The sequence below is a fragment of the Klebsiella sp. P1CD1 genome, assembly GCF_003790505.1.
GTDB classification, from domain to species: domain Bacteria; phylum Pseudomonadota; class Gammaproteobacteria; order Enterobacterales; family Enterobacteriaceae; genus Klebsiella; species Klebsiella variicola.
The window spans coordinates 1,592,051-2,053,423 of sequence record NZ_CP033631.1 but is presented as its reverse complement, the minus strand read 5'-3'; the positions used below and the strand labels follow the sequence as shown (position 1 = coordinate 2,053,423).

401 protein-coding genes, 4 tRNA genes, 23 pseudogenes, 1 riboswitch and 1 other annotated feature (2 of these 430 only partly in view) are annotated in these 461,373 nt (G+C 55.8%); of the genes and pseudogenes, 196 read left to right on the top strand and 232 right to left on the bottom strand.

Going from position 1 to position 461,373, the window contains the following annotated elements:
• The 3 genes from DTA24_RS10355 to DTA24_RS10345 all read left to right on the top strand — a co-directional run.
• Positions 1–260, top strand: the end of a protein-coding gene (locus DTA24_RS10355; RefSeq protein ID WP_008804194.1) for a GNAT family N-acetyltransferase. The gene continues 277 nt to the left of window position 1, outside the view; the window shows 260 of its 537 coding nt (coding positions 278–537); the start codon falls outside the window, past its left edge; the stop codon is at positions 258–260.
• A complete protein-coding gene (locus tag DTA24_RS10350; RefSeq protein WP_012541199.1) occupies positions 261–1,445 on the top strand; it encodes an amidohydrolase in 1,185 nt (394 codons plus the stop codon).
• Positions 1,446–1,612: 167 nt separating this feature from the next.
• A complete protein-coding gene (locus DTA24_RS10345) occupies positions 1,613–2,956 on the top strand; it encodes an MmgE/PrpD family protein (protein WP_110220120.1) in 1,344 nt (447 codons plus the stop codon).
• On the opposite strand, the gene DTA24_RS10340 is transcribed toward DTA24_RS10345, so the two are convergent.
• The 5 genes from DTA24_RS10340 to DTA24_RS10320 form a co-directional block, all read right to left on the bottom strand.
• Positions 2,951–3,712: an amino acid ABC transporter ATP-binding protein gene (locus DTA24_RS10340; RefSeq protein WP_008804191.1), complete on the bottom strand. Its 762-nt coding sequence runs from the start codon at positions 3,710–3,712 to the stop codon at positions 2,951–2,953. The genes DTA24_RS10345 and DTA24_RS10340 overlap by 6 nt on opposite strands.
• Positions 3,705–4,643, bottom strand: a complete 939-nt coding sequence (locus tag DTA24_RS10335) for an amino acid ABC transporter permease (protein ID WP_008804190.1) — start codon at positions 4,641–4,643, stop codon at positions 3,705–3,707. Before DTA24_RS10335 ends, DTA24_RS10340 begins: the two co-directional genes overlap by 8 nt.
• Positions 4,640–5,536: an ABC transporter substrate-binding protein gene (locus DTA24_RS10330; RefSeq protein ID WP_008804189.1), complete on the bottom strand. Its 897-nt coding sequence runs from the start codon at positions 5,534–5,536 to the stop codon at positions 4,640–4,642. The genes DTA24_RS10335 and DTA24_RS10330 overlap by 4 nt, the downstream gene beginning before the upstream one ends.
• A 397-nt stretch (positions 5,537–5,933) precedes the next feature.
• The gene (locus DTA24_RS10325; RefSeq protein ID WP_123836808.1) at positions 5,934–6,893 is read right to left on the bottom strand and encodes a quinone oxidoreductase family protein; all 960 of its coding nucleotides are present in this window, start codon (positions 6,891–6,893) and stop codon (positions 5,934–5,936) included.
• A gap of 126 nt (positions 6,894–7,019) precedes the next feature.
• The gene (locus tag DTA24_RS10320) at positions 7,020–7,409 is read right to left on the bottom strand and encodes a RidA family protein (protein WP_012541196.1); all 390 of its coding nucleotides are present in this window, start codon (positions 7,407–7,409) and stop codon (positions 7,020–7,022) included.
• Positions 7,410–7,551: 142 nt separating this feature from the next.
• On the opposite strand from DTA24_RS10320, the gene DTA24_RS10315 reads away from it, so the two are divergent.
• Together DTA24_RS10315 and DTA24_RS10310 are read left to right on the top strand one after the other, a co-directional pair.
• Positions 7,552–8,472 (top strand): LysR family transcriptional regulator, encoded by a 921-nt coding sequence (locus tag DTA24_RS10315; protein ID WP_012541195.1) that lies wholly within the window; start codon positions 7,552–7,554, stop codon positions 8,470–8,472.
• A gap of 304 nt (positions 8,473–8,776) precedes the next feature.
• Positions 8,777–9,016 (top strand): hypothetical protein, encoded by a 240-nt coding sequence (locus DTA24_RS10310; protein WP_048271876.1) that lies wholly within the window; start codon positions 8,777–8,779, stop codon positions 9,014–9,016.
• Between the two features lie 198 nt (positions 9,017–9,214).
• On the opposite strand, the gene ldtA is transcribed toward DTA24_RS10310, so the two are convergent.
• The 3 genes from ldtA to nac all read right to left on the bottom strand — a co-directional run bounded on the left by ldtA (position 9,215) and on the right by nac (position 12,208).
• Positions 9,215–10,156 (bottom strand): L,D-transpeptidase, encoded by a 942-nt coding sequence (gene ldtA, locus DTA24_RS10305; RefSeq protein WP_032733302.1) that lies wholly within the window; start codon positions 10,154–10,156, stop codon positions 9,215–9,217.
• A gap of 77 nt (positions 10,157–10,233) precedes the next feature.
• Positions 10,234–11,184 carry an HTH-type transcriptional regulator Cbl gene (gene cbl / locus DTA24_RS10300; protein WP_004180456.1) on the bottom strand — a complete coding sequence of 317 codons (951 nt, stop codon included), beginning with the start codon at positions 11,182–11,184 and terminating at the stop codon, positions 10,234–10,236.
• 106 nt (positions 11,185–11,290) lie between these two features.
• Entirely contained in the window at positions 11,291–12,208 is a 918-nt protein-coding gene (gene nac / locus DTA24_RS10295) for a nitrogen assimilation transcriptional regulator NAC (RefSeq protein ID WP_002911729.1), read from the bottom strand.
• A 330-nt stretch (positions 12,209–12,538) separates the two neighbouring features.
• Here nac and DTA24_RS10290 point away from each other — a divergent pair.
• A tRNA-Asn gene (locus DTA24_RS10290) sits at positions 12,539–12,614 on the top strand.
• A 161-nt stretch (positions 12,615–12,775) separates the two neighbouring features.
• Positions 12,776–14,038, top strand: coding sequence for a tyrosine-type recombinase/integrase (locus DTA24_RS10285; RefSeq protein WP_123836807.1), 1,263 nt, complete (start codon positions 12,776–12,778; stop codon positions 14,036–14,038).
• A 191-nt stretch (positions 14,039–14,229) separates the two neighbouring features.
• Here DTA24_RS10285 and DTA24_RS10280 read toward each other — a convergent pair whose 3' ends face one another.
• Both DTA24_RS10280 and DTA24_RS10275 read right to left on the bottom strand, forming a co-directional pair.
• Complete coding sequence (locus DTA24_RS10280; RefSeq protein WP_032699293.1) at positions 14,230–15,111, bottom strand: LysR family transcriptional regulator; 882 nt, start codon at positions 15,109–15,111, stop codon at positions 14,230–14,232.
• Positions 15,112–15,290: 179 nt separating this feature from the next.
• Positions 15,291–16,208, bottom strand: coding sequence for a zinc-binding dehydrogenase (locus DTA24_RS10275; protein ID WP_050887337.1), 918 nt, complete (start codon positions 16,206–16,208; stop codon positions 15,291–15,293).
• A gap of 259 nt (positions 16,209–16,467) precedes the next feature.
• Between DTA24_RS10275 and DTA24_RS10270 the strand changes: the two genes are divergently transcribed.
• The 25 genes and pseudogenes from DTA24_RS10270 (at position 16,468) to mobC (ending at position 39,586) form a co-directional block, all read left to right on the top strand.
• On the top strand, positions 16,468–17,652 hold the full coding sequence (locus DTA24_RS10270) for an MFS transporter (RefSeq protein ID WP_123836806.1): 1,185 nt from the start codon (positions 16,468–16,470) through the stop codon (positions 17,650–17,652).
• A 21-nt stretch (positions 17,653–17,673) separates the two neighbouring features.
• Positions 17,674–18,783, top strand: a complete 1,110-nt coding sequence (locus tag DTA24_RS10265; RefSeq protein ID WP_123836805.1) for a GNAT family N-acetyltransferase — start codon at positions 17,674–17,676, stop codon at positions 18,781–18,783.
• 4 nt (positions 18,784–18,787) lie between these two features.
• Entirely contained in the window at positions 18,788–20,230 is a 1,443-nt protein-coding gene (locus DTA24_RS10260; RefSeq protein WP_050500304.1) for an FAD-binding oxidoreductase, read from the top strand.
• A gap of 60 nt (positions 20,231–20,290) precedes the next feature.
• Positions 20,291–21,463 (top strand): acyl-CoA dehydrogenase family protein, encoded by a 1,173-nt coding sequence (locus DTA24_RS10255; protein WP_032699289.1) that lies wholly within the window; start codon positions 20,291–20,293, stop codon positions 21,461–21,463.
• Positions 21,464–21,475: 12 nt separating this feature from the next.
• Complete coding sequence (locus tag DTA24_RS10250; RefSeq protein ID WP_032699281.1) at positions 21,476–22,234, top strand: SDR family NAD(P)-dependent oxidoreductase; 759 nt, start codon at positions 21,476–21,478, stop codon at positions 22,232–22,234.
• 24 nt (positions 22,235–22,258) lie between these two features.
• Positions 22,259–22,759 (top strand): cupin domain-containing protein, encoded by a 501-nt coding sequence (locus DTA24_RS10245; protein ID WP_123836804.1) that lies wholly within the window; start codon positions 22,259–22,261, stop codon positions 22,757–22,759.
• A 161-nt stretch (positions 22,760–22,920) separates the two neighbouring features.
• Positions 22,921–23,788: pseudogene (locus tag DTA24_RS10240) on the top strand (hypothetical protein).
• 138 nt (positions 23,789–23,926) lie between these two features.
• A complete protein-coding gene (locus DTA24_RS10235; protein WP_032699280.1) occupies positions 23,927–24,121 on the top strand; it encodes an AlpA family transcriptional regulator in 195 nt (64 codons plus the stop codon).
• Positions 24,122–24,135: 14 nt separating this feature from the next.
• The gene (locus DTA24_RS10230; protein WP_044613673.1) at positions 24,136–24,723 is read left to right on the top strand and encodes a DUF2857 domain-containing protein; all 588 of its coding nucleotides are present in this window, start codon (positions 24,136–24,138) and stop codon (positions 24,721–24,723) included.
• On the top strand, positions 24,713–24,922 hold the full coding sequence (locus DTA24_RS10225; protein WP_044613674.1) for a TraR/DksA family transcriptional regulator: 210 nt from the start codon (positions 24,713–24,715) through the stop codon (positions 24,920–24,922). Before DTA24_RS10230 ends, DTA24_RS10225 begins: the two co-directional genes overlap by 11 nt.
• Before the next feature lie 395 nt (positions 24,923–25,317).
• Positions 25,318–25,539 (top strand): hypothetical protein, encoded by a 222-nt coding sequence (locus DTA24_RS10220; RefSeq protein ID WP_123836803.1) that lies wholly within the window; start codon positions 25,318–25,320, stop codon positions 25,537–25,539.
• A 77-nt stretch (positions 25,540–25,616) separates the two neighbouring features.
• On the top strand, positions 25,617–26,282 hold the full coding sequence (locus DTA24_RS10215; protein WP_123836802.1) for a lytic transglycosylase domain-containing protein: 666 nt from the start codon (positions 25,617–25,619) through the stop codon (positions 26,280–26,282).
• A complete protein-coding gene (locus DTA24_RS10210; protein WP_032699349.1) occupies positions 26,263–26,541 on the top strand; it encodes a TrbC/VirB2 family protein in 279 nt (92 codons plus the stop codon). Before DTA24_RS10215 ends, DTA24_RS10210 begins: the two co-directional genes overlap by 20 nt.
• Positions 26,542–26,552: 11 nt before the next feature.
• Complete coding sequence (locus DTA24_RS10205) at positions 26,553–29,300, top strand: VirB3 family type IV secretion system protein (RefSeq protein ID WP_123836801.1); 2,748 nt, start codon at positions 26,553–26,555, stop codon at positions 29,298–29,300.
• Between the two features lie 23 nt (positions 29,301–29,323).
• Complete coding sequence (locus DTA24_RS10200) at positions 29,324–30,043, top strand: type IV secretion system protein (RefSeq protein ID WP_123836800.1); 720 nt, start codon at positions 29,324–29,326, stop codon at positions 30,041–30,043.
• Positions 30,044–30,053: 10 nt separating this feature from the next.
• Entirely contained in the window at positions 30,054–30,329 is a 276-nt protein-coding gene (locus DTA24_RS10195) for an EexN family lipoprotein (RefSeq protein WP_072122307.1), read from the top strand.
• Positions 30,330–30,402: 73 nt separating this feature from the next.
• Positions 30,403–31,434 carry a type IV secretion system protein gene (locus DTA24_RS10190; protein ID WP_123836799.1) on the top strand — a complete coding sequence of 344 codons (1,032 nt, stop codon included), beginning with the start codon at positions 30,403–30,405 and terminating at the stop codon, positions 31,432–31,434.
• A gap of 222 nt (positions 31,435–31,656) precedes the next feature.
• Positions 31,657–32,340 (top strand): virB8 family protein, encoded by a 684-nt coding sequence (locus DTA24_RS10185; protein ID WP_123836798.1) that lies wholly within the window; start codon positions 31,657–31,659, stop codon positions 32,338–32,340.
• Positions 32,340–33,227, top strand: a complete 888-nt coding sequence (gene virB9 / locus DTA24_RS10180) for a P-type conjugative transfer protein VirB9 (protein WP_032699262.1) — start codon at positions 32,340–32,342, stop codon at positions 33,225–33,227. The genes DTA24_RS10185 and virB9 overlap by 1 nt, the downstream gene beginning before the upstream one ends.
• Positions 33,224–34,528: a VirB10/TraB/TrbI family type IV secretion system protein gene (gene virB10 / locus DTA24_RS10175; protein ID WP_123836797.1), complete on the top strand. Its 1,305-nt coding sequence runs from the start codon at positions 33,224–33,226 to the stop codon at positions 34,526–34,528. The genes virB9 and virB10 overlap by 4 nt, the downstream gene beginning before the upstream one ends.
• Positions 34,518–35,546 carry a P-type DNA transfer ATPase VirB11 gene (gene virB11 / locus DTA24_RS10170; protein ID WP_123836796.1) on the top strand — a complete coding sequence of 343 codons (1,029 nt, stop codon included), beginning with the start codon at positions 34,518–34,520 and terminating at the stop codon, positions 35,544–35,546. Before virB10 ends, virB11 begins: the two co-directional genes overlap by 11 nt.
• A 49-nt stretch (positions 35,547–35,595) precedes the next feature.
• Positions 35,596–35,898, top strand: coding sequence for a TrbM/KikA/MpfK family conjugal transfer protein (locus tag DTA24_RS10165; protein ID WP_032699259.1), 303 nt, complete (start codon positions 35,596–35,598; stop codon positions 35,896–35,898).
• A gap of 18 nt (positions 35,899–35,916) precedes the next feature.
• Positions 35,917–36,222: a hypothetical protein gene (locus DTA24_RS10160; RefSeq protein WP_123836795.1), complete on the top strand. Its 306-nt coding sequence runs from the start codon at positions 35,917–35,919 to the stop codon at positions 36,220–36,222.
• Between the two features lie 748 nt (positions 36,223–36,970).
• Complete coding sequence (locus tag DTA24_RS10150) at positions 36,971–38,830, top strand: type IV secretory system conjugative DNA transfer family protein (RefSeq protein ID WP_123836793.1); 1,860 nt, start codon at positions 36,971–36,973, stop codon at positions 38,828–38,830.
• Positions 38,831–38,839: 9 nt separating this feature from the next.
• A complete protein-coding gene (gene mobC / locus DTA24_RS10145; protein ID WP_123836792.1) occupies positions 38,840–39,586 on the top strand; it encodes a MobC family replication-relaxation protein in 747 nt (248 codons plus the stop codon).
• A gap of 193 nt (positions 39,587–39,779) precedes the next feature.
• Here the strand turns inward: mobC and DTA24_RS10140 are convergent.
• A pseudogene (locus tag DTA24_RS10140) lies at positions 39,780–40,439 on the bottom strand (ArdC family protein); the annotation flags it as partial.
• On the opposite strand from DTA24_RS10140, the pseudogene DTA24_RS10135 reads away from it, so the two are divergent.
• Positions 40,438–41,640: pseudogene (locus DTA24_RS10135) on the top strand (tyrosine-type recombinase/integrase); the annotation flags it as partial. The pseudogenes DTA24_RS10140 and DTA24_RS10135 overlap by 2 nt on opposite strands.
• Positions 41,641–41,711: 71 nt before the next feature.
• On the opposite strand, the pseudogene DTA24_RS29080 reads toward DTA24_RS10135, so the two are convergent.
• Positions 41,712–41,801: pseudogene (locus DTA24_RS29080) on the bottom strand (ribbon-helix-helix domain-containing protein); the annotation flags it as partial.
• 179 nt (positions 41,802–41,980) lie between these two features.
• Between DTA24_RS29080 and DTA24_RS10125 the strand changes: the two are divergent.
• Both DTA24_RS10125 and DTA24_RS10120 read left to right on the top strand, forming a co-directional pair.
• Positions 41,981–42,445 (top strand): hypothetical protein, encoded by a 465-nt coding sequence (locus tag DTA24_RS10125; protein ID WP_123836790.1) that lies wholly within the window; start codon positions 41,981–41,983, stop codon positions 42,443–42,445.
• A gap of 467 nt (positions 42,446–42,912) precedes the next feature.
• Positions 42,913–43,035, top strand: a pseudogene (locus DTA24_RS10120) (IS1 family transposase); the annotation flags it as partial.
• A gap of 13 nt (positions 43,036–43,048) precedes the next feature.
• Here DTA24_RS10120 and DTA24_RS28805 read toward each other — a convergent pair.
• The 4 genes and pseudogenes from DTA24_RS28805 to DTA24_RS10100 all read right to left on the bottom strand — a co-directional run bounded on the left by DTA24_RS28805 (position 43,049) and on the right by DTA24_RS10100 (position 45,422).
• The gene (locus DTA24_RS28805; RefSeq protein ID WP_413773791.1) at positions 43,049–43,171 is read right to left on the bottom strand and encodes a hypothetical protein; all 123 of its coding nucleotides are present in this window, start codon (positions 43,169–43,171) and stop codon (positions 43,049–43,051) included.
• Positions 43,172–43,196: 25 nt separating this feature from the next.
• Positions 43,197–43,598: pseudogene (locus DTA24_RS10110) on the bottom strand (DoxX family protein); the annotation flags it as partial.
• A 100-nt stretch (positions 43,599–43,698) separates the two neighbouring features.
• Entirely contained in the window at positions 43,699–44,820 is a 1,122-nt protein-coding gene (locus DTA24_RS10105; protein ID WP_123836789.1) for an ABC transporter substrate-binding protein, read from the bottom strand.
• Between the two features lie 335 nt (positions 44,821–45,155).
• Complete coding sequence (locus tag DTA24_RS10100) at positions 45,156–45,422, bottom strand: YdgH/BhsA/McbA-like domain containing protein (RefSeq protein WP_123836788.1); 267 nt, start codon at positions 45,420–45,422, stop codon at positions 45,156–45,158.
• A gap of 237 nt (positions 45,423–45,659) precedes the next feature.
• Between DTA24_RS10100 and DTA24_RS10095 the strand changes: the two genes are divergently transcribed.
• The 7 genes from DTA24_RS10095 to DTA24_RS10060 all read left to right on the top strand — a co-directional run bounded on the left by DTA24_RS10095 (position 45,660) and on the right by DTA24_RS10060 (position 54,540).
• A complete protein-coding gene (locus DTA24_RS10095) occupies positions 45,660–46,247 on the top strand; it encodes a TetR/AcrR family transcriptional regulator (protein ID WP_123836787.1) in 588 nt (195 codons plus the stop codon).
• Between the two features lie 846 nt (positions 46,248–47,093).
• On the top strand, positions 47,094–47,408 hold the full coding sequence (locus DTA24_RS10090; RefSeq protein WP_123836786.1) for a MoaF-related domain-containing protein: 315 nt from the start codon (positions 47,094–47,096) through the stop codon (positions 47,406–47,408).
• A 363-nt stretch (positions 47,409–47,771) separates the two neighbouring features.
• Positions 47,772–48,890, top strand: a complete 1,119-nt coding sequence (locus DTA24_RS10085; protein WP_123836785.1) for an ABC transporter substrate-binding protein — start codon at positions 47,772–47,774, stop codon at positions 48,888–48,890.
• 60 nt (positions 48,891–48,950) lie between these two features.
• Positions 48,951–49,979, top strand: a complete 1,029-nt coding sequence (locus DTA24_RS10080; protein WP_164481364.1) for a FecCD family ABC transporter permease — start codon at positions 48,951–48,953, stop codon at positions 49,977–49,979.
• A complete protein-coding gene (locus DTA24_RS10075; protein WP_123836783.1) occupies positions 49,976–50,764 on the top strand; it encodes an ABC transporter ATP-binding protein in 789 nt (262 codons plus the stop codon). Before DTA24_RS10080 ends, DTA24_RS10075 begins: the two co-directional genes overlap by 4 nt.
• A 75-nt stretch (positions 50,765–50,839) precedes the next feature.
• Positions 50,840–52,105 (top strand): OprD family outer membrane porin, encoded by a 1,266-nt coding sequence (locus DTA24_RS10070; RefSeq protein WP_123836782.1) that lies wholly within the window; start codon positions 50,840–50,842, stop codon positions 52,103–52,105.
• Positions 52,106–53,466: 1,361 nt separating this feature from the next.
• Positions 53,467–54,540, top strand: coding sequence for a porin (locus DTA24_RS10060; protein WP_123836781.1), 1,074 nt, complete (start codon positions 53,467–53,469; stop codon positions 54,538–54,540).
• A gap of 122 nt (positions 54,541–54,662) precedes the next feature.
• Here DTA24_RS10060 and DTA24_RS10055 read toward each other — a convergent pair whose 3' ends face one another.
• The gene (locus tag DTA24_RS10055; protein WP_123836780.1) at positions 54,663–55,361 is read right to left on the bottom strand and encodes a response regulator transcription factor; all 699 of its coding nucleotides are present in this window, start codon (positions 55,359–55,361) and stop codon (positions 54,663–54,665) included.
• A 629-nt stretch (positions 55,362–55,990) separates the two neighbouring features.
• Between DTA24_RS10055 and DTA24_RS10050 the strand changes: the two genes are divergently transcribed.
• Positions 55,991–56,545 carry a TetR/AcrR family transcriptional regulator gene (locus DTA24_RS10050; RefSeq protein WP_123836779.1) on the top strand — a complete coding sequence of 185 codons (555 nt, stop codon included), beginning with the start codon at positions 55,991–55,993 and terminating at the stop codon, positions 56,543–56,545.
• Between the two features lie 41 nt (positions 56,546–56,586).
• On the opposite strand, the gene DTA24_RS10045 is transcribed toward DTA24_RS10050, so the two are convergent.
• The 6 genes and pseudogenes from DTA24_RS10045 to DTA24_RS10020 form a co-directional block, all read right to left on the bottom strand.
• Positions 56,587–58,680, bottom strand: coding sequence for a TonB-dependent receptor (locus DTA24_RS10045; RefSeq protein WP_123836778.1), 2,094 nt, complete (start codon positions 58,678–58,680; stop codon positions 56,587–56,589).
• A gap of 1,084 nt (positions 58,681–59,764) precedes the next feature.
• Positions 59,765–59,962 (bottom strand): transposase, encoded by a 198-nt coding sequence (locus tag DTA24_RS10040; RefSeq protein WP_123836777.1) that lies wholly within the window; start codon positions 59,960–59,962, stop codon positions 59,765–59,767.
• 123 nt (positions 59,963–60,085) lie between these two features.
• On the bottom strand, positions 60,086–61,345 hold the full coding sequence (locus DTA24_RS10035) for a chloride channel protein (protein WP_123836776.1): 1,260 nt from the start codon (positions 61,343–61,345) through the stop codon (positions 60,086–60,088).
• A 302-nt stretch (positions 61,346–61,647) separates the two neighbouring features.
• A pseudogene (locus DTA24_RS10030) lies at positions 61,648–61,844 on the bottom strand (IS3 family transposase); the annotation flags it as partial.
• 283 nt (positions 61,845–62,127) lie between these two features.
• Complete coding sequence (locus DTA24_RS10025; RefSeq protein ID WP_123836775.1) at positions 62,128–62,562, bottom strand: DoxX family protein; 435 nt, start codon at positions 62,560–62,562, stop codon at positions 62,128–62,130.
• A 1-nt stretch (position 62,563) separates the two neighbouring features.
• Positions 62,564–63,784, bottom strand: a complete 1,221-nt coding sequence (locus DTA24_RS10020; protein WP_227540393.1) for a multidrug effflux MFS transporter — start codon at positions 63,782–63,784, stop codon at positions 62,564–62,566.
• 816 nt (positions 63,785–64,600) lie between these two features.
• Here DTA24_RS10020 and DTA24_RS10015 point away from each other — a divergent pair.
• The 7 genes and pseudogenes from DTA24_RS10015 (at position 64,601) to DTA24_RS09985 (ending at position 69,840) form a co-directional block, all read left to right on the top strand.
• Positions 64,601–65,747: pseudogene (locus tag DTA24_RS10015) on the top strand (IS256 family transposase).
• Between the two features lie 157 nt (positions 65,748–65,904).
• On the top strand, positions 65,905–66,516 hold the full coding sequence (locus DTA24_RS10010) for an NAD(P)-dependent oxidoreductase (RefSeq protein ID WP_123836774.1): 612 nt from the start codon (positions 65,905–65,907) through the stop codon (positions 66,514–66,516).
• A gap of 13 nt (positions 66,517–66,529) precedes the next feature.
• Positions 66,530–67,009: a nuclear transport factor 2 family protein gene (locus DTA24_RS10005; protein WP_206060571.1), complete on the top strand. Its 480-nt coding sequence runs from the start codon at positions 66,530–66,532 to the stop codon at positions 67,007–67,009.
• A gap of 45 nt (positions 67,010–67,054) precedes the next feature.
• Entirely contained in the window at positions 67,055–67,726 is a 672-nt protein-coding gene (locus DTA24_RS10000) for an SDR family NAD(P)-dependent oxidoreductase (protein ID WP_123836773.1), read from the top strand.
• 117 nt (positions 67,727–67,843) lie between these two features.
• Positions 67,844–68,928 (top strand): annotated as a pseudogene (locus DTA24_RS09995) (ABC transporter substrate-binding protein).
• Between the two features lie 78 nt (positions 68,929–69,006).
• Positions 69,007–69,363, top strand: coding sequence for a DUF1304 domain-containing protein (locus tag DTA24_RS09990; RefSeq protein WP_123837171.1), 357 nt, complete (start codon positions 69,007–69,009; stop codon positions 69,361–69,363).
• 81 nt (positions 69,364–69,444) lie between these two features.
• Positions 69,445–69,840: an ester cyclase gene (locus DTA24_RS09985; protein ID WP_123836772.1), complete on the top strand. Its 396-nt coding sequence runs from the start codon at positions 69,445–69,447 to the stop codon at positions 69,838–69,840.
• A 136-nt stretch (positions 69,841–69,976) separates the two neighbouring features.
• Here the strand turns inward: DTA24_RS09985 and DTA24_RS09980 are convergent, their stop codons facing one another.
• A complete protein-coding gene (locus DTA24_RS09980; protein ID WP_123836771.1) occupies positions 69,977–70,207 on the bottom strand; it encodes a hypothetical protein in 231 nt (76 codons plus the stop codon).
• On the opposite strand from DTA24_RS09980, the gene tnpA reads away from it, so the two are divergent.
• From tnpA to DTA24_RS09960, 4 genes and pseudogenes are all read left to right on the top strand, one after another.
• Positions 70,200–70,784 (top strand): IS66-like element accessory protein TnpA, encoded by a 585-nt coding sequence (tnpA, locus tag DTA24_RS09975; RefSeq protein WP_123836770.1) that lies wholly within the window; start codon positions 70,200–70,202, stop codon positions 70,782–70,784. The two genes, DTA24_RS09980 and tnpA, sit on opposite strands and share 8 nt — an antisense overlap.
• 199 nt (positions 70,785–70,983) lie before the next feature.
• A pseudogene (locus DTA24_RS28790) lies at positions 70,984–71,166 on the top strand (ISL3 family transposase); the annotation flags it as partial.
• Positions 71,162–71,954: pseudogene (gene tnpC, locus DTA24_RS09965) on the top strand (IS66 family transposase); the annotation flags it as partial. The pseudogenes DTA24_RS28790 and tnpC, both read left to right, overlap by 5 nt.
• Before the next feature lie 264 nt (positions 71,955–72,218).
• Positions 72,219–72,485 carry a hypothetical protein gene (locus tag DTA24_RS09960; protein ID WP_123836769.1) on the top strand — a complete coding sequence of 89 codons (267 nt, stop codon included), beginning with the start codon at positions 72,219–72,221 and terminating at the stop codon, positions 72,483–72,485.
• Positions 72,486–72,639: 154 nt separating this feature from the next.
• Here the strand turns inward: DTA24_RS09960 and DTA24_RS09955 are convergent, their stop codons facing one another.
• The 3 genes from DTA24_RS09955 to DTA24_RS28785 form a co-directional block, all read right to left on the bottom strand.
• Complete coding sequence (locus DTA24_RS09955) at positions 72,640–73,557, bottom strand: helix-turn-helix transcriptional regulator (RefSeq protein ID WP_123836768.1); 918 nt, start codon at positions 73,555–73,557, stop codon at positions 72,640–72,642.
• On the bottom strand, positions 73,558–74,259 hold the full coding sequence (locus DTA24_RS09950; RefSeq protein ID WP_123837170.1) for a fumarylacetoacetate hydrolase family protein: 702 nt from the start codon (positions 74,257–74,259) through the stop codon (positions 73,558–73,560).
• 248 nt (positions 74,260–74,507) lie between these two features.
• A complete protein-coding gene (locus DTA24_RS28785; RefSeq protein ID WP_123836767.1) occupies positions 74,508–74,717 on the bottom strand; it encodes a DUF1471 domain-containing protein in 210 nt (69 codons plus the stop codon).
• 385 nt (positions 74,718–75,102) lie between these two features.
• Here DTA24_RS28785 and DTA24_RS09940 point away from each other — a divergent pair, with 385 nt between their 5' ends.
• Positions 75,103–75,312, top strand: coding sequence for a transposase DNA-binding-containing protein (locus DTA24_RS09940; protein ID WP_123836766.1), 210 nt, complete (start codon positions 75,103–75,105; stop codon positions 75,310–75,312).
• 121 nt (positions 75,313–75,433) lie between these two features.
• On the opposite strand, the pseudogene DTA24_RS28615 reads toward DTA24_RS09940, so the two are convergent.
• The 3 genes and pseudogenes from DTA24_RS28615 to DTA24_RS09925 all read right to left on the bottom strand — a co-directional run.
• Positions 75,434–75,505, bottom strand: a pseudogene (locus DTA24_RS28615) (integrase); the annotation flags it as partial.
• Between the two features lie 558 nt (positions 75,506–76,063).
• A pseudogene (locus DTA24_RS09930) lies at positions 76,064–77,289 on the bottom strand (IS3 family transposase).
• A gap of 201 nt (positions 77,290–77,490) precedes the next feature.
• Positions 77,491–78,564 (bottom strand): LacI family DNA-binding transcriptional regulator, encoded by a 1,074-nt coding sequence (locus DTA24_RS09925; RefSeq protein WP_123836765.1) that lies wholly within the window; start codon positions 78,562–78,564, stop codon positions 77,491–77,493.
• A gap of 269 nt (positions 78,565–78,833) precedes the next feature.
• Here DTA24_RS09925 and DTA24_RS09920 point away from each other — a divergent pair, with 269 nt between their 5' ends.
• Positions 78,834–80,105 carry a maltoporin gene (locus DTA24_RS09920; protein WP_123836764.1) on the top strand — a complete coding sequence of 424 codons (1,272 nt, stop codon included), beginning with the start codon at positions 78,834–78,836 and terminating at the stop codon, positions 80,103–80,105.
• 123 nt (positions 80,106–80,228) lie between these two features.
• Here DTA24_RS09920 and DTA24_RS09915 read toward each other — a convergent pair whose 3' ends face one another.
• From DTA24_RS09915 to DTA24_RS09890, 6 genes are all read right to left on the bottom strand, one after another.
• Positions 80,229–80,543 carry a glucose PTS transporter subunit EIIB gene (locus DTA24_RS09915; RefSeq protein ID WP_042944457.1) on the bottom strand — a complete coding sequence of 105 codons (315 nt, stop codon included), beginning with the start codon at positions 80,541–80,543 and terminating at the stop codon, positions 80,229–80,231.
• A gap of 65 nt (positions 80,544–80,608) precedes the next feature.
• Positions 80,609–82,666: a beta-galactosidase gene (locus DTA24_RS09910; RefSeq protein ID WP_123836763.1), complete on the bottom strand. Its 2,058-nt coding sequence runs from the start codon at positions 82,664–82,666 to the stop codon at positions 80,609–80,611.
• 31 nt (positions 82,667–82,697) lie between these two features.
• Entirely contained in the window at positions 82,698–83,900 is a 1,203-nt protein-coding gene (locus DTA24_RS09905) for an arabinogalactan endo-beta-1,4-galactanase (protein WP_123836762.1), read from the bottom strand.
• A 4-nt stretch (positions 83,901–83,904) separates the two neighbouring features.
• Entirely contained in the window at positions 83,905–84,756 is an 852-nt protein-coding gene (locus DTA24_RS09900; protein ID WP_004848313.1) for a sugar ABC transporter permease, read from the bottom strand.
• A gap of 10 nt (positions 84,757–84,766) precedes the next feature.
• Positions 84,767–86,074, bottom strand: a complete 1,308-nt coding sequence (locus DTA24_RS09895; protein WP_123836761.1) for a carbohydrate ABC transporter permease — start codon at positions 86,072–86,074, stop codon at positions 84,767–84,769.
• Positions 86,075–86,130: 56 nt separating this feature from the next.
• Positions 86,131–87,363, bottom strand: a complete 1,233-nt coding sequence (locus DTA24_RS09890) for a maltodextrin ABC transporter substrate-binding protein (RefSeq protein WP_123836760.1) — start codon at positions 87,361–87,363, stop codon at positions 86,131–86,133.
• A gap of 353 nt (positions 87,364–87,716) precedes the next feature.
• Between DTA24_RS09890 and DTA24_RS09885 the strand changes: the two genes are divergently transcribed.
• The 7 genes and pseudogenes from DTA24_RS09885 (at position 87,717) to DTA24_RS28775 (ending at position 94,339) form a co-directional block, all read left to right on the top strand.
• On the top strand, positions 87,717–88,820 hold the full coding sequence (locus DTA24_RS09885) for an ABC transporter ATP-binding protein (RefSeq protein WP_123836759.1): 1,104 nt from the start codon (positions 87,717–87,719) through the stop codon (positions 88,818–88,820).
• Positions 88,821–88,962: 142 nt separating this feature from the next.
• The gene (gene galE / locus DTA24_RS09880) at positions 88,963–89,979 is read left to right on the top strand and encodes a UDP-glucose 4-epimerase GalE (RefSeq protein WP_123836758.1); all 1,017 of its coding nucleotides are present in this window, start codon (positions 88,963–88,965) and stop codon (positions 89,977–89,979) included.
• Between the two features lie 9 nt (positions 89,980–89,988).
• The gene (galT, locus tag DTA24_RS09875; RefSeq protein WP_123836757.1) at positions 89,989–91,035 is read left to right on the top strand and encodes a galactose-1-phosphate uridylyltransferase; all 1,047 of its coding nucleotides are present in this window, start codon (positions 89,989–89,991) and stop codon (positions 91,033–91,035) included.
• Positions 91,036–91,037: 2 nt separating this feature from the next.
• The gene (gene galK / locus DTA24_RS09870) at positions 91,038–92,198 is read left to right on the top strand and encodes a galactokinase (protein ID WP_123836756.1); all 1,161 of its coding nucleotides are present in this window, start codon (positions 91,038–91,040) and stop codon (positions 92,196–92,198) included.
• A 448-nt stretch (positions 92,199–92,646) separates the two neighbouring features.
• Positions 92,647–93,353, top strand: a pseudogene (locus DTA24_RS09865) (tyrosine-type recombinase/integrase); the annotation flags it as partial.
• Positions 93,354–93,569: 216 nt separating this feature from the next.
• Positions 93,570–94,145, top strand: coding sequence for an IS3 family transposase (locus DTA24_RS09860; protein WP_264756986.1), 576 nt, complete (start codon positions 93,570–93,572; stop codon positions 94,143–94,145).
• 44 nt (positions 94,146–94,189) lie between these two features.
• Complete coding sequence (locus DTA24_RS28775) at positions 94,190–94,339, top strand: integrase core domain-containing protein (protein ID WP_264756985.1); 150 nt, start codon at positions 94,190–94,192, stop codon at positions 94,337–94,339.
• A 126-nt stretch (positions 94,340–94,465) separates the two neighbouring features.
• On the opposite strand, the gene DTA24_RS09855 is transcribed toward DTA24_RS28775, so the two are convergent.
• Positions 94,466–94,843 (bottom strand): winged helix-turn-helix transcriptional regulator, encoded by a 378-nt coding sequence (locus DTA24_RS09855; protein WP_413773788.1) that lies wholly within the window; start codon positions 94,841–94,843, stop codon positions 94,466–94,468.
• Between the two features lie 126 nt (positions 94,844–94,969).
• Between DTA24_RS09855 and DTA24_RS09850 the strand changes: the two genes are divergently transcribed.
• From DTA24_RS09850 to DTA24_RS09840, 3 genes are read left to right on the top strand one after another with little or no spacing between them, the layout of a single operon-like run.
• Positions 94,970–95,416, top strand: a complete 447-nt coding sequence (locus tag DTA24_RS09850; RefSeq protein WP_123836755.1) for a MoaF-related domain-containing protein — start codon at positions 94,970–94,972, stop codon at positions 95,414–95,416.
• A 15-nt stretch (positions 95,417–95,431) separates the two neighbouring features.
• Entirely contained in the window at positions 95,432–95,860 is a 429-nt protein-coding gene (locus tag DTA24_RS09845; RefSeq protein WP_123836754.1) for a DoxX family protein, read from the top strand.
• A 25-nt stretch (positions 95,861–95,885) separates the two neighbouring features.
• Complete coding sequence (locus tag DTA24_RS09840; protein WP_123836753.1) at positions 95,886–96,434, top strand: flavodoxin family protein; 549 nt, start codon at positions 95,886–95,888, stop codon at positions 96,432–96,434.
• Positions 96,435–96,658: 224 nt separating this feature from the next.
• Here the strand turns inward: DTA24_RS09840 and DTA24_RS09835 are convergent, their stop codons facing one another.
• Positions 96,659–97,483, bottom strand: coding sequence for an AraC family transcriptional regulator (locus DTA24_RS09835; RefSeq protein WP_227540392.1), 825 nt, complete (start codon positions 97,481–97,483; stop codon positions 96,659–96,661).
• A 165-nt stretch (positions 97,484–97,648) separates the two neighbouring features.
• On the opposite strand from DTA24_RS09835, the gene DTA24_RS09830 reads away from it, so the two are divergent.
• The 4 genes and pseudogenes from DTA24_RS09830 to DTA24_RS09815 all read left to right on the top strand — a co-directional run bounded on the left by DTA24_RS09830 (position 97,649) and on the right by DTA24_RS09815 (position 103,319).
• Positions 97,649–98,041: a hypothetical protein gene (locus DTA24_RS09830; protein ID WP_123836752.1), complete on the top strand. Its 393-nt coding sequence runs from the start codon at positions 97,649–97,651 to the stop codon at positions 98,039–98,041.
• A 293-nt stretch (positions 98,042–98,334) separates the two neighbouring features.
• Positions 98,335–100,554: a FepA family TonB-dependent siderophore receptor gene (locus DTA24_RS09825; RefSeq protein WP_319922322.1), complete on the top strand. Its 2,220-nt coding sequence runs from the start codon at positions 98,335–98,337 to the stop codon at positions 100,552–100,554.
• Between the two features lie 34 nt (positions 100,555–100,588).
• Positions 100,589–101,725 (top strand): YncE family protein, encoded by a 1,137-nt coding sequence (locus tag DTA24_RS09820; RefSeq protein ID WP_123836751.1) that lies wholly within the window; start codon positions 100,589–100,591, stop codon positions 101,723–101,725.
• Between the two features lie 440 nt (positions 101,726–102,165).
• Positions 102,166–103,319 (top strand): annotated as a pseudogene (locus DTA24_RS09815) (MFS transporter).
• Positions 103,320–104,002: 683 nt separating this feature from the next.
• On the opposite strand, the gene DTA24_RS09805 reads toward DTA24_RS09815, so the two are convergent.
• The 8 genes from DTA24_RS09805 to DTA24_RS09770 all read right to left on the bottom strand — a co-directional run bounded on the left by DTA24_RS09805 (position 104,003) and on the right by DTA24_RS09770 (position 112,392).
• Positions 104,003–105,493, bottom strand: coding sequence for a cysteine desulfurase (locus tag DTA24_RS09805; protein ID WP_123836749.1), 1,491 nt, complete (start codon positions 105,491–105,493; stop codon positions 104,003–104,005).
• On the bottom strand, positions 105,480–106,424 hold the full coding sequence (locus DTA24_RS09800) for a family 2A encapsulin nanocompartment shell protein (protein ID WP_008804182.1): 945 nt from the start codon (positions 106,422–106,424) through the stop codon (positions 105,480–105,482). Before DTA24_RS09800 ends, DTA24_RS09805 begins: the two co-directional genes overlap by 14 nt.
• Positions 106,425–106,461: 37 nt before the next feature.
• Positions 106,462–107,637 (bottom strand): molybdopterin-synthase adenylyltransferase MoeB, encoded by a 1,176-nt coding sequence (gene moeB / locus DTA24_RS09795; RefSeq protein ID WP_022065165.1) that lies wholly within the window; start codon positions 107,635–107,637, stop codon positions 106,462–106,464.
• On the bottom strand, positions 107,634–107,924 hold the full coding sequence (locus DTA24_RS09790) for a MoaD/ThiS family protein (RefSeq protein WP_008804180.1): 291 nt from the start codon (positions 107,922–107,924) through the stop codon (positions 107,634–107,636). The genes moeB and DTA24_RS09790 overlap by 4 nt, the downstream gene beginning before the upstream one ends.
• Before the next feature lie 59 nt (positions 107,925–107,983).
• Positions 107,984–108,412, bottom strand: a complete 429-nt coding sequence (locus tag DTA24_RS09785) for a Mov34/MPN/PAD-1 family protein (RefSeq protein ID WP_012541140.1) — start codon at positions 108,410–108,412, stop codon at positions 107,984–107,986.
• On the bottom strand, positions 108,405–109,310 hold the full coding sequence (locus DTA24_RS09780; protein ID WP_012967642.1) for a PLP-dependent cysteine synthase family protein: 906 nt from the start codon (positions 109,308–109,310) through the stop codon (positions 108,405–108,407). The genes DTA24_RS09785 and DTA24_RS09780 overlap by 8 nt, the downstream gene beginning before the upstream one ends.
• Positions 109,311–109,373: 63 nt before the next feature.
• Positions 109,374–110,303, bottom strand: coding sequence for a serine O-acetyltransferase EpsC (epsC, locus tag DTA24_RS09775; RefSeq protein ID WP_032733503.1), 930 nt, complete (start codon positions 110,301–110,303; stop codon positions 109,374–109,376).
• Between the two features lie 454 nt (positions 110,304–110,757).
• On the bottom strand, positions 110,758–112,392 hold the full coding sequence (locus DTA24_RS09770; RefSeq protein WP_008804176.1) for a Na+/H+ antiporter: 1,635 nt from the start codon (positions 112,390–112,392) through the stop codon (positions 110,758–110,760).
• Between the two features lie 559 nt (positions 112,393–112,951).
• Between DTA24_RS09770 and DTA24_RS09765 the strand changes: the two are divergent.
• The 3 genes and pseudogenes from DTA24_RS09765 (at position 112,952) to DTA24_RS09755 (ending at position 115,681) form a co-directional block, all read left to right on the top strand.
• A pseudogene (locus tag DTA24_RS09765) lies at positions 112,952–113,777 on the top strand (TetR family transcriptional regulator C-terminal domain-containing protein).
• Positions 113,668–114,630, top strand: a complete 963-nt coding sequence (locus DTA24_RS09760) for an MDR family oxidoreductase (RefSeq protein WP_223168595.1) — start codon at positions 113,668–113,670, stop codon at positions 114,628–114,630. The pseudogene DTA24_RS09765 and the gene DTA24_RS09760 overlap by 110 nt, the downstream one beginning before the upstream one ends.
• A 118-nt stretch (positions 114,631–114,748) precedes the next feature.
• Entirely contained in the window at positions 114,749–115,681 is a 933-nt protein-coding gene (locus DTA24_RS09755; RefSeq protein WP_040968705.1) for a nucleoside recognition domain-containing protein, read from the top strand.
• Here the strand turns inward: DTA24_RS09755 and DTA24_RS09750 are convergent.
• Positions 115,592–117,214 (bottom strand): alpha/beta hydrolase, encoded by a 1,623-nt coding sequence (locus tag DTA24_RS09750; RefSeq protein ID WP_032735978.1) that lies wholly within the window; start codon positions 117,212–117,214, stop codon positions 115,592–115,594. The two genes, DTA24_RS09755 and DTA24_RS09750, sit on opposite strands and share 90 nt — an antisense overlap.
• Before the next feature lie 270 nt (positions 117,215–117,484).
• Between DTA24_RS09750 and pmrD the strand changes: the two genes are divergently transcribed.
• Entirely contained in the window at positions 117,485–117,730 is a 246-nt protein-coding gene (gene pmrD / locus DTA24_RS09745; protein WP_008804171.1) for a signal transduction protein PmrD, read from the top strand.
• Positions 117,731–117,860: 130 nt separating this feature from the next.
• Complete coding sequence (locus DTA24_RS09740) at positions 117,861–119,315, top strand: AMP nucleosidase (protein ID WP_008804170.1); 1,455 nt, start codon at positions 117,861–117,863, stop codon at positions 119,313–119,315.
• Between the two features lie 168 nt (positions 119,316–119,483).
• Here DTA24_RS09740 and DTA24_RS09735 read toward each other — a convergent pair.
• The 3 genes from DTA24_RS09735 to DTA24_RS29075 form a co-directional block, all read right to left on the bottom strand.
• A tRNA-Asn gene (locus DTA24_RS09735) sits at positions 119,484–119,559 on the bottom strand.
• Between the two features lie 128 nt (positions 119,560–119,687).
• Entirely contained in the window at positions 119,688–121,124 is a 1,437-nt protein-coding gene (locus tag DTA24_RS09730) for an EmmdR/YeeO family multidrug/toxin efflux MATE transporter (protein ID WP_016161429.1), read from the bottom strand.
• A gap of 8 nt (positions 121,125–121,132) precedes the next feature.
• Entirely contained in the window at positions 121,133–121,312 is a 180-nt protein-coding gene (locus DTA24_RS29075; RefSeq protein ID WP_219163281.1) for a DUF5951 family protein, read from the bottom strand.
• Between the two features lie 5 nt (positions 121,313–121,317).
• Here DTA24_RS29075 and DTA24_RS09725 point away from each other — a divergent pair.
• Positions 121,318–121,393 (top strand) — tRNA-Asn (locus tag DTA24_RS09725).
• A 53-nt stretch (positions 121,394–121,446) separates the two neighbouring features.
• Here DTA24_RS09725 and DTA24_RS09720 read toward each other — a convergent pair.
• Positions 121,447–121,779, bottom strand: coding sequence for a type II toxin-antitoxin system PemK/MazF family toxin (locus DTA24_RS09720; protein WP_039104087.1), 333 nt, complete (start codon positions 121,777–121,779; stop codon positions 121,447–121,449).
• Entirely contained in the window at positions 121,780–122,037 is a 258-nt protein-coding gene (locus DTA24_RS09715; protein WP_039104089.1) for an AbrB/MazE/SpoVT family DNA-binding domain-containing protein, read from the bottom strand.
• A 527-nt stretch (positions 122,038–122,564) separates the two neighbouring features.
• Here DTA24_RS09715 and DTA24_RS09705 point away from each other — a divergent pair.
• Positions 122,565–123,665 carry a phosphotransferase gene (locus DTA24_RS09705; protein ID WP_064160538.1) on the top strand — a complete coding sequence of 367 codons (1,101 nt, stop codon included), beginning with the start codon at positions 122,565–122,567 and terminating at the stop codon, positions 123,663–123,665.
• On the opposite strand, the gene DTA24_RS09700 is transcribed toward DTA24_RS09705, so the two are convergent.
• The 3 genes from DTA24_RS09700 to DTA24_RS09690 all read right to left on the bottom strand — a co-directional run bounded on the left by DTA24_RS09700 (position 123,662) and on the right by DTA24_RS09690 (position 126,428).
• Positions 123,662–124,633, bottom strand: a complete 972-nt coding sequence (locus tag DTA24_RS09700) for a sensor domain-containing diguanylate cyclase (RefSeq protein ID WP_008804156.1) — start codon at positions 124,631–124,633, stop codon at positions 123,662–123,664. The genes DTA24_RS09705 and DTA24_RS09700 overlap by 4 nt on opposite strands.
• 205 nt (positions 124,634–124,838) lie before the next feature.
• Complete coding sequence (locus tag DTA24_RS09695; protein WP_008804155.1) at positions 124,839–125,675, bottom strand: alpha/beta fold hydrolase; 837 nt, start codon at positions 125,673–125,675, stop codon at positions 124,839–124,841.
• 177 nt (positions 125,676–125,852) lie between these two features.
• On the bottom strand, positions 125,853–126,428 hold the full coding sequence (locus DTA24_RS09690; RefSeq protein WP_032733307.1) for a hypothetical protein: 576 nt from the start codon (positions 126,426–126,428) through the stop codon (positions 125,853–125,855).
• A gap of 131 nt (positions 126,429–126,559) precedes the next feature.
• Here DTA24_RS09690 and DTA24_RS09685 point away from each other — a divergent pair, with 131 nt between their 5' ends.
• A complete protein-coding gene (locus DTA24_RS09685) occupies positions 126,560–127,474 on the top strand; it encodes a LysR substrate-binding domain-containing protein (protein ID WP_023322937.1) in 915 nt (304 codons plus the stop codon).
• Between the two features lie 5 nt (positions 127,475–127,479).
• Here the strand turns inward: DTA24_RS09685 and DTA24_RS09680 are convergent, their stop codons facing one another.
• Together DTA24_RS09680 and DTA24_RS09675 are read right to left on the bottom strand one after the other, a co-directional pair.
• Positions 127,480–127,815: a DUF1869 domain-containing protein gene (locus DTA24_RS09680; RefSeq protein ID WP_123836748.1), complete on the bottom strand. Its 336-nt coding sequence runs from the start codon at positions 127,813–127,815 to the stop codon at positions 127,480–127,482.
• A 6-nt stretch (positions 127,816–127,821) separates the two neighbouring features.
• Positions 127,822–128,154, bottom strand: a complete 333-nt coding sequence (locus tag DTA24_RS09675) for a DUF1971 domain-containing protein (protein WP_008804152.1) — start codon at positions 128,152–128,154, stop codon at positions 127,822–127,824.
• A 97-nt stretch (positions 128,155–128,251) separates the two neighbouring features.
• Between DTA24_RS09675 and DTA24_RS28610 the strand changes: the two are divergent.
• Positions 128,252–128,379 (top strand): annotated as a pseudogene (locus DTA24_RS28610) (hypothetical protein).
• Here DTA24_RS28610 and DTA24_RS09670 read toward each other — a convergent pair.
• Both DTA24_RS09670 and DTA24_RS09665 read right to left on the bottom strand, forming a co-directional pair.
• Entirely contained in the window at positions 128,376–130,286 is a 1,911-nt protein-coding gene (locus DTA24_RS09670; RefSeq protein ID WP_046622940.1) for a putative bifunctional diguanylate cyclase/phosphodiesterase, read from the bottom strand. The pseudogene DTA24_RS28610 and the gene DTA24_RS09670 overlap by 4 nt on opposite strands.
• A 10-nt stretch (positions 130,287–130,296) precedes the next feature.
• Positions 130,297–130,794 (bottom strand): molybdopterin-dependent oxidoreductase, encoded by a 498-nt coding sequence (locus DTA24_RS09665; protein WP_012541125.1) that lies wholly within the window; start codon positions 130,792–130,794, stop codon positions 130,297–130,299.
• Between the two features lie 306 nt (positions 130,795–131,100).
• Here DTA24_RS09665 and shiA point away from each other — a divergent pair, with 306 nt between their 5' ends.
• Positions 131,101–132,420 (top strand): shikimate transporter, encoded by a 1,320-nt coding sequence (gene shiA / locus DTA24_RS09655; protein ID WP_123836747.1) that lies wholly within the window; start codon positions 131,101–131,103, stop codon positions 132,418–132,420.
• A 46-nt stretch (positions 132,421–132,466) separates the two neighbouring features.
• Positions 132,467–133,207 carry a lipoyl protein ligase domain-containing protein gene (locus DTA24_RS09650; protein WP_032733310.1) on the top strand — a complete coding sequence of 247 codons (741 nt, stop codon included), beginning with the start codon at positions 132,467–132,469 and terminating at the stop codon, positions 133,205–133,207.
• Here the strand turns inward: DTA24_RS09650 and DTA24_RS09645 are convergent.
• On the bottom strand, positions 133,167–134,123 hold the full coding sequence (locus DTA24_RS09645) for a LysR family transcriptional regulator (protein ID WP_049152667.1): 957 nt from the start codon (positions 134,121–134,123) through the stop codon (positions 133,167–133,169). The two genes, DTA24_RS09650 and DTA24_RS09645, sit on opposite strands and share 41 nt — an antisense overlap.
• Positions 134,124–134,238: 115 nt before the next feature.
• Between DTA24_RS09645 and DTA24_RS09640 the strand changes: the two genes are divergently transcribed.
• The gene (locus DTA24_RS09640; RefSeq protein ID WP_008804146.1) at positions 134,239–134,628 is read left to right on the top strand and encodes a tautomerase family protein; all 390 of its coding nucleotides are present in this window, start codon (positions 134,239–134,241) and stop codon (positions 134,626–134,628) included.
• A 21-nt stretch (positions 134,629–134,649) separates the two neighbouring features.
• On the opposite strand, the gene DTA24_RS09635 is transcribed toward DTA24_RS09640, so the two are convergent.
• Positions 134,650–135,381 carry an HPP family protein gene (locus DTA24_RS09635; RefSeq protein ID WP_023297929.1) on the bottom strand — a complete coding sequence of 244 codons (732 nt, stop codon included), beginning with the start codon at positions 135,379–135,381 and terminating at the stop codon, positions 134,650–134,652.
• Between the two features lie 200 nt (positions 135,382–135,581).
• On the opposite strand from DTA24_RS09635, the gene DTA24_RS09630 reads away from it, so the two are divergent.
• Positions 135,582–136,691 carry an adenosylhomocysteinase gene (locus tag DTA24_RS09630; protein ID WP_049152669.1) on the top strand — a complete coding sequence of 370 codons (1,110 nt, stop codon included), beginning with the start codon at positions 135,582–135,584 and terminating at the stop codon, positions 136,689–136,691.
• A gap of 45 nt (positions 136,692–136,736) precedes the next feature.
• On the opposite strand, the gene cobT is transcribed toward DTA24_RS09630, so the two are convergent.
• From cobT to dacD, 6 genes are all read right to left on the bottom strand, one after another.
• The gene (gene cobT / locus DTA24_RS09625; RefSeq protein ID WP_100751049.1) at positions 136,737–137,804 is read right to left on the bottom strand and encodes a nicotinate-nucleotide--dimethylbenzimidazole phosphoribosyltransferase; all 1,068 of its coding nucleotides are present in this window, start codon (positions 137,802–137,804) and stop codon (positions 136,737–136,739) included.
• 27 nt (positions 137,805–137,831) lie between these two features.
• A complete protein-coding gene (gene cobS / locus DTA24_RS09620; protein WP_008804142.1) occupies positions 137,832–138,572 on the bottom strand; it encodes an adenosylcobinamide-GDP ribazoletransferase in 741 nt (246 codons plus the stop codon).
• Positions 138,573–138,884: 312 nt separating this feature from the next.
• Positions 138,885–139,208 (bottom strand): DUF496 family protein, encoded by a 324-nt coding sequence (locus DTA24_RS09615; RefSeq protein WP_002911883.1) that lies wholly within the window; start codon positions 139,206–139,208, stop codon positions 138,885–138,887.
• 167 nt (positions 139,209–139,375) lie between these two features.
• On the bottom strand, positions 139,376–140,434 hold the full coding sequence (locus DTA24_RS09610; protein WP_004203544.1) for an FUSC family protein: 1,059 nt from the start codon (positions 140,432–140,434) through the stop codon (positions 139,376–139,378).
• A gap of 98 nt (positions 140,435–140,532) precedes the next feature.
• Entirely contained in the window at positions 140,533–141,006 is a 474-nt protein-coding gene (gene sbmC / locus DTA24_RS09605) for a DNA gyrase inhibitor SbmC (RefSeq protein WP_012967620.1), read from the bottom strand.
• Between the two features lie 176 nt (positions 141,007–141,182).
• Complete coding sequence (dacD, locus tag DTA24_RS09600; RefSeq protein ID WP_016161444.1) at positions 141,183–142,346, bottom strand: serine-type D-Ala-D-Ala carboxypeptidase DacD; 1,164 nt, start codon at positions 142,344–142,346, stop codon at positions 141,183–141,185.
• A 180-nt stretch (positions 142,347–142,526) separates the two neighbouring features.
• Here dacD and sbcB point away from each other — a divergent pair, with 180 nt between their 5' ends.
• Positions 142,527–143,951 (top strand): exodeoxyribonuclease I, encoded by a 1,425-nt coding sequence (sbcB, locus tag DTA24_RS09595; RefSeq protein ID WP_084441349.1) that lies wholly within the window; start codon positions 142,527–142,529, stop codon positions 143,949–143,951.
• Between the two features lie 105 nt (positions 143,952–144,056).
• Here sbcB and fusA read toward each other — a convergent pair whose 3' ends face one another.
• Positions 144,057–146,159: an elongation factor G gene (fusA, locus tag DTA24_RS09590; protein ID WP_008804137.1), complete on the bottom strand. Its 2,103-nt coding sequence runs from the start codon at positions 146,157–146,159 to the stop codon at positions 144,057–144,059.
• A gap of 240 nt (positions 146,160–146,399) precedes the next feature.
• On the opposite strand from fusA, the gene DTA24_RS09585 reads away from it, so the two are divergent.
• Positions 146,400–146,708, top strand: coding sequence for an ArsR/SmtB family transcription factor (locus tag DTA24_RS09585; protein WP_008804136.1), 309 nt, complete (start codon positions 146,400–146,402; stop codon positions 146,706–146,708).
• 16 nt (positions 146,709–146,724) lie between these two features.
• Here the strand turns inward: DTA24_RS09585 and nifJ are convergent, their stop codons facing one another.
• The gene (gene nifJ / locus DTA24_RS09580; protein WP_016161447.1) at positions 146,725–150,240 is read right to left on the bottom strand and encodes a pyruvate:ferredoxin (flavodoxin) oxidoreductase; all 3,516 of its coding nucleotides are present in this window, start codon (positions 150,238–150,240) and stop codon (positions 146,725–146,727) included.
• 404 nt (positions 150,241–150,644) lie between these two features.
• Between nifJ and nifH the strand changes: the two genes are divergently transcribed.
• From nifH to nifM, 14 genes are all read left to right on the top strand, one after another.
• Positions 150,645–151,526, top strand: a complete 882-nt coding sequence (gene nifH, locus DTA24_RS09575; protein ID WP_123836746.1) for a nitrogenase iron protein — start codon at positions 150,645–150,647, stop codon at positions 151,524–151,526.
• A gap of 16 nt (positions 151,527–151,542) precedes the next feature.
• A complete protein-coding gene (gene nifD / locus DTA24_RS09570; RefSeq protein WP_012541112.1) occupies positions 151,543–152,991 on the top strand; it encodes a nitrogenase molybdenum-iron protein alpha chain in 1,449 nt (482 codons plus the stop codon).
• A gap of 55 nt (positions 152,992–153,046) precedes the next feature.
• Positions 153,047–154,609 carry a nitrogenase molybdenum-iron protein subunit beta gene (gene nifK / locus DTA24_RS09565; RefSeq protein ID WP_008804133.1) on the top strand — a complete coding sequence of 521 codons (1,563 nt, stop codon included), beginning with the start codon at positions 153,047–153,049 and terminating at the stop codon, positions 154,607–154,609.
• 39 nt (positions 154,610–154,648) lie between these two features.
• Positions 154,649–154,867 (top strand): putative nitrogen fixation protein NifT, encoded by a 219-nt coding sequence (gene nifT / locus DTA24_RS09560; protein WP_004203557.1) that lies wholly within the window; start codon positions 154,649–154,651, stop codon positions 154,865–154,867.
• Positions 154,868–154,877: 10 nt separating this feature from the next.
• Positions 154,878–155,540 (top strand): NifB/NifX family molybdenum-iron cluster-binding protein, encoded by a 663-nt coding sequence (locus tag DTA24_RS09555; RefSeq protein ID WP_039104102.1) that lies wholly within the window; start codon positions 154,878–154,880, stop codon positions 155,538–155,540.
• A 582-nt stretch (positions 155,541–156,122) separates the two neighbouring features.
• A complete protein-coding gene (nifE, locus tag DTA24_RS09550; RefSeq protein WP_012967613.1) occupies positions 156,123–157,496 on the top strand; it encodes a nitrogenase iron-molybdenum cofactor biosynthesis protein NifE in 1,374 nt (457 codons plus the stop codon).
• A gap of 9 nt (positions 157,497–157,505) precedes the next feature.
• Positions 157,506–158,891 carry a nitrogenase iron-molybdenum cofactor biosynthesis protein NifN gene (nifN, locus tag DTA24_RS09545; RefSeq protein WP_008804130.1) on the top strand — a complete coding sequence of 462 codons (1,386 nt, stop codon included), beginning with the start codon at positions 157,506–157,508 and terminating at the stop codon, positions 158,889–158,891.
• Complete coding sequence (locus tag DTA24_RS09540) at positions 158,878–159,348, top strand: NifB/NifX family molybdenum-iron cluster-binding protein (RefSeq protein ID WP_008804129.1); 471 nt, start codon at positions 158,878–158,880, stop codon at positions 159,346–159,348. The genes nifN and DTA24_RS09540 overlap by 14 nt, the downstream gene beginning before the upstream one ends.
• Positions 159,349–159,542: 194 nt before the next feature.
• The gene (gene nifU / locus DTA24_RS09535) at positions 159,543–160,382 is read left to right on the top strand and encodes a Fe-S cluster assembly protein NifU (protein WP_016161450.1); all 840 of its coding nucleotides are present in this window, start codon (positions 159,543–159,545) and stop codon (positions 160,380–160,382) included.
• Between the two features lie 15 nt (positions 160,383–160,397).
• Positions 160,398–161,600: a cysteine desulfurase NifS gene (gene nifS, locus DTA24_RS09530; protein ID WP_023297938.1), complete on the top strand. Its 1,203-nt coding sequence runs from the start codon at positions 160,398–160,400 to the stop codon at positions 161,598–161,600.
• Between the two features lie 15 nt (positions 161,601–161,615).
• Positions 161,616–162,758 (top strand): homocitrate synthase, encoded by a 1,143-nt coding sequence (gene nifV, locus DTA24_RS09525; RefSeq protein WP_032733504.1) that lies wholly within the window; start codon positions 161,616–161,618, stop codon positions 162,756–162,758.
• A 2-nt stretch (positions 162,759–162,760) separates the two neighbouring features.
• Positions 162,761–163,018, top strand: coding sequence for a nitrogenase-stabilizing/protective protein NifW (locus DTA24_RS09520; protein ID WP_008804125.1), 258 nt, complete (start codon positions 162,761–162,763; stop codon positions 163,016–163,018).
• Positions 163,015–163,458: a nitrogen fixation protein NifZ gene (locus DTA24_RS09515; RefSeq protein WP_012541106.1), complete on the top strand. Its 444-nt coding sequence runs from the start codon at positions 163,015–163,017 to the stop codon at positions 163,456–163,458. Before DTA24_RS09520 ends, DTA24_RS09515 begins: the two co-directional genes overlap by 4 nt.
• Positions 163,458–164,258 (top strand): nitrogen fixation protein NifM, encoded by an 801-nt coding sequence (gene nifM, locus DTA24_RS09510; RefSeq protein WP_101837109.1) that lies wholly within the window; start codon positions 163,458–163,460, stop codon positions 164,256–164,258. Before DTA24_RS09515 ends, nifM begins: the two co-directional genes overlap by 1 nt.
• A gap of 22 nt (positions 164,259–164,280) precedes the next feature.
• Here nifM and DTA24_RS09505 read toward each other — a convergent pair whose 3' ends face one another.
• Complete coding sequence (locus tag DTA24_RS09505; RefSeq protein ID WP_008804122.1) at positions 164,281–164,811, bottom strand: flavodoxin; 531 nt, start codon at positions 164,809–164,811, stop codon at positions 164,281–164,283.
• A 319-nt stretch (positions 164,812–165,130) separates the two neighbouring features.
• Between DTA24_RS09505 and nifL the strand changes: the two genes are divergently transcribed.
• The 4 genes from nifL (at position 165,131) to DTA24_RS09485 (ending at position 170,272) form a co-directional block, all read left to right on the top strand.
• On the top strand, positions 165,131–166,615 hold the full coding sequence (gene nifL, locus DTA24_RS09500) for a nitrogen fixation negative regulator NifL (RefSeq protein WP_025714614.1): 1,485 nt from the start codon (positions 165,131–165,133) through the stop codon (positions 166,613–166,615).
• The gene (gene nifA / locus DTA24_RS09495; RefSeq protein ID WP_117121807.1) at positions 166,612–168,186 is read left to right on the top strand and encodes a nif-specific transcriptional activator NifA; all 1,575 of its coding nucleotides are present in this window, start codon (positions 166,612–166,614) and stop codon (positions 168,184–168,186) included. The genes nifL and nifA overlap by 4 nt, the downstream gene beginning before the upstream one ends.
• A 164-nt stretch (positions 168,187–168,350) precedes the next feature.
• Positions 168,351–169,757, top strand: a complete 1,407-nt coding sequence (nifB, locus tag DTA24_RS09490) for a nitrogenase cofactor biosynthesis protein NifB (protein WP_012967607.1) — start codon at positions 168,351–168,353, stop codon at positions 169,755–169,757.
• Positions 169,757–170,272 (top strand): nitrogen fixation protein NifQ, encoded by a 516-nt coding sequence (locus DTA24_RS09485; protein ID WP_012967606.1) that lies wholly within the window; start codon positions 169,757–169,759, stop codon positions 170,270–170,272. The genes nifB and DTA24_RS09485 overlap by 1 nt, the downstream gene beginning before the upstream one ends.
• A gap of 1,577 nt (positions 170,273–171,849) precedes the next feature.
• On the opposite strand, the gene plaP is transcribed toward DTA24_RS09485, so the two are convergent.
• The 4 genes from plaP to DTA24_RS09450 form a co-directional block, all read right to left on the bottom strand.
• The gene (plaP, locus tag DTA24_RS09465) at positions 171,850–173,208 is read right to left on the bottom strand and encodes a putrescine/proton symporter PlaP (protein WP_004148994.1); all 1,359 of its coding nucleotides are present in this window, start codon (positions 173,206–173,208) and stop codon (positions 171,850–171,852) included.
• Positions 173,198–173,260: a membrane protein YoeI gene (yoeI, locus tag DTA24_RS29070; RefSeq protein ID WP_096335043.1), complete on the bottom strand. Its 63-nt coding sequence runs from the start codon at positions 173,258–173,260 to the stop codon at positions 173,198–173,200. The genes plaP and yoeI overlap by 11 nt, the downstream gene beginning before the upstream one ends.
• 237 nt (positions 173,261–173,497) lie before the next feature.
• A complete protein-coding gene (locus DTA24_RS09455; RefSeq protein WP_117121819.1) occupies positions 173,498–174,388 on the bottom strand; it encodes a LysR family transcriptional regulator in 891 nt (296 codons plus the stop codon).
• A 38-nt stretch (positions 174,389–174,426) separates the two neighbouring features.
• Positions 174,427–175,251, bottom strand: a complete 825-nt coding sequence (locus DTA24_RS09450) for an SDR family oxidoreductase (RefSeq protein ID WP_008804116.1) — start codon at positions 175,249–175,251, stop codon at positions 174,427–174,429.
• A 176-nt stretch (positions 175,252–175,427) separates the two neighbouring features.
• Here DTA24_RS09450 and hisL point away from each other — a divergent pair, with 176 nt between their 5' ends.
• From hisL to hisIE, 9 genes are all read left to right on the top strand, one after another.
• Positions 175,428–175,478 (top strand): his operon leader peptide, encoded by a 51-nt coding sequence (gene hisL / locus DTA24_RS09445; protein ID WP_004899375.1) that lies wholly within the window; start codon positions 175,428–175,430, stop codon positions 175,476–175,478.
• Positions 175,454–175,576, top strand: a sequence feature (His leader region). Its footprint overlaps the gene before it by 25 nt.
• A 47-nt stretch (positions 175,577–175,623) precedes the next feature.
• Positions 175,624–176,523 (top strand): ATP phosphoribosyltransferase, encoded by a 900-nt coding sequence (gene hisG / locus DTA24_RS09440; protein ID WP_002912152.1) that lies wholly within the window; start codon positions 175,624–175,626, stop codon positions 176,521–176,523.
• Positions 176,524–176,562: 39 nt separating this feature from the next.
• Positions 176,563–177,867, top strand: a complete 1,305-nt coding sequence (hisD, locus tag DTA24_RS09435; protein ID WP_016161457.1) for a histidinol dehydrogenase — start codon at positions 176,563–176,565, stop codon at positions 177,865–177,867.
• Positions 177,864–178,925 carry a histidinol-phosphate transaminase gene (gene hisC / locus DTA24_RS09430; protein WP_032730780.1) on the top strand — a complete coding sequence of 354 codons (1,062 nt, stop codon included), beginning with the start codon at positions 177,864–177,866 and terminating at the stop codon, positions 178,923–178,925. Before hisD ends, hisC begins: the two co-directional genes overlap by 4 nt.
• A complete protein-coding gene (gene hisB, locus DTA24_RS09425; protein ID WP_008804114.1) occupies positions 178,922–179,989 on the top strand; it encodes a bifunctional histidinol-phosphatase/imidazoleglycerol-phosphate dehydratase HisB in 1,068 nt (355 codons plus the stop codon). The genes hisC and hisB overlap by 4 nt, the downstream gene beginning before the upstream one ends.
• A complete protein-coding gene (gene hisH, locus DTA24_RS09420) occupies positions 179,989–180,579 on the top strand; it encodes an imidazole glycerol phosphate synthase subunit HisH (RefSeq protein WP_008804113.1) in 591 nt (196 codons plus the stop codon). The genes hisB and hisH overlap by 1 nt, the downstream gene beginning before the upstream one ends.
• Positions 180,579–181,316 carry a 1-(5-phosphoribosyl)-5-[(5-phosphoribosylamino)methylideneamino]imidazole-4-carboxamide isomerase gene (hisA, locus tag DTA24_RS09415; protein WP_055323401.1) on the top strand — a complete coding sequence of 246 codons (738 nt, stop codon included), beginning with the start codon at positions 180,579–180,581 and terminating at the stop codon, positions 181,314–181,316. Before hisH ends, hisA begins: the two co-directional genes overlap by 1 nt.
• Complete coding sequence (gene hisF / locus DTA24_RS09410; RefSeq protein ID WP_039104120.1) at positions 181,298–182,074, top strand: imidazole glycerol phosphate synthase subunit HisF; 777 nt, start codon at positions 181,298–181,300, stop codon at positions 182,072–182,074. Before hisA ends, hisF begins: the two co-directional genes overlap by 19 nt.
• Positions 182,068–182,664, top strand: a complete 597-nt coding sequence (gene hisIE / locus DTA24_RS09405; protein ID WP_008804111.1) for a bifunctional phosphoribosyl-AMP cyclohydrolase/phosphoribosyl-ATP diphosphatase HisIE — start codon at positions 182,068–182,070, stop codon at positions 182,662–182,664. Before hisF ends, hisIE begins: the two co-directional genes overlap by 7 nt.
• Positions 182,665–182,702: 38 nt before the next feature.
• Here hisIE and wbdC read toward each other — a convergent pair whose 3' ends face one another.
• Genes wbdC through DTA24_RS09365 form a run of 8 tightly spaced genes read right to left on the bottom strand, consistent with a single transcriptional unit; the run spans position 182,703 to position 194,609 of the window.
• Positions 182,703–183,818 (bottom strand): N-acetyl-alpha-D-glucosaminyl-diphospho-ditrans,octacis-undecaprenol 3-alpha-mannosyltransferase WbdC, encoded by a 1,116-nt coding sequence (wbdC, locus tag DTA24_RS09400; RefSeq protein WP_004184789.1) that lies wholly within the window; start codon positions 183,816–183,818, stop codon positions 182,703–182,705.
• Positions 183,819–183,827: 9 nt separating this feature from the next.
• Positions 183,828–184,973, bottom strand: a complete 1,146-nt coding sequence (locus DTA24_RS09395; RefSeq protein WP_022065008.1) for a glycosyltransferase family 4 protein — start codon at positions 184,971–184,973, stop codon at positions 183,828–183,830.
• A gap of 46 nt (positions 184,974–185,019) precedes the next feature.
• Complete coding sequence (gene wbdA, locus DTA24_RS09390; protein ID WP_023340496.1) at positions 185,020–187,542, bottom strand: polymannosyl GlcNAc-diphospho-ditrans,octacis-undecaprenol 2,3-alpha-mannosylpolymerase WbdA; 2,523 nt, start codon at positions 187,540–187,542, stop codon at positions 185,020–185,022.
• 10 nt (positions 187,543–187,552) lie between these two features.
• Positions 187,553–189,679: a class I SAM-dependent methyltransferase gene (locus DTA24_RS09385; RefSeq protein WP_039104123.1), complete on the bottom strand. Its 2,127-nt coding sequence runs from the start codon at positions 189,677–189,679 to the stop codon at positions 187,553–187,555.
• Positions 189,680–189,698: 19 nt separating this feature from the next.
• Positions 189,699–190,994 carry an O9 family O-antigen export ABC transporter ATP-binding subunit gene (gene wzt, locus DTA24_RS09380; RefSeq protein WP_012541096.1) on the bottom strand — a complete coding sequence of 432 codons (1,296 nt, stop codon included), beginning with the start codon at positions 190,992–190,994 and terminating at the stop codon, positions 189,699–189,701.
• Positions 190,995–190,996: 2 nt separating this feature from the next.
• Positions 190,997–191,782: an O9 family O-antigen export ABC transporter permease subunit gene (wzm, locus tag DTA24_RS09375; protein WP_012541095.1), complete on the bottom strand. Its 786-nt coding sequence runs from the start codon at positions 191,780–191,782 to the stop codon at positions 190,997–190,999.
• A 5-nt stretch (positions 191,783–191,787) separates the two neighbouring features.
• Positions 191,788–193,170, bottom strand: a complete 1,383-nt coding sequence (gene rfbK, locus DTA24_RS09370) for an O9 family phosphomannomutase RfbK (protein ID WP_012967600.1) — start codon at positions 193,168–193,170, stop codon at positions 191,788–191,790.
• Positions 193,171–193,193: 23 nt separating this feature from the next.
• Complete coding sequence (locus DTA24_RS09365; protein WP_039104127.1) at positions 193,194–194,609, bottom strand: mannose-1-phosphate guanylyltransferase/mannose-6-phosphate isomerase; 1,416 nt, start codon at positions 194,607–194,609, stop codon at positions 193,194–193,196.
• A 1,077-nt stretch (positions 194,610–195,686) separates the two neighbouring features.
• Here DTA24_RS09365 and DTA24_RS09355 point away from each other — a divergent pair.
• Positions 195,687–196,691, top strand: coding sequence for an NAD-dependent epimerase (locus tag DTA24_RS09355; RefSeq protein ID WP_008804104.1), 1,005 nt, complete (start codon positions 195,687–195,689; stop codon positions 196,689–196,691).
• A gap of 399 nt (positions 196,692–197,090) precedes the next feature.
• Complete coding sequence (locus tag DTA24_RS28055; RefSeq protein ID WP_004144151.1) at positions 197,091–197,213, top strand: small membrane protein; 123 nt, start codon at positions 197,091–197,093, stop codon at positions 197,211–197,213.
• Positions 197,214–197,635: 422 nt separating this feature from the next.
• Here DTA24_RS28055 and ugd read toward each other — a convergent pair whose 3' ends face one another.
• The 20 genes and pseudogenes from ugd to DTA24_RS09255 all read right to left on the bottom strand — a co-directional run bounded on the left by ugd (position 197,636) and on the right by DTA24_RS09255 (position 220,324).
• Positions 197,636–198,802, bottom strand: a complete 1,167-nt coding sequence (ugd, locus tag DTA24_RS09345) for a UDP-glucose 6-dehydrogenase (protein WP_000704907.1) — start codon at positions 198,800–198,802, stop codon at positions 197,636–197,638.
• A 181-nt stretch (positions 198,803–198,983) separates the two neighbouring features.
• The gene (gene rfbC / locus DTA24_RS09340) at positions 198,984–199,538 is read right to left on the bottom strand and encodes a dTDP-4-dehydrorhamnose 3,5-epimerase (protein ID WP_023297948.1); all 555 of its coding nucleotides are present in this window, start codon (positions 199,536–199,538) and stop codon (positions 198,984–198,986) included.
• Between the two features lie 14 nt (positions 199,539–199,552).
• Positions 199,553–200,443: a dTDP-4-dehydrorhamnose reductase gene (gene rfbD / locus DTA24_RS09335; RefSeq protein WP_004206787.1), complete on the bottom strand. Its 891-nt coding sequence runs from the start codon at positions 200,441–200,443 to the stop codon at positions 199,553–199,555.
• Between the two features lie 31 nt (positions 200,444–200,474).
• Positions 200,475–201,344 (bottom strand): glucose-1-phosphate thymidylyltransferase RfbA, encoded by an 870-nt coding sequence (gene rfbA / locus DTA24_RS09330; RefSeq protein ID WP_032735999.1) that lies wholly within the window; start codon positions 201,342–201,344, stop codon positions 200,475–200,477.
• Between the two features lie 26 nt (positions 201,345–201,370).
• Positions 201,371–202,435, bottom strand: coding sequence for a dTDP-glucose 4,6-dehydratase (gene rfbB, locus DTA24_RS09325; RefSeq protein WP_032736000.1), 1,065 nt, complete (start codon positions 202,433–202,435; stop codon positions 201,371–201,373).
• Positions 202,436–202,657: 222 nt separating this feature from the next.
• A complete protein-coding gene (gene gndA, locus DTA24_RS09320) occupies positions 202,658–204,064 on the bottom strand; it encodes an NADP-dependent phosphogluconate dehydrogenase (RefSeq protein ID WP_000043542.1) in 1,407 nt (468 codons plus the stop codon).
• A gap of 162 nt (positions 204,065–204,226) precedes the next feature.
• Positions 204,227–205,663, bottom strand: a complete 1,437-nt coding sequence (locus DTA24_RS09315; protein ID WP_123836745.1) for a lipopolysaccharide biosynthesis protein — start codon at positions 205,661–205,663, stop codon at positions 204,227–204,229.
• A 79-nt stretch (positions 205,664–205,742) separates the two neighbouring features.
• Entirely contained in the window at positions 205,743–206,573 is an 831-nt protein-coding gene (locus DTA24_RS09310) for a hypothetical protein (RefSeq protein WP_071983251.1), read from the bottom strand.
• Complete coding sequence (locus tag DTA24_RS09305) at positions 206,566–207,546, bottom strand: glycosyltransferase 61 family protein (RefSeq protein WP_162493307.1); 981 nt, start codon at positions 207,544–207,546, stop codon at positions 206,566–206,568. Before DTA24_RS09305 ends, DTA24_RS09310 begins: the two co-directional genes overlap by 8 nt.
• Before the next feature lie 170 nt (positions 207,547–207,716).
• The gene (locus tag DTA24_RS09300) at positions 207,717–208,946 is read right to left on the bottom strand and encodes an EpsG family protein (protein WP_039104134.1); all 1,230 of its coding nucleotides are present in this window, start codon (positions 208,944–208,946) and stop codon (positions 207,717–207,719) included.
• Between the two features lie 40 nt (positions 208,947–208,986).
• Positions 208,987–209,268, bottom strand: coding sequence for a hypothetical protein (locus DTA24_RS28765; RefSeq protein ID WP_223350488.1), 282 nt, complete (start codon positions 209,266–209,268; stop codon positions 208,987–208,989).
• A gap of 48 nt (positions 209,269–209,316) precedes the next feature.
• Positions 209,317–209,871, bottom strand: a pseudogene (locus DTA24_RS28760) (glycosyltransferase family 2 protein); the annotation flags it as partial.
• A gap of 20 nt (positions 209,872–209,891) precedes the next feature.
• A complete protein-coding gene (locus DTA24_RS09290; protein ID WP_071983250.1) occupies positions 209,892–211,304 on the bottom strand; it encodes a right-handed parallel beta-helix repeat-containing protein in 1,413 nt (470 codons plus the stop codon).
• A 37-nt stretch (positions 211,305–211,341) separates the two neighbouring features.
• The gene (locus tag DTA24_RS09285; protein ID WP_123836743.1) at positions 211,342–212,406 is read right to left on the bottom strand and encodes a glycosyltransferase family 4 protein; all 1,065 of its coding nucleotides are present in this window, start codon (positions 212,404–212,406) and stop codon (positions 211,342–211,344) included.
• A 124-nt stretch (positions 212,407–212,530) separates the two neighbouring features.
• On the bottom strand, positions 212,531–213,442 hold the full coding sequence (locus tag DTA24_RS09280; protein ID WP_071983247.1) for a glycosyltransferase family 2 protein: 912 nt from the start codon (positions 213,440–213,442) through the stop codon (positions 212,531–212,533).
• A 33-nt stretch (positions 213,443–213,475) separates the two neighbouring features.
• Complete coding sequence (gene wbaP / locus DTA24_RS09275) at positions 213,476–214,912, bottom strand: undecaprenyl-phosphate galactose phosphotransferase WbaP (RefSeq protein WP_039102361.1); 1,437 nt, start codon at positions 214,910–214,912, stop codon at positions 213,476–213,478.
• An 86-nt stretch (positions 214,913–214,998) separates the two neighbouring features.
• Positions 214,999–217,155: a polysaccharide biosynthesis tyrosine autokinase gene (locus DTA24_RS09270; protein WP_039102362.1), complete on the bottom strand. Its 2,157-nt coding sequence runs from the start codon at positions 217,153–217,155 to the stop codon at positions 214,999–215,001.
• 16 nt (positions 217,156–217,171) lie between these two features.
• Complete coding sequence (locus tag DTA24_RS09265) at positions 217,172–217,606, bottom strand: protein-tyrosine-phosphatase (RefSeq protein ID WP_042047318.1); 435 nt, start codon at positions 217,604–217,606, stop codon at positions 217,172–217,174.
• Positions 217,606–218,745, bottom strand: coding sequence for a polysaccharide export protein (locus DTA24_RS09260; protein WP_014343315.1), 1,140 nt, complete (start codon positions 218,743–218,745; stop codon positions 217,606–217,608). The genes DTA24_RS09265 and DTA24_RS09260 overlap by 1 nt, the downstream gene beginning before the upstream one ends.
• 145 nt (positions 218,746–218,890) lie before the next feature.
• Entirely contained in the window at positions 218,891–220,324 is a 1,434-nt protein-coding gene (locus DTA24_RS09255; protein WP_039102363.1) for a capsule assembly Wzi family protein, read from the bottom strand.
• A gap of 286 nt (positions 220,325–220,610) precedes the next feature.
• Between DTA24_RS09255 and DTA24_RS29065 the strand changes: the two are divergent.
• Positions 220,611–220,738, top strand: a pseudogene (locus tag DTA24_RS29065) (hypothetical protein).
• A 545-nt stretch (positions 220,739–221,283) separates the two neighbouring features.
• On the opposite strand, the gene DTA24_RS09250 reads toward DTA24_RS29065, so the two are convergent.
• On the bottom strand, positions 221,284–221,913 hold the full coding sequence (locus tag DTA24_RS09250; RefSeq protein WP_023322980.1) for a phosphatase PAP2 family protein: 630 nt from the start codon (positions 221,911–221,913) through the stop codon (positions 221,284–221,286).
• Positions 221,914–222,228: 315 nt separating this feature from the next.
• A pseudogene (galF, locus tag DTA24_RS09245) lies at positions 222,229–223,202 on the bottom strand (GalU regulator GalF).
• 770 nt (positions 223,203–223,972) lie between these two features.
• Here galF and DTA24_RS09240 point away from each other — a divergent pair.
• Positions 223,973–225,556, top strand: a complete 1,584-nt coding sequence (locus DTA24_RS09240; protein WP_039102364.1) for a TerC family protein — start codon at positions 223,973–223,975, stop codon at positions 225,554–225,556.
• Between the two features lie 404 nt (positions 225,557–225,960).
• Here the strand turns inward: DTA24_RS09240 and asmA are convergent, their stop codons facing one another.
• The 4 genes from asmA to alkA form a co-directional block, all read right to left on the bottom strand.
• Positions 225,961–227,808 carry an outer membrane assembly protein AsmA gene (asmA, locus tag DTA24_RS09235; protein ID WP_023322981.1) on the bottom strand — a complete coding sequence of 616 codons (1,848 nt, stop codon included), beginning with the start codon at positions 227,806–227,808 and terminating at the stop codon, positions 225,961–225,963.
• 30 nt (positions 227,809–227,838) lie between these two features.
• Positions 227,839–228,420, bottom strand: coding sequence for a dCTP deaminase (dcd, locus tag DTA24_RS09230; RefSeq protein ID WP_004151145.1), 582 nt, complete (start codon positions 228,418–228,420; stop codon positions 227,839–227,841).
• A 90-nt stretch (positions 228,421–228,510) separates the two neighbouring features.
• Positions 228,511–229,152 (bottom strand): uridine kinase, encoded by a 642-nt coding sequence (udk, locus tag DTA24_RS09225; RefSeq protein WP_002912442.1) that lies wholly within the window; start codon positions 229,150–229,152, stop codon positions 228,511–228,513.
• 114 nt (positions 229,153–229,266) lie between these two features.
• Positions 229,267–230,115, bottom strand: a complete 849-nt coding sequence (gene alkA / locus DTA24_RS09220; RefSeq protein WP_064160970.1) for a DNA-3-methyladenine glycosylase 2 — start codon at positions 230,113–230,115, stop codon at positions 229,267–229,269.
• Between the two features lie 137 nt (positions 230,116–230,252).
• On the opposite strand from alkA, the gene yegD reads away from it, so the two are divergent.
• From yegD to DTA24_RS09200, 5 genes are all read left to right on the top strand, one after another.
• Positions 230,253–231,605: a molecular chaperone gene (gene yegD / locus DTA24_RS09215; RefSeq protein WP_016531337.1), complete on the top strand. Its 1,353-nt coding sequence runs from the start codon at positions 230,253–230,255 to the stop codon at positions 231,603–231,605.
• A gap of 289 nt (positions 231,606–231,894) precedes the next feature.
• On the top strand, positions 231,895–233,751 hold the full coding sequence (locus DTA24_RS09210; RefSeq protein ID WP_023340519.1) for a sensor histidine kinase: 1,857 nt from the start codon (positions 231,895–231,897) through the stop codon (positions 233,749–233,751).
• 14 nt (positions 233,752–233,765) lie between these two features.
• The gene (locus tag DTA24_RS09205) at positions 233,766–234,467 is read left to right on the top strand and encodes a response regulator transcription factor (RefSeq protein WP_012541069.1); all 702 of its coding nucleotides are present in this window, start codon (positions 233,766–233,768) and stop codon (positions 234,465–234,467) included.
• Positions 234,468–234,704: 237 nt separating this feature from the next.
• Positions 234,705–234,845, top strand: a complete 141-nt coding sequence (locus DTA24_RS29060) for a small membrane protein (protein WP_046621842.1) — start codon at positions 234,705–234,707, stop codon at positions 234,843–234,845.
• Between the two features lie 115 nt (positions 234,846–234,960).
• On the top strand, positions 234,961–235,572 hold the full coding sequence (locus DTA24_RS09200) for a helix-turn-helix transcriptional regulator (protein ID WP_008804083.1): 612 nt from the start codon (positions 234,961–234,963) through the stop codon (positions 235,570–235,572).
• Positions 235,573–235,846: 274 nt separating this feature from the next.
• On the opposite strand, the gene DTA24_RS09195 is transcribed toward DTA24_RS09200, so the two are convergent.
• Entirely contained in the window at positions 235,847–237,121 is a 1,275-nt protein-coding gene (locus DTA24_RS09195; RefSeq protein WP_044614004.1) for a dicarboxylate/amino acid:cation symporter, read from the bottom strand.
• A 300-nt stretch (positions 237,122–237,421) separates the two neighbouring features.
• Here DTA24_RS09195 and DTA24_RS09190 point away from each other — a divergent pair, with 300 nt between their 5' ends.
• From DTA24_RS09190 to yegS, 8 genes are all read left to right on the top strand, one after another.
• Positions 237,422–238,660 (top strand): MdtA/MuxA family multidrug efflux RND transporter periplasmic adaptor subunit, encoded by a 1,239-nt coding sequence (locus tag DTA24_RS09190; RefSeq protein ID WP_012541067.1) that lies wholly within the window; start codon positions 237,422–237,424, stop codon positions 238,658–238,660.
• A complete protein-coding gene (locus DTA24_RS09185; protein ID WP_123836742.1) occupies positions 238,660–241,782 on the top strand; it encodes an MdtB/MuxB family multidrug efflux RND transporter permease subunit in 3,123 nt (1,040 codons plus the stop codon). The genes DTA24_RS09190 and DTA24_RS09185 overlap by 1 nt, the downstream gene beginning before the upstream one ends.
• Complete coding sequence (gene mdtC, locus DTA24_RS09180; RefSeq protein WP_008804079.1) at positions 241,783–244,860, top strand: multidrug efflux RND transporter permease subunit MdtC; 3,078 nt, start codon at positions 241,783–241,785, stop codon at positions 244,858–244,860. It begins immediately after the preceding gene.
• Between the two features lies 1 nt (position 244,861).
• On the top strand, positions 244,862–246,277 hold the full coding sequence (locus DTA24_RS09175) for an MFS transporter (protein ID WP_123836741.1): 1,416 nt from the start codon (positions 244,862–244,864) through the stop codon (positions 246,275–246,277).
• Positions 246,274–247,776, top strand: a complete 1,503-nt coding sequence (gene baeS, locus DTA24_RS09170; protein ID WP_012541063.1) for a two-component system sensor histidine kinase BaeS — start codon at positions 246,274–246,276, stop codon at positions 247,774–247,776. The genes DTA24_RS09175 and baeS overlap by 4 nt, the downstream gene beginning before the upstream one ends.
• Positions 247,773–248,495 (top strand): two-component system response regulator BaeR, encoded by a 723-nt coding sequence (baeR, locus tag DTA24_RS09165; RefSeq protein WP_004201558.1) that lies wholly within the window; start codon positions 247,773–247,775, stop codon positions 248,493–248,495. The genes baeS and baeR overlap by 4 nt, the downstream gene beginning before the upstream one ends.
• Positions 248,496–248,813: 318 nt before the next feature.
• Positions 248,814–250,175: a tRNA 5-hydroxyuridine modification protein YegQ gene (yegQ, locus tag DTA24_RS09160; RefSeq protein WP_008804076.1), complete on the top strand. Its 1,362-nt coding sequence runs from the start codon at positions 248,814–248,816 to the stop codon at positions 250,173–250,175.
• 242 nt (positions 250,176–250,417) lie between these two features.
• A complete protein-coding gene (gene yegS, locus DTA24_RS09155) occupies positions 250,418–251,314 on the top strand; it encodes a lipid kinase YegS (RefSeq protein WP_008804075.1) in 897 nt (298 codons plus the stop codon).
• A gap of 238 nt (positions 251,315–251,552) precedes the next feature.
• Here yegS and DTA24_RS09150 read toward each other — a convergent pair.
• The 10 genes and pseudogenes from DTA24_RS09150 to dalD form a co-directional block, all read right to left on the bottom strand.
• Positions 251,553–252,325, bottom strand: a pseudogene (locus tag DTA24_RS09150) (ABC transporter ATP-binding protein).
• Between the two features lie 10 nt (positions 252,326–252,335).
• Entirely contained in the window at positions 252,336–253,199 is an 864-nt protein-coding gene (locus tag DTA24_RS09145) for an ABC transporter ATP-binding protein (protein WP_048272230.1), read from the bottom strand.
• Positions 253,171–254,076 (bottom strand): ABC transporter permease, encoded by a 906-nt coding sequence (locus DTA24_RS09140; RefSeq protein ID WP_002912641.1) that lies wholly within the window; start codon positions 254,074–254,076, stop codon positions 253,171–253,173. The genes DTA24_RS09145 and DTA24_RS09140 overlap by 29 nt, the downstream gene beginning before the upstream one ends.
• Positions 254,073–255,110, bottom strand: a complete 1,038-nt coding sequence (locus DTA24_RS09135; protein WP_012541059.1) for an ABC transporter permease — start codon at positions 255,108–255,110, stop codon at positions 254,073–254,075. Before DTA24_RS09135 ends, DTA24_RS09140 begins: the two co-directional genes overlap by 4 nt.
• Entirely contained in the window at positions 255,107–256,729 is a 1,623-nt protein-coding gene (locus DTA24_RS09130) for an ABC transporter substrate-binding protein (protein WP_064323687.1), read from the bottom strand. Before DTA24_RS09130 ends, DTA24_RS09135 begins: the two co-directional genes overlap by 4 nt.
• Before the next feature lie 119 nt (positions 256,730–256,848).
• Positions 256,849–258,003 carry a mandelate racemase family protein gene (locus DTA24_RS09125; protein WP_008804070.1) on the bottom strand — a complete coding sequence of 385 codons (1,155 nt, stop codon included), beginning with the start codon at positions 258,001–258,003 and terminating at the stop codon, positions 256,849–256,851.
• 297 nt (positions 258,004–258,300) lie between these two features.
• On the bottom strand, positions 258,301–258,963 hold the full coding sequence (locus DTA24_RS09120; RefSeq protein WP_110220099.1) for an HAD family hydrolase: 663 nt from the start codon (positions 258,961–258,963) through the stop codon (positions 258,301–258,303).
• A gap of 48 nt (positions 258,964–259,011) precedes the next feature.
• Positions 259,012–260,289 (bottom strand): D-arabinitol transporter, encoded by a 1,278-nt coding sequence (dalT, locus tag DTA24_RS09115; RefSeq protein ID WP_008804068.1) that lies wholly within the window; start codon positions 260,287–260,289, stop codon positions 259,012–259,014.
• A gap of 70 nt (positions 260,290–260,359) precedes the next feature.
• Positions 260,360–261,823 (bottom strand): xylulokinase, encoded by a 1,464-nt coding sequence (gene xylB / locus DTA24_RS09110; RefSeq protein ID WP_123836740.1) that lies wholly within the window; start codon positions 261,821–261,823, stop codon positions 260,360–260,362.
• A 9-nt stretch (positions 261,824–261,832) separates the two neighbouring features.
• Complete coding sequence (dalD, locus tag DTA24_RS09105; protein WP_123836739.1) at positions 261,833–263,200, bottom strand: D-arabinitol 4-dehydrogenase; 1,368 nt, start codon at positions 263,198–263,200, stop codon at positions 261,833–261,835.
• A 206-nt stretch (positions 263,201–263,406) separates the two neighbouring features.
• Here dalD and DTA24_RS09100 point away from each other — a divergent pair, with 206 nt between their 5' ends.
• Positions 263,407–264,348, top strand: coding sequence for a sugar-binding transcriptional regulator (locus tag DTA24_RS09100; protein WP_123836738.1), 942 nt, complete (start codon positions 263,407–263,409; stop codon positions 264,346–264,348).
• Between the two features lie 81 nt (positions 264,349–264,429).
• Here DTA24_RS09100 and fbaB read toward each other — a convergent pair whose 3' ends face one another.
• From fbaB to thiM, 3 genes are all read right to left on the bottom strand, one after another.
• Positions 264,430–265,482, bottom strand: a complete 1,053-nt coding sequence (gene fbaB / locus DTA24_RS09095) for a class I fructose-bisphosphate aldolase (protein ID WP_004201578.1) — start codon at positions 265,480–265,482, stop codon at positions 264,430–264,432.
• A gap of 147 nt (positions 265,483–265,629) precedes the next feature.
• Complete coding sequence (thiD, locus tag DTA24_RS09090; RefSeq protein WP_008804064.1) at positions 265,630–266,430, bottom strand: bifunctional hydroxymethylpyrimidine kinase/phosphomethylpyrimidine kinase; 801 nt, start codon at positions 266,428–266,430, stop codon at positions 265,630–265,632.
• The gene (thiM, locus tag DTA24_RS09085) at positions 266,427–267,200 is read right to left on the bottom strand and encodes a hydroxyethylthiazole kinase (protein WP_012967567.1); all 774 of its coding nucleotides are present in this window, start codon (positions 267,198–267,200) and stop codon (positions 266,427–266,429) included. The genes thiD and thiM overlap by 4 nt, the downstream gene beginning before the upstream one ends.
• A gap of 34 nt (positions 267,201–267,234) precedes the next feature.
• Positions 267,235–267,332, bottom strand: a riboswitch (TPP riboswitch).
• 184 nt (positions 267,333–267,516) lie between these two features.
• Between thiM and DTA24_RS09080 the strand changes: the two genes are divergently transcribed.
• Entirely contained in the window at positions 267,517–267,939 is a 423-nt protein-coding gene (locus DTA24_RS09080; protein ID WP_023297982.1) for a universal stress protein, read from the top strand.
• Here DTA24_RS09080 and DTA24_RS09075 read toward each other — a convergent pair.
• A complete protein-coding gene (locus tag DTA24_RS09075; RefSeq protein WP_164481363.1) occupies positions 267,936–268,850 on the bottom strand; it encodes a LysR family transcriptional regulator in 915 nt (304 codons plus the stop codon). The two genes, DTA24_RS09080 and DTA24_RS09075, sit on opposite strands and share 4 nt — an antisense overlap.
• A 120-nt stretch (positions 268,851–268,970) precedes the next feature.
• On the opposite strand from DTA24_RS09075, the gene DTA24_RS09070 reads away from it, so the two are divergent.
• Together DTA24_RS09070 and DTA24_RS09065 are read left to right on the top strand one after the other, a co-directional pair.
• Entirely contained in the window at positions 268,971–270,782 is a 1,812-nt protein-coding gene (locus DTA24_RS09070) for an adenine deaminase (protein WP_123836736.1), read from the top strand.
• A gap of 2 nt (positions 270,783–270,784) precedes the next feature.
• On the top strand, positions 270,785–272,128 hold the full coding sequence (locus tag DTA24_RS09065) for an NCS2 family permease (RefSeq protein WP_012967563.1): 1,344 nt from the start codon (positions 270,785–270,787) through the stop codon (positions 272,126–272,128).
• Here the strand turns inward: DTA24_RS09065 and DTA24_RS09060 are convergent.
• Positions 272,118–273,017, bottom strand: coding sequence for a LysR family transcriptional regulator (locus DTA24_RS09060; RefSeq protein WP_123836735.1), 900 nt, complete (start codon positions 273,015–273,017; stop codon positions 272,118–272,120). The genes DTA24_RS09065 and DTA24_RS09060 overlap by 11 nt on opposite strands.
• A 183-nt stretch (positions 273,018–273,200) precedes the next feature.
• On the opposite strand from DTA24_RS09060, the gene DTA24_RS09055 reads away from it, so the two are divergent.
• Positions 273,201–273,518 carry an RcnB family protein gene (locus DTA24_RS09055; RefSeq protein WP_002912749.1) on the top strand — a complete coding sequence of 106 codons (318 nt, stop codon included), beginning with the start codon at positions 273,201–273,203 and terminating at the stop codon, positions 273,516–273,518.
• Complete coding sequence (locus tag DTA24_RS09050) at positions 273,493–273,954, top strand: GNAT family N-acetyltransferase (RefSeq protein WP_008804055.1); 462 nt, start codon at positions 273,493–273,495, stop codon at positions 273,952–273,954. The genes DTA24_RS09055 and DTA24_RS09050 overlap by 26 nt, the downstream gene beginning before the upstream one ends.
• Here the strand turns inward: DTA24_RS09050 and apbC are convergent.
• Entirely contained in the window at positions 273,951–275,060 is a 1,110-nt protein-coding gene (gene apbC / locus DTA24_RS09045) for an iron-sulfur cluster carrier protein ApbC (protein WP_008804054.1), read from the bottom strand. The two genes, DTA24_RS09050 and apbC, sit on opposite strands and share 4 nt — an antisense overlap.
• 153 nt (positions 275,061–275,213) lie before the next feature.
• Between apbC and metG the strand changes: the two genes are divergently transcribed.
• Positions 275,214–277,247, top strand: coding sequence for a methionine--tRNA ligase (gene metG / locus DTA24_RS09040; protein ID WP_002912753.1), 2,034 nt, complete (start codon positions 275,214–275,216; stop codon positions 277,245–277,247).
• Positions 277,248–277,357: 110 nt separating this feature from the next.
• Here the strand turns inward: metG and DTA24_RS09035 are convergent, their stop codons facing one another.
• From DTA24_RS09035 to DTA24_RS09025, 3 genes are read right to left on the bottom strand one after another with little or no spacing between them, the layout of a single operon-like run.
• Positions 277,358–277,828 (bottom strand): DUF1456 family protein, encoded by a 471-nt coding sequence (locus DTA24_RS09035; RefSeq protein ID WP_008804053.1) that lies wholly within the window; start codon positions 277,826–277,828, stop codon positions 277,358–277,360.
• Positions 277,829–277,875: 47 nt separating this feature from the next.
• Positions 277,876–278,595, bottom strand: coding sequence for a two-component system response regulator BtsR (gene btsR, locus DTA24_RS09030; RefSeq protein ID WP_008804052.1), 720 nt, complete (start codon positions 278,593–278,595; stop codon positions 277,876–277,878).
• A complete protein-coding gene (locus DTA24_RS09025) occupies positions 278,589–280,277 on the bottom strand; it encodes a sensor histidine kinase (protein WP_002912760.1) in 1,689 nt (562 codons plus the stop codon). Before DTA24_RS09025 ends, btsR begins: the two co-directional genes overlap by 7 nt.
• Positions 280,278–280,506: 229 nt before the next feature.
• Between DTA24_RS09025 and DTA24_RS09020 the strand changes: the two genes are divergently transcribed.
• Positions 280,507–280,620, top strand: a complete 114-nt coding sequence (locus DTA24_RS09020) for a protein YohO (protein WP_002912762.1) — start codon at positions 280,507–280,509, stop codon at positions 280,618–280,620.
• Here the strand turns inward: DTA24_RS09020 and DTA24_RS09015 are convergent.
• The 5 genes from DTA24_RS09015 to bglX all read right to left on the bottom strand — a co-directional run bounded on the left by DTA24_RS09015 (position 280,595) and on the right by bglX (position 286,772).
• Positions 280,595–281,332 (bottom strand): ABC transporter permease, encoded by a 738-nt coding sequence (locus DTA24_RS09015; RefSeq protein WP_023340537.1) that lies wholly within the window; start codon positions 281,330–281,332, stop codon positions 280,595–280,597. The two genes, DTA24_RS09020 and DTA24_RS09015, sit on opposite strands and share 26 nt — an antisense overlap.
• Positions 281,316–282,263 (bottom strand): ABC transporter ATP-binding protein, encoded by a 948-nt coding sequence (locus DTA24_RS09010; RefSeq protein WP_008804050.1) that lies wholly within the window; start codon positions 282,261–282,263, stop codon positions 281,316–281,318. Before DTA24_RS09010 ends, DTA24_RS09015 begins: the two co-directional genes overlap by 17 nt.
• Positions 282,256–283,413 carry an ABC transporter permease gene (locus DTA24_RS09005; RefSeq protein ID WP_123836734.1) on the bottom strand — a complete coding sequence of 386 codons (1,158 nt, stop codon included), beginning with the start codon at positions 283,411–283,413 and terminating at the stop codon, positions 282,256–282,258. The genes DTA24_RS09010 and DTA24_RS09005 overlap by 8 nt, the downstream gene beginning before the upstream one ends.
• A gap of 7 nt (positions 283,414–283,420) precedes the next feature.
• Positions 283,421–284,338: an ABC transporter substrate-binding protein gene (locus tag DTA24_RS09000; RefSeq protein ID WP_008804048.1), complete on the bottom strand. Its 918-nt coding sequence runs from the start codon at positions 284,336–284,338 to the stop codon at positions 283,421–283,423.
• Between the two features lie 136 nt (positions 284,339–284,474).
• Positions 284,475–286,772, bottom strand: coding sequence for a beta-glucosidase BglX (bglX, locus tag DTA24_RS08995; protein WP_023340540.1), 2,298 nt, complete (start codon positions 286,770–286,772; stop codon positions 284,475–284,477).
• 194 nt (positions 286,773–286,966) lie between these two features.
• Between bglX and dld the strand changes: the two genes are divergently transcribed.
• Both dld and DTA24_RS08985 read left to right on the top strand, forming a co-directional pair.
• Positions 286,967–288,712 (top strand): D-lactate dehydrogenase, encoded by a 1,746-nt coding sequence (dld, locus tag DTA24_RS08990; RefSeq protein ID WP_008804046.1) that lies wholly within the window; start codon positions 286,967–286,969, stop codon positions 288,710–288,712.
• 85 nt (positions 288,713–288,797) lie between these two features.
• Entirely contained in the window at positions 288,798–289,352 is a 555-nt protein-coding gene (locus DTA24_RS08985) for a GNAT family N-acetyltransferase (protein ID WP_008804045.1), read from the top strand.
• Positions 289,353–289,696: 344 nt separating this feature from the next.
• Here DTA24_RS08985 and pbpG read toward each other — a convergent pair whose 3' ends face one another.
• Positions 289,697–290,647 (bottom strand): D-alanyl-D-alanine endopeptidase, encoded by a 951-nt coding sequence (gene pbpG, locus DTA24_RS08980; RefSeq protein ID WP_008804044.1) that lies wholly within the window; start codon positions 290,645–290,647, stop codon positions 289,697–289,699.
• A gap of 188 nt (positions 290,648–290,835) precedes the next feature.
• Positions 290,836–291,423 carry a Yip1 family protein gene (locus DTA24_RS08975; RefSeq protein ID WP_008804043.1) on the bottom strand — a complete coding sequence of 196 codons (588 nt, stop codon included), beginning with the start codon at positions 291,421–291,423 and terminating at the stop codon, positions 290,836–290,838.
• A gap of 153 nt (positions 291,424–291,576) precedes the next feature.
• On the opposite strand from DTA24_RS08975, the gene DTA24_RS08970 reads away from it, so the two are divergent.
• Positions 291,577–292,146: a DedA family protein gene (locus tag DTA24_RS08970; protein ID WP_008804042.1), complete on the top strand. Its 570-nt coding sequence runs from the start codon at positions 291,577–291,579 to the stop codon at positions 292,144–292,146.
• A 32-nt stretch (positions 292,147–292,178) separates the two neighbouring features.
• Here the strand turns inward: DTA24_RS08970 and mdtQ are convergent, their stop codons facing one another.
• On the bottom strand, positions 292,179–293,618 hold the full coding sequence (mdtQ, locus tag DTA24_RS08965; protein ID WP_110185118.1) for a multidrug resistance outer membrane protein MdtQ: 1,440 nt from the start codon (positions 293,616–293,618) through the stop codon (positions 292,179–292,181).
• Between the two features lie 128 nt (positions 293,619–293,746).
• Between mdtQ and DTA24_RS08960 the strand changes: the two genes are divergently transcribed.
• Positions 293,747–294,481 carry a class I SAM-dependent methyltransferase gene (locus DTA24_RS08960; RefSeq protein ID WP_008804040.1) on the top strand — a complete coding sequence of 245 codons (735 nt, stop codon included), beginning with the start codon at positions 293,747–293,749 and terminating at the stop codon, positions 294,479–294,481.
• A 33-nt stretch (positions 294,482–294,514) separates the two neighbouring features.
• On the opposite strand, the gene DTA24_RS08955 is transcribed toward DTA24_RS08960, so the two are convergent.
• The 5 genes from DTA24_RS08955 to dusC form a co-directional block, all read right to left on the bottom strand.
• Positions 294,515–295,909: a glycoside hydrolase family 1 protein gene (locus DTA24_RS08955; protein ID WP_016161545.1), complete on the bottom strand. Its 1,395-nt coding sequence runs from the start codon at positions 295,907–295,909 to the stop codon at positions 294,515–294,517.
• Between the two features lie 15 nt (positions 295,910–295,924).
• The gene (gene bglF / locus DTA24_RS08950) at positions 295,925–297,898 is read right to left on the bottom strand and encodes a PTS beta-glucoside transporter subunit IIABC (protein ID WP_162542789.1); all 1,974 of its coding nucleotides are present in this window, start codon (positions 297,896–297,898) and stop codon (positions 295,925–295,927) included.
• A 29-nt stretch (positions 297,899–297,927) separates the two neighbouring features.
• Positions 297,928–298,761: a transcriptional antiterminator BglG gene (gene bglG / locus DTA24_RS08945; protein ID WP_002912842.1), complete on the bottom strand. Its 834-nt coding sequence runs from the start codon at positions 298,759–298,761 to the stop codon at positions 297,928–297,930.
• A gap of 155 nt (positions 298,762–298,916) precedes the next feature.
• Positions 298,917–300,281, bottom strand: a complete 1,365-nt coding sequence (locus DTA24_RS08940; protein WP_117130720.1) for a carbohydrate porin — start codon at positions 300,279–300,281, stop codon at positions 298,917–298,919.
• A gap of 356 nt (positions 300,282–300,637) precedes the next feature.
• Positions 300,638–301,570, bottom strand: a complete 933-nt coding sequence (dusC, locus tag DTA24_RS08935) for a tRNA dihydrouridine(16) synthase DusC (protein ID WP_012541036.1) — start codon at positions 301,568–301,570, stop codon at positions 300,638–300,640.
• Positions 301,571–301,928: 358 nt separating this feature from the next.
• On the opposite strand from dusC, the gene DTA24_RS08930 reads away from it, so the two are divergent.
• The 6 genes and pseudogenes from DTA24_RS08930 to DTA24_RS08900 all read left to right on the top strand — a co-directional run bounded on the left by DTA24_RS08930 (position 301,929) and on the right by DTA24_RS08900 (position 306,701).
• A complete protein-coding gene (locus DTA24_RS08930) occupies positions 301,929–302,333 on the top strand; it encodes a CidA/LrgA family protein (protein ID WP_023340543.1) in 405 nt (134 codons plus the stop codon).
• Positions 302,323–303,018 carry a CidB/LrgB family autolysis modulator gene (locus DTA24_RS08925; protein WP_008804035.1) on the top strand — a complete coding sequence of 232 codons (696 nt, stop codon included), beginning with the start codon at positions 302,323–302,325 and terminating at the stop codon, positions 303,016–303,018. The genes DTA24_RS08930 and DTA24_RS08925 overlap by 11 nt, the downstream gene beginning before the upstream one ends.
• Before the next feature lie 128 nt (positions 303,019–303,146).
• A complete protein-coding gene (gene cdd / locus DTA24_RS08920) occupies positions 303,147–304,031 on the top strand; it encodes a cytidine deaminase (RefSeq protein ID WP_012967554.1) in 885 nt (294 codons plus the stop codon).
• A gap of 276 nt (positions 304,032–304,307) precedes the next feature.
• Positions 304,308–305,039: an outer membrane permeability protein SanA gene (sanA, locus tag DTA24_RS08910; protein WP_008804033.1), complete on the top strand. Its 732-nt coding sequence runs from the start codon at positions 304,308–304,310 to the stop codon at positions 305,037–305,039.
• A 114-nt stretch (positions 305,040–305,153) separates the two neighbouring features.
• Positions 305,154–306,258, top strand: a pseudogene (locus DTA24_RS29055) (HipA domain-containing protein).
• On the top strand, positions 306,255–306,701 hold the full coding sequence (locus DTA24_RS08900) for a helix-turn-helix transcriptional regulator (protein ID WP_012541033.1): 447 nt from the start codon (positions 306,255–306,257) through the stop codon (positions 306,699–306,701). The pseudogene DTA24_RS29055 and the gene DTA24_RS08900 overlap by 4 nt, the downstream one beginning before the upstream one ends.
• 41 nt (positions 306,702–306,742) lie before the next feature.
• On the opposite strand, the gene mglC is transcribed toward DTA24_RS08900, so the two are convergent.
• The 6 genes from mglC to folE all read right to left on the bottom strand — a co-directional run bounded on the left by mglC (position 306,743) and on the right by folE (position 313,722).
• Entirely contained in the window at positions 306,743–307,753 is a 1,011-nt protein-coding gene (mglC, locus tag DTA24_RS08895; protein WP_002912871.1) for a galactose/methyl galactoside ABC transporter permease MglC, read from the bottom strand.
• A gap of 15 nt (positions 307,754–307,768) precedes the next feature.
• A complete protein-coding gene (gene mglA, locus DTA24_RS08890) occupies positions 307,769–309,289 on the bottom strand; it encodes a galactose/methyl galactoside ABC transporter ATP-binding protein MglA (RefSeq protein WP_008804029.1) in 1,521 nt (506 codons plus the stop codon).
• Between the two features lie 118 nt (positions 309,290–309,407).
• Positions 309,408–310,406 (bottom strand): galactose/glucose ABC transporter substrate-binding protein MglB, encoded by a 999-nt coding sequence (mglB, locus tag DTA24_RS08885; protein WP_008804028.1) that lies wholly within the window; start codon positions 310,404–310,406, stop codon positions 309,408–309,410.
• A 296-nt stretch (positions 310,407–310,702) separates the two neighbouring features.
• Positions 310,703–311,725 (bottom strand): HTH-type transcriptional regulator GalS, encoded by a 1,023-nt coding sequence (gene galS / locus DTA24_RS08880; RefSeq protein ID WP_012967553.1) that lies wholly within the window; start codon positions 311,723–311,725, stop codon positions 310,703–310,705.
• Between the two features lie 155 nt (positions 311,726–311,880).
• Positions 311,881–313,038 carry a DUF418 domain-containing protein YeiB gene (gene yeiB, locus DTA24_RS08875; RefSeq protein WP_008804026.1) on the bottom strand — a complete coding sequence of 386 codons (1,158 nt, stop codon included), beginning with the start codon at positions 313,036–313,038 and terminating at the stop codon, positions 311,881–311,883.
• Between the two features lie 15 nt (positions 313,039–313,053).
• On the bottom strand, positions 313,054–313,722 hold the full coding sequence (folE, locus tag DTA24_RS08870; RefSeq protein ID WP_008804025.1) for a GTP cyclohydrolase I FolE: 669 nt from the start codon (positions 313,720–313,722) through the stop codon (positions 313,054–313,056).
• A 363-nt stretch (positions 313,723–314,085) separates the two neighbouring features.
• Here folE and fghA point away from each other — a divergent pair, with 363 nt between their 5' ends.
• Positions 314,086–314,919, top strand: a complete 834-nt coding sequence (gene fghA / locus DTA24_RS08865) for an S-formylglutathione hydrolase (protein WP_123836733.1) — start codon at positions 314,086–314,088, stop codon at positions 314,917–314,919.
• A 70-nt stretch (positions 314,920–314,989) separates the two neighbouring features.
• Here the strand turns inward: fghA and cirA are convergent, their stop codons facing one another.
• The 3 genes from cirA to yieE all read right to left on the bottom strand — a co-directional run bounded on the left by cirA (position 314,990) and on the right by yieE (position 319,776).
• Entirely contained in the window at positions 314,990–316,963 is a 1,974-nt protein-coding gene (gene cirA, locus DTA24_RS08860) for a catecholate siderophore receptor CirA (RefSeq protein WP_123836732.1), read from the bottom strand.
• Positions 316,964–317,262: 299 nt separating this feature from the next.
• Complete coding sequence (locus DTA24_RS08855; protein WP_123836731.1) at positions 317,263–318,732, bottom strand: amino acid permease; 1,470 nt, start codon at positions 318,730–318,732, stop codon at positions 317,263–317,265.
• A gap of 177 nt (positions 318,733–318,909) precedes the next feature.
• Entirely contained in the window at positions 318,910–319,776 is an 867-nt protein-coding gene (gene yieE, locus DTA24_RS08850) for a DNA-binding transcriptional regulator YeiE (protein WP_008804021.1), read from the bottom strand.
• Positions 319,777–320,041: 265 nt separating this feature from the next.
• Here yieE and DTA24_RS08840 point away from each other — a divergent pair, with 265 nt between their 5' ends.
• Both DTA24_RS08840 and nfo read left to right on the top strand, forming a co-directional pair.
• Positions 320,042–321,091: a YeiH family protein gene (locus DTA24_RS08840; protein WP_012967550.1), complete on the top strand. Its 1,050-nt coding sequence runs from the start codon at positions 320,042–320,044 to the stop codon at positions 321,089–321,091.
• Between the two features lie 71 nt (positions 321,092–321,162).
• The gene (gene nfo, locus DTA24_RS08835; protein ID WP_012967549.1) at positions 321,163–322,017 is read left to right on the top strand and encodes a deoxyribonuclease IV; all 855 of its coding nucleotides are present in this window, start codon (positions 321,163–321,165) and stop codon (positions 322,015–322,017) included.
• A 52-nt stretch (positions 322,018–322,069) separates the two neighbouring features.
• Here the strand turns inward: nfo and fruA are convergent, their stop codons facing one another.
• The 3 genes from fruA to fruB are packed head-to-tail and all read right to left on the bottom strand — an operon-like array spanning position 322,070 to position 325,850.
• Complete coding sequence (gene fruA, locus DTA24_RS08830) at positions 322,070–323,764, bottom strand: PTS fructose transporter subunit IIBC (protein ID WP_008804019.1); 1,695 nt, start codon at positions 323,762–323,764, stop codon at positions 322,070–322,072.
• 16 nt (positions 323,765–323,780) lie between these two features.
• The gene (fruK, locus tag DTA24_RS08825; protein ID WP_004103928.1) at positions 323,781–324,719 is read right to left on the bottom strand and encodes a 1-phosphofructokinase; all 939 of its coding nucleotides are present in this window, start codon (positions 324,717–324,719) and stop codon (positions 323,781–323,783) included.
• A complete protein-coding gene (gene fruB / locus DTA24_RS08820) occupies positions 324,720–325,850 on the bottom strand; it encodes a fused PTS fructose transporter subunit IIA/HPr protein (protein ID WP_008804018.1) in 1,131 nt (376 codons plus the stop codon). It lies immediately after the preceding gene.
• A 334-nt stretch (positions 325,851–326,184) separates the two neighbouring features.
• Here fruB and setB point away from each other — a divergent pair, with 334 nt between their 5' ends.
• Positions 326,185–327,366 carry a sugar efflux transporter SetB gene (gene setB / locus DTA24_RS08810; protein WP_008804017.1) on the top strand — a complete coding sequence of 394 codons (1,182 nt, stop codon included), beginning with the start codon at positions 326,185–326,187 and terminating at the stop codon, positions 327,364–327,366.
• A gap of 34 nt (positions 327,367–327,400) precedes the next feature.
• Here the strand turns inward: setB and DTA24_RS08805 are convergent, their stop codons facing one another.
• Positions 327,401–328,537 carry an HlyD family secretion protein gene (locus DTA24_RS08805; RefSeq protein ID WP_123836730.1) on the bottom strand — a complete coding sequence of 379 codons (1,137 nt, stop codon included), beginning with the start codon at positions 328,535–328,537 and terminating at the stop codon, positions 327,401–327,403.
• Between the two features lies 1 nt (position 328,538).
• Positions 328,539–328,883 (bottom strand): DUF3302 domain-containing protein, encoded by a 345-nt coding sequence (locus DTA24_RS08800; RefSeq protein ID WP_008804015.1) that lies wholly within the window; start codon positions 328,881–328,883, stop codon positions 328,539–328,541.
• Positions 328,884–329,096: 213 nt separating this feature from the next.
• Here DTA24_RS08800 and DTA24_RS08795 point away from each other — a divergent pair, with 213 nt between their 5' ends.
• Entirely contained in the window at positions 329,097–330,029 is a 933-nt protein-coding gene (locus tag DTA24_RS08795) for a LysR family transcriptional regulator (protein ID WP_012541024.1), read from the top strand.
• A 2-nt stretch (positions 330,030–330,031) separates the two neighbouring features.
• Here the strand turns inward: DTA24_RS08795 and DTA24_RS08790 are convergent, their stop codons facing one another.
• Positions 330,032–330,286, bottom strand: coding sequence for a YkgJ family cysteine cluster protein (locus DTA24_RS08790; RefSeq protein ID WP_008804013.1), 255 nt, complete (start codon positions 330,284–330,286; stop codon positions 330,032–330,034).
• Positions 330,287–330,433: 147 nt separating this feature from the next.
• Between DTA24_RS08790 and yeiP the strand changes: the two genes are divergently transcribed.
• A complete protein-coding gene (gene yeiP, locus DTA24_RS08785; protein ID WP_002912951.1) occupies positions 330,434–331,006 on the top strand; it encodes an elongation factor P-like protein YeiP in 573 nt (190 codons plus the stop codon).
• Positions 331,007–331,640: 634 nt separating this feature from the next.
• Here yeiP and uxuA read toward each other — a convergent pair.
• On the bottom strand, positions 331,641–332,831 hold the full coding sequence (gene uxuA / locus DTA24_RS08775) for a mannonate dehydratase (protein WP_008804012.1): 1,191 nt from the start codon (positions 332,829–332,831) through the stop codon (positions 331,641–331,643).
• A 207-nt stretch (positions 332,832–333,038) separates the two neighbouring features.
• Between uxuA and DTA24_RS08770 the strand changes: the two genes are divergently transcribed.
• The 9 genes from DTA24_RS08770 to yejF all read left to right on the top strand — a co-directional run bounded on the left by DTA24_RS08770 (position 333,039) and on the right by yejF (position 344,695).
• Positions 333,039–334,505, top strand: a complete 1,467-nt coding sequence (locus tag DTA24_RS08770; RefSeq protein ID WP_117114773.1) for a mannitol dehydrogenase family protein — start codon at positions 333,039–333,041, stop codon at positions 334,503–334,505.
• A 120-nt stretch (positions 334,506–334,625) separates the two neighbouring features.
• On the top strand, positions 334,626–335,603 hold the full coding sequence (locus tag DTA24_RS08765) for a CobW family GTP-binding protein (protein ID WP_008804010.1): 978 nt from the start codon (positions 334,626–334,628) through the stop codon (positions 335,601–335,603).
• A gap of 37 nt (positions 335,604–335,640) precedes the next feature.
• Positions 335,641–336,354 (top strand): phosphatase PAP2 family protein, encoded by a 714-nt coding sequence (locus DTA24_RS08760; protein ID WP_008804009.1) that lies wholly within the window; start codon positions 335,641–335,643, stop codon positions 336,352–336,354.
• A 426-nt stretch (positions 336,355–336,780) separates the two neighbouring features.
• Complete coding sequence (gene mepS, locus DTA24_RS08755) at positions 336,781–337,350, top strand: bifunctional murein DD-endopeptidase/murein LD-carboxypeptidase (protein WP_004201653.1); 570 nt, start codon at positions 336,781–336,783, stop codon at positions 337,348–337,350.
• A gap of 188 nt (positions 337,351–337,538) precedes the next feature.
• A complete protein-coding gene (locus DTA24_RS08750) occupies positions 337,539–339,101 on the top strand; it encodes a cyclic di-GMP phosphodiesterase (RefSeq protein WP_123836729.1) in 1,563 nt (520 codons plus the stop codon).
• Positions 339,102–339,169: 68 nt separating this feature from the next.
• Complete coding sequence (locus tag DTA24_RS08745) at positions 339,170–340,975, top strand: extracellular solute-binding protein (RefSeq protein ID WP_012541018.1); 1,806 nt, start codon at positions 339,170–339,172, stop codon at positions 340,973–340,975.
• A 9-nt stretch (positions 340,976–340,984) separates the two neighbouring features.
• Positions 340,985–342,079, top strand: coding sequence for a microcin C ABC transporter permease YejB (locus DTA24_RS08740; RefSeq protein ID WP_008804006.1), 1,095 nt, complete (start codon positions 340,985–340,987; stop codon positions 342,077–342,079).
• Positions 342,079–343,104 carry a microcin C ABC transporter permease gene (locus DTA24_RS08735; protein ID WP_012967542.1) on the top strand — a complete coding sequence of 342 codons (1,026 nt, stop codon included), beginning with the start codon at positions 342,079–342,081 and terminating at the stop codon, positions 343,102–343,104. The genes DTA24_RS08740 and DTA24_RS08735 overlap by 1 nt, the downstream gene beginning before the upstream one ends.
• A gap of 1 nt (position 343,105) precedes the next feature.
• The gene (gene yejF / locus DTA24_RS08730) at positions 343,106–344,695 is read left to right on the top strand and encodes a microcin C ABC transporter ATP-binding protein YejF (protein ID WP_123836728.1); all 1,590 of its coding nucleotides are present in this window, start codon (positions 343,106–343,108) and stop codon (positions 344,693–344,695) included.
• A 3-nt stretch (positions 344,696–344,698) separates the two neighbouring features.
• Here yejF and DTA24_RS08725 read toward each other — a convergent pair whose 3' ends face one another.
• From DTA24_RS08725 to rsuA, 3 genes are all read right to left on the bottom strand, one after another.
• Entirely contained in the window at positions 344,699–345,043 is a 345-nt protein-coding gene (locus tag DTA24_RS08725; protein ID WP_002912974.1) for a YejG family protein, read from the bottom strand.
• A 330-nt stretch (positions 345,044–345,373) separates the two neighbouring features.
• Complete coding sequence (locus DTA24_RS08715) at positions 345,374–346,570, bottom strand: Bcr/CflA family multidrug efflux MFS transporter (protein ID WP_008804003.1); 1,197 nt, start codon at positions 346,568–346,570, stop codon at positions 345,374–345,376.
• Positions 346,567–347,286 (bottom strand): 16S rRNA pseudouridine(516) synthase RsuA, encoded by a 720-nt coding sequence (gene rsuA, locus DTA24_RS08710; protein ID WP_008804002.1) that lies wholly within the window; start codon positions 347,284–347,286, stop codon positions 346,567–346,569. The genes DTA24_RS08715 and rsuA overlap by 4 nt, the downstream gene beginning before the upstream one ends.
• Positions 347,287–347,432: 146 nt before the next feature.
• Between rsuA and DTA24_RS08705 the strand changes: the two genes are divergently transcribed.
• Positions 347,433–349,190, top strand: coding sequence for a DEAD/DEAH box helicase (locus DTA24_RS08705; protein WP_123836727.1), 1,758 nt, complete (start codon positions 347,433–347,435; stop codon positions 349,188–349,190).
• A gap of 136 nt (positions 349,191–349,326) precedes the next feature.
• Complete coding sequence (rplY, locus tag DTA24_RS08700; protein WP_008804000.1) at positions 349,327–349,611, top strand: 50S ribosomal protein L25; 285 nt, start codon at positions 349,327–349,329, stop codon at positions 349,609–349,611.
• A gap of 58 nt (positions 349,612–349,669) precedes the next feature.
• Here the strand turns inward: rplY and DTA24_RS08695 are convergent, their stop codons facing one another.
• Positions 349,670–350,557: a LysR family transcriptional regulator gene (locus tag DTA24_RS08695; protein WP_008803999.1), complete on the bottom strand. Its 888-nt coding sequence runs from the start codon at positions 350,555–350,557 to the stop codon at positions 349,670–349,672.
• Positions 350,558–350,660: 103 nt separating this feature from the next.
• Between DTA24_RS08695 and DTA24_RS08690 the strand changes: the two genes are divergently transcribed.
• Positions 350,661–351,947 carry a serine hydrolase domain-containing protein gene (locus DTA24_RS08690; RefSeq protein WP_023298008.1) on the top strand — a complete coding sequence of 429 codons (1,287 nt, stop codon included), beginning with the start codon at positions 350,661–350,663 and terminating at the stop codon, positions 351,945–351,947.
• A gap of 20 nt (positions 351,948–351,967) precedes the next feature.
• On the opposite strand, the gene DTA24_RS08685 is transcribed toward DTA24_RS08690, so the two are convergent.
• Positions 351,968–352,564, bottom strand: coding sequence for an NUDIX domain-containing protein (locus DTA24_RS08685; RefSeq protein WP_016161564.1), 597 nt, complete (start codon positions 352,562–352,564; stop codon positions 351,968–351,970).
• An 81-nt stretch (positions 352,565–352,645) separates the two neighbouring features.
• Between DTA24_RS08685 and DTA24_RS08680 the strand changes: the two genes are divergently transcribed.
• Positions 352,646–353,407 (top strand): DeoR/GlpR family DNA-binding transcription regulator, encoded by a 762-nt coding sequence (locus tag DTA24_RS08680; RefSeq protein ID WP_023323040.1) that lies wholly within the window; start codon positions 352,646–352,648, stop codon positions 353,405–353,407.
• 19 nt (positions 353,408–353,426) lie between these two features.
• Here the strand turns inward: DTA24_RS08680 and yejK are convergent, their stop codons facing one another.
• Positions 353,427–354,434, bottom strand: a complete 1,008-nt coding sequence (gene yejK / locus DTA24_RS08675) for a nucleoid-associated protein YejK (RefSeq protein ID WP_008803995.1) — start codon at positions 354,432–354,434, stop codon at positions 353,427–353,429.
• A 186-nt stretch (positions 354,435–354,620) separates the two neighbouring features.
• On the opposite strand from yejK, the gene DTA24_RS08665 reads away from it, so the two are divergent.
• The 4 genes and pseudogenes from DTA24_RS08665 to DTA24_RS29050 all read left to right on the top strand — a co-directional run.
• Complete coding sequence (locus DTA24_RS08665; RefSeq protein WP_004195346.1) at positions 354,621–354,848, top strand: YejL family protein; 228 nt, start codon at positions 354,621–354,623, stop codon at positions 354,846–354,848.
• Positions 354,849–354,866: 18 nt separating this feature from the next.
• Positions 354,867–356,627, top strand: a complete 1,761-nt coding sequence (gene yejM / locus DTA24_RS08660; RefSeq protein ID WP_008803994.1) for an LPS biosynthesis-modulating metalloenzyme YejM — start codon at positions 354,867–354,869, stop codon at positions 356,625–356,627.
• A gap of 76 nt (positions 356,628–356,703) precedes the next feature.
• Positions 356,704–356,780 (top strand) — tRNA-Pro (locus DTA24_RS08655).
• 188 nt (positions 356,781–356,968) lie between these two features.
• Positions 356,969–357,064 (top strand): annotated as a pseudogene (locus DTA24_RS29050) (AraC family transcriptional regulator); the annotation flags it as partial.
• A gap of 12 nt (positions 357,065–357,076) precedes the next feature.
• Here the strand turns inward: DTA24_RS29050 and DTA24_RS08650 are convergent.
• The 6 genes from DTA24_RS08650 to DTA24_RS08625 all read right to left on the bottom strand — a co-directional run bounded on the left by DTA24_RS08650 (position 357,077) and on the right by DTA24_RS08625 (position 361,658).
• A complete protein-coding gene (locus DTA24_RS08650) occupies positions 357,077–357,865 on the bottom strand; it encodes a pyrroline-5-carboxylate reductase family protein (protein WP_008803993.1) in 789 nt (262 codons plus the stop codon).
• Positions 357,866–358,072: 207 nt separating this feature from the next.
• Positions 358,073–358,612 (bottom strand): L-2-amino-thiazoline-4-carboxylic acid hydrolase, encoded by a 540-nt coding sequence (locus tag DTA24_RS08645; RefSeq protein ID WP_008803992.1) that lies wholly within the window; start codon positions 358,610–358,612, stop codon positions 358,073–358,075.
• Positions 358,613–358,616: 4 nt separating this feature from the next.
• Positions 358,617–359,459: a transporter substrate-binding domain-containing protein gene (locus DTA24_RS08640; protein WP_012967538.1), complete on the bottom strand. Its 843-nt coding sequence runs from the start codon at positions 359,457–359,459 to the stop codon at positions 358,617–358,619.
• Complete coding sequence (locus tag DTA24_RS08635) at positions 359,449–360,201, bottom strand: amino acid ABC transporter permease (RefSeq protein ID WP_039102388.1); 753 nt, start codon at positions 360,199–360,201, stop codon at positions 359,449–359,451. Before DTA24_RS08635 ends, DTA24_RS08640 begins: the two co-directional genes overlap by 11 nt.
• 9 nt (positions 360,202–360,210) lie before the next feature.
• Entirely contained in the window at positions 360,211–360,909 is a 699-nt protein-coding gene (locus DTA24_RS08630) for an amino acid ABC transporter permease (RefSeq protein WP_032733373.1), read from the bottom strand.
• Positions 360,910–360,917: 8 nt separating this feature from the next.
• Entirely contained in the window at positions 360,918–361,658 is a 741-nt protein-coding gene (locus tag DTA24_RS08625; RefSeq protein ID WP_123836726.1) for an amino acid ABC transporter ATP-binding protein, read from the bottom strand.
• Positions 361,659–361,991: 333 nt separating this feature from the next.
• Between DTA24_RS08625 and DTA24_RS08620 the strand changes: the two genes are divergently transcribed.
• The 4 genes from DTA24_RS08620 to eco all read left to right on the top strand — a co-directional run bounded on the left by DTA24_RS08620 (position 361,992) and on the right by eco (position 364,562).
• A complete protein-coding gene (locus DTA24_RS08620; RefSeq protein WP_004102265.1) occupies positions 361,992–362,201 on the top strand; it encodes a YdgH/BhsA/McbA-like domain containing protein in 210 nt (69 codons plus the stop codon).
• A gap of 70 nt (positions 362,202–362,271) precedes the next feature.
• A complete protein-coding gene (locus DTA24_RS08615) occupies positions 362,272–362,460 on the top strand; it encodes a hypothetical protein (RefSeq protein ID WP_008803987.1) in 189 nt (62 codons plus the stop codon).
• 348 nt (positions 362,461–362,808) lie between these two features.
• Entirely contained in the window at positions 362,809–363,918 is a 1,110-nt protein-coding gene (locus DTA24_RS08610; protein ID WP_022064830.1) for an AI-2E family transporter, read from the top strand.
• A 152-nt stretch (positions 363,919–364,070) separates the two neighbouring features.
• Complete coding sequence (gene eco, locus DTA24_RS08605; RefSeq protein WP_008803985.1) at positions 364,071–364,562, top strand: serine protease inhibitor ecotin; 492 nt, start codon at positions 364,071–364,073, stop codon at positions 364,560–364,562.
• A gap of 65 nt (positions 364,563–364,627) precedes the next feature.
• On the opposite strand, the gene mqo is transcribed toward eco, so the two are convergent.
• Positions 364,628–366,262, bottom strand: coding sequence for a malate dehydrogenase (quinone) (gene mqo, locus DTA24_RS08600; protein WP_012541003.1), 1,635 nt, complete (start codon positions 366,260–366,262; stop codon positions 364,628–364,630).
• Positions 366,263–366,620: 358 nt separating this feature from the next.
• On the opposite strand from mqo, the gene DTA24_RS08595 reads away from it, so the two are divergent.
• Positions 366,621–367,781: a SulP family inorganic anion transporter gene (locus tag DTA24_RS08595; RefSeq protein ID WP_072122938.1), complete on the top strand. Its 1,161-nt coding sequence runs from the start codon at positions 366,621–366,623 to the stop codon at positions 367,779–367,781.
• On the opposite strand, the gene mgtE is transcribed toward DTA24_RS08595, so the two are convergent.
• From mgtE to DTA24_RS08565, 6 genes are all read right to left on the bottom strand, one after another.
• Positions 367,744–369,180, bottom strand: coding sequence for a magnesium transporter (mgtE, locus tag DTA24_RS08590; protein WP_012541001.1), 1,437 nt, complete (start codon positions 369,178–369,180; stop codon positions 367,744–367,746). The genes DTA24_RS08595 and mgtE overlap by 38 nt on opposite strands.
• A 155-nt stretch (positions 369,181–369,335) precedes the next feature.
• Complete coding sequence (locus DTA24_RS08585; protein WP_123836725.1) at positions 369,336–370,979, bottom strand: multidrug ABC transporter permease/ATP-binding protein; 1,644 nt, start codon at positions 370,977–370,979, stop codon at positions 369,336–369,338.
• Between the two features lie 74 nt (positions 370,980–371,053).
• Positions 371,054–371,707, bottom strand: coding sequence for a DNA oxidative demethylase AlkB (alkB, locus tag DTA24_RS08580; RefSeq protein WP_008803980.1), 654 nt, complete (start codon positions 371,705–371,707; stop codon positions 371,054–371,056).
• A complete protein-coding gene (ada, locus tag DTA24_RS08575; RefSeq protein ID WP_008803979.1) occupies positions 371,707–372,771 on the bottom strand; it encodes a bifunctional DNA-binding transcriptional regulator/O6-methylguanine-DNA methyltransferase Ada in 1,065 nt (354 codons plus the stop codon). The genes alkB and ada overlap by 1 nt, the downstream gene beginning before the upstream one ends.
• Before the next feature lie 73 nt (positions 372,772–372,844).
• Positions 372,845–373,897, bottom strand: coding sequence for an FAD:protein FMN transferase ApbE (gene apbE, locus DTA24_RS08570; protein ID WP_023340560.1), 1,053 nt, complete (start codon positions 373,895–373,897; stop codon positions 372,845–372,847).
• A gap of 103 nt (positions 373,898–374,000) precedes the next feature.
• Positions 374,001–375,092: a porin OmpC gene (locus tag DTA24_RS08565; RefSeq protein ID WP_008803977.1), complete on the bottom strand. Its 1,092-nt coding sequence runs from the start codon at positions 375,090–375,092 to the stop codon at positions 374,001–374,003.
• A 771-nt stretch (positions 375,093–375,863) separates the two neighbouring features.
• On the opposite strand from DTA24_RS08565, the gene rcsD reads away from it, so the two are divergent.
• Complete coding sequence (rcsD, locus tag DTA24_RS08560; RefSeq protein ID WP_032755031.1) at positions 375,864–378,521, top strand: phosphotransferase RcsD; 2,658 nt, start codon at positions 375,864–375,866, stop codon at positions 378,519–378,521.
• Between the two features lie 15 nt (positions 378,522–378,536).
• Positions 378,537–379,187 carry a response regulator transcription factor RcsB gene (rcsB, locus tag DTA24_RS08555; RefSeq protein ID WP_004201684.1) on the top strand — a complete coding sequence of 217 codons (651 nt, stop codon included), beginning with the start codon at positions 378,537–378,539 and terminating at the stop codon, positions 379,185–379,187.
• Between the two features lie 45 nt (positions 379,188–379,232).
• On the opposite strand, the gene rcsC is transcribed toward rcsB, so the two are convergent.
• The gene (gene rcsC / locus DTA24_RS08550) at positions 379,233–382,073 is read right to left on the bottom strand and encodes a two-component system sensor histidine kinase RcsC (RefSeq protein WP_032755032.1); all 2,841 of its coding nucleotides are present in this window, start codon (positions 382,071–382,073) and stop codon (positions 379,233–379,235) included.
• Positions 382,074–382,204: 131 nt separating this feature from the next.
• Entirely contained in the window at positions 382,205–384,838 is a 2,634-nt protein-coding gene (gyrA, locus tag DTA24_RS08545) for a DNA topoisomerase (ATP-hydrolyzing) subunit A (protein WP_008803974.1), read from the bottom strand.
• A gap of 146 nt (positions 384,839–384,984) precedes the next feature.
• Here gyrA and ubiG point away from each other — a divergent pair, with 146 nt between their 5' ends.
• The 4 genes from ubiG to yfaE all read left to right on the top strand — a co-directional run bounded on the left by ubiG (position 384,985) and on the right by yfaE (position 389,829).
• The gene (gene ubiG, locus DTA24_RS08540) at positions 384,985–385,713 is read left to right on the top strand and encodes a bifunctional 2-polyprenyl-6-hydroxyphenol methylase/3-demethylubiquinol 3-O-methyltransferase UbiG (protein ID WP_023298017.1); all 729 of its coding nucleotides are present in this window, start codon (positions 384,985–384,987) and stop codon (positions 385,711–385,713) included.
• A 344-nt stretch (positions 385,714–386,057) separates the two neighbouring features.
• On the top strand, positions 386,058–388,343 hold the full coding sequence (gene nrdA / locus DTA24_RS08530; protein WP_008803972.1) for a class 1a ribonucleoside-diphosphate reductase subunit alpha: 2,286 nt from the start codon (positions 386,058–386,060) through the stop codon (positions 388,341–388,343).
• Between the two features lie 101 nt (positions 388,344–388,444).
• Complete coding sequence (nrdB, locus tag DTA24_RS08525) at positions 388,445–389,575, top strand: class Ia ribonucleoside-diphosphate reductase subunit beta (RefSeq protein WP_004140835.1); 1,131 nt, start codon at positions 388,445–388,447, stop codon at positions 389,573–389,575.
• Positions 389,575–389,829: a class I ribonucleotide reductase maintenance protein YfaE gene (gene yfaE / locus DTA24_RS08520; RefSeq protein ID WP_002913017.1), complete on the top strand. Its 255-nt coding sequence runs from the start codon at positions 389,575–389,577 to the stop codon at positions 389,827–389,829. Before nrdB ends, yfaE begins: the two co-directional genes overlap by 1 nt.
• A 93-nt stretch (positions 389,830–389,922) precedes the next feature.
• Here the strand turns inward: yfaE and glpQ are convergent, their stop codons facing one another.
• Entirely contained in the window at positions 389,923–390,990 is a 1,068-nt protein-coding gene (gene glpQ, locus DTA24_RS08515) for a glycerophosphodiester phosphodiesterase (protein WP_123836724.1), read from the bottom strand.
• 9 nt (positions 390,991–390,999) lie between these two features.
• Complete coding sequence (gene glpT, locus DTA24_RS08510; protein ID WP_002913019.1) at positions 391,000–392,346, bottom strand: glycerol-3-phosphate transporter; 1,347 nt, start codon at positions 392,344–392,346, stop codon at positions 391,000–391,002.
• 271 nt (positions 392,347–392,617) lie between these two features.
• Between glpT and glpA the strand changes: the two genes are divergently transcribed.
• The 3 genes from glpA to glpC are packed head-to-tail and all read left to right on the top strand — an operon-like array spanning position 392,618 to position 396,664.
• On the top strand, positions 392,618–394,240 hold the full coding sequence (glpA, locus tag DTA24_RS08505) for an anaerobic glycerol-3-phosphate dehydrogenase subunit A (RefSeq protein ID WP_080928969.1): 1,623 nt from the start codon (positions 392,618–392,620) through the stop codon (positions 394,238–394,240).
• Positions 394,230–395,489 (top strand): glycerol-3-phosphate dehydrogenase subunit GlpB, encoded by a 1,260-nt coding sequence (gene glpB / locus DTA24_RS08500; protein ID WP_049162620.1) that lies wholly within the window; start codon positions 394,230–394,232, stop codon positions 395,487–395,489. Before glpA ends, glpB begins: the two co-directional genes overlap by 11 nt.
• A complete protein-coding gene (gene glpC / locus DTA24_RS08495) occupies positions 395,486–396,664 on the top strand; it encodes an anaerobic glycerol-3-phosphate dehydrogenase subunit GlpC (RefSeq protein ID WP_008803967.1) in 1,179 nt (392 codons plus the stop codon). The genes glpB and glpC overlap by 4 nt, the downstream gene beginning before the upstream one ends.
• 28 nt (positions 396,665–396,692) lie before the next feature.
• On the opposite strand, the gene yfaU is transcribed toward glpC, so the two are convergent.
• The 7 genes from yfaU to DTA24_RS08455 form a co-directional block, all read right to left on the bottom strand.
• Positions 396,693–397,496 (bottom strand): 2-keto-3-deoxy-L-rhamnonate aldolase, encoded by an 804-nt coding sequence (yfaU, locus tag DTA24_RS08490; protein WP_012540990.1) that lies wholly within the window; start codon positions 397,494–397,496, stop codon positions 396,693–396,695.
• A gap of 14 nt (positions 397,497–397,510) precedes the next feature.
• Complete coding sequence (locus DTA24_RS08485) at positions 397,511–398,800, bottom strand: MFS transporter (RefSeq protein ID WP_048268647.1); 1,290 nt, start codon at positions 398,798–398,800, stop codon at positions 397,511–397,513.
• 42 nt (positions 398,801–398,842) lie between these two features.
• The gene (rhmD, locus tag DTA24_RS08480; protein ID WP_123836723.1) at positions 398,843–400,048 is read right to left on the bottom strand and encodes an L-rhamnonate dehydratase; all 1,206 of its coding nucleotides are present in this window, start codon (positions 400,046–400,048) and stop codon (positions 398,843–398,845) included.
• Positions 400,049–400,058: 10 nt separating this feature from the next.
• Positions 400,059–400,844, bottom strand: a complete 786-nt coding sequence (locus DTA24_RS08475) for an IclR family transcriptional regulator (RefSeq protein WP_008803963.1) — start codon at positions 400,842–400,844, stop codon at positions 400,059–400,061.
• 205 nt (positions 400,845–401,049) lie between these two features.
• The gene (locus tag DTA24_RS08470) at positions 401,050–402,246 is read right to left on the bottom strand and encodes a nicotinamide mononucleotide deamidase-related protein YfaY (RefSeq protein WP_039102396.1); all 1,197 of its coding nucleotides are present in this window, start codon (positions 402,244–402,246) and stop codon (positions 401,050–401,052) included.
• A 102-nt stretch (positions 402,247–402,348) separates the two neighbouring features.
• The gene (locus tag DTA24_RS08465; RefSeq protein ID WP_004201712.1) at positions 402,349–402,891 is read right to left on the bottom strand and encodes a YfaZ family outer membrane protein; all 543 of its coding nucleotides are present in this window, start codon (positions 402,889–402,891) and stop codon (positions 402,349–402,351) included.
• A gap of 274 nt (positions 402,892–403,165) precedes the next feature.
• Complete coding sequence (locus DTA24_RS08455) at positions 403,166–404,095, bottom strand: Rpn family recombination-promoting nuclease/putative transposase (RefSeq protein ID WP_048331053.1); 930 nt, start codon at positions 404,093–404,095, stop codon at positions 403,166–403,168.
• Positions 404,096–404,232: 137 nt separating this feature from the next.
• On the opposite strand from DTA24_RS08455, the gene nudI reads away from it, so the two are divergent.
• Positions 404,233–404,658: a nucleoside triphosphatase NudI gene (gene nudI / locus DTA24_RS08450; RefSeq protein ID WP_023298028.1), complete on the top strand. Its 426-nt coding sequence runs from the start codon at positions 404,233–404,235 to the stop codon at positions 404,656–404,658.
• Positions 404,659–404,713: 55 nt separating this feature from the next.
• On the opposite strand, the gene menE is transcribed toward nudI, so the two are convergent.
• The 7 genes from menE to DTA24_RS08415 all read right to left on the bottom strand — a co-directional run bounded on the left by menE (position 404,714) and on the right by DTA24_RS08415 (position 412,318).
• Positions 404,714–406,090: an o-succinylbenzoate--CoA ligase gene (gene menE / locus DTA24_RS08445; protein WP_032740174.1), complete on the bottom strand. Its 1,377-nt coding sequence runs from the start codon at positions 406,088–406,090 to the stop codon at positions 404,714–404,716.
• Positions 406,087–407,052 (bottom strand): o-succinylbenzoate synthase, encoded by a 966-nt coding sequence (gene menC, locus DTA24_RS08440; RefSeq protein WP_016161586.1) that lies wholly within the window; start codon positions 407,050–407,052, stop codon positions 406,087–406,089. Before menC ends, menE begins: the two co-directional genes overlap by 4 nt.
• On the bottom strand, positions 407,052–407,909 hold the full coding sequence (menB, locus tag DTA24_RS08435; protein ID WP_008803957.1) for a 1,4-dihydroxy-2-naphthoyl-CoA synthase: 858 nt from the start codon (positions 407,907–407,909) through the stop codon (positions 407,052–407,054). Before menB ends, menC begins: the two co-directional genes overlap by 1 nt.
• Before the next feature lie 14 nt (positions 407,910–407,923).
• The gene (gene menH / locus DTA24_RS08430) at positions 407,924–408,682 is read right to left on the bottom strand and encodes a 2-succinyl-6-hydroxy-2,4-cyclohexadiene-1-carboxylate synthase (RefSeq protein WP_023340569.1); all 759 of its coding nucleotides are present in this window, start codon (positions 408,680–408,682) and stop codon (positions 407,924–407,926) included.
• Positions 408,679–410,349 carry a 2-succinyl-5-enolpyruvyl-6-hydroxy-3-cyclohexene-1-carboxylic-acid synthase gene (gene menD, locus DTA24_RS08425; protein WP_038421560.1) on the bottom strand — a complete coding sequence of 557 codons (1,671 nt, stop codon included), beginning with the start codon at positions 410,347–410,349 and terminating at the stop codon, positions 408,679–408,681. The genes menH and menD overlap by 4 nt, the downstream gene beginning before the upstream one ends.
• Before the next feature lie 82 nt (positions 410,350–410,431).
• A complete protein-coding gene (gene menF / locus DTA24_RS08420; RefSeq protein WP_049010012.1) occupies positions 410,432–411,721 on the bottom strand; it encodes an isochorismate synthase MenF in 1,290 nt (429 codons plus the stop codon).
• Between the two features lie 135 nt (positions 411,722–411,856).
• Positions 411,857–412,318 carry a GNAT family N-acetyltransferase gene (locus DTA24_RS08415; RefSeq protein WP_032736060.1) on the bottom strand — a complete coding sequence of 154 codons (462 nt, stop codon included), beginning with the start codon at positions 412,316–412,318 and terminating at the stop codon, positions 411,857–411,859.
• A gap of 57 nt (positions 412,319–412,375) precedes the next feature.
• On the opposite strand from DTA24_RS08415, the gene rnz reads away from it, so the two are divergent.
• Entirely contained in the window at positions 412,376–413,296 is a 921-nt protein-coding gene (rnz, locus tag DTA24_RS08410; RefSeq protein ID WP_032736061.1) for a ribonuclease Z, read from the top strand.
• A gap of 54 nt (positions 413,297–413,350) precedes the next feature.
• Here the strand turns inward: rnz and nuoN are convergent, their stop codons facing one another.
• The 14 genes from nuoN to DTA24_RS08335 form a co-directional block, all read right to left on the bottom strand.
• A complete protein-coding gene (gene nuoN / locus DTA24_RS08405; protein ID WP_008803951.1) occupies positions 413,351–414,808 on the bottom strand; it encodes an NADH-quinone oxidoreductase subunit NuoN in 1,458 nt (485 codons plus the stop codon).
• A gap of 6 nt (positions 414,809–414,814) precedes the next feature.
• A complete protein-coding gene (nuoM, locus tag DTA24_RS08400) occupies positions 414,815–416,344 on the bottom strand; it encodes an NADH-quinone oxidoreductase subunit M (RefSeq protein WP_008803950.1) in 1,530 nt (509 codons plus the stop codon).
• Between the two features lie 301 nt (positions 416,345–416,645).
• Positions 416,646–418,487 (bottom strand): NADH-quinone oxidoreductase subunit L, encoded by a 1,842-nt coding sequence (gene nuoL / locus DTA24_RS08395; RefSeq protein WP_064160838.1) that lies wholly within the window; start codon positions 418,485–418,487, stop codon positions 416,646–416,648.
• Positions 418,484–418,786: an NADH-quinone oxidoreductase subunit NuoK gene (gene nuoK, locus DTA24_RS08390; protein WP_002913148.1), complete on the bottom strand. Its 303-nt coding sequence runs from the start codon at positions 418,784–418,786 to the stop codon at positions 418,484–418,486. The genes nuoL and nuoK overlap by 4 nt, the downstream gene beginning before the upstream one ends.
• Entirely contained in the window at positions 418,783–419,337 is a 555-nt protein-coding gene (gene nuoJ, locus DTA24_RS08385) for an NADH-quinone oxidoreductase subunit J (RefSeq protein ID WP_004201743.1), read from the bottom strand. The genes nuoK and nuoJ overlap by 4 nt, the downstream gene beginning before the upstream one ends.
• Before the next feature lie 10 nt (positions 419,338–419,347).
• Positions 419,348–419,890: an NADH-quinone oxidoreductase subunit NuoI gene (gene nuoI / locus DTA24_RS08380; RefSeq protein ID WP_008803948.1), complete on the bottom strand. Its 543-nt coding sequence runs from the start codon at positions 419,888–419,890 to the stop codon at positions 419,348–419,350.
• Between the two features lie 14 nt (positions 419,891–419,904).
• On the bottom strand, positions 419,905–420,882 hold the full coding sequence (gene nuoH / locus DTA24_RS08375; protein ID WP_002913156.1) for an NADH-quinone oxidoreductase subunit NuoH: 978 nt from the start codon (positions 420,880–420,882) through the stop codon (positions 419,905–419,907).
• A complete protein-coding gene (gene nuoG / locus DTA24_RS08370) occupies positions 420,879–423,605 on the bottom strand; it encodes an NADH-quinone oxidoreductase subunit NuoG (protein WP_012967511.1) in 2,727 nt (908 codons plus the stop codon). Before nuoG ends, nuoH begins: the two co-directional genes overlap by 4 nt.
• A 31-nt stretch (positions 423,606–423,636) precedes the next feature.
• A complete protein-coding gene (gene nuoF / locus DTA24_RS08365) occupies positions 423,637–424,974 on the bottom strand; it encodes an NADH-quinone oxidoreductase subunit NuoF (protein WP_002913158.1) in 1,338 nt (445 codons plus the stop codon).
• Entirely contained in the window at positions 424,971–425,471 is a 501-nt protein-coding gene (gene nuoE / locus DTA24_RS08360) for an NADH-quinone oxidoreductase subunit NuoE (RefSeq protein WP_002913160.1), read from the bottom strand. The genes nuoF and nuoE overlap by 4 nt, the downstream gene beginning before the upstream one ends.
• Before the next feature lie 2 nt (positions 425,472–425,473).
• The gene (nuoC, locus tag DTA24_RS08355; protein WP_008803946.1) at positions 425,474–427,282 is read right to left on the bottom strand and encodes an NADH-quinone oxidoreductase subunit C/D; all 1,809 of its coding nucleotides are present in this window, start codon (positions 427,280–427,282) and stop codon (positions 425,474–425,476) included.
• Between the two features lie 87 nt (positions 427,283–427,369).
• Positions 427,370–428,044, bottom strand: a complete 675-nt coding sequence (nuoB, locus tag DTA24_RS08350) for an NADH-quinone oxidoreductase subunit NuoB (protein ID WP_002913178.1) — start codon at positions 428,042–428,044, stop codon at positions 427,370–427,372.
• 15 nt (positions 428,045–428,059) lie between these two features.
• Positions 428,060–428,506, bottom strand: a complete 447-nt coding sequence (gene nuoA / locus DTA24_RS08345; RefSeq protein ID WP_002913181.1) for an NADH-quinone oxidoreductase subunit NuoA — start codon at positions 428,504–428,506, stop codon at positions 428,060–428,062.
• 648 nt (positions 428,507–429,154) lie between these two features.
• On the bottom strand, positions 429,155–430,081 hold the full coding sequence (locus DTA24_RS08335) for a LysR family transcriptional regulator (protein ID WP_114500503.1): 927 nt from the start codon (positions 430,079–430,081) through the stop codon (positions 429,155–429,157).
• Between the two features lie 876 nt (positions 430,082–430,957).
• On the opposite strand from DTA24_RS08335, the gene alaA reads away from it, so the two are divergent.
• Both alaA and yfbR read left to right on the top strand, forming a co-directional pair.
• Positions 430,958–432,175, top strand: a complete 1,218-nt coding sequence (alaA, locus tag DTA24_RS08330) for an alanine transaminase AlaA (RefSeq protein WP_008803944.1) — start codon at positions 430,958–430,960, stop codon at positions 432,173–432,175.
• Positions 432,176–432,256: 81 nt separating this feature from the next.
• A complete protein-coding gene (yfbR, locus tag DTA24_RS08325) occupies positions 432,257–432,856 on the top strand; it encodes a 5'-deoxynucleotidase (protein WP_002913188.1) in 600 nt (199 codons plus the stop codon).
• 45 nt (positions 432,857–432,901) lie between these two features.
• On the opposite strand, the gene DTA24_RS08320 is transcribed toward yfbR, so the two are convergent.
• The 4 genes from DTA24_RS08320 to yfbV all read right to left on the bottom strand — a co-directional run bounded on the left by DTA24_RS08320 (position 432,902) and on the right by yfbV (position 436,519).
• Positions 432,902–434,734: an SLC13 family permease gene (locus DTA24_RS08320; RefSeq protein WP_110195341.1), complete on the bottom strand. Its 1,833-nt coding sequence runs from the start codon at positions 434,732–434,734 to the stop codon at positions 432,902–432,904.
• Between the two features lie 76 nt (positions 434,735–434,810).
• Positions 434,811–435,470 (bottom strand): sugar phosphatase, encoded by a 660-nt coding sequence (locus DTA24_RS08315; protein WP_008803942.1) that lies wholly within the window; start codon positions 435,468–435,470, stop codon positions 434,811–434,813.
• Positions 435,471–435,481: 11 nt separating this feature from the next.
• Complete coding sequence (locus DTA24_RS08310; protein ID WP_012540982.1) at positions 435,482–435,976, bottom strand: YfbU family protein; 495 nt, start codon at positions 435,974–435,976, stop codon at positions 435,482–435,484.
• 87 nt (positions 435,977–436,063) lie between these two features.
• On the bottom strand, positions 436,064–436,519 hold the full coding sequence (gene yfbV, locus DTA24_RS08305) for a terminus macrodomain insulation protein YfbV (protein WP_002913194.1): 456 nt from the start codon (positions 436,517–436,519) through the stop codon (positions 436,064–436,066).
• A 338-nt stretch (positions 436,520–436,857) separates the two neighbouring features.
• Here yfbV and ackA point away from each other — a divergent pair, with 338 nt between their 5' ends.
• Both ackA and pta read left to right on the top strand, forming a co-directional pair.
• Positions 436,858–438,060, top strand: coding sequence for an acetate kinase (gene ackA, locus DTA24_RS08300; protein ID WP_008803940.1), 1,203 nt, complete (start codon positions 436,858–436,860; stop codon positions 438,058–438,060).
• Positions 438,061–438,260: 200 nt separating this feature from the next.
• A complete protein-coding gene (gene pta / locus DTA24_RS08295; protein ID WP_123836722.1) occupies positions 438,261–440,408 on the top strand; it encodes a phosphate acetyltransferase in 2,148 nt (715 codons plus the stop codon).
• Positions 440,409–440,498: 90 nt separating this feature from the next.
• Here pta and yfcD read toward each other — a convergent pair whose 3' ends face one another.
• Genes yfcD through yfcF form a run of 3 tightly spaced genes read right to left on the bottom strand, consistent with a single transcriptional unit; the run spans position 440,499 to position 442,354 of the window.
• A complete protein-coding gene (yfcD, locus tag DTA24_RS08290; protein ID WP_012540981.1) occupies positions 440,499–441,044 on the bottom strand; it encodes an NUDIX hydrolase YfcD in 546 nt (181 codons plus the stop codon).
• 57 nt (positions 441,045–441,101) lie between these two features.
• A complete protein-coding gene (yfcE, locus tag DTA24_RS08285; protein ID WP_012967508.1) occupies positions 441,102–441,653 on the bottom strand; it encodes a phosphodiesterase in 552 nt (183 codons plus the stop codon).
• A gap of 56 nt (positions 441,654–441,709) precedes the next feature.
• Entirely contained in the window at positions 441,710–442,354 is a 645-nt protein-coding gene (yfcF, locus tag DTA24_RS08280; protein ID WP_022066032.1) for a glutathione transferase, read from the bottom strand.
• A 190-nt stretch (positions 442,355–442,544) separates the two neighbouring features.
• Here yfcF and yfcG point away from each other — a divergent pair, with 190 nt between their 5' ends.
• From yfcG to DTA24_RS08265, 3 genes are all read left to right on the top strand, one after another.
• Positions 442,545–443,174: a GSH-dependent disulfide bond oxidoreductase gene (gene yfcG / locus DTA24_RS08275; RefSeq protein WP_008803935.1), complete on the top strand. Its 630-nt coding sequence runs from the start codon at positions 442,545–442,547 to the stop codon at positions 443,172–443,174.
• Between the two features lie 65 nt (positions 443,175–443,239).
• Positions 443,240–443,602, top strand: coding sequence for a dihydroneopterin triphosphate 2'-epimerase (gene folX, locus DTA24_RS08270; RefSeq protein ID WP_002913200.1), 363 nt, complete (start codon positions 443,240–443,242; stop codon positions 443,600–443,602).
• Positions 443,603–443,620: 18 nt separating this feature from the next.
• On the top strand, positions 443,621–444,514 hold the full coding sequence (locus DTA24_RS08265; protein ID WP_123836721.1) for a TIGR01777 family oxidoreductase: 894 nt from the start codon (positions 443,621–443,623) through the stop codon (positions 444,512–444,514).
• Here DTA24_RS08265 and DTA24_RS28045 read toward each other — a convergent pair.
• A complete protein-coding gene (locus DTA24_RS28045) occupies positions 444,494–444,613 on the bottom strand; it encodes a hypothetical protein (protein WP_046621444.1) in 120 nt (39 codons plus the stop codon). The two genes, DTA24_RS08265 and DTA24_RS28045, sit on opposite strands and share 21 nt — an antisense overlap.
• A 119-nt stretch (positions 444,614–444,732) precedes the next feature.
• On the opposite strand from DTA24_RS28045, the gene DTA24_RS08260 reads away from it, so the two are divergent.
• Positions 444,733–445,260 (top strand): GNAT family N-acetyltransferase, encoded by a 528-nt coding sequence (locus tag DTA24_RS08260; protein ID WP_008803932.1) that lies wholly within the window; start codon positions 444,733–444,735, stop codon positions 445,258–445,260.
• Between the two features lie 5 nt (positions 445,261–445,265).
• Here the strand turns inward: DTA24_RS08260 and hisP are convergent, their stop codons facing one another.
• The 5 genes from hisP to argT form a co-directional block, all read right to left on the bottom strand.
• A complete protein-coding gene (hisP, locus tag DTA24_RS08255) occupies positions 445,266–446,039 on the bottom strand; it encodes a histidine ABC transporter ATP-binding protein HisP (protein WP_008803931.1) in 774 nt (257 codons plus the stop codon).
• A 7-nt stretch (positions 446,040–446,046) separates the two neighbouring features.
• Positions 446,047–446,763, bottom strand: a complete 717-nt coding sequence (gene hisM / locus DTA24_RS08250; protein ID WP_002913207.1) for a histidine ABC transporter permease HisM — start codon at positions 446,761–446,763, stop codon at positions 446,047–446,049.
• Positions 446,760–447,446 carry a histidine ABC transporter permease HisQ gene (locus DTA24_RS08245; RefSeq protein ID WP_004201769.1) on the bottom strand — a complete coding sequence of 229 codons (687 nt, stop codon included), beginning with the start codon at positions 447,444–447,446 and terminating at the stop codon, positions 446,760–446,762. Before DTA24_RS08245 ends, hisM begins: the two co-directional genes overlap by 4 nt.
• 64 nt (positions 447,447–447,510) lie before the next feature.
• Positions 447,511–448,293: a histidine ABC transporter substrate-binding protein HisJ gene (gene hisJ / locus DTA24_RS08240; RefSeq protein WP_002913209.1), complete on the bottom strand. Its 783-nt coding sequence runs from the start codon at positions 448,291–448,293 to the stop codon at positions 447,511–447,513.
• A 267-nt stretch (positions 448,294–448,560) separates the two neighbouring features.
• Positions 448,561–449,343 carry a lysine/arginine/ornithine ABC transporter substrate-binding protein ArgT gene (argT, locus tag DTA24_RS08235; RefSeq protein ID WP_008803930.1) on the bottom strand — a complete coding sequence of 261 codons (783 nt, stop codon included), beginning with the start codon at positions 449,341–449,343 and terminating at the stop codon, positions 448,561–448,563.
• Between the two features lie 45 nt (positions 449,344–449,388).
• Here argT and DTA24_RS28040 point away from each other — a divergent pair, with 45 nt between their 5' ends.
• Positions 449,389–449,550, top strand: a complete 162-nt coding sequence (locus DTA24_RS28040; RefSeq protein WP_012540975.1) for a hypothetical protein — start codon at positions 449,389–449,391, stop codon at positions 449,548–449,550.
• A 65-nt stretch (positions 449,551–449,615) separates the two neighbouring features.
• On the opposite strand, the gene DTA24_RS08230 is transcribed toward DTA24_RS28040, so the two are convergent.
• From DTA24_RS08230 to pdxB, 10 genes are all read right to left on the bottom strand, one after another.
• On the bottom strand, positions 449,616–450,200 hold the full coding sequence (locus DTA24_RS08230; RefSeq protein WP_008803929.1) for a UbiX family flavin prenyltransferase: 585 nt from the start codon (positions 450,198–450,200) through the stop codon (positions 449,616–449,618).
• Positions 450,201–450,334: 134 nt separating this feature from the next.
• Entirely contained in the window at positions 450,335–451,852 is a 1,518-nt protein-coding gene (purF, locus tag DTA24_RS08225) for an amidophosphoribosyltransferase (RefSeq protein WP_002913213.1), read from the bottom strand.
• Positions 451,853–451,885: 33 nt separating this feature from the next.
• Positions 451,886–452,374 (bottom strand): colicin V production protein, encoded by a 489-nt coding sequence (gene cvpA, locus DTA24_RS08220; protein ID WP_002913214.1) that lies wholly within the window; start codon positions 452,372–452,374, stop codon positions 451,886–451,888.
• A 216-nt stretch (positions 452,375–452,590) separates the two neighbouring features.
• Positions 452,591–453,292 carry a cell division protein DedD gene (gene dedD / locus DTA24_RS08215; RefSeq protein ID WP_012967503.1) on the bottom strand — a complete coding sequence of 234 codons (702 nt, stop codon included), beginning with the start codon at positions 453,290–453,292 and terminating at the stop codon, positions 452,591–452,593.
• Positions 453,282–454,550, bottom strand: a complete 1,269-nt coding sequence (gene folC / locus DTA24_RS08210; protein ID WP_072122208.1) for a bifunctional tetrahydrofolate synthase/dihydrofolate synthase — start codon at positions 454,548–454,550, stop codon at positions 453,282–453,284. Before folC ends, dedD begins: the two co-directional genes overlap by 11 nt.
• Positions 454,551–454,625: 75 nt before the next feature.
• Positions 454,626–455,546 carry an acetyl-CoA carboxylase, carboxyltransferase subunit beta gene (accD, locus tag DTA24_RS08205; RefSeq protein WP_002913220.1) on the bottom strand — a complete coding sequence of 307 codons (921 nt, stop codon included), beginning with the start codon at positions 455,544–455,546 and terminating at the stop codon, positions 454,626–454,628.
• A 186-nt stretch (positions 455,547–455,732) separates the two neighbouring features.
• Complete coding sequence (locus DTA24_RS08200; protein ID WP_008803926.1) at positions 455,733–456,392, bottom strand: DedA family protein; 660 nt, start codon at positions 456,390–456,392, stop codon at positions 455,733–455,735.
• A gap of 26 nt (positions 456,393–456,418) precedes the next feature.
• Positions 456,419–457,231, bottom strand: a complete 813-nt coding sequence (truA, locus tag DTA24_RS08195) for a tRNA pseudouridine(38-40) synthase TruA (RefSeq protein ID WP_008803925.1) — start codon at positions 457,229–457,231, stop codon at positions 456,419–456,421.
• A complete protein-coding gene (locus DTA24_RS08190; protein WP_123836720.1) occupies positions 457,231–458,244 on the bottom strand; it encodes an aspartate-semialdehyde dehydrogenase in 1,014 nt (337 codons plus the stop codon). Before DTA24_RS08190 ends, truA begins: the two co-directional genes overlap by 1 nt.
• 63 nt (positions 458,245–458,307) lie before the next feature.
• Positions 458,308–459,444 carry a 4-phosphoerythronate dehydrogenase PdxB gene (pdxB, locus tag DTA24_RS08185; RefSeq protein WP_022066026.1) on the bottom strand — a complete coding sequence of 379 codons (1,137 nt, stop codon included), beginning with the start codon at positions 459,442–459,444 and terminating at the stop codon, positions 458,308–458,310.
• A gap of 110 nt (positions 459,445–459,554) precedes the next feature.
• On the opposite strand from pdxB, the gene flk reads away from it, so the two are divergent.
• The gene (gene flk, locus DTA24_RS08180; RefSeq protein ID WP_012540970.1) at positions 459,555–460,535 is read left to right on the top strand and encodes a flagella biosynthesis regulator Flk; all 981 of its coding nucleotides are present in this window, start codon (positions 459,555–459,557) and stop codon (positions 460,533–460,535) included.
• A gap of 58 nt (positions 460,536–460,593) precedes the next feature.
• Here flk and DTA24_RS08175 read toward each other — a convergent pair whose 3' ends face one another.
• Positions 460,594–461,373 carry the 3' end of a carbohydrate porin gene (locus tag DTA24_RS08175; protein ID WP_060619769.1) on the bottom strand. 894 nt of this gene lie beyond the right edge of the window, so the window shows 780 of its 1,674 coding nt (coding positions 895–1,674); its start codon lies off the right edge, out of view — the gene reads right to left on this strand; it ends in the stop codon at positions 460,594–460,596.

Sequence of the window (461,373 nt, the reverse complement as noted above, 5' to 3'; positions counted from 1 at the left end):
ACGCCGGTCAGAGCCTCGGCAAAAAACTGTTGGGCTGGCTGGAAGACAACATTCTGATCCGCGAACTGAAAGCCCCGGCTTACTCACTCGGTACCGCCACCAGCCATCCGTGGCTGCGCGATATGTACCTGAAACTGGGTTTTCAGCCGGTCTTTGAAAGAGACCTCGGCAAAGGACATATCACGCTGTACCTGAAAAAAATTCTCGATGAAAAAAGCCACGCCCGCTGGCTGGAACGTCAGCCACCTACAGGAGTTTAAATGTTAGATATCACGCAGGAACATCAGCCACTGGCGGCGTTTATTCAGGATTTTCGCCACCACCTGCACCGCCATCCGGAGCTGTCCAACGACGAATTTAACACCACTGCCAGTATCCGGGCGGTACTGGAGAAGTATCAAATCCGCGTGATAGATTTGCCGCTCAAAACTGGTCTGGTGGCAGAAATTGGCGGCATCAATCCCGGCGAACTGGTGGTGCTACGTTCTGATATCGATGCCCTGCCGATTGAAGAAAAATCCGCTGTGGATTACACCTCGCAAAATCCCGGAGTGATGCACGCCTGCGGCCACGATTTCCACACCTCGGCGGCACTTGGCGCGGCGATTTTGCTGAAAGCGCAGGAAGATTCGCTTTCCGGCACGGTGCGCATTCTGTTTCAGGCGGCGGAAGAAACCGGTCACGGTGCGCCGGCGCTGATTAGCACCGGCGCGCTCGATAACGCTGCCGTCATTTTCGGCATTCATAACGATCCCTCTTTGCCGGTTGGCGTTATCGGCAGCAAAGACGGCGCATTAACCGCCGGCGTGGATCGCTTTGCGATCGCCATCTCCGGTACCGGCAGCCACGCGGCGCGTCCACACGAAGGCAACGACCCGATTATTATCGCCGGACAGGTGATTTCCGCGCTGCAAACCCTGATCGCCCGCAACGTGCCGTCCGCACACAACGCGGTGGTTTCTATCACCCAGGTTCACAGCGGGAGCACCTGGAATGTGATCCCGGATTCCGCCTGGCTGGAAGGCACCGTCCGCACCTTTAATCAGGACACACGGGAACTGATCGAACGCCGTTTGCGGCAGGTTCTTACGGGTATCGCTGCGGCATTTGATACCGACATCAGCCTCGACTGGCAGCCAGGCCCGCCGTCAGTGGTCAATACGGCTAAATGGGTGGATTTCGCGCTGGCGCACGGTGAAGGCTCCGGCTTTGAAGCCCGTCGCGTTGAAGCCAGCCCGATAGGGGAGGACTTCGCGTTCTATCAGCAAAAATTGCCCGGCGCATTCATCATGATCGGCTCCGGAGGCCCTTACGCGCTGCACCATCCACAATTTCGCGTTGACGATCGCGCCCTGTTTCCGACTGCACATTACCTGTCGCAACTGGCGGTACAAGCGCTGCGCACTCTCAGTGCGGAAATAAACAGCAAGGATAAAAGCGCATGAATCGACAAGCAGGCACCGACTTGCCAGGCATGGATTCTCATCGTTGACCCTTGACGGGCACCCGATTTCAGACGCCCTGCTGGTGCAACTGCATGCGCTCTGCGAGCGTGAACCTTTCGTTAATTTATTATCTTCGGTCGCTCAGGCCTGAAACGGGGAATACACCGATGACATTAACGCAATCGCTGGCGAAACTTATCGTCAGCTCGTCCCCTTCCCCCGCGGCTCATGAAGCAGCACGGGAAGGGTTACTGGATTTTTTGGCGGTTACCCTGCCGGTTTTACGCGGCGACTTCCCCGATGCGGGACTGAACAGTTTGCATCAGGTTTACCGCGCTGACGATCCGCCGACCCGCGCGTTGCTGCTCGGGTATGTCGGGCACGCGCTGGATTTTGACGATTTCCATCCCGATTTTCGCGGTCACCCCAGCGTGGTGATTTTGCCCGCGCTTCTGGCGCTGGCCTCACAAAGACCCGATATCAATGGCGCACATTTTCTCGATGCGTATGTGACCGGAGTGGAAATGTCCGGGCGCCTCGGGCTGGCCGTCGGTTCTCAGCATTACACCCTCGGTTTTCACAATACCGCTACGCTCGGCACGATTGCCGCCGCCGCTGCCTGCGCGCGGCTGGTGCATGCCACGGAGCGGCAAACGGCAGTGATTTTGGGTATCGCGGCGACGCAGTCTGCGGGCTTACGTGCGCAGTTCGGCAGTGATGTCAAACCGTTGCACGCGGGCCTGGCGGCGCAGACCGCCGTCATTGCCACACAGCTCACGCTGGCAGGCTTTCACGGCCAGCCGGACAACGTGCTGGACAGCTTTTTATCGACTTATTGCGCCGGTCAGCAGCAGCCGGAAAAACTTATCTCAGGCTGGGGCGCGCCGTGGCGGATTATCTCGCCCGGTCTGGAATTCAAACCCTATCCGACCTGCGGAGGCACGCATAGCGCCGCCGATGCCGCACGAGCTCTCCGCCAGGAGTGGCTGCAAACGGGCAACGGCGCGGATGTACTGATCGCAGCCATCGAACGCATTGAAGTGTCTTTTCCGCCGGGCGGTGATATTGCGGCGTCGGTGCGAAAACCCAACACCGGCGTTGAAGCCAGGTTCAGTCTGGAATACGTGATTGCGGCATGTTTGCTGCGCGGAGAACTACGCTTAGAGGATTTCTCATCGGCGCCGGTGGCGACAGATATTGCCGCGCTGGCAGAAAGTGTGGCGCGTTGCCCGGATTTCTCCGCACCGCCGGACGAGCTGAACCCGGCCGCGCGTTTTCATCAGGTGACGGTGTTTTTGCGTGACGGTAGCGTGCTGCAACAGCGCTTCACGCGGCAGCAAAGCCTGGCGATCCCGTTTGATTTACCGGCAAAACTGCGTGCCTGTTTGCCCGGCCTCACAGACGCAAAGCGGGTGGAGCTGGTGGCGCTGAGCAGGCTGGAAAACCGCGACAGTCTGCCGCGGCTGGTTGATATGTTATTTGCGAAACAAATTAACGCAGCGTCATTATAAAACCGTCGACAGGAAATTACGGACACGGACGTTCTCCGTTTCATCGAGTACACTTTTCGTTGGCCCCGACGCCACAATCTTGCCACCCTCCATAAAGATGACGTTATCTGCCACTTCTCGTGCAAAGCCGATTTCGTGGGTGACAATCACCATCGTTATCCCGGAGTGCGCCAGCTTTTTGATCACCTGCAACACTTCGCCCACCAGTTCAGGATCCAGCGCGGAAGTGGGTTCATCGAACAACATCACTTCAGGATCCATCGCCAGCGCACGGGCAATGGCTACACGCTGCTGCTGCCCACCGGAAAGCTGCTGCGGCCAGTCATCTTCACGACTGGCTAACCCAACCTGCCGGAGCAACGCGCGGGCTTTACTGAGTACCTGCTCACGGTTTTGCTTCTTCACCCGCAAAGGCGCATCGGTAATATTTTGCAAAACGGTGCGGTGCGGAAACAGGTTAAATTGCTGAAATACCATGCCGGTACGGCTGCGCTGCGCGGCGATTCTGCGGCTGCTCAGTTCATACAATGCCTGCCCTTTCTGCTGATAACCCACCAGTTCGCCACCGATACGGATCGTGCCGCCATCCAGTTTTTCAAGATGATTGATACAACGCAGCAAGGTGGATTTCCCTGAACCGGAAGGCCCGAGGATCACCGTGACCGAGCCGGCCGGAATATCGAGGCTGATTTCATCCAGAATGGTATTACCGGAGAAACGCTTAGTGACTTTGCGAAATTCAATGGCTTCACCCATGGCTGGTTTCTCCTGCGCTGATACTGGGGGTACTGACCGCGCCGGATGCCGACGCTTTCCCGGCTTTGCGTTTTACCTTGCGGTGACTACTGCGGCTGAAATGTCGTTCAACGTAATACTGAATCACTGAAAGCAATGATGTCAGCAGCAGGTACCACAACGTGGCGACCAGCAGTAGCGGGATCACTTCATAGGTGCGCTGATAAATAATCTGCGCGGAGAACAGCACATCCTGTAGTGAAATCACCGAGACAACCGCTGTGGTTTTCAACTGACCGATCACTTCATTCCCGGCCGGAGGCAGAATGGCGCGCATCGCCTGCGGCAAAATGGTGTGGAGGAATATTTGTGCCGGGCGATAACCCAGAGCACGTGCAGCCTCGACTTGCCCGGTGCCGACGCTCTGGATCCCGGCGCGGATAATCTCTGCGGCATAGGCAGACTGATGCATGACTAATGCAATCACGGCAGCACTGAACGGGCTAATCAGTGAGTTCGCAGAAGCGCTCCAGATTTCACCAACCCACGGCAGCGAAATCGAAATAGTCGGGTAAAGCGCGGCAATGTTGTACCAGAGAAATAACTGAACCAGCATCGGCACCCCGCGGAAAAACCAGGTATACCCCCAGCTGACAGCGACCAGCACCGGATTGGATGACAGGCGCATCAGCGCCAGGATCGTGCCGCCTGCAAAGCCAAAAATCACGGAAATTGCGGTCAGTTGCAATGTCATCAGTACGCCCTGAATGATCGACGGACCGGTAAAGTTTTCGGCAATCACCGACCATTCAAAACGCGGATTGCTGAGCATGGAGTTCCCCATAGCCAGCAATATCAGCAATACGATCAGGGCGCTTATCCAGCGCCCGATATATTTTTTACCGATGATCCGCAGTTCTTCCGGCTGCTGATCGTGTGTTTCACTGCTCATCCGAAAATCTCTTCATTACGTTTTGACTCTTTGACTGCGCCAAAACCGATGGACCATTTATCGAGGATTTTCTGGTAAGTCCCGTCCTTGATCAGCGAGTTCAGGGATGCCTGCACCGCCTCTTCCAGCCCCGACTGTTTAGGGAACGCCACGGAGACAGGCGCATCATCAACATGAATAGTGCCGGTCAGCGTCAGCGGTTTGACCTGGCTAACCTGATAGGTCAGACCTTCATACGGGCCGAAGAACATCGGTACGCGACCGCTGACCACGGCCTGTACGCCTGAAGGGCGATCCGGGAATACGGCAATCTTGATCGGCGGCTTACCCGCATCAGTACAAATTTTGCTTGCAGCTTCAAGACGCCCAATCTGCGTAGTGCCCGCGCCGGCGCCTACTTCCTGCCCGCACACAGCCTCAAAAGAGGTAAATGGCGCAATATTGGCGTCTTTACGCGAGATGACCCCCAGGCGCGACGCATCGTAGTAACTGACGAAATCGACCTGCTCGAGACGTTTTTTGGTGGCGTTGATATTGGATAGTGCGACGTCATAGCGACCCGATTTCAACCCCGGAATAATATTGTCGAAACCGCCGGTATCCTGCCAGCGCACTTCCACACCGAGCCTTGCCGCCACGGCATTCATCACATCAATCTCACGCCCGGCGAGCGTTTTATTGTCTTCCTGGAAAAAAGTGGTTGGGGGCGTATTCGGATTGGTGCCTGCAACGATATATCCGCGTTTGGCGATATCCGGCGGAAGCTTACTTTTCAGCGCCTCATCAGCGGTGACATGAAAGGTGGTAGAGGACGGAACAACCTGCCCGGCAGCCCACGCAGAAGAGAGATTCCCGGCAATCAGCAAAGGAAGCAGTAATTTAGATAACGTCATAAAGAAGCCTTTTCCTGGTTAAAACCTGTAAAAACCACAAAAGAGGTGTGGTAAAAGAGGCAAGGCCATCAGAGGGGTTTTATCATTGATAGTGCAACACCCGCCCTGCCTTAGACATGATTCTGCGGGCATATGCCTTTTACTGACAAATGAGAAAAAGAGATAAAGATTTCGAAAAAATGGGAAAGTCAGGGGCGGGCTAAAGAACACTTTTCATTCAAACTCAAGGTCAGCGCCGTGGGCTCGCAGCACTCGCTGGCTCAAAAGAATGTTAAACCACTCCTTTTGATATTCTGCGGTTTTAACCGTGCGCTCACGCCTGCTATGCGTCAGGTAAATCGCCTTGATACCAGATGCAAGTCATTAGCCTGGCGCACGCGTACTGGTCAAACGCACCTCATGGCTTCATCACGACGCGGCCAAGCGGTTTCGCTGTCTCAGCGAATTCGTGGGCCGCGGCAGCGTTAGCCAGGGGGAAGATACGGTCAATGACCACCTTGATACGCCCTGCTGCTACAGCCTGCAACAGGTCGTCCACACTGGCCCGCACGCCAGGCCTTGCAAAAAGGGGGCCCATGAAGACTCCCATGAGTGTCTGGTTAGACTGCATTGGCGACCACAAGTCGACAGTCAGACTCCCCCCGCCCGCATTACCGACGAAGACGAGACGTCCTTCCGGGGCAAGTGCAGAAAGCGAAGCAGGCAGCGTCGTCCCCACCGGATCGATGACGAGGTCAACACCGGTACCCTGGGTGTACTGTCGGACACGGTCTACGATGTTGTGCTCGGCACGATCCACGACATGATCGGCACCCAGTTCAAGCAACCGACTCCTGCGCTGTGTTCCGCTTGCCACGGCGATGACCGTTGCGCCTGCTTGTGAGGCAAGCTGAACGGCCGCGAGCCCCACGCCACCCGCCGCGGCCTGAATAAGGACGGTTTCTCCGTGTCGGAGCATGCCTTGGGTGAAAAGACAATGATGCGCGGTTGCAAAAGAAATCGGTACCACCGCCGCTTCAGGCATCTCCACGCCATCGGGGATAAGCCAGGTGTGTTCCGCGGGTACCGCCCAACGTTCCGCATGTGATCCCTGCAGGTGAAAAGCAGCGACTCTGTCCCCAACCTTACGGCTACGGACATTCGATCCGACGGCAACCACTGTGCCCGCGGCCGCGTAGCCCACGACCCATGAAGGAAGCGGCGGCGGAGTTGAACGGCGGTTGATCAGATCGCCTCCTTCAATGGAGATTGCCTCGACAGCAATCAGGATATCGTCAGGCCCGGTGATCGGATCGGGGATATCGACATATTTCAGGACGCCGGGAGCGCCTGCCACGTCATAAACCGCTGCTTTCATAAATTGTCCTCTGTCCCCTCCGTTAATCCGCACCCGTCTGGCTAACTCTCCCGATCCAGCATAGACCTCCACAGGCAGCGCAGGTTGCCCTATTGAATTTTCGACTGGCGGAAAGACTCATAACGCTTAGGGCAGCTTGGCAATGACCTTTATCTCAAACGTGAATCCGTAAAGCCAGGTCACGCCGATCCCGGTCAACGTAGGGTAAGGCGCCTCCCCCCAATATTCTGGCAGAATACTCCAGATAGCGTCGAGATTTGACTCGGGATCGACGACAAAGAGGGTAACGTCTACCACGTCACCAAACGTGCAGCCCGCCGCCGCGAGCACAGCATTAAGATTATTGAACGCCAGCCTGACCTGAGCTTGCAGATCGTGCTCAGGCGAGCCGTCCTCGCGGCTACCAACCTGCCCCGAAACGAACAAAAAACCATTGGATTTGATGGCCGGTGAATAGCGATTGCGCTCATAGAGCGTCTGCCGACCGAAGGGAAAAACGGCTTCGCGTGCTGTCATGTTTTGTACCTTTATCGTGGGGCGAAATAAGCCCGGTGAATATAAAGACACTTTACAGCGGCGAGATCGGGCGGATAAACAAGCGACTTTGTCCCTCATTGTTTGTAATATCCAAACAATCGGTGAAAAGAGAGGATAAGGAATGGATCGTTTCGATGCGATGCGCGCCTTTGCTCGCGTGGTAGAGGCAGGTAGCTTCACGAAGGCTGCCCAAACGCTTCATATGAGCAAAACCACGGTGACGCAACTCATTCAGCAGCTGGAAGCGCGCCTGCGCGTCAAATTGCTCCATCGCACTACCCGCAAACTCGGTGTGACTCCTGATGGCGCGGTCTACTACGAACGCGTCATCCGTCTGCTGGCGGACATGGAGGATGCTGAAAACAGCCTGTCCAGTGCGGCGATGACGCCCAGGGGACGGCTACGGGTGGATGTACCCAGTCCGCTGGCCCGCCTTATTCTGGTGCCGGCGCTACCGGCTTTCCACGCCCGCTACCCTGATATCCAGTTCGACATGGGTGTGAGCGACCGGGTGGTGGATCTGATCGGCGACAACGTGGATTGCGTTCTGCGCGGTGGTGAAATCACCGACCAGTCCCTAATCGCACGCCATGTCGGCGATTTGCAAATCGGCGTCTACGTCGCCCCCCATTATGTGGAACGCCTTGGCGCCCCTGCGCACCCGCGAGAACTGCAAAACACCGACCATCGCATAGTAGGATTCGTGTCCTCACGCAGCCGTAAGATTGATCCTCTGGTTCTGCGCAGTGAGAGTGAACAGATTGAAATTACGGGCAATTATGTGCTTGCCGTAGATGACGGCAATGCTTACCTCGAAGCTGGATTAGCCGGGTTAGGCGTGATTGCGCTGCCAATCTATATGGCGGCAGCACATCAGGCTGTTGGCGCTTTGATTCCGTTATTTACACAATGGCGTATCAGCCCAATGCCCCTGCACCTGGCGTTTCCGCCGAACCGCCATGTCAACGGCAAACTGCGCGTTTTTATTGACTGGATCGTTGAATTGATGCAACAGCATGTCCCCATTACCAACAATAAGTAACGACATCCCAGCTCCCTGATTCGCTTATCAACGACGATGGGTGATCATTCCCGTTGTTTTGAACGAAAGTTAATAATAGAAATCGTTTTCCCAATTTAAATATTTATAACGAATCCAAGAACTATAATGCGGGATTGCCGTCCTGTTCGGGACTCGCTGGAAATTTTTCCCCTAACACTAGTCTGTTTGCCTAACTACAGTATTCATGGGATTCCCGATGAGGTACACTTTATCTTTAATATCGTCATTCCCGCACCATTCATTGTAATTATAGAAAATTGCATTTAATAAAATAAGGATATTAATTTATGAAAAAGGTATAAAAATTATCATCACGGTAGTTTTCGTGATTCTGGCATTGCTGAGCGGCATGATGAGCTTCATGATCGTCGGGATGGGGGTCAGCGGTAGTGGCTGTGGTCAGGAGTGTTTTGATAATATGGATTCTGCAAAACTCATTAGTATTATATTCTGGATATTGGCTATCATAAGCGGTATCTTCGCTTTCATGGACAATGGCAGCCAAAAAAAAGATCCTCAGTAACAATATTAAGTCCATAGATATATTTGCAGATTTTATCATCTCCTCCTGAGCATCTCCTGGCACCCTCATTAAAACGCCATCACCGCCACTGCTGATAAGTTAAGGATCGGTTTCCCGATCCTTATCCCCAACAACGTTGAATGCATCGACAGCAAAAGAGCCTTCTTACAATAACCGTTAATCAGGCTAAACGCCCCGCTACAAACTCCCCTGCACCGCTGAGGCGCTGATATTCACCGGCATGCCGGAGCGGCGCTGCAGGGTTTGCTCGGCCTGCGAAGGACTCACTCCCGGCCCCTGAGTAAACTCGCGCAGCGCCGAGGTCATCGGCAAGGGGACTTTTCTGTCGGATTCAAATTCCGCCCGATTGCGCGACAGCGGCTCGTGCACCTCCAGCCAATGGCTGCCGTCCGGCTCCACGGTGTACTTCACCGGCTGATCGATCAGCTGGACGCGCGTCCCCACCGGTACGTTATCAAACAGGAATTTAATATCGTCATTGCGCAGGCGAATGCACCCCTGGCTGACGCGCAGCCCAATGCCAAAGTTAGCGTTGGTGCCGTGGATGGCGTACAGCCTGCCGATGTAGATCGCATACAGCCCCATCGGATTATCAGGCCCGGGCGGCACCAGCGCCGGCAGGGTTTTGCCCTCTTTCGCATACTCGCGCCGGGTATTGGCGGTCGGAACCCAGGTCGGTCCCTCCTGCTTGCGCTCTACCGCCGTCACCCAGTTACGCGGGGTTTCGCGTCCGGCCTGGCCAATGCCGATTGGCAGCACTTCCACACTATTGCCCAGCGGCGGGTAATAATAGAGACGCATTTCGGCGACGTTGATGACGATCCCTTCGCGCACGGTGTCAGGCAGGATCAACTGTTGCGGAATAATCAGCGTCGAACCGGAGTGCGGCAAATAAACATCAACGCCGGGGTTGGCCTCCAGCATATTGCTCAACCCCTGGCCGTACTGGGCAGCAAAACTTTCCAGCGGTTGGGTGTTGTTCTCCGGCACGGCGATGGTAAATGCGCTGCCCACCAGACGACTTCCCTCCGGCGGCAGCGGATAACTGACGGCCAGCGCGCCGTGGCTGGCGAGCAGCATCAGCGCAGAACAAAGTAATTTCACACGCCGCATCGTCATTTTCCCTTCCTCAGTCGCGACTCTCGTGTGTGAATTATAGCGTTATTTCCTCGCCCCGATCCGCTGACCGCGATGGCTTAAATCTGATAGTCGATAGCGGCCTCTTCCGGCTCCATCGCCTGACGCTTAATTTCATCCAGCGACAGTCCGGCATTGCACAGTTCGATAAAGCGCCAGACGTAGTTACGCTGCAGCTGGCCCCGCTTCAACCCCAGCCACACGGTATTGGCATCGAACAGATGACGAGTATCGAGACGCGTAAAGGTGTCCGCTTCCCGGGCATCTCCGGACTGCTCGGCAACCAGCCCGACGCCCAGCCCCAGCTCGACATAGGTCTTGATGACATCGGAATCCTGGGCGCTCAGCACGATATCCGGCATCAACCCCTTGCGGTTGAAGGCCTCATCGATTCGCGAACGGCCAGTGATCCCCTGGCGGTAGGTGATTAACGGCCAGCGGGCTATTGCCTCAAGCGTCAGAGGAGAAACCTGCGTCAAAGGATGATCCTTCGGCACCAGCAGGCTGTGATGCCAGCGGAACCAGGGGAAAGCCGCCAGCGTCGGGTCGTTGCTCAGGCGCTCGCTGGCGATACCGATATCCGCCCCGCCGTTATGCAGCAGCGCTTCGATTTCCTGCGGGGTGCCCTGCACCAGCTCGACGCGAACATCTGAGAACAGCTCGCGGAAGGCTTTAATCACCGGCGGCAGGCTGTAGCGCGCCTGGGTGTGGGTGGTGGCGATGGTTAAGACGCCGGAGGCATCATTGGTAAAGAGATCCGCCAGCCGCCGGACGTTGCTGGCTTCATTGAGGATGCGCTCGGCAATGGATAACAGCGCTTTACCCGGCTCGGTCATGCCTAACAGGCGCTTACCGCGACGGATAAAGATCTCAATCCCCAGCTCCTCTTCCAGTTCCCGGATATGGCGGCTGACGCCTGACTGCGAGGTATAGAGCATATTCGCGACTTCCGTCAGGTTGTAATCCTGACGGGCCGCCTCACGGATAATTTTCAGTTGCTGGAAGTTCACCCTTTCCTCCGGGCCAATGGACTTAACGTATCTGCTATTGTTAAAGTCTGTTGTCCCAGGTAACAAATAATAAAAACCAGCAACTTATTCCTTAAGAGAATATAGCCTAACTAACCAGCTGCAGTTCACGGTTCTCCAGCGACGGGCGGCTCACCAGAGACAGCAGGATCTCTTTCACCGCCTGCGCCTGCGGCGACAGACTGCCGCGTGCCGACATATTCAGCGACAGCGACAGGCTCATCGACGGCGTGCTAATCCGCGCCATCCAGCCGTTTGCCGCGCCGCACAGGGAGCGGGCAGCGGATTCCGGCAGGACCGTCGCCCCCATGCCGCTGGCGATAGCCGCAGTCAGGGTGGTAATGGATTCGATCTCGCCGATAATTTTCGCCGACAGACGACGCAGGGTGAACGCCTCGGTGACCCGCGCCCGTACCGCGCTGTAATCCCGCGGCAGGAACAGGTTCATCTCCGCCACCGCCGTGAGATCCACGCTCTGTCCCGGGCAGTCGCGGGTACCCACCAGATAGAGATCCTCTTTCAGCAGCGGCTGGCTGACGATACCGGCCACTGGCGAACGCTCATACAGCACCGCCATATCCAGCTGACCCGCCAGCAGCTTGTCATTCAGCGCAGTGCCGCTGCTCTCCTGCAGATAGACCATCACCTCGGGCAACTCATTACGCACCGTCTGCAGCAACGGCATAGTAATGGCAGAAGCCGCCGTGCCCGGCGCCAGGCCAATCGAGACCTGACCACGCAGCGTCTGGCCGACGTTATTGACCGCCAGCTGCGCCTGCTCACACTGGCGCAGGATGGTTCGCGCATGGGTGTAGAGAATTTTACCGGCTTCTGTTGGCGTGACCCCTCGCTTGGTGCGTATCAGCAACTGCTGGTCCATTTCACCTTCCAGGGTCGCGACCTGCTGGCTCAGGGCCGGTTGTGCGATGTGCAAGACTTCAGCGGCCTGGGTCAGACTGCCGATATCGACGATTTTCACAAAATATTTCAGTCGTCTTAAGTTCATTTTGCCTCCTGTAAGGAACGCCAGCGTCAACGCTGGAAGTATGATGTAACTGGTTTTGCAATTTGCTTGCCAGCTTTTCAATTGCGCTGCCGCTGCCCGCCAGAAGCCGTGTTATAAGGGATAGTGATAACAATCCAGCTTTTATTTGCCCGGTAAGCAGATTGTGGTATGCCCCATTAGGGGTATTTTTGCACCGCAACGGTGCGTAATGGTGAAAAAAGCGGCGCCCAGCCAGGGGTTGTTGAAATTGTCAGCAGTTGAACGCAATTCTTTGAATCAGGCTTTGACAAGGCCGGATGGCATCGTTAATATGCGCCCCGTTCACACGATTCCTCTGTAGTTCAGTCGGTAGAACGGCGGACTGTTAATCCGTATGTCACTGGTTCGAGTCCAGTCAGAGGAGCCAAATTCTTGTTTTCATGCCTCTTTGCGAATCCTTATGTGATTTAGATTCAATAAGTTAGCGTGAAAAGTCTTCCCGATGCATTTTCATTTCCCCCTCCGCATCGGGCAAGATTGGTGGTCTGATTTGGGGTCATTTCAGTTCGATTATGGAGTGACCACCATATGTCTCTGAACGACGCTAAAATCCGTAGCTTAAAACCATCCGCAAAACCCTTCAAAGTTTCTGATTCTCATGGACTGTACCTTTTAGTCAATCCAGGCGGTTCACGTCTCTGGTATCTCAAATATCGTATCAATGGTAAAGAATCTCGCCTCGGCTTAGGTGCCTATCCCGATGTTTCTCTGGCTTACGCTCGTCAGCAACGTGATGGTATACGCAAGCTGCTAACGCAGAATATCAATCCATCACAACAACGTATCGCAGAGAAAGCTGCCCGCTCACCAGAAAAAACATTTAAGCACGTTGCATTGAGCTGGCATAAAAGCAACAGAACATGGTCTGAGAACCACGCCTCCCGTCTGCTTGCCAGCATGAACAATCATATATTTCCTGTGATTGGACACTTGCCAGTAGCTGAACTGAAACCTCGTCACTTTATCGACCTGCTGAAAGGCATTGAGCAAAAAGGTCTGCTGGAAGTCGCAGCACGTACCCGGCAGCATATGTGCAACATCATGCGGCATGCGGTGCATCAGGGGATGATTGAGAGCAATCCAGCATCGAATCTCGAAGGTATCATCGCAGCACCGGTTAAACGACACTACCCCGCCCTTCCCCTTGAACGACTACCCGAATTGTTGAGTCGCATTGATGGCTATCATCAGGGACGGGAATTAACCCGGCTGGCTGTTTCACTTACCCTGCATGTCTTTATTCGCTCCAGCGAACTGCGGTTTGCCCGCTGGACGGAGATAAGTTTCACAAATAAAATCTGGACGATCCCCGCCACACGAGAACCGCTCCCAGGCGTCCGCTATTCCAGCAGGGGGGCGAAAATGCGCACGCCGCACATTGTGCCGCTGTCACAACAGACCATCGACATACTGAAGCAGATAAGAGAAATCTCCGGTGATCAGGAGTTGCTGTTCCCCAGCATCCATAATCCATCCAGACCAATGAGTGAAAATACGGTTAATAAGGCGCTGCGGCTGATGGAATATAATACTAAAGAGGATGTCTGCGGCCACGGATTCCGGGCAATGGCCTGTAGTGCCCTGATAGAATCAGGTCTCTGGTCACAGGATGCAGTTGAGCGTCAGATGAGCCATCAGGAGCGCAATAGCGTTCGGGCAGCCTACATCCACAAGGCGGAGCATCTGGAAGCCCGCAAGGCGATGATGCAGTGGTGGTCAGATTATCTGGACAGGTGCAGAGAGGAATTCGTGCCATCCTATATTTTGGGCCATCAGCAGGCCAAAGTCTGAACTACGGTATATACCGATTGATAAGCTTGAAAAAGGGCTCAGCTAATGAGCCCCGTTTAAGACTAAATACTTCGCATATATACTTAAAACACCATCAGCTTCATACAAAGCTTGGTTTTTAGTCACAGAATTGAGCAGGATGTTGAATTTGGCCCCTCACAAATCAAGCACAATTGCATCTGTGTTGGGGGTCAAGTATTTATTCCTAACGCCGCCAGCAATGTACTGATTTTAGGCGAACGATGGCGCGATTTTGCATAAATTAATGAAAGCGGAATCGAAGCCTCGGAGTATTCTTGTAGTAGCTCGACAAGTTTACCGTTTTCCAGATATTTACCGACCGCAAAGTCCATTATTTGAACAACTCCCATCCCGCTGAGTGCCGCCTCTAACAGTACATCCGCAGTATCGACGACCAGATTACCCTTAATATCAAAAGCCTGCTGTTCTCCCGCTATAGAATAAAACCACTTTGTGCTACGCCCAGTTCTCTGTGCTTTAACAGCCAGACAGTTATGCTGTACCAGTTCCGCTGGCTCTTTTGGAATTCCGTGGCTGTTTAAATATTCCGGTGACGCAACGGTGACAAAACGTAAATGCTTAATAGTTCTGGCGATAAGCCGTGAGTCCTGTACGCTGCCAATTCTAATCGCCGCGTCAAAGCCTTCTTCCACCAAATCAACCAATCGGTCAGTCATAACCGCGTCAATTGTTAATGCCGGATATCTGTCCAGAATCTCTTTGAGCATAGGAATAATTACCAATCGGCCATAGGCAGAAGGTGTCGTTATTTTTAGTTCGCCTTCAGGGAATACCGTTCTGCCGGTAATCGAATGCCCAACCTCATCCATTTCATGAATCAGGCTTTTTGAGGATTCATATAAAAAAACGCCATCGGTAGTCAGACTTACAGAGTGGGTATTGCGGTTAAGCAAGGTAACACGAAGGTCGAGCTCAAGCCTGGTAATTGCACGTGAGACCCCTGATTGGGTGAGGCCCAATGCCTGCGCAGCTTTGGTAAAACTCTGCGTTTCCCCTACCTTAATAAAGATTTTAAGCGCGTTTAAATCCATAAGTCTTCTCTTACATCTCTTACACGAACATCTATGCCTCGTGGAGGTATCAAGATACAAAAAAAACTGACAGAAGTTAAATATCAATGTGTTATTAGTTAAAAGATAACGCTATGTCGCCACAATTATTGCAATATCCTTGCGTGGCGACAGCATAGAGGACTATGTACGAGTTGAGCTTAGTCCTGAGGTACGTTGAGCGTGACTTTGCCTGGAGCGAGAAGATGCATGAAATCCTGTTTAATGACTTTATCCCAACTACCAATATTATCCGCGTATACTTTAATGATCTTCTCGTCAACGAGAGTGAGCAAGGTGTTTAAATCTTCTCCGGCCGGGGAATAATCCTTATAAGAAATCAGATCGATTCCTCGTGATACCAAAATTGTGGTGTCTATGCTCGCCACCTGTCCCGAGGCAACGCCCAGAATGAGAACTGTGCCATTAGGGACAACATTGTCTAATAGATGAGCCAGTAAATCGCCACCGACGGTATCGACCAGTGCATCAAAGGTTCCCTCAAAAGGGTATTCTTTAGCCAATAGTACCTCGTTGGGTTTAACGTCGCTGGCTTGCAGCCAATCGAATCCACGCTGACTGTGCACCACCGCCGAAACTTTAATACCGGCATGCATTGCCAACTGAACCAACAAATGCCCTACTCCGCCCGTTGCACCGGTAACGGCCAGAGACTGGCCCGGCTGCAAATGAAGGGATCGCAGAGAACGCAGCGCCGTTAATCCTGCCACCGGCAACGCTGCTGCAACCGCTGCTGATACACTCTCTGGCACGATAGCGACATTGGCACGATCGACAACGCGATATTGGCTCCAGGCACCCGAAAAACTCCATGTTAATACCCGCTCCCCAATTTTTGGTCCCTGACCGTCGGTGCTGGTCTCGATCACAATACCAAATGCATCCCATCCGGCAGGCTTATCCGATTCCCAGGGAAAGTCTAATTCTCCCCGATTAAGTGATATATTGGAAACTCTGATTAAAATATCACTTTCCGTCCTTCTGACTGGCCGCTGTACATCGGTAAATCTAAAACCACCAGTATCTGATTTCACAATTGCTTGCACGTATTCACTCATTGTTATTTTCCTTTTCGATATTTACACATTCAGAAAAATCAATTAAATAAATAACATTATCTATTTTTAAGATAAGCCGATGACAATTTAATTACCTAAATTCGATATCTTAACCTCCTAACCTAACACGACAACTCGATAAACCAGCAGATTATATTGGTGAAAAATGTCATAACAATTATGATTCATATTCTGTTTACAAAAACTGATGATCGAGGGTATTAGTTTCATTACTGTTAATCACATTGAGTGAATTTTTATGAATAAACCACTTCCAGCGGCAATATATGTTTTAGGTTTTACTCTATTTGCCATGACAACATCTGAATACATGGTCGCAGGATTAATCACATCCATGTCATCTGATTTAGGTGTTTCCATTCCTAAAGTTGGATATTTAATTACCATTTATTCATTAGGTATGGTTTTCGGTGGTCCCTTGCTTGCTACATTTTTAGTTAAACTTAGCAATAAAGCAGCATTATTGACTATTACTGGCATATTTCTTGTCGCCCAAGTAGTCGCAACCGTTTCTGCAACTTATGATCTTTTAGCATTAGCGAGGTTTGCGACCGGATTATCTTCGGCAGCCTTCTTCGGTTTTGCGCTGTTGACAGCGGCAAAAATGGTTCCACCGGAACGCTTTGGCGTTGCAGCCTCCATCGTTTTGGGCGGGATGATGATAGCGACGGTGGCGGGACTGCCACTATCAGCAATACTTGACCAGTATTATGGCTGGAGAGTTTCCTTCGCATTAATTATTGTCCTTACATCTTTAGCTGGAATAGGTATTATACTGATTGTTCCTAAATTCAAGGCGGAGGTTAAGGGTAGTATTAAGGCTGAATTTGGTTCAATTATAAACAGATCAATCTGGGGGGCTTTTATTACAAGTTTCTTTATTATTGCTGCTACATTCGCGACATTCAGTTACTTCGTTCCCTATTTTGAAAACACTGTCGGTTTCGATACTCCATATATCCCGGCTATTCTTTTCGCTTACGGTGTATTCACGGTAATTGGTAACTTTCTTGTAGGTCGACTAGCAGATAAATCGCCGATTAAAGTTGTTTTCACCGGAAGCGTCGTGCTAGTACTTGCACTGCTTGGGCTTTATACCTTCTACGAAAATAAAATATTAGTGCTGATATCTGTAATGATTTTAGGACTTACTGGTATTACTCTCACTCCTGCCATGTCCTCACGCGTGTTTAAAGCAGCTCCTAATACTTCATTAATTAACACTATGCATACCTCCGTTATTTGTCTTGGAGTAGTTATTGGTTCATGGGCCGGTGGCTATGCAATCGACCAAGGTTATGGCTACCGTGCACCAACTCTCATCGGTATTTTTTTAGCAGGATTGGCGATTGTCACCCTACTCCCTGTTTTGAGAAACAACCGTTACGATACTCCTGCTGTTAATCCTCAGACAAATATCTGACTGGACCAATAGGAATAGACCATGAACAGTGAAACTAATTCATTAGGCTATGAAAATAACATTCAAACTATTCCGGAATCGCACTCATTTCCCGAAAACAAATACAAGCATGAGATCCCAATCATTTACCACAGCGAGAGTGATAAAATTATCGACCAAAGTTGCGAGGCAAGGTTATCAAATGACACGCCCAATAAAAAATCATTCACACATAAAATATTTGTTATACGAAAATGCAAGCCGGAGCATATAGGAGACATTTTCTTGCGGCCATCAGAAAATGATTATAGCAGCATAATTCTAGACATTAACATTCATACGCCATTAGGAGAAAAAATAAAAACCGGACTATTCCGTAAACTTTCAGTTTTTTTATTTGAAAAATATAAGACACTGAGAGTTGAGACTCACATTCTGATTGATCATCATAAAATCATTAATAGCCTTATATTGAGCGGGTATACTTTTGAAGGTATTACACAAAAATTTAATGTAAATTCAGAGCTAGAGGAATTTGCAGTATTTTCATTATTGAAGGATCAAACTAACATGGGAAAAAGTTTATTATTCCCTGCAGTGGATAGTAATATTTATCGCGATGAAAAAATCGCACTACGTTTAGCCGAAACAAAAGACACATTTTGTATATGGTTAGAGCAATCAAATCCTGAATCATCGAAGTGGGGTTTATTCGAAACAGCATCACTTGATGAAATAAAACAAAAAGTCAGGCGTTGCGGGCTTAATTCAGCCGTAGGCCCTAATATATTACTAACTATTATAGAATGCTCAACTGGTAATGCTGTAGGAAAAATTGTTATCCGCAATGTTGTACCACCTCATGTAGGTGATGTGGGTTACGGGATATTGCCGGAATATCGTGGTTTAGGCTACGCCGTAAGGGCACTGAATCTTTTGAAAAAATGGGCCTTTAATGAAGCTGGTTATGTTCGTTTAGAACTTGGTGTCAAAGAAGGCAATATCGCGTCAGAAAGAGTCGCGCAAAAGGGAGGGTTTGAATTTGAGGGGATGCGTCCGGGACGATTGAAAAATCACGATGGTTCATACAGTAATGAAATGCACTATTTCTTTCTGAACCCGAATATTAGCTATCGCAAAATAGAGGATTGATTAAATGAGCAAAAAGTTCATCTCCTTTCTCGAACAGCATTTAGATCATAAAAACGTCGTCGCCTATGTAAAAACACCGAATGATGTTGGTGAATATACTTCCCCATCGGTTTCTGGCCGAGTGGATGTTTCCAGTATTGAACAAGTAATTCGTATTGTTAAGCTAGCAGATCAATTTGACGGAGAAACAGCGCTTTATCCCTACTCAACTGGATACAATTGGGGGCTAGGTTCAACAAAACCTCCGTCAGACAACGCCGTGCAGTTGAAGCTGACCGGATTAAATAAAATTCGCGAGATTAATATCGCAGAGGGTTATGCTGTCATTGAGCCAGGTGTGACGCAGGGAATATTATCGCAAAAATTACTGAACACCCATCGCTTTATTAATGTGACAGCCTCATCTGCAGAAACGAGTTTTTTAGGTAATGCTCTCGATCGGGGCGTCGGGTTGAGGCACCAGCGTACAGAAGATCTTCTCGGCCTGGAAATTGTTCTCGCCAACGGGACACTGCACCGAGTGGGCTGGTGGCCGGAACAGGGAAAACATAGCGCATTATACTCCCACGGGATTGGCCCTTCACTGGTGCAATTATTCACCCAATCGAATCTCGGAATTATAACCGGTGGCGTTGTACGTCTACTTAATCGACCAGAAAAATCTCGCGTCGCCTATATTTCCTTTTCTCCCGAAAACTTAGAGTATGCTATCAATACTTTCCAGCGTTGGTCAGCACAAGGGTTAATTCACGGTGTACTTAAGGTTTATGATGAAACCTCAACACTGACGTATGGTGCGAATAAGGGCGAGTTTCTCGTTCATTTGCCTCTTTCGGGAGCTGCCTCAGTAGTATCGGCACTTTCCACCGCGCTGGAAACCGAGTTTGTAAAAGCTGGCGAGAAATTCATCTCTTTGATCTGGAACGACAGCCCTACGAATCCTTATCAAGATGATATCGTCGCCAATCTAGTCAACGCTGCCTATCAAGGGGATACTAAATATCATGATATCCTTCTGGAGAAGACGCTCGGTACTACACCGGCTGAAATAGATGCCGAAGGCAAAGGCTGGATATTTTTCTTGCCTCTGCTTCCTTTTACCGGTCAGGCTATTAAACAGGCTTATCTACATTTCGACGATATCTTCGAGTCTACTGGCGTGCGCTGCGGCGCCACAATTAATACGCTGAGTGATCAGATTATTGATCTCGTTGTATCCATTCGTTTTGAACGCGTAGAAGAGGAAATAAGAAAAGCTCATCGTGCTCTGAAACTTCTTCATGAAAAATTTAGTGCTTCCGGTTTTTATCCTTATCGTTTGGACGTCGAACATCCTCTCGCCAATAGTCGTAATGCCAGAACGCTTCGTGAAGGTGAAATCATTAGAAGCTTGCAAAAAACTTTAGACCCAAAGGGAATTTTCGCATCCGGGCGATATAGTTATTAATAATAACCAATATGTACTTTTAAGATTTAATCATATAGGTTCATTTATTGAGGCACATCCATGATAACTCATGAAGAAAATACATTTAGCAATATATTAGTTAATCTAAGAGATTTACGTGGCAAATTACGTAACTCCGCTCGTGAAATAGAAGAGCATCGCAGGATACCACTCAATATTATTGAAAGGCTACGTGGCATTGGGATATTTGGAATGTGTTTCCCGCAATCATGGGGCGGTGCCGGACTGACGTCGATTGAGCAAATCCTTGTGCTGGAAGAACTCGCCCGGGGCGATACGGCTACCGCCTGGTGCGCCATGATTGGTTGTGACTCAGGTATTTATTCAGGTTTCTTGGAAGAAAAAAGCGCCAAAGAGATCTTTCCACACGCCAATCTGGCCGTGGCGGGTTGGATACACCCGCAGGGAAAAGCCGAGATAGTTGATGGCGGCTACATTGTCACTGGCAAATGGCGTTTTGCCAGCGGATCGCCTCATGGCGATGTCATCTCGGCAGGTTGCTTCCTCTACCGTAACGGCAATCTTATACTGGATGATAACGGCAAGCCCCTTTGGCGAGTCATGCTGGCGCGTCCTGCCGACTACCTTTTTTCCGACACCTGGTTCACCACCGGCCTGCGGGGAAGCGGCAGTCAGGACTACTCCACGCAAGGATTGTTCATTCCCGAACAGCACGCGTTCAATTTCTCGGAACCAAAACGTCAAGGGCCGCTGCACAAAACGCCGGATGCAATTTTACGCAAAATGGCCGGTATCCCGCTGGGGCTTGCGAGAGCCTGTCTGGACTATATCTACGACGTCGCCGACGACCGCACAGACAGAATCAATGATGTGAAATGGCGAAACTCAAAGCGCGTACAGACGGCGGTGGCTAACGCAGAGAATCAGTTATTTATCACTAGAAACGCGGCGCTCACTAGCGTAAGTACATTATGGCAGGCGCTCGAAGCCGATGCCGCTCATGACGATATTACTCATTGGCGCGTGCAGTCAGCTTTGAGTCGAAGAAATGCCTTTCAAACCGCACGAACCATCGTTTCAAGCTTGTATGACCTACAGGGTGGGGGTTCTATCTACACCCATGAAACACCTTTTGATCGCGCATTACGTGATATCAACACTATTTGCCAGCACGCTGTCGCGCAGGAAAAAGTCCTGCAGGTGTGCGGCGATATTCTCCTTGGTGGCAAAGTCGAAGATTACTTTATATAAGGAAGAGAACCGATGAGTGGTATTTTTTCGCAAAAGAAAATTCTTGTAACCGGCGCAGGCAGTGGACTTGGCAGAGAAATAGCCTTGGCATTTTCACGACTTGGCGGAACCGTTATTCTTGCAGGTCGAAATAAGCAGAAACTAGAAGAGACAGCGCAAGCGATCTCCGAGACTCCTGGCAAATCATGGGTTATTCCTTTCGACGTAAATAATAATCAATCAATAGATAACCTGTTTGATGAAATTAAAAATAGAGTCGGTACTCTTGATATTGCCGTTAATAACGCCGGAGTATTTTCTTTTGGTTTTGTCGATGAAACCTCCAGTGAAGACTTTAATCACGTATTCACTACTAATGTCATTGGTTTGTTTGAAAGTCTGAAGCGCGAACTTCAGTCGATGAAAGAAAACCGGGCCGGGACTATCGTTAATATTTCATCAAATATGTCTATCGGGCTGAATATTCCGGGCACGGCAGCCTACACCGCTTCAAAGGCTGCCGTCGATGCATTGACCCGCGTCTCGGCAAAAGAGGCTATCACGCACGGCGTGCGAGTTTTCTCAATAAACCCAGGTCCATTGGCCACCGAAATGACCCAACTTCCCGGCGAATCGGCGGCAGACCGTGACAAAAGATGGCGCGATTTGATCCCCATTGGACGTATTGGCGATGTTAAAGAGATCGCTCAAGCCATTATTTGGTCCTGCTCAGGCCAGTCTGACTACTTAGTGGGTACACGAATAGTTATCGATGGCGGCCACTCTCTTTAAATTCATAACCGTGAGGTACAAATAATGCAACCATTTATTATTAGAGATAATGAAGGCGTTCCGCTTTGGTTAAATAATGACACCTATACTATCAAGCTTGACAAAGAAAATACCGGCGGCAGCATTTCTATTATTCAGGGATTTGTTGGGCCTGGTGGTGGTCCGATCTGGCATCTTCATGAAGACGCTGATGAGATATTTTATGTACTAGACGGCCAATTAACCGTAAGAGCCGGAGAAAATATCTTTCAGGCAAACCCTGGCGATTTTGTTTATGTACCAAAGGGCATTTATCACCAATTTAGAAATAACAGCATTAAACCTATCAAGATATTGTTGATGTTCTCTCCCGCAGGTTTCGAAGGGTTCTTTAAAGAAACAGGCATTGTAGCGAAAGAGGGTGTTACCCCACCGTTACACATTCATGATGCAGAAGCAAACAGACGGACTATAAAGATTGGTGGGAAATATCTTTCTTTTGTTCCTGATTTTGAAAATCCCGACATCAATCCAAATTTAAAATAAACCAAAATGCCGCGATTTTTTTGCGGCATTCTTATATTGCAAATCAATACGAATGGATAATACTGAAAAAAATATCCAACCTTCCATCAACAGTCATTCTTTATTCACCTTATGAGAGGGCATTATATTTATCAGCACGGATATGTAAAAGGAGATATGTTATGTCAGACAGACTCGCTTTTTTTAAGAATAAAAATGTAAACTCAGACTGGTTAACTATCAAAGAAGCAGTTAAAGCATCAAAGAAAAACGGCATTAGAAAAATACAAGAAAGTGATATCTATCGATATGCTCTGCAGGGAAAAATCCTCCTTTCGATATACTTTCAGTCTCCAATTACCTTGAGGAAAATAAAATCCTATAATCATAAATTAAAGCTAAAACCTAAAGATAATAACTTACCTGACGGCAAAATTACGTCGGATGAAATCGTTTTTTTTAGCGAGAGTAATTTAACTTTCAGCACCGAAGGTAAATATTTTCACACTGCTCATGGCGTCATTGATACAAGTCTTTTTGGATATGAATATTTTCTCATACAATGCCTACTTGCTCACAATCTAAAAATACCATCACCTGTACTTAGAGGGAACAATAACTATGGCATCACTGTTTCCTTATCAGGGGAAAACTTTCTAGTTCACAATAGAATTTCATTACGCAATGGAATCTCATTAAATGGCATAGATTTAAGTTTTAATGATGCCTACTTACCTATTTATAACTTACCGAAGGATGCATGTTTTGTTATCAGGCAAACTGAGTTAAATAAAATAGTCAACTGGCTGGCTGGAAAAAAAATCACTCTCGGATTCTTCCACACGCATATCATCCCCTCTATCAAGACTATTTTGGCTTGCCTGTAGAAATAATGAAACTATCAGCCCGTTGATAGGAAAACCTTACAAGTTGCTATCCATTTTTGAGCAATGGGCATCAGAGGAAGGCATTACCGATCGATTCAGTGGCGACACGCTCAAAACTGCGCTTGAGCGCGGCTCGCCCCCTTCCCTACCAACACAAAAGTAAGATGATGCCCTTCGCTATGAAAACCCGTATTAAGGATTGGATTTTCCGTAATACGGGTTCATCAACTTTCTCCGCACCACGACTTTGTGTTGTCGTGTTATCTCCCGGCTAGCGCAACATCTGCCACAGGAGAATACCGTGACATCTCATCAGTTATTACGTCTGAAACAGGTTGAAGAAAAAACGGGCCTGAAGCGCTCTCAAATCTATCTGTATATGAAAGACGGCACCTTCCCTCGCTCAATCAAGATTGGCCCAGCCAGTGTCGCCTGGCTCGAATCGGAAATTGACGAATGGATCAATATTAAATTAGCCCGCCGCTCAATAAGCTGAAGGGAGAAAACACCATGATTATCCCGTCACTGAATTACGCCGTTTTAACCGATGCCTTGCATGCATTGAAGGATGGCAACATTCGCTACTGTGAATCGCTCGGATTCACTTTCGACGAAATGAATGCCCTCAACCAATTATCACTAGACGAGCTGTTTATCATCAGTCGGGAGTCTGCGCAGTTTTTGGCTGTGACGGTTCATCACGACGCATTACACCTGCTTCTGGCTAAATCCCGTAAGGAGGTTCTGCAGCAGCAACGTATCAATCATGCCATCCGGCTCGGCGGGTCAATTGCGCTACTCAACAAATATTTTGGCCTCACCTCCAACGAAGTTTGCCTTCGCCGCCGGTTACTGGGCGTCCGTGTGCCTTATGGCCGGACGCCAGAGCCGAACGAAGAGACGGATGCGGCCATCTGGCGGCAATGGCAACAATGCCGGGTGGCCAACCTGGACTCGGCCGATGCGCTGGCCGCCATGATGCAGGTAACGCAAACCCTGCTGCCGAAAGTCGAAGGGTTGTCACTGACCATCGTTTGGAAGCGGATCGCACTTTGTGAACAGGAGACGTCAGACCGGAGGGCCGCACATGCCAGATGAGATCGACCGCGATCAGGAATTTAATGAGCAACGACTGGAGGATATGATTGAACAGAGTCGTTTTAAGCCAGGGTCTACGCCATCATTATTCCATTGTCGTCTATGCGGTAAACCCATTCCTGAAAAGCGACGGCAGGCACTCCCGGGCATAACCACCTGCACAGAATGCCAGAAAAAACTTGAACGTCGAACACGTTAATAATGGTCATAAAGACATGCAGGAATATTTCCCCTGCATGTCTTTATCATTAACTATGAATATACAGTCGTCTTTATTAACTATTTCACTTACTTTTATTTTTCGCAGAGCTTACCCCCTCCACCACTAATTTATCTCTCTCATTTTAACTTTGAATTTATAGTTTATATACCGCCCCGGATATCTGATCCTGAAAACCTCATTACATAATAGTTACCCGAATGGACGTTAATTTCCCCGGGTCGGGTATTGCTCTTTAAAAATAAGTTTCGGGCTGTCACGAAACCACAATTCAGGGTGCCGCTGAATGTTCTCGCTGACCCGTTAAAACCGGAATGCAGAATTGGGATGTGACATTCATTTAACTCATTGTTGTTTTTATTAGAGGAGGCGTCATGCGAAAACCCATTTATCACGTATTTGTCACCCAGGAAAGTCAGCCCGACCCACAGGGTGAAAAAAACACCTGGTGGACGAAAGTCGGCGTCGCTTTCGCCCATCGCGATAAACCCGGACTGAACGTGGTACTGACACCCGGCATTGCCGTTTCCGGAAAGCTGGTGCTCCTTGAGCCCCGGGATGACGGCGACACAACACAGGATACTCATCCCGTTTAACCACCCTTCCCCCTTTTTCCGGCCCTGTGCCGTCTGATGGCGGTACGCGTTGCCCGGTTTATCATTCCGAGGCCATCATGCTTTCCACCACCGTATTTCTGGCGGCGGCTATGCAGTGCGCCCCCAGCATTCACCCGTCTACGGCACTTGATGTGGCGCGGGTCGAATCCGGTTTGAATCCGTATGCCATCGCTGAAATTCTGCCCGGTGGCAAAAGCGTGATTTCACATTTCCCCACGAGCAGGGAGGAGGCCGTCAGCCTCACCGGACGGTTGGCAGCACAGGGCCGACGCTATTCGGTCGGGCTGATGCAAATCACCAGCACCAATTTCCGTCATTACCGCGCGAGCGCCCGTGACCTTCTTAACCCCTGTACCAACCTGTCCGTGTTTGAGCACATCCTCACCGACTGCTACCGCCGCGGCGGTTCCCTCAAACGTGCGCTCAGTTGCTACTACTCAGGAAATTTCACGACCGGCCAACAGCCGGAATCTGCGTTTAACCAGACCAGCTACATCCAGCGCATCGGCTACGCCGTGCCGTCAACGCGGGAAGACCGGCAGCGACTTCCCGCCGAAAAGCTCGTACCGACAATCCGTTACCCCGCCGCCGTCATGCGTGGCGAGCTTACCGATAACGCCACGCCAGTTCTGACATCCCTGCACTACCCCAACGCCTTGATACGCGGCGCGTTACCCATTCCCGCCCCCAGGAGGAACAATGATGAAACGAAAACAGACTGACTGGCCCGCCCTCTCTTCCTTGTTAATGGCAAGCCCGGTGCTGGCAGCAGACAGCGGATTTAATAAAGCCAATGAGACGCTGAGTAACACCTCCACTGGCCTGCTCGGGCTGGCCGCCGTCACCATCACGCTGGCCACCATGTGGGTGGGATACAAAGTCTTGTTTGACGGCAAGAGCCTGCACGACATGCGCAACGTCATCATTGGCGCCATCCTTATCGTCGGTGCGTCAGGTTTCGGTGCCTACTGGGCGTCATAAGGGAGGTAACGATGGCTACGCTGAACAAAGCGCTGACGCGGCCTGCCGCCATAGCCGGTATTCCCCTCGTGCCGTTCGTGATGGTCAGCGGGGCTATCGTCCTGCTGGCGGTTTATGTCAGCTATTACCTGGTATTACTGCTTATTCCCGCCTGGCTGGAGATGAAGGCAAAAGCCAGAACCGATATTCACTATTTCGGGCTGCTCTGGCTGGCCTTTAAAACCCGTGGCCGGTTTGGCACCAATAAACATTTTGGTGCCAATGCCCTGCTGGCAAATCGCTATGACGCTGTCGACGTCTCGGAGTTTATTGAAAAAATGAAGTTAAACGAGCGCGTTACGCTGGAGAAATACATTCCGTATTCCTCCCATATTCACCCGTACGTCATCAGAAACCGCCAGGGTGATTTGGTTGCCAGCTGGGAGCTGGAGGGCACCATTTTTGAATGCGAGGACGAACACCATCTGACGTTAATGGCGACGCATCTCAATAACGTTATTCGTTCATATGAAGGCCTGCCGATCACTTTCTATCTTCACCGTATCCGGGAAAAATACCACGATGCCTTTGACGCGAATTCAGGTATTCCCTTTTCTGATGAAGTGACCCGGCGGTATTACCAGCCGATCAACGAAAAGCCGTTCTGGCGGCACCGGCTGTTTTTCACCGTCTGCTACGCGCCCTTCTCTCCGCTAGGGAAAAAGGCCATGAAGGCGCAACCGTACGGTAAACGCAAAGCGGCGCTGGATGATGCCCTGAAAGTGATGCTGGAACACCGGGATGCGCTGGCTTCGACGCTGTCCCGCTATACGACGACGCCTCTGGGGATGTATGAAGAAAACGGGCGGGTATATTCCGCCCAGTTGTCCTTTTACCACCGTCTGCTCACCGGCCAGTGGCAAAAGGTGGCGGTCACGCCTGCGGCGTTTTATGAAACGTTAAGCACGCCGGATGTCTTTTTTACCACCGACACCGCCGAGTGCCAGACCGTCGGCGGCTCCCGCTTTTTTCGAAGTCTGGAAATCAAAGACTACTCGCCGGAGACCGCGACCGGCCTGCTGGACGCACTGCTGTATGCCGAAAGCGAGTATGTGCTGACGCAGTCCTTCACCTGCATGGCCCGCGATGAGGTGCAGAAGCATATTCGCCTGGCGGAAAAGCGCCTGACTTCGGCAGATGACGACGCCATTTCACAGCGCGAAGAGCTGATTGTGTTGCGTGACCTGCTCCAGTCCGGGCATGTCTCCTGCGGAAAATACCACTTTTCCCTGCTGGTATCTTCAGACAGCGCCGACCAGGTGGTCAAGGACACCAACGCGCTGGCGCAACCCTTCGCCGACCTCGGCATCATGACGACGCTGTCCACGCTGTCGCTGCCCGCCGCGTACCTGGCGCAACTGCCGGGGGTGTATACGTTGCGCCCCCGTCTGGTGGCCGTCAGCAGCCAGAACTTTGCCGACCTGGCGAGCCTGCACAATTTTCATCCTCATAAACGAAACGGCAATCCCTGGGGCGATGCCATCGCGATACTCAAATCCCCTGGCAGTGGCGGGTATTACCTGAACCTGCACGACAGCCAGAGCGGGCGGGATGACTTCAACGAAAAAACGCCGGGTAATACGGCGATTATCGGTAAAACCGGCTCAGGGAAAACGATGCTGATGACCATGATGCAGCAACTAATGCAGAAGTACCGCAATCCGGCGACGTTCTCTGAATCAGCCCCCCTTAAGCAGCTAACCACCGTGTATTTCGACAAGGACCGGGCGGCGGAGATGGCGATACGCCAGATGGGCGGATGCTACTTCCGTATCCGCACCGGCACGCCCACCGGGTTTAACCCGTTTAAGCTTGCGCCGACCCGGCGGAATATCAGCTTTATCAAACGACTGGTGCGCATGCTGTGCGGCCGCAACGGCAAGCCGCTCGATCCGCGCGATGAGGAGCGGATCAGTGCCGCCGTAGATACCATTATGCTCGACTACCCGCCGGAATACCGCAAGTTCGGTATCACCCGGCTGCTGGAAGTCCTGCCGGAGCCGCCAACCCCCGACGCCCGCATCAACGGGCTACGTATTCGCCTTAAACAGTGGGCGCAGGGCGGCGAGTTCGGCTGGGTATTCGACAATGAGGAGGACACCTTCAATATCAGCGACGTCGAAAATTTTGGTATCGACGGTACGGAATTTCTCGATGATGACGACATTCGCGGCCCCATCACGTTTTATCTGCTTTACCGCGTCACCAGCCTGCTGGACGGTCGCCGGCTGGTGATGTTCATGGACGAGTTCTGGAAATGGCTGGCCGATGTCGAATTCTCCCGCTTCTCGCTCAATATGCTGAAAGTGATCCGCAAACTGAACGGCATCTTCGTCCCCGCCACGCAGTCGCCTGACGAAATCGTCAAGCACCCGATTGCCCCGGCGATTATCGAGCAGTGCAGCACGCAGATTTTTCTCGCCAACCCGAAGGCCAGCAGGGCGGATTACGTGGAAAAGATGAAAGTGCCGGAAAGCGTGTACGACATCGTCAGAAACCTCGATCCGGGTGAGCGATCTATGGTGGTCCTGAAAACGCCGTTACGCGCGGGTGAAACCCGGCCTTTTGTGGCGATGGCGAAAATGGATTTATCGGGCCTCGGGAAACTTACCAAAATGCTCAGCGGCAGCGAAGACAACCTGAAGCTGTTCGACACCCTGTATCTGGAAGGAATGCAGCCTGATGACTGGAAAGCCGCCTTCCTTGAACAAGCCCTGTAATATTCATGACGGAGGTAATAAAAATGCGGTTCAGAGATACCATACTGGCATTATCACTGTTTATTTCCACCCAGGCGATGAGCGCCGGAATACCGGTATTCGACGCCGTACAGAATACCGAATCCATGAATCAGTGGATCCAGAAACTCCAGCAGTGGCAGGAAACCGTTACCCATTACAGAAGTGAACTTGATGCCTACAAGCAGCAATTAGCCACGGCAACGGGCGTGCGTGACGTTCAGGCATTTCTCCGCGAGGCCAAAAGTCTGAAAACCGATATTGATAATCTTCGTCAGCACGGTATTTCACTGGATGACCTGCTGAGCAACCAAAGCGGGTCATATTCGTCTGAACTTAATAGCTTGTATAACAAATATAAAACGTTCGATACCTGTAACCCGTCCAGCGCTTCACAACGCTATCTGGACAGCTGCAAACAGATGATCCTGAATCAGGCCGTAGCGATAGAAAATACGTCCGAGGTTGAAAACAAGATCACGGGCACGCTCGGCGATATATCAGATTTATCAGACCGTATTGCTAATGCGCAGGATTCGAAAGAGTCGCAGGACCTGGCTAACGCCATCGCGGCCAAAAGCGTACAATTAAATGCGCTGACCAGCCAGTGGGAAATGTCAGTCAAACAGGCTGAACAGCGAACAACGCTGCTGGAACAGCAAAAACAGAAAGCCTTTGAGCAACAGCAATTAACTGCGCCCGTTGCCGATCTGAACTCTCTATAGGGAGGTTAACATGTTAAAACCCGTATTAACCTTATGCATCATGTCAGGCATTCTCGTCTTATCCGGTTGTAAAGAGACGAAATCAGAAGCCTGGTATAAAGAACATCCCGATGAAACCTATAAAGTCTATACGCAATGCCTCATGGATGGTGAGGCAAGCGACAACTGCGAGTTTGCGCACCGGGCAGCACTCATGTTTGCCCAGACAGGCAAACCCGGCATCAGGGAAAAATTCGAGACACTGTTTCAGCAGGAAGCCCAAAAAAGAAAATCCGTCACTCAGTAAGATCCCCACCAACAAAAACAGGGGTCCTTCCCTGTTTTTATCCCCTGTCTGTTCCTGACTAATGAGAGGCACCATGTCCGGTGGTATTTTTGTTGGTATGGACAAAAACATCATGGATGGATTCAATGCCGTGTTAGAAAGTCAGTCTTCTACCTACGGCACCCTAATCAGTGTGATTATCGTCAGTTCCTTTACCCTATTTATTACGTATCGCGGGTATCAGACCCTTGGCGGCAAACTCCAGACACCTGTTGAAGATGTTGTCTGGGATGTGGGCCGCATGTTGCTGATCACCACCTTTGTTTTAAACCGCGATGGCTGGCTGGATGCCATCATTGCGGCCATTGAAGGGCTTAAGGACGGCATCAGTGGCGATGATAATGTCTGGGCGCTGCTCGACACGGTGTGGGAAAAGGCACAAGCGCTGGGGCAAACGCTGTTCAATTTGGACACTTCTACCTACGTTAAAATGAATGGCGGCTTTGCCGAGGTGCTGGTCTGGGGCGGTGCAATCGTTCTGTTACTGGCTGCAACCTTTGTCAACCTGCTCGCCGAAATCACCATTCTGTTAATGACCACCACCGCCCCACTCTTTATTTTCTGCCTGCTGTACGGTTTTCTTAAACCCATGTTTGATAACTGGCTGAAAACACTATTTACCGCAATCTTAACGATCATGTTCTCTGCCCTGTCTGTCCGGATCGCCATCAACTACCTGAATAAAATACTGGATGCCGCCACAGCAACGTCTGCAGAAAGCAATATGGTGACCCTGGCGGCGCAATGTTTGCTGGCCGGGATTGCCGCAGGCGTCTTGGTGTATTTTTCAGCGAAAATAGCCACTGCGCTGAGCGGTGCCGCCGTGCAGGCCGTGTTACAGGGTGCAGCTATGAGCGGACTGAGCGGGCTGGCGAGCAAATCTGCCGACGTCTCCAAACCCGGCATAAAGACCGGGGGCCGACTGACCGCCAAAGGTGGCATGGCCGCTGCAGCGACAACCGGCAGGTTCATTGCCGCAGGGGCGGGCAAAACCGTGAGCACCTGGCAGAAACGTGCCACCGCCATTGAAAGCATGAAACGCCAGAATCAGCAGCGTCATCGTTAATCCTCCCGACCGCTAATTTCTTTTCTCCGTCACGCCGTGGCCTCTGCCAGCGGTGAGGCCTTCCTGCATTTATCCGATAAGAGGCTTCCATGAAATTCAGCATCTTGCTTCTGGTGCTGTGCGCGCTTACGGGCTGCGCGCAGCATCAGGGCGACCTCCCACCGGTGTCCGGCGATCCCCAGCCGGTTAATTCCCCCGCCATAATTCAGGAGCTGACTCACCATGTCTGATATTCAGCGCATCATCGATGTCTCGCGCTCTTTTGAATCCATCCTGTTGGAAAAGGAAGAGCGCTCCCGCAAAACTGCCTGGCGGGTGGCCGCTGCCGGGCTGATTCTGGCTGCACTGGCGGTCGCAGCCATTATTATTCTGCTGCCGCTGAAAACCACTGACATTGAATTGTGGTCGGTGGACAAACAGACCGGTCGTTATGAGTATATGACCCGCCTTAAAGAGCGGGATATTGCGTCTGAAAAAGCACTGGCCCACTCACTGGCGGCACACTATGTCAGTCTTCGCGAAGGGTATAATTACTTCTCCCTCCAGCGTGATTACGACGACGTACAGTTATTTAACAGCGACACTGTGAACCGGGATTATCTGGACAGGTTTAACGGCGAACAGGCTCCGGACGTTATTTTTAATAAAGCCGAATATGTCGTCTATATCGACATTATTTCTAATGTGCATGCACCTGCCACCGGACCCGATAACCTGGCAACACTGCGTATTAAGCGCACCCTCCGTCGTATTTCTGATAATTCAGTGAAAACGGACTTCTGGAATATCCGCCTCACTTACCGCTATGTCCCGCATCAGCAACTGACGGACAGCCAGCGGGAAGTGAACCCGCTGGGCTTTATCGTCACCAGCTACCAGCGCGATAAAGAACTGAGGAGCGAATGATGCTGAAAAACATCCTGCTCCTGACGGGCTTAATGGTGTCATGCGCGACATGGAGCGCCGCCACCCCGCGCGGCAGCGGCTATGACAGCCGGATGCAGAACGTATCGTATAACAGCCAGAACGCCACCGTGGTGAATACCCGTCCCGGCTACGTCACCACGCTGCTGTTTGACGACGATGAAACTGTGATTGATGCACAAGCGGGTTTTCCAAAAGGCTGGACGGTCACGAAAAGTGATAACCGGGTCGGCGTCAGCCCGAACCCCATAACCCAGCCGGTGACGGACGCCAGCGGCAACAACGTCAGCCAGGTGTTCCTGCCCACGGCAAAGGACTGGAAGACCAACCTCTTCGTGGTGACCTCAAAGCGTGATTACAGCCTGGAGCTGAACGTGCTGGACCACGATTCCCACGCGCAGGCGTTCGTTATCCGTTACCACTATCCGGCCGAGGTTCGCCAGCAATCCGCCGCCGCCAGCGCCGAGCGTCAGACGCAGCAGCGTGAAAGACAGGAGAAGCAGCAGATAGCGGCGGCATTCGGACAGGCCAGCACGCCGCGCAACTGGCGCTACACCAAACGGGTCGCCGCCGGTTCGGCCTCCATCGCACCGGATTTTGCCTGGGATGATGGTCGTTTTGCTTATATCGGTTTTTCCCCCATCAAAACCCTGCCGTCTGTTTTCCGGGTGGTTAACGGACGGGAGCAGGCGCTCACGCCCCGGACAGTTAAGCAGGGTAATTACATTGTGATGGTGGTGCCGGCAGCGCCACAACTGGTGTTGCGTTACGGCACCTCGGTGGTAGGGATCGAAAACGACGGGTTCGGGCGCATCGCGATAACCCGCAGCGACACCGTTTCACCGTCCGTTACGCTGGAGGCCAGATGACCGATAAACCTGTCCCGGACAAGCCGGAAAAAACTACCGCAGAGCGGGAAGCGGAAGCCCGCGAACGCGCCCGTGCGGCAATGGCGTATCAGGAGCCGGAGCAAAGAACACCGCCCGGCCAGCCGGAAGTGACCCGTTTTCGTAAGGCATCCGGTCGCCGCACGCTGACCGTCAGCCTGCTGAGTCTGGCGCTGGTGATCGCCCTGGCATCCGGCGGCGATCGTCTTTTCAGTGCATTGAAAGGGGGTAATGAGAAAGAAGCCGACACCTCGCCGCCGACCTCCGCCGGGAAGACGCTGCATGAGCGTCAAAATCTGGGCATGGACAGTAACCCGTTTGGCCTGTTCGGGCCGCACACACAGGACGAAACAGACCCTGCCCGCCAAGCCGTCACTCCCGCACCCACCCTGCCACCAGCCCCACCCGCCCTGAACAAGGCAGCCGCACTGGCTGACGGGCTGAACAACGCCCGAACAATGCCGGGTGATAATGCACGCACGTCCCCGGGTGAAATGCGTAGCAACGCAGAAACGTCCAACAGTCCGTCATCATCCACGACGTACACATCCTGTCCGTCAGTACTGACCAGAGGTAAAGATGGCCGCCTGCGCTGCCCGGAGACTGCCTCGCCGGAAACGGGTAATAACGACAATCCGGGCGTCGCCCGTGTCACCGGCGTCAGACCGCTGGGCCTCGATCCTGATCTCTATATCCCGGTGGACCGCTATATCCCGTGTTCGATGATGTGGCGCTTCGTGTCCGATGTCGCGGGGCATATTTCCTGCCAGGTCAGTGAAGATGTTTACAGCGCCAGCAACCATGTGACGCTGATCCCGGCGGGAACGGTCGCTCGTGGCATCTACCGCACCGGGGCGCTGCAACACGGACGCAGCAGGATGTTTGTGCTGTGGACGGAGCTGCGTACGCCTGAGCCCGGCAGCCTGCAAATCCCGCTAACTGATACGCAGGCCAGCGGCCCGCTCGGCGAGGCGGGGATCTCAGGTTGGATCGACAATCACTTCTGGGAGCGCTTCGGCAATGCCCTGATGCTCAGTACCGTGCAGGACGTGGCTGCGGCGGCGTCGGATGCTGCCCCGGGGAAAGACCGCAATACCGACTACACCGAAAACACCCGCGCCGCCACGGCGGAAATGGCGAAAACGACGCTGGACAACAGCATCAATATCCCGCCCACCCTTTACCTGAATCAGGGTGATGTCATCGGGATCATGACCGGCACCGACATTGATTTCTCATCCGTCTGGCAGCTACGACTGAAAAAGAGGTGGTATGAACGCTGAAAACCTGTCGCTGGATTTTATGAAAAAACAGCTGTTTGGTGATTTTATTGCGCAGGACGGCCTGACGGAAATTGCCGTTAACCGGCCGGGTGAACTGCATACCAAAATTCGGGGGAAATGGCGAAGACATGAAGCCCCCATTACGCTGCGCCAGTGTTACGCCTTTGCCAGAGCGCTGGCGTCGTGGCAGGACGATAATATCGACGACACCTCGCCGATCCTTTCCGCCACGCTTGAATCAGGCGAGCGCATTCAGGCCATTATTCCCCCGGCCTGTGAGCGTAATACCGTGTCTATTACCCTGCGCAAACCCTCATTCGGGCAGAAAACGCATCAGTCATGGATTGATGCGGGATTTTATAACCGGGTGACCGGTAGGGAGCGAACGGAAGGCAAAGATGTTGAACTGACCCGCTACTATCAGAGTGAGGATATTCCCCGCTTTATGGAAAAAGCGGTGGAATACGGCAAGACGATTTTTATCGTCGGTGAAACCGGGTCCGGTAAAACCACCTATATGAAAACGCTGCTGCACTCGATTCCCCGGCACCTCAGGCTGACCACCATTGAGGATAATCCCGAAATCCGGCTCTATCACCACACCAATTATGTCCATCTCTTTTATCCAGCGGACGCCGGGGATAATGCCATTATCACGCCCGGCAGACTGATACGCGCCAATTATCGTATGAACCCTGACCGGATATTACTGGCTGAAATTCGCGGTCGGGAAGCCTGGGATGCCCTGAAAATCGTCGGTTCAGGGCATGAGGGATTGATAACCTCCCTGCATGCGGGCAGCCCGGAAGAATGTATCGAAGGGTTAATTGACCGCTGCTATGAAAACCCCGACTGCCGGAACATGCCTTTCGACGTGCTGTTACGCAAGTTGCTTAAGAGCATTGATGTGATAGTCAGCATTGATATTCACGGTGACATACGCCGGATGAGTGATGTTTATTTCAAACCCCTTCATCTCAATGACATGAGAGGTGTATTCAGCAAAGGACTCCAGTAAATAACATATCCAAATACGCTACCCTTGTTTAAATGTGAAGGTGACCGAAATGAAAAAAGTAATATCCTCCGCATTATTACTCAGCGCTATGGCGTCATATTCCACCTCCGTCATGGCCGCTGACGCCTGTGAAGTGGTGTTATGCATGTACGGTAAAGCCACCGGGAACGGCGGCGGCAATGAATGCCATTCGGCCGAACGAGCATTCTTTAACATCGTCAAAAAGAACAGGCACGGTTTTCTGCCGGACCATACTGCCGATGCCAGAAAATCGTTTTTACTTGAATGTGATTCGGCAGACCCCGCCATTATCAGCCAGATTATCAATAAATTTGGCCGCATGCGTGGTTAATTAGCGGAGGTTATCTTTATGACGAAACCGGGTTTTATTCAGCATCCCTGGACACATCAGCGCGGAGATTCCATGCGCGCAGCCTGTGTTATTGAGCACATTGAAAATGAGTCGATGCACGGATGCGGCCTTTATTATGAAATATATCACTACTGGGTTATATGCCGGTTATTGCAATTACTGCAAACGCTGAACGGCACCGACAGAATAACGCTGACAGAAGAAGCTAACCGTCGAGGGTTTACGCTTGATGAAACCAGCATTAAAGAAAGTCGTCAGTGTTATTCCGACATCATCAGGGAAATCCGCGAGAACCAATATTAACCCCTGCTATTATTTTATTCTCAGTTCTCAAACGACAGCGGAATATTTCAGCCGAATCAGGCTTAAGGCGTGGCGGTTTTCAGGTTTTTACGGTCTAGCACATTTTTCGCGAATTAAGGAGTGAAGAAATGCGGGCCGTAAAAATGAGGCAGCGGACAGAATTATTTTCGCGGGTTAAGGAGCGAAAATAGTTCAGGCACCGCGCCTCACCGGCAAACAGCCGCGCCCACGCGGATTTTGCCGGCCGGGGGGAGCCGAATAAATTTCGCCGCCCCAGCGAGCGAAAAGCTGTCGCCCACGACAGCGATTTATTTGGGGGGCACAGCCCCGCACACCGTCGCGGCTAAGTCTCCGGCCAAAAGCCGGTAGCGTGGCGCGACCACCCTCTTTAAAGGTCTGCTTCCCTTTTATTCCCGCTGCGAGGCACGAGCAAAGGGAAGAAAAAGGCGAAAGCGACCGTCTTAAAGGGGGTGGTCGCGCGTAGCGGGCGACGGTGTGCCGCCATTGACCCTGGGGGTTTTGGAGTGGCGTTCAGCCACGACATTACCCCCATGCGGCAGGCTATAAGGGCGTCCAGCCCGCATGTACTGGCGCACGCCGATTCGTACCGGGAAGCATGCTTTCCGGCACATGGCCGCACAGCGGCCACCTTCTTTACCCCATACGCTCGCCCCGCCTTTTCGCCCGACACCATGGGGCGAACTGATGGGGCGATGTCATGGGGCGAATCTCTGACGAAGGAGGCATCATGATTTTAAATAAGCTTGCCGCTTCACTGTCACCGATAGTGAACGGGATGCTGGCGCTGCTCGCTTTTGTGCAACAGCAGCAACTGATAATGGCGTTATTAGCGGGGCTGACGATGCCGTTTTTTGCATCAATGAAAAGCGATGAACGGCAGAAAGCTCCGCTCTGGAAAAAGCTGATTATGGTTTTTTCCCTGCTGTGTTTCCTCTCCAGCACACTGGCCCCGGTCGTTATCGGTTTTTTTCAGTGGCTGTATAAGACCAGACTCACCAGTGATAATACAGCACTGGCCTGGTCAGTACGGATTGCCTTCACTGTAACCGGGATTATTTTTCATATTATGCTTCGCCGGATATTCACGCCGGAACTGGACAAAATAAAGAAACGCCTTGTAAAAAAAACTACCCTTGAACGGGAATTGCGCACCGATGTCCGCACCGTAAAGTCCCTGCTACCGGAAACACTGCATTATGAGCCGCTGGATTATATCGATCTGAATAAAGGCATTTTTACTGGCATGGACAGAGAGAACGAACCAATGTATCTCCCGTTAAAAGACTGGCAGAAACAGCACGCGGATATTATCGGCACCACCGGAGCCGGTAAAGGCATTGCCGCCGGCATATTGCTATATCAAAGCATTCTGGCCGGTGAAGGTGTGTTTGTTATGGACCCCAAGGATGATGAATGGGCACCGCATCTTTACCGCAAAGCCTGCGAGGATGCAGGCAAACCCTTTGCCTTAATTGACCTGCGAAAACAGCAATATCAGTTAAACCTGATTGAAGATATTACGCCAGATGAACTCGAAGAATTGTTCGTTGCCGGTTTCAGCCTGGCGGAAAAAGGACAGGAATCGGATTTTTATCGCATTGATGACCGAAAAGCCGCGCGTATGGCCGCACAATTTGTCAGCGAAAATCCATCGACAACAATCAGGGATGTTTATAACGGTGATTACGTTCAAGGTATTGCCGAAAAAATCAAAGCATTTTTTGGCAAGATTGAGGAACTGGCATTACTCAATGCCATTAATTCACCGGAAGGTTTTTCGCTTAAGCACATATTTGATAAAGGCGGCTGCTGTTATGTTATCGGCTCCATGCGAAACAGCAAAATTATTACCGCCCAGCGCATGCTGCTGGTTCGCCTTTACCAGTTAGCAGAAACGCGCGATCGAGTAACAGACGTCCCCCGCCCCATTGCTGTTTATCTTTCCGAACTGAAATACCATTTATCCAGGCCAGCGCTGGAAGGTTTAGGCGCGGCTCGGGATAAAGGCGTGCATATTATTATGGATCACCAGTCCATTGCCGATTTAAAAGACTGCCCGGTAGATTTGAAAGGTGACGCCGTTGTCGGTGCGGTCGTTGAAAATGCCAAATTCAAACTGGTTTATCGGGTTATGGATCCGGATACAGCAGACTGGATAGCGAGAATGTCAGGAACGATTCTGGTGGATGACGAACTCCGTAAGGCTAAGACGGATAATATGCTCACTGAAACCATCGACAGTGAGCGCACAATCCGCCAGGCCGAACGTTTTTTTATTGACAGCAATATGATCCTGAACCTGCCTGATTTTGTCAGTTTTATCTTTACGACAACAACGCTACCTTCTGCCTCCCTGATTTCACCGATAAAGGTCAGAAAGCGCCGGTTAAAAACCTTTTCTGTTTCCCCTGATATTGCCGCAGCGGCGGCACCGGTGAAGATCGCACTGGATTTTGGCGACGATGATAAACCAACCGCGCTGGATGTGATGACATCGCACCCGGCTCTTTTCTTCGACGAAAGCGAAGTAAAACCGACAAAGCCAAAACCTGATGATGAAAAAGACCTGTCCCCGCTGGATTTTTAAGGAGCGGTTATGCTGATTTCGTCATTTCACGAGCGCCAGACGCGTAACAACGAAAAAATAAAACAACTGCTGAACTTCCTGAAAGAAGAAACCTACAGCGATTTTAAAACGCTGATGCTGTTGTTTGGTTTCCGGGATCATAAGTCTCTTTATTCGCTACTGGCAAAAACAGAGCGAATGGGGTTAATACAGAAGCATGTGCTTGAATCACGAACAATGAAGATTTCATTATGGGGGATCACCAGCGACGGACTGGCGGTAGTGCTAACCCCGAATGATAAAATCTTTCCCGCGAGGTTTGAACCGTCCAGAGTTACCGGCTGGACGCTGGAGCATCATCTTGATAATCAGATCGCCAAGCTTATTCTGGAGAAAAAAGGCGCTTCGGGATGGATTAACGGCGACCGGGCCGGCTTTCTTAGTCAGTATCAGGTAAAACATCGCCCGGACGGATTACTGACGCTGCCTGACGGTAACGTTATTGCCATTGAAACCGAGCGCCGCCTGAAAACCCGGGCCCGGTATCAGTCGATCATGGCAAGCCACCTGCTGGCCCGTACCCGCAAGCAGTGGATTTACGTTTTTTATGTTGTACCCGAACCACAGAAGAAGTGTGCACTTGAACTGCTGTTTGACAGCATCAGGCATGTCATCATCAACCATCAGCACGTCCCGCTGGAAGAACGCCACCGCCGTGTGTTTCGCATTTATACCCTTGATGAACTGAAACGCCTGTCATTAGACAGCTATACGTAAGCTTTTACACAGGCCATCATGGTGGCCTTACCGGCCTGGCAGCGATACCGCCAGGCCAGAAATTATTTATTCCACTGCGAGGCGCAGACTGTTCGGTACTCGCTGTGTTGCGTTCCGCCTCAGTCTGCGCCTTGCAGCGTTGCCGGTTAAAAACCATGTAACCGCATTCCCTTGCGGTTGTCCGGCTCCGGCCTCAGAGTTTATCCATCAGATAACGATGCGCTTTAGAGGCGGCGCTGGCCGCTTTGAAAATATAGCGCCTGTCGTTTTTCAGTGCTTTCAGCCAGTAAGCAATGTAGCTTTCATGTTGTACCTCTCCCTCAATCCCCAGGTCCGCCATCAGAAAAGCACTTCCCAGCTCCGCCACCAGTTCTTCCTCTGCATAATCCGCACTGCCAAACTTCCCTTTCATTTCACGGTTCAGGCGTTTTTTACCCCCACTCCAGTGGACAAGCTCATGCAGGCCGGTAGCGTAGAAGTTAGCCGCATCAGCGAATAGATGGCGCTCCGGTAACCAGACTTCGTCAGTTGATGGGCTGAAAAAGGCGTTTTGTCCTTTCTCAATGATGTTTGCGCCGCTCTTCCTGAACAGATTTTCAGACTGCGGCAACGGGGCAAATGTCGCTTCCGGGCTGACTGTTTCAGTTGTCAGGGGCAAACCGTCGATTTGCTGAACGTTAAACACGGTGAAAGTTTTCAGCATCGGGATTTGTTCAACGTCTCCGGCGTCGTTTTCCTTCTCCAGCGTAGTGTAGAAAATGGCTGTTGTGCCATGCTCGCCCTTGCGAACCTGTCCACCTGCTGCCTGTGCCTGTTTGTAGGTCATCCAGCGTGAATCGCTGAAACCCTGTTCTCACGGTCTGTACCTTCTTATCAATCCAGGCGGCTCACGTCACTGGTATCTTAAATATCGTATAAACGGCAAAGAGTCCCGCATTGCACTGGGTGCCTATCCTGCTGTCTCCCTGTCTGATGCCCGGCAACAGCGTGAAGGTATCCGTAAAATGCTGGCGCTGAACATCAACCCGGCGCAGCAACGTGCCGCTGAATGCGGAGCCTGTACACCGGAGAAGTTGTTTAAAACCGTGGCGCTGGCGTGCCATAAAAACAATAAAAAATGGTCGCAGAATACTGCTGACCGTTTGCTCGCCAGCATGAATAACCATATCTTTCCGGTGATTGGTAATCTGTCTGTTGTGGAACTTAAACCCCGTCATTTCATTGACCTGCTGAAGGGGAGCGAGGAAAAAGGCCTGCTGGAAGTCGCGTCCCGCACGCGGCAGCATCTCAGCAACATCATGCGTCATGCCGTCCATCAGGGATTCATCGACACCAACCCGGCAGCGAACCTTGACGGCGTGACAACACCGCCCGTCAGACACCACTATCCCGCCATGTCGCTGAAACGGCTGCCTGAATTGCTTGAACGTATTGAAGATTATCATCAGGGAAGACAACTCACCCGACTTACCGTCCTGCAGACGCTGCATGTGTTCGTCCGCTCCAGTGAACTGCGCTTTGCCCGCTGGTCAGAGATTGATTTCAGAAACCGGGTCTGGACGATACCCGCCACACGGAAACCCATCGAGGGAGTGCAATATTCCGGTCGCGGTGCCAAAATGCGCTCTCCACATATCGTGCCGCTCTCGCGTCAGGCTGTCGCCATTCTGAAAAAGATTAAGGATATTTCCGGTGATGGTGAACTGGTATACCCTGTCGACCATAACCCGTATAAACCGATGTGCGAAAACACCGTGAACAAGGCACTGCGCCTGATGGGATATGACACGAAACAGGATATCTGCGGAAACGGCTTCAGGGCAATGGCATGCAGTGCCCTGATGGAGTCCGGTTTATGGTCACAGGATGCGGTGGAACGCCAGATGAGCCATCAGGAGCGCAACACCGCGCGTCTGGCCTATATTCATCGGGCCGAACATCTGGAAGCCCGCAAGACGATGATGCAGTGGTGGTCGGATTATCTGGATGCGTACCGTGAATATTATGTATCCCCCTATATCCTGGTCCGGCAAAAACATGACACCGCCGCCTGACTTGTCAATTACTCGTTCAGAAACCTCAACGCCGTATCAGCCAGCGCTGGTACGGCTTTTTATTCAGGTCATTATTTATATTCTGAACACTCCGCGACATCGTCTTTCTTCAACAAGTCTTCAATGGCTTCATCCAGTAACTGGCTTACCGGCCCACGGGTAACACAACCTGTTACACACGACTACCAGAAATAGTAAACAGGGTCGTTCTACTGGCATCAATATCTCCTCAGGTGTTACGATGTTCATCCTGGTCAAAATCAGCCTCCGATAATCCAGGGGTGGATTTGTTGTTGCTGGCTTTGTCCGGGGCTTGCTTCGTCGATAAACAGGATGTCATATGAAGATCTACTGGACGCGAAAAAGTATTCCTGAACTTGCAGACCTTCCGCCACAGCTCAGGAAGAAAAACTTTAAAGATGCCTATAACGCCATATCGACTCATATTGAATACTGGGCTGGGGCAGCTATTGCTTTTATCTGGATATTGTTCTTTTTCAGGGTATATGATTACTTTTTACCAAACCAGAACACATTTCCGCGTGATATTATCAGAACTTTATGCGTGGTCTGCCCCGGAATCATAATCTGGTATCAGTTTATTATTTATGGAATGAGAAAACATTATCGCCATATACTGGAAAGAGGAAAAAGAATAGATAATGAAAATGATTCAGAGAGGTTAATAAGGGAAGCGGACGCCAGAGAGTATTATCAGTGGAGAAATGTGCGTCGTTTTATCCTTGTGCTGACCATTGTTATTGCCTTTTTATCCTTACTGTTGCTGGCTAAAACAGTAAGGTAGGTGAAGAATGAATACAAACTCTTTTAGTAAATTACAAATAAAATGGTGGACTGTACTACTGACTGTATTTTTTACAACACTTGTATTTTTCACACCAGATTTCATTGGCGTATCTGACAATATTCAATCACTTATTCGCTCGATAATTCTTAGCACTATTTTAGTCGTTATAATGCCGGGCATAAATATAACTTATGGTCGCCCGGAGCCAGGGGAAAAACCATGATAAAATATATTATTATCGGAATTATATACGGAGGATTGTTCTTCAGCCCATGGGCATTATGCACAATTATAGTTTATGGTGTGTCAGTGAATATTGTTTATAAACTTCCCATTATTCTGGTATTTGTCACGGGTGCTGCGGATGTTCGTCTGATAAACAACAGAACGTCGCCACAATAAAAAACGGTGACGCCTCTAATTAGTTGACTCTGATGTATAATACGTGCTTTTGAGGTTATCTCATGGCCAGCGTTAACGTTCATTGTCCCCGTTGTCAGTCCGCTAAGGTCTACCGCCATGGTCAGAAGCCTAAAGGCCATGACAGATTTCGCTGCCGTAACTGCCACCGTGTGTTTCAGCTCACTAACCCGTGGCGATTCAATCCTGAATGTCGCCATTTTCATCGACGGCTATTAACTCAGCCTGAGCGCTTGATGCTACTTTTTCCGCCACAAGTTTTGTACGACCATAACCATAATAATAAACTACTACAATATTCATAATATTTCTCCTTAATTATTTTGGTTTATTCGTTCTTGGCTGGAAGACGGTATTTCCCCGCCTCCAGAGACATAATACACATTCCCCCCATGAAATAGAGCCTCACTTTCAAGTCACCAGCCCCCCATGCCCGTGAGAGTAAAAAAACTCCCAAACCCGACTAATAATGTGGCAATAAGAATATTAAAGGAATAAATTAAAGCTGCCAGACGAGTTTGAAAACCTAAGCTCAGAAGAGCTGGTGAAATGATTTCACCCACAAAACCTCGTATGCCACAAATCCAGGAATGTGAAGGGATTGTAACGTGTCATAAATTCAGACAACACCGTGTCTTAATTTAGCAATACCATGGAAGAGCATCAACACACCAAAAGTTATCCGAAGCAGAAGCCTGCCAGAATCTGGATGGTTTGTATACTCATTGAATAATCGATGGTCATTTCGAAAATTCTGTTATATTCATCACAGAGTATTGTAGTTATATTTAAATTATGGTGAGAACATATGCTCTCACCATGTAATATTATTAATGAGTAATAGGCTTATCGGGATATAATCCAAGCCATCCTGGCGATGGTTCACCTTTAACTTCCCCAAGGTATAATCCTATCTGGGTACGAAAACGTTCTACTTCTGCGCGATTGCTCATGAATTTTACAAACGCTTCCGGGTTGGTATTATGGTATTCCCATATATGTTTATATCCTTCAGGAGGAGCAACGTCGGTTCTCACTGACCACATGTACCAGATATCTTTTTGCGTTTTTTTATCCAGCAACCAGTTCAGATATAATTTTGCGCCTTCAGGATGTTTTGCATGTTTGAATATAGCCGCTCTCTGCGCCCATGAAACAAAAGGATCATTTACAGGCAGAACAAAGCGCGAAGCTGTTTTATTATCCGGTACCAGGGCCCCATCTGTTGAAAATGTTGCGACAGCTTTACCGCTTTCCACATCATCTGCGGGAGCCTGTGTTCCACGAACAAAAATGGGTTTCTGTTCACTAAATCTGGCAACATAACTCCAGCCATACTTATCAACAACCTGTTTAAACCAGAACAGAACGGCATCGTCATCATTTGGATAAGTCACAACGATTTTCCCTTTAAGATCTGGTCTGAGATAATCGGATGCCTCACGGGGCCATTCCTTCTCTTGAAGAAGATGGATATTGATAACATTGCTAAACGCATCAACAAAAATTCCTGTCCAGGCACCATCTTTGTCTCTGAACTCCGGCCAAATCTTATTCCATCCGGAGGGTTTATAATTCAGCAGAACACCTTCCTCTTTCCAGCGAGGAAAGTCCTGAAGCGTCTGTAACTGGACTACATCAGGTATGAGTGTGTTAGTCGTTAACTGATTATCGATTCGTGCATCATGGTACTTGCTGTAGTCAACGATAACATTGAGAGTCATGCCGGGGAAACGTTGCTCGAATGCCTTTTTCATTCCATCCTGCTGCCCAGGGGTATCGCCTCCAGCATATACAGTGACACCCCCCCCCTCTTTAAGGGCACTTTTGTAGATGTCATCTAACGAACGATTTTCCTGATGAGTCGCAGCCAGGGTTGAAAATGATAGTATCCCGGAGGTTAACGCTACAACACCAGCCACAATGGAAACCAACTTAGGTTTTCTCTTCATTGATTCGTTCCTTTTACGGTATGCCAGTAACAATCGGCAGAATATTCCATCTGATATTATTAGATGAAAAGTACCAACTGAAATCTAACTCAAAGAATAGCAGGGCAAAATGAATCCGTGATAATATAGCGTTTCACATGTTCCTGATTTTTTGCTTTCAGGTCAACTGTTCACCACATTAGCAAACCAGATATAAATCATCCCATTAAAAGTTGAATAAAATGCAGAATTACTTTAATGACTCGGAGCAATTGTTAACTAAGATAACCGGCACGATTGTATGACAAAGCAGCACAACTGGTCACCCAGGATACTAGTGCTGCATTTGTGTATATTTACTTGTTGTAAAGTTCGCCGATCACCACGGCTTGTCCGCCATTACCTACACTCTCAAAACCCTTAATGACATAATATTCAGCACCGTCTTTATCTGCAGCTTTAGAAATTTTATCCATACAACTATTAACAGTATCTTCTGTTACCGTAATAGTTTTTACCAGTTTCATTGAAGATGCTTCTTTCTGAGAAATTTCAGTTGCAGCAAAAGCTGTAACCGAGCAGGTCATCAACACCAAAGACAAGGCAATTGATAGTTTTTTCATAACGATAATTCCTTTGAACAATAAGTAAAAGTAACAAAACCACGCATGCCTATTAATAGCACACAGATTGTAAACTAGGAATGGCACTGGGCAAATTCAGAGTTATATCCTGATAATTGCACACCGTGCAATTATGGTTTTTATTAAAAATCACACGAGTAGCATAAATGTAAAATTATGCTTATAATTCAATTATGAATGTAATTAACAGGTACGCTACGGGTTCTGCTGACACAGATGACTACTGATGGCATGATGAGAAAGAAACGAGCTCGTGGAGAGCACACTTTAGAACAAATCCTTGACAGTGCGGCGGAAATTATTCGTATGGATGGAATAAAAGCCTGCACCCACAGGGCTGTAGCCCAGTACCTTGGAATATCTACGGGAACCATTACATGGCATGTTGGTTCCCTCGATAATCTGCACAAGAGCGTCCTTGAAAGAGCAGTTCTGTCGTTTCGCAACCAGACCATTGAGTGGTTTGCAAGTGCAGAGAAATCTCAACCTGCAAAGCTTCTCACACAATTTCTGTTCTGGACTATCAGTGAAAATGAGAGGTTAGCTCGGGAATATGAATTATTTATCGCTTCGGTTTCGCGCCCCTTACTGAGAAAAACCTCCGCTACATGGCTCGAAGTTCATAGCCAGATTTTGCAGGATACTCTTCTGCTAACGAAAAACCAGTCTGATGCATGTGTTGCTTATACGGATGCATGGTTATTGAGAAGTATTATTTACGATGGGGCCGAAACGCTTGATCCGATGCTCATTGAGGATGCATTCAACTATATTCTGAATAGCCGTGGAGTACATATGATTTGAACAGGACTGTTTTTAATTAACCAACTCAGCCTTGTATTTTTTTCAATACAAGATATTACACACAGATATGGGAGATCAGTATTGTAAGTTTTTTACCAGTTTGACAGGCCTCATGCTCTCTTATATAACATTTTACCATAACACTTAAAAACATATGATATTAATTAAACTTAAATAGACTTTTAATACCATCCCGGCATTATTTAATGTCCGCTCGGAAATAATATTAATTGTTCTTTCAAAAAGAAGCACAATGTGTTTTTCATTAATCATTAAGTTCATCTTTTCCTCCGGCATTACAAGTCGGACTGCCTGCGCATTCAACAGTATACGTTTTGCTGCCAAACCAAAATCAGCCCTCTTCTCCAACTACTGTTATTGCTGGTTCAGCAGAAAAAGCATTGACGTCAGAAAAGTATATATATCTTTTTGTTGTCTTTAATTCATTGCCACGCACTGCCATTAAGATGCAAGTCAGCAATAAAATCCATTAATCGCACCATGTGCAATTACACCCATACTAAATCTCCTTCAAAAAAACTGATTTACTTTTTCAGTTTTAGACGGTAAACAATATCATTTAATCTGCTATTATAAACACATATCAGTGGGGTGCTGACAAAAAATTAAAACCTCTTAAAATCTGAGATTAACTTATGTTATTTATAATAGGATTTTTATTTTTTGATAGCCCCATGACTTTTGCTAATGATTTTTCTTGCTTAACCAAAATAACAGCCTGAGTGGGTCGCGTTATCATGAATGATATGTAGTATATTTACATTCCGGTCAATGTTTTAACGGTTCATTTTCAGTAACAGATAGCAAATTCATTAGAGAGAATATATGAATAATAGTAAACAGAGCTTTCACGGGAAATCCTATATTTTCGATTACAATGGTTTTGTTGCCCGAGATACATTTACTTCTGACGAAGTCATTTTTGAAGTTTTAACTGGTCCGGCGAAAGGAATTAAAGGTAAGGCAGCTTACAAAGCTCAAAACGTCGGAGAAGGCAAATTTTTGATTTCATGGCAGGAGGAAGATGGAGGCACTGTCGTCCATTTAGACGACTTTATCTCAGGCACTTCGCATTCTCATTATACTGATAAGGACCATAACTTTTTTGTTATGGCGGGAACATTGACGGAAGTTGCCTGACGCTGTCCATAAAGAACACAACGACAGAAAGAATATTTACCGGACCTGAAGCACCAGATTCCTGTTATTTACAGATACCTTAAATTCAGGACTCTGGTCCGGGTGTCCCCATTAAAACGCTAACACATTCCTTCAGGTGGGGGTTAAGCCAGGCAGTTCTCACTCCGGGTTTAACCTGTACTCACCGTTTGTATCCCGGCTGGAGACGTTCTGTAAGCCCCGTGTAGCCTGCTGATTACTCAAATTTATCACTCAGGAAAACATAGCCACGCTGGTTTCACTGGTTCTGTTTACGACTTGTTGAATTATCTTTACTTAAGATAACAATTATTATTATTCTCATAAGCATTAATGGTTAATCCTATGATTAAAAAAACTTTGACTTCATTTCTGCTCCCGACATTGCTCTCCCTTTCATTCGGCAGTCTTGCAACAGAATATCCACTAACAGTGACTGACCTGGATGGACGTAGTGTTACTCTGCAACATGAACCACAGCGCATAATCCTTCAGGATGGTCGCGACATCATGGCTATGGCACTGCTGGACAAAGAAAACCCTTTCATGCGTGTGGTTGCATGGAACAATCTGGCAAAAAGGCAGGACATTAATACATGGCAGCTGTTGAAAGAAAAATGGCCCCGTTCAGCTGATATACTTGACATGGGATTCAGCGATAAAGGTAACGTCAATCTTGAAAGTGTCATTGCCAGAAATCCGGATTTAATGATTGCTCAGTTGCGGGCCAAACCCGCCCTCACTGAAAGCGGTGTTATAGACAAACTCAGCAATCTGCACATTCCTGTTGTGTTTGTTGACTATGAAGTTCATCCCTTAAAGGATACTGCGCCAAGCATCGACCTCTTGGGGCAGATCCTCAACCGGGAAGACAACGCCAGAGCATTCACTGGCTACTATCGTGCACAACTCCGGATTATTCATGACAAAACCGACAGCATTACACCGAAACCCAGAGTATTTGTCGAAGCACTGGCCGGAAACAGCGACGCCTGCTGTTTTAGCCATAGCCATAGCGGCTGGGGGGGACTTGTCGAGGCCGTTGGGGCCACAAATCTTGGATCGCAACTGCTTCCCGGAGCATCGGGTTTTGTGTCGCTGGAAAAAATAATAAGCATGAAACCCGACACCTACATTATGACAGGCTCAAAAAGAGGGAACAGCCAGGTTCTGCCTTTAGGTTATGCAGCCAACGGGGAAGATGTCAACGATCAGGCTGGCAAACTGGTGGAACGTTCCGGTGTCAGAGACATCCCTGCGGTAAAAGAAAATCGCGCTTATGGGGTTTATCACCATTTTTATAACCACCCCTGGAATATTGTAGGTATGGAGTACCTGGCAAAAGACATTTATCCGGATGCTTTCAGCAGTCTCAACCCGGATGACACATACCACTATATCGTGCGTAACTTCACCAGTCTGCCTGACAGCCCATTTATATTTTCCTGGCACGAGGGCAAGTAACTCTGTATGCAATACACAACGAGAACTGTCAACGGGACTGATCCTGCGGACATGCAGACAATGCAGGCGAATTACCGAAATATTATTCGCCGTCGCATAACAATTATGTTGTTACTAATACTGTTTATCCTGGTATCACTGCTTCTGGATTTTATGATGGGCCCGTCTGGTCTGCCACTAAAATCTCTGTGGTATACCCTGATGAATTCACATGGTGCAGACGCCGGCACGCGTGTCATTGTCTGGGATATACGCATGCCTTTTGCCCTGATGGCCATCGTTGTAGGTCTGGCCCTTGGTCTGGCGGGCGCAGAGATGCAGACCATCCTCAATAATCCTCTTGCCAGCCCGTTCACACTTGGTGTGTCATCTGCTGCAGCCTTTGGTGCAGCTCTGGCAATAGTGGCGGGAATTGGCATTCCGGGGCTTCCGGCACAGTGGTTTATCCCTGCAAATGCGTTCATTTTTGCACTGCTGGCAGCCTTGCTACTCGATGGCATTACAAGATGGACAAAGGTAGCCTCATCCGGGGTTATCCTGTTCGGCATAGCACTGGTCTTCACCTTTAATGCGCTTGTCGCCATGCTTCAGTTCGTCGCCAATGAAGATACCTTACAGGGACTGGTTTTCTGGACAATGGGCAGTATTGATCGCGCATCCTGGTCAAAGGTGGGGATCCTTTTTTGCGCTCTGGTGGTGGTGATGCCCTTGTCAGTGTTGAGTTCATGGAAGCTGACCGCGCTGCGTCTTGGGGAAGACCGTGCCATGAGTTTTGGAATTAACGTGCGTCGTCTGCGTCTTACTACGCTCCTGCGCATCAGTATTTTGTCGGCAATTTCAGTGGCGTTTGTCGGCCCGATTGGCTTTATTGGTCTGGTTGCCCCCCATATTGCAAGGCTGATATTTGGTGAAGACCACCGTTTTTACCTGCCCGCAAGCGCCTTAACCGGAGCACTGATCTTATCTCTGGCTTCGGTGGCATCGAAGAATCTTTTGCCCGGAGCGATTATCCCGGTCGGGATTGTAACCTCACTGGTTGGCGTGCCTTTCTTCCTGAGCATAATCCTGCGACACAGAGGGAATATATGAGTGAGATAAAATCCGGGCTTGCCTTATCCCGGTTCAGCGCTGGTTACTCCAGGTATCCGGTAATTCAAGACCTTTCAGTTAATCATCTGCCCCGGGGAAAAATTACTGCGCTTCTGGGTCCAAACGGAAGCGGAAAATCAACACTTATGCGGGCGATAGCGGGGCTCGGGCCGTCAGCCGGAAAGGTCTTTCTGGATGGAGAAGATCTCATGGCACAACCGTTTGCCCGACGTGCCGAAAAAGTGGTGTATCTGCCACAGACATTACCCTCCGGAGTACACCTGCGTGTTCTTGAATCAGTCATTGTCGCCGCACGGGTAAGCGGAGGAGCACACATACCACAGATGCAAAATGATGTCATGGCACAGTTACACCAGCTCGGCATCGGGCATCTCGCGTTGGATTTCCTGGACAGGCTTTCCGGAGGCCAGAGGCAGCTTGCAGGCCTGGCCCAGTCGTTGATCCGTAAGCCCGAAATACTTTTGCTGGACGAACCACTCAGTGCCCTGGATCTGAATTATCAATACCACGTGATGGATATTGTCCGAAAAGAAACCCACAGGCGGAACATCATTACGTTAGTGGTGGTGCACGATATTAATATCGCGCTTCGTCACACTGACCATATACTGATGTTAAACAGAGGGAAGTTGTTTGCTGAAGGTGCACCTTCTGTTGTCATTACCCCCAGAACACTGGAAAGGGTTTATGGCGTACGTGGTCGTGTTGAGTCCTGTCCAGGGGGAATAAAGCAGGTCATTATTGACGGTCTTGTGGGCCCGTAATCTGTTAATCAGGTTTACGATAAATAAGTACACTTAAATATTAAATAGCATCGATAACTGAATGTGAAAAAATTAATGACCTTTATAATTATGGGCGGTTCTTTTACATCCACAGGAACTTTTGCCGATATCCTGAATGACAGTCATATCGATATTACAGCCCGTACCATGTATTATAATAATGACAGCAGGGCTGCTGCCGGTAAACAACCTGCGGGCAAACAACTGGGTCAGGGTTTTATTTTTAATGGACGTTCCGGGTATACAAACGGAAGTGTGGGTTTAGGAGTCGATGCCATTGGCTTACTGGGAATAAAAATTAACGGAAGTGATGGTCATAATACTCCAACCGGCATGTTCCCCCAACACCAAGACAACAGTTCTCCGGGCAGTTTTGGCTCTCTTCGTCTGGCGCTGAAGGCAAAAATCAGTAAAACAAAAGCGAGAGCCGGATTTCAGTCGCTTAATCTTCCGGTTATTAAAACTAATGACGGAAGATTACTGCCATCACTCTATCGCGGCTACACTATAACATCGTCTGAGCTAGAAAACCTGAATCTTGATGCCGGTTTCATCGATCGAACACAGGGACGGAATCAGACACATTTTCAAAAGCTAAAAGCGTCCGGAAAAGCACGCGGCTACAGCTCCGGGTTCAGCTATTTCGGAGGGTTTTATGCCCCCGAGAAGGGGCTTGAGCTGAGCTACTATTTTGCCCGTCTCAATGATTTCTATGATCAGCATTACATCGGCATTACCAGAACATTTCCTCTGGGCCCAGGGAATAAAATTAAAGCAGATCTCAGGTATTTCAACAGTCGCAGTGACGGACAAAGATACAGCGGAGATATTGATAATGACGCCCTGGGAGGGATGCTCTGGTGGTCGGAAAAAGGAAACACATTCGGGCTGGGCTATCAGAAACTGACGGGTCCCAGCAATTTTCCGTATCTGGACCCGGGACAAAGTGTCGATGGAGTGTCCACCAATACATCTGGAGGAAGTACCGGGCTTATAAGTGAGTCACCGCTTTCTAAATTCAGGACAGCCCATGAGCAGGCTATCGTACTCCGTTACAACGCCAGTCTGGACCAGTTTGGTTTTACCAGACTTCATTTTAACAGTAGTTATGTTTCGGGAAGCCAGGCCCGGGCGGCAAAAGACAGCGAGGGTCAGGACGAATGGGTCCGAACTTTTGGGCTGAGTTATGATGTTCCGGATAATATCGCTAAAGGGGTTACTGTAGCCTGGAAAAATGTGACCTATCGTACCAATATCACCGGTACGCGCAGCCAGGACCAGAACATCCTCCTGGTCAACTGGAAATTCGCGGCTCTTTGATTAAGCGTGACGAAGGATATCCTCACAGATACTGCTTCTGACCACATTGCGGATCCGCAAGTCAGATGCCAGTGGTTGCGGATTATCCTTTTGATTGTCATGGATATGATATATAAAGAGTGTTTACTTCATTATGGGCGTAATTGTATCCCGGGAAATATATTTCCGGGATACAATTGTAACAGCTTAACGCCAGTCAAGGTTTCGGAGTACTGAATATTTACCTTCTACGAGAAACAACAACACGACCGATATCATGAGATAGAAAACAAGGTCTTTATTGCCCATGTTCCAACGTCATTAACATGGAATGTATTACCTATATCCACCCTATCCCATGCCACAAAAATAGTACCAATTACAGTTATCGCAGACAAGCGACATAAAACTATCAGAATGATGAGTACAGGCGCAACAACCTAACCTAGATAAATATCATATCCGATAAATACTGGTGATTTTCTCTCCTGTAATATGCTGAGGATAAAATCAATACCTGAGTAAATTTTATGCCATCCATGGAAAAGTAAGAACTCACCCAATGTAAACCTCAGTAACAGGACTGCACGATAAATATTTGATATACATTTATTCATCACTTTCTCAGTGATGAGAATCCGGATAAAAATGGCTGTAGTCAAAGCGCTGGGATATAAGCGAGTAAACGGCATCAGGCCATCTATATCTTGTGTAACCGTGAATCATAGGTCCATAAATGGCTTCGTCAGCCATCAGATCTTCCATTCATCCCCCTTAAGGTTAATGTAAGCGACCAACAACTTCTGACATGAGAGTTGAACCCGTCATCGGATCAGGGATATTGAAGTCCCAAACTGAAGCATCCGAAAGGATAAATTATCTTTCGGTTACTCAATGCAATTCTGATATAATTCATATCTAAATTGTTACTATTCTATGATAAAAAAATCGGATAAATAATTCGGTACTTATTCTCATTTATCACCTGTATCTCCTGCCTGCCTTCATTTTTTAAAGCTAATCACATTATGTTATGTTATTACCTCATCGTACGGACATAATCCATGTATAAGCCATGAAAAAGATAAAACACAATATACTGCCTATATAATCCAGACAAAAGAGACCGATGCTTACAAACATAATGAAAACAAGTAACATCCTTAAACCATCATTAAATTCAACTTCTTCAACTAAGCCTGTCGTTAAAATCAGCCATATTGCCTGCTTTTAAAGTCAAGAGAAGTCAGTTGTATGGTAATAATTAAATGAGACACAAACTTTAATGATTGTTTTTTTATGATGCATATCCAATAATATTTTTGTTAATCAATAAATTTCAAATGAAATATTATCTTGACAAACAAAAAAGAGAGTGACATATGTACAAGACGCTTCTTACATTACTGATCATTGGTACAATCGGTTCCACCGCTGATGCAGCAGAGATTTACAACAAAGATGGAAACAAACTGGACCTTTATGGTCAGGTTGCTGCACGTCACTATTTTAGTAGTAATAATGCCATTGACGGAGATGCCACATTCATTCGATTAGGTTTCAAGGGAGAAACCCAAATCAATGATATCCTCACCGGGTTCGGGCAGTGGGAATATAATGTTCAGGGGAACAACTCAGAGGGTTCAGACGCAACCAGAGGTACAAAAACCCGTCTTGGATTTGCTGGCTTAAAAGTAAAAGATTTTGGTTCACTGGATTACGGCCGTAACTATGGGATCATCTATGATGTTGCAGCAATTACGGATACACCTGTAATCTTTGACGATGAAACGTTCAGTTCCACTGATAACTTCATGACAGGAAGAGCAAACGGACTTCTGACTTACCGCAATCATGATTTCTTCGGTATGCTTCCAGGGTTGAATTTCGGTCTTCAATACCAGGGGGCGAATGATGAAAGCAAAAATAACCCCCGAAGCCCATTCAACTCCAATGGTGATGGGTATGGTTTTTCCGTTGAATATGACACTGCTGCTAACTTAAGTATTCTTGGAGCTTACTCAAACTCCAAGCGTACTGACGAACAGAATATCCTTTCCCTTGGTAAAGGAGAGCGGGCAGAAATTTGGGCTACTGGTCTAAAATATGATGATAACAATTTGTATCTCGCCGCAACATATGCCGAGGCGCATAATCTGTCTCGCGTTACAAACTTGGGCTTTGCGAATAAGACACAGAATATTGAACTCGTAGCACAATATACATTTGATTCAGGCATCACTCCTCAGATAGGTTATTTTAACTCGAAAGCTAAGAATCTTGAAGGACATAGTGATCAAGACATTCTGAATTACTGGGATTTTTCTGTTTCGTATGCTATGAACAAAAATATGTCGGTATACGTCGATTATAAGCTTAACAAAATAAAGTCTGATAATAGCTTAAGTATTCCATCAGATGATCAGACAGGGATAGGCCTGACATATCACTTCTGATTATAGCTCCATTTATAGGAAGTTATAATATTATAGCTTCCTATAATAAATAGTAAATGTCATAATCAGCATGATTGCGCTAATAATTTATTTCTCAAAATAATCAAAGTTATTCATAAGTATCAAGCTCCAAAGTAATAACCTCTACCTCTGCTACTTTGAGGTATAAACTTAACTCCCTCATTCACAAGTTTCTTCCTCAAATTGCTGATGTGAAGGTCAATGACACGTTCTCCCGAATTACTTCCATACAGGCAAGCATCAACGAGCTCTTTTCTTGTAAACACTCTCTTGGGAAAGCGAATAAGATGCTCCAGTAAGCGAAACTCTGTTGGAGTAAACATATTCGTAATATCTTTACCAGAAGAATTTATCAAAATACTTCTGGCCATAGTATCCAGAGTAAGTTGCCCTGAAGAATATGAGGTAATGCTGTATTCGCCCAATGTGTAATCGATTCTACGTTGTATTGAAATAATTCGTGCAGATACTTCCCTTGCACGACAGGGCATAGCCATGAAATCATCAGCCCCGGCCCTGAGTGCAAATTCTCTGTCTATCTCAGTGGATCCTTCAGAAAGGATTATCACTGGTATGGTTGATACAGCTCTCAGGGAATAAAGTGAGTTCCATCCATCTGTTTCAGAAAGATTAATACACATGAGGATAAATGCAGGATTATATTGCTGGCTTAAATGTACTGTTTCATTAATTGATGCGGAAACAATAACCCTGAAACCATTCAATTCAAGTTCTGTATGAATGTCTACTAATGCGATATCATTTTTTGTAAATAGCATCAGTGTACTATTAAGCAGCATAAAGATATTCCCAAAGATAGCTATGCTATTATTTACTAATAAGTAATGAAATTTACACGGCTACAGCACATGTGAATTTCAGGAGATACTCTTCCCTTTGAATATGGAGTTTTCGCTAAAATGAATATGCCAAATTTATTTGGCATAGCACCTGTTATTCCTGCACAGAAACGCAACTAAACTTAATTCCTCCTTTGAAATTAGTTGTATCTAGCTCGGGTACATAACGCTCTCACGCTCTCACGCTCTCACGCTCTCACGCTCTCACGCTCTCACGCTCTCACGCTCTCACGCTCTCACGCTCTCACGCTCTCACGCTCTCACGCTCTCACGCTCTGCAAAATATAATATACATACGGTATTGTATTAAAAGATGCTGTTTTTTGAAATACATCGTCAAAAAAACTGACTAACCAAACCAGAAAATTAACTACACAGACGTCAATTATTAGCATTAAACACCATTGATAAAAAAAATTAAAGAAAAAATCAACACCACAAACTTTGTTTTGTACATATGTACAGTTATATGTTCTAGAGTTATTAAATTTTGTAAGCATTACAGTTTTTTTTCTGTAAGATCGAGTTCTCTGGACGTAGTACAATCAATCGTGGTACGGGAAAAGTTAATGTCTCTAGCGAAAAGTGAACTAACGAAAGAAAAGATCATCCTTGGTGCAGCTTCTGTTATACGCAAAAATGGAATCCAATCCTGTACCCACAGAGCTGTCGCGGAGGAGGCCGGGGTTTCGCTTGGCACAACAACATACCAGTTTCGTACTCTGGATGAATTGATTGTTGCTGTAATGAAATATACTATTGATGATTTTACAGACAAGACACGTGGTTGGTTAAATCTTAACTTTTCGGGTAAAAAGGAAGAGATCCTCACTCGTTTTGTTTTCTGGACACTAAGTGAGCGTTCCCGTCTTCGCTCAGAATATGAGTTATTTGTTGCAGCAGTCTCCAGGCCAGCATTACGCCCCTGTGCCATACAATGGCTACATGTTCACGAAGAGTTGTTGATGGAGTACCTGGCATTGACACCTGCACAAGCCCGGGCCGCAGTCTCGTGTATTGATGCCTGGTTGATGCGCGGTATACTTGACGAAACCGAAGCAATATTGTCGGAAAAAATGATCCTTACCGTTTTTCAGGCAATAGTAAAAAATCCGCAAGCCTAACAAAGGGCTGCGGATAAATAGTTGATTCAACCCAGTTTCGATTAGAATGTATAGTTCAGTGATACCCAATAATTCCGACCTGGAGTCACATAACCTGTCGTGTATGCCTGAGTCTGGAAGTAATCACCAGCATACATACTATTGCGGCCTGATTGATAGAGTCTTACTTTCGAAAAATCTTTATCTAACAAATTATTGACAGTCCCGTTAATCGTCAACTCTGGGGTAATACGGTATGTGGCCCCCATATTTACAACTGTCCAGGCCTTCAGGTAAGCACCACGATCGTCATATACTGCTTTTTCTACGGCGCTCAGGTTGCTAACGTTACTTGTATAGCGAGGTGTTTTACCGTGATACTCTGCCGCAACCCATGATGTTAGTGAGTCGTTCATCTTCCAGGACAATTTCGCATTAGCCATATGACGAGCAGTATTGGTGAGTGGTGCTCCAGGATTTTCCCCACCGCGCTGCTTGCTATCAGTATAAGTGTAGTTCAGGTTCATCGTTAGTTCTGGAACAACAACCGGGAATGAAGTAGCGAACTCAACGCCCTGGTTAATCGCTTTACCAACGTTGCGATAAGAATACGTTGAATCGTTAATTGTTTCGCTGGCAATAGCATTCCGGAAGTTGCTGATAAAGCCAGTAATGTTGGCTTTCAGGCTCTCACTATTTTCGTAGTATAAACCGGTTTCGTAGTTGATACTGGTTTCCGGTTTCAGTTCTGGATTACCAACAGTAGTGACAAGGCCATTCCCCGCAATACCACTTACTCCATTGTGTAGCTGGCTCAAGGAAGGCGTTTTATAACCGGTGCTTACGCCGCCTTTGACCGTCCAGTTGTCTAATGCATTCCATACTAAGTAGGCTCGCGGGCTGACATGACCACCAAAGCTATCATGTTTCTCATAACGAGCCCCCCAGGTGAGGGAAATAGGGTCCGTAATCTGCCAGTCATCTTCAGTAAATAGAGACCAGGTTTTTTGTCGGAATGTGTCACCGCTGTTTGCCAGTACAATCCCGTCTTTTAACTGTGCATCCCAATATTCTGCTCCAACTGTCAGCAGATGATCTTCACCGACCGGTGAAATAATACTGGTATTAAAGATCGTATTGGTATTTTTTAATACTCGGTCAGTACCGCTAAGCTTTCTATTTGTATTGGTCAATGTACGTGGCGTCAACACTCTGCCTTTATTTTCCGTTACAGCATAAGATACACTTGAACTCCAGCGACCAAACGAAAGATCACTGTCATAACCTAGCATCATTTTATTTCGCTGATACTGCAGTTTCTCTCGATATCCCCCCCCACTGGTCCCGACAGGACCGAGTTGACCATTACGGTTATCGTACTCTTGCTGTGAGGTTTCCCCGTCGATCCACACCGTATTTTTGTCATTAATTTTGTAATCCAGCCTGCCACCCACCGTATAGTTATCACTTTTCGTTGGATAGGGAACTCGTGTGTTAGCTCCACTGTCGCTCAGACTGCTAACATTTGAACCTTGTCTATGCTCAAAATTACTACGTAGAGATAAATCAAGTGTGTCAGGAATCAAAGTACCACTGGTATAAATACCGACGTTGGAAGTATCACCCCATTTACTATTTTCATGTATTGAGTGTGAAAGATTAATCCCACCGTGCCAGCTATCAGTATTCTTTTTTGTGATAATATTAATAACACCACCCATCGCGTCGGAGCCGTATAGTGTAGACATCGGGCCCCGAATCACTTCGATATGATCAATTGCAGACAGTGGCGGCATCATAGCGGTATTTAGAGTGTCAAAACCATTTGGGGTGGTATCTGTACTCGCATTTTGGCGTATACCATCAATCAGGATCAGTGTATAGCTGCTGGGCATACCTCGGATAGAGATATCTAGCCCACCTGTTTTTCCCGTTCCCCCACGTACATCAACCCCTTCGACTCCACTGAGAGCTTCTCCCAGATCACTATAGTTTTTTTTCGTTAGTTCATTTTCACTAATCACTGAAATCGATGCCGGAGCATTTGTCATTTTTTGTTGATAACCACTGGCGGTTATAACCATAGTCTCTTCTTGAGCAGATGCAGGAACTGACAAGGCGCATAGAATCGCAAATGCTATTTTATTTTCTTTCATATATAATCCATTTAATGAATAATTTTATGCATTGCTCAATAACAATAAATGTTTAAAAAGAATTAAAAATCATCACAATAATTATTGTAACACTGACAACATAATTCTTCTATTTTTATTGAACTACTACTAATTACGACACCATCTTCTTTAAATATGAGGTATATCGTTTCAATAAATATTTATATTAGACCCATCCCAAATAACTTCTGAACTATTCCCTATATTTATAAATACCTTATTAAGGACACATTCAGCCTCATCTTAACGCGCTGTTTTTGTAAAATCACCTGACAATATATTCTATCACAGTGACAGGTTTTTATGACTAATACACTCATCGCTTCTGCCTGGACAACTTCATTAGTATTAGCGAAAAAAGTGGTTGCAGCATAGTGCATTAAAATTATGGCGAGAACGATAGATGCATTTTTGTGTCATAAGTTAAGCCTCAGCTCCAAGCAAATGTAACTATTTGCAAGAAAATATATCAGACATTATGTTCAATGTGAATACAGCACGTTGAATTCAGAATGATTATCTGATAATCGAACAAAGCACGATTATCAGACCGAGAGGCTTATATGAACGCATCCCGTTTGCAAGGCATCCTTTATTCTGGCATTGACCGGTAGGTTGCAGCTTAATATCCGGCTTTTGCCGCCATAAGCTGCGATCCCCGATGTAATTCGCGGAGGTATTTAAGCCCAAGATCCTCTTCATGTTTGGTGAGCCACGGTCTTACCTGTCTTTGTCATCACGCTGGCCACCATAACAACTTTTCAGCAGCCCGGGAATGCTTAACAACCGATTGCACACAGGATCTTGTTGAACGTATTTTTTTCTGTTCCGCATTATGCCATTCCAGTTCATCATCCAGCGTAATCAGCCGTGTGTACTCTCGATATAGCAATGTCCTAATGGTGTCAGTGAGTTAATTTTCAGCATCCTAAAGCAATGCAGGTAGCATTCTACGCAGTTCTGTTGCACCTTTAAGGCCTCAGCGATTGCCTGTGCATCGTTGTAATCATTTTGCTGGGGTCGCTGATAAGCTCTGACGTGTTGGGCCGGAAGTAAAATCGCTTTATGCCCAAGGACCCAGTAATACGATGCTCCGCAGGCTTCCCATAGCAACAGTCATCGCGGGTTGTTGAACGAGCCATTTGAGTAAGTTGCTACGAGAAAGTTTTATCTTTCCAGCTGGTTTTCCATAAGCTTTAATACTGAAAAGATAAAAGTTTGTTTTAGCCAGATCGATGCCGGTGATTTTCATTTCAGACATGGTACTCCTCTTACTTTTGCTGCTTAAATTTTATCCATCATGGCGGAAGTTGGTGGTGCCGTGAAGGAGGGGGTAAACCATCTCATCACTTACGTCTTTCAGACCTGCTGCCAGCTCACTATCTCAGAATACATAATTCTTTTCCAGAACACGGCATGTAATAAAGGAACCAGCAGCACACAGCAGAATCGGTACAAAGTAGCCGTGCTCCATATGAGTAAACTCCAAGAGCAGGGTAACTGCAGTCAGTGGCATTTGCATGGACGCGGCCAGAAAGGCGGCCCCTCCCACAAGCGCAAAACTGAGAGCATCTCCGCCAGGAAATACAAGCTGCCAGCCCGCACAGAGGAGCAGGCTTAACAGCCCTCCGACAGCCAGACCAGGAGTAAGCAATCCGCCTTCTGCCCCTCCCCGGAGTACGGCCAGAATGACCAGCAGCTTGAGCCCCAGCAATATGGCGGCGTGGCGGTAATCCAGCCCATAGCTGATGGCCAGCTGCATCGGCCCTTTTCCGTTACCCGGCAACTGAGGATAGTAAAGACTCAGGACCGCCAGAACAGCAAAGGCGAACAGACAGATAACGGGCATTTGCCAGTTATTCCTGACGCTGGCACGTGCTTTCACTGTGGTCTTCCGGAACCCCAAGGCAGCCAGACCGAGAACCGGGCCTGCGACACAGGCCCATAATGTAAAGGTGTGTGGAAGCTCCACGGATACAAAATGATACTGTGATTCGTTACCCAGGCCCAGTGTTGCCACCCAGGCTGAAATGGCAGATGTCACCACAGCTGTGATAGCTTTTTCCCAGTTGAAAGAAAGCAGAAGAACTTCAAGAATGAACAGAGCACCCGCCAGCTGAACATTATAGACGGCCGCCAGACCGGCACCGGCACCGCAGGCAATAAGAATCCGCACCTCATCGTCGTCCAGCCCCAGCCGGCGTGCTATAACTCCTCCAACAAGTGCCCCCATCTCTCTGGGAGCAACCTCTCGCCCTAAGGGGGACCCCAGCACGACTGTAATTATCTGTAGAAGCGCATGAATGGTTGTGGTCCCGGCAGGCATGGGGCTTGAAGGTGTTGATACTGCAGACTGGATTGATACTCGAGGCCGGCCATATCGCCCCAGCAACCACCACCCGGACCCGGCGAAGGCACCACCTGAAATGATAGCGATTATGCGCATAAGTGGCGGGGAGTCACCTACCCCCTGCAGAAAAGATTCATCGCTGATGACATGTGAGGAGTTGTAACCGAATGCATAATGCTGGACGGTATGTAATACCAGGTCCAGCACAATCCCTGCAACACCGGAGACCACACCTGTTTCGATAACAGCCAAAAACCTCACCGGGCAGCTGACTCTGTTGGTCTGTACTTTCATTTTTTATTTCCGTAATCCTGTGTTTGAAAAGTATAATTGTAACGAAAATAAGCTCAACACTGTGTCTTGATGAACCGATTATTAGTTGTTGACCTGCAAAAGCGGCCTCTGATATCTGTAACGTTGTCAATTAAATGGCAACCACCACCTAACAATTAATTAGGGAAAACATACTCAGGATTACAGGTCAGTAGATCTGGGCTGTAGAACCATAAACTATTAACATGAGTTTTTTATTAGACGTCAGTATAGTTGCCGCCTAGCGCCAACTATGCTGACCGAAATAACTTATGTATTGCCCCCTATATTTCCATACTTTGTTTATCACTTAACCCAGTACTGGTACGTCGCTGCAGATATTCCCGTGGCGAGTGATACTCAGTGCGGAGCACGAACGCTTCCGCAAGGTTTTTGCTGCTGTCAATCCGACTGGTTTCGGCATTATGCAGATGTAGCCGCACTTCATCGTGTTCACGAAGCTCTCTGCCATACCATTAGTTTACTTACGGCGCGAACAGCATTTATCTCTCACTAACAAACCTCGATATTTTTTTTTGACGATAATGGCCGACAGATAAATCCGCTAACATTGCGTCTGAGTGGGAGCCTGGCGGATATGATGAAACTTTTTAATCGCTGTGGATGGCAGGTAGAATCTGATGGCGACGCCTCCCTGCCCCACCAGTTTACGCATATTGCCCGGCACGGAGCATCAAAAAGGATGATTAGTGGCGGAGCACCGACGGCAAAAAATAACCGCCGTTGATATTAATGTCCGGCTATTAGCGCCAGTCTGGATTGCCCATTACGGAATATTTTCCGCAGCCGAGGAACAACAGCACCACCGACATCATGACGTAGAACATCAGGTCTTCGATAGCCCAGGCACCAACGTCATTCAGATGAAAAGTATTACCGATATCAGCCAGTAGCCAGGCAACGAGCATCGTACCAATGACGGTGATAGCCGACAGTCGGCAACAAATACCGAGTATAATCAGTATGGGAGCTACTACTTCGCCCAGGTAAATACCGTAACCAACAAATGACGGAACACCGTGCTCACTCAGCATGCTCAATATGAAGCCAATCCCCGAGTGCACTTTATGCCAACCGTGAAAAAGCAATAAACCGCCAAGCGTGAGCCTTAATAAAAGTGCGGCAACATCGATGTTATAAAGCCGACTGTTTAAATTAGCATATAAATCCTTGACCATTTTAATTACCCCTAATTTTTAGTGTTTTGTTTATTCGTTTCAGGCATAAAAACAGCGCAATGACACCGCAGAGCAGCATGGTCAATGGCAGGCTTTCCAGCCCGAAAGCAAATTTACTGTAGATAAAACCAATAATCGACGACAGCAGGTACTGCAACGCGCCTATAATAGATGACGCTATTCCTGCTTGCTTATTTGCCAGTTGCATAGTTAGCGCGGTCAGGTTGCCGAATACAAGGCCCAGTGATCCAATAGCAAGGGCAATCAGCAGAGCAAAGGGTATGAGCGATACGGCACTTTTGAGCGTTGCGAACAGCAATACTCCGGCGGCGATACAGTGGCTGGCGATCCCTGCCCGGGTGAGTATTTTTTCGCTATATCCACGCGTTAACAGCGCATTGCTGAAATAACCACCGCCAATCAGCATCAGCGAATTGAGGGCAAACAAAACGCTGAATGCCGCGGGTGTCAGGGAAAACACGCCGGTAAAAATAAAGGAGGATGCACTGATATAGGTGAATAGCGAACCGAGCATCAAACCGCCTGCCAGCGTGAGCACCATAAAATCCTGCTGTAACAATAAGCGACCGTATGCACGTAGTACGGATTTGCTATCCAGTCTCGCGCGACGCTCTGGCGGCAGGGTCTCGGGCAACCCGAACTGACACCAGAGCAGAGCGATAACGCCAAATACCGCCAGCAGCCAAAAGAGGATATGCCAGCTCGCCACTTGAAGCACCATACCGCCGATTAGCGGTGCCAGAATTGGCGCAACCATCATTACCTGCATCAATACCGAATAGATTTTTGCCGACTCAGTAACCGTACACACGTCGCTGACGATAGCACGCGGGGTAACAAGACCGGCCGCAGCGCCCAGCGCCTGAATAAACCGTGCGATAGTCAGCACCTCCGGCGAAGCTGAAAGTGCTGCCATCACCGAGCCGGCGATAAAAAGCAGCATGCCGGTTATTAATGACGTGCGTCGACCATAACTGTCGAGTAGTGGGCCATATAATGCCTGGCCAATTGCCAGCCCAATCAAAAATACGGTCAGTGTTTGTTGGATCTGCCCGGCATCCACGATGAACGATGAGGCAATCACGGGCATCGCCGGGAGATACATGTCAATGGCGACAGCATCCAGTGCGGTGAGTAGCGCCAGCAGAATCAGTAAATCGGTAGAAATCCGGGTGATACCCATGTTTTGGGTGAAAGACATTAGGTTTACCTGATACCTCACCTGATGAAAGAGAAGCGTACTTCGCGGTTTACGGTAATGAGTATATCCTTTTTGTACTTTTGTACAATGTGCATCTGTTTCTCTAAAATACGTTGTTTACAAAACGTAAGCACGAGGCTATCCGCTGCATAGTAGTGTTCTTTATACTAGGCAGGAAAAACTCCTGACTTGTTTCCAATCCAGACGATAAACATTGCCTTTTCGGGCGGAGCTGGTGGTTTATTCCTTTATTACCGCGTTTATGTAGGGAAACCAGCACGTAGCCAACTCGGCGCTGAAACAATCCGCTCCTTGAAATTGTGTTTATTCATCAGTGCTTCAGTACATCAAGCAAGCGCCACATTTCCTCTGAGCCAGCGAACCGCACCGTAGATAAGGATTTTCCCTTATTAAGCGACAATTACCTCGTCCGCCGTATTGATTCACCAGTTAATGTTACTTTCTTGCTGCATCTAAAATGTTACCATTTACTTGGGTTCCATAGACCAATTCTCTGACCATTTTAACCCTCCATTCCTGAAATCTCCGTTACCCTGTTCTGCAATGGCCTTCTGTAAATTTACCCCGATGTACGTCTTCAAACTTGAGAAGTAATTCGGTGCTCCCCAATTTCGGTTCATCTTTCAGCCAAGTAGAGTCTTAGGACGTGGTGTAAATTCAGCAGTATGGTGAGAGCCATCGGCTTATCCGGTAAGGCAATGGATGTGAAGACAATTATCTTAAAGGAACAAACCGATGGCTGACAATAGCATGGCATTCAGCAATACCCTGATGTAACTCGGCGGTGAGAACTTTCTGCGTGAACTCACCGAATTTATGCTCAACCGCATCATGGAAGCCGATGTCACTCAGCGTATCAACGCAGAGCCCCATGAACGCAGTGATGAGCGTGAGACCTACCGCAACGGCTATCGTGACCGCCAGTACAACTCCCGGCTCGGTACGCTGGACCTGCGTATCCCGAAGTTGCGTGAAGGCTCGTACTTCCCGTCCTTCCTCGAGGCCCGCAGGTTGTCGGAGAAGGCGCTCAACGCGGTTATCCAGGAAGCGTGGATAAACGGCGTCTCCACCCGTAAGGTTGACGCGCTGGTCCTGTCGATGGGGATGACCGGTATCTCCCGCAGCCAGGTGTCGTCCATCTGTCGCGGCATTGATGAGCGTGTGCAGGCGTTCCTGCAACGGCCGCTGGAAGGGGAATGGCCCTACCTGTGGCTGGATGCGACCTACGTGAAGGTGTGCAAGAACGGCCGGGTGGTCAGCGTGACGTTATAATCGCCTGCGCGGTCAGCCTGGACGGTCGCCGGGAGATTATAGGGATGGGTATCGGCGAGTCAGAAGCCAAAGCGTTCTGGCTGGCTTTCCTGCTGAGCCTGAAGGAGCGCCGTCTTGAAGGTGTAAAGCTGGTCATCTCCGACTCGCACTGCGGTCTGAAAGCGGCAATACAGCAGGTGCTCTGTGCCAGCTGGCAGCGATGCCGGGTCCACTTCATGCGCAACGTTCTGGGCCGGGTTAACCGGGCGAGCCAGTCGGTAGTCCGTGCCGCGCTGCAACAGGTGTTCGTGCAGACCGAGGAGAAAAGCGCTCACGCTACCTGGCGCGAGGTTGCCGCCCAACTGGAGAAGAGCTTCCCTGCCGTCACGGAGATGATGGACGAAACGGAGGCGGACGTGCTGGCGTACTTCGGTTTCCGAAAGCGCACCGGGTTAAAATCCACTCAACGAACACGCTGGAGTGTCTGAATAAAGAGGTGAAGCGGCGCGCAGACGTGGTGGTGGGCATCTTCCCAAACGAAGAGAGCATCATGCGGCTGCTGGGGGCGGTGCTGATAGAGCAGAATGAGGAATGGCTGCTGCAGAACCGTTATCTGCCACAACACACTATGGCGGAGATAGACCAGCGCACTGAGAATGAAGTGATCGAGGCGCTGTCACTCAGCGCATAACAGGCCCATTACCGGACCGGAAGACTGTAACTGATTTATACCACCTTGACGGACTCGACCTGACTTCTTTCTTCGATGCGGGAGCAAATGTAGCATCCGGAAAACTATAAGTCTATTATTGAGACTCGGTGTGAATGATAATCAAAGGGAGCTTTTCATGGCACGTATTGCACTCATCGGCGCGTCGGGACAGGCCGGCTCGCGCATCCTCAGGGAACTCTCTGATCGCGGGCACACGGTCACGGCAATTGCCCGGCATCCGGAGAAAATCCCTGCACTGCCGCACGTCACTGCGCAGTCGGGCGATGTCGCCGACAAGGAAGCCCTGACCCGCTTGCTGGCGGGCCATGATGTGGTAATCAGCGCGGTCAGGTTTGCAAACACCAACCCGCGCACGCTGATCGACGCCGTGCGCGCGTCCGGCGTGCAGCGCTACCTCGTGGTGGGAGGCGCCGGCAGTCTCGAAATCGCCCCGGGCAAGCGGCTGATCGACCAGCCCGGCTTCCCCGAGGCCTACCAGCCCGAGGCCAGCAAGGGAGCCGAATTCCTTGACGTGCTACGCGCCGAAGCGGATCTGGACTGGACCTTCCTTTCTCCGTCGGCGGAATTCGTGCCGGGGGAACGTACCGGCAAGTTCCGCCTGGGCGGCGATCAATTGCTGACCAACGACCAGGGCAGCCGCATCTCGTTTGAGGACTTTGCCGTTGCCCTGGTCGACGAAATCGAGCGCCCGGCGCATTCGCGCAGACGCTTTACCGTCGGTTATTGATGGAGGACGGGCCATGCTGAGAACAGTCAGATTACTGCCTTCGTTCCTGTTCGCCTACGCAATGCTGGCGACCGCGGCGCCGGCGTTCGCCAGCGGACCGGCTGTCCGTGATCTGGCGGTTGAAGACGCCAACCGTGCGCTGGTGCTGGACTTTTATGAGCGTTTCTTCAACCGTCACGATGTAGGTGGCGCTGCTGCTGACGTTGCAGAAAACTACAGGCAGCACAACCCCGATGTGCCGGATGGCAAGGCGCCGTTCGTGGATTACTTCACGCACTTCTTCAAGGACAATCCGCAGTCACGGGCCCGGGTGGTTCGCAGCGCCGTTGACGGCGATTTGGTGTGGCTGCACGTCCATGCGACCAATGGCGCCAATGACCGCGGGCAAGCGGTGCTGGACCTTTTCCGCGTCAAGGACGGCAAGATCGTGGAGCACTGGGACGTCATCCAGGACGTGCCCGAGGAGGCGGCCAATGACAATACCATGTTCTGAACGCCTGATGGTCTTGCCTGAACGGGTCGGACACTGGAGCCGGGCATGCGGGTACTGATCGTCGGTGCTTCCCGCGGCCTGGGCCGCGGGCTGGCACAGGCATTTGCCGAGGAAGGCGTGGAGGTCGTGGCGACCGTGCGGGAACGCGGCACGGACTATTTCCCCAATCAACCCGCAATCCGGACATTCCTGCTCGATCTTACCGATCCTGATGCAGGCTCGCGTCTGGGCGATGCATTCCGCGTGTCGGAGTTAGATGCACTGGTGATCACGGCCGGAATTCTCGGCCCGGCGCACCAGAGCGTCGCGCAAGTCTCGACCGATGAGCTCAGCGCGATGTTTGTGACCAACGCTATCGCGCCGGTGCGCCTGGCCGGGGCGGTGTTGCCGCTGGTCCGCCCTGGGGGCGTGATCGCCTTCATGTCATCACGGACGGCAAGCTTCACACTTAACGACACAGGCGACATGGCGCTCTATCGCGCCAGCAAGAGCGCCCTGAATTCGCTGGCGCGCTCCTTTGCGATGGCGACCGCGCTTCCCGCAGGCCGCAGCGTCCTGCTCCTGCATCCTGGCTGGGTGCAAACCGAAATGGGTGGTCCGGATGCCCCGGTGCCGCTGAAGGTCAGCGTAACAGGGTTGCGGGCGGTGATTACTGGCTCTCTGGATCAGCCCGATTGCAAGTTCATGGACTACCTTGGTCAGCCATTACCCCCGTAATGGGTCGGCCGCACAGCACAGCATTGTTTACAAGCGATGGCCCGGCGCTGAACGCATTAACTACAGGATAAAAATATCTTGAAACTCAGAAAATGCAGAGCTCTTCTAACGGGCATCATGATCGCGATCGCCGCCAATGCGGCGCCGGCGATAGCCAGCGACGGAACAAACTTTCCCGTTGAAAAGCGCAGTCTCAATGATGTCTACAAGGCCGCTCTTGCCGAGCGAGGGCGTGTCATTGTCTATGCCGGTGGCGACACGGCTGATCAGCAAGATGGAATGAAGAAGGCGTTCGAATCCCGGTTCCCGGGCGTGACCCTGGATGTGGTCGTGGACTACTCGAAATTCCATGAAGCGCGCATTGACAACCAGGTTGCCACGCACTCGCTGGTGCCGGACGTCATCCAGATCCAGACGCTGCAGAATTTCCCACGCTAGAAGAAGGAAGGCATTCTGCAGCCCTACAAGCCGCTCGGCTGGACAAGATCTACCCTGCTTTCCGGGATAGGGACGGTGCCTATACGGGCATCTTCGTGGATGCGTTCTCGAACGTGATCAACACGAAGCTTCTTCCCGATGAGAAAAGCTGGCCGCGCGAAGCGAAGGACTATCTGCGCCCGGAATTCAAGGGCAAGATCGTACTGACCTATCCCACCGACGACCTGCTCTTCTGGTTCAAGCAGGCCGTCGACAAGTACGGCTGGGGCTATGTCGCTGACCTTGCCAAACAGGAGCCGATCTTCGTTCGCGGAACCCAGGCGCCTGCTGATATGGTTGAAAGCGGCGAAGCCGCAGTGACCTTCTCGACGGATGGCGGCCTCGTTCCGTCCGAGAGCGCCGCCTCGCGCTTCGTGCTGCCCAAGGAAGATCCGTTCGTTGCCTGGCCGCAGCAGGCCGCGATCATCAAGGGCGCGAGGCATCCGGAAACTGCGAAACTCTATCTGAACTGGCTGCTGGAAAAAGAGACCCTGAAAAACGTCTGGTACATGTGGTCGGTTCGCATTGATGTCGCGCCGCCATCCGGCTACAAACCCATCTGGGAATACAAGAATGGCGATCCGACCGCATTCGGCAAATTCCTCGCTGACCGCGGCGCTGTCGAACGCTTCCGTTCTCAGATCGGACTTTACCTCGGCGAAACCAAGGGTGATCCGTCGCCCAGACATCCTGGCCTGCACCCCGACAAGGGGCTGCCGCAGTGACGATTAATAGCGCGAAACGAGCGGTCCGAACTCCTTTCGAGCCGCTCGTTTCGCGCGTAACAGAGGAACATGAACCATATGCTGTCCAACACCCTCGTCGCCGCGGTCGGGCTCATCCATGTATACATTGTCGTGCTGGAAATGCTGCTGTGGGAAAAACCGGCGGGCCTGCGTGCCTTCGACATGAGCAGGGAGTTTGCCTTGCAAAGCTGGCGTCTGGCGGCCAACCAGGGGCTTTACAATGGCTTCATCGTAGCGGGGCTGGTGTGCGGCCTGACCCTTCCAAGGGATGTCGGCCATGCCTTCAAACTGTTCTTCCTCGTCTGTGTCGTGGTAGCCGGAATATTTGGCGCGCTGACCGCGAGTCGAAAGATTCTGTTCGTTCAGGCGCTGCCGGCTGCAATTGCACTGGCCGCACTCCTAGCGGGAAAATAAACGTGCTTGCAAGAACGATTGCGGATACCCTACTACAGCCCATGGCACTCCAGATCGAGAGCAACTTCAGAGGTAATAAACATGACGAATTTGACGCAAGACAACAACACCGCGCTCGTGATCGAATTCTATGAGGCGTTCAACCGTCGGGATCTGGACGCGTTCGACAATATCCTCGCTCCGGAATGGATCAACCATCCCGCCGACCCGGGGCACGAGAACACCCCGCAAGGCTTCAAGGGAGGCGTGCAGGACTTCCATCGGGCCTTCGAGAACTTCAGCATTACCCGTGACGCCATCGTCGCACAGGACGATCTCGTCGTCTGCCGGATCACCATGACCGGTCGTCATGTCCAGCCGTTAGGCGAATGGCAGCCCAGCGGCGCACCAACGACGCTTTATGGCATGGACATGCACCGCCTGGAGAACGGTCGGATCGTCGCAACCTGGCATTTCGAGCGCATGGAAAAAGAGTGACCAGCGGGACGCCCTGTCCTGTGAGCAAGGGGATGCCCTACAGACCAAGAATGTGACCTAAAGGTGGCCAGGATGAGACGCACATCCATGGCCGCGAGCCTGACAGGAAGCCTCTCTGGGCGAAGTTTTTCACTTCTCACTTTCGCAGCACATCTTCCGCGATCAGCAGTGCTTCCTGGGATGAATCGGCAATCAGCATGGGGTATCCCCAGAACTTGATATAACCCCTGGCAAAGGGCGTCGCCTCCGCGCGCTTGGCTTTATTCGGTTTGATATAGAACGTGGCTTTGACGAACGCGTTCAACGGTAAGCGCACCACCAAGGACGTCTGGATAAGCTGACTCATCCGGGTAACGATAATGTCCACTATTTCTCCGGATAATGGACACAGAACATTGAATAATCGGGCATGGATTAACGAAGCTCCGCATCTTCGCTTTGATAAAAAAGTTCATGGGAAACAGATAAGTAAAAGATTCAGCATTTCCAGAACCACCCTGCAGAGCCTGTTCCGGCGCTTTGCACGCTCAGGTCTGAACTGGCCCGTTCCCGAACACTTATCACCTGCGCAACTTGAACGGCTTCTCTACCCCGGGAAAAGCCAACAATACGAACCGATTCCCACCAGAGAAATACCCGAAAAGCGCCGGCTACCTAATTTCTCCATGGAGTTCAAACTGCATCTTGTGGAACTGTCGATGCAACCTGATACCAACGTGGCACGTCTTGCCCGCGAACACGGTATTAATGACAATCTGCTGTTTAACTGGCGCCACCAGTATAAACATGGAAAACTGAATCGCAGGGATAACCTGCCAGCCGAACTGCTACCGGTGAGTATCGTGCCCCCCCCAGTCGCTCCAGCTCCTCTGACAGAACCATCGCTTGTTGATGTACCCTGTTGCGAAGTGGAGCTGCCAGGTGGAACGATAAAACTACACTGAACTATGACTCCGGCTCTGCTGCGAGTATTACTTGGTGAGTTGAAAGGCGATCCCCGATGATAACTCTGCCTGTCAACTACGGGTAAAAAGTGATCCACTTACATCTCCACCGACGGTCTAATATTGGGTCTTCCGCAACTTGGGTAGACAAAAATTGATGAAACTTTTAAGTTAACAAGGATCTAAGCTGTTTTAAGTTATGGATAACAAAATGGCCTCACTTAAGACACTTTTACAGCTACCGCGAGGGTGGCAAACCTGCCGACAAATTACTGGTACTTATGGAATAACCCTCCATCTCCGCGCCACGCGTAAAACGGCATCATGTCCTGAGTGCCTTGCTCGCAGCAATTCTGTTCATAGTTGTCGGCGACGGCGAATATGTGCTGATGCCGTGTAAAGTGCATGCCGACGACACGCCGGTGAATGTACTGGAGCCCGGTCAGGGTAAAACCCGTACCGGGCGGGTGTGGGTCTATGTTCGTGACGATCGCAACGCCAGCTCAACCATGCCGGCAGCAGTGTGGTTCTCATACTCACCCTACCGCAAAGGACGCCACCCACAGCGACATCTGGCGGACTACAGCGGTATCCTGCAGGCCGATGCGTACGCCGGTTACAATGCTCTTTACGAAAGCGGCCTGTATGCCGCATGCCCGACGCAAGATCCACGATGTACATGTCCGCCATCCAACGACAGTAACGACAGAAGCGCTCAGTCGTATCGGTGCGCTGTATGCTGTCGAGTCTGAGATCCGCGGCAGTCTGGCAGAAGAACGGCTGGCGGTCAGAAAAGCCAAAACAGTACCGCTGATGCAGTCGCTGTACGACTGTATACAGCAGCAAACGGGCATGCTGTCGCGTCACTCAGATACGGCAAAAGCGTTCGCATACCTGCTGAAGCAATGGGATGCACTGAACGAATACTGCCGCAATGGCTGGGTGGAGATCGACAATAACCTGTGTGAAAACTCCCTCCGGGTGGTTGCGCTGGGGCGCCGTAACTACATGTTCTTCGGCTCTAATGGTGGTGGTGACAGTGCGGCAGTGATGTACAGCATGATCGGTAGCTGCAAACTTAACGGCATCGAGCCGGAAGCCAGGCTGCGCCATGTGTTCAGAGTCATCAACACCTGGCCCGCCAACCGCGTGAAAGAACTGCTGCCCTAGAACGTCACCCTCTATGTAAACTAATTTTTACCCTACGTCCTTCACTGTGCGCTTACAAATGTTTCAATATTTGGGCCATACAATTACTCTTGACCGGAAATAGTTGTCATTAATATACAAAACAGTAGCCCGGCAATAACCACAAAAAATAAATGATAATCATTATCGTTGAATTCATCGCCATGACCTGCTATATAATTTAGCGAATGGCGTGTTTACGTCATTTTCGTAACCGTGAATGTAGCATTACAGGAAGGTGGTACTATGAACCAGACTCATTCCATTCCTGAGATTTATAACCCTGAAATCCCCTACACCATAAAATGTGAAATAATACGCCAGCTTTGTCAGGCCATGGCAAGTCACAAGGGAATGACGGTGCAGGCATTCAGGGCTTATCTCGTTGATAAAATACATGTTGACTTCGAGCATCTCGATGATAATCGGGTGGGAATGCTTCTGCTGTATGAATATCTTTATTCACTCCGCCCGGCAGCATGTAGCGCCGCAAAACAAAAACGGCTTCACTAGCCATGGCTTGCATTTTCGTAAAATGCATTCATCTCACTGATAATCGTCTGCTTCCTTGCTGACCTGAGAGGCCATGTGAACTTCCTGTCCACATGGCTTAACTGAGCGCAGCACACCCTGTATTTGCCCCCCTTGCGCATATACATCGTTAACATCAGCCACTTTTTCCACAAAAAAACCTGCGGTATCTGCCTGGCGCATAGCCTGTGAGTTTCCTGAAACACCTGGAGAAGTACGATTCATTACTGAACCCACATAACATGGCAATTTCTTTGAGGGACTTATCGGTGGATACCAGTTCCTGCCTGGCCTTGCGCATCCGCTCTGCCCTCACCAGTTGTGTAAATGTGTAGCCCGTTTCTTTTTTTAGCACGTGAGTGACATGGTTCGGTGTAATAAAAACATCCCGGGAAACACTATTTAATGATAAGGCCGGATCACTAATGTTTTTCTGTATATGATCAACAATTCTGCGGAGGGCCCGCTTTTGCAGGCTACCAGGTTTCTGCATCAGCAGAACGTCCTCAATATCACGGGAGAACAGCTGGCAGACATAAGCCAGCAGGCGCAGCAGTTCAGCCCGCAGCATCATCCCTGACGCAAAACGTCGCGGACTGCTCCATATGAACATTTTGTTCGTAATTTCAGAGACCAAATCAAATTCAGCAGAGCTGAGAACAAAGTCCAGTTGCTCCTGCAATACAAAGGGTATCAGCTCAGGATAATCCTGCAGGGAAACCTCAGACAGCTCAAGATCACCGCACTGCAGCTGTGGCAGCAGAAATTTCCGGGAAAAATTGATGACAAAAAACCGTCCCGCCGGAGGGTGTTCCACCCTGTGCACCTGGTTAGGCAGTACAAAACTTATGCTGTATTGCGGAAAAGGTTTTTTGATGGCACCGATATAATGCCATGTATCCCCTTCCAGATTAATCTGTATCTGAAAGTAGTCATGCCGGTGAAACATGGTCAGCGCGGGGCGGACCATGTGGTCGCGGATATAGAAGTCCGGACGGTCACTTCGTTGCTCCATACAAAAGACCGGCGTTTGACCGGATTTACTGGCCGCCATTCAGCCCGCCTCTGCGCCTATTACAAACGAGACCTTCGCCACACCATCTATCCCCGCCTCAACACGATCCCCGGGGAACAGAACACCCACTCCTGATGGGGTACCGGTAAGTATAAGATCACCCGGTGACAGCCGGACTGCGGTGGAAAGATGGGAAATGATTTCTGCTACCTGCCAGATTTGTCCGGAAAGATCGCCCTCCTGACGAGCCACACCGTTGACGCTTAGCCAGATGCTGCCCCGACTGACATGCCCGGTGTCCTGTACAGAATATAAGGGAGAACAGGGCGCCGATGAATCAAACCCTTTCGCCCAGTCCCAGGGGCGTCCCGCTTTTTTGGCCCGGGCCTGAAGGTCACGACGAGTCAGGTCGATCCCCACGCCATATCCCCAGACATGCTCAAGAGCATCTTCCGGTCGGATATTCACTCCGGCTTTACTTATAGCCACCACCAGTTCGACTTCGTGGTGCAGTTCCTGGGTGAGGGGCGGATAAGGAATAATATCCCTGGCCGGGACGACCGCATCCGCGGGTTTAGAAAAAAAGAAAGGGGGTTCCCGGCTCGGATCATGCCCCATCTCTCGGGCATGCTCGGCATAGTTGCGCCCCACGCAAAAGACACGCCGGACCGGGAACCGGGCCGTGCTACCGTGTACGGCGACCGAAGGCTGAACAGGGGGGGTGATCACATACTGAGTCATCATATCGCTCCTTATTTTAAACAGTCATAGTATGCTCCGCCGTGAGCAGAAAAAACTGTAAAATTTCCGGGCATCAATGTACAAATCAATGATAGCTATCACACCGCGTTCATCTGTTGTTAAGAGTTGCGTCATGGGTCTCATATGTCAGCAACACTAAAAGGGGCCGGGAACTGAAGAATTTTTCCCGGGGAGAGGATGCCCCAAATCTTCTGTCAGTTCGTCCGGCCATTTCCCCGGAATATATTTTATTTAGTCAGCTCCGCCGTCATATGGACGCCATTATTAAAGCTCGACTCAGTGATTTTGTATGAAGCGCCTGATTTTTTTGCCTGGGCAGCAATCAGGGCTTCAGCGCTGTCAATAGTGGAAGCGCAGGCTGTTATACTCTGCGCAAAAGCTCCGGAAGACATTACGGATAAAACAGCAACAATAACTAAATTTTTGATGGATTTCATGGTCATATACCTGAGTTCATTTATATACACCGGGCTGATTTGCCCTGAGGTGGTAGATAATAAGAGTAAAAACCCAGCATGGAAATACAAACGATCTGTTCAAGTCATTCAGAAATACAGAACAGGTTTTACCGATATACCTGACAGATGTCATCATCGTTCAGGACCCTATGATTGCCTGCTGCAGGTATTGTCTGTAAGCGACGAAGTGCCTTATCCATCTGACAGGGCAGAATTCTGCCTCAAAGGTATGGATGAGCTTGAACCGGAAGATAAGTCAAAGGTAGCGTTATGTCAGTAAGCGTCGTCCCATCTTGCAACTACTCACAATTATATTAAGGTAATCATCATGATAGCCGGATGAATTACTTTCAGGGATGATTGAATGGTTAAGCAGGAACAGGCTTCGCTTACATGGCTCGACGAGGAAATTAATGCTTCTGTTTTTAGCGATCGCCGTCATGCCAGTCGTTTTAACCGTCTCATGCAAAAACTTTGGCGGGGAATGGGAAATAGCCTTCCTTTTGCCTGCCAAGATAATGCAGCGACAAAAGCCGCTTACCGGTTCCTTTCCAGCGACAGGATTGATGAGTAGCACCTGCCGCAGGGACATTCCGAGGCTACCAGTCAAATGATACATGCGCTGCAAGATGAGACGATTCTACTGCTTCAGGATACCACTACATTCGGCTACTGTAAGCGCACCCGTTTTAGTTCTACGCACTTTTTGAGATTTCCGGGGTTTCAGCCATCAGCCGGTATTCTTCCGGCTTCAGGTTATTCAGGGATATTTCATTCTTATATCCCTATATCCCTTATATTGTAGCGGATCTTACGATTGATTCTGTAGCATACCCGCTTGCATATTATGCATTAGAATATAAGAGCATAAAAGATAACGTCAGAAAAATTTGTATAGATTGTTTAGCAAAATAAGATCATTAAGAAATCCATTATTAATTGCACTCATGTTTTGTATATCAACTACCCCCTTTCCTCAGGTTATACTTTTAATATCTGAAAGGCAAAAGTAAATCATAAAGATAAAATAAAATTTAGATATGAAAAATAATTCACAATACAACCATTTCAGTTATTTTCATTACGTTCGCAAACTTCCTTAGGCCATTCTTGCATGCCAGCCCAAACCAAGGTCTTAATTGCTATATGTTGTTGTTTCCCTTCCCCCCGTTCATTCATCACACCAATATCAAACTGCACCTACGCATCGTTTTGATCAGCAACCTTTTCATGCCAAGCCTTTGCCTGTTGATAATTCTGACTCACTCCCTCACCGTTTCGTATATTAAACCAAGCTTAAATTGAGCATCGACATGGATTGGCCCCTATATTTCCATACACTTTTTATCACTTAATCCATTACTGGTTCGCCGCCGCAGATATTCCCATTGCGAACGATATCCCAGTGCACTATGCGGATGCCATTAGTCGTAATGTTCGAAGGCCTCCGCAAGGTTCTTTATCGCTATTGACCCGTCGGGCTTCCTCATTATGCTGATATAATCGCACTTCATCGTTTTCACGAAGCTCTCCGCCATCCTGTTGCTTTCCGAACTGGGTACTAACGTATGTTTCGGCTCAAGCACTACCATTCTGGCGAACTGACGCGTCTGATGAGAACCGTAGGCTGAACCGTTGTTTGTAGGCCACTCAACGGGTGAGACCGGTACATTGCTGCAGAAGCAGCGCTCCACCGCCCCACCCTGACGTCCTGCACGGTTTCACTGTTATATCCACCGGTACTAGCCGCCCAGTGCAGGGCTTCACTATCGCAGTACTCAAGTGCGAACGTTACACGCATTTTTTGACCGTTATCACAGCGGAACTCGAAACCGTCAAAGCACCACCGCTGGTTACTTTCTCCAACGGACACTTTCCCTGTATGCACCCGCTTCGATGGCGGTATTGCCGGTTTACGCACAAGCAGTAGCGCATTGTGACAAATGATGCGGTATACGCGTTTGGCATTGAGCACCAGCATGTCGTCATTTTCTGATTGTCTACGCAGCAGTGTCCATACCCGACGATAAATATAGGTGGGCAGATCGCCGATAACAGTATGGATACAGGCCAAGGCTTCAGTATCATCAGGCTTGCGCTTGCACCGACGATCCTGCCAGTCCTTCGTCCGACGGGCCATGTCATGCAGTTGTGCGCGTGAGACCCGGAGGCAACGACTAACAAGGGGTATTCGCCATCCTCCGGCAACAGGGGCACGTGCGCTATCAATTTTTTTGTCGGCCGTATTCAACGGCTTCTTTCAGCAACTCGTTTTCTATGGTTTTCTTGCCCAGCAGGCGCTGCTGCTCTTTAATTTGCTTCATCGCAGATGCCCGCTTCGACGCGGGCACAGCCTGTTATCCTGCGGCAACGGCTGTGAGACTGCCTTCCTGATACTGCTTACGCCACAGGAACAACTGACTGGCAGCAATCCCATGCTGACGGGGGACCAGCTACACGGTCATTCCGGGCTCAAAGCTCTGCTTAACAATGGCGTTTTTTCCTGAACACTGCGCCGTCTATGCTTCTCTGGACCTAAAACATCAATCATTCGGACTCCAACGACTAGTTTTTAGACTATCACTAACTTAAGTGAAACCAACTGTCTGGAGATTTATAGGGCCACTCTACTCTATGTTCACAGATTATGGGAATACGATGACGGATATCACAGCTACATAGCGAAAAAATGTAGTCAACCGGTTACCATATCAGCCCTCGTCCCGCTTGACTGATTATGTTACCGACATGATCAACGAATTAAGTTATACGCAATTCTATGTAACTGTTGCGCGATTATCTGTAAATCTTTACCTCTTTCGGATCTGGCACCGCTTGAATGGCGCACGATCAGACGGGCCGGAAGGATAGAAGAAGTATGAGATGTCTCGTGATCGCCGCTATCGAGAAGGCGCCGGACGGCCTCTTTTCCTTGTAAATCAAGATCCAGCGAAACGGTGGTGAGTGCCGGGTAAAAGAACGAACTCTCATAGGTGTCATCATAACCAATAACCGATTTTTCCCCCGGAATCGGCACCTGGTGCTGGTGAAACGCGCTCAGTACGCCCAGCGCCATCTGATCGTTACCCACCAGAACGGCGGTAAAGTTTGGCGTCTCCCGCAGCATTTGCAGCGCGCCGGCATAGCCGCTCTGCGCATCCCAGTTACCGCGAATCACCGTGACCGGCTGCAGGCCATATCCCTCAAGGGTCTCAATCCAGCTTTTCAGACGCAGTTTGGCCGATACCGAGCTTTCCGGGCCGGCTAGCAGCGCGATCTCCCGATGCCCCATTTCATAGAGATATTTGACGCTGGCCCGGGTGCCGTCAGCCGGGTTAAACGAAACGTTAAACACGGAGCTGTAGGGGTCAACATCTAAAAACAGACAGACGATATCATCGTTATCAGCGGCAATTTTTTGAGCCAGTTCAGTCTCCAGCGGCACGTTGATGATGACCTTATCTACCAGCTGAGACTTAAGTTCATTAATGGAATCTTGAATACTTTGGTTTACGCTCTCATCGATCATAGAGATGAGAACCTGATAGCCTTCCACATTCGCATAGCGTTTTACCGCAGCAGCCACCTGAGAAGGCGCGTGCAATGCGAGGGAGATGGTGACCAGGCCCACGGTGCGGCTTTGCTTTCCTACCAGCTGCTGCGCCAGGCGGTTTGGGACATAGCGCAGCGCCTCGATGGATTTCTCCACCTTGCTGCGTGTGGCTTTGGATACATTAGCAGATTTGTTGAGTACCCTGGACACGGTCTGATAGGAGACGCCCGCATGGCGAGCAACGTCTTCTAAGGTCGCGCTTTTAGACTTCATAGTCCGGTTCCTTATGTTGTTATCCCTAGATTGTAACAGGGGCAATGTGAAAAAACGCTCATCGCCGCGTCCCCCGAACCACAATCATCACAAAAAGTATTACGCTCACAATACAACAAATTGTGAATAGACTCACTAGTCGTAACAAAACACGCCAATTTATTTGCAGTTAATCACAATATAGCGATCATTAAATTGCCTGAATTCTGGTTTAGGCATTTTATGACACCTGATATGTGAACGTAATACAAAACAATAAGAGGATAGACATGAACACTACGCTGCGCACACTCTCCGCTGCGTTGGCCGCTGCGCTGATTTCACCATCCGTGTTTGCTGCTTCCGCCACGCTTCCGGGTATCGATTTTCATGGCTATATGCGCGCCGGGGTTGGGGTCTCCGGCGACGGTAGTCAGGCCGAATGGCAAAAAAACAAAATTGGCCGTCTGGGTAACGAGTCCGATACCTACGGCGAGCTGGAGCTGGGATCAGAGGTCTATAAGAAGAATGACGTGAGCTTCTATCTTGATAGCATGGTCAGCATGGTCTCTGACGGTTCTAACGATAACGAAACCACGCTCGATGATGATGCCCAATTCGGCCTGCGCCAGCTCAACCTGCAAATCAAAGGGCTGGTCCCCGGCGATCCGAACGCGGTCATTTGGGGCGGTAAACGCTACTACCAGCGCCACGATCTCCACATCATTGATACCAAATACTGGAACATTTCCGGATCCGGTGCCGGGATCGAAAACTATACGCTCGGCCCGGGGGCCGTTTCATTTGCCTGGATCCGCGGCGATGCCAATGATGTTGATAGCCGTATCGATGGTAAAAGTGACGTCAACATTAACTACCTTGACCTGCGCTACGCAGGCTGGAAGCCTTGGGCCGGGTCGTGGACCGAATTTGGTATCGACTACGCGATGCCTAACACCACCAAAAAGCAGGATTCTTACGGCGGCCTGTATGATGCTGAAAACGGTGTCATGCTGACCGGTGAAATCAGTCAGAATATGCTCGGAGGATCGAATAAAACAGTCCTCCAGTATGCGACTAAAGGACTTGCGCAGAACATGGTTTCCCAGGGCGGCGGCTGGTACGACATGTATAACTACGTCAATGACGCCACCGGATACCGCGTGATTAATACCGGTTTAATTCCGATTACCGAAAAGTTCTCCATTAACCACGTTCTCACCTGGGGCTCTGCGGACAACATCACCGATTACACGGATAAAACGCGCATGCTGTCGCTGGTGGCTCGCGGGCAGTATCAGTTCACCGAATACGTGCGCCTGATTGGCGAAGTGGGCGGCTTTTACCAAAAAGATAGCTACAAGAACAATACTGATTATAAGCAGGCCGGTGAGAAATATACCATCGCGCTGGGCCTGGCCGATGGCCCTGACTTTATGTCTCGCCCGGAACTGCGCATTTTCGCTTCGTATCTGAATGACTCTGAAAACGGTAAACCGTTCGAAGATCAAACTGCCAATAATACGTGGAACTTTGGTGTACAGATCGAGGCCTGGTGGTAGCCGTCATTTAACTGTTTTATCTCCAGCTGTACGGTCGTTAATTACCCTCCGGTAATGATTATTGCCATTGAATGCTTTGTTTTCTTTTCGGGATAACCCATTATTGCGTTATCCCGTTTTATTTTATTTACGGCTGGCAAAGTGTTCGTCAAGTAATTGACGCAAAGCATCCGACTGTTTACCGAAAATAGCATGCACCTGCTGTCCAAGAATAATAACGCCAAGCGCTCCCTGCTGCTGTAGCCCCTGAGAGTCAACAATCGACAGATTATTCACCGTGACGCGTAAGCGGGTGATACAGGCGTCAACGTTGATAATATTCGCCTCGCCGCCAAAAGCCTGAATTAAACGTTCAATCTGTTGTTGTTCCGCAGGGCTTAACGTTACCGCCGGACGAGACTGGGAGAAGTAATTCAGAAAGGATTTTAAACTCACCATAATAGACTCCTGCTAAGCAGATAAAAAAACGCCTGCTCTTGAGAGCAGGCGTGAATAGAGAAAAATTACGCGTGACGGCTGAGAATGCGGCAATCCCACGCTTTTAAGGTCAACGGCGCGTTCAGTGCCGTGCCGGTGAGGCTGTCCTGATAGCCCTGCGGTAAGGCCACCTGCTGCTGCTGCGCGCTGTAGTTTTGCAGGAACACGTAGGTGGTCTCACCGTCCGTCCGTGCGGTCGCCACCACGCCCGGCGGGAAATTGGCCGCCACCGCACGCGGCAGCGACAGCTCTTTACTTATGGCGGTGAAGAAGTTCCGCTGGAAAGCCAGATCGTTGCGCGAAGCGACGTGCCAGGCCTTACCTTTACCCACATGATTGACGGTAACCGCCGGTCTTCCCGCGTAAAAATCATCGCGGTAGGTCGCCAGCGGCTGTGCCGTTTCGGCATGGATCAGTTCACACAGATGGCGTACCTGATACGGTCCCTGCAGGCCCCCTTCATTGCCCGCCAGCCCCTGTACCAGGTTGCGTTCGCCGTCGTTCAGGCAGTCAATCTCTTCCGCCCAAATGCCCAGCAGTTTACGCAGCGGGCCCGGGAAACCGCCGAGATGGCAAAGGTCGGACTCGTTCACTATGCCTGTCCAGTATGTTGTCACTAAATGACCACCGTTGGCCACAAAGGCCTCGGCGCGTTCGGCAAAGCCGTCGCGAACCATATACAGCATCGGGGCAATAACCAGTTGATAAGCGCTCAGGTCAACATCGGCATCGATGATATCTACCGCAATCCCCTGTTCCCAGAACGGACGGTAATGTTCGTTGACGGTATTTTCATACTCCATGCCGAGATTTCGCGGCCCCTGTGCATCATCCAGCGCCCAGCGGTTTTGCTGGTCGAAGATAATCGCCACTTTCGCATCCGTCCGGCAGCCCACGACGCCCGGCAGCTGGCTTAGCATCTCGCCGAGCGCCGTCACTTCACGGCCCACGCGCGTATCCAGATGACCGACATGATCGATAATCGCGCCATGAAACTTCTCAACCGAACCGCGGCTCTTACGCCACTGGAAGTACTGCACCGAATCCGCGCCGTGCGCTACCGCCTGCAGGGAAGAGAGAATATGCATTCCCGGTTTCTTCAGCTTACTGGTCGGCTGCCAGTTGGTCGCGCTCGGGGTGGATTCCATTAACACAAACGGTTTGCCGCCCTTCAGGCTGCGCATCATGTCATGATACATGGCGGTGTAGCAGGCCAGCGTGGTTTCATCTTTATCACGGTGCCACATGGGGTAGCTGTCCCATGAGATAAAGTCCAGCACCTGCGCCAGCTGCCAGTAGTCGTAATCGTAGAAATACTCCATGAAGTTGGTGGTCACCGGCAGCGCAGCATTCGCCGCTTTCAGCGGCGCAATTTCGTGACGGCAGAAGTCCGTCACCTGAGCGGTATTGAAGCGATGCCAGTCCAGGTTCAGACCATGAATGGAGACTTCCCCCTGCGGGGCCGGAGATTCGATCTGCGACCAGTCGCTGTAGGTGTGGCTCCAGAAGGTGCTCCACCAGGCGTGATTGAGATTATCCAGCGTTTCATAACGCGCTTTCAGCCAGTCTCGGAAACGCTCCTGGCACAGGCTGCAGTGGCACTCTCCGCCGTATTCGTTGGAGATATGCCAGCCCAGCACCGCCGGATGCTGCGAGTAGCGCTCCGCCAGCAGGGAATTTATTTTCTGGGTTTTATCACGGTAGACCGGCGACGACATACAGTGATTATGACGTCCACCGTGCAGCGCAGGCACCCGATCGCGACCGACGCGCAGGACCTGAGGATATTTCTGCGACATCCAGGCCGGGCGCGCGCCGCTTGGGGTCGCGAGAAAGACATGAATGCCGGCGGCATAGAGTTTATCCAGGATACTGTCCAGCCAGCCAAACTCAAATACGCCTTCCTGAGGTTCAAGTTTCGCCCAGCTAAATATCCCTACCGACATGACATTACATTTTGCCTGCTGCATCATGGCAATATCTTTATCGATAATATCGGGATAGTTTTCCCACTGCTCCGGGTTATAGTCGGCGCCATGCAATAGCGCATTGACCTTCGGACTCAGAGGCGCAAATTTTTTCATAATAAACATCCTGAAGTGTAAAGCTGAATAATTAATTGAATACCTTCATCGACGGCAATGCTTTTCCCTGGCAATCAAACAGCGCCTGATTTTCCCGGGCATTCCCCTCTTTCCCCTCGTCGTGGATATATTTCATTCCGGCAGGCGTCGCCCAGGTATTTCCCGGTACGGCAATCCACGTCGGCTCCCAATAAAAAATACCTTTACCACGGTGGTCCGGTACGTCCGCAACGGCCTGCATTAAGTCGTGAATATAATTATATTGCCCCTGTACGGTGGCAGGATAACCGCCATCCTTTTCCTCTTTCGCCTGGAAACTATTTTCGGCGTTGTCGCAGTTTTCCAGGGTATAGGCGTAAGCGGCTTCCACCACTATCACATCTTTGTTATAGCGCTTGCTGATATCATCCATATTGGCTTTCAGCGCGCTAATCGGACCATTCCAGTAGGTGTACATCGACAGGCCGATAATGTCATAAGGCACGTTGCGTTTGCTGATTTCATCAAACCACCAGCGGAAGGTGTCATTTTTGGTCCCTTCAGCCAGATGGAGCATGATTTTAATCTGCTCGCCGCCGGTGAGGTTTTCCTTCAGGCCGTCAATGGCGGCGTTAAGCAGCCCCGCCAGGCGATCGAATTCACCGCCGCCCTGCCCCCAGCTTTTGCCTTCCGGCCACAACATACCGCCGTTGATTTCGTTGCCGATCTGGACCATATCCGGCAGCACGCCCTCCTGTTTAAAGCGGGCAATCGTGTCCCGGGTGTAGTCGTGGATGGTGGTTTTCAGCTGCGGATAATCCATTTTCTCCCAGGCCTTCGGCTTGAACTGCTTGCCCGGATCGGTCCAGAAATCGCTGTAGTGAAAATCAAGCAGCAGCTTCATACCCTGCGCTTTTGCGCGCTTCGCCAGCGCCAGCGTCGCCGCCAGATCGTTATCGCCGCCGCCGTAACGCTGACCCTGGGCGTCTTTTGGATCCACCCACAGGCGCAGGCGAACATAGTTCACGCCGTCGGCCTTCAGAATCGCGATCGGATCCTGCGGCTGATTGTTGTGGTTAAAGAACTTCGCGCCGTGCTTTTCCGCGTCCAGCAGCGTGGAGATATCCGCGCCTTTAATAAAATCAGCGGGCATATTGCTAAACGCCTTCGTTTGCAGCGCATCTGCCGCCAGCGTACCGGCGGAAAAACAGCATGCCAGAGAAACAGCAAGCCACGCGGGTGTTAATCTTTTCATGGGGTTATCCTTTTGTACTGCCTGAGGTGAGGCCGGAAACAAAGTATTTTTGTAGCGCCAGATAGAGAATCGCCACCGGGACGGCAATCAGCACCGCGCCCGCCGCGTAGGTGGTGTAGCTGGCGCCCATTTTCTGCGCCACCAGGTTATACAGGCCAATCGGCAGCGTGTATTTATCCGGGGTACGCAAAATGGTGCTGGAGAGGATGAAATCCCCCAGCGGGCCGGTAAATGAAAACAGCGCCACCACCGCCAGAATAGGTTTCGACAGCGGCATGATGATTTCGATAAAGATGCGGAAGCTGCTGGCGCCATCCATCCGCGCGGATTCATCCAGATCTTTGGGGATCGCGTCCAGATACCCCTTCATGAGCCAGGTATTCATCGGGATCATGCCGCCAACGTAGATCAGCACCAGCGCCAGATGACTGTTGATCAGTCCCAGCAGCTGAGAGAGAACAAAGATCGCAATCAGCGCCGAGAACTGTGGGATCATCTGCAGCAGCAGAAACAGCATCAGCCCGTTCTGCCGCCCTTTGAAACGAAACCGGGAGAACGCATAGGCCGTGAAGCTCACGCTGATTAAGGTCAACGCCATGGTCATGAAGCTGATTTTCATCGAGTTCCAGTACCAGGTGAGATAATTCACATTGCCGTTAAACAGATCCGCGTAATGCTGGAACGACAGGTTTTCAGGAATAATCGACGTACTCAGCAGACTGTTCCCGGCGTTCAGAGACGCCCCTACCGTCCAGACCAGCGGGTATATAATAATCGTCGATACAAAGAGGACCACCAGCCAGGTGAGAGACAGGCGAATCCACTTTTCGCGTTTAATACTCGGTGATTTAGCCATGTTGCTTCCCTTACGCCATGTCGTCGTTTTTGAAGGATTTCGTGGCGCGGAACTGCCACAACGCCAGGCCGACGACAAAAATCGACAGCAGAATCGTGATGGTGGCCGCGATGGCGTATTGCGAAGACGACATCGTTAATTTGTAGATCCACGACACCAGAATATCCGTACCGCCGGCATTCGACCCGGCTACCGCCGGTCCGCCGTTATTGAACAGGTAGATGATATTGAAGTTGTTAAAATTGAAGGTGTACTGAGTAATGATGATCGGCGCAATGGAGTAGAGCACCAGCGGCAGAGTAATGGTCCGCAGGCGGGTAAAAGCGCTGGCGCCATCCATGGTGGCCGCTTCATACAGATCGTCCGGGATCGCCTGCAGGACGCCGGTGGTCATGGCGAAAACAAACGGAAAGCCCAGCCAGGTTTGCATCATGATCAGCGCCGTTTTAGTCCAGAACGGGTCGGTCAGCCAGGCCTTCGGCGTGATGCCAAAGAAGGACAAAATGGCGTTGTTAATCACCCCGAATGAATCATTGAACATGCCGGCAAAAACCAGAATCGTCACGAAGCCCGGCACCGCCCACGGCAGAATGAAAATTGTGCGGATCATCGGCTTAAAGCGCAGATCTTTCTGGTTGACCAGAATCGCCAGCAGCACGCCGACGGTACATTGCAGGGTCGTCGCCAGCAGCGTCCACACCACCGTCCACTGCAGTACGTCAAAGAAGGTCGAGCGCCAGATGGATAATGTGAAGATATTGATGAAGTTTTTGAATCCCACCCAATCCACCAGTTTCGCCGGCGGCGTGTGATAAAGGTTGTAGTTAGTAAAGGCGATAGCAAAACCAAACAGGATCGGGAAGATGACCACAAACACCAGCAGTATGAAGCCGGGCGTGATCATCAGATACGGGAAACCCTCGCTGAGCAGCATCTGATACTGCTTGCGTACGCTATTCAGCGCCATGCCTTCATCGCGCTTTTTGCCGTTAACCCAGGCATCGCGCAGCGAGAGGAAATAGACCAACAAACCGAATACGATAATCAGTACGCTGATTATCCCTTCCGCCAGCAGGAAAATAGAGTTATCCCGCGGAACTTCCTCGCCTAAGGTATATAACCCCCACAGGCCTTCGCTGAGAAAGTCATAGAAAATGCTCATAAAACTGCTCAGCAGCACCAGGAAGACAATCCCCTTCAGCCACTGGCGGTGATAAAACTGCCCAAAACCCGGCACGATAGCCAGCAACAGGCCGCACCACGCATGGCGTCCTGCGCCGCGCGCTTCGGCAATATTTTCGCTGGGATTGATAATCACACACGACTCCTTCTGAAAACGGGAGGACGGCCCTCCCGTCCTGTTAAATCACCGGATTATTGATTGCTGGCCTGCATGGCTTCGATCTGCATCTTGATCTGCTTTTCAGCGTTATCGAGCGCCGCCTTCGGCTCCTGTTTACCGGTCAGGCTAAGCTCGAGCGCGGCGTTCGCCGGGCCCCATACTTCGCCCATTTCCGGGATCCCGGGCATCGCCGTCGCCCGCGCTGACTGCACCGCCACCGCGCTGGCCTTTTCGTCATTCTTAATCAGCGGATCGTCAATCATGGCCTTCAGCGGCGGGATTTCTCCGGTGGCGACATAACGCGCTTTCACGTACTGCGGCTGGTTGATGAACTCGATAAACTGCTGCGCCAGCGCTTTATCTTTACTCCACGTCGAGACGACATAGCCCTTCACGCCGAGGAAGGAGCTCATCGGTTTGCCATCCGGCAGCGTCGGCAAAGGTGCGACGCCATAATGAATGCCTGCCGCTTCATACGGCTGGAAGGCCCACGGGCCGTTAATCACCGCAGCCGCTTTCTTCTCGGTGAACAGCGAGTCGATGGCGTTCAGCCCGTTATCGCCGAGGATCCCCGCCGGGAAGACCTTGTCGGTGTAGAATTTTTTCAGGAAAGTCACCGCTTCCACCGCGCCTGGCTTATTCAGGCCGACATCCTGCGGGTTGAAGCCGCCTTTGTCGTTTTTGCCAAAGATATAGCCGCCCATTGGGCCAATAGCGCCCCAGCTGTAATAGATCTGGTCAAACTTCGCCAGCAGGCCGTACTTACCCTCTTCGCGCTGCTGCTTCGAATAGTCGAACCAGTCCTGCAGGCTATCCAGCGGCTTATCGATCAGGTCTTTGTTGTAAATCAGCACCAGGGTTTCCACCGATTTCGGTACGCCGTAAAGCACGTTATCCATATGGAACGCGTTGATTGACGCCGGCGTAAAGGCCTCCTGCTTCGCCGGGTCCAGCGTCAGGGGAGACAGCAGTCCCTGGACGACCGCACCGCCTAGCTGGTCATTAGGGATCACCAGCACGTCCGGGCCAATGCCCGCCGGGCCATCAAGGCGCAGCTTTTCCAGCTGCTGGGCGTACGGCATTTCCTGCATGTTCACCTTAACGTTGAACTGCTTTTCAAAATCGCTTACCGCGGCCTTAATGCCGTCGGATTTTTTGATGTCTTCCCAGACGTTGAGCTGTCCGGCCGCGAGCGCCTGCAGGCTAACCAGCTGGCCGGCAGTCAGAGTAGTAAGGATCAGTGCAGCAAGAGTGTTCTTTTTCATTACCAACCTCATGTGAAGGTATAACAATTTAATGGTTTTTATTGGGCAATATGACTTCCGAGGATCTTTCCGTTAACTGATAAACGGTGATTCATAAACAAATATGCCGTTATTTCTGATTTGTTATACGGTACGCTTTGAATGCTGACAAAACTACTGAAAGCTGCCAGTTGTGTGATCGTGATTGCAGAAATGAAACATCGATATAGGGCGCTAAAACTCTGGAAGTTATAGTCACTGCATGATTTTAGTGTCGTTGAGCATCGCCAGGCTGAATTGTTACACGTTATACAAACAATGCGTCACAGCCCAAATCCCAACGGCAAAAACGGCTACTAACCCGGGGAGTGTTGATGTCCAATATACGACTGAGGAATGTCACCAAACGGTTCGGCAGTACAGTGACGCTGCATCAGGTAAATCTTGATATTGAAGATGGCGAGTTTGCGGTTTTCGTCGGTCCGTCAGGCTGCGGCAAATCGACGCTACTGCGAATGATTGCCGGTCTCGAAGAGGTGAGCGAAGGTGAAGTGCTTATTGGCGATGAGGTGATGAATGATGTCGTTCCTGCCCATCGCGGCGTCGCCATGGTGTTCCAGTCCTATGCGCTCTACCCGCATATGACGGTAGCGGAAAATATGGGCTATGGCCTGAAGGTGAATAAAGTGCCAAAAGATGAAATTCGCCGCCAGGTTGAAATGGTAGCGAAAACGCTGCAGCTCTCTCATCTGCTGGATCGCAAACCTAAGCAGCTTTCCGGCGGCCAGCGCCAGCGCGTGGCGATCGGTCGCGCCATCGTGCGTAATCCACGGGTATTTATGTTTGATGAACCCCTCTCCAACCTGGATGCCGAGCTGCGCGTTGAGATGCGCCTGCATATTGCTAAACTGCATCATGAACTCAAAACCACCATGGTTTATGTCACCCACGATCAGGTTGAAGCGATGACGCTGGCCGATAAAATCGTGGTGATGAACTACGGCAAAGTTGAGCAGATGGGTTCGCCGATGTCGCTGTATTACAACCCGGTCAATAAGTTCGTTGCGGGATTTATCGGTTCGCCGAAAATGAACTTCCTGCCCGCGACGGTCACCGCATGGCAGCCGGGCCAGCTTAGCGTGAAGATGGCGCAAGATCATAATCTGACACTCAATATCACCACATCGCCGCTGCAGCCCGGCGCTGCCGTTACCCTCGGTATTCGCCCAGAACATCTCTCAACCGATGTGAATATCGGCACCGTAGTTGAGTTTCAATGTGAAGTCGTGGAGAGACTGGGTAACAACACCTATCTGTTCGGCCAGTGCTACGGCCACGATAACGTCAAAATTCTGCTGCCCGGCGACATTCATTTCCATCCCTGGCAGAAAATCAATGTGGCATTCGACGATCGCTACTGCATAGTGTTTGATGAAAAGAATCAGCGTATTAGTGCAGATATAATTGCCCTCGAATAATTGAACTGCTCTATTTTAGGAATTCCTTAAATGGTATTTTTTTCAACGTGGCCTTAAGCAACATTTATTAGGAATGACAAATGTTCAAAAATTAATATCTTATAGATATATTATTAAGTAACCACTTTTTTTGGAGCTTATAATGTTAGTATTGGTTACAGGTGGTAGCGGGTACATTGGTAGTCATACCAGTTTGCAGTTGCTCCAAAACGGGCATGATGTGATCATCCTGGACAATTTGTGTAACAGCAAACGTAGCGTAATGCCGGTTATCGAACGTCTTAGCGGCAAACATCCGACCTTTGTCGAAGGCGATATCCGTAACGAAGCGCTGATGACGGAAATTCTGCACGATCACAGTATCGACGCGGTGATCCACTTTGCCGGTCTGAAAGCGGTCGGTGAATCCGTGGCTAAGCCGCTGGAGTACTATGATAACAACGTTAACGGCACGCTGCGTCTGATTTCGGCCATGCGCTCAGCCAACGTTAAAAACTTCATTTTTAGCTCCTCTGCAACCGTCTATGGCGACCAGCCAAAAATCCCTTACGTTGAAAGTTTCCCGACCGGCACGCCGCAAAGCCCTTACGGCAAAAGCAAGCTGATGGTCGAGCAGATCCTTACCGATCTGCAAAAAGCCCAGCCGGACTGGAGCATCGCCCTGCTGCGTTACTTTAACCCGGTCGGCGCGCATCCGTCGGGCGATATGGGCGAAGATCCACAGGGTATCCCGAATAACCTGATGCCGTATATCGCGCAGGTTGCCGTGGGTCGCCGCGAATCGCTGGCTATCTTCGGTAACGATTACCCGACCGAAGACGGCACCGGGGTACGCGATTATATTCACGTCATGGACCTGGCCGACGGCCACGTCGCGGCAATGCAGAAACTGGCGGATAAACCCGGCGTACATATCTACAACCTGGGCGCAGGCGTGGGTAGCAGCGTGCTGGATGTAGTTAACGCCTTCAGCAAAGCCTGTGGTAAACCGGTCAATTACCATTTCTCCCCGCGTCGTGATGGCGACCTTCCGGCCTACTGGGCTGATGCCAGCAAGGCAGATAAAGAGCTGGACTGGCGCGTTTCCCGCACCCTTGATCAAATGGCGCAGGACACCTGGCACTGGCAGTCTCGCCATCCGCAAGGCTATTCAGACTAAGGAACAGTGATGACACAATTTAACCCGGTCGATCATCCGCATCGCCGCTATAACCCGTTAACCGGGCAATGGATCCTGGTTTCACCGCATCGTGCGAAACGCCCCTGGCAGGGGGCGCAGGAAACGCCTTCGCAGCAAACGCTGCCTGAGCACGATCCGGACTGTTTTCTCTGCCCCGGCAATACCCGTGTTACCGGCGACAAGAATCCGGACTACAAAGGCACCTACGTTTTTACTAACGATTTCGCCGCGCTGATGACCGACACGCCCGACGCACCGGAGAGCGACGATCCGCTGATGCGTTGTCAGAGCGCGCGCGGTACCAGCCGGGTGATCTGCTTCTCACCTGACCACAGCAAAACGCTACCGGAATTAACCGTCGACGCGCTGGCGGAAATCGTTAAAACCTGGCAGCAGCAAACGGCGGAACTGGGGAAAGACTATCCCTGGGTACAGGTGTTTGAAAATAAAGGCGCGGCAATGGGCTGCTCCAACCCGCACCCGCACGGTCAGGTTTGGGCCAACAGCTTCCTGCCTAATGAAATCGAGCGTGAAGATCGCCTGCAAAAAAGTTACTTTGCCGAACAACACTCGCCGATGCTGGTCGACTATGTTCAGCGCGAACTGGCGGACGGCAGCCGCACTGTAGTGGAAACAGAGCACTGGCTGGCGGTGGTGCCCTACTGGGCCGCATGGCCGTTCGAAACGTTACTGCTGCCTAAGGCACATGTATTGCGGATCACTGATTTAACCGACGAGCAGCGTCAGGATCTGGCGCTGGCGCTTAAGAAACTCACCAGCCGCTACGACAATCTGTTCCAGTGCTCTTTCCCCTACTCGATGGGCTGGCACGGCGCGCCGTTTAACGGCGAAGAAAATCAACACTGGCAGTTACACGCCCACTTTTATCCGCCGCTGCTGCGCTCTGCCACCGTGCGTAAGTTTATGGTTGGCTACGAAATGCTGGCGGAAACCCAGCGCGATCTTACCGCAGAACAAGCCGCCGAACGCCTGCGTGCGGTCAGCGACGTCCATTTTCGCGAATCCGGAGAATAACAATGAGTCTGAAAGAAAAAACACAGTCTCTGTTTGCTGAAACATTCGGCTACCCTGCTACCCACGTTATTCAGGCACCGGGCCGCGTCAATCTGATTGGCGAACACACTGATTATAACGACGGTTTTGTGCTGCCCTGCGCAATTGATTATCAGACGGTGATCAGCTGTGCAGCGCGTTCCGATCGAACCGTGCGCGTTATCGCCGCTGATTACGACAATCAGGTTGACAAATTTTCGCTGGATGCGCCGATTGTGACGCATGAAAAGCAGCAGTGGTCCAACTACGTCCGCGGCGTGGTAAAACACCTTCAGCGGCGTAACGCCAGTTTTGGCGGCGCGGATTTGGTTATCAGCGGCGACGTTCCGCAGGGCGCGGGCCTCAGCTCTTCCGCCTCACTGGAAATCGCAGTCGGTACCGTCTTCCAGCAACTTTATCATCTGCCGCTGGACGGTGCGCAAATCGCCCTGAACGGTCAGGAAGCGGAAAACCAGTTTGTGGGCTGTAACTGCGGCATAATGGATCAGCTTATTTCCGCGCTGGGCAAAAAAGATCATGCCCTGCTGCTTGACTGTCGAACGCTCGGCACCAAACTGGTTTCAATGCCGAAAGGCGTGGCGGTGGTTATTATTAACAGTAACTTCAAGCGTACGCTGGTGGGCAGTGAATACAATACCCGCCGCGAACAGTGCGAAACCGGGGCGCGATTCTTCCAGAAGCCTGCGCTGCGTGACGTTAAGCTGGACGAATTTAACGCGGTGGCGAACGAGCTGGATCCTGTCGTTGCAAAACGCGTGCGCCACGTACTGACGGAGAACATTCGCACCGTCGAGGCCGCTGATGCGCTGGAGAAAGGCGATCTGCAACGGATGGGTAAACTGATGGCTGAGTCTCACGCTTCCATGCGCGATGACTTTGAAATTACCGTACCGCAGATCGACACACTGGTTGAGATTGTGAAGGAGGCGATTGGCGATAAAGGTGGCGTGCGTATGACTGGAGGCGGCTTCGGAGGTTGCATTGTGGCGGTGATACCGGAAGAGTTGGTTGCGAATGTGCTTCACAAGGTAAATAAAGAATACGAAGCGAATACGGGAATTAAAGAGACCTCCTACGTCTGTAAACCTTCTGATGGTGCCTGTCAACATATAAAAACTTTTTAGCTTGCAGCTTGCAAGACCATTAATAATAAAAGCAACTGAATAGCTGTACTTAATTATGCCACACCTTACTTCATCAGTTGCTTTTATTATTATAGGGAAATACGCATTACAAAAGGGAATTCTGTTCCCACTGGTTGTCGCTGATTACCACGGACTTCTGGGGTGAAAACCACTCAAAAAAGTCAACTATAAGGGTATCCTCATAGTAATTTAATTGGCGAATTTTAATCGTTGAGGATCCCTATAGGCATTTTGCCAAAACATTGTTTAAACTATTTTGGGGAGCGGGTAAAAATGACATAATTTATTCACAGGCCTTGTAGAAGGAACTATTCAAAAATGGATTTAGATCAGGTAAAATTGTACCTATAAAATGAAATATAGGGATATAACTTTCAATTAAGTTGTCGTATTTTTTATCATGCTTGACGTTCTTGTCCAGGATTTTGCCAACTTGAACAACCACATCTTTCCGGTTATCTGATATCCGTTCGTGTCAAAACTTAAATCCCGTCATTTCATCGACCTGCTGAAACGCATTGATGAAAAAGGCTTACAGGAAGTCACGTCCCGCCCGCGGCAGCAACCCGGCAGCCGGTCTTGGCGAAGTGACAACGCCGCCCGTCAGATACTACCATACAGCTCTGCCGCTGGAACGCCTTCCCGGGCAGATCGAAGGTTATCAGCAGGGGCGCGAGTTAACCCGGTTTGCCGTCCTGCTGGCGCTGCATGTGTTCATTCGCTCCAGTGAACTGCGCTTCGCCCGCTGGTCAGAGATTGAGTTAAGAAACCGGGTCTGGGTAATACCCTCGACACGGGAACCCATTGTGGGGGCGTTATTGCAATCGCGGTGCCAAAATGCGTACGCCGCATATTGTGCCTCTGTCAGAACAGTCCATCGGCATTCTGGAACGGATTAAGGAAATATCCGGAGACCATGAACTGGTGTTTCCTGGAGACCATAATCCGTAAGGACCGGTGTGTGAAAACACGGTCAATAAGGTGCTTCGCCTGATGAGTTATGACACTTATCAGGATATCTGCATTCACGGCTTCCAGGCGATGGCATGTAGCGCCCTGATGGGATCAGGCTTATGGTCGCAGGAAGCGGTGGAGCGCCAGATGAGCCCTCAGGAGCGCAACACCATGCGTCTGGCTTAGGCATACATTCATAAGGCTGAGCATCTGGAAGCTGTAGTGGCACAGTAAATTTGGCCACCTGATTAAAGGTGATATCCTCACCTCAACACACAACAGGTGACTTAATGAACAAGAAAACCAAACGTACGTTCACCTCTGAGTTCAGACTGGAATGTGCACAGCTGATTGTTGATAAGGGCTACTCATATCGACAAGCCGGTGAAGCGAGGAATGTCGGGTCTACCACTCTTGAGAGCTGGTTACCGGTACTGGCTAAAACGACGCGATACGGTTAATCCGGCGCGTGTCAGGCTGTACAGCGAAATACGACGGGCGTGGAACCAGAGCCGGGGCTCTGCGGGGGTGCGCACTATAGCTGAGATGCTGGTCCAAAATGGCGTCCCGATGAGCCGTTACCATGCCGGGCGTCTGATGAAATACTTGAACCTGAGCAGTTGTCAGCCCGGAAAACATCAGTACAAAAATGCCCGTCAGGCGCATACCTGCCTGCTGAACCTGCTTGAGCGTCAGTTCGCTGTGCCCGAGCCAGACCGGGTATGGTGCGGAGACATTACGTATATCTGGGCAGGAAATCGCTGGTGCTATCTGGCGGTCGTTATGGATCTTTTTGCCCGCAGGGTTATCGGCTGGAGTCTGTCAGCGGAAGCAGATACCGCACTGATAAGCAGTGCCCTGCGGATGGCCTGTGAAACGCGTGGTCAACCGCGTGATGTCATGTTCCTTAGCGACCAAGGTAGCCAGTATACAGGCCTAAATATCAACAACTTCTCTAGCGTTACAGAATAAACCAAAGCGTCAGTCGCCGAGGAAACTGCTGGGATAACAGCCCGATGGAACTCTTCTTCCGCCGTCTGAAAACAGAATGGATGCCGACGGATGGTTACGCAGGCAAGGACGAAGCCCGGCGACAAATTAGCGCCTATATCCTGAATTACTACAACAGCGTCAGGCCTCACCATTACAACGGTGGGTTAAAGTAGGCACGATTTCCTCACCTGCAAGTACACTTAAATAAATAGTCATCGCCGAATGCTCCTTTCGAGTTCTGTCAGTTATCCGGCGCTACGGGGATTTAAAGTTTGAGTAATTCCAGAGAAGTTTATTGCTCACCCCGAATTAGTTGCATCCCAGGCAGCCTGCGCTGCAAGCATGGCATCCATGTTGTTTTCCACCCACCGAGCGACTACCGTAACAGTATCGGTCAAAGTCTGGCCCAGAGGGGTCAGGCTGTACTCCACCGTCGCCGGCACAGTTGCGTAAGCCTCACGTGAAACCAGTCCATCCTTTTCCAGTTTGCGCAGTGTCTGGGTCAACATCTTCTGGGTAATGCCCCGGATATCACGCCGCAGAGCATTGAAACGCGCCGGTCCGCGCTCCAGACGACCAAGAATGAGTAACGCCCATTTGTCGGCCAGCCGTGCAAGCACATCCCGTGTGGGACAACGGTCATCGTAAACACTGTAAGGTAACGGCATGTTATTCATAACGATAGTCTCTCCAGTCAGGTTCCCATGAGGGTACCTGGTGACATTCAGGTGCCTTCTTCCGTAACCTGCCCATCTTGTGTATAAATTGGTCGTTGGTTTCTATTTGATACTAAGGAGCCAAAAATGGCAAAAATTCTGCAGCGGGGCAAGACCCAGTTAAGTAACAGACTGCTCCCGCTCATCCTGGTTGCTGCCGTGAGTATCGGTTTTCCCGGTGTTACCCTGGCACAGAAAACAGACCCACATGTGGTACCACAGGTTAATGGTGATGAATTTTCCCCACTCGGGAAATCTTATAACGTTGATTTTGGCGATCAGAAGTTTCGGCTGGATTTCCCGTCGGTTCATGAAATGCATTTTACGTCACCCGATGGTAAAAACTCGGCCACAGTGCCGATTACCGTGACACCGATTGGAAATGACGTGTACATGATCTACTGGTCACGCCGTGCGGGTCAGCATGTGGTTCATGTGGATGACTTCCGTAACGGAATTTCTTATACCAATATTTTTTTACCGGACGGCTCGGCGTCTCGCAGGAAAGATACACTGACAGAAATAAAGAAATAACAAGAGAAAAAGAAAATGTTGAATCGTTTTAATTCCTTATTCAGCCAGTATACGAATCATCCCGATTTCGGGAAACTTTTACTGCGTCTCACGTTCGGAATATTAGTGATATTCCATGGTGTTGCAAAAATGAACCACGGTATTGGCTGGATTTCCGGCCTGCTGGAAGCCAGAGGATTACCCGGATTTATAGCTTATGGTGTATTCCTCGGTGAGATTGTAGCGCCGTTATGTATCATTCTCGGCTGGTTTACCCGACCTGCAGCATTTATTTATTCGTTCAATATTCTGGTCGCCACGTTACTTGTTGGGATTGGTAAATTTTTCATCATTACCAAGGTGGGCGCCTGGGGGCTTGAAAACGAAGCACTCTATTTCATGGGCGGAGTGTGCATTATGTTTCTGGGGGCTGGCAAATATTGCCTTTCAGCCAGATACGAATGATCAATGATAATTAAGGAGACATTTCATGAGCATCGTAGTGGTTTATTATTCCGGATATGGTCATACAAAACTGGTGGCTGAAAAAGTGGCATCCGGTGCTCAGGCTGAGTTGATTGCTGTTGATGAAAATGGTGATATTCAGGAGAATGACTGGCAAAAGCTGAATGATGCGAAAGCAATCATTTTTGGTGCGCCCACCTATATGGGTAGTGTTCCGTGGCAGTTCAAAAAGTTTGCGGATGCAACCTCTAAAGTCTGGGTCAGCCGTGGCTGGCAGGATAAAATTTTTGCCGGATTCAGCAACAGTGCCAGCCTGAACGGTGACAAGCAAGTTTCTCTGCAATACCTGCATACCCTAGCCTCCCAGCATGGCGGGATCTGGGTAAGCCTGGGCATGTTGCCATCGAACACACTCGCTGCCACACGTGAAGACATCAATAACCTCGGCGGTTCTGTTGGTCTTCTCGTGCAGTCACCATCTGATGCCGGCACGGATAAAATTGCATCCGGGGATCTGGATACTGCCGTTAAATTTGGTGAGCGTATTGTCTCCATTGCGCAAAGATTTAATTAATAATGGCTGGTCCGTTCCGGAAAGGACGGGCCAACATCTCAGTGAAATATATAATAAATGTTAAGATCGATATAAATTCCCCCAGAAGGCTGATTGATTTTGTTACAATGGTAGTTATAGGCAAACGGGAAGGTGATTGTACTACAATCCATTCCGTTAACTTCAGTTTTTATCCGTGTTAACTAAAGTAAAGATTCTCAGATCATTGACTGGTATTCTTATCTCTACTGAATGTTACCCTGTGCGGCTGGCAGGATGATAGCCGGGACAGGGGGCGTTACTTTTTCTACTGTTCTTTCTGTCAGATATTTTATCGGTGGTTTTCCTACCGACTTACGAAACATTGTCACAAAACCGCTGGCATTCTCATAACCGAGTCTCAGCGCAACGTTTTTTACACTGCTGCCATTCATCAGCCACTGAAGGGCCAGGATTACATGTAACTGGCGTCGCCAAATTCTGAAACTCATTCCTACTTCAGCCATCAGTTGTCTGCTCATACTCCTCTCACTCATACCAATACGCTGGGCCCACTCACTTTTTGTTGTCTTTTCTGAAGGCATATCCATCAGATCTTTAGCCAGCCTTTGCAGGCGTGGCTCCGTTGGTAATGGAAAGCTCAGACTCTCAGCCCGGGCTGATGCAATTTCATCAAGGAGGGTATAAATGAGGCGCTCTTCTGCACTCTCTGGTGAATACAGCGCAGGGAACTGGATCGCTTTTAATAATAGTTCCCGTAACAAAGGCGAAACAGCAAGAGTACAACAACTGAGAGGTAATCCTGCCAGCGCATCAGGCGTTATATAAAATGAATAGCATTGTGTTTCGGCGTGTCCTTTTACTGAGTGTAAAACCAATCCCGGGATCCAAAGTGCGCTTTGTGGCGGAACGATCCACATACCGCGATCTGTTTCACAATGGAGAATGCCTTTAACGGTGTACAGGAGTTGTGCTTTGGCATGTTTATGTGGTTTTCCCCAGTTCCAGGGAGCACCTGTGCCTGTGTGAGCGAAAAATATTCTGTCGATTTGGTCTGGTTGTGAAAGCATTTTGGAGATCCGGATGTTAAGAGGCCTCATTATGGCCTGTTCTAAAAATATTATGGCCGAATTGTGCAATGATATCCAGCCCATAACAAGTTAAATTAAGTCTGTTGACTGACATCGTTATAAATAATGAGCCTTAGTTTGGTGTCAGTATTCAGAGAGGTAGATATGAAGGTTAACACTGAAGACTTCCCATTTGTCTGGACATATATGCAGGAAGAAGGCCTAAACAATAATATTTCCCCATTAGAGCAGTTTGATTCTCTGCTAAACAGAAATGAGCCTTTCATTATGCTCAATGATGAAGGATTAAGCGTGGGTGAGTTTAAAGAAGATCGTCAACATATGCATCAAATCTCACGTTGGGTGAAAGTTAACAGAATCAGATTAACCACCTTAGTTAAAGCCAGCATTTACATTGAATCAGACGAAAATAAACATTTATCCGCGAGAAAAATTGCATCATCCTATGAGAAGTTATGGGGATACCCTTTTTTGATTGCCGCCAGTAAGGAAGAGGCAATACAAATCGGGCGTAAATTATTATCTCTTGAAAATTAAGGTGAAGAATTTTAAATAACCATAAACAGATTTACTCAGTTATTTCTTCAGAAAAATAAAAAGAAAATTAACTGATGACATATATTTCCAAAAGGCAAATACGACATTCCCTGATTATAGGTGATATCGATACCAGGAATATTAAATGTTATCTCTTTTTTTATTATTTCAGAGTATTCAATGACTCTATTATTTTATATTTTCGTTATCTGAAGCAAACAGACGCGATTTCATTTAATCATTAATGGTAATGATTATTATTTAGATTCTCTTTCAAACATTTGGGATATGTTATGAACACACCTTATTTATTTCGCCTGAAACCTGTGGCCGGCATGCTCATCTTCAGCCTTTCTGCACCGCATGTATGTGCTCAGGCAACTGATATACCTGAAACCGATGTTTCCGGTAATGTGATGCCGTCAGATGACCAGGAAGAAACTATGCTGGTCACAGCAGAAAAAATGCTCAAACAACAACCTGGGGTATCCACGATTACATCAGAGGATATCCGTAAAAATCCGCCGGTTAATGATTTATCTGACATCATCCGAAAAATGCCAGGCGTTAACCTTACCGGGAATAGTAACACAGGTGCACGCGGTAATAACCGGCAGATTGATATCCGGGGAATGGGTCCAGAGAACACGTTGATTCTGATTGACGGAAATCCGGTAATGTCCAGAAATTCTATTCGTTATTCATGGGATGGTGAAAGGGATACTCGCGGGGATACTAACTGGGTACCTGCTGAAGAAGTCGATCACATTGAGGTTTTGCGTGGTCCCGCCGCAGCCAGATATGGTTCGGGAGCCTCAGGGGGTGTAGTTAACATCATAACCAAACGCCCTACAAATGAATGGCACGGAAGCTGGGGATATTTTCTCAACCAGCCAGAGAGCAGCCGTGAAGGTAACACAAACCGGACTAATTTCAGCCTGAGTGGCCCCCTGGCGGGTGATGCCCTCACGATGCGGATTTATGGTAACTGGAACAAGACCAAAGCTGACAGCCCGGATATTAATGGTACGAGTTCTGAATCCGGGCTGACCCCAGCCGGGCGAGAGGGCGTCAGAAATAAGGATGTAAATGCTGTTTTATCCTGGAAGCCGACTATTAATCAGATCATTGATTTTGACGCAGGCTATAGTCGGCAGGGGAATATTTATGCAGGTGATACTCAGTTCAGCATGGCCACAAACAAAACCAATGAGCTTGCAAAATCCGGCGCTGAGACGAACCGGTTGTATCGTCAAAACATTGCTGTCACGCATAATGGCATCTGGGACTGGGGGCAGTCCAGATTATCATTCCAGTTCGAACAAACCAGAAACAGTCGGTTACAGGAAGGACTGGCGGGGCGAGTCGAAGGAACAATAGCGGATGATGCTGATTTTCAGACCAGCAGGCTGAAGGACTACAGAGTTAACGGTGAAGTAAATTTTCCAGTTGAGCTCTGGGTTGACCATACATTCACTCTGGGTGCTGAATGGACCCGCTCGGAACTCAATGATCCGGGTTCGACAGGCGAAGCATTGTTCCCCGGAGATATGATCGCCGGTGTACCTTCCACTGGCCGGAGTTCCGGGTCGTCTGCGGATATTTCAGGCCTTTATCTTGAGGATAATATCCAGGCCTCGGACAGCACTGAAATCATCCCTGGCTTACGTTTCGATCATCACAGCGACTTCGGCAGTAATTTCAGTCCAAGCCTCAATGTTTCTCAGGGACTGGGCGATATGTTCAAATTAAAGGCAGGTATCGCCAGAGCTTTCAAAGCACCTAACCTGTATCAATCCAACCCTAACTACGCGCTGAACTCCTATGGACTTGGATGCCCCATTTCAATGGGCTATGGCCCCTGCTATCTCCTGGGCAATGATGATCTGAAGCCCGAAATTAGCATCAATAAAGAAATCGGGCTGGAGTTTAAAAATGAAGGATGGTTAGCGGGGATCACCTGGTTCCGTAATGATTACAAAAATAAAATCATTGCTGGCTCCGATGTTCTTGGTGTTACCCGCAGTGGTACATCCATTTTACGATGGGAGAATACCGGAAAGGCGGTTGTTCAGGGACTGGAAGGTAATCTGACCATACCATTGAAGGATCGACTTGAACTCTCCACCAATGGGACTTATATGATTGAATCAAAAGATAAAACCACTGGTAATCCATTATCAATCATTCCAGAATACACAATTAATTCTACCCTGGACTGGCAGGTGACTGATGCTCTTTCAACAAATATAAACTACACCTTTTACGGTCCGCAAAAACCACGCAAAAACGCAGTGACTAATACTGATAAATTCTATGGGTTAAATCAGATGCGGGTAGGTTCATACGGTCTTGTAGGTGTTGGTGCCCAGTACAGGGTCACGAAAAATCTTGATGTAAAAGCAGGAATTACCAACCTTTTCGATAAGGATATAAAGAGAAGCGGGTTAGGGGCTTCAACTTATAATGAACCAGGAAGAGCTTATTACATGGGCGTTACAGCATCTTTCTGAAAAGAAATAATGATAAACCAAATGGTGTAACCAGATGAAAAGAAAAATGACCCAGGCGATACCATCAAAAATACGTTTTATAACCGGAGTCCTGATGGTTGTTTCAACGACTGCATATGCACTTCCGTCGGTGGATAAAACGGTGAAAATTGGAAATAGTGTCTATGAGATCGCCTATAATCCTAAATTCGATGAGATCTATGTTGCCACTTCAGGGCCGGTCAGCAAAGATGGTTACAGACAGGCGGGGATCGTAGTGGTTGATGCCAGGACGCTTGAAAAGAAAAAAACGATTGATGTAGGACATGACCTCCCCTTCGGGATTGCACTCAATGTGAATACGCAGAAACTGTACGCTTCGGACAGTATATCCGGGGTTGTGGCTGTTTACGATGTTAAAACAGGTATGAAGCTTCATTCCATCCGGAATCCTGCTTCGCACTCACCACTGCGGGAGATCGTCATAGATGCCAGAACAAATACAATTTTCGCTTCATCGGTCGGCGGTTTTCAACACAGTAAAGATAAACCTGCTCCCCAAAGTACTGTCTGGGTTATTGACGGAAATACTGATACCGTAAAACATACAATTCTGGATCCTGTAAAATCAGCTACAGGGATGGTTTTTGATAATAAAACCAGAAAATTATACGTCGCTGACTTTTTCAAAAATGAAATTGCCGAGATTGATCCTGCTACCTGTAACGTAGTAAGGACGTTCCCATCATCAGCTGTAATAAATGGAAATCCAGCATGGAAAGAAAAGGCTGACGGGCCGGACACAATTAATCTCGCCTTCGATAGCGATAAGGGACGTATATTTGCCGTTAATCAGGCATCAGGAAATGTCAGTGTCATCAGTGCAAAAGATGGAAAACTCATAAAAAACATCAATACGGGGGCTGGTTCATTAAGTGCGAAGTACGACAGTAAAACCAATAAACTTTACGTTGCAAACCGGGGCGACGGTACTGTGACAATCATAAACGGAGATACTTATCGTGTGGAAGCGAACCTCTATACCGGAACTCATCCTCAGAGTATCGCGATTAATCCATCCGACGGTATTGTTTACGTCAGTAATCGTGCTAAAGGATATGCAGGTAATGTTACGGAAGGTCCTCTGCCTTACGAGCCAGGGGGAGACACACTGACCAGAATTAGACCTTGAAATGATAAATACCTGATAAGGGCTGCTTTTACAGCCCTTTAATAATTTTGATAAACTCACCATTTGGTAACATCTTGCTAAGCCTTATAGGCTTGAGAACGATAACGCCCTCTTTTCCAAAAATAATACAAAAATTGAAAACATCGGCATGAATAGATGAAGCCCGGCAATTTCGCTTTATTAAGTAGAGTGCAGTAAAAATACATAAAGAAACTAAATGTTACCGGCAGTACTTTTCTGCAAAGTCTGCTTTATCCACTCAGAACTGATTTTCATCTAACTGTTGCATCCAGGACAACTTTCTAAGTCTGGAAAGGCTGGTAAGATAGATGCGTTTCTATCATCATTAGATGACAAATAACTATTTTTGCTTTTTTTAAAAAAAAACCTGATTTATGTATCTAAAGGTAATATTGTATGTCGCAACATAACAATACCTACTGGCAGCAAAACCTGTTTGTTTTTTTGGTTCCTTCACAACGGTCTTTGCGATGACTATTATGTTGCTTTTTTGCCCCTTTATATCGAAGAGCTTGGCGTACATGGACACTCAGCTGTAGTTCAGTGGTCCGTCATTGCTTTCAGCGCAACTTTTATTTCAGCCGGACTCATAGCTCCCGTCTGGGGAAGGCTTGGAGACCGGTTTGGTCGTAAATCTATGCAGGTGATGGCGAGTCTTGGAATGGCCATTGCAGTCTCCTTAATGGGTATGGTGACAAACATCTGGCAACTTATTGGTCTGAGACTGCTCATTGGTCTTGCTGGAGGATACTCATTGCCGTTCAGACACCTAAAAATCGTGGGGCGTGGGCGCTAGGAATTGTTTCATCAGGAGTAATGGCCGGTAATCTTGCCGGCCCGCTTTCAGGCGGATGGCTACCTGACTTAATCGGTATCCGGTCAACGTTTTTTTGCGCCAGTGCTCTCATTTTTCTGACATTTGTGATGACGATTACGCTCATTCGGGAATGATACGCCAAAAACGTCTGAATCTGTCGGAAAAACTCGCATCAGCCTGGCGAATCTGCCTTATCGCACAGTTATTATTTGTATGCTCTGCACTGGTGTACTGCTGATGCTGGCCAATATGTCAATTGAACCCATCATAACCGTTTACGTTCGTATGCTCGTCAGTGACCCGTCGTATGTGACCCAGGTTGCAGGCTATGTCATGTCAGCAACGGCCCTGGGCAGCATTCTGTCCGCATCCTGGCTTGGAAAACTGGCGGACAGAATTGGGCATCTTCGCATAATTACTATCGGCCTTGCTGTGACCGGACTTCTGCTTATTCCACAGGCATTTGTCAGCGCAGGCTGGCAGTTAATTATCCTGCGTTTTCTTATGGGACTGGCTTTAGGCGGCCTTTTACCTTGTATCGCCTCAGTGCTTCGTCAGCATGTCCCGGATGAGATGGTAGGTACCATACTTGGCTATTCTGTTGCTGCACAATTCGCTGGTCAGTTTACAGGACCGCTTATAGGTGGTTTTATTGGTGGTTATTTAGGCATGCGTCCGGTATTCCTGGTGACCTGCTGCATTTTGGTTCTGAGAGCGGTATGGAATTTCAGAATATATAGCCAGCAAGCAAAATGATAGCTTACGATAATTTTTGCACTTGTTAATTCGGGATATTAAACTTAAATTCCCAGATCAGGGTTGCTGAAACGGCATGCTTACGAGCGATCCGAGTCAGAACATCTTAGATGTGGGGCCTTAGCTCACTGCTATCAGGCGTTAAGGTCGCGGTAGATCCACCTTTTTATTTAATTAGTTATACGAACTATCCAAGTCCTCCTGAACCGTCTTTAACTGACATGTGGTGTTCATGCCAGTCAGAAGAATCAGAATTATGTTTTCTTCGCGAATCTTCATATTATCTAGATTTAGCGTGTTAGTGAGAAAAGTCTTTCAGATGCTTTTTTATTTTCCCTTCCCCATCGGGAAAGATTGGTTATCCGATTTGGGGTCATTTGGTCACACTTCACTCAGGATAGATTCTTAAACGCCCACATTAGCTACGCATCCTTTTCAGGTTAAGCCATTGTAACCATCATCACGAGCACGTGCTGAGGATCGTTCAAACCAGATTTATGTAATCCGTAACTATTGGTGGTCATTCTGGTGGTCTTGACAGGCAAGCCATTCTGGCTTAGCTTAATTATCAGCCACTTGTTGGCAAAGGCGATCCCAGTCAGAGGAGCCAAATTTAAAAAAGCCTGCTTTCGAGCAGGCTTTTTGCTTTTCGCTTTTCATGCGGCCTTACGCGGTTTACGGCGTCATTGCCGCGCGGCAAATCGGGCAACCTGTTCGGCGAGAAAATCAATTTCCTGCGGCGTGTTATAAAAAGCCAGCGAAGGCCGGACGGTACTCTCATAGCCCAAACGACGCAGGATCGGTTGCGCACAGTGATGCCCGGACCGCACAGCGATGCCAACCTGACTGAGATAGCGCCCCACGGCTTCATTTTCATGCCCCGCCAGCACAAAAGACAAGACGCTGGTTTTGTTCGCCGCGGTGCCGACCAGCGTCAGGCCCGGAATAGCCGACAGCTTCGCAATCCCATACTCCAGTAAGGCATGCTCATACTGCGCAATATTTTCAATCCCCAGTGAGGTCACATAGTCGATGGCCGCCCCCAGCCCGACGGCATCGGCAATATTGCCCGTTCCCGCTTCAAATTTATTCGGCGAAGGCTGGTAGCGCGTCAGCTCAAAGGTCACGTCGGCAATCATGTTCCCGCCGCCCTGGTACGGGCGCGCCTCTTCCAGCACCTCCTGCTTGCCATAGACGACGCCGATCCCGGTAGGTCCAAAAATTTTATGCCCGGAGAAGACAAAGAAATCGGCATCCAGCGCCGTGACGTTGGTCGGGATATGTGAGATAGACTGCGCGCCGTCGATGGCGATACGCACGCCAAAACGATGGGCGATCTGCACCAGTTCCTGAACCGGCGTCACGGTCCCCAGGGCGTTGGAAACGTGAGTAGCGGACACAAAACGGGTTTTATCGTTGAATAACCGAATATACTCCTCGACAATCAGCTGTCCGTGCTCATCAACCGGCGCAACGCGGATCGTCGCGCCCGTCTCCTGCGCAATAAGTTGCCACGGCACAATGTTGGCGTGATGCTCAAGCTGCGTGAGGATAATTTCATCCCCAGGGCGTAGCAGCGGCTTCACGTAGCTGTGCGCGATAAGATTGAGTCCCTCCGTGGTGCCGCGCACGAAGATGATTTTCTCCGGGCCGCGGGCGCCAATAAAGCGCGATACTTTCTCCCGCGCGGCTTCATAAGCATCGGTGGAACGAGCGGCAAGCGTATGCGCCGCCCGATGAACGTTCGAGTTCTCGTGCAAATAATAATGGCTGATGCGATCGATAACCTGCTTCGGGCGCTGGGTCGTCGCGGCATTATCCAGCCACACCAGCGGATGCCCCTCCACCTGTTCGGCGAGGATCGGAAAATCCGCACGGATCCGCTCAACCGGGATCTGCCCAACCCGCGCCGCTGGCGCAGGCCGGGAGCCGAAAGCAGGCAATGACGCAAACCCGCGAGGTGCGATATCCGCCCTGCTCTCCTGGCCCAGTGGCACCACCCGCGGCGCGTAGGCCGCCTCCACTCCGCGCGGACGGGCGGGCGTATCGCTCAGCAACCCTTGCAGATCCCGCGCGTCGGGCAGACCATAATCGCGTGCAGAGGGGGCGTCACCCGCCTCGCCGGGCCATCCGCCCGGCGCAAAGGGAAGCGTGAATAAATTACTCGTAGTCATAATATTCACCCACTTCAACATCTTCCAGCACAGCAATGGCATCATCGGCCAGGATCGCGGCGGAGCAATAAAGTGAGAGTAAATAAGAGGCCACGCCGTTATCATCGATCCCGCGGAAGCGCACCGACAGCCCGCGAGACTGCTCGTTTGGCAGCCCTTCCTGATAAAGCCCCAGCACGCCGCGTTTACTTTCCCCGGAGCGAATCAGCAGAATATTGGTTTTCCCGCCCTGGCTTTTTGGGTTCTTCAGTCCGTCGACAAAAAGTTTATCGGAAGGGATCAGCGGAATACCGCGCCACAGAATAAAAGTCCCGCCATGCAGGTTCACCGTGACCGGCGGCACACCGCGTCGCGTGGCTTCACGCTGAAAGGCGGCAATGGCCCGCGGATGGGCGAGGAAGAAGGAAGGCTCTTTCCACACTTTTGACAACAACTCATCCAGATCATCCGGCGTCGGGCGGCCGTTGCGGGTCTGAATGCGCTGCGAGTCATCAATATTTTTCAGCAGTCCATATTCATCATTATTAATAAGCTGGCTTTCCTGGCGTTCACGCAGGCTTTCGATCGCCAGCGCAATTTGCTCTGACGCCTGGTCATAGGGCGAACTGTAGAGATCGGCAATTTTGGTATCAACGTTAATAATGGTCGAGATCGAATCCAGCTGATATTCGCGCGGTGTGGTCTGATACTCAATATAGCCCTGTGGTATCTCTACGCGTGAAGGGTCCTGGCTGCATAATACGTCCAGCGGCGTCTCCCCCTCCACGACCTTGTTGACGCGATAAATGCCCGACTCCAGCCCTTTATAATCGAGAAAACGACTGACCCAGCGCGGAGTAATTGCCGCAAATTGCGGCGCCGTTTTGGTCACATTCGCTAACTGATACGCGGCTTCACGCCCCAGTGCATTAATGCTTTTTTGTTCTGCCATGATAAGTCCTTAGTGTTTGAAAGAGTGGAGCTGAAGGTTAGTACTGCGGTAAACGGGTATCGACATCCCGCGCCCAGGCGTTTAGGCCATCTTTTAAATTCATCACGCGCCCCTGATAACCTGCGCGCTGGAGTGCCCGAATGGCGAAAATACTGCGCTGCCCTATCTTGCACAGAAACACCGCATCGACCGTCGGATCGAATTCATCGATACGTCTGACTATCTGGCCCAGCGGCATCACTTTGGCCTGCGGAAATTTTGCGATCGCTCTTTCGTGGGGCTCACGAATGTCGATCAGTTGCAGGGGTTTTCCCTCCTCTATCCACGCATGAAGCTCAAGCGCCGTGACGCTTTCAATGGGTGCTTCTGACTCATCAGGTTTCAGCCCGCAAAACTCCTCATAGTCGATGAGCGCATGGATCGACGGATGCTCACCGCAGACCGGACAGCCGGGGTCCCTCTCCAGCCGCAGTTCACGTTGCTTCATCTGCCACACATCGAAGAGCAGCAGACGGCCGATCAGGCTCTCGCTGCCGCCGACGATAAGCTTGATGGCTTCCGCGGCCTGAATAGTGCCAATAATGCCCGGCAACACACCGACCACGCCGCCTTCCGCGCAGGAGGGCACCAGCCCCGGCGGCGGTGGCTCGGGATAAAGGCAGCGGTAGCAGGGCCCTTGCCCGGCATAAAAAACGCTGGCCTGCCCTTCAAACTGGAAGATGGAGCCGTAGACCAGCGGCTTACCCAGTAACACGCAGGCATCGTTGATCAGATACCGGGTGGGATAATTGTCCGTGCCGTCGACCACCAGGTCGTATTCGCGGATGATCTCGAGCGCGTTTTTACTACTCAGGGTGGTGTTATAGGTTTCCACCTGAATCTCGGGGTTAATTGCTTTAATCTTGTCTTTCGCCGAAGCGACTTTGGGGCGGTTAATATCTTTGGTGCTGTGAATAATCTGCCTTTGCAGGTTGGAGATATCGACAAAATCAAAGTCGACAATCCCCAGCTTACCAACCCCCGCCGCGGCCAGATAAAGCGCCACTGGCGCCCCCAACCCGCCGGTGCCAATAAGTAACACGCGGGCGGCCTTCAGACGCTTTTGCCCCTCAAGCCCGACTTCCGGCAGCAGCAAGTGGCGGCTGTAGCGGGCAATCTCAGCATGCGTCAGCTCCGACAGACGGTCGTCCGGGATAATGCTCGGTCTGCTCATATCGCCTTCCCGACGCCACCGGCAATGGCGGGAACCAGCAACACTTCCGCCCCATCGCTAACCGGCGTCTCCAGCCCACCGGTAGTTTTAATATTGTGCTCACCCACATACAGATTGATAAAGCTGCGCAACGCGCCTGCGTCGTCATACAGATGCGGCTGAATGTCCGGATATCGCGCCGCCAGCGCCGCGACCAGTTGCCCAACGGTGTGACCTTCGAGGGTCACCTTCCCCTGACCGTCGGTGAACGCGCGTAGCGCAGTGGGGATCAGTAATGTCGATGCCATAGTGATAATCTCTCCGTGTTTTGCTCTGGTTTCCGGCAACGTTGTGCCTGTTATTCACGTCATGAAACGATGTGCACTTCCTCCTGCAAAAAGCGCAGGCGGTCCTGCGTGAGCCGCCAGCTGGTCAGCGCCCCCGCCTGCCGCTGCGCGACCGCCACGATGATGTAGGCGTAAAACGGCAGGGCATGTTCACGGTCAAATTCCGATGGAATGGCCGGATGATCGGGGTGCGAATGGTAATAGCCGATGACATCCACACCTTCCGCCAGCGCAGCACGCTCCGCCCGCAAGGCGTCGTCGGCGGTGATAACAAAGCGGTGGTACTGCTCTTCCGATTCCCGCGCGTTGACGATGGGGAAAATCGCCGTCACGCGGCCATCGCCCTGCGCAGATAAATGACCAAAAAGCGCACCACAGCATTCATTGGGATAGGTCTTTTCCCCTTCAGCGCCAATCTGTCTGGCGATTTCACGAGTCAATTCAATCATGGGTTTCATTCCAGAAAGGGTCGGTCAAATAGCGGGAGCCCACATCGCACAGCAGCGTGACCACCACCGAACCAGCCGGCAGCGTGCGGGCCAGCCGTGCGGCGGCGGCAACATTGGCGCCAGATGAAATACCGACAAAAATGCCGTCCCGCCGGGCGAGGCGTCGCGCACTCGCATAGGCCTCCTCGGTGGTGACGGAAATCACATCATCAAACAGGGTTTCGTCGAGAATGCCGGGTTTAATACTGCTGCCCATATGCTTAGTCCCTTCAATGCCATGGAATGGCGAAGCGGGCTGAACGGCGAGGGTTTTCACCCGCGGATCCTCAAACTTCAGCCGCCGGGCGGTGCCGACAAAACTGCCTGACGTGCCCATCCCGGCGACAAAATGGGTGACTTGCTTTCCGCTTTGCTCCCAGATCTCTTTCCCGGTGGTCGCGAAATGCGTTTGCGGATTAACGGGGTTGTTATACTGGTCGGGATAAAAATAGCGCTCCGGGTGTGCGGCGACCTGGGCCTGGACTTCAAGATAAGCGCCATCGGAACCTTCAAGCGGATCAGTCTCCACAATCGTGGCGCCATACTGACGAATTATTTTTTTACGCTCCGGGCTGGTATTCTGCGGGAGATACAGCCGAACGTGATACCCCAGCGCGGCGCCGATCATCGCGTAAGCAATTCCGGTATTACCGCTGGTCGCATCAATAATAGTTTTATCCGGCGTCAATAACCCCCGCGCAATTCCGTCCAGTACCATCGCTTTTGCCGCGCGGTCTTTCACCGAGCCGCTGGGATTCATAAATTCAGCTTTTGCCAGCAGCGTGACACCCGATAATTCTGCAGAAAAAGAGGGCAAGGCTATTAAAGGCGTCTCGCCAATCGTTTCAAGTAAATTCATAATAATGATCACGCTGTTATTTTAATGGTACGGGAACGATAGGTTTATTTATTCTTGTAATGATTAAATGCCGTCGCCGTCGCTGAAATGTCTCTGCTGTATTCGCGCCTGTTGAACATTACTGTCCGGTGGCACATCACGGGTTAGCCAGATATTTCCTCCGATGCTGGAGCGCGCCCCAATGGTAATTCTCCCGAGGATTGTCGCGCCGGCATAAATCACAACGTCATCTTCAATAATAGGGTGGCGAGGATAATTTTTTTGCAATTGTCCGTCCTCACCGACGAGGAAACGTTTGGCCCCCAGGGTGACGGCTTGATAAATACGTACTCGTTTACCGACGATGGCGGTTTCACCAATGACCACGCCGGTTCCGTGATCGATAAAGAATCCGTCATCAATCTGCGCACCGGGATGAATATCGATTCCGGTCTGGCTATGCGCCTTTTCCGTGATGATGCGCGCCAGCAGCGGAAGGTCGAGCTGATGCAGCTCATGGGCCAGCCGATAGTGCATCACCGCATGAATTCCCGGGTAGCAGAGCAGCACATCATCCATGCTGCGCGCGGAGGGGTCACCCTGATAAGCGGCGAGGATATCACCGTCAAGACGCTGACGAATCACCGGTAAACGGTTGGCAAACTGCTGAACGCGTCTGGCCGCCTCCTGCAACAGGACCTCATTTTCCGCCTGCTCATCCGACTGATAATAGAGTTCCAGAAGTGCTTCTTCGGTGAGCCTGTCCAGCGCGGTGCCCAGCAAATGGCCGACGTAATAATCTTCCCCCTCTTTGCGTAAGTCCACGTCGCCTAAGCGCATCGGATAAAGCACTTTTATCAATGTATCCGCGACGGAATTAACGCTTTCCCGGGAAGGTAAACTCCGTTTATTACGATAATTATTCTTCGCGTGCTCATCGCGCCACGCCTGGCGAACGCGACGCAATTCATTGACGACATTATTTAAATGCCAGTTATTTTCTCTTTTCGGCAAGAGATACAATTCACCCGCTTCCGGCATAATAATATCCTTCATAAAAGCACATCGATAAAATTCTTTTTGGCGTTACCTCACTTTTATGCATTACCCACATTAAAAACAAATAACCTTATTGACTTTAAATAGCTGAAAAGAATAAATAGTTAAAAATCAAGGTATTCTTCCCCCCTCACCTCACTCAGTCGCGACATTGCATCCCGCCTGGTCAAGCATTGCAGGCGTCAAACCCCAGTGAGATGGGGAAAAGCAGGTTCCTTGCAATAAGTAGAGCCAGAGGTTTGCTTTCAGAGCAACTCGCCCCATCTGCCACTGTTCGCCAGTCCAGGCCGCCAACATAAAAAAAGCCTGCTTTCCAGCAGGCTTTGTTTTATACCGCGGCAGAACACCTCTTCCGGAAGGCGAACCAGCCCCTTTCAGCGCTTACGCCCCGGCCCACCGGCCATGTTTGTTAGCGCAAGCTTTCTTCCTTGAGGTCTATCTCCCGCAGCACTTCATAAAAGGTCGTATCACTGATGTTATGGGCACGCCGCAGCCGGAACAGCTCCTGGCGCTGGGCGATAATAACCTCTCTTTGCATATACTTCTCCAGCCTGGCGCGCTTCGCCAGCTCCAGCCCGACGTCCTGCCCCTCGTCACTGTCGTTATAGTGCAGCCGCCGCTGGTACGTTTCCAGCAGCATATTGCCTGCATCGACCCGCAAAGCCTGCTCATTCGGATCGTCCACCGGCTCGTCCAGCAGCGCATTCAGACGGTTAATCGCCACTTCGGTCATCACCGCACCGATATTGTCCTTCCCGGTGTCATGGGGTAAATCATCGGCCAGATACTGGGTCATGTACGGCAGGCCGACGGCCGCCACGATGAGCGACATCAGGATCACCGCCATTGAGAGAAAGATCAGCAGTTCCCGCCCCGGAAACGGCGAGCCATCCGCCAGCAATACCGGTAGTGTCAGGATACCGGCAAGGGTGACGGAACCTTTTACCCCCGCCAGCGCCATGACGGCCATAATGCTGAATCGCGGACGAATAGTGATAGCCTTGCCCCGGCGCTTACGGCGGAAAATCGTCAGGGTCATCGACAGCCATACCCAGGCAAAGCGCATCAGGCCAAGCGCCAGGGTGATGGCCACCGCGTACAGCAGCAGATACCAGGGAGACGAGACGCCGGCCTGACTGGCCACCGCAGGAAGCGTTTTCAGCATGCGCGGCAGCTGCTCGCCCAGCATGAGAAAAATCATGCCGTTGAGGGTGGTCTGCAGCATGGTCCACACCGCGCTGCTTTTCATACGCGTCGCCGGCAGTCGGGGACCCGACAGCTGCTCATAGTGCATCGCAATGCCGGCGGCCACCGCAGCAAGAATGCCTGAGACATGGAACGCCTCGGCCAGCAAATAGGCAGCGAAGGGGATAAGCAGGCTTATCAGGATCTGAATTGCCGGCTCCTCGCGGGTGCGCCGCACGAGAAAGTTGTTGCATTTGCCGGTGACCCACACCACCACGAGGCCACTGAGGATCCCCCCAAACGCCATCAGGAAAAACTTCACCACTGCGTCTCCCGGCGAGAAGCTGCCGGTCAGCACCGCGGCGATGGCGAAGTTAAAGGCGACAAGGCCTGAAGCATCGTTTAACAGCGACTCCCCTTCGAGAATATGCGCCATCCTTGAGGGAAGCGGCGAGCTGGCGGTCATTGCCGATACCGCCACCGGATCGGTGGGTGACAGAATAGCCGCGAGGGCGAACCCCGCGGCCACGGTGATAGCCGGGATCAGCCAGTGTATAAACAGACCAATGCCGAGGATCGTCACCATCACCAGGCCTATCGCCAGCGACAGAATCGGCTTCATATCCCTGAAAAAGGCGTCTTTGGGGATCCGCCAGCCATCGAGGAAAAGCAGCGGCGGAATAAACAGCAGCAAAAAGATATGCGGATCGAAATCGACCTGAAATCCGCCGGCGGCCAGCGCAGCGCCTGCGGCGATCTGGATCAGCGGCAGCGGCACCTTAACGGGCAGAAGATGAGACACGAACACGGTCACGACGATGGCCATCATAAAGACCAACACAATAGTAATTAGCGACATTCGCCCCCTCCTCTGACGGCAATACTCATTCTGTACATCACGCTTTTATTCCTTTCCTTGCAGGTGTTGTTTCATCGCCGGTTTATTGCTTCAGACGCCGATAATAGAGGTCAGCAATCTCTGTATGATGGCGATGTTATTTAAACTACGGTGCGCCTCATGCCGAACCAGGGGTGACAATGTGTTTTATCGTACCGCCTTTGTCAATCCGCCATCGTCTGCAAATAATTGACAATCCGCGTCTGCGACAGCGCAATGCAGGTATCTCTGGCGCTCGTCTACCCCACCTGATGGTAATCACGGATCAATATATTTTTATATTATTAGTTCTTCTTATCGTATTTCGAATACGGATATTACCAGGCAACCTAATAGAATTCGCAGAGTAATATTTCTCTGCCGAAAACAACGGTTATCGCCGTACAGTGCCAGAACATGCTTATGCCAGGCCGCCTTCCTGACCCTGGTTTTCGACATCCCTCTCCTCCGCCACGCTGCGCTTGCCCCATCCCGGGTTTGGGCGTACCCTGACCGACAATTAAACCACACGGTCTAAATGATGAATCCCGATACCTCCGCCGTCCTGAAGCCCCGCCGCGGTCGTCCACCCAAGGTCGATCGCCAGTTTGACGATACGCGCCAGGCGCTGATTCGCTCAGGCCTTGAAGTGCTGACCGAAACGGGCTATCTCGCGGCAGGTATCGAGGCCGTTATCAGGAATATCGATGTGCCCAAGGGATCGTTTTATCACTGCTTTAAAAGCAAGGAGGCCTTTGGCCTGGCCGTGCTTAGCGCCTATGGCGACTTTTTTGCGCATAAATTAGATAAATTCCTGCTGGACGACGCCGTGCCGCCGCTGGAACGGATGGCGGCTTTTGTGCGTCATGCCGGCCAGGGGATGGAGAAATACCAGTTTCGCCGCGGTTGCCTGGTGGGCAACCTCCTGCAGGAAGCCCCGCTGTTACCCGACACCTTTCCCGGGCGATTAAAAGCGATTCTGACGGCATGGGAGTCGCGCGTGGCCCGCTGCCTGCACGAGGCGCAGGCTGCCGGAGCGATCGCCCGCGACGCCTCACCGGACGCGCTGGCCCAGGTCTTCTGGATCGGCTGGGAAGGCGCGGTGATGCGCGCCAGGCTGTGCCAGTCCGCCGCACCGCTTCACCAGTACTGGGAATTTTTTGCGCACAGTATGACAACAAAAACACCTGCACAGGACGGCGTTAGCGCCGATAACCCCCTTCCGACGAGGAATACTCTGTCATGAAAGCATTAGTTCTGGACCAGATCGACAACCGCACCGTCGCCGCCATCAAAGCGATCGACCTGCCCGCCCTTGCCGAAGGCGACGTTCGGGTCGCTATCGACTGGTCGAGTCTCAACTATAAAGATGCCCTGGCGATCACCGGCAAAGGCAAAATCATCCGTCAGTTCCCGATGGTGCCTGGCATCGATTTTGCGGGACGGGTGAGTGAAAGCCGCGATCCGCGCTTTGCTCCCGGTCAGGACGTGATCCTGACCGGTTGGGGCGTAGGCGAAAACCACTGGGGTGGCCTGGCCACCGAAGCCTGCGTCAAAGGTGACTGGCTGGTTGCCCTGCCGGCGGCGCTCAGCGCGCGCCAGGCGATGATCATCGGCACCGCCGGCTTTACCGCGATGCTGTGCGTTGATGCCCTCGTCAATGCGGGCGTCACTCCGGAAAGCGGGGAAATCCTGGTTACCGGTGCCAGCGGCGGGGTCGGCAGCACCGCCGTGGTGTTGCTAAAAGCGCTGGGCTACCGGGTGACGGCGGTATCGGGCCGGGAATCGACGCACGATTACCTGCGTCAGCTGGGCGCCGATGCGATCCTGCCGCGCAGCGACTTCGCGGAGACCCGTCCGCTGGAGAAACAGCTGTGGGCGGGCGCGGTGGATACCGTAGGCGGCACGATGCTGGCCAAAGTGCTGGCGCAGACGCAATACCGCGGCTGCGTCGCCGCCTGCGGTCTGGCCGGGGGCTTCGATCTGCCGACCACCGTGATGCCGTTTATTCTGCGCAACGTGCGCCTGCAGGGGGTGGACTCGGTGATGGTGCCGACCGCTGAACGCAACGCCGTCTGGCAGCGTCTGGCCCAGCTTCTGCCGGAGAGCTACTACCAGCAGGCGGCCACCGAAATCACGCTGGAGCAGGCGCCAGCGTATGCCGCAGATTTTCTCAGCAACACGATTCACGGCCGGACGCTGGTCAATATCGGCCAGTAATCCTCTACTCCCGGCGCCCGTGGGGCGCCGGACTTCGAGAGGATCAAGGCATATCATTTCCTTCCCCACGGGATTATGATGACGCGAACCGATGCCTTTGCGAGTGGTAAAAAAGTAAATGGATGTCATAAGCATCATTATGGCGGCGGGTAAATCATCCGTTGACGTTGCACTGTATACGCTGTTGCCGATTATGGTGATCATGCTGATCATCATGAAATATCTGGAGGTCCGCGGCATCCTCGATGTGATTGTTCGCTGGGTTGCCCCGCTGCTGAAGCCCTTCGGCTTAACCGGGATGAGCGCCTTCGCCCTGATCCAGATTAACTTTGTCAGCTTTGCCGCCCCGCTTGCGACGTTGTCGATTATGGACAAACGCGGCGTCTCGGACCGGCAAATGGCCGCCACGCTGGCCATGGTGTTCGCCATGGGGCAAGGCAACGTCTTTTATCCCCTCACCCCTTTTGGTCTGCACTGGCTGGCCTCGATCGTTATCTCGGTGATCGGCGGGCTGTGCGCGGCCGCCGTCGCCTGGCACGTCACCGGACGGCGCTTATCGGTCGCCGAGAATCCCCGCGCGGAAGCGCTGCCCAACGCCGAGCAAAACAGCCAGGGCATACTGGCGGTGATCAACAGCGCCGGCTCCGACGCCATCCGCCTGGCGCTCGGCGCAGTCCCGATGCTGATCCTGTCGTTAACCATCGTCGGGCTGCTGCAGGGCGCCGGGGCCATTGACCTGCTACAGCAGGCGCTGAAGCCGGTACTTGGCTGGCTGCATATCCCGCAGAACTTTGTGCTGCCGGCGCTGGTGAAGTGCGTCGCCGGGGGCACCGCCTACTTTGGCGTCATTTCTGAGCTGATCCAGCAGGGCAAAGTGACCGTCAGCCAGGTCAACGCCTCGGCCGGCCTGCTGATCCAGACCTTTGATCTACCCGGTATCGGTATTTTTCTCGGCATCAGCTCACGGTTTGTCCGCCTGTTTCGCTTTGTCGTTCCCGCGGCGATCGTCGGCATCCTGCTGCGTACCGTTCTGCACCTGCTCCTGTTTTAACGCCTCTGCTCTGGCCTGCGCTTTCAGGCAGGCCGTCACCGCCGCCTGCTCGCCGCAGGTGATATGCTCATCGACGCGCGCCAGCATCCACGGAAAGAAAGGATTGGAGGTGACGCGCATTAACGTCTCCAGCCCCACGCTCAGCGTTCCGGTTTCCCCTCGCAGTGAAATGGTGCCCAGGCTGATGCCGTAGCGGTTCTTCTCGTCCGGCTCGCGACCGTACAGCGAGTCGCTCAGGGGAAACGGCACCGCCACATGCGACAGAGAGTACATATCCGCCGGCCAGGCGAGATGCAACGGATAACGATGCTCATCCTGCTCCTGCGCCAGCGTGGTACGGGCGATGGTCTGCAGCGTGTGCGCCGTCGCGTTGGTCACCACCGTGGTGGTATAGGCCCGCGGCGCCGGGGGCAGCAGCGTATTGACTGCCGCATAGAGCGCGGGACGGAACAGGACCCGGAGATCCGCCGCCTGGTTAATGTCGAACACCACCAGCTCGCTGCCGTTATCCGGCAGGTAGCGATACAGGGACTCCACCACCGCGCGGGTGCTGACCGTGGAATCCATCACCGACTGAAAGGTCAGGACCGGCGGCAGCGCTTTCAGCTCGCCCTGACGGGACGCGCGGATAATCTGCTGCTGCAGCGCCTGGCTCAATAACCAGGACTGTCTTGCCGCCTTGACCGGAAAGGAGTTGTACTTGAAGGGATTAAACTCAGGCGCCACGTTCAGCCAGGCCGCGCGGGCGAACGCCGGGAAGATGGACGGCAGCCCGGCGAGGCCAGCGAAACGGGCAAACGCGGTCACACCGATCATCGGCGACAGCAGGATAATCTGCTGCGGCTGGCGCAAGTGATTGTCTTCCAGGCTATCAAGAGCATACTTGAGCGCCAGCGCGCCGCCGTTAGAGTAACCGACCAGATGCAGCGGCACGTCCGCCCCGGCCAGGCGCGTCGCTTCGCGCACTGCCAGACGCGTCGCCGCCAGCCAGGTCTCCCAGTCCACCGCCGTTAACGCCCCCGGCGCGGTGCCGTGTCCCGGCAAACGCGGCACCACCGCCACATAACCCCGCTGCTGCCAGAGTTGCGCCAGATAGCGCACGCTGTAGGGCGAATCAGTCAGGCCATGGAGCAGCACCACGCTGCCGCGCGGCTTGCCCTGCGGCAACAGCACAAAAGAACGATTCCAGTCCTGCTTAAACTGCCCCGGCCAGACCCGGCTGTGACGATAAAAGCGGTTGACCGGGGTTTTATCTTCCTCCGGCAAAGCCTCTGTCACCTCGTGCTGGAGATCGGCGAAAATCGTCTTCTCCCGCGCCAGATACTGGGCAAAGGTCGCCTGGTCGATCTCTTCGGCCGACATCTCGTTGGCGCTCCAGGTATGCCAGCGATGCAGGGCCGGGCCTCGCTGGGACTCATAGATCCGCCCGGCGAGAAAGACCACCAGCAGCACCAGTACCGCAATGATCCCTTTTTTTAGCAGTGAGCCAATCACGGCGCCCGACGTTCGCCAGTGGCGTAAAACATGCTTCATGACGCTCCCTCTTATATTTTTCGCGTAGCCGAACTCATCTGCCCTATTCCTGACAGGCTATTTTCACTGTCTGCTTCTCAGCATAGTCATCGGTTCCGGCAAATTAAACCCGGCAGATCATTCATGTTCGGTGAAAAAAAGCCTACCGATGAGATCAACGTTCGGTCGCGTATTTTTAAACACTGTATAAACCAAGGGGATAATCTTATTGTCAGACCTTGAGGAAACATGAATTATCGGCAGGGACGCGATCAGGACAGGAAGATATAGATGGAGTGGTGGGTAAAAAAAGTACGAAAAAATTCAATGACCAGCTCCTGCTGCGTCGTGCTGCAGAGCGGTGCGCTGGAGATGATTGCGGAAATTGAAGCTTGTCGCCTCCACCTGCAGGAAGGCGATAAACTCACTCCGCTGGCCAATGCTCGTTATTGTCTGAATAATAACCCGGCGCAGACGTTGAAGATCCTCAAAGCCACTCATTATAGCAGTGAGCGCTGGGCCAAACTCGGCGGATAAAGAGCACGTCCGGCCCTTAGCCAGTTATAGTCTCAGTATCTTCGCATCCAATATATAAATTCCCCTTCGTCCTTTTCACGCTGTGACATACTATCGGGAATGTCAGCAGACCTGAAACAAGGAGCGAATAATGAATCACAAGGCCGCCAGTCTGACCCCGGAACAAGCGCTTGCCGAGCTGGAAGCGCGCTATGAAGCCTCGGTCACGGCGTTACGCAAGGCCATCGGCGACTATATCGACCATAATACGCTCCCTGATACCGAAGCCCGTGCGGAAGGCCTTTTTGTCTACCCGCAGCTGTCGGTCTCCTGGGACGGCGCCGATCATAAAGCCCTCAAAACGCGCGCCTGGGGACGTTTCACCCATGCCGGTTGCTATACCACCACCATTACGAATCCGAAACTGTTCCGCCACTATTTGCTGGAACAGCTGACCCTGCTGTATCAGGACTATGGCGCGCATATCAGCGTCGAGCTGTCGCAGCATGAGATCCCCTATCCTTATGTGATAGATGGCTCCACCCTGACCCTCGACCGCTCGATGAGCGCTGGTCTGACGCGCTATTTTCCCACCACCGAGCTGTCACAGATTGGCGATGAGACCGCGGATGGCCTGTTCCACCCTACCGAGTTCTATCCGCTGTCGCACTTTGACGCCCGCCGCGTCGATTTTTCGCTGGCGCGTCTGCGTCACTACACCGGCACGCCGGCGGAACACTTCCAGCCCTACGTGCTGTTCACCAACTATACCCGCTATGTGGATGAGTTCGTCAGCTGGGGCTGCAGCCAGATCCTCGATCCCGACAGCCCCTATATCGCCCTCTCCTGCGCCGGCGGGATCTGGATCACCGCGGAAACGGAAGCGCCGGAACAGGCCATTTCCGATCTGGCGTGGAAGAAGCACCAGATGCCAGCCTGGCATCTGATCACCCACGACGGCAAAGGGATCACCCTGATTAACATTGGCGTCGGCCCGGCTAACGCCAAAACCATTTGTGACCATCTGGCGGTACTGCGCCCCGATGTCTGGCTGATGATTGGCCACTGCGGCGGCCTGCGTGAAAGCCAGGCTATCGGCGACTATGTGCTGGCCCACGCCTATCTGCGCGACGACCATGTGCTGGATGCGGTACTGCCGCCAGATATTCCGATCCCCAGCATTGCCGAAGTGCAGCGTGCGCTGTACGACGCCACCAAGCAGGTGAGCGGGATGCCCGGCGAGGAGGTGAAGCAGCGGCTGCGTACCGGAACGGTGGTCACCACCGACGACCGTAACTGGGAGCTGCGCTATTCTGCTTCGGCGCTGCGCTTTAATCTCAGCCGCGCGGTGGCTATCGATATGGAGAGCGCGACCATCGCCGCCCAGGGCTATCGCTTCCGCGTGCCTTACGGCACGCTACTCTGCGTCTCGGACAAGCCGCTGCACGGTGAAATCAAGCTACCGGGCCAGGCCAACCGCTTCTACGAGGGGGCTATCTCCGAGCATCTGCAGATAGGCATCCGGGCGATCGACCTGCTGCGCGCCGAGGGAGATCACATGCACTCGCGTAAGCTGCGTACCTTCAACGAACCGCCGTTCCGCTAACCGGTGACGCAGAGATAAAAAGGAAACACGCTGGCGTTCCCCGCAGGGGATCGTCAGTGCCGGGATGAGCGAAACGAACGGCCCGGCGAGAACTTTGGATGTGCGTCCACAGGGAAGCGTGGCGCGCAGAAAAGCAAAAAGCCTGCTCGAAAGCAGGCTTCTTAAATTTGGCTCCTCTGACTGGACTCGAACCAGTGACATACGGATTAACAGTCCGCCGTTCTACCGACTGAACTACAGAGGAATCGTGTGAACGGGGCGCATATTATCGATGACGCCCGGCGCTGTCAAAGCCTGTTTTCAATAAAATGAATCGTTTGCCGAATTATTCTTCACTTTGCGCAAAAAATGGCGTTCATCCCCGCAAACAGCTCAGGTTTCCTCCGACGTGGCCTTCACGCGCGGGTACTTCCACAGCCAGCGACCGCTCACCATGCGGAAGTAAAACAGCACGCCGCGCACCGCCCAGTCGAGCACCATCCCCAACCACACGCCTATCACGCCCATCCCCAGCACGATACCCAGCGTATAGCCCGCCACCACCCGGCAGCCCCACATGCCCAGCATCGACACCCACATGGTATAGCGAACGTCGCGGGCCCCCTTAAACGCGCAGGGTAAGGTCCACGACAGCGACCAGATTGGCATAAACAGGGCGTTGAGCCACAGGAGCTGCTTCACCACCTCTTTCACGTCGTCTTCATGGGTATAGAACGAGGCAATGAAGCCGGCGAACGGGGCGCTGCCCCAGGCGATCAGCGTCAGAATGATCGTCGACAGCCAAAATACGTGCCAGGCCTGGAATTCAGCCTGACCAATCTGCCCTTTTCCCAGTCGCTTACCGGTGATGATCGTCGAGGCGGAGCCGAGGGCGTTGCCCGGCAGGTTAATCAGCGAGGCCACTGAAAAAGCGATAAAGTTGCCGGCGATAACGTTGGTACCCATCCCGGCGACAAACATTTGGGTCAGCAGCTTGCCGCCATTGAACAGGACCGATTCGATACTGGCCGGGATGCCGATCCCCATCACCTCCCAGATAATGGCGAAGTTAAAGGGTTTGAAGTAGCCCTTCAGCGACAGCCTCAGCGCCGGATTGAGACCCACCATCAACACCCAGATCGTGGCTATCGCGCCAATATAGCGGGCAATGGTCAGCCCAAGACCGGCGCCGACAAACCCCAGCCCCGGCCAGGAGAAGATGCCATAGATGAGCACGCTGCTGATTAAGATGTTGAGGATATTCATCCCGCCATTGATCAGCAGCGGGATTTTGGTGGTTCCGGCGCCGCGCAGTGCACCGCTACCGATCAGCGCAATCGCCGCCGCCGGATAGCTCAGCGCCGTCAGCTCCAGATAGGTCAGGGCCAGGGCCTTGACCTGCGCAGTGGCGTCACCGGCGACAAAATCAATAATCTCCTGCCCAAAGGCATGGATCACTCCCGCCAGCAAAATGGAAAACAGCGTCATAATGGCCAGCGACTGACGCGCGGCCGCTCTCGCCCGCCGCCGATCGCGCTTGCCAAGGCTAAAAGCGACCACCACCGTGGTGCCAAGATCGATGGCGGCAAAGAACGACATGATCACCATGTTAAAGCTATCGGCCAGCCCCACCCCGGCCATGGCCTCTTTTCCCAGCCAGCTGACAAGGAAGGTGCTCAATACCCCCATCAACAGCACACAGGCATTTTCCAGCAGAATGGGGACAGCGAGAGGGCTGATTTCGCGCCAGTACAGCACACGATAACGCTGACGTTTTTTAAACCAGGATGTCCGTTCGACGGCCTGGCGTACGGCGGAGGTGACGTTCAAGAGAGACCTTAGTGAGAGATGTTGAAACAACATTTCAAATGATGATTGAGAAATGGATATCCTGCAAAGTATTTTTCCTGAATAATTGTCGGAAATGACAACAAATTGTTGATGGAAGCGGCAGTTGCGCCTGAACAGGCGAATTGATGTTTGACAAAAGATTTTTCGCCGCTAAGATACGACTCCACACGATTCCTCTGTAGTTCAGTCGGTAGAACGGCGGACTGTTAATCCGTATGTCACTGGTTCGAGTCCAGTCAGAGGAGCCAAATTTAAAAAGCCTGCTTTCGAGCAGGCTTTTTGCTTTTTTGCGTCGCTGACGTTAACTGAGAATCGCATCCAGCCTGGCAAGCACTTCATTGATAATGGCGTCAGGTATGCGTTCCAGACGCTTGCCGTTCCGGGCCGCCATATCGATAGTTCTGGGCTGGTCGCAGCGAATAACGCCTGTTGTTTTGGTCCCCGCCTCTTCCAGTGAAACCGTGAAGCCTGCTGTACGTGCAAAGTTTCCGCCGCTGGTGACGGGAACCACGACCGGTAGCCGGGTCAGCTTGTTAAACGATGCCTTCGATACAATGAGGACCGGACGTTTTCCACTTTGCTCGTGGCCAGCAATCGGATCCAGTGAAACAAGCCAGATTTCCCCTCTGTCCATTTACAGAATCTCCTTGCCCACCGCAGGCGCATCAATCCATTCCCGATCCTCTTCGCTCATTTCGGCGTGCGGATCGCACTGCGCCAACAGTTCCTCAAGCGAATAATGGGGCCGTTTCTGCGGTTCAATAATCAGGCAGCCATTATCTATAGTCATACCCACTTCGCTGTCTATCGACAGCTCCAGCGCTTTCAGCACGGCGGGAGGAACCGCCAGCATGATGGATCCGCCAACCTTTTTCAGGCGAGTTTTGTACATAGAGGACCTCCGAATATTATATTTTAATATAACATCCAGGGTGGATTGTGCACTATTACTCATCAGATTCATGGTGATTTCCTTAGCGTAATAAACCGCAATCCATCGAAGGACAGATCCCAGTTTTCAGCGGTGTGATGACCTGTAAAACGGCGACCATCCTGATACATCGGGCACTTCTTGCAGGTCAGGAAGCATTGTGTGCAGGCTAGAACTAATTTCGTTGTAAGAAGGCGATAATAGAAAACTGATTCTGGGGTTCAAAGGATCATGGCGAATCAGATAAACAAAATGCGGCGCTGCTTCCGTATCCGTGTTGCGCTGGAGGAACATCAGCGATAGTGCGAAGGCCAGATTTGCTCAGGTGCGATGCCGTTCCCTGCCGCCTCCCTACGCCCCGAGTATCCTCCGTGAACGCCCCCCAGCTCAGCCTGAAAAAGCCCCCGCCAGTAGGATGAATTCACTGCCGCTTGCGGGTGAGATAGCGTGGATTATCCACGCTATCTAACGTTATACCCGGAGGCACCATGAACCTCAGACAACAGCAACAGCAGGCGTTCGATCGCAGCGGAGAACCCCTTATCGTCGGCGACGTCAGCCACTGCCCGCTGCCACCCGAAACCCTCGCCGCACTGGGCCCCGATTCCCCTTATGTGGTGCAGGTATACGGCTCAGGCCTGACCGGGGAGGTTTACCGGTTGCGCATCGCTGGCAAGGAGTACAATTTAAAAAAACGACGCGCCGTCGCCGGCGTCGCCAACCTCAACGGCCAGCTGTCGTTTTTAAATGAAGTGCAGCGCCGGCAAGCGTTGCAACGGCTGAAGGATAACCCGGTCACCGCCCCGCGCTTCACCCACATCGTCCCAACGCTGTATGCCGATTATCGCCTCGGCATCCTGCTCTCGCCGTGGATCGATGGCGAGCTGATTCACCATCTGACCCCGCCGCTGATCGCCCAGCTATTTACTACCCTGGAAGCCTGTGAGGAACAGGGGCTGATGGAGTGGGATCTCTGTCGTGGAAATCTGCTGGTGGACCATCAGGAGCAGCTGTGGCTGTTCGATTTTGGCTACATGTATCCCTTCGATCCGCTCAGGGAATTCAACAGCAACGGTCTGGCCGATCCGCTGTTCCACTTTGTCGAGCGCTTTGAGACCCGCTTCTTTTTTAGCTGGCTGATGACCCAGGTTCCCGGCGCGGAGCAGCAGCTGGCGCACTATCGCGATCTGAAGCGGCTGGCGCTCGAAAGCTACCGGCGCAAGCTCGCCTGGCTCCGCGCCCGACAGGCCGCCCCGCAGGTGCAGGCCCATTTTCAGCAGATAACGGCGCGCTGGGCGTCGGCGCTGGCGGACCCAGCCGCGCTGAGGCGTTTATTTGCTGTGGAGGCTTTCCGCTCCCACGTGCTGGATATCGAAGACGATCTGCATGGCCAGTCGTGTACCTTACTCACTCTGCAACGTATCGACTGGGTGATAGGCCAGCTGGAACAGCATTATCGCTTTATCGCCGACGAAGGCGGTCTGTTTTACGATAACGAAGGCAAATCACAGCAGGCGCTGCTCAGCAGCTATGCGCAGAAGCGGCAGCTGGCGCAGCGGTACCTGCAGAACGCCTCCACGCCAGGTTAGCGACGCTCGCGACCCTGCTTCTGCTTCGCCTGGTACATCAGCCGGTCAGCGGTGGCCACCAGCGCGTTGAGACTGGGATGGCTGGCGGGATCGTACTCGACGCAGCCCCAGGAGAACGCCAGCTGCCAGGGGTGAGCCGCCTGCTGGTTGAAACGGGCCACGTTGTGACTGAGCGTCTCCATCGCTGTCGCGGCATCGTGGCGGCTTGTATTGGCGAACAGAATGATAAATTCGTCCCCACCCTGCCTGGCGAGGATATCGGACTCACGGAAGGCCGCTTTCATCAAATCGGCGATGGCGATCAGCGCGCGGTCGCCCTCTTCATGCCCCCAGGTATCATTGATGTGCTTGAAGCGGTCGAGGTCGACAAAGGCGAGGCTTACCGGCTCATGGCGGCGCTGGGCCGTCAGCAGGGCATACTCCGCCAGGGTGAGGAACCCCCGGCGATTAAACAGTCCCGTCAGCTCATCCGAGGTTGCCGCATCCAGCACCTTGAACTCATCCTCCACGATCGCCGCCAGATCGCTTAAGATCTGCATTTCATGGGCGGAAAATGAACGCGGCTGGTGGTCCATCAGACAAAAAGACCCGACGGTCGCGCCATCCGGCAGTTGCACCGGATACCCGGCGTAAAAACGGATAAACGGCGCCGCAATGACCAGCGGGTTATCGTGAAAGCGCTCGTCCTGCTGCATGTCGTTGACGATAAGCGGGTCGGTTTGCAGGATGGTATGGGCGCAAAATGAAATATCTCTCGGCACCGTGTCCACATCGAGGCCGGCACAGGACTTGATATGCAGGAGATCTTCCCCCACCAGACTGATGGACGCCACCGGCAGGTTATACAGCGAACGGGCAAGCCTGGTCAGGCGATCGAAGCGTTCTTCTTTTCCGCTATTCAACAGCCCGGAAGAGCGTAGCGATTGCAGGCGACGCTGCTCGTCGGGATGAAGTCCGGCTAATTTCATTGTCTCTCTCTTGTCTCTTGCGCAGAATTCTGCCGGGTTTCCACAGAGAAACCCGGCGTTTTATCCTGCCAGGGGGAAAATAGTCGTCAGGTATCCCATGAGTTAAGCAGATTTCCCCTGCTCGTCAACCAGCGCGCCCCGGCGACTGGCGACCAGGGCGCTGGCGGAATGCCATTAACGGCACTCTGCCCGGCAAAGGGGAAGATCAGGCGCGGATAAACGCCAGCAGATCGGCGTTGATGGTATCGGCGTGGGAGGTGTGCATCCCGTGCGGGAAGCCAGGATAAATGATTAGCTGGCTGTTCGGCAGCAGTTTGTCCTGCAGAATGGCCGCATTTTTATAGGGAACCACCTGGTCGTCATCCCCCTGCATCACCAGCACCGGCAAGGTGATCGACTTAAGGTCTTCCGTCTGGTCAGTCTCTGAAAACGCCTTGATACCTTCATAATGGGCCTTGGCGCTGCCGATCATTCCCTGTCGCCACCAGTTCTGGATCGTCCCCTGCGACACTTCTGCCCCGTCACGATTGAAGCCATAGAACGGGCCAGAGGCGACGTCGAGATAGAACTGGGCGCGGTTCGCCGCCAGCGCTTTGCGGAAACCATCAAACACCTCGATCGGCGTACCGCCCGGATTCTGCTCGGTTTTCACCATCAGCGGCGGGACGGCGCTAATTAACACCGCTTTCGCCACCCGCCCCTGCGGCTGGCCGTAGCGGGCGACGTAGCGGGCAACCTGGCCGCCGCCAGTGGAGTGCCCGACGTGGACCGCATTGTGCAGATCCAGATGTTCCACCACCGCCGAAACGTCCGCCGCGTAATGGTCCATATCGTGCCCCTCGCTAACCTGATCGGAGCGGCCATGACCCCGACGGTCGATAGCGATGACCCGAAAACCTTCGGCAAGGAAAAACAACATCTGGTTATCCCAGTCGTCGGCGCTCAGGGGCCAGCCGTGATGAAAGACTATCGGCTGAGCTTCCTTTGGACCCCAGTCTTTGAAGTAAATGTTGACGCCGTCTTGGGTGGTGACAAATGCCATGTTACAGACTCCTCTTTCAGGATAACCAGCCTGCAGGCCCGTGCCTGGGCTGAACGCCGACGGCGGCCGGCAGGAGTGCCGACCGCACAGGAATGTGATGCCTGTAACAGTGTAGAAGAAATTTGTCACCACGCCGGGTGACTTACCCCGTCTCGCTTCATTTGCCGCCGGACTCCGTTACGCCGCACTCTCCTGCTGCCTGATACGCACGATCAGCGCGCCGAGCAGCGACAGGTCCAGCAGCACGGCGAAGGCGAAGCACACGCCGCTGCGCCCGGCCCCGGCAGTGTGTTGGGCCAACAGCGTCGCCGCGATGACAACGACCACGCTCAGCAGCGTTGCGCCATCGACTCTGGGCCCACACTGCGCCGACCGTCCCGCCGCAATCCGCCAGGCGACAGCCGCCCCCGCCCCGCCGCACGCCACGCCCGGCAGCATGGCGGACCAGTCCTGCCCGCCATACCAGGCCACCAGCGCCAGCAGCCAGCCGGCCGCCGACAGCAGAAAGGCCCAGCGCGTCGCCGCCAGGGGCGAGCGATAGAGCCAGGACTGCCCGCGTGTGGATCCCCACCCGGCGCCGAAGGCGGCGCTCAGTGCCGTCAGCAGACTCAGCATGCCGGTCACGCCGATAACGGGAACCATGTTTAACAGCAAGACTCCGGCGGCAAAAGCCACGCTCAGGGCGATGGCGCGGCCGCGCGGCTCGATAATCCCCGCCGCGTCCGCGGCGGTGTAGCGGCTTACAACGTGCATAATTGACTCCTGACAGGCGAAGCAGCATGAATTTAATTCATGCCACTGTCTTTACATGCCCGTAGCCTAGCGCCACTATATTGCCTTACACAAACGCATAGTTTTCAGCCATAGATGAGAAAAACTCAGCCATGAAAACACCCCGTCTACCGCCGCTGGGGGCGCTGCGCGCCTTTCATGCCGTCGCCCGCCACCGCAGTTTTAAACAGGCCGCCGGGGCGCTCGGCGTCAGCGCGACGGCAGTCAGCCATCAGATTAAACTGCTGGAGTCGGTGCTGGAGTGCCGGGTTTGCGAACGCAGCGCACAGGGGGTCAGTCTGACTGCCGATGGCGAGATCCTCTACGCCGCCACGCAGCGCGCTTTTAGCGCCCTGGAACAGGCCGTCGTCCAGATCGCTCATGCTCGCCAGCCACCATCCTTAACCGTCACCACCACCTCCAATTTTCTCACCCACTGGCTGGTGCCACGGCTGGCGGACTTTACCGCTCGCTTTCCGGCTATCGACCTGCGTCTGCACACTAGCGTCGAACGGGTGGATCTACAGTTGGGTACCGTGGACGCCGCGATTCGCTATCGTGAAACGCCGGAACCAGACCTGTGCTGTACGCTGCTGTATGAGGATCGTTTTATCGTGGTCGCCAGCCCGTCCCTGGGCCTCGCCCGGCCTGAAGATCTGCAGCGGGTGACGCTGTTTCACGTCGCCAACCGCCGCGTGCCGGCCGACTCGCCAAACTGGGAGAACTGGCGCCGCCGCTATGGGCCGTCGACGCTGAATATTGATGCGGGGTTAACCTTTAGCGATGAGACCCATGCCCTGCAGGCGGCGGTGGCCGGCCAGGGGGTGGTGATCGCCAGCGAACTGCTGGCGCGGGATCTGCTGCAGCGCGGGGTGTTGTCCGCGCCGTTTAGCTGTGCATTACCAGGCGCCTGCTACTACCTGGTCACCACCGAGGCTGCGGCGCAGCGCGCGGATATTATCGCTCTGCGGGAGTGGCTGGTCGGCCAGATGGTATTAGGTGACGGTCGCCATCCGGCGGAAGAGTAGCGGGCTTACCAGCCGCAAACGATGGTCTCTTCATCGGACTCGTAGCCGCGAACGATATTGATCAGATCCTTCACCGTATCAGCGGCGGTGAGCGGGTCGCGCAGCGCCGCCAGCGAGGAAAAGGTTTTATCAACCGAGACGCCGTTATTATTATTGGTGACGGTTAACACCCACTCCTCTTCTTCATTGCCAGCTGGCAGGTCATCCAGCAGACTATTTACCGCCTCCACCGCGTGCTGCGGAATATAAAGCGCCATCGGTTTGAGATATATTTTTTCGCGTTTTTCCTGACGCTGGCCATTCTCAACTGCCAAGGCATAGCCTTTATTTTCGCTGTTCATCTCTTGTTATCCCTCGATGAGAATTTTCGGATCGACGTAAAAGTCGACATTAAAAACCGTGTCCTCGCTGAGCGCCTCAATACAGTGCCATTTCTCCGGCGGAAAAACGCCAAACTGCCCGGCTTCAATGGTCAGCGTTTCAACAGGCTCGGGGCTGGTTTCATCGGCATAGCCGAGATAGCGGATCGCCCCCTGCATCACCGAGAGACGAGGATAGACGCCCTGCCGGGTGCCGGCATCCAGATGGCGACGCCAGATAGAGGCCGGGGCGGTCTCCCTGGTCCACAGCGGCGTGCTGCGGGTGTGAACGTAATGGGTGGGAATAATGATTCGCTGCATGATGGTGCCTCACTTTACCGTCTCAAATGCGACGTTCAGAAATAGCCTATATGATGCATATCATATACCCCTTTTAAACGCTAAGGATATTATTTTGTTGCTGCTTTTACCGTCTACTCCTTTTTATACCTCTCAGGGATTAGCGACGCGGTAAAATAAAAAAGGCGATTTCAGGATCCTGAAATCGCCCGGAGAATAAAAGTAAACGCGTTAAAAATTTGTTAGCGCAGCGGACTCGGCTTGCCGATTAAATACCCCTGGACCAGGTCGCACCCCAGCGCCTGCAGCGAGGTCAACTGCTCTTCGGTTTCCACGCCTTCCGCCACAATACGCATATGCAGACTCTTCCCCATACTGATAATCAGGCGAACGATATCCAAATCGTCTTTTTGCTCCGGAATATTGATAACAAACGAGCGGTCAATTTTGATTTTATCGAACGGGAAGTAGCTTAAACGGGACAGGGAAGAATAGCCGGTACCAAAGTCATCAATGGAAATCTGAATGCCCTGCTCGCGCAGCTGGCTGAGAATTTCCAGCGAACGGGTATTCTCATTGAACACATCCGACTCGGTGATCTCCAGATCCAGACGTCGCGGATCGAGGCCGGTCTGCTGCAGCACGCCGATAATGGTATCGGTCAACGACGTGTTCATCAGTTGAATCGGCGAAACGTTGACCGAGACTTTTAGCGGCGTCGCCCAACTGGCCGCTTCGGCGCAGGCGGTTTTCAGCACCCACTCGCCGAGGGTATTGATCAGGCCGATTTTCTCCGCGACGGGAATAAACACCGTCGGCGGCACAGCGCCGCGCACGGGATGGAACCAGCGAACCAGCGCTTCATAGCCGTAGATTTCACGCGTGACGGTATCGGCGATCGGCTGGTAGTAGACTTTAAATTCGTCATGGGCCAGCGCCTGCAGCAGGTCATCTTCGAACGATTTATTCTCCTGCAGGCGCTGCAGCATGCCCGGCCGGAAAATTTGCACATGACCGCTGCCCTCTTTTTTCGCCTCGTACAGCGCAAGGTCAGCACACTTGTACAGATAATCGGTCCGGCTTTCGCCGTCAGAGATAACGATCCCGATGCAGGCGTCGATATTAATCTGCGCATCGTAGATCTGATAGGGCTGGCTGATCTTCTCCCGGATAACATTGGCGCGCTCGAAGGCCATCTCTTCAGTCAGATCGTAAGAGAGCATCGCGAACTCATCGCCGCCGAGGCGATACAGCGTCTCGGAGGTTTTGCGGAAAAAAGAGAGACGACTGGCCAGATCCTGCAGCAGCTTATCGCCAGCATCATGGCCGAGGGTATCGTTCACATCCTTAAAGCTGTCGAGGTCGAACAGCATCACCACCGCGCACCCCTGATAGGGGCGCACCTGGTTGACAATCTCCTGTAACCGCTGCCAGAAAGAGAGACGATTCGGCATACCGGTCAGCGAATCATGGTAGGCATCGTACTGCAGTCGGCGGTTCTGTACCTGCAACTTCTCTTTCGAGGCCTGCAGATCGTTGGCCAGCGTCTTCATGCGCACATGGGCGCGACGCAGGTTATTATTCTGCCGGAGCATCAACAGGCCGAGGGTAATACACATGGCGATCAGCAGAATGGAGATCACCGAGTAGATATAATAAAGATGCTGGATTTTATCATGCGTGATATTAACGATATTAATATCTTGCGTCAGGGTGGCGGCGGCCATTGAGGTCAGGGGGCCATCCAGTTCACTCAACACCGGCAGGATCTGTTTGACCTGCTCCGGCGTCATGGTATCAACTTGTTTATCAAGCAGATGAAGATTACGAATCAGCGTCGCGACCACCGCCTTCCGCTGTTCGCTTTTATTAATAAATTTACCCAGATCGCCCTGCTGCAGGAGTTCGATCTGGCTCATCATGATCTCCAGGCGCAGGCGCACCTCATCGTGGTCCGCCCCTTCGGCCCCGATCGCCATTCCCGCCAGACGAGACTCCAGTCGCATATATTCCGACACCATCTGCGACATTGACCAGGAGTCTGTATAGCGGGTAAATTTTTGCAACTCACTTTGTCGCTCATGCACCAGATAGGTAATATATCCGGTAACAATAAATAACGACAAAATAATAGCCGTGAGTATTCGATTCAAGATCCAACCCTTACTCTATAATAATCTTAGAAACTTGCCAGGCCGATCGGGAATAATAGATCTGGTTTTGTAATTCAGTGCTGCTGTCGTAAGGGTAGACGATAAATAATGGACCTTTATCACGAACGCGCATATATTCGCCGTTCATTTTTAAGGCCATAATGACCGGGAATTTATAAAAATCATCAATCGGGATAATGGTGGTGTAGTCGTTAAGCGCCAGCACGCGCGCGGATTTGCCCTTAGCGCCGACTAAATCCATGAGTTTATTAAGGGGAATGCCATCGAAACGAACCTTACCGGTGTACCAGGGGGTGGTGGTTTCCACCGTTTTCATCCCCAGTTTTTCCAGCGCCGCGAGGTCAAAAACGGCTTTGTCACCGACGTTCGTATTCCCGATTTTTCCGGAAATGGTCAGTACAGGTTTTCCTGTCGGCGCAGGCAGTTTTTCAGCGTAAGCGGAAGGCAACATGACAGAACAAAATAACACTGCAAGAAGTAGACGCATTTAACTCACCATTCCAGAGAAGGAGACATGTTAAGTGTAAACCATTTACGTCAATTCTTAAAAGGTGTCCCTCTTTGTTATCCGTTGATTTAATTAAAAGTATAAGCTGGCTGGCAAATTGCCAGATTGTTTAGTACAGGGTGTGATTTAGCCCGCCTTTCCCGTCGCTTCTTTTTTGCGCCATCTCCCCGCTTAGCAGGCAAACTACTTTCCTCCACGGCCGCTGCGCGGTAGTCTCAACGCTGACGCAACAGTAAAAGCGTCTCATTCCAATAACGACAAATTATGTGACAGACAGGACAGGGTATGGATTCAACAATAAGCGTGCAGCCCGCCGAGGCGCCAGATTCACTGCTTCGCGCCCGGCGGGCGGCATGGGGCAGTTTTGCCGGCGCGGTGGTCGACTGGTACGATTTTCTTCTCTATGGCATTACCGCCGCGCTGGTCTTTAACCGCGAGTTTTTCCCGCAGATCGGCCCGGCGATGGGGACGCTTGCCGCCTTTGCCACCTTCGGCGTCGGGTTTCTCTTTCGCCCGCTCGGCGGGATTATCTTTGGCCACTTCGGCGACCGCCTCGGGCGCAAACGGATGCTGATGATGACCGTCTGGATGATGGGTATCGCCACCGCCTGCATCGGCCTGCTCCCCTCGTTCAGCCAGATCGGCTGGTGGGCGCCGGCGCTGCTGGTGTTCCTGCGGGCAGTTCAGGGGTTTGCCGTCGGCGGGGAATGGGGCGGCGCGGCGCTGCTCTCGGTGGAGAACGCCCCGCAGGGGAAAAAAGCCTTTTACAGCAGCGGGGTGCAGGTAGGCTACGGCGTCGGCCTGCTGCTCTCCACCGGACTGGTATCGCTGATCAGCAGCCTGACCACCGACGAGCAGTTCCTCAACTGGGGCTGGCGCTTACCGTTCCTGTTCAGCGTGGTGCTGGTCCTTATTGCGCTGTGGATCCGTCACGGCATGGCGGAATCGCAGGAATTTGAAGCGCAGCAGAGCCAGGCCAACCTTCAGCCGGAGAAAAAGCGACTACCGGTGGTGGAAGCCCTGCTTCGCCATCCGGGAGCGTTTTTACTGATTATCGCCCTGCGGCTGTGCGAACTGCTGACGATGTATATCGTCACCGCCTTCGCCCTCAACTATTCCACGCAAAACCTCGGCCTGTCGCGCGAGCTGTTTCTCAACATCGGCCTGCTGGTGGGCGGACTCAGTTGCCTGACTATCCCCTGCTTCGCCTGGCTGGCAGACCGCTTTGGTCGCCGACGGATCTATATCACCGGCGCGCTGATCGGCACGCTGAGCGGTTTTCCGTTCTTTATGGCGCTGGAGAGTCAGTCTGTTTTCTGGATCCTGTTCTTCGCCCTGATGCTGGTCAATATCGCCCATGATATGGTGGTCTGCGTCCAGCAGCCGATGTTTACCGAGCTGTTCGGCGCCAGCTATCGCTATAGCGGCGCCGGCGTCGGCTACCAGGTGGCGAGCGTGGTCGGCGGCGGTTTTACGCCGTTTATCGCCGCGGCGCTGGTCACCTTCTCCGGCGGTTCATGGCACAGCGTGGCCCTCTATCTGACCGCGGGATGCCTGCTGTCGGCGCTCACCGCCCTGCTGATGAAAAAACAGACCGTCCACTGACCCACCAGCGGAGGGCGTGACCCGCGCCCTCCGGTAAGGAGAATGCATGTCTCTGTTATCGCTGGCCGACTGCTGGCCTCGCCGTTTTACCCCCTCCTCGCTGGCGCTGCAGTTTTGCGAGGACCCCACCCAGGCGGAACAGCCGCTGTTTGCCAAAGCCTGCGCCGGGGAAGCCGTCGCCCAGCTCTGGCAGGCGCCGCAGGGATTTGTGGTGCCGGGGAGCTATCGTCAGTTTGCGGATCTGCCGGCGGTCAGCGCGCATTTTGCCGCGCGCGGCTGGCCGGTATGGCTCCGCCGCTCCGGGGGCGGTCTGGTGCCTCAGGGGCCGGGAATTATCAACCTTAGCCTCGCCTGGCCGGTACAGCAGTCGCTCGGCGAGGCCGCCGAACCCATCTATCACTCGCTGTGCGCGGTGCTGCAGCGTACCCTCGCGCGCTTCGGCGTTGCCAGCCACGCCCGGGCGGTAAACGGTTCCTTTTGCGATGGCCGGTATAACCTCGCCTGCGGGGAGGGCGAGGCGGCGCGCAAGATTGTCGGTACCGCCCAGTACTGGCGGCCGCTGACGGCAGGCCGCGGCCACGTGGTGCTGGCCCATGCGGTGATCCTTATTGACGCCGATCTTACCGCGGCGCATCAGGCGGCGAACGCCTTTGAAGCGCAGCTCGGCAGCGAGCGGGTCTATTGCGCCGACAAAACCGTCACCCTCGCGCAGCGGCTTCCCGGCGAGCGCCATCTGCTTCCCCGCTTTAGCGAGGCGCTGGCGCGGGAGCTGGACGCGGCTCGCTGAAGGTCGCTTTCAGGTAGCGGCTGAAGGTTTCCACCGCGCGCGACACGCGCGGGGTATAGGGCCGGATGACGTACAGCTTATCGGCAAACACCTCCACCGGCTGCCACGCCGGGAGCAGCTCCTGCACCAGCCCGCGACCGATGGCCTCCCGGGCGCTGAAATTCGGCAGCAGCGCCACCCCAAGCCCCGCCAGCACGGCATCGCGTAGCGACTCGCTGTTATTCGTGGCGAAGGGCCCCTGCACGTTGATGGTCACCCGTTCATCGGGCGTCTGGCGGGAGGCGAACGTCCACTGCGGGCGCTGTGGCCCACGGGGATAGGTCAGGCACTGGTGGTGGCGCAGATCGTCGGGGGTCTCCGGGCGGCCATGGTGGCGAATATAGTCGGCGGACGCGACGATCAGCGTCGCGGTGTGACACAGCGGCCAGGCGACGTGGGTGTCCGGGAGCGCCTCGCGCCGACAGTGGCGGATGGCAAGATCGAACCCTTCGCTGGCCAGAGAGACCAGCCGGTCGGTCACCTCAAGCTGCAAATGCAGCTGGGGATGCTGATGCAAAAACGGCGCGATCGCCGGGACCAGCTGCTGGCGGGAAAAGGCCACCGGCGCGGTCAGGCGCAGCGTTCCCCGCAGCGGCCCGCCCTCATCGCAGGCGCCGGTGAAAATATCCCGCAACTGACCAAACGGCTCGTTGAGTTCCGCCACCAGCCGCAGTCCGTCTTCGCTGAGGCTCACGCTGCGGGTAGTGCGATGGACCAGGGTTTTGCCAGTCACCCGCTCCAGCTCGCTGATTTTCTGGCTGATAGCCGACTTGCTGATCCCCAGCTTTTCCGCGGCCCGGGTATAGCTTTTTTGCTCTTCCAGCACCGTCAGCCAGTACAGATGGGCCCAGTAACTCTCCGGACGACTCTCGCTCATGTGATTGTTCACCAGTAAAAACAATGTATTCAACTATAGCGGTTTTTGCCCGCGACGGCATCGGCTAGCATCCTGTTCAGCCCGTCATTATTCCCTAACGATAAGGAACACCTGCATGCCATTACTGACATTTGACCTGATTGAAGGCCGTACGGAACAGGAGATCAGAACCCTGCTGGATGCCGCCCATCGCGCCGTGCTGCGTGCCTTCGAGGTACCGGAACGCGACCGCTACCAGATTGTTCACGAAAACAAAGCCCACCATATGGTGATTGACGATACCGGCCTCGGACTGACCCGCACGCGGGATCTGGTAGTGGTGCGGGTCTATACCAGCCCGCGCAGCGAGGCGCAGAAGCAACGCTTCTTCGCCCTGTTGCAGGAGGAGCTGGCGGAGCACTGCGGCCTGAGCGGCGATGATGTGATGGTGTCGATTATCAGTAATCAGAAAGGTGACTGGAGCTTTGGCCGCGGGGTCGCGCAGTATCTTACCGGCGATCTGTAACCCGCAGCCCGAAGCGCGCCCTTAGCGGCGGGCAGCCATCGCGATGCGCTGGCGCGCCTGCTGCTCGATATTCTCCAGCAGTTCCTGGACATCGTCTTCATCAATGTCGAGGAACTGGCCTTCCAGCAGCGCGGCGTGAATATCCTCCCGGGTGACCGAGATGCCCAGTGGCACCGCCCGGGGCTTGACCTCCTCCGCCGCCAGCGAATGCGGATAGCGGCGGCCAACCAGGTTATTAAACACGATGGCCAGCAGCGCCAGCATCAGCGAGTTGAGCAGCACCGGCGTCAGCACAAAGTGATAGCCTTCGCTGTGCACCCCGGCGCCGCCGAGGATCGCCGTCAGGGCCACCGCGCCGCCGGGGGGATGCAGACAGCGCAGAAAATACATCCCGGCGATCGCCAGCGCGGCCGCCAGCCCGCAGGCCAGCGCCGGGTCGGGAACCAGCATGCCCACCGTGACGCCGATCAGCGCCGACAGCACATTACCGCCGACAATCGACCACGGCTGCGCCAGCGGGCTGCTCGGCACGCCAAATAACAGCACCGCCGACGCGCCCATGGGGGCAATAAACCACAAATTGACTTCGCCGAGCAGCCAGTGGCTGAACATGCTGGTCACCGCCAGGCCGGTGCCGGCGCCAATGGATCCCAGCACGATATGCCGGCGGGCCACCGGTAGCGCGTGCGGCTTCAGGCGTCCAAGGAAAATCCGCAGCCGTGAAAACAGCCCCGCTGAAATGACACTCAACATCGCTTTATCGCTTAGGTCATAGGAATTACTTATATTTTATTTTCTTTTTTTAACCTTACATTAACAACCATGTATTTCACAGGGGGATAGCGTAGGCAATATCGTCCAGAGGGCACAGGGCTGTGAATTCTCGCGTGGGCTGATAGAATCCCTTTTCTGTCAGGGGGATACCCCTTTTGCGAACTGAAGGTCATAACCCAGTGAATAATAAAATCTCTTTAGCGAAAGAAGTGGCATGGGCCAGCCAGAATATGCCGCGTACCCTGCGTCAGGTCGCCGCCCTGCCCGACCTCAGCGGCGTGCGCCTGGCCTGCTGTATGCACCTCGACATGAAAATGATCCCGCTGGTGCAGGGGATCCTCGACAAGGGCGCTCAGGTTTTTTTAACCACCTGTAACCCCACCACCGTGCAGGACGACGTGGTGGCCTGGCTGGTGGAGCGCGGCGCCGAGGCCTGCGCGTGGCGCAATATGAGCGACGCCGACTGGCAACAGTCATGGGAAAAAGCGATTGCCTGGCAGCCCACTCACCTGTGCGAGATGGGCGCCGATATCACCACCCTGCTCCACCAGCGCGGCGAGTTCGGTAACATCGTGGCGGGTCTGGAAGCCACTGGCTCGGGCGTCAATCGGCTGGGCGATATTCAGCCAGGCTATCCGATCTTTAACTGGGACGATCTGCCGGTCAAAGAGGGGCTGCACAACCGCCATATGGTCGGTCTCACCGCCTGGCACACCTTCTTCCAGACCACTCATCTCACCCTGCATGAGAAAAAAGTGCTGGTGATCGGCTACGGCCTGGTCGGCCAGGGCGTCGCGGCGGCGGCAAAAGCCTTTGGCGGTCAGGTGATGGTGGCGGAGATCGATCCTGCCCGTCGTCTGCAGGCGGCCTACGACGGCTGGCATGTGGTGGATCTGCAGGAGGCTATCGCCTCGGCGGACGTGGTGGCCACGGCGACAGGCGGGAAAAACGTGGTTAATCGCCAGGCGCTGGAGCGCGCGAAAGCGGGAGTCTTTATCCTTAACGTCGGCCACGTGGCGGAAGAGATCGACGGCGAGTACCTGCGCCAGTACCCTCAGGAAGAGGTGATGCCGTATATCAACGCCTACCGCATGGCCGACAAAACCATCTATCTGCTGGCCAATGGTTCGATGCTCAACCTGACCGCGGGCTTCGGCGACAGCCTGAACGCTTTTGACGTCACCCTGGCGGTGATGGCCAGCGGCATCCGCCATATTGTCTCCGACGGCATGCGCGCCCCGGCGCAGGTTTACCTCCTGCCCCAGGCGGTCTGGCAGCAGGCGCTGTAAACGCAGCGCATCGTCCCCCCATCGTGGAGACGATGCGCTCTACCATCAGGACGACGGCGCGGTATCGGGCAGCACAATGTTGCTCTGCGCCAGCGTTCCCATCTGGTTGTACATCACGCTGGCGGCCTCCAGCAGGTGCATCGCCAGCGCGGCGCCGCTGCCCTCTCCCAGGCGCATGTCCATATCGAGATACGGCCGCAGACCCAGCGCGTCCAGGGCGATCTGCGCCCCTTTCTCCGCCGACAAGTGCGAAGGGATAAGATAAGGATGCGCCGTCGGGGCCATGCGACACGCCGCCAGGGCAGAGGCATAGGAGAGGAAGCCATCCAGCACCACCGGCAGGCCACAGGAGGCCGCCCCGAGGATCACCCCGGTCATGCCCACCAGATCGTAACCGCCCACCTTCGCCAGGACATCCAGCCCCTCCTCCGGGTTCGGCTGGTTAAGGGCTATCGCCTGGCGCACCACCGCCACCTTATGGCCCCGCTGCGCCAGCGGCAGATTGGCCCCACAGCCCACCACTGTGTCAGGATCGCTGCCCGTCAGGACACTGATCACCGCTGCGGCCGGGGTGGTATTGGCCATTCCCAGTTCGCCGACGCCAAAAACTTTCACCCCGTCGGCGGCGAGCTGGCGGGTGAGATGCATGCTGGCCAGCAGCACCGTCTCCGCCTGCTGGCGACTCATCGCCGCCGTCCGGGCGATATTCCCGCTACCGCGGGCCACCTTGAGGTTAATCAGGCCCGGCAGCGGGTCGGCATCGATGCCGACATCCACCACCTGCACCCTGGCCCCGGCCTGCGCCGCCAGCACGCAGACGCCGGTGTTGCCCCGCACCATATTGCCGGCATGAATGGCCGTCACCACCTGCGGCGAAGGCGTCACGCCTTCATGCCAGACGCCATGGTCGGCGCACATGACCACTATCACCTTCTCCGCCAGCGCCAGCTGCCCCTGCAGCCCCGGCAGACCAGCCAGTTGCACGGCCAGCGTCTCCAGACGTCCAAGGCTACCGGGCGGCTTTAACAGGCCATCAATATGCTGCTGAGCGCGCGCCATGCCCGCCACATCGGGCTGCGGAATGGCAGCCAGTAACGCAGAAAGTGTTTCCATTCTGTTCCTCATCGTTGGCGCCAGGCCTTACAGCAGCGCCAGTAAAAAGAGTAATTCACCCAGCTCAATCGCCGCCCCGAGAGTATCCCCGGTCTGCCCGCCTAGGGTTCGCTTCAGCGCCCATCCCAGACCCCAGATCAGCACCAGGGTGATCAGCGCGGCGCGCAGGCCCTGCAGCCCCAGCAGGACGGTGGCCAGCGCTACCCCCATCGCCATCGTCACCAGCGTCTGCTGCAGGCTAACTTTGCCAATAAACAGATTGCCCAGCCCCTTTTCCCGCGCGTAGCGATGACGATACATCAGCAGCACCGCCATTCCGCGACCGACGGCGCAGGCCGCCGCCAGCGCGGCGATGGGGTGGGTATCGCGCAGCAGCAGCTCGCCGACCACCAGCACTTTCGCCACCAGCACGAAGATCAGCGCCAGCCCGCCGTGGGTGCCCAGCCGGCTGTCGCGCATGATCTCCAGCATCCGATCGCGGGTGCGGGCGGAGAAGATGCCGTCGCAGGTATCAGCCAGCCCGTCAAGGTGAAATCCGCCGGTCAGCAGCGCCAGCGCCAGCACGCCGAACAGCGCCGCCAGCGGGACGCCGCACCACGGCTGCAGGAGGAGCGCCACTGCGCCGGCGATGGCGCCGAGCAGTAAACCGACCAGCGGAAAGGTGACGATACTGCGCTGGTACTGTTCGATCTCCAGGCCCTGAGATAACCGCGCCGGGACCGGCAGGCGGCTGATAAACGAGAGTGCAGCAAAGAATGACTTAATCACGTGAGGTTGACTCCTGTCGGCGAAAGCAGCGGAAGAGTTCGGTCGCGCCCGGTCAGCACCTGAGTTTGTCTTCTGGCGAATCGATCGTCGGAGAGGTGAGAGGTGTTGAGATATCGCTCTGACGCCGCTGCGTCAGATGCCCGGCCAGGATGAGAGAAACCTTTCCGATATCAATACGTTTTCGCGGGGCAGTATAGCAAAGAGTCGGTGAGGAGAGTCAGTTGCCGGGACAAAGTTTTGCAGAAAAAGAGACGAATGGGGAGGTAGAGCAGAACAGCCCGGCGACGTCGATCGCCGCCGGACCGGCAGGGATTAGCCTTCGACTTTGGCTTCGCCCATCACTTTCAGTTTTTTGGAGATGTCGCGGCGCTCTTTGGACAGCTCGGCATTTTTGATGATGTAATCATCAACGCGATCTTCGTAATCACTCTTCATGCTGGCGATGATGCCCTGGATAGCTTCCACGCTCATGCCCGGTTTGATGTAGTCGCTGAGGTTGTCCAGCAGCAGAACGCGCTTCTGGTTATCACGGATCTTTTTCTCAACGTCCTGAATTTCACGCTGCAGTTTGTTCTTACGACGGTACAGACGAACAAACTCCAGTACGTCCTGGAAAGAAGGCTTAGTTGTTTCCATTTTTACACCCCTAATAATTGAGATTCGGATTCGTAAAGCGACTGCGTTATAGGGCTAACATAACTGCTAGCAGTCGCTGATGACAATGTTTTTTCCTTTGCGTTTATCATAACCCTAAACGCTGCTGAATCGAAACAACCCATGCAGTTACCCGGTGCATCTGGTGCTTATTTGCGCAACGCGCGGCAGATCAGATGCGACAGCAGCTCCAGCTGACGCGCCAGTTCAATCGAGAGCCAAACATAGCCATGAATTGGGGTTTCCGCCAGGCTGTCGTCACCCTGCTCTTTCATCAGCTGGCGCAGTTCGAGAACGATCTCATTCAGCTTTTCATTGTTGGCGCGCACAGGCTGAGGGTTCCCTTCATACAAGGCGTGGGCGATGGCCAACAGCGTCTGCTGGGTCATCTGCTGCGTCTCCCGCAGGGTGTGCGCATTGAGCATCACAAAATGACCCGGACGGGTGGCCCACCAGGCGTTGATCTGCAGCTCCAGCATGCAGACGAGGTTGCGGCTGACGGTCTGGATAGCCTCGAAGATCGCCTTCTGGATGTGCGTCTCTTTGCTGGCGGGGGTGATCAGCCCGCGCATTTTGACGACGTCGTTCAGCGCCTGTTGGAGATGCTTTTCCAGCCGCGGCCGATCCACCAGATTTGGCGAGAAGCCGGCCTGGTAGAGGCGGTTAAAGTTGGTGACATAGCTGGCCATCTGGATGCGCCAGTGGATGAACGCCCGCTGCGGCCAGATACCGGTAAACAGCATCGCCAGCAGCGAGCCGAAGATCACGTCGCCGCTTCGCCACAGCGCGGTATGCATATCGCCGGGCGGCGCCCCGACCACCACCGACAGGGTAATGCCGATCAGCAGTGCCTGATAGGGTTTCTTGCCCAGCGCCAGCCAGCCGCAGAGGAACATCGCCGCCGCGCACCAGAGGACCATCAGCGGCAGGGAGATGAGCTCAAGCTTCAGCGCCACCAGCCCCAGCGCCGAGCCGAGGATCGTGCCGCCGATGCGCTGAAACGCCCGCGGCACGACGTTGCCCCAGAAGGAGATCGGACCCATCACCACCACCAGGGTGATGAGAGGCCAGGTCCCCTCAGGCACGTTCAGCAGCCGCACCAGCAAAAAAGTGAGCACAAAGGCCAGCGCAATCCGCACGCCATGCACCACCCGATAATGGCGATACAAGCGGATCTCAAATGGCTTGAGTGATTTATCAGCGCGCACAACCCTCTCCGGCAAAACGAAAAGGCCAATTGTAACTGCTTTTTCGCCCGGAGCGTGCCGGGAATGTAAAAATCCTTGTCCGGAACAGGGGTAAACCGCTACGACGCGACGCGCTCAACGGGGACATACATGTCGATATCCCAGTAGCCGTCGTGGTTGCCGTCGTTGAGATAGATCTCAAAACAGGGCCTGGGGGCCACGCGATACGTTGTGCTCTGCAGCAGGCTGTCGAAAAACTGCATCCACGGGGTGGCAAAATCGTAATCCACCACCCGCGCGCGGGCGCAGGCGTAATCCCCGCCGGCAACCGCCGCCAGTATCACCCCTTCGCTGTTGGCGGGAATGACGTAATCCTCGTCAACGGCGACCACGGTGGCGCAGCGCAGTTTTTCCGCCGGCACTTCCTCCGGGTTATCGTAGTAGACGGCAAGCCATTCACGGGCGGGCACCTGATGGTTCTCAACCCACATCATCAGTTGCTCAAACCCCTGCTTGACCGTTTGATCCCAGGGCCCGACCAGATGGAAACCGGCAATGGTTTTCTTGCCGAGGGTGGTGATACTGTAGTTCATCTTGCCTCCTTTGGGGATAAATGACTGTATGAATATACAGTTAATTTAACAGGAGATCCCCCCTCAGTATGTGCGCGAATTCACAGAGTCGCCATCACACTGCTGAAAAAACAGGCGCCCCGCCAGCAGGAGCGACAGACGAAAAAAAACCGCCTGCAAAGAGGCGGTTATCATGGTTACAGCTCGTGGTGCAGGTAATCGCTCATTCGCGAGAACACCCCGCCTTTATTGATGCTTTCGAGGGTGACCAGCGGATAGTGCCCCACCACCTTGTCGCCGTCATACAGCGAAATCTCGCCGACCCGCTGGTTGGCGGCGATCGGCGCCTCCAGATCCTTCTTATCCAGCACATATTTCGCTTTAATCCGCGACACTTCCGCCTTCGGCAGCGCTAACCAGAAATCCTGATCGGTGCCGAGCTTAATCTGCTCTTTATCGCCGTACCAGATGCGTTCGGTGCCGACCTTCTGGCCTTTCTGCAGCACCTGCACGGTGTCAAAGTTCTGCTGCCCCCAGTGCAGTAGTTTAGCGGCCTGCTGCTCGCGGCCTTTCGGACTGTCCGCCCCCATCACCACGGCGATCAGCCGGCGCTGGCCATCCACCGCCGAGGCGATCAGGTTGAACCCGGCGCCCGAGGTGTGGCCCGTTTTCAGGCCATCGACGTTCATGGTTTTATCCCACAGCAGACCGTTACGGTTTTGCTGGGTGATCCCGTTCCACGTCAGGCTTTTCTGGCTGTACATGTGGTAGACGTCAGGTTCGCCATGAATAATCGCCCGCGACAGCACCGCGAGGTCATAGGCCGAACTGTGCTGGCCCGGAGCGTCGAGGCCGTGGACGGTTTCGAAATGGGTGTCCCGCAGGTGCAGTTTTTCGACATACTGATTCATCAGGGCGACAAACTGCGGCTGGCCGCCGGCGACATAGTCGGCCAGCGCGACGCAGGCGTCGTTACCCGAGTCGACAATCAGCCCACGGCTGAGGTCGCGGACGCTGACCCGATCCCCTGGTTTTAAGAACATCAGGGATGACCCGTCGAACACCGGGTTGCCCTTCGCCCAGGCGTCTTTACCCACGGTGACGATGTCGTCAAAGGTGATACGATGGCTGTCGATGGCGCGGTCGACCACGTAGCCGGTCATCAGTTTGGTCAGACTGGCAGGATTGCGCTGCTGATGTTCGTTACCCGCGGTCAGGACCTGACCGGTGGTGTAATCCATCAGCACCCAGGAGCCAGCCTGAATAGCCGGTGGCGCGACCGTAGCAGGGAAGTCGACGGCAAATGCGCAGGAAACGCTCGAAGCGAGCAAAGATACAGCAATAAACAAACGGCCTTTCAACGGCATATCCTCTAGATTTACAGATCCGCCGTCCTTTTTACGGAACTTCGCGTTTCATATCAGGGTTTAATTGCAAGAAAATATGACACAGCAGAGGAAGTTGCTTGCCGTTACCCTTCTGATGACCGGGCAAATCGTTTACCATACCGGTCGCACGCCACCACGGATAATGAACAGACTATGCAAGATAGCGTCAACCAGCCCGGATTTTTATTCCACGATTATGAAACCTTCGGCACCAGCCCTTCCCTCGACCGGCCGGCGCAGTTCGCCGCCATCCGCACCGACGCGGAGCTGAACGTGATCGGCGAGCCCGAGGTGTTTTACTGCAAGCCCGCTGACGATTATCTGCCGCAGCCGCAGGCGGTGATGATCACCGGGATCACCCCGCAGGAAGCGCTGGCCAAAGGGGATAATGAGGCCGCGTTTGCCCGCCGCATCCACGATCTGTTCACGGTGCCGCAAACCTGCATCGTCGGCTATAACAACGTGCGCTTTGATGACGAAGTGACGCGGAATATCTTTTATCGCAACTTCTATGACCCTTATGCCTGGAGCTGGCAGCACGATAACTCGCGCTGGGATCTGCTCGACGTGATGCGCGCCTGCTATGCCCTGCGTCCGGAAGGGATCACCTGGCCGGAGAATGACGAGGGTTTGCCCAGCTTCCGGCTTGAACATCTGACCGTCGCCAACGGTATTGAACACCAGAACGCCCATGATGCGATGGCCGATGTGTACGCCACCATCGCCATGGCGAAGCTGGTGAAAACCCAGCAGCCACGGCTGTTTGATTATCTCTACAGCCACCGCAATAAGCGCAAGCTGGCGACGCTCATCGACGTGCCGCAGATGAAACCGCTGGTGCATGTCTCCGGCATGTTTGGCGCCGCGCGCGGCAACACCAGCCTGGTGGCGCCCCTGGCCTGGCATCCGGAAAACCGCAATGCGGTGATTATGGTCGATCTGGCGGGCGATATGGCGCCGCTGCTGGAGCTCGATGCCGATGCCTTGCGCGAGCGGCTTTACACCCCGCGCGCCGAGCTTGGCGATCTGCCGGCGGCGCCGATCAAGCTGGTGCATCTCAATAAATGTCCGGTGCTGGCTCAGGCCAATACCCTGCGCCCGCTGGATGCCGACCGGCTGGGGATCTCCATTCAGCGCTGTCTGGAGAATGCCCAGCTGCTGCGGGCGAATCCGCAGGTGCGCGAGAAAGTGGTGGCGGTCTATGCCGAAGCCGAGCCGTTCGTGCCGTCCGAAAACGTCGACGCCCAGCTTTACAATGGGTTCTTTAGCGATGCCGATCGCGCGGCGATGAAAATCGTGCTGGAAACCGAACCGCGCAATCTGCCGGCGCTGGATATTACCTTCGCCGATAAGCGTATCGAACGCCTGCTGTTTAACTACCGGGCGCGCAACTTCCCCGGCACGCTCGATGAACATGAGCAGCAGCGCTGGTTAGAGCACCGTCGTCAGGTGTTTACGCCAGAGTTTTTGCAGGCCTATGCCGATGAGCTGCAGATGCTGTATCAGCAGTATGCGGATGATAAAGAGAAGCTGGCGCAGCTGAAGGCGCTGTGGCAATACGCACAGGATATTGTCTGATTGGCTGACATTCCCGGGTTGCGGCTAACGCCTTACCCGGGCTACAAACGATGGCTGGACTCGTAGCCCGGGTAAGACGCCTCGCGTCGCACCCGGGAACGTTGCTTAGCTTTTCGCGCGGCTGGCGATGATTTCATCCGCCACATTACGCGGCGCTTCCGCGTAATGGTGGAACTCCATGCTGTAGGTTGCCCGTCCCTGAGACATCGAGCGCAGCGTGGTGGAATAACCAAACATCTCCGCCAGCGGCACGTCGGCGCGGATGATCTGGCTGCCGAAGCGCTCTTCCATCCCCTGCACCATCCCGCGACGGGAAGAGAGATCGCCCATAATATTCCCGGCGTACTCTTCCGGCGTCTCCACCTCGACGTGCATCACCGGCTCAAGGATCACCGGATCCGCTTTGCGCGCGCCTTCCCGGAAGCCAAAGATCGCCGCCATGCGGAACGCCATCTCCGAGGAGTCCACGTCGTGGTACGACCCGAAGGTCAGGGTCGCTTTCACGTCAACCACCGGATAGCCCGCCAGCACGCCGGTGCCCATCGCTTCGCGCAGTCCTTTCTCCACGGAAGGGATGTACTCGCGTGGCACCACGCCGCCTTTGGTGGCGTCCTCGAAGACGAAACCGCTGCCCGGCTCCAGCGGCTCCAGGGTCAGCACGACGTGCCCGTACTGCCCTTTGCCGCCGGACTGGCGCACAAATTTGCCTTCCACGTCCGTCACTTTCTTGCGCAGGGTTTCGCGGTAGGTGACCTGCGGACGACCAATGTTGGCCTCGACGCCAAACTCGCGCTTCATCCGGTCGACAATGATCTCCAGATGCAGCTCGCCCATGCCGGAGATAATCGTCTGGCCAGACTCTTCATCGGTATGTAGACGGAACGACGGATCTTCCGCCGCCAGCCGCTGCAGCGCGATGCCCATTTTCTCCTGATCCGCTTTGGTCTTCGGCTCGATGGCCAGCGAAATCACCGGCTCCGGAAACTCCATCCGTTCGAGGGTAATGATCGCATCCGGATCACACAGCGTATCACCGGTGGTCACATCCTTCAGACCGACGCAGGCCGCGATATCCCCGGCGTGCAGTTCGTCAACTTCGTGGCGGTCGTTGGCCTGCATCAGCACGATACGCCCGATGCGCTCTTTCTTGCCCTTCACCGGGTTCCACACCGCATCGCCTTTCTTCAGCGTCCCGGAGTAGACGCGGATAAAGGTCAGCTGGCCGACGTAGGGGTCGGTCATCAGTTTAAACGCCAGCGCCGACAGCGGCTCATCGTCGCTCGGATGGCGTTCCGCCGGCTGGCCTTTCTCATCAACGCCTTGTATCGCCGGAATATCCAGCGGCGACGGCATCAGCTCCACCACCGCATCGAGCATGCGCTGCACGCCTTTGTTTTTAAAGGCGCTCCCGCAGAGCACCGCCTGGATTTCCCCCTTCACCGTGCGCTGGCGCAGACCGGCAACGATCTCCGCCTCGTCCAGCTCACCGGTTTCCAGGTATTTATCCATCAGCTCATCGCTGGCTTCCGCCGCCGCCGAGACCATTTTCTCCCGCCACTGCTGTGCCGTCGCCAGCAGATCGTCAGGGACAGGCCCATAGCTGAAGGTCATGCCCTGGGTGGCGTCATCCCACAGGATGGCGCGCATTTTCACCAGATCGACAACGCCGGTGAAATGCTCTTCGGCGCCAATGGGGATCACAATCGGCACCGGGTTAGCCTTCAGACGGTCGATCATCATCTGCACCACGCGGAAGAAGTCCGCCCCGGGGCGGTCCATCTTGTTGACGAAGGCCAGCCGCGGAACGTGGTATTTATTCGCCTGGCGCCAGACGGTCTCTGACTGGGGCTGCACCCCGCCGACGGAGTCATACACCATCACCGCGCCGTCGAGCACGCGCATGGAACGTTCCACCTCAATGGTGAAATCCACGTGCCCCGGGGTGTCGATGATATTGATCCGGTGCGGCTCGAAGCTGCGGTCCATACCCGGCCAGAAGCAGCTTACCGCCGCCGAGGTAATGGTGATCCCGCGCTCCTGCTCCTGGGCCATCCAGTCGGTGGTTGCCGCGCCATCGTGTACTTCACCCAGCTTATGGCTCATCCCGGTGTAAAACAGGATGCGCTCGGTGGTGGTGGTTTTACCGGCATCGATATGCGCGGAGATACCGATGTTGCGATAACGTTCGAGGGGGATGGGTCGGGGCATGATGCGTCCTTAGTCGTTTTGACTGTCAGTCTGCGGTCGGAATGATCCGCAGTTCATTTAACTGCCGCCTATCATAGTACAACTGTACGAGTATATTCGAACTATTTTTGCTATTATTACGATTGGTCAGGTTGCGGCGGCGCGCGTGGCATCAGAACCGGAGTTTGGGTATAGTAGCCGCCAGCCGCCGATATGGGCTGCGGCTGCCATGCGCCGCGCCACCGCCGACACAGGATTATTATGATCGCCAATCACCCCGAACGAGAACAAATTCGCCTGGAAAATGTCCTTTCCGCGCTCGGTAACCCACTGCGACTGGAGATCATCCGCACGCTGGCCGACGGCAGCGAGCTGAGCTGCAACGCTCTGCGCCAGGAAGAGGTGGCCAAGTCCACCATGACCCACCACTGGCGCGTCCTGCGCGACAGCGGTGTGATCTGGCAACGGCCTCAGGGACGGGAGAACATGATTTCGCTGCGCCGGGAAGATCTGGACGCCCGTTTTCCCGGCCTGCTGGATACGCTGCTGAACGTGATGCAGCAGCCGTGAATCGCTAACCGACAGCCTACTCCTCTCCCGCCAGCCGCTGATACTGCCTGAAACGGGCCCGGGCATCGTCCTCCGTTTGCCGGAACAGCGCGTCCGCCAGATCCGGCGTGGTTTTGTGCAGCGCGGCGTAGCGCACCTCGCCGAGCAAAAAGTCGCGGAAACTCTCTTCCGGCTCTTCGGAGTCCAGTATAAACGGCGTTTTGCCCTCGGCTTCCCGCTGCGGATGATAGCGCCACAGGTGCCAGTATCCCGCCTCCACCGCCCGCTTCGCCTCGCGCTGACTGCAGCGCATCCCGGCTTTCAGGCCGTGGTTGATACAGGCGGCATAGGCGATCACCAGCGACGGTCCCGGCCAGGCCTCGGCCTCGGCGATGGCCCGCAGGGTCTGATCTTTATCGGCGCCCATGGCGATCTGGGCAACGTAAACATTGCCGTAGCTCATCGCCATCATGCCGAGATCTTTTTTACGCGTGCGTTTCCCCTGAGCGGCAAATTTGGCGATCGCCGCCACCGGGGTCGACTTGGACGACTGGCCGCCGGTGTTGGAGTAGACCTCGGTATCAAACACCAGAATATTGACGTCTTCCCCACTGGCCAGCACATGATCGAGGCCGCCGAAGCCGATATCGTAGGCCCAGCCGTCGCCGCCGAAGATCCACTGCGAACGCCGGACGAAATAGTCGCGGTTCTGCCAGAGCTGCTCCAGCAGCGGGACGCCCTCTTTTTCCGCCGCCAGCAACGCACTGAGGCGGTCCGCGCGCTCGCGGGTCCCCTCCCCCTCATCCTGCTGCGCCAGCCACTGCCGCATCGCGGCGTGAAGCGCGTCGCTGACTGGCAGCGCCAGCGCGGCGGTCAGCTCCTCGGCGATCTGTTGGCGGATCGCCTGGCCGCCAAGCATCATGCCGAGACCGAACTCGGCGTTATCCTCAAACAGCGAGTTTGCCCACGCCGGTCCGTGGCCGCGATGGTTGGTGGTATAGGGCATCGAAGGCGCGCTGGCGCCCCAGATCGAAGAGCAGCCGGTGGCGTTGGCGATCAGCATCCGGTCGCCAAACAGCTGGGTGATAAGCCGGGCATAGGGCGTTTCTCCGCAACCCGCGCAGGCGCCGGAAAACTCCAGCAGCGGCGTTTCGAACTGGCTGCCTTTGACCGTCGTTTTGCGAAACGGGTTATCTTTTGGCGCCAGTCCCAGGGCGTAATCCCAGACCGGAGCCATCGCACGCTGGCTGTCGAGGGAGACCATCTGCAGCGCCTTGCCGCGCGACGGGCAGCTCTCCACGCAGTTGCCGCAGCCGGAGCAGTCCAGCGGCGAGATAGCCAGATGATAGTGATAGTCTTTGGCCCCCTGGGCGGGTTTACTCAGCAGCCCGGCGGGAGCCGTGTCCTGCTCTTCAGCGCTCAGTAACGCCGGGCGGATCGCCGCATGCGGGCAGACAAAGGCGCATTGGTTACACTGGGTACAGCCGTCAGGCTGCCAGACCGGCACCTCCAGCGCGATGCCGCGCTTCTCCCAGGCGGCGGTGCCGGAGGGAAAGGTGCCATCTTCCATCCCGGCGAAGGCGCTCACCGGCAACAGGTCGCCACGCTGGCGGTTCATGGGCTGCAGGATATCGCGGATGAAGTCCGGCATCAGGGCGCTCGCCTGCGGTGCCGGCGCCTCGAGGGTCGCCCAGTGGGCGGGTACCGTCACCCGGTGCAGCGCCGCCATCCCCAGCTCGATAGCCCGCTGGTTCATCTCAATGACGCTCGCCCCTTTGCTGCCATAGCTTTTCTCCACCGCCTGCTTGAGATAGTCTGCCGCCGTTTGCGGATCGATAATCGCCGTCAGCTTAAAGAACGCCGCCTGCATCAGCATGTTAAAGCGCCCGCCGAGGCCCAGCTCGCGGGCAATGTCCACCGCATTAAGGGTATAAAAGTCGATCTTTTCCTGCGCCAGATAGCGCCGGACGCTGACCGGCAGGTGCTGCTCCAGCTCTGCCTCGGACCAGCTGCAGTTGAGCAGAAAGGTGCCTCCTGGCTTCAGCCCCTCCAGCAGGTCGTAGCGATCGACATAGGATTGCTGAGAGCAGGCGATAAAATCGGCCCGGTGGATCAGGTAGGGCGAGGTGATCGGCCGGTCGCCAAAGCGCAGGTGCGAAACGGTGATCCCCCCGGACTTTTTCGAGTCGTAGGAAAAGTAGGCCTGGGCGTAGAGTGGCGTGTTATCGCCGATGATCTTGATGGCGCTTTTGTTCGCCCCGACGGTGCCGTCCGAGCCCATCCCCCAGAATTTACAGGCGGTGATCCCGGCATGGGAGACCGCCAGCGGTTCCTGCCGGGCGGGCAGCGAGGTAAAAGTGACATCATCGACAATACCCAGGGTAAAGCCGTCCTTCGGCAGCGGCTGCCTGAGGTTGTCAAACACCGCGGCGATATCGTTGGGCAGCACGTCCTTACCGCCGAGCGCGTAGCGTCCGCCGACGATCAGCGGCGCATCGTCGCGTTGATAGAAGGCGTTCTTGACGTCGAGGCACAGCGGTTCCGCCTGCGCCCCCGGCTCTTTGGTACGGTCAAGGACGGCAATACGCTGCACGCTGCCGGGCAGTTGCGCGAAAAAGTGCGCCAGCGAGAACGGCCGATAGAGATGGACGCTGAGCAGCCCCACCTTCTCCCCCGCCGCATTCAGCGTCTCCACCACCTCCTGGACGGTGTCGCACACTGAGCCCATGGCGATAATCACCCGCTCGGCATCCGGCGCGCCGTGGTAATTAAACAGGTGATATTCCCGCCCGGTCAGCGCGGTGATCTTCGCCATATAGCTTTCCACCAGATCGGGCAGTGCGAGGTAGAAGCGGTTACCGGCCTCCCGCTCCTGGAAGTAGATATCCGGATTTTGCGCGGTGCCGCGGATCACCGGATGATCCGGGTGCAGCGCCTGCCGACGAAAGCGCTCCAGCGCCGGCCGGTCCAGCAGCGTCGCCAGTTGCTCATACGTCAGCACCTCAATCTTCTGTATTTCGTGCGAGGTGCGAAAGCCGTCGAAAAAGTTGATAAACGGGATCCGCCCGGCGATCGCCGCCAGGTGCGCCACCGCCGACAGGTCCATCACCTGCTGAACGTTATTCTCCACCAGCATGGCGCAGCCGGTCTGGCGTACCGCCATCACGTCCTGATGGTCGCCAAAAATATTCAGCGAATTGGTCGCCAGCGCCCGCGCGCTGACGTGAAAAACACCCGGCAGCAGTTCACCGGCAATTTTGTACAAATTGGGGATCATCAGCAGCAGCCCCTGCGACGCGGTGTAGGTGGTGGTGAGCGCTCCCGCCTGCAGCGCGCCGTGCACCGCCCCGGCGGCACCGGCTTCGGATTGCATTTCCATCAGGCGCACCGGCTGGCCAAACAGATTCTTTTTCCCCTTAGCGGCCCATTCATCGACATTTTCCGCCATCGGCGTGGAGGGGGTGATGGGGTAGATGGCCGCCACGTCGGTAAAGGCGTAGGAGATCCAGGCCGCCGCCGTGTTGCCATCCATTGTTTTCATGTTTCCGGACATCGTTCAATCCTCAAAGGTGAGCGTTCTCTTTACCGCGGCAGCCCGCGGCAAACCCTGTCACCTCTCCAAGCACAGCCTGTGCCAGCTCGCGAATTGCCGCCTGTCACTCATCAATTCAACAGGTTAAGGGAAGAAACGCGCAGGCCCGTCCGGCGGGATTGCGGGGAATAAGACACTGTGCGCGACAAGCTGTTGAACAGGTGACAAAGCGCCGCGCCGGGCCCGTGGCGGGAAATTGTTCTGTTTCGCACATTTGGTAGCGTTATTGTGCCGTTTGCTCAGCCTCCCGGCACGGCTGTTTTACAAAAAAACACTTATTTATCAAATGACTGAGCAAAAATTCGCAGCTGGTACGTTCCCTGCACTTCTCTGCTGGCAAACACTCAACAACAGGAGAAGTCACCATGACCATGCGTCAATGCGCTATCTACGGTAAAGGCGGTATCGGTAAATCCACCACCACCCAGAATCTCGTCGCGGCCCTCGCCGAGATGGGTAAGAAAGTGATGATCGTCGGCTGCGATCCGAAAGCGGACTCCACCCGTCTGATCCTTCACGCTAAAGCCCAGAACACCATCATGGAGATGGCGGCGGAAGTGGGCTCGGTCGAGGATCTGGAGCTCGAAGACGTGCTGCAAATCGGCTATGGCGATGTCCGTTGCGCCGAATCCGGCGGCCCGGAGCCAGGCGTCGGCTGCGCCGGACGCGGGGTGATCACCGCCATCAACTTCCTCGAGGAAGAAGGCGCCTATGAGGAAGATTTGGATTTCGTCTTCTATGACGTCCTCGGCGACGTAGTCTGCGGCGGCTTCGCCATGCCGATCCGCGAAAACAAAGCCCAGGAGATCTACATCGTCTGCTCCGGCGAGATGATGGCGATGTATGCCGCCAACAATATCTCCAAAGGGATCGTGAAGTACGCAAAATCCGGCAAGGTGCGCCTCGGCGGCCTGATCTGTAACTCGCGCAAAACCGACCGGGAAGACGAACTGATCATCGCCCTGGCGGAGAAGCTTGGCACGCAGATGATCCACTTCGTTCCCCGCGACAACATTGTGCAGCGCGCGGAGATCCGCCGGATGACGGTGATCGAGTACGACCCGACCTGTCAGCAGGCGAATGAATATCGTCAACTGGCGCAGAAGATCGTCAATAACACCAAAAAAGTGGTGCCAACGCCGTGCACCATGGACGAGCTGGAATCGCTGCTGATGGGGTTCGGCATCATGGAAGAAGAAGACACCAGCATCATTGGTAAAACCGCCGCTGAAGAAAACGCGGCCTGAGCACAGGATCCTCACCATGACCAACGCAACAGGCGAACGTAACCTTGCGCTCATCCAGGAAGTCCTGGAGGTGTTTCCCGAAACCGCGCGCAAAGAGCGCAGAAAGCACATGATGATCAGCGATCCGCAGATGGAGAGCGTCGGCAAGTGCATTATCTCGAACCGTAAATCGCAGCCCGGGGTGATGACCGTGCGTGGCTGCGCCTATGCGGGCTCGAAAGGGGTGGTGTTTGGGCCAATCAAAGACATGGCCCATATCTCGCACGGCCCCATCGGCTGCGGCCAGTACTCGCGCGCCGGACGGCGCAACTACTATACCGGCGTCAGCGGTGTCGACAGCTTCGGCACCCTGAACTTCACCTCTGATTTTCAGGAGCGCGATATTGTTTTCGGCGGCGATAAAAAGCTGACCAAACTGATCGAAGAGATGGAGCTGCTGTTCCCGCTGACCAAAGGGATCACCATCCAGTCGGAGTGCCCGGTGGGCCTGATCGGCGATGACATCAGCGCCGTGGCCAACGCCAGCAGCAAGGCGCTGGATAAACCGGTGATCCCGGTGCGCTGCGAAGGCTTTCGCGGCGTATCGCAATCGCTGGGCCACCATATTGCCAACGACGTGGTGCGCGACTGGGTGCTGAACAATCGCGAAGGGCAGCCGTTTGCCAGCACCCCGTATGATGTTGCCATCATTGGCGATTACAACATCGGCGGCGACGCCTGGGCCTCGCGCATTCTGCTGGAAGAGATGGGGCTGCGCGTAGTGGCGCAGTGGTCCGGCGACGGCACCCTGGTGGAGATGGAGAACACCCCATTCGTTAAGCTTAACCTCGTCCACTGCTACCGTTCGATGAACTATATCGCCCGCCATATGGAGGAGAAACATCAGATCCCGTGGATGGAATATAACTTCTTCGGCCCGACCAAAATCGCCGAATCGCTGCGCAAGATCGCCGATCAATTTGATGACACCATTCGCGCCAATGCGGAAGCGGTGATCGCCAAATATGAGGGGCAGATGGCGGCCATCATCGCCAAATATCGCCCGCGGCTGGAGGGGCGCAAAGTGCTGCTGTACATGGGGGGGCTGCGACCGCGCCACGTCATCGGCGCCTATGAGGATCTCGGGATGGAGATCATCGCCGCCGGCTACGAGTTTGCCCATAACGATGATTACGACCGCACCCTGCCGGACCTGAAAGAGGGCACCCTGCTGTTTGACGATGCCAGCAGCTATGAGCTGGAGGCCTTCGTCAAAGCGCTGAAACCTGACCTCATCGGCTCCGGGATCAAAGAGAAATATATCTTCCAGAAAATGGGGGTGCCGTTCCGCCAGATGCACTCCTGGGACTATTCCGGCCCCTATCACGGCTATGACGGCTTCGCCATCTTTGCCCGCGATATGGATATGACCCTGAACAATCCGGCGTGGAACGAACTGACTGCCCCGTGGCTGAAGTCTGCGTGATTGCCCCTTCACTGTCCCGTCAGTCCACCGATTTGTGGCGCGGGAGGAGAACACCATGAGCCAAACGATCGATAAAATTCACAGCTGTTATCCGCTGTTTGAACAGGATGAATACCAGACCCTGTTCCAGAATAAAAAGACCCTTGAAGAGGCGCACGACGCGCAGCGTGTGCAGGAGGTTTTTGCCTGGACCACCACCGCCGAGTATGAAGCGCTGAACTTCCAGCGCGAGGCGCTGACCGTCGACCCGGCCAAAGCCTGCCAGCCGCTCGGCGCCGTACTCTGCGCGCTGGGGTTCGCCGGCACCCTGCCCTACGTGCACGGCTCCCAGGGCTGCGTCGCCTATTTTCGCACCTACTTTAACCGCCATTTTAAAGAGCCGGTCGCCTGCGTCTCCGACTCCATGACCGAGGACGCGGCGGTGTTCGGCGGCAACAACAACATGAATCTGGGCCTGCAGAATGCCAGCGCGCTGTATAAACCCGAGATTATCGCCGTCTCCACCACCTGTATGGCCGAGGTGATCGGCGACGATCTGCAGGCGTTTATCGCCAACGCCAAAAAAGAGGGATTTGTTGACGACAGCATCGCCATTCCTTACGCCCATACCCCCAGCTTTATCGGCAGCCATGTCACCGGCTGGGACAATATGTTCGAAGGGTTCGCGAAGACCTTTACCGCTGACTACGCCGGGCAGCCGGGCAAACAGCAAAAGCTCAATCTGGTGACCGGATTTGAGACCTATCTCGGCAACTTCCGCGTGCTGAAGCGGATGATGGCGCAGATGGATGTCCCGTGCAGCCTGCTCTCCGACCCATCAGAGGTGCTCGACACCCCTGCCGACGGCCATTACCGGATGTACGCCGGCGGCACCAGCCAGCAGGAGATCAAAACCGCGCCGGACGCCATTGACACCCTGCTGCTGCAGCCGTGGCAGCTGGTGAAAAGCAAAAAGGTGGTTCAGGAGATGTGGAACCAGCCCGCCACCGAGGTGGCCGTTCCGCTGGGCCTGGCTGCCACCGACGCGCTGCTGATGACCGTCAGTCAGCTGACCGGCAAACCGATCGCCGACGCTCTGACCCTGGAGCGCGGCCGGCTGGTCGACATGATGCTGGATTCCCACACCTGGCTGCATGGCAAAAAATTCGGCCTCTACGGCGATCCGGATTTCGTAATGGGGCTGACGCGCTTCCTGCTGGAGCTGGGCTGCGAGCCGACGGTGATCCTCAGCCATAACGCCAATAAACGCTGGCAAAAAGCGATGAAGAAAATGCTCGATGCCTCGCCGTACGGTCAGGAAAGCGAAGTGTTCATCAACTGCGACCTGTGGCACTTCCGGTCGCTGATGTTCACCCGTCAGCCGGACTTTATGATCGGTAACTCCTACGGCAAGTTTATCCAGCGCGATACCCTGGCGAAAGGCAAAGCCTTCGAAGTGCCGCTGATCCGTCTGGGCTTTCCGCTGTTCGACCGCCATCATCTGCACCGCCAGACCACCTGGGGCTATGAAGGCGCAATGAACATCGTCACGACGCTGGTGAACGCCGTGCTGGAAAAACTGGACCACGACACCAGCCAGTTGGGCAAAACCGATTACAGCTTCGACCTCGTTCGTTAACCATCAGGCGCCCCGCCGCAGGCGGGGCCAGGAGGGAGTATGCCCATCGTGATTTTCCGTGAGCGCGGCGAGGCGTTGTATGCCTATATCGCCAAACAGGATCTGGAGGCCCGGGTGCTCCAGGTCGAACATGACGAGACGGACCGCTGGGGCGGCGCGATTGCCCTCGAGGGGGGACGTCGCTACTACGTCAATCCGCAGCCGGGGCGACCCGTCTTCCCGATAAGCCTGCGCGCCACCCGCAGCACGCTGCTATAAGGAGCTGGAAATGTCCGACAACGATACCCTTTTCTGGCGTCTGCTGGCGCTGTTCCAGACGCTGCCGGAGCTGCAGCCGGTGCAAGTCGTCGACTGGCTGGCGCAGGAGTGCGGCGAAACGTTGACCCCGGCACGGTTAACCACCCTGACGCAGCCTCAGCTGGCCGCCAGCTTTCCTTCGGCGACGGCGGTGATGTCCCCGGCCCGCTGGGCACGGGTCATCGCCTGCCTGCAGGGGGTGCTGCCCGGCCATTTGCGCATCGCCCGCCCCCCTCAGCGAACGCCGCAGCTGCGGGTCGCTTTTTGCTCGCAGGATGGCCTGGCCATCAATGGTCATTTTGGCCAGAGCCGGCTGTTTTTTATCTATGCCTTCGATGACCAGGGCAGCTGGCTGGCGGATCTGCGCCGCTATGCGTCTTCTTCTGCGGCGTCGGACGCCAGCGAGATGCGCGCCAGGCTGCTGGAGGATTGCCATCTGCTGTTTTGTCAGGAGATTGGCGGGCCTGCCGCCGCGAGGTTGATCCGCCATCAGATCCATCCGATGAAAGCGCCGCCGGGCACGACGATTCAGGCTCAGTGCGACGCGGTAAGCACGATGCTGGCCGGTCGGCTGCCGCCGTGGCTGGCGAAGCGCCTCAACCGGGATAACCCTCTGGAGGAACGTGTTTTTTAATCGTTGCGTTTTGCTTGTTGCCCGCCGACCCCGCGGGCCTTTTTTTGCCCCCGCAGGGAACATTCTTTCAGCAAGGCAAGCGCCGCAGGACAGGGACAAAAGTAACAGCCGGGGGTTGGGCGCATCAGGAAAATTGGCGAGAACGCAGGCGCGCATCCAGGACTGGCCGCCAGGACGGCGGCCAGAGGGCGGTCGAGACAAGGATGTCGAGTCCGCCCGTTCCGCCAGATGAAGCCGGAGTGGAGCGGACCGCGCAGCGGCAATTTTCAGCGCCATGCTGGGGGTCATGGGGGGCGGGCGAAACGCCCCCCATGCCGTTCACCCGCAGAGGGCGCAATGAAATAGTGAGGAAGGTCAGTGAACGGAATATTCCACCTTATCGACCCTTCCCGTCATTCGCCAATATGCGGCAATACTGTCGCGGTAAATCCAGTTATCAGCGCGATAAATCATGCCTTCCCCCTGTTTGATTGTTGCCTTTGTCGCAAAACCCACAACCCTTTTCCCTTAAAAATCAATCTCCCTCTCCCTGGAGCGCGAATTGCATCACTTCTCCGGTCTCCCACCGTCAACGAGGTCACTATGAAGGGAAAGGAAATTCTGGCACTGCTGGACGAACCCGCCTGCGAGCACAACCAGAAGCAAAAATCCGGCTGCAGCGCTCCTAAGCCCGGCGCTACCGCCGGCGGCTGCGCCTTCGACGGCGCGCAGATAACGCTCCTGCCCATCGCCGACGTCGCGCACCTGGTGCACGGCCCCATCGGCTGCGCGGGCAGCTCGTGGGATAACCGCGGCAGCGTCAGCGCCGGCCCGGCCCTCAACCGGCTCGGCTTTACCACCGATCTCAACGAACAGGATGTGATTATGGGCCGCGGCGAACGCCGCCTGTTCCACGCCGTCCGTCACATCGTCGACCGCTATCATCCGGCGGCGGTCTTTATCTACAACACCTGCGTACCGGCGATGGAGGGGGATGACCTGGAGGCCGTCTGCCAGGCCGCACAGACCGCCACCGGCGTCCCGGTCATCGCCATTGACGCCGCCGGTTTCTACGGCAGTAAAAATCTTGGCAACCGAATGGCGGGCGACGTGATGCTCAGGCAGGTGATTGGCCAGCGCGAACCGGCCCCGTGGCCAGACAACACGCCCTTTGCCCCGGCCCAGCGCCACGATATCGGCCTGATTGGCGAATTCAATATCGCCGGCGAGTTCTGGCAGGTCCAGCCGCTGCTGGATGAGCTGGGGATCCGCGTCCTCGGCAGCCTCTCCGGCGACGGCCGCTTTGCCGAGATCCAGACCCTGCACCGGGCGCAGGCCAATATGCTGGTGTGCTCGCGCGCGCTGATCAACGTCGCCCGGGGGCTGGAGCTGCGCTACGGCACGCCGTGGTTTGAAGGCAGCTTCTACGGGATCCGCGCCACCTCCGACGCCTTGCGCCAGCTGGCGACGCTGCTGGGGGATGACGACCTGTGCCGCCGCACCGAGGCGCTGATCGCCCGCGAAGAGCAGGCGGCGGAGCAGGCGCTGGCGCCGTGGCGCGAGCAGCTCCGCGGGCGCAAAGTGCTGCTCTATACCGGCGGCGTGAAATCCTGGTCGGTGGTCTCGGCCCTGCAGGATCTCGGCATGACCGTGGTGGCCACCGGCACGCGGAAATCCACCGAGGAGGACAAACAGCGGATCCGTGAGCTGATGGGCGACGAGGCGGTGATGCTTGAGGAGGGCAATGCCCGCACCCTGCTCGACGTGGTGTACCGCTATCAGGCCGACCTGATGATCGCCGGCGGACGCAATATGTACACCGCCTGGAAAGCCCGGCTGCCGTTTCTCGATATCAATCAGGAGCGCGAGCACGCCTACGCCGGCTATCAGGGCATCATCACCCTCGCCCGCCAGCTCTGTCTGACCCTCGCCAGTCCCGTCTGGCCGCAAACGCATACCCGCGCCCCGTGGCGCTAGGAGAACACCATGGCAGACATTATCCGCAGTGAAAAACCGCTGGCGGTGAGCCCGATTAAAACCGGGCAACCGCTCGGGGCGATCCTCGCCAGCCTCGGGCTGGCCCAGGCCATCCCGCTGGTCCACGGCGCCCAGGGCTGCAGCGCCTTCGCCAAAGTTTTCTTTATTCAGCATTTCCATGACCCGGTGCCGCTGCAGTCGACGGCCATGGATCCGACCGCCACGATCATGGGGGCCGACGGCAATATCTTCACCGCGCTCGACACCCTCTGCCAGCGCCACAGCCCGCAGGCCATCGTGCTGCTCAGCACCGGTCTGGCGGAAGCGCAGGGCAGCGATATCGCCCGGGTGGTGCGCCAGTTTCGTGAGGCGCATCCGCGCCATAACGGCGTGGCGATCCTCACCGTCAATACCCCGGATTTTTTTGGCTCTATGGAAAACGGCTACAGCGCGGTGATCGAGAGCGTGATCGAGCAGTGGGTCGCGCCGACGCCGCGTCCGGGGCAGCGGCCCCGGCGGGTCAACCTGCTGGTCAGCCACCTCTGTTCGCCAGGGGATATCGAATGGCTGGGCCGCTGCGTGGAGGCCTTTGGCCTGCAGCCGGTGATCCTGCCGGACCTCTCACAGTCAATGGATGGCCACCTCGGTGAAGGGGATTTTACGCCCCTGACCCAGGGCGGCGCCTCGCTGCGCCAGATTGCCCAGATGGGCCAGAGTCTGGGCAGCTTCGCCATTGGCGTGTCGCTCCAGCGGGCGGCATCGCTCCTGACCCAACGCAGCCGCGGCGACGTGATCGCCCTGCCGCATCTGATGACCCTCGACCATTGCGATACCTTTATCCATCAGCTGGCGAAGATGTCCGGACGCCGCGTACCGGCCTGGATTGAGCGCCAGCGCGGCCAGCTGCAGGATGCGATGATCGACTGCCATATGTGGCTTCAGGGCCAGCGCATGGCGATGGCGGCGGAGGGCGACCTGCTGGCGGCGTGGTGTGATTTCGCCCGCAGCCAGGGGATGCAGCCCGGCCCGCTGGTCGCCCCCACCAGCCACCCCAGCCTGCGCCAGCTGCCGGTCGAGCAAGTCGTGCCGGGGGATCTTGAGGATCTGCAGCAGCTGCTGAGCCACCAACCCGCCGATCTGCTGGTGGCTAACTCTCACGCCCGCGATCTGGCGGAGCAGTTTGCCCTGCCGCTGATCCGCGTCGGTTTTCCCCTCTTCGACCGGCTCGGTGAGTTTCGTCGGGTCCGCCAGGGGTACGCCGGCATGCGAGATACGCTGTTTGAGCTGGCCAATCTGCTGCGCGACCGCCATCACCACACCGCCCTCTACCGCTCGCCGCTTCGCCAGGGCGCCGACCCCCAGCCGGCTTCAGGAGACGCTTATGCCGCCCATTAACCGTCAGTTTGATATGGTCCACGCCGACGAGTGGTCGATGAAAGTCGCCTTCGCCAGCTCCGATTACCGCCACGTCGATCAGCATTTCGGCGCCACGCCGCGGCTGGTGGTCTACGGCGTCAAAGCCGACCGGGTCACCCTGCTGCGGGTGGTGGAGTTCCCGGTCGCCAGCGGTCACCAGACCGAGAAGATAGCCGAGCGCATCCATGCCCTTGAGGATTGCGTCACCCTGTTCTGCGTGGCGATTGGCGAGGCGGTTTTTCGCCAGCTGCTGCAGGTGGGCGTCCGCGCCGAACGTGTCCCAGACCAGACCACCATCCTCGGCTTGCTGCAGGAGATCCAACTCTCCTGGTATGAAAAAGCGCAGCGCCGCAGCGCGCGGCAACGCGATCCGCAGCGCTTTAACCGCCTGCTGGAGGAGCCGGCGTGGCGGGAGGAACCCGACCCGCTCCCCTGATCCTGTCGTTTATGTGACAAAGCCCACAAAACGCCACAACAGTGTCGGCCCTGTCGGGGGCGATTAACCCGCCAGGTCATTAACAAATAAGGTTTTTATGCGTTGGTATCGCAATTGCTTGGGGGTCAGTACCACCGCCAGTCTGCGGTGTACCGCGCCCCGGCGTTTTCGTCATCATCCCTGGAGCTGACAGCATGTGGAACTACTCCGAGAAAGTGAAAGACCATTTTTTTCATCCCCGCAACGCGCGCGTGGTCGACAACGCCAACGCGGTGGGCGATGTGGGTTCATTAAGCTGCGGCGATGCGCTGCGCCTGATGCTGCGGGTTGATCCGCAGACCGAGATCATCGAGGAGGCGGGCTTCCAGACCTTCGGCTGCGGCAGCGCCATCGCCTCCTCTTCCGCGCTGACGGAGCTGATTATCGGCCACACCCTGACCGAAGCCGGGCAGATCACCAACCAGCAGATCGCCGACTACCTCGACGGTCTGCCGCCGGAAAAAATGCACTGCTCGGTGATGGGCCAGGAAGCGCTGCGTGCGGCCATCGCCCATTTTCGCGGCGAAAGCCTTGAGGAGGAGCATGAGGAGGGCAAGCTGATCTGTAAATGCTTCGGCGTCGACGAAGGGCATATTCGCCGGGCCGTGGTGAACAATGGCCTGACCACCCTCGAGGAAGTGATCAACTACACCAAAGCCGGCGGCGGCTGCACCGCCTGCCATGAAAAAATTGAGCTGGCGCTGGCGGCGATCCTCGCCCAACAGCCGCCAGCCCCCCTGCCAGCGGAGACGACCCACGATGCGCACTGGCAAAGCGTGGTCGATACCATCAACGAACTGCGCCCGCACATTCAGGCCGACGGCGGCGACATGACGTTGCTCAACGTCACCCCGCGTCAGGTGACCGTCAGCCTCTCCGGCAGCTGCAGCGGCTGCATGATGACCGACATGACCCTCGCCTGGCTGCAGCAAAAGCTGATGGAGCGTACCGGAACTTACATGGACGTGGTGGCGGCCCCGGCCGCGGTTAACTAACCCAAGGGGGATACGATGAAACCTGTTTATCTCGATAACAACGCCACCACCCGTCTCGACCCGATGGTTCTCGACGCGATGATGCCCTTTTTAACCGACTTTTACGGCAACCCTTCGTCGATACACGATTTTGGTCTGCCGGCGCAGGCGGCCCTTGAACGGGCGCACCAGCAGGTGGCCGCCCTGCTCGGGGCCGACTACCCCAGCGAGATCATCTTTACCTCCTGCGCCACCGAGGCCACCACCACCGCTATCGCCTCGGCGGTGGCCCTGATGCCGGAGCGGCGCGAGATCATCACCAGCGCGGTCGAACATCCCGCCACTCTGGCGGTGTGCGAGCAGCTGGAGCGCCAGGGATACCTGATCCACCGTATCGCCGTGGATCAGCAGGGCGCCCTGGATATGGCGCAATTTCGGGCGGCGCTTAGCCCGCGCGTGGCGCTGGTCAGCATCATGTGGGCCAATAACGAAACAGGCGTCATGTTCCCGGTGCCCGAACTGGCGGAGCTGGCTCATGAGCAGGGCGCGCTGTTTCACTGCGACGCGGTGCAGGTGGTGGGCAAAATCCCGATGGCGCTCAGCCAGACGCGGATCGATATGCTCTCCTGCTCGGCGCATAAATTCCACGGTCCCAAAGGGGTGGGCTGCCTCTGGCTGCGGCGGGGAACGCGTTTTCGCCCGCTGCTGCGCGGTGGCCACCAGGCGCATGGCCGGCGGGCCGGTACGGAAAATATCAGCGGCATTGTCGGAATGGGCGCCGCCAGCGAGCTGGCGCAGGTTCATCTGCCGGGCATGGCGCAGATTAGCCAACTGCGCGATCGTCTTGAACAACATCTCCAGGCCACTATCCCGGCGGTGACGGTGATGGGCGGCAGCCAGCCGCGGGTGCCCGGCACTCTCAATCTGGCCTTCGAGTGTATCGAGGGCGAGGCAATCCTGCTGCTGATGAATCAGGCCGGGATCGCCGCCTCCAGCGGCAGCGCCTGCACCTCCGGCTCGCTGGAGCCGTCGCACGTCATGCGGGCAATGAATATCCCCTACACTGCGGCCCACGGCACCATCCGCTTCTCCCTCTCACGCTATACCCGGGAAAAAGAGATCGACTACGTCATCGCCACCCTGCCGTCGGTTATCGACCGGCTGCGCGCCCTGTCGCCCTACTGGCGACAGGGTCAGCCGCACCTGCAGGATGGCGCCTTCACGCCGGTCTACGGCTAAGGCGGGGAGACAATGATGGGACGCGTACTGATTAACGACACTACCCTGCGCGATGGTGAACAGAGTCCCGGCGTGGCCTTTCAGGCCAGCGAAAAGATCGCCATCGCCGAGGCGCTGTACGCGGCGGGGATCGAGGCCATGGAGGTCGGCACCCCGGCGATGGGCGAGGAGGAGTGCGCCCGTATCCGGCAGGTGCGCCGACAGCTCCCGGGCGCCACGCTGATGACCTGGTGCCGGATGCAGGCGGGAGAAATTCGCCAGAGCGCCGACCTGGGCATGGACTGGGTGGATATCTCCATCCCCGCCTCCGACAAGCTGCGGCAGTACAAACTGCGCGAAGGCTTACCGCTGCTGCTGGAGCGGCTGGCGGCCCTGATCCACCTCGCCCACACCCTTGGCCTGAAGGTCTGCATTGGCTGTGAGGACGCCTCGCGAGCCAGCGATGCGACGCTGCAGGACATTGCCCGCCTGGCCCGGGAGGCGGGAGCCACCCGTCTGCGCTATGCCGATACCGTCGGTATCCTCGACCCGTTCACCACCGCGGCGCAGATCGCCGCCCTGCGCCGCGTCTGGCCCGGCGAACTCGAGATGCACGCCCATAACGATCTGGGCCTGGCTACCGCCAACACCCTGGCGGCGGTGCGCGCCGGGGCCACCAGCGTGAACACCACCGTGCTGGGCCTGGGCGAACGCGCGGGCAACGCGGCGCTGGAGACCGTGGCGCTCGGACTAGAGCGCTGCCTGGAGGTCAAGACCGGCGTGCGTTTCACCGCCCTGCCGGCGCTGTGCGAACAGGTGGCCCTCGCCACCCGCCGCCCGGTGGACCCCCAGCAGCCGCTGGTGGGCGAGCTGGTCTTTACCCACGAATCCGGCGTACATGTTGCGGCGCTGCTGCGCGACAGCGAGAGCTATCAGGCGATCGACCCCGCCCTGCTGGGCCGCGGCTATCGGCTGGTGCTGGGCAAACACTCCGGTCGCCAGGCGGTTAACGGCGTCTTCGATCGGATGGGTTATCACCTGACATCAGCGCAAATTGACCAGCTGCTGCCAGCGCTCCGTCGCTTTGCCGAAAACGGCAAACGCAGCCCGCGGGATGATGAGCTGGCGGCAATCTACCACGCGCTCTGCGGCGCCGAAACGCTGCAGGCCAGGGGGTGAGTATGGAGTGGTTTTATCAGATCCCCGGCGTGGGCGACCTGCGCTCCGCCGATGCGTTCTTTCAGTTTTTCGCCGTTCCCTACCAGCCCGAGCGCCTGGCGCACTGCAGCCTGCCGGTGCTGGCCACCTTTCACCGCAAGCTGAAGGCGGAAGTGCCTCTGCTCAACCAGCTGGAGGATAACCCGCGCGCGCACTGGCTGCTGGCGCGCCGACTGCTGGCGGAGAGTTATCAGCAACAGTTCGAGGAGAACACGCCATGAGACCCCGATTTACCTTTAGCGAAGCGGTCCGCGTCGTGCGCGCCATCCGTAACGATGGCACCTATGCGGGCCTGCCGTCCGGCGCCCTGCTGGTGCGCCGGGGCAGCATCGGCTATGTCCGCGACTGGGGAGTATTCTTGCAGGACCAGATCATCTACCAGATCCACTTCCCGGACTGCGACCGGGTGGTCGGCTGTCGCGAACAGGAGCTGATTGCCGGCGATCGGCCCTGGCTGGCCGGCAATCTGCAGTATGGCGATAGCGTAATCTGTCAGACGGCGCTGGCGATGCAGGGCGAGATGGTGGTCAGCGTAGGTCAGTTGGGGCGCATCGAAGCCACCGACCGGGGCGAGCATGGCGACGGCTATATCGTCGACTTCGGCGGCCGCTGGTTCCAGGTCCCGGTAAGCGCGCTGGCGCTGGCAGAGGAGGAAGAATAATGGAGCCATGGCAACGATTTGGCCGGCAGCGGCTGGCGCAGAGCCGCTGGAACTGCGAGCCGGCGGCCATCGACGCGGTCGACCGGCAGGCCTTCGAGACGGCCTGGCAGCGCCAGGCCCAGATGGAGCAGCTCATCGTCGCCCAAATTGCGCCGGAGGCGATCCCCGCCGCGCTGCTGGAGGGCCTCGCCACTTCGCTGGGCGCCTGGCTGGATGAGGGAGGATTTACGCCAGCGGAGCGGGCGGCGATCGTCCTGCACCACGCCCGGCTGGAAACCGCCTTCGCCGGGATTGCCAGCCAGGCGCCGCGGCCGGATCCCGCCGCGGTGCAGGCCTGGTATCTGCGGCATCAGGCGCAGTTTATGCGCCCGGAACAGCGCCTGACCCGCCATCTGCTGCTCACCGTCGATGGCGACGACCAGGCGGTTTACTCGCGCATACGGGAGCTTCATGGGCAAATCGAAGCCTCTCGCGAGGCGTTTGCGCCGCTGGCCCAGCGACACTCCCACTGCCCGAGCGCGCTGGACGGCGGGCGGCTGGGGTGGATCGGCCGGGGGCTGCTCTATCCGCAGCTGGAGGAGGCGCTGTTTGCGCTGGTGGAAAATGCGCTGAGCGCGCCGGTGGCCAGTGAGCTCGGCTGGCATCTGATCTGGTGTGAGGCCATTCGCCCTGCCGCGCCGATGACGCCTGAGCAGGCGCTGGAAAGCGCCCGCGATTACCTCAGTCAACAGAGCCAGCGCCGCCACCAGCGCCAGTGGCTGGCCGAGATGTTAGCGCGCCAGCCGGGGCTGTGCGGGTAGCCGACAGGCTACCCGCCATCGCCTACAGCAGATGCGGTTTAATCTCCTCAAGCCAGGTCGCCAGCCGCGCGTCGGTCTCGTCGAACTGGTTATCCTGATCCAGCACCAGTCCGACAAAGCGATCCCCCTCCAGCGCCGATGAGGCGCTGAACTCATACCCCTCGTTCGGCCAGCTGCCGATCATCGTCGCCCCGCGGGCACGCAGGGCGTCGTACAGCGGCCGCAGCCCGCTGGCGAAGTTATCCGGATAGCCACGCTGATCGCCGAGGCCAAACAGCGCCACCGTTTTCCCCTGCAGGCTGACGTCGCCGAGGTTGCGGATAAACTCGGCCCACGACTCGCTCTCGCCCCCGGCCTCGAGGCCCGGCAGCTGGCCGTCGCCCAGCGTCGGCGTCCCCAACAGCAGGGCCGGGTAGGCCAGCAGGTCCGCCAGCGTGGCGCGGTTAATATTGACCGGGGCGGCGGCGGCCTCCCCCAGCTGCTTGTGGATCATTTTCGCGATCTTGCGGGTTTTACCGGTATCGGTACCAAAGAAAATGCCAATGTTCGCCATAGTACGCTCCTGTCGGAATGGTGTTGAAAAAAGGAATGACGACAGAGGTATTGCGAAGGCTGTGCCAGGTTGCCCTGCACCGCGACGGCCCATCCCTGCCCCATCAGGATCGCTTCGCATCACGATGCCGCGCGCCAAAGGCGCACCCGGCGGGGCGAAAGGTAAAAATCCGTGAATTTTCCCCCTGTCGGATCAATGTTTCGCGTGGTCGTTCCGATAAGGGCGCACACTTTGCATGGTTATCCGGGTTCGGCTTACCCCGCCGCGTTTTGCGCACGGTGTCGGACAATTTGTCATAACTGCGACACAGGAGTTTGCGATGACCCTGAATATGATGCTCGATAACGCCGCGCCGGAGGCCATCGCCGGCGCGCTGACTCAACAACATCCGGGGCTGTTTTTTACCATGGTGGAACAGGCCTCGGTGGCCATCTCCCTCACCGATGCCAGCGCCAGGATCATTTACGCCAACCCGGCGTTTTGCCGCCAGACCGGCTATTCGCTGGCGCAATTGTTAAACCAGAACCCACGCCTGCTGGCCAGCAGCCAGACGCCGCGCGAGATCTATCAGGAGATGTGGCATACCCTGCTCCAGCGTCAGCCCTGGCGCGGCCAGCTGATTAATCAGCGTCGGGACGGCGGCCTGTACCTGGTGGAGATTGACATCACCCCGGTGCTTAGCCCGCAAGGGGAACTGGAGCATTATCTGGCGATGCAGCGGGATATCAGCGTCAGCTACACCCTCGAGCAGCGGCTGCGCAACCATATGACCCTGATGGAGGCGGTGCTGAATAATATCCCCGCCGCCGTGGTAGTGGTGGACGAGCAGGATCGGGTGGTGATGGACAACCTCGCCTACAAAACCTTCTGCGCTGACTGCGGCGGCCGGGAGCTGCTCACCGAGCTGCAGGTCTCCCCTGGCCGGATGACGCCCGGCGTGGAGGCGATCCTGCCGGTGGCGCTGCGCGGGGCCGCGCGCTGGCTGTCGGTAACCTGCTGGCCGTTGCCCGGCGTCAGCGAAGAGGCCAGCCGCTACTTTATCGACAGCGCGCTGGCGCGGACCCTGGTGGTGATCGCCGACTGTACCCAGCAGCGTCAGCAGCAGGAGCAAGGACGCCTTGACCGGCTGAAGCAGCAAATGACCGCCGGCAAGCTGCTGGCGGCGATCCGCGAGTCGCTGGACGCCGCGCTGATCCAGCTGAACTGCCCGATTAATATGCTGGCGGCAGCCCGTCGGCTGAACGGCGAGGGAAGCGGGAATGTGGCGCTGGAGGCCGCCTGGCGTGAAGGGGAAGAGGCGATGGCGCGGCTCCAGCGCTGTCGCCCATCGCTGGAACTCGAAAACCCCGCCGTCTGGCCGCTGCAGCCCTTTTTCGACGATCTGTGCGCCCTCTACCGTACCCGCTTCGATCCCGACGGGCTGCAGGTCGACATGGCCTCACCGCATCTGATCGGCTTTGGCCAGCGCACCCCGCTGCTGGCGTGCTTAAGCCTGTGGCTCGACCGCACCCTGGCCCTCGCCGCCGAATTGCCCTCCGTGCCGCTGGCGATGCAGCTCTACGCCGAGGAGAACGACGGCTGGCTGTCGCTGTACCTGACTGACAACGTACCGCTGCTGCAGGTGCGCTACGCCCACTCCCCCGACGCGCTGAACTCGCCGGGCAAAGGCATGGAGCTGCGGCTGATCCAGACCCTGGTGGCGCATCATCGCGGGGCCATTGAGCTGGCTTCCCGACCGCAGGGCGGCACCTGCCTGACCCTGCGTTTCCCGCTGTTTAACACCCTGACCGGAGGTGAAGCATGATCCCTGAATCCGACCCGGACACCTCCGTCAGACGCTTCGACCTCTCTCAGCAGTTCACCGCCATGCAGCGGATAAGCGTGGTGCTGAGCCGGGCCACCGAGGCCAGCAAAACGTTGCAGGAGGTGCTCAGCGTATTGCACAACGATGCCTTTATGCAGCACGGGATGATCTGCCTGTACGACAGCGAGCAGGAGATCCTCAGTATCGAAGCGCTGCAGCAAACCGGCCAGCAGCCCCTCCCCGGCAGCACGCAGATCCGCTATCGCCCCGGCGAGGGACTGGTGGGGACCGTGCTGGCCCAGGGGCAGTCGCTGGTGCTGCCCCGGGTCGCCGACGATCAGCGTTTTCTCGACCGCCTGAGCCTCTACGATTACGATCTGCCGTTTATCGCCGTACCGTTGATGGGGCCCAACGCCCGGCCAATAGGGGTGCTGGCGGCCCAGCCGATGGCGCGCCAGGAAGAGCGGCTGCCGGCCTGCACCCGTTTTCTCGAAACCGTCGCCAACCTCGTCGCCCAGACCATCCGGCTGATGATCCTTCCGGCCTCACCCGCCCTGTCGAGCCGCCAGCCGCCGAAGGTGGAACGGCCGCCGGCCTGCTCGTCGTCGCGCGGCGTGGGCCTTGACAATATGGTCGGCAAGAGCCCGGCGATGCGCCAGATCGTGGAGGTGATCCGTCAGGTCTCGCGCTGGGACACCACCGTGCTGGTACGCGGCGAAAGCGGCACCGGGAAAGAGCTGATCGCCAACGCCATCCATCACCATTCGCCACGGGCTGGCGCCGCCTTCGTCAAATTTAACTGCGCGGCGCTGCCGGACACCCTGCTGGAAAGCGAACTGTTCGGCCATGAGAAAGGCGCCTTTACCGGGGCGGTGCGTCAGCGTAAAGGACGTTTTGAGCTGGCGGATGGCGGCACCCTGTTCCTCGATGAGATTGGTGAAAGCAGCGCCTCGTTCCAGGCCAAGCTGCTGCGTATCCTCCAGGAGGGGGAGATGGAGCGGGTCGGCGGCGATGAGACCCTGCGGGTGAATGTCCGCATCATCGCCGCCACCAACCGTCACCTGGAGGAGGAGGTCCGGCTGGGCCATTTCCGCGAGGATCTCTATTATCGTCTGAACGTGATGCCCATCGCGCTGCCCCCGCTGCGCGAGCGTCAGGAGGACATCGCCGAGCTGGCGCACTTCCTGGTGCGCAAAATCGGCCAGCATCAGGGGCGCACGCTGCGGATCAGCGAGGGCGCGATCCGCCTGCTGATGGAGTACAGCTGGCCGGGTAACGTTCGCGAACTGGAGAACTGCCTCGAACGATCGGCGGTGATGTCGGAGAGTGGCCTGATCGATCGCGACGTGATCCTCTTCACTCACCAGGATCGTCCCGCCAAAGCCCTGCCTGCCAGCGGGCCAGCGGAAGACAGCTGGCTGGACAACAGCCTGGACGAACGTCAGCGACTGATCGCCGCGCTGGAAAAAGCCGGCTGGGTGCAGGCCAAGGCGGCACGGCTGCTGGGGATGACGCCGCGCCAGGTCGCTTACCGGATCCAGATCATGGATATCACCCTGCCGCGTCTGTAGGCCGCGGTGTCAGGTTCAGGACATTGTCGTCAGTGCGGCAGGAACGCGACAATGTTGAGCCGCAGGGATGCGGGATAACGCTTTATTTTTCAGCCAGATAAAAAATTCGTCACTGGTACGTCGTTTGCAGCAGGAAGGTATCGCCCAACCATGAAGGTACGACCATGACTTCCTGCTCTTCTTTTTCCGGCGGTAACGCCTGTCAGTCGGCGGACGCCAGCGCGTTAGCGCCGCGGGTGGCCGACAAGGTCGCCGCGCACCCCTGCTACTCCCGCAGCGGGCATCACCGTTTCGCCCGAATGCATCTTCCGGTCGCCCCGGCCTGCAATCTGCAGTGCAACTACTGCAACCGTAAATTCGACTGCAGCAATGAGTCCCGTCCCGGGGTGTCATCGACGCTGCTGACCCCCGAGCAGGCGGTGTTGAAAGTGCGCCAGGTGGCCCAGGCCATCCCGCAGCTGTCGGTGGTCGGCATAGCCGGGCCCGGCGATCCGCTGGCCAATATGACCCGCACCTTCCGCACCCTGGAGCTGGTCCGCGACCAGCTTCCGGACCTCAAATTATGCCTGTCAACCAACGGGCTGATGCTGCCCGACGCGGTCGATCGCCTGCTGGAGGTCGGCGTGGATCACGTCACGGTGACCATCAATACCCTGGATGCCGATATCGCCGGGCAAATCTATGCCTGGCTGTGGCTCGACGGCGAACGCTACCGCGGCCGGGAAGCCGGGGAGATCCTGATTGCCCGCCAGCTTGAAGGGGTCCGCAGGCTGACCGCCGCGGGGGTGCTGGTCAAGATAAACTCGGTGCTGATCCCGGGGATCAACGACGGCGGCATGGCCGAGGTCGGCCGTCGTTTGCGGGAAAGCGGCGCGTTTATTCACAATATTATGCCGCTGATTGCCAGACCGGAGCACGGCACGGTTTTTGGTCTCAACGGCCAGCCGGAGCCGGACGCCGGGATGCTCGCCGCGATCCGCAGCCAGTGCGGGGAGGTGATGCCGCAGATGACCCACTGCCACCAGTGCCGTGCCGACGCCATCGGCATGCTGGGCGAAGATCGCAGCCAGCAGTTCACCCGGCTGCCGGACCCGGACAGCCTCCCCGACTGGCTGCCCATCCTCCACCAGCGCGCCGAACTTCATGCCAGCCTCGCCACGCAGGGGGAGTCGGACGCGGATGACGCCTGTCTGGTGGCCGTGGCCTCCCGCCACGGCGAGGTCATTGACTGTCATTTTGGCCATGCCGACCGCTTCTCGATCTACAGCCTGTCGGCCGCCGGTATGGTGCTGGTGGGCGAGCGCTTTACACCGAAATATTGCCGCGGCGAAGAGGAGTGTGAGCCACAGGAGAACGAGGCCAGACTGGCGGCGCTGCTGGCGCTGCTCGCCGACGTGAAAGCGGTGTTCTGCGTGCGTATCGGCCATACGCCATGGCAGCAACTGGAATTGCAGGGCATTGAGCCGCAGGTGGACGGCGCGTGGCATTCGGTCGCCGAGGTGCTGCCTGCCTGGTGGCAGCGGCGGCGCCAGAGCCTGGCGGCATCGCGCCTGCGTCAGGGGGTCGCCTGATGGCGCCGGTCGACTGGTTGACCCGCATGTGGCGATTGTATCACGCCGGAAAAGGCTGCTTTCCGCTGCGGATGGGGCTGACGCCCGCGGCATGGCGGTCGCTGCAGCAGCGGCTGGGCGAGGTGGCGACGCCGCTGGACAGCGCGACGCTGAGCCGCCGTCGGCTGATGACCGAGCTGAATGCCACCCGCGACGAAGAGCGTCGGCAGCTGGGGCAGTGGCTGACGGAGTGGATGGCGCCGGGGGCCGAACCGATGGCGCAGATCGTCGCCGAGGTAGCGCTGGCGTTTAACCATCTGTGGGAGGATCTGGGACTCGATTCGCGGGCGGAACTGGGCCGACTGATGAGCGACTGCTTTCCACAGCTGGTGGTGCAGAACGTCCACCATATGCGCTGGAAAAAGTTCTTTTACCGCCAGCGCTGCCTGCAGTCGCAGGGGGAGATTGTCTGCCGATCGCCGAGCTGCGACGAGTGCCTGGAGCGCAGCCTCTGCTTCGAACCGCCACCGCTATAAACAAGCCGCAGCCCCCTGCGGCTGACCCAACCACACTCGCGTTTTAGCGCTTTACGCGGGTTTCTGCCGGGTGGCGCTTCGCTTACCCGGCCTACAACCCCAAATCACCACTGGATCAGGAGCCACTGAAACTGCCGGTGCTGGCGGCCTCAAAATCGCTGAGACGTTCCCGTAAGGCCGGGGCAGCCCGCATGGATGCGGGCTGAGGGCCGTGTTTTGCAGGGACGCTGCCTCGGCCCGACCCGAAGCCTGCAGGGAAAAGTCGAAGGTACCACGAAGTGGCGATTTTGCTGGCCGGAGCCCGGGGGTACAGGGGGCGGCGGCGACTGGCCGCCCCCTGTGCGCTCCCAGCACCATAAGAGACATAACGCAGAAGACTAACCGGGAGCGCAAACTACGCTGAAGCCACAGATAACATAAACAACCACACTGCAGTGCTTCCCCTCCCCCTAACCCTCTCCCGGAGGGAGAGGGAACCGTCCGGTCGTCGTTTCCGTGCCCAACATATTGCCGGGTGGCGGCGGCGCCTGACCCGGCCTACAACCCCAAATCACCACTGGATCAGGGGCCACTGAAACTGCCGGTGCTGGCGGCCTCAAAATCGCTGAGACGTTCCCGTAAGGCCGGGGCAGCCCGCATGGATGCGGGCTGAGGGCCGTGTTTTGCACGGACGCTGCCTCGGCCCGACCCGAAGCCTGCAGGGAAAAGTCGAAGGTACCACGAAGTGGCGATTTTGCTGGCCGGAGCCCGGGGGTACAGGGGGCGGCGGCGACTGGCCGCCCCCTGTGCGCTCCCAGCGCCATGAGAGACATCACGCAGAAAACTAACCGGGAGCGCAATGTGCGCTGAAGCCACTAATAACATAAAGGATCGCACGATGGTGCTTCCCCTCACCCTAACCCTCTCCCGGAGGGAGAGGGAACCGTCCGGTCGTCGTTTCCGTGCCCAACATATTGCCGGGTGGCGGCTGCGCCTGACCCGGCCTACAACCCCAAATCACCACTGGATCAGGGGCCACTGAAACTGCCGGTGCTGGCGGCCTCAAAATCGCTGAGACGTTCCCGGAAGGCCGGGGCAGCCCGCATGGATGCGGGCTGAGGGCCGTGTTTTGCACGGACGCTGCCTCGGCCCGACCCGAAGCCTGCAGGGAAAAGTCGAAGGTACCACGAAGTGGCGATTTTGCTGGCCGGAACCCGGGGGTACAGGGGGCGGCGGCGGCTGGCCGCCCCCTGTGCGCTCCCAGCACCATAAGAGACATCACGCAGAAAACTAATCGGGAGCGCAAACTACGCTGAAGCCACTGATAACATAAACAACCACACTGCAATGCTTCCCCTCACCCTAACCCTCTCCCGGAGGGAGAGGGAACCGTCCGGTCGTCGTTTCCGTGCCCAACATATTGCCGGGTGGCGGCTGCGCCTGACCCGGCCTACATAACCATTAAATTTCAGAAGGTTAACCATCACCGTAGGCCCGCGCAAGCGCAGCGCCGCCGGGCAAAAGGTATCGCACCGGGCCAAACGAAAAAAAAGCCGGAGGTTTCCCTCCGGCTTTTCTCATTTACATCACGCTATGCCTTAGGCCACATCTTCGTACTGCGGCACCGGGTTGCGGAAGCTTTTGGTCACGCAAGCCAGATAGACCAGACCGATACCGGCCCAGATCAGGCCCAGAATCATCGAGCTCTCTTCCAGGTTGACCCACAGCGCGCCAACGGTCAGGGCGCCGCACATCGGCAGGAACAGATACTGGAAGTGGTCTTTCAGCGTCTTGTTGCGTTTCTCACGGATCCAGAACTGCGAAATCACCGACAGGTTAACGAAGGTAAACGCCACCAGCGCACCAAAGTTAATCAGCGCCGTCGCCATCACCAGGTCGAAGTTAATCGCCAGCAGCGCAATAGCGCCGACCAGGATGATGTTCATCGCCGGGGTGCGCCAGGTCGGGTGAACGTAGCCGAAGAAGCTTTTCGGGAACACGCCGTCGCGGCCCATCACGTACATCAGACGCGCCACGCCAGCGTGCGCCGCCATACCGGAAGCCAGCACGGTGATGGTGGAGAAGATCAGCGCGCCAACCTGGAAGGCTTTACCTGCTACGTAGAGCATAATTTCCGGCTGTGACGCATCCGGATCTTTAAAGCGCGAGATGTCCGGGAAGTACAGCTGCAGGAAGTAGGTGGCAAAGATAAAGATCAGGCCGCCAATCAGCGCGGTCAGGAAAATCGCCCGCGGGATGACGCGCTCTGCATCTTTGGTCTCTTCAGACAGGTTGCTGATGCCGTCGAAGCCGGTAAACGAGAAGCACAGGATCGTCGCCCCGGTAATCATCGGGATCACGTGCGCGTCACCGGACCAGAACGGACGGCTGCTGGCCAGCGTACCGGCGCCTTCGCCTTCAAACACGCCATAAATCACCATGCCGAGAATAACGGCAATCAGCACCACCTGCAGCACCACGATCACGGTGTTGAAGTTGGCGACGGATTTAATACTGCGCAGGTTAAAGGCGGTCATAAAGGCGACCAGCGCGATAACAAACACCCACGACGGAATCGAAGGCACCAGCGCTTCAAAATAGATTTTCGCCAGCAGAATGTTGATCATCGGCGCGAACAGGTAGTCGAGCAGCGAGGACCAACCCACCATAAAGCCGACGGTCGGGCTGATGGATTTCTGCGCATAGGTATACGCCGAGCCGGCAGAAGGGTAACGACGTACCAGCTTGCCATAGCTCAGGGCAGTAAACAGAATGGCGATTAACGCAAAGGCGTAGGCCGTCGGCACGTGACCGTCGGTCATACCAGAGACGATACCAAACGTATCGAACAGCGTCATCGGCTGCATATAGGCCAGGCCCATCATTACAACCGGAACTAACGTAAGCGTTTTACGTAATTCCACGCGAGAGGTATTTGGAGTAGCGTTATGCGACATAGTTATCCCCTTTTACGGTGAACGCCAGCGCGTAAGCAAAAAATTGCCCCATTTCTTTCTATTCCTCAGCGACAACGACTGTCGGTTTTTAGTAAATATCTATCCGGTACGAAGCCCGGCCTCTTGGTATTGAATGATGTGTCTTTCGACCAAAAAAATAACCGACACTTTTAAAAAAAGCGTCGGCTAGTCTCTGGTTTTCAGGCCGCATATTTTGCAACAAATTCAACGGCGTTGACAAGATGTTATGAAGTTCATTGCGTAAGCGTATTTTTTAACGTGCTAATATCTATACGATTTCCGTATGATAAATTGTAAAAATAGCACTATTTGCTAATAGCGTTTCCCGCCACCATTTGCTGGCCAAACCGCAGGTGGCGTCATTCCAGGCGATCCAGGCATGCTGGCGGGGCGACAGCCCGCGAACCGCCATGCTGATGAGCTCGCCGCTCTCCAGCAGCCCCTGCACCTGGTAACGCGGCAGACAGCCCCAGCCCAGTCCCATGCGCAGCAGCGCCAGCTGCCCCGCGGCGTCACACACCGTCAGGGTCTCCTGATCGCTGAGCAGCGCCCCGCCCTCGACGGTGGCCACCGCCCGGTAACGGCGCAGGGTCCGCCAGCTCAGCGGAGCGCGGTGTCGCGCCAGCGGATGCTGCGGGGAAACCACCAGCAGCAGCTCCAGCTCGCCGAGGGGGAGATAGTCATAGCCGCTCAGCGGCGGCGGCTCGCCGAGGGCGCCCAGCAGCAGATCGGCCTGCCCGTCAGTCAGCGGCCGCCAGTCCAGCAGCGAGGGGTTCTGCGTGAAGTGCAGCCGGGTCAGCGGCTGTTGTTGATAAAATGCGGCAATCAGCGGCGAAAGCTGCGCCACGGGAAAAGTGCAGTCCACCGTCAGGCGGAGGGTGTGCTCCCACCCCAGCTGCAGCTTGACCGCCCGGATCTCCAGTTCGCGAGCGATATGCAGCACCTCCCGCCCTTTCTCCAGCAGCATTTGTCCGGTGGGGGTAAAGCGCGCGCGGTGGCCGCTGCGGTCAAGCAGCTGAATATTGAGATCGCTTTCCAGCCGGTGAATGGTGTAGCTCAGCGCCGAGGGCGTTTTAAAGAGCTTTGCCGACGCGGCGGCAAAGCTCCCCTCTTTTTCCAGCGCGTCGAGGATCACGAGGACATCCAGCAGTGGTTTCATCGCTACCCCCTTACGGTATGCGAATCACCGCTGGTAGATCACTCCATCGGCATCACCAGCGGATCGGGGTACTGGTACTCAAACCCCAGCTCATTGCAGATACGATTGCCATCCACAATCTTGCCCTGACCGCCGTCCGGGCTGTCGCTGAACACCGGCGGCGGCAGCCCCAGCTCACGGGCCATCTGCGGATAAAAAAGGCCGCGCGCCGGATGGCGGGGCGCACATAGATTATAGATGTGCCCGCCCTTCGGGGCCTGCAACAGCAGTTCGATAGCGGCCACCACATCCTGCAAATGCACCAGATTGACCACGTGCTGGCCATCCGGCGCCGACTTGCCGGCAAAAAAACGTCCCGGATGACGGGAAGGCCCCACCAGCCCGGCCAGACGCAGAATATCCACCGAGGTTCCCGGCAGGTTGTGCAGCCAGTCCTCCAGCTCCTTGAGCACCTGCCCGCTGGCGGTTTGCGGCAGACGCGGGGAGTTCTCTTTCACCGTGCCATTGACGTTGCCATACACCGAGGTGGAACTGGTGAAGACGATCCGCGGAATATGGTGCGCCAGCGCGGTATCGACAATCTCCTGCACCGCCTGCAGATAAAACCCCTCTCCCGCCCCGGTACGCCGGGCCGGCAGCGTGATCACCAGCGCATCGACGTTCATCAGCGCGTCGAGGTCCTCGGTATCACAGACCAGCTGCGGCTCCAGGCGCAGCGGATAGCTGTCAATCCCGCACATCCGCGCCGCCTCCACGCCATCCTGCGTGGTTTTACTGCCGGTGACCTGCCAGCCTCGCGCCATCAATGACAGCGCCAGCGGCATCCCCAGCCATCCCAAACCGACTATCGCGACCTTTTTCATCCCAGGCTCCTGACTCTTTCGCTGTGCTGATTACAGGCTACGCCAGCCTGCGGCAACTGACAATTTCTTCGCTCAATGTGAAATGAATTAATGATAGAAAAAAGCCCTTGCTTTCTGCGGCGGAAGTGGTTTAGGTTAAAGGACATCAAATGCATAGTCATTCACAGAGAATTTTTATGAACCGCGTTCAATTTAAACACCACCATCATCACCATCATCCTGACTAGTCTTTCAGGCGATGTGTGCTGGAAGACATTTGGATCTTCCAGTGGTGCATGAACGCGCAGAGAGCCCCCGGAAGATTCACTTCCGGGGGCTTTTTTTTGGACCAAATTCGGACAGATTCAGACAGGTATTCAGAGGAAAAGAACAATGTTAGACAACACCCGTTTACGCATAGCTATTCAGAAATCAGGCCGTTTAAGCGAAGATTCACGCGAATTACTCAGCCGCTGCGGCATTAAAGTCAATTTGCACACCCAGCGTCTGATTGCGCTGGCGGAAAATATGCCAATCGACATTCTGCGCGTGCGTGATGACGATATCCCGGGCCTGGTGATGGACGGTGTTGTCGACCTCGGCATTATTGGCGAAAACGTACTGGAAGAAGAGCTGCTCAGCCGCCGCGCTCAGGGCGAAGACCCGCGCTACTTCACCCTGCGCCGTCTCGACTTCGGCGGCTGCCGCCTGTCGCTGGCGACCCCGGTGGATGAAGCCTGGAACGGCCCGGCGGCGCTGGACGGCAAACGCATCGCCACCTCTTACCCACACCTGCTGAAGCGCTACCTCGATCAAAAAGGTATCTCCTTTAAATCCTGTCTGCTGAACGGCTCCGTGGAAGTGGCGCCGCGCGCCGGCCTCGCCGACGCCATCTGCGACCTCGTCTCCACCGGCGCCACCCTGGAAGCCAACGGTCTGCGCGAAGTGGAAGTGATCTACCGCTCCAAAGCCTGCCTGATCCAGCGCGACGGCGAGATGGCCGACGCCAAACAGCAGCTGATTGACCGCCTGCTGACCCGTATTCAGGGCGTGATCCAGGCCCGCGAGTCGAAATACATCATGATGCACGCTCCGACCGAACGCCTGGAAGAAGTGGTTGCCCTGCTGCCGGGCGCCGAGCGTCCGACTATTCTGCCGCTGGCAGGCGACAAGCAGCGCGTGGCGATGCACATGGTCAGCAGCGAAACCCTGTTCTGGGAGACCATGGAAAAACTGAAAGCGCTGGGCGCCAGCTCCATTCTGGTGCTGCCGATTGAGAAGATGATGGAGTAATCGGCCAGCCGGTCACGGGACACACAGGGGAAAACAATCATGAGCTTCAACACAATCATCGACTGGAACAGCTGTAGCGCAGACCAACAGCAACAACTCTTAACGCGCCCGGCGATTTCCGCCTCCGACAGCATCAGTAAAACGGTGGCGGAGATCCTCGATAACGTCAAAGCCAACGGCGACGCGGCGCTGCGCGAATACAGCGCGAAGTTTGATAAAACCACCGTCGCCGCGCTGCAGGTGAGCGAGGCGGAGATCGCCGCCGCCGGCGAACGCCTCAGCGACGAGCTGAAGCAGGCGATGGCGGTGGCGGTGAAAAACATCGAGACCTTCCACAACGCGCAACAGCTGCAGGCGGTGGATGTCGAAACGCTGCCGGGGGTGCGCTGCCAGCAGGTCACCCGCCCTATCGCCTCCGTCGGGCTGTATATTCCGGGCGGCTCGGCGCCGCTGTTCTCCACGGTGCTGATGCTGGCGACGCCGGCGCGCATAGCCGGCTGTCAGCAGGTGGTGCTCTGCTCGCCGCCGCCGATCGCCGATGAGATCCTCTATGCCGCGCAGCTGTGCGGCGTGAAAACCATCTTTAACGTCGGCGGCGCCCAGGCTATCGCCGCCCTCGCCCTCGGGACCGAGTCGGTGCCGAAGGTGGATAAAATCTTTGGCCCGGGTAACGCTTACGTCACGGAAGCCAAACGTCAGGTCAGCCAGCGTCTGGACGGCGCAGCCATCGACATGCCGGCCGGTCCGTCGGAAGTGCTGGTGATCGCCGACAGCGGCGCCACCCCGGACTTTGTCGCCTCCGACCTGCTGTCGCAGGCGGAACACGGCCCGGACTCGCAGGTGATCCTCCTGACCCCGGACGCCGACCTCGGCAGTCGCGTTGCTGAGGCCGTCGAACGCCAGCTGGCCGCCCTGCCGCGCGCGGAAACCGCCCGCGTGGCCCTCTCCGCCAGCCGGATCATCGTGGCCCGCGACCTGGCGCAGTGCGTGGCTATCTCCAACCAGTATGGCCCGGAGCACCTGATCATTCAGACCCGTCAGGCCCGCGAGCTGGTGGACAGCATCACCAGCGCCGGTTCGGTTTTCCTCGGCGACTGGTCACCGGAATCCGCGGGTGATTACGCCTCGGGCACCAACCACGTCCTGCCGACCTATGGGTATACCGCCACCTGTTCGAGCCTCGGCCTGGCCGACTTCCAGAAGCGGATGACCGTGCAGGAGCTGTCGCGCGACGGCTTTGCCGCCCTCGCCTCAACGATTGAGATCCTGGCCGCCGCCGAGCGCCTTGACGCCCACAAAAACGCCGTAACGCTGCGCGTTGCCGCCCTGAAGGAGCAAGCATGAGCATTGAAGATTTAGCCCGCGCCAACGTCCGTGCGCTGACCCCGTATCAATCCGCTCGCCGTCTGGGCGGCAAAGGCGACGTCTGGCTGAACGCCAACGAATTCCCGACCGCCGTGGCTTTCCAGCTTACCGCGCAAACGATGAACCGCTATCCGGAGCCGCAGCCGAAGGCAGTCATCGAGAGCTACGCCCGCTACGCCGGCGTCAAACCAGAGCAGGTGCTGGTCAGCCGCGGCGCCGACGAAGGGATTGAGCTGCTGATCCGCGCTTTCTGTGAGCCCGGCAAAGACGCGCTACTCTACTGCCCGCCCACCTACGGCATGTACAGCGTCAGCGCCGAGACCATCGGCGTCGAATGCCGCACCGTGCCGACCCTCGCCGACTGGCAGCTCGACCTGCCGGGTATCGAGGCGCAGCTGGACGGCGTGAAGGTGGTCTTTGTCTGCAGCCCGAACAACCCGACCGGTCAGATCATCGATCCGCAGTCGATACGCGACCTGCTGGAGATGACTCGCGATAAAGCCATCGTGGTCGCCGACGAAGCCTATATTGAATTCTGCCCGCAGGCGACGCTCGCCGGCTGGCTCAGCGACTATCCGCACCTGGTGGTGCTGCGCACGCTGTCCAAAGCCTTCGCCCTTGCCGGCCTGCGCTGCGGCTTCACCCTCGCCAACGCCGAGGTGATCAACGTGCTGCTGAAAGTGATCGCCCCGTACCCGCTCTCCACGCCGGTGGCCGATATCGCCGCCCAGGCCCTGAGCGCGGAAGGGATCGCCGCGATGCGTCAGCGCGTGGCGCAGATCCTCGACGAGCGCCGCTACCTGGTGGAACAGCTGCGCGGCATCGCCTGCGTGGAGCAGGTCTTCGATTCCGAGGCGAACTACGTTCTGGCGCGGATAACCGCCTCCAGCGCAGTGTTTAAATCTTTGTGGGATCAGGGCATTATCTTACGTGACCAGAATAAACAACCTTCATTGAGCGGCTGTTTGCGTATCACTATCGGTACCCGTGCTGAGAGCCAGCGCGTGATTGACGCCTTGACTGCGGAGAATGTATGACCCAGAAGTATCTCTTTATTGACCGTGACGGCACCCTGATTTCCGAACCGCCGGTGGATTTCCAGGTGGACCGTTTCGACAAGCTGGCGTTTGAGCCGCAGGTGATCCCGGCGCTGCTGAAGCTGCAGCAGGAAGGCTATAAGCTGGTGATGATCACCAACCAGGATGGCCTGGGAACCGACAGTCTGCCGCAGGAAGCATTTGATGGCCCGCACAACCTGATGATGCAGATCTTCGCCTCGCAGGGCGTCAATTTCGAAGAGGTGCTGATTTGTCCGCACTTCCCGGGCGACAACTGCGCCTGCCGCAAACCGAAAACGCAGCTGGTGCTGCCGTGGCTGGAAGACGGCGTACTGGATAAAAGCCACAGCTATGTGATTGGCGACCGGGCCACCGACCTTGAGCTGGCGGATAACATGGGGATTACCGGCCTGCGCTATGACCGCGAGACCCTGGACTGGCCGACCATCAGCGAGCAGCTGACCCGCCGTGACCGCTATGCCCACGTCGAGCGCATCACCAAAGAGACCCAGGTGGACGTGAAGGTGTGGCTGGACCGTGAAGGCGGCAGCAAGATCCACACCGGCGTCGGCTTTTTTGACCATATGCTCGACCAAATCGCCACTCACGGCGGCTTCCGCATGGAGATCAACGTCGGCGGCGATCTGTACATCGACGATCACCACACCGTGGAAGATACCGGCCTGGCCCTCGGCGAAGCCCTGAAGCTGGCGCTCGGCGACAAGCGCGGCATCAACCGCTTCGGCTTCGTGCTGCCGATGGACGAGTGTCTCGCCCGCTGCGCGCTGGATATCTCCGGCCGGCCGCACCTGGAGTATAAGGCGGACTTCACCTATCAGCGCGTCGGCGATCTGAGCACCGAGATGGTGGAACACTTCTTCCGCTCGCTCTCTTACACCATGGCGGTGACCCTGCACCTGAAAACCAAGGGCAAGAACGATCACCACCGCGTGGAGAGCCTGTTCAAAGCCTTTGGCCGTACGCTGCGCCAGGCGATCCGCGTCCAGGGCGATGCCCTGCCGTCTTCCAAAGGGGTGCTGTGATGAATGTGGTGATCCTTGATACCGGGTGCGCCAACCTCAATTCGGTGAAATCGGCGATTGGCCGCCACGGCTATGAGCCGGTGGTCAGCCGCGATCCTGAGGTGGTATTGCGTGCCGATAAACTGTTTCTTCCTGGCGTCGGCACCGCCCAGGCGGCGATGGACCAGCTGCGCGACCGCGATCTGATCGACCTGATTAAAGCCTGTACCCAGCCGGTGCTGGGGATTTGCCTGGGCATGCAGCTGCTCGGCAAGCGCAGCGAGGAGAACAACGGCGTCGATCTGCTGGGCATTATCGAAGAAGAGGTGCCGAAGATGACCGACCACGGTCTGCCGTTGCCGCACATGGGCTGGAACCGGGTGTATGCCAAAGCAGGCGATCGCCTGTTCCGCGGCATTGAAGAAGGCGCGTATTTCTACTTCGTGCACAGCTACGCCATGCCGGTCAACCCGTATACCATCGCCCAGTGCAATTACGGCGAGGCGTTCACCGCCGCGGTGCAGAAAGATAACTTCTTTGGCGTGCAGTTCCACCCGGAGCGCTCCGGGAGCGCCGGGGCGCAACTGCTGAAAAACTTCCTGGAGATGTGATGATTATTCCTGCTTTAGATTTAATCGACGGCACCGTCGTTCGTCTCCACCAGGGCGATTACGGCCAGCAGCGCGACTATGGCAGCGATCCGCTGCCGCGCCTGCAGTCCTATGCCGCTCAGGGAGCGGAAGTCCTGCACCTGGTCGACCTGACCGGGGCGAAGGATCCGGCGAAACGCCAGATCCCCCTGCTGAAATCGCTGGTCGCCGGCGTTGACGTCCCGGTACAGGTTGGCGGCGGCGTGCGGACCGAAGCGGATGTCGCGGCCCTGCTTGAGGCCGGCGTCGCCCGCGTGGTGGTCGGCTCCACCGCGGTGAAGTCCCCGGAGGAAGTGAAAGGCTGGTTTAAACGCTTTGGCCCTGAACAGCTGGTGCTGGCGCTCGACGTGCGCATTGACGCCGACGGCAACAAGCAGGTGGCGGTCAGCGGCTGGCAGGAAAACTCCGGCGTGACGCTGGAGGAGCTGGTGGAAAGTTATCTGCCGGTCGGCCTGCAGCACGTGCTGTGCACCGATATCTCCCGTGACGGCACCCTGGCAGGTTCTAACGTCTCGCTGTACGAGGAAGTCTGCGCCCGCTACCCGCAGGTGGCGTTTCAGTCATCCGGCGGCATCGGCGATCTCAAAGATATTGCCGCGCTGCGCGGCACCGGGGTGCGCGGCGTGATTGTCGGTCGCGCGCTGCTGGAAGGTAAATTCAACGTAACGGAGGCCATTCAATGCTGGCAAAACGGATAATCCCCTGCCTCGACGTCCGCGACGGCCAAGTAGTGAAAGGCGTGCAGTTCCGTAATCACGAGATCATTGGCGACATCGTCCCGCTGGCCAAACGCTATGCCGACGAAGGGGCCGACGAACTGGTGTTCTATGATATCACCGCCTCCAGCGACGGCCGGGTGGTCGACAAGAGCTGGGTGTCGCGCGTGGCGGAAGTGATCGACATTCCTTTCTGCGTGGCGGGTGGGATCAAGTCGCTGGAAGACGCGGCGCAGATCCTCTCCTTCGGCGCCGATAAGATTTCGATTAACTCCCCTGCTCTCGCCGACCCGACGCTGATCACCCGCCTTGCCGGCCGCTTTGGCGTGCAGTGCATTGTGGTGGGGATTGATACCTGGTTTGATGCAGAGACCGGCAAATATCACGTCAACCAGTATACCGGCGACGAGACCCGTACCCGGGTGACGCAGTGGGAAACCCTCGACTGGGTGGAGGAAGTGCAGAAGCGCGGCGCGGGCGAGATCGTCCTTAATATGATGAACCAGGACGGGGTGCGCAACGGTTACGACCTGCAGCAGCTGGCGAAGGTTCGCGCGGTGTGCCATGTCCCGCTGATCGCCTCCGGCGGCGCGGGCACCATGGAACACTTCCTCGAAGCCTTCCGCGACGCCAACGTTGACGGCGCGCTGGCGGCCTCGGTATTCCACAAACAGATTATTAATATTGGCGAACTGAAAGCGTACCTGGCGGCACAGGGCGTGGAGATAAGGGTATGTTGACTGAACAGCTGGACTGGGAAAAAACGGACGGCATGATGCCGGCCATCGTGCAGCACGCCGTATCCGGCGAGGTGCTGATGCTGGGCTACATGAACAAGGAGGCGCTGGAGAAAACCGAAGCCACCGGCAAGGTCACCTTTTACTCACGCACCAAACAGCGACTGTGGACCAAGGGTGAAACCTCGGGCAATGTCCTCAACGTAGTGAGCATCACGCCGGACTGTGACAACGATACGCTGCTGGTGCTGGTGAACCCGATCGGGCCGACCTGCCACAAAGGCACCACCAGCTGCTTCGGCGAAACCGGCCACCAGTGGCTGTTCCTCTATCAGCTGGAGCAGCTGCTGGCCGAGCGTAAGCACGCCGACCCGGAGAGCTCCTACACGGCGAAGCTGTACGCCAGCGGCACCAAGCGTATTGCGCAGAAAGTGGGGGAAGAAGGCGTGGAGACCGCGCTGGCCGCCACGGTGAACGACCGCTTCGAGCTGAAGAATGAGGCGTCGGATTTGATGTACCACCTGCTGGTGCTGCTGCAGGACCAGGGGCTGGATCTCGGGGAAGTGATTGATAATCTGAAGAGTCGTCACTAACGCGTTAACCCCCGCCGCAACGGCGGGGGTAGCTGACCTCAGGATTTGCTTTCCAGCAGCGTAGTGTAGAGATTGACGTAAGCGTCAATCATATGGTCGGCAGTAAACATCTCTTCAAAACGACGACGCGAATTTTCGCCATAGCGGCTGGCGGTTTCATCGTTATGCCAGAGCTCATTCATCGCCTCCACCAGCGCCTGACTGTCATTCGGCGGGATCACACAGCCATTCACTTTGTCCTGGTTAATGAACGAGGTCCCGGTGCCGATCTCGCAGGAGATCAGCGGCCTGGCGAAGCGCGCGCCTTCCAGTAATGTAATGCCAAACGCTTCGGAACGTAGATGCGAGGGGAAGACCACGCCCCGGCAGAGCTGGAAGAGAATGTATTTATCTTCGTCGTTGAGCATGCCGGTAAACACCACATTGCTCAGCCCGCGCTGCTGCGCTTCACGACGCACTTCCGCCTCCAGCGGCCCGCCCCCGACGATCACCACCGGCAGCCGGCTACGCTCGGCGGCATCCAGCAGAATGTGCAGCCCTTTGTAGTAGCGGAAAGCGCCAACGAAGAGGAAGAAGTTATCGCCGACGGTTTCCCGCCAGTGCGCCACCCGCTGCGGATCGTGCTGCACGTCATGCTGCTCCAGACCAAACGGGATCACCACGGTTTTATCCTGATATTTTTTCAGGGTCTGGCTGGAGGCCACGTAGTTGGGCGACGAGGCGACGATGCAGTCTACGCTGGCGAGGAATCGCTCCTGCAGCGGCTGGTACAACTTCATTAACCGTTTTTGTTTCACAATATCCGAGTGATAGGTCACCACCGTTCTGGCGTCAGGCCGCGCCGAGAGATGCAACATATCCATGAAAGGAAACGGAAAATGGTAGTTGATGATGTCGTAATCATCTTTAATCTGCTTAAAACGCTTTAACGCTTTCAACGAAAACGGCGTGGAGGCAATTTCAAAAAGCTGCTTATTATAAATGACCCGATGGTCTTCGTAGGCGACAGGACCTGTCTCTTTGTCCGGGCTAAAAGTAAAAACATCGGCTGCGATTCCCCGGCGGGCGCAGCCCTGACTTAGCTGATAAATGACCTGCTCAATACCGCCGTAGGTATCGGGATAGTAGGTCTTATAGACGTGTAGAACTCTCAACTGACACCCTTAGAGTAATTTATAGGCGTTAATGGTCTGGGTCGTACAGTTCTCCCACGAAAACTGTTTCGCCTGGGCAAGACCGCGCGCGGTGGCGACTTCCCGCCAGCTATCATCCTGCAGGCTCTGCAAAATATGCGCGCTAATCGCGTCTACATCATTAGGATCGGCAACGAGGCCGGCATCGCCAACCACCTCAGGCAAAGAAGTGACATTGGAACATACTACCGGCACACCGCAAGACATCGCTTCAAGAATAGGTAAACCGAATCCCTCATAGAAGGAGGGATAAACAAAGGTTCTGGCCGCCGCGTACAGATAAGGCAGGTCTTCATCCGGGACATAGCCCAGGTAACGGATCCACCCTTCACGCGTACCGCGCTCGACTAACTGCCACAGCACATCGTCTTCCCATCCGCGATAACCGCTGAGGATCAGCGGGTAGCGCATGCGGGTCTCCATCGGCAGCAGCTGATAGGCCTGCAGCAGACCGCGGATATTTTTACGCGGCTCCATGGTGCCGATATATAACGCATACCCCTGCCACGCCAGCTGATATTTCTGCAGGACCGGCAGGCACTCCGCCGGGCTGCGCGGAATATAGTCGCTGCTGCAGGCCAGCTTGGTGGTGACGATCCGATCCGCCGGATAGTTGAACAGGCGGATGATTTCACTGCGCGAGAAGTCGGAGACGGTCAGGATCAGCTTCGCCGAATCCAGGCTCTCGTGCAGGGACTTCTCCATATAGCGAACCCGATCTTTTGGATGATATTCCGGGCAGGTAAAAATGGAGATGTCATGAAACGTGGTCACGGCGCGTTCCAGGCGATGCGGCAGATAGAAATTGGGACCATGGTAAATGTAGTCTTTGTAATCGCGCAATGCCCACGCCTGGCGCCGCGGATGCAGCAGGCGATACGCCTCAATCAGCAGCGGCTGGCGACGCAGAAACGCCGACAGACGACCATGATTGCTGGCTTTGGTATCGCTTTTATTCTCCACCTGGGGGATCTGATCGATAAACGACGCGCCGTGAAACAGCTTCAGCTCTTCGATTTCACGGGCAACCGCCAGCCGCTTAACCAGCTCCAGGGAATACCGACCGATGCCCGTTAATGGGTATTTAATTGGCTCAGTAGCAAAAATAATTTTCATAACGAACTCATCACAAGGGCCACCGGAGTAGCCCTGTTGATAGCGATTATTGCTTCGCGGCTGGCGCGATAATCGGCAGGTTTTTCAGGAGAAATTCCGCGCTCTGTTTCCAGGTTAACCAGTTGATATTTTCGGAACGAGGATGCGCGTTTTGCTCGTACAGGGCTAACCACTCTTCTACCGCCTTCGCGATGTCGGACGGCGCTTCACCGGAGAAATACCAGGCATGTTCCTGAGCAATCTCTTTAAACACCGGAATGTCGCGAATAATCACTGGCAGCTTTTTCTGCGCCGCTTCAATCAACGGCAGGCCAAAGCCTTCTCCCTGCGAGGCAAAGATCAGCGCGCGTGAACGAGCGTATAGCTCGGCCAAAAACTCGTCGCTGATATTCTGCAGCCAGAAGAGCTTTTTGTTCAGCTGCGGATGATGGCGTAATTTTTCGCACAAGCTGTCAACGTTCCAGCCCTGTTTGCCGACGATAAACAAGTTGTAGTCTTTGCCCTCGCGCCACAGTTCCTCGAAGGCGGCCAGCGTCTGGGCGTGGCCTTTGCGCGGCTCCATGGTACCCACCATGATAAATGACGGGGCTGCAGCCATCGTTGCTAACAGCGCCTGTGCATTATCCGGCATGCCAGTGGACGGTACGCTGGCATCGAGGTCGGCTCCCAGATGGAAGTTGCTGACGGTCAGCAGCGGGTTCGGTTTCACCCAATGGCGATTTTCCGCAATCCACGCTTTCACATCCTCGGCAACGCTGGCAGAGACGCAGATCAGCCGATCGGCGTGCTCTGCGAGGCAGGACAGCCAGATCGGGAATTCACGCTGAATGCCTTCGATACTCCACTCCGGGCGGCGTAATGGCAGAATATCATGCACCACGAAGCAGGCGAACGCCCCGGCGGCGCGCATGCTGTCAATTTGCGTCACCACCTCCGGGAAGAGATGCGCGGTCAGATCGGTGGCGATAAGCACATCGTCTTTGCTGAACAGCACCGGTTCATCAGCGCCAAATTCGCCCGGGAAATGACTGGACAGATATTGGTTGGCGTAGCGATAACACTCGCCAGGGGTGTAGTAGACAGCGGAAACCTCGTAACCCGGCACGCCAGATTTCAGTAATTCGCTGAGGATACTGCGCGAGACGCGCTGGATCCCGGTCTTCGCGTCATGTTTCGCCAGAACCGAAATGTCCACCAGCAGCTTGCGGGAATGGCGCTTAAAGCTATTGCGCGCAACCGCCCATGCCAGACCAAGACGGTCGACTTCGCTCAGCGCATCGATTTTCTGCATCGTCTGGATACGGGAGGCGGTCACGCTTTCCGCCTGCCCGGCATTCGCCTCTTGGGACGACTGCAGCAGACGAGTGAAACCCTCGATCGCCAGATGGGCGGTATTGGCCCACGAGAATTTGGCCGACTGCGCGAGAGCATGCGCTTTCAGCTCACGATAAAAAGCCTCATCGGTCAGCGCCTTCTCCATGACCCGGCGAATATCCTGCACATCATGCGGATTGAACATGGCATCTTCCCAGCCAATGACTTCCGGCAGGCTGGTAATGTTTGAACCCAGGGTCGCGGCCCCACAGCGCATCGCTTCCAGCGGCGGCAGGCCGAATCCCTCATGCAGCGACGGGAACACAAACAGTTTGCACAGGTTGTACAAGGCAATCAGATCGTCGTCGGTCAGGAACCCAGTAAAGATAAGCTGGCTGCGTGACAGGCCATAGCTTTCCGCCAGACGCAGAATACGCTCCAGATCTTCAGGATGCACCTTATACGCGAGCACCATCGGATAGCGCTGCTGCAGTTCGGCAGGCAGCATGCTGTAAGCATGAATAAGCGCTTCAATGTTTTTCCGCGGCTCGATCATCGCCAGCGTTAGGATAAACTCATCCGGCAGGCTGTATTTCTCTTTTAAAGACTGAATACGCTCAGCAGAATAATCGATCACCGCAAACTCTTCGCCCACCGCCGAGGAGATGTTCAGTACCCGATCGCTGGCGATGTCGGTATATTCGATCACTTCCTGAGCTGCCGACTGCGAAATAGCGAAGATCGCGTCTGCCCGCTCAAATTCCGCCAGCTTGTTCATATAAAACTCACGGAAATTCGGATCGCCGAGGTAACGCTCTTTATTTAACAACGGGATCAGATCGTGGCATACACACACCGTCTTCCAGGGCACATTATCCGCCGGAATAGACACGGTATAACTATCCCCATGGCCTTCGAAGAAGCTAATAACATAGACGATATCAGGCGCGATATTGGCGATAGCGATATCGCGGGCCGCCTGGGCTGCCTTGCTACGACCGTGGTTTTCGATGTTGCAATAGGCCGTTGGCGCAACGGCTGAGAAGATGAACATATCTTCATCCGTCAGCAGGTCCCGATAGGCCATTTTGACATCATTGATATTATCAATGGGGTACATACCATTGATCAAAATACTGACGCGATGCTCACCGGCATTTTCAATAATGGCGCGGCTCATGGCCAGGGTACTGCGACCGATACCGCGGAATTTACTTTCCGACTGGTAACCCTGGACATCAATCAAAATATGCAAGTTAATCTCCTTATTTATTTTTCGTTAGTTTGAGATAAATTTCGTAAACCTCCGGAGGTAAAAGCTCCGGATGCATCACTTGCAGTTCAGTCTGCGTTAAAATCTGCGCATCAGCCTGATACTGACTGTGCGGCAGTGGATTCATACGACGATACAAACGATAGGCAGGCTGATAAAGGCCCAGCTTATGTAAACAATTTACCGCGGTATGTTTTACCTGCGGATGTTTTCTCATAAACGAGAAAACAAACCGCAAGACGCGCTTAATAAAATGTTTACACCGCTGCACGAAACCATACTGCCTCAGCAAATGGATCTGCAGGCCCAGATAACGATAACCTTTGGTCATTCTCCAGGAACGGCTGCGATGGATTTTTTCGATTTCCTGGCGAAGCTGCTGGTTTTCGTTGCTTAAATGGTGGATCTCCCGGTTAGCGGCTTCCAGTCGCTGCAGTAGCTCAGCGGTTTCAGGGGGCAACTCGGGCTGAACGTCAGCCTGGGCGTGCGCTTGTGCCGACTGCAACAGCGCCGCCAGCTGCTCCATATTCTCACCAAGCCAGGCGAGTTCATGGCTGACTTCCACAGGTTGTTGAGCTTTCTCGACTAACGCATCCTGAGCGGCCTGCAGCTGAGCCATCTGCTCTTCCAGGGTATGGATTTGGCCGCGCAACGCCTCCGAGCCGGCGCTTTCATGACGCACCCGGGACTGGAGCTCCAGCAGCACCGTCTCCTGAGCGATGATCCACTGTTCCGTCGCCCCGCGCTGCTGTTCAGCTGAAGGCAGCTTCGCTTTCTTCTCGAACAGCGCCAACAGCAGGGCAAAGTTCCAGCGTTCAACCGGCTCCTGCCAGACCGCATACAGCCAGTTAGACCACGGCTGGGGCAGATTAAACGGATGAACAGGCGCCGAGCGCCAGAAACCAGTCCAGCTTTTGTTTTCGGCAAACAGCTCATTCACAAACACGAAGAACGACTGGACAAGGTTCGTCGGCCAGCTGCAGTCCTGCGGCGTGGTAACGATAGAGCCAAAGTCGATTAAGCGGGCATGCTGTCGGGCATCGACCATCACGTTCCACGGGCGTACATCGTCATGCCAGAACCCTTGTTTCTCCAGCGCCGCTAAGGAACGAAGCAAGCTACCGAGGATTTTTTCACGATCGATCTCCTCCCCGGCTGCCAGCATATCGCTCAGCAAACGACCCGGGAGTTTTTCCATCACCAGCCAGCCAGACTGAGCATTTTCGCCGTGGGCCAGTAATGCGGGCGCGTCAAAGCCCGCTGGCGGTTGCGCCAGGAACTTTATTTCATTATGCAGTTCATGTTTATTACGCTGGCTCTCTTCCGCCGTCAGGATGCCGTGGGGCATGTCGTAATAGAAAAACTTGCATACATAATCTTCGCCAAAGAAGTAGCGACGGCTGCGCTTATGCGCGAGGCCGGCCCCGGCATAGGGCTGATTCTGCCAGTGCTGGAACGGCTGATTAAAATCGTTGATCAGCACCCGGTGGTTGCTGACCAGGTACATCGGGCGCGGTACGGGGGATAAATGGGTGTCAAACTCACCGATCAGGCGATAAAACGCGCACTGCTCAATCAGTTCGCGCGGGTCGTCCGGCTGAGAAACGCCCCAGTAAAGCGGTTCTTCTTTCACCGCCAGCTCAAGGATCACCGCCTGGGTGACATCGGCCAGGCGCGAGAGCAGACGTTTAACTTCATCGATACCATGAAGGTGAACAATATGGTGAAACACGCTTAAGCCAATGGCCAGATCAAACTCGCCCTCTTCCAGCGCGGCGATCACCTCTTCAATTCTGCCTACCCGGAACTCGGCGGCAAAATCGGGGTTCTCTTCGGCCAGCGCGCGGCACACGTTAATATTTTCCTGCTGGAAATCGATACCAACGATAGTCGCGCCTTTGCTTGCCAGACTCAGGCTAAAAAAGCCCTGCGCGCAGCCCAGATCGAGAACGTTAAGCGGGCGCCCCAGCGCACGGGATAAGTTATCGTACTGTTCGGTAATCAAATCGAGGCGTTGATTACAATCACGAGCGGCGTCGCCATCCCATTCGGGATGGCCAAAAATAGTTTGATAAATCTCAGGTAATTCGCTAACCAGCGTGTTTAAGTCTTTAGTCATGGAATCGTTTTTCTCAACGTCATTGGTAGCTAGTAAAGGACGACTTAAGATCGATGACACCCCAGAAATCCATGCTCTTGGTCACATGTAAAATAATGGAGTCGTAACGTCTGTCCAGCGGCGTCATATCCGTCTGTGGGTTGCCGGCAGAGATACCAAATGACAGCAGGTAATCGCCACTGTTTAAATCAACCGGAAGGCTAAATTTAAAGACCCGAACATCGCCGCGGGAAACCGAAATATTTTCCCGCCCTTCAGAGGCGAGGAAAGAGTTGGTTCCGTAGAGGAATAAGCCATCGAGGGTCTTAATCAGGATGCCTGGCACCACGCAATCAAAATCGTATTCAAACACGACCTTCATCAGAAAATCGGTCTGCTGATTGCCCGTCAGTGAGGGAGGAAAATCAACCCCGGCGCTCTGGATATGATAATCGATGATTTTCGCGCCACCCTGCCCCCAGCGATATTCTTCCGGACGGTAGCCTGGGCGCGTGTGGTACACATCTTCAATCTCATCGAGAGACATCTGGCTTTCGCCACTGGCTGACGAGATAGCCGTTGCGCTTTTTGTCGCGCTGTCTTTATCCGGTTTGCCAAACAGCTCATCCAGGTAACGGTTGGTTACGTCGCGGGCGGTGCCGTCCATGCAGATGTCACCATTTTTGAGGAAAATGGCGCGGTCGCAGTGCTTGACGATATCCCCGGCGCTGTGGGAAACCAGCAGCAGCGTGGTCCCCTGCTTTTTGAAGTCCGCGATGCGAGCATAGCATTTCGCCTGAAAACGGGAGTCACCCACGGAGAGCGCTTCATCGACGATCAGAATATCCGGCCGGGAGGCCGTGGCGACAGCGAACGCCAGGCGCATTTGCATACCGCTGGAATAGATGCGCACGGGCTCTTCAATGTAGTCGCCGATATCGGCGAAGGCTTCGATCTCCGGCATTAAGCGCTCGATCTCTTCCCGGCCCAGGCCCATCATCAGCCCGGACATATACACGTTCTGCCGGCCGGTAAAGTCAGGATGGAAGCCCATGCCCAGCTCCAGCAGCGCGGCGACGCGCCCCTGGATTTCAATGCTGCCTTTGGTGGGCTGAGTGGTGCCAGTCAGCAGCTTCAGTAATGTACTTTTACCTGCGCCGTTCACCCCAACAATGCCGACCGCTTCACCGGGTTCAATGCTGAAATTGATATCTTTCAATACCCATTTCTTGCTGTGCCGCGGCTTATCGCCCGGCAGTAGTTTCTCAATGACCCGGTTCCATTTAGATGGATAATATTTATACGCCTTGCCGACGTGCTGAACTTTGATACTCATGATTAAATCTCGTCCACAATATCAGCGGCATGTTTTTTAAATAAACGCCAGGCAAATAAAAACAGAATGACCGACACCACTGTGACCGGAAGCAGCGCCATCCAGTTAGGGCTCTGGTGATAGAGCATCACGTTCTGGTAGGAACCGATAATGGTCGCCATCGGGTTATACGCCAGCAGACCTGATACCCATTCCGGCAGCGTTTTGGATACGTAAACAATCGGCGTAAACCAGAACCAAAACTGCAGCAGGATATTGACGAACTGCCCGACGTCGCGGACAAAAACGTTCAGCACCCCGAGGATAATCCCCAGGCCAAGAGTAAACAGCATCTGGACGATCAGCACCGGAATGATTTCAAAGAAAATCATGCCCGGGAAATTGCCCGTGACGATCAGAAACAGTACAAACAGACCAAAAATGATCAGGAAGTTAATGAACGCCGAGGCGGTGACAATGATCGGTAAACAGATCCGCGGAAAGCTCAGTTTCTTGAGGATATTGGCATTGGTCAGAAAAACGTTGACCAGATTGCCGAGCGTTTCCGTAAACAGCCCCCAGGTTAATACCCCGGAACAGAGATAGATACTGTAGGCAAAAGGACCATCCATGCCCGCCAGGCGGGCACGCATTAACTCTGAAAAAATTAATGTATAGACGGAAATCATGGCGATCGGCTGTAAGATCAACCATGCCGCGCCTAAAAAACTGGTCTGGTAACGGGACTGAAAGTCCCGTTTAACGCTGTCAATAATAAAGCCACGGTAGCGATAGATCGCTGAAAACATAGGACTCAAAGCGATTCCTCTTTTAACAGGTTGAGCAGCTCGGCGGTTTTCTCATTCATTAACGCCGTATCCGCTCTGGACTCAACGTTCAGACGCACCACCGGCTCCGTGTTGGACGTGCGCAGGTTAAAGCGCCACTCAGGGTATTCAATACTGATACCGTCCGTTGTGTCGATGTGTGCGGCCGCCGGCTCATACTGCGCCCGGATGCGCGCTATCGCCTCCGCCGCGTTCCCCAGCTTGCGGTTGATCTCCCCCGACGCCGGGAACGCCGCCTGGCGGTCCGCCACCAGCGATTTCAGCGAACTGTTCTTCAGGCACAGCAGCTCCGCCACCAGCAGCCACGGGATCATCCCGCTGTCGCAGTAGGCGAAGTCGCGGAAGTAATGGTGCGCGCTCATCTCCCCGCCGTAGATGGCGTCTTCCTGGCGCATCCGCTCCTTGATGAACGCATGCCCCGTCTTCGACATCACCGGCTGGCCGCCGCTGCGGGTCACGATGTCCACCGTGTTCCACGTCAGACGCGGGTCGTGAATGATTTTCGCCCCCGGCTGCTTCTGCAGGAACGCTTCCGCCAGCAGGCCGACAATGTAGTACCCCTCGATAAACGACGCCTCGTCATCGAACAGGAAGCAGCGGTCGAAGTCGCCGTCAAAGGCGATACCCATGTCCGCCTGATGCGCACGCACCGCATCGGCGGTGTCCTGACGGCACTCCGGCAGCAGCGGGTTCGGGATACCGTTCGGGAAATGGCCGTCCGGCTGGTGATGCACCTTGATAAAGGTCACCGGCGCCCCGGCCGCCGCGAAGCGTTTCTCCACCTCATCAATCACGTGCCCCGCCGCCCCGTTGCCGGAGTTCACCACCAGCTTCAGCGGACGGGTGAAGTTCGCCAGGTCCACGTAGCCCATCAGGTGGTCGACGTACTCCTTCAGCACCGAAATCTGACGCAGGGTTCCGCGACGCGCCGGGTCCACCGGCGGGAACTGGTTCTCCTCCGCCAGGCGCTGGATATCCCGCAGGCCGGTGTCGCCGCTGATGGGCTTCGCGTTCTCGCGCACCAGCTTCATGCCGTTGTAGTTCATCGGGTTATGGCTCGCCGTCACCTCGATGCCGCCGTCCACCCCGAGGTGGAAGGTGGCAAAGTAAATCTCTTCCGTGCCGCTCAGGCCGATATCCAGCACGTCGGTGCCGGCGTCCATCAGCCCGCGGGCCAGCGCCAGCTTCAGCGACTCGCTGGTGAGGCGCACATCGCCCCCCACCACTATCTTCCCGGGTTTCAGAAATTCGCCGTAGGCGCGGCCGATACGGTAGGCGATGTCCTCGTTCAGCTCCTCGCCCAGTTCACCCCGGATGTCATAAGCCTTAAAGCATGTTAACTGTGTCATTCTGCGTTTTGTCCCGAAAAAAATTAGCAACGACCATACTGGTCTTTAATACGAATAATGTCGTCCTCGCCGAGGTACGACCCCGACTGGATCTCCAGCACTTCCAGCGGAATACGGCCCGGGTTTTCCAGGCTGTGCTCGGCGCCAATCGGAATAAAGGTGGACTGGTTCTCGGTCAGCAGGAACTGCTTGCCGTTGACCGTCACCTGACCGGTGCCGGCGAGAATGACCCAGTGCTCGGCGCGGTGGTGGTGCATCTGCATCGAGAAGGCGCCGCCCGGTTTCACGGTGATACGGTTGACGTTGAAGCGCGGGGTCTGGACCACCACGTCGCAGCGGCCCCAGGGACGGTAAATCTCGCGGTGGCGCTTGTACTCGCTGCGCTGGTTCTGCTTGAGGAACTCGACCGCCTTCTTCACGTCCTGGGAACGCTCGCGGTTCATCACCAGCACGGCGTCCTTGGTGCTGACAATCACCAGGTTCTCCACGCCAATGGCCGCCACCAGCTTCTCGTCGCTGTTGATGTAGCAGTTTTCGCTGTCATGCACCCACGCGTCACCGCTGAGGACGTTACCCTGCTCGTCTTTCGGGCTGACCTCCCACAGGGCGGACCAGGAGCCGACGTCGCTCCAGTCGGCATCGAGACCGACCACCACCGCGTCGGCGGTTTTCTCCATCACCGCGTAGTCCACGGACTCGTCCGGGCACTCGCAGAAAATGTCATGCGGAATGCTGATGAAGTCGCTGCCGTTGTCGGCGGCATTGACCGCGGCCTGGCAGGCTTCGAGGATATCCGGGCGGAATTTGGCCAGCTCGGAGAGGTATTTTTTGGCGCGGAACATAAACATGCCGCTGTTCCAGTAGTACTCCCCGGAGGCGAGATAGGCCTCGGCGCGCTCGCGGTCCGGCTTCTCCACGAAGCGGGCCACCTGGTACGGGGTGTGGGCGCTGTCGGTGAGGGCCACGCCGCGCTGGATGTAGCCGTAGCCGGTTTCCGGGGCGTTCGGCACGATACCGAAGGTGACCAGATGGCCTTCATCGGCATACTGCTCGGCGACGCGGATGGCGTCGTGGAAGACCGGCTGGTTATTGATGATATGGTCGGCGGCGAGGACCAGCATCAGCGGGTCGTCGCCGTGACGGGTGGCCTGAAGAGCCGCCAGGGCGATGGCCGGGGCGGTGTTGCGCCCGACCGGCTCTAGAATAATGTTGTTCGACAGCTTGTTGAGCTGACGCAGCTGTTCGGCCACCAGGAAGCGGTGCTCTTCGTTACAGATGACCATCGGTTCATGGATTTCAAGGCCCGAGAGTCGGGTGATGGTTTCCTGCAGCATGGAGTTCTGCCCGTACAGCCGGAGGAACTGTTTCGGGTAAAGCTCGCGAGACATCGGCCAGAGACGACTGCCGGTACCACCAGCCATAATTACAGGAAGTAACATAATGAAATCCTTAAATAAATAATTGCTTTATTTTACTATCAATCAATCGACCGTCAGGTGGCGTAGCCTTTTTGAGGCACGCTACCGCCATTGGCTGTCGCAACCAAAATGCGTACTGCTCCCGTGCTCCAGGCTAAGCGCCACCCTCTTTCGCTTCAGGCTGTCGGCAGATCGTTCAGTCAGCGGCTACAATGACAGCCTGGCGGAACGCGTGTCCTGAAAACCTAAAAGCAGAGATATACCTTCAGGCATATCTCTGCTTTTAACATGCATCTTCCCTCACCTGGCCGCCAAACGCACCACACTTTCCGCATTTGCCGCCGGGTTAACCATCAGGACTTTCTCATTTACGCAGGGCAAAACACATGCCCTTACCGCCACCGAAAAAAGCGCAACGGGCGCCCAGCCGATGCTGGCAACCGTCAGAAAGGAGCGTTTACGACGTGGGGAAAGATAAGAAGAGACATCGTCTTCGCCGCCAGGGAGACCACGCGCATTCAGGCTTGATGGCCCTGTGCACACAACAACGGCGCTATGTTCCGATAGGTGGGATAAACGACTCATGCCTCTACACTGCACATTCCACAAAGAAAATCGTGCGCAGATTATAGCGCTGGTCGGCGGGAATAAAAATAAAAAAGCCTACTGATTAATGGATTACTCAAATGACACACATCATAAACATTCATTAAACAAGCAAAAAAAGAGCAATTTGTTGATATCCATGAAGAAAAGAAAGCCATCATTGCGCACTTTTAGCCCGTTTGATAAATAAACCGGGCACAAAAAATATAACTTTAAACAAACTTATGCCGGGCTCAATGGGTATTTGTTGCCTTTGTGTTTAGCCACAAATCGCTAAACCGCTGACAAGTCACAAGGTTATTATTCGGAGGCTAACAGTCAAATGAGAAACATTGTTATTTATCACCTTTTGCCACGGTTATTTTGCCAGAAAAAACGTCCTTCACCTCACGTCTGGCGGAGATGACGCGGCAAAGCAAGTGATCCCAACCGCAAGCCAGTGTAAAATCGGCACTTATGTAGAACGGGATATCCACACCCCGGAGGAAAAATATGAAGTTTTTGGTCACTGGTGCCGCAGGTTTTATCGGCTTTCATATCGCGCAGCGCCTGCTGAATGAAGGGCATGATGTTGTCGGGATCGACAACATGAACGACTATTATGACGTCAGCCTGAAGCAGGCCCGTCTGGATCGCCTGGCATCTCCGGCATTCCATTTCCAGCAGCTGGATCTGGCCGACCGGGAAGGTATGGCAAAGCTGTTCGCCGCAGAGCAATTTGATCGCGTGATCCACCTGGCGGCCCAGGCCGGTGTGCGCTACTCTCTGGAAAATCCGTATGCCTATGCGGACGCTAACCTGATGGGTTATCTGAATATTCTGGAAGGCTGCCGTCATACCAAAGTGAAACACCTGGTATACGCCTCCTCCAGCTCGGTTTACGGCCTCAACCGTAAAATGCCGTTCTCCACCGAAGATTCCGTCGATCATCCGGTCTCCCTGTATGCCGCCACCAAGAAAGCTAATGAGCTGATGGCGCATACCTATTCCCATCTGTACAGCATCCCGACCACCGGGCTGCGCTTCTTTACGGTCTATGGCCCCTGGGGCCGCCCGGATATGGCGCTGTTCAAGTTCACGAAAGCGATGCTGGAAGGGAAAAGTATTGACGTCTACAACTACGGCAAAATGAAGCGCGACTTTACCTATATCGACGACATCGTCGAGGCGGTGGTGCGCGTCCAGGATGTGATCCCGCAGGCCAATGCCGACTGGACCGTTGAGAGCGGTTCACCGGCCACCAGTTCCGCGCCGTATCGGGTCTATAACATTGGCAACAGCTCGCCAGTGGAACTGATGGACTACATTACCGCCCTGGAAGAGGCGCTGGGGATGGAAGCGAAGAAGAATATGATGCCGATCCAGCCGGGCGATGTGCTGGACACCAGCGCAGACACCCAACCGCTATATGACCTGGTGGGTTTCAAGCCGCAGACGTCAGTGAAGGAAGGCGTGAAGAACTTCGTCGAGTGGTATAAGGATTACTATCAGATCTAATCCCCTGCCCTGCCGCAATCGTCAGGTTGCGGCAATCTCTTCTATGGAACCTCCGTTATCCTGACTATATGTCGACTGAATGCACATTCATTGTTTTATATATAATGTTTTGTGCTATAGACGGTATTTTTGCCTTTTTTCTCGCCTGCCTGAAACCAGTTTCATCCAGCTTTTTTCAAAAAAGCAAATATCCGCGCGCCAGGCACTCAAACTTTTCTGTCATCCATCCCAATTTGGTGAGTGGAAACAGCATTATATGCTGATTGAGCAAAAACATTACTCTCTGTAGGAATTTTCCTAAATCCAGGATATGTTAGAGCAAGCCATGCAACAGAACAAAACTGGTGCATTGCTTATCAAACTAATAATTCAATCAACATACGCTCTGTGGTAGATATTATGGAAAACCTATTTTTCTTAGTGGTGGCTGCCATACTACTTGCTGTTTCCGTTTATTTCTTGATTTCTTATTTAAAAGACAGAAAGAAAACGAAACTGACGTTTAATAAACGCAAGTGGTAAGGACCGCTCTGTATTGCAATCAGATTAAGATAACATTAAGAGATAAAAAAATGATATTACAGAATGAGCGTTCATTCTGCTTTTTGGCGTGGCATTAAGGCAAGAAAAAATAGTGTTAATCGCGCCCTGTTCATCATATTTCCATAGGGCATAAATAACAAAAGCCTGCGTTGCAGGCTTTGTTTTACCTCCCGGCGCTTATCTCCGGCATCTACATCACAGTGACGGTAGCTCTTCACAAGGTAAGTTTAACTTATCGGACCTGTTTTCAACCCGCAACGGCTTTTGAGCAGGATCGTAATGTCCATCACAATTTATTGAGGCTAATCTGAATGTGCGAGAAATACGCGGAGTGAGGGATATAACGGGGAGATAAAGAAGAACACTGGCGGCAGGGAACCGCCAGTCTCAGACAGGCAGAATTAATCGTTACCAAACAGATCGCGGGTGTATACCTTGTCCGCCACATCCGCCAGCTCTTCCGCCATACGGTTAGAGATGATCACATCCGCTTCTTGTTTGAAGGCATCCAGATCGCGCACGACGCGGGAGTTGAAGAACTCATCTTCCTGCATCACCGGTTCATAGATAATAACCGGAATACCTTTCGCCTTGATGCGCTTCATAATGCCCTGAATAGAAGAGGCACGGAAGTTGTCCGAACCACTCTTCATGATCAGGCGATACACACCCACCACTTTCGGCTTACGGGCGAGAATAGAATCCGCGATAAAGTCTTTACGGGTACGGTTAGCATCCACGATAGCCGCGATGATATTGTTCGGGACCGATTCGTAGTTCGCCAGCAGCTGCTTGGTATCTTTCGGCAGGCAGTAGCCGCCATAGCCAAAGGACGGGTTGTTGTAGTGGTTACCGATACGCGGATCCAGGCATACCCCTTCGATAATCTGCTTGCTGTTCAGCCCCTGGCTTTCAGCATAGCTGTCGAGCTCATTGAAATAGGCAACACGCAGCGCCAGATAGGTGTTCGCGAACAGTTTGATCGCTTCCGCTTCAGTGGAGTCGGTAAACAGGGTCGGGATATCCTGCTTAATCGCGCCTTCTTTCAGCAGGTCTGCGAAACGCTCGGCACGCGCAGAGCGCTCACCAATAACAATGCGCGATGGGTGCAGGTTGTCGTACAGCGCACGGCCTTCACGCAGGAACTCAGGAGAGAAAATAACATTATCAATCCCTAAACGTTCTTTGATGTCGCGGGTGAACCCCACCGGGATGGTCGATTTAATGATCATCACCGCGTTCGGGTTGATCTCTGTGACATCGCGAATAACCGCTTCCACTGTAGAGGTGTTGAAGTAGTTGGTTTTGGGATCGTAATCGGTCGGCGTCGCAATGATCACGTAGTCGGCATTACGATAGGCGTCGTGCTTGTCCGTGGTAGCACGGAAATTTAACGGTTTTTCTGCCAGATATTCCTGAATCTCTTTATCCACAATCGGAGAGATCTTCTGGTTAAGCATATCCACTTTGGCCTGTACGATATCCAGAGCAACCACTTCGTGGTTTTGCGCAATCAGGACACCGTTCGATAAACCAACATAACCTGTACCGGAAATAGTAATTTTCATTCGATTACACTTTAATCAGTTAACTGGGTAATGGCGGATAGCCACGAATTTAAATAATGCTGTTGGCGGTTTTACGCTGAGAAGGAAGGTAAGTCAAGTCGGTCGGTTGACCCGGTTTGTTAACGAAGAAACATGACGAGTTCCATCTGGAACCCGCCATTTTAGGAAAAAAACAACCTAATTATTTATATACTTCTGCAGTGGCAAGAGTATGTGCCTGCAGATCTTTCTCCGACAGCGAGAGCGCGCAATCGCTCAGCGCCGGCCAGTCAATCCCGATCTCCGGATCGTTCCAGATGATGCTCCGTTCTGACTGCGGCGCGTAGTAGTTCGTCGCCTTGTAGACAAACTGCACCGTGTCGCTCAGCGCCATAAACCCGTGGGCGAACCCTTCCGGGATCCACAGCTGACGTTTATTCTCTGCGCTGAGCACTGCGCCCACCCATTTGCCAAAGGTTGGCGATGAACGACGGATATCCACCGCCACGTCAAATACCTCACCTTCCACACAGCGGACCAGTTTGCCCTGGGCGTGCGGATCCAGCTGATAGTGCAACCCACGCAATACGCCTTTCTGGGACTGGGAGTGGTTGTCCTGAACAAAATCCACCTGGCGGCCCACCGCCTCATTAAACACCTTGCTGCTGAAGCTCTCAAAGAAGAAACCTCGCGCATCACCAAACACGCGCGGTTCAAAAATCAGCACGTCAGGAATATCTGTTTTAATAATGTTCATCTTTTGCTACCCGTTTATTTGCCCAGAACTTCCGTTACCACGCGAGCCACACCCTGACGCCAGTCCGGGAGAGTCACCCCAAATGCCTGCTGGAATTTTTCATTCGACAGGCGTGAGTTGAGCGGACGCTTCGCTGGCGTCGGATAGGCCGTCGTCGGAATGCCCTTCACTTCCTGGATCGCCAGCTCTGCACCGTGCGCCCTCGCCACCTCAAACACATAGCGGGCGTAGTCGCACCAGCTGGTCTCGCCGCTGGCCACCAGATGATAGGTGCCGGCCAGCGCCGGATTACGCAGCGTTTCACGGATTGCCGTCGCCGTGCAGTCTGCCAGCAGCTCAGCGCCGGTGGGCGCCCCGTGCTGGTCGTCAATGATGGAGAGCGTCTCTTTCTCACCCGCCAGGCGGAGCATGGTTTTGGCAAAGTTGGCGCCGCGGGTGGCATACACCCAGCTGGTACGGAAAATCAGATGACGCGGGTTGCCCTGCTCCAGCGCCAGTTCACCGGCGCGTTTGGTTTCACCGTAGACGTTCAGCGGGCCGGTTGCTTCATCTTCCCGGCGATAATGGCTGCCGGCGCCGTCGAACACATAGTCCGTGGAATAATGCACCATCAGGGCACCCAGCTTCGCCGACTCTGCCGCCAGCACCGCCACCCCTTTGTCGTTCAGCAGGTCGGAGAGCTCCCGCTCGCTTTCGGCCTTGTCCACTGCCGTGTGCGCGGCGGCATTCACCACCACGTCCGGGCGGACGGTACGCACGGTCTGCGCGATGCCTTCCAGATTCGTCAGATCGCCGCACAGCTCTTTATCAAAGTAGTCCACCGCGACCACGTCGCCGAGGGTGGACAGTGAACGCTGGAGCTCCCAGCCCACCTGGCCATTCTTGCCAATCAGTAAAATCTTCATTCTCTGTATCCTGTCGTTGACGGAGAAAGCATTAACGCTCGTTCAGCAGGCGCTTCAGATAAGCACCGTACTCGGTTTTCTTCAGGCGTTCGGCCTGAGCCGCCACCCCTTCCGCCGACAGCCACTGATTGCGGTAACCAATCTCTTCCAGGCAGGCGACCTTCATCCCCTGGCGCTTCTCAATGGTGTGAATAAACTGTGATGCGTCCATCAGGCTATCGTGGGTGCCCGTGTCCAGCCAGGCAAAACCGCGCCCCAGCAGTTCAACATGCAGGTCACCTTGCTCCAGATACATCTGGTTCAGGGTGGTGATCTCCAGCTCGCCGCGCTCAGAAGGCTTCACGTCCTTCGCCATCTCCACCACGTTATTGTCGTAGAAGTAGAGCCCGGTCACCGCCCAGTCCGATTTCGGCTTCAGCGGTTTCTCCTCGATAGACAGCGCCTTAAAGTTCTCGTCGAACTCCACCACCCCGAAGCGCTCCGGATCCAGCACCTGATAACCAAACACCGTGGCACCGGAGGTCTTCGCCGCTGCCGCCTCCAGTTTTTTACCAAAGCTCTGGCCAAAGTAGATATTATCCCCCAGCACCAGGGCGCAGGCATCGTTGCCGATAAACTTCTCGCCAATGATAAAGGCCTGCGCCAGACCATCCGGCGACGGCTGGATGGCGTAGCTGAAGTTCACCCCGAACTGTGACCCATCGCCCAGCAGGCGCTGGAAGGAGGGCATATCGTCCGGTGTAGAGATGATCAGGATGTCGCGAATCCCCGCCAGCATCAGGACGGACACCGGGTAGAAAATCATCGGCTTGTCATAGATCGGCAGCAGCTGCTTGGAGACGCCCTGGGTGATCGGATATAAACGCGTGCCGGAGCCGCCGGCCAGAACAATACCTTTCATAAATCTTTTCCTTAATTAGTCAGATATCAGTTATTGAGGCCCAGACGCTCGCCGGCATAGGAGCCGTCCAGCACGCGCTGCCACCAGGTCTGGTTGTTCAGATACCAGTGCACGGTTTTTTCAATCCCGCTCTCGAACGTCTCCTGTGGTACCCAGCCCAGATCGCGCTGAATTTTCGCGGCATCAATGGCATAACGTAGGTCATGTCCAGGACGGTCGGTGACAAAAGTGATCAGGTCTGCGAAATGAGTGATGTTACCCGGCTTCTGCGCCACCACCTTGTCGAGAATGGCGCAGATGGTGCGCACCACATCGATATTTTTACGCTCGTTATGACCGCCGATATTGTAGGTCTCGCCGCTCTTGCCTTCGGTCGCCACTTTGTACAGCGCACGGGCATGGTCCTCAACATACAGCCAGTCACGGATCTGCTCCCCGTTGCCATATACCGGCAGCGGTTTACCCGCCAGGGCATTAAGGATAGTCAGCGGGATTAGTTTCTCCGGGAAGTGATACGGACCATAGTTGTTGGAGCAGTTGGTCACCACCACCGGCAGGCCGTAGGTGCGGTTCCAGGCGCGAACCAAATGGTCGCTGCCCGCTTTGGAGGCGGAGTACGGGCTGCTCGGCGCGTACGGGGTTTCTTCGGTGAACAGATCATCGGTGCCGTGCAGGTCTCCGTACACTTCATCGGTGGAGATGTGGTGGAAGCGGAAAGCCTGCTTCTGCGCTTCCCCAAGCCCGGACCAGTAGTGACGGGCCGCCTCCAGCAGAGTGAAGGTGCCGATCACGTTGGTCTGGATAAAGGCCGCCGGGCCATCAATGGAACGGTCCACATGACTTTCTGCCGCCAGGTGCATCACGATATCCGGGCGGAATTCGCTGAACTGGACCGCCACGGCAGCGGCATCGGTGATATCAGTCTGGGAAAACGAGTAGCGTTCGCTCCCGGCCACCGGCGCCAGGGATTCGAGGTTGCCGGCGTAGGTCAGGCAGTCCACCACTCGGACTTCATCCCGGGTATTTTCAATGATATGACGAACTACAGCAGAGCCGATAAAGCCTGCGCCACCGGTGACAAGAATCTTCATATTTTATTTACCTTTGATTACTCATGCAAAAAAAAATAATTGCATACATCTCCATATTAAAATGTCTGAGATGTAATTTTATGGGGATAATATCGAAGGAACACTTTTAAAACAAATAGCGAAATTCTTAATTTCCCACTATTTATCACAATAGAACTTGATTATATATGTACTTTAACATTAGACCTCCAATAAATTTCAGGAGGTCTAATAAATTAAATATTAATCTAACCACTCAGTGTGGAAAACGCCTTCTTTATCAGTACGCTTATAGGTGTGCGCACCAAAGTAATCACGCTGAGCCTGAATCAGGTTAGCTGGCAGAACTGCGGAACGGTAGCTGTCGTAGTAGGCAATTGCGGCAGAGAACGTCGGTACCGGAATACCATTCTGCACAGCATAGGCCACGACATCACGCAGCGCCTGTTGATAGTCATCAGCGATCTGTTTGAAGTACGGCGCCAACAGGAGGTTAGCAATGCCAGCATTTTGCGCATAAGCATCGGTGATCTTCTGGAGGAACTGCGCACGAATGATGCAGCCAGCGCGGAAAATCTTAGCGATCTCGCCGTAGTTCAGATCCCAGTTGTATTCATCAGAAGCAGCGCGCAGCTGGGAGAAGCCCTGAGCATAGGAAACGATTTTACCGAGGTACAACGCGCGACGCACTTTTTCAATAAATTCAGCTTTATCACCGGCCGGCTGAGCCTGCGGGCCGCTCAGCACTTTCGAAGCGGCTACACGCTGGTCTTTAAGCGAAGAAATATAGCGAGCAAACACGGACTCGGTGATCAGAGACAGAGGTTCGCCGAGATCCAGTGAGCTCTGGCTGGTCCACTTACCGGTACCTTTGTTTGCAGCTTCATCAAGAATGACATCGACGAGGTACTTACCTTCTTCATCCTTCTTGGTGAAGATATCTTTGGTAATGTCGATCAGGTAGCTGCTCAGCTCACCTTCGTTCCATTCGGTGAAGGTTTGCGCCAGCTCTTCGTTAGAAAGTGCCAGACCGCCTTTCAACAGCGCATAAGCTTCAGCAATCAGCTGCATGTCACCATACTCGATGCCGTTATGAACCATCTTCACATAATGGCCAGCACCATCAGCACCGATATAGGTCACACATGGCTCACCGTCTTCTGCAACCGCCGCGATCTGCTTCAGAATCGGAGCAACCAACTCATAGGCTTCTTTCTGCCCACCAGGCATGATGGAAGGGCCTTTCAGAGCCCCCTCTTCACCGCCGGAGACACCGGTACCGATAAAATTGAAACCTTCAGCAGACAGTTCACGGTTACGACGAATAGTGTCCTGGAAGAAGGTGTTACCGCCATCAATGATGATGTCGCCTTTGTCGAGGTAAGGCTTCAGGGAATCGATGGCGCTGTCGGTGCCAGCCCCGGCCTTCACCATCAACAGGATACGACGTGGTGTTTCGAGGGATTCAACAAACTCTTGTACTGTGTAGTAAGGGACCAGCTTCTTGCCTGGGTTTTCGGCAATCACTTCTTCGGTCTTTTCACGGGAGCGGTTGAAAACGGAGACGGTATAACCGCGGCTTTCGATGTTCAGCGCAAGATTACGCCCCATCACTGCCATACCGACAACCCCGATCTGTTGCTTGGACATTACATACTCCTGTCAGGTTTAGTCAATGCACAAAGTAGCAAAATTAATCATGTTAGATAATTTTAACTCAAAGAGGAGATAACTGATAGAACATTTATAAAAATAAAATCCACACCAAGAATAAGCATATGACTTTCTAGGGAAGATAAAAATGATTATATATCAATGCCTCTTCAGTACACGAGCAATAAAATAACTTCGAAAATCGCTAGACACTAAAAATAAAGCGAGAATATAAACAAATGCACCTGCCAAAGCAAATAACACAAGGACTAATAAGTTGGCAATATCATTTACTGGATATATAATTGAAAGTGCATATAAAAATAGCACCATAAGAAAAGAAGACACAAAAATGGGACTAATTCGCTTGAAGAAATCGATAAAAGATACATCAATAATTTTAAATAAGCAAAACATTACTGGAAAGAAATTAAGACAATTTGCAATAAAATAACACATTGCAAATATCTTAATATCATATTGTACACCAATAATAAAAGAACTTACTTGTAAAAAAGTACCAAGAAAACCTAAACGCATTAAGACGTCTGTCTTAGCTTTAGCCATAAATACTGCACCTGTTGTACTCAAAACCGCTTGAATAATTGCCGTAGGTGCAAGCCAACGCAGAATCTCCGCAGTTAAAAACCATTGACTACCAAAAACTAAATATATAAATGGAGTGCTATAGAAAGCTAACCCACACATTAATGGTGTTGTCAACATCAAAATAATGAACACACAATTAAAATAGTTTTTCGAAATCACTGAATTATCATCTTGATGCCTGCTTAAAATTGGATATAAGGATCTATTGGCAACAAAAGTTAATGTCTGAATAGGAAATAACATAAGTCTGTAAGCAAGGTTATAACTACCTAATATTGCTGCAGACAAAAACTTACCTATTATAAAACTATCAGCATTTCTCGAAAAATAATTAATAAAATTAAAAAGAGATAAATTCGCACTAAATCCAAAAATACTTCGAAGTTCATCAAGGTTAATAAATCGTTTGAAATAAGGTCTCCACTTTGACGCACGCCAAAACTGAATTGCTGACATAAGATTAAGAATGATAGCTTGGCCAACCAAACTAAACACACCAAACCCCATATTTGCCATAGTAATTGCTACAATCACTGCAATAATAGAGGATGAGACTTCGATAAAAGATATTGTTTTAAAACGAGACTCTCTTTCAAGTAAGGCTAAGTGTGTTGCAGCGCAACTAGATAATGGAAAAGTAATACTTAATAAAATTAAAACTGGAAATAGTTTCACCTGTCCATAAAAAGATGAGACAAAAGGTGCTGAAACAGCTACGATAATAGCTAAAGCTAATCCCATAAAACTGTTAAGCCAGAAAACCGTATTTACTAAATCTTGACTTAAAGATTTTTTTTGGATAATAGCTGCAGAAGTACCTAAATCGCGTAACAAGATACCAAGATTTATAATAACCAGAGCCATGGCCATAATACCATATTCCGCGGGAGGTATTATTTTAGCTAAATAAATAACATTAATTAATTGGACAAGCATTTTAAAAAACTGGGAAAGCATATTCCATTGAGCGTTTTTTAATAAAGTCATATGCATGTCCCATCGAGTTTGAAAGGCTCAATAAAAAAAATATTATTCACACAGTATATAATGCACGTAAAGTTTGAATTTAGCATTTGGGATGTCTACCTTTACAAAAAACATCTACTACTGATAATGCAAGTTTAAAGTTTCTGGAAAAAAACAACTTAATTAAAGTCTTAATAAAATAATAATAATTGAAAAGGCTAGGATAGCATCTCGTAGAAATGGCTAAATCGAATAAGCGTTCTTTTCTCCTAAAAGGTGAATCTATTGATTCAGCGCGAGATAAAGAATGAGATAAATGCGAAGCTAATCCTATCGACACCCGCTTATTCTTGGATATATTTTTGAAAAAACTGGTATCTACACCATATAATGCATATCGCTCGTCAAAAACACGGTTATTAAGAACATTGATCTTTGCTAGTAGAGTATTGTTTATGACAACTCCAGAAGTTATAGATAATAGGTTAGGTAAATTATTAACATCCCCTTCAGTAATAACTGGCAAACCATTAGATATGGGATAATACTGTTCTCCACCCTTCGATATGATTTTAGGAACTACAATATCATATTTTGATTTTAAATAATTATCATTTAACATATCAATATAACTAGGATTTAACTCTGTGTCATCATCCAGTATAACATATGAAGAAACTTCAATTTCCGAAATAAAATTATTATAAATCTTACTCAAAGGAGAATTATTTAAATCGTTGACGATTTTCACAGATTTAAATTTGTGATATAAACTATTCACAAATTGCTCGTTAACAGCCAAATTGACGGGTCCGTTGTTATAAATAACTAATGAATTAAAATTAAAGTCAAAGTTAACCAACGATGTTAATGTTTTGGAGTCTATCAATTCTTTATCGTATAGCACTACTAGAATCGCAATATTATTCATGGTTATTCTTCTTTATATTAAATAGAGCAATTATATTTAAAGTTTTTTTAGCAATCTTTTTGATTATTCTAACGGAAAAATATTTTAATTTGAAAGAAAATACAAACAGCGAGGCCTTGATATAGAAACGAACTCCATATTGATGAGTGTTTTTGATACCTAAGTACTTTTGCAGAGATGGTGTAACCTTCAAGACAAAAGGTCCATCACCAATATTTTTAGACGCCCATCTAAAGCAAGGCTCGAACACATCGATAAAAACTACAGTCTTGTGCTTTTTAATTTCTAGAACGTCATCAAGATTTCGATGAACAAGATTGGTCTTATTAAGAACAATTAAATTTAGACTATTACTTCCAAATAAAAAATTAAGTGGTAGTGTTCCATTTATACAAGCTACTTTTGACGACAAATTCCATAGCAATAACTGCTGTGGTAGAGTCAAAACCTCAGGAGAAATTGATTCAAATCCTGCAGTATTGAAAGCAGCTTCTATGCCGTTCTCACCTATCTCTTTTTTATTAGCATCACTAAATTTAGAACGAGAAAGATAAAATGACTTACCTAAAAATTTATTTTTTTCCTGTTGAGTAGCATCGTTCAATACTTTATTTGAAATAACCTCAAAAATCTTCAAATAATTTTCATTATAATAATCCTCTGTTCGTGAATAGTCAGGAATTATTACGGCATTGAAGGATGTCGAAGATGTTATCCTTCGAACTTTTGATTCATCTATTCCTAATAGTTTAAAAAAAAGAATATAATTTGAGTCTATGGTTTGATCATGGCTAACATAAATAATATCCTCACCATTATATTGCTCAAGCAGATACCACATCCTACTTAAAAAATCCAGAAGAAAATGCCCCCAATGTTTGTAAAAAAATCCAAACCAAATTACATTTTTATTTTCATGCTTAACATCATCTGCATTAAAATCGTACTTTCCACCAAACGAAATCCAATTCATATATAATCCGGAACTATCTATGAATTTACCGTCTTGGTCTATAACACCTCCCACTCCCCAACTTTTAGGTTTGTAATCCTTCTTACAAGGGAGGACAATCGCCTTTTCATTAATAGAAAATCCTACTTGTTCTTTTAATTTCATATATTAACCACTATTATTATTGATAATTAATATGAATCTCGATCATGTTGAATCCAAGTACCATCAGCATTAATTTGATAAAGATATTTATTATAGTCAGTCTGAGAATAGTCTAAAAGAGTGACTGGTGATTTATATAATCCTTGCCACATTTTGGCCATGAAAATTTGATCGCGCTGAAGATAGATATCAAAAAGAAAAATATTAACAACACAAAAGAATAATATAAATAACTTCTTAAATGAGAGAATACTAAAATTCCCCTCGAGATAAACAACAAGAAATCGCGACACCAAAAAAAAGTTGCACAAGGCAATAAATCTACCAAAGCCAGTTATAGAGGAGGCAGAGAGAAAAATAGCCATAGAACATATCCCTGTAAACTCATCTATTTTAAATCTATGATTTCTATCAGTTACAAATGATAAAAGTAAAACCCCAAAAAAAACATAACCTAGAATTGATAAAAACATTGCATTGAAGTTGCTATTCTGCCGTGAATACATACCATCAACATATATAGAAGAATGGTCTGATATTCCCCAAAATGTTATACTAGATAAAACTAATGGTAGTATAGTTGTGCTTAAAAAGTAAAAAAAGATACAGACCGGAACAATTATTTTTTTACTTTTAAGTTTATAGAATCTATTTATAAAAATAACAGGTAAGAAAAACAGCATTGAAAAATGCATAAATACAGAGAACAGAATTAATAAAATACCGATCTTTCTGGAATCATAGAGGTAGTAAATTATTCCAGCCACCATCCATATCATGGCCATGCCATATCTGATTCCAGCCGCCCAGTTAAGGATATTTAACGTAGAGATAAAAACCACGTGGGCAAAAATAAATTTCTTATCATTTGTGCAATACACTTCTTTATTAATAACAACGCCAAATGCAGACAATGAAAAATAAACCATTAAAAAGGAGTAGAACGCAGGTATTAAGTAAAAGTCGACACCTATTTTTTTTGCTATGAATGCACTCAAATAGAATAATATATCATTCCCCGAACTAAACACACCAGATAATGAATACAGACTTTGGTATTGCAAAAATCTGAAATAAGAATCCGAAAATGGTGGATATCTGATCATAAAGAAAAAATAAAAAAGCGCCATTATTAAATAAACGCGATTATTATTTTTATTCGGCCTTAGAGCAAAAAAAGATGTAATAAATCCGGCTACGGGAAGAATAAACAACAATAAAAAAGACCAAAATGAAATAATAAACTTATTGTTCATATGAAAAGTCACCTGAAGAGATATAAATCCATTTACTTTATTATGATGTTTTTTTGCTTCTTGCTAGCGCAATTATTTTATCTAACCCGGAAATATTCTTCCTTAACCAATATTTTGAAATTTCCAGCGCCGTATTTACGGTTCCACATTTAAGAATATCGCTAATAGAAATAGTATCATTTCTATTGATTATATCGCGTAGGTATAATGACTTAAGCTGGTTAGTAGAAAGTTCTTTCTTGTGTTTGAAAATAAATTTTTGATATCCTTGATGTGCGTTACCACCTGTAGTAATACGTTTACGCTGTTCATTTACATTCATAATATAGGTAGCGTCATTTAACCTGTAACATGGTCCAAATTTTTTAATCATACGAAACCACATATCATAGTCTTGCCAAGCAGGAAATGTCTCATCGAACCCCCCCACATCCAAGAACATATTTCGATGAGCAAACACTTGATTACCTATTACATTTTTATAGCCCATATCTTCAAAGGTAATTTCTTCAGCGACACTATTATCACGCTTATAGAAGCGTCCATTGTGGAACATAAGTGCTGATGTTAGAAAATTTATTTGTTTCGCATGTGCAAAATCTATAAAAGCTTTTATCCTTTCAGGTGTAAACTCGTCGTCATCATCCAAACCTGTAACAAAATCACCTTTCGAATGTTGGAGACATCTATTACGGCTAAAACAGGCTCCACGAGCTTGTTCATTTTTTAAATAAATAATCGTCTTCCCAGAATTTCTTTCAATTAACTGATTAACTACCTCTTCAGTATTATCAGTAGATCCATCGTCACAAATTAAAATTTCGACATGTGGATATGTTTGTCTTAGTACAGATTCTACAGCTTTTTTTAGTAAATTAGCGCGATTATGAGTTGGGATATATACAGATACTAATGGTGTTCTCATAAATTCCTCATTAAACAATATTAATTAATAATTATAACACGAGGGTCAATATCACATTTATTATGATCTTGGACTTTATTTCTTATTGAATACCCTGCTTTCCTGTTAATAGATGAATCATTAATAGTATGCGTTATTAAAAAATACTTCCCGTTTCCTTTGTTATGTACAACACTACATTCTTCCATAATACAGTCTGGGCCTAATAATCCTAATTCAATCCCATCAAAAAACTGAAGATTATTTGTGGATTTGCACCGAAGCATTTTAACATTTCTACTAAATTTGGAGACTAATCCATGTGAGCCATTATTAGATGAAATACACTCTACAAAAAAATTACCACCGCCTTGTGATATAAAGCCAGTTCTACGATTATTTTCAGAAATGCAGTTTGATATCAAAATATTTGATGGAATGTGAACTTGCTCGCCACTTCCAAAAACATTCTGCAAATCAAAACCATCATACCCCTGTCCAGATGCATAACAATTTGAAATTTTTATATTTTTGCAGCAGCAATTAGTATTTGTCCAACTTCTTTTAACATATTGAGCTGTCTTAAATCCAGATTCTCCATTATCAATAAATTTACAATTATCAATCACTACATTTTCAGAACCACTCAAAAAAAGACCGTTATTTCGGCACTGATAAAAGATGGAATTACTAATTTTGTGTCCATAACCACGTGCAAATTCGAAATCATTTATCCTATTCTTGTAACCCCACAATATAGGGTCTCTTGTGCCATTTAATATGGCACAACCTCCCATATGAGCTCCTCCTTTTATTTTACAGGAATCAATAATAACATTTTTGAAGCCAGCAATAATAATATTGCCATAGTCCGTAGTTACGTTTTTTATTATTACACCATCTAGAGCATAACCGTTAGAACTTCTAAATACGAGAGCGCATCCAATTTTTTGATCTAAAAAATCTCGGTTGATTCTTTGCGACTCGTTATCAAATGGCATTCTTCCGTAGCCTAATGTTCCTTCACGCTGTATACTCCAGTCTTGAGTATAGGTAATAGTGTACGGTTTTGATGCTGCCTTTAATAATCCGCCTACCCATTCACTACCAGCACCGTCAATAACCTCAAGAAAATTACCATTACTGATAATTGTCGCTCCGGTTGCATTGACTTTAATCGTGCCTACTATACTAATAGTCTGCTTACAAAGATATTTAGCTGATTCTTTAAAACGAACTTTTTTTTTCATCAGAATACTTACTCTAAGGCAATCAGCCAGAGCAGCACTATCATCGATTAAGCCATTTCCTTTTGCACCAAAATCCTCGGGATATAAGTACGTTCGATCTTCAACAGAAAACTCCGCAGACCAAACAAGATTTTTAAATAAAGCTTCACTCACAATTAAGTTGGCTGCCAATGCTTTTAATAAAAACCTTTTTTTAAGATCCATACAGAATTCCTGTAGCATATATATAAAAAAATTGATGTTATACCTTATTACCCATCTCTAAATATAATTTAGAGTAATGTTCTGACATAATTCTCATATCATAATATAAATCAAAGCATTGTTTGGCATTTTGTGATAACATGGCGCGATTTGGAGTATTATAATATTTATCAAAGGATTGAATTAATTCCTCTTTGTTTTCTAACTCATAAATAAATCCAGAGCGTCCATTATCACTTTTATAGACCTCCATATGAGGGTCTATATTCGAGCAAATATACGCTTTCCCTAAACTTAGCGCTTCTAATAAAGCTAGAGGCATTCCTTCGGCTCTGGATGCTGAAACGAAGCAATCAAAATCAATAACCGTCTGTGCTGGTTCAGATATCTTCCCATAATATTTAATTTTGTTATCATTATATTTTAATGATAATGCCTCCAAAAGGTCACCACCACCAATGATATTAAGCTTTGCATTTTTATTTACGCTCCACTTGGAAAAGGCCAGGAGCAATTCTTCAACATTCTTTCGTGCTGTAATACTTCCCAAGTAATAAAAGTTTATAGTACCACTATCTACATTAACATTTTTTGTTGAATAGGCCGAAGGAGGAACTCCGTTTGGTATAGCAATCACCTTCCCAAAGTTTAATTTATTTGTACAATAATCTCTCACTGAAATAGAACAAGCAACCTTTACCATACTCCTAATGGCAATTTTTTGTAAAATATACAGACCACCGCCAACAATCCTTCCTCTTCTAAATACTGAATCTATATCAGGATAGTTATGAATTGTAGTAATTTTTTTAGCAGTAGAACATGCTGTAAAAGAAAATAAATCTGCAATTATTGTATGCGAGTGAATAATATCATAATTTCCCATCTTAATTTGTTTGATAAAATTCAATATTTTTGACCGCGGGAAAATTTTAACAGAGGCAAAATCTTCAAACTGATGAATTAACTCACCGCTACCCAAAGCGGCAACATTAATATCGAATGTTTTTTTATCTAATCCTTTGATTAAACTAAGACACATATTAACTGGCCCGGCGTTTGACAAGTCAGGCAATATATAAAGCACTTTTATACGTGACAAGAAAACCTCTCAATCTGATAGTATATAGTTAAGTTTAGCAAAATATTTTCAGCTGAAAATTTACATGTCAGAATATATTTATTATATTTTATAAAACATTAAGATACTAAAGGAGTTTAATGGATCATTTTATCCAAAATTTTTTGTGCATACTAAATCTCTGAATCACACTATACGGAATATGTTTATAACGCTGTCCCAGTTTGTACCCTAAAATTTTCATAAAGTTATTTATGAATGCGACAGGTATCCAATGTGGATAATGTTCGGCCAAGAATTTTAGTTCAGAAAGAATGAATTTTTTCCCTTCTCCCCCAGCACCACCGAAGTTATGACGTATCCATGGTTCACATTCATGGAAAACTCCAATATCAAAATAACGTTTAAATTCCTCTATTGCTGAATAATTATGTGAATGTCGGACTTTGGCATCCGCGACATATGCTATCTTATGGCCGCGGAGCAATGCTTTGCCAGCAAAAAACATGTCTTCACAAAGAATTGTATTCGATGGAAAACCACCAATTTCTTCAAATACTGATAATCGATATGCCGAAAATGAATTAGACATAAAAACAGCTTTCAGTCCCATTTCTTTGACTGTTTCTCTACTGGCAATATAACTCTCAGCAGGATAATTATAATACCTTGCGTGCTTAGCTAATGGGTTGGCATTATTATGAGGCAGTTGGCGCCCATATGCACATGCGACTCCAGGGTTGTCAAATACAGAGATAATATTCTCAATAAATCCAGCTTCAGGTATTGCATCTTGTGTGAGGAAGATAACTACATCATATTTTTTAGCAAAGTTCGATACTGCAAGATTCCTTGTTCCACCATGGTTAAATTGATGCCCTCCAATAGTTACGATATTAAAACCTGCTTCTCTTGCAATTGAAACTGTTTCATCCTTACTTGAGGAATCGATGACATGGATAAAAACATCTGAGGAGATATTTTTCTTAATTGCATCTACTACTTCCTTCCAAACACTACCACCATTATAGGTTGGTATAGCAATGTAGTAATTCATACTAAACACTCTGTTGTGACATTAAATAGACCATCAATATGCACCATCTCTCTTCAATACGACAGTTGTAGTTTTGAAGAGTATTGCAATATCATTCCACATCGACCAATTTTTAACATACCATGCATCTAAATAGACCCGAGTATCGTAATCTACATCACTACGCCCACTAACTTGCCAAAGGCCTGTCATTCCTGGTTTACTAAGTAAATAATATGCTACTTCATCATTATAGCGTTCTAATTCTGCAGTAATAATTGGGCGAGGTCCTACCAAGCTCATTTCACCTTTAAGTACATTGAAGAGCTGTGGTAACTCATCAAGACTTGTTCTTCTTAATAGTTGTCCTATCTTTGTAATGCGAGGATCATTCTTTAATTTGAACGTCATTTCCCATTCATGACGGGCTGAATCATCGGTGGCCAATAAGTTTTCAAGCACTTCCTTGGAATTTACAACCATTGATCTGAACTTCAAACATTTAAACGGTTTCCCATTCTTCCCAACTCTCTCATGTCCATATATTGCAGGTCCACCGTCCTTTTTTACTTTATAACTAATGTATATTAACAATGGAGATAAAATGAATATAATTCCTAGAGATCCAACAACATCAAAGAGCCTTTTGATTATTCTTGATGACCATTTTGCAAGATTGTGCTGAACACGAAAAATCATTACTTCATGACTAAATATGAAAGACATATCTGTACTGTCTAGTGGAACACCTCTTAAAGTAGGTATAACCGAAACATATCTATAGCCTTTAATCATGAACTCACGTAACCAATTGTTGCGAGTCTCACTTTCTGTTGATTCAACCGCAACAATAAATTGTGTTCGCCTATCAATGGACTCCAGCCAATCCTTGCTAGCTTTGATTACCTCAATACCATTAATAACATCTGTTCCATGAGTATTGTTTGACGCACTCCCACTATCGATAAAGCCAACAATTTTCAAGCCTAAATTCCGCTCGCTATATATAGCTTTATAAGCTTCGATTGCATTTTTCCCATTGCCAATTATCCATGTATCCCGCAACCAGAATCCTATTTTATTTAGACACCATTTAGTCCCCATTCTGGCTAACGGTACTAAGAAAACAGCCAAAAGCCAAGTTAATAGCCAAACATAGCGAGAAAAATACCATTTCGCAAAAGCCATCACCGCCATTTCAATAACAGCGAAAATAATTAATGTTCTTAAAATTTCTTTTAGTTCATACCAAAATGTTTTTCGATAAAAATAATGCCTAAGCCTTATACCATACCAAGCGACACAACACACTCCAAGAAGTAAATGTAACAAAATCCAAGTATCAAGTTGTTCACCCGGAACTCTAGTTTCAAAATCAGTCATTGATACAGCTAAAAGACCAACAGCTAAATATAATGAAAGCACAAAACTAATAAAATCAGACACAACTAAGGCAATAGTGCAGCCTATATTCTTCGCTAAATGCGTCATAATTTCCTCTGCCTATTGAAGACAAGTTAAATTACTATTCTTCTAATATATCTCAAAAATGGCCCTTAAAAAGAGCCAAATTTGTATTATTTTTTATCCTCGTAGGAGTAGCCATAATGGCTATATCCGTAGCCATAATAGCTGCTGGCTTTCTTTACAATACCATTCAGAATACATCCTTTGATTGTGATACCGCTTTGTTCAAAGCGTTTCACACTTACCATTAACTCTTTAGGCGTATTGATTTCAAACCTAGCGACAAGAAGAGTCGTACCTGCATATCTGCCAATAATAGCCGCATCGGTCACGGCCAAAATAGGTGGCGTGTCAATAATTACCAAATCATATTCATTGCTTACTTTTTTCAAAAGGGTTTCAAATCGTGGATGCATTAACAATTCTGCAGGATTAGGCGGAACCGCACCACGTCCAATATAATCAAAGCCCCCTTCTTTAACATGCTTTAAAGAATTATCGAGAGTGGCTTGTCCAGAAAGAATGTCTGACAGACCATGCTCATTGTTACCGCCAAACATTTTATGCACATACCCTTTTCTCAGATCTGCGTCGATAAAAAGTACTTTCTTTCCTGTTAATGCGATTGTTGCAGCCAAATTTGTACTGATGAATGTCTTACCAGCATTTGGACTAGCGCCAGAAATCATAAGTATATTATTTTTGGCTTCCATCATTGCAAAATGAAGGCTAGTCCGTAACCCCCTGATCGCTTCAACGGCTAAATCTGCAGGATTTTCTACTGCTAGTAAAATATCAGACTCTTTTCTGTTAATTTTATTTTTCGCTAAGTTTTTACTTAGCCATTCAGAAACAGGTACACTAGCGTAAACATTTATTCCCATTTCTTCTAATTGTTCTGGCGATTCAATACCGCGTCTTAATAGAATTCTTAATAAAACCATCCCAACTGAAAACAATAAGCCAAAGATAAATCCGACCACAACAATTAGTGGTTTGTTGGGTTTAATTGGTTTTGGTTCACTAACTGCATTATCAATTATTCTCACATTACCTATTGCGCTAGATTTTGCTATATTCAACTCTTGTTGTCGATTAAGTAATTGAAGATACACAGCTCTTCCAGATTCAACATCACGACTAAGCCTAAGCACCTCTTGCTGTGTCGATGGCATCGAACTTACTTTTTTATTTAACTTTGTTTTTTCATTTTGGAGTGTTTGCCTTTTTTCCATTAATGCTTTATAAGTTGGATGCTCTTTAGTGTAGAGTTGTGATATTTCAGCTTCTCTGAATGTGATCTCATTAAGCTGGTTATCCACATTAACAATTTGATCTAATACTGACTTTGCTTCCATTGTCAAATCGACTGAATCACGTTGCTTACGATAAGCATTTAACTTATCCTCAGCTTGATCTAAATCATTTCGGACTTTAGGTAATTGTTCGTTTAAAAAATCTAAACTTTTCGCATCTTGAGCAGCTTGACGCTCCACATTTTGTGCTAAATAATTTTGGCTAATACTATCTAAAATTTTTGTAATTTGCTGTGGATTGTCACCAGTCATTGTCAGCGTTAGCATGCCAGTGTCTTTTCCTTGATCAGCAACTCCAAATGAATTTTGTAGCATATTCATTGCTTTTAGACGCGTCAGGTAGTTAATACTAAATTTACTACCAGGCTCAGCCTCAATCGCTGTAACTAAAATCGACATTCCATTCTTTTCGACCAATTCTCCTACCTTGGCATTAAAATCAAATCCATCCGCTTCTATTGAGTAATTATCTTTATCAATTACAGTTAAGATTACCTCAGGATTTTCACCACTTTTATTATCAGGCAAGTACAGATCTTTTACCTCAATTGCACCCAATTTATTTCCCATTATTCTAGCTAAGCCTCTCCCAATTACAGGGAAAAACTTCTGTTTTATCTGGGTTTGCAATCCTAAATCATCTACTGTTTTACCTAGAATCATTCTAGATTGTAACAGAGTGATTTCTGGTGCAGACTGCGGTTGGCTATCAGGTAATATTTGGCTTAAATTACTTAAAATTGTATTACCCTGTTTTTGTTCAACTTGTACCAATGCATTTGCCTGATAGATTGGCGTAGCTAACAGAGCATAAAATACCGCGATTACCGTAAACCCTGTAGTTATCGCAACTATTAACTTGCGATGATCAATCAATTCACCAATTAAACGGCCTAAATCGATGTCATCGGAATCTACGGGAGAAGGCTTATTATTCATTACTGATGTCATACCTTATATCCTGATGTTATCTACCTAATTTTGCGACCCAACTTTTACAGCTTTGGTCAATTAATTGATATACTAACTCAAATGCTTCATCACTTTTACGATAGGGATCAGGAATCTCTCTTTCACCTATCCAATGGCCTAGCAACATTACTTTCCCACGTGCTTCCGGTGCGATATGAGTTACTTTTTCTATATGCGCCTTCTCCATCACAAGTATTAAATCATATTTTCGGGCCATCGAAGATGTGAATTGTTTACCCTGATGATTGTTCAGTGAAAGATTATGCGTAGCTGCTATCCTTATTGCGGAATCATCCGCAGGATAATCTACTAAAGCCCCTACACCAGCAGAGTCAACAGTTTTGTTTTGTAGATACTTTTGTAATAAGCGCTCACCTATTGGTGAACGACATATATTCCCGGTACATATTACAAGTATAGAGTTAAACATTAATTAGGCCATCTCTTAATATAACGAACTGTTTCTGTCATATCATGTACACCTGTTATAGTTGGTACTAATTGAGAGATTACTCGATTCCAGCGTACCAAAGGTGCTGTAGTGACATAAACGATGTCATATGGTTGCAATTGGAATTCTGTTCCTAGAACCATTGCTGATGCGTCTTGTGCATTTAATTGATATATATCAGCAATTTTCCCCTGCTTATTGGATTTCAATTGACGTATAACAAATATCCCTGTTGCATCGCTCATTTCCTGAGATACCCCTTCAGCATTCCCTAAAGCCTCAGCTAGGGTCATACCACTTCGATCCATCTTCATTGTGGTTTGTTTACCAACTTCACCCATCACAAAAACTTTAAGATCATCATTACGAGGAACAAAAAGGATGTCTCCTGGATAGAGCATATGGTTTTGCGTTAAGTCGCCCTTTTGCATTAATGCATATAATGAGATTTTAGTATCTTTACCATTATGGGTTAGAACAACATTACGCCAGTCTGCATTTTCAGCTAAACCACCTGCTGCATTAATAGCATCCATGACAGTAAGAGGAATGTTTGTAATCGGTTGTTGTCCTGATTTAGCAACTTCCCCAGTCACATAAGCTTTTTGCGAGCGGAATGCAGCAATACTTACGTCTACCTGTGGACTTTCGATATATGTTGTCAAACGGCTGGCTATATCCTGGCGTACCTGGCTAAGCGTTTTTCCCGCCACCTGTACTTTACCGATATAAGGATAGAAAATGGTACCGTCGGAGTTAACCCAGTTGCCGGTGTCGCTGGCGCTACGGTATTGACCTGCAGGCGTTGTCAATTCCGGGTGATCCCATACCGTAACCATCAGTACGTCACCTACCCCAATGCGATATTCGTAACTACGTAGTAAATTATCCAACTGTGGGTTTGGACGAGCGAGCACAGTCTCCGGACGGAGTTGCTCGATCAGGCCCGGCGTCATCGGATAAACGTTTACCAGTTTATCCAAATCGTAATCGCTGTCCGGAAGCTCCACTACGTTCTTCCGCAGACTATTTAATCCCTGACCAGGGATAATTGTACAACCCGATAAAAACCCAATAGCCAACGCTAATGCCGAAAATCTAACAAGTTTTTTCTTCATAATGTCACATCATCAGTAAATCAAAATTTGCCAATTCCTGAGCAGCTGTCATAGCCGTTGCTTCCCTGCCGGCCTATGGAGAGATAAAAGCTGACTGCGTCCTGCAGCGCTACCACCCTCTCTCCCCTGTTTTCAGCATTCAGCCTTATAAACTAAACGGTATCTCTATCCCTGCACTGGCCCCAACGTCATCGCTGTCGCTGTTGTTAGCGTTGGTATACCACAGTGAAGTATTCAAACGGACAGACTGATAAACATCCCCGCTCCAGCCCAGCTGTACTCCTTTCAAAGTATCTGCATGAGGGAATGCTTTGTTGATCGACTGATCCTCCGGGTTAACTTTGGCGTATACCAGACGCGTGCTCCAGCGCTGGTTATCCTCCGTAATAAGCTCAACTTTTCCTGCGATAAGCTGGCCATCACCACCCATTGCGTCACCAAGGGGATATCCCTGCTGATAGTAGCCATCCTTATAGATATGATGGGTATAACTGTAATTGGTCCGGCTCATATTGGTGCGCGTATCATGTGCTTCCAGGTACCAGTTTACAGCATCTTTTCCCCAGCCGTGGTGCCCTTCGACCCCACCGAGGAACATATTTGCCGATGGCAGGTAACCAGATTCATCCTCACCGATCATCTGTCCGTAGAAACTGACCGGCCAGCCGAGAGTTGGCTCCAGTTTAAACTTAAAGTCAAAGCCGGCCAGCTGGTTCCCCGGCTCGTTATCCGTTCCGGTATTGTCTTTCCCTGTAAAGCCATCCCAGAAGCTACTAAGTGATTGCGGGCGCCCTTCCCCGCCCCACTGCATAATGCGCGACGCGCCTAATTCTAAAGACTGGAACGGTGTGAAAGTGAAACGACCGCCGATAATTTTGGCATGGGGTACCGCGGTATATTGATTCATCTGACTGGCGGAGATCTGGTACTGCCATGGACCTACCCAGCGCAGCCACCAGGTTTCCGGCGCCGCCTGCTCTGCCCGCTGCATCAGGAAGCCGGTCATCGGCCGCATCGCGTCCCCGCGGATCAGGCTCCCTTCATACCCGGGTCCCCACCACTGCGGTACCTGACCAAAAGAGAGCCACTGGTTCCAGAACTTCACCGCACCGTAGGCGCCGTTGGCGTTGAAGCGCGAGCCGTTGCTGATCCGCTCGCCCCCTTCGACATTGCCCTGGAGATGTACATCCCACCACTCGCCGCTGTTGTTAAACGCCAGGCCTAACGAGTTATCTGCCGGCTGCGTCTGGCCAAACCCCTGCGGGGTGCCAGGCTGGTCGGTTGAGGTGTAGCCGGTGACCCTGAAATCGGCTTTTAAAGCAGACAGTCGCTGGTTGATACGGGCCAGCACTACTTGCTCAGAAGAATAGGACGGTTTAGCTTTTTTTAGCGCCCGGGCGATCTCGTCCTGGCTCAGCGGCCAGGTCGACAGGCTCAGATGGATGACCCCGCGATCGGAAAGCCAGGCAAGGTCGTTTCGCAGATCGTTATCATTTACTACTAACCCGGCCGCGTAAGCCTGGGCTCCCAGTGAGGAAAGCAAGCCCAATGTCACGGCAATGCGCGCAATTTTTATCATTGTACAAGATCCATTTTCAGCCCCGCTGTCGTATCTCAATGAGAATGAGGGGAATACTAAGATAGAAAGCGCTCGCGGCACCAGCTGACTTCACTGTGCAACACCGGCGAGGCAAGTACAGTTACCCTAAGCTGCTCGTAATCCTTATCACATCCACCCAGCTCACAATGTAGGCGAATTTTACCGTACAGGCTATCGATGAGACGGGAAAGTTGGTTTAAAGGCGATATCAGCAGCCGCGCCTGACCGCTTTATGAGGATATCTGATGAGCATGATAGATATCTTATGGCGGTAATCACCCAAAGTGCATCGATTTTTATAGCCTTTCAGAGAAGGTATTTTGTGCAGCAGCACGTGGTTTCAGCGACGCTACCGCCCCTGGCTTAACAGCTACCAGCGCACTGACTACCTGAACGGCGTATTTAATCGGCCTGTGGGTGATAAATTGGTCAGGCCTTTATTTTTTGCGGCGTTAAGTCTACGGGATTTCGGTCACAATTGGGAGTCTTGATGCCGAATATCTGCCAATTAATCCCATCCGCTGTTTTATTGGCGGAAAATAAGCGGCTCGCCAATAAAGATTATTTATTGCTCTCAACTATCAAACATCTGCCTGGGGCCGTCAGGCTGACCTACTCACAGATAACCCTTTGTAAAAAAAGATCTTTTCCATCATGCTTATGTCATTTCAAAATCAGATGATGACGCGACAGTCAACTACAATTTCTAATAGTTTCTCGATGCAGGATTATTCATCCAACGTGGAACAGGTGCTTTCTGAACGCATTTAAGAAACGTCTGACCATGGCTATATCCACGCAAATTGACAATTACAATGTAGTAGCACTGCATTATTTCATAAATATGAATTATCAATTGACTGGCATATAGTAGATTATTTTCTTATTTGTCTAATTAACCGGCGAAAACTTAATTTCCCCTGTAAAACAAATGGCAATTACCAGGCCTGCTTATGCAGATCGGTACGCGTAAAGGGTTTATCCAGCGGCCCTACTGCGGTGGCAATTTGCCCCAGCAGGGACTGAGTCGGCGCTTTATTGCCGCTATGCAACAGGATAAGCGGGACCATCACCAGGCACGCGACGCCGCCCCAGGAAATACTCAGGCTTTCCGAATGGGTGGTACGTTTTTGTAGCAACAGGAACAAAGCGCTACCAGCAGCGCCGAGCAGCAGGCCAGCGATCACTTCCGAGACGGAATGCGCATGGATGACCAGCCGTGAATAACCCACCACAGCGGCCAGAATATAGCCGGTGGCGACGGCTGCTTTTTGCAAGCCCGCGGAAAAACGCGCGCTAAGCAGCCACAGGAAGATAGGCCAGAAGGCCGCGGAAAGCGCTGAGTGGCCGCTGAAGCCGGTGTAATCCAGCTCGCGAATACCCAGACCCCAGCCCATAAAGGCCAGTTTGGAGGCGCAGACGATGGCGCCGGTGATGCCGAACAGCAAACTCCACTGCCACGCCAGCAACCGCGACGTTTTACGCAGCATCAGGACAATAAACAGCGCCGCTGCGCTGGGCAGCAAAACGGTGCTATCGCCAAAAAATGAGATGAGTTGCCAGTTCATATACCTGTGATCCTTCGATGATGTCCACTGCCGTGCTCAGGGATTATCCGTAATGTCTGTACCAGCTCGCATGCCAATTCATTTCACATTTTTATGCATGCAAGTGAGATGTTTAAAGCGGAAACATGATCGCAGTCAAGTTTTATTTTTGGCTGACGTTGACCGCTTTCCCTGCGCTTTAGGAATTGTCGCACTAAGTGACTATTCACAAAGCATTATTGCCGCTACTCCGACCATTGCACCACAGAGGCCAGAGACAAACTACCAGAAGTCTCCGAAGCCATACGTTTCTTTACAATCGTTATAACATTCACGTTATGAATAATTTCTGCATAACGTTATGAGCGGCGTGGCGAAAGCCTTTGCCCTGCCGCTCATCTTCACACCAGCTGTCAGGCCAGCAGTTTTTTAATGCTTTCGCGGAATTTGGCGCCTTCTTTCAGGTTACGCATTCCGTAGGTGACGAAGGCCTGCATGTAGCCCATTTTCTTACCGCAGTCATAGCTTTCGCCGGTCATCAGCATCGCGTCAACGGACTGCTTCTTCGCCAGTTCGGCAATGGCATCCGTTAGCTGGATACGGCCCCAGGCGCCCGGCTCGGTACGCTCCAGCTCAGCCCAGATATCTGCCGACAGCACGTAGCGGCCCACCGCCATCAGGTCGGAGTCCAGGGTCTGCGGTTCGTCCGGTTTTTCAATGAACTCGACGATACGCGCCACCTGCCCTTCGGCTACCATTGGCTCTTTGGTCTGGATAACGGAGTATTCGGAGAGATCGCCCGGCATGCGTTTCGCCAGCACCTGACTGCGGCCGGTCTCGTTAAAGCGGGCGACCATGGCGGCGAGGTTATAGCGCAGCGGGTCCGCAGTGCCGCCGTCGAGAATGATATCCGGCAGCACCACCACAAACGGGTTATCCCCGACTACCGGGCGGGCGCAGAGGATGGAGTGGCCCAGACCCAGCGGCTGTGCCTGGCGCACGTTCATGATGGTTACGCCCGGCGGGCAAATGGCCTGGACTTCCGCCAGCAGCTGGCGCTTCACGCGCTGCTCAAGCAGGGCTTCCAGCTCGTAGGAGGTATCAAAGTGGTTTTCCACCGCATTCTTCGAGGAGTGCGTCACCAGGACAATCTCTTTGATCCCGGCGGCGACGATTTCGTCAACAATGTACTGAATCATTGGCTTATCAACGATCGGCAGCATCTCCTTTGGAATTGCCTTTGTGGCCGGCAGCATATGCATGCCTAGTCCTGCGACCGGAATAACCGCTTTCAAATTCGCCATATTCATCTTCACCTGTTTGGTTGCAAAACACGCAGTTTTGCAAAATTGTACATGTCACAAATCCATTGGAACTGATAATACACGGATACTGCCCGGGCATCTGCCCGCCAAATTCTTAAATTCACTGTCACCTTAAAGAATACACACAACTTCCTTTTACCAACAGTTTGAAGTGAGAATAATCTTATTCTCCATCAGGATATTCAGCGGCCCGCTTCCCTGCACAGCGCGATGCCGCCGCGAGGCCCGTATATCGCGGCCTTTGGTACGCAGACCCTGCCAGCTGCAGGCTGCGGCGCCCATGTGTGCGGAAAGAATAGATATAGATAATTAATTTCGCCAGGCAATATATTTCAGCACAAACAGCCAGATATGGCAGGATAATAACCGTAAACCACGGCAGATAACTGCGATCGGCGCTATTCTGCGCTCACTTCATGATGTGAATTATGCCGATTTTGTGAGCGGGCTTCGCACTTCACCCGGGGATGAGGAAGGGTGCCTACCGTGGCGAACGACGGGACTGCCCTCGCTTTTGCGCCGGGCAAAACGCAGTGGGTTATGGTTCTGATATCAGCAAGCTTATTCCAGCGCGTTCCGCCATATTGTTATTTTTCCGCTGATCTTTTCTGGAACATAATTCTTTTCCGTTCTCTTAATTTGCTGGAAATATATCCACCCCTGGCGGAGTGATATCCGCGTCGTTATTGCATTTTAGACTCATCTTATCCATGATCGTGGTAACACATACCGCAGTCGTACAGGTTTTAATACATATGGAATGGATTGCCGATCCGTCAATCTGGGCAGGTCTCGTCACGCTGGTGGTTATCGAACTGGTGTTGGGTATCGATAACCTGGTTTTCATCGCTATCCTCGCCGAAAAGCTGCCGCCCGCCCAGCGCGACCGCGCTCGTATCACCGGTCTGCTGCTGGCGATGATCATGCGTCTGCTGCTGCTGGCCTCTATCTCCTGGCTGGTGACCCTGACCAAACCGCTGATTGTTTTTCACGACTTCAGCTTCAGCGCCCGCGATTTAATTATGCTGTTCGGCGGCTTATTCCTGCTGTTTAAAGCCACCGTCGAACTCAACGAACGGCTGGAGGGGAAGGACAGCGATAATCCCACCCAGCGCAGAGGGGCGAAATTCTGGGCCGTGGTGGCGCAGATCGTGGTGCTCGACGCCATCTTTTCGCTCGACTCGGTGATCACTGCCGTCGGCATGGTCGACCACCTGGCGGTGATGATGGCCGCGGTGATCATCGCCATCAGCCTGATGCTGATGGCCAGCAAGGCCCTGACGCGCTTCGTTAACAGCCACCCGACCATTGTCATCCTCTGTCTGAGCTTCCTGCTGATGATCGGCTTCAGCCTGATTGCTGAAGGCTTCAGCTTTATTATCCCGAAAGGTTATCTGTACGCGGCAATTGGCTTCTCGGTCATGATTGAAGCCCTTAACCAGCTGGCGCTGTTTAACCGCCGTCGCTTCCTGTCGGCCAATATGACGCTGCGTCAGCGCACCACCGAGGCGGTGATGAACCTGCTGAGCGGCCAGAAGGAAAAAGCTGAACTGGATGCTGACACGGCGTCGCTGGTGGCCGATCAGGACCATCATCCTTTGTTTAATCCGCAGGAAAGGTTGATGATTGAGCGGGTGCTGAACCTTAATCAGCGCAGCGTCAGCAGTATTATGACGTCACGCCATGATATCGAGCGCATCAACCTCAGCGCGCCGGAGGAAGAGATCCGCAACCTGGTGGAGAAAAATCAGCACACCCGGCTGGTGGTGACCGGCGGGAAAGATAATGAAGACCTGCTGGGGGTGGTTCATGTTATTGACCTGCTCCAGCAGTCCCTGCGCCAGGAGCCGCTGGATCTACAGGTGCTGGTCCGCCAGCCGTTGGTCTTTCCGGAGGGGTTACCGCTCCTCTCCGCGCTTGAGCAGTTCCGTCAGGCCCGCACCCACTTCGCCTTTGTGGTCGATGAGTTTGGTTCCGTCGAGGGGATTGTGACCCTGAGCGACGTGATGGAGACTATCGCCGGTAATCTGCCTAACGAGGTGGAGGAGATCGACGCCCGGCATGATATTCAGCATCATCAGGACGGTTCGTGGACGGTTAACGGCCATATGCCGCTGGAGGATCTGGTGCAGTACGTTCCGCTGCCGCTGGATGATAAACGTGAGTACCACACCGTCGCCGGTCTGCTGATGGAGTATCTGCAGCATGTGCCGCAGGTGGGAGAAACCATTGAGATTGATGGCTATACCCTGCGCACGCTGCAGGTCGACAGCCATCGGGTGCAGAAGGTGCAGATCGTCCCGCCGGCAAAGCAGGATGAGCTGGATTATGAGGTGTAATCGTCAGGCATAAAACTGGCCCGGGGTATCCCGGGCGGTGGGATGGATAATCAAACCCATGCCTGATGGCGCTGCGCTTATCAGGCCTACATGGATGGCGACGCAAACCGGGTATTACCCCCACCGCACAACCCAGGCCGGGTCAGGCGTAGCCGCCACCCGGCATCAACGGGGCTCCACACTTTGACGACATTCTTTCATCACGGGGAATTGATGCTCTACAGCAGCCACATTGCCTGATGGCGCTTCGCTTATCAGGCCTACGGGATGGCGACATAAACCGGGGAATAACCCCAGCGCACAACCCAGGCCGGGTCAGGCGCAGCCGCCACCCGGCATCAACATAACATCATCCTCTGACGACAATCTCACAGCCCGGAAGGCCCGGGCCGCGGGGGTGGAGATTACAGCTTATCGAGCAGCTTTTTGGCGTCTTTGCTCTCTTTGCTGCCTTTATTACGCTCAACCCAGTCGTTGAGGCGCTGCTTCGCTTCATCCTGTAGCTGTTTGCGCAGGATCTGATCGACCTGCAGGCTGTAGCTCAGCGACTGCCAGTCGCCGTAGATGCGCAGCGGGATGGCGGTCTGTTTCAGGCGGTCGATAAGTTTGCCCTCCCCTTTCCAGCCGCCGAGCACGCGCACGTTAAAGCGCATATCGCAGTTCTCTTTCTGCAGATCAAGCTGACCTTCGCCGGTCATCGCCATCACGTCGGACTGCCCCTGCAGGCGGTTCAGCGTCACCACCCCGTTATCCAGCGTCAGCTGGCTGCTCACGGAATCCAGGCGGGTGGCATTGTCGTAATTCTCCTGCGCCCGCACGTTGGTGCTGCGCTCCACAGCCTGCTGCACCAGCTGCTGGAAATTCAGCCCCTCGGTACGGGTATCGGCCATCTGCAGCTGGGCCTGCCCCTGCCAGTGACGGCGGAAATCATCCGCGTCAATGCGCGTTCCGGAAAACTCGCCGGTCAGCGACAGCTTGCCGGTCAGGTTTAATGAATAGTTAAAGGCTTTGATCAGCGAACCGATCTCCACATTCTGCAGCGCCGGCTGGAACGCCGCCTGCGGCGTGTCGCCACGGGCATCCAGAGTGCCGGGGAGAGAGAGCTGCCCGCCGTCGAGGTTGCCCTGCATTTTGCTGACCGTCAGCAGCCCCTGCTGGTTGCTGATTTCGCTCTGCACCTGGGTGAAGTTCAGGCCGCGCCACTGCAACTGGTCGGCGCTCAGGGCCATCCGGCCGTTAAAGCCGCGCAGGCTCTGGTAATCTTCGCGCTCATCGCTGTCGGCGATCACCGGACGCAGCGGTCGCGTCTGGCTCTGGCCCTGCTGGCTGGCGCTGCTGTCGGTCGCTGGCGAGGAGGGCGCCAGCAGGCTGTCGAGATTCAGGGTGGTCGCGTGGAGATCCAGCGACCAGTCCGGGCGATCCCCCAGCACCACGCTGCCGTTGCCGGTAAGGGTGCTGCCGCTGGCCATCAGATTCAGGTTGTCAAAGCGCAGGGTTTTGCCATCTTCCTGCCAGCTGGCCTGCAGGCTGCCCTGGCCATTAATGCCATCAGGAGGCAGCTCGGCGCCGCGCAGCTGCCAGCTTAGCTGGCTAAAGTCGGCTTTTAAGGAGTGGGGATAGTCGCCGCCCTGCACGGTAGCGGAGAAGCTCAGCGCCAGGTCGCGCTGGTCGCGGTTGATCCGGCCGGAGAAGTCGACGGTGGCCCGGTGATTCTCATCCTGCTCCATTTGCAGGCGGATATCACGCACAGTGACCTGCTCGCCGTTCTCATGCTGGAAGAAGAGCACGCTGTCGGCCACCTGCAGCTGGCGCACGTCGTAGGACCACCCGCGGTCCTCCGGAGCCTGCGGCAGGGTGTTGTCATGCGGCACCACCGGCGCAGCGCTATCGCGAACCGCCTCGGTTTTCGGGGTCAGCTGGATCACCGCGCCCTTGAGCATCACCTGCTTCACCTGCAGCTGGTGCGACAGCAACGGCAGCAGCGCCACGTCGAGGCGCATGTTGTCGGCGCGGATCACCGGCTCTTCGGCGCCCCGGGCGGTCAGCGTCATGCGTCCGCTGAGAATGCTGAGCTGCGGCCAGACGTGCCAGCGCAGCGGGCCATCGAGTTCAAGCTGATAACCGCTGCGCTCTGCCACCTCATGCACCATATAGGCGCGAAAATCGTTGGGATTGACCAGCAATACCAACGAGGTAAGCCCGGCGACAATGACCGCCAGCAGGATCATCAGCGTTGTCAGTATTCGTCTCATGGCACCCTCAGCAACACCCCGTTGACGTTATCAATCCTTGTCGATTCGGCTCGCCACCGCGCCCTGCTGGTCGCGATATTTGGCGTCTTCACGGCGGTTATACGGCCGGGCCGCCGGGCCCGATAATGGCTCAAAGCTCAGCGCGCCGATAGGCATTCCCGGGCGCAGCGCCAGCGGCAGTTTGCCGGAGTTGTAGAACTCAAGCACGATGCAGCCGGACCAGCCCGGGTCGATGCGGTGCGCGGTAACGTGCACCATCAGCCCCAGCCGCGCCAGTGAGGAGCGTCCGTCCAGCCAGCCCACCAGATCGGCAGGCAGGGTGACTGACTCATAGGTCACCGCCAGCGCCAGTTCGCCCGGATGCAGGAAAAAGGCCTCCCCTTCCGGCAGGACAATCTCTTCGCTCATCACGCGGTCCAGCGCGGCGCTGACCTCGGCCTTCGGACCGCTTAAATCGATAAACGGCGCCGTGTGGCCGCGGAAGGTGCGGAATTTATTACCCAGCCGTACATCAACCGTCGCGCCATTAATACGCTCAACGGGTGGGCGCGGATTGATGGCGAGTCGCCCTTCATCCAACCAGGCTTCGATATCTCGGTCACACAGACGCATGGGCTTTCTCCTTATAAGGCTGCTTCCCGCACGCTTCGCGGCGGAGAGGGCAACAGGGCTACTCTTTGCACGTTACACAATTCGGCCAGGTTATTCAAAGAACTGACTGATTTTGGCCTTCAGAATATCAATCGCGATGCGGTTTTTGCCGCCGCGCGGCACGATGATGTCGGCATACTGCTTCGACGGTTCAATAAACTGCAGGAACATCGGGCGCACAGTCTTCTGGTACTGGGCCATCACCGAGTCCATGGAGCGGCCGCGCTCGTTAACGTCGCGCTTAATACGGCGCATCAGGCAAATATCGAGCGGGGTGTCGACGAAAATAGAGAAGTTAAGCTCGTTACGCAGGCGCGCGTCGGTCAGCAGCAGGATCCCTTCAAGAATGATCACCTTCTTCGGCTCGACGTGAATGGTGTTCGGCGTGCGGGTATGCTCGACGTAGCTATAGACCGGCAGTTCAATCGGCTGGCCGCTTTTCAGCATCTGCAGGTGCTGGAACAACAGACTGTGGTCCATTGAGCTCGGGTGGTCATAGTTGGTTTTGACGCGCTCTTCCATCGACAGATGACTTTGATCTTTGTAATAGCTGTCTTCCGGAATGACGCCAATATGTTCGTCGCCAACTTGTTCACGCAATTCGCGATAGAGAGTACTGGCAATAAGACTTTTGCCAGAAGCCGATGCGCCGGCGATACCTACAATGACGCACTGATGGGACATATCAGTCATAAATTTTTGCGACCTGATTAACCTGGATAGAGATGGAGGGTGGCGGCGGACCGCCAAACGCGGCAATTATAGGGATTTCAGCGTCCCGATACCAGTGGTATGCGCCCCGGACGGCTATTCCGCCGCCGGGATCCAGTCATCGGTATACCAGATATGCAAAAGCGCATACGATCGCATCGGCTGCCAGCGACGGGCATAGCGAGCGATGGCGGCCGGGGTCATTCCCGGAAAGCGCTGTTTAATCAGGTAATCATCCGGCAAAAAGATATCTTTCGCCTGCCAGCCGCGCAGAGCAAAGTAGTTTGCCGTCCAGCGGCCAATCCCGGGCAGGCTCTGCAGTTGACGCAGCCCGGCGTCGATGTCCGCTGGCGCCGTCAGGGGCAGCTCGCCGCTGAGCGCCGCCCGGGCGAGGTGGATCAGCGCCTCCGCACGCCGAAGCGGCATTCCCAGCGCCTTCAGCGCCTGCGGGTCGGCCCGGGACAGCGCCTCTGGCGTCGGGAATAACACATAGCCGGGCGCCTCCGTCAGCGGTTCGCCCCAGCCAGCCGCCACTTTGGCAGTGAGCCGGGCGGCCATCGCCACGCTCACCAGCTGGCCCAGCACCGCCCGCACCGCCTGTTCGAAGGCATCCAGCGCCCCCGGCAGGCGCAGCCCCGGCCGCGCCTGGGCCAGAAAGCCCAACGCCCCGGCGACCTGCCGCGGGTCGCAGGCTAAATCAAACAGCTGGCCAATTCGCGCATAGCAGATCTCCGCCACCGGTTGCAGCCCCGGGGAGAGGGTCACCCGCAGGCCCTGCGCCTCCTCGTCCGGCGCCAGATGAATCAGCCCGCGATGCCCTTCAACGCCAAAGCTGCGACTATAGCCTCCTTCATCAAAGCGCTCGACGCCGGCGACGGCACGCGCCTGCAGAAAACCAACCATCCACGCCCAGTCGTAAGGCGGGGTCCAGGGTAACAGCACCATAAGCTCTCCTTTATATAGCGTTTCAATGATAGTCGCCCTTGACCGTCAGCGCCTTGCTTTTAAATTCCAGTTGTCGGCTTGGCGACGATCCGCTAAAGTCGCCCCCCTTCTTCACCGGCATGGGGATTTTGCAGACGATGTTTATTGGTTTTGACTACGGCACCGCCAACTGTTCGGTGGCCGTGATGCGGGAAAACACCCCTCAGCTGTTGACACTGGAAAACGGCAGCGCGCTGCTGCCCTCGATGCTCTGCGCGCCAACGCGCGAAGCGGTCAGCGAGTGGCTCTATCGCCATCATGACGTCCCCACCCACAGCGATGAAAACCAGGCGCTGCTGCGCCGGGCCATTGCCGCCAACCGCGACGAAGACATCGAGGTGCTGCGCAACAGCGTGCAGTTCGGTCTCGCCTCGCTGCATCAGTATGTTGAAGATCCGGAAGAGGTCTACTTCGTTAAATCGCCAAAATCCTTCCTCGGCGCCAGCGGGCTGAAGCCGCAGCAGGTGGCCCTGTTTGAAGACCTGGTCTGCGCCATGATGCTGCACATCAAACTGCAGGCTGAGAGCCAGCTGCCCGAGCAGATCGACCAGGCGGTGATTGGCCGACCGATTAACTTCCAGGGCCTCGGCGGCGACGACGCGAACGCCCAGGCGCAGGGGATCCTTGAGCGGGCGGCTCTCCGCGCCGGTTTCCGCGATGTGGTCTTCCAGTTTGAACCGGTTGCCGCCGGGCTCGATTTCGAAGCGACCCTCAATGAAGAAAAGCGGGTGCTGGTCGTCGATATCGGCGGTGGGACCACCGACTGTTCCTTGCTATTGATGGGCCCGCAGTGGCGGGAGCGCGCCGACCGCCAGCAGAGCCTGCTCGGCCACAGCGGCTGCCGCATCGGCGGCAACGACCTCGACATTGCCCTGGCCTTCAAATGCCTGATGCCCCTTCTCGGTATGGGCGGCGAAACGGAGAAAGGCACCGCGCTGCCGATCCTCCCGTGGTGGAACGCGGTGGCCATCAACGACGTGCCGGCGCAGAGTGATTTCTACAGCACCGCCAACGGCCGTCTGCTTAACGATCTGCTGCGCAGCGCCCGGGATGCCGACAAGGTGGCTCTGCTGCTGAAGGTCTGGCGCCAGCGTCTCAGCTATCGTCTGGTGCGCAGCGCCGAAGAGAGCAAAATCGCCCTCTCCAGCGCCGCCAGCGTCGAAACCGCGCTGCCGTTTATTCAGGACGAGCTGGCCACCGCCATCGCCCAGCAGGGTCTGGAAGCGGCGCTGGATCAACCGTTGACCCGCATTATGGAACAGGTGCAGCTCGCGCTCGACAGCAGCCAGACCACCCCGGATGTGATCTATCTTACCGGCGGCAGCGCCCGCTCGCCGCTGATCAAAAAGGCGCTGACCGCCCAGCTGCCGGGTATTCCGCTGGCCGGTGGCGATGATTTTGGCTCGGTAACCGCCGGGCTGGCCCGCTGGGCGCAGGTGGTTTTCCGCTAACCCCAGCCCACCGCCGCCGCGCAGCAGGTCTGTCCTGATCCTGCCGATGCAGATTACGCTGGAATATTCCTGGTCTCCCACGCAAAATGGCCTGTTCGTCCGGACAGGCCTGTCCACTCTTCCCCACTTCCGGGGGCGTATTATCCATACCGTAGCCAGATGTCTGCGGTCTGTATCGTTGGCATGCCGCAAGGGGGCGTGATTGAAAAGGGTGTCTGCGATCTTCGCAGCGGTCCGGCGTTGCCGGCCGCGGTTCCTGGCAGGCTGGCTGCTCAGCTGTGGATTACTCTTGCTGCTGGTCGCCCCGCAGGCGCAGGCGGTGACGCGCCAGGTGGGCATTGATATCCCGGTCCAGTGGTACGCGGACGCCAGCGGCCAGATGACCATCGATCGCTTCGCCGCCCTGCCCACAGACCAGCTCGCCACCACCCGGCAGATCCCCTCCTTTGGTTATTCGCGAAAAACCTGGTGGCTGCGCAGCGAGCTGCCGGGAACGTGGTTTGCCGGGGAGCCGCGCTGGCTGCAGCTGGGCCCCTCTTTTGTCGACCATCTGACCATTTACTACCGACCTCTGGGCAGCGATGCCCCCTGGGAACAGCGCACCTTTGGCGACCGCGACGTCGCCCGCGAGAGCGACCTGCACTACCGGGAAAGCGTGCTGATTATCCCCCCGCCGCCAACCGCCGCCGGCTATGAGGTGGTCTTTCGCCTGCAGAGCACCAGCACTCTGATCCTGCTGGCCTCGCTCTCTTCGCCGCAGGAATTTGTACAACGGGCGACCGCCGACACCGCTTTCTGGAGCTTCTACTTCGGCCTGGCCGCCGTCGCCAGCGGCGTGGCGCTGTGGCTGGCGCTAGCCCTGCGCCGGCGTCTGCTGTGGGGCATCTGTCTTTTCTCGCTCAATTATCCGCTGGTGGCCGCCCTGCACGGCTTCCCGGAGTGGTTTTTCGGCCACGCGGCGCTGCCGTTCCAGGACTTCATGATCAGCAGCCTCTCCCTGTTCAGCTATGCCACCGCCCTCTGGCTGCACAGCGAGATTTTTGATTTGAAGAAGAATATGCCGCGGCTTCATCAGCTACTGATCGCTGCGGTGGTGCTCAACCTGGTGCTGCAGGTCAGTATTCCGCTCGGGTTTTACGGCTTCGCGATGCAGATTGAAGGGGTGATCTTCATCATTATCACCCCGGTGCTGCTGTTCACCTCCTGGTGGCTGTGGCGCAAAAAAGCCATCGACCGTAACACTCTGCTGCTGGGTCTGCTGCCGCCGTTCTACGTCGCCGCCGCGGTGCTGGTGCAGTTGTCTATCCACGGGATAATCCCGTTCCATATGGCGATCTATTCCCTCTGGCAGTATGCGCTGATCGTCCACATCATTACGGTGCTGATCATTGCCATCCTGCGGGTGCGCGCTGAAAACCGCCAGCTGGAGCAGAAGCAGCGCCTGGCGCGTGAGCTGCAGATTGAGCGTGAAGCCAGCTTCCATCAGCGACAGTTTATGGGCATGGTAGCGCACGAATTCCGCACGCCGCTGGCGGTGATCCAGGCAGCGCTGGAAAATCTCCGCCTCTCGGCCGCCTCGGCCAGCCAGGAGGCGCGCTTCGATCGCATCGGGCGCGCCGCCACCCGTCTGGTGCAGCTCACCGATAACTGCCTTGCCGACGCCCGGCTCGCCTCACACGACCTGCACGTCGATCGCCAGCAGACCGCCCTGCTGTCGGTGATCAACATGGCCGCCTCGGTGGTGGCCATCTCCCACGACCATTACCTGAACATCCGCCATCACGGCGCGGTGGAAAGCCCGCAACTGCAGGCCGATGCCGGCCTGCTGTGCATCGCCATCGCCAATCTGCTGGATAACGCGGTGAAGTATTCGCCCCCCGGTGAAATCGCCATCGATATCCGCTCCGAAGCCGGGCATACCGAGCTGCGCATTCGCGACCACGGCCCGGGCCTGCCCGACGGGCAAGCGGAACTGATCTTTGAGCGCTACCGCCGCGGCGAGCACACGTCGCCGGTGCCGGGCGGCACCGGTCTCGGACTGTATGTTGCGCGTCAGATCGTGCAGGCTCATGATGGCAAACTGTGGCTGGCCGAGCATGGCCCGGACGGCTGCACCTTTATTCTCACCCTCCCCACGGTTGCTTAAGAGGAGAACGACGTATGGCTTTACGGCTGGCGATAATTGAAGATAACGCCGATCTGCTGGATGAACTGCTGGCCTGGCTGGGCTATCGCGGCTTCGAGGTGTGGGGCTCGCGCAGCGCCGAAGCCTTCTGGCGACAACTGCATAGCCATCCGGTGGACATCGTGCTGATTGATATCGGCCTGCCCGGGGAAGATGGCTTCAGCGTGCTGAGCTACCTGCATGAGCTGGGGCATTACGGTCTGGTGGTGGTCAGCGCCCGCGGCCAGCAGCAGGATAAACTGCAGGCGCTCAGTCTTGGGGCCGATGCTTACCTGATTAAGCCGGTTAACTTCGCCCACCTTGCGGAGACCCTCACCGCCCTTGGCGCCCGCCTGCAGCAGGATCGACCCGCCGCCCTTCCATCGGAGGCGCCCGGCACCGCGTCATCCGCCGCCACCGGACTGTGGCGTCTGCATGAGGATAAACTGATTTCTCCCGATGCCCGGACGCTGGAGTTAACCCAGCAGGAGTACCGTCTGGTGGAGCTGTTAATGCGCAATCGCAACGAGGTGTGCAGCAAGCTGGACCTCCATGCCTGCCTGTTTTCCCACGACAGCGAGCCTGACCTGCACCGCATCGACGTGGTGATTAGCCGCCTGCGCCATAAGGCGCGCCAGCAAGGGATCCACCTGCCCGTACGAGCGATCTTTGGCAAAGGACTGGCGTTTATTTCCTGATCGAAAGCGCGATCTGGCCGCTGCGCGGGGTGTGAATAACTCGCAAGTGTTAATTTTTCTCATTTTCTGAGAGAAATGAGAGGAATGAGACTGACGACGCGCTTAAGAACTTTCTTATAGTGCTAGCACATCAGGATGATGTCGTATGATTTTCAGTGGACAGGAAAACATATAACAAAACGTAATAGCCGTTCGCGGTAAATTCTGACACCATGCAGCACAAATAAGGTAAAAACGATGGCCATGCAAACGTGGTTAATATTATTGCTATGCATATTTTTCTTCAGCATCTCTGTATACAGTTTTATTTCCTATCTAAAAGACAGGAGACGGCAGAAGTTTACGTTTAACGATAAGCGTTCGACGCGTCGTAAATAATTCACTTTATAATAATTAAAAACGATTACAGGTACGTTTATAAAATCAACACACCGCATACGCCCGGAGGATTTGTCACAGCATGGCGTTATGTTTTGCATAAGGAAATAACGCCATGAGAAACATTAATGTCACCATCAATACCCGCAACACCTTTGTACGTGAATCGCTGGTCGCCATGGTTAATGATCTCTCCCGGGACGATATGCGGGCCCGTTTCTCCTGGCGCAATAACGACCTGTCAGACGAAGATATTATTATATGCGAAGTGATCCCTGGTGAAATCTATCTGTGCAATACCCTGATTAAAAACAGAAAAAAAGGCAGCTCCCTGATTATCCTCCACAGCTACGACCAGCTGCCGGAAGACGATTTCATGATTAATTGCCTGAAAGGAGTCATTTTTGTCTCGCTGAAAACGGCCAGTATTCCACAGCTGCTGGCGATCATTAAAAGCGAACTACAGCATTGTATGGACCCGTCGGCCACTGACGCCACGAGCCGGGAACTGAGCTGCGCCAGCTGCCCGCATCGTGTCCTGTCGCGGTCGCAGACCGCTGTGGTGCACGGTATTCTTGAAGGGCTGGACATGAGTAAAATCGCCGCCCTGCAGCGCGTCAGTCCCCGCACCGCCGCTTACCATAAGAATAAGATTATGGAAAAATACAGCCTGAATAATAATCACGACTTTTTCCAGTTTATGAATCTGTTACGTGAGCGCTGGTAGGCAAATAGCGAACAGAAGAGAATAAGATATTCCCGTAGTGATATTGTCTGGAATCCGAAAATAGCCGCAGGATGCTAAAAAAGCGCCAGCGCTGCCGAACATAACGTTAAACTCTGACGCTTCCTCGGTATAAAGACGTTACCGCGCGTTTTTATATAAGAAAAAAGACTAGTTACGAGGAAAACTGATACTTCGTCACATTACCCCTGACGTGCCTGTCAGGGGTCTTTTTTTTCGTGTGGAATAGCGCCCTCTGTGAAAGGGCGCGGCAGGATCAGGCTTCCGCTTTCTCGGCTTCCCAGTCCGGCTGTGCTTCCTCGTCGGTCAGCAGACCTTCGTTTTTCGACAGCATGGCGGTGGCGATGCCGTTACCCAACACGTTGATGGCGGAGCGCCCCATGTCGAGGAAATGGTCGATACCCATCAGCAGCAGGATCCCGGCAACCGGAATATTGAAGCTGGGGATCGTGGCCGCCAGCACCACCAGCGCCGAGCGCGGCACCCCGGCGATGCCTTTCGAGGCCAGCATCAGGGTCAGCATCATGACCGTAATCTCGCTAAAGCTCAGCGGTACGTTATAGGCCTGGGCGATAAACATCGCGGCGAAGGAGCAGTAAACCATCGAGCCAACAAGGTTGAACGAGTAGCCAATCGGCAGGACGAACGAGACGATATTGCGCGAGCAGCCAAACTTCACCAGCCGCTCAAGAGTCTTCGGATAGGCCGCTTCGGAGCTGCTGGTAGTAAACGCCACCAACACCGGGTCCTTCAGCATGTTCAGCAGACGGAAGACCTCTTTTTTCAGCACCATATAGCCAACGGTAATCAGCACCGCGCTGGTCAACAGTACCGCCAGGTAGTAACCGCCGATGAACGAAGCGTAGTTGAGCAGGATCCCCAGCCCCTGGGAGGCAATCACCGACGAAATGGCGGCAAAGATAGCCAGCGGCGCAACGTACATCACGTAGCCCGTCACCTTCAGCATAATGTGCGACACCACATTGAGCGCCGCCACCAGCGGGGCATTAAACTTCTCGCCCAGCGACGCGCCGGCGATGCCAAAGAACATCGAGAACACCACAATCTGCAGGATCTCGTTGTTGGCCATCGCCTCGGTGATGCTGGTGGGGATAGTGTGCGACAGGAATCCTTTCAGGCTCATGCCGCTGACCGCCAGGCCGGTATCCACCGCCTCTTTCGGCACCGCCAGGTTTAACCCGGCGCCCGGGTGCTGGAAGGTGACGATCACCAGCCCGACGAGAATGGATAATACCGAGGAGGTGATGAACCACACCATCGCCTTCCCGCCTACCCGGCCAATGGTCGCCGTCTCGCCGAGACGCATAATGCCGACCGTCAGGGTGCTGAACACCAACGGCGCGATGACCATTTTGATCAACCGCAGAAACAGATCGGTCAGCAGCGTAATGTTGTCCGCCCAAGCGGAGATGGTGGTCGGCGTCGCGTAGGCATGGATAGCCGCGCCGGAGAGGATCCCCATCAGCATAAAAATGACGATAAAGAGCGTGAGTTTGTTTGCGTTTGCCACAGCAATGACCCCTGATTATTTAACACGTTGATTTTTAAGTGCATATGTTATTATTATGAAAATGCACTGATTTATTCACCGCATAAATCTAATTAAAGCCCTCCCGGATACAACTATTTTTTACTTTTTTAAACTAAAAGTTGATATCACCCCGGAAATCTCCAACGAGACCGCCCGGCGTCGCGGCGGTTATCCAGACATTTCTCAACCTTCTTTTCATAATTCCTCCATTTTTACGGCCCCTTCCCTCACTAAACTAGTATCATTCAGCGAAACGCTTCAGGATGAGACCGTAAACTAATGAAAGGCAGTAACATACGTCGTTGGGGCGCCGCGCTGGCGGTAGTGATTATCGCCGGAGCCGCCTACTGGTTCTGGCACGATCGTGGCACGAGCGGCAGCAGCGCTCCCGCAGCAGGACAAGGCCCGCAGGGGCCGGGCGGCGCGCGTCATGGCCGTTTCGGCGGCGCGCTGGCGCCGGTGCAGGCGGCGACCGCGACCGAACAAGCGGTGCCACGCTATCTCACCGGGCTGGGTACCGTGACGGCGGCCAATACCGTGACCGTGCGCAGCCGGGTCGACGGCCAGCTGCTGAGCCTTCACTTCCAGGAGGGACAGCAGGTCAAAGCCGGCGACCTGCTGGCGCAGATCGACCCCAGCCAGTTTAAAGTCGCCCTCGCCCAGGCGCAGGGTCAGCTGGCGAAAGATAACGCCACCCTGGCGAACGCCCGCCGCGATCTCGCCCGTTACCAGCAGCTGGTGAAAACCAACCTCGTCTCCCGCCAGGAGCTCGACACCCAGCAGTCGCTGGTGGTGGAATCCGCTGGCACCGTAAAGGCCGATGAAGCCGCCGTCGCCAGCGCCCAGCTGCAGCTCGACTGGACCCGCATCACCGCGCCGATTGACGGCCGCGTCGGCTTAAAGCAGGTGGATATTGGCAACCAGATCTCCAGCGGAGATACCACCGGGATTGTGGTTCTCACCCAGACGCACCCGATTGATGTGGTCTTCACCCTGCCGGAAAACAGCATCGCCACGGTGGTGCAGGCGCAGAAAGCGGGCAAAGCGCTCAGCGTCGAAGCCTGGGATCGCACCAATAAGCAGAAAATCAGCGTCGGCGAGCTGCTGAGTCTCGACAACCAGATCGATGCCACCACCGGGACCATTAAGCTGAAGGCGCGCTTCAGCAATCTGGACGACGCGCTGTTCCCCAACCAGTTCGTTAACGCCCGCCTGCTGGTGGATACCGAAGAGAACGCGGTGGTGATCCCCGCCGCCGCCCTGCAGATGGGCAACGAAGGGCATTTTGTGTGGGTGCTGAACGATGAGAATAAGGTCAGCAAACACAGCGTGACGCCCGGCATCCAGGACAGCCAGAAAGTGGTCATCAGCGCCGGGCTTTCCGCCGGGGATCGCGTGGTCACCGACGGGATTGACCGCCTGACCGAAGGGGCGAAAGTGGAAGTTGTCACCGCCAGCGGCAGCGAGCAGGCGCAGCCCGCTCCGCGCCAGAGCGGTAAACACGGAGCGCGTTCCTGATGCAGGTGTTACCCCCAGGCCGCACCGGCGGCCCGTCCCGGCTGTTTATTATGCGTCCGGTCGCCACCACTTTGCTGATGGTGGCGATCCTGTTAGCCGGGATCATCGGCTACCGCTTCCTGCCGGTCTCCGCTCTGCCGGAAGTCGATTACCCGACCATTCAGGTGGTTACCCTCTATCCGGGCGCCAGCCCGGATGTGGTGACCTCCGCTATCACCGCCCCGCTGGAGCGCCAGTTCGGCCAGATGTCCGGCCTTAAGCAGATGTCGTCGCAAAGCTCTGGCGGCGCCTCGGTAGTCACGCTGCAGTTCCAGCTGACCCTGCCGCTGGACGTCGCCGAGCAGGAAGTGCAGGCGGCCATTAACGCCGCCACCAACCTGCTGCCGAGCGATCTGCCCAACCCACCGGTGTACAGCAAGGTGAACCCGGCGGATCCGCCGATCATGACCCTCGCCGTCACCTCCTCCGCGATCCCGATGACCCAGGTAGAGGACATGGTGGAGACGCGGGTGGCGCAGAAGATCTCCCAGGTTTCCGGCGTCGGTCTGGTGACCCTCGCCGGCGGCCAGCGCCCGGCGGTGCGGGTGAAGCTTAACGCCCAGGCCATCGCCGCCCTCGGCCTGACCAGCGAAACCGTGCGCACCGCTATCACCAGCGCCAACGTTAACTCCGCGAAAGGCAGCCTCGACGGCCCGGCCCGCGCGGTGACGCTTTCCGCTAACGATCAGATGCAGTCCGCTGAGGATTACCGCCGCCTGATCATCGCTTATCAGAACGGGGCGCCGATCCGTCTCGGCGATGTCGCCAGCGTCGAACAAGGGGCCGAAAACAGCTGGCTCGGGGCGTGGGCCAACCAGCAGCGGGCCATCGTGATGAACGTTCAGCGTCAGCCGGGGGCCAACATCATCGACACCGCCGACAGCATTCGCCAGATGCTGCCGCAGCTCACCGAGAGCCTGCCGAAATCGGTGAAGGTGCAGGTCCTCTCCGACCGGACCACCAACATTCGCGCCTCGGTGCGCGACACCCAGTTTGAGCTGATGCTGGCCATCGCCCTGGTGGTGATGATCATCTATCTGTTCCTGCGCAACGTGCCGGCGACCATTATTCCCGGCGTCGCGGTGCCGCTGTCGCTGGTGGGCACTTTCGCGGTGATGGTGTTCCTCGACTTCTCGATCAACAACCTGACGCTGATGGCCCTGACCATCGCCACCGGCTTTGTGGTGGATGATGCCATCGTGGTGATCGAGAACATCTCGCGCTATATCGAAAAAGGCGAGAAGCCGCTGGCCGCCGCGCTGAAAGGCGCGGGGGAAATCGGCTTCACCATTATCTCCCTCACCTTCTCGCTGATCGCGGTGCTGATCCCGCTGCTGTTTATGGGCGATATCGTCGGCCGTCTGTTCCGCGAATTCGCCGTCACCCTTGCCGTCGCTATTCTTATCTCGGCGGTGGTCTCCCTGACCCTGACGCCGATGATGTGCGCCCGCATGTTAAGCCACGAATCGCTGCGCAAGCAGAACCGTTTCTCCCGGGCCAGCGAGCGTTTCTTCGACCGAGTGATCGCCGTCTATGGCCGCTGGCTGAGCCGGGTGCTGAACCATCCATGGCTGACGCTCGGCGTCGCGCTGAGCACCCTGGCGCTGTCGATTATCCTGTGGGTCTTTATCCCGAAAGGCTTCTTCCCGATCCAGGATAACGGCATTATTCAGGGCACCCTCCAGGCGCCGCAGTCGGTCTCCTTCGCCAGCATGGCCGAGCGCCAGCGGCAGGTGGCCAGCATTATCCTTAAGGACCCGGCCGTGGAGAGCCTGACCTCGTTCGTCGGCGTCGACGGCACCAACCCGGCGCTGAACAGCGCCCGTCTGCAGATCAACCTCAAGCCGCTGGATGAACGCGATGACCGCGTCCAGACGGTGATCAGCCGCCTGCAGCAGGCGGTGGACGGCGTCCCGGGCGTGGCGCTCTACCTGCAGCCGACCCAGGATCTGACCATCGACACCACGGTGAGCCGCACCCAGTACCAGTTCACCCTGCAGGCAAACTCCCTCGAGGCGCTGAGCACCTGGGTGCCGCCGCTGCTCAGCCGCCTGCAGGCCCAGCCGCAGCTGGCCGACGTCAGCAGCGACTGGCAGGACAAAGGCCTGGCCGCCTATATCAAGGTGGATCGCGACAGCGCCAGCCGCCTCGGCATCTCAATGGCCGATGTCGATAACGCGCTGTACAACGCCTTCGGCCAGCGGCTGATCTCCACCATTTACACTCAGGCGAATCAGTATCGCGTGGTGCTCGAGCAGGATACCGAGGCGACGCCGGGCCTGGCGGCGCTGGATAATATCCGCCTGACCAGTAGCGACGGCGGCATCGTGCCGCTGACCGCCATCGCCACGGTGGAGCAGCGCTTTACCCCGCTGTCGGTGAACCACCTCGATCAGTTCCCGGTGACCACCATCTCGTTTAACGTCCCGGACAACTATTCGCTGGGCGAAGCGGTGGACGCGATCCTCGCCGCCGAACAGTCGCTGGATTTCCCGACCGATATCCGCACCCAGCTCCAGGGGAGCTCGCTGGCCTTCCAGTCGGCGCTCGGCAGCACCGTCTGGCTGGTGGTCGCCGCGGTGGTGGCGATGTATATCGTGCTGGGGGTGCTGTATGAAAGCTTTATCCATCCGATCACGATCCTCTCCACCCTGCCCACCGCCGGGGTCGGGGCGCTACTGGCGCTGTGGCTGGCGGGCAGCGAGCTGGACGTGATCGCCATCATCGGCATCATTCTGCTGATCGGCATCGTGAAGAAGAACGCCATCATGATGATCGACTTCGCGCTGGCCGCCGAACGCGAACAGGGCATGCCGCCGCGGGAAGCGATCTACCAGGCCTGCCTGCTGCGTTTTCGTCCGATCCTGATGACGACCCTCGCCGCCCTGCTCGGCGCCCTGCCGCTGATGCTGAGCACCGGCGTCGGCGCGGAGCTGCGGCGTCCGCTGGGGATCGGCATGGTCGGCGGTCTGATGCTCAGCCAGGTGCTGACCCTGTTCACCACCCCGGTGATCTATCTGCTGTTCGACCGCCTGTCGCTGCACCTGAAGCGCCGCTTCCCGCGTCAGGAAGAGGAGGCGTAAGTGAAGTTTTTCGCCCTCTTCATTTACCGCCCGGTGGCGACGATCCTCATCTCGCTGGCCATCACCCTGTGCGGCATTCTTGGCTTCCGGCTGCTGCCGGTAGCCCCGCTGCCGCAGGTGGACTTCCCGGTGATCATGGTTAGCGCCTCGCTGCCGGGGGCCTCCCCGGAGACCATGGCCTCATCGGTGGCCACCCCGCTGGAACGCTCCCTGGGACGGATTGCCGGGGTCAATGAGATGACCTCCTCCAGTTCGCTGGGCAGTACGCGCATCATTCTTGAGTTTAACTTCGACCGCGATATCAACGGCGCGGCGCGCGACGTTCAGGCAGCGATCAACGCCGCGCAAAGCCTGCTGCCGAGCGGGATGCCCAGCCGGCCGACCTACCGCAAAGCCAACCCGTCGGATGCGCCGATCATGATCCTGACGCTGACCTCGGACACCTACTCCCAGGGTGAGCTGTATGATTTCGCCTCCACCCAGCTGGCGCAGACCATCGCGCAGATCGACGGTGTGGGTGATGTCGACGTCGGCGGCAGCTCCCTGCCGGCAGTGCGCGTCGACCTCAACCCGCAGGCGCTGTTCAACCAGGGCGTGTCGCTGGACGCGGTGCGCACCGCCATCAGCGACGCTAACGTGCGCAAACCGCAGGGGGCGCTGGAGGACAGCGCGCACCGCTGGCAGGTGCAGACCAACGATGAGCTGAAGACCGCCGCCGACTATCAGCCGCTGATCGTCCACTACCAGAATGGCGCCGCAGTGCGACTGGGGGATGTCGCCACCGTCTCGGATTCGGTGCAGGACGTGCGCAACGCCGGGATGACCAACGCCAAACCGGCGATCCTGCTGATGATCCGCAAACTGCCGGAAGCCAATATTATCCAGACAGTGGACAGCATCCGCGCCCGCCTGCCGGAGCTGCAGCAGACCATTCCGGCGGCTATCGACCTGCAGATCGCCCAGGACCGCTCGCCGACCATCCGTGCTTCGCTGGAGGAGGTGGAGCAGACGCTGGTGATATCGGTGGCGCTGGTGATCCTCGTGGTATTCCTGTTCCTGCGCTCGGGGCGCGCCACGCTGATCCCGGCCGTCGCCGTCCCGGTTTCCTTAATCGGTACCTTCGCCGCGATGTATTTGTGCGGCTTCAGCCTCAATAACCTGTCGCTGATGGCTCTGACCATCGCCACCGGCTTCGTGGTGGATGACGCTATCGTGGTGCTGGAGAATATCTCCCGCCATCTGGAAGCGGGGATGAAACCTCTGCAGGCGGCGCTGCAGGGGAGCCGCGAAGTCGGCTTTACCGTGCTGTCGATGAGCCTGTCGCTGGTGGCGGTGTTTCTGCCGCTGCTGCTGATGGGCGGCCTGCCCGGCCGCCTGCTGCGCGAGTTCGCCGTCACCCTGTCGGTGGCGATCGGCATCTCGCTGGCGGTGTCCCTCACCCTGACGCCGATGATGTGCGGCTGGCTGCTGAAAAGCGGTAAGCCCCACCAGCCGACGCGCAACCGCGGCTTTGGCCGCCTGCTGGTGGCCGTGCAGGGCGGCTATGGGAAATCGTTAAAATGGGTGCTCAGGCACAGCCGGCTGACCGGCCTGGTGGTGCTCGGCACCATCGCCCTCAGCGTCTGGCTCTACATTTCGATCCCGAAAACCTTCTTTCCGGAGCAGGACACCGGGGTGCTGATGGGCGGCATTCAGGCCGACCAGAGCATCTCCTTCCAGGCGATGCGCGGCAAGCTGCAGGACTTTATGAAGATCATTCGTGAAGATCCGGCGGTGGATAACGTCACCGGCTTTACCGGCGGCTCGCGGGTCAACAGCGGGATGATGTTTATCACCCTCAAGTCGCGCGACCAGCGCCACGAGACGGCGCAGCAGGTGATCGACCGGCTGCGCAAAAAGCTGGCCAACGAGCCCGGGGCCAACCTGTTCCTGATGGCGGTGCAGGATATTCGCGTCGGCGGCCGGCAGTCGAACGCCAGCTATCAGTACACCCTGCTGTCCGACGACCTGTCGGCGCTGCGCGAGTGGGAGCCGAAGATCCGCAAAGCACTGGCGGCGCTGCCTGAGCTGGCGGACGTCAACTCGGATCAGCAGGACAATGGCGCCGAAATGGACCTGGTCTATGACCGGGACACGATGTCGCGCCTCGGCATCAGCGTCCAGGACGCCAACAACCTGCTGAACAACGCCTTCGGCCAGCGGCAAATCTCCACCATCTACCAGCCGCTCAACCAGTACAAGGTGGTGATGGAGGTGGATCCGGCCTACACCCAGGACGTCAGCGCCCTCGACAAGATGTTTGTTATCAATAGCGAGGGCAAGCCGATCCCGCTGGCTTATTTCGCCAAATGGCAGCCGGCCAACGCCCCGCTGTCGGTGAACCACCAGGGGCTGTCGGCGGCGTCCACTATCTCCTTTAACCTGCCCACCGGCCGCTCGCTGTCGGAAGCCAGCGACGCCATTAACCGCACGATGACCCAGCTCGGGGTGCCGTCGAGCGTGCGCGGCTCCTTTGCCGGTACCGCTCAGGTCTTTCAGCAGACCATGAACGCGCAGGTGATCCTGATCCTCGCGGCCATCGCCACGGTCTATATCGTGCTGGGGATGCTGTATGAGAGCTATGTGCATCCGTTGACCATCCTCTCGACGCTGCCCTCCGCCGGAGTGGGCGCCCTGCTGGCGCTGGAGATATTCGATGCCCCGTTCAGCCTAATCGCCCTTATCGGGATCATGTTATTAATTGGCATCGTGAAGAAAAACGCCATCATGATGGTCGATTTTGCCCTTGAGGCGCAGCGCACCGGCAATCTGGCGCCGGAAGAGGCGATTTTCCAGGCCTGCCTGCTGCGTTTCCGGCCGATTATGATGACCACCCTGGCGGCGCTGTTCGGCGCCCTGCCGCTGGTGCTCTCCGGGGGCGATGGCTCTGAGCTGCGCCAGCCGCTGGGGATCACCATCGTCGGCGGTCTGGTGATGAGCCAGCTGTTAACGCTCTACACCACGCCGGTGGTCTATCTTTTCTTTGACCGTCTGCGGTTGCGTTTTTCGCGTCACTCCTCTCAACCGGTAAGCGAATAACATGACAGACCTCCCGGCCAGCGTGCGCTGGCAGCTATGGATAGTGGCGTTCGGCTTCTTTATGCAGTCGCTGGACACCACCATCGTTAACACCGCCCTCCCCTCGATGGCCAAAAGCCTCGGGGAGAGCCCGCTGCATATGCATATGATCATCGTCTCCTATGTCCTGACGGTGGCGGTCATGCTCCCGGCCAGCGGCTGGCTGGCCGACCGGGTCGGGGTGCGCAATATCTTCTTCACCGCCATCGTGCTGTTTACCGCCGGGTCGCTGTTTTGCGCCCAGGCCAGCACCCTTGACCAGCTGGTGATGGCGCGGGTGCTGCAGGGGATCGGCGGCGCGATGATGGTGCCGGTTGGTCGCCTGACGGTAATGAAGATCGTCCCACGCGATCAGTACATGGCGGCGATGACTTTCGTCACCCTGCCGGGCCAGGTTGGCCCGCTGCTCGGCCCGGCGCTGGGCGGGGTGCTGGTGGAGTATGCCTCCTGGCACTGGATCTTCCTCATCAATATCCCGGTGGGGATCGTCGGCGCCATCGCCACCCTCTGCCTGATGCCCAACTACACCCTGCAGACCCGGCGCTTCGACCTCTCCGGCTTTCTGCTGCTGGCCGCCGGGATGGCGACCCTGACCCTGGCGCTGGACGGCCAGAAAGGGCTCGGTATATCGTCACGCTGGCTGGCGGGGCTGGTGGCCGTCGGCCTCGCCGCCCTGCTGCTGTACCTGTGGCACGCCCGCGGTAACGCCCGGGCGCTGTTCAGCCTCAACCTGTTTCGTAACCGCACCTTCTCCCTCGGCCTCGGCGGCAGCTTCGCCGGACGCATCGGCAGCGGTATGCTGCCGTTTATGACCCCGGTGTTTCTGCAGATTGGCCTCGGCTTCTCCCCCTTTCACGCCGGGCTGATGATGATCCCGATGGTGCTCGGCAGCATGGGCATGAAGCGGATCGTGGTCCAGGTGGTCAACCGCTTTGGCTACCGTCGGGTGCTGGTCGCCAGCACCCTGGGCCTGGCGGCGGTCAGTCTGCTGTTTATGTTTAGCGCCCTGGCCGGCTGGTATTACGCGCTGCCGCTGGTCCTGTTTCTGCAGGGGATGATCAACTCCAGCCGCTTCTCCTCAATGAATACCCTGACGCTGAAAGATCTCCCGGACGATCTGGCCAGCTGCGGCAACAGCCTGCTGTCGATGGTGATGCAGCTGTCGATGAGTATCGGCGTGACCATCGCCGGGCTGCTGCTGGGGCTGTATGGCCAGCAGCATATGAGCCTCGACGCCGCCAGCACCCATCAGGTCTTTCTCTATACCTATCTGAGCATGGCGGCGATCATCGCCCTCCCGGCGCTCATCTTTTCCCGGGTACCGGATGACGTCGGCACGAATACCGTCATCCGTCGACGCAACAGGAGTGGATCGTGAAATTTTGGCGCCCGGGCATTACCGGTAAGCTGTTCCTCGCTATTTTCGCCACCTGCATCGTGCTGCTGATCAGCATGCACTGGGCGGTGCGTATCAGTTTCGAACGTGGGTTTATCGACTACATCAAGCGCGGTAATGAGCAGCGGTTAACCATGCTCAGCGACGCGCTGAGTGAGCAGTATGCCCAGCACGGCAGCTGGGCGTTTCTGCGCAACAACGACCGCTTTATCTTCCAGCTGCTGCGCACCTTCGAACGGGATAACGACGACCGTTCGCCGCCGGGACACGGCATGAAGCCGGGTCCGATGGAGGGTCAGGGGCCGGATGGGCCGCCGCCGGATGGGCCGCCCGACGGCCCCAGCGACACCCCGCCGCCGAGGCCGGAAATGCCGCCCCACGGCTGGCGCACCATGTTCTGGGTGGTCGATCAGTCGGGCCGCGTGCTGGTGGGGCCCCGTGAGCGCGTACCGGAGGACGGCACCCAGCGCAGCATTGTGGTCAACGGCGTGGAGGTAGGCAAAGTGATCGCCTCGCCGGTAGAGCGGCTGACGCGCAATACCGATATTAACTTCGACCGGCAGCAAAAGCGCACCAGCTGGCTGATTGTCGCCCTTGCCACCCTGCTTGCCGCGCTGGCCACTTTCCCGCTGGCCCGCGGCCTGCTGGCGCCGGTGAAGCGGCTGGTGGAAGGCACCCATAAGCTGGCGGCGGGCGACTTTTCCACCCGCGTGACGGTGACCGGCGGCGACGAGCTCGGCCGCCTGGCGCAGGATTTCAACCAGCTCGCCAGCACCCTGGAGCGCAACCAGCAGATGCGTCGCGATCTGATGGCCGATATCTCCCATGAGCTGCGTACTCCGCTGGCGGTGCTGCGCGGCGAGCTGGAGGCGATTCAGGACGGAGTCCGGCGCTTCACCCCCGAGTCCATCCCCTCCCTGCAGGCCGAGGTGGCTACCCTCACCAAGCTGGTGGACGACCTCCATCAGCTGTCGATGTCCGATGAGGGGGCGCTGGCCTACCAGAAAACGTCGCTGGATATCATCACCCTGCTGGAGGTGGCCGCGGGCGCTTTTCGCGAGCGCTTCGCCAGCCGGCAGCTGAGCATTCAGGTGTCGCTCCCCGAGCAGGCGATGATCTTCGGCGACCGCGACCGCCTGATGCAGCTCTTCAACAATCTGCTGGAGAACAGCCTGCGCTATACCGACAGCGGCGGCAGCCTGCACATCACCGCCCGCCGCAGCGGCCGAATGCTGGTGATTGACTTCGCCGACAGCGCCCCCGGCGTCAGCGATGAGCAGCTGGCCCGCCTGTGCGAACGCTTTTACCGGGCGGAAGGATCGCGCAATCGCGCCAGCGGCGGCTCCGGCCTCGGACTGGCGATTTGCCTCAATATTGTCGCGGCCCACGGCGGCACCCTGCGTGCCGACCATTCGCCTTTTGGCGGGGTTAGCATTAAAGTTGAGTTACCTCTGGAACATGATTTACCGAGAGACGTATGACTGAATTGCCTGTAGATGAAAACACCCCACGCATTCTTATCGTGGAAGATGAACCGAAGCTCGGCCAGCTGCTGATTGATTATCTGCAAGCCGCCGGCTATGCGCCTACGCTGATTAACCACGGTGACAAGGTCCTGCCCTACGTTCGGCAGACGCCGCCGCACCTGATCCTGCTGGATCTGATGCTGCCCGGCACCGACGGTCTGACGTTGTGCCGGGAAATTCGCCGCTTCTCCGATGTTCCGGTGGTAATGGTGACGGCGAAAATCGAAGAGATCGACCGACTGCTGGGGCTGGAGATTGGCGCCGACGACTATATCTGCAAGCCCTACAGCCCGCGGGAAGTGGTCGCCCGGGTGAAAACCATTCTTCGCCGCTGCAAGCCGCAGCGCGATCTGCAGGCGCTGGACGCCCAGAGCCCGTTGATTGTCGACGAAGGTCGTTTTCAGGCCTCCTGGCGCGACAAGCTGCTGGACCTCACTCCCGCCGAGTTCCGGCTGCTGAAAACCCTCTCCCAGGAGCCGGGCAAGGTCTTCTCCCGCGAACAGTTGCTCAACCATCTGTATGACGATTATCGGGTAGTCACCGACCGCACCATCGACAGCCACATCAAAAACCTGCGGCGCAAGCTGGAGGCGCTGGACGCCGAGCAGTCGTTTATTCGCGCGGTGTATGGCGTTGGCTATCGCTGGGAAGCAGACGCCTGCCGACTGGCGTAGTTAGCCTTTTCCCGGCTCGCGCTGCGCTTAGCCGGGCTACACGTTCACCGCCCTCTGCAATCCGTAGCCCGGGTAAGGCGTTTACGCCGCAACCCGGGGAACGCCATAGAGCCTATCCCACCAGGCGTTATGAGTGCTGTCAGTGTGAGCACTGCCCAGGTTCAAAATGGCAAACAAATTAGCCATACTGAAAGATACCCATCTGATATTTACTCCCCTTCGCCGCGGCGCTACAATGCCCGCCCTTAATGTGGGGACACTCCCCAACTCGCCGCACCAGGTGCGGCGAATCTGACCTGTCATCAGAACGAGAACACCATGTTTAAACCAGAACTCCTCTCCCCGGCGGGAACGCTGAAGAATATGCGTTACGCTTTCGCCTATGGCGCCGATGCCGTTTATGCCGGCCAGCCGCGCTACTCGCTGCGCGTGCGTAACAACGAATTCAATCACGAAAATCTGCAGCTCGGCATCAATGAAGCCCACGCGCTGGGTAAAAAATTCTATGTGGTGGTCAACATCGCCCCGCATAACGCCAAGCTGAAAACGTTTATTCGCGATCTGAAGCCGGTGGTGGAGATGGGGCCGGACGCGCTGATCATGTCCGATCCGGGTTTAATCATGCTGGTGCGGGAACACTTCCCGGAGATGCCGATCCATCTTTCAGTGCAGGCTAACGCCGTCAACTGGGCGACGGTCAAATTCTGGCAGCAGATGGGGCTCACCCGTGTGATCCTGTCGCGTGAACTGTCGCTGGACGAAATCGAAGAGATTCGCCGCCAGGTGCCGGAGATGGAGATTGAGATTTTCGTCCACGGCGCGCTGTGCATGGCCTACTCCGGCCGCTGCCTGCTCTCCGGGTATATCAACAAGCGCGACCCGAACCAGGGGACCTGCACCAACGCCTGCCGCTGGGAATACAACGTGGCGGAAGGCAAAGAGGACGACGTCGGTAACATCGTCCACAAATATGAGCCGATCCCGGTGCAGACCGTGGAGCCCACCCTCGGCATCGGCGCGCCGACCGATAAAGTCTTTATGATTGAGGAAGCCAAACGTCCGGGCGAGTATATGACCGCCTTTGAGGACGAGCACGGCACCTACATCATGAACTCGAAAGATCTGCGGGCTATCGCCCACGTTGAGCGTCTGACCCAGATGGGCGTTCACTCGCTGAAGATCGAAGGCCGCACCAAATCCTTCTACTACTGCGCGCGTACCGCCCAGGTTTACCGCAAGGCCATCGACGATGCCGCCGCCGGAAAACCGTTTGATACCAGCCTGCTGGAGACCCTGGAAGGACTGGCCCACCGCGGGTACACCGAAGGCTTCCTGCGCCGCCATACCCATGACGATTACCAGAACTATGAGTACGGCTACTCCCTCTCCGAGCGCCAGCAGTTTGTCGGCGAATTCACCGGGGAGCGTAACGGCCCGCTGGCGGCCGTGGCGGTCAAAAATAAGTTCAGCGTCGGCGACAGCCTCGAGCTGATGACCCCGCAGGGTAACGTCAACTTCACCCTCGAGCATATGGAAAATGGCAAAGGCGAAGCCATGCCGGTGGCCCCGGGCGACGGCTATACCGTATGGTTGCCTGTGCCGGACGACCTGCCCCTGCAGTATGCGCTACTGATGCGCAACTTCACTGGTCAGACAACCAGAAATCCGCACGGTAACTAGTTAATTTGCGTTATTTTTTCATGATGTAAGGATATTAGAATCGGATCACATACCGTTTCGATCGAAACAGGTATCATCCATTTCGCTGAAAAACATAACCCATAAATGCTAGTTGTACCAGGAACCACCTCCTTAGCCTGCGTAATCTCCCTTACGCGGGCTTATTTTTTTGCCTCTCCTCCGGTCTTCGCTTGCGTCATGCGGTACACTTTATGCAACATTAAGCAATAAAGGTTCCCTTGATGATGTCTACGTTTCCTGCCAGCTTACTGATCCTTAACGGCAAAGGTGCCAATGAACCGCAGTTACGCGAGGCGGTTAACCTGTTACGCGACGAAGGGATCGATATTCACGTCCGCGTCACCTGGGAAAAGGGCGATGCCGTGCGGTTTATCGATGAAGCCCTGCAGCTGAACGTTGAAACGGTGATCGCCGGCGGCGGCGACGGCACCATTAATGAAGTGGCGACCGCGCTGGTGGAGCGCGGTAGCAAGATGGCGCTGGGGATTTTACCGCTGGGCACGGCCAACGACTTTGCCACCAGCGTCGGCATTCCGCAGGATCTGGCCAGCGCCCTCAAGCTGGCGATCGTCGGCCGCGATGTGCCGATAGATATCGCCCGGGTGAATGATAAAACCGGCTTTATTAATATGGCGACCGGCGGGTTCGGCACCCGAATCACCACCGAAACGCCGGAAAAACTCAAAGCCGCGCTCGGCGGTGTCTCTTATTTAATCCATGGCCTGATGCGTATGGATACCCTGAAGCCAGACCGCTGCGAGATCCGCGGAGAGAACTTTCACTGGCAGGGCGATGCGCTGGTCATTGGCATCGGCAACGGCCGCCAGGCCGGCGGCGGCCAGCAGTTGTGCCCGGAGGCGTTGATTAACGATGGTTTGCTGCATCTGCGCATTTTCACCGGCGAAGAGCTGATCCCTGCCCTGTTCAGCACCCTGGCGAATCCGGAAAACTCGCCGAATATTGTTGACGGTGTCTCCTCATGGTTTGAGATCACCGCCCCCCATGAGATGACGTTTAACCTCGACGGCGAGCCGCTCAGCGGAAAAACCTTCCGCATGGAGCTGTTACCGGCGGCCCTGCGCTGCCGGCTGCCGCCCGACTGCCCGCTGCTACGTTGATCAGGCTTCGCAAAGCAAAGACGGCGCCCGGCTGGTATACAGCAGCCGGGTTCGTTGATTGAGCCTCTGAATGTTAAGGTAAAACGGCACCTGCGGCTGCAGGAAAAACCTGGGCAGATATCGATCCAAACACCGCACTTACATTAACAGACGATATCTACAACCTCAAACTCACATAATATCAAATAATTACCCATTAAAATGGGCGCATCTGCCGTGAGACAATGCGCCATCAAGCTTAGTAGTCCGCCACCTCGCGCGCCATTTCGCGCGTATATTGCCGACTGGCGTTAACCAGCATCTGCGTATAGGCCGTCCGCGCCTCGCCGCTGACCAACGCATCGACCGTCAGGGTTTCGAGGATCTTCCCGTACTGCATCACCGCCATTTCTGGCATAAGTGGGCAATAACCCCAAGATCGTGGGTGACCATCAGGTAAGTGAGCTTCGCCTCCCGCTGCAATTCCGCCAGCAGGTTAAGGATCTCAGCCTGCACCGACACATCCAGCGCCGACGTCGGCTCATCCAGCAGCAGCACCTGTGGCTCAAGAATCAGCGCTCTGGCTATCGCCACGCGCTGCCGCTGCCCGCCGGAGAGCTGATGCGGATAGCGCTCACGAAAAGCGCGGTTGAGGCCAACTTTATCCAGCAGCGCATTGATCCGCCGGTCGCGGTCATTGAAACGATGGATCTGCAGCGGCTCTTCGAGGATATCGCCAATGGTGTGACGGGGATGCAGCGATCCGTAGGGGTCCTGAAATACCATCTGCACCTGACGGCAGCGCTCGCGGCTAATTTCATGCCCTAAGGGCTGAGCATCGATGGTCAGTTCCCCCTGCCAGTGGGTAAACAGCCCCGCCAGGCACTTGAGCACCGTCGTTTTACCGGAACCGGACTCTCCTACCAGACCGTAGATCTCGCCGGGCTTAACGTGGAAACTGACGTCATACAGCACCTGGTTACGCTTCTCCCCCTCGCCAAACGCGAGGTTGAGATGTTGAACTTCAATCATTATCCGCTCCTTAATCCGTTAACCAGCTGGCCTGACGCTGCAGCACCGGCAGTATCGGGCGACGATGCAGCATATCCGGCAGCGAGTTAATCAATCCCTGAGTGTAGGGGTGACGGGCGTTATCGAGATCTTTAGCGGCGATGGACTCCACTACCCGTCCGGCGTACATCACCAGTACGCGGTCGCAGAAGCTGCGCACCAGGTTGATATCGTGGCTGATAAAAATCAGCCCCAGCCCGCGCGACTGAACCAGGTCATCCAACAGGCCCAGCACCTGCAGGCGCACCGACACGTCCAGCGCGGAGGTGGGCTCATCGGCAATGATCAGTTCCGGGTCGGTAATCAGCATCATGGCGATCATGATGCGCTGCCCCTGTCCGCCGGATATTTCATGCGGATAAAGCTGATAAACGCGCTCCGGCTGGCGAATACGCACCACCTCCAGCATCTCCAGCGCCCTGGCTTTCGCCTCATCTTTGCGCCCGGGATGATGAGTAAGCCAGGCCTCGGCGATTTGCTTACCCACGCAGACCACCGGATTAAGCGAATATTTCGGGTCCTGCATAATCATAGAGATACGTTTGCCGCGTACGCCGCGCATCTGCGCTTCGCTAAGATGCTGCAGATCGAGGTCGGCAAACTGCATCCGGCTGGCGCTGACGCGGGCCTTTTTCGGATGCAGCTGCAGCAGCGCGCGCCCAACGGTGGACTTACCCGAACCGGACTCGCCGACAATGGCCAGCTTCTCATGCCCCAGCTGGAAGGAGACGCCGCGCACGGCGTGGGTCACCGCGCTACCGTTAACAAAATCGACGCACAGATCGCGCACGTCGAGCAGCGGTACATTATTCACTGCGGGGATCGAGGATGTCACGTAGGCCATCTCCTAAGAAGTTGAACGCTAAGCTATTGATCAGAATCGCCAGCCCCGGAATGGTTACGACCCACCAGCACTCCATCATATAAGTGCGCCCGCTGGAGATCATCGCTCCCCACTCCGGCTCTGGCGGCTGCGCGCCGAGGCCGAGAAAGCCAAGGCCGGCCGCGGTCAGAATGATCCCGGCCATATTCATGGTGATACGGATAATGACCGAGGGCAGACACAGCGGCACGATATGGCGCCAGAGGACGCGGGCCGATGAAGCGCCCTGCAGACGCACGGCGGAGATAAAATCGGCCTGGCGCAGAGAGAGCGTTTCGGCGCGCGCCAGACGGGCAATCGGCGGCCAGGCGGTCAGCGTGATGGCGATAACCACGTGCTCCAGCCCCGGTCCTAAAGCGGCGACAAACGCCAGCGCCAGGACCAGACTCGGGAAGGAGATGAAAATATCGGTGACGCGCATCAGCACCATATCGACTTTACCGCCGAAATAGCCTGCGCTGACGCCCAGCAGCAGCCCGAGCGGACCGACAGTCACCGAGACCAGCAGCACGATATAGAGCGTGATGCGGGAGCCGTACACCAGGCGACTAAAGATATCCCGGCCAAACTCATCGGTGCCGAACCAGTGCTGTGCATTCGGCGCGACCAGCGCACTATTCAGGTCCTGTACCAGCGGGTTATAAGGCGCAATCAGCGGCGCGAAAATCGCCACCACCAGCAGCAGAAAGATAATGCCTCCGCCGATGGCCGTGAGCGGATTGCGCGCCATTTTGCCGATAAACCCGACGGCCCGCGCCGCCGCGCGTTGCAGCCGCTGACGGCCTTCGCCCGCACCGCCCGAAAGCGGCGAATCCAGAGAAACGGTCATGATTTTGTCCTCGGGTCAAAGAATTGATACAGCAGGTCGGAGAGCAGGTTGAGCATCACGAAGATCACGCCCACCAGCAGCACGCAGCCCATCACCGCATTCATATCGCCCAGCAGCAGGCTACCGGTAAGGTAGGAGCCGAAACCCGGCCATGAGAAGACGGTTTCAATCAGCACCGCGCCTTCCAGCAGCGCGCCGTAGGCCAGCGCCACTACCGTCAGCAGCTGCACGAGGATGTTACGAAACGCATGGTTCCAGATAACCTGACGCTCGGTCAGCCCTTTCACCCGCGCGGTAATAATGAACTCCTGCGACAGCTGGGCCAGCATAAAGCTGCGGGTCATACGGCTGATATAAGCCAGCGAGTGAAAACCCAGCAGCGAGGCGGGAAGAATCAGATGATTAATGGCGTTCCAGAACACCTGGCCGTTGCCTGCCAGCAGCGCATCAACGGTCATCAGGCCAGTGCGGCGCGGCACCACACCATCCAGCCCGAGATCTACCCTCCCGGCGCCGCCTACCCAGCCAAGCCAGGCATAGAACACCAGCAGTCCCATCATTCCGACCCAAAAGATCGGCGTCGAGTAGCCCGCCAGGCTGATAATGCGTACCACATAATCGGAAACGCTATTGCGCCGCGCCGCCGCCAACACGCCCAGCGGAATACCAAGACCCGCGCCGACAATAATCGCCATCGTCGCCAGCTCCATGGTGGCCGGGAAGACGCGGATAATATCGTCCACCACCGGTTTCCCGGTCAGCAGCGCGTTGCCCAGATCGCCGTGCAGCAGGTTGACGAAATAGATGCCAAACTGGGTGGTCAGCGATTTATCAAACCCCAGCTGCTGGTAAACCTGCTGATAGGTGCTCTGGTCAGCATCCGGGCCGACAATCGCCAGCACCGGGTCGATGGGCATGACGCGGCCAATGGTAAAGGTCAGCAGCAGCAGGCCGAACAGTGTAATCACCACCTGCAGTAGCCGTTTGGATAAGCGCCGGCCGCGTGAGCCGGGCGCAAGGATTGCGGTACTCATCCTTTCTCTCCTTCGCGGACTTTATAGACGTCACGCAGAAAAGTGGTGGCGGAGGGGTGCGGCTGATACTCCCGTACCTCGTTGCGCACGACGACCGAATCAACCATCTGCGAAAGCGGAATTAAAGCCGGAACCAGCTGGTCGTAGCGTGTCTGGATGGCCTGGTAGTCAGCCACCTGTTTTTGCGGATCGCGTTCCAGCAGGGCCTGGTCAATCATCGTATTAAGCTGCGGGTCGTAAAAACCGGTACGCCAGCCCTGGAAGTTGGTCAGGCGCGCCTTATCGCTGTTATCCGGGTTATAGACCAGCGCGCGCAGGCTGGAGTGCGGATGCGGCTCCATCCCGCTGCCGCCGCGACCTACCAGCAGGTCAAATTTACGCTCACGCATCGCGCCGTAGATCTGGTTACCGGTGCCGGTGATGATTTTGGCGTTAATCCCCGCCTGCATCAGCGTCGACTGCACGGCGATAGCGATGTTAAGAAATGGCTGATCGGAGAGTACCCGCAGCGTGGTATCAAAGCCGTTGGGATATCCCGCTTCCGCCAGCAGCTTTTTCGCCCGCGCCACGTCCAGCTTATAGCCAGGGTCGGGCAGCGTGGATGGCATGCCCGCCTTAATCGGCCGCTGGTGCAGCACGCCGTAGCCCGGCATCAGCGCTTTATTGATACCCTGATAATCAATCAGATAGCGCACCGCCTCGCGCACTTTCGGATTGGCGAAGTGCGCTTCTTTCATGCTCATCGCCACGTAGTACATGGTGCCGCGCTGCACCGCATCGACGGTCAGCTGCGGGTCGCTGCGCAGGGCGTTGATATCGGAAACCGCCATGTTGTTGGCAATATCGAGGTCGCCTTTTTCGATCATCAGACGCAGGGTTTGCGACTCCTGGAAATGGCGCAACACCACGCGGCTCATTTTCGCCTCGCCGCGCCAGTAGTCAGGATTGCGCTTTATGCGCAGCACCTCTTTTGCCTGCCAGGTTTCCAGCGTAAACGGCCCGGAACCGGCTTCATGGGTGGTTAGCCAGCGGTTTCCCCAATCGTTATCCTGCTGGTGGCTTTGCACCGTTTTACTGTCCAGCACCCCGAGGTTGCCCAGCGCCGCCAGCGAGTAAATCACCAGTTGCGGATCGTTATCTTTGGGTAATACGATTTGCACCGTGAAGCGGTCCGGCGCGCTGACCTGGCTGTCGATATTTTTCTTACTGAAGCCATAGGATTTCCATACCGAGGCCTGGGCCAGGTTGAGGTGCAGGATGCGCCGCATTGACCACACGACGTCGGCGGCGGTCAGCGGGTTGCCGGAGTGAAACTTAACGTCATCGCGCAGATGAAAGGTCAGGGTTTTGCCGTCGGGGCTGATATCCCAGGATTTCGCCAGCGCGGGCTTAACGGTGGTGAGCTGCTCAGGGTCAAGCTCCACCAGCGAGTCGTAGAGGTTGACCACGATCCCCACCACTTCGTTACCGGTCATCGCCGCCGGGTCAAGGGTGAGCAGGTTATTCATATTCATGCCGATAATGAGCTGATCGGGCGGCGTTTTCGCCACCGCCGCCCCGCTCCCCATCGACATGGCGAGCGCGAGAATACACGCTGCCAGTAAGGAGGTTTTTTTCATATCTCTGTTTGCCTGTACTGTAGGGTACATGTTGCCGGATGGCGGCATTTTCGCCTTATCCGGTCTACCGGGCCGCAGACCCGATAAGCGCAGCGCCATCGGGCATTTATTTTTTTAAATCAGTCGTGGCTAACGGTATTGGCTTCGATATACGCAAAATTAATGTCTTCGCCGAGACCCGGACGTTGTGACAAATGCACAAATCCCTGATCATCCATCGGGTCGACAATGCTGTTGAGATAGGCCGCCGGTTCATCGTAGTCGAGGAACGGATGCAGCAGGCCGCGCTCATACCAACGGCAGTTACGGATCGCGCCGACCACCGCCAGGCTTGCCGCGCCGTTGCCGTGGACTTCGCAATCCATGCCGAAAGATTCCGCCAGCGCCGCCACCTTCATGGTCGGGGTAATGCCCCCCACGCCGTTGGCGCCGGCGCGCAGAATGTCGCAGGCTCCGGCTTTCACCCATTCGGCGCGCATGTGGTGCTTGCCGCCGAAGCTCTCCGGCCCGACGATGGGAATCGACAAGTTTTCCGCCAGCCACGCGTACGAGGACATCGAATCCTCCTCCATCGGCTCTTCAAACCAGGCGAAATTGAGTTTTTCCAGCGCTTTGCCGATCCACAGCGCCTCGGCGCGGCTGTACCAGTGATAGCCATCAATCATCAGGTCAATATCCGGCCCTACCGCTTCGCGCACCGCCGCGCAGGCTTTAATATCCATTTTGGGATTGGGCGCAAAAGAGATTGGCGGCATCCAGGTGTGCAGTTTGATGGCCTTGTAGCCGCGGGCGACCAGCTTTTCGGCAAAGGCGGCATACTCTTCCGGGGTCGACAGGCCGCCCGGTAGATCGTCGCCGCACATGGTGCTACCGTAAGCCGGGACGGTGTCGCGATAGCCGCCGAGCAGCTTGTAGACCGGCATCCTGAGGCTGCGGCCAATCAGGTCCCACAGCGCTTGTTCAACAAACGACAGCGCGCGCTCCGTTAGCTGATGTGCGCTGCCGCGCTGCCAGTGGTTAAGATCCTGCCAGATACGCTCGCGGTTAAACGGGTCCTGCCCCACCAGCACTTTGCGAAAAAAAGTATTCACCACGAACGGGCGCACGACTTCCGGAGGCGCAAACGAAAAACCCTGCGCCCCATCATCAGCGGTGATGGTCAGCATCGCCATTTTGGCCATGCTTTCAGCCCCCGGATGGGAGTGCCCGGCGCTGTCGGAAACCCGACGAGTGGGATACTGGAAAACGGTGACATTCACAGATTCAATTTTCATGCTCAATCCTTATCACGGCCAAATCCGATCGACAGAGGCAAATCGGCAAAGCGGTTTCACATTATTGAAAATACGTTTCAATATATAATCTAAGCACAATTACGTAGCAGTGCCTCGGACAAACACCGCTAAGCAAGGCCATAAATTTGGGCATTGGCACAACAAGACGTGACTGTTTTCACAAAAGATGAGCGAAATGTGAGGCGGATCGGCATGGAGAAAAAAGGGCGTGAGCGCAGAAAAGAGAGTGACCGACCGTGTACATCCCGGGATTTTCTGCGCTCACGAAAGCGTAAGTTATGCGACCGCCGCTGGCTCGGCGTTAAGCGCTTCCAGCAGTTCAGGTAAGGTTTGATAGCGGCCGACAGCGGCCTGATAGCGCCCCTGTCGGCTATCTTCGGCAACCACCGCCGTGGGAATACCGGCGGCCTGAGCCGCGCAAAAGCCGGTAAAGCTATCCTCAATCACCAGGCACTGGCTGGCGTTGAGATTGAGCTTGTTCAGCGTCGTCAGATAAACCGCCGGATGTGGCTTTCCACGTTCTTCATCATCTGCGCTGCAAACCACGTCGAAAAAGTGCCAGAGCGAGAGCTTGTTCAGCACAGCGGCAATAACCTGGCGGGATGATGACGTGGCGAGCGCAATTTGATAGCCCGCCTCGCGAAAATAGCGTAACGCCTCATGCACGCCGTGCATCGGCTCGCCTTCGGTGGCGATCAGGCCGGTAATACGCTGCAATATCGCGGCTTCAAGCCGCTGCGGGTCGAGATCAAGCTGAAAATAGCGGCACCAGGTGCCGGCGATTTCGTCGAGGCGTTTGCCTTTGGTGAGGGTTTCACACTCATCCACGCTCGCCGTTGCCCCCCACTGCGCGAGGGCGTCAATCTGCGCCTGTCGCCACAGCGCCTCGGAATCAATAATCACGCCATCCATGTCAAAAATAACCGCCTGCATACTCATTCGTTCACCTCATTAAGGCTGGCATGCGCTTCATGCCAGCCGCATCACCTAAGAGAATTCAACCTGCTCGCGGGCGGTTGCTTCCTTGTGGGAGAACCCCGGCTGCTCCACGCGGATAAAGGCGCAGAGGAAAAAGGCCACCACGTACAATGCGGTGTAGGCGATCACCACCCCGATGGTGCTGAAGAACGGCAGCAACACCACGGCAATCGCCGGCGCGAGAAAGTTCGACATCCCCGCCGACAGGTTATAGACCGAAATCGCCGCGCCTTTGTGCTTCGGCTCCAGCGCCGGGAACACGGCGGCCAGCGGCACGAAGGCGGCGACAAAGATCCCGAGGGCGATGGCGGGGATCAGCGCCATCGCAAAGCTATGACCAAAGTGCTGAGGGATGTAGTAAAACGCCAGGCTGGAGAGCGCCATCCCGATGCAGCCGAACCAGCGCACCACCTTCATCCAGCCCAGTTTTTCCCCCAGGATCCCCCACAGCACGTTAGAGAAAATGGTGGTGAAGAAGAAGACTGCCCATACCTGGAGCCATTCTGAAGTGGTGAAGCCCAGCTCATCGACAAACATCATCGGCATAATGACCGCAAAACCGAACAGCGAGAGGGTATTGATAATCCTGACCATGCTCGACAGCAGAATATTGCGGTTGGTATAGAGCAGCGTCGCGGCGCGTCCCAGCTCGGAAAATTTCTGGCGAGTGGTGAGATTCTGCATATGCTGCGGCGTTTGAATATGGCGCAGGGAAGCCAGGGCAATCACGCCCCCGGTGACGCAGAAGGCCAGCGCCAGCCATAAAGTCCCCAGTTCGCCAATGTGCGGAATGGTGAAGCTCGGAATATAACTGCCGAACACGCCGATGCCGATGGAATAGACCGCCCAGAACCAACCGATGGCCGAGCTGGCATTGTCGCTTTTGACGTTATGGACAATCGCCACGATAAACGAGTAGAGGAACAGCGGATAGGCGAAGCCGCGGATGCCGTAGAAAATCAGGATCAGCGCATAGTTGGCGTGACCGAGGCCGAAAACGAGGAACAGCACGTGGAACACGCACCACAGCACGAAGCCAATCATCATCGTTTTCAGCGGGGTGATAATTTCCGCCACCACGCCGGAAATCCACGCCGACAGCGCGGCGGCCAGGCCGTAGAGGGTAAAGGCAAAGGAGGCCTCCGCCGGAGAGAAGCCGAGCGCTTTGATATAGTGCGACAGAAAGGCTAATTCAAAACCGTCGCCGGTCATAAATACGGCAATGGCGATGTATCCCCAGAGCAGGTTCAGGGGTAAACCGAGCCACTGTTTATTATTGATAGACATAATGACCTCGTTTTCAGGGTACAGGGTGGCCGCTCCGCGATGTGCAACGAAGCGGCTGTTATGATGAAAATCAGTGCTGCCGATAATTCAGGTCGTTTAAATACAGGTCTTTAAACTGCGCGTAGCGTTGCATCAGGGTGTGGTGGCGAACGGGATCCGCACGCCAGGTCTGCCAGACTTCCGGTTTTTCACACACCGCGGCAATCGGTTTGCCCGCCGCCAGGCAGGCCAGCCGCGCCGCGCCCAGCGCGCCGCCGGTCTCTCCCCCTTTATGGGTCACAACCGGCATAGCGAGAATGTCGGCCAGCAGCTGGGCCCAGAAAGGACTGCGGGCGCCGCCGCCCACCAGCGAGCACTGCGCGATGGGCGTCCCACTCTCTTTCAACGCCTGCAGGCCGTCGTTGATACCGAAGCTCACCCCTTCCAGCACCGCGTAGCCAAGCTGGGCGCGCAGGCTGGCGTGGGTCATGCCCCAGAACATGCCGCGCGCGTCAGGATCGTTATGCGGGGTACGTTCGCCGGAGAGATAGGGCAGGAAGAACGGGGCGTGGGCTTTCTCCTCCTCGCTGAGCTCGGCAATTTCCGCCAGCAGCGCCACCTCCGTGGTGCCGGTCAGGCGGCAGAACCACTGCAAACAGCTGGCGGCGCTCAGCATGACGCTCATCTGGTGCCACAGGTTCGGCAGCACGTGACAAAACGCATGTACCGCCGACTGCGGCGCCGGACGATAGGCGTCGGTCACCACAAACAGCACCCCGGAGGTGCCGAGCGAAATAAACGCATCCCCCGGCGAGACCGCGCCGACGCCAATGGCGCTAACCGCGTTATCCCCCCCGCCCCCGGCCACCACCACCGAGGCGTTCAGCCCCCAGCGCGCCGCCACCTGCGGATCAAGGGTGGCGGAAACCTCGCAGCCTTCGACCAGTGTCGGCATGTGGCTGCGCGACAGGCCGCACTTGTCCAGCAGAGCGTCGGACCAGTCGCGCTTCGCCACGTCCAGCCACAGCGTCCCGGCGGCGTCCGACATGTCGGAGACTTTCTTCCCGGTCATCCGATAGCGCAGATAATCCTTCGGCAGCAGCACCGTGGCGGTGCGCTGAAAGTGTTGCGGCTCATGACGGCGCACCCACAGCAGCTTCGGCGCGGTAAAGCCCGGCATCGCCAGGTTGCCCGCCACCTGATGCAGCTCCGGCGCCATCGCCTCCAGCTCGGCGCACTCTGCGGCGCAGCGGGTGTCGTTCCACAGAATGGCCGGACGGATCGTCTCCCCCTTTTCATCCAGCAACACCGCGCCGTGCATCTGTCCGGAGAGGCCAATCGCCTTGATGGCCGGCCAGTGCTGCGCGCATTTTTCCCGCAGCGTGTTCATCAGGTACTCCGTCGCCTCCCACCATAACTCCGGCGCTTGTTCTGACCAGTGCGGATGGGGCCGCTGAATACTCAGCGGCGCGCTATGGCTGGCGATAACCTCATAGTTCTCATCAATGACCAGCGCTTTGACTTCCGATGTGCCGAGATCGATACCCAGATACATAGCCACCTCTTATTTAATCAGCGTGTAAACGGCGGCGACTTTCTCGCGCATCAGCGCCAGAAAATCCGCGTTGTTGGCGAGGTCACCAAACAGGGCTTTATCGCGGGCATAGACAGCCAGCGGATCCTGAGCCTCATACATCTCATGCACCGCCTGCGCATCCAGGATGCCGTCCTGGTACTGATAGGGCAGCGTTCCCTTATGCCACTGCTCCATAAAGACGAAGAACAGCGCCGGCAGCATGGCGGTCGCCTCAGGGCGGACGCCGCGCTGATAGCACTCCTGCAGCGTGGGGGCGATCATCGCCGGAATTTTCGAGAAGCCGTCGGCGGCGACGCGCTGGTTGGTGTCCTGGATATAGGGATTGGTAAAGCGCTTAAGCACCACATCCCGGTAGGTGGGCAGATCAATGCCGTTATCGCCGAGGCAGGGAATGACATCCTCCGTGACGTAGCGGTCGGCAATGGCGTAGATAACATCGGTCAGCGTGCTTTCATGAATATACTGCTGGCCAATTAAGGTTCCCGCCCAGGCAATGCAGCTGTGCGACGCGTTCAGAATGCGGATTTTCGCCTCTTCATACGGGATGACCGACTCGACCATCTCCACGCCGACCGCTTCCAGGTTCGGGCGGGCATCACGGAAGTGGTTCTCCACCACCCACTGGATAAAGGTCTCCCCCATCACCGGCGCTTTGTCATCAATCCCGGTTTGCGCTTTGATACGGGCCGGCAGATCGGCCGCCGGACGCGGGGTGATGCGGTCCACCATGGTGTTCGGACAGGTGGTATTGGCCGCCATCCAGTCAATTACCGCCTGTTTGCCGGTGAGCTGCAGGAACTCGACCATGCCGTCGTGGAAACGCTCGCCGTTGTGGCGCACGTTGTCGCAGTTGAGCAGGGTCAGCGGCCCGGCGTCGTCGGCCATGCGCTTCTCCAGGATCCGCGCGAGGGTGCCATAAATGGTTTTGCACTCGCCTTGCAGGTCGGCCTGCAGATCGGGGTTACTGGTTTCCAGCTGATGGCGGGTGTTCAGGTAGTACCCCCCTTCCGTCACAGTAAAGGCGATAACTTTGGTCTGCGGGTTCGCCCCTTCGTTAATCAGCGGCTGCAGCCCGGCCTGCCACGGCAGCAATTTCTGGATAGAAGTAATTTCTTCATATTCACGCTCCCCTTCCGGGCTGACGGTCTCCAGGACGTAACGTCCTCCCTGCGCCGCCAGCGCCTGCACCACCTGCTCGGCGTCGTTACGAATATTTCCTGCCGCGATGTGCCAGCGCTTATCCCCGGACGCTATCAGACGATGCAGATACCACGCCTGATGCGCGCGATGAAAAGAACCCAGACCGATATGAAGCCATGTGAATTGATTGTTCATGTTCTGTTCTCCTTGAGTTGATGGCGCCACTGTAATTGATCATTTGACCAAAATAAGAGCCACGGATCACAAAAGAACAATTACCCAATTAAATTACAAATGACCAGACAAGAGCAAAAGCTTGCCAGTTATGCCAACCACGGCGAGAATGCGGGTATTCGCCGGGCCAATTGCGAGCCCTGGTCAGCAACTTAGGGCGGGAAACCATGAGTAAAGAAGACGATATCCGGTTGGATCAGAAGGTGCGTGCCGCATGGATGTACTACATCGCCGGTCAGAATCAGAGCGAGATTGCCAGCCAGCTGGGCACCTCCAGACCGGTGGTGCAACGGCTGATCGCCGCGGCGAAAGAAGAAGGGATAGTGTCGATTAATTTGCACCATCCGGTAGCAAACTGCCTCGATTATGCGCAGTTGCTGCAGGAAAAGTATCGATTGATCGAGTGCAATGTGGTCCCCGCCTTTAGCGAAGAAAGCACCCTCGACAGCGTGTCGTTTGGCTGCTATCAGCTGATGGCTCGCTATCTGCAGGATGATAAGGAGAAAATCATCGGCCTGGGCTCGGGCCTGACCCTGAAAAAAGCGCTGCAGCGCATCGATTTTGACAGCCTGAATACCCGCTGCGTGGCGCTGATCAGCGCCATGAACGCCGACGGGCAGTGCAATTATTACGATGACGTGCCCCTGCTGCTGACCCGCAAAATTAAGGCCAAGTACTATCAGTGGCCGGCGCCGCGCTACGCCCAGAGCGCGGAGGAGCATGACATGTGGTGCACCAACCGCTTATTCCGCAGCGTCTCCGGCGTCGCACAAGAGGCGGACGTGATTTTTGTCGGCATTGGTCCCCTGGGCACGCAAAGTCCGATCTTTAAAGACGGGTTTATCAATCAGGCGCAAATGGATGAGCTGACCGCGCGCGGCGGCATCGGAGAGATCCTCGGACGGTTTATCGATGCGGAAGGCCACGTGGTAGACAGCGAGATCAACCGCATGATCACCAGCTATGATATCCGTCAGAACCACTGCCCGCGTATTGCCGCGGCCTGTGGAGAATACAAACGACCGGCGATCCTGGCGGCCCTTAAAGGCGGCTGGATCAATGGTCTGGTGACCGATGAACATACCGCCCGCTGGCTGCTGACGCGGTAACGGCGCGGCCTGAAGGCGCATACACAACGGTAACCCCGGTGCGCGTCGCGCCACCGGGGATCCCAACGATACTCGTGCTTATCAGGCGATAGTCACTTTCCCGTCAAGGTAGACGTCCTGCACGGCATTGATCAGCTTCACGCCGTCAGCCATCGATTTCTTAAACGCTTTGCGACCAAGGATCAGCCCCATACCGCCGGCGCGTTTATTGATCACCGCTGTGCGCACCGCGTCGGCAAGGTCGGTCTCCCCGCCCGCCGCGCCGCCGGAGTTAATCAGCCCGGCGCGGCCCATATAGCAGTTGGCCAGCTGGTAGCGCACCAGATCGATGGGGTTATCGCTGGTCAGTTTGCTGTACACCCGGTCGTCGGTATAGCCGAAGTTAACCGCTTTGTAGCCGCCGTTATTCTCCGCCATTTTTTGCTTAACGATATCAGCGCCGATGGTGGCCGCCAGGTGGTTGGCCTGACCGGTCAGGTCCGCGGAGACATGATAGTCGACACCGTCTTTCTTGAACGCCGAATTGCGCAGATAGGCCCACAGCACGGTGACCAGGCCCAGCTCATGGGCCCGCTCAAAGGCGGCGGAAATCTCTTCTATCTGACGACGCGATTGTTCCGAGCCGAAATAGATCGTCGCTCCCACGGCCACCGCCCCCATATTGAACGCCTGCTCAACGCTGGCGTAGAGGGTCTGGTCGTATTCGGTGGGGTAGCTCAGCGTTTCGTTATGGTTGAGCTTCACCAGGAAAGGGATGCGATGCGCGTAGCGGCGCGACACCGAGGCCAGCACGCCGTAGGTCGACGCCACGCAGTTACAGCCGGCTTCGATCGCCAGCTCGACGATATTTTTCGGATCAAAGTACAGCGGGTTGGCGGCGAAGGAGGCGCCCGCCGAGTGCTCCACGCCCTGGTCAACCGGCAGAATGGAAAGGTAGCCGGTTCCCCCCAGGCGTCCGGTATTGTACAGGGTCTGCATATTGCGTAGCACCGCCGGTGGTCGGTTATTATCCACCATCACCCGATCAACATAATCTGCCCCAGGCAGATACAGCTGGTCGGCCGGAATGGTTATACAACGGTGCTGCAACAGGCTCTCGGCATCTTTGCCCAGCAACTGCGTAATATCAGTCATAGCAATCTCCCGTAAGGCCGGCCGAAGCCGGCATGCATTATCCCAACCCAATTTTTTTGGGCAGGTTAAGCCTGGTACCGACTTAGCCTATTTTCCAGCCGGGGGGCCATTTTTTCAGGAGATTCTGCTGTCCCGTTGCGCTGCCATTTACCACCAGGCGTGGAAATGGTGCACCGGCCCGATGCCGTGGCCCACTTCCAGAGAGTCGGCCTGCGCCAGGGCCGCCGACAGCCAGGCCTTCGCCTCGGCGACGGTGGCCGCCCAGTCCGCATGACGGGGGCGCAGCGCCGCCAGCGCGGCGGAGAGCGTGCAGCCGGTGCCGTGGGTATTTTTGGTCTGCACGCGAGGCGTGGTAAACCGCTGTTCCCCTTCGCGGGTGAAGAGCCAGTCCGGGCTTTCGGCGTCGTCGAGATGGCCGCCCTTCATTAATACCGCGCCGCAGCCCAGCGCCAGCAACGCCCGCCCCTGCTCCAGCATCTCGCGCTCGGTGCGCGCATGGGGGGCATCGAGTAGCGCGGCCGCTTCCGGCAGGTTCGGGGTGATCAATGACACCTGCGGCAACAATCGTTGACGCAGGGTCTCCACCGCCGAGGCCGACAGCAGCGGATCGCCGCTTTTCGCCAGCATGACGGTATCCAGCACCACGTTGGCCACCCGGTAGCGCGCCAGCCGCTCGGCCACGGCTTCCACAATATCGGTCTCCGCCAGCATGCCGATTTTGGTGGTATCGATACGCACATCGCTGAACACCGAGTCGAGCTGCGCGGCCACAAAATCCGGTTCGATGCGATAGACCGACTGCACGCCGCGGGTATTCTGCGCCACCAGGGCGGTGATCACCGAGCAGCCATAGGCCCCCAGCGCGGAGAAGGTTTTCAGATCGGCCTGGATACCGGCCCCACCGCTGGGATCGGTGCCGGCGATGGTCAGGGCGTTGATGCGTTTCATCCCTGCACCTCCTGATACAGCGCGTCGAGAAACGCCGGAATAAAGCTGCCAGGGCCTCCCTGACGGGCGGCGATCTCCCCGGCCTGCTTCATCAGCCCGCAGGCGGCGGCCACGTTTTCCAGCCGGTCTCCCGGCAGCGCCGCGCTCGCCGCCACCACCGCCGACAGCGCGCAGCCGGTGCCCACCACCCGGGTCATCAGCGGATTACCCCCCGCCACGCTGAGCACCCGCTCGCCGTCGGTGACGTAGTCCACCTCGCCAGTGACCGCCACCACGGTAGCCAGCCGGCGAGCCAGCGCCTGGGCCGCCGGCAGCGCCGCGGCGGCCGTATCGGTGGTATCCACCCCGCGCCCGCCGGCGCTCATCCCGGCCAGCGCCAGAATTTCAGAGGCATTGCCGCGAATGGCCGCCGGCTGGAGGGCCAGCAGCTCATGACAAAAGGCCGTGCGCACGGTCAGGGCGCCGACCGCCACCGGATCCAGCGTCCAGGGCCTACCGGCCTGACGGGCGTGCTCCACCGCGGCACGCATCGCCACGGCGCGATCTTCGGTCAGGGTACCGACGTTAATTAACAGCGCATCGGCGATAGCGGCAAACTGCGCCGCTTCGCGGGGATCGATCACCATCGCCGGCGAGGCGCCGACGGCCAGCAGAACATTGGCGGTAAAGGTCTGCACCACATCATTGGTCATGCAGTGCACAAGGGGGGAATGGGCGCGCAGCAGATGGCGCAGGTGCGCGACAGGCGCGGGATTCAGCAGCTCAGGCATGGTTTGCTCCCGCCAGACGAGGTAGAAGCAATGACCCTGCGGTCTCTGACTTCCCTACGCTGGCATTATCCAGATCAGGTGGTACGGGTATTTCTCAGCCTTCAACGAAGAAGGGCACCCCGAGTCAAAATAGTGAAATTGTTAAGCGTTGTGGAATTTACCGCAACTCACCGGTTCATACAACAAGCCTTTAGCCCTGCAACGACACCCGCGCGGCCATCATGCTCATCAAGCGACCGGGCGGGATTGCATTCCGCTGCTGGCGGGCGGAAAATGATGACATCATGCGCTATTTAGCCTACCGAGGATATACGCCATGGCCGTTTATCACCATGCGCTGGTACTGATTAACAGCAGTCAGGACGGCGTCCCGCTGCTCGAGCATGCCGCCAGAATGGCAGAAGAGAACGGCATGCGCATCACCATCGCCCACATCAGCACCGACTATCGGGCGCTGAACTATGTTTCCGACAGCCTGCGCGACGATCAGGTTTCACAGGAGGTGATCCAGGCCAAGGCCCTGCTCAACGAGCTGGCCTGCACTGTCTCCCTGCCGGTTGAAACCCTCTCGCTGGTGACCACCCGCCGGTTTGAAGACGTGGAAACCTGCGTTCGGCAGCGGCAGATCGATTTAATTATTGCCGGGCACCATAACCGGCTGCTGGGCGTCCTCTCCTCACATTCGCTGGAGTACATCAATCACATAACCGCAGACGTGCTGATCAAGCACCTGCCCTAGCGCAATTCTCCCTGCAGCAGGGAAAAACAGGCTTCGATAAGCGGCGGCAGCGCCTGCGGGCCGCGCATCAGGGCCACCGTACGGGTCAGCGCCGGCTGCTGCAGCTGGGCGACCTGGAGCGCCGGGTCCTGCAGATGGGTAGTGTACAGCGCCGGCAGAATGGCCACCGCTAAGTGCGAGCGCACCAGGCCATACAGGGTTTCGATATAGTCCACCTGGTAGCGGGTGGTCAGCGTCAGGCGATGGCTCTCCACTAATGCCGCCACCAGCCGTTGAATATTACCCTTCGAGAAGACGGCAATATCCCGCCCCACCAGCTGTTTCCACGGCAAGTGCGCCTGCGCGGCCAGCGGATCGTCACGGTGCAGCACCGCCACAAAGGGATCTTCGCGCAGCGGATAGACCAGCAGTTCAGCAGGCACTGAGCTGTCGATCGCCCCGATGCCGAAATCAATCTCGCCGCGCAGCAGCGCCTGGATAAGCGCATCGTTGGTCTGATCGTGAAATTCAATGCGCAGACGCGGAAAGGCCTGGGCCAGGGTCTGCGGCAGCAATGGGAACAGCAGCGAACTGACCGACGGCACCAGACCGATGCGCACTGTCCCGTCGCCGCCCGCCTCGACGATCTGCTGCATATCGAAAAAGGCCGCCTGCGCTACGCTGAGGATCCGCTGGGCGTGGGGTAAAATCGCCGCCCCCAGTTCAGTCAGGGTGACCGCCGAAGCGGTACGGTTGACCAGCTTGCCGCCGAGCACCGTTTCAATCTGCCGCAGCGCGCTGCTCAGCGCCGGCTGGCTAATCGCCAGCCGACTGGCGGTATCGGTAAAATGGCGCAGCTGGGCCAGAGTGACGAAATACTGAAGCTGTTTAAGAGAGAGCGCGGGCAGACGCTGCCAGGGTTCGTTCATTATCGGGTTCGCTACGGTGGTCCTGCACAATAACCCGAGCTTATCGGGTGATAAATTTATTCATCTGGGCAAACGTTTGCTGTGCCCATAGAGTATCCGCATTATCCTTGTGCCGGAGTGGTTATGTCCAGCAATGCTCAAGTCCGTCGTCGCGCCGTGCAGGCCGCGCGCGGCGAATCCCCGTTTGATCTGCTGCTGGTCGAGGCGCAGATCGTCGATATGGCCACGGGCGAAATTCGCCCCGCTGACGTCGGTATCGTCGGCGAAATGATCGCCAGCGTCCACCCGCGCGGCAGCCGCACCGACGCCCATGAAGTACGTTCCCTGGCCGGTGGCTACCTGTCCCCCGGCCTGATGGACACCCACGTACACCTCGAAAGCTCGCACCTGCCGCCGGAGCGCTACGCGGAAATCGTCCTCACCCAGGGCACCACCGCGGTGTTCTGGGATCCGCATGAGCTGGCCAACGTCCTCGGCGTCGAGGGCGTGCGCTACGCGGTTGACGCCAGCCGCCATCTGCCGCTGCAGGTGATGGTCGCCGCGCCGTCCAGCGTCCCCTCCACGCCAGGTCTCGAAATGTCCGGCGCCGATTTCGCCGGCGCGGAGATGGAGACCATGCTCGGCTGGCCGGAAGTGCGCGGTGTGGCGGAAGTGATGGATATGCACGGCGTACTGCACGGTAGCGAGCGGATGCAGGAGATTGTCCAGGCCGGTCTCAACAGCGGCAAACTGATTGAAGGCCACGCCCGCGGCCTGAGCGGCGCTGACCTGCAGGCCTACCTCGCCGCCGGCGTCACCTCCGATCATGAACTGACCTCGGCGGACGACGCGCTGGAAAAACTGCGCGCCGGTCTGACGATCGAGATCCGCGGCTCGCACCCCTATCTGCTGCCGGATATCGTCGCGGCGTTAAAAACGCTGCCGCACCTCTCCTCGCAAATCACCGTCTGCACCGATGACGTGCCGCCGGATATGCTGCTGGAGAAAGGCGGGATCATCGCCCTGCTTAACCTGCTGATCGAGCACGGTTTACCGGCGGTCGATGCGCTGCGATTCGCCACCCTCAACGCCGCTCTTCGCCTGCAGCGCCACGATCTCGGGCTGATTGCCGCCGGGCGGCGCGCGGATTTGGTGGTGTTTGATTCCCTGGAGAAACTGGTGGCCCGTGAAGTCTACGTTGGGGGGGAACGGCTGGCCCATGCTGGCCGCCTGCTGAAGCCGATCGCCCCCGCGCCGGGCGTGACGCCGCCGCGCGATACTTTGCCGATCGCCCCCCTCCGCGCCGATGACTTTGTTCTGCGCGTCCAGGGCATTCGTCACGGCGTCGCCCGCCTGCGTCATATCCGCGGCGCGCGCTTCACCCAGTGGGGCGAAGTGGAAGTGCAGGTTCGTGACGGGAAAGTCCAGCTGCCCGCCGGCTTCAGTCTGATCTGGGTTAAACACCGCCACGGCCGCCACGAGGCGACACCGCAAATCGCCCTGCTCGAAGGCTGGGGTGAGCTGCGCGGCGCCATCGCCACCAGCTACTCCCACGACTCGCACAATCTGGTGGTGCTCGGGCGCGACGCTGATGATATGGCGCTGGCGGCCAACCAGCTTATCGCCTCCGGCGGCGGGATGGCGCTGGCGCAACAGGGCGAGATCCTTGCCCATGTGGCAATGCCGATTGCCGGCATGCTGTCGAATCTCCCGGCCGCCGAGCTGGCGCGTCAGTTCCGCGAGCTGCGCGATCTGAGCAGCCAAGTCGCCGACTGGGAGCCACCGTACCGGGTGTTCAAGGCCATTGAAGGAACCTGCCTTGCCTGTAACGCCGGGCCGCATTTAACCGATTTGGGTCTGACCGACGGCGGCAGCCGTCAGATAGTCGACCCGTTGATAGCCTGCCGGGAGACCCCGGAGCCAACCGATCACAACAATAATCCTCAGGGAGCCTGAGCATGGCCGATAACACACTTCACTCATCCGACCGCGCTAACTGGCTGGAGCGCCGCTTTGCGCTGCGCTCGCGCGGCGGTACGCTACGCACCGAATGCCTGGCCGGGATCACCGGCTTTCTCGCCGCCGCCTATTTACTGGTGGTCATCCCGGGGCTGCTGGCGATCGGCGGGATGGACAAAGGCGCCGCCACCACCGGCACCATTCTGGTCTTCGTCGTCGGCTCTCTGCTGATGGCGTTTTATGCCAACCTGCCGTTTATCGTTGGCCCGGGGATTGGCGGCTCGGTGCTGGTGGGAGTGACGCTGGCCGGTAGCGAAGGGATTGGCTGGCAGACTGGCCTCGGGATTGCCTGCTGGTCGGGGATCCTCTTCTTCCTGCTGACCCGCTTTGGCCTGCGCGAAGTGGTCACCCGCTCGGTACCGCAGTCGATCAAGCTGGGGCTCACCGCCTCCATCGGCCTGTTTGTCGCCGTCCTCGGCTTTCGCAATGCCGGGCTGGTGCTGGCCAATGCGAAAACCAACGCGCTGATGCTCGGCGACTTTCTCGCCCCCGGCGCGCTGGTGGCGCTGTGCGGCCTGTTCCTGGCGATAGCCCTGCAGGCGCGTAAGGTTCCGGGCGCGATTTTGTGGGCCATTCTGTGCGCCACGCTGGTGGGCATCCCCTTCGGCGTCACCCATCTGCCGACAAGTTTTATCGACGTTCCCCATTCGCTAACCCCGGTGCTGGGGCAGGTTGATCTGCTGGGGGCGTTAAACATCGCCTTCCTGCCGTTCCTGTTCGTCTTTTTCGCTTCTGAGTTTTTCTCCACCATGGGGACGACGCTGGCGGTGGGCGGCGAGGCGGGGCTGCTGGATGAAGAAGGCAACATGCCGCAGATTAATCGCCCGTTTATGGTCGATTCGATTGCCGCCGCGCTCGGCCCATGGGTGGGCATCCCGGCGGCGACGGCACTGATTGAGTCTTCGGCGGCAGCGGAAGCCGGCGGCAAAACCGGCCTCACCGCCCTGTCGGCGGCGGTAATGTTCCTGCTGATGCTGCTGTTCACGCCGGTGGCGTTGATGATCCCGAAAGAAGCCACCGCCCCAGCGCTGATCCTGATTGGCCTGAACATGTTCAGCGGCCTGCGCAAAGTGGATCTTGGCAACTTCACCGACGGGCTGCCGGTGCTGATGATGGTGATGATCACCCTTATCGCCAACAGCTTCGGCACCGGGATTGCCGGCGGGCTGCTGTTTTACATTGTGATCAAGGCTATCGCCGGCAAGTGGCGGGAAATCCCGATTGGCCTGTGGGTGCTGGCTGTCCCGCTGGTGTATTACTTCGCGACCTTAGTCAGGCATTAAGCCCTTCACAATGTGATTTCACCTCTTCATATAACAAACGCACCGCGGCAGAGAGCTGTTTGCGGTGCGGGCAAATCAGATTCAACGGCACCACATCCCCCTGATAACGCGGCAGCAGGCGCCGCAGGCGCCCCGCCCGCAGATCGTCGCTGACGTCGAGCATCGATTTATAGGCAATGCCCTCCCCGGCCACCGCCAGCCGACGGATCACCTCGGCGTCGTCGCTCATCACCGTGCCGGAGACCTTCTGCTGCTGAACCACGCCGTCGAGGCTCAGCGACCAGCGGTCGAACGGATGGCCGCGCAAAATGTAGATCAACGCATTGTGCTGGCTGAGCTCCTCGAGGGTCTGCGGTTCGCCGTGGCGGGCGATCCACTCAGGCGAGGCCACCAGCACCCGACGATTTTCCGGCGCCACCGGCAGCGAGATAAACGAGGCATCGTCGTTATTACCATAGCGAAACGCGACGTCCACCGGATCTTTAAACACGTCGGTTAGCTGGTCGGAAAAGAGCAACCGCAAACGCAGCGCCGGGTGGCGTTGGCGGAAATCACGGAACAGGGTCAGGAGCAGGTTACGCCCGAGGTCCGACGGCACGGCAAGCTGCAACATGCCGCGAACTTCATCGTCCGGGGTCTGGATCTTCTGCAGACCGGCCTCGAGGGTATCGAGCATCTGGGTGGCGTAGGGCAGCCAGGTCTCCCCCTCCGGCGTCAGGCGCAGGCTGCGGGTCGAACGGGCAAACAGGCGAATATTGAGGATCGTCTCCAGACGCTTAATCGCCGCACTGACCTGCGCCGGCTGCTGTCCGGCCTCGCGCGCCGCGTCGCTAAAACTGCCCAGTGCCGCGGCGCGGACAAATAAGGTCAGATCTTCCAGCCTGAACATGCCGATTCTCCCCTGCTTCAGATTGCTCCCAAAATACGCATCACCGTCGCTGCAACGCAAGCGGCGCAAGACTTGTGCCGTGTTTTGCTTACACTTTTTAAAAATCCAGTGCTTGCCATTTCAGCAACGCATCAGGAATGATACGAGGCTGCTAATTTGAGTCCAGGTAATATTGAGGAAATTATGCGTAAAACAAAAATGATGCTTCTGGGCGTACTTCTTGCCACCGCTGGCGCCAGCTGGACGGCTACTGCCGCGGGGATCGATCAGTATGCGCTGAAAGAGTTCACTGCCGATTTCACCCAGTTTCACATCGGCGACACCGTTCCGGCGATGTACCTCACCCCGGAATACAACATCAAACAGTGGCAGCAGCGTAACCTGCCTGCACCGGACGCCGGCAGCCACTGGACCTACATGGGCGGTAACTACGTGCTGATCACCGATACCGAAGGCAAAATTCTCAAAGTGTACGATGGCGAGATCTTCTATCATCGCTGATCCGCGCAACCTCCACGTCCGCCCCGGCGAGCCAGCGGACTCTCCGGCGCTGCGCCAGATCTTCCTGCGGGCGCGCAGTTTATCGTGGACCTGGCTTCCCGCCGCGGCGTGGCGGCTGGAGGATTTCGATGCCGCCACCGCGGATGAACAACTGTGGGTCGCGGAATGCGACGGCCAGCCGGTGGGCTTTGCCGCCGTATGGACCGCCGATAATTTCCTTCACCATCTGTTTGTCGACCCCGACTGGCAGGGCAAACATATCGGCAGCGCGCTGCTGGCGCAGGTCGAACGGAGCTTTACCGCCAGCGGAACGCTGAAATGCCTGATGGAAAATAAAAACGCCCTGCGCTTCTACCAGCGTCATGGCTGGACCATCGAAGCACAGGGCGCGTCGCCCGAGGGCAGATACTGGCTGATGCGCTCGCCGCGGCCTTAAACGGCGCGGAAGGCAATCTCACCCGGGATCACTTCTCCCTGCCAGTACATCTGGGCCGCCACCCGGCCCGCCAGCTGGCGGTAGATGTCGGTAAATTCGCTGTCCGGACGCGCCACCACCGTCGGCGTGCCGTTATCCAGATCTTCCCGCAGCGTAATATGCAGCGGCAGCTGACCCAGCAGCTGGGTGTGGTATTTCTCGGCCAGTTTTTGCGCGCCGCCGGTGCCGAAGATAGGCTCGTGGTGCCCGCAGTTGCTGCAGATATGCATGCTCATGTTTTCCACGATCCCCAGCACCGGCACTTCCACTTTCTCGAACATCACGATGCCTTTTTTGGCGTCGATCAGCGCGATGTCCTGCGGCGTGGTGACCACCACCGCACCGGTCACCGGAATGTTCTGCGCCAGGGTCAGCTGGATGTCGCCGGTGCCCGGCGGCATATCCAGCACCAGGTAATCAAGATCCGGCCACAGGGTCTCCTGCAGCATCTGCATCAGCGCCTTGCTGGCCATCGGACCACGCCAGACCATGGCGTTGTCGTCAGTCACCAGGTAGCCGATAGAGTTGGTGGCCAGGCCATACTTGATGATCGGCGCCATATGGGTGCCGTCCGGTGAGGTCGGGCGACTGTCTTCGGCGCCCAGCATGGTCGGAATCGACGGACCGTAGATATCGGCATCAAGAATGCCCACCTTCGCCCCTTCCGCCGCCAGGGCCAGCGCCAGGTTTACGGCAGTAGAAGATTTACCGACGCCGCCTTTGCCGGAGCTGATGGCGATAATGTTCTTCACGCCGTTGACCCCGGGCTGGTTTTTCACGCGCTTGAGGGTCGCGATGCTGTGGGTCAGCTTCCAGTCGATGGCCTTCGCGCCGGTGATGCGCAGCAGCTCGGCGCTGCACTGCTCTTTCAGCACTTCGAAGGCGCTGCTCCAGACGAACGGCATCTGCAGCTCAATATGAACGGTATCGTCCAGCCAGGCGACATGGTGCAGCGCCTTGAGGGCGGTGAGATTATGCTTCAGGGTTGGGTGCTGGAAATTGGCCAGCGTCCCGGCGACCATCGCACGTAGGCGCTCAGGGGATTTGGCCTGGGATTGCGAATTCATCCCGACTCCTTTGTTGTTTTGAGATGCTTTCAGTAATCACAGAGTTTATCACAGCTAACGATTATCCATATATGGGCAGCCATTTATGGCGCACCCACAGCCCTTTTGGTAATATCGGAAGCCCTTTTTACAACAGAAGATGTAATGCTCACTATGACTCAAGTCGCGAAGAAAATTCTGGTAACGTGCGCCCTGCCGTACGCCAACGGCTCCATCCACCTCGGCCACATGCTGGAGCACATCCAGGCTGATGTCTGGGTCCGTTACCAGCGAATGCGCGGCCACGAGGTCAACTTCATCTGCGCCGACGACGCTCACGGCACGCCGATCATGCTCAAAGCGCAGCAGCTCGGTATCACTCCGGAGCAGATGATTGGCGAAATGAGTCAGGAGCATCAGACCGATTTTGCCGGCTTCGACATCAGCTATGATAACTATCACTCGACGCACAGCGACGAGAACCGCGAGCTGTCGGAGCTTATCTACACCCGCCTGAAAGAGAACGGTTTTATTAAAAACCGCACCATCTCTCAGCTCTACGATCCGGAAAAAGGCATGTTCCTGCCGGACCGTTTTGTGAAAGGCACCTGTCCGAAGTGCAAATCTCCGGACCAGTATGGCGATAACTGCGAAGTGTGCGGCGCGACCTACAGCCCCACCGAACTTATCGACCCGAAATCGGTGGTCTCCGGCGCTACGCCGGTAATGCGTGACTCCGAGCACTTCTTCTTCGACCTGCCGTCGTTCAGCGAAATGCTGCAGGCGTGGACCCGCAGCGGCGCGCTGCAGGAGCAGGTAGCGAACAAAATGCAGGAGTGGTTCGAATCCGGCCTGCAGCAGTGGGACATCTCCCGCGATGCGCCGTACTTCGGCTTCGAAATTCCCAACGCGCCGGGCAAATATTTCTACGTCTGGCTGGACGCGCCGATCGGCTACATGGGCTCCTTCAAGAACCTGTGCGACAAGCGCGGCGACACCACCAGCTTCGACGAATACTGGAAGAAAGACTCCACGGCAGAGCTGTATCACTTTATCGGCAAGGACATTGTCTACTTCCACAGCCTGTTCTGGCCGGCAATGCTGGAAGGCAGCAACTTCCGTAAGCCGACTAACCTGTTCGTGCACGGCTACGTGACGGTTAACGGCGCGAAGATGTCCAAGTCGCGCGGGACCTTTATCAAGGCCAGCACCTGGTTAAATCATTTCGACGCTGACAGCCTGCGCTACTACTACACCGCCAAGCTCTCTTCGCGCATCGATGACATCGACCTGAACCTGGAAGATTTCGTGCAGCGCGTGAACGCCGACATCGTCAACAAGGTGGTTAACCTCGCCTCGCGCAACGCCGGCTTTATCAGCAAGCGTTTCGACGGCGTGCTGGCCGCTGAGCTGGCCGACCCGGCGCTGTATAAAACCTTCACCGACGCGGCGGAAAGCATCGGCGAAGCATGGGACAGCCGCGAGTTCGGTAAGGCAATCCGCGAAATCATGGCCCTCGCCGACGTGGCTAACCGCTACGTCGATGAGCAGGCGCCGTGGGTGGTGGCGAAACAGGAAGGCCGCGACGCCGACCTGCAGGCCATCTGCACCATGGGTCTGAACATGTTCCGCGTGCTGATGACCTGGCTGAAGCCGGTGCTGCCGCAGCTGGCGGCGCGTGCGGAAGCGTTCCTCAACAGCGAACTCAGCTGGGATGCCATTCAGCAGCCACTGCTGGCGCATAAGGTCAATCCGTTTAAAGCGCTGTATAACCGCATCGAGATGAAACAGGTGGAAGCGCTGGTGGAAGCCTCTAAAGAAGAGGTGAAAGCCACCGCGGCGCCGGTCACCGGTCCGCTGGCGGACGATCCGATTCAGGAGACCATCACCTTTGACGATTTCGCCAAAGTCGATCTGCGCGTGGCGCTGATTGAAAACGCGGAATTCGTCGAGGGCTCCGACAAGCTGCTGCGCCTGACGCTGGATCTCGGCGGCGAAAAACGTAACGTCTTCTCCGGCATCCGCTCCGCTTACCCGGATCCGCAGCCGCTGATTGGCCGCCTGACGGTGATGGTCGCCAACCTGGCGCCGCGGAAAATGCGCTTCGGCATCTCCGAGGGCATGGTGATGGCCGCCGGCCCTGGCGGGAAGGATATCTTCCTGTTAAGCCCTGACGACGGCGCGAAGCCGGGTCAGCAGGTGAAATAACAAAAAAGCCGGAGAGTATCTCCGGCTTTTTTTTGCCCGGCGGCACTACGCTTGCACGGGCCGACGGGTTTTGTCGGCCGGGTAAGGCGAAGCCGCCACCCGGCTAAACATCACGCCTTCGGGTGATGCACCCGGTGGGTCAACCCGCGCAGGAAGTTGCGCATAAACTGATCCCCGCACTCGCGGTAGTTTTTATGCTCCGGGGCGCGCATCATGGCGGTGATTTCCGGCACCGACACCCGGTATTTCTGCTCGCTCATGATCGCCTGGATATCGTCCGTTTTCAGCGAGAAGGCGATCCGCAGCTTTTTCAGCACCGTGTTGTTATTCACCCGACGCTCCAGCGCCAGCTCCGGCGCCGAATCATCTTTGCCGCGCTTGTCATAGATAAGGCCGTTGAGGAAACCCGACAGGATAATATCCGGGCAGCGGACAAAACCCTCTTCATCCTCTTTCGTCATCCAGGTATCGAAGCTGGCGGCGGTGGATTCCATATCGGCAAGCGCAAGAATGCGCACCATATCGTTATTATTGGCTTTCAGGGTGTAGCGCAGGCTACGAAGAATATCATTACTGAGCATGAGTGCCTTTTACTGTCGATGTTGCAATGGGGCGCAGTGTAGCAGTTTTACAGGCCAATCGCTTCTTTCAGGCTTTTTAAATAGCGCCGGCTCACCGGCACCGTTTGCCCGGCGCGCATCAGCAGCTCCGCCTGGCCATTCTCTTCCAGGCGAATCTCCTTCAGGTGCGCCATATTCACCAGATACTGGCGATGGCAGCGCAGCAACGGCGTGCGGCTCTCGAGGGTGCGCAGGGTCAGCTCGGTAAAGCCCTCTTTTCCCTCGCGATCGGTCACGTAGATGCCGCTCATCCGGCTGCTGACGAAGGCCACATCCTCCATCTGCAGCAGCCAGATACGGCTGTGGCCGGTACAGGGAATGTATTTCAGCGTCTGCCGGGCGTCATCCAGCAGCGACACGTCCTGCAGGCTGCGCTCCTGACGCAGGCGGGCCAGGGTTTTCTCCAGCCGCACGGCCTCAATCGGCTTCAGCAGATAGTCAAAAGCGTGCTCCTCAAAGGCTTTCACCGCGTACTCATCAAAAGCGGTGAGAAACACGATATAGGGGCGATGCTCCGGGTCGAGCATCCCGACCATCTCCAGACCGCTGATGCGCGGCATCTGGATGTCGAGAAACAGCACGTCAGGGCGCAGCTTATGTACTGCGCCAATCGCCTCCACCGCGTTGCCGCACTCGCCGACGATCTCGATATCGCGCTGAGTCTCCAGCAAAATACGCAGGTTTTCCCGCGCCAGCGGCTCATCATCGACGATCAATACTCTCAGCATGCATTCTCCTCCAGGGGCAGACGTAGGGTGACACGGGTAAAGCGCTCCGGCTCGCAGGTGACGCTGATGCCGCAGTCGGCGCCAAAACGCGCCCGCAGACGCCTGTCCACCAGATTCATCCCCAGTCCGCTGGCCTGGGGGTTGGCCCGGTACAGCCCGGCGTTATCTTCGATATCCAGCTGCAGCCAGCGATCGTCCTGGCTGGCGCGGATGGTAATTTCGCCGACGCCAAGATGTTGCGATGTACCATGCTTAATGGCGTTCTCCACGATCGGCTGCAGGGTGAAAGCGGGCAGCTGGTGATGCGCCAGCCCCTCGGGCACCGCCATCTGGATCTGCAGGTTAGCCTGGAAGCGAGCCTTCTCAATCTGCAGATAGGCGTTAACATGCTCGATCTCATCGGCAAGCGTGACAATTTCCGTCGGCCGTTTCAGGTTCTTACGAAAGAAGGTCGACAGATACTGCACCAGCTGGCCGGCCTGATCGCTGTCGCGGCGGATCACCGCCTTCAGCGTGTTAAGCGCGTTAAACAGGAAGTGCGGGTTGACCTGGGCGTGCAGGAGCTTGATTTCAGATTGCGTCAGCAGCGCCTTCTGCCGCTCGTACTGTCCGGCGAGGATCTGCGCCGACAGCAGCTGGGCAATCCCCTCCCCGAGGGTGCGGTTGATCGAACTGAACAGGCGATTTTTCGCCTCATACAGTTTAATGGTGCCTATCACCCGCTGGTTCTCACCGCGCAGGGGGATCACCAGCGTCGACCCCAGCTTACAGTGCGGATGAATCGAGCAGCGGTAAGGCACCTCGTTGCCATCGGCGTAGACCACCTCCCCGGTCTCAATCGCCCGTTGCGTATACGAGGAGGAGATAGGCTTGCCCGGCAGATGGTGATCGTCGCCGATGCCGGTAAACGCCAGCAGCTTGTCGCGATCGGTGATCGCCACCGCGCCGATATCCAGCTCCTGGATCAGCACCTGGGCCACCTTCATGCTGTTCTCTTCGTTGAATCCCTGACGCAGGATCCCCTCGGTCGACGCCGCCACCTTCAGCGCGGTGGCGGAAAAGGCGGAGGTGTATTTCTCGAACATCGCCCGTTTATCCAGCAGAATGCGCATAAACAGCGCCGCACCGACGGTATTGGTGACCATCATCGGCGCAGCAATGCTCTGCACCAGATGCAGGGCGTCCTGGAACGGGCGGGCAATCAGCAGAATGATCATCATCTGCACCAGCTCGGCCACGAAGGTGATCGCCCCGGCGGTCAGCGGGCTAAAGACCTTGTCCGGCCGGCCGCGTTTGACCAGCACGCTGTGCACCAGCCCGCCCAGCAGCCCCTCAACGATGGTGGAGACCATGCAGCTTAAGGCGGTCATTCCCCCCAGCGAGTAGCGGTGCAGGCCGCCGGTCAGCCCCACCAGCCCGCCGACCACCGGGCCGCCGAGCAGGCCGCCCATCACGGCGCCGATGGCGCGGGTGTTGGCGATGGAGTCTTCGATATGCAGACCGAAATAGGTCCCCATAATGCAGAAAATGGAGAAGGTGACGTAGCACAGCAGCTTGTGCGGCAGGCGAACGGTGACTTGCATCAGGGGGATAAACAGCCGGGTTTTGCTCATCAACCACGCGATGACCAAAAATACGCACATCTGCTGAAGCAGCAGCAACACCAGATCAAACTCGTACATACCCGCAAACCACACATTCCTGAAAGCGCGTACCATACCCTGCCTGGCGAAAACTTTCTTTGAAGCCCTGCATAAAAATGAAAAATGACGGACAGGATCACACTTTTTTCCGGCGCGTTGCGCAGCAAACGCGGCAAAAACCCCGGCGCGGCGCGCTAAACCGCAATTAATGTTTCATTAACACCTGCGCTTCACCGTATAATCCCCCTGTTAACATCAGGAGCCTATTATGAAGCCAGCGAAAATCGCGGTCGTCACCCTCTTCTTACTTATGGCCATCGGCGGGATCAGCGGCGTAATGCTGGCCGGCTATTCCTTTATTGTGCGTGGCGGTGTCGGCTGATCCAGCGGGTCAGACGCTCAAACGCGCGGTCGACGATAATCGCCGCCAGCGCCACCAGCAGCGCCCCCTGAACAATATAGGCGGTATTAAAGCCGCTCAGGCCGATGATGATCGGCGTCCCGAGCGTACTGGCCCCCACCGTAGAAGCAATGGTCGCGGTACCAATATTGACGATGACCGAGGTGCGGATCCCCGCCAGTATTACCGGGGCCGCCAGCGGTAGCTCCACCTTATACAGACGCTGCCAGCCGGTCATTCCCATCCCTTCGGCCACCCCTGACACCCCCGACGGTATCGACCCCAGCCCGGCCAGCGTCCCCTGCAGCACCGGCAGTATGCCATACAGCGCGAGGGCGATGAGCGCGGGCAGCCAGCCAAATCCCAGCACCGGCACCGCCATCGCCAGCACCGCCACCGGCGGAAAGGTCTGCCCGATAGCGGCGATGGTCTCCACCAGCGGGCGAAACGCGCTGCCGGCGGGCCGGGTGACTGCGATCCCGGCCGCCAGGCCCACAGCGGTTGCCGCGAGACTGGACGCCACCACCAGCCAGCCGTGATCGAGGGTTAGCGCCCAGAAGCTCTCCTGCTGATAGACCGGCCGCGGCAGCTCCGGGAACAGCCGACTGAACAGCGGCGCGCTGTAGGGCAGCCCTACCAGCAGGCCGATAAACAGCACGATAAGCCACCACAGCGGCTCACGAAGCGCCTTCATGGCTCGCCTCCTGGCGCAGCAGATCGGCAAAATGCAGCGTGCCGCAGGGCCTGCCTTCGGCATCGACCACCGGCAGCGCCTCGCAGCGCCGGGCGACAAACTGCGACAGCGCTTCCCGCAGGGTCATGGTGACGGTCAGCCCCTCGCCCGCCAGCCGTTCGCCGGGACGCAAATAGTCCCCCACCTCGCGCAGCGACAGCAGGCGCACGCCCAGCTCGCTGCGGCCAAAAAAGGTCTGCACAAAGCTATTTTTCGGCCGCAGGAGCATCTCCAGCGGCGCCCCCTGCTGGACCACCTCGCCCCCGTCCATCAGCACCAGGTGGTCCGCCAGACGCAGCGCTTCGTCAATATCATGGGTCACCAGCACAATCGTCCGCCCCAGCAGCCGGTGGATGCGCAGCATCTCCTGCTGCAGCGCCTCGCGGGTCACCGGGTCGAGGGCGCCGAAGGGCTCATCCATCAACAGCACCTCCGGATCCGCCGCCAGCGCCCGCGCCACCCCCACCCGCTGCTGCTGGCCGCCGGAGAGCTGATGCGGGTAGCGGTCGCGCAGCGTCGCCTCCAGCCCTAACAACGCCATCAGCTCGTCGACCCGGTCGGCGATCCTCGCCCGCGGCCATTTTTGCAGCTGCGGCACAGTGGCGATATTCTGCGCCACCGTCCAGTGCGGAAACAGGCCGATGGACTGGATGGCATAGCCCATCCGCCGCCGCAGGGTCAGGACCGGCTGCTGACGGATGTCCTCGCCGGCAAAACGAATAGTGCCACGGTCCGGCTCCAGCAGGCGGTTGATCATCTTCAGCGTCGTCGACTTGCCCGAGCCGGAGGTCCCCACCAGCACCGAGAAGGCGCCTTCGCGCAGCTCCAGGGTCAGGTCCTTCACCGCCGGGTGGCCGGCAAACACTTTGCTGACCCCTTCAAACTCAATCATTGGCCTCTCCTTTTAGCCAGGCGCCCCACAGGGCGAACAGGGCATCCACCACCACCGCCAGGGCAATGGTCGGCACCACGCCCAGCAGCACCAGATCCAGCGCACTGCTCAGCAGCCCCTGAAACACCAGCGCGCCAAAACCGCCGGCGCCGATCAGCGCGGCCACTACCGCCATGCCGACGGTTTGCACGCTGACCACCCGCAGGCTGCGCAACAACACCGGCATCGCCAGCGGAAGCTGCACCTGACGAAAGCGCTGCCCGGCGCTCATGCCCATCGCCGTCGCGCTCTCCAGGGCATCCTGCGACACCTGCTGCAGGCCGGTCACCACCCCGCGCACCAGCGGCAGCAGCGCATACAAAGTCAGGGCGATCAGGGCCGGCGCCACGCCGGTCCCGGAGACGCCCAGCTCGCCCAGCGCCGGGAAATAGCGCGCCAGACCGGCAAGTGGCGCAATCAGCAGGCCGAACAGCGCCACCGACGGGATAGTCTGGATCACATTGAGCACGGTGAAGGCCGGCGCCTGCCAGCGCGGACGTCGCCACAGCCATACCCCCAGCGGCAGGCCAATGAGCAGGCCCGGCAGCAGGGTGCCGAACAGCAAAAGCAGATGCTGGCGCAGCGCGTCGTCAAACACCTCCTGACGGTTGGCATACTCCTTCAGCAGAGAGAGCTGATCGAGCGCCCCGGTAGCAAGCAGGATGATGGGCAACAGCCAGACTTGCGCATTAAGCAGCCAGCGCCACAGCGGCCGGACGGTAAGATGACGGATGGCCTCGCTGGCCAGCAGCAGACAAAGCGCCAGCGACAGCCACAGGCCGCTGCCGGGCGAGGTGCGCGCCAGCGGCGAGCCGTGCCGGGAGAGCTCAAGCGCCGCCTGTCCGCTGCCCCAGATAAGCAGCGGGAAGAGCAGTTCGGCCAGCAGCAGGTGAAGAAGCGGCGCGGCCCTGCCTGGCAGCCAGCAAAGCAGCATCCCGGCAAGGACTGCCGCCAGCTGAACGCCGGCGAGCCAGGGCATCACCTGCCACAGCCCGCGCCCTTCTCCGGAGAGTAAGCGATTCGGCGCGTAAGTAATAAACGGCAGCGCCAGCGTAACCAGCAGCAGACCTGTCAGCAGCAGGCCGACGCGGTGAGTACAGCGAATGGTCACCGGTGGCTTACTTCAGCAGGCCTTTCTGCTGCAGATAATCTGCCGCCACGCGCTTCGCATCCTGGCCTTCCACCGCAATGCGGGCGTTCAGCTGCTGCAAGGTTTTTTCATCGAGGCTGGCAAAGACCGGCTTCAGCCAGTCGGCGATCTGCGGATAGGCTTTGAGCACGGCCTCACGCACCACCGGCGTCGGGGCATAAATCGGCTGCACGCCCTGCGGGTCGCTCAGCGTCTGTAACCCCAGCGCCGCGACCGGGCCGTCAGTGCCGTAGGCCATCGCCGCGTTTACGCCCGAGGTCTGCTGCGCCGCCGCTTTGATGGTCACCGCCGTATCGCCCCCGGCCAGCGACAACAGTTGGTTCTGGTTGAGGTTGAAGCCATACGCTTTTTCAAACGCCGGCAGCGCGTCCGGGCGCTCAATAAACTCCGCCGAGGCCGCCAGCTTAAATTCGCCGCCCTGCTTCAGGTAGCGACTGAGGTCGGCCAGCGAGGTCAGGTGATTTTTCTCCGCCAGGTCCTGGCGCACGGCGATAGTCCAGGTATTGTTGGCCGGCGCCGGGGTGAGCCATACCAGCTGATGTTTCTCCTGATCGAGGCGCTTCACCTTCTCATAGCCCTGTTGGGCATGCTTCCACGCCGGGTCGTTTTCATCTTTGAAGAAGAAGGCGCCATTGCCGGTATATTCCGGATAGATATCCAGCTCGCCGGCGACAATCGCCCCGCGCACCACCGGCGTGGTGCCGAGCTGGATTTTATTAATCGTTTTTACGCCGTGGCTTTCCAGCACCTGCTGGATCATATTGCCCAGCAGCGCGCCTTCGGTATCAATTTTCGAGCCGACCTTCACCGGCTCCGCCGCCTGCAGCGGTAAACTTATCAGGGCGGCCAGCGCCAGCGCACCGGACCATTTCATTGCCATCTTCATCCCGCTTCCCTCAGTTCTTTTGCGCTTCGCTTACAGAAGCTTAAGAGAAAAGCGTAGTCCATTTGCTGGCGATACGAAAAAGAAAAGGCCGATTAATCGGCCTTTAACGTGTCACGTTGAGCTTAAGGGCTATTCCTTACAACAGTTCAAACTCGCTCTGCTTCACGCGGGCGGAGTCCACGCCGATAAAGACATTGAATTTGCCCGGCTCAGCAACGTATTTCATCTGCTGGTTCCAGAACTTCAGCGCGTCGACGTCAATCGGGAAGCTGACGGTTTGCGTTTCGCCCGGCTTGAGGTTGACCTTTTTAAAGCCGCGCAGCATTTTCACCGGCCGGCTCATGGAGGCAGTGACGTCCTGCAGATACAGCTGAATGACCGTTGCCCCTTCGCGTTTGCCGGTGTTGGTCACCTGCACGCTGGCGGTCACGCTGCCGTCGCGCGGCAGGGTGGCTGACGACATGGTGACATCGGAGACGCTAAAGGTGGTGTAGCTGAGGCCGTAACCAAACGGATACAGCGGGCCGTTGGCTTCATCGAAGTAACGCGAGGTGTACTTGTTCGGTTTCTCCGGATTATACGGCCGGCCGGTATTCAGGTGGCTGTAGTAGGTTGGGATCTGCCCCACCGAGCGCGGGAAAGACATCGGCAGTTTGCCCGACGGGTTATAGTCGCCAAACAGCACGTCGGCGATGGCGTGACCGCCTTCAGTGCCGGCAAACCAGGTCTCCAGCAGCGCATCGGCTTGCTGATCCTCTTTCACCAGCGCCAGCGGACGGCCGTTCATCAGCACCAGCACCAGCGGTTTGCCGGTGGCTTTGAGGGCGGCAATCAGATTGCGCTGGCTCTGCGGCAGGGTGATGTCGGTCCGGCTGGAGGCCTCATGCGCCATGCCCTGCGCTTCGCCCACCACGGCAACCACCACGTCGGATTGCTTCGCCGCCGCGACGGCTTCGTCGATCATTTCCTGCGGCGAGCGCGGGTCAACCTGCACCGCGTTCTCATACAGGTTAAGGAAATCGACGATGCCTTTATCGTCAGTGACGTTCGCCCCTTTGGCGTAAATCACTTTACCGTTATCACCCAGCGCTTCTTTGATGCCGGTCAGGACGGTCACCGACTGGTCGGCCACCCCGGCCGCGGACCAACTGCCCATCATGTCGCGTTTGCTGTCCGCCAGCGTGCCAATCACCGCGATGGTGCCGGATTTTTTCAGCGGCAGCGTATCGAGACGGTTTTTCAGCAGTACCAGGCTTTCGCGGGCCACTTCGCGCGCCTCTTTGCGATGCAGGCGGCTTTCCGCGTTGGTGTCCTGCGGGTCAGAATCTTTTGGTCCCAGGTGGCTGTAAGGATCGTTGAACAGCCCCATGTCATATTTGACGTTGAGCACATGACGGGTGGCGTCATCCAGCTCGGCCATGGTCACCTTGCCAGACTTCACCAGCCCCGGCAGGTACTTGCTGTAATACTCGTCACTCATGCTCATGTTGATGCCGGACTTAAGCGCCACGCGCACCGCGTCTTCCGGGTCGGAGGCCACGCCGTGCTTAATCAACTCTTTGATGGCGCCGTGGTCGGAGACCGTGATGCCTTTAAAGCCCCACTGGTCGCGCAGGACGTCTTTCAGCAGCCAGGAATCAGCAGTCGCCGGGGTGCCGTTCAGCGAGTTCAGGGCCACCATCACCGCGCCGCTGCCGGCATCAAGCCCGGCTTTGTACGGCGGCATATAGTCGTTGAACAGGCGCTGCGGGCTCATGTCGACCGTGTTGTACTCTTTCCCGCCCTCCACCGCGCCGTAGGCGGCGAAGTGCTTGACGCTGGTCATCACCGAATAGCGATCCGCCGGGCTCTTGCCCTGCATCGACTCCACCATCGCCTGGCCCATCATCGTGGTCAGATACGTGTCTTCCCCGAACCCTTCGGAAGCGCGTCCCCAGCGCGGGTCGCGGGAGACGTCGACCATCGGCGCCCAGGTCATGTTCAGGCCGTCATCGGCGGCTTCATAAGCTGACACGCGGCCCACGGTCTTCACGGCGTCAAGGTTAAACGATGAGGCCAGGCCGAGGCTTATCGGGAACACGGTGCGCTGACCGTGCAGCACATCGTAGGCAAAGAACAATGGGATCTTCAGGCGGCTAAGCTGCATCACCTGATCCTGCATCACGCGGATATCCGGCCGGGTGACGGTGTTAAAAATCGCCCCCACCTGACCGTTTTTGATCATTTCGCGGATCGCCTCTTTCGGGTTATCCGGGCCAACGCTTATCAGACGCAGCTGGCCGATTTTCTCGTCTACCGTCATTTTTTTCAGCAGATCGGTGACAAAGGCATCCCGCGCCTGCGGGGTCAGAGGGTGGTTACCAAACAGTTCATCCGCCAGCGCGGGTTGCAGCGCCAGACTCACGGCGACGCCTACAGTGCAGAGCCATTTCATTGTTATCTCGCTTTTTCTCAGACGGGGACTCGGTAAAACATAATAAAAACCGCAGTTTGCCATATATATAAACAACGCGCCCGCAGAATGCTAAGGTTCTTCTCTGATTTTTGCGAAACATTCATGCATCAAATTGTCATACAAAGCGCTATGCTTATCCTCGATATTTCGCGCACCACCACAAGGAGTGGAACATGTCATCTGCACCCACTAATACCCATAAAACGTTTCTGGCGGATCTGGCGCGCCTGGTTGGCCCTTCGCATCTGCTGACCGACCCGGCAAAAACCCAACGCTACCGCAAAGGCTTCCGCTCCGGTCAGGGCGAGGCGCTGGCGGTTGTCTTTCCCGGCACCCTGCTGGAACTCTGGCGCGTGCTTAACGCCTGCGTAGACGCCGATAAAATTATTCTGATGCAGGCGGCCAACACCGGCCTGACCGAAGGTTCGACCCCCAACGGCAATGATTACGATCGCGAGATCGTGATTATCAGCACTCTGCGCCTGGATAAACTGCATCTGCTGGACAAAGGCGAGCAGGTGCTGGCCTGGCCCGGCACTACCCTCTATTCGCTGGAAAAAGCGCTCAAACCGCTGGGTCGCGAGCCGCACTCAGTGATCGGCTCGTCATGCATCGGCGCATCGGTGATCGGCGGGATCTGCAACAACTCCGGCGGTTCGCTGGTGCAGCGCGGGCCCGCCTATACCGAAATGTCGCTGTTCGCGCAGATTGACGCCGACGGCAAGCTGAAGCTGGTCAACCATCTGGGCATTGATCTCGGCAGCACGCCGGAGCAGATCCTCAGCCGCCTCGACGACGAGCGCATCAGCGATAGCGATGTGCTGCACGACGGCCGCCACGCCCACGATCACGACTATGTGACCCGCGTGCGCGATGTCGATGCCGACACCCCGGCGCGCTACAACGCCGACCCGGACCGCCTGTTCGAATCCTCCGGCTGCGCCGGCAAGCTGGCGGTTTTCGCCGCGCGTCTGGATACCTTCCCGGCGGAAAAACGCCAGCAGGTGTTTTACATTGGCACCAACCAGCCGCAGGTATTGACCGAGATCCGCCGCCATATCCTCGCCGAGTTCCAGCATCTGCCGGTGGCCGGGGAATATATGCACCGCGATATTTACGATATCGCCGAGAAGTATGGCAAAGACACCTTCCTGATGATCGACAAGCTCGGCACCGACAAAATGCCGTTCTTCTTCACCATGAAGGGGCGCACCGACGCGATGCTGGAGAAAGTCTCGCTGTTTAAGCCGCACTTTACCGACCGCTTTATGCAGAAGCTCGGCCACGTCTTCCCGGCGCACTTACCGGAGCGGATGAAAACCTGGCGTGATAAATATGAACATCATCTGCTGCTGAAGATGGCCGGGGATGGCATCGAAGAAGCGCAGCGCTGGCTGACGGAATACTTCCAGCAGGCCGAGGGGGATTTCTTCGCCTGTACGCCGGAGGAAGGCAGCAAGGCGTTTCTGCACCGCTTTGCCGCCGCCGGCGCGGCCATCCGCTATCAGGCGGTGCATGCTGACGAAGTGGAAGATATTCTGGCGCTGGATATCGCCTTGCGCCGCAACGATACCGAGTGGTTCGAACATCTGCCGCCGGAGATCGACAGCCAGCTGGTGCATAAGCTCTACTATGGCCACTTTATGTGCCATGTGTTCCATCAGGATTACATCGTCAAGAAAGGGGTCGACGCCCACGCTCTGAAAGAGCAGATGCTGGCGTTGCTGAAAGCGCGTGGCGCCCAGTACCCGGCGGAGCATAACGTGGGTCATCTGTATGAGGCCCCGGAGAGCCTGCAGCAGTTCTATCGCCAGAACGATCCGACCAACAGCATGAACCCGGGGATTGGTAAAACCAGTAAGCAGAAATACTGGGGTGAAGCGGCACCAACGCCGGTCTCCCCGGCAGATCCGCAATAATCAGCGGCAGGACTATTCAGCCTGGCGCTTCTGTATTACGCTGCACGCCGGAGAATGTCTCTCCGGCAGATTCAGGAGCGCCGCCATGCCCGCAGAGGCCCCGTTACTCGACAGTGATTTAGAAATTCGTGAAGCGCTGCCCGACGATGCGCACGCCATCGCCGCGCTGTATGTCTGGCACGTGCTCAATGGCCGCGCTTCCTTTGAAGAGATCCCCCCTACCGTTGACGAAATGCGTAAACGGATCAAAACCGTCCGCGATAACGGGCTGCCCTGGCTGGTGGCGCTGTGGCGCGGCGCCATCGTCGGCTACTGCTACGCCACCTTCTATCGGCCTCGTCCGGCCTATCGCTACACGCTTGAGGAATCGATCTACGTGGAATCCGGGATGGGCGGGCGCGGCATCGGCAGCGCGTTGCTGTCGCGGCTGATCGCCGAATGCGAGAAAGGCCCGTGGCGGCAGATGCTGGCGATCATTGGCGATGGCCATAACAATGCCGGTTCGCTGGCGATCCATAAAAAGTTTGGTTTTACCGTGGCGGGTCAACTGCGCAGCGTGGGCTACAAGATGGGCGACTGGCGAGATACGTTGATTATGCAGCGCGCGCTGGGTGACGGCGACTGGACGCTGCCGGAGTGATATCCGGCGTCAAATCCCCGGCTCGCGGCGTAAACGCCTTAGCCGGGCTACCGTTCAGCGCGGTTCCGTAGAGGCGTCAGCCGCCATCCGGCACAAACACCGGCACTCGGCCTGATTGCCCGGCGGCGCTGCGCTTGCCGGGCCTACGAAAGGGGCGAACCCGGCGCCAAATCACGTAGCCCGGATAAGGCGCAATGCGCCGCCATCCGGCACAAACGCGGCACGGTGTCGGGTATATTGCCCGGCGGCGCTGCGCTTGCCGGGCCTACGAAGGGGGCGAACCCGGTGCCAAATCACGTAGCCCGGATAAGGCGCAATGCGCCGCCATCCGGGGGACAGGCAGATTAATCGTTCTGCGCGGTCTGCGCGCCGCCTTTCAGCATCGCCTCCGCCATCTGCGCTTCGCGCTGCTTTTTATAGCTCAGCGCCGAGGCGGGTACCGGCATCACCTTCCCGGTTTCAATCCAGGTCCGCAAGCGGCTGGCGTCGGCGAAGTGGGTGTATTTACCGAAGGCATCCATCACCACCAGCGCCACCGGGCGTTGGTTAATCACCGTACGCATAATCAGGCAGTGGCCGGCAGCGTTGGTGAAGCCGGTTTTAGTCAGCTGGATATTCCAGTTATCGCGATACACCAGATGGTTGGTGTTGCGGAACGGCAGGCTGTAGGCCGGATGGGCGAAGGTAGCGGTCTCTTCTTTAGTGGTGCTCAGCTGGCCAATCAGCGGATACTGCTCGCTGGCGATCAGCAGTTTGGTCAGATCGCGGGCGGTGGAGACGTTATGCACCGACAGGCCCGTCGGCTCCACGTAGCGGGTATGAGTCATGCCCAGCGCCTGGGCTTTGGCGTTCATCGCGCGAATGAAGGCATCGTAGCCGCCTGGATAGTGATGCGCCAGGCTGGCGGCCGCGCGGTTCTCGGAAGACATCAGCGCCAGCAGCAGCATCGTGCGGCGGCTGATTTGGCTGTTGAGGCGCACGCGGGAGTAGATCCCCTTCATTTCCGGCGTATGGCTGATATCCACCGTCAGCATCTCATCCATCGGCAGATGGGCATCGAGCACCACCATGGCGGTCATCACTTTGGTGATTGACGCCATCGGGCGCACCAGATCCGGCTGGCTGGCATAGATGATTTTTTTGGTGGCCAGATCGACGATCATGGCGCTGCCGGAGGCGATATCCGGCTGCGAGGCGGCAACCGCCGCAGAGGTTTTTGCTAACGCCTGGGGCGCAAAAGGCACAGCCAGCAGCAAGGTCAGGCTGAGCAAAGAGACTCGAAATTTCGGCATCATGGGCATTCTGAAAAGTATTTTTGCACGTTATGGAACGTACGCCGCGAGGTTAAGTGGGCAACATCGCTGGCAAACGCCATCATACCGCGCCGTAAGGCCCTGTGCCTAATAAGAATCGTGAAGAAATGCTGCATTGCCGACACAAAATACATATTTGCCGGCAATGCATATTATCCAGTGACGTGCGATCAGAAGAGTCGGTAACCATACCCCCACAGTACCACGGTGATCGCCAGCAGCACTTCCAGTACCAGCACTCCGATGGCCAGCGTCGAACTGGCGAAGCTTAACCCCTCTTCCCGGTTAATGCTCAGGAAGGTCGGGATGCCCAGATAGAGCAGATAGCCGGTGTAAAACAGCGCGATGGTACCGATCAGCGCGCACAGCCAGACCAGCGGATAGAGCGCCACAATCCCGCTCAGGAACAGCGGCGTGGCCACATAGCCTGCAAACACCATGCAGCGTTTCAGCGAAGGCTGCTGCGGATACTGCCTGGCCATCCACCAGATAACCCGCCCCATGATCGCCACCCCGGCCAGCATCACGGCATAAAACAGTACCGCCAGCGCCAGACCGGTCAACATCGACAGTTTAATAACGGTGCCGTCGCCGAAGTTCCAGCCCAGCTGCGTGGTGCCGATAAAGGCGCACACCACCGGAACCGCCGCCATCAGCAGCACATGGTGCGTATAGTGATGAGAAATGGTTTCATTCTCGCTCTTAATCACGCTCATTTCCCGGTTGGGATGAGCGAAGAGCCCCCAGACATGGTTCATAGCGTCCCCCTTGTCACGGCTTCGTACTGCACTGATCCAAGTATAATTCACCCTGTAGATTATTTTGTGTACAGCGCAAAAAATCTGCGTCGCCGCGTTTTGGTCAGCAGGGTGTATGATTAACAGGTGATGAGATAAGGAGATAAGCTGTTTATGGATATCAATCACCTGATTTCCCAGTATGGCTACGCGGCGCTGATCGTCGGCAGCATGGCGGAAGGTGAGACCATTACCCTGCTGGGCGGCGTCGCAGCGCATCAGGGGTTACTGAAGTTTCCCCTGGTGGTGATCGCCGTCGCCCTCGGCGGGATGATTGGCGATCAGCTGCTCTATCTGGTCGGCCGCCGCTTCGGGGGACGCATTCTGCGCCGTTTCGCCAGCCAGAAGGCGCGAATACGTAAAGCGCAGCGCATGATCCAGCACCGGCCGTGGCTCTTTGTCATCGGCACCCGCTTTATGTATGGCTTCCGGGTAATCGGCCCCCTGCTGATCGGCGCCAGCCGCCTGCCGCCGCGCATTTTCCTGCCGTTGAATATTGTCGGAGCGCTGGTGTGGGCCCTGCTGTTTACCACCATTGGCTATCTCGGCGGCGAGGTGGTTGGCCCGTGGCTGCACCATCTGGACGCCCATCTGAAGCACTGGATCTGGCTGATCCTCGCGGTAGGACTGGTGGTCGCCGCCCACTGGTGGCTCAGGCGGCGAGAAAGGAAGAAGAAAGACTAAACGGCGCCCCCGCAGGCGCGCCGTTGCGCCGGTTATTTCACGCTCTGGTGATAGCCGCCGCCGAGAGCAGAAGTCAGCTGAATGCTGGCGTCAATCCACTGGCCGTGCAGGCGCAATGCGGTAATGCGCTCCTGCAGCGCCGGGAGCTTCGCCATACTGACTCTGGAGCCGGGTAAGATCCCCGCCGCCATTCGGGCCTGCGCCAGGTTCACCACCCGCTGGGCGTCTTTTTCAACCTGCTGCTGCTGCTGGCTTTTGGCCATCAGCGTCTCGACCTGGCTGGCGGTTTTCGCCACCTGGTTGACGGCATCCACCACCGCTTTGTTGTACTGCGCTATCGACAGGCTGTTCTGCGCGCTGGCGATATCCAGATTGGCATTGAGGCGGCCGCTGTCAAAGATCGGCAGCGTCAGTCCGGCGGTGACGCCCATCTGCTGCGCCGAGTGACGGAAAAGATCGCTTAAGTGCAGGGCATCCTGCTGCAGGAACGCCATCAGATTGATGTCGGGATAAAACGCCGCTTTCGCCGCGTCCACTTCGCTCAGCGATGCCTCAATGTACCAGTGAGCAACCTGCAGATCCGGGCGGCGCGCCAACAGCTCATAGCCGAGGGTATCAGGCAGCTGCGCGCTGACCGTCGGCAGGCTGACCGGTTTGAGGTTCAGCGACTGGCTCTGGCTGTTGGTCAGGGCCATCAGGCGCGCTTCAATCTCTTTCATCGCGCCCGCCACGTCCGCCAGCTGCTGGTCGGTTTTGCTGACGTTAATATCGTTCTCCGCCCCTTCGGCGGAGTTGGTGATCCCGCGCTGCAACAGGGCCTTGTCGACCGTCACGATATTATTTTGCTCACCCTTCACCTGCTGCAGCACTGCTTTAATCGCCGCTTCCGTCTGCCACTGCCAGTACAGGCGCGCCACGCTGCCAGAAAGCAATTCGCGGGTCTGGGCCTGCTCCGCCACCTGGGCTTTCAGCTCGCCGATGCGCGCTTTCACCAGCGCGCGGTTTTTACCCCACAGGTCCAGATCCCAGCCAGCGGTCAGGCCGAAGGTGCCGTTGGTGTACCACGGGCCGGTATTGCCGTCGGTGTCGGTGGCGAACGGCCCCATCAGGCCTTCGGCCGACATGCGCTGGCGTTCAACATCGGCGGAGAAATCCATCTCCGGGCCAAGATTCGCCTGCGACATTCGCGCCTGCGCTTCGGCAAGCCTGATGCGCTGTTCGGCAATTTGCATATCCGGCGCATTGGCGAGTGCGCGCTGAATCAGATTATCCAGTTGGGCATCGTGGTAGTCTTTCCACCAGTCGGTCTGCGGCCAGCCATTTTTCACGGCGGCAGGGAGATCCATGGAAACATGGGAGGCTGGAATTTGCTGCTGCGGCGGATTAGCAACCTCATGAGATGGCGCGCAGCCAGCCAGCGCGATGGCCAGGGGCAATGCCGCCAGCACGCTTTTATTTAATATCAATTTCATTAGACAGGTCAGATAACTTAATCAGGTTGGTTATCATAAGTTAATTGAATTAAACGCGTTTAGTAAAGCGTGTGACTAAATTATTAGTTAGCTAAAAATAAACAACCTTATCAATTCAAGGGATGAATATGAGTCAGAATATTTATGACGACCCGCAGTTTTTTGCCGGCTATGCGACCCTCGATCGCTCGGTGAAGGGACTGGATGGCGCACCGGAGTGGCCTTCCCTGCAGGCAATGTTGCCGCCGATAACCGGTTTGCGGGTGGTGGATCTCGGCTGCGGCTACGGCTGGTTTTGCCGCTGGGCACAGCAGCAGGGAGCCAGCCAGATAACCGGTTTTGATATCTCCCAGCGCATGCTGGCGCAGGCGCGGGAGATGACCCGCGGGGATGAGATTGTCTACCGCTGCGCCGATCTGCAAACCCTGACGCTGCCCGCCAACAGCTGCGATCTGGTCTACAGCTCGCTGGCGCTGCATTATTTACCGGACATTGCCCCGCTCTTCGCTACCCTGCAGCAGGCGCTGGTTCCCGGCGGCACCCTGGTCTTTTCCGCCGAACATCCCATCTATACCGCCCCCTTGCAGCAGGGCTGGCGGGTGGATGACCAGGGACAGAAAAGCTGGCCGGTCAGTCACTATCAGCAGGAGGGTGAGCGCGTCAGCAACTGGTTTGCCGAGGGCGTCATCAAGCAACATCGCAAGCTCTCAAGCTGGATAAACGCGCTTATCGCCGCGGGTTTTGTGCTGGAGCAGCTGGATGAGTGGGGTCCGAGCGCCGAACAGATTGTCCAACAGCCCGCCCTGGATGAAGAGAAAGAACGTCCGATGATCTTTTTACTGCGCGCGCGTAAACCGGGCTAATCCCCCGCCCGGCGATGGCCGGGCGGGCATCCTTTACGCTTTCAGGCTGGCGCCGCGGCTGGCAATCACCTCTTTATACCAGTCAAAACTCTTCTTCTTACTGCGCGCCAGGGTGCCGGTGCCGTCATCATGACGGTCGACATAGATAAAGCCATAGCGCTTCGACAGCTCCGCCTTCGAGGCGCTCACCAGGTCAATCGGCCCCCAGCTGGTAAAGCCCATCAGCTCAACGCCATCGTCAATGGCTTCCCGCGCCTGCACCAGATGGTCGTTCAGGTAACTGATGCGGTAGTCATCGTTAATGCTGCCATCGGCTTCCACCTTATCCTTGGCGCCCAGACCATTTTCCACGATAAACAGCGGCTTCTGATAGCGATCCCACAGCACGTTCAGCAGCGTACGCAGGCCCAGCGGGTCTATCTGCCAGCCCCACTCCGAGCTCGCCAGGTGCGGGTTCGGCACCATGCTGAGAATATTGCCGCGCGCCTGCTGGTTCAGCGCCTCGTCGGCGGTGACGCAGCCGGTCATGTAGTAGCTAAAGGAGATAAAGTCGACGGTGGTTTTCAGCGCCTCGCGATCGGCATCGGTAATGGTGAGCGTGATGCCGTTGTCGCGGAAAAAGCGCTGCATATAGCCCGGGTACGCGCCGCGCGCCTGCACGTCGCCAAAGAACTGCCAGCTGCGATTCTCCTGCAGCGTCTCAAACACATCTTCCGGTTTGCAGCTCAGGGGATACATCAGCCCGCCGAGCAGCATATTGCCGATTTTGCCCTCGGGCACCAGCTCGTGACAGGCTTTAACCGCCAGAGCGCTGGCCACCAGCTGGTGGTGAATCGCCTGATACACCTCGCCTTTGCTGCTGCCGGCCGGCAGGCCGACGCCGGTCATCGGAGCATGCAGCGACATATTGATTTCGTTAAAGGTCAGCCACAATTTGACCTTATTTTTATAGCGGCTGAACACCGTGCGGGCGTAGCGCTCAAAGAAACCAATCACCTCCCGGCTGCCCCAGCCGCCGTAGTTTTTTACCAGCGCCCACGGCATTTCATAATGCGACAGCGTCACCAGCGGGGTGATGTTGTGCTTCGCCATCTCGTCGAACAGCTTGTCGTAGAACGCGAGACCGGCTTCGTTGGGCTCGGCGTCATCGCCATTGGGATAGATGCGGGTCCAGGCGATGGACACCCGCAGGCAGTTAAAGCCCATCTCGGCGAACAGAGCGATATCTTCCGGGTAGCGATGGTAAAAATCGATCGCCACATCCTTAATACCGCTGTCGCCGGGTACGCGCTCGACCACCTCGCCGAACACGCCGTGCGGCTGCACATCGGAGGTGGATAAGCCTTTGCCCTCTTCCAGATAAGCCCCTTCCACCTGATTCGCCGCGGTCGCGCCGCCCCATAAAAAATCCGCCGGGAATGTTTTCATCTCTCTCTCCTGTGATTAATGGCTGACTGACAACAGCGGCTGGCCGGCTTCGACGGCGCTGGACGCCACCGTATCAATTTCCCGGTAGTCGTCGCTGTTGCTGATAATGATCGGGGTCGCCAGGTCGTAACCGGCATCCAGAATCGCCTGACGATCGAACTCGATCAGGAGATCGCCGGCCTGCACCCTGTCGCCCTCTTTGACATGTGCGGTAAACGGCACGCCGTCGAGTTTGACCGTGTCGATGCCGACGTGGATCAACAGCTCAATGCCGCTGTCGCTCTGCAGGCCGATGGCATGTTTAGTCTGAAACAGGGAAGCCACTTCGCCCGGGAACGGGGCAATCACTTGGCCCACCGCCGGGATAATGGCGACCCCTTTACCGAGCAGGCCGCTGGCGAAGGTGCTATCCGGCACCTGCTCGAGGGCGATAACGCTGCCGCTCATCGGCGCCAGAATATCGTTTGCCGAGGCCGGGGCTACCGTCACGGCGCCCGGTGCAGCGCTGGCGCGCGGCATGCCGGCGAAGAAGGTCAGCACGCAGGCAAGCACGAAAGCCACGCCGGTGCCGATAAGCCCGCCCCAGACGGTGGCGTCAATCCCGCCAGGCGGGATCATCTGCGCCGGGAAAAAGATATTCGGCACACCGAACGAGTAAGCATGGCTATTACTGAAGGCAGTGATCGCCCCGCCGATGGCGCCGGCGATACAGCCGAAGATAAACGGACGACGCAGCGGCAGGGTCAGACCGTAGATAGCCGGCTCGGTGATGCCAAACAGCCCGGCAGAGAAGGCGGAACCGGCCAGCATCCGCTGACGCGCATCGCGGGTGGCCAGCAAAATCCCCAGAACCGCCCCCACCTGGGCAATCACCGCCGGAAGAATAATCGGCAGCATGGAGTCGTGACCAAGTACCGTCATGTTGTTGATCATCAACGGCACCAGCCCCCAGTGCAGGCCAAAAATAACGCACACCTGCCACATGGCGCCCAGTACCGCGCCCGCCAGCCATGGGGCAAACGCATAAATGAACTGGTAGCCGTTGGCCAACAGATGGCTCAGCCAGGTGGCGACCGGGCCAATCACCAGGAAGGTGAGCGGGACCACCACCGCCAGGCAGATCGCCGGGGTGAAGAAGTTTTTCATTGATGACGGCAACAGCGCGTTGCTCTTGCGCTCCAGCCAGCAGCAGACCCACGAGGCGAGAATAATCGGGATCACTGACGAGCTGTAGTTGATAAAGGTCACCGGGATGCCGAGAAAGTGCTCCACCGCCGCGCCCGGCGCCTGGCTGGCCTCAAAGGCCTGAATCATCAGCGGGTGGGTTAACGCCCCGCCAATCACCATCGAGATAAACGGGTTGCCGCCAAACTTCTTCCCGGCGGTATAGCCAAGAAACAGCGGGAAGAAAAAGAACAGCGCGTCGCTGGCGGCAAACCAGATTTTATAAGTCCCCTGCTCCGGCGTAAGCCAGCCGCAGGTCACCGCCAGCGCCAGCAGGCCTTTCAGCAGACCGGTCGCCGCCATCACGCCGATAAACGGTGTAAAAATGCCGGAAATGATGTCGATAAGCTGGCTTAACACCGATCCTTTGGCCGCTTTTTCCCCGGCAACCGGTTCGCTGTCATCGCTTAACCCTGCCTCCTGGCGCACCGCCAGCCAGACGTCGTGAACGTGGTTGCCAATCACCACCTGAAACTGGCCGCCGCTCTCCACCACCATAATGACGCCCGGATTGGCCTTCAGCCCTTCGGCATCGGCTTTGCCGTTATCTTTCAGTTTAAAACGCAGACGTGTCGCGCAGTGAACCAGACTCACAATGTTCTCTTTGCCGCCGACGCGGTTGAGAATATCCTGCGCGAGTGCTTTATATTCCATGCTCTTTTCCTTACTGCCGCTGCCCGCAGACAACCGGCGACTGAGTAGTAAAAATAAAAAAACCCGAGAACCACGCCGGTGGGCGTCGCGCTCAGGTTTTGCCTGCATCATGCAGTAACAATCCAGTTTTGTTGGGGGAATTAACGCCCCTCTTTTCTTACCCGTTCGATATGAATGGCAAGAAACATAATCTCTTCGGTGGTCAGCGACCGCTGATACTGCTTTTGCAGATGCGTCGCCACCGTTTCCGCACACTTCCACGCTTTAGCGTAGTTATCTTTCACCGCGCTGTGCAGCGAGACGTCGTCATCTTCCACCACCGTGCGCGTCAGCATCCGCTGGGCGAAAAATTTCAGGTGGGTAACGAAACGCTGATAGCTCAGCGACTCTTCATCGTAATTCAGCTGCAGCTGATACTTCACCAGCTGCAGGATCTCCTGCATCACCCGGGTCACGTGCATGACCTCCGGCATTTCGCTGTTGAGCTGCGCCGTCACCAGATGCAGGGCGATAAATCCGGCTTCATCCTCCGCCAGCTCCACACCAAGCCTTTTGGCAATAATGGCCCTTGCCTCCTGACCCAGCGCGAACTCCTTCGGATACAGCCGCTTAATCTCCCACAGCAGCACGTTACGCAGTGCGATGCCCTTTTTCTGCCGCTCGATAGCAAAATGACAGTGATCCGTTAATGTGATGTACAAACTTTCCTGTAGCTTGCCCAGCCGCCCGCGTGCCAGGTCGATAATGCGATCGCAGGTGGTCATCACTTCTAACGGTATCTGACTGAGTAACTCACCTAAGCGGCCTACCAGTTCATCGCTCTGTAAGGCGAAGACTTTTTCAATTTTACTGTCGTCCAGCACGTCGCCCGGGCGTTTCTGAAAGGCCAGCCCTCGCCCCATCACCACCTGTTCGCGCCGGTGCTCGTCAAGAACCACCACCACATTGTTATTGAGTACTTTGGCGATTTGCATATAGACCCCAGAAACAAAAAAACCTGACCCCCGACGAAACGCCAGGTGATCAGGTTTTGCCTGCCGCAGCAGTTGCAATCCAACACCCGCACTGTAACAACTTCTGCTGCGCGCTCAACCTGACAAGTGAAAAAACGTGATTAAGATCGCGACTATCAGAAAGTCACCACCGTTTTCCACTCCACCACCCACGCGTCCTGGGTCTGCGCGACGCCGCCCGGACGGTGCCAGTACTGCAGGCCCGGCTGCAGCTCCAGCCAGGAGACCGGGCGGAAGCGATAATAGAGCTCGCCGTTCAGCGAATGACCGGCCACCGGCTGGTAAGCCGGATCGTTATAGGCGGTGACGCCGCTGAGTTGATTCATATAGCGCTGGTTACGTGCGTAGTGGCTGCTCATGTCGATCCACGTCAGACCAAAGCCAATCCAGTCCTCCGGGCGGGCGTCTAACAGCCCGCGGTAGCGCATGGAGGCGGCGACGGCGGAGTGGATATAGTTGCTGCGCTGGTCGCTGAGGCTGCCGCTCAGCGAAACGCTCATCCCCCGCAGCGGGTCGTCGGCGTGGCGGGTGATCTGCTGGTTCAGACCAGCGTACATAAACCAGGTGCTGTCGTGCTCGGCGTAGCCTTGCGGATCGGTCGCCCCGGCGCCGCCAGATTTGCCGCTGTAGAGGTCGGTTTGCGGCGCGTTGGTCCAGACCACACCCAGGTTATAGGCTCCCGGCAGGCCATTCATCAGCGGACGGGTTTCGATCTCCATCGGCAGTAAAATGCCTTTGCTGCCCTTCGTCGACCCGCTCCAGGCGTGACTGCGCGCGGTAGCCTGCGGGTTTTGCTCCATCACCCCGCCTTTCAGGGTGACCGTCGGCGTCAGCTTGTACTCCAGGGTGGTGCCCCAGGTGTGGATGTTCCAGTTATTCCAGGTCAGCGAGTTGGCCGATTTCCCACCGCACTGGGTCAGTAGCTGAAAATCGCAGGGAATGATCTGGTCGAAAGTTTGCACCTTGTTCATCATGCCGATGCGCCAGGTCAGGCGACGGTCGTCAAAGCTGCGGGCAAAGGTCAGCCAGCCGAGGCGGGTGATCGACCCGCCGCCCCAACTCTCCTGCGACAGATCGTTGAAACTCACCCGCGGATCCTGCAGCCGTTTCGTGGTGAGGTTATCATCGTGGTTACGGTTGACGATGTTGCCTTCGAGACGCGCATCCGGTATGCCGGTCCAGCGCTCCAGATCCTGGGTAAAGGTCAGCGCCACCTGGTCAATATAGGCCAGGTGTTTATCATGGTCGTAACCGCCGCCGGCGTTGTAGGCCATCTCGTTAAGATAGCCGAGATTATAATGAAAGCCGTTCTCTTCGAGGATCGGACGAATGCCCAGCATATCGCCCAGCAGCCCCTGCTGCCCGGCTTCGAACCCCAGCACGCTGCCGTTCCACGCCGGAGTTTCCGCGGCGCTCACGGCAGGCACCATTGCCGCCAGCGCCGCGCCGATCAAAAGCTGATTTATTTTTTTGTTATGCATTGTGATATCCACCGTGACTGAATAAAAACAAAGGGGATCCCCAGGCTATTTATTTACCTGTTTTCTTTTTAAAAAAATGAATGGCAAAGGGCGTCCGCCGGTAATAAAACCGCGACGATGCCAGAGAAAACGTTAATTACAACCTATTGTTTTACATAACCATTTTTTCACCATTGAATTTTAGCCAAAAAAAAACCTAAGCACTTTCCGCCACGAATGACGAAAGTGCTTAGGTTTTGCCTGGGTTCAGTAGCAATCCTGAATTGATTGACCGCACATTATCACTTTATTCAACTCATGCCTACCAGCAATAGGCAGGCAAGTAATAATATGTGAAGCAAATAACAGTATGGTGTTTAATAGCGGGCGATGGCCGCCGCTATTTCAGCAGACGTTTGCAGGGCGCGAATTTCATTAAACAGGGTCAGCGCCTCACTATATTCCTTGCGTAAATAGCCTAACCATTGCTTAATTCTCGCCACATGATACAGACCGGTGTCGCCCTGCTTTTCCAGGCGGGTATATTTTTGCAACAGCTGAACCACCTGCGGCCACGGCATGCGCGGTTCGTTGTATTTGATCACCCGGCTGAGGTTCGGTACGTTGAGCGCCCCGCGGCCAATCATCACCGAATCGCAGCCGGTGACGGCCATACAATCCTGGGCGCTTTGCCAGTCCCAGATCTCGCCGTTGGCCACCACCGGAATGGTCAGACGCTGGCGGATCTCACCGATCGCCTGCCAGTTAATGCGTTCGGCTTTGTAGCCATCTTCTTTGGTGCGGCCGTGAACCACCAGCTCGCTGGCCCCGGCCTGCTGCACCGCATCGGCGATTTCGAAGCGCCGTTCGCCGCTGTCCCAGCCGAGTCGCACCTTGACGGTCACCGGCAGATGATCGGGAACCGCTTCGCGCATGGCTTTCGCACCGCGATAGATCAGCTCCGGATCTTTCAGCAGCGTCGCCCCGCCGCCGCTGCCGTTCACCAGCTTAGACGGACAGCCGCAGTTTAAATCCACCCCCCACGACCCCAGCTCCACCGCGCGGGCGGCGTTTTCCGCCAGCCACTCGGGATATTGTCCCAGCAGCTGGACGCGCACGCGGGTGCCGGACGGCGTGCGGCTCTGATGATGCAGTTCCGGGCACAGCCTGTAGAACGATTTTACCGGCAGCAGTTGATCCACCACGCGCAGAAATTCGGTGATGCACAGATCGTAATCGTTAACCTCGGTCAGCAGCTCGCGCACCAGCGAATCGAGCACGCCTTCCATCGGCGCCAGTAGAACACGCATATCGTTATCCGGAAAAAAAAGAGGCGCTATGGTAGCGCCTCCAGGCATTGGTGGAAAGCGCTCAATGCGTCCGGCCTGCCGTACGCCATTCCCCGTTCGGCGAATGCGGCAAAGCGAGGAGATAATCTCTATGCTTTACAGGAGTCTGCGGCGTCTCATGCCGCCTTTATTTGCCGCGCCTCGTTCAAAAAGGTAGCGTGGGACTCCATATACCCTTAGCTGCGAGCTGTCGGGTCCTGCCGGGAGAGGCTATTGTTCCCGTACGCTATCAGCGCTATGCGTAGAATTCATGATGTGATCGGTAGCACATTTTAGGGATTAATTGTATGATGAATGCACTTCATCAAGGGTTATTACCATGAGTAAATCGCTGACTATTATCTGGCAGTACCTGCGGGCCTTCGTCCTGATTTACGCCTGCTTATACGCCGGAATTTTTATCGCCGGACTGCTGCCCATCACTATCCCCGGCAGCATCATCGGCATGCTGATCCTCTTCGTGCTGCTGGCGCTGCAAATTATGCCGCCGCAGTGGGTCAATCCTGGCTGCAATATCCTGATCCGCTATATGGCGCTATTGTTCGTGCCCATCGGCGTCGGCGTGATGCAATACTGGGATCTGCTGCGCGCCCAGCTGGGGCCAGTCGTCATCTCCTGCGCCATCAGCACGATGGTGGTGTTTGTGGTGGTGAGCTGGAGCTCTCACCTGGTGCATGGCGAACGTAAAGTGATTGGGCAAAAGGAAAAGAAAAATGATGCATGAAATCTGGTGGTCGCTGCCGCTAACCCTGATCGTCTTTTTTCTCGCCCGCAGGCTGGCCGCCCGCTTTAAGTTCCCGCTGCTCAACCCGCTGCTGGTGGCGATGGTAGTTATAATTCCGTTTCTGCTGCTGACCGGGATCTCCTATGAGCGTTATTTTGCCGGCAGCAAAGTCCTGAACGATCTGCTGCAGCCGGCGGTGGTCGCGCTGGCCTTTCCACTGTATGAGCAACTGCACCAGATCCGCGCGCGCTGGAAATCAATCATCACCATCTGCTTTATCGGCAGCTGCGTGGCGATGATCACCGGTACTACCGTCGCCCTGCTGATGGGCGCCACGCCGCAAATCGCCGCCTCTATTCTGCCTAAGTCAGTCACTACGCCAATTGCCATGGCGGTCAGCGGCAGCATCGGCGGTATTCCGGCCATCAGCGCCGTGTGCGTGATTTTTGTCGGCATCCTCGGCGCGGTATTCGGCCATACGCTGCTTAACCTGATGCGCATTCGCACCAAAGCGTCACGCGGCCTGTCAATGGGTACCGCCTCGCACGCCCTCGGCACTGCCCGCTGTGCGGAACTGGACTACCAGGAAGGGGCGTTTAGCTCGCTGGCGCTGGTGCTGTGCGGGATCATCACCTCGTTGATGGCACCGTTCTTATTTCCGCTGATCCTCGCGGTGGTGGGATAAATTGTGATTTAAATCACATTTTTTAATGCAACAAATCAAAGTTGCATAAACAATGAGATATTCATCACATATGAGACTGCTGGACGCCCGTACACTGGCTTCCCATTACATTGTTATGAGGCAACGCTATGCACTCACGTTTTCAAGCTGCTTTGACGACTCTGGCAGCAGACCTGCAGGCGGCCATCGCCCCGATGCTCGCCGACCCGCACTTCCCGGCGCTGCTCGAAGCCGATCAGGTGGCGACGCTGCAGCAGGCGACAGGTCTGGACGAAGACGCGCTGGCCTTTGCGCTACTGCCGCTTGCTGCCGCCTGCGCGCGCGCCGACCTTTCTCATTTTAACGTCGGGGCGATCGCCCGCGGCGTCAGCGGCCGCTGGTACTTTGGCGGCAATATGGAATTTCTCGGCGCGACCATGCAGCAGACCGTTCACGCCGAACAGAGCGCCATCAGCCACGCCTGGCTGCGCGGCGAGACCTCCCTGCGCGCTATTACGGTGAACTACACGCCGTGCGGCCATTGCCGTCAGTTTATGAACGAACTGAACAGCGGACTGGCGCTGCGCATTCATCTGCCGGGCCGCGAAGCGCATGCCCTGGAGCACTATCTGCCGGACGCCTTTGGTCCGAAAGATCTGGAGATAAAAACCCTGTTGATGGATGCACAGGACCATGGCTACCCGGTGAGCGGCGATGCCCTGACCCAGGCAGCCATTCAGGCCGCCAACCGCTGCCATGCGCCCTACAGCCACTCGCCCTCCGGCGTGGCGCTGGAGCTGAAAGACGGCACCATTTTCAGCGGCAGCTATGCGGAAAACGCGGCGTTCAATCCGACGCTGCCGCCGCTGCAGGGGGCGCTGAATCTCCTGAGCCTCAACGGCTATGATTATCCCGCTATCCAGCGGGCAATCCTCGCGGAGAAAGCCGACGCGGCGCTGATCCAGTGGGATGCCACCGTCGCCACCCTGAAGGCGCTGGGCTGCCAGAATATCGAGCGCGTCCTGTTAGGTTGATCAGCCTGAGCAGATTGCCGGATGACGGTTTCGCCTTATCCGGCCGACCTGATATACCGAGATGTTGTCGGGTGGCGCTACGCTTACCCGACCTACGGTTCGCGCCATGGCGAGCTGAAGATCTCTATGCCGGGTGTCGGCTCACGCCTTACCCGACCTGCGTTCGGCGATCTGTCTATATTGCTGAAAATCCCCGCAATCAAACGCGGGTTTCTTGCGCTTACCCGGCGGGTAAAGTAGCCTGAAGACTCCGTTGTCTATTATTGAGCCAAGTTCATGTTAAAGCGTGTGTTCTACAGCCTGTTAGTCCTGCTCGGCCTGCTGCTGTTGACCGTGCTGGGCCTTGACCGCTGGATGAGCTGGAAAACCGCGCCCTATATCTATGATGAGCTGCAGGACCTGCCCTACCGTCAGGTCGGCGTGGTGCTGGGCACCGCCAAATATTACCGCACCGGCGTCATCAATCAGTATTACCGCTACCGCATCCAGGGCGCGCTGAACGCCTACAACAGCGGCAAGGTCAACTATCTGCTGCTGAGCGGCGATAATGCTCTGCAAAGCTACAATGAACCGATGACCATGCGTCGGGACCTGATTAAAGGCGGCGTCGATCCTGCCGATATCGTGCTGGACTATGCCGGCTTCCGTACGCTCGACTCGATTGTCCGCACCCGCAAAGTGTTCGACACCAACGACTTCATTATCATCACCCAGCGCTTCCACTGCGAACGGGCGCTGTTTATCGCCCTGCATATGGGGATCCAGGCCCAGTGCTACGCGGTGCCGTCGCCGAAGGATATGTGGAGCGTGCGGCTGCGCGAGTTCGGCGCCCGCTTTGGCGCGCTGGCGGACCTCTATATCTTCAAACGGGAACCGCGCTTTCTCGGCCCTCTCATCCCGATTCCGGCTCAACAGCATGACGTACCGGATGACGCCCAGTCCTACCCGGCAGTCACTCCGGAGCAGCTGCTGGAACTGCAGAAAAACACAAAACCCGCCAATGAGTGATATAAGATGCATTAATCATGCGATGCCAAAACAATGCGTATTATAAGTAACGTTAATTGCATGAATGCTCTTTAATGAGTAATATTTCACTCATCATCCTTTTTGGAGGGCGAGATGGAAACATTAACGGTACAAGCCTTTCTCAATGCGGAGTGGCAAGACATTGCGTTGATAAAATTCCCCGGTAGTGAGCAAGGGGACTGGTTTACAACACAAATCGACTATCTTACCGATTACGCCATCGACTTTCTGGAACGCGATGACTATCACGCCGTGTCGCTCAACCATCCCGTTTCGCTTTATTTTGAGGATCACGGAAATCCTGGATGGTTAAGATTTATAGACGATATCATTCCAGGCGGCGCCAGCCGACGTTACTGGGTTAACTTTTTAGATATCAGTGAACTTCCTCAGGGCCAGCAGAATTTCATCTTGCTCAAATTCGGCACGATGTCGCCAGTGGGAAATTTACGCATTAAAACCTCGGTGCCGGACTGGGACAGTCTGGCAAGCAGTAAAACGTTCTCTGTCACTGATGTCATGAATCGTGCCAGTGATTTTCTCGACTATGACCAGGAACGAGGAGCCGCAGCAGGAGGGGCTACATTATCCCTCTCTCTGGTTGCCGCGATTTGATATCAGAAGAGACGGTGATGGCCGGATAATGAGATTGGGAATGGAGTCAGTCTATTCTCTGTTACAAAAAGCGCCAGCGACGATACTTGATCATGAAACCACGCTGCGGATCCTGATCGAAAAGATCACATCCAGTAATATGGTAAGAGTTCAGAATTATCGCTTTGATGTTCAAGGTTTTATCATCGATTGGGTACGTCGAGACTTATTAAACATTATTTTTGGCAATAGTGATAACCATGGACGTAATACTGCATTTATGAAAGCAGATAATGAAATTACCCTTGCGCCAATCTACGATTTTGCACCAATGAAAGCCGACCCGGAAGGTATACCGCGTACGATGAAGTGGTCATTAGCCTGCGAATCAGGAGGCGAATACAACTTTGGCGCCATCGCACAAGCTTTGGCTGAATGGATCGCCCCTGACACATTGCTTAATGCTTTAAGAGAAACCGCATCTCAACTCGTTGATTTACCGGCCCGTCTTAAAGCACGCGGCGTTCCTGTTCAGATTCTGGAAATGCCATCCATTGGTTTTAAATTTATACCTGACAAACTCGCTCGCTGGGGGCTGTTATGAAGACCCTGAATAAAAAAGAAACAGAAATCCAAAATACCTTAGCCAGGCTGCGGGCGGATAACCCACCATCCCTACCCGCCACCGGGGTAACGGCTACGGAAAAAAAAGCTCGTTCAGAGATAAGCAGACAACGCGTCTCGGCTGGTTTAAAAAAAGTCAAAACGGTCGATCGTCAGGCGGTCATTCACGCCATTATCCATGACATCATGCTAGGCGCCATCAGCCAGGGAGAGGCCCTGAAAAAACTGAGAGTAGAAGTTCTGGGTTTACGCCAGGATGAATATGCCCGGCTAGTGGATGTCTCTCGTAAGACCTTATCTGATGTGGAAAATGATAAAGGCAATTATTCTGCCGAGATCATTAATAAAATCTATAAGCCGTTTGGCCTTGAAACAGGACTCGTCCCTATTTCTAAAACACTTATTTCTTCTCTATTTAAATAGTAAAAACCCGCGCCAGGCGCGGGTTTTTGATGCGTTCAATCTTATTTCTTACGGGCGTATTTCAGGGAGTCCAGCGCCACGGCGAAGATAATAATCGCCCCCTTAATAATGTACTGCCAGTAAGGGTTGACGCCGATATAGGTCAGGCCGTAGTTGATGACGGTGAAGATAATCACCCCGGTCACCACGCCGAATACGGTCCCTACCCCGCCGCTGAACGAAACGCCGCCCACCACGCAGGCGGCGATGGCGTCCAGTTCGTACATAAAGCCGAGGTTATTGGTCGCCGAGCCGATACGCCCGGCTTCCAGCAGGCCGCCGAAGGCGTAAAACACGCCGGAGAGGGCATAGATCATCAGCAGGTTCAACGCCACGTTAACCCCGGAGACTTTCGCCGCTTCCGGGTTACCGCCGATAGCGAAGATGTTTTTACCAAAGCGCGTCTTGTTCCACAGGATCCAGACAAAGAAGACGGCAATCAGCGCGTAGAAGGTAATGTAGGACAGGCGGAACGAGCCCAGCGCCACAAACCCCTGGGCAAAATGGGAGAAGTGGCTGTCAAAACCGGAGATCGGCGACGCGCCCACGAAGTCGTAGTACAGCGAGTTAATGCCGTACACGATGATCATAGTGCCGAGGGTGGTAATAAACGGCGTCACGTTCAGGTAGGCGATGACGATCCCGTTAATCAGGCCGATGACCGCCCCGATGGCGCACACCAGCAGGATCACCAACGGGATCGGCATGGTCGCCATATCCGGGAACACCTTGTTGGCATTATCCACCGCCTGCAGCATGGTGGCGGCAATGACCGCCGCCAGTCCCACCTGACGGCCGGCGGAGAGGTCGGTCCCCTGCGTGACGATAAGTCCGGCCACGCCCAGGGCAATAATAATACGCACCGAAGACTGGGTCAGAATATTACTCAGGTTGAGCAGACTTAAAAATGTCGGATCCTGGAAAATAATAATGGCCAACAGGACCAGAAGGACGACATAGATCCCACCCTCTTTCAGGTAAGTGAGAAAACTCTTTTTATTTAACGCACTCATGTGAAGCCCCTGATCTTAAAGGTGCAATGACGCAAGACGCAGTATTTCGTTTTGCGTGGTGGTTTTAGTCTCTACAATGCCCGCGACAAGGCCATTGCTCATCACCAGAATGCGGTCGGTAATCCCCAGCAGTTCCGGCATTTCGGAAGAAATAATAATGATCCCTTTGTCTTTTTTAGCCAGCTCGGCAATCAGCTGGTAGATCTCGAATTTGGCGCCGACGTCGATACCGCGCGTTGGCTCATCCAGCATCAGGATCTCCGGCTGGGTCAGCAGCCAGCGGCCTATAATGACCTTTTGCTGGTTACCACCGGAAAGCGAACCGATCTGCGTATGCTGGCCGGGGGTTTTAACGCGCATCGAGTCAATAACCCACTGGGTGTCGCTCTTCATTCGCGAGTTATCCAGCAAGCCGATGCTGTTTTTATATTTCTTAATATTGGAGATCAGCGAGTTAAAACCGATATCCAGATAGGCATAAATCCCGGTGGAGCGCCGCTCCTCGGTCACCAGTGCAAAACCGTGGTTAATCGCCTCGTTGGCGCTGTGGTTGTTGATCTTCTTACCGTGCAGGGTGATGGTGCCGCTGGCCTTCTCACGGATCCCGAACAGGGTCTCCACGATGTCGGTGCGTTTAGCGCCTACCAGGCCGGCGATACCGAGAATTTCGCCCTTATGCAGATCAAAGGAGACATCGCGAATGGAGGGTTGACGCAGCGAGGTGAGATTGCGCACCTGGAGGATCACTTCTCCCGGGGTATTTTCGCGATCCGGAAAACGCTGGTTGAGCGAGCGCCCGACCATCATGGCGATGATCTTGTCCATATCCAGCCCTTCCAGCGGCTGAGTGGCGATCCACTGGCCGTCGCGCAGGATGGTTATTTCATCGCACAGCTGGAAAATTTCTTCCATTTTATGCGAGATATAGACGATACCGCAGCCGCGATCTTTCAGCTTGCGGATGATCTTAAACAGATGGTTGACCTCTTTTTCCGTCAGCGATGACGTCGGTTCGTCCATGATGACGATTTTGGCGTCATAGGAAAACGCCTTAGCGATCTCAATCATCTGCATCTGGGATACCGATAAGGTACCGACGCGGGCGCGCGGGTCGATATCAATATCCAGCTCATCAAAAATGGCCTTGGTATCCCGGTACATTTTGTCCTGATCGACAAACATGCCTTTGGTGGGATAGCGTCCGAGCCACATGTTATCCATGACTGAACGCTGTAATACCAGGTTTAATTCCTGATGCACCATCGATATACCGTTTTCCAGGGCTTCTTTCGCCGAATGGAAATCGATCTCTTTTCCCTGAAAAAGAATGCTACCGGAATCTTTTTGATAGATCCCAAAAAGGCATTTTAATAATGTCGATTTGCCGGCGCCGTTCTCACCCATTAACGCATGAATGGAGTGCGGACGAACCTTCAGGTTGACATTATCAAGAGCCTTGACGCCAGGAAACGATTTGTTGATGTTGGTCATTTCCAACAAATATTCGCCTGACCGTTCGCTATTATTGCTGACCATAGTTATACCTGGCTGCGTTCATGCACGCCCCGTCCGGCGCAATAACGCCAGCAGGAGTCTGGTTCTGTATCAGGAATAATCGGGCGTGGTTAAACCACGCCCGCAACTCACATCACGATTACTTGCCGGTAAACTGGCTCAGGTTGTCTTTATCGACGCCCACATACGGTACGCGAACAATCTTGTTGTCAATTTTCCAGTTGGTGCCCGCCGCGGCTTCTTTACCTTCCGCGAGGTTTTTCGCCAGATCGAAGGTCGCTTTCGCCTGGTTGTTGGCATCGTTCAGCACGGTACCGGCCATCGCACCGGATTTCACCAGCGCCAGCGCTTCTGGCAGGGCATCGACGCCAAACACCGGAATGCTGCTCTTGTTGTGCGCTTTCAGCGCTTCAACCGCACCCATCGCCATGGCATCGTTGTTCGCGATCACTACTTCAATCTTGTTCGCATTCGGGCCGGAGAGCCAGGCGTCCATTTTGTCTTTCGCCTGCGCGGTATCCCACATGGCGGTATCCAGTTGCAGCTGCTGGGTCTTCAGACCTTTATCATTCAGCTCTTTGATAACGTAGGTGGTACGCGCTTCCGCATCCGGATGGCCCGGCTCGCCTTTCAGCAGGACGAACTGGATCTGGCCGTCTTTATTCAGATCCCAGTTCGGGTTGGCTTTCCAGTGCTTGGCGATCAGATCGCCCTGAATAATCCCCGACTCTTTCGAATCGGTACCGACGTAATAAGCCTTGTCATAACTATCCAGCGCTTTGCGGGAAGGCTCTTTGTTGAAGAACACCACAGGAATATTCTGCCCGCGCGCTTTTTCAATCACCGTTCCCGCTGCCGCCGGGTCAACCAGGTTAATCGCCAGCGCCTTCACGCCTTTCGCCAACAGCACGTCAATTTGATCGTTTTGTTTCGACTGGTCGTTCTGCGAGTCATTCATCAGCAGCTGGACGTCAGGCGCGGATTTGCCATCTTTTTCAATTGCCTTACGCACCACCGACATAAAGTTGTCGTCATATTTATAAATCGTCACGCCGATACGGGTATCTGCTGCGTGTGCGGCGGCGCCAAATAACAGACCAGCCATTACAGCAGACAGGGTAAACACCTTCTTATTCATGGAATCTCCGGTTTTATTATGCAGGGTCATTATTGTGAAAAAGTGCGGGCGGGGTTTGTTGCATTAGTGTTACCGCACAACGCATTTCACGACGAAAATTCGGTCTTCCGTGTCGGGTAACGCTCCAGAAAGATACGGCTCTAAAACTCGTTTAACACCTTGTTCCTACTTAAAAAAGTGAGGATAGCTCATCACCTCGTGGTTCAGACTGGTAAACGCTGCCATCATAATCAGGCGAATGTTAATATACTGTGAATTTACTCACAAATTGAAAGCGGTTACATCCCATCACCGCTTCAGTTAGTGATCGGCCCCACAGTTTGCCGCTGGGCAACGGAATGACGGCGCACCAGCGTCGGCATAAAGCAGTGCGTTGCCTCGCGATCCAGCTTGCCGGCCGCCCCCAGCAGCGCCAGCTCGGTGGCCAGCTTTGCCATCGACATTACCGGATAGCGCACGGTAGTGAGTTGAGGATCGGTGTAACGGGAAATAGGAATATCATCAAAGCCAATCAGCGACAGATGCTGCGGCACGACAATGCCGTTGTCCTTCAGGGTCGTCAGCGCGCCGGCCGCCATGCTGTCGTTATAGGCGAATACCGCGGTGAGACCGAGATTACGCCCCAGCAGTTCGACCATCGCCGCCTCGCCGCCCTGCATATCCGGGGAGCCAGAACCGACCCAGCTGTCCGGGGCGATGATGCCCTGCTCCTGCAGCGCTTTGCTCCACCCTTCCCGGCGCATATCGTCATCTTCAATGCCGTGGTTTGAGGAGAGATAGCCGATGCGCTGGTGACCGTGATTGAGCAGCATGCGGGTGGCCATCAGCGCGCCGCTGACGTTGTCGAGCCCGACGCAGCGATGGGCAAAGCCTGGCACAATGCGGTTGATCAGCACCATTCCCGGGATATGTTGCATAAAGTCGCTCAGTTCATCATCGCTGAGCGCTTTCGAATGGACAATCAGCGCCGAGCAGCGCTGGCGGATCAGCACCTCGATGGCGTGGCGCTCTTTTTCCGCCTCGTGATAGCTGTTGCCGATCAGCACATACTTCTGATGCTGCTGGGCGACGGTATCCACCGCTTTCACCAGCGCGCCGAAGAAGGCGTCGGAGACGTCCATCACCACCACGCCGATGGTATCGCTCACCTGGGTGGCCAGCGCCTGGGCGTTGGCGTTGGGTCGGTAGCCCAGTTGGGTCACCGCTTTCATCACGGCGTCGCGCGTATCCGGACTCACCAGCGCGCTGTTGTTCAGCACCCGCGACACGGTGGCCACGGATACACCCGCCTGGCGGGCGACATCACGAATGGTGATCATACTCAGCGACCTTAAGAGAATTACAGCACGTCACATTCACCTCCTGTGCTCAGCAAGGAGGCTATTCTGGCAGCGACCCGCGGTCCGCTACGTGAGTGAGGTCACACGGCTGGAAACGTTTACATCCGTTTTGTTAATGATTGTGATCGAGATCGTTATCTGGATGTGTCTTTCAATGATGTGCCTGACGCACGCAGGGTTAACTGACGCCACAGCCATTCCACCGGCCCCTGGCGGAAGCGGCGCAGCCACAGCGATGAGACAAGGAGGTTAACGGCCCAGATGGGGGGAACAAAGGCCAGCAACTGCAGACGATCGAAGCGCATAAACAGCCCGAGATGATAAAACAGGGTGGTGCAGATCAGGGTCTGCAACAGGTAGTTGGTCAGCGCCATGCGTCCGACGCAGGCGATAGCGCCCACCAGGCGGAAACGGCACAGCTGCGGCCAGTAGCCCCAGGCCAGCGAGGCATAGCCGATCGCCTGTAAGGGGGCGCTCAGTTCGCGCGGCGCCTGCAGCAAAAACGCGCACCAGCGATAGTCCCAGGCCAGATACCACTGGGCGAATATTGCCGGCAGATTTACCGCCATGCCGGCAACCACCAGCAGGGCACCCGTGCGCCGGTAGTGACGCAGACTGAACTGCCCTTTGAGCCAGCCGCTGCGCATTAGCGCCGCGCCCATCAGCATCATCCCCGCCAGCTGCCAACCATACTGGGCGCCCAGCGCCAGCAGATTGTCCGATAGCATATCCGCCCGGTTGCTGACCGCCTCCATGCCGCCGTGCAGCTTCCAGTACTGCTCATACTGCAGGTTCGCCGCATCCGGCACCCAGGAGCGATTCGCCGCCGTCCCGGAGATGACTCCCAGCAGGACCAGCACCGCAATGCCGATGAGGTAGAGCACCACCCCGGTATTGAACAGCGATTTGACATGGTGCGCCTCACGCACCATGCGCCAGCTCACCAGCCCCACCAGGGCGTAGGCCAGCAGAATGTCGCCATCCCAGAAAAAAAGACCGTGAATGAAACCGAGCAGCGCCAGCAGCGTCAGCCGCGACTGGATCCAGCGCTTCCCTCGCGGGAGCAATAGCTGCAGACCGGCGCCAAACAGCAACGCGAACAGGGTGAGAAACTTCACCTGCGCCAGCAGGTCGAGGAGTGCCCACGTCCAGGCATCGCTGAGGGTCGCGCTTCCTGACCAGGCGGGATTGAGGTAAGCGGCCTTCGGCAAGCCGAAGGCGCTGATATTGAGAAGCAGGATACCGAGGATGGCGACGCCGCGGACAAAGTCCAGCGTGACATTTCTCTCCATGTACCCTGCTCCGTTTTAGTTGTGGTGACGTACTGCGCGCAGGAATTCCTGGCGGGTATTCTGGCTGGATTTAAACAGGCCGCCGAGAGAGGTGGTGGTGGTGGCGCTGGTCGCATCGCGAATGCCGCGCGCCTTCACGCAGTAATGCACCGCGTCAATGGATACCGCCACGTTGCTGGTGCCGAGCAGCGTCTGCAGCGCGATCAGGATCTGCTGGGTCAGACGCTCCTGGACCTGCGGACGCTGGGCGAAAAACTGCACGATGCGGTTGATTTTCGACAGGCCGATCACCGCATCTTTCGGGATATAGGCTACTGTCGCTTTACCATCGATGGTGACGAAATGGTGTTCGCAGGTGCTGGTCAGGGTGATATCGCGCACGGTAACCATTTCATCAACCTTCATTTTGTTTTCAATGACGGTGATTTTCGGGAAGCGGGAGTAATCCAGCCCGGAGAAGATCTCATCGACATACATTTTGGCGATGCGATGCGGGGTCTCCATCAGACTGTCATCACTCAGATCCAGATTCAGCAGTTGCATAATCTCGGTCATATGACCGGTAATCAAACGCTTGCGTGTTTCGTTATCAATTTCTTGTACTGGCGCACGCATCGGCGTCTCCAGCCCACGAGCGACCAGCGCTTCATGAACGAGGACGGCTTCTTTACTCAGTGATGACATTTGGGTTTCTCCTGCAGGTGTGGCGCTCTTTGCTTTTTCTGGGGGCAAAGTTTGTATTCATTGTGCGTGAGGTGGCGCACAGAATCCAGTAGCCGTAACGATAATTATTGAAATTGGCGCTGCCTTTTATTAGGGCCTGAAGCCGCGCCTCAGGCGCGGCGCCAAATCCTTATCGCCGAATCCGGAATGATCTAACCGCTGTACGCATCCATAAGCGCCATCGCTACACCGGCATGTTGGCTATAAGTTGCATTAATGATGCAGTAAGTTCTCAAAAGGAGAAAGTGAAAGTTACTCACCGGCTAATGAAATATCTGTATTATGAACGTTTACGCGCCCCCCCCCCCTTTCGAGGAGCCTTGCATGGAACTGCTTGAAGAGCATCGCTGTTTTGACGGTCGGCAACAACGCTGGCGTCATCACTCCCCTGTCCTGAACTGCGCCATGACGTTCAGCATTTTTTTACCGCCTGAGCGCGAAACGCCGCCGCCGGTACTGTACTGGCTGTCCGGGCTAACCTGTAACGACGAAAACTTTACCACCAAGGCGGGCGCCCAGCGCATTGCCGCTGAGCTGGGCATCGCGCTGGTGATGCCGGATACCAGCCCGCGCGGTGATGAGGTCGCCAACGATGATGGATACGATCTGGGGCAAGGAGCCAGCTTCTACCTGAATGCCACCGAGGCGCCGTGGGCGGCGCACTATCGGATGTATGATTATCTGCGCGATGAACTGCCCGCGCTGATCCGTAGCGAGTTTAGCGTCGGCGAACGCTGCGCCATCAGCGGCCATTCGATGGGCGGTCACGGCGCGCTGGTAATGGCGCTCAAAAATCCGGGCCGCTACGCCAGCGTCTCCGCCTTCGCGCCGATCGTCAATCCCGGCCAGGTGCCGTGGGGCAAGAAAGCGTTTACCGCCTATCTGGGCGCGGATGAATCGACATGGCAGTCGTGGGACAGCTGCGTGCTGATGCAGGCCAGCCAGCCGGCTGACGCCGTGCCGACGCTGATCGACCAGGGCGATAACGATCCGTTCCTCGCCGGGCAATTACAGCCGGCCGTACTGGCGGAAACCGCCCGCCAGAAGGCCTGGCCGTTAACGCTGCGTATCCAGCCTGGCTACGACCACAGCTATTACTTCATTGCCTCGTTTATTGAAGACCATCTGTGCTTCCATGCGCAGCATCTCTTTGCCTAAACGCCACTGCGCCGCGAAGCAGCTTCGCGGCGCATGCTCAGGCCCGCAGGCCACGTTTTAGTGCCGACGATCAGAAGCGATAATCCACCGCCATAAAGTAGCGACGGCCCTCTTCGGTATAGCTGTAGTCGTCCCGGCTCAGATCTTTATCACCCACGTTCTGCACCCCGGAGCGCAGTTTCACGTTTTTGGTCACCTGCCATGCCGCGCCAACATCAAACAGGGTGTAGCCGCCCGGCGTTTTGCCGGTGGCGCTTACCGCGCGTTGCTGGCCGGTATAGTTGGCCGTCACGTAGAAGGACCAGTCGTCCAGCGGTTTCCAGTCAAGCGTGCCGTTGGCGGTATGGAACGGCAGCGTCTGCAGCGGTTTGTCGCCGCCATTGCTCAGATCGCGGCCATCGTTATAGGTGTAGTTCATCGTCAGCTTCCACTCATCGCCAAACGGGATCTTCACCTCCGTCTCCACCCCTTTGATGCGGGCTTTGTTGACGTTGAAATAGCGGAAGATCGGCACGCGCTTGCCGTTGACGGTTTTCCAGCCGACAAAGTTCGGGTAGCCCGGCGCTTCGCTGGCGCTGGAGGTGCGCAGAACATCGATCATATCGTCGACATTATTCTGGAAGGTGGTGATGCTGCCTTCAACATCCTGCAGCCAGCCCTCTTCCCCACGGTAGTAGAGACCGAGCTCGAAACTTTCACTGGTTTCCGGTTTCAGGTCCGGGTTACCGATGATGCTGCACGACCCGCGGCAGGAGTTGGTGGTCCAGTCGGGGTTAAGCTGCAGCAGCGACGGGGCTTTAAACGCCGTCGCCCAGCCGCCTTTGACGGTGACGGTATCGGTGGCGTTATACACCAGATAGGCGCGTGGGCTCCAGTGATCGCCATAGGTCTGATGGTCGTCCATACGAATGCCGGTGGTCAGCGCCAGCGGCTCGATGATGCGCCATTCGTCTTCGATAAACAGGGCGTACTGACTGGCGGAGGTCGACTGGCCGCCACTGCTCAGGTTGACCGGATCTTTGAGTTTATCGTGGCGCCATTCGCCGCCGAAGGTCACCAGCTGGTTAATTATGTCCAGCGGCAGGACATACTTGCCGTCGATGGCATTGCTTTCCGAGGTGATGGTCCCGTTCTGCCCCGGATTTTTGTTATCCACCTTTTCGCCGTAGAACTTGAGCTCGCTGTTACCCATATCCCAGCGGCCATTATGGCTCAGGGAGTAGTTCTCACGCTCAAGGCGGTTGCGGTCAAGGGAATCGGAATCACGATCCTGACGGTCAAAGCCATAGCCCGCCGTAAAATCATGGTTTTCGCCCGGCGTCCAGGCGAATTCAACATTGCCATCGCGGCTGGTGAAGCCCTCGATGCGCGGCGTCTCGCCGGTGGCGCTGCTGGAAGACTGCGGATCGTCCTTGGCGCGTTTTGCCAGGCTGCCGTAGGCCTTCATCCCGAGCACGCCGTCGATCAGCGGACCGCTGGTGAAGAACTGGCCGTTCCAGGTATCACCGCGGTCGCGGTGTTCCTGAATGGTGGTATCGGCGCTCAGCGTCCCGGTCCATTTCTGGCCGATTTTTTTGGTAATGATGTTGACCACGCCGCCGAGCGCATCGGAGCCGTAAAGGGAGGACATCGGGCCGCGCACCACCTCGATACGTTCGATGGCATCCACCGGGATCCAGTTCAGGTCGAAGTCATTGTGGCGGAAGACGGCGTTGCGGGAGTTGACGCGTTTCCCGTCGACGAGGATCAGGGTATAGCTGCTGCTCAGACCGCGAATGCTGACGCCCTTGCGGTTATCCCCTTCGTTAGTGAGCTGGACCCCAGGGACATCGCGCAGTACGTCTTTCAGGTTCTGGACGGGCTTACGTTGTAAATCCTGCTGGGTGATGACGCTGATGCTCGCCGGCGCGTCTTTGACGCTCTGTTCAGTGGCCGAGGCGGTCACCACCAGCGTTTCTTCATTTACATCGGCGAGAGCCGGAAACGCCAATGATACGACGGACGCAGACAATCCCGCCCGGATAAAAGGGTTTAACCTGAACATTCCAAATCTCCATGAGGTGTACAACCAAACAAACAAAAAGGTGCTGCTCACACGCGCTGGCGGCCTGTCGCTCTGTCGGCGACATGCTCGCGCTGTTTTCTCGTCGATGTGGCTGGTCGCCCGATGTCAGTCTGACCCAATGGCAGAGACGGGGAGTGGCTTCATCCGTAATGGGCGAAAATGATAAAGATAATGATTACGATTATCAATATAATTATGAAGAATTGTGTCAAGCTGTAACCGTGCGGACATAAAAAAAGCCCTCTTTTCAGAGGGCTTTTATCGCACAATTGCGAAGATTAACGCTTAAAGCGGTCCGGGAAGGTCATTTCGCTGTAGCGAACAAAGCGGGTGCCTTTCGCCAGCTTGTAACCAAACCAGATGACGAGGAACAGCGGAATACCGATGTAGGTCGCCGCCACGCCGCCCCAGTCAATGGTGTCCTTGAGGAACGCTTCGTAGTTCTGTCCGAGGGTGATGCTCAGGCACAGCACGAAGGCGAAGATCGGCCCCAGCGGGAAGAACCCGGAACGATACGGCAGATTATTAATATCGTTACCCTGCATGACGTAGCCGCGACGGAAACGATAGTGGCTGATCGCAATCCCCAGCCAGGCGATAAAGCCGGTCATCCCGGAGGTGTTCAGCAGCCACAGGTACACCGTCTGGTTGCCGAACATGGACGTCAGGAAGCACAGCGCCGCGATAACAGTGGTCGCGTACAGCGCGTTGCGCGGCACGCCGCCACGCGACAGCTTCGAGAAAATACGCGGCGCTTTGCCGTCGCAGGCCAGGGTGTACAGCATACGCGTGGAAGCGTACATCCCGGAGTTACCGGCCGACAGAACGGCAGTCAGGATAACCGCGTTCATGATCGCCGCCGCCGACAGCAGACCAGCATGCTGGAAGACCAGCGTGAACGGGCTGACGGAGATATCCTTCACGTCGTTGCGCAGCAGGCTCGGGTCGGTGTACGGAATGATCAGGCTGATAATCAGAATGGCGAAAACGTAGAACAGCAGGATACGCCAGAAGACCTGGCGCACCGCGCGCGGGATGTTCTTCTCCGGATCCTCAGACTCACCGGCCGCGATGCCGATAAGCTCAGTGCCCTGGAAGGAGAAGCCGACAATCATCGCCACGCCGATCATCGCCGAGAAACCACCGGCGAATGGCGCATCCGCGATCCCCCAGTTGCTCCAGCCAGTGGGCTGCGACCCTTTGAAGATGCCGACAATCATCATCACGCCGACAATAATAAAGATAATGACGGTGGCGACTTTGATCAGCGAGAACCAGTATTCCGCCTCGCCAAAGCCGCGCACCGAGATCCAGTTCAGCAGGAACATAATGCCAAGGAACAAGGCGCTCCAGATCCAGCCCGGGGTATCAGGGAACCAGTAGCTCATCACCAGTTGCGAAGCCACGAGGTCAACGGCGATCGTCACCGCCCAGTTGTACCAGTAGTTCCAGCCCAGCGCGAAGCCGAAGCCTTCTTCAACATAATTCTGGCCGTAGGTGGCGAAGGAACCGGACACCGGCATAAACGCCGCCAGCTCGCCCAGGCTGGTCATCAGGAAATAGACCATCAAACCGATCAGAATATAAGACAGCAGCGCCCCGCCGGGACCTGCTTGCGAAATGGTTGCGCCAGAGGCAACAAAAAGACCCGTACCGATGGAACCGCCAATGGCGATCATGGTCAAGTGGCGCGCCTTCAGTTCACGACGTAGCGTGGGCGCTTCTGTGGTTTTAGTTTCCGAAACCATGTGATAATGCTATCCATCCAAAAAATGAGGCGCGATTGTAGCAGACGATCGGGGTTCCATCCGGTACAAATGCAAAGTTATAAGAGAGCTTCATGATCGCCCGCAAATTATTAGTAAAGCACTAACCTGCGGAATTGCCAGCGAATTCCCCCCGTTATGAGGCGTAAAAACCGGGTGCTACACCTGGCAATATTGCAGAAAACGTTGTAATGCTTTGGAAATATGCTTCTGCCGATGATGGATCCGCCACAGCGTGCGCGTCAGCCGGGGCAATGGCACTTTCAGCTCCGCCAGCGTGCCCGAGGCCAGCTGTTCGGCAATCACCCGGCGCGATAAACAGCTGATGCCCAGGCCATGCCGGACGGCGTGCTTGATCGCCTCCGAATTGCCCAGCTCCATGCCCATATGAAACGCCGGCAGATGCGACAGCAGTACATAATCGACAATCTCCCGGGTACCGGACCCATGCTCGCGCAGGATCCACGGCGCCTCAGCCAGTTGCTGCAGGGTCACCTCCCCCGCCAGCAGCGGCGAATCAGGCGCAGCAAACACCACCAGCTCATCTTCCAGCCACGGCTCGGCAATGATGTCGGCGGCATGGCACGGCCCCTCAATCAGACCGAAATCCACCCGCAGGTCGGCGACGGCGTTGATCACATCCAGGCTGTTGCCGACGCTCAATTCCACCGGCAGTTCCGGGAAGTCATGGCGATAACGGGCGATGATCTCCGGCATAATATAGTTGCCGATGGTGCTGCTGGCGTAGACCCGGATCGCCCCGTTATCGCCGCGAAACAGCTGTTCGATCTCCAGCGCCCGCTCCAGCAGCGCCAGCGCACGCGGGTACAGCAGCCGTCCGTGCTCATTCACCACCAGTCGTTTACCGACGCGGTCAAACAGCTGCACGCCGAGCTGCCCTTCCAGATCGGTCAGCGCGGCGCTGACCGCAGATTGCGAAAGCGCCAGCATCTGTGACGCCTGAGTGGTTGACCCACTCTTATGGACTTCGGCAAACACTTCCAACTGCCGCAGCGTAATATGCATAACCCACCCGTTTAGTAATCCAACCTGAATAACCTTCCTTACTATGGTGACACAAATCGAGGCGGCTGAAGGAAGGAAAATCCGCTTATGTCACAAAATCATCGTCTTGCCGGGAAACCACCCCGCTTTCGCCGCATCGCTCCCCTGCCCCCTTGTCAGCGACGATGCGGTCCTTAACCACTTATTACGATTGATTATAAACATATAATCAATTTTATATTTAACCGCGCGCGGCGTAACCTTTAGGCAGACAAAGGAGAAGGTTATGACAGCACTCACTTTACCCACCAAACATCGTTCCCTGTGGCATTTTGTCCCAGGCCTGGCGCTGACCGCCGCGCTGACCGGCGCCGCCCTGTGGGCCGGGAGTTTCCCGGCCATCGCCGGCGCAGGCTTTAGCGCCCTGACCCTCGCTATCCTGTTCGGGATGGTCGTCGGCAACACGGTCTACCCGAAAATCTGGCAGCCCTGCGACGGCGGGGTGATCTTCGCCAAGCAGCACCTGCTGCGCCTGGGGATCATCCTCTACGGCTTCCGCCTGACGTTCGCCCAGATTGCCGACGTCGGCGTGAGCGGTATTTTGATTGACGTTCTGACGCTCTCCAGTACCTTTTTCATCGCCTGCTTCCTTGGCCAGAAAGTGTTTGGTCTCGACAAACACACCAGTTGGCTGATCGGCGCCGGCAGCAGCATCTGCGGCGCGGCGGCTGTGCTCGCCACCGAACCGGTGGTCAAAGCCGAAGCCAGTAAAGTGACGGTCGCCGTCGCCACGGTGGTTATCTTCGGTACCATCGCCATCTTCCTCTACCCGGCGATGTACCCGCTGCTGGCGCACTGGTTTACTCCGGAGACCTACGGGATCTATATGGGTTCCACCATGCATGAAGTGGCGCAGGTGGTTGCCGCCGGCCATGCGGTCAGCCCGGACGCCGAGAACGCGGCGGTTATCGCCAAAATGCTGCGCGTCATGATGCTGGCTCCGTTCCTGCTGTTCCTGGCGGCGCGTGTTAAACAGCTGACCCCGGCAGGCAACGGCGAGAAAAGCAAAATCACCATTCCATGGTTCGCGATTATGTTCATCCTGGTGGCGGTGTTTAACTCCTTCCATCTGCTGCCGAAAGCCGTGGTGGATATGCTGGTGACGCTGGATACCGTTCTGCTGGCGATGGCAATGGCCGCCCTCGGGGTTACCACTCACGTCAGCGCGCTGAAAAAAGCCGGGGCGAAACCGCTGCTGATGGCGCTGATGCTGTTCGTCTGGTTGATTGTCGGCGGCGGGGCTATTAACGTCGCTATCCACAGCCTGATGGCATAAAGCACTACATCTTTCTCCAGTTAAGCCGCTATCATTACCCACCCCCCAGCGGCTTTAACTGGAGTTTTTTTATGAAATACGTAGGAGCGCACGTGAGCGCCTCAGGTGGACTGGCCAATGCCGCCATTCGCGCCGCCGAAATCGAAGCAACCGCCTTCGCCCTCTTCACCAAAAACCAGCGCCAGTGGCGCGCCGCGCCGCTCAGCGACGAAACCATCGCCGAATTCAAAGCCGCCTGCGAAAAGTATCACTTTGGCCCCGGGCAGATCCTGCCGCACGACAGCTACCTGATTAACCTCGGCCATCCGGTGGAAGAGGCGCTGGAAAAATCCCGTGATGCCTTCATTGATGAGATGACCCGCTGCCAGCAGCTGGGGCTGACGCTGCTCAACTTCCACCCCGGCAGTCATCTGCAGCAGATCCCGGAGGAGGCGTGCCTGGCGCGCATCGCCGAATCGATCAATATCGCGCTGGCGAAGACCGAAGGCGTCACCGCGGTGATCGAAAACACCGCCGGCCAGGGCAGCAACCTTGGCTTTAAGTTCGAGCACCTCGCGGCGATTATCGACGGCGTGGAAGATAAATCCCGCGTCGGCGTCTGCATCGATACCTGCCACGCGTTCGCTGCCGGCTATGACCTGCGCAGCGCCGAAGCCTGCGAGAAGACCTTTGCCGACTTCGAGCGTATCGTCGGCTTCCAGTATCTGCGCGGCATGCACCTGAATGATGCCAAGAGTACGTTTGGCAGCCGCGTTGACCGTCACCATAGCCTTGGCGAAGGCAACATTGGCCACGACTGCTTCCGCTGGATCATGCAGGACAGCCGCTTCGACGGCATTCCACTGATTCTGGAAACCATCAACCCGGATATCTGGGCGGAAGAGATTGCCTGGCTGCGGGCGCAGCAGATCGCCGAAGTGGCGTAAAACAGAGACAAAAAAAGGGCCGAACAATCGGCCCTTTTTTATTACGGTAAGATTATGCCGCTTTTTCGACGTCCACTACCTGCGCTTCCGGGCGTTTCAGCACCGCGTAGGAGAGGCCCGCCACCAGCGTCCCGGCAACAATCGCCAGCAGGTAGCCCAGCACCGGCGTAATCGCTCCCGGGATCAGCAGGACAAACAGACCGCCGTGCGGCGCCATCAGTTTCGCGCCAATCGCCATCGAGATAGCGCCGGTTACCGCGCCGCCGACGATGCAGCAAGGCAGCACGCGCATCGGGTCACGGGCGGCAAAAGGAATCGCCCCTTCAGAGATAAAGCACAGGCCGAGAACCAGCGCGGCTTTCCCCCCTTCACGCTGCCCTTTGTCGAACTTATTGCGGGCAACCAGCGTCGCGATACCCATCGCCAGCGGAGGCACCATACCGGCCGCCATGATCGCCGCCATCGGCGCGTAGGTCTGGGTACTCAGCAGGCCCACGCCAAAGGCATAAGCCGCTTTATTCACTGGCCCGCCCATGTCGGTACACATCATCGCGCCGAGGATTGCGCCCAGCAGAACCGCGTTCGCGGTGCCCATGGTTTGCAGCCAGTGGGTCAGCCAGGCGAGAATACCGGCTACCGGTTTACCGATCAGGTAGATCATCGCCAGACCCACGATCAGGCTGGAGACCAGCGGAATGATCAGGATTGGCTTCAACGCTTCCATACTCTGCGGCAGTTTCAGCTTCGTGCTGATGGCTTTCGCCACGTAACCGGCAAGGAAACCAGCAATGATCCCGCCAATAAAGCCGGAGCCGCCGCTGACCGCCAGCATACCGCCGATAAGACCCGGGGTCAGGCCCGGACGGTCGGCAATGGAGAAGGCGATAAAGCCTGCCAGCACCGGTACCATCAGCGCGAAGGCCGAGCCGCCGCCGATCTGCATCAGCGCCGCCGCCAGGGTGTCTTTCACTTCAAACGCTTTGATCCCGAAGGCAAAGGAGAGCGCAATACACAGGCCCCCGGCCACCACCATCGGCAGCATGTAGGAGACGCCGGTCAACAGGTGGCGGTAGGCGCCCGCCGACTCTTTTTTCCCTTCGCCAGCAGCCTGAGGTTTACCGGACGGCTGGTACGGTTTGGCTTCGGCCACCGCTTTATCCAGCTCCTGGGCGGTTTTCTTCAGCGCCAGACCGGTGGTGGTGCGATACATTGGCTTACCGGCGAATTTCGCCAGGTCCACCTCGATATCGGCAGCGACGATCACCAGATCCGCCTCGGCCACCTCTTCCGGGGTGATGGCATTGCCAGCCCCAACGGAGCCGCGGGTTTCCACCTTCACCCACCAGCCGCGTTTTTTGGCTTCGGTTTCGATGGCTTCTGCCGCCATAAAGGTATGAGCAACGCCGGTCGGGCAGGCCGTGACCGCGACAATACGTTTCGGTCCGCCGGTAGCCGCCGGGGCTGCCGCAGCGGCAGGGGCCGCGTACGGCGTTGCGTGACCTTTGGCTTCGCTGAGGAACAGCTCCGGGTGCGCCACGGCGCGATTAATATCGCCAAGGTAGACCTGTTTGCCGTTCAGCGCGCTGTCGGTGGGCAGCGCCGCGCCCAGCACAATCACCAGTTCGGCGTCGTTCGGGTTATCAATCAGTTCAAGGTGCGCTTTAGGCGCTGCCGCTCCCAGCAGGGTTTTCGCCATATAGGCGCGCGCCTGTCCGAGTCCGGCATCAATAATCAGCAGCGTTTTCATTATGCCTCTCCTGCTGTCAATTAAAGGGTTGTAAGTCGACGCGCGCCATCATCGCGGCCAACTGGGTACGGTCGGTAATACCCACGTTGCTCTGGCTGACGGCCAGGGCAGCGACGGCAGTCGCCAGGCGCAGGGTATGCTCGCTGGATTCACGCATCAGCAGGCCGTAAATCAGGCCGCCAACCATCGAATCGCCGGCGCCGACGGTGCTGACCACTTCCACTGAAGGCGGTTTGGCAATCCACTCACCGGAGGCGTTCACCCACAGCGCGCCCTCTTCACCCAGGGAAATCACCACGTGGGCGATACCCTGCTCGCGCAGCGCATGGGCGGCTTCGATAACATCTTTCATCTCCGGCAGCTTACGCCCGGCCCAGATCTCCAGCTCGCGACGGTTCGGTTTCACCAGCCATGGCGCCGCTTTCAGTCCGGCAACCAGCGCTTCGCGGCTGCTGTCGAAAATAATGCATGGGCACTGGCTGCGCAGACGGGTCATCCAGTCGGTGAAGGCCTCCGGGCTGACGCCGGACGGCAGGCTGCCGCTGACGCAGACCATATCGAACTGCCCGAGCCAGCTCAGGGAGTCGTTGACGAAGCGTTCCCAGTCGCCCGGGGTGACTTCAAAGCCGGAGAAGTTGAAATCCGTCACTTCGCCATCTTTTTCCGTCAGCTTAACGTTGATACGGGTCCGACCCTGCACCACCTGGAAACGGTTGGCGATCCCCAGCTCGCTGAACAGCTGCTGAAAGCCATCCTGGTTGTCTTTGCCCAGGAAGCCGCCGACGGTGACATCAATGCCGAGATCTTTCAGCACTTTCGCCACGTTGATGCCTTTCCCGGCGGCATGCAGGCCGGTGGTGCGCACCAGGTTCACTTCACCGCGTTCAATCTCCGGGGTGAACCCCACCAGATCGTACGCCGGGTTTAACGTAATCGTTGCTACACGTCTGCTCATTTATGCGCCCTCCCCAAGGCCTGCGGCGATCGCTTCGCCAATCGCATCCAGCGCTTGTTGCGCATCCTCACCCTGCGCGGTGAAACGCAGACGGTGACCTTTTTTCACACCCAGCGCCACGACCTTCATCAGGCTGCGACCGTTGGCCGGCTTGCCGGAACCGTCGAGGTTGGTGACGGTGATGTCGCTGGAGAATTGTTTAATCGTATTGACCAGCATGGTGCCCGGTCGGGCATGCAGGCCGTGCTCATTGCGCACCACGAATTCGGCGCTCAGCACGTCTTCCGCAATGGCATCGTCGCTGGTCAGCAGCGCCAGCACGGTGGCGGCGTCGGCTTTCAGCAAACGGTCAGCTTTCTTGTCCAGCAACAGCTTGCTCAGGCGGTTCAGCACCGCAGTCGGCTGCTCATCGGCCATCGCCACCGTGACCAGCAGAGAAACCGGCTGGTCGTCGCGGGTAAAGGCATTAGCCGCGCGGCTGACCGCCACGGCGCTGCGCAGATTGCCTTCCGCACTGTCGTTCAGCCAGACGCCCTGACCGAGGTTCAGCGGCGTATCGTTGATAGCGTGGCTTACGAATGCCGTGTCAGCGGCACCCACTTCTTTCAGTCGCGCCGCGTTCAGCGCCTGCAGGGTCAGCAGATCGCTGGCCGCCACGTCGAGGCTGAGGGTCTCGTTGTCCAGCTTCAGCGCTTCGCTCTGTTTTTCCCCCATCAGCAGCGCACGCAGCTCTTCCGCGGTGGTGGCGGACTGCAGCTGCGCGGCTACCGCGTCATCGCTTAGCACATGGGTCAGCTGACGCAGCAGGCCAAGGTGTTCATCTGAGCTGGCGGCAATCCCGATCGCCACATAGGCGGTCTGCCCTTCGCCCCAGGTGACGCCCTGCGGGAACTGAAATACCTGGACGCCGGTCTTCAGCACCTGGTCACGGGTGTCCGTCGTGCCGTGCGGGATCGCAATCCCGTTGCCGAGGAAGGTCGAGGTCTGCTGCTCGCGAGCCAGCATACCGTTCACATAGCCATCAGCCACGTTGCCGGCGCTGACCAGCGCGGCGGCGACCTGCCGGATGGCCTCTTCTTTATTACCGGCCTGCTGGCCGGGATGAATATCCTGCACAGATAACTGGAACATGGTTCTCCTCTCCTGCTGAATTGAATCGTTTCAGCTAACTTGAGAAAAAAGGCGCCATCTGACGGGGAACGGATTGTCGAATGACGCTGAAACGTTTCAAGAATTTTGTACCTTTCTTGCTCAACGCGCAAGGTACGTCAGCGACTTGATTGCAGAACTTAGAGGTACTGCACACTTTTGCTGAAGCCTTTGCTATCGACCACCGCAAACGTCAGCTTTTTGCTGAATCTTATATTTTGAAACGCCTTTTTAATTATTCGTGCCATACTACTGTTTATTTTCAGCCAGCAGGCGTAAACTCCGCGCCGTCTCCTGAAACTACAGAAAACCGAACATGCAAAACCGTAGCGCCGCTCTTCCCCGACGCGGGTTCGATGTAACCTCTTCCGCATTCTTAATCGTCGCCTTTCTGACAGGCATTGCCGGGGCGTTGCAAACCCCAACCCTGAGCCTCTTTTTGACCAACGAAGTGCACGTCCGCCCGGCGATGGTCGGCTTCTTTTTTACCGGTAGCGCCGTCATTGGCATTCTGGTCAGCCAGTTTCTCGCCGGCCGCTCCGACCGCCGGGGCGATCGCAAACAGCTGATTGTCGTCTGCTGCCTGCTGGGGGTGCTGGCCTGCCTGCTGTTTGCCTGGAACCGGAACTACTTCATTTTGCTGTTTATCGGCGTCTTCCTCAGTAGCTTTGGCTCGACCGCCAACCCGCAGATGTTCGCCCTCGCGCGCGAGCACGCCGACAAGACCGGTCGCGAAGCGGTGATGTTCAGCTCCATTTTGCGCGCCCAGGTCTCCCTGGCATGGGTGATTGGTCCCCCGCTGGCCTACGCCCTGGCGATGGGGTTTGGTTTTACTGCGATGTATCTCAGCGCTGCGGCGGCGTTTATCGTCTGCGGGATCATGGTCTGGCTGTTCTTACCCAGCATGCATAAAGCGGCGGCGGTGGCGACGGGCCGGCTGGAAGCCCCGCGCACGCACCGCCGCGATGCGCTGCTGCTGTTTAGCATCTGCACGCTGATGTGGGGCACCAACAGCCTGTACATCATTAATATGCCGCTGTTTATCATTAATGAGCTGCATCTGCCGGAGAAGCTGGCCGGGCTGATGATGGGCACCGCGGCCGGACTGGAAATTCCTACCATGCTGATTGCCGGTTATTATGCCCGGCGCTTTGGTAAACGCTTTCTGATGCGCCTTTCGGCAGTGGCCGGTGTGTTGTTTTACGTGGGCATGTTGACGGTGCATACTCCGGCGCTGCTGCTGGCGATGCAGGTGCTGAACGCCGTCTATATCGGGATCCTCGCCGGGATCGGCATGCTCTATTTCCAGGATCTGATGCCGGGGCAAGCGGGCGCGGCCACTACCCTCTACACCAATACCACCCGCGTTGGCTGGATTATCGCCGGTTCACTGGCGGGGGTCGTGGCGGAAATTTGGAGCTATCACGCGGTGTTCTGGATAGCGCTGGTCATGGGTATCACCGCTCAGGTCTGCCTGTGGCGGATCAGGGACGTGTAGGCAAAACGGCCCGGCCTCGACCGGGCCATCCTGATTAATGATCCAGATAGAGGTAATGCAGCCAGCTGGTCATCCGCAGCAGGACTTTGCGCATAATCGACACATGGGCAAAATAATCGGTATAAACCGCCGCCTGCGCACTGACCCCGTCCGGTAAATGTTCCACTTCCGGGTGGGGATCGAGGTCGATCAGCACATAGATGCCCTCTTTTCCTGCCCCGGCGCTCAGCCCCTGCAGCGCACCGCTGGCCTGATAGCTGCCATCCGGGATCGCCGGCAGCACCCGCGATACCTTACCGCTATAGACGCTGCCCGGCAGACCATTAAACACCACCTCCGCGCTATCCCCGGCCGTCAGACGCAGAACCGAGTTCTGGCGGAATACCGCCACCACCTGGCGCTTTTGCTGGGGAATAAACACCAGCACCGGCTTGAAGGGCAGACGTACCGCGGTCATCCCCGGCCGCGCCAATAGCTGGGTAACGTAGCCATCGCTCGGCGCACGAACCACAGTTTGCGCCAGATTATACTCCGCCTCGAGGATCTGCGATTTCAGACTGGCAATGTTGGCATCAAGCCCGTTATAGCGGCCAGACACCTGCTCTCTGGCGTTTTGTAATTGCGCTTTCGCCGCCTGCAATACCGCCGTCTGGATCTGCACCTGCTGCCTGGCGTGAGTCACATCCTGTTCCGAGAAAGGATTGACCGGCATGGCCGCTCCCTGGGCATAACGCTGGTAGTCACGGGTAACGCGATCGTACTCGGCCTGCGCCTGCTGCACTCTGGCGCTGGCATCGTCAATGGTCGCCTGCTTCGCCCGCAGCGTCGCCTCCTCGGCCGCCAGATCGGCCTGCAGTTTGTTCAACCGCGCGCGGTAGCGGGTGTCATCGATGCGGAACAGCAGTTCGCCCTTCTTCATTAACACATTGGTTTTACTAGTGACCTCAACCACCTCGCCTGAGACCTGAGGCACCATCGGAATAGAAACAACAACTTTTTGCGCCCGCAGCGTATAGGGATGGTTATAGTTCATCGTTAATATTAACGCGCCTACGACCACTATTCCGCCTAATATGGCAGTGGGTATTGTCCATTTATTTACTGGAATGCGAAATATCTTAAAAACGCCCCAGGCGATGGCGACATAGCAAAGGATAATTAACAGATCCATATTATTTATCTTTATTCCCCGCTGACGCCTGCTGGCTGTTTTTTAACGCCGCTTCGAGTAATGCGATACGTTGCTCCAGTTCCTTGCGTTGCAGACTATCCTCGGTCTGCGAAGCCATCCCCCACCCGCGGTCAGGGCGGTACAAGGTGGCCCAGATCCACAGAAAAGGCCAGATAGCATGCAGGGTAAACAGGCTTATCCAGCCCGCCACATGAATCGCGTCCTGATGGGGGTGCTGCCGTTTTTGCGCGATATGATAGGGAATATCGTGGATAATAATCACTCCATAAAATAATATGAGAAAAACCAGTATTAATACAAACAAAGCAAAATAATTAAGCAGCATGGTGCATATACACTCAGTAAGCCAGCGGGAAGATCGTTATTTTTAATGACGTCGAGGACCACAAAAGAAGCGATAAAACGCACAATTTTCCTTAAATAACGGACTGTTCAACGCAAAGGCCATCATACGTTTAGCTGATCAATAAATCACATGGCAATTCCGCCAAACTGGTATATCATTTTTGATATACCAAAGATATCAGGCAGCGATAAGATGTTGAAAGACTTTAAAATGGATGAGCTGAGGATCATCTGCGCTATCGCCGAAACCGCCAGCGTCAGCCGGGCGGCCCAGCGCCTGAATATGCCCCAGTCTAACGTTTCGCGGACGCTGACCAGCGTGGAGCGGAAAGTCGGTTTGGCCATATTCCTGCGCACCGCCAGAGAGCTGGTGCGCACCGAGTTCGGCGAGCAGTTTATCCATGCCAGTCGCGCGGTTCTCGAACAGCATGAGCAGCTTATCAACCTCGCCGACCGTTATAAGAACACGCTGCAGGGCGTGGTCACCCTTGGGGCGCCCATCGGTATCCATCAATTTCTCGGGCGCTATATTCTGCCGGCGCTGAGGAAAACCCTGCCGGAGCTGCAGATCAATCTGGTCACCCGCAACGCCAGCGAGCGGGAACAGAAATACGGCGCCATCTTCAATAGCGACTGCGATCTGCTGATAAGCCCCTTTAAGCCGCAGAATGAAAATCTCATCGCCCGCCCCTTTACCCGCTTTCGCACCGGCGTCTTCGCCTCTCCGGACTATCTGGCGCAACATCCTATCGCCGAGCCGGAGGCGCTGGTGGATCATGAGTGCATTACCCTGCGCATGTTGGGCGGCAGCGACAATGTCTGGACCTTCAAAAGCAAAAACGGCGAACCGCTTAATCTCACGGTAAAGGGGGGATTCGTTTGCGATAACACACTACCGGCGGTGGAGCTGGCGAAGCTGGGGATGGGGATCGTCTATGCGCCCTACTATTCACTCGCCACCGAGCTGGCGGCGGGACAGCTGGTTCCCTGTCTGAAAAAGGAGCGCTGTATCGACCTGCAGGCCTGGCTTATCTTCCAGCGGCGGGACATTCTCCCCCTGCGCGTACAGGCGCTACTCGACGGCCTCAGCGCCCATATCAAAAACCTGTCTCATCTGCTGCTTTAAGCTCAGGGCGCGGTGGCCAGCTCAAGATCCAGCAGCCAGGTGATGGCGTCATCGCGGTGGGTGAAGCACATCTCGGGCGAGGGCTGCAGGCTGGCGCACACCTTCGGGCGCAGAGGGGAGCCGAAAATCAGGCACAAGTTGTGCTCGGAAAGCTGAATACAGCGGGTATTGGCGGGCTTGCCCTGCGGCATGCCGGGTATTGGCGATGATATAGAGGGAGCGATGCAACATGCGCCACAATCGGTACGACATTCCACAACCCAGCTCCCAAACGCTCATTTTGTGCCACAGCCTAAACGTTTTGCCAGAAGATAGCAAAACTCGCGAATTCCGCTTGCCTGAAGGCGCGGGCGCGAGTAGTTTTACGCGATATTTTTGACTCGTTAAGTGACAGGATTACTGCAATGCCAAGAGCGAATGAAATTAAAAAAGGTATGGTGCTGAATTACAACGGCAAGCTGCTGATTGTGAAAAATATTGATATTCAGTCACCCAGCGCCCGTGGTGCTGCGACACTGTATAAAATGCGCTTCTCCGATGTGCGTACCGGCCTGAAAGTGGAAGAGCGCTTCAAAGGTGACGATATCGTCGATACCGTGACCCTGACCCGCCGTTTCGTTGACTTCTCCTATGTCGATGGCAACGAATACGTGTTCATGGATAAAGAAGACTATACCCCTTACACCTTTACCAAAGAGCAGATCGAAGAAGAGCTGCAGTTTATTCCGGAAGGCGGGATGCCGGATATGCAGGTGCTGACCTGGGACGGCCAGCTGCTGGCCCTGGAGCTGCCGCAGACTGTTGACCTGGAAATTATCGAAACCGCGCCGGGTATTAAAGGGGCGTCCGCCAGCTCCCGCACCAAGCCAGCCACCATGAGCACCGGCCTGGTGATTCAGGTGCCGGAATACCTGACTACCGGTGAGAAAATTCGCATTCATATCGAAGAGTGCCGCTATATGGGCCGCGCGGATTAATCCTCTGTGACGCCCCGACAGTAAAAAGGGACAGCCGCTGGCTGTCCCTTTTATTTGGCGACGGTATGCCCCGGTGCCGGGTAATATTCATTCAACACGGTTCCCGTATTTGTGCCGGATGGCGGCTGACGCCTTATCCGGCCTACGTACGACCTGTCGTTAATTTATTCACTATTCTTGCTGAAACTGCCGGTGCTGGCGGCCTCAACATCGCTGAGACGTTCCCGGAAGGCCGGGGCAGCCCGCATGGATGCGGGCTGAGGGCCGTGTTTTGCACGGACGCTGCCTCGGCCCGACCCGAAGCCTGCAGGGATAAGTCGAAGGTACCACGAAGTGGCGATTTTGCTGGCCGGAGCCCGGGGGTACAGGGGGCGGCGGCGACTGGCCGCCCCCTGTGCGCTCCCTGCACCATGAGTAACATAACGCAGAAGAAATATCGGGAGCGCAATCTGCCCGGAAATAACAGAGAACACAGGTTTTTCCAGGGTCGACACTGTTGCAAACCGATCACCGTATCTACCCCATTGCGCCGTTATTTTGTCGGGTGGCGCTTCACTTACCCGACCAGGCTGACGCCCCGACAGTAAAAAGGGACAGCCGCTGGCTGTCCCTTTTATTATCCCTGTTACCGCGATTACAGCAGTTCAGGGTATTTGGTCATTTTCAGCGCCAGCTCGACGCCACGCACTTCCGCCATCCCCTTGAGACGGCCAATCGCCGAATAGCCTGGGTTGGTTTTCTTGCGCAGATCGTCAAGCATCTGATGACCATGATCCGGACGGAATGGGATCGGGCGCAGATCGCCAGCCTGTTTACGCCGCTGCTCTTCACGCAGAATCGCATCCACCACCGCCACCATATTGACGTCGCCGCTAAGGTGCGCCGCCTCGTGGAAGGTTTTCGGGTTCGCTTCACGACAGGTAGATCGCAGATGGGTGAAATGGATGCGATCGCCAAAGGTCTCCACCATCTTCACCAGATCGTTATCGGCGCGGACGCCATACGATCCCGTACACATGGTGAAGCCATTATTGATGCTGTCCACTGTCTCTTTCAGCCACTGCATATCTTCGATGGTCGACACGATACGCGGCAGGCCAAGGATCGGCCGCGGCGGATCGTCCGGATGCACCGCCAGGCGGATGCCTACCTCTTCGCACACCGGCACGATAGCCCGCAGGAAGTAGGCCATATTCTCGCGCAGCTGCGCTTTATCGATGTGGTCATATTCCGCCAGGCGCGCGCGGAACTGGTCAAGAGTGTAACCCTCTTCCGCCCCCGGCAGGCCGGCGATGATATTGCGGGTCAGTTTCTCGATGTCCGCTTCGCTCATCGCCTTGAAATAAACCTCAGCCTGACGCTGCTCTTCTTCGCTGTAATCTCCTTCCGCGCCCGGGCGTTTGAGGATATGCAGTTCAAAGGCGGCGAAGGCGATCTGATCGAAACGCAGCGCCCGGGAACCGTCCGGCAGCTCATATTCCAGATCGGTGCGCGTCCAGTCGAGGATCGGCATAAAGTTGTAGCATACGGTATCGATGCCGCAGGCCGCGAGGTTGCGGATGCTCTGCTGATAGTTGGCAATCCAGGTCGCATACTCCCCGCTGTGGGTTTTAATATCCTCATGCACCGGAATGCTTTCGACGACCGACCAGGTCAGCCCTTTTGCCGCTAACAGCGCCTGACGCGCTTTAATCTCCTCTACCGGCCAGACCTGACCGTTTGCAATATGGTGCAGCGCAGTCACGACGCCGGTCGCCCCTGCCTGCCGTACATCATCAAGCGATACCGGATCGTTCGGCCCATACCACCGCCAGGTTTGTTCCATCGCTATGCCCTCACAAAAGTTGTTATACCAATAATGGCGACACTCATGACGACTACCATACATGTTTCTCCTCAGGCTGCAAACAGTGCCGGCGCATTGATTGATCCAGCTCACAGTCAGCGGATAATTTCGGCTTACCAATTTAATTTCCTGTCATATAACTTTAGACTGGCATTGTTAATAAGCAGTTAAACAGGTGTGTAAAGAATGACAACAATTGCAACCGCTACGCTACCGGAAAACGTGCAACGTCCTCAGTACGATCGCAGCCAGCTCCGCTCGCGTATTGTCCATTTCGGCTTTGGCGCGTTTCATCGCGCGCACCAGGCGCTGCTGACCGATCGCGTGCTGAATAACGTCGGCGGCGACTGGGGGATCTGCGAAATCAGTCTGTTCAGCGGCGATACGCTGATGAGCCAGCTTCGCGAACAGGACCATCTGTTTACCGTGCTGGAAAAAGGCGCCGACGGTAACCAGCCCATCGTGATCGGCGCGGTGCACGAATGCCTGAACGCCAGGCTCGATTCGCTGGTGGCAATTATCGAAAAATTTTGCGAGCCGCAGGTGGCGATTGTCTCGCTGACCATCACCGAAAAAGGCTATTGCATCGATCCGGCGACCGGCAAGCTGGATCCGACGCATCCGCGTATCGTTCACGATCTGGAAAATCCGACGCTACCGCAGTCGGCTCCCGGTATTTTAGTGGAAGCGCTGGCCCGCCGCCGGGAACGGGGCCTGCCGCCCTTTACCGTGCTCTCCTGCGATAACATTCCCGACAACGGCCACGTGGTGAAAAATGCCGTCCTCGGTATGGCGGAAAAACGCAGCCCGGCGCTGGCGAACTGGATCGCCGATAATGTCAGCTTCCCGGGCACCATGGTGGATCGCATTGTTCCTGCGGCCACCGCCGAGTCGCTGGCGGAAATCGCCGCCGTGCTGGGGGTCGACGATCCCTGCGCCATCAGCTGCGAACCCTTCATTCAGTGGGTGGTCGAAGACCACTTCGTCACCGGACGACCGGCCTGGGAGACGGCCGGCGTGCAGATGACCGACGACGTGCTGCCCTGGGAGCAAATGAAGCTGCGGATGCTCAACGGCAGCCACTCTTTTCTCGCCTGGCTTGGCTATCTGGCAGGTCATGCGCACGTCAGCGACTGCATGCAGGATAACGTTTTCCGCCGCGCCGCTCGCCAGCTGATGCTTGACGAACAGGCTCCGACGCTGACCATTACCGGCGTCGATCTCGAGGCCTATGCCGACAGCCTCATCGACCGCTTCAGTAATCCGGCGCTCAAACACCGCACCTGGCAAATCGCCATGGACGGCAGCCAGAAACTGCCCCAGCGCATGCTCGACGGCATCCGCGTACATCTTGAGCGCGGCAGCCGCTGGCCGCTGCTGGCCCTCGGCGTTGCCGGCTGGATGCGCTACGTCAGTGGTACGGACGACGCGGGTCAGACGATCGACGTGCGCGATCCGCTGGTCGACAAGATCCAGCAGCGGGTGGCGCAGAGCGATGAGCAGCAGCGCGTCGATGCGCTACTGGGTCTGGAGGAAATATTTGGCCGCGACCTGCCGCACAACGCGCAGTTTGTCGCCGGGATCCGCGCCGCCTGGCAGCAACTGGCGACGCACGGTGCCCGCGAGGCCGTGGCCCGCGCGCTAAATTCTTAACAATATTTGCGCTTATGCGGACAGAAACTTCTTCTGTCCGCCTCAGGACTTCTCTTTTCCCCCTTTTTTCGTCAGGATAGGCGTAACTGTTACAACATTACATTTATCCTGGAGAAAAGAGTGACCAGAACCAATTTGATCACCGGCTTTCTCGGCAGCGGTAAGACGACCTCAATTCTTCATCTGCTGGCGCAGAAGCCTGCGGATGAAAAATGGGCCGTACTGGTGAATGAGTTTGGCGAAGTCGGGATAGACGGCGCGCTGCTGGCCGACAGCGGCGCCCTGCTCAAAGAGATCCCCGGCGGCTGCATGTGCTGCGTTAACGGCCTGCCGATGCAGGTTGGGCTGAATACCCTGCTGCGCCAGGGTAAACCCGATCGCCTGCTGATCGAACCCACCGGCCTTGGCCACCCGAAGCAGATCCTCGATATCCTCACCGCAGCGGTGTATGAACCCTGGATCGATCTACGCGCTACGGTGTGTATCCTCGATCCCCGTCAGCTGCTGGATGAAAAAGTCGTCAATAACGACAATTTCCGCGATCAGCTGGCCGCGGCGGACATCATTGTGGCCAATAAAAACGATCGGGAAACGCCCGAAAGCGCCCACGCCTTGGCCGACTGGTGGCAGCGCTGGGGCGGCGATCGTCGCAAGGTGTCGACAACCCAGGGTAATATCGACCTCGCCCTGCTCGATGAGCCGCGCCGCAACACCGCCCCGTTGCCGGCGAGCGCGGAGCATGTTCACCACTCTCGCCCGACCAGCGGTCTCGCCGCACTCAGCCTGCCCGAGCACCAGCGCTGGCGCCGCCACCTCAACAGCGGCCAGGGCTATCAGGCCTGCGGCTGGATATTCGACGCGGAAACGGTCTTTGAGACCATCGGCCTGCTCGAATGGGCACGGCTGGCGCCCGTGGCGCGCGTCAAAGGCGTGATGCGCATTGCCGAAGGGGCCGTGAGGATCAACCGCCAGGGCGAGGATTGGCATATCGAGACTCTGAGCGTCCCCCCACCCGATAGCCGAATAGAGCTTATCTCGGCGAACGAAGCCGACTGGAACGCGCTCCAGACCTCACTGTTGAGGCTTCGTTTAAGTTGAGGCGGCTAAGGTTGCCGCCGACTGTCACAAAATCGCAATGGCTATGATGAAAAACCGAATTCCTTTAATTCTGCTGCTTAACATCGCGGGTGTGGCGCTATTTTGCTCCTGGTATCTGCCGGTCAACCACGGCGCCTGGTCGCCGGTCGACTCCGCGATCTTCCATTTCTTTAACCATGGCGTCAGCGTCAGCCACGCCTATGCCTGGCTGCTGGCGATCATCAACAATCGCGCCTTCGACGCCTGTTCGCTGCTGGCGATGGGCTGCCTGATGCTCCGCTACTGGCTTAAAGCGCCGCCAGCAGGCCGTCGCCAGATTGCCATCATGGGCCTGGTGATGCTGCTGGCCGCGGTGATCATTAACCAGCTGGCGCAGCACCTGATGCCGGTACAGCGCGCCAGCCCGTCGCTGTTTTTCCACGATGTCACCCGCGTCAGCGATGTCGTCAATTTCCCCACCAAAGACGCCTCCAAGGACAGCTTCCCTGGCGATCATGGGATGATGCTGCTGATCTTCGCGAGCTTTATGTGGCGCTATTTCGGCCGCCGCGCGCTAACCGTGGCGCTGGTGATATTTGTGGTCTTTGCTTTCCCGCGCGTCATGATTGGCGCTCACTGGTTCAGCGATATTGCCGTCGGCTCCCTGACCGCCGTGCTGATTGGCGCGCCGTGGGTATTGATGACACCGCTGAGCGATAAATTGATCGCCCTTTTCGATCGCTCTCTGCCCGGCGGAATATCGGCCAAATAATGTCGTGGTCGCCGTCTGGCGTCATTATCTATAAGGGGACCTTTTGGGTCCCCTTTTTCAATTGCGCTTTTTTTCAACATGATGTTCATCTTCTTGTCACATTAATCCCGTGACAAATGAAGGAATTGTCTGTTTTTTACCCGATACTGGCGCTATTTTGTCCTTTCCCAATGATTCACTTTTTGTCACCAAAATACTTATAAGAAATCGCGCAAAACCGCTCGCCATGCGGCGTTTGATAGGGTAATCTCGTTCTCGTTTTGCCTTTTCCGCAACATTAATTCAGAGCATGAATAAATTTGTGCGTGACTGCACAAATTTAAGCTTAAGGAATTGTCTCATTGCGGATGGGTATTTAGGCTCTAACACGTTTGGCATTTTTTATAACGACATTGTCGTTAAGGACAACAAGGGAAAATAAACAGCATGGTCAAATCTCAGCCGATTTTGAGATACATCTTGCGGGTAGCCCCCGCGATTGCAGTAGCGGTTCTGCTTTCCGCGTGTAGTTCAACAAGTACCGCCAGGAATATGCATTCTGAGACGCATGCTGTGGGTAGTGGCGATTTATCATCACTGCAAGCCTCTCAGGATGAATTTGAAACGATGGTCCGTAACCTGGACGTGAAGTCCCGTTTAATGGATCAGTATGCCAGTTGGAAAGGCGTGCGTTACCGCCTCGGCGGCAGCACCCGTAAAGGTATCGACTGCTCAGCGTTTGTGCAGCGCACCTTCCGCGAACAATTTGGTCTGGAACTGCCGCGTTCAACCTCTGAACAGCAGGAAACCGGAAAATCGATTTCCCGTACCCAGCTGCGTACTGGCGATCTGGTTCTGTTCCGCGCCGGCTCTACCGGCCGCCACGTCGGGATCTATCTCGGCAACAACCAGTTCGTTCACGCCTCTACCAGCAGCGGGGTGACCATCTCCAGCATGGATGAACCGTACTGGAAAAAGCGCTACAACGAAGCGCGTCGAGTTCTGAGCCGCTCGTAAACTGTCCTCTACCGCCGCCGGTTATCCCTTGGCTGGAGGCGGGATAAAAAAACACTGCCCCGGCAGTGTTTTTTTTTGCCACCTGATTCTGAACGCCGCAAAATAAGCTATGTCTTTTAAGTGGGAATGAGAAAAACGACGACCGACAAACCGTTGATGCGATTCAATAACACGGAAAGACTATAGCTATGCTTACTCGCTACTTTTCACCCCAGCGTAAAATCTGGTTAACCAGCCTGTGCGTGGGGATTATCGTCGCGCTGCTGGCCGGCTGCATTCAGTTTATGGTGATTTACCATAACCGGGCAGAGCGTTTCGACGCCATTATCAACAACGTTGACACTTACCTGAAAAGCTATTTTCACGATCTCCGTGAGACCATTGATGGCCTGCAGCCGCTGGTGGATCAGCCCTGCGAGAATATCGACTCCGGACTCACCTCCCATGCCGCTTTCAGCCCCAACGTTCGCGCGTTTCTGCTGGTTAAAAACGGCGTCGTCTTTTGCTCCTCGGCGACAGGGGCCATGAATACGCCCCTTACTCAGCTTATCCCGGCGATCGATATTCGCAAACCCGTTGATATGGCGATTTTGCCGGGTACGCCGATGATGCCGAAAAGCGCAGCGCTGGCGTTATGGGTCAGCAAACCCGATGATGCAAACAGCGGCATTTTCGTATCGATCAACGCCAATCTCACGCCGTACATCCTCTATTCCGCACGACAAAATGATTTCAGCGGTATTGCGCTGGCCATCGGTCACACCGCCATCTCCACCTTCAGTAATCGGCTGGTGGATCCGCAAACCCTGCATAACGAACCGATCCGCCAGGTACAGATCGACGGTTTACCGCTGAAGGTCTACCTGTATGCCAACAGCTGGCTGGCGGAAAATACACAGTTTGCCCTGTTGCTCGGGGTAGTGTGCGGCCTGCTGGCGGGGTTGCTCTGTTATTACGTGCTGACGATCAAATCCGATCCGCGAAAATCGATACTGCTGGGGATCAAAAATAACCAGTTCCACGTCGTCTATCAGCCGGTCGTGAATGCCCAGACCCTGCGTATCAGCGGCGTGGAGGTGCTCATGCGCTGGCGCCATCCGGTGGTGGGTGAAATCCCGCCCGACGTCTTTATTAATCTGGCGGAAACCCAGCAGATGATCGTGCCGCTGACCCATCACCTGCTGGCGCTGATCGCCAGCGATGGTCAAGTGCTTAAACGGATCCTGCCGCGCGGCGTCAAGCTGGGGCTGAATATTTCCCCTGCCCATCTGCAGGCTGACAGCTTCCGCGACGATATGCTGCGCTTTGCCGCCGCGCTGCCCGCCGACCATTTTCACGTGGTGCTGGAGGTGACCGAGCGGGCCATGATTGATAAAGAAAAATCGATCGCTAACTTCGCCTGGCTCCACCAGCAGGGTTTTGAAATCGCGATAGATGATTTTGGTACCGGGCATAGCGCGCTGATTTATCTCGAACGCTATAACTTCGATTATCTGAAGATCGATCGCGGCTTTGTGCAGGCGATTGGCACCGAAACCGTGACCTCGCCGGTGCTGGATGCGGTACTGACCCTCAGCCGCCGGCTGAAATTAATGACCGTCGCTGAAGGAGTGGAGACCCAGGAACAGGCGGAGTGGCTTCGTGCCCAGGGCGTCAATTTCCTGCAAGGGTACTGGATAAGCCGTCCGCTATCGCTGGAGGCGCTGGTCGCCGCGCATGATGAACCTGCGAATTATTTCACAACGCGCTAAGTCTCACATATGATGCGGGAACAGAGGTCGGCTATGGGGGCCGACCGTGACAAGGTATTCTGCCGCCTATGTATGCGCGCCTCTTTTTAATTCTGCTTGCTCTGTTTAGCCTTAGCGCTAAGGCGCAAACAATAAAAGAAAGCGTCGCCTTTGCGATTATCGGTGAACCCAAATACGCAGCCAGCTTCAGCCATTTTGATTATGTCAATCCTGAGGCGCCGAAAGGCGGCACCCTCACCCTGGCGGCGATCGGCACCTTTGATAACTTCAACCGCTACGCACTGCGCGGCAATCCCGCCGTGCGCACTGAGGCGCTCTACGATACCCTGTTCACCACCTCGGATGATGAGCCCGGCAGCTACTACCCGCTGATTGCCGAGCGGGCGCGCTATGCCGAGGACTATTCCTGGATGGAGATCGCTCTCAACCCGCACGCCCGCTTCCATGACGGCACGCCAATCACCGCCCAGGACGTTGCATTTACCTTCAACAAGTTTATGACCGAAGGGGTGCCACAGTTCCGCTTGTTTTATAAAGGCACCACCGTTAAGGCCATCGCCCCGTTGACCGTACGAATCGACCTCGGCCAGCCCGGCAAAGAGAACATGCTGAGTCTGCTGAGCCTGCCGGTGATGCCTGAGTCGTTCTGGCGCCAGCACAAACTCAGCGACCCGCTGTCGAAGCCGCCGCTGGCCAGCGGGCCATACCGCATCAGCGCCTGGCGAATGGGGCAATACATTACTTATTCACGCGTCGCCGACTACTGGGCGGCCGACCTGCCGGTCAACCGGGGTCGCTGGAATTTCGATACGCTGCGCTATGACTATTATCTCGACGACAATGTCGCTTTCGAAGCCTTTAAAGCGGGAGCCGTCGATCGCCGGGAAGAGACCGTCGCCAAAAACTGGGCTACCCGCTACGTCGGTCGCAACTTCAGCCGCGGCTACATTATTAAAGATGAGCATACAAATACCTCGGCGCAGGATACCCAGTGGCTGGCGTTCAATATTCAGCGCCCGGTTTTTGCCGATCGCCGGGTGCGGGAGGCCATTACCCTGGCGTTCGATTTTGAATGGATGAACAAGGCGCTGTTTTACAGCGCCTATCAGCGCGCCAACAGCTATTTCCAGAACACCGAATATGCCGCCCGCAGCCTGCCCGACGCCGCCGAGCTGGCCCTGCTGACGCCGATGAAAAACGAACTGCCCCCGGAGGTCTTCAGCCAGGTTTACCAGCCGCCGGTCTCCCGTGGCGATGGCTTCGACCGCGACAACTTACTCAAAGCCGACGCCCTGCTCAATGCGGCGGGTTGGACGGTAAAAAACCAGCGCCGGGTCAACGCCGCCACCGGCAAGCCGCTGCGCTTTGAACTGCTGATGCCAGCCGGTGGCAATGACCGCTGGGTGCTGCCGTTTCAGCACAACCTGCAGCGCCTGGGGATCGTCATGGATATTCGTCAGGTTGATAACTCGCAGTACAGCAACCGTCGCCGCAGCCGTGATTACGACATGATGCCGAGCCTGTGGCGTGCCATGCCCTGGCCCGGCACCGACCTGCAAATCTCCTGGGCCTCAGACTATATTCACTCCAGCTATAACGCACCGGGGGTGCAAAGCCCGGTAGTGGATAAGCTGATTGCGCAGATCCTGCAGTGGCAGGGCAATAAGCAGAAACTGATCCCCCTCGGTCGGGCGCTGGACCGCGTGCTCACCTGGAATAACTACATGCTGCCGATGTGGTATATGGCGCAGGACCGCACCGCGTGGTGGAATAAGTTCTCTTTCCCCGAGACCCGCCCCATTTATTCCTCCGGGCTCGATACCTGGTGGTACGACGTGAACAAAGCGGCCACCCTCCCCGCGGACAGACGTTAAGGACATCCCATGGGCAGCTACCTGATCCGCCGTTTGCTGTTAGTGATCCCCACCCTGTGGGCCATCATCACCATTAACTTTTTTATTGTGCAAATCGCACCCGGCGGCCCGGTCGATCAGGCCATCGCCGCCATCGAATTTGGTCAGCACGGCGGGATGCCGGGTGCCGGCGACGGCGGGATGGGCGCCAGCCATGCCCGAACCGGCGCAGGGAACATCAGCGAGGGGCACTATCGCGGTGGGCGGGGCCTTGATCCGGAAGTCATCGCCGAGATCACCCACCGCTACGGCTTTGACAAGCCGCTGCACGAGCGTTACCTGAAGATGCTGGGCGATTATCTGCGCTTTGATTTTGGCGACAGCCTGTTTCGCAGCGCCTCAGTACTGCAGCTGATTAAAGACAGCCTGCCGGTCTCGGTGAGCCTCGGACTGTGGAGTACGCTGATTATCTACCTGGTTTCCATTCCGCTGGGTATTCGCAAAGCGGTCAGCAACGGCAGCCGCTTTGACATCTGGAGCAGCACGCTGATTATTATTGGCTATGCGATCCCCGCCTTTCTGTTCGCCATCCTGCTGATCGTGATTTTTGCCGGCGGCAGCTATTTCGACCTCTTCCCGCTGCGCGGTCTGGTCTCACCGAACTTCGACACCCTTCCCTGGTATCAGAAGATCCTCGATTACCTGTGGCACATCACCCTGCCGGTGCTGGCGACGGTGATCGGCGGCTTTGCCGCCCTGACCATGCTGACCAAAAACAGCTTCCTCGATGAGATCCGCAAACAGTATGTGGTCACCGCCCGCGCCAAAGGCGTCGGTGAGAAACAGATCCTCTGGGGACATGTGTTCCGCAACGCCATGCTGCTGGTGATCGCCGGCTTCCCGGCCACCTTTATTAGTATGTTCTTTACCGGTTCGCTGCTGATCGAAGTGATGTTCTCGCTGAACGGCCTGGGTCTGCTGGGCTATGAAGCGACGGTCTCCCGCGACTATCCGGTGATGTTCGGCACGCTCTATATTTTCACTCTGATTGGCCTGCTGCTGAATATCGTCAGCGATATCAGCTATACGCTGGTCGACCCGCGCATTGATTTTGAGGGCCGCTAATGTCTTTCTTCAGTCCCGTTAATCAGGCCCGCTGGGCGCGCTTTCGTCACAACCGTCGCGGCTACTGGTCGCTGTGGCTGTTTTTAATTCTCTTCTTCTGCAGCCTCGGCGCCGAGCTGCTGGCCAACGATCGCCCGCTGCTGGTGCAGTACCGGGGCCAGCTGTATGTTCCGGTGTTAAAAAACTACACCGAGCAAACCTTTGGCGGCGCGTTCGCTACCGCCGCCGACTATCAGGATCCCTGGCTGCAGCACCAGCTGTCCACCCACGGCTGGGCGCTATGGCCGCCGGTGCGCTTCGGCGCCACGACTATTAATTTTGCCAGCACCGTCCCCTTTCCATCACCGCCCTCGGCCAGCAACTGGCTTGGCACCGACGCCAACGGCGGCGATGTGCTGGCGCGGATCCTCTATGGTACGCGCATCTCGGTGCTCTTCGGTCTGCTGCTGACGCTGTTCTCCAGCGTGCTGGGAGTGCTGGCCGGGGCGATACAGGGGTACTATGGCGGCAAAATCGACCTCTGGGGCCAGCGCTTTATCGAAGTCTGGTCCGGGATGCCGACCCTGTTTCTGATCATCCTGCTCTCCAGCGTCGTGCAGCCGGGCTTCTGGTGGTTGCTGGCGATCACCGTCCTTTTTGGCTGGATGACGCTGGTGGGCGTGGTGCGCGCTGAATTTCTTCGCACCCGCAACTACGACTACATCCGGGCGGCGCAGGCGCTCGGGGTCAGCGACCGGCAGATCATCCTGCGGCATATGTTGCCTAACGCAATGGTGGCGACCCTCACCTTCCTGCCTTTTATCTTGTGCAGCTCCATTACCACCCTGACGTCGCTGGATTTTCTCGGCTTCGGTCTGCCGCTTGGCTCCCCCTCTCTCGGCGAGCTGCTGCTGCAGGGAAAAAACAACCTGCAGGCGCCCTGGCTGGGCATTGCCGCGTTTCTCTCCGTCGCCGTACTGCTGACGCTACTGATTTTTATCGGTGAAGCGGTTCGCGACGCCTTTGACCCAAGTAAGGCGGTGTAATATGACCCACCCGCTGTTAGCTATCGACAATCTCTCTATTGCCTTTCGCCAGCAGGGCGAGACGCAGACCGTGGTGCACAATCTGTCGCTCGAGGTGGCAGTTGGTGAGACGCTGGCGCTGGTGGGCGAATCCGGCTCAGGAAAAAGCATCTCCGCGCTGTCGGTGCTGCGACTGCTCCCCACCCCGCCGGCCAGCTACCCCAGCGGCGATATCCGCTTTCATGGCCAGTCGCTGCTGCATGCTGAGGAGTCGACCCTGCGCGGCGTGCGCGGCAACCGGATCGCGATGATCTTTCAGGAGCCAATGGTGTCGCTCAACCCCCTGCATACCCTGGAAAAACAGCTCTATGAGGTGCTGTCGTTACACCGGGGAATGCGCAAAGAGGCGGCGCGCGGGGAGATCCTCGACTGCCTGGAGCGCGTCGGGATCCGTCAGGCGCCGCGGCGGCTGGCGGACTATCCGCATCAGCTCTCCGGCGGCGAGCGCCAGCGGGTGATGATCGCCATGGCGCTGCTGACGCGCCCGGAGTTGCTGATCGCCGACGAACCGACCACCGCCCTGGACGTGTCAGTGCAGGCGCAGATCCTGCAGCTGCTGCGCGAGCTAAAGCGGGAGCTGAACATGGGGTTGCTGTTTATCACCCATAACCTGAGCATTGTCCGTCAGCTGGCTGACCGGGTAGCGGTGATGCAGAACGGCCGCTGTGTGGAACAAAATGACTGTCGGGCGCTGTTCAGCGCGCCGGCACATCCCTACACCCAACGCCTGCTGGATAGCGAACCAGACGGTGAGCCGGTGCCGCTGGCCGTCGATGCCCCGGTGCTGCTGCAGGCGGATGATTTAAACGTGGCATTTCCTGTTCGCAAAGGGATCCTGCGCCGGGTGGTCGATCACCATCGGGTGGTCAACAGCCTCAGTTTTCAGCTACGCGCCGGCGAGACGCTGGGCCTGGTGGGCGAATCGGGATCGGGAAAAAGCACCACCGGTCTGGCGCTGCTGCGCCTGATCTCATCCGAGGGAAAGATAACTTTTGCCGGCCAGCCGATTCAGGGGCGTAACCGTCGACAGCTGCTGCCGCTGCGCCGACAAATGCAGGTGGTTTTTCAGGATCCGAACTCGTCGCTCAATCCGCGCCTGACGGCGCAGCAGATCATTGAGGAAGGCTTGCGCGTCCACCAGCCGACGCTGACGGCAGCCGAACGCGAACAGGCAGTGATCCTTGCCATGCAGGAGGTTGGGCTCGACCCGGCCAGCCGCCAGCGCTACCCGGCGGCGTTCTCCGGTGGCCAGCGGCAGCGTATCGCCATCGCCAGAGCGTTGATCGTCAAGCCGCAGCTGATCGTCCTCGACGAGCCGACCTCATCACTGGATAAAACCGTTCAGGCGCAGATCCTGCACCTGCTGAAAGCGTTACAGCAAAAGCATCAGCTGGCCTATATTTTTATCAGTCATGATTTACGCGTAGTGCGGGCGCTGTGTCATCAGGTGATGGTGCTGCGTCAGGGAGAGGTGGTTGAACAGGGCGAGTGCCAGTCCGTCTTCAGCGCACCCCGGCACGAATATACCCGCCAGCTGCTGGCGCTGAGCTGACGGTCAGAAGGGGTTGTTGCCGGAGAAGGGCTCGGCGATGGCCACGCCAAAATTTTTCAGACGACAGGTGGCGGCGAATTCATCCTGCAGGTTAACGAACAGGCAGGGTTCGCCTTCGCACTCAAGGACGGAACAGTCGACTTCGATGTCGCTTAACGCCTGGCTGAGCTTATGCATAACCGGCCAGGCTTTTTCACCGTCCGGACTCAGCAGTTTCAGGGCAACGAGGCTGTTCTCGTTCTGCGCGCCGTTTTGCGGAATCGGTTCAACTCTGGAACCCGCAAAACCGGCCAGCCAGCGATAGCTCTGCGGCAGACGGTGTACGATAGAGAGTTGTTGTGTATTCACGTGGTTTCCCCGGAAGCAAAAGGCTTCACAATAAATTTACATCAATATTAACACACTGTTGACAAATAGTCCTGCCTTGACGCAGAAAACGTTTACAGCCGCGGCGGGCCAGGGTTAAGCACTTATAATCCAGCGCGTTATTTTTATACCCGGCGAGCCGATTGGCGCTATATGTACCCGTTTCTGTGATCCAAAACAACTTTTTTATCGCAACAATGCGACTTTTTACACTAATTGATTTTACATAAAGGAAACAAATCGCAGAACCCTGAAGCTCATTCTGGTTGACATGTATCAAGAAAGGGGCGATTTCGCCCCTGAAAATGTGACCTAGTGTGCGATTTTTCGCCGACGGGAAGCGTAAAGCGAGAAGAAAATAGAACAGGTTGCGCAGAAGGCAATAGAGATCAGCATTGGCCAGGCGGTGGTAAACGTCGCCATCGACAGCAGCGCGCCAATGATCGCCCCGATACCAAAACGAAACGTTCCGGCCAGTGACGAAGCGGTGCCGGCCATATGCGGAAACTCATCGAGGATCACCGCCATGGCGTTAGACGACACCATCGATACGCAGCCGACAAAGGCCGCCACGCCGATCACCAGCGACCAGAAGCCGACGTCCAGCAGCGCGCAAACCACCATCCATACCGCCATGGCAAACTGGATCCACAGCCCGGCGCGGAACATGCGCAACGCCCCCACCCGCCGCACAAACCGGCTGTTGAACATGGTCATCAGGAACAGGAAAACAATGTTCAGCGCAAAATAGTAACCAAAGTGCTGAGGCGCAACGTGGTTAATATTGATATAGACGAAAGGCCCGGCACTGAGGAAAGAGAACATGCCGGCGAAGCTAAAGCCGCTCGCCAGCATATAGCTCAGCACCCGCTTGTGACGGAACAGGGTGGCAAAATTACCCAGCGTGGTGCGCAGATGGAACGGCTGACGCCTGTCAGCTGGCAGCGTTTCGCGGATAAACAGGCCGATCATCAGCGAGGCCAGCAGGGCCACCAGCGCGAGGATCCAGAAGATGGCATGCCAGCTAAACCAGACCAGCACCGCCCCGCCGACCATCGGCGCCACCAGCGGCGCAATGGTCGTCACCAGCATGACAAACGACATCATCCGTGAAAACTCATCTTTCGGATAGATATCGCGCATAAGGGCGTTGATCACCACGCTGGCGGCCGCGGCCGCCAGACCGTGGAAGAAACGCATGACAATGAGCATATCGATGGTCTGCGAAAGGGCGCAGGCCACCGCCGCCGCGGCGAACACCAGCGTCCCGCCGAGGATCACCGGTTTGCGACCAAGGCTGTCTGCCATCGGCCCGTACAGCAGCTGACCCAGCGCAAAGCCCAGGATATAGGTGCTGAGCGTCATCTGCGCGCTGCCGTCCGGGACGTTGTACTGGGCGGCGATCACCGGCAGCGCCGGAAGATACATATCGATCGACAGCGGCATCAGCATGGCCAGCAGGCCGAGGATAAACACAATTCCCAGAGAAGAATTCTGCTTCACTGTCACGTTTTACTCCGTGCCTGCGGGGCGCCTACGCTGGCGATTTCCGTTTCCGTCAGCGGACGATATTCACCCGGCGCCAGCGCGTCATCCAGCAGGATATCGCCGATGCGCTCCCGGTGCAGGCCAACCACATGGTTGCCCACGGCGGCGAACATGCGTTTCACCTGATGGTAGCGCCCTTCGCTGATGGTCAGGCGCACTTCGGTCGGGGTGATCACTTCCAGCACTGCCGGCTTAGTGAGATCTTTTTCATTGTGCAACTGGACGCCTTTGGCAAACAGCTCTGCGGTCCCTTCCGCCAGCGGGCTTTCCAGCTCCACCAGGTAGGTTTTTTCACAATGGTGGCGCGGCGAGGTAATGCGGTGCGACCACTGGCCGTCATCGGTCATCAGCACCAGCCCGGTGGTGTCGATATCCAGGCGCCCGGCGGCGTGCAGCTTGTGCGCCACCGGCTCATCGAGGAAATAAAGGATAGTAGGATGATCGGGATCGTCGGTGGAACAGACGTAACCCTGCGGCTTGTTCAGCATAAAATAACGGGGGCCGTTCTGCTGGGTCAGCGTATTGCCATCATATTCCACCTCGTGCTCTGGCTGGAGCTTAAAAGAGGCATCTTTCACAATGTCGCCGTCCACGGTAACACGGCTGCCGCGGATTTCACGCCCGGCAATAGCCCGGCTGACGCCAAGCTGCTGAGCGATAAACTTATCAAGTCGCATGAATTTTTTTAGCCTGTAATAGTGCTGGAGCGGGCAACTCGCCCGAAAAAGAAGAATTTCACTGGCTAGTATAACGGGCTCTTAACACCACTCAAGGGAAAAGATTCATGGCATACTATTCGCGAGTTAATTAGCCCCGTGAATTCATGACTTTTACATTACGCCCCTATCAACAAGAAGCCGTCGATGCCACCCTCGCCTGGTTTCGTCGCCATACCGAGCCGGCGGCCATTGTCCTGCCCACCGGCGCGGGCAAAAGCCTGGTGATTGCCGAGCTTGCCCGGCTGGCACGCGGCCGCGTGCTGGTGCTGGCCCACGTCAAAGAGCTGGTGGCGCAGAACCATGCGAAATACTGCGCCCTTGGCCTCGAGGCGGATATCTTTGCCGCTGGTCTGCAGCGTAAAGAAAGCCACGGCAAAGTGGTGTTCGGCAGCGTGCAGTCGGTGGCGCGCAACCTCGATCAGTTTCACAGTGAATTTTCGCTGCTCATCGTCGATGAATGCCACCGTATCAGCGATGACGACGACAGCCAGTATCAACAGATCATAAGCCACCTGCGGCAGGTGAATCCTCAGCTCCGGCTGCTCGGCCTGACGGCTACCCCGTTCCGCCTCGGCAAGGGTTGGATCTATCAGTTTCACTACCACGGCATGGTACGTGGCGATGAGAAAGCACTGTTTCGCGACTGCATCTATGAGCTGCCGCTGCGCTATATGATTAAGCACGGCTACCTGACGCCGCCGGAACGCCTTGATATGCCGGTGGTGCAGTACGATTTCAGCCGTCTGCAGGCGCAAAGCAACGGCCTGTTCAGCGAAGCCGATCTTAACCACGAACTGAAAAAACAGCAGCGCATAACACCGCATATCGTCAGCCAGATCGTGGAGTTCGCCGAAAGCCGTAAAGGGGTGATGATCTTCGCCGCCACCGTGGAACACGCCCGGGAAGTAACCGGTCTGCTGCCGGCGGCGCAAGCCGCGCTGATCACCGGGGAAACGCCTGGACCAGAGCGGGATCGCATTATCGAGGCGTTTAAAGCGCAGGAGTATCGCTATCTGGTGAACGTCGCGGTGTTGACTACCGGCTTCGACGCCCCGCACGTTGACCTGATCGCCATCCTCCGCCCCACCGAGTCGGTGAGTCTTTACCAACAGATCGTTGGCCGCGGCCTGCGCCTGGCGCCGGGCAAAACCGACTGCCTGATCCTCGACTACGCCGGCAACCCGCATGACCTGTACGCCCCGGAAGTGGGGACGCCGAAGGGGAAAAGTGACAACGTGCCGGTGCAGGTCTTCTGCCCGGCCTGTGGTTTCGCCAACACCTTCTGGGGCAAAACCACCGCCGACGGCACCTTGATTGAGCATTTTGGCCGCCGCTGCCAGGGCTGGTTTGAAGATGATGACGGCCACCGCGAACAGTGCGACTTCCGCTTTCGCTTCAAAAACTGCCCGCAGTGCAACGCGGAAAACGATATCGCCGCCCGCCGCTGCCGCGAGTGCGACACGATTTTGGTCGACCCGGACGATATGCTGAAGGCGGCGCTGAAGCTAAAGGACGCGCTGGTGCTGCGCTGCAGCGGCATGGCTATGCAGCACGGTAGCGACGAGAAAGGCCCGTGGCTGAAAATCACCTACTATGATGAGGACGGCGCCGACGTGAGTGAGCGCTTCCGTCTGCTAACGCCCGCCCAGCGTACCGCCTTTGAGCAGTTGTTTATCCGCCCGCATACTCGTACGCCGGGCGTGCCGTTACGCTGGATAACCCCGGCGGATATCATTGCCCAGCAGGCGCTGCTGCGCCATCCTGACTTTGTCGTCGCCCGAATGAAGGGGCAATACTGGCAGGTGCGGGAAAAAGTTTTCGATTATCAGGGCCGTTTCCGTCGCGCCAATGAGCTGCGTTAATCCGCCAAAAACTGAGGTTTTGATTGCCGCTGTGCCGATTGGCGGCTATAATGCCGCCCGCTTTTGCATTCGCAAAGCAGATAATCTGCCTGCAGCTGGGTCGCCTGTTGCAGGCTTTATATATAGAGAGACATCAATGTTTACTATCAACGCAGAAGTACGTAAAGAGCAGGGTAAGGGTGCGAGCCGCCGCCTGCGCGCAGCTAACAAGTTCCCGGCAATCATCTACGGTGGCGAAGCTGCTCCGGTTGCTATCGAACTGGATCACGACAAACTGTGGAACATGCAGGATAAAGCTGAATTTTACGGCGAAGTTGTGACCCTCGTTATCGATGGCAAAGAAGAGAAAGTTAAAGTTCAGGCTGTTCAGCGTCACGCTTTCAAGCCGAAACTGACCCACATCGACTTCGTTCGCGCGTAATCGCCGATAGCAAGTTGTATGGCAAACGCCCTGGTGTCTTCTGACCCGGGGCGTTTTGTTATCGGCGCCGCCAAAGTTCCGGCGCCTCGTCCACGAGGTCGCTCAGCATCCGGTGCTTATTCATGCCGGGCAGCCAGAGCATCACCATGGTCACGTTCAGTCCCTGACTGCCGACCTCGGTAGCTATTTCAGCAACCCCCTGCCACTCGCCTGGCCGTAAATGTTCCGGTAAAAACCCCCAGCCCATCCCCTGCTCCATCGCATGGCGCAGCAGCGCGATTTCATTCATATACAGCGTATGGCCGGATATCTGTAGCCGGCGGGCGATCTGATCGTCACTGCGCCGGTGCATCACCAGCTGTGGCGTTAGCGATAAATTCAGCAATGTCAGCGGCCGTGCGGCGTCAGTAAACAATCCTTGCGCGGCGTAAAAACGTAAATCAACGGTGCCCAGCGCCCGCCACTCCATTTCGCTGCCCAGCGTACGATTATTAGCCTGGCAAATGGCCATATCCGCGATGCCCTCGCTCAGCGCCTGCTCGGCTTCGCGCCGCGAGGCGCTCCAGCAGCTTAAACGGATCTGCCGCCGGGCAAGCGTATCAGCCAGCAAACAGAGAAATTCACGCGGCACGAAGGGATCGTACACCAGACGTAACGCCTGCCAGGCCGTTTGCGGCAGCGTTTGCGCAAAAGACTCGAAAGCCTGCGCCTGACGCAACAGCAGGTGTGCCTGGCGAAAAAGCTGCTCGCCTTCGGCGGTTAGCGTCAGGCTACGCCCTTCACGGCTGAACAGCCGGTAGCCCAGCGCATCTTCCAGATAGTCCAGCAGATCGCGAAGCGTGGTCCGGTCTTTAGCTAAACGAATGGCCGCCTGCGACAGGCTGCCAGTTTCGGCGATGGTGGCGAAGGCCTCAATCTGTGCGAAAGAATACTGCAGGGTTTTCATCCCTCTCTCCCTTGCGGGGGAAAATCCCCCATTTGCTGATTTTAGCCTTCGCGAGCCGATTTATATACTGCGCAGCGAAACTATGGCAAACGAGGAAATGAAAATGATAAAAAAACCACTGGCTCTGGCGTTAATTTTGGCGGCGCTGCCGGCGGCGGCGATGGCGCAAAACTGCGGCGACCTGACGCTGGATGTCTGCCCCACCCCTTACGACCAAACGCTACCCGCGGCCAAAGACATGCTCACCTGGGATCAGGCGTCACGCGTCGTTGGCTTTCGTAACGACTATCGCAATTATGCCGGAGACGTCTTCCGCCACGGCGCAGCGGTCCCGCTGGAGCGTGCTGAAAAGCCACTGACCCACGCCAGCTATACCCTCAACGGCCACACCTGGACGCTACAGGATTACCTGAAGCGCGAGAACGTCAGCGGCATGCTGGTGCTGAAAGACGGCAAAGTCGCCTGGAAATACCTTGGCAACGGCAACACCGATACCACGCTGTGGACCTCGCGATCGGTGGGCAAATCGGTCGTCTCAACGCTGGTGGGCATCGCCATTCAACAGGGGAAAATCCACTCCCTCGATGACCTGATTACCGTTTATGAACCCGAACTGAAAGGCACCGCCTGGGACGGCGTAACGCTCAAGCAGCTCATTCAACATACCAGCGGCGTGGACTGGAATGAAGATTACACCAACCCGCAGTCGCACTTTGCCCGCCTGACCCAATGTGAAGCACAGCCCGGCGCCTATGACTGCGTACGTAAAATTGTGTCGACGCTGTCGCGTAAACACCCGGCAGGCGAGCAGTGGTCCTACTCTTCCGGCGGCGCCTGGTTGCTGGGCGATGTGCTGGAACGCGCGACCGGTATGTCGCTGGCCGCCTGGCTTGAGCAGTCGCTGTGGCAGCCTGCGGGTATGGCCCACGATGGCGTATGGCATGCTTATCAGCAAGGGAAGCATGATGTTGGCGCCCACGGCTTTAACGCCACCCTCGAAGACTGGGGCCGCTTTGGCGAGTTTGTCGCCCGCGATGGTCGGTTAAGCAACGGCAAACAGCTGGTGCCCGCTGGCTGGTTCGACCAGGCCGCAAGCTGGACAAAAGCGCTGAACTCGGTTTCAGCAGCGCATCCGCAAGGTATCTACGGCTATCAGTGGTGGAACAACGCCATTCCGGCCAATGCGCAACACGTACAGCCGACGCCGCAGGAAGGACTGCAGGGCTCGCTGTGGGCGCTGGGGATCTATGGCCAGGTGATCATGGTGAACCGCGCGGAACATCTGGTGATCGTCCAGTGGTCGACCTGGCCGCAGGCGGAACCGTCCTTCAACGCCCAGCCGCTGGAAGCGGCGCTGATGTACAGCGCCATTGCCCGCGAATTGCGCTAATCTCCCCTGCTCCTTGCCGCTTAGCTGGCGAGGAGCGTATCGGCATTCAGCGCCAGATGCTGCAACAGCATTATCGTTTTCGCATCCATGATCTCGCCATCGCGAATAGCCTGCAGCGCCCGCGCCAGCGGCCACTCCAGCACTTCAATATCCTCACCTTCTGCCGCCAACCCGCCGCCGTCGCCCCGACGGTCATCGGCCTGATATTCCGCGATAAAAAAGTAGAGCTTCTCGGTCACGGAGCCTGGACTCATAAAGACAGTGAAGACGGGTTCGACCCGCGTCACGCGAAAGCCGGTCTCCTCTTCCGCTTCGGCAACGATCCGCGCCTCCGGCGAGGCGTTATCCAGCAGCCCGGCGGCAGCCTCAATCAGATACCCATCATGACCGTGGGTAAATACCGGAAATCGGAACTGGCGCGTCAGGACCACCGTCCGCTTCTCACGGTTATAGAGTAAAATGACCGCGCCGTTGCCGCGATCATAGGCTTCCCGGCTCTGCTCCTGCCAGCAACCGTCCCGGCGCAGCAGTTCAAAAGTATATTTTTTCAGGGTGTACCAGTTGTCAGAGAGCAGCGTCTCGCGAACGTGGCGGACGTGCGGTGCGTGAGTTTGCATGTTATATCCCCTTTGAGATGACAGCTGGCACCATAACATGCATAATCAGGCACAAACAAGATCATTCGTGAAGGAAAAATCATGCTCGCCAGTCAGAGAAAACAGCAGATCCTCCAGATCCTCACCGAGGAAAAACAGGTGATGTCCGGGGAGCTAAGCCAGCGGTTCAACGTCTCCGAGGACTCCATTCGCCGCGATCTGCGCGAGCTGGCGGCGGAAGGAAAACTGCAGCGGGTCCACGGCGGCGCACTGCCGGTTTCTGCCGCTATTGCGCCTATTGAAACGCGCAAAAGCGTGCAGATCGCCTCCAAGCAGGCGGTCGCCCGCGCCGCCGCTGCGCTGATCCAGCCTGGACAGGTGGTGATTGTCGATGGCGGCACCACCACTGCAGCAATGATCGGCTTTTTACCTGCGGAACTGAACTGTACGGTGGTCACCCACAGCCCCGGCATCGCCGTGGCGCTGGTGGACCACCCGCGAATCGAGGTGATCCTGCTCGGGGGCAAAGTGTTTAAACATTCGGTCGTCGCTGTGGGCGCCGAGACGCTGGCGGGTATGGCGCGGATCAATGCCGATCTGTTCTTTATGGGGGTGACCGGCATCCACCCGCGGGCAGGTTTCACTACCGGTGATTATGAAGAAGCGGGCATCAAACGCGCACTGGCGGCCAGAGCGGCGGAAACCGTGGTGATGGCGTCCCGGGAGAAGCTCAACGCCGCGTCAGCCTTTGCCATCGGCGAACTGAACCTCGCCAGTACGCTTATCGTCGACGGTGAACCCGACGCCGCGCTGCGCCAGCAGCTGGTGCAGTGCGGCGTGGAGATCATCCCCGTTCAGCGATAGCGCCGACAGGGCATGGGGTTTAATTGCCGCCGGACGTCCGGCGCTGCAGCTGGTCGCGCAGGTTCGGCGGGGTGCCCTTAATGGTCAGGGTATCGGTGGCGGGATCCCAGAATACGCGTTCACCTAACAGCATGGCGTCGAAGTTAATGGTCAATCCGCCGCCGCTGCCGGCAAACTTGGTCAGCTGGCGTAAGGTGCTGCGATCCGCCGGGAAGCTCTCTTCCAGCTCATAGCCCTGCGCGGCAGTGAATTCCTGGAAGCTCTTTTCGCTGACGCCGGCGAGCTCTTTGGACAGCGACTCCAGCTCAATCTCTTCCCCGGCCTGCAGCTGTTCGTTACAGTACGCGTAGACCTGCTGACGCACATTCTGTCGCTCGGATTTATCAAGCTGAGCATCGGCGGCGAAGTCATCCACCGCCTGCAGCAGGCCGCGGTTCTGCGCTTTGGCGTTAAGCCCTTCGCTGGCGCCGAGGAAATCCATAAAGAAATCGGCCACTTTGCGCCCTACCCGCCCTTTCAGGAAGGTCAGATAGCGGGTCGACTCCGGGTTGGTTTCCCACTCGGTTAAATCGATGCGCGCGACGATATCAGCATGGTTAATATCCAGGTAATGGGTCGAGCGGATATCCAGCTCCTCGTTGACGCGCATACTGCTCAGGTTATTGAGCACCGCCACCAGCAGATACTCGACCGCCAGGTAACGATACTGGCAGAAGAGGACAATGCCCCCTTCGGCGAACGGGTATTTCGCCAGTTCATCGCGCAGACGACCAGTCGCCGCGCGGCTGAACGCCAGAAACTCTTCTTCCCCCTGACGCTGCAGACGCAGCGCCTGCGCCAGTTCACTCTCTTCATTGAACAGGCCATAGGCTTTGCTTTTGGCGCTATAGACCCGGTGCAGTTCAGCCATCATCTCGACGACCGTCGCATTCGGCTCCAGCAGTGACTCGCGCAGCACCAGCTCCAGATTTTGTTCATCACGTTTGATTAACTGATGCAGGGCAATCTGGTCGATATCCAGACTCATGTTAAACTCTCCTTTTAGACCGGGCGGTATTCAACCACCGCCGGGTTGCCGACGCAACTGGCGCCACACATTTCGACGTTGTTACCGACGATCGGTGCGCTTTTGCGTCGCGGCGAAAAAATGCGGAAAAAAAGCTGCTGCTACGGTAATATGTTGCCCTTTCACGAACAAACAGATTTTGAGTTTATGCCGCAAATTTCCCGCTATAGCGATCAACAGGTCGAACAGTTGCTCAGCGAGCTAACGAACGTCCTGGAATCACACAAAGCCCCGGTTGACCTTTCACTGATGGTGTTAGGCAATATGGTGACCAACCTGATCAACAGTAGCGTCGCGCCGGCGCAGCGTCAGGCCATCGCCCGTTCTTTCGCGCAGGCTTTGCAGTCTTCCATTAACGACGATCCGGCGCATTAAGGATAACAGCAACAGTATATGGTGACTCTACGTCAGCCCTACCGAGAAAAAGTCTCCCAGATGGTCAGCTGGGGGCACTGGTTCGCCCTGTTCAACATGTTGTTGGCCATGGTGCTCGGCAGCCGCTATCTTTTTGTCGCCGACTGGCCGACGACGCTTGCCGGACGGCTTTTTTCGTACGTCAGTCTCGTCGGACACTTCAGCTTCCTGGTGTTTACCAGCTATGTGCTGATCCTCTTCCCGTTGACCTTTATCGTGGTCTCGCAGCGCCTGATGCGCTTCCTGTCGGTGATCCTTGCCACCGCCGGGATGACGCTGCTGCTGATAGATAGCGAGGTCTTCACCCGCTTCCATCTTCACTTAAACCCGGTCGTCTGGGAGCTGGTCATCAACCCTGACCAGAATGAGATGGCGCGCGACTGGCAGCTGATGTTTATCAGCGTCCCGGTCATCTTTTTGATTGAAATGCTCTTCGCCACCTGGAGCTGGCAGAAACTGCGCAGCCTGACGCGCCGCCGTCATTACGCCCGCCCGGTCGCCTGGTTCTTCTTTCTGTCGTTTATCAGCAGCCACCTGGTCTATATCTGGGCGGATGCCAACTTCTATCGCCCGATCACGATGCAGCGGGCGAATCTGCCGCTCTCTTATCCGATGACCGCCCGCCGTTTCCTCGAGAAACATGGCCTGCTCGACGCCCAGGATTATCAGCGTCGTCTGGTGGAGCAAGGGGCGCCGGAGGCGGTATCGGTCCAGTATCCGCTCAGCAACCTGCGCTACCGTGATCTCGGCGCGGGCTACAACGTGCTGCTGATCACCGTCGACAACCTGAACTATTCGCGGTTTGAAAAGACCATGCCGGCGCTGGCGGCGTTCGCCAAAGAGAACGTCAATTTTACCCAGCATATGAGTTCGGGTAATACCGCCGACAGCGGCCTGTTTGGCCTGTTCTACGGTATTTCACCAGGCTATATGGACGGTGTCCTCTCGGCGCGTATTCCCGCCGCGTTGATCACCGCCCTCAACCAGCAGGGCTACCAGCTGGGCCTGTTCTCCTCCGATGGGTTTAGCAGCCCGCTCTATCGCCAGGCGCTGCTCTCCGACTTCTCGCTACCGAGCGCGAAGACTCAGAGCGACGAACAGACGGCCAATCAGTGGATCGGCTGGCTGGACCGTTACGCGCAGGATGAGAATCGCTGGTTCTCGTGGATCTCGCTCAACGGCACCACCCTCGACGACACGCAGCAACAGGGCTTTGTCCGCCGTTACAGCAAGGCGGCAGGTGATGTTGACGCCCAAATTGATCGGGTGCTGACCGCGCTACGCGCAGCCGGCAAGCTCGACAACACGGTGGTGATTATCACTGGCGGCCACGGCAAGCCGCTTAACGTCAAACACGACTCGTTCGACTGGTCGCGCGAGCAGTTGCAGGTGCCGCTGGTTATTCACTGGCCGGGCACGCCGGCGCAGGAAATTGCCACGCTGACCGATAACAAAGATGTAATGACCACGCTGATGCAGCGCCTGCTCCACGTTTCGACGCCAGCCAATGAGTACTCGCAGGGTGAAGATCTGTTCAGCGCCGCACGACGTCGGAACTGGGTCACCGCGGCCAACGGCGATACGCTGGCCATTACCACCCCGACCATCACCGTGGTCCTCAACCATAACGGCACCTATACCACCTGGAGCCGCGACGGCGAGAAAATTAAAGATCAGAAACCGCAGCTCAGCCTGTTGCTGCAGGTCCTGACTGACGAAAAACGCTTTATCGCTAACTGATTGATTAATTATGAATCAATCGCGCGCGACCCGCTTGCATTCGCTCGGGGAACGGGTAATATTGTTCCCCACGCGTCGGCACGTAGCGCAGCCTGGTAGCGCACCGTCATGGGGTGTCGGGGGTCGGAGGTTCAAATCCTCTCGTGCCGACCAAATCATTCACCGGTAAGTTTTGTTAACGACCGGTAACCCTACAGAAACCCGCACTCTCTCCGAGTTTGCGGGTTTTTTGTTGCCTGTTTTCCGTCGAATTTAAACGGGATCTTCAGGCATATTCCCCCTGGCATGTCGAATGACCAATGCCTGAACTTGTCCTGCTCCCCGTGGATTAATAGACGACGTTAGCGATCCGGCTGGGCGACCGTTCTCATGCAGCCTTAAGCCGTGCCTTTAAGCGCATCGCCGGAAAAGCGCCGGGTGCTGCACGGCCAGTGGCGGGAAGAAGGGGTTTAGCGCTGTCCCAGTTCACGGGTACGCCTGACCGCCGCCAGTACGCTGCGCTGAAGGCCTGCGGCAAAGTCACTGTTGTTCAGCTCATACAGAGCGTGGATCCCGACTCCCGCCGGTGAATTATTGATATCCAGAAGCTGACGCGGATGCTTCTGGCTTTGGCGCAGCATCTCGACCGCGCCGAGGAGGTTCTCCAGCACCACCTCCGTCGCCTGAGGCCGCGACAGCCCCGCCAGTACGCCGGCATCGGTAAGCGACTCAATAAAGTAGTAAATATAGTTAGGCCCCGCGACGCCAAAACCGGTAAAGACATCGATCAACCGCTCTGGCAAATACAGCACTTTGCCAAAACCGCGCAGAAACGGCTCGATCTCAGCCGCGCTGGCGTGGGCGTTTAAGGTTACGCCGCTATAGCCAAATCCGGTATCGGTCAGGGTATTGGGGATCGTCCTGGCAATCGGCGTTGTCTCACCAAACAGGGAGGCCAGCTTTTCCAGGGTCACTCCCGCGATCAGAGAAACCACCGTCGTCGAGCCGTTTAGCTGGGCGCGCACGCGGCTCGCCACCGCCGCCAGATCGTCCTGCGGACGGATCCCCAGCACCAGCAAAGAGGCCTCGCTTAAGCCACCGTCGCCCGACAACCGATAGCGGGAGTGCAAAGCCTCGATTCGCGCGCTGTCGATATCCTCCAGCGAGATCGCGTCCGCCCGCAGCGTACCGTTGCTTAATGACGCGCGAATAATCGCCTCCGTCATCTGTCCGGCACCAATAAAATGGACCTTTGCCATAGTTTTACTCCTTATTCAAAACGCTATTCGTCGTGACCAACACCGAAGCGCCGGCCTTGTCGCGCCGGGTCGGCAACGCGAATCCCCGTTCCGTCAGTGGGATAAATCCGTCCGTCAACGTCGCCGTCAACCGTGGTGAGCTTTTGCCCGCTCAGTGCCTGAATCGCCGCTTCTGGCTGATTAATAAACTGGTTGCGTGGCCCCCACTTAAGGTTGCCATTCCGCCTCATGCGACTCTGACTGATAAAAACGCAGCCGACAGGCGGCATCACCGCGAGCCAGCGCGGTCTGCACCTCTAAACGCAGCCCCGGAAACGCGTCGGTTAACGCATGATCGCCTTCCATGCAGATATCGCATAGCGTCTCAATTTCGCTGGCGCCCCGCCCCTGCTGCCGCCAGCAGTTAACGTAAGGACAGTAGTGAAACAGGACGATAAATTCAGCCCGGCTGGCGCTAACGGGCTCCATCTCATAAACCTGAGATTCCAGACCGCGGGTAAACAGCCCGGCAAACTCCTGCAAATCCTGGCGATCGCGCATTTGCGCACGCAGCTTATGCCCGATATCGCGGCCATAGTGACGTATGGCTTCACGCGCAAAATCATCCGCGATATGACGTTGTCGGCTTTCGTCCAACAGGTAACCGATGGTAGCCGCGCGTTTTTCAGTAATGGCGCGCAGCGCCAGGGTCACCTCATCGTTTAAGGTGGCGGCGTTATGCGCCGGCTCCGAGCTTATTTGCGTCATGCGTTTATTCCCAGTCGGTATTCACTTTGACGTCGCTGGCGCCCGGCAGGGCATACACATCTTCGGCGTACCATTTCCGTGAGAGCTCAGCGAGCGTGCCGTCTTTTTTCAGGGCAACCAACTGCGCATCAATCGCTTTGATCAACTGCGGGTCGGTATTTTTTTTATACAAATAGACGTTAGGAAACAGGCCGACGGAATCCGAAGCTTTCAGATTGAGATTTAGCGCCTTATTTAACGCCAGTAGCGCACCAATGGGATAAATCGCCGCATCGTATTCCCCGGAAGCGACCGCTTTAAAGATATCGGCGGCGGACTGCTCGCCGTTGGGCTGCAGGTTAATTTGTTGGCCTGGATGTTTTTTGTTGTAGTTTTCAATCACCGTATAACGGGCGTCGGAGGTGTGAATCGGCACCAGCTTTTTCTTACCGCTGGCGAGATCGCCGAGTTGATGAATATCGTTCTCATCGTTACGTACAATCAGGCGTAAATCGCTGATCCCGGTCGGCTCGCCGGAGTGGTCATATTTTTCCGCCCGCTCTTTGGTGAGATAAAAGTGATCCGCCGCAAGGGTATACGCGCCGGTCGACAGGCCGACGATCATCGCGTCGCGCGAGACCGCATTAAAATGAAACGTATAGTCGGTTAACCGCTGGTCCAGCACCTTTAACAGATCGCCATCGTAGCCGGTAATATTGTTGTTATCGTCCACAAAGCTAAAGGGAAAACCGTTAGCGTTAACGACAACCTCAATAGTCTTCGCGTGCGGACTTTTTTCAACCGCCTGTGCGGCGTTAATTCCCATTGCCAACGTCAGCGCACTCACCAGTAAAATTTTATTTTTCAAAATACCTTCCCCAAAATGATAACCGTGGAACACTCTTTTGTACGTTTCCTTGCCAGCGGGCGCGCAGAAACCGTTCTACACTGCGCAATGCTCTGGCAATTGCCAGGCACAGCGCGATATAAATCACCAGCACGACGCAATAGGCTTCGACAAAATGAAACCCGCGCGCGGCGGCGATATTGGCTTTCGCCATCAGATCAATAACGGTGATGGTGTAAACCAGCGAGGTGTCTTTAATCAGATCGATCAGCACGCTGGTGAAGTTCGGCAGTGCGGATACTGCCGCCTGCGGAAAAATAATGCGTCGGAACTGCGTGAACCCGCTTAGCCCAATTGACCATGCGGCCTCGCGCTGCCCCTTATCAACCGCGTTCCAGCCTGCGCGAAAGGTTTCGGCGAAATACGCGCTGAAAATCAGCGATAGCGCGGTGACCGCCGCCGCCAGTGGCGAGAGTTTATAGTGGTACATATTGTCCTGCGGGCCGCCAAACAGCCCGGCGGCTATCCATGGCCAGACGTAAAAAAAGAAATACAGCATCACCAGTACCGGGACCGAACGGCTAAAGGAGAGAAATACCTTCGCCCCCCATTGAACCCCGGGAACCTGACGAATAATCACCCACGCCAGCGCCGCGCCCAGCAGGGTGGAAAAGAGTAAGGACAATAACGTTATCACCAGGGTGACCGGCAGCGCGCTTAAAATAAACGTAAAATTGTCCCGAATGAATGCCAGGCTAAACATGTTAATCTATCACTCCAGCAGGAACTGATACTTCTTTTCAATACGAGTGGTAAAATAGAGAATAATACTATTCAGCACCCAGTAAACGATAATAACACTAATAAACGCCGCAACCTGTTTAGATCCATAGCTATTTTGCGAAATCTTTTGTGCACGGCCAAAAACATCTACAATACCAATAATATTGACCAGTGAGGTCATCTTCACAAGGTTAATTAAAAGATTACCAAAAACGGGAATGGCAATAATGAGCCCCTGGGGAAAAATAATCCGCTGCATTCCCTTATGCCAGGGAATATTGAGGCTGATGATGGCCTCTTTCTGGCCGGTATCCACCGCACGCCACGCGGAGCGCATCATTTCTGCAAAATAGGGACTGATGCTGACCGAAATAGACAACACCGCAAAGGTGGTATCGCTAATCCATAGCGGCGGCAGCGCCAGCGCAGTCAAAATTAATTTTCCGCCGAAGAAAAACAGCAGGATCAGCAGCGCCAGGGGGGCGCCACGCAGAATGTCGGTATACCCGTTTGCCACCGCGCTGAGCGGCTTAAAGCGACTAAACTGCAGCAGCACAATCAGCAGCGCGATCGTCAAACCAAGCAGCAGCGATGCCAGCGTTATCCCGAGGGTCACGGGTAAATTTTCCAGCAGTTTCGGCAATATTCCGGCGATATCCTGCCAGTTAAAGAGCGGGTTATTGTTCATCATTAGCCTCAGGCATGATAGTGCAGTTGCGCCAGAAACGCCCGGGTTCGCCCCTGCTGTGCTGCGCCAAATATCTGTTCCGCCGGGCCCTGCTCAACGATTTCGGCGTTTTCCATAAATACCACCCGGGAAGCGACCTGGCGGGCGAACGCCATTTCATGGGTCACGATAATCATCGTCTGACCCGCAGCGGCAATCGTCTGAATAAGCTCCAGCACTTCACCAACTTTTTCCGGATCCAGCGCGGAAGTCGGCTCATCCAGCAGCAGAACGGCGGGGTTAATTGCCAGCGCCCGCGCAATCCCGATACGCTGCTTTTGGCCGCCGGAGAGACTGTGCGGATAGCTGTCTTTTTTATGCAATAACCCCACCTGCTTTAAGAGTTGTTCAGCAATATCCTGCGCCTCCTGACGCGGGCGCTTTTGAGCGTAAATCAGGCCTTCGGTAATATTCTGCAGTGCGGTCAGATTATGAAAGAGATTCCACGATTGAAAAACCATGGCGGTTTTCGCCCGTAGCTTTTCAATCTCCTTTTTGCCCGCTTTTGCGCAATCCAGCGCCACATCATCTATTCTTATTTGCCCGCTATCGGCAGGCTCCAGGAAATTAAGCGTACGTAATAGCGTGGTTTTCCCTGAGCCGCTGGGGCCAATAATGCAAATAATCTCGCCGGAATGAATACTGAGCGAGACCTCTTTTAGCACTCTTTCACCGGAGAAGCTTTTACTGATCTTATTAATAGTTATCATAATTAAATATTCGTGGATAATTTTTATTTGCCGCACGCCGGCGCTTATTGCTGCCTAAAAACTATATTGCTGCAGTTCAGATGATAGCAAACAAGAAAATCATCTATCGAAAGTTAAAAAATAACTTTTTATATATTTGTTATGACAATGAGGCTGAATTGTAATTTAGCTTTCTTAACAAAACTGGATGGCGATACTTGACAATGATTATTCAAATTTACTGAACAATGAAAGCAAATTGTTTCGATTTTAATCATCCGGCCGTCAGCCTATCATTTATCACATCGGGGCAACAACGCTCCAACACTGACAAAACACTTAAGGAATACGACCATGAAATCCATCAAAACTTTCGTTGCAGTTGCCGCACTCTCTATGATCTCTTTCGGTACTTTTGCTCAGAGCATCAGCGCCAGCGCTTCCACCCTGGACCGCGCAGAAGCCAAAATTGCCGCGCAGGCCGCAGAGCAAGGCGCGTCTTACAAAATCACCAGCGCTCAATTCAATAACCGCGTACATATGACCGCTGAGCTGACGAAATAAAATCGCCACATTGCCGGGCCGCCGGAAGAAACAGGCGACAGCGACAACACGATGAAATAAGGAACAGAATATGAAAAATATCGGCGTAGTCACCGCACTGCTGTTGGCCGCTACACTTTCGTCCGGCGTGATGGCCGCAGAGAAGAGCCAGACACATCCGGAGGCGGGTTCAAATATCGATACATCGATGCATCAGAATCATATTGATGTCAGCCATGCCTTTGATAAAGAGAGCCTGACCGCAGGCAATCTTCAGTAAGACACTGCATAAGGCGCGCGTGGAAATATCCGCTGCGCGCTTTTTTTCTGCCCGTTTGACCATGGATTATCCGCCATAACCTCCGCTTTTGCCGTATCGATATACTACGCTTCTACACCTCGTTGCTTCCTGACAGCACATTTTGCAGATAACACTGCTTTCATCATGCGTACCGGACAGGCATTGAAAGCAGAAGTTGTCTGTTTTACTCAATAGCGTCCGCAGGGTTTTCTGCCAGGGCTTTTATCCACTTTTTCCCCTCTGTTATAGAGTACGACTATCCAGATGGTAAATTACGTCGTAGCATCTATCATTCGACTGTATGACTCATAAGCAGGAGCGGATGACATGAGAGTTAATGGACTTACCAAAGGATTTTTCATCCTTATCGTCTTTATTGTAACCCTGGCCTTTTTTGATGTTCTCTCACCCTATTATTCCGCCATCCTCTGGGCCGCGATCCTTGCGGTGATTTTTAATCCGGTCAAAAACAAGATTCGCACTCGCCTCGGCGAGCGCAATGGCCTCGCGGCGCTGCTGACCATCGTCATCATCTGCCTTATCGTTTTTACGCCGCTGGCGATCATCCTCTCGTCGCTGGCCTACGAGCTGAACGTGGTGTATAGCAAACTTCAGCATAACGACACTCAGTTCCCGACGGTGGTCGCCAGTCTGTTTGCTCACCTCCCCGGCTGGGCCAGAGGTTTCCTTGCCGAGCACAACCTCGATAGCGCGCAGCAGATCCAGCAGCAGCTCTCCGATGTTGCGCTGAAAAGCGGCCAGTATCTGGCCGGCAGCGCGTTTCTGATTGGTAAAGGCACCTTTGGCTTTACCGTCAGCTTCGGCATTATGCTGTACCTGCTGTTCTTCCTGCTGAAGGATGGGCCTTACCTGGTGCTGTTGACTCTCGAATCTCTGCCGTTATCGAGCTATGTGAAGCAGCACCTGTTCGCTAAATTCGCCGCGGTCGCCCGCGCCACGGTAAAAGGCACCGTGGCCGTAGCGCTGGCGCAGGGGGCGCTGGGCGGCTTTGCCTTCTGGGTTGCCGGTCTGGACGGCAGCATTCTGTGGGGTGCGCTGATGGCGTTCCTGTCGCTTATCCCGGCGGTAGGCTCGGCCATTATCTGGGTGCCGGCGGCGATTTACCTCTTCGCCACCGGGCAGCTGTGGCAGGGCGCCTTTATCGTTGGCTTCTTTGTGATTGTGATTGGCCTGGTGGATAACATTCTGCGTCCGCTGCTGGTGGGCAAGGATACCAAAATGCCGGACTACCTGATCCTTATCGCGACGCTGGGCGGCATGGAGATCTACGGCATCAACGGATTCGTTATCGGGCCGCTGATTGCCGCCTTGTTTATCGCTTGCTGGAACCTGCTGTCGGGACGAGAGCATGCTGGCAACACTGATGAATTAGATGAAGAATTCATTGAGGAAGCGAAAAATAGCCGCAACGAATAAGCTTCATGGGCCGCCGTGGCGCAAGGTGCGACATGGCATCACGCCAGTACATAACACCATTCATTTTGAAAAAATTAGTAAATAAAACTTAACATTCAGCAAAGCAATGATAGGCTGTATCAGTCAGGAACGAAAATAAAGGATGATCAACCGTGAAAAAAATCACTACGCTAGCCGTTTCTCTGCTGACCGCCGCCTGCATGTCCGCTGGCGCCCAGGCCGCAGACCAGCCGCTGGAAAAAGTCGCGCCGTTCCCGAAAGCGGAAAAAGGCATGAAGCGTCAGGTTATTCAGCTGCCGCAGCAGCAGGATGAGTCAGCGCTGAAGGTTGAGCTGATAATCGGCCAGACGCTGGAAGTTGACTGCAACCACCATCGTTTAGGCGGGAAGCTGGAAAGCAAAACCCTGGAAGGCTGGGGCTATGACTACTATATCTTTGATAAGCTGAGCGGCCCGGTCTCTACCATGATGGCCTGCCCGGATGGCAAGAAAGAGAAGAAATTTGTCACTGCCGGTCTCGGCGATGATGCCATGCTGCGCTACAACAGCAAGCTGCCGATTGTCGTGTACGCGCCGAGCAATGTCGATGTGAAATATCGCATCTGGCGCGCCGACGAAACCATCGGTAACGCCGTCGTCCGCTAAGTCGACCCATCAAACCGACAAAAAAAACGGCAGCCCGCAGGCTGCCGTTTTTGTCAGAGCGTTTGTCAGAGCGCGATATCCGCCATCGGCTTACCACCGCTCAGCGGCTTCAGCTCCGCCTGCGGGGCTTCATCCGCCACCGCGGCCGGCTCATATTTCAGCTCCAGCACTTCACTGGTCCACGCCAGCGCTTTCTCAATCTCCGCCGGGTTGCCATCAAGGCGAATACCGTAGGTCGGGATGATGGCCTTCAGCCTGGCCTGCCATTCCGGCGAATTGACTTTGTCTTTAAACACTTTTTCCATTAGCTGCAGCATGATAGGCGCCGCGGTGGAGGCGCCTGGCGATGCGCCGAGCAGCGCCGCGACAGTGCCTTCGTCATCGCTCACCACTTCAGTACCGAGGCGCAGTACCCCGCCCTTCTTCGCATCGCGCTTGATAATTTGCACGCGCTGACCGGCCTGCCACAACCGCCAGTCCTCTTTCCGCGCTTCCGGATAGTACTCGCACAGCGCCGCCAGGCGATCTTTATCTTTCTGCATCACCTGGCTAATCAGGTATTTCACCAGATCGAAGTTGTCCAGACCGACGTTGAGCATCGGCAGAATATTCGAGGTATTCGTCGAGGCCAGCAGATCCCACAATGAACCGTTCTTCAGGAAGCGGGTCGAGAAGGTGGCGAACGGCCCGAACAGCACCACGCGTTTACCGTCGATAATACGGGTATCAATGTGCGGCACCGACATCGGCGGCGCGCCCACTTCGGCCTGGCCGTAAACCTTCGCCAGATGGTGGTTCACCACCTCCGGATTTTCGCAGACCAGGAACTGGCCGCCGACCGGGAAGCCCGCATACTCTTTGGCCTGTGGAATGCCGGTTTCCTGCAGCAGCGTCAACGCCGCGCCGCCGGCGCCGATAAAGATGAATTTCGCTTTAATGACCCGCTTCTGACGACGGTTGTCGGCATCCGCGAGAGTGACCGTCCAGCTCTTGTCGGCGTTGCGCTTGAAGCGACGCACCACGGTACCCAGCTGCAGGGAGAAATTATCATGCTTTTGCAGGCCGGCGATCAGCTGGCGGGTAATTTCGCCATAGTTGACGTCGGTTCCCACTTCAGTACGGGTGGCGGCCACCTTTTGCTGCGGATCGCGGCCTTCCATTACCAGCGGCGCCCAGGCTTTGATCTGCTGATGGTCTTCAGAATAGCGAATACCGCGGAACAGTTCGCTCTGCTGCAGCGCCGCATAGCGCGCGCGCAGGAAGTTGACGTTATCTTCGCCCCACACAAAGCTCATGTGCGGCACGCTGTTAATGAAAGATTTTGGTTTGTTCAGGACGCCGCGCGTCACCTGATGCGCCCAGAACTGACGCGAGATATGGAAGGCTTCGTTGATGTCGACCGCTTTGTCGATATTGATGCCGTTGGCGGTCTGCGGCGTGTAGTTCAGCTCCATTAGCGCCGCGTGGCCGGTACCCGCATTGTTCCACCCGTTTGAGCTCTCTTCCGCCACGCTGGACATCTGCTCAACCATGGTAATAGACCAGTCTGGCTCAAGCTCCTGCAGCCAGGTTCCCAGTGTGGCGCTCATAATGCCGCCGCCAATCAACAATACATCCGTCTCTTGCTCATGGCGGGTGTTGGTCCGAGTGCTGTTGGGACCAACCGCCTGTGAGCGTGGTACGGCCATCTTTTTATTCATCGGATTTGAGCCTTACTTTACTCGCTGTTTTTATTTAGCGCAGGTGATACGATTCTCACCACTCACGTTACCACCGAAGCTCAAAAATTTAAATATTGTTTAAATTTTAAGTTCTGTTTTGAGATCCGTTATAAAAATGTTTAATAAATGTATACACCAAATCACTTTTTGTACTGGTAGCCTTGGGGATTCCGCGCTATCATCCTCGGTTTTGTGACAGACCGCACGGAAGCAGGGCCTGCCACCGCTCCCTCTTTTTTATAAGCTGCGAACTTTTTTTATGCCCCCAGTTTCTGACCCCGCCGCTTCCGGCAATCTGCGCCCCATCCTCCGCTCCCCGTCGTTACTGACGCGCGAAGTGCTGGCCGGCGTGCTTTCCGCCCTGGCGTTAATCCCTGAAGTTATTTCGTTTTCGGTCATTGCCGGTGTTGACCCGCAGGTCAGCCTGGTTGCCTCGGTGGTGCTTTGCCTGGCGATGTCGGTCCTCGGCGGGCGCCCGGCAATGGTGACGGCTGCTGCCGGGTCGGTGGCGCTGGTCATTGGCCCAATGGTGCATCAGTACGGCGTGGGCTACATTCTGCCGGCGGTCATTCTGGCGGGTATGATTCAAATTTTGTTTGGTCTGTGCGGCATGGCGCGCCTGATGCGTTTTATTCCCCCGGCAGTGATGACCGGGTTCGTCAATGCCCTCGGGATCCTGATTTTCTTTGCTCAGGTACCGCACTTCTGGAGTCGCCAGCCGCTGATCGTCGGCCTGTTCGTCCTGACGCTGCTTATCGTCCTCTGGGCGCCGCGCTTCATTAAGGCCGTCCCGGCGCCACTGATCGCCATTGTCGCGCTCACTCTCTATACCGTCACCACTGGCCAGCAGTTGCCCACCGTCGGCGATGAAGGCTCGATGAGCGGCGGCCTGCCGGGATTCACTGCCCTGACCGTCCCCCTGAACCTGGCGACACTGCAGATTATCTGGCCGTGCGCCCTCAGTATCGCCTTTGTCGGTCTGATGGAGTCCCTGCTGACGGCTAAGCTGGTGGACGATCTCACCCATACCCCGTCGAACAAATCGCGGGAAAGCGCCGGGCTGGGTATCGCTAATATCCTTGCCGGCTGTTATGGCGGTATCGCCGGCTGCGCGATGATCGGCCAGACCATCGTTAACGTGGAGATGGGCAGAGCCCGCAGCCGTCTCTCAACGGTGATCGCCGGTCTGGTGCTGCTCCTGCTGGTGACAGCGCTCAGCCAGGTGATGGCGCAGATCCCGATGGCGGTGCTGGCAGGGGTGATGGTGATTGTGGCGGTGAAAACCTTTAGCTGGCATAGTATTCGCCCGGGCGAACTGGTGCGTAATCCGTGGCCGGAAACGCTGGTGATGCTGGTGACCGTCGCCGCAACGGTGGGAACCAGCAATCTGGCGATCGGCGTGCTGGCGGGGATCGTCGCCATGGCGCTCATCCCCCGCCGCCTGCGCACGAAGGCGCAGGCTACATCAGAAACAGCGTCGCCAGACCAAGGAAAATAAAGAAGCCGCCGGTGTCGGTGATAGCGGTGATCATCACGCTGGAGCCGACCGCCGGGTCGCGCCCCAGCTTCACCATAACCATCGGGATTATCACGCCCATCATCGCCGCCATCAGCAGGTTGAGCATCATGGCCAGCGTCATCACCCCACCGAGCTGCGGATCGTCATACAGCCACCAGGTAATGGCCCCCATAATCCCGCCCCATACCAGGCCGTTAATCAGGGCGACCCCCATTTCACGCAGGATCAGGAAGGTAAAGCTGCCGGGCTGGATCTGCTGTAGCGCCATCGCCCGGACGATCATGGTGATCGTCTGGTTGCCGGTATTGCCGCCGATCCCGGCGACGATCGGCATCAGCGAGGCCAGCGCCACCAGCTGTGAAATGGTGTGTTCGAAGCCGTCGATGACCCTGGAAGCGATAAACGCCGTACACAGGTTGACCGCCAGCCACGCCCAGCGCGTTTTCACCGCCTTGCTGACCGGGGCGAAGACATCCTCTTCATCGCTCAGGCCCCCCATCCGGCGCAGATCGTTATCGGTTTCTTCATAGACCACATCGACGATCTCATCGATGGTCAGTCGCCCGATCAGCTTACCATCGGCATCAATGACGGCGGCGCTGAGCAAGTCATCACGTTCGAAGGTGCGCGCCACCTTCTCCGCCTCTTCGTGCGGCTGAAAGGTGACCGGATCGCCCTCCATCACCTCCCCTACCCGCTTCTGCGCATCGTTGAGCAGAATGGTCTGCAGCTCCAGCTCGCCGAGCAGCAGCTTGTTACGGGTGGTGACGAACAGCTTATCGGTGTTTTCCGGCATTTTACCCAGACGCCGCAGATAGCGCTGCACCGCTGCCAGCGTGGCCTCCGGTCGCACCGTAATGACCTCAAACTCCATGATCGACCCGACGCTGTTGTCGGCGTAGCGCATAATCTGGCGAATACGGGCACGCTTTTCGGCAGGCAGGGTCGCCAGCAGCCGTCCGGTCAGGTTGCGCGGCAGATGCTGCAGCAGGTAAACCTGTTCATCGATATCCAGCGGCTGCATCGCCTGCAGCAGCTCGGGGTCGCTCATCTTGTCGATCAGGTCGCCCCAGACATTTTCTGAGGCTTCCAGCAGCACTTCGCCGCGTTTATCGTCAGGCACCAGGCACCATAGCGCGGTACGGGCGTCATAGGGGAGCGCTTCCAGCGCATCGGCGAGATCCGGCGGCGGCAGATGCGAGACCAGGATCTCGACTTCCGCCAGGTCATCGGCCAGCGTTCCTTCATCATAGCGTTCGGCCAGCGTCAGTTTGCCCAGCAGCGCGGAGGTCACTGCTTTATCGGTGCTCAAGAGCCAAATCAGACGGGCGCGCTCTTCGTCACGTAAGCGGGCGCTTTTTTTATGCAAAACGGACATCGATCGGGCAATCCTTTTGAGAATAGTGAGCCGGCCTGCGGGCCGGAAGCCTTAAGCATAGCGCGAGGAGGGGGAAATAATAACCGCCAGCAATGTAGTCGCTGAAAATTTCAGCGGCGCGGCACCCGGCTTTTCCCCCGGGCTCGCGGCGAGCATCAGGCCGTACGGGCCACCGCATCGCGGGAAGCCTGCGCCCGCTCCTCCCCGGTGAGCTCGGACAGCTGGCCGGCACGCATCTCCAGCAGGCGATCGGCGTGCTGGAAATAGTGATCGTCATGGCTGATGGCGAACACGGTTTTCCCCATCTGCTGCATCAGCGGCAGCAGCACCTGATAGAACTCGCGGCGGAAATGCGGATCCTGATCCGCCGCCCATTCATCCAGCAGAATGATGTCCCGGGACTCGGCCAGCGCCAGCAGGAGCGCCACGCGCTTCTTCTGCCCTTTCGACAGCCGGAGGTCGGCGATTTTCCCGTTCTCCAGCTGCAGCTTGTGGGCCATTTGCAGGCGCTCCAGCCACGTTGCCACCAGCGCCGGATCGGCCTCCTCTCCCTGCGGCCCGAGCAGGCGGTCAAACAGCCAGACGTCGGTAAACACCGCGGAGAACAGTTTGCGATACTCCTCCGGTTTATCCGCCGCCAGCGGCTGGCCGTCCACGAGGATCTGACCGGAAACCAGCTGATACAGGCCGGTCAGGAGCATCGCCAGGGTTGACTTGCCGCTGCCGTTGCCGCCGATCAGAAACACCAGCTCGCCGCGTTTCAGCGTCAGGTTAAGCGGCCCTACCGCAAAGCGCTGGTCCGGATAATGGAAAGTGACATCGCGCAACTCCAGCGTCTGCCAGTCAGGATGCGCCTGCAGCCGGGGAAATTCGGCTTGATATGGGGCGAGAGAGAACTGGCGCAGCTTGTTAAACGCCACCTGGGCGCTGAGCAAGGTGGGCAGCGCGCCGACGGCGGAGAGCAGCGGCGTGCGCAGAAACAGCAGCGTCAGGGAATAGGTCGCCGCCACGGCGGTATCGGCCCAGCCGAGGCTGTTGGCCATCCAGAACACCAGCCCGATGGCGCCAAGCATCATAATATTCGACCAGTTAACCGCGCTGAGATGGAAGGTATCGGCGCGAACGATATGGTGCCGATACTCCCGGGCGTCCGGGAGGTAGAGCTGATTAAACACATACTCCGCGCGTTCGCGATTGAGGGTCAGCTCTTTGCGCCCCTCCAGCACCGTCTGGTAGTCGTGATACAGCTTATCTTCCGTTTCGCGCAGGCTGGCCATATGTTTGTACACCCGCGACACCAGCACAAAACCGCCCCAGATGGTGAGCGCCATCCACAGCGCCGTCACCAGCATCATTTTGCCTGACAGCCAGGCCAGATAGGCGGCAGAGCCGAAGGTCAGAATGATCCCCTGCACCAGCTCCGGCAGGCGCACAAAGGCGATGGTGATGTTACGGATATCGCTGGTCAGCCCGGCAAGCAGCGACGCGCTGCCGATCTTCTCCACCTGTTCAATCTGAGTATCGAGGATGCGTTTAACAAATTCGCCGCGCAGGCGATAAACAAAATGGTGGCCGAGGGTGGTCAGCGCCAGCTGGGAGCCCAGCGTCACCGCCATCAGCAGCCCCAGCAGGCCAAGAAACTCCGGCAGGACCCGCAGCGAGGTATCGACAGCGGTAATCAGGCGCAGATTAATGAAGGCGATTAAGCCGATACCCAGCGCGGCGCTGAGCAGACTGAGGGCAATCACGCCGAGAAACGGCCAACGATACTGACGCCAGACGAGAGAGAGAAGTTCCATAACAGGCTATCCGGAAAAGCAAAACAGCCAGCAGTTTAAACGGCTCGCCGATGACATCAAGAATAATTCTTATTTTAATACTGGCGACTGCCCGCCTGCCGAAAAGTGAGGTTGTAACGACAGTCGCCCGTTTCGGGGTGATGACCCGCTTTCAGCGGCTGAATACCATGATAAAACAGACGCGACTCGCCGCCCCAGACCACCACATCGCCATGCTCCAGCAGCAGCCGCTGTAGCGGGTCGCTGCGTTGCAACCCGCCAAACTGAAAGATGGCCGGCAGACCCAGCGAGACCGAGACGATCGGCGCCCGCAGATCCTGTTCATCTTTATCCTGATGCAACGACAGTTTTGCGCCCGGCTGATAGCGGTTAATCAGACAGGCGTCGGGGGAAAAGTTCGGATAGCCGCCGGCCGCGGCTGCCGCCAGCGCCAGTTCGCGGAATACGGCAGGCATCGGCGGCCAGGTTTGATCGGTTAACGGGTCGACCGGGTCGTACAGGTAGCCGTGGCGATCGGTGGTCCAGCCCAGCGCGCCGCAGTTGGTCATGGCGACCGACATGGTGTATCCGCCCGGCGTGACCATCTGGCGAAATGGCGACTGGCGGGCGACATCGGCAATCGCCTGCAGCAGCGCCGGGGCGCGCTCGCGGGCGAAGCGTCGGAGCACCACCGCACCGGGTGCCAGCGGCTCCTGCCACGGTGGCGTATCGCTAAACAGATCGAGCATTATTCCTCCTCGTATTGGGCCTCGCGCGCCAGCAGCTGCGCTTTCCGCGCCGTTCCCCAGCGATAACCGGACAGCGCGCCGCCCTCCCGTACCACCCGATGGCAGGGAACGATCACCGCCAGCGAATTCGCCGCGCAGGCGCCAGCCACCGCTCTTGCTGCTCGTGGCAGACCAATATGCTCTGCCACCTGGCGGTAGCTGCGGGTCTCGCCCGCCGGGATCTGCCGCAGCGCCTGCCAGACCTGCAACTGAAAGGCGGTGCCCTGCAGATCCAGCGGCAGCGATACCGGCCGCCGGCTGTCGTCGAGGTGGGCGAAAACCTCGGCCATTTGGCGACGGAACTCAGGGGTGCCCTGGCGCAACTCGGCGTTGGGAAAGCGCTGGCGCAGGTCGTCGAGCAATGCCGTATCGTTATCGCCCGGCAGAACGGCGCAAACGCCACGCTCACTCTGCGCCACCAGACAGCGGCCCAGCGCGCAGTCGCCCGTGGTCCAGGTCACCACGGTGGCGGCGCCGCCACGGCGAAACTGACGGGCGGTCATACCTAATGCCGCATCGGCCTGACGATAATAGCTGCTGCTGTCGGGAAAACCGGCCGCCAGCGCGGCGCGGGTCACCGTGTTCCCCTGCTCCAGCGCTTCCCGCAGACGTCGGGCGCGCCACGCCTGTTGCCACGCTTTGGGGGTCATACCGGTGACGGATTTAAACAAACGGTGGAAATGAAACGGGCTGACCGCCAGCTCACGAGCCAGCGCCTCAAGGGTCAGGGGCGCGTCCTGCTCCAGCAACCGGCAGGCCTGCGCCACTTTGTCGACCCTTTGCTGCTGCGGATCGTCTTTATCCGGCTGGCAGCGTTTGCAAGGGCGGAACCCCGCCGCCACGGCAGCGGCGACGTCGGCAAAAAAGCGCACGTTTTCCCGCCGCGCACGACGCGAGCGGCAGGAAGGGCGGCAGCAGATACCGGTGGTCAGTACCGCAAAGACAAACTGACCATCGGCCCGGGTATCACGTTCGCAGACCGCCTGCCAGCGGCGGTCATCGGTATCGGCAACTATCGGTTTCATGACGAGGCTCCTGCTGTAAGTGTATCCTCAGTCTGCGGCGACGCCCGCAGCAAAAAACCCGCAATCTTGCTTTTTAATTTTTCTCGCCGACGAGGAAGGTGCGAAACTGTGGCGACATCCAGGTTTTAAACCCCTCGCCCTCTTTGACGATCATATAGACTGCCAGCCCCTGCTCGCGCACCACCTGCTGCGCTTTTTCCGGCCCGAGCACCATCAGTCCGGTATCCCAGCCATCCGCCTCCAGCGCCGTTGGCGCAATGACGGTCACGGAGACCAGCTTATGGGTTATCGGCTGCCCGGTCTGCGGATCGATGACGTGCGAGATACGTTTGCCGTCGAGTTCATAGTAGTTGCGATAGCTGCCGGAGGTGCTGATGCCGTGACCATTGATGTCGACAATCGCCTGGACGGCGTTTTCCCGGTCAGTCGGTTTCTGGATCGCCACCCGCCAGGGCTTGCCTTCGCCGTTCATCCCGCGGCTCACCAACGCCCCGCCCACCGACACCAGATAGCGGGAGATCCCCTCCTGCTCCATCAATCGCGCGAGGTGATCGGCAGCATAGCCCTCCCCCACCGTGGAGAGATCGACAAACAGATCGGGGATATCTTTTTGCAGGAATTGCCTGCCGCTCTGATTGATAACCTGCAGATGCTGCAGGCCGGTGCGCGCCTTCGCCGCGGCTATCGCCTGGGCATCCGGGGTGGTGACCGGCTGTTTATCCGGGCCAAAGCCCCACAGATTGACCAGCGGCCCCACGGTAATATCCATCGCGCCGTGCGTTTTGGCGCCAATCCGCAACGACAGCGTCACGATGTCCGCCATCGCTTCGCTCACTGGCCAGGGCCGGGTATCCGCCGCGTGGTTGAAACGCATCAGCGCCGAGTCGTTTTTCCAGGTCGAGAGCAGGCGATCGTCGGCATCCAGCTGGGCCTGAACCTTGGCGCGCAACGCCTCGGCCTTTGCCTCATCCACGCCAATGACGCTGACCCGCCAGAAGGTGCCCATGGTTTTGCCATCCAGCACGGTGGCCGTCGAAGCCGGGGTCGCAGGGGTGGTGGCTGAATCGCAGCCAGAGAGCAGTACGCAGGCGCCCAGCAGTGCGGCGCGAAAGAAAGTCATGTCCATTAGTCGAGGCTCCTCTTACCAGGGCGACAAGAGTATACCAGCGAGGTTAAACCAGACATAAAAAAAGGCGCCAGAGGCGCCTTTTTCTTGTGCAGCTTGCGACTTAGAACTGGTAAACCAGGCCCAGTGCAACCACGTCGTCGGTAGAAACACCGGCGTTGCGGGTGAAGCTGTTGTCGTCCAGCAGGTTGATTTTGTAGTCAACATAGGTGGACATGTTTTTGTTGAAGTAGTAAGTCGCGCCAACATCAACATATTTCAGGAGGTCCTGGTCGCCGTAGCCTTCCAGATCCTTACCTTTAGACTGCAGGTAAGCCACGGACGGACGCAGACCGAAGTCGAACTGGTACTGAGCAACCACTTCGAAGTTCTGTGCTTTGTTAGCAAAGCCCAGGGAACCGGCGCGGGTCGCGTTGTAGGTCTGGGTGTACTGAGTGGCCAGGTAGATGTTGTTCGCGTCGTATTTCAGACCACCGGTGTAGGTTTCAGCGTTGTCGCCGTTACCCAGAACCAGGTTGTTCTGATCGTCGGTACGTTTAGAGTGAGAGTACGCGAAACCAGCGCTGATGCCATCAAAGATGTCATAAGTTACAGAAGTACCGTAGCCGTCGCCATTCTGTTTCTGCGCGCCACGACCGTTGTTGGTCGCGCCTTCGCCGCTGACGCTGCCGTTTTTACCCTGGTACTGCAGAGCAAAGTTCAGGCCGTCAACCAGACCGAAGAAGTCAGAGTTACGGTAGGTTGCAACGCCGTTAGCACGGGACTGCAGGAAGTTGTCAGAACCGTAGGTGTCGCCGCCGAATTCCGGCAGAACGTCGGTCCAGGACGTTACGTCGTATACCACGCCGTAGTTACGACCGTAGTCGAAAGAACCCGCGTCGCCAAATTTCAGACCGGCGAATGCCAGACGAGTCCATGCCTGATCGCTGGAGCTTTCAGTGTTGTTCGCCTGAACGTTGTATTCCCACTGGCCGTAACCGGTCAGCTGGTCGTTGATCTGAGTTTCGCCTTTAACGCCTACACGCATGTAGGTCTGGTCGCCGTCTACGCTCTTGTCGTCAGAGAAGTAGTGCAGACCATCGATTTTACCGTACAGGTCTAATTTGTTGCCATCTTTGTTATAAATTTCAGCCGCATTTGCTGCGCCTGCTACCAGCAGAGCCGGTACCAGGAGGGACAGTACTTTAACTTTCATGTTATTAACCCTCTGTTTGTTATATGCCTTTTATTATGCCACTGCTTACTGATTACCCTTCTAATCAGTCGGCTATTTCATTGTGCTGCAAAATGCAGAATAATCCAACAAGAATATGATACTAAAACTTCTAAGATGTTTCAAAATGCCCACAAGATGTTTCAATTTGTAAAAATGGCGGAACTTTTTGCACCACAAAATGGTCTGGGAAATACGCACTAATAATCAAAAAAAATATTTATTGGTTCACAATCAATCACATACACACAAATAACTCTATAGCACTGAATGGTAAAACAAAACTATCATTGGTGACTAAAATAACAGTCGCTATCATCATTAACTTTATTTATTACCGTCATTCAGTTCTGAATGTCTGTTTACCCCTATTTCAACCGGATGCCTCGCATCCGGTTTTTTTTACCCTTCTTTACACAACTTTAATTTATCTGTGCTACGGCAAAAAATTCCCTAACGACTATTAATCAATCAATTAGCCTGTCAATTGCCCTTATTCAGCCAATGTCTTGTTATTTCGTGCGATTCTTCCGCCTGTACTTTGTCAATATCGCGACTGGTCAGCGTTGTTGGCGCGGTTTCATTGGCGCTTCGATTCTAAGATAATTCCTGGAGAGTATCGCGCCGCTGGCACCATTCTGTAGTATGGATTTACGCCATTAGCCTTTATACTGCCTGCAGCATCTGCTTTGTTGCCAGTTACTCTGGCGCTACATCCTGTTTACAAACAATGATGAGTCGTTCAGCCACAAGATGACCCCGAAAAAATTCTCCCTGATCCCCGGCAACATCAGCCGCTTCTTCATTTTGATGGTTATTGTCCTGCTGGCGACGATGGGGGTGATGATTCAAAGTGCCGTCAATGCCTGGCTGAAAGAGAAGAGCTATCAGGTGGTTGATGTCTCCCACGCCTTGCACCAGCGCATTGACACCTGGCGCTATGCCACCTGGCAGATCTACGACAATATCGCCGCGACCTCGGCTAACGCTGCGAGCGGTGGCTTGCAGGAGACGCGTTTAAAACAGGACGTCTACTACCTTGAGAAGCCCCGGCGTAAAACCGAAGCGCTGATTTTTGGCTCCCACGACAGCTCGACCCTCGAGATGACGCAGAAAATGTCCGATTATCTCGATATTTTGTGGGGTGCGGAAACCATCCCATGGTCGATGTACTATCTCAATGGTCTGGATAATAGCCTGATTCTGGTCTCAACCCTGCCGTTGAAGGACCTCTCCTCAAGCTTTAAAGAGTCAACGATCAGTAGCGTCGTGGAATCCCGGCGCGCGGAGATGCTGCTGCAGGCCAATACCCTTGATGAGCGCGAGACCTTCTCGCCGCTGCGCCATCTCGCCTGGCAGAACGCGCACTACTTTACGTTACGCACCACCTTCAACCAGCCTGGACATCTGGCCACGGTGGTCGCTTTCGACCTGCCGATTAACGATCTGATCCCGCCGGGCATGGCGTTGGACAGCTTCCGTATCGAGCCAGACCCGTCGCAAAACCTTGCCACCAATCCTGACAAAGAGACGACCGACCATATCGGGATCACCTTTAACGGCATGCAGATCGACATCGCCACCGATATCAGCACTACCGGTATGCAGTTGCTCTGGACGGTACCGCTGAGCAGCATGCTGCTGGCCGCCCTGCAGAATATTCTTCTGCCGCTGCTGCTCAACATTGGCCTGCTGGCGCTGGCGCTGTTTGGTTTTACCACCTTTCGTCACTTTAAAGGACGCAGCAGTCCGTCTGGCGCCGGGCTCCCTTCCGCCGCCAACAGCGAACTGCGTCTGCTGCGCGCTATAAATGAAGAAATTGTTTCTTTGCTGCCGCTGGGGCTACTGGTTCACGATCAGGAAGCCAACCGAACCCTTATCAGCAACCCTATTGCCGACCATCTGCTTCCGCACCTGAATCTGCAGAACATCACCAATATGGCGGACCAGCATCAGGGGGTGATTCAGGCTACCGTCAATAATGAGCAGTATGAAATCCGCCAGTATCGCAGCCAGGTAGCCCCGCGCACGCAGATCCTGATTATCCGAGACCAGGACCGCGAAGTGCTGGTCAATAAAAAGCTCAAGCAGGCCCAGCGCTTGTATGAGAAAAACCAGCAGGGGCGGGCGGCCTTTATGCAGCATATTGGCAGCGCCCTGAAGCAGCCCGCGCTGAACCTGGCGGCAGAGGCGGCGGCGCTCAGCAGTACAGAGAACCGGACGCTGGCGCAGCATGCCGATGAGCTGGTCAAACTGATCGATGACATTCAGCTCGCCAATCTGCTGGAAAGCGACACCTGGAAAACCAGCCAGGCGCTGTTCTCGGTTCAGGAACTGATCGATGACGTTGTACCGGAAGTTCTGCCGGCGATGAAGCGCAAGGGTCTGCAGCTGCTGATCAATAACGCGCTCCCTGCCGGTGAGCAGCGCTACGGTGACCGTGAAGCCCTGCGACGCACACTGGTGCTGTTAATCCAGTATTCCATCACCACCACGCCTATCGGCAAGATCACCCTCGACGTTTGCCAGGACGAGTCGGCCAGCGATCGTTTGACCTTCCGCATTCTGGATACTGGCAACGGCGTCTCGGCAAACGAGATCGACAATTTGCACTTCCCGTATCTCAACGAGACCCAGAGCGATCTGTACGGCAAGGCGAACGCCCTCACCTTCTGGCTGTGCGACCGCATGACGCGCAAACTGGGTGGGCAGTTGACCATCAAAGCGCGGGAGTCGCTGGGAACGCGCTATACCCTGCACCTGAAAATGCCGGCCAGCGAAGAGGCGCCAGAGGCGGGCGAACATCTGCTGGATGACGTTATCGTCCTGCTGGATGTGACTTCCAGTGAAGTGCGGCGAATTGTCACCCGCCAGCTGGAGAGCTGGGGGGCGTCGTGCATCACGCCGGACGATCGGGCGACAAGTCAAGCGTTCGATCTGTATTTAACGGATAATCCGTCTAATCTTACTGCTTCGGGCTTGCTTTTAAGCGATGATGAGGTCGGGATACGCAAGATCGGCCCGGGACAACTGCGGGTCAACTTTAATATTAGCACGGCGATGCAGGAGGCTATCCTGCAGCTTATTGAGCAGCAGCTGGCGGAGGAGGCGGTTCAGCCCGCCACCTCAGGAAACGAGAGTAACGCCGAACTCCATGCCAGCGGCTATTACGCACTGTTTGCCGATACGGTACCGGATGATGTTCAGAGATTGTATACTGAAATCGAAGCGGGCGATTTTGCTGCTCTGGCGCAAACCGCCCACCGCCTCAAAGGGGCATTTGCTATGCTTAATCTGATACCCGGCAAGCAGTTATGTGAAACGCTTGAGCATCTGATTCGCGAAAAGGATGCGCAAGGCATAGAAAAATATATCAGCGACATTGACGCTTACGTCAAGAGCTTGCTGTAGAAGGTAGCCTTATACATGAACACTATGAACGTAATTATTGCCGATGACCATCCGATCGTACTGTTCGGTATTCGTAAGTCACTTGAGCAAATTGAGTGGGTGAACGTCGTTGGCGAGTTTGAAGACTCCACGGCCCTTATCAACAATCTTCCGAAGCTGGACGCCCATGTGCTGATCACCGATCTGTCCATGCCCGGTGATAAATACGGCGACGGGATCACGCTGATTAAATACATCAAGCGCCACTTCCCGGATCTGTCGATCATTGTTCTGACCATGAACAACAACCCGGCGATCCTCAGCGCGGTGCTGGATTTGGATATCGAAGGGATCGTTCTCAAGCAAGGAGCGCCGACCGACCTGCCAAAAGCGCTGGCCGCGCTGCAGAAAGGGAAGAAATTCACACCGGAAAGCGTCTCTCGTCTGCTGGAAAAAATCAGCGCCAGCGGCTATGGCGATAAACGCCTGTCGCCGAAAGAGAGCGAAGTGCTGCGTCTGTTCGCTGAAGGCTTCCTGGTGACCGAGATCGCCAAAAAGCTCAACCGCAGCATCAAAACCATCAGTAGCCAGAAGAAGTCGGCAATGATGAAGCTGGGCGTGGAAAACGACATTGCGCTGCTGAACTACCTCTCCTCCGTCTCGCTGAGTTCAACGGATAAAGAGTAATCCCTTTGTTTTCTCCGTCTCGCCCCGGCGAGACGGAGCTCCCCGTTATTCCCGCCCGTTACGTACCCGCGCCGCATACACCGTCAGCGTTTGCTTCAGCACGTCGAGGGTGACCGGCTTGGACAGGCAGCTGTCCATCCCCGATTCAAGACAGCGCTGCTTCTCTTCCGCCAGGGCATTGGCGGTGACGCCGATCACCGGCAGCGTCAGGCCAAGCTGACGAATGCGCTGCGTCAGACGATAACCATCCATATTGGGCATGTTGACGTCGCTGAGCACGATATCGATATGCTGTTTGCTAAGTACGTTGAGCGCGTCGACCCCGTCGTTAGCGGTCACGCACTGGTAGCCGAGCGATCCCAGCTGATCCGCCAGCAGACGGCGGTTAATCGGGTGATCGTCGACCACCAGGATCATCATGTCGTCGTTATTACCGATCTGCGCGTCCGGCGCCATCAGCGCCCGGCTATTCTCCGCGCTGGCGAGGGCGACGTGGAAAATACGCCCCAGCAGCGGCAGCAGTTCATGCGGCGTCGTCACGCTGTGCAGCCACTCTCCGGCCGCTCGCTCCTGCGGGATGCCGATATGGCGGCGGCAGAAGATGACCATCGCACTCCCCTGCCAGCCCCTCTGCGCTTCATCGTCAGTCAGTAAGACATCGTCGGCGTCCGGCGTTTCTCCGGCATGGCGGCGTACCGTCAGGCCGTGATAGCTGAGCAGCGACGTGACGAACATCGCCAGCGAGGTATTATGGATTGCCAGCCAGCAGGTCTTGCCTGCGAAACCGTCCGCCGTCACCTGCGGTGTGTTCTGCACGCCATACAGCGGGATACGGATGGTGAAACGGCTGCCCATCCCCGGCTCCGTTTCCACGGCGATATCGCCATCCATCATGCTGATCAGCTTTTCACAGATCGCCAGGCCAAGGCCGGTGCCCTGGAAGTTTCGCTGCACGCCGGTCCCCACCTGGAAGAAGGGGTCGAACAGGCGCAACACCTCTTTCGCCGGGATCCCCTCCCCGGTATCGCGGACGCTGATCTGCAGATAATCCCCCGCACACTGGACGTGCAGGATAATACAGCCGGTGTCGGTGAACTTAATCGCATTGCTCAGCAGGTTAGAGATCACCTGCTGCAGGCGCATCGGGTCGCCGGACATCTGCTCCGGGACATCCGGCTCGATAAAACAGTACAGACCCAGCTGCTTGCGTACCACCAGCGGCAGATAGTTAGCAGAGATATGGTTCATCACTTCGCGCGGGGAAAACTCCCGCGGCTCGATCTTCAACTGCTCAGACTCGATTTTCGAGAAATCGAGAATATCGCTGATGATTTTCAGCAGCAGGCTGGAAGAGTTGTTCATCGCCGTCACCAGGCGATCAACGCCCTTCGGCAGGGCCTTAGTCTGCAGCAGATCGAGGTTACCGATGATGCCGTATAGCGGGGTACGCAGCTCATGGCTGACGGTCGCAAGGAACATCGATTTCGACTGGCTGGCCTGTTCAGCCGCCTGGGCCATCTCCTGCAGCGACTCCTCCATTTTCACGCGGGCGGAAACGTCCACCAGCACGCAAATGGCGACGTTTTCATTGCGATAACGCGAATGGACAAAGCTAATCTGCAGGTTGGTATGGTTGCTGGTCAGCACATCGACAAAGTTGACCTGCTGGCCGCAGATAATCTGCGTCAGCCGCTGGCGATCCTCATGGGTCAGCATATTCAGGTAGTTGTGCGCCAGCTCGTTACTGAGAATATTGGTCCCGTCGACGGTGCGCAGAATACAGATCCCCACCGGGGCTGAGGCCACGATTTTGCGGTTGAACTGTTCATGCTCTTCCAGTCGCTGCGCATCATTTTCCGCCGGGATAAAAATGCGCCGCTCATACATTCGCGCCAGCGCAAACAGCATTGCTCCGGTCAGAATATTGAGAATGATGGCGTTGATGATGAGCATGCGGATCCGCTCCAGCACCTGGTCTACCGAAACGGAATAGACGATGCTTAAAGAGGACGGCGCCAGGCTTTTTTTCAGCACCAGCTCGCGAAAGCCTGCGCTGTAGCCAAACCACATCCGCTCCTGCATCCACTTCGCTTCGCTCTGGATTTTGCCTTCCGCGCCGGCCAGCGAGATCAGCGGCTGGCCGTTATCGTCAAAAATCGTCACGCTCATCGGCAAACTGCCTGGCGTGAAGAAGCTCTCCATACGGATGGTCTGCTCCACGCCGAGCATCGCCTGCAGACGGTTGGCCATATAGACCGGGGTCAGGGCATAAAAGTAGCCCACGCCGGGGCGCATGCCCTGGCTTATCCAGAACAGGTTGTTGCCGCGCTCGTTTTGCGGCGCGTTGCGATATTGCTCAATGCGCTGATGCAGGACTTTCAGCGCCTGATCGCGCTCAATCGGCACGTCCCGTAGGCCAAAGTTGGCCATGCAGAGGTTATCGCTGCCAATGAGAAAGATGCGGTTAAGGTCGTAGGCAGCGGTAAAATTATCCCGCCAGTAGCGCATAAACCACGCCAGTGATTGCAGCGAATTACGCCAGGTGCTGCTCATCGCGCTGCAGTCGGAATCTGGGTACAGGGGTTCAAAGTTGGGCACCGCGATATCGCCGTTTTGCCCTTGCGCTACCGCGTCCCCTGCCGACAAGCGGTTACCGGCGACGTACTTCAGCTCTTTAATCACGTCCGCCGTACGCTGAATATAGCGCTGGGCCTGGTCGGCGTTGAGATTGAGCTCCTGATGGATCTCGGCTTCCCGCTCGTGCAGGGCATTGACGATATAGAACACAGAGACAAACGCAATCAGCAGCCACAGTAATACCGCCAGCGCTCTGAACAGATAACGTGAAACCTTCAGGGTTGTATGAAACGAGGCAAGATATTTCAATGTGGCGATGCTCGGCCGTCAGGGACTCAACAGAATGGGGTTAAAGTAGCGGTAAACCGGCTTTGCCGCAATCTTAATGCAAAAAGGGCCGGGAGAATACCCGGCCCTTTCAGAACATTTACCTGGGACGATTACTCTTCGTCTTCGGCGATGTCGTCATCGGTATCCGCTTCCGGGGCGATATCGTCATCGCCTTCCGCTACGCTACCGTCGATGGCATCCAGTTCTTCGTCGTCCACCGGCTCTGCCACGCGCTGCAGACCCACCACGTTTTCATCTTCCGCGGTGCGGATGAGGATCACACCCTGGGTGTTACGGCCCACGATGCTCACTTCGGAAACGCGGGTACGAACCAGCGTCCCGGCGTCGGTGATCATCATGATCTGATCGCAGTCATCCACCTGCACGGCGCCCACCACGGAGCCGTTACGCTCGGTGACTTTGATCGAGATAACGCCCTGAGTGGCACGCGATTTGGTCGGATACTCCGCCGCTGCGGTACGTTTACCGTAACCGTTTTGCGTTACCGTCAGGATCGCGCCTTCGCCGCGCGGAATAATCAGCGAGACGACGCTGTCGTTTTCCGCCAGCTTGATGCCGCGTACGCCGGTGGCGGTACGGCCCATGGCGCGAACGGCGTCTTCTTTGAAGCGCACAACCTTACCGGCCGCGGAGAACAGCATCACTTCGTCCTGACCAGAGGTCAGATCGACGCCGATCAGCTCATCGCCTTCGTTCAGATTGACCGCGATGATACCGGCGGAACGCGGACGGCTGAACTCGGTCAGCGCGGTTTTCTTCACGGTACCGCTGGCGGTCGCCATAAAGACGTTGACGCCCTCTTCGTACTCGCGGACCGGCAGGATGGCGGTGATACGCTCATCGGCTTCCAGCGGCAGCAGGTTGACGATCGGACGACCGCGCGCGCCGCGGCTGGCTTCCGGCAGCTGATAGACCTTCATCCAGTACAGACGGCCACGGCTCGAGAAGCAGAGGATAGTGTCATGGGTGTTAGCCACCAGCAGGCGGTCGATAAAGTCTTCTTCTTTAATGCGCGCTGCTGACTTGCCTTTACCGCCACGACGCTGTGCTTCGTAGTCGGTCAGCGGCTGATACTTCACATAGCCCTGATGCGACAGGGTGACCACCACATCTTCCTGGTTGATCAGATCTTCGATGTTAATATCAGCGCTGTTGGCAGTGATTTCGGTACGACGTTCGTCGCCGAACTGGTCGCGGATCAGTTCCAGCTCTTCGCGAATCACTTCCATCAGACGGTCGGCGCTGCCGAGAATGTGCAGCAGTTCCGCGATCTGCTCCAGCAGCTCTTTATATTCGTCGAGCAGTTTTTCATGCTCAAGGCCAGTCAGTTTCTGCAGACGCAGATCCAGAATCGCCTGAGCCTGCTGCTCGGTCAGGTAGTATTTACCGTCGCGCACGCCGAACTCTGGCTCCAGCCATTCCGGACGCGCGGCGTCATCACCGGCGCGCTCCAGCATCGCCGCAACGTTACCGAGATCCCACGCCTGGGCAACCAGCGCCGTTTTCGCTTCTGCCGGGGTCGGCGCGCGACGGATCAGTTCGATAATCGGGTCGATGTTGGCCAGCGCAACGGCCAGCGCTTCGAGGATATGCGCCCGGTCACGCGCTTTGCGCAGTTCGAAAATCGTACGACGAGTCACCACTTCACGGCGGTGGCGTACAAACGCGGCGATGATGTCCTTCAGGTTCATGATCTTCGGCTGACCATGGTGCAGAGCAACCATGTTGATGCCGAAGGAGACCTGCAGCTGGGTCTGGGAGTAGAGGTTGTTGAGCACCACTTCCCCTACCGCATCGCGCTTCACTTCAATCACGATGCGCATCCCGTCTTTATCAGACTCGTCACGCAGCGCGCTGATGCCTTCCACGCGTTTTTCTTTGACCAGCTCGGCGATTTTCTCAATCAGGCGCGCTTTGTTCACCTGATACGGAATTTCGTGCACGATGATGGTTTCGCGGCCGGATTTCGCGTCCACTTCCACTTCCGCGCGCGCGCGGATGTACACTTTACCGCGACCGGTGCGGTAAGCCTCTTCAATACCACGACGGCCATTAATAATGGCGGCGGTCGGGAAATCAGGGCCTGGAATATGCGCCATCAACCCTTCAATGCTGATGTCTTCATCGTCAACATACGCCAGACAGCCGTTGATCACTTCCGTCAGGTTATGCGGCGGTATATTGGTCGCCATCCCTACGGCGATCCCGGAGGCGCCGTTCACCAGCAGGTTAGGAATTTTGGTCGGCATGACGTCCGGAATACGCTCCGTACCGTCATAGTTGTCGACGAAATCGACCGTCTCTTTTTCAAGATCGGCCATCAGCTCATGAGCGATTTTCGCCAGACGAATTTCGGTATAACGCATCGCCGCGGCGGAGTCGCCGTCGATGGAACCGAAGTTACCCTGGCCGTCCACCAGCATGTAACGCAGCGAGAACGGCTGCGCCATACGAACGATGGTGTCGTATACCGCGGAGTCGCCGTGCGGGTGGTATTTACCGATTACGTCACCAACGACACGGGCTGATTTTTTATAGGCTTTGTTCCAGTCATTGCCCAATACGTTCATGGCGTAAAGTACGCGACGGTGTACCGGCTTCAGGCCATCTCGGACATCCGGCAGCGCACGGCCAACAATGACCGACATCGCATAATCCAGATAAGAGTTCTTAAGCTCTTCCTCAATGTTGACCGGTGTAATTTCTCTCGCAAGGTCGCTCATCTAACCGCTATCCCTCTACTGTATCCCGGATTCAAAGGTCGCAAATTATAACACAGCCGCGCTAATAGAGGTAAAGCAATACGGTTTATTCATGGCGCGCTGCTGATATACTCGCAGGTCTGAACAGAAAAGGAGTAAAAGCGCCCATGAATGCCGAAAAAACGTCGGTAGCCCCTAACGTCGATCATGCTGAAATCGCCAAATTCGAAGCCGTCGCCTCGCGCTGGTGGGATCTGGAGGGCGAGTTCAAACCGCTCCACCGCATCAACCCGCTGCGGCTGGGCTATATCGCCGAACGCTCCGGCGGCCTGTTCGGTAAAAAAGTCCTCGATGTCGGCTGCGGCGGCGGCATTCTCGCCGAGAGCATGGCGCGCGAAGGTGCGACGGTCACCGGACTGGACATGGGTGCCGAACCGCTGCAGGTCGCGAAGCTGCACGCCCTGGAGAGCGGTATTCAGGTGGACTATGTTCAGGAAACGGTTGAGGAACATGCCGCGAAGCATCCGCAGCAGTATGACGTCGTGACCTGTATGGAGATGCTGGAGCACGTGCCCGACCCGCAGTCGGTGGTGCATGCCTGCGCGCGGCTGGTGAAGCCCGGCGGCCAGGTCTTCTTCTCCACCATCAACCGCAACGGCAAGGCCTGGCTGATGGCGGTGGTCGGTGCGGAATATGTCATGAAGATGGTGCCTAAGGGCACTCATGATGTGAAGAAGTTTATCAAACCGGCCGAACTGCTGAGCTGGGTAGATCAGACTACTCTGAAAGAGCAGCATATCATCGGTCTGCATTACAATCCGCTGATCAACACCTTCAAGTTAGCGCCGGGGGTTGATGTTAACTATATGTTGCATACCACCGCCAAACAGGACTGAGGTCAGCACCTGCGCTTATGATGATTGCGCGGCATCAAGCCGCGTGATTATTTCTTCCGATGAAGAAATCAGCACTCGATCAAATTTTCATTTTTTTTTCTGTTTTATTGACTTCTTCTCCAGGCCTTATGCGACGTGGACTTGCGGATTATTACCCTTCCGCAACCTCAATTTAACGTCAAAATCAACCCTTGTACTCAAAAGATTCCTTACTAAAATACTCACCATATAGCGTTTCTTTTATCGACAACCCCCTACATATAGTATTTATCCACAGAGTTAGTCACAACGGCCTTCTGTGGATAAACGGGGGATATTTTCTTTCACGGACAGGTAAAATCCACATGAATCAGAGTCTGCTGGTGACAAAGCGCGACGGGACCACCGAGCGCATCAATCTCGACAAAATCCATCGCGTACTGGATTGGGCGGCAGAAGGACTGAATAACGTTTCGATTTCCCAGGTAGAGCTGCGCTCCCATATCCAGTTCTATGACGGCATCAAAACCGCGGACATCCACGAAACCATTATTAAAGCCGCCGCGGATTTGATCTCCCGCGACGCGCCGGATTACCAGTACCTCGCCGCGCGTCTGGCGATTTTCCATTTGCGTAAAAAAGCCTTCGGCCAGTTTGAGCCGCCGGCGCTCTACGATCACGTGGTGAAGATGGTCGAGAAGGGTAAATACGATCATCATCTGCTGGAAGACTACACGGAAGAAGAGTTCCAGCAGATGGACGGTTTCCTCGACCACTGGCGCGACATGAACTTCTCCTACGCAGCCGTTAAGCAGCTGGAAGGCAAGTATCTGGTACAAAACCGCGTTACCGGCGAAATTTATGAGAGCGCGCAGTTCCTCTATATTCTGGTGGCTGCCTGCCTGTTCTCGAACTACCCGCGCGAAACCCGTCTGGACTACATTAAGCGTTTCTACGACGCGGTATCGACCTTTAAAATCTCGCTGCCGACGCCAATCATGTCCGGCGTGCGCACCCCAACCCGTCAGTTCAGCTCCTGCGTGCTGATCGAGTGCGGCGACAGCCTGGATTCCATCAACGCCACCTCCAGCGCGATTGTGAAATACGTTTCCCAGCGCGCCGGTATCGGCATCAACGCCGGGCGCATTCGCGCGCTGGGCAGCCCGATCCGCGGCGGAGAAGCCTTCCACACCGGCTGCATTCCGTTCTACAAACATTTCCAGACCGCGGTGAAATCCTGCTCACAGGGCGGCGTTCGCGGCGGCGCGGCGACCCTCTTCTACCCAATGTGGCATCTGGAAGTGGAAAGCCTGCTGGTGCTGAAAAACAACCGCGGTACCGACGCCAACCGCGTTCGTCACATGGACTACGGGGTGCAGATCAACAAACTGATGTACACCCGTCTGCTGAAGGGCGGCGACATTACCCTGTTCAGCCCTTCCGATGTCCCGGGCCTGTATGACGCTTTCTTTGCCGATCAGGACGAGTTCGAGCGCCTGTACACCCAGTACGAGCAGGACGACAGCATTCGCAAGCAGCGTATTAAAGCCGTTGAGCTGTTCTCGCTGATGATGCAGGAGCGCGCCTCTACCGGCCGCATCTATATCCAGAACGTCGACCACTGCAACACCCACAGCCCGTTCGATCCGGTGGTCGCCCCGGTGCGTCAGTCTAACCTGTGCCTGGAGATTGCCCTGCCGACCAAACCGCTGGAAGACGTCAACGACGAAAACGGCGAAATCGCGCTGTGCACCCTGTCGGCCTTCAACCTCGGCGCGATTGACAGCCTCGACGAGCTGGAAGAGCTGGCGGTGCTGGCGGTGCGTGCCCTGGATGCACTGCTGGACTATCAGGATTACCCGATCCCGGCCGCCAAACGCGGCGCGATGGGGCGTCGTACGCTGGGCATCGGCGTGATCAACTTCGCTTACTATCTGGCGAAGCATGGCAAACGCTACTCCGACGGCAGCGCCAACAACCTGACGCACAAAACCTTCGAAGCGATTCAGTACTACCTGCTGAAGGCCTCCAACGAGCTGGCTATCGAGCAGGGCGCCTGCCCGTGGTTCAATGAAACCACCTATGCGCAGGGTATCCTGCCGATCGATACCTATAAGAAAGACCTGGACGGCATCGTCAGCGAATCTCTGCACTTCGACTGGGAAGCATTGCGCGAATCCATTAAAACCCACGGTCTGCGTAACTCCACGCTCTCCGCACTGATGCCGTCCGAGACCTCGTCGCAGATCTCCAACGCCACCAACGGCATTGAGCCGCCGCGCGGCCACGTCAGTATCAAAGCGTCCAAGGACGGTATCCTGCGCCAGGTGGTGCCGGATTACGAAAATCTGCAGAACGCCTATGAGCTGCTGTGGGAAATGCCGAACAACGACGGTTATCTGCAGCTGGTGGGTATCATGCAGAAGTTTATCGACCAGTCGATCTCTGCCAACACCAACTACGATCCGACGCGCTTCCCGTCCGGAAAAGTGCCGATGCAGCAGTTGCTCAAAGACCTGCTCAACGCCTATAAATTCGGTGTCAAAACGCTGTACTATCACAACACCCGTGATGGCGCAGAAGACGCTCAGGATGACCTGGCCCCGTCCATCCAGGACGACGGCTGCGAAAGCGGCGCTTGTAAGATCTAAGTTATTTTTGCCGGGTGGCGCGATGCTTACCCGGCCTACGATTGTGTAGGCCCGGCCAATGCAGTACCGCCGGGCAATACATTTCAACAGGACTCACTTCAATGGCATACACCACTTTTTCACAGACGAAAAACGATCAGCTGCTGGAACCGATGTTTTTTGGCCAGCCGGTTAACGTGGCCCGCTACGATCAGCAAAAATATGACATCTTTGAAAAGCTGATTGAAAAGCAGCTCTCCTTCTTCTGGCGTCCGGAAGAGGTTGACGTTTCCCGCGATCGCATCGACTACCAGGCGCTGCCGGAACATGAAAAACATATTTTCATCAGCAACCTGAAGTACCAGACGCTGCTCGACTCCATCCAGGGCCGCAGCCCGAACGTTGCGCTGCTGCCGCTGATCTCCATCCCGGAGCTGGAAACCTGGGTGGAAACCTGGGCCTTCTCCGAGACCATCCACTCGCGCTCCTACACCCATATCATCCGCAACATCGTCAACGATCCGGCGACCGTGTTCGACGATATCGTGACCAACGAGCAGATCCAGAAACGTGCGGAAGGCATCTCTCACTATTACGATTCGCTGATCGAAATGACCAGCTACTGGCATCTTCTGGGTGAAGGCACCCACACCGTCAACGGTAAAACCGTGACCGTGAATCTGCGCGAGCTGAAAAAGAAACTCTATTTGTGTCTGATGAGCGTTAACGCCCTGGAAGCGATCCGCTTCTACGTTAGCTTCGCCTGCTCCTTCGCTTTCGCCGAGCGCAAGCTGATGGAAGGTAACGCCAAAATTATCCGCCTGATCGCTCGCGATGAAGCGCTGCACCTGACCGGCACCCAGCATATGCTGAACCTGCTGCGCTCCGGCAGCGACGATCCGGAGATGGCGGAAATCGCCGAAGAGTGCAAGCAGGAGTGCTATGACCTGTTCGTGCTGGCGGCGCAGCAGGAGAAAGAGTGGGCGGACTATCTGTTCCGCGACGGCTCAATGATCGGCCTGAACAAAGATATTCTCTGCCAGTACGTCGAGTACATCACCAATATCCGCATGCAGGCGGTGGGCCTCGATCTGCCATTCCAGACCCGCTCCAACCCAATCCCATGGATCAACACCTGGCTGGTCTCCGATAACGTCCAGGTGGCGCCGCAGGAAGTGGAAGTCAGCTCGTATCTCGTCGGCCAGATCGATTCTGAAGTCGATGCCGACGACCTGAGCAATTTCCAGCTGTAATGAAGCGGATTTTCCTGAAAATCTCTGACACTCGCCTTGAGTGTCAGGATGAACACCCTTCCCTGCTGGCGGCGCTGGAGTCGCATAATATCGACGTCGAGTATCAGTGCCGCGAAGGCTATTGCGGTTCCTGCCGCACGCGTCTGGTTTCCGGCCAGGTTGACTGGCTAACCGAGCCGCTGGCCTTTATCCAGCCGGGGGAAATTTTGCCCTGCTGCTGCCGGGCGAAAGGCGATATTGAGATCGAGATGTAAGTGTTGTCGATGTGTGCGGCCTGATGCCCTCACCCCGGCCCTCTCCCATAGGGAGAGGGGGAAAACATAAAAGGGCCTTACGGCCCTTTTGTTTTATTTCGCGTCCAGGAACTGCACCGCTTTATCCGGGAAATCGGTAAACAAGCCGTCGACATCCGCCTGGTGATACAGCAGGTCATAGAGCTGATTAACGTTAGTCGCGTACTCCGGCAGCTGATCCGCACGCACGGTGTACGGATGCACCTGCAGATGGCTGGCATGCGCCTCTTTCACCATCGCCGTCAGCTTCACCGCGCCCGGCTTCGAGCCTTCCGCTACCAGCATATGGTAATCCGGGCCGATACCGTCGGCGTACTGCGCGATCTGCGCCATCGCTCCCGGCTTAAACATCCAGTCATAGCTGTAGTTCACCCATTTACCGTCCGCCTGTTTCTGCTGGGTTTCATTCCAGTCGGTGTAGGCGATGAGCTGCACCAGATTGAGATCCATGCCCATCTTCGGCTCCAGCTCATTCTTAATGCGTTTGAGCTCATTAGCGTCAAAGCACTGCAGATAAACCTTATCCTGCTTGCTGGTGTAGCCATATTCCTTCAGCACTTTCAGCGTGCTGGCGGCAATATCTTTGCCTTCCTGATGGTGGAACCACGGCGCTTTGATTTCCGGGTAGATACCGATATTTTTACCCGTCGAATGGTTCAGCCCCTGGACAAACTCAATCTCTTCTTCAAAGGTATGAATGCGAAAATCGGATTTGCCCATCGGGAAACGCCCGGGATAGGTTTGGACGTTCTTACCATTTTTCGGCTCAAAACCTTCGGTAAACTTCAACGACTTAATCTCGGCCAGGGTAAAGTCGATGGCGTAGAAACGACCGTCTTTACGCGCCCGCTGCGGGAAACGCTGCGCAACGTCAGTCACCCGATCGAGATAATGGTCGTGCAACACCACCAGCCGGTCGTCTTTGGTCATCACCAGATCTTGCTCAAGGTAATCCGCCCCCTGAGCGTAAGCCATCGCTTTCGCCGGCAGGGTATGTTCCGGCAGATACCCGCTGGCGCCGCGGTGGGCGATGACCATTTTCTCCGCTGCGACGGCGCTGAAGCACAGCGCCGAACTGGACAAAATCATGCCGCTCATTAGCGCGGTGAGTTTCATGTTCATCGTCGCTCCTTAGGCTTGTTTCAGTTGTTGATGATGACGACGCTCGCCAAGCATCACGATAACCAGCAGGATAACCGCCAGCACGCTGCCGCCGATCATCACCATGAAGCCGCCGTCCCAGCCGAAGAAATCGACGGTGTAGCCGACGATGGCGCTCGCCGCCACGGAACCGCCGAGATAGCCGAACAGGCCGGTGAAGCCCGCGGCGGTACCGGCGGCTTTTTTCGGCGCCAGCTCGAGGGCATGCAGACCGATCAGCATCACCGGGCCGTAGATCAGGAAGCCAATGATGATCATACAGGCCATATCCACGCCCGGATTACCCGGCGGGTTCAGCCAGTAAACGACAGTGGCGATGGTCACCAGGGTCATAAAGAACACGCCGGTCGCGCCGCGGTTGCCTTTAAACACTTTGTCCGACATCCAGCCGCACAGCAACGTGCCCGGGATCCCCGCGTACTCATAGAGGAAGTAGGCCCAGGAGGATTTATCCAGCGCGAAGTGTTTGACCTCTTTCAGGTAGGTCGGCGACCAGTCCAGAATGCCGTAGCGCAGCAGATAAACGAAGACGTTAGCGATAGCGATGTACCACAGCAGCTTGTTCGGCAGAATGTACTGCATAAAGATCTGCTTCGCCGTCAGCTCTTCTTCGTGCTTTTCGCTGTAATCGTCGGGGTAGTCGTTTTTATACTCTTCGATCGGCGGCAGACCGCAGGACTGCGGGGTATCGCGCATCATCGCGAAGGCAAAAATCGCCAGCAGGATCGCGCCGAAAGCCGGCATATACAGCGCCGCGTGCCAGTCGTTAAACCACGCCATCCCCAGCAGGAACAGCAGCGGCGGAATACCGCCGCCGACGTTATGCGCGCAGTTCCACACCGAGACAATCCCACCGCGCTCTTTCTGCGACCACCAGTGCACCATGGTCCGGCCGCACGGCGGCCAGCCCATCCCCTGGAACCATCCGCAAAGAAACAGCAATACGAACATGATCATAATGCTGGAAGTCGCCCACGGTACAAAGCCCATCACCAGCATCACCAGCGCGGCGAGGATCAAGCCGGCCGGCAGGAAAATGCGCGGATTCGAGCGGTCAGAGACCGAGCCCATGATGAATTTCGAAAATCCGTAGGCGATGGAGATGCCGGAAAGGGCGAAACCGAGGTCGCCACGGGAGAAGCCCTGCTCAATCAGATAAGGCATCGCCAGGGCAAAGTTCTTACGAACCAGATAGTAAGCGGCATAACCAAAAAAGATGCCAATGAAAATCTGCCAGCGTAATCGACGATACAGCGGGTCGATCTCCGCTGCTGGCAAACGCGCTTTATGCGCGGCGGGTTTAAAAATACTTAACATATCAGCCTCCGTGGCCCTTGCTGTTTTCTACTGACGTCACGACAAAATCCCAGATTAATCACCAACTTCAAATATGGTCGCGATGGTAGGCAATACGTAGAGTTGATACTGTGAAACATCGCACAATTTGTTACAGAAATATGACAAAACGTTCTAATGTGAGCACGAAATCACATAACACGCTCAAATAACGCGCGAATATGCTCGAAATCAAACAATAACCTTATGAATTGTGGCTAAATGGCGTTAAACGAAAGCAGAGGAGCTGAAGATGACGGGACGTCTTGATAGCGAGGTCATTATCATCGGCGGCGGAGCAACCGGCGCCGGTATCGCCCGCGACTGCGCCCGGCGCGGATTACGAACGCTGCTCATTGAGCGCCATGATATCGCCACCGGGGCCACCGGCCGTAATCATGGACTGCTGCACAGCGGCGCCCGCTATGCGGTGACCGACAACGAATCCGCCCGCGAATGCATCAGTGAGAACCGCATCCTGCGCCGCATCGCCCGCCACTGTATCGAACCGTCCGGCGGTCTGTTTATTACCCTGCCTGAAGATGACCTGGCGTATCAGCAGACTTTTATCACCGCCTGCCAGCAGGCCGGCATTGAGGCCACGCTGCTCTCGCCGCAGGACGCGCTGCGCCGGGAGCCCGCCGTCAACCCGACGCTGCTGGGCGCGGTGCAGGTCCCGGACGGCACCATCGACCCGTTTCGCCTCACCGCGGCCAATATGCTCGACGCCCGCGAACACGGCACGCAGATCCTTACCGGCTGCGAAGTGACAGGCCTGCTACGCCAGAGCGATCGCGTCTGTGGCGTCCAGGTATACGACCGCCAACTTCACCAGGCCCGCACGCTGTACGCCGGGGTGGTGGTTAACGCCGCCGGGATCTGGGGGCAGCGCATTGCGGAATATGCCGACCTGCGCATCACCATGTTCCCGGCGAAGGGATCGCTGTTGATCCTTGACCACCGGATTAACAACCTGGTGATCAACCGCTGCCGTAAGCCGGCCGACGCCGATATTCTGGTGCCCGGGGATACCATCTCGCTGATCGGCACCACCTCAATGCATATTCCTTATGACGACATTGACGACAACCGGGTAACGACGGCGGAAGTCGATACCCTGCTGCGCGAAGGCGAAAAGCTGGCGCCGATCATGGGCCGCACCCGGATCCTCCGCGCCTACTCCGGCGTCCGCCCGCTGGTGGCCAGCGATAACGATCCCAGCGGGCGCAGCGTCAGCCGCGGCATCGTCCTGCTCGACCATGCCCAGCGTGACGGTATGGAAGGCTTCATTACTATCACCGGCGGCAAGCTGATGACCTATCGCCTGATGGCCGAGTGGGCCACCGACGCCGTCTGTCGTAAGCTGGGAAACACCACCCCCTGTAGCACGGCCGAGACCCCGCTGCCCGGTTCACAGGAGCCAACGGAAAGTACCCTGCAAAAAATTATCTCCCTCCCCACCCCGCTGCGCGGCTCGGCCGTCTACCGTCACGGCGATCGCACTCCTGCCTGGCTTGGCGACAGCCGCCAGCACCGTAGCCTGGTCTGCGAATGCGAAGCCGTTACCGCTGGCGAAGTGAAATACGCGGTGGAAAATCTGGCGGTCAACACCCTCCTCGACCTGCGCCGCCGCACCCGGATTGGCATGGGCACCTGCCAGGGGGAACTCTGCGCCTGCCGCGCTGCCGGACTGTTGCAGCGCTTTAACGTCACCACCCCCGCGCAGTCGTTGACCCAGCTCTCGGCGTTTCTCAATGAACGCTGGAAGGGCGTTCAGCCCATCGCCTGGGGCGATGCACTGCGCGAAAGCGAATTTACCCGCTGGGTCTACCTCGGCCTGTGCGGACTGCCACAGGAGCACCAGGATGAAGTTTGATTGCGCAATTGTCGGCGGCGGGCTCGCCGGCCTGTTGTGCGGGCTGGCGCTGAATCAGTACGGCCTGCGCAGCGTCATTATCAGCCGCGGGCAGAGCGCGCTGCATTTTTCCTCCGCGTCGTTAGACCTGCTCTCGGCGCTGCCCAACGGCGATAACGTTACTGACGTCGCACAAGGTCTGCAGCAACTCGCTGAACAGCTTCCTGAACACCCTTATTCCCGGCTCGGCGCCGGGGCGGTACTCGAATACGCGACACAGACCGAAGCCCTGCTGGCCGCCTGCGGCGCGGTGATGCAGGGCGACGCGCGCCAGCCTCACCGACGGGTGACGCCGCTGGGGACGTTGCGCCCGGCATGGTTGTCACCACAAGAGGTTCCGCTGGCGCCACTGCCGCAGCAAGGCGTCTGCCTGGTGGGGATCAGCGGTTTTGCTGATTTTCAGCCACATCTCGCCGCCGCCGCGCTCGGTCAACACGGAGTTACCGCCGCGGCGGTGGAAATCGAGTTACCACTGCTGGATGTGCTGCGTGACAACCCCACCGAGTTTCGCGCCGCCAATATCGCCCGCGTACTGGATGATGAGAATCTATGGCCGGCCCTGCATGCGGCGCTGCTGCCGCTGGCGCAGCAGCATGACCTGCTGATCATGCCCGCCTGTTTTGGCCTCGCCGACGATCGCCTGTACCGCTGGCTGCAGACGCGCCTGCCCTGCCCGCTGCGTTTGCTGCCGACGCTGCCGCCTTCGGTGCCGGGGATGCGCCTGCATAGCCAGCTTCAGCGTCAGTTCATTCGCGAGGGCGGCACCTGGCTTGCTGGCGATGAAGTGGTGAAAATCAGCCATCGACAGGGCGCCGTCGAGGCCGTCTGGACGCGAAATCACGGCGATGTCGCGCTGCGTCCGCGTTTCACCGTGCTGGCCAGCGGCAGCTTTTTCAGCAACGGTCTTGTCGCCACTCGCGATAGCGTGCGCGAGCCGATCCTCGGCCTCGATCTGCAGCAGACCCTGCCACGGGAAAGCTGGTACCAGCGCGATTTCTTCGCCTCACAACCGTGGCAGCGGTTCGGCGTGAAAACCGATGCCCTGCTGCGCCCCGTGCTGGGCGGGCAGCCGTTCCATAATCTGTTTGCCATCGGCTCATTGCTCGGCGGGTTCGATGCCATTCAGCTCGGCTGTGGCGGCGGCGTCTGCGCCGTCACCGCGCTGCACGCCGCCAGACAGATCCACGCCCTTGCCGGAGGTCGGCCATGAACGATACCCGTTTTGAAAGCTGCATTAAGTGCACGGTCTGTACCACCACCTGCCCGGTAAGTCGGGTCAATCCACGCTATCCCGGCCCGAAACAGGCGGGGCCGGACGGCGAACGTCTGCGTCTGAAGGATGGCGCGCTGTACGACGAGGCGCTGAAGTACTGCATTAACTGCAAGCGCTGCGAGGTTGCCTGCCCGTCGGATGTGAAAATTGGCGATATCATTCAACGCGCCCGGGCACAGTACGGCCAGCAAAAGCCAACCCTGCGCGACGCCATCCTCAGTCATACAGACCTGATGGGCACCCTTTCCACTCCCTTTGCCCCCCTGGTCAACGCCACGACCGGTTTAAAACCGGTGCGCCGCCTCCTCGACGCGGCGCTTAAAATCGATCACCGGCGTACGCTGCCGAAATATGGCTTCGGCACCTTCCGCCGCGCTTACCGCCAGCTCGCGGCCAGACAGGCGCAGTACCCTGAGCAGGTGGTCTTCTTTCATGGCTGCTACGTCAACTATAACCATCCGCAGCTGGGTAAGGATCTGATCCGCGTCGTCAACGCGCTGGGTACCGGCGTGCAGTTGTTATCGAAGGAAAAATGCTGCGGCGTGCCGCTGATCGCCAACGGCTTTTTCGACAAGGCGCGTAAACAGGCGCAGAGTAACGTCGCTGCGATGCGGGAAAACACGCTGCCGATCATTGCCACCTCCTCGACCTGCACCTTTACGCTACGTGATGAATACCCTCATCTCCTCGATGTCGACAACAGCGATCTTCGCGATCGGGTCGAGCTGGCCACCCGCTGGATCTGGAAACAGCTGGATGCCGGCAAGACGCTACCGCTGCGCCGGCTGCCGCTGAAGGTGGTCTATCACACCCCGTGTCATATGGAAAAGATGGGCTGGTCGCTGTATACCCTCGAGCTGCTGCGGCTGATCCCCGGCCTGCAGCTGGAGGTGCTGGATTCACAGTGCTGCGGCATCGCGGGCACCTACGGGTTTAAAACTGAGAATTATGCGGTATCCCAGGCTATCGGCGCCCCGCTGTTCCGCCAGATTGAGGAGAGCGGCGCCGACATCGTCGTGACCGACTGCGAGACCTGCAAGTGGCAGATTGAGATGTCCACCCGCAAACGCTGCGAGCATCCGCTGACGGTACTGGCGCAAGCGCTCGCCTGAGCCCAGCGCCAGCCTCCGCCATCAATAGTTAATAGCTCGCTTTCTCCTGCGGCTGGGCGCAGGTGGGTTTGAACATCGCCAGCCGGCGGTCCAGCGCCTGGGTATACAGCATGGTGTCCACCCCGACGGCGACGAAGTTGGCCCCCCAGGCAAGACATTTTTCTGCCATCGCCGGGTCGACCGCCAGAAATCCGGCCGCTTTCCCCGCCGCGCGAATGCGCCGGATGCTCTGCTCGATCACCCGCTGCACGTCAGGATGGCCGGCATCGTCCGGGTGACCCAGCGAGGCGGAGAGATCCGCCGGACCGATAAACACCCCGTCAATGCCGTCCACCTCAAGAATCGCGTCCAGATTCTCCAGCGCGGTTCGGCTCTCGACCTGTATCAGCAGACAGAGTTCGTCATTCGCCTCCGCCATATAATTCTCTATCCTTCCCCAGCGCGCCGCTCTCGCCACGCCAGCGCCAACACCGCGGCTACCGATGGGCGGATAACGGGTCGCCGAGACCACTTCCCGCGCCTGCTCGGCGGTATCGACCATCGGCACCAGCAAGGTTCTGGCGCCAATATCCAGCACCTGTTTTATCAGGCTGCGGTTGCCCTCGACCGGACGGATGACCGGCTGGCTGGCGTAGGGGGCAATCGCCTGCAGCTGATGATAAAGGTCCTGAATCGTGTTCGGCGCATGCTCTCCGTCGATCAGCAGCCAGTCGTATCCCGAGGTCGCGGCGATCTCGGCCATGTAGGAGGAGGTGGAGCTCAGCCACAGGCCGATTTGCGTCTCACCGCGTAATAATCCCCGTTTGAAGGGGTTAGATAACAGTGCGTTCATAGCGATTCCTTTATTCAATGCTGTACGCTGCCGCGCTGGGGTACCGCGCGGGTAAGGCTCAATGAAAAGATAATGACCACCCCGACAATGGCGACGCCGGCCAGGGTTAACAGTCCGGCGGCGCTGCTGGCGAACAAATTTTCGGCCTGCACGCGCACGATCGGCGCCAGAAAACCGCCGATGGCGCCAAACAGGTTAACAAAGCCAATCCCGGCGGCCAGCGCCGTGCCGGACAGCAGCTGCGTCGGCATCGTCCAGAAGACCGGCTGCACGGCAATCACCCCAACCGCCGCCACGCACAGCGCGATGATAGCCAGCACCGGCGCCACCAGTCCGGACACCGCAATCCCGACCGCCGCCGCCAGCAGCGTCAGGGCGGCAATATTGCGCCGCTCGCCGGTGCGATCGGAGTAGCGAGGGATAAGCCAGGTGCCAAACAGCGCTGCCACCCACGGGATAGCCGTCACCACCGAGGCAACGAAGCCAACTTTGGTGCCCAGTAGCGCGGCGACCTGGGTGGGCAGGAAGAAAATCAGACCATAGACCGCCACCTGAATGGTCAGATAAATCAGCGCCAGCTGCCAGACCCGCCCGTTACGCAGCGCATCGGACAGGCGCGAGGCAATCTTTTTCTCCTCCTCGCGCGCCAGCTCGCTTATCAGCGCCTGTTTCTCCTCCATGCTCAGGAAGCGGGCATGCTGCGGCGAATCGTCCAGCCAGAAGAAGGTGAACGCTCCCGCGGCGACGGCGAGCAAGCCTTCAATGACAAACATCCAGAACCAGCCGGGATGGCCCATAAACCCATGCATCTCCAGCAGCGCACCGGATAAAGGCGATCCCAGCGTCAGGGCCAGCGGCGCCCCCATATAAAACAGCCCCATAATGCTGGCGCGGTTTTGCTGGGGAAACCACTGCGAAGTGAGGTAGATCATTCCGGGAAAGAAGCCCGCCTCCGCCGCGCCCAGCAGGGTACGTACCAGCAGGAATTTCGCTTCCGTATCCGCCCACGCCATCGCCGCCGACAGCACGCCCCACAGCAGCGTGGTGCAGCCGATCCATCTCCTGGCGCCAAATTTGCGCATCAGCAGATTGGCCGGTACCCCGAGGAAGGCATAGACCACAAAGAAAATCCCCGCCCCCAGCGCATAGGCTTCGTTGCTGAGGCCCGTATCCAGCTGGTAGGTTTCTTTGGCGAAACCGATATTCGAACGGTCAAGAAATGCCAGCACGTACAGCGCCAGCATAAAGGGGATTAAGCGGGCGCGGTTTTTCTTCACCACGCTCTCCAGCAGAGTGTTGCTCATCATAATATCCTCAGGCGCGGGCCGCCGGGCGGCCCGACGCAATCAGTGTTGATAAGGACGCTTCAGGTTGCAGTCGCGATTGAGCTCGACGCCAAAGCCGGGTTTATCCAGGACCGATTTATGAATGCGCCCTCTCTCCGGCACCGGCTCGCCGAGCAGGATCGGGTCGAACTGCGGACGCAGCGTGGCGCAGTCCGGGCTGGTCATCAGAAACTCGCTGAACGGCGTGTTGGTGAAGGTGATCACCGCATGATGGGAGTAAACCGACGAGCCGTGGGGCACCACCAGCTGCCCGCGCGCTTTGGCGATGGCCGCGATCTCCACCAGGGTGGTTAAGCCGCCGCACCAGCCGACGTCGGGCTGCATAATATCGATGCCGGTTTCCGACAGGGTGCGGAAGGACTGCAGTGTGCCGTGGTGCTCGCCGCTGGTCACCATCATCCCGGCCGGCGCCTGGCGCTTCAGCTCGCGATAGCCTTCATACTGCTGCGGCGGCAGGCACTCTTCGATCCACTTGAGGTTATAAGGGGCGCAGGCATGGGCAAGTTTGGTGGCATAGTTAACGTCCTGGCTCATCCAACAGTCCAGCATTAACCAGAAATCCGGGCCGCACTTTTCACGCATATCCGCCACCATGGCGACGTCTTTGCGGATCCCGGCGTCGCCATCGTGCGGCCCCCAGTGGGTAGGCATTTTACCGCCGATAAAGCCCATCTCCTGCGCCAGGTCCGGACGCGCGCCGGTGGCATAGAACTGGATTTCGTCGCGCACTGCCCCGCCCAGCAGTTTGTAGACCGGCAGGCCAACCACTTTACCGAACAGATCCCACAGCGCCAGGTCGACACAGGAGAGGGTATTCATTACCAGGCCGCCGGATCCCGCGTAGTAAAGGGTGGCGTTAAGCATCTGGTCATGGATCAGTTTGATATCGCTGACGCATTTGCCTTCGATAAAGCGGTTGAGATGTTTTTCCACGATAAAGCAGCCCATCTCCCCGGCCGTCGACACCGCAAAGCCGGTCTGTCCGTTGTCGGCTTCCACTTCCACAATCAGCGTCCCCAGCACGTTGATGCCAAAAGACTGGCGGGACTGCTCATACTCTTTATATTTGCTCATCGGGGTGGCGATATGATCGTCAATCCAGTGGTTAGCCCCCTGGTCGTGGTAATCACCGCCGCCGGCGCCCTGCTCTGCTGTGGCGCCGCCGGTAAACCAGGCGCGGACGAGTTTAATTTTCGGTAGGGTCATGATGTTCTCCTTATGATGAGGCGAGTTGTTCGAAGGGGCTTTTCCACCCCAGCAGACGGGAAATATCTTTCGCGCAGGCAATCGCCTTACCGGCCAGATAATCGCGATTGTCTTCATTGATTTGCAGACGGGTGCCCACCACCGAGATGGCGGCGGTCAGGTCGTTATTGGCGTTAAACACCGGCGCGGCCACGCAGCGCACATCCGGATAGTCCTCGCCATTATCAAAGCTCCAGCCCCGAGCGCGAATGCGCCCCAGCTCCTCCCGCAGCTGTTGTGCATCGGTGATGGTCGTTGGCGTGGCCCGCTCCCACTGCAGGTCGTCGATAATCGACGCCTGAACGCTGGCGGGCTGCCAGGCCAGCAAACATTTGCCGATCCCGGAGCGATAAAGCGACAGGCTCTTGCCTTCGTGCGAACGCACGCTAATGGTGGCGGGAGACTCAATTTTAAGAATGTAGTAGGCGTTACCCTGATCGATGATGCCCAGATGGCAAAGCAGGCCGCACTCATCCATCAGTCGGGTGAGGCGCGGACGCGCCAGCTCGCGCAGATCCATTTTGCTCAGCGCCTGCCCGGCCAGCTCCACCAGCTTGGTCCACAGGCAGTAGTTATCCTGATTATCCATACTGATGAAGCGCTGCTTTTTTAGCTCGCCCAGCAGCAGATAAACCGTGCTTTTCGGGATCCCCAGTTCGGCAATGATGGTGGCTGCGCTGCAGGGACCAATCCGGCTGATTAAATTGAGGATCTCAATCGCGCGGGTCAGCGCCGGGACTTTTGTTGATTCCAACATACTGGACTCCAATCCTGAATACTGGAATCAGTGTTGCGATTGTGCGGGCGGTAAAGTGTGAGCGATATCGCGGGGCAATCGTTTTCCCGTATGCTGGACCATCCGCTGCAGATTATTGCGACTTAACGCACAGAATTTTTTCAGGAGAGTACAACAGGCTGGACAACCGGCGCCCGGGAGAAGCCCGCGCGCCGGGGGAAACGACTTACAGCGAGAGGGAATCCACCACGTTAATCCAGCCATGTTCGCTGGCCAGCGGTTGACCATTCAGCCAGCGACGCAGCATGTTTAATGCCATCATGGCGCAGACTTCCTGGCGTACCGCCAGGCTGTGGCGGGTGACGCTGAACTTCACGCGCAGCGCGAAGGTGCCGTCCGGGGTGGCCAGGGCCACGTTAAGATGATCGTTCTCCTGGCCGCTCACCGCCAGGGCCAGGCCGGCAAAATGGTTTATTCGCCGCTCGGCCGCCCAGCGAGCCGCCTGCGCCAGCGTCTCCTCCTGCGCCGGGACCACTTCGCTGGCCAGCAGCGGCGCGCCGGCGCGGGACAGCTGCAGCGCCAGCAGGCCGCCGGTAAACTGCTCGCTGAGCGTCAGGCTCAGCTGCCGCTCCTGCAGGCAGCGCGCAATCTGCGCCGGTAACCCTTCCGTGCCTTCGAAAATCAGACTGTCGCCAGCCACCTTGCGGACTTCCGGCCACAGGGCCAGCATGGCGTCGCGCTGGTCAGCCGGTCCGGTTAGCTTGAGTTCGATAATCGGCATCGACGAACGGTAACCCATCACCACGCCAGGCGGTAACGTCAGCGGATTGAGGCTTTGCGCCAGCTCGCTCTCCGAGCGGCCAAAAGTGGTCAAACGCAGGCATACCGGCGGTTCCGGCAGCGTAAAGCGCTGACGCAGACGCGGTAAAATCTCCTGCTCGACCATCACCTTAAATTCAGAAGGTACACCGGGGGTGAAAAACATCAGGCAGCGGTTGAGCTGAACGGCAAAGCCACAGGCCGTGCCGACCGGGTTATTGATCATCTCGGCGCTGGCGGGGATTTCCGCCTGCTTGCGGTTACTTTCCGCCATCGGCCGGCCGCGCTCGGCAAAGAAACGGGTCATGGTTTCCAGCCACTCCGGATGCAAAATAAGCTCTTCGCCTTTCGCGGTGGCGGCGGCCAGCGCGCTCAGATCGTCGCTGGTCGGCCCAAGGCCGCCGTTAACGATCAGCACATCCGCCTGTTCGCTGCGTTCGCGCAGAATCGCCACCAGCGCATCAAGATCGTCGCCAACGGTATGGCGGCGCGTTAACGGTAACCCCTGATTAAAAAAGAAATCCGCCAGCCATGCCGCATTGGTATCAACGATTTGACCATGCAACACTTCATCGCCAGTGGACAGCATTTCCACATTCAACATTGCTCACTCCTTGCCTGCCAGGTGGCAAATACTATAACGCAAAGCGGGATGCTGACGAGGAGGAAAATCTGGCGCGGCAAGAAGATACCGCGCCGGAGGAGATTAGAAGCTGGCGCTGGCGCCGATGTACGGGCCGTCGGCGATGGTGTTATCGCGGTTGCCATCTTTGCCCGCCAGGTTCAGATAGCGATAGCCTGCCTGGATGCTGAGCGGACGCATGATGGTCCAGCTGGCGCCGACGTTGGCTTCCTGATAGCTGTCAATGCCGCTGGAGAGGGAATCCGGCGAGTAGTAGTAGTCGCCGTACAGGCGGAAGCTGTCGCCGATTTTCCACTGCAGGCCGCCGCCGACCGCTGCCGCATAACCTTCATCGCCCTGTTTCGGGTTGGTGTATACGCCTTTACCGCCCACGGTCGCGAGGAACGGCCCCAGCGGAATATTGAGCCCCAGGCCTAAACCCGCGGCGTCGCCGTCGTTATCGCTATGCAGCCAGTTACCGGAAACGGCCAGGCCGGTAGACTCCGTGCCAAACCCGACGCCAAGATTGGTGTAATGCTCGCCTGCTTCACCGGTAACGCTGATCGCATGGGCCGCGGAAGAAACCAGCATGACGCCAGCCAGCGCCATAAAAATGCTTTTTTTCATTATTTACTCTATCCAGAAAATTAAAATCAAAGAAGTCCCGAAAAAACCTGAAAATTCTACTGCGCACCCGTCAGGAATCAATGACCTGGCGAAATGAATTTTCACAAGAGTGTAACCAGTTGCGTTTTTTTATGGCATCGGGCGTTGTCGGAATAACGAACCGCCCGTTCAGCGCCATGAATATTCATGTTTATTATGATTAACGCTGACACATTGACGAAAACAGAGAACTGACGCCGCACGATCGGCGCGGCGCGGGTGGATAAGGGAATAATTAATGCTGCAGCCGGGCCAGACATTCCGGGGCGAGGCCGGTCAGTTTCGCCACCAGGGACAGGTCAAGCCCGTTAGCGAGCATCGCCCGGGCAATACGCTCCGCGGTCTGCTGCTCACCTTGCTCCAGACCTTGTTGCAGACCTTGCTTTAACCCTTGCTGATGGCCGCGTTGTTCCAGAAACTGGGCAATATTCATGAGCGTCTCCTTGTGCGACCGCCGGGGAACGCTTTGCGCAAGATGGCGCAAAAAAGCGACCGGATCGGCGGCGTTTCCTGCCTGTAATAAATAGTGCAACAGCGTCTTTAGCTGCCTGCGGCTAGTGTATCCCAGTGCTAACAGGCTGACCAGCTGCTCGTGCAGGTCCATCATGTCGCGCTGGCGGATATGCTTCTGCAGCAGCTCCAGCATCGCCACGCGCCGGTGGCGCATGATTTCATCATCCGGGGTGGTGGTGATATCGATTAAGGGAAAATCATCACCATAGATCCGCCGCGCAACGTCCGGATCGGCAAAGCCTGCCAGCCAGCACATCGGGTACGGCCAGGGCGAAACGCGGCCATGATAAAACAGCAGGGGGATAACCAGCGGCAGCTGCGTATCCCCCTTATCCAGATGACGTTGCATCGCGGCGATGGCATAGCGCATCAGGCGAAAGGCCATATGGCGGTCCGCCGAGCTTTGGTGCTCAATCAACAGATAGATATAGCCCTCCCCCGCCTGCGTTTGCAGCGAGTAAAGGATATCGGAATGACTCGCTCGTAGCTCATCGTCAATAAAGCTCCCGGATTCCAGTTGCAGCGTATTCAGGTTGCATAACGCGCGCAGCGGTGCGGGGAGATGAATGTCAAGGAAGTCCTTTGCCGTCGCCCGGTGCGACAACAGGTGTTTAAATACGGCGTCATGCGGGGAATGGGGCGCCCTGTCCATGGCGAAACTCCATGCGATTATTTTCACCTAACTTAACACCCAACAGGACCAGGGCCGCATTTCGCTTGCGGTTTACCGAGGCGGCTCGCAAACTATTTCATCGGCATACCGCCCCATCCCTCTGAAGGAGAAAAACCGTGCGTCAAAGGACGATTGTTTGCCCGCTTATCCAGAATGAAGGCCATTATCTGCTCTGCAAAATGGCCGCCGACCGCGGGGTTTTCCCCGGGCAATGGGCCTTATCCGGCGGCGGCGTGGAGCCAGGGGAGCGTATTGAAGAGGCGCTGCGGCGGGAAATACGCGAAGAGCTTGGCGAAAAACTCATCCTTACCCATATCGCGCCGTGGAGCTTTCGCGATGATACCCGCGTCAAAACTTACCCGGATGGTCGGCAGGAAACGATCTATATGATCTACCTGATCTTCGACTGCGTCAGCGCCAATCGCGACGTGACGATCAACGAGGAGTTTGACGATTACGCCTGGGTCAAAGCAGAAGATCTCAAAAACTACGATCTCAATGCCGCCACCCGCGTTACGCTCAGCCAGAAAGGGCTACTTTAGTCCAGCATACCACGTTCAACCCACCCGGCGTTATGCCGCGGGATATGGCGGGTGGCTACGATACGGTCGCATACGTCTGCTGTCTGGCCCATTCGCGCAGCGCCTGACGGGAAATCTTAATCCCACCGTTCTTTAACGTGTCCGGCAGCCGTAGCCAACGCACTGGCTGCTGGAAGCGCGCTAACCGCTCAGCGCTCCATGTCGCCAGCGCGCTCAACTCGCAGCCGTCATCGCATTCCACCACCGCGACCGGGCGTTGACCATATTCGACATCATCCAGCGGTACAATAAACACCTGTTGTACCGCTGGATATGCGAGTATCACGCGCTCGACCTCTTCCGGTTGAATACCTTCGCCGCCGCTAAAAAAAAGATTATCCAGTCGCCCAACAACCGTCAGCCGACCATTGTGTAATTCCCCGCGATCGCGTGTCGCAAACCAGCCTTCATCATTGGTTAATGGCAATAACTGACCGTCGCGCCAGTAACCCGCCGCCATACTCGACGCCCGCAGCCAGATCTCGCCGGCGACAATTTTCACCTCCCGCCCCGGCAGCGGTTCGCCCACATCCGCCGCGCCATCGGCCGCTTTGGCACAGACCGTGGAAGCGAACTCGGTGAGGCCGTAGCCGCAGAAACTGCGTATTCCCTGCGCGAGTGCACGCTCAGTCAATTCGACCGGGATCGCTGCGCCGCCGAGCAGCACCGCCTTGAGGGAATGCGCAGCATCATCATTCAGCAGGCGCCACAGCTGAGTCGGCACCAGCGAAGCATGGGTACAGCCCTGCAGCATCTGCGCCAGCGGTTGCTTGTCGCGCACCGTCATTCGCGCGCCGGCCAGCAGCCAGCGCCAGATGATCCCCTGCCCGGAGACATGAAACAACGGCAGCGACAGTAGCCAGTCGTCTTCTGCGGCAAACGGCATCAGCGCCAGCACGCCAGCGGCGCTGGCCAGATGGGCGCTGGCGCTATGTACCGCCGCTTTCGGCAGGCCGGTTGAGCCGGAGGTTAACGTCATCGACACCAGCCGTTCGCCATGCCAGCAAACGGCATGGACGCCTTCGGCCGCCTGCAGAGTTAACGCCGGTAAATCCCCCGGCAGCGCAGCACCATTCAGCACCAGCTGATGCTGGACGTTTAACGCAGGCAGCAGTTCCTGCAGCAACACCTCTGGCAGCTGCGGATTCAGCGGCAACACCCGCGCCCCGCACTGCAGCAATGCCAGCCAGGCGAGTAGCGTCTCCGGCTGGTTGTAGGCCCGGAGCGCCACGCCATGACCTTCCATAACGCCCTGCGCGGCAAAGCCGGCCGCCAGCGCGTCAACCCGCGCGCATAGCTCACGCCAGGTCAGCAGCCGATCGTTCAGGCGTAACGCCTGCGCCTCACCGCGTAACTGGCGCCAGTGGCGCCATGGCCAGTCGGAAAACATCACAGCAGCGGCTCCAGCGCATCAATGTTGATCATCGGCAGCGTACTTTCCGGCCACGGCCGTACCAGTTGGGCGCTCATCAGCGCCAGCGTATCGAGTCCGGGGATGGTCTGCGGCGTCAGCCAGGCGGCAACCCGCGCCAGCTGGGTTAACCCGAGGCTGGACTCGATTGACGAGCTAATCACCGCGCTCAGCCCCAGGGCGTGTGCCGCGGCGACCTGTTGCTGAACCTTTTGCACACTGCCGGTCAGCGTCGGTTTGATCACCACCGCGCGCACGCCGGGCTCCGCGACAAAGCGGAAATCCGCCTCGCGCAGGCTTTCATCCCAGGCGATAGCGATCCCCGTCTCGCGGCTAAAGGCCCGCGAGTCCTCCCGCGTTTTGCAGGGTTCCTCAAGAAACGCAATGCGCTGGCGATATGCGGGATTGACGTATTTGGCGAACTGCTGCGCTTTAAGCGGCGTCCACGCCCGGTTGGCATCCAGCCGCAGCTGGAGATCGGGGATGGCTTCCAGTAGCAGATTAACCACCATGCCGTCGCGTACCGCCTCCCACAGCCCCACTTTCACCTTAGCGACTTTCTCGCCGGGCATCGTCGCCAGTTTGGCGAACAGCTCATCCGGATCGCCGGAACAGAGCGGCGCCGCGCGATAATCCGCGGCCTGCGGTAGTTCGCCGTAAAGCTCCGCCTGCGCGCAGCTAATACCAAAAGCGACAGAAGGCAGTGTGGGAAGCGGCGGTTCCGCGCCGTCGCGCCAGGCCTGCGCCCACGCCAGCAGCGCTGTTTGCGCCTCTTCCAGCGTCTCGTTACTGAATCCCGGCAAGGGAGAAATTTCCCCCCAGCCTTCGCGTTCATCCTCCTGCAGGCGGATGAACAGCCCGTCGCGGGTTTTTAACCGCCGTTCGCGCAGAACCACGCCCGCGTCCATCGGGATCTGCCAGCGGTAAACCTGCGAAACGCGCATTATGGATTCCGTTTAAATTTGCTGAAGTCCGGCTGACGTTTCTGGTTGAAGGCATTGCGGCCTTCCTGCCCTTCTTCCGTCATGTAGAACAGCATGGTGGCGTTGCCCGCCAGCTCCTGCAGACCGGCCTGGCCGTCGCAGTCGGCGTTCAGCGCCGCTTTCAGGCAGCGCAGCGCCATTGGGCTGTTTTGCAGCATTTCACGGCACCAGCGCACGGTCTCTTTTTCCAGCTCCGCCAGCGGAACTACGGTATTCACCAGCCCCATGTCCAGCGCCTGCTGGGCGTCATACTGACGGCACAGGAACCAGATTTCGCGCGCCTTTTTCTGCCCGACGATACGCGCCATATAGGAGGCGCCCCAGCCGCCATCAAAGGAGCCGACTTTTGGCCCGGTCTGGCCGAAGATGGCATTGTCCGCCGCGATGGTCAGATCGCACATCATATGCAGCACGTGGCCGCCGCCGATAGAGTAGCCGGCTACCATCGCCACCACCGGTTTCGGGCAGGTGCGGATCTGGCGCTGGAAGTCGAGCACGTTAAGGTGGTGAACGCCGGAGTCGTCCTGATAGCCGCCGTAGTCGCCGCGAACTTTCTGGTCGCCGCCGGCGCAGAAGGCTTTCTCACCTTCACCGGTCAGGACAATCACCCCGATATTGTCGTCATAGCGGGCATCCGCCAGCGCCTGAATCATCTCTTTGACGGTCAGCGGGCGGAAGGCGTTGCGTACCTGTGGGCGGTTGATGGTGATTTTGGCAATGCCGTCGGCCGATTTGTGATAGCGAATATCGGTATAGCCTTCGGAACAATCGTGCCATTCCACAGGGGCATAGAGCATTGCTTCATCAAGAGAGATCATAGAATGTCCTTCAGTTAACTTGCCAGAATCTGCGCCAGACAAGCAATCACCGCGGCGGGGTTGTCCCGGTGCGCGTTGTGTCCGGCATGGTGAATGATATGGGTATCGGCAGCGAGCGCTTGCGCGATGGCGCGAAACTTCGCGTCGCGTTCGCCACACAGGTAGTGAAAAGGAAAATCGCGCGCCTGCAGAGGCGCGCGCAGATCGGCCTGCCCGGCAAGGGAGGTTGCCTGCAGCATCGCCGCCAGCGTGGCGCCGTTATTGCGGCTACGTAAGGCGACCAATGACTCGCGCTGCGCGGCATCCAGTGAGGCAAAAACCGGCTGCTGATACCAGTCGGCAAAGACCTGCGCCAACGGATCGCGGCGAAAACGTTCTGCCCAGGCGCGGTCATTGCTGCGCCGCGCCTGCCGCGCTTCTGCATCCTGCAGGCCAGGATGGCCGCCTTCAACGATCAGGCCGCGCAGGCCCGCACGCGGCTGACAGGCGAAGTTCATCGCCACCCGGCCGCCCAGTGAGTAGCCAATCAGCCAGTAGTTAAGGATGTTGTAACTATTAAGCGTAGCCAGCAGCAGAGTATTGACCCCGGCAAAGTCCTGTACCGCGATATGCGCGGAGCCGCCGTGGCCCGGCAGATCGAGATACAGACGCGGCCAGGCGGGAAAAGCGTCGCCCACTTCACGCCACTCGTCGCGGTCGCCGGAAAACCCGTGCAGAAACACCAGCCAGGGATAACCTGACTGGCCGTTGTCGACCGCGGCGCTGAGGGTCACAGGCGGCTTACCTGCGCCAGCAGCTGCTGGAGAGTCTGCGTGCCGTCAGTCTCGTTGACCGCCAGCTCAATCACCGTCGCCCCGGCGCGGCGCCACGCGCCTGCCAGCGCCTCATCCAGCGACTGCCAGTCATCAGGACGATGATAGGCCAGGCCGAACATCGCCGCCGCGTGGCTGAAATCCACGTCCTGCGGCATTAAATAGAACTGACGGCGCTCGTCATGCGGCGTCGGCAGCATGGAGAAAATCTGTCCGCCGTTGTTATTCACCACGATCAGCACCAGCGGCGCCGACGCCTGGCGCAGCAGGGCCAGCGAGTTGAGATCGTATAAGGCCGACAGATCGCCGACGATCGCCAGCGTCGGCCGCGCACTGGCGCGCTGCACGCCGGCGGCGGTGGCGATTAAACCATCAATCCCGCTGGCGCCGCGGTTGCTGTAAACCGGATACCCGGCAGGTAGCTGCGCCAGGGCGTCGATCAGGCGCACCACCAGACTGTTACCGACAAACAGTTGCCCCTGCTCCGGCAGATAGCGCCGAATACGCTGCGCCAGCTGCGCTTCGCCAAAAGGCTCATTGCTGGCGACCGCCGCCTGCCACGCCTGGCGGGACAGCTCAGGGATCACCGTCGCCCACGGCTGACGTTTTTCCGCCGGATGCAACTCAAGCCAGCGCTCAACGCTGGCGCGCAGACGGCGGCCGCGGTGCTGCGCCGGGTCGAGGCGGCCTGGCAGATTATCCACCAGCCAGTATTCATCCGGCTCGCAGGTCGCCTGCCACTGGAGGACGCGTTTGCCGGTCAGGCTGCTGCCGAGCTGCACCACGATCTGCGCCTGCGCCAGTTCGCTGACCGCTTTACCGTTGCCCAGCCACAGGTCAGCGCACGGCAGCGGCTGCCCGGTCTGCGACAGGACATCGCCGATCAGCGGCCAGCCGAGAGTTTGCGCCCACTCAGCCACTTTTTTCCCTTCCGCGGCGCTCATTCTCCCCGCCACGACGACGCCGCGTTTTTGCCGCCAGAAGAACCAGTCGCGCTGCTTCTCGCTCTCTAACTGCAGCGCCTGACGCAGCCAGGGTTTATCGCTCTGCCACCAGTTGCCGAGCTGCTGCTGCCACTCCACGCCGGTCTCATCCATATCGCCATACAGCGGTTCGGCGAACGGACAGTTGATATGCACCCCGCCGGCGTGCAGCGCCCCCAGCGCCTGGTCGATGGTTGAGACCAGCCAGCGGGCAGGAATATCCTGCGAGGGACGCGGCAGAGAAATCGTCTGCGACGGATGGGAGGCAAACATTCCGGGCTGGCGGATCGCCTGGTTCGCGCCGCAGTCGATCAGCTCCGGTGGACGGTCGGCGGTCAACAGGATCAGCTTTTCGCCGGTGAGGCCCGCCTCAATCAGCGCCGGATAGAGGTTTGCGGTGGCGGTCCCGGAGGTGACTATCACCGCCACCGGCTGCCGGCTGGCCTTCGCCAGGCCGAGCGCCAGGTGGCCGAGGCCGCGTTCGTCGAAATGGGTATGATGTATAAAGGCGCGGTTTTCCGCCGCCGCCAGGGTTAAGGGTGTCGAGCGCGAACCCGGCGCGATGCAGATATGCTGCACGCCATGGCGCGTTAAAGCTTCCAGGATCACCGCCGCCCAGCGTCGGTTAAATGCGCTTACTGACATGAAATTGTCCGGTATCAAATATTGATGCTAAGTATAGATAAGGCAAAGTGACGACGTTTTGATATGCATCGTCATTCCCGCCTTATGGACACAGCAGCGAGCGCAGCCCGGCCGCTTTGTTGTCAATCTCCTGCCACTCCTGCTGCGCATCGGAGCCGCTGACGATCCCCGCTCCGGCATACAACCGCAGGGTGTCGTGGTCCACTTTCGCCGAACGCAGCGCCACGCAAAACTCGCTTTGCGCCAGCGACAGATAGCCGGCGGACCCGGCATACCATTCGCGGGCAAAGGGTTCATGGCGCTGAATGAATGCCAGCGCCGCCCGACGCGGCAGGCCGGCCACTGCGGCGGTGGGCTGCAGCTGCAGCAGACAGCGGCTGTCGTCAGGCGCCGCCAGCTCGGTCCAGATGCAGCGCCTGAGATGCTGCACCTTACGCAGCCTCACCACCTGCGGCGGCAGGACGTCCAGCGTCGAGGCCTCACTCTGCAGACGCTGGCAAATATCTTCCACCACCAGCATATTTTCCCGCTGGTTTTTGTCGTCTTTCATCAACCAGTCGGCCAGTTGCTGCGCCTTCGCGTCTTCCTGAAGGTTCGCGACGGTCCCCGCCAGCGCTTCGGTGCGCAGCAGCGCGCCGCGCCGGCGCCACAGCCGTTCCGGCGTGGAGCCGAAAAATGCCTGCCGGGCATTAAACGCCATCAGGAAATGAAAACAGTTAAGATTGCTGCGGCGGCTGGCCGCCATGATGCTCACGGCGTCCAGCGGCGCGGCAAACTGCAGGTCGGTTGCCCGCGCCAGTACCACTTTATCCATTTCACCGGCGCTAATCGCCTTAGTCGCCCGCGCAATCATTGCCTGCCATTGAGAATAGTCGGATGAGTGGCGCTCGCTCAGTAGCGGCGGGATAGCGCCAGGGGTCGCCTGAGTGGTGGTCAGACTGGCGAGAAACGCGCGGGCCGTCGCGGCATCCTCACGCAGGGAGATATCACTATGCAGCACCAGCCGCAGCACGGCCCTGCCGCCGCACCGGCGCCACTCCAGACGCGGCAGCACCAGGCTGCCCTGCTGCGGTTCAAACGCGTTCAGGCCGCAGATACGCAGATCCTGCCGCCCGGTCTGGCATAAAAAGCGGTTCGCCGCGTCGAGCGAGGAAAAGGTTTTTACCGCCCCCAGCGCCGCCAGTTCCTCATCGCCATTGCGCTGCTGCCAGTAAAACTGCGGCCATTGCGCCTGCTGGCCGCACCATAGTAGCGGATCGAAGGCATCATTCAGCGGAAAGGCAATATCGATAATTCGCGTGCCGGGCGAGTCTGGAAAAGACTCACCCAGGCCGTCTTGCAAACGGGCCAGCGCAGTGGAAACAGACAGCACGCAAACCTCCACGGTAGTAAAACCCCACATTATAAGGGGTTCGACGGCGGAATAGCAGTACCCATGACGAGGGAGCGGGTTTTATCTTACCCGCTCGCCGGGCCAAAGCAGCGTGTGGACGAGGGTGCAGAGGGGTCAGATAGCGCGCTTTTCTCGCGCCATGCCAATGTGGGGGATGCCATCCTCATCATAGACCTCGGTCACCGGCGTAAACCCGAAGTGGGCGTAAAAGGATTGCAGGTGCGCCTGCGCCCCGAGGTAAATTGCCTTTTGCGGCCAGTGCTGCTGGCAGCTGGCCAGCGCCTGCTCCATCAGCTGATAGCCAAGCCTCTCACCGCGGGCGGCGGGGCTAACGATGACCCGGCCAATCACCACCGGCGCAAACGCCTCTTCGCTTTTGAGGATCCGCGCGTACGCCAGCAGTTCGCCATCGCGCCAGCCGAGCAGATGGCGATTTTCACCGACCAAATCATCGCCGTCGACATCCTGATAGACGCACTGCTGCTCCACGACAAAAACTTCACTGCGCAATTTCAGCAGCGCATATAGCTGGGGAACGGTGAGTTCACTATGGTGGAGATCCTGCCAGGTCATCATCTGTAGCTCCTTATTGATATACTGATACTTTGCGACTCGCCCTGAGGACACTGGACGATGGAATTAACTTTTTTGGGGACATCCGCCGGGGTGCCGACCCGCACGCGTAATATGACGTCGATAATACTCAATTTGCAACAGCCGACCCGCGCCGAAATGTGGTTGTTTGACTGCGGCGAAGGGACCCAGCATCAGTTTCTTCGCACGCCCTATCACCCCGGCAAACTGAATAAAATTTTCATCACTCACCTGCACGGCGACCACCTGTTCGGCCTGCCCGGCCTGCTGTGCAGCCGCTCGATGCAGGGGAACTCTCTGCCCCTCACCCTCTACGGGCCAAAAGGGCTCAAAGAGTTTGTTGAGACCGCGCTGCGTCTGAGCGGTTCGTGGACCGACTATCCGCTCACCATCATCGAAGTCGGCCCTGGTCTGGTGTTCGACGAAGAGGGCTATCGGGTCACTGCGTACCCGCTCAGTCATCCGGTGGAGTGTTACGGGTATCGCATTGAGCAGCATGACAAGCCCGGCACCCTCGACGCCGCCCAACTGATTGCCGATGGCGTGCGTCCGGGGCCGCTGTTCCATCAACTCAAGCTCGGCCAGCGCGTTGAGCTGGAAGATGGCCGGGTCATTGACGGCAGCCGCTATCTGGGGCCAGCGACGCCGGGTAAAACGCTGGCCATCTTCGGCGATACCGCCCCCTGCCCGCAGGCGCTGGAGATGGCGCGCGGCGCGGATGTGATGGTCCACGAAACCACCCTTGAGCAGGCGATGGCGGAGAAAGCCAATAGCCGTGGCCACTCTTCCAGTCAGCAGACCGCGGCGCTTGCCAAAGAAGCGGGGGTCGGCATGCTAATCGCTACCCACTTTAGCTCGCGCTACGATGCCGAAGGCTGCCTGAAGATGCTGGCGGAATGCCGGGAGATTTTCGCCAATACGCTACTGGCGGAAGACTTTATGGTCTACAAGATGGCGTAAAATCCGGGCATAAAAAAACCGCCATCCCGGCGGTTTTTTATTGAGTCAATCAACTTACATCAGCGGCGTCGCCAGCTGCACGATGCTAATCAGCGGCTGCGGCCAGATACCGAGCACCAGCACCAGCAGGGCGGAGATCAGCACCACGATACCGCCGGCGCTGTACTGCCAGTTCGACGGCGCATCGCGGTTCAGTTGCTCCGGTGCGCTCAGGTACAGGCTCACTGCCACGCGCAGATAGTAGTAGAGACCAATCGCCGAACCGACAACCACTGCGGCAACCAGCCACCACAGGTGCGCATGCACACCGACGGCCAGCACGTAGAACTTACCGATAAAGCCGAGGGTCATCGGAATACCGGCCAGCGACAGCATCATCACCGTCATGACCGCCGACAGAATCGGACGGTGCCAGAACAGGCCGCGGTAGGAGAACAGCGAGTCCGCATCCGGACCGCGGTACGGGCTGGACATCAGGCTGACCACGCCGAACGCGCCCAGGCTGCTGAACAGGTAACCGGCCAGGTAGACGCCAACGGCTTCCATCGACATTTCGCCGCTCTGCAGGGCGATCAGCGCCACCAGCAGATAACCGAGGTGGGAGATGGAGGAGTAGCCGAGCAGACGCTTAATGTTGGTCTGGCTCAGCGCCATCAGGTTACCGAAGATGATAGAGGCGAAGGCGATCAGGCCCAGCACCACGCGTACCGCTTCGCTGTTGCCCACCGGCATGTACAGGAACAGACGCATCACCACGCCGAAGATGGCGATCTTGCTGGCGGTCGCCAGGAAGGTGGAGACCGGCGCAGGCGCGCCCTGGTAAACGTCCGGCGTCCACAGATGGAACGGCACCAGCGACAGTTTAAAGCCAAGACCGACGATCATCAGACCGAGGCCCGCCAGCAGCAGCGGCTCGTGCAGCGTATTGTCCGCCAGGCTTTTACCCAGCGCGAGGAAGGACAGGTTGCCGGAGTTCGCATACACCAGCGCCATACCGAACAGCAGGAAAGACGAGGCTGCAGCGGAGAGGATAGTGTATTTGATGCTCGCTTCCAGCGAACGCTTCTGGCGGAAGGCGTAGCCGACCAGGCCGAACAGCGGTAGCGAAATCAGTTCGATACCGAGGAACAGCGCCGCCAGATGATTCGCACCGGCCAGCAGAATGCCGCCCAGCGCGGCGATCAGCACCAGCAGGTAGAACTCTTCTTTGTTGTCCTTGTAACCCTCAAGCCACGGGTAGGCGAAAGTACAGGTCGCGAGGCTCGCCAGCAACACCAGCCCGGTGTAGAGCATGGCGTAGCCGTCAACGCGGATCATTGGCGTAACGTCCATCGCCCCGTTCTGACCAACAAACCAGAGCGAGACCAGCGCAGCGTTAAGCCCGAGAACCGACAGCGTGGCATTGAGAAAATGATTGCGTCGCCACGCAATGGAGAGCATCACAACCACCACCGTCAAGCCGACGATCAGCAGCGGTAGCAGTGCGATCAGTTGTTGTGGAGTTATTGTCATGGCGAATTACGGCCTTGTAGTAGAAACAGAATTAACAAACCACTGCTGAATGTTGCTCATCGCAGCATGCGAGGTGTCGAGGATCGGCTGCGGGAAGAAGCCCAACAGCACCAGCAGCACCACCAGCAGCAGGATGATAGACAGTTCACGCAGGGACATCCCCGGCAGCGCTTTCGCCGCGATTTCGCTTTTCGCTTTACCGAAGTAGGCGCGATGCAGCATCGACAGCGAATAAACGGAAGCGAATACCAGACCAAAGGTCGAGATAACGGTGATCACCGGCACCACTTTATAGCTGCCGAACAGGATCATAAATTCGCCGACAAAGTTACCGGTGCCCGGCATCCCCAGGGTGGCGACGGCGAAGAACATCGACATCGCCGGCAGCCATTTAATTTTGCTCCACAAACCGCCCATCTGACGCATATCGCGGGTGTGCAGACGTTCGTACAGCTGGCCGCACAGAATAAACAGACCGGCCGCGGACAGACCGTGGGCGATCATCTGGATCACCGCCCCCTGATAAGCCAGCTGGCTACCGGTGTAGATAGCAATCAGCACGAAACCCATGTGGGAAACGGAGGTATAAGCGATCAGACGTTTGATATCGGTCTGGGCGAAGGCCATCCACGCGCCGTAGAAGATACCAATCACGCCCAGCCACATGGCGATGGGCGCAAACTCGGCGGAGGCGTTCGGGAACAGCGGCAGCGCAAAGCGCAGCAGACCGTAGGCCGCAGTTTTCAGCAAGATGCCCGCGAGGTCGACGGAACCGGCAGTCGGCGCCTGGGAGTGGGCGTCCGGCAGCCAGCCGTGCAGCGGTACCACCGGCATTTTCACCGCGAAGGCGATGAAGAAGCCCAGCATCAGCAGGTATTCCACGCCGTGGGACATAGGCGTTTTCAGCAGATCTTCATAGTTGAAGGTCCACACGCCGGTCGCGTTGAAGTGGACGAAGGCCAGCGCCAGAATGGCGATCAGCATCACCAGACCGCTCGCCTGGGTATAAATGAAGAACTTGGTGGCCGCCGTGATACGCGTTTTACCGTCCGAGGCTTTATGACCCCACAGCGCGATCAGGAAGTACATCGGCACCAACATCATTTCCCAGAAGAAGAAGAACAGGAACATGTCGATGGCGAGGAACACGCCGATGACGCCGCCCAGGATCCACATCAGGTTGAGGTGGAAGAAGCCCTGGTATTTTTCGATTTCACGCCACGAACAGAGTACCGCCAGCACGCCGAGGAGACCGGTCAGCACCACCATCAGCAGCGACAGGCCGTCGATCGCCAGATGGATGCTAATGCCGAAGCGTGGGATCCACGGCAGCACGAATTCCGACTGCCATTGCGGAATACCCGCGGATTGCGTCAGAGAATAGCCGCCCTGCATCCACAGCTGCAGGCCAAGCGCCAGCGTCAGTCCCATGGTAATCAGCGCGATCCAGCGCGGCACTTTCACGCCAAAGCGTTCGGTCTGCCAGCACAGGAAGCCGCCGATAAAGGGGATTAATATCAACCAAGGCAATAACATGGTGATTTTTATTCCTTATTTAAGTCCGGTTCAGGCTATCTTACTCGTCATAGCGAACGTCGGCTGTGCTCACAATCCTCACGCATTTTAATACGCTCCGGTTGCTCCGCGCAGGCGGTGTCCACTCTGACTTCGCCGATAACGCCTGTCCTTTACGACCTGATTTTCAACGAATTCTCACAGAAAATTCACTTCGGATTGAGGCTTGTTTTGTCGGGTGACGCTAACGCTTACCCGACCTACGGTCCCGTAAGCCCGGCAAGCACCGCGCCGCCGGGCAAAACAATCCCAATCCTCAAACTCAACGCAATACCATCAGCAGCGCCAGCACCACCACCGCGCCGATGCTCATTGATGCCACATACCAGCGCAGATAACCGTTCTCGCTCACCAGCAGACCTTTGCCTGCGAAGCGGGACAGAATCGCCGGGATATTCATCAACGCATTCAGCGGATCGCTCTTCAGCAGCCAGGCAATCCCGAGGAAAGGTTTCACGAACACCTTGTCGTATAACCAGTCGAAGCCCCAGGCATGGAACCACCAGGTACCGAAGAAGCGGCCAGGCGCGCTGTTGGCGATGGAGGTCACCAGGGTACGTTTACCCAGCCACAACCATGCGGCGATCAGGATGCCGGCAATCGCGATAATCCCGGAGGTAATTTCCAGCGTCATCACGCTACCGTGAGCGAGCTCAGTGGTCTGCGGCAGTACGCCTTCCAGCGGCGGCACAATCAGCGCGCCAACGAAGGTGGACAGAATCAGCAGCACAATCAGCGGCAGATGGTGGGTAATCCCCTTCCCTGCGTGCGCGTGAATTTGCTCTTTACCGTGGAACACGATGAAAATCATACGGAAGGTGTACAGCGAGGTCATAAAGGCGCCGACCAGGCCCGCTACCATCAGATTGATATGGCCGTTGGCCATCGCGCCCGCCAGAATCTCATCCTTACTGAAGAAGCCTGCGGTGATAAGCGGCAGAGCGGACAGCGCCGCGCCCCCCACCAGGAAGCAGACATACACCAGCGGAATGGATTTGCGCAGGCCGCCCATCTTGAAGATGTTCTGTTCGTGATGGCAGGCCAGAATGACCGAGCCAGACGACAGAAACAGCAGCGCTTTAAAGAACGCGTGGGTCATCAGGTGGAAAATCGCCGCGTCCCATGCCTGCACGCCCAGCGCGAGGAACATGTAGCCAATCTGACTCATGGTCGAGTAAGCCAGCACACGTTTGATGTCGGTCTGCACCAGCGCGGCGAAGCCCGCCAGCACCAGCGTTACCGCACCAACGATACCCACCAGATGCAGCACTTCCGGCGTCATCAGGAACAGGCCGTGGGTACGGGCAATCAGGTACACGCCCGCGGTCACCATGGTGGCCGCGTGGATCAGCGCGGAGACCGGCGTCGGGCCCGCCATCGCATCGGCAAGCCACGTTTGCAGCGGCAGCTGAGCGGATTTACCTACCGCGCCGCCGAGCAGCATCAGCGTCGCCCACTGCAGCGTGGTGCTGCCGTTAGCGAAGTGCTGCGGCGCCAGCTCTACCATTTCACGGAAGTTCAGGGTGCCCAGTTCGTTATAAAGAATGAACAGCGCGAAGGCGAGGAACACGTCGCCGACGCGGGTGACCACGAAGGCTTTCATCGCTGCGGCATTGTTCTTCGGATCGGTGTAGTAGAAACCGATCAGCAGGTAAGAACAGAGGCCCACACCTTCCCAGCCGAGGTACATTAACAGCAGGTTATCGGCCAGTACCAGAACGACCATGCTGGCGATAAACAGGTTGGTGTAAGCGAAGAAGCGAGAGTAGCCCTCTTCGCCGCGCATGTACCAGGAGGCGAACATGTGGATCAGGAAGCCGACGCCGGTCACCACAGAGAGCATGGTCAGCGACAGGCCATCCAGCACCAGGTTGAAGCCGATGTTGAAATCACCGACCGACATCCAGTTCCACAGCGGTACGCTGACCGCTTGTTTGCCGTTAGCGAAAAAGTCGACGCCAACGTACGCGGTGACCAGCGCCGCCAGGCCTACCGACCCCATGCCAACGGTAGCGGAAAGGTTTTCCGACCAGCGCCCGCGGGAAAAGGCCAGCAGCACAAAGCCAATCAATGGCAAAAGAATGGTTAAGGCAAGCATGTTCATCCACGCAACTCACTTACTGAATCGATGTTCAGGTTCTGGCGGCGACGATGGAGCTGCAGCAGCAGCGCCAGGCCGATACTCGCTTCCGCAGCCGCGAGGCTGATGGCGAGGATATACATTATCTGACCATCTGCCTGGCCCCAGTAGCTACCCGCCACCACAAAGGCCAGCGCGGCGGCGTTAATCATGATTTCCAGGCTAATCAACATAAACAGCAGATTGCGGCGGATCACCAGCCCCGTCAGACCAAGCACAAACAGGATGGCCGCGAGGATCAGTCCATGTGTTAAGGGGATCATGCGTGTTCCTCCGTTTTTCTTTTGTCGCTGTCGTTCACGCGGTTGCTCAGCACCTCGCCGGCACGCTCTTCGCGGCCGATGTGGAAGGCGACCACCAGGCCCGCCAGCAGCAGCATGGAGGCCAGCTCCACCGCCAGGACGTACGGCCCAAACAGCGCAATACCCACTTCTTTGGCGTTGATCGCCGCGCCGTCGATACCCTGGTCGTTAATACCCAGGATGGCGTAAACGATAACCACCAGCAGCACCGCGGAAAGGATGGCCGGGCCAATCCAGATCCCCGGCTGCAGCCATTTGCGTTCCTGTTCGATCTCGCTGCCGCCCAGGTTGAGCATCATCACCACAAAGACGAACAGCACCATAATGGCCCCGGCGTAGACGATGATTTCCAGCGCACCAGCAAAGTAAGCGCCCAGCGAAAAGAACACCCCGGCAATCGCCAGCAGCGAAATAATCAGGTACAGCAGCGCATGTACCGGATTGGTGTGGGTGACGACCCGCAAGGTTGCGAGGATGGCTATCAGGCCACAGATATAAAAAGCGAATTCCATTGCCCTCTCCTTACGGTAACAGGCTCTTGACGTCGATTGGCTTAGCTTCGTTTTCCGCTTCACCTTTATCTTTGCCGTCGATTGCCATACCCGCCATCCGGTAGAAGTTATATTCCGGGTATTTGCCCGGACCGGAAATCAGCAGATCCTCTTTTTCGTACACCAGATCCTGACGCTTGTATTCACCCAGTTCGAAGTCCGGGGTCAACTGGATCGCCGTGGTCGGGCACGCTTCTTCGCACAGGCCGCAGAAAATGCAGCGTGAGAAGTTGATGCGGAAGAACTCCGGATACCAGCGGCCATCTTTGGTCTCTGCTTTCTGCAGCGAGATACAGCCCACCGGGCAGGCTACCGCACACAGGTTACAGGCAACGCAGCGCTCTGCACCGTCCGGATCGCGGGTCAGCACGATGCGGCCGCGGTAGCGCGGCGGCAGATAGACCGGCTCTTCCGGATACATCCGGGTTTCACGTTTGGCGAAGGCATGCAGGCCAATCATCCAGATACTACGGACCTGGGTGCCGAACCCCACCAATAATTCTTTTAAGGTCATGTTCAATTCACCCCTTATTGCGCCTGCCAGAGAATGACAGCCGCCGTTACCAACAAGTTGACCAGCGTTAACGGCAGGCATACCTTCCAGCCAAAGGACATTACCTGGTCATAGCGCGGACGCGGTAATGATGCGCGGATCAAAATGAACATCATCATGAAGAACGCGGTTTTCAGCGCGAACCAGATGAAAGGTGGTAACCACGGGCCATTCCAGCCGCCGAAGAACAGCGTGACGATCAGCGCTGAAACGGTGACGATACCGATGTATTCACCGACGAAGAACAGACCGAATTTCATGCCGGAATATTCAATGTGGTAACCATCGGCCAGTTCCTGCTCCGCTTCCGGCTGGTCGAACGGGTGACGGTGACACACCGCCACGCCGGCGATGGCGAAAGTGACGAAGCCGAAGAACTGCGGAATGACGTTCCACAGATGCGCCTGGTTGTTGACGATATCGGTCATATTGAATGACCCCGCCTGCGCCACCACGCCCATCAGGGAGAGACCGAGAAACACTTCGTAGCTCAGGGTCTGCGCGGAAGCACGCATCGCCCCCAGCAGCGAGTATTTGTTGTTGCTCGACCAGCCGGCGAACAGCACCGCATAGACCGCCAGGCCTGCCATCATCAGGAAGAACAGGATGCCGATGTTCAGGTCAGCCACCACCCACGTCGGGCTGACCGGCACGATAGCAAAGGCCAGCAGCAGCGAGGTAAAGGCGATAACCGGCGCCAGAGTAAAGATCACGCGATCGGAGAAGCGCGGGATCCAGTCCTCTTTGAAGAACATCTTGATCATGTCGGCGACCAGCTGCAGCGAACCGCCCCAGCCGACGCGGTTAGGTCCGTAGCGGTTCTGGAACAAGCCGAGCAGACGACGCTCGCCGAAGCTCATGAACGCGCCGCAGGTGACGACCACCAGCAGAATGACCACGGCCTTCAGGATGCTTAACAGAATGTCGATAAGATCCGGCGTTAACCAGCTCATGCTTTCGCCTCCTGCAGTGAATCAATACGCGATCCGGTCAGCACCGGCGCAATGCCCGGCATGCCCATCGGTAAGCCAACCTGTCCTGCGGTCAGGCCTTCAGAGATAACCAGCGGCAGACGCAGGGTCTGGCCTTCCACGCTAAAGGAGAGCATTGCCCCCGCGTTAACGCCCAGCTTCGCGGCATCCGCCGGATTCAGCTTGATGTACGGCTCAGGCATCCGGCTCTCGAACACCGGCGCGCGCTGTGACAGCTCATCGCTACCAAACAGGTGGTAATACGGCGCGATACGCCATTTGCCCTCTTCCGCCTGGAAGCTGGCCGGCACCGCGGTGAAATACTCCAGCCCGTTGGCGGACGCTTCAAACAGTCGAACACCCGGATCGCCGTGGCGCAGTTTCCCGCCCACTTCATCCTGGAACTTGTTCCATGCCTGCGGGGAGTTCCAGCCCGGCGCCCAGGCGAACGGGATCTGCGAACGCGGGGCGGACGGCTGGTTGTTCCCTTCCATGGAGAAGGCGAACATCGTGTCTTTATCCTGCGGCTGACGCGGCTCGTGCACGCTGATGTTGGCGCGCATCGCCGTGCGGCCGCTGTAGCGGTGTGGTTCACGCGCCAGCTTCTGACCGCGGATGCGGAAGGTCGCATCCGGCGCGGCATCTTTAATGCCCGCCAGCTGCGGCAGCGCGGCAATCGCCGCATCGATGACGTGGTCCAGCTGCGTCCAGTCAACCTGACGGTTGTTGACGGTGCTGTGCAGCGAATGCAGCCAGCGCCAGCTCTCCAGCATCACGGTTTTCGCATCGTAGTAAGCCGGATCGTAAACCTGGAAGAAACGCTGGGCGCGGCCTTCGTTGTTCACCACAGTCCCGTCGCTTTCCGCAAAGCTTGCGGCAGAGAGCACCAGGTGCGCTTTGTCCATAATCGCGGTGCGCTGATGGTCAACCACCATCACCAGCGGGGCTTTCGCCAGCGCAGCGTCAACGCGCGCGGCGGAAGCATGACGGTGAAGGTCGTTTTCCAGCACGATAACCGCGTCTGCGGCGCCGCTTTCCAGTTCGTCCAGCGCCTCTTCAAGCGAACCGCCGCCGATCATGCCCAGACCGACGCTGTTCACCGCCCGGGCGACCATGGTCACGCCGACGTCGGCGCCGCGGCCTTTCAACGCTTTTGCGACGTTAGCGGCGGCCTGGATGATCTCCATGCTGCCGGCGTTGGTTCCGGAGATAATCAGTGGTTTTTTCGCCCCGGCCAGCGCCTGGACGATGACATCGACTTTGCCCTGCAGGTCCTGGCTCAGGCCGTCAACCGCTGGCGCGCTGTCGTCCAGCGCATGAGCGATGGCGAAGCCGAGACGCGCCTGATCTTCCACCGGCGCGCGGTAGGTCCACGCGGCAATGTCATCCAGGCGGGTGTCATCGATGTTGGTGACGAATAACGGGTGCTTGGCGCGCTGCCCGATGTTGAGGATCGCGGCGATCTGCCAGTCGGCTACTTTCTGCGCCGCTGCCATTTCGCGTGCTTTCCCTTTCACCGCCTGGCGGACTGCCAGGGCCACGCGCGCGCCGGTCTGGGTAATGTCTTCGCCCAGCACCAGTACCGCATCGTAGGATTCGATATCGCGCAGGCTTGGGGTATGGATCCCGCCTTCACGCAGCACTTTCAGCATCATCTGCAGGCGCGCTTGTTCGCCTTTGGCGATGCCGGTATAGAAGTTGTCGGCGCCAACCAGCTCGCGCAGCGCGAAGTTGCTTTCGATGCTGGCGCGCGGGGAGCCGATACCGATCACTTTCTTCGACTGGCGCAGGATATCTGCTGCCCCCTGCATCGCCTGCTCGGCGTTGAGAGTAATCAGATCGTCGCCGCGGCGCTGCACCGGCTGACGCGGACGGTCTTTCAGGTTGACATAGCCATAGCCGAAGCGACCGCGGTCGCAGAGGAAGTAGCGGTTAACGGTCCCGTTATAGCGGTTTTCGATACGACGCAGCTCGCCATAGCGTTCGCCCGGGCTGATGTTGCAGCCGATGGAACACTGCTGGCAGATGCTCGGCGCAAACTGCATGTCCCACTTACGGTTGTAACGCTCGGAGTGCGTTTTGTCGGTGAAGACGCCGGTCGGGCAGACTTCCACCAGGTTGCCGGAGAACTCGCTTTCCAGGGTGCCATCTTCCGGGCGACCGAAGTAGACGTTGTCGTGCGCGCCATAGACGCCCAGGTCGGTGCCGTCGGCATAATCTTTGTAGTAGCGCACACAACGGTAACAGGCGATGCAGCGGTTCATTTCGTGAGAAATAAACGGCCCCAGATCCTGATTGCGGTGGGTACGCTTGGTGAAACGATAGCGGCGGAAACTATGGCCGGTCATCACCGTCATATCCTGCAGGTGGCAGTTGCCCCCTTCTTCACAGACCGGGCAGTCGTGCGGGTGGTTAGTCATCAACCACTCCACCACGCTTTCGCGGAACTGCTTCGCTTCGCCGTCGTCAATAGAAATAAAGGTGCCGTCGGATGCCGGAGTCATACAGGACATCACCAGGCGACCACGCGTGTCTTCCGCGTTCTGATATTGCTTCACCGCACACTGGCGGCAAGCACCGACGCTCCCTAGCGCCGGGTGCCAGCAAAAGTAGGGAATATCAAGACCAAGAGAGAGACAAGCCTCTAGCAGGTTGTCCGCCCCGTTGACCTCGTATTCTTTGCCGTCTACATGAATCGTAGCCATTTGCGTGCTTCCAAAAATAAAAAACCTTTGATTACCAGCGCGTCTTAAGCAGGTTCGGCTGAATCCCGTTGATTGCATGGGTATTGCTGAACTGCTGCTTAATGCCAGCCTCGAATTCTTCGCGGAAATATTTAATCGCGCTCTGTAGCGGTTCGACTGCGCCCGGCGCGTGCGCGCAGAAGGTTTTACCCGGGCCCAGGAATCGACACAGTTGCTCAAGCGTTTCGATATCGCCAGGCTGGCCTTCGCCGCGCTCCAGGGCGCGCAGGATCTTCACGCTCCACGGCAGACCATCACGGCACGGCGTACACCAGCCGCAGGACTCGCGGGCAAAGAACTCTTCGAGGTTACGCACCAGCGAGACCATATTGATCTCATGGTCAACGGCCATCGCCAGCGAGGTGCCCAGACGGCTGCCCGCTTTACCAATGCTTTCGAACTCCATCGGCAGGTCAAGATGCGCTTCGGTCAGGAAGTCGGTCCCTGCCCCACCCGGCTGCCAGGCTTTAAACTTCAGGCCATCGCGCATGCCGCCGGCGTAATCTTCGAGGATCTCACGCGCGGTGGTGCCGAACGGCAGCTCCCAGACGCCCGGATTCTTCACCCGGCCGGAGAAGCCCATCAGCTTGGTGCCAGCATCTTTGCTGGTGGAAATGTTCTGGTACCACTCGACGCCGTTGGCGAGGATCGCCGGCACGTTGCACAGGGTTTCCACGTTGTTGACGCAAGTCGGCTTGCCCCACACGCCGGAGCTCGCCGGGAACGGCGGCTTGGAGCGCGGGTTAGCACGGCGGCCTTCCAGGGAGTTGATCAGCGCCGTCTCTTCACCGCAGATATAGCGCCCTGCCCCGGTGTGGACAAACAGTTCGAAGTCAAACCCGGTGCCAAGGATGTTTTTCCCCAACAGGCCCGCTTCAGTGGCTTCGGCAATCGCACGACGCAGATGCTGGGCCGCTTCGATATATTCGCCGCGCAGGAAGATGTAGCCGCGGTACGCTTTCAGCGCAAACGCGGAGATCAGCATGCCTTCCACCAGCAGGTGCGGCAGCTGCTCCATCAGCAGACGGTCTTTATAGGTGCCCGGCTCCATTTCATCGGCGTTACACAGCAGGTAACGGATGTTCATGGATTCGTCTTTCGGCATCAGGCTCCACTTCAGACCCGTGGAGAAGCCCGCGCCGCCGCGCCCTTTCAGGCCAGCGTCTTTTACCGCCGTGACAATCTCATCCGGCGCCATCCCGGTCAGGGCTTTACGTGCCCCTTCGTAACCGTTTTTGCTGCGATATTCGTCCAGCCATACCGGCTGCTTGTCGTCGCGCAGACGCCAGGTGAGCGGATGCGTTTCCGCAGTACGAATTACGGTTTTCATTTGTACTGCTCCAGCAGGTCAGGAATTGCCTCCGGCGTCAGATGACTGTGAGTATCCTCATCAATCATCATGGTCGGTCCCTTGTCGCAGTTGCCCAGGCAACAGGTCGGCAGCAGCGTGAAGCGGCCATCGAAGGTGGTCTGCCCTGGCTTGATATTGAGCTTCTTCTCAATCGCAGCCTGAATACCTTGATAACCGGTGATATGGCACACCACGCTGTCGCAGTAGCGGATCACGTGACGGCCAACCGGCTGACGGAAAATCTGGCTGTAAAATGTTGCCACGCCTTCGACGTCACTGGCCGGGATCCCCAGCACATCGGCGATCGCATAGATCGCCCCATCCGGCACCCAGCCGCGCTGTTTCTGGACAATTTTCAGCGCTTCGATGGACGCCGCACGCGGGTCTTCGTAGTGGTGCTTCTCGTGCTCAATAGCCTCACGCTCAGCCGCACTCAGCTCAAAAGCCTCGGTTTGTGGTTGTTGATTCTCGTGCATAATTAGCGGTCCACGTCTGACATAACAAAATCGATACTACCCAGATAGACGATCAGGTCGGATACCAGGCTGCCGCGGATCGCCGACGGGATCTGCTGCAGATGCGCAAAGCTCGGCGTACGCACGCGGGTACGGTAGCTCATGGTGCTGCCGTCGCTGGTCAGGTAGTAACTGTTAATCCCTTTGGTCGCCTCAATCATCTGGAAGGATTCGTTGGCCGGCATCACCGGGCCCCACGATACCTGCAGGAAGTGGGTGATCAGGGTTTCGATATGCTGCAGCGTGCGCTCTTTCGGCGGCGGCGTGGTCAGCGGGTGATCCGCTTTGAACGGGCCTTCCGGCATGTTATCGAGGCACTGCTGAAGAATGCGCAGGCTCTGGCGCAGCTCTTCGACTTTCAGCATCACGCGGGTGTAGCAGTCAGAGACGCCGCCCCCGGTCGGGACTTCGAAGTCGAAGTTTTCATAGCCAGAATAAGGACGCCATTTACGCACGTCGAAGCCGATACCGGTGGCGCGCAGGCCTGCGCCGGTGGTGCCCCACTCCAGCGCCTCTTTGGCGGTATAGGCTGCCACGCCGACGGAACGGCCTTTCAGAATAGTGTTGCGCAGCGCGGCTTTCTCGTAAGAATCCAGACGCTTCGGCATCCACTCGAGGAATTCCCGCAGCAGGCGATCCCAGCCACGCGGCAGATCGTGCGCGACACCGCCGATGCGGAACCACGCCGGGTGCATACGGAACCCGGTAATCGCTTCCACCAGATCGTAAATTTTCTGCCGATCGGTAAAGGCGAAGAAGACCGGCGTCATCGCGCCGACGTCCTGAATAAAGGTCGAGATATACAGCAGGTGGCTGTTGATGCGGAACAGTTCGGAGAGCATCACGCGGATCACATTCACGCGATCCGGCACGGTGATCCCGGCCAGTTTTTCCACCGCCAGCACGTACGGCATCTCGTTGACGCAGCCGCCGAGGTATTCAATACGGTCGGTATACGGGATGTAGCTGTGCCAGGACTGACGCTCGCCCATCTTCTCGGCGCCGCGGTGGTGATAACCGATGTCCGGTACGCAGTCGACGATCTCTTCGCCATCCAGCTGCAGAATAATACGGAATGCACCGTGGGCCGACGGGTGGTTCGGACCGAGGTTGAGGAACATGAAGTCCTCGTTGTCGGTGCTGCGCTTCATGCCCCACTCTTCCGGTTTGAAGGTCAACGCTTCCATCTCCAGATCCTGCTTGGCTTTGGTCAGCTCAAACGGATCGAATTCGGTAGCGCGCGCCGGATAGTCTTTACGCAGCGGGTGGCCTTCCCAGGTCGGCGGCATCATGATACGGCGCAGGTTCGGGTGTCCATCGAAGGTCATGCCAAACATTTCCCAGGTTTCACGCTCATACCAGTTGGCGTTGGGGAACAGTTTGGTGAAAGTCGGCAGATGCAGATCATTTTCAGACAGCGCCACCTTGAGCATGATGTCGCGGTTGCGGTCGATAGAAATCAGATGATAGAAAACGGAAAAATCCGCGGCGGGCAGGCCATCGCGGTGGGTGCGCAGACGTTCGTCCATGCCGTGCAGGTCAAACAGCATCACGTAAGGCTTCGGCAATTTCTTCAGGAAATCACCCACCTCAAGCAGTTGCTCACGCTTCACCCACACCACCGGTACGCCGGTGCGGGTTGGCTGAACGGTAAAGGCATCCGGCCCAAAGCGGTTGCGCAGTTCGCCGATCACCGGGTCATCAAGGTGATCGCGGGTTTGCCAGGCTGGTGCGGCGTCATGCGCGGTTAAATCGGTCATATTGTTCACCATTGCAAAAGGTCCGTGGTGACTGCCGGGCGAGACTTCGCGTTGTTGTAGATTGATTTGCGAAGTGGTACTCCCGCCCGCAGGCGCAAATTAAATCTCGTCCGGCGTCCGCAGATTGGTCACTGCAATACGTTCGCCGCGTTTACGCTCGCGTTCCGACTGCATATTGGCGCGATAAACGCCCTGATCGCCAACCACCCATGAGAGCGGACGACGTTCTTTACCAATGGACTCCTGCAGCAGCATCAGCGCCTGCATATAGGCCTCTGGACGCGGCGGGCAGCCCGGGATGTACACATCGACCGGAATGAATTTATCCACGCCCTGGACGACGGAATAGATGTCGTACATGCCGCCGGAGTTAGCGCAGGCGCCCATGGAGATCACCCACTTCGGCTCCAGCATCTGATCGTACAGACGCTGAATAACCGGCGCCATTTTGGTAAAGCAGGTTCCAGCGACCACCATCAGGTCCGCCTGACGCGGAGAGGCGCGCAGAACTTCTGCCCCAAAACGCGCAACGTCATGCACCGCAGTGAATGACGTCACCATTTCCACATAACAGCAAGAAAGGCCGAAGTTATACGGCCAAATTGAGTTCTTACGGCCCCAGTTCACCATGTCATGCAGCGCATGCTCGAGTTTCCCCATATACACGCTTTTATTGACTTCCTGCTCCAAGGGGTCGGTGACGATCTCCTGTTTCTGCAGGGGGTAACGGTCGTTCTCACCGTTAGGATCTATGCGGGTGAGCGTATAATCCATCTTATTGCCTCGCTTTTACTGCATATGACGGTTAGTGGGACTGTCTGTTTCCGGGTTAACCAGCGTGCGACGGGAACGCGCAGGCGTCCAGTCCAGTGCGCCGATGCGAACGAGATAAACCAGACCAGCCAGTAGCACTAAAATGAAAATTGCGGCTTCCACAAAGCCGACCCAGCCGCTCTCGCGGATAGAAGTCGACCATGCGTAGAGATACAGGGCTTCCACGTCGAAGATAACGAAGAACATGGCAACCAGATAAAACTTCGCAGAAAGACGTAAGCGGGCCGAACCAACGGAGTCAATCCCCGATTCAAACGGCGTGTTTTTGCTACGCGCGCGCGCGCGACCGCCAAGGTACCAGCCGCCGACGAGCATGAGGCAGCACAGGCCGATAGCGATGATGAGAAATATAGCGAATGCCCAATGATGAGCGATGACTTCAGTGGATGTTGACATACGCATTGCTTAACCAAAAAAGTGTAGCGCCAAAACCCTCTGCTCTTACTGGCAGATGAACGCCACAGCGTTTCACGGGAGGAATAAAAAAACCGTGCAAAAAAGCGTCCCTGGTTGATGTGAGAAGCCCAGATGCCGTGGCTTTTTACCCCTTTCTTTAACCTTTTGTCAACTTTAACAAAAGTTTTCATAACATTAATTTACATTGGAATCTTTTCATTAACATTAAATGCCCTTTTATGCGAAATAACCTTGCATACTGTTCGGTTTTAGTGTTGTTGAATCGTGTCCGTTTCCGTCGTAAATCAAAAATCCCTTCTATTTTGACAGGATTTAGCCTCGATTCCTCCCCCCAAAGAGGGGTATTTTCTTGATCTGTGACACGGTTTTGTTAATTACCCCAGGAAATCGGCAACAATCCGTCCGGTTTTTTAACATTAGCAGGAAGTGTTGAAAGTGCAGGGAAAAGTCGACAAGGTGAGCGCCAGGTCACGCCAATACGCTGATTTTTCAGGAAAGAAATAAAAAAAACTTTCAAAACATCAATAATAGTGCAAAAAAAAGAGCCACCAGGCGAGAAACCCTCCCCTGAGGCTCTTTTTGCTCACTTACATTCTGTTACCAGTTTTTGTGATCTTTGTTAGAAAATTGCCCTCACAAAATGAAGGTGTTATCTCCCTCTTGCGGAGTAAGTGCCGGCCCCGTTCGCCAGGGGTCGCTCTCCTGACTCAGTGACTGAAAAATCACCTGCGGCAGCTCGCTCACCGTCTGCGGATTGCAACTGACCACATACCGGGTATCCGGCAGGCCAGGCAATCCATCGCTGATGCCAGCCACGCGCAAATCGGGGCTCATCATTTCGACGGGTCGCGCGGTGACGCCCAGCCCGGCTTTGACCGCCGCTTTCACCCCGGAGAGAGACGAAGCGCCATGGGCCAGATGCCATGGGACGCGGGCCGCCTCCAGCGCGGCAATAATATCCTGGCGGAATGGACCTGGCTCTTCGAGCAGGATCAGGGGAATAGACTCCCCTTTCGTCAGCACATATTCCGCCGCACAGTACCAGAGGGTCGGTGACGTTCTCAGGATGAAAGAGGTAAAGCCGGGAGGCTGATGGGTGGTCAGCGCCAGATCCACCCGCCCCTCGGCCAGCATCGCCATGATGGCGGCATGGGGATGCACTTTGATCTCCAGCGTCATTCTGGGATAGAAGCAGCCGATGCGGTTTAACAAAAACGGCAGGATGGTATCGGCCGTTTCTTCCGACGCGCCGATGGTCAATCCACCTTGCAGGCTGCCATACATCAGCGACATGCAGGCTTCATCGTTAAAACGCAGGATCTTGCGGGCATAGCCCAGTAGCTGGATGCCTTGCTCAGTCAGCAGTTTATTACGCCCGTGACGGGCGAAAAGCTCTTTGCCGACCAGCTGCTCCAGGCGTTGCATTTGCTGGCTGACCGCGGACTGGGTACGACACACTGCGGCGGCGGCGGCGGCGAAGGTGTTCAAATCAGCGACCGCCACAAAGGTGCGCAGCAGATCGAGATCAAGGTTGAGTATCGGACGTGTTGTATTAATCATCTTTCTTCACTTACAGGTGGCTAACGCTGACCTGCCTTGTTGATGCTTTACGCCAGGTTTCCGGCTATTCCCTGAGCCTCGTGCTCACCGTCAGATGGCGGATAAACAACTGGACGAACGTTATTACATGCCAAAGTACTCGTCTGGGCAAATGCGCAGAACCACGGAGTAATATATTGTTCGTATTTCTCATTGTTATTTATTACCACGGCCAGCCAGGTGTCATGCGTCGCTCCGGAAAAGCGGCCAGTGGTGGTGAGAAAGTCTCTCTTCCACCGCGCGTTCACACAGGGAAGAATGAACAATAAAATCCTGTAATAACAATATATTAAACATCAATCCAACCGGAGTGCTTACCGGCTATCACTGATATTAACGGCGATATTCTAACCGATTCCCGCCCTTTTTATAAGCCTAAATAAGGATTAACTCAGATAATTTTAAATTTTTTTCAACGTTTTATATAAATTAACAAACCTCAGATTATTACCTGTCAAAAATAATAATAATGCCCCCGCGGACTGTTTTTTATTGATATTATTTAACATCAAAATTACAAATCAGTCCCTATTGTATTAAGGATAGCGTTGTTTAGTCTGCCAACATTCTTCGTTCGCCCCTTCGTCACACAAACAAACCAGATAAATGATGGCAAAAAAGGCATATGGTCTACATATACGACCAAAAAAAGCATCATAAGCAGGTATAACCTACAACCTAAAACCGTAAGCGGCAGATAAATCAATTACGCTTAAAATCCTGCGTTAGCAAAATCTTCTCCTGCAAAGCCTTCAAAACAGCGGGGATGCGGAGTACATTGTTCCGTGCTGACTTCCACGGCAGGGAGTGGCGATAACAGCTAAAAGGTCAAGATTCATGTCCCCCATCGAAAAATCCAGCAAGTTAGAGAACGTCTGTTACGACATCCGTGGCCCGGTTCTGAAAGAAGCGAAACGTCTTGAGGAAGAAGGCAATAAAGTTCTGAAACTGAACATCGGCAACCCGGCGCCATTCGGCTTCGAGGCCCCTGACGAGATCCTCGTCGACGTCATCCGCAATCTGCCTACTGCCCAGGGTTACTGCGATTCGAAAGGGTTGTATTCGGCGCGCAAAGCCATCATGCAGCATTACCAGGCCCGGGGAATGCGTGATGTCACGGTAGAAGATATTTACATCGGCAACGGCGTGTCCGAACTGATTGTGCAGGCGATGCAGGCGCTGTTAAACAGCGGCGATGAGATGCTGGTTCCCGCGCCGGACTACCCACTGTGGACGGCGGCGGTGTCGCTTTCCAGTGGCAAAGCGGTCCACTATCTGTGTGACGAATCCGCTGACTGGTTCCCGGATCTTGACGATATCCGCGCAAAAATCACGCCGCGCACCCGCGGGATCGTGATCATTAACCCCAACAACCCCACCGGCGCGGTCTATTCCAAAGAACTGCTGCAGGAGATCGTCGAGATCGCCCGGCAGCATAACCTGATTATTTTCGCCGATGAGATCTACGATAAGATCCTCTACGACGAAGCCCAGCATCACTCGATTGCTGCTCTGGCGCCAGATCTGCTGACCGTGACCTTCAACGGACTGTCGAAAACCTACCGTGTTGCCGGTTTCCGTCAGGGGTGGATGGTGCTGAATGGCCCGAAAAAACACGCGAAGGGCTATATCGAAGGCCTGGAGATGCTGGCGTCGATGCGTCTGTGCGCCAACGTGCCGGCACAACATGCTATCCAGACGGCGCTGGGCGGCTACCAGAGTATCAGCGAATTCATCATTCCCGGCGGGCGCCTGTATGAACAACGCAACCGCGCCTGGGAGCTGATCAACGATATTCCGGGTGTCTCCTGCATGAAGCCAAAAGGCGCGTTGTATATGTTCCCGAAAATCGATGCCAAACGCTTCAATATTCACGACGACCAGAAAATGGTGCTCGACTTCCTGTTGCAGGAGAAAGTCCTGCTGGTGCAGGGTACCGCGTTCAACTGGCCGTGGCCGGATCATGTGCGCATTGTGACGCTGCCTCGTGAAGACGACCTGGAGATGGCGATCTCCCGCTTTGGCCGCTTCCTCTCCGGCTACCACCAGCTTTAATCGCTACGCCGCCGGCATTTGCATCCGGCGGCGATCCCTGCGCACAATGGAACCCGATGTTGTCACTGATTAAGGGTTCCTATGAGTCAGAGTCATTTCTTTGCCCACCTCTCCCGCCTGAAACTGATTAACCGCTGGCCGCTGATGCGCAACGTGCGCACCGAAAATGTCTCCGAACACAGTCTGCAGGTGGCGATGGTCGCCCATGCGCTGGCGGCAATTAAAAACCGTAAATTTGGCGGCCAGGTCAACGCAGAACGTATCGCCCTGCTGGCGATGTACCATGACGCCTCCGAAGTATTAACTGGCGACCTCCCTACCCCGGTGAAATATTTCAACTCCCAGATTGCCCAGGAATATAAGGCGATTGAGAAAATTGCTCAGCAAAAGCTGGTGGATATGGTCCCTGACGAGCTGCGCGATATTTTCGAGCCGCTGATTGATGAGCATCACTACAGTGAGGAAGAGCAGTCGATCGTTAAACAGGCTGACGCCCTCTGCGCTTACCTGAAGTGCCTCGAAGAGCTGTCTGCGGGTAACAACGAATTTCTGCTGGCCAAAGGCCGTCTGGAAAAGACGCTGGCGTCGCGGCGAAGCGCAGAGATGGATTACTTTATGCAGGTGTTTGTCCCGAGCTTCCAGCTGTCGCTGGATGAAATAAGCCAGGATTCGCCGCTGTAATTTTTCAGGCCGGGCAGCGGTTGCGCCCTACCCGGCCTGACACCCTTAAAACGGAAACAATACCGGGATCAGCAGCACGCAGACCACCATCACCAGTACGGTGAAGGGCACGCCAATCTTCACAAAGTCGCTGAAGGAATACTTACCCGGGCCAAGCACTAGGGTGTTGACCGGCGAGGAAACCGGAGTCATAAACGCCGCCGAAGCCGCCATCGCCACCACCATGGCGAAGGGATAGGGCGACACCCCCATTGACTTCGCTGCTGCCAGGGCTATAGGCGCCATCAGGACCGCGGTCGCGGTATTAGAGATGAACAGGCCTATCGCCGCGCACATTACAAACAGGCAGCCGAGCATCAGATAAGGCCCCTCGCTTCCGGCGACGTCCATCAGTCCCTTGACCACCAGATCTACCCCGCCGGTTTTCTGCAACGCCAGGGCAAACGGCATCATCCCGACAATCAAAATAATGCTTGGCCAGTGGATCGCCTTATAGGCGCTTTCGGCGTTGATGCAGCGGAATTTGCCCATCAGCAGGCAGGCGATGATCGCGGCAATCGGGTTGGGAATTTCATCAGTGAGCATCAGGGCTACCATCAACACCAGACAGAAAATCGCGTGCGGAGCCTGGCTGTGTGCCGGCGAAGCGTCATCCACTTCAACCGGCATATTGAGCACCACGAAATCACGCCCACGCTTCGCCAGCAGGGCAATTTGCCGCCAGTTGCCGACCACCAGCAGGATATCGCCGAGCTGCAGCGGCTCATCGACCACGGAACCATCCATCGCCTCGCCATCGCGCTTCATGCCGACGATATTGAGACCAAACCGGGTGCGGAACGCTATCTCACGCACCGTTTTACCAATCATCTCCGAATCCGGGATCAGCGACACCTCCGCCATGCCCACATCCAGCGCCTGATCGGCAAAATATTCGCCGCGCAGCACCATCGGCTCGAGCATCTGCTCACCACAGAACTGGCGTAAGTCGACATCGGAGGCGGACATATCGATCAGCAGGACGTCGCGGGCGCGGAATTCCGATACCCCGTTGACGTTAACAATCACCCGACGGAACCGCCGCCAGCGTTCGACGCCGATGACGTTGGCACAGTACCGCTCACGCAGTTTTAAATCATCAAGACGCTGGCCGATCATCGGCGAACCAGGACGGATCGCCAGCCGGCGGGCGCGGCCAGTGAGGTGATATTCGCGGATCAGATCGCGGAAGGTGCTTCTTTTACGGCCATCACGCGCGGATTCGCCATTCTCTGTCTTCAGCATAAAGCGCACCGCCAGCATATAGACGATGCCCAGGATCAGCACCACCAGGCCAATCGGCGTGACGCTGAAAAAACTGAAGCCGTGCAGCCCTTCGCGCAGCAGTTCACTGTTGACGACCAGGTTGGGGGGCGTTGCGACCAGGGTCATCATCCCGCTGATAAGTCCGGCAAAGCTCAGCGGCATCATCAGCCGCGAGGGAGAGGTATTCATCCGCGCCGACACGCTGAGCACCACCGGAATGAAAATGGCGACCACCCCGGTTGAACTCATAAACGCACCCAGCCCGGCGACGGTGAGCATCAGGTAAACCAGCATCTTGGTTTCGCTGTTGCCCGCCACACTCACCAGCCACGCCCCCATCTTGGTGGCCGCCCCGGTACGCACCAGGCCATCACCGATAATAAACAGGGCGGCAATCAGGATCACGTTAGGATCGCTGAACCCGGAAAAGGCTTCATTCAGCGTCAGCGTGCCGCTGAGGACGAAGGCGACAATGACCATCAGGGCGATAGCATCCATGCGCACCTTGCCGGTAGCAAACAGCACAACCGCGATAGCCAGAAGGGATAAAACCCAAATCAATTCACCGTTCACAACGTTTCCTTGTCACAAGTGGGAGTCGACATAGTGGCATAAAAAAGCCCCGGCAACGCGGGGCGAAATCATACGTTTACGCTTTAAGACGCACATTAACATAGCCGTCCGCCTGGCGTTCGATCACCAGATCGTCCAGGCTACTCAGCACGAGGTCGGCTTCATCCAGTCGAGGGGCATCGGCAGGCACGTTGACCGCGATGGTGCGACACCCCGCCGCCAGGCCGGAGAGCAACCCCGCCGGCGCATCTTCTACCACCGCGCACTGATCGGCCGGCAGCCCCAGCCGCTCGGCGCCCAGCAGATAGGCGTCCGGCGCCGGTTTTCCGTGTTTTACCTGCTCAGCGGTGATGAAGACCTCCGGCATCGGCAGGCCTGCCGCGCGATGACGCGCGTGGGCAACCGGCACCGACCCGGAAGTGACAATCGCCCATGGGATCCCAGCCTCATTGAGGGTACTCAGCAGGGTTAACGCCCCCGGCAGAGCGACAATGCCCTCGATATCAGTGGCTTCAATCTGCTCGAGGAAGCGGAATTCGGCCTGGATATCCTCCTCGCTACGACCCGGCATAAAATGGCGAATAGAGGTAATGGCCTGCTTGCCGTGAATAAAACTGAGAATTTCATCATGGTCAATGGCGAAACGATCGCCCCACTTACACCATGAACGCTCCACCACCGGCAAGGAATCCACCAGCGTCCCGTCTAAATCGAACAGGAAACCTTTACACTGCACGGGCACCTCCCTCAGGCATTGATAATTTGGTTAATTTCATTACTGCTCAGGTGATACTGGCGCGGACAGGCGTGCCAGACGCTCAGCATCCGCTGATATTTCTCCCACATCGGGGTCTGCGAGTTAAAGCCATGAGTGCCGGCGTCAAAATGGCTGTAGCGGCCTTCAATATTGACCATAAAGCGTACATAGCCGAGAAAACGCGCTTCGGTGGCGGCATCAAATCCGAGGAAGGTAACCCGACGCTCGTCGATACCCGCCGCGTCTTTCAGGTTGGTCCAGGAGACATGTAGCGCGTGGTACATCTCCATGATATCGATAACGGTACGGCAGGTTTCTTCCGTCAGCTGGCCAAACTCGCGGTCCAGTTCGCGCATCTGCAGCCCATACCCACGCTCAATGATGGTCTGCAGACGACGGTAGCGTTCCGCATTGTCCGGGTCGAGCATCGTCATCATTTTGTACTGATTGGATAAAATCAGACGCTGCGCATTGGTCATTTCCATGTTGTTACTCCTGTAGCACGGTAGGGCGTGAAATAAAGAAGGCGCATAAATCATGCGCCTTCTTTTATATGCGTTTTCCGTAGTGAATTACAAATCATCAAGGAAAGTTTTATCCAGTTGTTTGAAGGCGCGCTTAAGCGTGTCAGCCAGCGCCTGATAATCGGGCTTGCCTTCGACCGGCGCCAGCGCCTGCCCCGCCTCCTGCAGTTTGCCGCGCACTTCGTAAAACCAGTTAAGAATGGAGGGCGGCAGCGGCGTCACCGAACGCTTACCCAACCACCATAATCCCTGCATCGGCAGGCTCAGGGCAAACAGCGCGGTGGCGACAGCGGGACCCAGCTGGCCGCCCAGGGCTATCTGCCAGCACAGCGTAAAAATGGCGATCGGCGGCATGATACGGATAGCATAGCGGGTGGCACGAATAATGCGGTTTTCGATAAACACCGGCGCGAGGCGCTTGTCGAGAGGCCAGGTCTTTGCGTAATGCTGCCCGCGGTTGAACAAGCTAAAGAAGCTAACGGGGCGTTTCTCAGGGGTCGACATGGCTTTACCTCAACTTTACATATAAAACTTAAAAAATTCGTGCAAAACACCAACTATGCATGACATCGTTCAAAAGATTTTGGCAAAGGATGCCGCAATCAGGTATCCTGTGCCCGCCTGAAAGGGCGGATAGACTCTTTTGCCAGGCTAGTCAAATTATCGCATATTCTGCCATTGGCTGAAAATTATGCAAAATGGCATAAAATCAAATGTACTTCTCTCATCGTGCCCGAAAACAGAACAAGGCATGATGTTAATCATAAATGTCGAGGTCATCCTGCGCTACGCTAATGACACACTGACGTTTTTTTAGCCACGTATCATAAAAAGGTACTTCCATGTCGAGTAAGTTAGTACTGGTTCTGAACTGCGGTAGCTCCTCTCTGAAATTTGCTATCCTTGATGCCGTTAACGGCGACGAATATCTGTCCGGTTTAGCGGAATGCTTCCACCTGCCGGAAGCCCGTATCAAATGGAAAATTGACGGCGGCAAGCAAGAAGCTGAATTAGGCGCCGGTGCCGCGCACAGTGAAGCACTGAACTTTATCGTTAACACTATTCTGGCACAAAAACCAGAACTGTCTGCTCAGCTGACCGCAATCGGCCACCGTATCGTACACGGCGGTGAAAAATACACCAGCTCCGTGGTGATCGACGAGTCTGTGATTCAGGGTATTAAAGACGCAGCGTCTTTCGCACCGCTGCACAACCCGGCACACCTGATCGGCATCGCTGAAGCGCTGAAATCCTTCCCGCATCTGAAAGACAAAAACGTGGCCGTATTCGATACGGCGTTCCACCAGACCATGCCGGAAGAATCCTATCTCTACGCCCTGCCGTACAGCCTGTACAAAGAGCATGGCGTTCGTCGTTACGGCGCGCACGGCACCAGCCACTTCTATGTGACTCAGGAAGCCGCTAAGATCCTGAACAAGCCGGTGGAAGAGCTGAACATCATCACCTGCCACCTCGGCAACGGTGGTTCTGTTTCCGCTATCCGTAACGGTAAATGCGTTGATACCTCTATGGGGCTGACGCCGCTGGAAGGTCTGGTGATGGGTACCCGCTCCGGCGACATCGACCCGGCAATCATCTTCCATCTGCACGACACCCTGGGCATGAGCGTTGACGCGATCAACAAAATGCTGACCAAAGAGTCCGGCCTGCTGGGTCTGACCGAAGTCACCAGCGACTGCCGCTACGTGGAAGACAACTACCAGGAAAAAGCCGACGCTAAACGCGCGATGGATGTCTACTGCCACCGCCTGGCGAAATACATCGGCTCCTACACCGCGCTGATGGACGGTCGTCTCGACGCCGTTATCTTCACCGGCGGTATCGGTGAAAACGCCGCGATGGTGCGTGAACTGTCGCTGGGCAAACTGGGCGTACTGGGCTTCGAAGTTGACCACGAACGTAACCTGGCTGCCCGTTTCGGCAAGTCTGGCTTCATCAACAAAGAAGGCACCCGTCCTGCCGTGGTTATCCCGACCAATGAAGAACTGGTCATCGCGCAAGACGCCAGCCGTCTGACCGCTTAATTCCACACCGCCAGCCATAACCTTCAATAATTCGAGCTGCAGGAAGGCGGCGACGCAGCAAATCCCCGGTCACGTACACAGCGTACGCGACCGGGGTGAGCAAGTAGAGCCAACGCGCATGCAACTTGAAGTATGACGGGTAGCTGGTGGTGCTGTTTTGTATCCCGCCTGATACTGGCGGTAACGAAAGAGGATATACCGTGTCCCGTACTATCATGTTAATTCCTACCGGTACCAGCGTAGGCCTGACCAGCGTCAGCCTCGGTGTGATCCGTGCTATGGAACGCAAAGGCGTTCGTCTGAGCGTCTTTAAACCAATCGCCCAACCGCGCTCCGGTGGCGATGCGCCAGACCAGACCACCACCATCGTTCGCGCCAGCTCCTCCACGACCACCGCCGCTGAACCGCTGAAGATGAACCACGTTGAATCTCTGCTCTCCAGCAATCAGAAAGATGTGCTGATGGAAGAGATCATCGCCAACTATCACGCGAACACTCAGGAAGCGGAAGTAGTACTGGTGGAAGGCCTGGTGCCGACCCGTAAGCATCAGTTCGCGCAGGCGCTGAACTTTGAAATCGCCAAAACGCTGAACGCGGAAATCGTCTTCGTGATGTCGCAGGGCACCGATACGCCAGAGCAGCTGAACGAGCGTATTGAACTGACCCGCAACAGCTTTGGCGGCGCGAAAAACACCAGCATTACCGGCGTTATCGTCAACAAACTGAATGCCCCGGTCGACGAGCAGGGCCGTACCCGTCCTGACCTGTCCGAAATCTTCGACGACTCGTCGAAAGCGAAAGTCGTGAAGATCGACCCGGCTCAGCTGCAGAAAGGCAGCTCCCTGCCAGTACTGGGCGCGGTGCCGTGGAGCTTCGATCTGATCGCCACCCGCGCGATCGACATGGCGCATCACCTGAATGCCACCATCATCAACGAAGGCGATATCAACACCCGCCGCGTGAAATCCGTGACCTTCTGCGCGCGCAGCATCCCACACATGCTGGAGCACTTCCGTGCAGGCTCGCTGCTGGTCACCTCGGCAGATCGTCCTGACGTGCTGGTCGCTGCCTGCCTGGCCGCGATGAACGGCGTGGAAATCGGCGCCATCCTGCTGACCGGCGGCTATGAAATGGACGCGCGCATCAGCAAGCTGTGCGAACGTGCCTTCGCCACCGGCCTGCCGGTGTTTATGGTCAATACCAATACCTGGCAGACCTCCCTGAGCCTGCAGAGCTTCAACCTCGAAGTACCGGTTGACGATCACGAGCGCATCGAGAAAGTTCAGGAATACGTGGCCAACTACATCAACGCCGACTGGATCGAATCGCTGACCGCGACCTCCGAGCGCAGCCGCCGTCTCTCCCCGCCAGCCTTCCGCTACCAGCTGACCGAGCTGGCGCGCAAAGCCGGCAAACGCGTTGTCCTGCCGGAAGGCGACGAACCGCGTACCGTGAAAGCCGCCGCTATCTGTGCGGAACGTGGCATCGCCACCTGTGTGCTGCTGGGTAACCCGGATGAGATCAACCGCGTTGCCGCAGCGCAGGGCGTTGAGCTGGGCGCGGGTATCGAAATCGTCGACCCGGAAGTGGTTCGCGAAAGCTACGTGGCTCGCCTGGTCGAACTGCGTAAGAGCAAGGGCATGACCGAAGCCGTCGCTCGCGAGCAGCTGGAAGACAACGTGGTTCTCGGCACCCTGATGCTGGAACAAGACGAAGTCGACGGCCTGGTGTCCGGCGCGGTTCACACCACCGCCAACACCATTCGTCCGCCGCTGCAGCTGATCAAAACCGCACCGGGCAGCTCGCTGGTCTCTTCCGTATTCTTCATGCTGCTGCCGGAACAGGTTTATGTCTACGGCGACTGCGCGATCAACCCGGATCCGACGGCAGAACAGCTGGCGGAAATCGCCATTCAGTCCGCTGACTCCGCCATTGCTTTCGGTATCGAACCGCGCGTAGCGATGCTCTCCTACTCCACCGGTACCTCCGGCGCGGGTAGCGATGTTGAGAAAGTCCGCGAAGCGACCCGTCTGGCGCAGGAAAAACGTCCTGACCTGATGATCGATGGCCCGCTGCAGTACGACGCCGCCGTCATGGCTGACGTGGCGAAATCCAAAGCGCCGAATTCGCCGGTTGCTGGCCGCGCGACCGTGTTCATCTTCCCGGATCTGAACACCGGTAACACCACGTACAAAGCGGTACAGCGCTCTGCCGACCTGATCTCCATCGGGCCGATGCTGCAGGGTATGCGCAAGCCGGTCAACGACCTGTCTCGTGGCGCCCTGGTTGACGATATCGTCTATACCATCGCTCTGACCGCGATCCAGTCAGCTCAGCAGCAGAAGTAATTCCCCGCTGAGATAAAAGCAAAAGGCAGCCAGATGGCTGCCTTTTTTCGTCAGGAGGCGAGCAGCTGTTGCTGCTGCGCGATTGCGGTATTACTCGCCCTCTTCCGCGTCATCATACTCATTACCCGCGTTACGGGTCATCCACAGCGCCAGCGCTTTCAGCGAGTCCGGCGTGAATTCATCGCAGCGGGCGGTGATCTCTTCCGGCGTTAACCAACACACCTCGCTGACCTCTTCTTCCTGCAGCGCAAATGGCCCATGCGAGACGCAGCTGAACAGGCTTCCCCAGACGCGACAGAACTTATCTTCGTAGTAAAACTGACCGTGATCGGCAAACGGTACTCCCGCGATGCCTAACTCTTCTTCGGCCTCGCGACGGGCAGACTCCAGCAGTTGCTCATCGGCCTGAACGACGCCTCCGGCGGTGGCATCCAGCATGCCCGGATGAAAGTCTTTTGTCTCGGTGCGTCGCTGCACCAGAATTTTTCCCATTCCGTCGTGAACGACGATATAGGTCGCCCGGTGACGCAGGCACTGCGCGCGCATCTGCTCGCGGCTGGATTGTGCTATCACCTCATTGTTTTCATTAACAATATCGACCCATTCTGTGCTTGCCAAATGATTCTGTTCCGCCATCAGGAAACCTTACTTTGAAAGCGCTCTCGCGGCGCGTCTTTATGATTGAGGGCTAAATTACGGGTAAATTGCGACCTCTGCAATAACCTGATTATCATTGAGTGCTAAAACCTGCAGACGCCCCTGATCCAGCAGCCCATAGCTGGCGGAATATCCCCCTTTCGGGATACTCACTGAGCCAGGGTTAAACAGGTAGATCGCACCGCGTTTTTCCGCAACCGGAATATGAGTATGGCCGTAAGCCAGAACATCGCCAGCGTCCAGCGGCGGCAAATTTTCCGGGCTATAAAGATGGCCATGGGTCAGAAACAGGCGGTAGCGTTCGCTGAGCACCTGTTGCCAGGGCGCGGTCATGGGAAAACGAAGTAGCATCTGATCCACTTCGCTGTCGCAATTGCCGCGAACGGCAATAATGCGCTCCGCCACGCTGTTAAGCCGCTCGGCCACCTCCGCCGGCGCATACCCTTCCGGCAGCGCATTGCGTGGCCCGTGATTGAGCACATCGCCGAGAATAATAAGCCACCTGGCGCCGCTTTGCGCGAACCGTTCAAGCACGCGTTCCGTAGCGGGCAGCGAACCGTGAATATCGGAGGCAAACATCAGTTTCATAGATTCCATCTCCACTGGTTACAATGCCACTATGATAGCGGAAGCGCGGCGGGCGATCAGCCTGCGCGTTTGGCGGAAAGCGCGGCGTAACGCTGGATTGAGGCCCGTTGCCACTGAAAAGTCGCATAATCGGCCAGCGTCTCCGGCACCTCATCGCCATTGAGAACCAGACGATTGAGCATCAGCGCCAGGTCGGCGTCGGCAATGGACCATTCGCCAAATAAATTTTGCCCGCCGTGGGCCAGTAGCATGGCGGCGGTGGTAAACAGTTTTTCCGCAGATTGCTTGCCTGCCTCGCTGAGGGCCGGCATTTTCGCCCCGCCAAACACCACGGCGGTCGATCGCTCTTCACGAATCGGCACCAGATCGCTGCGCAGCCAGGCCTGGATCTGCCGGGCGCGGGCGCGTTTTTGCAGATCATGCGGGTAAATGCGCTCCCACTCCGGCGGGGCGAAACGCTCATCCAGATACTCGGTAATCGCCGAGGACTCGCTCAGCGCGAAATCATCAACCTCCAGCAGCGGTACGCGACGGGTGGCGGTATAGCCCGTCCAGCCGGCCTGCAGATGTTCGCCGCGGTTCAGGTCGACGGTTTTAAGGCTAAAAGGCAGGCTCTTTTCCTGCAGGGCGACATAGACAGACATCACATACGGTGAGAAAAAATCGGCATCGGACCACAGGGTAATCACAGGCTGGCTCATGGCTTCCTCAAGGATGGTAGACAGGACAATAAGCCAACATAGCCTGGCTTGCCGGGGATGTCACTGCTCGTCCGCGCGTCAGCATCACGTGGCTGCCTCCAGACCGATGCGCCGCTCGCGGATTTCCACCCGGGTTGCGCAGCTTCACCTATACTCGAACAGTTTGCGACCCACGACGGCGGGAAATATTATGATCGATCTCTACTATGCACCCACCCCAAACGGCCACAAAATCACCCTGTTTCTCGAAGAGGCGCAGCTGGCCTATCGGCTAATTCGGGTCGATATCGGCAAAGGGGAGCAGTTTCATCCACAGTTTCTGGCGATTTCGCCGAATAACAAAATCCCGGCGATTGTCGACCATATGCCTGTCGATGGCGGGGCGCCGTTGAGCGTCTTCGAGTCCGGCGCCATCCTGCTCTATCTGGCGGAGAAAAGCGGCAAGCTGCTGAGCGGTGAACTGCGGGAGCGCTATATTACTCTGCAATGGCTATTCTGGCAGGTCGGCGGTCTTGGGCCGATGCTGGGACAAAATCAGCATTTTGCCCACTCGGCGCCGCAAACGGTGCCCTATGCCATTGAACGTTTTCAGGTGGAAACCCAGCGACTGTACGGGGTTCTCAACCACCGCCTCGAAGCCAGTCCGTGGCTTGGCGGCGACCATTACAGCATCGCCGATATTGCCGCCTGGCCCTGGGTCAACAGCCATGTCCGACAGCGTATCGATCTGGCGAACTATCCGGCGGTGCATAACTGGTATGAGCGCATTAAGCAGCGACCGGCGACCATTGAAGCGATGCTAAAAATTCAGCCTTATTAACCCCCTGCTCGCCCGTCGCGCTTTGTTGTATGATTGCAGAACTTACAACACGGAGGAAGCCTGCAATGTCTCAACCAGACGCCATTATTCGTATTAAGAACCTGCGCCTGCGTACTTTTATTGGAATTAAAGAGGAAGAGATCGCCAACCGCCAGGACGTGGTGGTGAATGTGGCGATTCACTATCCCGCCGATAAGGCGCGCGATAGCGAAGACATCAATGATGCGCTGAACTACCGCACCATTACCAAGCGCATCATCAGCCATCTTGAGAATGGCCGTTTCTCGTTGCTGGAAAAATTAACTCAGGATGTGCTGAATATCGCATGCGAACATCACTGGGTCACATATGCTGAAGTGGAGATCGATAAACTTCATGCGCTACGCTATGCCGACTCGGTGTCGATGACCATGAGCTGGCGGCGATAACGATGTCAGGGAGGTGGTATGAAGATCCTGCTTACGGGTGGCACCGGCCTGATTGGCCGACATCTGATACCCCGGTTGCTGGAGCTGGGGCATAGCGTCACGGTTTCCACGCGGCACCCGGATAGCGCCCGCGCCCGCCTCGATCCGCGCGTCACGCTGTGGCGCGATTTCGAAGGCCATCACCACCTCAATGATATTGATGCCGTTATTAATCTGGCAGGTGAGCCCATAGCTGATAAACGCTGGACGGCCGAGCAGAAACAACGCTTGTGCCATAGCCGCTGGGATCTCACTCAGCGGTTGGTGGGCCTGATCCACGCCAGCAACACGCCTCCCTCCGTGCTGATCAGCGGGTCTGCCACCGGCTACTACGGCGATCTCGGCGAGGTGGTGGTGACCGAAGAAGAACCACCGCACAATGAGTTTACCCATAAGCTTTGCGCCCGGTGGGAGCAAATTGCCTGCGAAGCGCAAAGCGAACGTACCCGCGTCTGCCTGCTGCGCACCGGCGTGGTACTGGCCCCGCGGGGCGGTATTCTCGGCAAAATGACGCCCGCCTTTAAGCTCGGCCTCGGTGGGCCTATCGGCAGCGGCAGACAGTATCTGGCCTGGATCCATATCGACGATATGGTTAACGGCATTCTGTGGCTGCTGGATAACGATCTACGCGGTCCGTTCAATATGGTTTCTCCCTACCCAGTGCATAACGAACAGTTCGCCCACGCCTTGGGTCATGCGCTCAATCGACCAGCCATTTTCCGCGTTCCTGCCGCTGCTATTCGCCTGCTGATGGGTGAGTCTGCCGTCCTGGTGCTCGGTGGCCAGCGCGCGCTGCCTAAGCGACTGGAAGCCGCTGGCTTCGCCTTCCGCTGGTACGATCTGGAAGAAGCGCTAAAGGATGTGCTGCGTTAATGGCTGACACAGGGGAGCATTGGCTCCCCTGATTCCATTCTGCTGGCTCATGCTCCACGCCTGGATGGCGGCCTCACCCTGGCGCTGCAGCATCGCCATATTCAGGACAACCAGCGCCCTTAATCGCCTGAATTCACCGCCAGCCGGCCGGTTCGCCGATGTTACCTGGCGAAGCAAAGTGCTAAGGTAGGCTTTTCTTTCTGCGTATTGACTGCTTTATGACAACCATCACCACACCACGCCTTTCGCTTACCCGCTTTGTTACCGATGACTGGCCCTTTTTTCTGCGCCTGCGCCAGGATCCGCTGGTGATGCGTTTTATGGGGGAAGTGTTAAGCGAGACGGCGCTACGCAGCGTGTTTGCCAGCCGCTGTGCCGATCCCGGGGTGTTTGTTTTGCGTGATAAACGCGGCGACGCGCTGGGCGATATTGGGCTACGCATCAGTCCGAAAAATCCGCACGAGGCTGACGTCGGCTACGCCCTGTTACCGCAGGCTCAGGGAAGAGGCTATGCCAGCGAAGCGCTGCGCGCGATCTGCGATTATGGTTTCAGCACGCTGGGGGTGCAGGCCATCAATGCCTGGGTGCTGAGTGAAAATCATGGCTCATCGCGCCTGCTGGAGAAACAAGGCTTTGTGCGCACCCAGGTGCTGGAGAAAGCCTATCATCTGAACGGCATCGATTACGATGACTGGATCTATCGGCTGGAGCGGGAAGCTCACCCGACGCCTACAGACGCCGGGTGAGCCGGTTATTTCAGCGACCCTTTCAGAAACTGCTGCAGGCGCGGGCTTTTCGGCGCGCCAAACAGCGCGTCCGGATGCCCTTCTTCTTCAATTTTGCCCTGATGCAGGAAAATAACATGCGAAGAGACGTGGCGGGCAAAGCCCATTTCGTGGGTCACCACCACCATGGTTTTTCCCTCTTCCGCCAGCTGCTGCATGATACGCAACACTTCGCCCACCAGTTCCGGATCCAGAGCGGACGTTGGCTCATCAAACAGCAGCACTTCCGGCTCCATCGCCAGCGCGCGGGCAATCGAGACACGCTGCTGCTGGCCGCCGGAGAGATGCACCGGGTATTTCGCCTGCTGACGTTCGTCAATCCCGACCTTGGCCAGGTATTTTACCGCGCGATCGCGCGCTTCCTGTTTGCTTAAGCCCAGCACCTGAATCGGCGCCTCCATGACGTTCTCCAGCACCGTCATATGGCTCCACAGATTGAAATGCTGGAACACCATGGTCAGGCGGGTGCGCAGCAGGCGCAGCTGGTTCTTATCAGCCACCTTCAGCTGGCCGTCCTTATCCCGCACCAGGCCAATATTCTGGCCACTGACGACGATCGTGCCTTCGCTCGGTTTTTCAAGGAAGTTAATGCAGCGCAAAAAGGTACTTTTTCCGGAACCCGATGAACCGATGATACTGATAACGTCCCCGGCTTTCGCCTGCAGGGAGACGCCCTTCAGCACCTCGTGTTCCCCATAGCGTTTGTGCAGATCGATAACGTTTAATTTATTGTCGGACATGGCGTTCTCAATGCGTCGAAGAAGGTTTGATATGCTGCAACCAGCGCTTTTCCGCTTTACGGAACAAGCTAATCAGCACATACGAGATAATTAAATAGAGTACCGCGGCGATGCCAAAGGCGGTGAACGGCTGATAGGTCGCGGAGTTAATATCGCGAGCGATTTTCAGCAGATCCGGCACCGTAGCGGTAAACGCCAGCGCGGTGGAGTGCAGCATCAGGATCACTTCGTTACTGTATGCCGGTAGCGCAATGCGCAGCGCGGAAGGCAGAATAATGCAGCGATACAGTTTGACGGACGAGAAGCCGTAGGCCCGTGCCGCTTCAATTTCTCCGGCGGGTACTGAGCGGATCGCCCCAGCGAAAATTTCAGTGGTATAGGCGCAGGTATTCAGGGTTAACGCCAGCACCGTGCAGTTTAGCCCGCTGCGGAAAAAAGCGTTCAGCAGCTCCGTGCCTTTGACGATTTCCAGGGTATACATGCCGGAGTAAAAAACCAGCAGTTGCACATACAGCGGCGTGCCGCGAAAGATGTAAGTGAACAACCAGATGGGGAACTGGATAAATTTATTGCTCGAGACGCGGCCAATGGCCAGAAACACCGCCAGAATGCCGCCCATCACCACCGAAGAGATCAGCAACCATAAGGTAATCGCCACGCCGGTAAAGCGATAGCCGTCGGTCCACAGCAGTGATTTCCAGTACTCCTGAATAATTTCAATCACAGGTCAGCCCTCTTCACGCCAACGGTATAGCGGCGTTCGAGCAGCAGCAGTACGCCATTAGAAAGGGTGGTAAACACCAGATAAATCAGGCCGCAGACGATGGCGAAATAGAACGGCTGCCAGGTGCTTTTCCCGGCCAGCTGCGTGGCTTTGACCACATCCTCCAGCCCCAGCAGCGAGACCAGCGCCGTTGCCTTGAGAATAACCTGCCAGTTGTTGCCGATCCCCGGCAGCGCGTAGCGCATCATCGCCGGGAACAGAATACGCCGGAACGTCTGCCCGCCGCTAAAGCCAAAGGCGGTAGCCGCTTCGATATGCCCCTTCGGCACCGCAAGGTAGGCGCCGCGGAAAGTTTCCGTAAAATAGGCACCATAGATAAAGCCGAGGGTAATAATCCCGGCGATCATCGGATCGATATCAAACTGCGCCATGCCCAGCGCATCGGTGACGCTGTTCAGCGCAATCTGCAGGCCATAGAAAATCAGCAGCATCAGCACCAGATCGGGCACGCCGCGAATCAGTGTGGTATAGCCTTCAAATACCAGCGCCAGAGGACGGTTGCTCGATAACTTTGCGCCAGCGCCCGCCAGCCCTATCAGGACGGCGAGAACGACCGAGCTGAGCGCAAGCTCCAGGGTGACGAGCGCACCCTGCAAAATAACCTGTGAAAACCCATACAGCATGCTGCCTACCCTGTCTGTCATTCACCATTGCGCGCGAAACGCACGCAATGGTGAGGCGTGAGAATTATTCGCCGTATACGTTAAAATCGAAGTATTTTTTCGCCAGTTTGTCGTAGGTGCCGTCCTTACGCATCTCTGCAAACGCCTTATTCAGCGCTTCACGCAGTTCGTTGTCTTCCTTACGCAGCCCCATACCGGTACCGACGCCGAACAGCTTCTCGTCTTTAATCGATGGTCCGCCAAACTGGTAATCTTTACCGATAGGCTGTTTCAGGAACCCTTCGCTGGCCGCGACCTCATCCTGGAACGCGGCGTCGATACGGCCGGCGGTCAGGTCGGAATAGATATTGTCCTGCCCCTGATAGGAGACAATTTCGATACCTTTCGGCGCCCAGTGCTCATTGCCATAGGTTTCCTGAGTCGTCCCCTGCAGCACACCCACGCGCTTACCCTTCAGGGTGGCGAGATCCGGCGTTACCGGGCTGCCTTTTTTCACCACCAGACGCGAATCTGCCGCGTACAGCTTGTCGGTGAAGGCAATTTCCTGCTGGCGCTTTTCGGTAATCGACAGCGAAGACATAATCGCGTCGATTTTCTTCGCTTTTAAGGAGGGGATCAGTGCATCCAGCGGGTTTTCAACAAAGGTACATTGGGTATTAATACGCTTACACAGCTCTTTTGCCAGATCGATATCAAAACCCACCAATTCCCCCTGCGCATTCTTCGATTCGAAGGGGGCATAAGTCGGATCGGTGCCAATACGAATTTTTTGCGGAATGGCGGCAAAGACTGTGGAAACGCTGGAAAGGGCCAGCGCTAAAGAGAGAGACAACGCCAGTTTTTTCATAACTATCCTCGACAGACTGTCATTCTAACGGGTTTATTAGAACTATTTACGCCAGTTATCGTGCCATTATTCGCCCCTTGAGGGCAAAGATTTATGCACCAGAAAGGCCGATTTTTTGCATCAGAAACGCTTAACTATGCATTTTTTAGCCAAAAAACTGGCTGCTTTTGCACTGAAATGATCCACAGCGTGTTTGGATGCACCCTTTTGGGGCATGGATACGAACCTGGCGGCAGGCCCACCCTATTGTGCGGGCCTGCAGCAGTCTTAGTCGCCGTAAACGTTAAAATCGAAGTATTTCTTCGCCATTTTGTCGTAGGTGCCGTCTTTACGTATCTCGCCCAGCGCTTTATCAAACGCAGCTTTCAGTTCGACGTCGTCCTTACGCAGACCGATACCGGTACCATCGCCAAAGTACTTTTTATCTTTCACCGACGGGCCGGCGAAGGCGAAATCTTTCCCGGCAGGCTGTTTCAGGAAGCCTTCGCTGGCGGCGACTTCATCCTGCAGCGCCGCATCCAGACGGCCAGCTGCGAGATCTGAATAGATCAGATCCTGGTTCTGGTAGGCCACCACGTCAACGCCCTGGCTGCGCCAGCGGTCATTGGCATAGGCTTCCTGAGTAGAACCTTGCAGCACCCCGACGTGCTTGCCTTTCAGCGCCTCCAGCGTCGGCTGGATCGGCGACCCTTTGGCGGCGATCAGACGCGAGTCAGCGGCATAAAGTTTGTCAGAGAAAGCGATCTCTTGCTGACGCTTCTCGGTAATGGAGAGCGAAGAGATGATGGCGTCAATTTTCTTCGCCTTGAGGGAGGGGATCAGGGAGTCAAAATCACTGCCGACCCAGGTACATTTCACCTTAATTCGGGAGCACAGTTCATTGCCTAAATCGATATCAAAACCAACAAAGTCCCCTTTTGCGTCTTTCGACGAAAATGGCGCATAGGTCGCGTCAGTGCCAATGCGAATGCTCTGCGGCAGAGCAGCAAACACGCTGGCTGTGCTGCTCATTCCCACGAGTAAAGAGAGAGCCAGAATCGTCTTCTTCATACAGTACCCTTAAGTGTCGTGTCGTGATGTGGTGCGTTGCTTGTTATGGTGATTGCCGATCAATCCTGCAGTTTTTGTGCCATCTTCCCGGTGCGTGCCGGGAACAGGGTTAAATTTGTTAAAATAAAGTTGCAGGATTGTCTTGGAAGGGAAGATACCAGCATTACTGGCGAAACCGCAGTGCCTCAGCGCAAAAAGACGAAATAAATGTCGAGGATTTGATCGGGACGACAAATTTGCACCACTGCGGCGCAAGCGTACATTGACTGCACTTATTTAGTGCAATCCTGTGCCCCCTGCCAGCGAGTAAACAAGTCTTGAGACAGGCTAATATCGAACTGATCGAGCACCCGGTTGACGGTTTGGTTGATGACATCATCCAGGCTTTGCGGCCGATGATAAAAGGCCGGCACCGGCGGCATTATCACCGCCCCGAGCTCCGCGGCCTGAACCAGTAGTCGCAGATGGCCGAGATGGAACGGGGTCTCCCGCACGCAGAGCACCAGCGGACGACGCTCCTTCAGCACAACATCGGCCGCCCGCGTCAATAGGCCATCCGTATAGCTATGGACAATGCCAGAGAGCGTTTTCATTGAGCAGGGTAAAATCACCATCCCGGCGGTTTTGAACGAACCGGAAGAGATACTGGCGGCGATATCGCGGGCGTCATGCACCACATCGGCCAGCGCCTGCACGTCGCGCACGCTGAAGTCGGTCTCGAGGGCCAGCGTTTGCCGTGCCGCCTGGCTGAGGATCAGATGGGTCTCAATCTCCGGCACATCCCGCAACACCTGCAGCATCCGCACGCCATAGATAGCGCCGCTGGCGCCAGAAATGCCAATAATCAGTCGTTTCACGTTCTGTTACCCCTTGCGCGTGTGCCGCAGACTTTGCCGGATTATAGCCTGTGGCGCAACTATTGATGCGCAGTTGAGGGGCGAAAAAAAGCCCGCCGTCCCTCAGGAGCGGCGGGCCGCGACGCGCGAACGGGTTAACCCTCGTTGTGCATCTCGAGGTTTTCGACTTCGTTCTGCAGCTGGACCGCTTTGGCATCATCGTTACGCAGGGAGTCAAGATAGTCGAGGTACTGCTGGTCGACATCCCGGGTCACATATACGCCGTTGAAGACAGAACATTCAAACTGTTGAATATCCGGGTTCTCCGCGCGCACTGCGTCGATCAGATCGTTGAGATCCTGGAAAATCAGGCCATCGGCGCCGATGATCTGGCGGATCTCATCCACTTCGCGGCCATGGGCGATCAGTTCGTTGGCGGTCGGCATATCGATACCATACACGTTCGGGAAACGAATTTCCGGCGCAGCGGAGGCCAGATACACTTTTTTCGCCCCCGCTTCGCGCGCCATCTCAATGATCTGCTCCGAGGTGGTGCCGCGTACAATGGAATCATCGACCAGCAGCACGTTCTTATCGCGGAATTCCGCACGGTTGGCGTTGAGCTTACGACGAACAGATTTACGACGCAGCTGCTGACCGGGCATGATAAACGTCCGGCCGACGTAGCGGTTCTTCACAAAGCCCTGACGATAAGGTTTGTCGAGAATGCGGGCGATTTCCAGAGCGATGTCGCAGGAGGTCTCCGGGATCGGGATAACGACGTCAATATCCAGATCTTCCCACTCGCGGGCAATCTTTTCGCCCAGCTTAGTCCCCATGTTGACGCGGGCGCTGTAGACGGAAATTTTGTCAATAAACGAGTCCGGACGGGCAAAATAGACGTACTCGAACAAGCATGGGTTGCTGACCGGATTATCGGCACACTGACGGGTATACAGCTGGCCTTTCTCAGTAATATAGACCGCTTCGCCCGGCGCGACATCGCGCAGGAATTCAAAACCAAGCGTATCAAGCGCCACGCTTTCCGAGGCCACCATATACTCAGTGCGACCGTCGCCAACGTCACGTTTACCCAGCACCAGCGGACGAATGCCGTTAGGGTCGCGGAAGGCCACCATGCCATGACCGATGATCATCGCGACGCACGCGTACGCGCCGCGGATCAGGCGGTTGGTCGCCGCAATCGCAGCGAAGATGTTGTCCGCTTCCAGCGGGTAGTGACGGAAGTTATCCAGCTCACTGGCGAAAATATTGAGGAGGATTTCGGAATCAGAGGTGGTATTGATATGGCGGCGTTTTTCTTCAAACAGCTTTTTACGCAGCTCGTGCGCATTGGTCAGGTTGCCGTTATGCGCCAATGTGATGCCATACGGCGAGTTAACGTAAAACGGCTGCGCCTCGGAGGCGCTGGAGCTGCCCGCCGTAGGATAACGCACGTGGCCAATACCCATATTGCCCTGCATACGCTGCATGTGGCGGGCTTCGAATACGTCGCTTACCAGCCCGTTAGCCTTACGCAACCGGAAGCAGTTGTTGGCATCAATGGTGATGATGCCAGCGGCATCCTGTCCACGGTGCTGGAGCACCGTTAGCGCATCATAAATCGACTGGTTAACCGGCATAACACCGGCGATACCGACAATACCGCACATACGTCTTTTCCTCGTTCAGCAACGACCCAAAGTCTATACTTTAGGCAAGAAACTTGACGAGCTTTGCAGGTATTCAAAAAACCATCTGATGACAGGGGTAAAATAGGGAATAAACTGCGACTGATGCCAGTCATCGCTCTTCGCCATCCCGGTAAAGGTGTCCAGGAAGAACAAGATAGCGGCGATGATCAGCACCCCACGTAGCGCGCCGAAGCAGATCCCCAATACCCTGTCGGTTCCTGACAAACCGGTCTTCTCCACCAGCTGGCCTATCACATAGTTCACGATAGCGCCAACGATGAGCGTCACGATAAACAGCGCCGCAATAGCAATCCCATTTCGAACCCGTTCATCCTCAAAGCCCGTAAACCAGACAGACAGGTCAGCGTAGTAATGGCTGGCGACATAAAACGCGCAACCCCACGTCACTAACGATAAAGCTTCGCGAACAAAGCCGCGGATCAGGCTGACCAGGCAAGAAAGACCCAGCACCGCCATAATGGCGTAATCAATCCAGACCATATACGTCCCACGATTTACGCCCTGTCGTCCAGTTCGGGGCGCATTCTAACAGAAAAAGAAAACGTTTGCGTAGGGATTTCCATGCCCTACAGAAATAAAAATGGCGCTGAAAAAACATTCAACGCCAGACTGCCTTTCGCCTCTTGAGGGCGGCTGAGACAGGGTTTGCGGGGCGTTTCTCCCCGCCACGTTCTCTCCGCATGGCGGAAAAAACAATCAGTTTGGGGTGAAGCCCATCACGACCCCGCTAAGCCCGGAGATCTGCTGTAGATCGCCCAGCTGGCCTTTCAGCTTGTCTTTTGACGCATCCGGGCCGACGAGGATGCGGGTAATTTTACCCTGTACCGGCGTCGAAGGCGACGTATAGACTTTGAACCCCGAGGCCCGCAGTTTACCCACAATCTCATTCACCTTATCGGCGTTCTTCAACGCGCCCAGCTGAACCACATAGGCTTTCCCGGTCGGCGCCGGCAGGGCCGCCTGCTGCTGCGGTGGCTGTTGCTGCTGTGGCTTAGCCGGCGGCGGCGTTGGCGTCGCGGCCTGCTGTTGCGGCTGCGGCTGCGGCTGTGGTTTCGGCTGCGGCTTGGGCTGCGGTTTCGCGGCCACCACCGGCTCCTGAACGTCATCGAAGCTGTTGCTGTTCACCGGAATACGCGATGGATCTAACGATGGCGCGGCGGCATCGCCCGCCCGCACCTCTTCCGCCGCTCCTTCCGGCGGTTGCGAAGGCAACGCCTGGGTCGCCGCTGGCAACATATCCGGTTCATCGCGATCGCCCGGTTTCGGCACCAGCGGGATCGCGGCAAACTCATCCTGGTAATGCTTTTTCTGCCCGTCCAGCAGCCCTGGCAGGATAATCACCCCCAGCGCCACCAGCACGATTGTCCCGACTAAACGGTTCTGAAACTTACTCGCCACCGATTCTCCCCGCGTCTATCTCTTCCATAACCTGCGCTACGGTGTGAAACGAACCACACACCAGCACGGTATCTTCCACTTTAGCGTCAGCCATGGCCGCATGCCACGCCTGCGCCACGCTGGTATAGACTGTGCCGCCACGCAAATGTTCCAACAGCTGCTCCGCCGTCGCGCCGCGCGGGCCTTCCAGCGGCGCGCAGTACCAGGCGTCGACGTCCGGGGCCAGATTGGCCAGCGTACCGGCAATGTCCTTATCATGCAGCATACCAATAACCGCCAGCACGCGTCCCGTTTTCGCTAACGTTTTGAGACGCCCGGCGAGATAGGCCGCCGCGTGCGGGTTATGCGCTACATCGAGGATCACCCGCGGGGCATCGCTGATTATCTGAAAACGGCCCGGCAACATCGCGTCGCGGATCCCATCGCGGAGGATGGCGTCATCCACGGCCAGCCCGCTGGCGCGCAGCGCCGCCACGGCCGTCGCCGCATTCGGCAACGGCACCTGAGGCAACGGCAGGCGGCTTAACGCCCCGGCCGCGTCGCGGAAGGACCACGTATCGTCCTCCACCTCATAGCACCAGTCGACGCCGCGGCGCTGGAGCAGCGCGCCTTTCTCGCTGGCCACGTCGGCAATGGTGTGCGGCATATCCGGCTCACCCACCACCGCCGGTTTACCGGCGCGAAAGATACCCGCTTTTTCCCGGCCGATACTTTCGCGATCCGGCCCCAGCCAGTCGGTATGATCGAGGGCGATGCTGGTGACCACCGCGACGTCGGCATCTACGATATTGGTGGCGTCGAGACGGCCACCCAGCCCGACTTCAAGGATCACCACATCCAGCTGCGCCTGCTTAAACAGCCATAGCGCCGAGAGCGTGCCGTACTCAAAATAGGTCAACGAGATGTCACCGCGCGCGGCTTCGATTTCAGCAAACGAGGCCGTATGCGCGGCCTCCGGCAGTTCCGCTCCCTGAATGCGCACGCGTTCGGTGTAGCGCACCAGATGCGGGGAGCTGTAGACCCCCACTTTATAGCCGGCCGCCATCAGGACGGTTTCCAGCGTGCGGCAGGTGGTGCCTTTGCCATTGGTGCCCGCGACGGTAAAAACAAATGGCGCCGGTTTAACGATATCCATCTGCCCGGCGACCTCGCTGACGCGTGCCAGCCCCAGGTCGATGGTTTTACTGTGCAGATGTTCCAGATAAGAAAGCCACGTAGCCAGGGGCGACGTGGCCTGAGGAATAGGATCTTTTTCCATGATGCCCGTAAGAATTGACGGTTAACGCGTATGAATAAAAAAGGGCAGCGCCGCCAGGCCCTGCCCTCTGCTTTATCAGGCCTCAGGTTCCTGATCCGGTGCCGGCGGCACCACCACGCCTTCATGAGGCGCTTCCGAAACGGCAACCGGCGCCGGCAGGTTCATCAGCTTCGCCAGAATGCTGGCCAGCTTGAGACGCATTTCCGGGCGGCGAACGATCATATCGATCGCCCCTTTTTCAATCAGAAACTCGCTGCGCTGGAATCCCGGCGGCAGCTTCTCGCGTACGGTCTGCTCAATTACGCGAGGACCGGCAAAGCCGATCAGCGCTTTCGGCTCGGCAATGTTCAGATCGCCCAGCATCGCAAAGCTCGCCGATACGCCGCCCATGGTCGGGTCGGTCAGCACGGAGATGTACGGCAGCCCACGCTCCTGCATTTTCGCCAGTGCGGCGGAGGTTTTCGCCATCTGCATCAGCGACATCAGCGCTTCCTGCATACGGGCGCCGCCGGAGGCGGAGAAGCAGATCAGCGGGCAGTTGTCTTCCAGCGCCTGCTCCACGGCGCGCACAAAGCGTGCGCCGACGACGGAACCCATCGAGCCCCCCATAAAGGAGAACTCAAAGGCGGCGGCAACCACCGGCATCGCGTAGAGCGTACCTTTCATTACCACCAGCGCGTCTTTCTCGCCCGTCTCTTTCTGAGCGGACGCCAGGCGGTCTTTGTATTTTTTTGAATCGCGGAACTTCAGCACATCTTTTGGCTCAAGTTCGCTACCCAGTTCTACCAGAGAACCTTCATCCAACAGGCTATGCAGGCGATTACGCGCCGACATGCGCATATGGTGATCGCACTTAGGACAAACCTCCAGGTTGCGCTCCAGCTCGGCGCGGTAGAGTACCTGACCGCAGCTATCGCACTTGGTCCATACACCCTCAGGAATGCTCGCCTTGCGGGTGGGAGTGATGTTGCTTTTAATTCGTTCAATCCAGCTCATTGATAACCTTTCTGCCTGAACCTGGTCGATGCCAGTTTTGTCGTAAGGGGCGCATAATGCCATTTTTGCCTCTTACAGACCATGAATGTTGCACATTAAATCATATCATCCCGGAACATGGGATAAAAAAGTGGTCAAACCGCTGCGCGCGACGATCATGTTCGGTCACGCGCAGCGCAGGGCGAACTACTTCGCCTGCTTTGACGCCGCCCGCTTATGGCGGATGATCTCAATCACACCCGGCAGGACGGAGAGGACAATGATCGCCACGATCAGCAGCTTCAGGTTCTCCTGCACCACCGGCAGATCGCCAAACAGATAGCCGGCGTAGGTGAACAGCAGCACCCACAGCAGCGCCCCGACCACGTTATAGGCTGCAAAATGACGATAGGACATATGCCCCATTCCCGCCACAAACGGCGCGAAGGTTCGGACTATCGGCACAAAGCGCGCCAGGATAATGGTTTTTCCGCCGTGACGTTCATAGAAGCTATGGGTTTTATCCAGATAGCTACGACGGAAAATCTTCGAGTTCGGATTACTAAACAGCTTCTCGCCGAACAGTCGGCCAATGGTGTAGTTGACCGCATCGCCGACGATGGCTGCGATGACCATCAGCAGTACCATCAGGTGAACATTGAGATCGTTCGTCGGCAGCGCCGAGAGCGCGCCCGCGACGAACAGCAAGGAATCGCCCGGCAGGAATGGCGTCACCACCAGCCCGGTTTCGCAGAACAGAATCAAAAACAGAATGGCATAAACCCAGACGCCGTACTGGGCAACCAGTTCGGCAAGGTGCACATCAATATGCAGGATGAAATCAATTAAAAAGTGAATCAAGTCCATGTTTGTCTTTACCCTTAATGACTCTATTAGTCCGCCAGAAACAGCGGGCCCATTGGCAGCACCGGTAAATCATAGTGGGCCGGGTAATCCACCGACACCAGATACAACCCTTCCGCTTTTGCCGTTGCCGCAGCGAGCGTCCTGTCTTTTGCTGCCAGCAGTTCTGCCATCCAGCTCTCTGGCTGGTTTCCGGCCCCGACTTCCATCAGGCTGCCCACAATATTCCTGACCATATGATGTACAAAGGCATTCGCTTTGATATCCACCACCACATACGCGCCGTAGCGGGTAACGTTAATATGCATCACATTCCGCCACGGGGTACGCGACTGGCACTGTACCGCGCGAAACGAGGTAAAGTCATTCTCGCCCAGCAGACACTGCGCAGCGCGCTGCATGCGCTCGGCGTCGAGCGGCTGGTGAAAATGCGTCACGCCATGACTTAGCACCGCCGGGCGCAGGCGATGATTATAGATGACGTAGCGATAACGGCGCGCCGTGGCGCTGAACCGGGCGTGAAAATCCGCCGGCACATGTTTAACCCAACGCACCGCGATGTCACCAGGTAAATTCGCATTTACCCCCAGCGTCCAGGCGGCATCTTTACGCTGCGCCCGGGTTTCGAAATGCACCACCTGGCCGGTGCCATGGACACCGGCGTCGGTGCGGCCAGCGCAAAAGACGGTAATCGGTTCGTTCGCCACCTGCGAGAGCGCCTTTTCCAGCTTCTCCTGCACACTGCGCACTTCGTTTTGCCGTTGCCAGCCGTAATATTTGCTACCGTCGTACTCGATGCCCAGCGCGATTTTAAAGATCGGCTGTTGCTCCATCTCAGACATCAGTACAGGTACTCCTCAATCAGCTTCTCGGCGATTTTCACCGCCATCAGCGCCCCGCCGAAGCGCACGTTATCCGCGACGGACCAGAACTGAATCTGCTCCGGCATGCCGTAATCGTTATGCACGCAGCCGATGGAGAGACGAGCGTTGCCGGAGGCATCGCCAACCTGGGTCGGGAATTCTCCCTCTTCAGAAAGTTCGATATCCTCACCGCGGGTAAAGGCGTCACGCGCCTCTTCCGCCGCCAGCGGACGCATCGCTTCAAAGTTCACCATCTGCGCATGGCCGTAGAAGACCGGCGACTGGACCACGTTGGCGGAGATCATCAGCCCGTCATCCTGAAGAATTTTGCGCGCTTCATCGACGATACGGCGCTCTTCGCGCACGCTTCCTTCCCGATCCGGCAGCAGCGGCAGCATGTTGAACGCCAGCTGGCGGCCAAAGAAATCGTCTTCATCGATGGGGATGCCGTTCAGCAGCTTGGCGCTCTGCCCTGCCAGCGCATCCACCGCTTTTTTCCCCTGCCCCGAGGCGGAGAGCAGGTTGGTGACACTGATCCGCGATAGTCCCCCCTGGTCGATAAGCGGCTTGAGCGCCGTCAGCAGCTGGCTGGTCAGGCTATTGGGCACGGCAATCAGATTGCGGTTGCGGTAATCGCCTAACACGAACGGATTCACGTCCGGCACCACCAGCGGTACGTCTGGCTCCAGCGCAAACAGGCCGCTGAGATCGATAACCAGACACCCGGCGTTGGTGGCGTCTTCAATATACGCCGCGCTGGCTTCGACGCCGGCGGCGAAGAAAGCCAACTGGGCCTGGGTCCAGTCAAACTCGGCAGCGTCTTTGACGATCACTGTCTTGCCACCAAAACGCAGATGTTCGCCCGCGCTTTCATTGCGCGCCAGAGCAAAAATCTCCCCCACCGGGAACTGGCGTTCAGCAAGAGTTTCGAGCAGGGCTTCGCCTACGGCGCCCGTTGCGCCCAGTACGGCAATATTCCAGCCTTCAGACATGGTGGTTTACTCCAGAAATAAAGCGGCCCTGCCGGAGTATCCGGCAGGGGCATTAAGAAGACATTAACGAACAGGATGATGCACAGCGTTAAAACCGAGCTGGCGCAATAGCGTCGCCGCCTGCGCATCGCTGCACTGTACGTACAGCGAAGACCATTCGCGGCGTTCCTGATAGTTTTTACGCAGCTTGTCAAATTCACCGGCGACGCCGGCCACCTTCCGCAGCGGCGCATCATCGCGGCGCACATCATACACCAAGTGGACCAGCCTTTTCAGCGTCGGCTGATCGAGCGGCCCATGCAGGGTGATGCGGCCAAATTCCGGCGCTGGCAACAGGGTATCCAGCGCCACCTGCTGCGGATGGCCGATAAAGGCGCTGTAGGCTTCAAAAACCTGCGTCGTCCCGCGCGCTTTCCCTTCGAGGGTGTAGCCGGCGATATGCGCGGTACCGATATCCACTCGCTTAAGAAGCTCTACGTTAAGATCAGGCTCCGGCTCCCAGACGTCCAGCACTACGCTCAGCGGCTGTCCAGCTTCCAGCCGTTTCAGCAGCGCAGCGTTATCCACCACCGGTCCGCGGCAGGCGTTGATCAAAATCGATCCTGGCTTCAGACGGCTAATCAGCGACTCATCCGCCAGATGCAGGGTTTTATATGGCCCTTCTTTATACAGTGGGGTATGGAAGGTGAGGACATCAGCTTCCTGAACCAGCGCATCGAGGGAGCGGAAATCGCCTTCGTCTCCGCGATCGGCGCGCGGCGGATCGCAGAGCAGCGTTTTGATCCCCAGCGCTTCCAGCCGTTTTTGCAGTCGTCCACCGACGTTGCCGACGCCGACGATCCCGACGGTACGATCGCGCAGCGCGAAACCGTCGCGTTCGGCCAGCATCAGTAGCGATGAAAAGACATACTCCACCACCGCAATGGCGTTGCAGCCGGGCGCCGCGGAGAAACCAATCCCTGCCTGCTGCAGCCACGCCTGATCGACGTGATCGGTGCCAGCGGTAGCGGTGCCGACGAACTTAACGGCCTTACCGGAGAGCAATGCTTCATTGACCCGGGTGACCGAGCGTACCATTAAGGCATCCGCATCGGTCAGGGCCTCAGCCGGGACCGGACGCCCCGGAACCGCTTGCACATCGCCTAAACGGCTAAAAAGCTCACGGGCATAGGGCATATTTTCATCAACGAGGATTTTCACAGTTCAGTACCTGTCTGAGAACGAGAGTTAACCGGGGAAGTGTGCCATAATCTGGCCGCCAGGCATACTCATCACCTGGTTCCAGCACCGCGATATCGAAAGGATGAATCATGACGCACCCCCTTGCAGATATGCCAGACCGCCCTCCGGGGCGAGGTCCATCAGGCACTGCCGCCACCGGCGAACCTTCGCTTTCCATGCAGCAACGCACCGTCCTGGAGCGACTGATCACGCGCCTGGTGGCGCTGACCTCGCAGCAGAATGCGGAAGTGTGGGCCTGCGTCAAGCATGATCTCGGACTGAAAGGCGACACGCCGCTGCTGGCCTGCCATTTCAGCGCCGCGGAGGCCAGTCTCAATCAGCGTTTAGCCGCCGCTCAGGACAATCATCATCATCGTCAGACGCTGGCGCAGCTCAGCGATCTGCTGGGTCAGGGCAATAACCGTCAGGCGGTCAGCGATTATATTCGTCAACATTATGGGCAAACGGCGCTGCATGCGCTAAGCCAGCCGCAGCTGGAGAACATTCTGCACCTGCTGCAGCGCGGCCAGCTATCGATCCCGCAGCCGCAGCAGCGCCCGCCGACCCTGCGCCCGCTGTTGCCGGCCGAGCACAACACGCTCAATCAGCTGGTGACTAAGCTGGCGGCTGCCACCGGCGAACCGAGCAAACTGATTTGGCAATCCATGCTGGAACTTTGCGGCGTCAAATCCGGAGAGCTTATCCCGGCGACGCACTTCACGCCGCTTTCATACTGGCTGCAGGCGCGGCAAACGCTGAGTGCGCAAAGCGCGCCCACGCTCACCTCGCTGCAGGGTGCGCTCAAGCAGCCGCTGGAGGCCGCAGAATGGCAAAAGATTGTCGACTTTGCTCGTCGCAGCTGGCAGGTCACCCCGCAGACGACGCTGAGCCCAGCGCAGATCCTGGCGCTGTTGAATAAGGTGTTTGTGCTGCGGGTAGCCCGCGCCCAGGAGACGCTGGCCATCCCGCAGGAAAAGCCCGCGCCGAAACGAGCGTGGGCCGCTAAGCCGTGGCAGCTGGCGCTGGGCGGTGTGCTGATCCTGCTCCTTCTGCTGTGGTGGCTGCTGTAGCCCACGCCTTAGGAAAGCGCGCCCGCCTCATGCGGGCGCTCGTTAAGTGATTTGCCGGTTACCACCACACCTCGGCCTGAACGCCAACCATAAACTCATCTTTGCTGTCGTCGTTGAACGCAAACTGCGACAACTGGTTATCGAGAATATTGATATACGTTCCATAGAAGCGAATTTCAGGACGTGACCCCAGCAGGCTCGGCCCAACCTTCAGCGCATGGTACAGCGTCGTTTTATACGCTGACTCCTGCAGATCGTCGCCCTGACGGGTGTTGTTTTTCTGGGTAAACCACCCCAGCTCGACCCCGGTCTGGTTCCAGGTGTCCCATATCCAGGCTGGGCGGATCACCGCGCGCAGGCTGTCGAAATCGCTGTGCGCCCCGCTTTCATAGCTATACACATCATTGCCATGGGCCCACACCAGCGAATTGGCCATGATAATGCGATCGGCGAGATACATTTCCCCCTGCGAGATCAGACGCCAGGCCACGCCGTTGGTATGATCGCCATAGTAATAGCGTCCGCTGGCCATGGAGTTACTGGCGCCGGAGAAGTTGGCGAAACTGCTGGCGTACGAGTTGTTCGCCACCTGCAGCGTAAATTCGTTAAAGCCCTTGCGCTCCAGCTCCTGACGAATAATGGCGGTGGCCATCCAGGTATCTTTGAACCGGAAGTAGCTGTTGTTATCCTCGTTTCTCTCCTGCTCGTCATTTTTATTCGCGAACGCATATTTGCCCATTAGCGACAGAGACCCCGACTGCCACAGGGGAATATTGCGATAGCGCAGGTCGACTGAGTTGGTGTTCATCTGAGTGGTTTGTGTGAAATCTCGTGAATA

Coding starts and splice junctions, on each gene's coding strand:
- DTA24_RS10350 (WP_012541199.1), top strand. CDS start 261: ATGTTAGATATCACGCAGGAACATCAGCCACTGGCGGCGTTTATTCAG.
- DTA24_RS10345 (WP_110220120.1), top strand. CDS start 1,613: ATGACATTAACGCAATCGCTGGCGAAACTTATCGTCAGCTCGTCCCCT.
- DTA24_RS10340 (WP_008804191.1), bottom strand. CDS start 3,712: ATGGGTGAAGCCATTGAATTTCGCAAAGTCACTAAGCGTTTCTCCGGT.
- DTA24_RS10335 (WP_008804190.1), bottom strand. CDS start 4,643: ATGAGCAGTGAAACACACGATCAGCAGCCGGAAGAACTGCGGATCATC.
- DTA24_RS10330 (WP_008804189.1), bottom strand. CDS start 5,536: ATGACGTTATCTAAATTACTGCTTCCTTTGCTGATTGCCGGGAATCTC.
- DTA24_RS10325 (WP_123836808.1), bottom strand. CDS start 6,893: ATGAAAGCAGCGGTTTATGACGTGGCAGGCGCTCCCGGCGTCCTGAAA.
- DTA24_RS10320 (WP_012541196.1), bottom strand. CDS start 7,409: ATGACAGCACGCGAAGCCGTTTTTCCCTTCGGTCGGCAGACGCTCTAT.
- DTA24_RS10315 (WP_012541195.1), top strand. CDS start 7,552: ATGGATCGTTTCGATGCGATGCGCGCCTTTGCTCGCGTGGTAGAGGCA.
- ldtA (WP_032733302.1), bottom strand. CDS start 10,156: ATGACGATGCGGCGTGTGAAATTACTTTGTTCTGCGCTGATGCTGCTC.
- nac (WP_002911729.1), bottom strand. CDS start 12,208: ATGAACTTAAGACGACTGAAATATTTTGTGAAAATCGTCGATATCGGC.
- DTA24_RS10285 (WP_123836807.1), top strand. CDS start 12,776: ATGTCTCTGAACGACGCTAAAATCCGTAGCTTAAAACCATCCGCAAAA.
- DTA24_RS10280 (WP_032699293.1), bottom strand. CDS start 15,111: ATGGATTTAAACGCGCTTAAAATCTTTATTAAGGTAGGGGAAACGCAG.
- DTA24_RS10275 (WP_050887337.1), bottom strand. CDS start 16,208: ATGAGTGAATACGTGCAAGCAATTGTGAAATCAGATACTGGTGGTTTT.
- DTA24_RS10270 (WP_123836806.1), top strand. CDS start 16,468: ATGAATAAACCACTTCCAGCGGCAATATATGTTTTAGGTTTTACTCTA.
- DTA24_RS10265 (WP_123836805.1), top strand. CDS start 17,674: ATGAACAGTGAAACTAATTCATTAGGCTATGAAAATAACATTCAAACT.
- DTA24_RS10260 (WP_050500304.1), top strand. CDS start 18,788: ATGAGCAAAAAGTTCATCTCCTTTCTCGAACAGCATTTAGATCATAAA.
- DTA24_RS10255 (WP_032699289.1), top strand. CDS start 20,291: ATGATAACTCATGAAGAAAATACATTTAGCAATATATTAGTTAATCTA.
- DTA24_RS10250 (WP_032699281.1), top strand. CDS start 21,476: ATGAGTGGTATTTTTTCGCAAAAGAAAATTCTTGTAACCGGCGCAGGC.
- DTA24_RS10245 (WP_123836804.1), top strand. CDS start 22,259: ATGCAACCATTTATTATTAGAGATAATGAAGGCGTTCCGCTTTGGTTA.
- DTA24_RS10230 (WP_044613673.1), top strand. CDS start 24,136: ATGATTATCCCGTCACTGAATTACGCCGTTTTAACCGATGCCTTGCAT.
- DTA24_RS10225 (WP_044613674.1), top strand. CDS start 24,713: ATGCCAGATGAGATCGACCGCGATCAGGAATTTAATGAGCAACGACTG.
- DTA24_RS10220 (WP_123836803.1), top strand. CDS start 25,318: ATGCGAAAACCCATTTATCACGTATTTGTCACCCAGGAAAGTCAGCCC.
- DTA24_RS10215 (WP_123836802.1), top strand. CDS start 25,617: ATGCTTTCCACCACCGTATTTCTGGCGGCGGCTATGCAGTGCGCCCCC.
- DTA24_RS10210 (WP_032699349.1), top strand. CDS start 26,263: ATGAAACGAAAACAGACTGACTGGCCCGCCCTCTCTTCCTTGTTAATG.
- DTA24_RS10205 (WP_123836801.1), top strand. CDS start 26,553: ATGGCTACGCTGAACAAAGCGCTGACGCGGCCTGCCGCCATAGCCGGT.
- DTA24_RS10200 (WP_123836800.1), top strand. CDS start 29,324: ATGCGGTTCAGAGATACCATACTGGCATTATCACTGTTTATTTCCACC.
- DTA24_RS10195 (WP_072122307.1), top strand. CDS start 30,054: ATGTTAAAACCCGTATTAACCTTATGCATCATGTCAGGCATTCTCGTC.
- DTA24_RS10190 (WP_123836799.1), top strand. CDS start 30,403: ATGTCCGGTGGTATTTTTGTTGGTATGGACAAAAACATCATGGATGGA.
- DTA24_RS10185 (WP_123836798.1), top strand. CDS start 31,657: ATGTCTGATATTCAGCGCATCATCGATGTCTCGCGCTCTTTTGAATCC.
- virB9 (WP_032699262.1), top strand. CDS start 32,340: ATGCTGAAAAACATCCTGCTCCTGACGGGCTTAATGGTGTCATGCGCG.
- virB10 (WP_123836797.1), top strand. CDS start 33,224: ATGACCGATAAACCTGTCCCGGACAAGCCGGAAAAAACTACCGCAGAG.
- virB11 (WP_123836796.1), top strand. CDS start 34,518: ATGAACGCTGAAAACCTGTCGCTGGATTTTATGAAAAAACAGCTGTTT.
- DTA24_RS10165 (WP_032699259.1), top strand. CDS start 35,596: ATGAAAAAAGTAATATCCTCCGCATTATTACTCAGCGCTATGGCGTCA.
- DTA24_RS10160 (WP_123836795.1), top strand. CDS start 35,917: ATGACGAAACCGGGTTTTATTCAGCATCCCTGGACACATCAGCGCGGA.
- DTA24_RS10150 (WP_123836793.1), top strand. CDS start 36,971: ATGATTTTAAATAAGCTTGCCGCTTCACTGTCACCGATAGTGAACGGG.
- mobC (WP_123836792.1), top strand. CDS start 38,840: ATGCTGATTTCGTCATTTCACGAGCGCCAGACGCGTAACAACGAAAAA.
- DTA24_RS10125 (WP_123836790.1), top strand. CDS start 41,981: ATGAAGATCTACTGGACGCGAAAAAGTATTCCTGAACTTGCAGACCTT.
- DTA24_RS28805 (WP_413773791.1), bottom strand. CDS start 43,171: ATGAATATTGTAGTAGTTTATTATTATGGTTATGGTCGTACAAAACTT.
- DTA24_RS10105 (WP_123836789.1), bottom strand. CDS start 44,820: ATGAAGAGAAAACCTAAGTTGGTTTCCATTGTGGCTGGTGTTGTAGCG.
- DTA24_RS10100 (WP_123836788.1), bottom strand. CDS start 45,422: ATGAAAAAACTATCAATTGCCTTGTCTTTGGTGTTGATGACCTGCTCG.
- DTA24_RS10095 (WP_123836787.1), top strand. CDS start 45,660: ATGACTACTGATGGCATGATGAGAAAGAAACGAGCTCGTGGAGAGCAC.
- DTA24_RS10090 (WP_123836786.1), top strand. CDS start 47,094: ATGAATAATAGTAAACAGAGCTTTCACGGGAAATCCTATATTTTCGAT.
- DTA24_RS10085 (WP_123836785.1), top strand. CDS start 47,772: ATGATTAAAAAAACTTTGACTTCATTTCTGCTCCCGACATTGCTCTCC.
- DTA24_RS10080 (WP_164481364.1), top strand. CDS start 48,951: ATGCAGGCGAATTACCGAAATATTATTCGCCGTCGCATAACAATTATG.
- DTA24_RS10075 (WP_123836783.1), top strand. CDS start 49,976: ATGAGTGAGATAAAATCCGGGCTTGCCTTATCCCGGTTCAGCGCTGGT.
- DTA24_RS10070 (WP_123836782.1), top strand. CDS start 50,840: ATGACCTTTATAATTATGGGCGGTTCTTTTACATCCACAGGAACTTTT.
- DTA24_RS10060 (WP_123836781.1), top strand. CDS start 53,467: ATGTACAAGACGCTTCTTACATTACTGATCATTGGTACAATCGGTTCC.
- DTA24_RS10055 (WP_123836780.1), bottom strand. CDS start 55,361: ATGCTGCTTAATAGTACACTGATGCTATTTACAAAAAATGATATCGCA.
- DTA24_RS10050 (WP_123836779.1), top strand. CDS start 55,991: ATGTCTCTAGCGAAAAGTGAACTAACGAAAGAAAAGATCATCCTTGGT.
- DTA24_RS10045 (WP_123836778.1), bottom strand. CDS start 58,680: ATGAAAGAAAATAAAATAGCATTTGCGATTCTATGCGCCTTGTCAGTT.
- DTA24_RS10040 (WP_123836777.1), bottom strand. CDS start 59,962: ATGTCTGAAATGAAAATCACCGGCATCGATCTGGCTAAAACAAACTTT.
- DTA24_RS10035 (WP_123836776.1), bottom strand. CDS start 61,345: ATGAAAGTACAGACCAACAGAGTCAGCTGCCCGGTGAGGTTTTTGGCT.
- DTA24_RS10025 (WP_123836775.1), bottom strand. CDS start 62,562: ATGGTCAAGGATTTATATGCTAATTTAAACAGTCGGCTTTATAACATC.
- DTA24_RS10020 (WP_227540393.1), bottom strand. CDS start 63,784: ATGTCTTTCACCCAAAACATGGGTATCACCCGGATTTCTACCGATTTA.
- DTA24_RS10010 (WP_123836774.1), top strand. CDS start 65,905: ATGGCACGTATTGCACTCATCGGCGCGTCGGGACAGGCCGGCTCGCGC.
- DTA24_RS10005 (WP_206060571.1), top strand. CDS start 66,530: ATGCTGAGAACAGTCAGATTACTGCCTTCGTTCCTGTTCGCCTACGCA.
- DTA24_RS10000 (WP_123836773.1), top strand. CDS start 67,055: ATGCGGGTACTGATCGTCGGTGCTTCCCGCGGCCTGGGCCGCGGGCTG.
- DTA24_RS09990 (WP_123837171.1), top strand. CDS start 69,007: ATGCTGTCCAACACCCTCGTCGCCGCGGTCGGGCTCATCCATGTATAC.
- DTA24_RS09985 (WP_123836772.1), top strand. CDS start 69,445: ATGACGAATTTGACGCAAGACAACAACACCGCGCTCGTGATCGAATTC.
- tnpA (WP_123836770.1), top strand. CDS start 70,200: ATGTCCACTATTTCTCCGGATAATGGACACAGAACATTGAATAATCGG.
- DTA24_RS09960 (WP_123836769.1), top strand. CDS start 72,219: ATGAACCAGACTCATTCCATTCCTGAGATTTATAACCCTGAAATCCCC.
- DTA24_RS09955 (WP_123836768.1), bottom strand. CDS start 73,557: ATGGCGGCCAGTAAATCCGGTCAAACGCCGGTCTTTTGTATGGAGCAA.
- DTA24_RS09950 (WP_123837170.1), bottom strand. CDS start 74,259: ATGACTCAGTATGTGATCACCCCCCCTGTTCAGCCTTCGGTCGCCGTA.
- DTA24_RS28785 (WP_123836767.1), bottom strand. CDS start 74,717: ATGAAATCCATCAAAAATTTAGTTATTGTTGCTGTTTTATCCGTAATG.
- DTA24_RS09940 (WP_123836766.1), top strand. CDS start 75,103: ATGGTTAAGCAGGAACAGGCTTCGCTTACATGGCTCGACGAGGAAATT.
- DTA24_RS09925 (WP_123836765.1), bottom strand. CDS start 78,564: ATGAAGTCTAAAAGCGCGACCTTAGAAGACGTTGCTCGCCATGCGGGC.
- DTA24_RS09920 (WP_123836764.1), top strand. CDS start 78,834: ATGAACACTACGCTGCGCACACTCTCCGCTGCGTTGGCCGCTGCGCTG.
- DTA24_RS09915 (WP_042944457.1), bottom strand. CDS start 80,543: ATGGTGAGTTTAAAATCCTTTCTGAATTACTTCTCCCAGTCTCGTCCG.
- DTA24_RS09910 (WP_123836763.1), bottom strand. CDS start 82,666: ATGAAAAAATTTGCGCCTCTGAGTCCGAAGGTCAATGCGCTATTGCAT.
- DTA24_RS09905 (WP_123836762.1), bottom strand. CDS start 83,900: ATGAAAAGATTAACACCCGCGTGGCTTGCTGTTTCTCTGGCATGCTGT.
- DTA24_RS09900 (WP_004848313.1), bottom strand. CDS start 84,756: ATGGCTAAATCACCGAGTATTAAACGCGAAAAGTGGATTCGCCTGTCT.
- DTA24_RS09890 (WP_123836760.1), bottom strand. CDS start 87,363: ATGAAAAAGAACACTCTTGCTGCACTGATCCTTACTACTCTGACTGCC.
- DTA24_RS09885 (WP_123836759.1), top strand. CDS start 87,717: ATGTCCAATATACGACTGAGGAATGTCACCAAACGGTTCGGCAGTACA.
- galE (WP_123836758.1), top strand. CDS start 88,963: ATGTTAGTATTGGTTACAGGTGGTAGCGGGTACATTGGTAGTCATACC.
- galT (WP_123836757.1), top strand. CDS start 89,989: ATGACACAATTTAACCCGGTCGATCATCCGCATCGCCGCTATAACCCG.
- galK (WP_123836756.1), top strand. CDS start 91,038: ATGAGTCTGAAAGAAAAAACACAGTCTCTGTTTGCTGAAACATTCGGC.
- DTA24_RS09860 (WP_264756986.1), top strand. CDS start 93,570: ATGTCGGGTCTACCACTCTTGAGAGCTGGTTACCGGTACTGGCTAAAA.
- DTA24_RS28775 (WP_264756985.1), top strand. CDS start 94,190: ATGGAACTCTTCTTCCGCCGTCTGAAAACAGAATGGATGCCGACGGAT.
- DTA24_RS09855 (WP_413773788.1), bottom strand. CDS start 94,843: ATGAATAACATGCCGTTACCTTACAGTGTTTACGATGACCGTTGTCCC.
- DTA24_RS09850 (WP_123836755.1), top strand. CDS start 94,970: ATGGCAAAAATTCTGCAGCGGGGCAAGACCCAGTTAAGTAACAGACTG.
- DTA24_RS09845 (WP_123836754.1), top strand. CDS start 95,432: ATGTTGAATCGTTTTAATTCCTTATTCAGCCAGTATACGAATCATCCC.
- DTA24_RS09840 (WP_123836753.1), top strand. CDS start 95,886: ATGAGCATCGTAGTGGTTTATTATTCCGGATATGGTCATACAAAACTG.
- DTA24_RS09835 (WP_227540392.1), bottom strand. CDS start 97,483: ATGCTTTCACAACCAGACCAAATCGACAGAATATTTTTCGCTCACACA.
- DTA24_RS09830 (WP_123836752.1), top strand. CDS start 97,649: ATGAAGGTTAACACTGAAGACTTCCCATTTGTCTGGACATATATGCAG.
- DTA24_RS09825 (WP_319922322.1), top strand. CDS start 98,335: ATGAACACACCTTATTTATTTCGCCTGAAACCTGTGGCCGGCATGCTC.
- DTA24_RS09820 (WP_123836751.1), top strand. CDS start 100,589: ATGAAAAGAAAAATGACCCAGGCGATACCATCAAAAATACGTTTTATA.
- DTA24_RS09805 (WP_123836749.1), bottom strand. CDS start 105,493: ATGACTACGAGTAATTTATTCACGCTTCCCTTTGCGCCGGGCGGATGG.
- DTA24_RS09800 (WP_008804182.1), bottom strand. CDS start 106,424: ATGGCAGAACAAAAAAGCATTAATGCACTGGGGCGTGAAGCCGCGTAT.
- moeB (WP_022065165.1), bottom strand. CDS start 107,637: ATGAGCAGACCGAGCATTATCCCGGACGACCGTCTGTCGGAGCTGACG.
- DTA24_RS09790 (WP_008804180.1), bottom strand. CDS start 107,924: ATGGCATCGACATTACTGATCCCCACTGCGCTACGCGCGTTCACCGAC.
- DTA24_RS09785 (WP_012541140.1), bottom strand. CDS start 108,412: ATGATTGAATTGACTCGTGAAATCGCCAGACAGATTGGCGCTGAAGGG.
- DTA24_RS09780 (WP_012967642.1), bottom strand. CDS start 109,310: ATGAATTTACTTGAAACGATTGGCGAGACGCCTTTAATAGCCTTGCCC.
- DTA24_RS09770 (WP_008804176.1), bottom strand. CDS start 112,392: ATGTCGCTAATTACTATTGTGTTGGTCTTTATGATGGCCATCGTCGTG.
- DTA24_RS09755 (WP_040968705.1), top strand. CDS start 114,749: ATGGATGTCATAAGCATCATTATGGCGGCGGGTAAATCATCCGTTGAC.
- DTA24_RS09750 (WP_032735978.1), bottom strand. CDS start 117,214: ATGAAGCATGTTTTACGCCACTGGCGAACGTCGGGCGCCGTGATTGGC.
- pmrD (WP_008804171.1), top strand. CDS start 117,485: ATGGAGTGGTGGGTAAAAAAAGTACGAAAAAATTCAATGACCAGCTCC.
- DTA24_RS09740 (WP_008804170.1), top strand. CDS start 117,861: ATGAATCACAAGGCCGCCAGTCTGACCCCGGAACAAGCGCTTGCCGAG.
- DTA24_RS09720 (WP_039104087.1), bottom strand. CDS start 121,779: ATGGACAGAGGGGAAATCTGGCTTGTTTCACTGGATCCGATTGCTGGC.
- DTA24_RS09715 (WP_039104089.1), bottom strand. CDS start 122,037: ATGTACAAAACTCGCCTGAAAAAGGTTGGCGGATCCATCATGCTGGCG.
- DTA24_RS09705 (WP_064160538.1), top strand. CDS start 122,565: ATGAACCTCAGACAACAGCAACAGCAGGCGTTCGATCGCAGCGGAGAA.
- DTA24_RS09700 (WP_008804156.1), bottom strand. CDS start 124,633: ATGAAATTAGCCGGACTTCATCCCGACGAGCAGCGTCGCCTGCAATCG.
- DTA24_RS09695 (WP_008804155.1), bottom strand. CDS start 125,675: ATGGCATTTGTCACCACCCAAGACGGCGTCAACATTTACTTCAAAGAC.
- DTA24_RS09690 (WP_032733307.1), bottom strand. CDS start 126,428: ATGCACGTTGTAAGCCGCTACACCGCCGCGGACGCGGCGGGGATTATC.
- DTA24_RS09685 (WP_023322937.1), top strand. CDS start 126,560: ATGAAAACACCCCGTCTACCGCCGCTGGGGGCGCTGCGCGCCTTTCAT.
- DTA24_RS09680 (WP_123836748.1), bottom strand. CDS start 127,815: ATGAACAGCGAAAATAAAGGCTATGCCTTGGCAGTTGAGAATGGCCAG.
- DTA24_RS09675 (WP_008804152.1), bottom strand. CDS start 128,154: ATGCAGCGAATCATTATTCCCACCCATTACGTTCACACCCGCAGCACG.
- DTA24_RS09665 (WP_012541125.1), bottom strand. CDS start 130,794: ATGCGTCTACTTCTTGCAGTGTTATTTTGTTCTGTCATGTTGCCTTCC.
- shiA (WP_123836747.1), top strand. CDS start 131,101: ATGGATTCAACAATAAGCGTGCAGCCCGCCGAGGCGCCAGATTCACTG.
- DTA24_RS09650 (WP_032733310.1), top strand. CDS start 132,467: ATGTCTCTGTTATCGCTGGCCGACTGCTGGCCTCGCCGTTTTACCCCC.
- DTA24_RS09645 (WP_049152667.1), bottom strand. CDS start 134,123: ATGAGCGAGAGTCGTCCGGAGAGTTACTGGGCCCATCTGTACTGGCTG.
- DTA24_RS09640 (WP_008804146.1), top strand. CDS start 134,239: ATGCCATTACTGACATTTGACCTGATTGAAGGCCGTACGGAACAGGAG.
- DTA24_RS09635 (WP_023297929.1), bottom strand. CDS start 135,381: ATGTTGAGTGTCATTTCAGCGGGGCTGTTTTCACGGCTGCGGATTTTC.
- cobT (WP_100751049.1), bottom strand. CDS start 137,804: ATGGAAACACTTTCTGCGTTACTGGCTGCCATTCCGCAGCCCGATGTG.
- DTA24_RS09615 (WP_002911883.1), bottom strand. CDS start 139,208: ATGGAAACAACTAAGCCTTCTTTCCAGGACGTACTGGAGTTTGTTCGT.
- sbmC (WP_012967620.1), bottom strand. CDS start 141,006: ATGAACTACAGTATCACCACCCTCGGCAAGAAAACCATTGCCGGTTTC.
- sbcB (WP_084441349.1), top strand. CDS start 142,527: ATGCAAGATAGCGTCAACCAGCCCGGATTTTTATTCCACGATTATGAA.
- fusA (WP_008804137.1), bottom strand. CDS start 146,159: ATGCCCCGACCCATCCCCCTCGAACGTTATCGCAACATCGGTATCTCC.
- DTA24_RS09585 (WP_008804136.1), top strand. CDS start 146,400: ATGATCGCCAATCACCCCGAACGAGAACAAATTCGCCTGGAAAATGTC.
- nifJ (WP_016161447.1), bottom strand. CDS start 150,240: ATGTCCGGAAACATGAAAACAATGGATGGCAACACGGCGGCGGCCTGG.
- nifH (WP_123836746.1), top strand. CDS start 150,645: ATGACCATGCGTCAATGCGCTATCTACGGTAAAGGCGGTATCGGTAAA.
- nifD (WP_012541112.1), top strand. CDS start 151,543: ATGACCAACGCAACAGGCGAACGTAACCTTGCGCTCATCCAGGAAGTC.
- nifK (WP_008804133.1), top strand. CDS start 153,047: ATGAGCCAAACGATCGATAAAATTCACAGCTGTTATCCGCTGTTTGAA.
- nifT (WP_004203557.1), top strand. CDS start 154,649: ATGCCCATCGTGATTTTCCGTGAGCGCGGCGAGGCGTTGTATGCCTAT.
- DTA24_RS09555 (WP_039104102.1), top strand. CDS start 154,878: ATGTCCGACAACGATACCCTTTTCTGGCGTCTGCTGGCGCTGTTCCAG.
- nifE (WP_012967613.1), top strand. CDS start 156,123: ATGAAGGGAAAGGAAATTCTGGCACTGCTGGACGAACCCGCCTGCGAG.
- nifN (WP_008804130.1), top strand. CDS start 157,506: ATGGCAGACATTATCCGCAGTGAAAAACCGCTGGCGGTGAGCCCGATT.
- DTA24_RS09540 (WP_008804129.1), top strand. CDS start 158,878: ATGCCGCCCATTAACCGTCAGTTTGATATGGTCCACGCCGACGAGTGG.
- nifU (WP_016161450.1), top strand. CDS start 159,543: ATGTGGAACTACTCCGAGAAAGTGAAAGACCATTTTTTTCATCCCCGC.
- nifS (WP_023297938.1), top strand. CDS start 160,398: ATGAAACCTGTTTATCTCGATAACAACGCCACCACCCGTCTCGACCCG.
- nifV (WP_032733504.1), top strand. CDS start 161,616: ATGGGACGCGTACTGATTAACGACACTACCCTGCGCGATGGTGAACAG.
- DTA24_RS09520 (WP_008804125.1), top strand. CDS start 162,761: ATGGAGTGGTTTTATCAGATCCCCGGCGTGGGCGACCTGCGCTCCGCC.
- DTA24_RS09515 (WP_012541106.1), top strand. CDS start 163,015: ATGAGACCCCGATTTACCTTTAGCGAAGCGGTCCGCGTCGTGCGCGCC.
- nifM (WP_101837109.1), top strand. CDS start 163,458: ATGGAGCCATGGCAACGATTTGGCCGGCAGCGGCTGGCGCAGAGCCGC.
- DTA24_RS09505 (WP_008804122.1), bottom strand. CDS start 164,811: ATGGCGAACATTGGCATTTTCTTTGGTACCGATACCGGTAAAACCCGC.
- nifL (WP_025714614.1), top strand. CDS start 165,131: ATGACCCTGAATATGATGCTCGATAACGCCGCGCCGGAGGCCATCGCC.
- nifA (WP_117121807.1), top strand. CDS start 166,612: ATGATCCCTGAATCCGACCCGGACACCTCCGTCAGACGCTTCGACCTC.
- nifB (WP_012967607.1), top strand. CDS start 168,351: ATGACTTCCTGCTCTTCTTTTTCCGGCGGTAACGCCTGTCAGTCGGCG.
- DTA24_RS09485 (WP_012967606.1), top strand. CDS start 169,757: ATGGCGCCGGTCGACTGGTTGACCCGCATGTGGCGATTGTATCACGCC.
- plaP (WP_004148994.1), bottom strand. CDS start 173,208: ATGTCGCATAACGCTACTCCAAATACCTCTCGCGTGGAATTACGTAAA.
- DTA24_RS09455 (WP_117121819.1), bottom strand. CDS start 174,388: ATGAAACCACTGCTGGATGTCCTCGTGATCCTCGACGCGCTGGAAAAA.
- DTA24_RS09450 (WP_008804116.1), bottom strand. CDS start 175,251: ATGAAAAAGGTCGCGATAGTCGGTTTGGGATGGCTGGGGATGCCGCTG.
- hisG (WP_002912152.1), top strand. CDS start 175,624: ATGTTAGACAACACCCGTTTACGCATAGCTATTCAGAAATCAGGCCGT.
- hisD (WP_016161457.1), top strand. CDS start 176,563: ATGAGCTTCAACACAATCATCGACTGGAACAGCTGTAGCGCAGACCAA.
- hisC (WP_032730780.1), top strand. CDS start 177,864: ATGAGCATTGAAGATTTAGCCCGCGCCAACGTCCGTGCGCTGACCCCG.
- hisB (WP_008804114.1), top strand. CDS start 178,922: ATGACCCAGAAGTATCTCTTTATTGACCGTGACGGCACCCTGATTTCC.
- hisH (WP_008804113.1), top strand. CDS start 179,989: ATGAATGTGGTGATCCTTGATACCGGGTGCGCCAACCTCAATTCGGTG.
- hisA (WP_055323401.1), top strand. CDS start 180,579: ATGATTATTCCTGCTTTAGATTTAATCGACGGCACCGTCGTTCGTCTC.
- hisF (WP_039104120.1), top strand. CDS start 181,298: ATGCTGGCAAAACGGATAATCCCCTGCCTCGACGTCCGCGACGGCCAA.
- hisIE (WP_008804111.1), top strand. CDS start 182,068: ATGTTGACTGAACAGCTGGACTGGGAAAAAACGGACGGCATGATGCCG.
- DTA24_RS09395 (WP_022065008.1), bottom strand. CDS start 184,973: ATGAAAATTATTTTTGCTACTGAGCCAATTAAATACCCATTAACGGGC.
- DTA24_RS09385 (WP_039104123.1), bottom strand. CDS start 189,679: ATGACTAAAGACTTAAACACGCTGGTTAGCGAATTACCTGAGATTTAT.
- wzt (WP_012541096.1), bottom strand. CDS start 190,994: ATGAGTATCAAAGTTCAGCACGTCGGCAAGGCGTATAAATATTATCCA.
- wzm (WP_012541095.1), bottom strand. CDS start 191,782: ATGTTTTCAGCGATCTATCGCTACCGTGGCTTTATTATTGACAGCGTT.
- rfbK (WP_012967600.1), bottom strand. CDS start 193,170: ATGACACAGTTAACATGCTTTAAGGCTTATGACATCCGGGGTGAACTG.
- DTA24_RS09365 (WP_039104127.1), bottom strand. CDS start 194,609: ATGTTACTTCCTGTAATTATGGCTGGTGGTACCGGCAGTCGTCTCTGG.
- DTA24_RS09355 (WP_008804104.1), top strand. CDS start 195,687: ATGAAGTTTTTGGTCACTGGTGCCGCAGGTTTTATCGGCTTTCATATC.
- DTA24_RS28055 (WP_004144151.1), top strand. CDS start 197,091: ATGGAAAACCTATTTTTCTTAGTGGTGGCTGCCATACTACTTGCTGTT.
- ugd (WP_000704907.1), bottom strand. CDS start 198,802: ATGAAAATTACTATTTCCGGTACAGGTTATGTTGGTTTATCGAACGGT.
- rfbC (WP_023297948.1), bottom strand. CDS start 199,538: ATGAACATTATTAAAACAGATATTCCTGACGTGCTGATTTTTGAACCG.
- rfbD (WP_004206787.1), bottom strand. CDS start 200,443: ATGAAGATTTTACTGATTGGCAAGAATGGCCAGGTGGGCTGGGAGCTC.
- rfbA (WP_032735999.1), bottom strand. CDS start 201,344: ATGAAAGGTATTGTTCTGGCCGGCGGCTCCGGCACGCGTTTATATCCG.
- rfbB (WP_032736000.1), bottom strand. CDS start 202,435: ATGAAGATTCTTGTCACCGGTGGCGCAGGCTTTATCGGCTCTGCTGTA.
- gndA (WP_000043542.1), bottom strand. CDS start 204,064: ATGTCCAAGCAACAGATCGGGGTTGTCGGTATGGCAGTGATGGGGCGT.
- DTA24_RS09315 (WP_123836745.1), bottom strand. CDS start 205,663: ATGACTTTATTAAAAAACGCTCAATGGAATATGCTTTCCCAGTTTTTT.
- DTA24_RS09310 (WP_071983251.1), bottom strand. CDS start 206,573: ATGAATAATATTGCGATTCTAGTAGTGCTATACGATAAAGAATTGATA.
- DTA24_RS09305 (WP_162493307.1), bottom strand. CDS start 207,546: ATGAATTGGATTTCGTTTGGTGGAAAGTACGATTTTAATGCAGATGAT.
- DTA24_RS09300 (WP_039104134.1), bottom strand. CDS start 208,946: ATGAACAATAAGTTTATTATTTCATTTTGGTCTTTTTTATTGTTGTTT.
- DTA24_RS28765 (WP_223350488.1), bottom strand. CDS start 209,268: ATGAATGTAAATGAACAGCGTAAACGTATTACTACAGGTGGTAACGCA.
- DTA24_RS09290 (WP_071983250.1), bottom strand. CDS start 211,304: ATGGATCTTAAAAAAAGGTTTTTATTAAAAGCATTGGCAGCCAACTTA.
- DTA24_RS09280 (WP_071983247.1), bottom strand. CDS start 213,442: ATGAATTACTACATTGCTATACCAACCTATAATGGTGGTAGTGTTTGG.
- wbaP (WP_039102361.1), bottom strand. CDS start 214,912: ATGACGCATTTAGCGAAGAATATAGGCTGCACTATTGCCTTAGTTGTG.
- DTA24_RS09270 (WP_039102362.1), bottom strand. CDS start 217,155: ATGACATCAGTAATGAATAATAAGCCTTCTCCCGTAGATTCCGATGAC.
- DTA24_RS09265 (WP_042047318.1), bottom strand. CDS start 217,606: ATGTTTAACTCTATACTTGTAATATGTACCGGGAATATATGTCGTTCA.
- DTA24_RS09260 (WP_014343315.1), bottom strand. CDS start 218,745: ATGAAGAAAAAACTTGTTAGATTTTCGGCATTAGCGTTGGCTATTGGG.
- DTA24_RS09255 (WP_039102363.1), bottom strand. CDS start 220,324: ATGATAAAAATTGCGCGCATTGCCGTGACATTGGGCTTGCTTTCCTCA.
- DTA24_RS09250 (WP_023322980.1), bottom strand. CDS start 221,913: ATGAACTGGCAACTCATCTCATTTTTTGGCGATAGCACCGTTTTGCTG.
- DTA24_RS09240 (WP_039102364.1), top strand. CDS start 223,973: ATGGAATGGATTGCCGATCCGTCAATCTGGGCAGGTCTCGTCACGCTG.
- asmA (WP_023322981.1), bottom strand. CDS start 227,808: ATGAGACGAATACTGACAACGCTGATGATCCTGCTGGCGGTCATTGTC.
- dcd (WP_004151145.1), bottom strand. CDS start 228,420: ATGCGTCTGTGTGACCGAGATATCGAAGCCTGGTTGGATGAAGGGCGA.
- udk (WP_002912442.1), bottom strand. CDS start 229,152: ATGACTGATATGTCCCATCAGTGCGTCATTGTAGGTATCGCCGGCGCA.
- alkA (WP_064160970.1), bottom strand. CDS start 230,115: ATGGTGCTGTTACCCTGGACCCCGCCTTACGACTGGGCGTGGATGGTT.
- yegD (WP_016531337.1), top strand. CDS start 230,253: ATGTTTATTGGTTTTGACTACGGCACCGCCAACTGTTCGGTGGCCGTG.
- DTA24_RS09205 (WP_012541069.1), top strand. CDS start 233,766: ATGGCTTTACGGCTGGCGATAATTGAAGATAACGCCGATCTGCTGGAT.
- DTA24_RS29060 (WP_046621842.1), top strand. CDS start 234,705: ATGGCCATGCAAACGTGGTTAATATTATTGCTATGCATATTTTTCTTC.
- DTA24_RS09200 (WP_008804083.1), top strand. CDS start 234,961: ATGAGAAACATTAATGTCACCATCAATACCCGCAACACCTTTGTACGT.
- DTA24_RS09190 (WP_012541067.1), top strand. CDS start 237,422: ATGAAAGGCAGTAACATACGTCGTTGGGGCGCCGCGCTGGCGGTAGTG.
- DTA24_RS09185 (WP_123836742.1), top strand. CDS start 238,660: ATGCAGGTGTTACCCCCAGGCCGCACCGGCGGCCCGTCCCGGCTGTTT.
- DTA24_RS09175 (WP_123836741.1), top strand. CDS start 244,862: ATGACAGACCTCCCGGCCAGCGTGCGCTGGCAGCTATGGATAGTGGCG.
- baeR (WP_004201558.1), top strand. CDS start 247,773: ATGACTGAATTGCCTGTAGATGAAAACACCCCACGCATTCTTATCGTG.
- yegQ (WP_008804076.1), top strand. CDS start 248,814: ATGTTTAAACCAGAACTCCTCTCCCCGGCGGGAACGCTGAAGAATATG.
- yegS (WP_008804075.1), top strand. CDS start 250,418: ATGATGTCTACGTTTCCTGCCAGCTTACTGATCCTTAACGGCAAAGGT.
- DTA24_RS09140 (WP_002912641.1), bottom strand. CDS start 254,076: ATGACCGTTTCTCTGGATTCGCCGCTTTCGGGCGGTGCGGGCGAAGGC.
- DTA24_RS09135 (WP_012541059.1), bottom strand. CDS start 255,110: ATGAGTACCGCAATCCTTGCGCCCGGCTCACGCGGCCGGCGCTTATCC.
- DTA24_RS09130 (WP_064323687.1), bottom strand. CDS start 256,729: ATGAAAAAAACCTCCTTACTGGCAGCGTGTATTCTCGCGCTCGCCATG.
- DTA24_RS09125 (WP_008804070.1), bottom strand. CDS start 258,003: ATGAAAATTGAATCTGTGAATGTCACCGTTTTCCAGTATCCCACTCGT.
- DTA24_RS09120 (WP_110220099.1), bottom strand. CDS start 258,963: ATGAGTATGCAGGCGGTTATTTTTGACATGGATGGCGTGATTATTGAT.
- dalT (WP_008804068.1), bottom strand. CDS start 260,289: ATGTCTATCAATAATAAACAGTGGCTCGGTTTACCCCTGAACCTGCTC.
- xylB (WP_123836740.1), bottom strand. CDS start 261,823: ATGTATCTGGGTATCGATCTCGGCACATCGGAAGTCAAAGCGCTGGTC.
- dalD (WP_123836739.1), bottom strand. CDS start 263,200: ATGAACAATCAATTCACATGGCTTCATATCGGTCTGGGTTCTTTTCAT.
- DTA24_RS09100 (WP_123836738.1), top strand. CDS start 263,407: ATGAGTAAAGAAGACGATATCCGGTTGGATCAGAAGGTGCGTGCCGCA.
- fbaB (WP_004201578.1), bottom strand. CDS start 265,482: ATGACTGATATTACGCAGTTGCTGGGCAAAGATGCCGAGAGCCTGTTG.
- thiD (WP_008804064.1), bottom strand. CDS start 266,430: ATGAAACGCATCAACGCCCTGACCATCGCCGGCACCGATCCCAGCGGT.
- thiM (WP_012967567.1), bottom strand. CDS start 267,200: ATGCCTGAGCTGCTGAATCCCGCGCCTGTCGCGCACCTGCGCCATCTG.
- DTA24_RS09080 (WP_023297982.1), top strand. CDS start 267,517: ATGGCCGTTTATCACCATGCGCTGGTACTGATTAACAGCAGTCAGGAC.
- DTA24_RS09070 (WP_123836736.1), top strand. CDS start 268,971: ATGTCCAGCAATGCTCAAGTCCGTCGTCGCGCCGTGCAGGCCGCGCGC.
- DTA24_RS09065 (WP_012967563.1), top strand. CDS start 270,785: ATGGCCGATAACACACTTCACTCATCCGACCGCGCTAACTGGCTGGAG.
- DTA24_RS09060 (WP_123836735.1), bottom strand. CDS start 273,017: ATGTTCAGGCTGGAAGATCTGACCTTATTTGTCCGCGCCGCGGCACTG.
- DTA24_RS09055 (WP_002912749.1), top strand. CDS start 273,201: ATGCGTAAAACAAAAATGATGCTTCTGGGCGTACTTCTTGCCACCGCT.
- DTA24_RS09050 (WP_008804055.1), top strand. CDS start 273,493: ATGGCGAGATCTTCTATCATCGCTGATCCGCGCAACCTCCACGTCCGC.
- apbC (WP_008804054.1), bottom strand. CDS start 275,060: ATGAATTCGCAATCCCAGGCCAAATCCCCTGAGCGCCTACGTGCGATG.
- metG (WP_002912753.1), top strand. CDS start 275,214: ATGACTCAAGTCGCGAAGAAAATTCTGGTAACGTGCGCCCTGCCGTAC.
- DTA24_RS09035 (WP_008804053.1), bottom strand. CDS start 277,828: ATGCTCAGTAATGATATTCTTCGTAGCCTGCGCTACACCCTGAAAGCC.
- btsR (WP_008804052.1), bottom strand. CDS start 278,595: ATGCTGAGAGTATTGATCGTCGATGATGAGCCGCTGGCGCGGGAAAAC.
- DTA24_RS09025 (WP_002912760.1), bottom strand. CDS start 280,277: ATGTACGAGTTTGATCTGGTGTTGCTGCTGCTTCAGCAGATGTGCGTA.
- DTA24_RS09020 (WP_002912762.1), top strand. CDS start 280,507: ATGAAGCCAGCGAAAATCGCGGTCGTCACCCTCTTCTTACTTATGGCC.
- DTA24_RS09015 (WP_023340537.1), bottom strand. CDS start 281,332: ATGAAGGCGCTTCGTGAGCCGCTGTGGTGGCTTATCGTGCTGTTTATC.
- DTA24_RS09010 (WP_008804050.1), bottom strand. CDS start 282,263: ATGATTGAGTTTGAAGGGGTCAGCAAAGTGTTTGCCGGCCACCCGGCG.
- DTA24_RS09000 (WP_008804048.1), bottom strand. CDS start 284,338: ATGAAGATGGCAATGAAATGGTCCGGTGCGCTGGCGCTGGCCGCCCTG.
- bglX (WP_023340540.1), bottom strand. CDS start 286,772: ATGAAATGGCTCTGCACTGTAGGCGTCGCCGTGAGTCTGGCGCTGCAA.
- dld (WP_008804046.1), top strand. CDS start 286,967: ATGTCATCTGCACCCACTAATACCCATAAAACGTTTCTGGCGGATCTG.
- DTA24_RS08985 (WP_008804045.1), top strand. CDS start 288,798: ATGCCCGCAGAGGCCCCGTTACTCGACAGTGATTTAGAAATTCGTGAA.
- pbpG (WP_008804044.1), bottom strand. CDS start 290,647: ATGATGCCGAAATTTCGAGTCTCTTTGCTCAGCCTGACCTTGCTGCTG.
- DTA24_RS08975 (WP_008804043.1), bottom strand. CDS start 291,423: ATGAACCATGTCTGGGGGCTCTTCGCTCATCCCAACCGGGAAATGAGC.
- DTA24_RS08970 (WP_008804042.1), top strand. CDS start 291,577: ATGGATATCAATCACCTGATTTCCCAGTATGGCTACGCGGCGCTGATC.
- mdtQ (WP_110185118.1), bottom strand. CDS start 293,618: ATGAAATTGATATTAAATAAAAGCGTGCTGGCGGCATTGCCCCTGGCC.
- DTA24_RS08960 (WP_008804040.1), top strand. CDS start 293,747: ATGAGTCAGAATATTTATGACGACCCGCAGTTTTTTGCCGGCTATGCG.
- DTA24_RS08955 (WP_016161545.1), bottom strand. CDS start 295,909: ATGAAAACATTCCCGGCGGATTTTTTATGGGGCGGCGCGACCGCGGCG.
- bglF (WP_162542789.1), bottom strand. CDS start 297,898: ATGATGCAGGCAAAACCTGAGCGCGACGCCCACCGGCGTGGTTCTCGG.
- bglG (WP_002912842.1), bottom strand. CDS start 298,761: ATGCAAATCGCCAAAGTACTCAATAACAATGTGGTGGTGGTTCTTGAC.
- DTA24_RS08940 (WP_117130720.1), bottom strand. CDS start 300,281: ATGCATAACAAAAAAATAAATCAGCTTTTGATCGGCGCGGCGCTGGCG.
- dusC (WP_012541036.1), bottom strand. CDS start 301,570: ATGCGTGTTCTACTGGCGCCGATGGAAGGCGTGCTCGATTCGCTGGTG.
- DTA24_RS08930 (WP_023340543.1), top strand. CDS start 301,929: ATGAGTAAATCGCTGACTATTATCTGGCAGTACCTGCGGGCCTTCGTC.
- DTA24_RS08925 (WP_008804035.1), top strand. CDS start 302,323: ATGATGCATGAAATCTGGTGGTCGCTGCCGCTAACCCTGATCGTCTTT.
- cdd (WP_012967554.1), top strand. CDS start 303,147: ATGCACTCACGTTTTCAAGCTGCTTTGACGACTCTGGCAGCAGACCTG.
- sanA (WP_008804033.1), top strand. CDS start 304,308: ATGTTAAAGCGTGTGTTCTACAGCCTGTTAGTCCTGCTCGGCCTGCTG.
- DTA24_RS08900 (WP_012541033.1), top strand. CDS start 306,255: ATGAAGACCCTGAATAAAAAAGAAACAGAAATCCAAAATACCTTAGCC.
- mglC (WP_002912871.1), bottom strand. CDS start 307,753: ATGAGTGCGTTAAATAAAAAGAGTTTTCTCACTTACCTGAAAGAGGGT.
- mglA (WP_008804029.1), bottom strand. CDS start 309,289: ATGGTCAGCAATAATAGCGAACGGTCAGGCGAATATTTGTTGGAAATG.
- mglB (WP_008804028.1), bottom strand. CDS start 310,406: ATGAATAAGAAGGTGTTTACCCTGTCTGCTGTAATGGCTGGTCTGTTA.
- galS (WP_012967553.1), bottom strand. CDS start 311,725: ATGATCACCATTCGTGATGTCGCCCGCCAGGCGGGTGTATCCGTGGCC.
- yeiB (WP_008804026.1), bottom strand. CDS start 313,038: ATGGAGAGAAATGTCACGCTGGACTTTGTCCGCGGCGTCGCCATCCTC.
- folE (WP_008804025.1), bottom strand. CDS start 313,722: ATGTCATCACTGAGTAAAGAAGCCGTCCTCGTTCATGAAGCGCTGGTC.
- fghA (WP_123836733.1), top strand. CDS start 314,086: ATGGAACTGCTTGAAGAGCATCGCTGTTTTGACGGTCGGCAACAACGC.
- cirA (WP_123836732.1), bottom strand. CDS start 316,963: ATGTTCAGGTTAAACCCTTTTATCCGGGCGGGATTGTCTGCGTCCGTC.
- DTA24_RS08855 (WP_123836731.1), bottom strand. CDS start 318,732: ATGGTTTCGGAAACTAAAACCACAGAAGCGCCCACGCTACGTCGTGAA.
- yieE (WP_008804021.1), bottom strand. CDS start 319,776: ATGCATATTACGCTGCGGCAGTTGGAAGTGTTTGCCGAAGTCCATAAG.
- DTA24_RS08840 (WP_012967550.1), top strand. CDS start 320,042: ATGACAGCACTCACTTTACCCACCAAACATCGTTCCCTGTGGCATTTT.
- nfo (WP_012967549.1), top strand. CDS start 321,163: ATGAAATACGTAGGAGCGCACGTGAGCGCCTCAGGTGGACTGGCCAAT.
- fruA (WP_008804019.1), bottom strand. CDS start 323,764: ATGAAAACGCTGCTGATTATTGATGCCGGACTCGGACAGGCGCGCGCC.
- fruK (WP_004103928.1), bottom strand. CDS start 324,719: ATGAGCAGACGTGTAGCAACGATTACGTTAAACCCGGCGTACGATCTG.
- fruB (WP_008804018.1), bottom strand. CDS start 325,850: ATGTTCCAGTTATCTGTGCAGGATATTCATCCCGGCCAGCAGGCCGGT.
- setB (WP_008804017.1), top strand. CDS start 326,185: ATGCAAAACCGTAGCGCCGCTCTTCCCCGACGCGGGTTCGATGTAACC.
- DTA24_RS08805 (WP_123836730.1), bottom strand. CDS start 328,537: ATGGATCTGTTAATTATCCTTTGCTATGTCGCCATCGCCTGGGGCGTT.
- DTA24_RS08800 (WP_008804015.1), bottom strand. CDS start 328,883: ATGCTGCTTAATTATTTTGCTTTGTTTGTATTAATACTGGTTTTTCTC.
- DTA24_RS08795 (WP_012541024.1), top strand. CDS start 329,097: ATGTTGAAAGACTTTAAAATGGATGAGCTGAGGATCATCTGCGCTATC.
- yeiP (WP_002912951.1), top strand. CDS start 330,434: ATGCCAAGAGCGAATGAAATTAAAAAAGGTATGGTGCTGAATTACAAC.
- uxuA (WP_008804012.1), bottom strand. CDS start 332,831: ATGGAACAAACCTGGCGGTGGTATGGGCCGAACGATCCGGTATCGCTT.
- DTA24_RS08770 (WP_117114773.1), top strand. CDS start 333,039: ATGACAACAATTGCAACCGCTACGCTACCGGAAAACGTGCAACGTCCT.
- DTA24_RS08760 (WP_008804009.1), top strand. CDS start 335,641: ATGGCTATGATGAAAAACCGAATTCCTTTAATTCTGCTGCTTAACATC.
- mepS (WP_004201653.1), top strand. CDS start 336,781: ATGGTCAAATCTCAGCCGATTTTGAGATACATCTTGCGGGTAGCCCCC.
- DTA24_RS08750 (WP_123836729.1), top strand. CDS start 337,539: ATGCTTACTCGCTACTTTTCACCCCAGCGTAAAATCTGGTTAACCAGC.
- DTA24_RS08745 (WP_012541018.1), top strand. CDS start 339,170: ATGTATGCGCGCCTCTTTTTAATTCTGCTTGCTCTGTTTAGCCTTAGC.
- DTA24_RS08740 (WP_008804006.1), top strand. CDS start 340,985: ATGGGCAGCTACCTGATCCGCCGTTTGCTGTTAGTGATCCCCACCCTG.
- DTA24_RS08735 (WP_012967542.1), top strand. CDS start 342,079: ATGTCTTTCTTCAGTCCCGTTAATCAGGCCCGCTGGGCGCGCTTTCGT.
- yejF (WP_123836728.1), top strand. CDS start 343,106: ATGACCCACCCGCTGTTAGCTATCGACAATCTCTCTATTGCCTTTCGC.
- rsuA (WP_008804002.1), bottom strand. CDS start 347,286: ATGCGACTTGATAAGTTTATCGCTCAGCAGCTTGGCGTCAGCCGGGCT.
- DTA24_RS08705 (WP_123836727.1), top strand. CDS start 347,433: ATGACTTTTACATTACGCCCCTATCAACAAGAAGCCGTCGATGCCACC.
- rplY (WP_008804000.1), top strand. CDS start 349,327: ATGTTTACTATCAACGCAGAAGTACGTAAAGAGCAGGGTAAGGGTGCG.
- DTA24_RS08695 (WP_008803999.1), bottom strand. CDS start 350,557: ATGAAAACCCTGCAGTATTCTTTCGCACAGATTGAGGCCTTCGCCACC.
- DTA24_RS08690 (WP_023298008.1), top strand. CDS start 350,661: ATGATAAAAAAACCACTGGCTCTGGCGTTAATTTTGGCGGCGCTGCCG.
- DTA24_RS08685 (WP_016161564.1), bottom strand. CDS start 352,564: ATGCAAACTCACGCACCGCACGTCCGCCACGTTCGCGAGACGCTGCTC.
- DTA24_RS08680 (WP_023323040.1), top strand. CDS start 352,646: ATGCTCGCCAGTCAGAGAAAACAGCAGATCCTCCAGATCCTCACCGAG.
- yejK (WP_008803995.1), bottom strand. CDS start 354,434: ATGAGTCTGGATATCGACCAGATTGCCCTGCATCAGTTAATCAAACGT.
- DTA24_RS08665 (WP_004195346.1), top strand. CDS start 354,621: ATGCCGCAAATTTCCCGCTATAGCGATCAACAGGTCGAACAGTTGCTC.
- yejM (WP_008803994.1), top strand. CDS start 354,867: ATGGTGACTCTACGTCAGCCCTACCGAGAAAAAGTCTCCCAGATGGTC.
- DTA24_RS08650 (WP_008803993.1), bottom strand. CDS start 357,865: ATGGCAAAGGTCCATTTTATTGGTGCCGGACAGATGACGGAGGCGATT.
- DTA24_RS08645 (WP_008803992.1), bottom strand. CDS start 358,612: ATGACGCAAATAAGCTCGGAGCCGGCGCATAACGCCGCCACCTTAAAC.
- DTA24_RS08635 (WP_039102388.1), bottom strand. CDS start 360,201: ATGTTTAGCCTGGCATTCATTCGGGACAATTTTACGTTTATTTTAAGC.
- DTA24_RS08630 (WP_032733373.1), bottom strand. CDS start 360,909: ATGAACAATAACCCGCTCTTTAACTGGCAGGATATCGCCGGAATATTG.
- DTA24_RS08625 (WP_123836726.1), bottom strand. CDS start 361,658: ATGATAACTATTAATAAGATCAGTAAAAGCTTCTCCGGTGAAAGAGTG.
- DTA24_RS08620 (WP_004102265.1), top strand. CDS start 361,992: ATGAAATCCATCAAAACTTTCGTTGCAGTTGCCGCACTCTCTATGATC.
- DTA24_RS08615 (WP_008803987.1), top strand. CDS start 362,272: ATGAAAAATATCGGCGTAGTCACCGCACTGCTGTTGGCCGCTACACTT.
- DTA24_RS08610 (WP_022064830.1), top strand. CDS start 362,809: ATGAGAGTTAATGGACTTACCAAAGGATTTTTCATCCTTATCGTCTTT.
- mqo (WP_012541003.1), bottom strand. CDS start 366,262: ATGAATAAAAAGATGGCCGTACCACGCTCACAGGCGGTTGGTCCCAAC.
- mgtE (WP_012541001.1), bottom strand. CDS start 369,180: ATGTCCGTTTTGCATAAAAAAAGCGCCCGCTTACGTGACGAAGAGCGC.
- DTA24_RS08585 (WP_123836725.1), bottom strand. CDS start 370,979: ATGGAACTTCTCTCTCTCGTCTGGCGTCAGTATCGTTGGCCGTTTCTC.
- alkB (WP_008803980.1), bottom strand. CDS start 371,707: ATGCTCGATCTGTTTAGCGATACGCCACCGTGGCAGGAGCCGCTGGCA.
- ada (WP_008803979.1), bottom strand. CDS start 372,771: ATGAAACCGATAGTTGCCGATACCGATGACCGCCGCTGGCAGGCGGTC.
- apbE (WP_023340560.1), bottom strand. CDS start 373,897: ATGGACATGACTTTCTTTCGCGCCGCACTGCTGGGCGCCTGCGTACTG.
- DTA24_RS08565 (WP_008803977.1), bottom strand. CDS start 375,092: ATGAAAGTTAAAGTACTGTCCCTCCTGGTACCGGCTCTGCTGGTAGCA.
- rcsD (WP_032755031.1), top strand. CDS start 375,864: ATGACCCCGAAAAAATTCTCCCTGATCCCCGGCAACATCAGCCGCTTC.
- rcsB (WP_004201684.1), top strand. CDS start 378,537: ATGAACACTATGAACGTAATTATTGCCGATGACCATCCGATCGTACTG.
- gyrA (WP_008803974.1), bottom strand. CDS start 384,838: ATGAGCGACCTTGCGAGAGAAATTACACCGGTCAACATTGAGGAAGAG.
- ubiG (WP_023298017.1), top strand. CDS start 384,985: ATGAATGCCGAAAAAACGTCGGTAGCCCCTAACGTCGATCATGCTGAA.
- nrdA (WP_008803972.1), top strand. CDS start 386,058: ATGAATCAGAGTCTGCTGGTGACAAAGCGCGACGGGACCACCGAGCGC.
- nrdB (WP_004140835.1), top strand. CDS start 388,445: ATGGCATACACCACTTTTTCACAGACGAAAAACGATCAGCTGCTGGAA.
- yfaE (WP_002913017.1), top strand. CDS start 389,575: ATGAAGCGGATTTTCCTGAAAATCTCTGACACTCGCCTTGAGTGTCAG.
- glpQ (WP_123836724.1), bottom strand. CDS start 390,990: ATGAACATGAAACTCACCGCGCTAATGAGCGGCATGATTTTGTCCAGT.
- glpT (WP_002913019.1), bottom strand. CDS start 392,346: ATGTTAAGTATTTTTAAACCCGCCGCGCATAAAGCGCGTTTGCCAGCA.
- glpA (WP_080928969.1), top strand. CDS start 392,618: ATGACGGGACGTCTTGATAGCGAGGTCATTATCATCGGCGGCGGAGCA.
- glpB (WP_049162620.1), top strand. CDS start 394,230: ATGAAGTTTGATTGCGCAATTGTCGGCGGCGGGCTCGCCGGCCTGTTG.
- glpC (WP_008803967.1), top strand. CDS start 395,486: ATGAACGATACCCGTTTTGAAAGCTGCATTAAGTGCACGGTCTGTACC.
- yfaU (WP_012540990.1), bottom strand. CDS start 397,496: ATGAACGCACTGTTATCTAACCCCTTCAAACGGGGATTATTACGCGGT.
- DTA24_RS08485 (WP_048268647.1), bottom strand. CDS start 398,800: ATGAGCAACACTCTGCTGGAGAGCGTGGTGAAGAAAAACCGCGCCCGC.
- rhmD (WP_123836723.1), bottom strand. CDS start 400,048: ATGACCCTACCGAAAATTAAACTCGTCCGCGCCTGGTTTACCGGCGGC.
- DTA24_RS08475 (WP_008803963.1), bottom strand. CDS start 400,844: ATGTTGGAATCAACAAAAGTCCCGGCGCTGACCCGCGCGATTGAGATC.
- DTA24_RS08470 (WP_039102396.1), bottom strand. CDS start 402,246: ATGTTGAATGTGGAAATGCTGTCCACTGGCGATGAAGTGTTGCATGGT.
- DTA24_RS08465 (WP_004201712.1), bottom strand. CDS start 402,891: ATGAAAAAAAGCATTTTTATGGCGCTGGCTGGCGTCATGCTGGTTTCT.
- DTA24_RS08455 (WP_048331053.1), bottom strand. CDS start 404,095: ATGGACAGGGCGCCCCATTCCCCGCATGACGCCGTATTTAAACACCTG.
- menC (WP_016161586.1), bottom strand. CDS start 407,052: ATGCGCGTTTCGCAGGTTTACCGCTGGCAGATCCCGATGGACGCGGGC.
- menB (WP_008803957.1), bottom strand. CDS start 407,909: ATGATCTCTCTTGATGAAGCAATGCTCTATGCCCCTGTGGAATGGCAC.
- menD (WP_038421560.1), bottom strand. CDS start 410,349: ATGTCAGTAAGCGCATTTAACCGACGCTGGGCGGCGGTGATCCTGGAA.
- DTA24_RS08415 (WP_032736060.1), bottom strand. CDS start 412,318: ATGATGACCTGGCAGGATCTCCACCATAGTGAACTCACCGTTCCCCAG.
- rnz (WP_032736061.1), top strand. CDS start 412,376: ATGGAATTAACTTTTTTGGGGACATCCGCCGGGGTGCCGACCCGCACG.
- nuoN (WP_008803951.1), bottom strand. CDS start 414,808: ATGACAATAACTCCACAACAACTGATCGCACTGCTACCGCTGCTGATC.
- nuoM (WP_008803950.1), bottom strand. CDS start 416,344: ATGTTATTGCCTTGGTTGATATTAATCCCCTTTATCGGCGGCTTCCTG.
- nuoL (WP_064160838.1), bottom strand. CDS start 418,487: ATGAACATGCTTGCCTTAACCATTCTTTTGCCATTGATTGGCTTTGTG.
- nuoK (WP_002913148.1), bottom strand. CDS start 418,786: ATGATCCCCTTAACACATGGACTGATCCTCGCGGCCATCCTGTTTGTG.
- nuoJ (WP_004201743.1), bottom strand. CDS start 419,337: ATGGAATTCGCTTTTTATATCTGTGGCCTGATAGCCATCCTCGCAACC.
- nuoI (WP_008803948.1), bottom strand. CDS start 419,890: ATGACCTTAAAAGAATTATTGGTGGGGTTCGGCACCCAGGTCCGTAGT.
- nuoH (WP_002913156.1), bottom strand. CDS start 420,882: ATGAGCTGGTTAACGCCGGATCTTATCGACATTCTGTTAAGCATCCTG.
- nuoG (WP_012967511.1), bottom strand. CDS start 423,605: ATGGCTACGATTCATGTAGACGGCAAAGAATACGAGGTCAACGGGGCG.
- nuoF (WP_002913158.1), bottom strand. CDS start 424,974: ATGAAAACCGTAATTCGTACTGCGGAAACGCATCCGCTCACCTGGCGT.
- nuoE (WP_002913160.1), bottom strand. CDS start 425,471: ATGCACGAGAATCAACAACCACAAACCGAGGCTTTTGAGCTGAGTGCG.
- nuoC (WP_008803946.1), bottom strand. CDS start 427,282: ATGGTGAACAATATGACCGATTTAACCGCGCATGACGCCGCACCAGCC.
- nuoB (WP_002913178.1), bottom strand. CDS start 428,044: ATGGATTATACGCTCACCCGCATAGATCCTAACGGTGAGAACGACCGT.
- nuoA (WP_002913181.1), bottom strand. CDS start 428,506: ATGCGTATGTCAACATCCACTGAAGTCATCGCTCATCATTGGGCATTC.
- DTA24_RS08335 (WP_114500503.1), bottom strand. CDS start 430,081: ATGATTAATACAACACGTCCGATACTCAACCTTGATCTCGATCTGCTG.
- alaA (WP_008803944.1), top strand. CDS start 430,958: ATGTCCCCCATCGAAAAATCCAGCAAGTTAGAGAACGTCTGTTACGAC.
- yfbR (WP_002913188.1), top strand. CDS start 432,257: ATGAGTCAGAGTCATTTCTTTGCCCACCTCTCCCGCCTGAAACTGATT.
- DTA24_RS08310 (WP_012540982.1), bottom strand. CDS start 435,976: ATGGAAATGACCAATGCGCAGCGTCTGATTTTATCCAATCAGTACAAA.
- yfbV (WP_002913194.1), bottom strand. CDS start 436,519: ATGTCGACCCCTGAGAAACGCCCCGTTAGCTTCTTTAGCTTGTTCAAC.
- ackA (WP_008803940.1), top strand. CDS start 436,858: ATGTCGAGTAAGTTAGTACTGGTTCTGAACTGCGGTAGCTCCTCTCTG.
- yfcD (WP_012540981.1), bottom strand. CDS start 441,044: ATGGCGGAACAGAATCATTTGGCAAGCACAGAATGGGTCGATATTGTT.
- yfcE (WP_012967508.1), bottom strand. CDS start 441,653: ATGAAACTGATGTTTGCCTCCGATATTCACGGTTCGCTGCCCGCTACG.
- yfcF (WP_022066032.1), bottom strand. CDS start 442,354: ATGAGCCAGCCTGTGATTACCCTGTGGTCCGATGCCGATTTTTTCTCA.
- yfcG (WP_008803935.1), top strand. CDS start 442,545: ATGATCGATCTCTACTATGCACCCACCCCAAACGGCCACAAAATCACC.
- folX (WP_002913200.1), top strand. CDS start 443,240: ATGTCTCAACCAGACGCCATTATTCGTATTAAGAACCTGCGCCTGCGT.
- DTA24_RS08265 (WP_123836721.1), top strand. CDS start 443,621: ATGAAGATCCTGCTTACGGGTGGCACCGGCCTGATTGGCCGACATCTG.
- DTA24_RS28045 (WP_046621444.1), bottom strand. CDS start 444,613: ATGGCGATGCTGCAGCGCCAGGGTGAGGCCGCCATCCAGGCGTGGAGC.
- DTA24_RS08260 (WP_008803932.1), top strand. CDS start 444,733: ATGACAACCATCACCACACCACGCCTTTCGCTTACCCGCTTTGTTACC.
- hisP (WP_008803931.1), bottom strand. CDS start 446,039: ATGTCCGACAATAAATTAAACGTTATCGATCTGCACAAACGCTATGGG.
- DTA24_RS08245 (WP_004201769.1), bottom strand. CDS start 447,446: ATGCTGTATGGGTTTTCACAGGTTATTTTGCAGGGTGCGCTCGTCACC.
- hisJ (WP_002913209.1), bottom strand. CDS start 448,293: ATGAAAAAACTGGCGTTGTCTCTCTCTTTAGCGCTGGCCCTTTCCAGC.
- argT (WP_008803930.1), bottom strand. CDS start 449,343: ATGAAGAAGACGATTCTGGCTCTCTCTTTACTCGTGGGAATGAGCAGC.
- DTA24_RS28040 (WP_012540975.1), top strand. CDS start 449,389: ATGGTGATTGCCGATCAATCCTGCAGTTTTTGTGCCATCTTCCCGGTG.
- purF (WP_002913213.1), bottom strand. CDS start 451,852: ATGTGCGGTATTGTCGGTATCGCCGGTGTTATGCCGGTTAACCAGTCG.
- cvpA (WP_002913214.1), bottom strand. CDS start 452,374: ATGGTCTGGATTGATTACGCCATTATGGCGGTGCTGGGTCTTTCTTGC.
- folC (WP_072122208.1), bottom strand. CDS start 454,550: ATGGAAAAAGATCCTATTCCTCAGGCCACGTCGCCCCTGGCTACGTGG.
- accD (WP_002913220.1), bottom strand. CDS start 455,546: ATGAGCTGGATTGAACGAATTAAAAGCAACATCACTCCCACCCGCAAG.
- DTA24_RS08200 (WP_008803926.1), bottom strand. CDS start 456,392: ATGGACTTGATTCACTTTTTAATTGATTTCATCCTGCATATTGATGTG.
- truA (WP_008803925.1), bottom strand. CDS start 457,231: ATGTCTGAGATGGAGCAACAGCCGATCTTTAAAATCGCGCTGGGCATC.
- DTA24_RS08190 (WP_123836720.1), bottom strand. CDS start 458,244: ATGTCTGAAGGCTGGAATATTGCCGTACTGGGCGCAACGGGCGCCGTA.
- flk (WP_012540970.1), top strand. CDS start 459,555: ATGACGCACCCCCTTGCAGATATGCCAGACCGCCCTCCGGGGCGAGGT.